Raw genomic sequence first — 368,783 nt, 5'->3', positions numbered from 1 at the left:
GCATCATCGGCGACGAGGCCGTGCGGCATCCGACCGGTGTCCGTACTGGGCCGGTCACGGCTCCTGGCGCCCCCTCCACTACTGGCCCTTCCGCTGCTGGTACTGCGACCCGGATGGAGACCCGCTGATGCCCGCTTTGCTCGATTTGCGCCGTACTGCTGCAGCGCTCGTGGCCGTGGCCATGAGCGCAGCCCTCATCGCCTTCGCCTTCATCGTCTCCGATTCCGTTCAGACCAAGATCACCGAGAACGCTCGGGCCAGTGTCGGTGACGCCGACGTGGTGGTCCTGGCAGACCCCCGGGACGACACCGCTGGCGGCAGGATCTCCGAGCAGGCTGTGCAGCAGGTCTCCGCGGTCGCCGGGGTCGCGTCCGTGCGTCCCTATGTCGAGGGAGGGGTCCAGGTCGACCGTTCGGGCGCGAATCAGGGCGGCGGTCTCGTTGTTCTGGACGTGCCGGAGCTTACGGGCGGCACCCGCCTGGTGGAGGGCCGCCTGCCTCAGGCTGACAACGAGATCGCCGTCTCGCCGTCTTTGATGAAGCGGCAGGAGGGCTTGGGGGTCGGCAGTGATCTCACAGTGAAAGCCTCCGAGGACGCCTCCCCCACGACCGTGAACGTCGTGGGCGTGGTCCAGCCTGGAGCCGATATTACCCGGTACGACACTGACAGCACCCCTTACATCTTTGCTACTGGCCAGGCGCAGGCTGCGATGGGGCTTCCCAACGACCCCGCCGTCCTGTATGTCACTGCGCAAGAGGGGACCAGCGACAAGGAACTTCTCGGCTCCGTCACCGAGGCACTGGCCGCCGTGCAGCCGGGCGCGCAGGCTTACACTGCCTCCGATATCGTCACCATGCGTGCCGCGAGTTCTGACGCCACTGCCTCGAAGACGCTCACCCTGCTTCAGGTTATCGCCCCGGTGTGCGTCGTCGTCTCCGGGATCGTCATCGCCACGACCTTCACGACGCTCATGGCGCGTCAGACCCGCCAGATCGGGCTGCTGCGATGTGTGGGGGCGACCCGCCGCCAAATCGTGGGCTCAGTGCTGCGCACGGCCCTGCTCACCGGGCTGGCCGGGTCCGTGGCCGGCACCGTCGTCGGCGCCGTTATCGCGATACCCGTGATCCGCTCCGGCCTTATCGAGGGCGTTGAGTCCCGTCACCTGACCATCTCCTGGACCTCGTTTGCTCTGGCGACCCTTGTTGGCACGGTAGTGACTCTGGTCTTCGTGCTGAGGCCGGCGCGCCAGGCCAGCCAGGTGTCCCCGCTCGTGGCGCTGACCGGCCAGACCGCCGGCCAGGAGTCGCTGAGCAGACGACGGGTGGCTGCCGCTGTCGCGGGCGCGGTCGTCGCCGTGCTCGGACTGGGCCTCATTCAGGGTGGGGTCGCCTGGCGTGTCTTGCAGATGATCGGGACGGGCGCGGTCATGGCCGTTCTGGGGATCATCCTTGCTCTCCCTCTGCTCGTCGTCGGAACATCTCGCCTCATCGGATCGATCTGCGGCCAGATGCGCCGACCGATCCTTCACTTGGCCGCCCGCAACCTGGCCCGCAACCCCGGCCGTGCGGCGGCGACCACCGCGTCTCTGCTCGTCTCGGTGGCGGTGGCGGCCGCGATGTCCAGCGGCCTGTCCAGCGTTGCCTCCTCCCTGCAGGCCTACGTCGGCTACAACACCCCCATCGACATCACCGTAGGGGAGTTGGCCGCGGGTCAGGATCCTTCGCCAACCGTTACGAAGATCGCAGCCGTCGACGGCGTGGAGAGCGTTGTGTCCGTCCCCTGGATCAACGTCAAGATGACCGGTGGCCGCCAGAACGGCCAGGAGGAGTCCCTGACCATCGCCGCTGTCGACAAGGAGAAGGTCTCCCCGATCCTGCGCTCACAGGAAGCGCTGGAGACTCTCGACGACCACACTCTCGTTCTGGATCGCACCTACAACATCCCCGACGGAACAACCGTGACTCTCACGGGTCCCGCTGGCAGTACTGAATTCACCGTCCGGGTTAAGGAGGGTCTCGACGCCGCCGTCACACCTGCCGCCGCGCAGCGACTGATCGGCAACACTTCGACCGCCTCTATCCTGTGGGTGCGTACCAGCGGCGACGGTTCCGACCAGGCCCCCGTGTCCGCCGTCCGCCAGGCAGTAGCCGGAACCGGCCTCTACGTTGCCGACTCTCAGGAGAGCCGCACCGGCTTCGCCAACCAGGTCCGCCAGGTTTCCATCGCGATCGGCGCCATGCTGATCTTCACACTGCTTATCGCCCTGTCGGGCCTGGCCAACACCATCAACGTCAGCGTCCTGGAACGCACCCGCGAGATCGGGGTCCTACGCGCCACCGGCGCCCAGCGCAACGAAATCAGGCGCCTGCTCATCGCCGAGGCCCTCCTCTCCGCGCTCCTGGGCGGCACCATCGGCATCCTGCTGGGCTGCGGGGTGGGCATCGCGGGTGCCTCCGCCGTGCTCAAAACCGACTCCGGCAATTTCCTCACTATCGAGATCCCCTGGCTGACACTGACTCTCGTCGGCATCCTCCTAGCCGCCGCCGTCGTCGGTGTCGTAGCCTCGCTGCGCCCTGCCGAGAACGCCAGCAGGATTCCTCCCGTCCAGGCCATTGCTCAAGACTGAGAACACCCCTGCCGCCGCAAGGCTTGGACCTCACCGCACAACCGCGGGAACACGCACGGATACGTCCTGCGACACCCCTTCTACGAAGCACGCCGACCGGCTCCAGCCTTAGGCCATCCGGGAAGCGGAGGATCGGCTCCTCGGAGGTCGGCCCCGGGGCGATGCGGCGCTGGCCGACCTTCATCAGCGCAGTCGGCTCAGCCCCGCCGCGGGTCGAGCCCAGGTGCTCGATCCCCCTGCCCCCGGAACCTCAACCCACCGAAGTGTCACAAGTCAGGTGAAGGTCCGAGTTTTCGTGGTCACGCAAGCCGCTACCCGTTCAGCCCCAGGCGCCTGAACACCTTGGCCAGGCCGTCGGCCTCGACGTCGTCGGTGACAAGATCCGCCGCATCTTTGACCTCTCTGGACCCGTTGCCCATCGCCACCCTGGTACCGCAGTGCTCCAGCATCTCGATGTCGACGGCCGCGTCGCCGAAGGCAACCGCATCCCGCCGGGCAGCGCCACGGTGGGCCAGCAGCACATCAACGGCGTGCCGCTTGGACATGCCTGTGCAGCTCACGTCCCCGAAGAGCGGCTCGTGGCCGCTGCCGCCCCAGGAGCCGACGACCAGGTCCGGGAACTTGCGGCGGGCTGCCGCCAGATCGGCCTCGGGCGAGTTCAATAGGAAGCTGATCTTGTTGACGTCATCGCGTACCAGCTCGTCAGTGAAGACCATGCCCGGGAAGGCATCGTTGATCTCCATGCTGCTGGCGTCAGCCGCACCCTTGCCGGTGGCGTAGGTGCGGATCGCAGACCTGGCGGCGTTCCGAAAGATGGGAGAGGCGTACAGGCCCGAGTTCGCCTCCAGATAGGGCTCCAGGCCTCGACGCCTGAGCCACGACACCACCTGCTCGCACTGAGCGGCGACAGGTGCTGGTGCAGGAGCACCTCGCCGCCATCCTCCACGTAGGCTCCGTTCCCACCGATCATCCCGTCCGGCCCGATCGGCACGGCCCCCGGGTATGTCGTGGGCTAGAACGGTCGGCGTCTACCCTAGCGGGCATGGCCGACCCCTCGACGTACCGTCCCGCCCCGGGCGAGATCCCCACGTCCCCGGGCGTCTACCGGTTCCTGGACGGTCAGGGGCGTGTCGTCTACGTCGGCAAGGCCAAGAACCTGCGCCAGCGCCTGTCCAGCTACTTCCAGGACCTCGCCGCCCTGCACCCGCGCACCCAGAAGATGGTGACCACCGCCTGCGCCGTGGAGTGGACCGTTGTGTCCACCGAGGTGGAGTCCCTGGCCCTGGAGTACTCCTGGATCAAGGAGTTCAACCCCCGTTTCAACGTCATGTATAAGGACGACAAGTCCTACCCCTACCTGGCGGTGACGATGGGGGAGACCTACCCCCGGGTCCAGGTGGTACGCGGGGCCCGCAAGCCCGGCACCCGCTACTTCGGGCCCTTCGTCCAGGCCTGGTCCATCCGCGAGACCGTCGACCAGCTGCTGCGCGTCTTCCCGGTGCGTTCCTGCTCGACCGGAGTCTTCCGCCGCGCCCAGGCCTCGGGACGCCCCTGCTTGCTGGGCTACATCGACAAATGCTCGGCCCCCTGCGTGGGCCATATCAGCCCGGAGGATCATCGGGCACTGGCCGAGGACTTCTGCGCCTTCATGGCCGGGCGCACTGGTCCCTACCTGCGTCAGGTCGAGGCGGAGATGAAGGCGGCCGCCGCCGCCCTCGACTTCGAGAAGGCCGCACGCCTGCGCGACGACGTCGCCGCGCTGCGCAAGGTCATCGAGGGCAACGCCGTCGTCCTGCCTGACGCCACCGATGCCGACGTCTTCGGCCTGGTCCGCGACGAGCTCGAGGCCGCCGTCCAGGTCTTCCACGTGCGAGGCGGTCGGGTGCGCGGTCAACGCGGTTGGGTCGTGGACCTCATTGACGACGCAGGGGACGCCGAACTCATCGAGCGTCTTCTCGAGCAGGTCTACGCCTCCCTCCTCGATCCGGCCGACGACGGGGCCGTCCACCAGGGGGGAGCCCCCACCTCCTCGGGCACCACCACATCCGCCGGGGTAGGGGATCGCGCTCCCTCCAGTCCCCAGCCCCGCAGCGGACCGAGCGGCTCCAGCGGCGCCTCCTCCAGACGCAACGGTGAGTCAGCGGCCACCAGTGTCGACGACGTCGCCCACACGGCCACCACCGCGGTGCCCCGGGAGATCCTCGTGCCCGAGATGCCCACCAACGCCGCCACCGTGCGCGCCTGGCTGGCCGGGCTGCGGGGCGGGACGGTCGATCTACGCGTCCCCCAGCGCGGCGACAAGGCCGCCCTCATGGACACGGTGCGCAAGAACGCCGAGGAGGCCCTGCGCCTGCACAAGACCCGCCGTGCCGGCGACCTGACCCAGCGCACCCTCGCCCTCGACGAGCTCGCCGAGGCCCTCGATCTGCCCGAGGCGCCCTTGCGCGTGGAGTGCTATGACATCTCCCACACCCAGGGCACCTACCAGGTCGGCTCCATGGTCGTTTTCGAGGACGGTGCGCCGCGCAAGTCCGACTACCGCCGCTTCACCGTGCGCGGCCAGGGCGGTAGCGGCGCCACCGACGACACCGCAGCCATGCACGAGGTCCTCACTCGGCGGTTCAAACGGCTCATCGCCGAACAGGGGGAGGGCGAGGCCGCTGCTCGGGCTGCAGAGGAGGTCGAGGACGCCGAGGGAGTCGTCGTCGCCTCCGGGCCCATCGACCCCGAGACCGGGCGGGCCCGGCGCTTCTCCTACGCTCCCGGACTCGTCGTCGTCGACGGCGGCCTGCCGCAGGTCAACGCCGCCCGTGCCGTCCTCGATGAGCTCGGCATCGATGTGCCGCTCATCGGACTGGCCAAGCGCCTCGAGGAGGTGTGGGTACCGGGGGAGGAGTTTCCTGTCGTCCTGCCGCGTACCTCCCCGGCCCTCTATCTGCTCCAGCACCTGCGCGACGAATCCCATCGCTTCGCCATAACCCACCACCGCAAGAAGCGCTCGGCCGGGATGACCCGCTCGATCCTGGACGGGATCCCCGGTCTGGGACCAGCCCGTCAGGCGGCCCTCCTACGACAATTCGGCTCCGTCAAACGCATCCGGCAAGCCGATGTGGACGACATCATCCGCGTCAAGGGCATCGGTCCGGCTCTGGCGGGTAGCATCTTGGCCCACCTCAACAGTCCAGATAATGAACAGTAGTGTGATTTCACAACATGCTGGACTGAGTCGTCGTCAACCCGAAAGGAAACCTATATGAGGATTTCTGCACGCAACCAGCTGCCCGGCACGGTCGTCTCCATTGAGAAGGGCGCCGTCAACGGCGTCGTCAAGATCGAGATTGCTCCCGGCGTCATCATCACCTCCTCCATCACCAACGCGGCCATCGAGGAGCTCGAGCTGGCCGAGGGCAGGAAGGCGGTCGCCGTCGTCAAGGCCTCCTCCGTCATGGTGGGCCTCCAGGACTGAGCAGGACCGAGCCGGTCTCACCGGCCCCGGGACTACCCCCGGGGCAAGTTCTCCCATCTCGTGCCTGTGGCCGTTCGCCCCTCGCCATCCGAGGGGCGAGTGGTGCATGGCACAATCGGTTCGTGGAGATACTGCGGGTGCTCAACAACAACGTCGTGCTGGCGCGCGACGAGATCGGGCGCGAGGCGATCCTGACCGGACGCGGTCTCGGCTTCCAGCGCAAGCGCGGCCAGGACGTCGACCCCTCTCTCATCTCCCGCCGCTACATCCCGGCCGACAACGCCCAGTCGGTGGCAGAGGTTATCGCCGGGATCCCGCTGGAGCGCCTGGCGCTCGCCGAACGCGTTTTCCGCAAGGCGGCCCGCGATCTGGGAACAGATATTCCCTCCTCGACCATCATCGCCGTCGTCGACCACATCAACCAGGCCATGGAGCGCGTCCGCCAAGGGCTGACCATGGACTACCCTCTGCGCGCCGAAGTCGCCCACCTGCATCCCGAGGAGCTGCGGCTGGCCGAGGCCATGGTCGAGGAGATCAACGCGGCGCAGGACATCCAGCTGCCGGATGGCGAAGCCCTCGCTCTGACCCTTCATCTTTTCACCGCGGCCATCGGAGCCCCCTCTGCCAGGGCCGCGGCGAGCAATCGCGTCTCATCGGCCAGGTCATGACCCTGTTGGAGAAGACCTTCGGCGACGCCTTCGACCCGGACTCCGTCAACGCAGCCCGCTTCGCGGTCCACCTGCGCTACTTCCTGGTGCGCGCACGTACTACGGTGCAGATCGAGGACGGCACTGCCTCCCTGGTGGCCCAGGCGCTGCGCACTTCGGATCCGGATGCCTATCGGGTGGCGTTGCGCATCCGCGACCTGCTGGAGATCCGGCTGGGCGCCGCCGTCACCGAGGACGAGACCGCCTACCTCGCTCTGCACGTGGCCCGGCTCGCCTCGGCCCTCCCTCAAGTCAGATCTCGTGACGCATAACATAGAAGGGTGGCTTGTTCGAAGTCCTGATGATTCATATCATTTTTCGTAACCAATTCCGGTGAAGGAATCGCAGGATTGTGACCCGTCCGGGGCAAGACCTGAGGCATGTCAGCGTTAATGCGCTGCCATTGTCTCGGGTCTTTTTTGTTCCCCGGAAGTGGTCGCCCGCTCAGGAGGACATCAATGGCGAAAGTCGACTACGCGGCGCTGGCGCCGCAGCTGCTGAATGATATCGGAGGCGAGGAGAACATCTCCTCCATGACCCACTGCGCAACCCGCATGCGATTCGTCCTCAAGGACGAGTCCAAGGCCTCGAACGAGGCTGTGACAAAGCTCGATGGCGTCGTCACCGTGGTGCGGGCCGGCGGCCAGTACCAGGTGGTCATCGGCAACGACGTCCCCCTGCTCTACGAGGAACTCATCAGGCTCACCGACCTGACCGACGGCGACAATGCGCCAGCGGACGGCGGCGGCAACCTGTTCGACCGATTCATCAAGATGGTCTCAGCCCTGATCAACCCTGTGGTGTGGACGCTCGCGGGATCGGGCCTGATCAAGGCCTTCCTCACCCTGACAACCACGCTGGGGTGGCTAAAGGAGGAATCCACCACCCACACGATCCTCAACGCCGCAGGCGACTCGGCCCTGTACTTCCTGCCGGTTCTGCTGGCCATCACCTCGGCGCGCTACTTCAAGGCCAATGAGATGACTGCCGTCGCCCTAGCCGGGGCACTGGTGTATCCCGAGATCGTCGCGCTCAACGACGCCGGTAGCCCGGTGACTTTCTTCGGTATTCCGGTGGTCATGGCGTCCTATACGTCCTCTCTCGTCCCGATCATCGTTGCCGTGTGGTTCCAGTCCCATCTCCAACGCTGGCTGTCCAAGCTCCTGCCCTCGGCCATCCGCAATTTCTCAGTGCCGCTGCTCGTGCTGCTCGTCATGGTCCCCCTGACCCTCATTACGGTCGGTCCGGTGACCACGACAGCATCCAACGGCATCGCCTCGCTCATGAACATGCTGTTCGAGCATGTGCCCTGGGTGGCGGGAGCCGTCATGGGCGCCTGCTGGCAGGTCTTCGTCATGTTCGGCGTGCACTGGGGACTGGTACCGGTCATGATCGCCCAGTACAGCGACCCGGGTTTCTCCCTCATGGCGGGACCGATCTTCCCCGCCGTGCTGGCCCAGGCCGCCGCGACCTTGGGCGTCATGATCCGCACGCGCAGCAAGAAGATGCGGGAGCTGGCCGGACCGGCTGCGCTCTCAGGGTTCCTTGCGGGCATCACCGAGCCCGGTATCTACGGCGTCAACCTGCCTCTTAAACGGCCCTTCATCTACGGCTGCATCGGCGGTGCCGTGGGCGGCGTCATCGTCGCCGCCGGAAGCGGCGCCACGACATCCTTCGTCTTCCCCTCCCTCATCGGCATTCCCGCTCTGATCAATCACGGGAACCTCGCACTGGTCGTCATCGGAATGGGAGTCGCCGTCGTGGTCTCCCTGGCCCTCACCCTCATCCTCGGGTTCAAGGAGGCCGCTGAGGAGGAGACGGGCTCCGTCGGCGCGTCTGAGGACATCGATATCGATCCCACCACCGCACTCACCTCACCGGTGAACGGAACCGCCATGCCGCTGGAGAACATCTCCGATCCGGTCTTCTCCTCCGGGGCCCTCGGCAACGGCGTCGGCGTCGTTCCCGCCGACGGCCACGTCGTGGCCCCGGCATCGGGCACCATCGTCACCGCCATGGACTCCGGCCACGCTTATGGCATCAAGACCGACGACGGCGTCGAGATCCTCATCCACGTCGGCCTGGACACCGTCAATCTCAAGGGCGAAGGATTCACCCCCAAGGTGAGTGCGGGTCGGCGGGTCGCACGCGGCGAGCCCCTGGTAGACGTGGATCTCAAGACCGTTCACGACGCCGGCTACGACCCCACCACCATCCTTGTCGTCACCAATACCGCCTCACTGGGCGCCGTCGTGCCGATCGTTGACGGCGATGTCACCACGGACGCCACCGTGGTCGAGATCGATCACTGACGCTCGCCGACGCTCGCTGCCGATCACTGACTCCAGAGCCCGCATCGTATGACCGAGTAGAGAAAACACAGGAGAGAACATGACTGCAACAACCACATCCCACAGCATTCTGCGCTTCCCCGAGGGCTTCCTGTGGGGAGGTGCCACTGCCGCCAACCAGATCGAGGGGGCCTACGCCGAGGATGGCAAGGGCCTGTCCGTCCAAGACGTCATGCCGCGGGGCATCATGGCCCCGCCCACCGACGTCCCCACCCCGGACAACCTCAAGCTCGAGGCGATCGACTTCTACCACCGCTACGCCGAGGACATCGCCCTGTTCGCGGAAATGGGATTCAAGGTCTTCCGCTTCTCCATCGCCTGGAGCCGTATCTTCCCACTCGGCGACGAGACCGAGCCCAACGAGGAGGGCCTGGCCTTCTACGACCGGGTTCTCGACGAGCTCGAGAAGCACGGGATCGAGCCGCTGGTCACCATCAGCCACTACGAGACCCCGCTGCACCTGGCGCGCACCTACGACGGCTGGACCGACCGCCGCCTCATCGGCTTCTTCGAGCGCTACGCCCGCACCCTGTTCGAGCGCTACGGCAAACGGGTCAAGTATTGGCTGACCTTCAACGAAATCAACTCGGTTCTCCACGAGCCCTTCCTGTCCGGCGGCATCGCCACCCCCAAGGAGAGGCTCAACGAGCGGGACCTCTATCAGGCCATCCACCACGAGCTCGTCGCCTCCGCAGCCGCAACCAGGATCGCCCACGAGATCAACCCCGACATCCAGGTCGGCTGCATGATCCTGGCCGTGCCCGCCTACCCGCTCACCCCCGATCCCCGTGACGTCTGGGCGGCCAAGCAGGCCGAGCGCGCCAACTACGCCTTCGGGGACCTCCACGTGCGCGGCGAGTATCCCGGGTACCTGCTGCGCACCCTGCGGGACAAGGGCATCGAGTTGGAGGTCACCGAGGAGGACCGCGTGCTGCTGCGTGAGCACACCGTCGACTTCGTCTCCTTCTCCTACTACATGTCCGTGTGCGAGACCGTCACCCAGTCGGCCGAGGCCGGCCAGGGCAATCTCATGGGGGGCGTCCCCAACCCCACCCTTGAGGCCTCCGAGTGGGGATGGCAGATCGACCCGGCGGGCCTGCGCACCATCCTGAACGACTACTGGGACCGTTGGGGCAAGCCCTTGTTCATCGTCGAGAACGGTCTGGGGGCCAAGGACGTCCTTGTCGACGGCCCCAACGGCCCCACGGTCGAGGACGACTACCGCATCGCCTACATGAACGACCACCTGGTCCAGGTCGCCGAGGCCATCGCCGACGGAGTCCAGGTCCTGGGCTACACCTCCTGGGGATGCATCGACCTGGTCTCGGCCTCGACCGCCCAGATGTCCAAGCGCTACGGCTTCATCTACGTGGACCGCGACGACGACGGAAACGGCAGTCAGGCCCGTTACCGCAAGAAGTCCTTCAACTGGTACCGCGACGTCATCGCCTCCAACGGGACCTCGCTCGTGCCTCCGGCGCAGGAATGACGTCTGGTGCTCCGGTGCCCCGGGCGGTCCGACTCAGGCACTGGGACGGATCGCCCGGGCCGCTGCCCGCGCCCGGTCGCTGGCGACCAGGACGTCGTCGGCGCAGGCCACGACGACGCCCAGGCGCCGCCCGGGGTGGGCCTCGGGCTTGCCGAACAGCCGCAGGTCCACACCGTCGTGCATGAGCGCTTCGTCAATGCCCGCAAAGCTCACGCCCTCACCGGGCGCGGACTCGCCGATCGCCTTGATGGTCACCGACGCGCCGGGGGAGCGTAGCGAGGTATCCACTGGCAGGCCCAGCAGGGCGCGGGCGTGCAGCTCGAACTCGCTCAGGCGCTGGCTCGCCAGCGTCACCAGGCCGGTGTCGTGGGGGCGTGGGGAGACCTCGGAGAAGAGGACCTCCTCCCCGCAGATGAACAACTCGATGCCGAACAGGCCCCAGCCGCCCAGTGCGGTGGTGACGGATCGGGCCACCTGCTGGGCCCGCTCCAGGGCCCCCGGATTCAGGAACTGCGGCTGCCATGATTCCACGTAGTCGCCGTCGACCTGACGGTGTCCGATCGGCTCGCAGAAGCTCGTCACCGTCTCCCCGGTACGCGGGTGGCGCCACCGCACCGTGAGCAGGGTGATCTCAGTCTCGAAACGGACGAATCCCTCGACGATGACCCGGCCTCGGTCCACACGCCCGTCGGCGGCCGCATATCGCCATGCCGCCTCCAGATCCTCCGGACCGCGTACCACCGATTGGCCGTGGCCGGACGACGACATGACGGGCTTGACCACGCACGGAAAGCCCACCTTCTGGGCGCCCGCAGCCAGTTCCTCCGGGCTGGAGGCGAAGGCATAGGGGCTGGTCGGCAGACCCAGCTCCTCGGCCGCCAGACGGCGGATTCCCTCACGGTTCATCGTCAGCTGCGCCGCACGGGCTGTGGGCACCACCCGTACCTCACCGGCCTGCTCCAGGGCAACGAGCGCATCAGTGGCCAGCGCTTCGATCTCGGGGACTACGATGGCTGCGCCGCTGGAGCGGATGGCTGCGGTCAGCGCTTCGGGATCGCTCATGTCTACCGTCAGCGCGTTGTGCGCCACCTGCTGGGCCGGAGCCCCGTCGTAGCGGTCGATGGCCGTGACCTCGACGCCCAGGCGGCTCAGTGCGATCGCCACCTCCTTGCCGATCTCACCGGCTCCCAGCAGCGCCACCTTCGTCGCACTGCTAGTCCAGGGCGTGCCCAGGACCGGAACGTCGGGACCGGGCACGGGTACCTGCTGGAACCTACTGGGGGAGGAGCTCATGGGGCCTCCTGGCCTCTGGGCGCCGTGAACCGGCGATGAATGAGTACGGACAACGGTAAAACGCTACCGGTAATCCGGCGTCGGCGGCGGGCGGACCCACCTGGACATGCGATGCTTGAGCCATGCATGACGAGCGCCGCCCCCAGCCCTCCTCCGGCAAGCGCAAGCGGCTCCAGGACACGGTTCCCATCGAGATTCCGGCCCTCGATGAGGCGACCCCTCCGGTTCCGCCCGCCGAGCGGCCCGAGATGATTATTGTCACGGGAATGTCCGGAGCCGGGCGCTCGCGCGCCGCCAACGCCCTGGAGGACCTCGACTGGTACGTGGTGGACAATCTGCCGCCCCAGCTCCTGCCCTCGCTGTCCGGCATGATGACGACGGTCGGCGCAGGTGTTCACCGGCTGGCCGCGGTGGTCGATGTGCGCAGCCGCGAGTTCTTCTCCCACTTCATGGACTACCTGCGCAAGATCCGAGATAACGGCACCGACGTGCGACTCATCTTCCTGGACGCCTCCGACGCTGTCCTGGTTCGGCGCTTCGAGTCCTCTCGGCGGCCCCACCCCCTGCAGGGCAACGGTTCCGTCCTCGACGGTATCGAGCACGAGCGCACTCTCCTCGGGGGCTTGCGGGGTGTCGCCGACATCGTCATCGACACCTCCAACTACTCCGTCCACGACTTGGCCCGCCGGGTGCGCGAGCTCGTGGCCCACGAGTCGGATCTGGCGCTGCGCATCAATGTCATGTCCTTCGGATTCAAGTACGGCATCCCGCTGGACGCGGACCACGTCCTGGACGTGCGATTCATCCCCAATCCCTACTGGGTCTCAGAGCTGCGCCACCTCACCGGCCGTGATGCGCCGGTGGCCGACTACGTTTTCGCCCAGAAGGGCGCGGCCGCCTTCGTCGACGGATACGCGGACCTGCTCATCCCTGCGCTTCCGCAGTATGTTGACGAGCTCAAGCCTCACGTTACCCTGGCAGTGGGCTGCACCGGAGGCAAGCACCGCTCCGTGGCCTCGGCGGAGAGGCTCGGGGGCAGGCTGCGCAGAGCGGGCTTTGAAGTTGTCGTCCAGCACCGCGACCTTGGACGGGAGTAGACAGTGGGAACGACGATCGACGTGGCGGGCTGGCCCCGTCGCGGTGAGGAGGGGCCCGCCGTCGTCGCCCTGGGAGGAGGCCACGGTCTGTCAGCCACGCTCCGGGCTCTGAAACACATCAGCCACCGGCTCACCGCCGTCGTGACCGTCGCCGACGACGGAGGCTCCTCGGGGCGTCTGCGCCGGGAGTTCGACTGCCTGCCACCGGGGGACCTCCGGATGGCGCTGGCATCCTTGTGTGATGACTCCGAGTGGGGCCTGACCTGGCGCGATGTGCTCCAGCACCGTTTCGAGGGGCAGGGCGAGCTCGACAACCACGCTCTGGGTAACCTTCTCATCTTGGCCCTGTGGCAGCTGCTCGGGGACGACGTCGCCGGGCTCGACTGGGTGGGACGCCTGCTGACGATTCACGGGCGGGTTGTGCCCATGTCCTCCTCGCCCCTGGTCATCGAGGCGGATATCGTCTCGGGGACGACCAGCCGCAGAGTCAGCGGACAGGTGGCGGTGGCCTCGGCGCGCGGACGCCTGGAGAACGTGGGGATCGTTCCCGAGGACGCCGATGCCCATCCTGAGGCGCTTCGCGCCATCGACGAGGCGGACTGGGTGGTACTGGGGCCGGGCTCGTGGTACACCTCCGTGCTTCCGCATCTCATTCTCCCCTCCATGCATCGGGCGCTGGTACGCACCTCCGCCCGCAAGGTCGTGGTCCTCAACCTCTCAGCCCAGCTGGGCGAGACCGATGGCATGACCAGTGCCGACCACTTGCGGGTCCTGAGCCAGTACGCGCCCGATCTGCGTCTGGACGTGGTACTGGCCGATCCCTCGACCGTCGAGGACGTCGCCGATCTCGAATCGGTGGCCTCGGCGATGGGGGCCACCGTCGTTCTGCGGCAAGTACGCACGGGCGAGACCCTGTGCCACCACGACCCGCTGCGACTGGCGGCCGCCTTCAGAGACGCTTTCGAAGGGGCTCTGGGGGACGTCGAGGACAACACGCGGACATGACGGAGTTAGCCGTGCGGCCGGGGTACTGCGCCGACCAGTCGATAAGGACCACAACGAATCGTGACAATGGACTCACCGAGGAATCTTGCCGCTCGTCATCGTTCATAATTCTCCGCGGCCCCGCTCAGCCGGCCGCAGGGTGCCACTGCTAAGAATTTTCCTAGATGCGCCTCCTGGTGCTGCACCACATTGCTGTTCCGTCCCACCTACTCGGGTGGCCGCCCGGTCCGTGTCCTTTCCAGCGACACACCGACGACACCTGAATGAGGTCCGCAGTATCCACGGCTCTGCCCGTTTCCCATCCGCACCGACCACGACCCCAGATCACGAGGAGCCCGACCATGTCGCTGACGGTCACCGTCAAGGATGAGCTCGCGCTCGTCGCCACCGAGAACGCCGCCCAACGACGGGCGGAGATCTCCGCGATGCTGCGCTTCGCCGGAGGGCTGCACATCGTCTCCGGGCGCATTGTGGTGGAGGCCGAGCTCGATCACGGAGGAGCCGTGCGCCGACTGCACCAGCACCTCAAGGAGCTCTACGGGATGGAACCCGAGGTCATGGTGGTCCAGGGCGGCTCTCTGCACCGGGGATCGCGCTACGTGCTGCGCGTGACCCAGCGGGGCAAGGACCTCGCCCGGCTCTCCGGCCTGGTCGACGACCGTGGCCGACCGGTGCGCGGCATGCCGGTCGCTGTCGTCCAGGGCGGGCGGAACGCCGCCGCAGCCGCTTGGCGGGGGGCCTTTCTCGCCCGCGGTTCCCTGACAGAGCCGGGTCGGTCCTCCTCCCTGGAGGTCACCTGTCCCGGCTCCGAGGCCGCGCTGGCCCTGGTGGGAGCCGCGCGGCGCTTCGACATCTCCGCCAAGGCCCGTGAGGTGCGCGGGGCCGACCGCGTCGTCGTGCGCGACGGCGAGGCCATCGGCGTCCTCCTGGAGCGGATGGGGGCGCCCGAGGCCTTCAAGGTCTGGGCCGAGCGCCGCTCCCGACGCGAGTCGCGGGGCACGGCCAACCGCCTGGCCAACTTCGACGACGCGAACCTGCGCCGCTCGGCCCGAGCCGCCGTGGCCTCCGGCGCCCGGGTCGAGCGCGCCTTTGAGATCCTGGGAGACGACGTCCCCGCCCACCTGTTTCAGGCGGGCCGCCTGCGTATCGCCCACAAGCAGGCCTCCCTGGAGGAGCTCGGTCAGCTCTCCGATCCCCAGCTGACCAAGGACGCCGTCGCCGGACGCATCCGCCGGCTCCTGGCCATGGCGGACAAGCAGGCCCACGAGCTGGGGATCCCCGACACCGAGTCGGTTCTCACCCAGGAGATGCTCGAGCCCTGAATCCTGCTGGGACCTCGGTCCTGGCTCAGGGGGCGAACGATGGTCATAGACCTCGAGGAGACCGGCTCCATTGCCATCGTGTTCGCCCGTGGCGTGGTCGGCGGCTCCCAGCGGCTGCCCAGTGTGGCTAAACTCGGTCGTGCCGGAGCTGACACAACAGTGACGAGGTCGACCGAGGGCAACCGAGGACAACATCGGATCTGGGCAGAGACGTTCCGGGGCACACGCTGTGTGTGAGAAGAGCCCAGCAACCGTGCGCCGAATACCGGCGCACTAGGAGGACACAAAGTGACCACCCGCGTTGGTATTAACGGCTTCGGCCGGATCGGCCGCAACTTCTTCCGTGCCGCCCTCGAGCAGGGCGCCGACATCGAGGTTGTCGCCGTCAACGACCTGACGGACAACAAGACCCTGGCCCACCTGCTCAAGTACGACTCAATCCTCGGTCGGTTCGACGGTGAGGTCTCCTACGACGAGGATGGCATCACCGTTAACGGCAAGCACATCAAGGTGCTCGCTCAGCGCAACCCCGCCGACCTTCCCTGGGGCGACCTGGGTGTTGAGGTCGTTGTGGAGTCCACCGGCTTCTTCACCGACGGCGAGAAGGCCAAGGCTCACCTCGACGGTGGCGCCAAGAAGGTCGTCATCTCCGCTCCTGCCAAGAACGTCGACGGCACCTTCGTCATGGGTGTCAACGAGGGCGACTACGACAACGCCACGATGAACATCGTGTCCAACGCCTCGTGCACCACCAACTGCCTCGCCCCCCTGGCCAAGGTCCTCCACGAGAACTTCGGCATCGAGCGCGGCATCATGACCACCATCCACTCCTACACGGGTGACCAGCGCGTCCTCGACGCTCCGCACAGCGACCTGCGCCGTGCCCGCGCCGCTGCGCTGAACATGATCCCGACCAAGACCGGTGCCGCCCAGGCCGTTGCCCTCGTCCTGCCCGCCCTCAAGGGCAAGTTCGACGGCCTCGCCGTGCGCGTTCCCACCCCGACCGGCTCGCTGACCGACCTGACCTTCATCGCCGAGAAGGAGGTCTCCGTCGACGCCGTCAAGGCCGCCGTCAAGGCCGCCGCCGAGGGCGAGCTCAAGGGCGTTCTCGAGTACACCGAGGACCCGATCGTCTCCACCGACATCGTGGGCAACCCGCACACCTCGATCTTCGACGCCACCGAGACCAAGGTCATCGGCAACCTCGTCAAGGTCCTCTCCTGGTACGACAACGAGTGGGGCTACTCCAACGCCCTGGTCCGCCTGACCGCCCTGGTCGGCTCCAAGCTCGCCTGAGACCAGACCGAGAGCATGACTCTCTAGGAGACGGCGCCCGCGCCACGCTCTGCGTGCGCGGGCGCCGTCCGTCAGATCCCACACCATCACCCCACAACCGATGAGAGGCTTTATGAAGACCATCGACTCCCTGGGCAACCTCAAGGGCAAGCGAGTCCTGGTTCGCTCCGACTTCAACGTGCCGCTGGACGCCGACAAGAACATCACGGACGACGGCCGCATCCAGGCCGCTCTGCCCACGCTGCGCACCCTGCTCGATGCTGGCGCCAAGGTGATCATCACCGCCCACCTGGGTCGTCCCAAGGGGCAGGTCAACCCCGACTACTCCCTGGCGCCCGTCGCCAAGCGCCTCGCCGAGGTCACCGGCGCCAAGGTGACTCTCGCCGAGGACACCGTCGGCGAATCCGCCAAGGCCGCCGTCGCCGCCGTCGGCGACGGCGAGATCGTCCTGCTGGAGAACGTGCGCTTCAATGCCGCCGAGACATCCAAGGACGACGCGGAGCGCGAGGCCTTCGCCGCCGAGCTCGCCGCCCTGGCCGACGTCTTCGTCTCCGACGGTTTCGGCGTGGTGCACCGCAAGCAGGCCTCCGTCTACGACGTCGCCAAGCTCCTGCCCTCGGCCGCCGGCCTGCTGGTTCTCAAGGAGATCGAGTCCCTGGGACGCGCCGTCAACGACCCCGAACGCCCCTACACCGTCGTGCTCGGCGGCTCCAAGGTCTCCGACAAGCTCGGCGTCATCTCCAACCTGCTGGGCAAGGCCGACCGTCTCCTCATCGGTGGCGGCATGGCCTACACCTTCCTGGCCGCTCAGGGCTACGAGGTGGGCACCTCCCTGCTGGAGAAGGACCAGATCGACACCGTCAAGGGCTACCTGGAGACCGCCAAAGCCAATGGCGTCGAGCTCCTTCTGCCCATCGACACCGTCGTTGCCCCCACCTTCGCCCCGGACGCCCCGGCCACCGTCGTGCCGTCCAATGAGCTGCCCGCCGACCAGATGGGCCTGGACATCGGCCCCGAGACACGAAGGCTCTTCGCCGACGCTATCGCTACCTCCAAGACGGTGGTGTGGAACGGCCCCATGGGCGTCTTCGAGTTCCCGGCCTTCGCCGAGGGCACTAAGGCCGTGGCCAAGGCGATCTCCGAGTCCGCTGCCTTCTCCGTCATCGGCGGTGGCGACTCCGCCGCGGCCGTGCGCACGCTCGGCTTCGACGAGGCCACGTTCTCCCACATCTCCACCGGTGGTGGCGCCTCCCTCGAACTCCTCGAGGGCAAGACCCTGCCCGGTATCGCAGTGCTCGAAAACTGAAGGAAGGCAACGTAGATGAGCAACCGCACCCCGCTCATGGCGGGCAACTGGAAGATGAACCTCGACCACCTCGAGGCCAACCACCTCGTCCAGGGCCTGGCCATGGAGCTCAAGGACCACGACCACGACTACGCCAAGTGCGAGGTTCTCGTGATTCCGCCGTTCACGGACATCCGCACCGTGCAGACCGTCGTCGAGGCCGACTCCCTGAGCATCAAGTACGGCGCCCAGGACGTTTCCACCCACGACAACGGCGCCTACACCGGTGAGATCTCCACCGAGATGCTCACCAAGCTCGGCTGCAGCTACGTGGTCATGGGCCACTCCGAGCGCCGCGAGTACCACGGCGAGTCCGACGCCCTCGTGGGCGCCAAGGCCCGCAAGGTGCTCGACGCCGGCATGACCCCCATCCTGTGCTGCGGCGAGGCCCTCGAGATCCGCAAGGCGGGCACCCACGTCGAGTTCGTCCTGGCCCAGATCCGCGCCGCCCTGGAGGGGTGGAGCGGCGAGGACGTCGCCAAGATCGTCATCGCCTACGAGCCCATCTGGGCAATCGGCACCGGCGAGACCGCCACCGCCGAGGACGCCCAGGAGGTGTGCGGGGCGATCCGCGAGGCCCTGCGCGCCGACTACGGCGACGCCACCGCGGACGCCACCCGCGTCCTTTACGGCGGCTCGGCTAAGCCTGGCAACATCAAGGAGCTCATGGCCCAGCCCGACGTCGATGGCGCCCTGGTGGGCGGAGCCTCCCTCAAGGCCGACTCTTTCGCCGCCATGGCGGGCTTCTACGCCTGAGCGGCCCGAGCCGCGAGATCGGGAGTCGTGACCCCGATTCCTCTAGAGTCTCGGCGGTCGTAGCCCGGGTCCCGGAGACCTCACACCATGAGGTGTCCGGGACCCGGTGCGTTGCAGGTAGACTGCCGAGCGGACAGGTGGGATGCAGACCCCGACGAGGTCCGCTGCGGGCCTCGACCGGAGCGTGAGTCCCCCGCAGCAAGACGAAACCAACGAAGAAGGGAACGCGGCGTGAACGTGGTGCGTATCGTCCTTCAGGTGCTGCTCGTGCTCTCGAGCTTCTTCCTCATCATGTCAATCCTCCTGCACAAGGGCAAGGGAGGCGGCCTGTCGGACATGTTCGGCGGCGGCATCTCCTCCTCGGCGGGATCCTCCGGCGTGGCCGAGCGCAACCTCGACCGTATTACGGTGGCGGTGGCCATCACCTGGACGATCACGATCGTCGGGCTCGGCCTGGTCGCCAAGCTCAGCTGAGCACCGGCTGGTTGCAACGAGCGCCTCGAAGACGACGGCTCCGGCCTCCGGCACCACTCACGATTCGCGTGGCGACGCCCTGGACCGGGAGCTGCGCGGCTATCTTGCCCACTTGCGTGTTGAACGTGGGCTGAGTCCCCACACCCTCAGCGCCTACGAACGCGATCTCGGCCGCTATCTGCGCTACCTGAGAAACGGCGGCATCACAGCCCCGCAGGAAGTGAGCCGCAACGACGTGGCCGGCTTCCTCGAGGCTCTGCGCACCGGAGCCGACGGCGCCCGCCCTCTGGCCTCGTCGTCGGCCTCGAGAACCGTCACCGCCGTACGCGGCTGGCACAAGTTCCTCCTGGCCGAGGGGGCCACCTCGCAGGACCCCTCGGCCACAGTGCGCCCGCCCCAGCCCGGGCGGAGACTTCCCAAGGCTCTGAGTATCGAGGAGGTCCGCCGCCTCCTGGAGGCCTCCGGGATCGACGACTCCCCGGTGAGCCTGCGCGATCGGGCGCTGCTGGAGGTGCTCTACGCCACCGGTGCCCGCATCTCCGAAGCGGTCGGGCTCGTCGTCGACGACCTCGACGCCGCCTCTCGGCTGCTGCGACTCTTCGGCAAGGGGCGCAAGGAGCGCGTCGTCCCCATGGGGGCCTACGCCTGGGAGGCGCTGGACGCCTACCTGGTAAGAGGCAGGCCGATCCTGGCGGAGAAGGGCGGGGGAGCGCCGCAGGTCTTCCTCAACACCCTGGGCCGCCCCTTGAGCCGGCAGAGCGCCTGGGCGGTTCTGCAGCAGGCCGCTGAACGCGCCGGCCTGACTGGTACAGACTCCTCTGACGAGCGCCGCATCTCGCCCCATACCCTGCGACACTCCTTCGCCACACATCTTCTGGCCGGAGGAGCCGATGTACGCGTTGTCCAGGAGATGCTGGGACACGCCTCCGTGACCACCACCCAGATCTATACGAAGGTCACCGTCGACCATCTGCGGGAGGTCTATGTCACCAGCCACCCGCGAGCGCTGGCCTGATCGCCCTGCCGGCGCCCCGGCGGCCGTCTAGCGATGAGGGAATCCTGAACAAGGACCGGGACCATCCTGAAAGAGGGGCGCTCTCTGGCGTGTCCCGTCTGAACTGGGCGAGGGCGGGCGGCTTTCGACTAGGCTGGGGAGCGTGAATGACTCCATCCAGCCAGGCCTGATCGACAACCCCGGCACAGAAGAAAGCGAGGAGAAGGACTTCCCCATCCCCGCGCCGCTGGAGTCGCACGGACCCGCTCGGGTCATCTCCATGTGCAACCAGAAGGGCGGCGTCGGCAAGACCACCACGACGATCAACCTCGGTGCGGCGCTGGCCGAGCTCGGGCGCAAAGTCCTCATCGTCGACTTCGACCCTCAGGGAGCCGCCTCGGCGGGGTTGGGCATCAACGCCCACGAGCTGGACTCCACCATTTACGACCTGCTCGTCGCCAGCCGCCCGGACATCCGCACCGTCATCCACGAGACCACCGCACCGGGACTGGACATCGTCCCGGCCAATATCGACCTGTCCGCCGCTGAGGTCCAGCTCGTCAACGAGGTGGCCCGAGAACAGGCTCTCAAACGAGTGCTGCGCCCTGTCCTGGACGACTACGACGTCATCCTCGTGGACTGCCAGCCCTCACTGGGGCTGCTCACCATCAACGCCCTGACCGCCTCCCACGGCGTCATCATCCCCTTGGAGACCGAGTTCTTCGCGCTGCGAGGGGTGGCCCTCCTGGTCGAGACCGTCGAGCGGGTCAAGGACCGCCTCAACGCCTCACTGGAGATCGACGGCATCCTGGCCACCATGGTGGACTCCCGCACCCTGCACTCGCGCGAGGTGATTGAGCGCCTGGAGCAGGCCTTCGGCGAGCAGCTCTTCGACACGCGCATTCGACGCACGATCAAGTTCCCCGATGCCTCCGTGGCCAACGAGCCGATCACCAGCTACGCGCCCTCGCACCCCGGAGCAGAGGCCTACCGCAGGCTCGCCCGAGAGGTCATCGCCCGCGGCGATGTCGCCTGAGCCAACGGCTCAGGAGTCTCAGGGGCCACCTCGCCTGCCCGGTTTCAGCGTCGCCCTGCCTCAGTTCGAAGGCCCCTTCGACCTGCTCCTGAGCCTCATCGCCCGCAAGCGCCTCGACGTCACCGAGCTGGCGCTGGCGGAGGTGACCGATGACTTCATCGCCCACATGCGTTCCGATTGGGACCTGGGGCGCGCATCGGAGTTCATTGTGGTGGCTTCGACGCTCCTGGCCCTCAAGGCCCACCGGCTCCTGCCCCACGATGAGGACGAAGAGGAACCCGACCTCGAGCTCCTCGAGGCCCGAGACCTGCTCTTCGCCCGGCTCCTGCAGTACCGGGCCTTCAAGGAGGCCGCAGCCGCCTTTCGCCATCGGGCAGATACCTCAGCGCGCAGCCATCTCCGGATCGTCGCACTGGAGCCGCACTTCGCAGCCCTTCTGCCCAAGCTCGTGGCCACTATTACTCCCGAGGAGCTCGCTCACCTGGCTCTCGCGGCCTTCACCCGGCCCACGGATCCGGGCGTCCAGACCGTTCACCTTCACGAGCGGGTCCCGGTCGGAGAACAGCTGAGCCTCATCGTGCTGAGGCTGCGCCGCCACGGGATCCTCACCTTCGCTCAACTCATCGAGGATGCCGAGCGCACAGCCGTCGTCGTCGCCCGATTCCTGGCGCTGCTCATCCTGCACCGGCAGGGCAGCGCAGAGCTGGACCAGATCGAGGCCATGGGCGAGATCACCGTGAGCTGGTGCGCCGGCCAGGACGATATGAGCGGCATGATGACCTCCGATGACCTGACCGAGCTCGAGGAGGAATTCGCATGAGCGACGTCGTCGAACCTCGGCTGCGCAGCGCCGCCGAGGCGATCCTCATCGTCGCCGACGAGCCGGTAACCACCGCTGCGATCGCCCAGGCCCTCGGCCTTGAGGACAGGCTGGCCGAGGAGCTGCTCGAGGACCTCGCCGCCGAGTACCGGGGAGAGAGGCCCGGCAGCCGATCCCACGGCTTCCTCCTGCGTCGGGCGGCCGGCGGTTGGCGCTTCGCCTCCGTGCCCGAGCACGCCGACCTCGTCGAACAATTCATCATCGGCGGAGCCACCGCGCGCCTGAGCCAGGCCGCGCTGGAGACCCTCGCCGTCGTCGCCTACCGGCAGCCGGTCACCCGCGGACGCGTCGCGGCGATCCGCGGTGTCAACGTCGACGGCGTGATGCGCACCCTGCATGCCCGCGGCCTCATCGAGGAGGCCGGGGCCGAGACCTCCGGTGCGATCCTGTACCGGACCACGGGAGAGTTCCTGGAGTACTTGGGAATCGACTCCCTGGACGAGCTACCACCCCTGGCCCCCTATCTGCCCCGTGTCGAGGCATTGGGGGAGATCGTCGAACAGGCTGATGAGTTGGCCGGTAGGAGGACCCCATGACCCCGAAGAAGCGCCACAGCAAGGCCGACTCGGTACCCGAGAGCGACTTCGGCGGCCAGGAGTTCTACGACGAGGACGACCTCGAGGAACTGGACGGGGACGCCGACGCCGCCGATCTGGCCGCCTTCGATGCCGAGGCCATCGACGAGGGCGAGGAGTCCCGCCTGTTGGCGATGCGTGAGCGCGCCTCCAAGGGCGGGCAGGACGACCCGCACGTCGCCTCCGGGCAGCGGCTGCAGAAAGTTCTCGCCCACGCGGGAGTCGCCTCACGCCGGGCCTGCGAGCAGCTCATCGCCGACGGTCGCGTCAGCGTCGACGGCATCACCGTCACCGAGCCGGGCGTCAGGGTGGATCCACTGACCCAGGAGATCCGCGTCGACGGCGGCCGGATCCTCACCAACCCCGAGCTCATCACCCTCATGCTCCACAAACCGGCCGGAGTCGTCACCACCATGGAGGACCCAGGAGGGCGTCCCACCGTGGCCCAGTACGGACACGATTACCTGGCCCAGCACCCCGAGCTGCCCGACTCGCTGCGTCTGGTGCACGTCGGTCGCCTCGACACCGAGACCGAGGGGCTGCTCCTGCTGTCCAACGACGGCGAGCTCTCCCACCGGCTCATGCACCCCAGCTTCGAGATCTCCAAGACCTACGTTGCCATCGTCGAGGGGCAGGTCGAGCCGTGGGTGCCGCGCAAGCTGCGGCGCGGCATCGAGCTCGAGGACGGCGAGGCCCGGGCGGACCGAGTCACCGTCAAGGATTCCGGACCTCGTGGCTCCATCGTTGAGATCACCCTCCACTCCGGCAAGAACCGCATCGTGCGGCGCATGCTGGACGCCGTCGGCCACCCGGTCATGCGCCTGGCGCGCACGCGACTGGGGCCGCTGCGGCTGGGTAACCTGCGCCCCGGTGAGATCCGGCCCCTCAGCGGCGAGGAGATCGCCGCGTTGCAGCGGGAGGTCGGGCTGTGAGTGCGGTTGAGCCCCGGGCATCGATGTCCACGCGCGGGCCGGTCCTCATCATCGGTACCGGGCTCCTGGGAACATCCCTGGCCCTGGCGCTGCGTGCGGCGGGTGTCGAGGTCCAGCTCTCCGACACCTCGCCCACGTCCCTGGCCCTGGCCCGAGACATGGGGGCGGGAGTGCCTCATGACGAGGACAGCCCGGAGCCGCAGATCGTCGTCGTGGCCATTCCACCCGACGTGACCGCCGACGTCGTCGTCGCACAGCTGGTGGCCCATCCCCATGCCGTGGTCACCGACGTCGCCTCGGTCAAGGAACGGGTTGTTGCCGAGGTCCAGGCCCGTGCGGGCGCGGAGGCGCGCCGATACGTCGGCTCCCACCCGATGGCCGGCCGCGAGCGCTCCGGCGCGGCGGCTGCCGACTCCGACCTCTTCGCCGGACGTCCCTGGGTGGTCGTCGGCCAGGACTCAGCGTCCGAGGCCGAGCTAGTCATCAGGAACTTGGCGGTGGACGTGGGCGCCACCCCGGTGCGCATGGACGCCGCGGAGCACGACGCCGCCGTCGCCGCCGTCTCCCACATGCCTCAGCTCATCGCCTCCCTCGTGGCTGCGCGCTTGGAGGCGCTGGGGGAGAGCGCTCTGGCGCTGTCGGGTCAGGGGCTTCGCGACGTTACTCGGATCGCGGCCTCGGATCCGCGACTGTGGTCTGCCATCATCGTGGGCAATGCCGGGCCCGTGGCCGATCTGCTGCGCCAGATCAGTGCCGACCTGGGCGCGCTGATCGAGGGTATCGAGGCGGCTGCCTGCGAGCCGGACAGCCCCGAGCACACGGCCCCCGGCGTGGTGCACACGATTGCTCCCGGGGCCGTCGGCGCTGTCACCGACGTCATGGCCAGGGGAAACGCAGGTCGCGCCCGCATCCCCGGCAAGCACGGCGGGGCGCCGCGCCGTTATGCCGAGGTCCAGGTGCTCGTGCCCGACGCCGCCGGTGAGCTCGGTCGGCTCTTCTCCGATATCGGCGCCGCCGGTGTCAATATCGAGGACTTCTCCTTGGAGCACTCGGCCGGGCAGAGCGCCGGGATTGCGCTCATCTCCGTCCTACCGGCGGCCGCCCAGGGGCTGGAGGAGGCGCTGGACGCCCAGGGATGGCGCGTCGTCGCAGGTTGAACCCGGTTCAATCCGTTCTCGGGGCCGCCTGTGTCAGTACTCATGGGGGCTGATCCGCGGTATCGCACCGGAGTATGGGACGCTTGGCCCAGTTCATGACCGGAATCGGACCCTGCTGGAGGACACCATGGGAATCGTCGTCGCGATCGACGGGCCGAGCGGATCGGGCAAGTCCACCGTCTCGCGGCGTGTGGCAGCCACGCTCGGCCTGGCCTACCTCGACACCGGCGCCATGTACCGGGCCGCGGCCTGGTGGTGCGAGCACAAGGGGGTTGACCTGGACGACGGGGCCGCCGTCGTCGATGTCGTCGCTGCGATGCCGCTGCACATGGGGCTGGATCCCGAGCACCCCACCTTCACTGTCGACGGAACTGACGTGTCGGCCGCGATTCGCGACCCGCACATCGCCTCGGTCGTCTCCAAGGTCGCCACCAACCTCGATGTGCGTGCCGAGTTGGCGCGCCGTCAGCGCGACATCATCCGTTTCGAGGCGACCGGGCACACCGGCTCTTTCTCCGGGGGAGCCGGCATCGTGGCCGAGGGGCGCGACATCACCACCGTCATCGCTCCCGATGCCGACGCCCGCCTGCTCGTGACCGCCTCAGAGGAGGCCCGCCTGATGCGGCGCGCCGGGGACCTGGAGGCCGCCGGCAAGCAGGTCGACGCCGCCGCCCTGCGCGACCAGGTGGTGCGTCGCGACCGCGACGACTCCACGGTCTCCCAGTTCCTCACCGCGCCCGAGGGCGTCACTTTGGTGGACACCTCGGAGATGACCCTGGAGCAGTCCGTCGAGCGGGTCCTAGACCTCATCGAAGAGGCCGCCGACTCCGCTGCTCGGCGTGACGCGGAGGAGGACCTGAGGGCACAGGCCATGCGTGAGGGCCTGAGCGACTATGAGCTCGATGAGGAGGACCTCGCTCTTCTGGAGGCGGACGGTGAGCTTCCAACCGGCGACCGCACCGAGCCCGGGCTGCCGGTCCTGGCCGTCGTCGGTCGGCCCAACGTGGGCAAGTCGACACTGGTCAACCGGGTTCTGGGCCGCCGCGAGGCCGTCGTCCAGGACACCCCCGGTGTCACCCGCGACCGGGTCTCCTACCCGGCCGAGTGGGCCGGGCGCCGCTTCACCATCGTCGACACCGGCGGCTGGGAGGTGGACGTGGCCGGTCTCGACGCCGCCGTGGCCACGCAGGCAGAAGTCGCCGTCGAGATGGCCGACGCCGTCCTGCTCGTCGTCGATGCCCAGGTCGGGATCACCGAGACCGATGCGCGCGTGGTGCGGATGCTGCGCCGTAGCGGCAAGCCCGTGGTTCTGGCCGCCAACAAGGTCGACTCCCCGGCGCAGGAGGGGGACGCCGCCGCCCTGTGGAACCTGGGCCTGGGCGAGCCCTTCCCGGTCTCGGCCCTGCACGGCCGGGGCAGCGGCGAGGTCCTCGACGCCGTCATGGAGGTTCTTCCGGAGGTCTCCGCCGTTGCTGCCGCAGCCCCTAAGGGCGACCTGCACCGCGTTGCACTTGTGGGACGGCCCAATGTCGGCAAGTCCTCGCTGCTGAACTCCATCGCAGGCAGGGAGCGCGTCGTCGTCAATGAGACCGCTGGTACTACCCGGGACCCGGTCGACGAGATCATCGAGCTTGACGGGCGCCAATGGGTCTTCGTCGACACCGCCGGGATCCGCCGGCGCGTCAAGCAGTCACGGGGCGCCGACTACTACGCGGTCCTGCGCACGCAGGGTGCCATCGACAAGGCCGAGGTCGCCGTCGTCCTCCTGGACGCCTCCGAGCCGATCAGCGAGCAGGACGTGCGTGTCGTCCAGCAGGTCGTCGACGCAGGTCGCGCCCTGGTCCTGGTCAACAACAAATGGGACCTGGTGGACGAGGAGCGTCAGAAGATGCTCCTGTGGGAGGTCGAGCACGATCTGGCCCATGTCTCCTGGGCCCCCCATATCAACCTGGCCGCCCGGACGGGCTGGCACACCAACCGGCTCGTGCGCGCCCTCGACGCCGCCCTGGAGGGCTGGGCCACGCGTGTGCCCACGGGCCGGCTCAACGGCTTCCTGGGCCAGCTGCAGTCCGCGACCCCGCACCCGGTGCGCGGCGGCAAGCAGCCCCGCATCCTCTTCGCTACTCAGGTCCAGGTGGCCCCGCCCAGGATCGTCATCTTCACCACCGGCTTCCTCGACGCCGGCTACCGGCGCTTCATCGAGCGCCGCCTGCGCGAGGAGTTCGGCTTCACCGGCACCCCCATCCAGATCGGGGTGCGCGTGCGCGAGAAGCGCCAGCGGCGCTGAGCCTTGAACGGGCTCAGTTGCCAGCCGCGGCCTGTCTCTTTTCCTTCTTGGCCCATGCGGCAACACGGGCCGCGCTCTCCTGTTCGGACAGGTCCTCGACCCGGGTCATGACCGCCCACCGCACGCCGAAGGGGTCGCGGATGGAGGCGAACCTGTCCCCGGATACGAAGGTGTCAAGCGGTTCCAGCAAGGTCGCGCCGGCGGCAGTAGCCCGCTCAACGACGGCGTCGACGTCCGGGCAGTACAGGCCGATCGAGTAGCAGACCGGCTCGTCCGACGGGGTCGCGACCAGATCGGACAAGGCGGACGGCTCACCGATCTGGACCCTGCCATGACCGAAGTCGAGCTCCGCATGGACAACCGCCCCCTCCATCTCAACACTGTCCACGATGCGCGCCCCGAAGACGTCACGATAGAACTGACGTGCCCGGTCGGCGCCGTCAATGGCCAGAAACGGTGTGATGCTGGTGAATCCGTGCGGAGTCCCGTGAGTCGTGTACTGACCGGTTGCTCCGGATACGTTGCGTGTACTCATGTCAACGACTGTAAGAACGAAGAAATGCCTTCGCTTGAAGATCTGCGACAGTTCCGGAAAGGTGAGGAACCGTGCCCGAGACGACCGCTGATCAACGGGGGATCCTCTACCCCTCCAGGCTTCCGACCTTTCACCGCGAGCCTGTGTCCGAGGCACTGGCCGACCGCGTCCGCTGGATCTGGATTCCGCGCTGGAACCTGCCCGCAGGACAACGGGACCGGCAGGAGGTTCTCCCGTTCCCCGCTTGTAACCTCGTGGTTGAACCGGACGGCATCACTCTGCACGGCCCGACGACGAGCATCTCCTATCGCGAGCTGGAAGGCCGGGGGTGGGCGGTCGGCGCCCTCCTACGTCCCGCTGGGGCTGGCGCCCTGTGCTCCCCGTCCCTGATTCGGAATTCCCATCGAACGCTCGAGGACCCTGATCTGAAGACCACCGTCGCCGGCGCTATGACGGATACGAACACGACGAGGGGTGAACAGCGTGCCGCCAACGCCCTGGCAGCCTGGGTGGCGCAACATATCGGGCCGCCACAAGCGATGGCGCTTATGGCCAACCGGATGGAGGACGTCGTCGCCTCCGACAGAAGCATCCTGCGCGTCGATCAGCTGGCGAGACGCCTCGATCTTTCCATCCGAAGTCTGCAACGCCTCTGTAAGAAGTACATCGGCCTGCCCCCACTCGCAGTGGTCAGACGCTACCGGCTCCAAGAAGCGGCACAGTGGCTCCGGGAGGATCCTTCTGTCACCGTTGCGCAGGTCGCCGCCGAGCTCGACTACGCGGACCACGCCCACCTGACTGCCGACTTCCGACAAGTCCTGGGCTTCTCACCGAGCCTGTACCGACAGCAGACCATCAGCGATCGTCAGGCTCTCAGTGACCGGTAGTGGGCTCGAGCCTCTGGGGTGAGCCGCTCGATGGCGTAACGCAGCATCGTTCGGGGCATGTGCGCGGCGTACTGGTTAAGGAATGCGACGAGTGAGGCCTCATCGACGCGCTTGCCCGCCTCCCGCAGCATCCAGCCGACCGCCTTGTGGATGAGATCGTGAGGATCATCGAGCAGCCGCCGGGCGACGGCGTAGGTCGGCCAGTCGGTGCCGGCTCGGGTGGTGGCGAAGGTGGACATGACCGCTACGCGCCGTTCCCACACATTGCTGCTTGTGGTGAGATCGCTGATTCGGGAGGGCAGCCCTTGTGCTCCCGCGAGAGGAACGAGGAGCCAGGCCCCCACGAGGTGCTCAGCCGAGGTGTCCACCAGGTCCCAGTTGTTGACCAGGTCCCGGCCGACCCAGTCCAGATATCTCCGCCCCAGCTCCTCGCGCCTGGCCAGCGCCTCCTGGACAGCCTGCGAATCGGGAGCTCGCTTCGCTCGTCTCGAGCCCAGCAGACGGCTGATTCGCTTGGCCTGAGCGACGGCGACGCACAGCGCGGCCATCCGCTCCTCGTGCCAGGGGCCGGCCACCAGACGCTCCAGCTCGTCGTCGTCAAGAACGGCGCGCTTCGCAATGTCGCGGACCTGCGGGACGGGCACGCCGTGGAAGCGGTCGCCCTCTCCATAGCCGCCGGGCACGGCGCGCAGGTAGCGGGCGACCTGTGCCGCCTTGGACTCGTCGGACAGTTCGACCAGGGCGGCGCGCACGGCATCGGCAGAGGTGAGAACCGCCTGACTTCTTGCCGGTACTTCAGGAACCATCATGAGGACCCCGCAATCCTGAAAACGGTTGGCGCCGGAGGAGTGGCGCGCGGCTGCAACACCCATAGACTGTAGCCATGCTGAATCCGGTTGACCCCACCACCACGCCCGCCTGGAAGCGCCTCACTGAGCTCCACGACTCCATGACTCCGGACCTGCGCGCCTGGTTCGCCGACGATCCCGAGCGCGCCGAGCGCTTCTCCTACGAGCTGGGGGACCTCTACGTCGACCTGTCCAAGAACCTGCTGACCGACGACGTCCGCGACGCCCTGGCCGAGCTCGCCACCCAGGTGGACGTCCCGGGCCGCCGCGATGCCATGTACGCCGGCGAGCACATCAACATCACCGAGGACCGCGCCGTCCTCCACACGGCCCTGCGCCGCCCCGCAACCGATTCCCTGACCGTGGACGGGCAGGACGTCGTCGCCGACGTCCACGAGGTCCTGGAGAAGATCTACGCCTTCGCCCGCCGTGTTCGCTCGGGGGAGTGGATGGGCATCACCGGCAAGCCCATCAAGACAGTGGTCAACATCGGCATCGGTGGCTCCGACCTGGGGCCGGTCATGGTCTATGAGGCTCTCAAGCCCTACGTGCAAAAGGGCCTTCAGTGCCGCTTCATCTCCAACATCGACCCCACCGACTGCGCGGAGAAGGTCGCAGATCTCGACCCCGAGACGACCCTGTTCATCATCGCCTCTAAGACTTTCACCACCCTAGAGACCCTCACCAACGCCCGCATGGCCCGCGACTGGTTCCTGGCCGCACTGCAGGCCAAGGGCATTGAGACCGACGGCGCCATCGCCAAGCACTTCGTGGCCGTCTCCACCGCTCTGGACAAGGTCGCCGAGTTCGGCATCGACCCGGCCAACGCCTTCGGCTTCTGGAACTGGGTGGGTGGGCGCTACTCGGTGGACTCCGCCGTCGGCACGGTTCTGGCCGTGGCCATCGGTCCGGAGAACTTCGCCGACTTCCTCTCCGGCTTCCACACCATTGACGAGCACTTCGCCACCACGGCCCCGGCCGAGAACGTTCCCATGCTCATGGGCCTGCTCAACGTCTGGTACGTCAACTTCTTCAAGGCCGGCTCCCACGCCGTCCTGCCCTACGCCCAGTACCTGCACCGTTTCGCCGCCTACCTCCAGCAGCTCACCATGGAGTCCAACGGCAAGTCCGTGCGCTGGGACGGCAGCCCCGTGACCACCGAGACCGGCGAGGTCTTCTGGGGCGAGCCGGGCACCAACGGCCAGCACGCCTTCTACCAGCTCATCCACCAGGGCACCCAGCTCATCCCCGCGGACTTCATCGCGGTGGCCAACCCCGCTCACCCCACCAAGGACGGGGGAGTGGACGTCCACGAGCTGTTCCTGTCCAACTACCTGGCTCAGACCGCCGCTCTCGCCTTCGGCAAGACCGCCGAAGAGGTACGTGCGGAGGGAACTCCTGAGGAGATCGTCCCGGCCCGCGTCTTTACCGGCAACAAGCCGACCACCTCGATCCTCGCCCCGGCACTGACTCCCGCGGTCGTCGGCCAGCTCATCGCCCTCTACGAGCACATCACCTTCACCCAGGGCATCGTGTGGGGCATCGACTCCTTCGATCAGTGGGGTGTCGAGCTCGGCAAGAAGCTGGCCCTGGAGATCGCCCCCGCCGTCCAGGGAGACGAGGCAGCTCTCAAGAACCAGGACGCCTCCACCCAGAGGCTCATCAACCGCTATCGCGGCCTACGTCGGTAGCCCGATGCGGAACGAGAACGACGGCGACTCAGTCCCGATGGACCCGCACGAAGACGCTCAGCACATCCACGTGCGTGTGGCAGGTGCGGCGGATGCATCATGTGCCGGTCGCCTGCTGTTCGACTTCAACACTGAGTTCGACACCCCGACGCCCTCGGCGCAGGACTTCACCTCCAGGTTCCAGATGATGCTGGAACGTCAGGACGTCCTGGTGCTGGTGGCCGAGGACAGCAGCACTGACGCCCCACGGGCAGTGGGCTTGGCCTACCTGACCTTGCGTCCCACACCTTATGGCGACGGGCCGATCGCTGAGCTCGAGGAACTCTATGTGCAGCCGGAACTGCGCAACCGCGGCGTCGGCTCCCGGTTGCTCCTGGAGGCGCTGGAACAGGTGAGACAACGGTGTGCGCTCGAGATTCGCATCGGCGTCGATGAGGCCGATCGTGAGGCACGACGGTTCTATGAGCGGCACGGCTTCCGGAACACGGAGTCTGGCGAGACCAGCCGAATGCTCTGTTATGTCAGCGATCCACGACCCTTGAGGAGGACATGATGAAAGAGGTTAGCGCCGACGAACTACGTGGCCGGCTCGAGACGGAGAAGGACCTGGTGGTCCTTGACGTGCGAGAGCCGGACGAGGTGGCCCAAGCAGCTATTTCCGGATCGGTCAACATACCGCTAGGGCAGGTCGTTGACCGGATGAGCGAGCTCGATCCGGCCAGGCCCACCGCAGTCATCTGTGCCGCTGGCGTGCGCTCCGCCAAGGCGATCCAGGCGCTGACTGCAGCCGGTTACGCCGGCGAGCTGGTCAATGTCACCGGCGGTATGAAGGCCTGGCTGAGCCAGTAGCCCGACAGTCAACGCGCTGAGAAACACCCCTGGGACGGTCCCGGACTCGCGGATTCGAGACCGTCCCAGATCTCAGCTTCAGTTCCGAGGGCGTGAGCGCCGAAGCAGCTCCTCAACCGTGCGCAGCACGCCGTTTTCGGTGTTGGCCGGTGCTGTGAAGGCAGCCGCCGCGTGGATGCCGGGGTGAGCGTTGCGCATGGCGAAGCCCAGGTCCGCGTGCTCGTAGAGGTCCAGATCGTTGAGGTAGTCACCGAAGACAGCCGTCTGCTCGGGAAGGATGCCCAACCTGGCCTGAAGCGCCGCCAGTGCGCGTCCCTTCGAGGCCTGCGGGGACGTCATATCCACCCAGTGCAGACCGGACACAGCGGTTTGAACATTCGGAACCGCCGCGGTCAGCGCCTGCGAGCTTCCGTTCTCGACGTCGTCGAAATCGAAGACGGCGACCTTCAGTACCTCATCCAGAGGGACGGTCATGAGGTCATCAACGACCTCCAGCGCTTCGTAGTACAGCCGGGCCTGAGCCAGGAAGGCGGGGTCGGACCGTTCGATGTAGGCGCAGCGTTTGCACGCCACCACTGCGCCGACGTCGTAGCCGGCACTCGCCAGTTCCCGAGTTGTGACGACGGCGGCAGCGGCGTCCTCGGCGCTGATGGTGTCGGAGTGAATCTCCTCGTTCCCGTGGACGGCGAGGGCCCCGCTCTCCGCGATGATCGGCGAGTCATCAACGGTATGACCCAGAACTGCGCGGAGGTTGGCCAGCTGCCGGCCCGAAGCGGGGGTGAAGACGATGCCGGCCTCACGCATCTGGGCAACGACCTGGGACAAGCCGGCAGGAACGCGCCCGTCACCATCGATGAGGGTACCGTCCATGTCTGTGACGACGAGGCGGAGATCGATCTCGGCGGGCAGGGGTGCAAGGAATTCTGATTCAAGGGGAAGAAGACGTTTCACATATCTATTCTCTCAAGGCCGGCACCTCGATGCGGACAATGACGGGCGCCCGTTCTCCAACATAAGTCGGTGGAGAGCGGGCGCCCGTCAGAGGAGCGGCTCCGGGTGTACCGGGAGCCTCAAGTTAGTCAGCTGGCCTGGCGGCGACGCATGACGAGGAGGGCGCCGGAGCCCAGCAGACCAGCGGCGATGACCGCGACGGCGATGCTCGGACCGGTGGTGGCCAGCGCGGGCTTCGTCGGAGTGGTGGAGGAGCCCGGAGCGGCGACCGTAGGCGTCGAGGACGGCTTGGCCGGGGTTGCGGTGGTCGTCGTGGTGGCCGGAGCCGATGGTGTCGGCGTGGCCTTAGGGGGAGTCGCCGTTGCCGGAGGAGCCGTCGGAGTGGAGGGAGCTGTCGGAGTGGAAGGAGTCGTCGGAGTGGGAGGAGTCGTCCTGATAGACGGCGTGGACGGTGTGGTCTCCGGGGTTGGTGTCGGTGAAGGAGCGGTGGTGGCCGTCGGCGGGGCGGTGGTCGGCGGCGGGGTGGTGTCTCCGGTGGGCGTGAACGGGATGTTGCCGCTGTAGCCGGCGAAGTTCTGGGTTGCGTACCAGTTGCCGCTGTTGGGGTTCTGGGCGATTCCGATTCCGATGATGTTCGCATTCGGATCGGTCATGTTCTTGTAGTGGCCTGGAGATTCGAGCCACTGCTGGAAGAGCTGAGCACCAATGTCACCTCCGTCTCCGCGCATGGCCACGTTCTCGGAGGCGGTGGTGTAGTTTTTATCAGTCTTGTACCCGGGGTACGAATTGTAGAACTCGGGGCGGTGTGCCATGGTCTCGGTCTCGGCCTGGTGCTCGGACCAGTCCTGGGCGACGGCGTCGAACTCCTGGTAGCGGGTGACGGGCTGGAGATTCAGTTTGCGGCGGAGCTCGTTGACCTTGTTCAGGATGGTGTTGGCGTACTGAGCCCCCTCTGGGGATACCTGGACGGGAACCGCTGCGGCAGCGGCTGGTGCGCCCTGAGGAGCGGCCGGAGCGGCCAGTGCGGTTGAAGAGGCCGTCAGCGGCACGACGGCGAGCGCAGCTGCGGCGATGACGCGCTTGATGTTCATGTGTCGTTCTCTCTGATCGGGGGTGGATGGGGAGAGCATCAGGGATGGATGTGGGAGTACACAGTTGGCTCTGCGGTAACTGGCTATGAACCGGCGAGCAGGATGCTGTGAATCATCCTTGATGTCGGTGTTCACTCAACCACAGATGCCGGGCTCATGCATGTAATTTGATTGTGACATTTCTGACCGAGTTCGTCGGGTGGCCGGACTGGGGGATCGACTGTCGGCGTACTGCTTATGTCGCAAGGTTTCAGCGGAAAGTCGATGTCACTAGGATCGGATTGAAGGGAATCGCATCCCCTCGCCGTTTACTCGGATGTAACCATCGGCAGCCGCTCCGCCTGGACCGGGAGAGGAGAATAGGCTTCATGGCTGTTACGGAAGATGCGAATGTGGCGAATGTTGATTGGAATCGAGGTATAAGAATGCAGCTACAGCCTCGCCAACGCGTAATCGTCAACAAAAAATCCGCACTGATAACAGTGCGGATCATGATCTGGTCGGGCTGGCGGGATTTGAACCCACGACCCCTTGACCCCCAGTCAAGTGCGCTACCAAACTGCGCCACAGCCCGTCGACTCGCGGCATCCAGCCGCTTGCAACGAGTAGAACCCTAACCCATGAAGCGGCTCCTTCAGAAATCTGGCAGCGGTGAAGCCGCTCACCCCCACCCGGGTCAGTGGCGGTCATCCTGATGGCGGCCACCTCCCATGAGAGCGTCGAGTTGACGCCTCTCCTTCTTCGTGGGCCGACCAGCGCCCCGGTCCCGGATGACAGCGGCAGGCGCATCCAAGGGAGACGGACGCGGGGGAGAGGAATCGATGTACGCGGTGCGGGCAATCGGGGCACCCACCCGCTTGGTGAGGATCCGAGTAACAGTGAGAAGCCGGTCGAAGCCGTCGACGCGGTAGCGGACCTCGTCTCCCGCCGAGACGTGCTGGGCTGGCTTGGCGGTCTCACCGTTGATACGCACGTGCCCCGCCTTGCAGGCACTCGTCGCAGCCGAGCGGGACTTAATCTGCCGCACGCTCCACAGCCAGACGTCGATACGAGCCGATGCCGGTCCGCTCGGGTCACTGCTGCTACGGGATGCGGGCTGAGAACGAGCTGCCATGGGGTCATCCTAGGAGGCCGGGCTCAGCCTGCTTCAACGATGTGTCCCGGGCCCGCTTCAAGGGCGCCGTATTCTGCGCCGGCGGGAGAGCCCCCGAGCTATGAGTCCCCACCCTAGAGCGAGGGCGCCGAGTGCCGTCATCGCCGAGTAGACCGGAGAGCGCCATATGGTCGAGCCCATCTTCTTGACGGTGCGCGTCGCCCGCTCCGGCAGGGCCCCGGCTCCGTTGCCACCGGCCAGGCAGTCGGTCAGGGTTGAGCGCAGGGCCTGCGCGTCCGCCTGGGGCAGGCCAAGACCGTAGGCGCCGGCCACTGAGACGAACCGACGTGCGTAGGTGCAGCGATAGGAGTCGTTGACCGGCCACCACCCTCCGGAGCCGGTGGGATTCCAGCTGCCGGTATCGGTGGATCCGACGGGGCAGGTCGCTGGACCGCAGGCCCCTTTGGCCTGATTGGCCTCGCCGTCGACCGCGATGAGATTCAACGGGTCGTTGGCGGCCAGCAGCCTGGTGCGCTCGTCCCACTGCCAGGCGCCGTGGGCGTAGAGGTAGTTGAGAGGCACCACGTGGTCGATCTGGACGGCGGCGGAGGTGTCCTGACCACGCTTGAAGGCGATCTTCTTCCCGGTGTAGGGATCCTGGAGGGTGCCGGCCCAGACAGTGGCGTCCGGACACACCCCCGCGCCCCGGCCATGCCCCTCTTCGCGATTCTGCACGCCGTCGGCCCGGGAGAAGTCGGCGTCAGTCAGATCCCGAGCCAGGATCTCATTGCGGGTATCGCAGCCGTCACCGTCGACATCCGTCCACGCCTCGCCGAACCATCCGGTGCGGGAGCCTCCCTCGCCCCAGGACCGCGAGGCGGGGACGTCGTCGGGCAACTTCGACAGCTCCTCGAGAGAAGCCTTGGGGGACAGGATGTAGTCGCCGCGCTGGTCCCATGGCGCCTGATGGAGGGCGGCTAGTTCAGCAGCTGCGGAATCCTCGGTCGCTTCCTGGGAGACGCCATCGGCGTGGACGGGCGGCATGGCCACGGTGCCCCATAGGCCGAGTGCGCCGATGACGCCGAGGCGTGTCAGGAACCGGCCGGGGAAGCTCATGGGCCAACGGTAGCCGTTCGCACCAACATGTAAGACGCATCCGAGCCCTGTGGTCCACAGGCGCCGCGAGGTTACGGAGGTCAGACGGCGCTGTGGCCCGCGGAAGCCGGTTCATCCAGGTACCAGGTGGTCTCTCGGCCACGGCAGCACGAGGCGGGAGCCCTGACGACGTCAGGGGCTCCCAAGCCCCGGCGCGCCGCTTCCGCCTTCCCTTCGCCGCCGGCCACAACCATGATGCGGCCGGCGCGCTGCAGGGTCTCGAAGGTCAGTGAATAGCGTTGGGCGGGAGGCTTGGGGGAGCTTCGTACAGCCACGGCAGGGGCTCCTACCGCGAGTGCGGCGGGGTGCCCCGGGAAGAGCGAGCAGACGTGGGCGTCGGGTCCCAGTCCCACGTGGACGACGTCGAAGCCGCCACTGGCCAGCCCCGCCGCCTCGAGCTCGTGGACCATGCGGGCCGTGGCCTCGTCCAGCCCGCTGACGTCCTGCGGAGCGGCCAGCCGGTGCACCTGGGACTCCCGTACTCCGGCGGCGATGAGCGGTGAGGCCAGCAGATCGTTGCGCTCTGGGTCGCCCGCGGGTACGAAGCGCTCGTCTCCGAACCACAGGTGAATGGCATGGCGCAGCTGCTCGGGCTGGGCAACGATAAGCGGGGCCAGCGAGTCGGCCAGCGCCACACCACCGGAGCCTCCCGTCAGCGCCAGGTGGGCCACCCCTCGGTTCGCAACCGCCTCGGCCAGGATCCGTACGGTGTCCTCGCAGGCCTGTTGAGCCGCATCGTTCAGGGTCGGTGCGACGACGACGGTCGGTGCCGGAGCCGCAGCCGCGGCCATCTGGATCTCGGTGAGCGCCTGGCCGTCGGCGGTGTTGTCATTCATTCGCGGGCTCCTCCAGCAGCGTGGCCAGGACCTCCTGATAGACGAGGTCCGGGGTGAGGCGGCGCAGCTCCTCGTTGAGGGTACTGATGGGCTCACGGCGGGCCATGGTCACCACCTGGGGCTCGGGGGATCCGGGACGGGTGATGGTGACGCGCTCCAGATCGTGGCGGGCGATGACGATATCGCCGTCGTCGGTCCTGGCGGTAATGGATGAGATGCCCTTGAAGTCCTCCTCATCGATCCGTTCCACAGGGACGTCCAGGCGCAGTCGCAGCCAGGCGATCATGAGGGAGAGCGAGGAGTTCCGAGGCTCACCGGCCACGATCACCTCTCGCAGCCCGCCCGAGCGCAGAATCGGGTCCAGGGTGGAGGCCACCATGGCGCGCCACAGGGTGATTCTGGTCCAGGCCAGGTCGATGTCTCCGCGCACACTGACCGGGGCCAGCCGACGCAGCGCCCTGGCGGGGAAGTCCTGAGTGGGGGTGTTGGTGATCCGCGTGGAGCCCAGGCGGCCCAGCGGGTCCTGTGAGGGGATCTCGGGAACGGTCGTCGGCCACCACACGACCACCGGGGCCTCGGGCAGAAGGAAGGGAACGACCAATGTGTCGGTGTGCAGTGCGGCCTCGTCCCAAGGGCGCAGGACCAGCGTTTCACCGGCACCGGCGTCGTGGCCCACGCGGATTTCGGCGTCCAGGTGCCCTCCGACTTGAGCGGAGACGTGCCCGTCGCGGCTGCGCGGAGTCGCGTGATCGGTGCCCTTCTCAGGCGGTTTGACCACGGCGATGACCCGACACGGGTGATCTCGGCTTGCTCCGTGGGCAGCGCACAGAGCCTCCTCCAGCCCCGTCTCGTCCGTCGAGATCACGAGTGTCAGTACCCGAGAGGATCCGGAGGTGCCTTCGTGCTCCACGAGCCGGGAGACGATCCGGGAGGTGGTCGTTGCGGTCAGCGTGGTGATCATGAGCGCCTCCAGGTGCGGCCGTCTCGGGCGAGGAGTTCGTGGGCGCTGGCCGGCCCCCAGGAGCCGGGGCGGTAGCCCTCGGGACTTCCTGCGGCGGTCCAGTGCTCGATGACAGGATCCAGGATGCGCCAGGACAGGTCGACCTCGCGCTGGTGGGGGAAGAGCGGGGCGTCGCCCAGGAGCGCATCGAGGATGAGGCGCTCGTAGGCCTCCGGCGACTCCTCGTTGAAGGTGGCGCCGTAGCCGAACTCCATGGAGACGTCGCGCAGCTCCATCTGGGTGCCTGGCACCTTGGAGGCCAGTCGTAGCGTGATGCCCTCATCGGGTTGGATCCGCAGCACGATCGTATTTGCCCCCACGGCGGTGGCGGCTGCCGACTCGAAGGGCAGGAACGGGGGCTGCTTGAAGACGACTGCCACCTCGGTTACCCGGCGGGTGAGGCGCTTGCCAGTGCGCAGGTAGAACGGCACCCCCGCCCAGCGACGGTTGGCGATCTCCAGGCGCACTGCGGCGAAGGTCTCAGTCCGGGAGTCGGCGGCGACGCCGTCCTCCTCCAGGTAGCCCCTCACGGGCAGTCCGCCTTGGAAACCGGCGTCGTAGCGACCACGGGCCGTGGTGAGGTTCAGGTCCAGGACCCCGTCGCGCTCCAGACGCACGCAGTTGAGGACCTTTTCCTTCTCCAGACGCACTGAGGCGGCGTCCATGCTGGTGGGCTCCTCCATCGCGGTCAGCGCCAGGAGCTGGAGCAGGTGGTTCTGGATGACGTCGCGCGCGGAGCCGATGGTGTCGTAGTAGCCGGCCCGGGTGCCGATGCCGATGTCCTCAGCCATGGTGATCTGAACATGGTCCACGTAGCGTTGGTTCCACAGCGGCTCGAACATCGTATTGGCGAACCGCAGCGCCAGGATGTTCTGCACCGTCTCCTTGCCCAGGTAGTGGTCGACCCGGAAGACGTCGTCGGGGCGCACGATCCGGCCCACGAGGGCGTCGAGCTCACGGGCACTGGCGCGGTCGTGCCCGAATGGCTTCTCAATGACCACGCGCCGCCAGGCGTCGGCCGACTCCTCCACGAGCCCGGAGCGGGCGATCCGCTCGGTCACGGCCGGGAACCAGCCCGGGGGGATCGACAGGTAGAACGCGCGGTTTCCGCGGGTACCACGGGTGGCGTCCAGGTCGTCTACGACGCGGGTGAGCTGCTCGTAGGCGGCATCGTCCTCGAAGGAGTCGAACTCCACGAAACGCACCCCGGCCGCCAGCTGCTCCCAGATCGCGGGGCGCCACGGGGTGCGGGCGCCGTCGCGGACGGCCGTCTCCACGTAGTTGCGCAGGTCGTCGGCGGACCAGGAGCGCCGGCCGACGCCCACCAGCGAGAAGCTGGGGGAGAGCAGGCCGCGGTTGGCCAAGTCGTAGATCGCGGGTAGGAGCTTGTGACGCGCGAGGTCGCCAGTGATGCCGAACATCACCAGCACGCAGGGGTCGGCGATGCGCGGCAGACGAAGATCGCGGGCGTCGAGGAGCGGGTTGGCTGCTCGCGCGGGCCGCGACAGCGGTAATGGAGTCGCAGGGTCGGAGCTGGACACGTCAGCCTTTCTGAGAGACGACGAACAGTGGAAGTGGAATTAGATGGGTGCCCGCAGGTTGCGGTGGTCGGATCCGGGCTGCCGCAGGACTCCGAGAGCGCCTTACGGACCGGCTGCCACTGTAACGCGGCCACTGGCGACTCACCTGGGAGGGACAGGCCCAGCGTGAGGCGTTGCACCGTGTCGGGACAGGGCGTGAACCACGGACGATCCTCGTCCCCGGGAACGGGACGCGGTAGGGTCGCAGTGTTCGTGGGCGCCTTCGAGCGCCCGCCGGCGACCGACTCACATCGCCATCGCCTCGGAATCGTTCCCGCCCGGTTCCACCTCTTGAACTCGCAGGACTCACGACCGTCCTGCCGCATAGGAAAGGACCTCCATGAGCAGCTTCACCCCCGCACCGGCCACAGCCGATCTCGGTGTCTTCGGGCTGGGGGTGATGGGGGCGAACCTTGCCCGCAACCTGGCTCGTCACGGTCACGCGGTTGCGGTCTTCAACCGCACTCTCGCCCGCACCGAGAGACTCATCGATCGCTACGGCTCCGAGGGCGACTTCGTGCCTGCGGCCGACCTGAAGGATTTCGTCAACTCCCTGCGTACCCCTCGCGTGGCCATCATCATGGTTCAGGCTGGAGCGGCCACCGAGGAGGTCATCGAGGAGCTCGCTGCCCTCATGGAGCCCGGCGACATCATCGTCGACGCCGGCAACACGCTCTACACCGACACCCGGCGTCGTGAGGAGTCCCTGCGTGAGCGCGGACTGCACTTCGTGGGCATGGGCGTCTCCGGAGGCGAGGAGGGGGCGCTCAACGGCCCCTCCATCATGCCCGGCGGTACCGTCGACTCCTACAAGCGTCTGGGGCCGATGCTGGAGTCCATCTCCGCCCATGTCGACGGCGTCCCCTGCTGCACCCATGTGGGGCCCGACGGCGCCGGCCACTTCGTCAAGATGGTTCACAACGGCATCGAGTACGCCGACATGCAGCTCATTGCCGAGGCCTACGACCTGCTGCGCCACGTCGGTGGCTTCTCCGTCCCCGAGATTGCTGAAGTCTTCCGCTCCTGGAAGGACTCCGAGCTCGACTCCTACCTCATCGACATCACCACCGAGGTCCTCTCCCACACCGACGCCACGACGTCAGGGCCCTTCATCGACGTCGTCGTGGACGCGGCCGGCCAGAAGGGCACCGGGGTGTGGACTACCCAGACGGCTCTTGAGCTGGGGGTGGCCGTGCCCGCCATCGCCGAGGCCACCTTCGCCCGTGCCGTCTCCTCGGCCGGCGCGGCGCGAGCCGCTGTCCAGGCCGCAGACATCGCCCCGGGAACCTCAACCCCGTCTTTGGCCGCCTCCGAGGAGCGGTGCGCCTTCGTGGACGCCGTCAGGCAGGCCCTCTACGGATCCAAGATCGCCGCTTACGCCCAGGGCTTCGATGAGATCGCCACCGCCTCGAGCCGGTTCGGCTGGAACATCGACCTGGGGGCGATGGCCCGCATCTGGCGGGGAGGCTGCATCATCCGGGCCCGATTCCTGGACGACATCACCCGCGCCTACGACGAGAACCCCAACCTCGCCAGCCTGCTGACGGCGCCGGTCTTCGCCTCTTCCCTCTCCCGGGTGCTACCCGCCTGGCGTCAGGTCGTTGCGACCTCCGCCACCACCGGCGTCCCGGCCCCGGCCTTCGCCTCCTCCCTGGCCTACGTCGACCAGCTGCGCTCGCCGCGCCTGCCTGCAGCCCTCATCCAGGGGCAGCGCGATTTCTTCGGTTCGCACACCTACCACCGCACCGACGACGTCGAGGGCATCTATCACACGCTGTGGGCCACTCCCGAGCGTGCCGAGGAGAAGTGGAGCTGAGCTCCGCCTCAGCCATCATCCGTCCCATCTTCTGCGAAGATTCCCGCACATGACGACGACCGCTCCGGCTCGCTCGGACAGCCTCACGAACCTGCGTCACGAGGAAGCCTCTTGGCGGGCCTCGGTGTGCCAGGTGGCCTCCAGCCACGTGGCAATCGACGTCACTACTGCCATCGATCCCAGTGAGGTCGTCTTCACGGTCCGCTGCCGAATGCATCTGCACATCAGACGTCAGGCCGAAGGACTGTGGGTGGACTTCGTGGGGCAGTCGGTCGATTCGCTCAGCGTCGACGGACAGCCGGCCGCGGTGGCCTGGGACGGAGCCCGCCTCGCCCTGCCCGTCCTGGGGCCGGGCGAGCATGTGCTGGAGGTCGAGGCGCGCGGCTTCTACTCCAACTCGGGCCAGGGACTGCACCGCTTCCACGACCCGGTTGATGGCGCGACCTACCTTTACACCCACTTTGAGCCCTCCGACGCGCGTCGGGCATGGCCGGTTATGGAGCAGCCAGACCTCAAGACTCGCTTCTCGCTGGAGGTCACCCATCCGCGCGGCTGGACGGTCATGTCCAACACGTGTCCGGTGACAGGCGGCTCGAGTGCGCACGCGCCGGCTGACTTGGCCGACACCGACAGCGGTGAGGTCGGTGGCGACGTCGAGGTGACGTCCTTCGCCGTCTCCAAGCCTCTGCCCAGCTACCTCACCGTGCTGGCCGCCGGCCCCTGGCACCGGGTGACCGGGCGGTGGAGCTCCCCGGGCCGCGAAGGGCTCACCGTCCCGTTGTCGTGGTCCTGCCGGGCCAGCCTGGCCGACCATCTCGACGCCGTCGAGCTCCTCGATGTCACGCGGGCGGGCCTGGACTTCTACGATCGGGTCTACAGCTATGGATATCCCTGGGACTCCTACGACAGCGTACTCGTCCCGGAGTACAACCTCGGTGCCATGGAGAATCCCGGCTGCGTCACCTTCAACGAGGACCTCTTCCTCTTCCGCGGGCCGGTCACCCGCTCCCAAAGGGCGGGGCGCGCAAACACGATCCTCCACGAGATGTGCCACATGTGGTTCGGCGACCTCGTCACTCCCACCTGGTGGGAGGACACCTGGCTCAAGGAGTCCTTCGCCGACCACCAGGGGACCTGGGCGGCGAGCGAGGCCGCCGGCTTCACCGAGGCATGGGTGAGCTTCGCCTCCACCCGTAAGGCCTGGGCGTACCTGGAGGACTCCCGGCCAGCTACCACCCACCCCATCGTTGCGCAGGTAGACGACGTCGAGGCCGCCCGTCAGGCCTTCGACGGCATCACGTACGCCAAGGGCGCCTCCGTCCTCAAACAGCTTGTCGCCCATGTGGGCCAGGACGCCTTCCTGGAGGCAGCCGGGCGTCTCTTCGAGCGCAGCGCCTACGGCAACGCCGCCTTGGACGACTTCCTTGACGTGCTTTCGCAGGTATCAGGCCGCGACATGCAGGACTGGGCCCGGGCCTGGCTGCACACAGCGGGTCCCTCCATCCTTACCAACGAGTTGGTCGTTGACGGTGGGCGGATCGCCTCACTGACTCTTCGCCAGGAGGGCACCGACCCGATCACCGGGGAGCCAGTGCTGCGTCCGCACACGCTCGTCGTCGGTCTGTACTCCTTGGACGAGGACGGCGCGCTGGTGCGCACCCACCGTCTGCCGGTGACCATAGAGACCGAGCAAGTCGAGGTCCCAGAGGCGGTGGGGCTGCTCGCACCCGACGTCATCCTGGTCAACGACGAGGACCTTACCTATGCCGTCGTGCGACCGGACAATGACTCCCTGTCCTGTCTGGCCGCCTCACTCGGATCCGTCCGCGACCCCATGGCCCGGGCCCTGGCCTGGTCGATGCTGCACAACCTTCTGCGGGACGCCTTCATCGGCTCACCGCTGTTCGTGGAGGCCGTCCTGGCGCACGCCGACGACGACACCGAACCGGGCACCCTGGCCACGCTGCTGAGCCAGGCACTGCGAGCAGCCAGCCGGTACAGCGGCCCCGGGACACGTCGGGCGCTATTGGACAGACTCCTTGCAGACGACCCGACAGGGGACCCGGAAGACTCTGAGCCTCTCTCCGTGCGCGGTGGCTGGAGCAGACTGCGTGCCGCTGCGCCGGGCTCAGATTCCCAGCTCATCCGTGCTCGCGCCTGGCTGGAGGCCGCGGGACAGGCGGGCCTACTCGGTGAGGACGTCGCATCGCAGGTCGTCGCCCGCATTCGAGGGCTGCTCAACGGCGACCTTCCCGGACTGGAGCTCGACGCTGATCTGAAGTGGCGGGCACTGACCGCTCTGGCGAGGTTGGACGCCGTCAGCTTCGATGAGCTTGACGCACAGCGGGAGGCGGACCCGACGGCCGGCGGTCTGACCCGCCACCTGAAGGCCACCAGCTCGCGGCCCCGAGAAGAGCTCAAGACGGAGGTCTTCAACCGTCTTCTGAGTGACACAACCTTGAGCAACGACCATGTTGACGCCCTGATCGCGGGTTTCGCCGTCGACGCTCACCGCCGGTTGACGGCCCCATTCACCTCTCGCTACCTCCAGGAGCTTCAAGGGATATGGGCCGATCGAGATCAGGAGATCGCCACCCGGCTGGTCCTAGGGCTGTTCCCCGCCTGCGGGGACGAGGGCGATGCTCAGGCGGTTGACGACTGGCTCTCTTCCCACCCCGAGGCGCCGCTCGCCCTGCGTCGGCTCCTCCTCAAGAGCCTTGACGACCTGCGCCGCGCTCTCGCCGCCCGTCATGTCCGCTTAGCGTCTGCCTGATCGACAAGGTCCCTCCCATCGATAGGACCTTTGTCCTAACCTGAGCAACATCAGGGGGCGTCGTTACCCTTCTGAGACCCTCATGCGGTGCTCCCGATCACCTCGCGGCGTCGGCCGGGGCGGCCGGCGGGTAGGCTTCTTACTATTCGGAGCAAGTCATGTCGCGATGCTGACTCGACGTCGGTGCAACGAACGGTATGGTGGTGCCTGAGGCGGCGCACCGGGCGCCGCAACGAACTGAGGGGCAGGAATGATGTCGAGCAGTCCGATCGAGCAGGATCCCTCCTCCACCCAGACCTTCGGGGTTGCCGATGTCGCTGACTCGGTCTCCTCTCCGATGGTGGGGCTGAGTCAGCAGGACGCCGCCGCGATCGCTGCTCTACCGTCGGGAACGGCGCTTCTTCTCGTCCATCACGGGCCGACCACAGGGGCGCGGTTCCTTCTGGATGCCGAGGAGACAACCGTGGGGCGCCACCCACGTGCCGACATTTTCCTGGACGACGTCACCGTCTCCAGGAAGCACGCGGTCTTCTCGTCCCTGCCTGACGGTGGCTACGGGGTTCGAGACTCGGGCTCTCTCAACGGCACTTACGTCAACCGTACGCGTGTGGAGCAGGTGGCTCTCCGTTCCGGTGATGAGGTCCAGATCGGTAAGTACCGGATGACCTACCACCCCGGCCCCCAAGGCGGAGCCGCGTCTCGGTGAGCTCCGCAACCGCACGAAACGAGAAGCGACCCTCCTCCTCGCCCGACGCTTCCGAGCTCCCGGACGGCGGGACTTGGCCCCGCGGTATCTCCCGCGAGCCGGTGATGAAGATCGGGCAGGTGGTGGATCTCCTCAAGGTGGAGTTTCCAGCCCTGTCGATCTCCAAGGTTCGCTACCTCGAGGGGGAGGGGCTCATCAGCCCCCACCGCGTCGGTAACGGGTACAGGCGCTATTCCCAGGCGGATCTGGAGCGCTTGCGCTACGCCTTGGCGGTGCAGCGGGACGAGTACCTTCCATTGCACGTCATTCGGGACCGTCTGGCGCGTCTGGATACCGATGCCGATGCTCCCGCCCCCCAGCCCATTGCCCGCGTGGTCGCTCGTGACGGCAAGATCGTTGACGATGGGCCCATGGACCTGGAAGCACTCCTGGCCCACTCCGGTGCCAGCGAGTCTCAGATCGAGGAGCTCGTTTCCGTTGGTCTTGTCAGCCCCGATGTCCGGGGGCGTTACAGTCAGCAGAACCTGAGAACCGTGCGCCTGGCCCTGGAGATCACCCGCAAGGGCGTGCCTCTGCGCAACCTGCGTGCGGTACGGGCGTCGGCCGAGCGCGAGGCGGATACGATCGACCAGGCAGTGGCCCCGCGCCGGTCTCGGTCCCGTAGCGCCGGTGAGGAGACGGCTCGCGAATTGGCTGAGCTCGTCGCGGATCTGCACACGATTCTGCTGCGCCGCGCTGTCGACTCACTGGGCTGACGACATGCTCGCGCGAGCGCCTGGTGAAGGCGCTCTAACGGCGCCGCGAGTCGACGAAAGTCAGCACTTGTAGCGTGCGCGTTCCCGGGACAGGACCGAGTAGCTCCCCTTAGGGTTGGGGCGTGCCATTGATGCAGTTGGTGGGCGTCAGGTCCACCAATCCTGATGACGGCCTGGTCGCTGTCCTCGTGGAGGATGGTGGGCCGGCGATGCTGGCGATTCCGGTGACTGCCCATGAAGGACTGGTTCTGCAGGCTCACGGTTCGTATCGCTCGCCATCTTGGCCCAGGCTCCTCGATGACATCGTTGAAGCTTTGGGCGGGCGTATCGGGCGCACCGAGCTCGACGTCGACGACGACGCGCGCCTTGTCGCCAGGCTGGTCGTCGAGGCGCCCGCATGCGCGGACAAGGTCATGGCAGTTCCCTGCACCCCGGGTGAGGGGCTTCTTCTGAGTGGCTACCACCGGTTCCCGGTACACGCCAGCAGATCTCTGACGCGGCTCAGGGCCGTTGATCTCAGCGATGATTACGGAGCCGAGCAGTTCGAGCAATGGCGGCGAATGCTGTTGCGGACCAATGACCTCGCCGACGACACGCGGGACTGATGTGACTCGTGTGACTTGAGGTGTGATCTGCGGCACTTCTGATTGTCGGTGTGCTACTGGTGGAACGGCTCCATTTCGGGCGAATGCTCTGTGTTCCGAGCAAGATGCTCATCCTCACCTGAAGATTCATGCCTGACGGCACATCGAGATAGGGCGTGCCCTTCGTTGAGCATCGCCCCAACTGGCCCTATCGTGGAGTCGTGGCCGCACGAAGCGAGCCGCCGCGTCACTTGCAGGCGCGTCTCATTCCGGTGACAGGAGCAGCTCGTGAGCATGAATGAAGCCAGTGCGGTAGCGAGGCCTCAGCGTACTCAGGGCATGCTGTTCGGAGATCCGCTCCCGCAGCTCGACGCCGATTCGGGCTACCGGGGTCCAGTCGCCTGCCGTGCAGCCGGCATCACCTACCGTCAGCTCGACTACTGGGCTCGTACAGGCCTGGTCGAGCCGTCGATCCGCAGCGCCAGGGGATCGGGTTCCCAGCGCCTCTACTCCTTCCGTGACATTCTTGTTCTCAAGGTCGTCAAGCGGCTTCTGGATACCGGGGTGTCCCTGCAGCAGATCCGCACGGCTGTCAGCGCTCTGCATTCGCGCGGCGTGGAGGATCTGGCCTCCATCACCCTGATGAGCGACGGAGCCTCGGTCTATGAGTGCACCTCCGCCGATGAGGTCGTCGACCTCGTTGCCGGCGGCCAGGGTGTGTTCGGCATCGCGGTGGGTAGGGTATGGCACGAGGTCGAGGGCGCACTGGCGGACCTGCCCGTCGACCATGCTCAGGCGCTTGGGACGCCACTCGTCGAGGACGAGCTGGCCAAGCGCCGGGCGGCAAAACGGCAGCAGGCCATCTGATCCTCAAGGGGAAACGTTCCTGAGCGCGTTGTTCGCCGAGGCTGGAACCGCGGGTAGGGTTCCGGCCTCGGACGTATCCTGACCCTGTTGGCCTTGCTATGACAGGACAAAATGTCATCAAGGCGCCGTTGAGAGATCAGGAGAGAACATGACTGGAACATCGACACGCGCGCTCGCTGACCTCCAGATCAATCCCATCGGGCTGGGAGGCAATGTCTTCGGCTGGACGGCGGACGAAGCCGTCTCCTTCGACGTTCTCGACGCCTACCTGGATGCAGGCGGAAACCTCGTCGACACCGCCGACGGATACTCATACTGGGCGCCGGGCAACTCCGGAGGGGAGTCGGAGGCCGTCATCGGGAACTGGCTATCCTCACGCCCCGTGCGTGATCGCATTGTCCTGGCCACGAAGGTGTCCACCAAACCCGACCGGCCCGGACTGAGCGCCGGTAACGTCCGCCTGGCGCTGGAGGAGTCACTGTCGCGTCTGCGCACCGAGGCCATCGACATCTACTATGCCCATTTCGATGACGAGTCCACCCCGCTTGAGGAGACTGTCTCCGCCTTCGAAGAGGCCCGACGAGCCGGCAAGATCAGATATGTGGGACTGTCTAACTACGCGCCCGAGCGCATCCGGCAGTGGTTCGCTATCGCCGATTCCCAGGGCTGCGCCAGGCCCATCGTCTTGCAGCCCCATTACAACCTCCTCCATCGCGACGATGTCGAAGGCCCGGGCGGCAGGGGACAGACTGCTGCCGAGCTCGGCATGGGGATGATGCCCTATTTCGCTCTGGCCGCGGGCTTCCTCACGGGAAAGTACCGTCGGGGCGAAGCGGTCCACGGAGATCGCGCTGACATGGTCGCCGACTACCAGCGGCCGGAGTGCTACGACGTCGTCGACGCCGTCGTCCAGATCGCTGAAGCCCACCGGGTGGAGCCCGCCGCAGTGGCGCTGGCCTGGCTGCGCGACCGGCCCGGCGTCACCGCCCCGCTGGCCTCGGCGCGCAGCCTGAGGCAACTGGCTCCGATTGTGGACGCCCTGACCCTTGAGCTCAGTGATGAGGAGATCCGGACTCTGACCCGGGTCTCCGATGCTGTGCGCCCCTGATCGCGTGTGCCGTCGTGCGCACTGATCGACTCGGGTCCGCGAAGACCTACTCGACCTACTCGGTGCGCCGTCCCAGGACGTAGCGACGGCTGTACCCGTCGGTGAGGTCGGTGATGGTAACTCGCACCAGACCGGCCTCATCGATGCGGTAGTGCTCCTGGATCCGAGGACCCTGGTCGCGCCGTTCCACGGAGTAGGTGCGCAGCTCCTGATCGTCCATGTCCCGCAACGATGCGTCGAAGGGGAAGACGATGTCCTGGTAGGGGGCGATCTCACCTCGGGGCTCGCCGGCCTCATCGACGTCGGCGCATTCAACGAATCGGTACCAGCCGATGTTGTGGGCCGCATCGTACTCGCGGGTCAGGACCGTTCCCTCACGGCCGTCGGGGGAGGCTTGGACGGACTCCGGGTTGAGAATCGCATCGAAGGTGAGTCGGTGACCGGCGTCGGCCTCACGGAAGACCCCGAAACCGCGCGAGAGACGATCGGTGAGGTCGTAATCGCTGCTGCGGTCGGCAGCGATTGCCAGACCGATGGCCGTGGAGGCTCCCGGGTAGGGGGAGCGATGGACTCGACGCCCGAAGCGCTCGCGCACGAGTCGGGGGACCAGCGGAAAACCGGACGCGCCGCCCACCAGATAGACGCCGGCGATGTCTGTCAGGTCAGGGCTGCCGTCGTCGAGTCTGCCGACCAGCGGAGCCATCGTGGCCAGCGAGCGCTCGATGAGTGGAGTGCTGGCTTGATACAGATCCGCCACGGGCAGGACGATGTCCTGGCCCCGCAGGACGACGAGCACCCGGCGGCTCTGAGGGGTCAGGTGCTCCTTAGCGTCCCGGCACTGATCCAGCAGGTCGTCAAGCTCGGTGTGGGACAGATCCTGCTCCGCGATCCCGGCTTTGTTCAGCACCATCGTGGCCATGAGCAGGTCGATGTCGTCACCGCCCAGGTCGCCCAGCCCGTGAGAGGCCAGAACCTCGTGCGAGGTGCCGATGACGTCGACCAGGGAGGTATCGAACGTGCCCCCTCCCAGGTCGTAGACCAGGACCCGGGTGCGCTTGGCGGAGACGGTTGTCGCCTTGCGATGCGTGTACTCGAAACCTGCGGCGCTGGGCTCGTTGAGCATGGCAGCGACGCAGAAGCCAGCCCCTTGGAAGGCCTCCAGGGTCAGCAGGCGCTGGGCCCCATAGGCGTGGGCGGGTACCGCAACGACTGCGCGGGCCCGGTTAATGTCCACATCCTGCTTCGACAGCTCTGTTCGCAGGTGGCGCAAGTAGCTGGTGAGAACCTCCAAGGCGGAGAAGGTCTGCTCGCCCAATGTCACCGGGGTGGAGGCAGTCAGCGTGGGGGATGCCAGAACGCGTTTGAGGCTACGCAGCAAAGGGGCGCCCTGATGGGCGGCCTGCCTGGCAGCGAAACCGTGGACGAGCTCACCATCGCGCAGCGCGGTCAACGAAGGCATGAAGTCGTGCTCGTCACCGTTATCGTCGGCGAAGCTGAGAACCGGATAGTTTCCCCGATCAGCACGTACAACGACGGTGCGGGTCGTTCCCAGGTCGATCCCCAGATCGATGTCCGTCATCGACTCCGTGTCGGAGCTCGTTCCGGGGAGGGTTCCGCTGTGGATGCTGTCCAGGCTGTTAGTGGTATCCGCTGCCATGTGGCGACCCTATCGTGACAGGCCCCTCTTTTCGGGCAATCCCAGCGCGTCGTGAGTCCTTTGTGGGACGTGACAATCGGCTCAGGGTCGTTGTTCCCAGGTTGGGACGAAAGACCGTGTCGCTGGCTCCTGAGTATCGCGTATGCAGGAGACGTCAGGTGTTGATGCCGAGCCTTCGCGCGATCGGTTAGGCAGCGGGGCGGTCGGCGGGTAACAATACTGGTGGGTTGCGCTCAAGCGCCCCGGGCCCCGCGCCCGCCCGGAAGGGCGGCGGGAAGGGTCACTCAATCTCCCATCGGGAACGGTATGAGCACCATTCTCTTCCTCGTGATCGTTGTCGTCGTCACTGCTCTTGTCTTCGACTTCACCAATGGTTTCCACGACTCGTCCAATGCCATGGCGACGTCGGTGGCGACCGGCGCTTTCACACCGAGGCGAGCGGTTCTGGTCGCCGCGGTGCTCAACGTGATTGGCGCCTGTCTGTCGACAGAGGTCTCCAAGACGATCTCTCACGGAATGTTCGATGACGCTGTGGTCCAGGCGGCGCCGGCTATGATCTTCGCGGGTTTGGCCGGCGCCATCTTGTGGAACCTGGCGACCTGGCTCTTCGGGCTGCCCTCATCGTCGTCGCATGCGCTGTTTGGGGGGCTCATCGGAGCGGTGGTTGTGGCTGCCGGTGTCCAGGGCGTCCACTGGGGAACAGTGATCTCCAAGATCATCCTGCCGGCCGTTATCGCACCGGTCGTGGCCGGGCTGGCCTCGGCGCTGGCGACGGCGCTCGCCTATCGCATCGCTCATCCGACCAACCCGTATTCGCAGAGGCTCTTCCGCAGCAGCCAGCGAGTGACCGCCTCACTGGTGGCCCTGTCCCACGGCACGTCCGACGGACAGAAGACCATGGGGGTCATCACCCTTGCACTTGTGGCCGGCGGCTACCAGCAGGCCGGCACCGGACCGCATTGGTGGGTCATCGCTGCGGCGGGACTTGCTATTGGTCTGGGAACCTACTCCGGCGGATGGCGCATCATGCGGACCATGGGACGAGGACTGGTGCACGTCGAGGCCCCGCAGGGCTTCGCCTCCGAGACCGCCTCAACGGTAGCGATCCTGGCCTCGTCCCATCTGGGCTTCGCCTTGTCCACCACCCACATCTGCACCGGCTCCATCCTGGGCTCGGGAATCGGCCGGGGTACCAAAGTGTCCTGGGGGACCGCCGGAAAGATGGCAATCGCCTGGTTGGTGACGCTCCCGTGCTCGGGTTTGGTGGGTGCTGCCACCTCCTACGTCGCAGTCAAGGGAGGGGTGCCGGGCACCATCGCCGTCATCTGCCTGCTCATTCTTGGGGCTCTCGCGATCATTCGCCAGGCAGGCCACCACCGAGTGGACTTCTCCAATGTCAATGACGCCTCCGAGGTTGTCGTCGGCAAGCGGGATCCGGAGATGGGGCGCCAACCGCGCACGCTTGAGGAGGTGCGCTCCGAGATCGTCAATGGCACAACAGACCAGGAGAGCGCGCAGCCGATGAGGACAGGATCCATGGCATGACTGGTATGACGATCGACTGGGGCTCGTTAGGGTCGGTGACCGTAGTCACAGTGTTGGGCACCGCCTTCATCCTCGTTATCTGCTCGCTGGCCGCCCGCATGATGGCCACGGTGCACGCTAAGCACGAGGTCGGCCAGGTCGAGGGCATACGCCTGGCCCAGGTCCTGGCGGCCGTCTTCATCGCCATCGCCGCCATGATCGCCCTGTTCGGGCTGTGGCTCATCATCCCGTACTTCCACTGACCTCAAAACTGACCGCCCGCCGGCCTTCCATCGGTCGCCCACTGGGCGCACACCCGGCACGGGGGAGTGGTCCTGCTAACATCCGAGCGTGACTGAGGACCTCAAGGGCCTGGCCCTGGACGCTATTGCTACTTCCGCCGCGGCCGACGACCCCGATTATCCGCGCTTCCACGTCGTTCCACCCGTGGGACGGCTCAACGATCCCAACGGCCTCCTGGTCGATGGAGCCACCTATCACGCCTTCTTCCAGTTCAGCCCGTTCCATCCCCACCGCAAGCTGGTCTACTGGGGCCATTCCTCCTCGACAGATCTGCTGCACTGGAACCACCACGGGCCCACCATCGTCCCCGACTCCTCTTACGACCTGTCCGGCGCCTACTCCGGCAACGCGATCGTCCTGGAGGGCCGCGAGCTCGAAGGAGCCCCCGTCCAGGCCCCCTATCAGCTCTTCTACACCGGCAACCTCAAGGATCCGGTCACCGACGAGCGCACCGCCAGCCAGTGCCTGGTCACCAGCAGTGATCTGAGAAATTTCACCAAGTGGCCCGGCAACCCCCTCATCCCCGCCAACGCCGAGGGTTACACCGCCCACTACCGCGACCCGCAGGTTTTCCGGGACCCCGATCGGCCGGGGGAGTACCGGATGCTCATCGGCGTCCAGCGGGTCAACGAGACCGGTGCTGCGGTCCTGTACCGCTCCCGGGACCTGGTCTCCTGGGAATTCGAGGGCGAGCTTACCTTCCCCGGCGCGGGCGGTGCCTTCAGCTCCTTCGGCTACATGTGGGAGTGCCCTGGTCTGGTGCGGGTGACGGACGAGGACACCGGCGAGGAGTGGGACGTTCTCATCTGGTGCCCCCAGGGCATCACCCCGCAGCGGGAAGGATTCGAGAACATCTTCCCCTGCGTTTACACGGTGGGGCACCTTAAGGGGACCGAGCTTCGAGACACCGACGGCACCTTTCACGAGGTCGACCGCGGCTTCGAGTTCTACGCTCCCCAGGTCTTCGCGCGCAGGCCCTCCGAGCCCGGGCCGGTGCTGCTGACCGCCTGGGCCGGCAACGCTTCCGAGGATGACCAGCCCTCGATCCAGTCCGGCCAGTGGGTTCACGCCCTGAGTCTGCCCCGGGCATTGAGCCTGAAGAACGGCCGACTCATTCAACGTCCCGCCACCGACCTGCCTCACGACGCCGGACAACCGGCTCTGGTGGGGACGCCTCTTGACTCCGGTCAGTACGAGCCGGCTGAGCTGCATGGGCACCGCAGCTGGCAGCTGCGTCTGGAGGCGGAGCCGGACCGAACCTCAGGAGCGTGGGGAGTGCGGATCGGGACCGATCGGTCTTACGTGGATATCATCCTGGACGGGGGAGCGCTCCGGGTGGATCGCTCGACCTCCCGATACAACCAGCACGGCGCCGTGCGTACGGTGACGCTTCCCGAAGGGGGTGCTTCGGTACTGGAGATCGTTCATGACCGTTCACTGACCGAGGTCTTCGTCGGCGACGGGGCCCTGGCCTTCACGATGCGCAGCTTCGTCGATCCCGACAGCTCGGGAGCGCGACTTCTGGCGGGGGGAGTCCTCACGCTGAAATCCGGCCGCGTCAGGACTTTCACACCGGTCCCCGAAGCCCTCTGAGGCTCGCACCATGACGCGGAGAAACGACGGTTCAGCAGCTCGGATTCGGGGAATAGACCGGGGCTACCTCTCCGGTTGCAGAGTGCTGTGACTCACTGTACTGTGACCAACGATTGACATAGGTGTGGCCGCCGGGAGTCAGCGACGTTCCCGACCAGCGGGTTTCCCAGCCCTCCCAGCTGTTGCGGTCCCATCACGAGAAAGGAACCCCGGGTGGCAATGGATCACGCCCGCGTGGCGAAGGACGTCCTGACGTACGTCGGCGGCGCCGACAACATCAACGCAGCAGCGCACTGCGCGACGCGTCTACGTCTTGTCCTCAACGACATGGACAAGGTCGACCAGAAAGCTCTCGATAAGGACCCGGACCTCAAGGGCACCTTCATCGCGGGCGGCATGTTCCAAATCATCGTCGGACCGGGAGACGTCGACCTCGTCTTCTCCGAGATGATCCACACCGGAGGGGTCAAGGAGGTCTCCAAGGACGAGGCCAAGGAGCAGGCCGCCAAGAGCGGTAACCCACTCTCCCGTTTCATCAAGGCGATCGCCGACATCTTCGTGCCTCTGCTCCCGGCCCTGGTGGCAGGTGGTCTCATGATGGCGATCCACAACGTCCTCACAGCAGACTTCTTCACTTCGCCCGCCTTCGTCGCCTCGGACAACCCCACTGGCGCCTACGGGTTGGTCGACAGGTTCTCGTGGCTCGCCGACTACGACGACGTCATCAACCTCGTCTCCTCGGCGGCTTTCGCCTTCCTGCCCGTGCTTGTCGGCTTCTCCGCGGTCAAGCGCTTCGGTGGCAACGTCTACCTGGGCGCGGCCATGGGGGCTGCCATGGTCTCCACCCAGCTGACCAGCGCCTACGAGATCGAGACGGCTCGGCAGGCCGGCACCATTGAGGTGTGGCACCTTTTCGGCCTGACCGTGGACAAGATCGGCTACCAGGCCATGGTCATTCCCGTCCTGTGCGTCTCATGGCTGCTGGCGTACATCGAGAAATGGCTCCACAAGCGCCTGTCCGGGACTGCTGACTTCCTGCTGACCCCGCTCATCACGCTGCTGGTGACCGGCTTCCTCACCTTCGTCGTCGTCGGCCCTCTGGCGCGTGAGCTCTCCGATGGAATCACTAACGGCCTGAGCTGGCTGTACACGACCGCAGGCCCCGTGGGCGGTTTCCTCTTCGGCCTGGTCTACTCGCCGATCGTCGTCACTGGCCTGCACCAGTCCTTCCCGGCGGTGGAGCTGCCTCTTATCGCGCAGATGAGCAGCGGCGGTCCCGGATCCTTCATCTTCCCGATCGCCTCCATGGCCAACATCGCCCAGGGCGCCGTGACCCTGGCGGTCTTCTTCCTGACCAAGGACTCCAAGATGAAGGGGCTGGCCGGTGCCGGTGGTGTCTCTGCGATCGTCGGCATTACCGAGCCCGCGATCTTCGGTGTCAACCTGCGTCTGCGCTGGCCCTTCTTCATCGGGATGGGCGTGGCCTCCGTCGGGGGCGCTGCTGTTGCTCTGCTCGACATCCACAACCAGGCTCTGGGCGCCGCCGGATTCGTCGGCTTCGTCTCGATCGTCCCCGACGACATCCTCAAGTACCTCATTCTCGAGGTGATCGTCTTCATCGCCGCTTTCGCCGCTGCCTTTGCCTACGGCACCACTCGCGGCAAGGCCTCGCTGGCCGGGGACGATATCGACGCCGACGAGGCGGCCCTGGAGGCCGAGGCCATGGCCGAGCACGCCGAGGCCGTCGAGCTGCCCGCCGAGGCCGCCGAGGACTTCACCGTCACCGCCCCGATCCAGGGGCGCGCAATGCCGCTGTCCGAGGTGGAGGATCAGAGCTTCGCCTCCGGCATGCTCGGCCCGGGCATGGCCATCGCACCCGCCGGGGGGCCGGTTGTCTCCCCGGTCGACGGCGAGGTCCTTGTGGCCTTCCCGACCGGGCACGCCTATGGACTGCGCGCGGCCAGCGGCGTCGAGCTGCTCATCCACGTCGGAATGGAGACCGTCCAGCTCGACGGCAAGCACTTCAGTCCTAAGGTCAAGGTCGGCGACAAGGTCCTGCGCGGCATGCCTCTGGTGGACGTCGACTGGGCTGCTGTCGGAGCCGCCGGTTACCAGACCGTCACTCCGATCGTCGTATCCAACGCCCAGGGGTACGAGGGCATCGAAAAGCACGCTGCGGGAACGATCCACCGGGGTGACGCCCTCTTCGACGTCGTGCGCAAGACCGAGGAGTCTGGCGACGACGAGGAAGGTGCCCAGGCCGACACCGCGGAGGCCAAGGTCTGATCCGCTGAGACTTCACCGTGACAGGAACTCGGTGAGGCCCCGACCGACAAGGTCGGGGCCTCACCGGTGTGTCACTAGCCATTCACTAGGCGGTGCGACCGATGAGCAGCTTGACTTCCATGGGGGAGGGGGCCCGAAGGTGCTTTCGGGACACGCTAGAGTGGTCATCGCCCGAGGGGATGGACTCGATTCGGTTCAAGAGCAGGTCGACGGCGGCTCGGGCCAGCTTCGCGATGGGTTGCTGGATAGTTGTCAGCGACGGCAGGGCGTGCTGCATGGCGATCGTGCCGTCGAAACCGACGACCTTGAAGTCGTCAGGAATCCTCAGGCCACGCTCGGCAGCCCACTCCACCACTTGAGCGGCAGCGAGATCATCGGTGGCGAAGACTGCGTCAACGTCATCGGCGACGATTTCGAGCCGTTCGCGGATAAGGGCAGGGCGTTCGGCGTTGGGGGTGTTGAAATCGACGGTAAGGACCACCGGTTCGATACCGGCCTGCTGGAGTACCTGGCGGTATCCCTTCTCCCGCAGGTTGTGAATACCGGTGCGAGAAGTCAACAGCGCTGGACGACGCGCCCCTCTCTTGAGCAGGTACTCGGCGGCGATACGGCCGCCGGCCTCGTTGTCGCAGCGGACATTGGGCACGGTGGGGGAGAGCTCCCGATCCACACTGACCACAGGCAGATGAATCGAGCTGTAGTCGGCCAGGCCGTCGTTGTGAGCGCTGGAGATGATGCCGTCAACCCGGTGCGAGACCAGCAGGTCGAGGTACTCGAGCTCTCGGTCCGCCTTGCCCATGGAGTTGCAGACGAACGTCCTATAGCCACGGTCGGCCAAGAAATCCTCGACGTGCTCGGTGAGCTCGCCGAAGAAGGGTAGGGCGACAGTAGGAACGATCAGCCCGATCGACTGCGTGGACTTGCCGTGCAGCGCCCGGGCGATCTGATTGGGGCGATAGTTCAGCTGTGCGATCGCCTCGGCTACCCGCTCCCGTGTCTCCTGGGAGAGGTAGCCGCGGTTGTTCAGCACGCGGGAGACTGTGGTTAGCGAGACGCCTGCAGCCTGGGCAACATCAGCCAGTGTGGGTTCGCGGTGTGACTCCACTAGTGGGTCCTCGAGCTCCTTGGTCGTTCACGGTTGTGCGATCTGCTCTCAAGCATATGCCTCGAGGGAGTCATTCCCCAACTGACCTGCGCAAACGTGAATGGAAGGTTACGTGCTCGGCAGGATCCCGGCGTAGAAGGAGATCATGGCGCGGGCCATCTGGGCGTGCCCGGCGTCGTCGGGATGGATGCCGTCGATGGCCAGTCGATCCTCGTCGCCGTTGATCGCCGTCGTCAGCGCATCGGTGGAGGTCAGGCCCACAGAAGTGGCCCTCTCGTGGACGAGCCGGTGGATGGCCTGGAACCTGGGGCCGATCTCCAGAGAGGGAAAATAGGGGGCGATGACGATCGTTGCACTCCGCAGCCGGGCGGAGATGAAGGTGAGGTCATGGTCGATCGCCTGTTCGACCAGCTCACGCTGTGAGGGGAGGAAAGCGGCGTCATTTAGGCCCAGGCTGATCGTCACGACGTCGGGCTCACAGCGTAGAACCGCCTCCAACCAGGTTCTGTCTCGGCACGACGGCGAGCGTTGGCCTCCGGGAAGATGACCTCCGCGGCGCGCGAAGAAGCCGAGACCGTCCGCCGCCAGATTCACTTCCCGCCACCGCTGGTGCTCGCACACCAGCGACGTCCAGCGGTTGCGGGGATGGCTCAGTGCTCGCCAGCCGGTCGTGACGGAGTCACCGAGGAAGACGGCCGTGGGGAAGTGGTCAGAGTTCGGAATCGTGGACACGCCTCACGACTGTAGTTCCCCGGGAAGAGACGAACCAGCGCGAGCTCAGTGCGAGTCGGCTCTGCCGCTCTTCTCGGTCAGGACGCCGTCGTGCATGACCAGAACCCGGTCGCACATGGGGAGAAGCCGCTCGTCGTGGGTGACCATGACGGTGGCCTTGCCCAGCTCGTGGGTCTGATCAGCAAGCAGGTGGGCCACATCCTGAGCATGCCTGGTGTCCAGAGAGGCGGTCGGCTCGTCCGCAAGGATGATGTCCGGTTCGTGATAGAGCGCCACCGCGATGGCAGCGCGCTGCCGCTCGCCCCCGGAGAGCTCGGAGGGGTAGGCGTGAGCTCGCTTCGAGATACCGAGTGAGTCCAGGAGATGATCGCGTCTATCGGTGTTATCTTTCGTGCGGCCCACCCGGTTGTGCAGACCGAACTGGTCGTTGAGCCTCAGGAAGGGAACCAGGCCCGAGGCCTGGAGAACGAAACCGATGCGCCGAAACCGGAGCCTGGCCCTGCGCTTCTCCGGCAGGGCGGAGAATGGCTCGCCCGAGATGGTGACAGTACCGCTGGAAGGGGTGCGCAAACCGCCCATGACAGTCAGGAGCGTTGACTTCCCCGAGCCGGATGGCCCCAGAATACCCACCAGCTCACCGGCGCGGAGCTGAAGGTTCGTGCTGCGCAGCGCGTGAACGGTTTCATCGCCTTGGCGGTAATCCCGGCTCACCGAGTTCAGGGACATGACTGTGGTTGGTGCCGTGGACGTCGTCATGAAATGGCCTCCGCTGGGTCTATTTTGGAAATAATCCGCACGGAAATGAAACCGCCGATGACAGAGATGAGTATGAAGGCGGCGGCGATGAGCAGATCGAGGGGAATGGAGATTCTGAACGGCACGGCGCTGGGCAGAACCAAGGAGGTCCCTAACGTCAGGAGCAGCCCAGTACCGACACCGGTGACTGCCAGCACGAGTGTCTGCGCGCAGCCGGAACGGATGAGGTAGCCCGTGGGTATACCACGTGCCTTGAGGATCCCTAGAACCGATCGCTTCTGCAGAGTCAGCACATAGATGAAGATGCCCAGCACGGTCGAGGCGATGATGATCAGCGAACCGATCATGAGGCTGAAGGTGAGGACCTGTGCCGAGTATCCGGGTAGTGTCTCAATGAGCTCCTCGCTGGTGAGGATCGTCAGACCCGCATCCTGCGCGGTCTTCATGGCCTGGCCGTCTGTGGTGAGGTCCGCCTTGAACGCGACCGCCGAGACTGCGGGGGACAGGCTGGCGGGTCCGTGCTGACTCAGTGCTTGACGATCCAGGGTCACCATGGGAACCGATTGAAGGGTCGTGTCCTGGGTGAAGCCGACGATTGTCCAGTCGTGGTTGGAGCCCAAGAGCCGGATTGTGTCGCCAAGTCTGACTCCCTTGGCCTCAAGGGAGTCGTCAACGAGAATCTCCTTACCGGGGTTGGAAATCGCTCGGCCGCTGGCCACAGCAGGGCTGAGCTCTCCATCCAGGTCGATGCCGAGGGCGAAAACGTCATCTCTCAGTGCCTCGCCATCCTCGTCCTTGACGTCCGGAGCCTGGGCCACGGCGGCCATGCTCATAAGGGTTGATGCGGTTGTGCCGTTCTCCTTGGCCAACGCCTTGGCGGTGCTGACCTGTTCGTCACTCAGACGTGAGGCGGAGAGGTTCTCGTTGGAGGCATCGGTGATGACGATGCTGGCACTGTTCCAGCCGTCGATTCCGGCGCGGTAGAGGTGTGCCAGCCCGATGGCCAATGAGCCCAGAAAAAAAGTGAGGTACGCCACCAGGGTGATGACGGAGATGATGAGGGCGAAGCGAGCGGGTTCGTGGCGGATCTCGCGTAGTGCAAGGAACATGAGGCTCCCTGATGAAAATATTCGGTAGGCGAGCCTGCTGGCGCGCTCTGCGAACGCTACACGGTGTTTGCGGTTCGCATGACGTGACGGATGAGAGCGCGCAGTGTCGTGGTGCGCGTCAGCGGGGGCTTTCTAGAGGTTGCGACGGACGAGGTTGCCGGAGGGGAGCCTCTCACTTCAGCAAGAATGACATAATGTACATTATCGGCAATAGGTAGTGGCGCTTCCGCGCTGCTCTGTGCTGCCGCCCAGGCGTGATCTGGCGCCACCTGGAACAATCAGGCCATCATGGCGCACGCTGACTGGAGGATCATCGACCTCAGCCCCGGAGCCGGCCACGACGGCAGTCGTATCGTGTCCACCGGAACGCCGACCAGATGGTGACGGACCGGACGACTCTGACGGGCCGATACCTGGCCCAATACGTTGAGAAAGGCGGCTCATGGCGATGGCAGGGGTCTACCGGATCCGTCCAGCAACCATGGAGGACTCCCCCGGTATCCGTTGTCTCCGCAATGCAGCCGTACAGGAGTCCCTGGCGATCTGGACGAGCATCGAGCAGGACCCTGTCCAGGCCGAGGCCTGGCTGGCCCCCATGGTCCAGCGCGGAACGGCACTCGTCGCCCACGTGGACGGTAAACCTCAAGAGATCGTCGGCTTCGCCGTCGCCGGTGTATGGCACTCCTACGAGGGCTATGCCCGCACGGTCGAGGACTCGATCTACCTGTCCCCAGCCGTTCAAGGTCGTGGTCTTGGCTCCAGGCTTCTGGCCGCACTGATCGAGGCCTCCAGGGCGGCCGGGGACCGCACCATGATCGCTCTCATCGAGGCCGGCAACATTGCCTCGGTACATCTGCACGAACGCTATGGTTTCAACATTGTCGGCACTGTCCCGCAGGCAGGTGAGAAGTTCGGACAGCTCCTTGATCTGACCATCATGAGCCGTTCTTTACATTGATTGGAGCTTATGTTTACTATTTACAGGCTTTCGCGATAATTCTCGAGATGAGGTGACGTCATTGTCGGAATAAATTCGGTAATTGAATACTTTGCAACATCGTTCACTACGAACGGGTCTTTAGCCACAACTTCTGAAATCTCGTTGCGCGCACCGACAGCAATAATGATACCGCCTGTTCTGGGATCCTTGCGCCCACTGGCTAGGAATCTACCATTTTTGTAATGGTGGGTAAGGTACTGACGATGGGCCTCCAGGTAGGGATCGACGGCTTCAGCACCCTGCGTGTATATAATATCAAGAACAAAAAAGTGAGCCATGATGGTATGGTAGCACTTGATTGGTATCCAAGGAGAAACATCGCATGAATAATTATCAAAACCTCACCGACGACAATCGTTTCCGGCAGGTGAATGGCACTGAGTCCATCCAGCTCCAGCCCGAGGAGCCCGCAGTCACTCAGTGGCGGGTCAGCGGCTCCGACGACTTCGTGGCGCACCTGCTGAGTCTCGTCGGAGTCCCGGAGGGACGGCCGGCGATCATCGCCATCGACGGGCGAGGCGGATCCGGCAAGACAACGCTCACCGCGGCACTAACGGCGGCTGTCCCCGGCGCGCAAGCTTTCCACCTTGACGACCTCATCTGGAACGAGCCGCTCTACGACTGGGACCAGCTGCTCGTCGACACCCTGACTCAGTTGCGTGAGGCTGGCTGCCTCGACCTCGTCCCGGACAAGTGGCGGGAACACGGCCGCGAGGGCTCCATCCGCATCCCGACCGGCTCTCCCCTGGTCGTCGTCGAAGGAACCGGAGCCGGCCTACGAGCGGTCGGTAGCCTCATTGACGCTCACGTCTGGGTCCAGACCGGAGACGATGTGGCCGAGCGCCGCGGCATCAGCCGCGATATTGAAGAGGGTGTCAATGGCGACGCCGAGGAGTCGGTGCGCTTCTGGCACTGGTGGATGGCGGGCGAGCGCACCTTCTTCACCAAGGACCGCCCTTGGGAGCGTGCCGACGTCATCGTCTCCGGTGATGCCCCGGCCGGTGTGGAACCGGGAGAGATCGCCTGGATCCAGGGGCCGCTCCTCCCCCGCTGAGGCGCGGGAGTTTACAGAGCCGCACGCCGCTCAGGCCGAGGACTCAGTCCCCCAATGCCGTCCCCACGGCGCGGGCGGCCTGGATCCACTCGTGGTCGGCTGGAACGAACTTGGTGCGTCCGGCCACGTCCTTGAGCGGCACCAGCTCTGTCCCATTGCCGCGGTCGGCGACCATAACGCCGTAACGGCCCTCGGCGATCGCGTTGGCGCCGGCTACTCCCAGGCGCGTGCCCAGCATGCGGTCGGCCCCGCAGGGCGAGCCGCCACGCTGCACGTACCCCAGGATGGAGACACGCGCCTCCAGGCCGGTTAAACCCTCCAGCTGCTCGGCCAGGGTGAAGGTATTGGCGCGGTGGGAGGCCTCCAGTCGTTCAACGCCTCGCTTGGCCATCGCCTTGCGCTCGGGGCTGGAGGCGTCCTTGACCAGGGCCCGGGCGTGCTTCAGCTCTGCGTGATCCGTCACCGACAGCGCCCCCTCGGCCACAGCCACCACCGAGAAGGACGATCCGTGGGAGCGGCGGCGCTCGATCTTGTCCGCGATCGCGTCCACCGAGTACGGAATCTCGGGCAGCAGGATGACATCCGCCCCGCCTGCGATGCCGGCGCCCAGGGCCAGCCACCCGGCCCGGTGCCCCATGATCTCGGTGAGGATGATGCGGTGGTGGGAGTGCGCCGTCGAGTGCAACCTGTCCACGGCCTCCGTGGCGATCTCCAGAGCCGTGGCGAAGCCGAAGGAGGAGTCGGTGTGGACGATGTCGTTGTCGATGGTCTTGGGCAGGTGGATGACGTTGAGTCCCGCGTCCATGAGGCGCTTGGCGTTCTTCGCGGTACCGCCCCCACCGAGGCACACGAGCGCGTCGATCCCGTTCTTCTCGCAGTTCTCCACGATCGATGGCACCATGTCACGGGGCTCTCCGCCCACCATCATGCGATGCACCTTATCCCGGCTGGTTCCCAGCATGGTTCCGCCGGTGGTGAGGATTCCGGACAGTGCGGCGGCATCGAGCTCGGTGAAGCGGTTTTCGGCCAGACCCCGCATGCCGTCTCGGAAGCCGATGAGTTCCCACCCGTGCTGCTGAATCGCCGCCTTCCCGAAGCCTCGGATCGCTGCGTTGAGTCCCGGGGCGTCGCCGCCCGCCGTGAGGATGCCGATACGCTGAGCCATAGGGCCAAGTATGCAGTGTTCCGAGGCTAGGCACACGCCGTGCACGTCGGTTCCCAACAGTGCTCATTTCTGTTCCGCGGCTGATTCGGCCCGACGGCGTGGCATGCTCCACCAACCGGTATCATCGTCACCCGGATCGCGTCGAAACGGGTGGGAACAAAACGCCCTCCCCCGGTGTTGACGCACCGGTGACCTGAAGGCGAGCCGCCTGCGCCGCCGAGAGCAGGGCACCGGCGAGAGACGAGCCACGAGGAGGCCACGAACATGGCAGACCGCGCACTGCGGGGCATGACCATCGGAGCGAAGTCGATGGAGTCGGAGGATGGCGTCGAGTTCGCTGAGCGGATCATCGTCGGCTACGAGTGCCCGATGGCGCACGTCACCAAGATCCCGATGTCGACCGAGGCCGAGGTACCCCCCACCTGGGAGTGCCCCGAGTGCGGGCAGCCCGCCGCTCGGCGCGGCGAGGATGATCCCGAGCCCGACGAGCCCAAGAAGACCCCACGCACCCACTGGGACATGCTCCTGGAGCGCCGTAAGGTCGAGGAACTCGAGGTCCTCCTCAATGAGCGACTCGAGGCGCTGCGAAGCGGCGAGGTCTACCGCGAGCGAGTCGACGGATAAGACTCCTTGTCCTCTTAAGAGCGCTTCTGGCGCGACGCGGCCGACGGGCGTCGCTGGTAGCCGCCAGCGGCCCGGCGGTGATTGTCGCGGGCCGCACGCAGCCTGCTTCCGGCGACCTTGGCGGCGTCGAGCAGCTGGCCGGAGCGCTTGGCGACGCCCCAGCGGGTCACCAGGGACAGTTCCTCGGTGAAGATCCCCCCGGACAGCTTGGACTGCCCCGCCTCCCGCTCGAGGAAGGTGATGGGCATTTCCACGATACGGCCTCCGACTTCGTCGACGAGCTTGGTTATGTTGACCTGGAAGCCGTACCCGAGGGCCTCGACTTTGCTCAGGTCCATGCGGCGCAGAATAGAGGCGCGGAAGACCCGGAAACCGGCGGTCGCGTCCTTGACGCGCAGCCCCAGCATGGCATTGATATAGAGGTTCCCCGCCCTCGACAGCGCGACCCGCTTGGCGTCCCAGCCCTCGGTGGCTCCGCCGGAGACCCAGCGCGAGCCGATGACGAGATCGGGCTCATCAGCCATCTCAGCGCGCTGAATGAGTAGGGCCAGGTCCTCGGCCCGGTGGGAGCCGTCGGCGTCCATCTCGACGATGAGCTCGTAGCCCGCCGCCAGTGCCCAGGAGAAGCCGGCGAGGTAGGCCGGGCCCAGTCCGTTCTTCTCCGAGCGGTGCAGGACGTGGATGTGGGAGTCCTCGTTCGCGCGCGTGTCGGCGTAGTCGCCGGTGCCGTCGGGGGAGCCGTCGTCGACGACGAGAATATCTGCCTCGGGTGCGTGCTCACGAACCCGGTCCAGTGCCACGGGCAGGGACTCAATCTCGTTGTAGGTCGGGATGACGACGAGTGCCTTCACTTCTCTCTCCAAGGTTTGGGGGCGTGGTGCCGAGGCTACCTGAGACACCCCGAGGGTATCCGAGATCAGCCGCGACGACGTCGAGCCGGAGCGGCCGCCTTCCGCCGAAGGCGCACAAGATTCAGGATACCGGCCGCGATCAGTACGACCGCGCCGGTGAGGATGATGATGCCGGGCCAGGGGCCGAGCCGGTCGGCGATGGTCTGGGAGCTGCGCAGCGCGACGTCGGCCACGAGGCTCGCTCGCGTATATGGCCGAGTGACCTGCTCGACTTTGCCACGGGGGTTGATGATCGCCGTGTAGCCGACAGTGGAGGCCTGGATGACGCTGCGCCCGTGGACCACGGCCTGGACCCGCCCCTGGGCGAGCTGCTGGGCGGCCTCGCCGGAGTCGAGGAAGGAGGCGTTGTTCGTCGGAATGATGATCGCTTGCCCGCCCTGCTTGATGCCGGTGCGCAGGATGTCATCGTAGGCGACCTCGAAGCAGACCCCCATGGCGAAGGTGATGGCACGGCCTTGGGCGGCCGTAGGGACTGTCAGCGTGCTGGAGCCGGTACCGGGCCGCATGTCGACACCGACGCGATCCACCTGGGTGGTCAGGCGACGCACGAGGGAACGGGCGGGAATGTACTCGGCGAAGGGCACTGGTCGGTGCTTGCGGTAGTAGGGATGATCCGACTTCCCTGCGCCGTCTCCGGGGTTCCACACGAGGATGTCGTTATAGCGGATGTCGCCGACGAAGGGCACAGCGCCTACGAGCACCGGCGCCTGCACGGCCTGGGCGGCCTCGTCGATGATCGTCGCCGAGGCCGGGTAGTCACGCGGGTCCAGATCCGCGGAGTTCTCCGGCCAGACGACCAGGTCGAGGCTGCCGGGACCGACGTCGGAGGCCAGTTCCTTGGTAGCTGTGGCGTGGTTACCGGTGACCTCCAGAGCCCGGTTGAAGGCGTCCTCGAAGTCGGTGGCCACATTGCCCTGGACGGCACCGATGCGAACAGTGCCGTTCTCTGCGCGAGTGTCCAGCGGCAGCGCGTGGGGCGCGATGAGCAGGGTCGCGGCGAGCGCCGTGGAGACGATGACGGGGATGACGCGGCGCTTGTAGACGGCCTGAGCCGCGTGGGCCGCGCATGCTGCGGCCAGCGCGACCAGCAGTCCCACCCCGGCGCTGCCGAGGTAGGCCGCAGCCGGTAAGACCGGTGCGTCGGCCATGGCGAAGGCCAGGCGACCGAAGGGGAAACCGCCCAACGGCCAGACGGAGCGCAGCTCCTCGACCCCTGACCACAGCAGAGCAAAGGCAAGCACGTTCGCGGCGTCGGTGGGTACCCGGCGCAGCACGCGCAGCCCACCGGATGATCCCTTGAGCCGTGGGAGGCGGCTTACCACGGCCCAGGCCCCGCCGAAACCGGCCAGATAGAGCGATTCGAAGACCGTCAGCGCGATCCAACCGATCGGGTTGCCCATGCCCACCATCGTGAAGTGCAGCAGGGGCGTGAACAGACCGAAACCGTAGAGCAGCCCCAGCCCGGCCCCGGCCCAGAACCCGCGACCGCGGATGAGAAGCATGAGTGCCCCGACCCCGATGAGGGCCGACCACCACAGGTTCATCGGCGGAAAGGCGGTGTAGGTGGCCAGACCCGCCAGCAGTGACACGACGGCTGGGGCTGATCGGAGAAGCCAGCGGGGAGAGCAGGAACGCAGCCAGGAGGGCGACCGGGAGGGCACTGTCACGCGGTGAAGCATACGGGCAATGCGCCTGCGCCTCTTCTCGTTCCCGTAGATGGGTGGAACCGGGGGCGGGAGCGTCAGTCGTTGTGGCGCTCCTGGGTCCCCAGGAGCCGGTAGTACAACGGATGGCAGGCGCTCAGGGCGAGGCCTGTGAGCACCAGGCCGACGATGATGACGCCAAGGGCCAGCGGAGACGTGCCGGACATTGGAGAGGTACCCATCAGGAGGGAGCCCATGACGATGCCCAGTCCCGCACCACCCAGAACGGCGAGGAGGAGCGGCGTATAGGCCTCCATCCACATGACGCGCAGGCCGTAGCCTGCGGGAGCGCCCATGCGGCGCAGACTGTGGGACTGCTCCGTGCGCTCAATGGTTCCTGAGGCCTGGGTGATGAGGATGGATGTGGCCGTCAGGGCGAACCCGAAGGCCAGGGTGATGATGGCACCCTTGTCAACGTCCCACAGGATGCCGTAGATGAAAGACTCAGCCGAATCGGTTTCCTTCGTTGACATGGTGCTCAGCCCCAGCGGCATGGGTGACATGAAACCGCCGATGAAGGCCAGCAGCCCCATGGCGGAGACCCGGTGCCACGTCGTGGTGGGTGCGGCCTGGATGCGGCGAGCGGTCCAACGCATGACCGGGCCGCGTAGGTGGGCGAGCCCCCGGGAGAGCAGCTGCGTGAACCATGACCCGGCCAGGTCGAAGACGGCGATGAGTGCCACGATCGTGACGCACACGATGATGAAACGGTGCTGCTGCGGTACCGACCTGATGATCTGCGGGGCACCGAATAGCGTCACGAGGAACACGATGACGCGCCAGACGCCGGCACGCGGTCTGTTGGTCCGTCGTGAGACACCCAGTGGGGAGATCCGCACCTGGCGCAGCCCCCGCCAGGCCGAAACCTGGCCAACCGTGACGACTCCCACCAGGACAACGGCCAGGTACCGCAGTGGCAGCACCATCTCGCCGGCGGTGATCCGGGTTCCCATGGCGGTGAGTCCGCCCCAGGCGGGAAGCGTGACCAGGTAGACAGCGGTGCCGATGACTGCGCCTACCACCGACTGGACAAGGGCGTCCAGCAGGGACATACGGGTGACGTCGGCCCCGGACAGGCCCATCAGGCGCAGAACAGCCAGGCGCCTTTCACGGCTGCGCGCTCCCAGGACCGCGGCACTGGAGGCCAGCCCCACCATGGCCGGCACCAGCATGGCGCAGGCCAGAACCGACATGCTGAGGTACTGCGATGCCATGAAGTCGAAGCCATAGCCCGCGTTCTTGGCCGCGTCCACCCACACCGGAATCCGTTCGGGGTGCGTTCCACGGCTGTAGAGCATCCACGTGCCCCCAGCGACGGTCAAGGCCGCGCAGGTGGCTACGGTGTAGGCCAGGACGCTGGCCAGGTACAGCAGCGTCTCTCCCTCGCGGGAGGCGAGCCGTGCACGGGTCAGGCGCGCAGTGAGGCAGGCGAGGACCGGAAAGCCGGGGCGGGAGGAGTCTGCCCTGGACACGCTGATGGAGCGGGGACCTGAAGTGCTTGAGGTATTCATCGGATCGTCTCCATCCCCGAGGCCAGTGCGGAGCGGTCGGCCGTGTTGACGTTCAAGAGACGGTCGGAGTGGACCAGTCCGTCACGGATCTCGATGAGGCGCGAGCACCAGCGTGCGACATTGACATCGTGCGTGACCACAACCAGCGTCGCGCCGGCCATGGAGACGGCTGCTGTCAGCAGCTGCATCATCTCGTGACCGGTTGCCTGGTCCAGGGCGCCGGAGGGCTCATCGGCGAAAATGGCGCGGGGACTGCTCACCAGCGCCCGAGCGATCGCAATCCGCTGGGCCTGACCGCCGGACATCTGCGCGGGGCGCCGGCCCTTGAGATCCGCCAGGCCGAGCCGGGCAAGCATGTCGTCGGCGGCGCGCAGTGCCGAACGCGTCGGTGTGCCGGTAAGCATGAGCGGAAGAGCCACGTTCTCCCGAGCCGGTAGCTCGGGGATGAGTTGGCTGTCCTGAAAAACGAATCCCAGCTCGCACAACCGCAGATGGGATCGCCGCGCATCAGTGAGACCGGAGATCTCGGTGCCCCCGAAGCTAACGCTCCCCTGGTCCGGGACGAGGACTCCGGACAGGCAGTGCAGCAGGGTCGATTTGCCTGAGCCCGAGGGCCCCATGATTGCGACGCTCTCACCTACGGAGATGTTGATACTCACTCCGGCCAGAGCCGTCACCGTACCGAATCGCTTGACAATATCGCTGGTGGTGATCAGTGGTGTGCTCATGCCTCTCATTTCATCGTTTTCTCGGCGCGATAGCGATAGTGCTCGCACTGCTGTCGAGGTAGTGCTGGGTATACCTCTTGGGCAGCCGATGCCCGGCCTGCCAGCTCAGGCGGACGGGACACAGTACCTTGGAGGCGTGCAGCTCAGGTTCTCTCCGCGATGGCTCGGCAAGGTCAGACCCACGCATGAGGCCGTTGCCGCCCGACGGATCGCTGAGCTGACAGCCTCCCGTCGGGAGATCGTTGCGGCCTACGAGATCGAGCGCCGCCGTATCGAACGCGATCTGCACGACGGCGCTCAGCAACGGCTCGTAGTCGGGCTCATGAAGCTCGGCGAGGCGCAGCTCTCCCCTGCCGTCACCGTGGATCCCGCACTCGCTGCTCTTCTGGCCGAGGCGAAGTCGGCCATCGCCGGCGGGCTCGAGTCACTGCGCACCACGGTGCGCGGTATCCACCCCCAGGTGCTCACCGACCTCGGCCTGGAAGCGGCTCTGACAGACGCGGTGGATCGAGTCGACAGGACTGGCAGGACCATCAGAATCGTTTGTCCGCACCCTCTGCCGACGATGCCTGAGGGTGTCCTGGCAGCCGCCTACTTCTTTGCTCTGGAGGCGATGACCAATGCGCTCAAGCATGCTCCCGGAGCCGAGGTCACGATCCTGCTGACCGTGGATAATACCCTGAGAGTCTGCGTCGTCGACACCGGACCTGGCGGGGCCTATCTCCAGCCGGGTCACGGCCTGGCGGGCATGAGAGAACGGCTTGCGGCCTTCGGTGGAGAGCTTCTGCTGTCCAGTCCCCCAGGTGGGCCGACCCAGGTCGCGGCGCACCTGCCCCTCCTCCTGGCCCGCGGGGAGAGCGGTACTGGCATCGATAGTGTGGATAGTGCGGGCGGCACGATTGGCGCAGAAGGGCAGGAGACATGAACACGGCCCCCTCACTGGTGATCGCCGATGACTCGGCCCTCCTGCGCGAGGGGCTGGCGGGCCTGCTGGAGCGCCAGGGCTACGACGTCGTCGCCCGGGAGAGCAGTGCGCCGGCACTCGTCCAGCGCATCGACTACCTGGATGGCCGGGGACGCCTACCCGATGCCGTGATCACCGATGTCCGTATGCCGCCGTCCATGAGGAACGACGGCCTGGAGGCAGCGCTGGATATTCGGCGCCGTCACCCAGCCGTGTCCATCATGGTGCTCAGCCAGTACGTGTCGGCGACCTACGCCCAGCAGCTCCTCGCCTCCGATGCCCCGGTAGACGCCGGTGGAACAGGCTACCTGCTCAAGGACAGGGTCTCGGAGGTTGCGGACTTCCTGGGCTCCCTGCGAGTGGTCCTGGCCGGAGGCATGGTGACCGACCCGGAGGTGGCTCGGGCCATGGTGCGCAGCTCTCGCTCGGGGCTCGCGGATCTGACGCCGCGCGAGCTCGAGGTCCTCGAGCTCATGGCCCGGGGGCTGTCGAACAGTCAGATCTCGGCTCAGATGGTTGTGTCAGGGGCGGCAGTCGCCAAGCACGTCTCGGCGATCTTCCTCAAGCTGGGGCTGGACCCCTCCGAGGAGAACCGGCGGGTGCGCGCCATTCTTGCCTTCCTCGGTGACGGGCTCAGCAGGTAGCTCTCAGTCGTGGGCCCGGCGGTGGGTCAGGACATGGTGCACGGGCTGCCAGGCCAGAGCCAGCAGCGTGCCGATAACCGTTCCGACGAGACAGGACATGGCCGTCCCGGTGATCCAGGACAGGACCGGGTTATGGGCGAGTTCCTCGGCCCACTCGATGACCTGGTGCAACGGGTGGAAGCCGACCTTGGCGAGGTTGACCGCCAGGATGTGGCCACCGACCCACAGCATCGCCACGGTGCCGACGATCCCGATGCCGCGGAAGAGCGCCGGCGCCGACTTCACGATCGCGCGGCCGACGGACCGGACGGCGCCCGTGCGGCCCTGACCGGCTAGGTGCGCCCCGGCGTCGTCGAGCTTGATGAGGGCGGCGACCAGGCCGTAAACGGCAAAGGTGATGAGCAGGGCGATGAGGACCAGGACGATGATGCGCCGCATGGAGGACTCCCCCTCCACCTCGGCCAGGGCCAACAGCATGATTTCGGTGGACAGGACGAAGTCCGTGGTGATGGCCTGACGGATGATCTGGGCCTCGTCGACCGGGCCGGTGTCCTCCTTGGCGTGCCTGGTACGGCCGAAGCGCTCCAGGATCTTCTCCCCTCCCTCGAAGCACAGATAGGTGCCGCCGATGACGAGCGCGACCGGTAGGAGCCAGGGTGCCACCGCCGTCAGTAGCAGGCCGATCGGCAGGATGATGAGGAGCTTGTTGCGAAGCGATCCCAGCGTGATCCGCTTGATAATGGGCAGCTCGCGATCCGGGGTGATGCCGGTGACGTACTGGGGTGTGGTGGCCACGTCGTCGACAGCCGCCGCCGAAACCTTCGCGGAGGCCTTGACGGCGATCGACGCCGTGTCGTCAACGGTTGACAGTGTCAGCTTGGCGAGCGTGGCGATGTCGTCAAGAAGTGCAAAGAAGCCTGACATGAGGGCGTAAGTCCTGTCGTGCGGGGTGTCGGCCGCAACGAGACTACTCGCTGCGGCCTGTTAGGGGCGGCTGGAAGATGATTGGGGACGCATAGCAGGGTGCGGGTCTCACACGGCGGACCAGCTCACCACTCCCCGGTTGAGGTCCAGGGAGACCTCGGCGGCCCGCAGCGACAGCTCGGTGATCGCCCTGGTCTGCTCGGGGGCGGCGTTCGGCGGCGGTGAGATGCTGGCGATCTGGCCGACGACGTCGAGCAGCTGCTTGCACCAGCGCACGAAATCCCCGGCCGTCAATTCGGTGGCATCGAGGATGTCTGCAAGCTGTGCGCCGTCGCACCAGGCCTGGACTGCTCCGGCCAGTGCCGGCTCCGCGCCCGAGGACGCCTCGATACGGGCCAGGGACTCCAGGTCATGGAGCCGGTGCGAGACGCCCAGCTGGGCACGCAGGCACTGGCCGAGCCTCGACCCGGGAGCCACCGGTAGACCGATCGACTGCGCGCTCAGGCGCGGTTCGTAGACACAGGCGCTCAGCGCCCCGGCGAGCTCGCCGACACCGAGGCCCTCGAAGACACCCGTGCGCAGGCACTCTGCGATGAGCAGGTCCCGCTCGGCATAGATCCGGGCCAGGATCTTGCCGGCCGCCGTCACTCTCAGCTCGCGCTCGGGATGACCACGGTCCACGGGCTGCAGATAGCCCAGTTCGAGCAGAATGTCGCACACGGCGTCGAAGAGGCGGGCAATAGTGCCGGTACGGGTCTCGATGCGTCGCTGCAGGCGCTCGGCCTCGGCCTTCGCCCGCGACCACTTGCGGCCCACCCTGGCGTGCTCCTCCCGGTCGGGGCATCCGTGGCAGGGATGGGATCGCATGTCGTGGCGCAGGCGCTCGAGGTTGTCGACAATGCTGTCGCGGCGGGCCTGGGCTCGGCTCGAGCGGGGGCGTGAACGACGCGACCCCTCCTCCAGGTCCCCGGCACGCAGTGCATCGACCAGACGCTGGACGAGCCGGTCGCGATCCCGGGGCCGGTGGGGGTCCACCGAGTCGGCCACCCGCAGCGCGCCCACGCGCATGACGCCGTCCGGGGCCGTGTCCGGAGTCAGGGCGACCACCCGTGAATCCTCCCCCAGCACCGTGAGCGTGGGCGTCCCGGTCCGGTTAGCACCGATCTCGAGAACAATGCCGTGACGGCGGCGGCGTCCCCTGCGGAAGACGACGACGTCGCCGCGCTCCAGCGCGCTCATGGCCCGCCCCGCCTCGCTGCGGCGTGAGGCGGCCCGGTCCCGCGACAGATCCGCTTCGGCATCGGCGATGGCCTGACGTATGGCCGCGTACTCGCGGAAGTCGCCCAGGCGGCAGGCCATGTCCTTCTCCAGGCCCTCGAGGCTGCGGCGCTTGCGGCGCGCCTGAGCGGCCAGCTCCACAACGCCGCGGTCAGCCTGGAACTGGGCGAAGGACTCCTCGAGCACCTCGCGCGCCCGCGCCCGCGGCATACGCTCGAGAAGGTTGACAGCCATGTTGTAAGTGGGACGGAAGGCTGAGACCAGCGGGTAGGTGCGCCGGGAGGCCAAGGAGGAGACCGTGGCCGGCTCGAGGTCGTCGGTGGCCAGGACGACCGCGTGGCCCTCGATGTCGATGCCGCGGCGCCCCGCCCGGCCCGTCAGCTGGGTGTACTCCCCCGGACTGAGGGTGACGTGAGCAGCCCCGTTCCACTTGCGAAGCGACTCCAGAACCACCGTGCGCGCAGGCATGTTGATGCCCAACGCCAGAGTCTCGGTGGCGTAGACGACCTTGACCAGCCCCGCGCTGAAGAGCTCCTCAACCGTCTCCTTGAACACCGGCAGCAGCCCCGCGTGATGCGCGGCAACACCGCACTCCAGGGCGTGGGCCCAGAAGCGGAAGCCGAGGACCCCCAGGTCACCGGCCGGTATGTCTGCAGTGCGCCGTTCAATCACCTCACGGATCCGGGCGGCCTCCGCCTCCGTGGTCAGGTCGACCCCGGTACTCACCACCTGGTTGACGGCCTGCTCGCAGCCGGCTCGGGAGAAGACGAAGACGATGGCGGGAAGCAGCCGCGCTGCCTCAAGAGCCTTGACGACCTGGAGCCGCGACGGCGGCTTCAACCGAGCCGTGCGGGCCCCGCCCTCGCCGCGACGGGGTGCGCGTGCCCCACCCGCGGAGCGCTTCCAGGGCTGCGGCCCCCGGGTGGAGCCGCCGCCCCGACTGCGGTAACTGTTCTTGGAGGAGCCCCCGGAGGCGGCAGCACGCCGGGCCTGCTTGACGGCCTTGAGCAGCTCGGGGTTGAGCGGGGGCTGCGCCGCCTGTTCTGACTGCTCCGACTCCGCCGTGCCGGCGGCGCCTGTGAGCTCTGCGACATCGATGGGGCGGGAGTAAAGGGGCAGAAGACGACGCCCGACCATCATGTGCTGGGTCAGCGGCACGGGTCGCTTCTCGGAGACGACAACAGCGGTCCTTCCCCGCACTTGCCCGAGCCAGTCGCCGAACTCCTCTGCGTTCGAGACCGTGGCGGACAGGGAGATGACCTGGACCTCGGCGGGCAGGTGGATGATGACCTCTTCCCACACCGGCCCGCGGAAGCGATCGGCCAGATAGTGAACTTCGTCCATGACCACGAAGCCCAGTCGGTCCAGGTCGCGTGAGCCCGAGTAGAGCATATTGCGCAGTACCTCGGTGGTCATGACCACGACGTCGGCGTGGGGGTTGACGGAGGTGTCGCCGGTGAGCAGCCCCACGTGCTCCTCGCCGTGTCGGGCTACGAGATCCAGATATTTCTGGTTGCTCAGTGCCTTAATCGGCGTGGTGTAGAAAGCCTTGTGCCCCCGAGCCAGGCCCAGGTGGACGGCGAACTCCCCCACCACTGTTTTTCCTGCACCCGTCGGGGCCGCGACGAGGACGCCTTCTCCCCTCTCGACGGCGGCGCAGGCCTCCTCCTGGAAGGAGTCGAGCGGGAAGTCGTAGCCCCGGGCGAAGCGGGCGAGTTCACTGCCGGCGGCGGCCTGTCGACGACGGGATGCGGCGTAGCGCTCGGCTGGTGAGCTCATGGGGACACCCTACGGGCCGGATCAGCCCCGGGTCGGCAGGAGCAGCCGTACGGCGTCGGGGACGGCCTCGAGGCGCAGGGGCAGCTCGGCCAGCGGCTCGCCGTCGGCGAAGGGGTGCGGAGGCGGTCGCAGGCCCCGGTCATGGCCGGTGCGCTCATCCAGCGCCTCGATGGTGACGGTGCGGCTGCGCTCGACGTGGACGGCCGGGTCGGTCAGGTGGGAGCCTTTGAAGAGCCGGCGGAACAGGGAGACCAGACGGGGACGGCTCACAGGATCCAGGCGCAGGACCTCCAGGAGACCGTCGGCGGGATCGGCTTGGGGCGCCAGGTCCATGCCGCCGCCGATGTAGCGGGTGTTGGCCACTGCCAGCAGGAGCGCGGGTCCCTCCCAAGCGCCCTCGTCGGTGGTGACCCGGAATCCGTAAGGGGCCAGAGCCGCGAGCTCGGCCGTGAAGGCGCGTACGTAGCGCCCCTCGCGGGCGGGCCAGGTCAGGGTGTTGGCACGGGCGTTGACGGCGGCGTCCAGACCGGCACTGACCACGGCCAGGGACCAGCGTCGCTGCGGGGCGAGCAGGGTGCCGTCCGGGCGGGAGGCATAGATCGCGTCGATGGCGATGATCGCGCCGTCACCGGCCAGCGCCTGGCTGATGAGACGGGCCGAAGCAGAGGCATCTCGGCTGGGCAGACCGAAGTGTCTGGCGATGTCATTACCAGTACCGGTGGCCACGATGCCCAGCGGTACCCCCGTCGTGGCGACGATGTCCACCCCCAGGTGCACCATGCCGTCCCCGCCAACGACGACCAGCGCCTCAACGTTACTGTCCGGTCCGTCTCCCAGGAGGGCCCGGCCGGCACGGCGCGCCTGGTCGTAGGAGCTGCCGCGCACGTGGAGGACCTCGTGCCCGGCTTCGCTCAGGATCTGGCGGGCGACGTCGTCGGCGGCCGAGTGACGCCCCCGTCCCGAGGAGGGATTGGACAGCAGAGCAATGCGCATGAAGTTGCAGATACGAAAGTCAGGAAGAAAAGAACAATGGAATGACGAGGCGTCCAGCTATTCTGCCAGCGCCGCCTCCAGCTCGGCATCGAGCTCATCGCGTTTCCTCTCCACCCGTTTGTCATGCTGGATCGAGATGAAGCAGGCCAAGAAGTACAGACCGGCGATGGGGACGGACATGAAGACCATGGACCAGGGATCCGGCAGCGGATTGGCGATTGCCATGAAGGTGACGATGCCCATGATGGCCCAGCGCCAGCCCTTGAGCATGGTCTTTCCCTGCATGAGCCCGAGCATGTTGAGCGCAACGAGAAGCTCGGGGAGGAGGAAGGCGATCCCGAAGACGAGGATGAGCCTCATGACGAAGGACAAGTAGAGATTCGCTCCGATCACTCCGGCAGTGGGGCCATCGGGAATGAAGCTGGTGAGAATGGAGACCGCATGCGGCATCACCCAGATCCCCAGGGCCGCGCCGGCCAGAAAGAGAAGCAGACCAGCGGTGCCGTAGGCCCAGGTGTAGACCTTTTCCTTGCGGGTCATGCCGGGACCCACGAAGGCCCAGAACTCGTACATCCACAACGGTGAGGACAACAGGACGCCGAGCCAGATCGATACTTCGAGCTTCATGTCGAAGGAGGCCAGGATCGTATCGAAATTCAGGGTGAGATTCGCACCCTTGGCATTGGCCTGTTCGATGGGCCGGGTGATGAGGGCGAAGGCCCGCTCGTAAAGCAGATAGCCCACGACTGTCATCACCATGACACCCGCGGCGGAAACGAAAAGACGCTGGCGCAGCTCACGCAGATGGTCCCCGATGGACATGCGCGCTTCGGGGTTGTCCTTGCGCCTCGATCGCTTGATCTGAGGGAGCTTGGGCACCACGGCCTCCTTCGTCTCCAGGTCCCCGGCTATCGCCGGACGGGGTTACTTCTGAGCTGAGCTGTCGGTGCCCTGCGAGGCGGTCTGACCGTCCTGGGTGGGCTCGGTGTAGTAAGTGCCCTCCTGAGGCTGCTGGATCTGAGCCTGGGAGCCCTTGGAGTCGTCGTCGCGCAGCTCCTTGACCTCCTTTTTGAAGACCTTCATGGATTGGCCCACGCTCCGGGCGACGTCAGGCAGCTTCCTGTAGCCGAACAGCAGGATGACGACGATGAGCAGAAAGATGATGTGCGACGGCTTAAAGAGGTTCACGGCGCTGCTCCTTGTGGTAGGGGCTATCGATACGGGCTGAGTGTAGCCTCCCCGGCAGGTGCCTCTGAACGAGGGGTCCGCCGGTTCTCCCCAAGGCGGACGGAGCCGGCCTCCTCGGCATCAATGCTGTTCCGTATCGGCGTCATAAGAGGTCAGGGCGTGTTTGGCGGCAGCTGCGGCATCCTGGGCGAGATCGGCGGGCTCGACGGCGATGAGGTGGTATCCCGCAGAGAGGACCAGCCCGATAAGCCAGGCGCGGTCGCGCCCCTCCACGACAGCCCTGAGACGGCCATCCGCGCCCTCCTCCCGGGAGACGCAGGGGATCTGCTCGGTGAGCCAGCGGCCCGATGGGCGCAGGGTCAGCGTAGCGCGGGGCCTTTCCCCCGCAGGCCGATCGGACTCGGGCTGGTTCTTTCTGCGCGATGTGCGATGCCGGACGGCGGGGACGTCGAGAACCCGGGCCGATTCGATCCGGTCCAGACGGAAGCTCCGTTCGGCTCTGGCGCTGAGGCACCAGGCCACCAGCGCCATATGCGATCCATCACTTTCCAGGGCGATGGGGTCGATATCGCGCTCGGAGAGGGTGTCGGTGGCGGAGACGTAGGTCACGTGGAGTCGGCGCTTGTTCCGCAGCGCGGAGCGCACGGCGCCCAGGACCTCGGCCGTACGGCCGGCCAGGGTGGAGCGCTCCGAGACCAGGCCGGCCGAGGGCTCGGCCTGCGCGTCGGCGGCGTCAACCGAAGCGTCGGCCGTGAGTAGGTCGGCCAGCGCCTGTTGGGTGGAGACGAGCACAGGAGCAGAGGCGCCGTCGTCGGCCAGGAGGTCGGCCAGGACCTTGAGGGCCATGAGCAGGGAGATCGCCTCCTGCCGGGTCAGGCGCACCGGGCGGTCCAGTCCCAGCGGCTCGGCGAGGCGCAGACGCCCGGCGTCGAAGTCGGAGGCGTCGAAGTCCACGAGGTCCCCGTGCAGACCGCCGGGCAGGCCGGAGACCCACAGCGTGTTGACGTCCCGTTCAAGGACGGCCGGGGAGACGCCGAAGTGCTCGGCGGCCGCTTCGACGGAGACTCCGGGATTGTCCGCAACCCAAGCAGGTAGGGCGAGCAGCCGCGCGAGCTGGTCGGAGGTGGACGCGCGCGGCATCGTCAGCTCCCTCCTGGAGCCGCGAGCCCGGCGACGCCTTGCAGGTGCGCCCGGACGGCCCGGCGCAAGGAGTCCGGAGCGAGCACCATGGCGGCATTCCCGAGGGCGGCGACGGTGCTGGCGAAGGAGAAGGGGTCCTCGTACTCGACGACGATGAGGTCCCGGTCCGCCAGGTGCGCGGGCAGATCGGTTGGCGGTTCTTGAGCAGGATCGAGGCGTGCGCCGGCTAGACGCAGTCCCAGGGCACGGCCCGGAAGCACGGCGATGAGCGCCCGTTCGCGGGCGGGAGCCCTGGCGGGTTGCCGGATGAAGGCACCGGGAAGGCTGTGGACAGTCACAGGCCCGGCGATGCGTGCGAGACGGAAGGTGCGTGGTCGGCCGGCCCTGTCCCGCGGGGCCTTCTGGGGCTCGTCGTCTTGGGTGTCGGGGGCGGTGGAGGGCTCGACGGCGTCGAGGTACCAGGCCCCCTCGGCGAGGCGCAGATGGTGGGGCTCGACGGTGCGGGCCCGGGTGGTGCCCGAGCGGACGGATATGTAGTCGAAGGTGACTAGACGGCGCTCATCGATTGCGGCGACGAGCTCTTCAGGGATCTCGCTGCCGGACAGATCCGCGGTCAGGTCCGGCAGGTCGGCGGAGCTGCTACCCGCTGGGCCCTCGCTGACTGCGCGCAGCTTGGTCAGGGCCCGCCTGGCGGTTGCGGGCAGGCCACCGTCGCGCCAGGCCGAGGCGGCCAAGTTCAGGCAGGCAGCCTGCTCGGCGCTCAGATGCAACGCGGGCAGAGCGTAGTCCTCCTCGTCGATGCGGTAGCGGGGCTCGTCGGGGTGTCCGGTGGTAGTCACCTCGATGCCGAGCTCGCGCAGGGTGTCTTTGTCACGTTCGAACTTGCGGCGCGCGGAGATCGGATTGGCGGCTGGGCCGTTCGAAGCGTATCCCGGCACGCCGGCTATGAGCTCTTCGGCGCTCAGGCCGGTGGTGGTGTTGCGCAGAGTGAGAAGAAGGCTCACCAGGCGCTCCTCGGTACTGCGGGTCTGCTGGCTCACGGTGTCCCAGCCTAGGAGAATCGGTCGGCTTGCGGATTCCGGCGCGCGTGTCCGGATAGTCTGCCGCCATGATGTGGCGCGACGGCGTAGTGATCGGGACCAGGAGCGTCTGGGGGCCCGCCGGACGCTCTTGCGCAGAGCTGGACGCGGAGATCACCGGGGCGCCAGAAGAAGCTTGCAGCCTGCTTCCAGGTCAACAGGTCCGGGCAGTCGCCTACGAGGCCCTCACCGGGCTGCCTGAAGCCGGGGAACGGGTGAGACTGGAGGTCTCAGCCCTCGACCGTGCCCTGGGCACCGGCGGGCACGCCATGGTCAGTGCCCGCCCAGACGTTCTCCCCGCCGACCCGCCGCATGAGGGCCACCTCGTCAAGGCCCGCTATATGCCCGACCAGGTCATGGTTACCGGCGTCGACGAACAGGGAACCGCTCACCACGGCTTGCTGTCCCTGCCGATCGGCGACCTCGACCTGGAGGAGATGCCGGTGGTGGTGGCCGACCTGCACTCGAGCCTGCCCGCCGTACTCGCCGGTCTGCGTTCCCCTCAGGGTGAAAAGCAGCCGCGTGTCGTCTACATCATGACCGACGGCGGGGCCCTTCCCCTGGCCTACTCCCGCCTCGTCGCCGCCCTGAGCCAGGCCGGCTGGCTGGCCGGTACCGTGACGGCCGGGCAGGCCTGGGGCGGTGATATCGAGGCGGTCAGCGTCCACAACGCGCTCCTGGCTGCCCGGTACGTGCTGCACGCGGACGCCGCTGTCGTCATTCAGGGCCCCGGGAACCTGGGCACAGAGACGCCCTGGGGCTTCTCCGGGGTGGCCTGCGGGGACACGGTCAATGCCATCGCCGCCCTGGGCGGGCGAGCGGTGGCGTGCCTGCGTGTCTCCCAGGCCGACGCCCGCGCCCGCCACCGGGGTGTATCCCACCACTCGATGACCGCCTACGGGCGGGTCGCCCTGGCGGGGGCCGACGTCGTCGTCACCGACCTGGAAGGGGAACTGGGGACGCAGGTGCGCCAGGAGGCCGAGGCCCTGTGCGCACCGCGTCAGGGCGCCGCCGTGCAGCACCGCCTCATCGAGATCCCCTCCGACGGGCTCCTGGAGCGGCTGCGCGCGGCCGAGGCGGAGACCGGGGTGAGGCTGTCCACCATGCGGCGGGGCCTCGAGGAGGACGCGGCTGCCTTCATCACCGCGGCCGCGGCGGGCCGCCATGTGCACCGACTCTTGCATACGGAGACGGCGCGTGGCTGATCAAGGCGCCCGGGTGGGCGCACCGGTCGACGAAGCGGCACTGCCCCTGACGACGAACCTGTCGGCGGCCTACGATTGGCGGGCCCGTCACCGTATGCTGCCGAGGCGAGCAGGCCACTGGTCGCGGTACTCCGTCCCGGTGGTGGACGTGGCCCTGGGGATCGTTTTCCTCGCCTTCGCCCTGGAGTCGCTCACCTTCATCCTCCGCTTCGGCGCCTATACCGTCTACGTCGCCGACTCCGCCCTGTGCGCGGCACTGGCGCTGACGCAGTTCGGCAGGCTGCGCCTCCTGCGCGCCTCCTTCATCGCGACCTACACCCTGCTGGCGGCTTATGCGGTCCTCGTTGCCCTCTCCCCGGTCAACCTCGGCCTCAACCCGATCATCGCCACAGCGGTCACCAGTCTCTACACCGTCACCCGCTGGGAGCCCGACCGGCGCTGGGGCACGGCTGCGCTTCTGCTGGCCCTGGCGGGCGCCCTGGTCAACCCGGTCACCTTCGCCTCCTACGCCGGGCCCTATGAGTCCAGTGCCGATCCCACGGCTGGCTCCGGCTGGAACGGGACCGCCTTGATGGCCCGCACGCTTATCGGCCTGGTCTTCGCTGGCGTCGTGGTCCTGACCCACCTGCTGGCTTCCTCCCGGAGGAGAATCGCCGAGAACCAGGCCCGCGACGTCGGCATCGCCGCGGCCCAGGCAGTCGCGGCCGAGCGCCTCAGCCTGGCCAGAGAGCTCCACGACCTCGTGGGACACAGTCTCACCACGATCAAGGTGCAGGCCGCAACCGGCCTCGCCCTGGGCGGCGAGGAACGGCTGCGGACCACCCTGATCACCGTGCGCGACACGGCCGACGCCTCGCTGACCTCCGTGCGCCAGCTCGTCTCCGTCCTGCGTTCCGACGCCGGCGAGATCACCCCGCTGGCGGATCTGAGTACCATCCCGGTCCTCATCGAGACCACCCGAGGCTCAGGAGCCAGGGTCAGCGCCGTGCTCCCCGAACCAGAGGTTCTGGAGCGCTGCAACGCGGCATGGTCGGCGATACAGCGGCTCACCCTCGTCCGGCTCGTCGGGGAGGCCCTTACCAACGCCGTCAGGCACGGATCTGGTCAGATCGAGCTGAGCCTGGTGCTGTCGCAGGCCTCCTGCCACCTTCACGTCGCTAACCCGGTGGCCGAGGCCTCGGAGCACTCGCCGTTCGGTGGCAGCGGGCTCGTCGGCCTGGAGGAGCGACTCAGGCTCGTGGGTGGAACCATGTCCCACGGCGTCCGCTGTGATGACGAGGGTCGAAGCTTCTTCACCATCGACGTTGACTTCCCCGTGACGCCGCTCGAACTGCCCGCGAGCGCCTCGGTTCCGGGACAGCACCCCGGTGAGACAGAATAAGGAGTGTCTGGATGGATCCCAGTGCAACCAGTGCGATCAGAGTCGCCGTTGTGGACGACCAGCCGCTGTTGGTAAGCGCTTTCAGCGCCCTTGTGTCTGCACAGCCCGACATGGAGGTCGTGCTGGAGGCGGTCAATGGGCGCCAGGCCATCGAGGGGCTGATCGCCCGGGCCAGCGGCTCTCACGGCGGGGCCGATCTGGTGCTCATGGATCTGCGGATGCCTGTGTTGGATGGGATCAGTGCCATTCGTGAACTGCGGGCCGTGCCGGCCACTTCTGCTTTGCGGATCCTGGTCCTGACCACCTTCGACGACGACGACCTCGTCCTGGCGGCGTTGGGTGCAGGCGCCCATGGTTTCCTTCTCAAGGACGCCGAGCCGACGACGCTGTTGGAGGCGATCCGCGTCGTCGCCCGCGGCGGCTCCTGGCTGGATCCTGCCGTCACTGGCACCGTCCTGGCCCACCTTGATGCAGGTGCCGAGCCGGGATCTCCGCAGCTACCGACCTCGCCGTCGGAACCTGCCGGTGGCGCCGTGCCCGTTGTGGGGGCGCCGTCGGGACCCTATGAGCCCTTAACCGGGCGGGAGGACGCCGTCCTGGCTCTTGTGTGCCAGGGGCTGAGCAACGCCCGGATCGGCGAGCGGCTCCATGTCGCGGAGTCGACGGTTAAGTCCCACGTCAAGACGATCTTGGGCAAGACTGGCTGCCACAACCGGGTCGAGCTCGTCATCTACGCGCTGACCACCGGGCTCGTGCAGCCGCAGTAGCCTTCCTCCCCAGGGAGGAGATACGGCAACGGTGATGGCCGCCGACCGTGTCCCTGGTGGGGATCCGCCGAGGTACCGGCGCGCACGAGCATGGGGCCATGACAGCTACCACCACAACGTCTCCTCTCCCCTCCCCCGCCCATGCCGCTGGCGTTGCCCCCGGGCTGAGGCTCGTCGGGGTCTCGAAGTCCTTCGGCCACCAGACGGTCCTCACCGGTCTCGACCTGTCGGCCTATCCCGGACGCGTCTACGGGCTGCTCGGTCTCAACGGTGCCGGCAAGTCGACCGCCTTCAACATCTCCCTGGGACTGCTCAAGCCCGACGCCGGCCGCGTGGAGATCCAGGGCGATCCGTTCTGCCGGCGCAGCCTGGGGCGGGTGGGGGCCTCCATCAACGGTCCTGCGCTCTTCCCCCAGCTGTCCGCACGGCGCAACCTGCTCGTCCACTGCCGCCTGACCGGCACCTCCCCGGAGACGATTGCTCCGCTCCTGGAGCGCGTGGGTCTGGCTGGGGTCGGCAGGAAGCGCGCAGGCTCCTTCTCCACGGGGATGAAGGTGCGCCTGTCCCTGGCCATGGCGCTGCTGAACGACCCGGAGGTCCTCATCCTCGATGAACCCCAGAACGGGTTGGACCCCCAGGGCATCATCGAGCTGCGCGACCTCGTGCGGGACCTGGCCGATGAGGGGCGCACCGTCGTCGTCTCCAGCCACCAGCTCGGCGAGATCGCCCGCATGAGCGACGACATCGGGGTTCTGGTCACCGGGCGCCTCGTCTACGAAGGACCGCTGGCAGATTTCGCCGACGCCGATGACGAGCGGGCCATGGAGAAGGCATTCCTGGAGGCCGTCACCGGAGGCGGGCGTCGCACTGAGACGGAGGTCCGCGCATGAGCGCCGCTGTGCAGCCGCAGACTCCGATGAGGGTGCGGGAGAAGGCTGCGGTGAAGGTGAACCTGTGGGATCTGGTGCGTGCCGAGCTCACCCGCAGCCGGCGCACCTTCACCTGGGGCATCATCGGGGCGACTCTCATCTTCACCGTTCACACCATCATCCTGGCGAATGCCTCCATCAACGGAGGAGTCGTCGAAGAGGTGCAGTGGAACGGCAACGCTTTGGCGTGGATGCATCTGTACGCCGGGGCCTTCGCGGTTCCCATGGGACTGCTGACCGGTGCCATGGCCCAGTGGCGTGAACGGCGGTGGCGTCAGGGTGGAACGGCCTGGCGCGCCGTCGAGCCGCGCCGGGTGGTGACCGCCCGCATCGTGGTCCTGAGCCTGTCGGCGCTGGCCTGCCAGGCAGCGCTCGTTGCCCCGGTGGTGGGGCACGCCCTCATCATCGGCAACGGCTGGGGGCCCTGGGACAGGTACCTGCTGTTCGCCCTCTTCATGTGGATTGTCGTCACCGGTTCCTGCGCCTGGGGTATGGCGGCCTTCCGCGTGTTGCGAGTCATCGCCGTCGGGGTCGCGCCCGTGCTTGGGCTCATCTGGTCCGGGGTGGGGGTGACTCAGGCCGAGCGGACCGACTGGTGGACACTCCCGTGGACCTGGACGGCCCGGGTCCCGCTGCCCCTGTTGGGTGTTCACGGCAACTCCGTTCTCCTCGAGGAGGACTCTCCGGTGTGGGGCTACCCGCTCCTGCCCGGATTCCTGCTGACGACCGGCCTGACCCTGGTCGGCATTGGGCTGGCCGTCCTCAGCGGCATGCCCAGGGGTGTTGAGTTCTCGGCCTCATCCGTCGCCTGGCTCAGCCGGCTGCTTCCCAGCAGAGAGCACGACGACGCTGCGCTACCGGAGAACGTCTCGGAACAGGCTTCGACGACGCCCCGGAGTACCCCGCAGATCCGCGCCATGCCCGCCACCCGCATGGTCCGCATCCCCGGCACGCGCAGCGCCGTCCTGGCAATGGCCGGCGCCCTGCCCTGGACCGTGTGGGTGGTTCTGGCGGTCCTGTTACTTGCCTTCCTGGGGGTTCTCCGCTCCGCCTACCCGCCCGACTACGGGCAGAGCTTCCTCGAGCTCGTCGGTGTGCCGCTTGCCGCGGCCATCACCGGCATCATGGTGTGGGGACGGCTTCAGCCGGCCTGGCGCACGCTCCTCACTCGCCAGGGAGCCGGCGGGATCCTGACTTCAACCGCGGTCCTCAGCGCCCTCTTCCTTCTCCCGGTCCTGGTCATCTCCTGGATTGTGACCGTCCTCGGCGACACTCTGACCCGCACTGACCCGAACTTGCCGGCGGTGACCGGCCCGGTCTACGGACTCATGGTGATGCCGGCCGTGGCCTTCATGATCGCAGCCGTCAGCCTGGCGGTGGCGCTGTGCACCCGGATCGTCGCGGCGATCGTCCTCAACTCCATCCTGGTCGTCATAGGGCTGCTTATCGGCGGTAACGAGATCATGGCGGCCACCTGGCTGTGGCGGCTGGCCCCCTGGGGCTGGATGACCGTCGCCCACCAGTTCCCCGAACGCTGGCTGATGATCGTCGTCCTCAGCTTGCTCATCGGGTCGATGGCAATGGTATCGGCAACGCTCGGCGCCCGACGCGCGGCCATCCGGGACTGAACCGGAGCGGGCTGAGCAGGTTCGAGCGGCCGGCGCGGGCCGCATGGATCGCCCCGGGCGCGTGCTTCCCGGTGAGGAAGGACACCCGCCCGGGGTCTTCGGTAGGACGATGGGAATGGCCCGCTCGGGTCTCGGGCAGGGCTGCGGTCGGTCGGCGGCCCATCCGCTTTCCGATAACCTGGGCACATGAAGACCTTCGAGGACCTTTTCAGCGAGCTGCAGCACAAGGCGGCCACCCGCCCCGAGGGCTCCGGGACGGTGGAGGAGCTGGACCGCGGGGTCCACTTCATCGGCAAGAAGCTCGTCGAGGAGGCTGCCGAGGCCTGGATGGCCTGCGAGCACGAGTCCGACGAGGCCGCCTGTGAGGAGATCAGCCAGCTGCTTTACCACGCCCAGGTCATGATGGTCGCCAAGGGCTACAGTCTCCAGGACGTCTACCGTTACCTGTAAATCGCGAAGCCCCCGTACATCCATTCGTCCTCCTCATCACAGCTCACCACAGATCAGGAACCGCCGTGTTGCGTATCGCTGTCCCGAACAAGGGCTCCCTGTCCGAGCCCGCCGTCACCATGCTCTCCGAGGCGGGCTACCGCACCCGCCGTACGGGCCGCGAGCTCGTGCTCGTCGACGAGGCCAACGACGTCGAGCTGTTCTTCCTGCGTCCACGCGACATCGCCGTCTACGTCGGCCAGGGCACCGTGCACGCCGGCATCACCGGACGCGACCTGCTCCTGGATTCCGGGGTCGACGCCGTCGAGCACCTGCCCCTGGGCTTCGCCCGCTCCACCTTCCGCTTCGCTGCCCCCAGGGGCACGATGACCTCCCTGGCCGATGTCGCTGGGAAGCGCGTGGCCACCTCCTACGACGTCTTGGTGCGCAGCTACTTGGCATCCCGGGGTGTGGAGGCCCAGACCGTTCACCTCGACGGCGCCGTGGAATCCTCCGTCCAGCTAGGCGTGGCCGACCTCATCGCCGACGTCGTCGAGACCGGCACGACGCTGAGGGCGGCAGGCCTGGAGACCTTCGGGGATGCGATCCTCGTCAGCGAGGCCGTGCTCATCACCACCGAGCAGTTCCGCGGCGAGCCCGGGCTGGCCACGCTCGTGCGGCGCCTGGAGGGCGTGCTGCGCGCCCGCGCCTACGTGCTCGTGGACTACGACATCCCCATGAACAAGCTGCACCTGGCGGCGGCCCTCACCCCGGGCATCGAGTCCCCCACCGTCTCCCCGCTGCAGAACCCTGACTGGGTGGCGGTGCGCGCCATGGTCCCGCGGGCGGACATGAACCGGGTCATGGACGAGCTCTACGAGGTCGGGGCCCGTGCCATCCTCGTCTCCTCACTGCTGGCCTGCCGGCTGTAGCCGGCCGCGAGGCATGGCAATGACAAGTGCTGTGGCCGCCACCAGCAGAACCGTGCAAGCGCCCAGCGCTGGGACGAGTCCAGCGGTGAATCTCTCACCAGGGGCGTAAGCGCCGAAGGTGGTGAAGAGGGCGGTGCACAGCGCGATGCCTGTAGCCGTCCCCAGTTGGCGAGCCGTCTGATTGACCCCTGAGACTACGGCACGGTCCCGAGACGCGATCCCCTCCAGGACTGCGGTTGCCAGCGGGGAGAAGGTCAGCCCCATGCCAGTACCCGCGATGAGCATGGGCGGGACGTAGGAGCCGTAACCGCTGCTCGTGTGCGCCAGGAGCATGAAGCACCCTACTGCCGCCGTCTGCAGCACCATACCGATCAACAGCACCGCCCTCGGCCCGTAGTGCTTGACGAGCACGCCCGCTACCGGGGCCACCACCATGGGAACCATGGTCCATGGCGCTGCGCGCAGGCCCGACTCCAGCGGGTCGAAGCCCATCCCGATCTGAAGGTACTGACTGACGAGGAACACTGATCCGAAGATCCCGGCGGAAAAGAGCATCGCTACAGTGTTGACCAGGTTGAAGCGCCGGTCGCGGAACAGGCGCACTGGCACGAATGCGCTGCGAGCGGTGCGCTCCCGCCGGATGAAGCCGGCCAGTGAGGCCAGTGCTAGAGCAAGGCATCCAAGAACCAGGGGGCTGGTCCAGCCGCGGCTGCCACCCTCCACCAGTGCCCAGGTCAACGGGAAGATAAAGGTCGCTGCCATCGCCAGTCCCGCGAGGTCGGTCGTCCGGGCTCTGCTTCTGTCTATGACGGCGAGTCTGCGAAGACTCCACCAGCCCAGCGCCAGGGACAGGGTGCCCACCGGAAGATTGATCCAGAAGATGAAGCTCCAGTGCAGATCCTCAACGACGGCGCCTCCGACGATGGGGCCGGCGGCAACACCCAGTCCGTTGACGCTGCCCCACACACCGATGGCGAGCTCTCGCAGGTGCGGGGGTACGGCGTCGGCCAGAAGCGCCAGGGATAGCGAACCGATGGCCGCCCCGCTGGCACCTTGGACCACTCTGGCGGCGATGAGCGCCAACGGCGTGGAGGCCAGTGCTGCCAGAGCCGAGGCCGAGGTGAACAGGAACACCGCCCACAGGAAGAGTCTGCGGCGCCCGATCCTGTCCCCCAATGCTGCGGTTGGCAGGATCAACGTGGCGTAGGTGAGCGTGTAGGCGTTGACGAACCATTGCAGTTCGGTGACCGAGGCCCCCAGATCCCGGTGAATCTGCGGCAGCGCGATCGTGACTACCAGTGAGTCCAGTGACGTCATCAGGGTGGGAAGGGCGATTGCAACCATGACCCACGCAGGAGGGATTCGATGATGGCTCTCGGTTCCGGTGAATGGCGGGATGGAGGAAGGCTCGCCGAGCGAACGATGTGTGGCCTGGGCGGACAAGGTGACTCCTAACTGGATAGTGAAAGTGTCTACTTGATTAGATACCTTTGCTATCTACTTGTCAACCCGATGCTCTCCTCCGGGAACCGCCAGGTACAGGAGATGTCGTCGTCGGCATTTCAACCCATGGGTCGGGCTGCTGCTCTTCGAATCTCGATGTCGGCGCGCGTGAGTCCTGGGAGGTGTGCGTGCTCGTATGCTCGGACCTGGCCGGATATCACATGACGGCCCGGTGACGCCGCTGGAGAAGGAGGATCATGCGTATCTCGGAGCTCGCCCAGGAGTCCGGGACCCCGGTGGCGACGATCAAGTACTACATCCGCGAGGGTCTGCTACCCGCCGGTACGCCCGTCAATGCGCGGCAGTCCGACTATGGGACACAGCATTTGGAGAGGCTGCGCCTCATTCGGGGACTCATGAACGTCCTGGGTGCATCCATCGAGCAGGTGCGTGATGTCATCGGCGTGATCGATCAACCGGATCAGGAGCCGTGGGAGGCGATGAAGTTCGCGACCGAGGCGATCCCCGCTCCTCACCAGCACGAAGAGCCGGGAATCAGCAGGGCGCGTGTGGTACTAGAACGGCTCGGTCTACCCTGCTCTCCCGAGCATCCTGCGGTCAGGCACCTCGACTCGGCCCTGGCCTTCGCCGAGGAGATCGGCATGGCCATGAGCGCGGAGCAGCTGGCTGTGTACGTCGAGGCCGCGCGGCGGACTGCTCGCGCCGATATTGAGCACATTCCTTGGCAATCGCGTGAGGACTCGGTGAGGCAGGCGGTCCTGGGGACCGTGGTCTACGAGCCGGTGCTCCTCGCGCTACGGCGCATTGCGCACCGCGAGCTCGGCATGGCCCACTACGAGCACCACGACGGCGAGCAGGAGCTGGCGCCGAGCTCTCCGCCGGAGGGATGACGACGACGCGGCCAGCGTGCCCTGTCACCTGCGTATCTACTGCCCCAGGGGCACGCAGACCTCAGTCGCCCGGGGTGCCTTCTTGTCTCCCAGGAGTTTGTGGGAGGAGAGGAACTCGATCATCGAGGCGACGTCATCGACCCGCACCGAGCCGATGGGATGAGAACCGTCACCGCTGACCAGCTTGCCGGTGGCCACGGCGACCTCTCGCGCGCGGGCCGCTTGAGTGCTGTCCACCAGGTCCTGGACATGCTCTTTGGAGGTCTCGATCGCCGTGTCGGGGTCCTTGACGAAGGCGTTCATGCCCTCAATTGAGGCCTTGACGGCGGCTTGGAGGTCCTGGCGGCGGGAGTCCAGCAGGGAGCGGGTCGTCACCAGTGAGGCGCCGACGAGGGGGATCTGGTCGGCGACCTGGATGGTGCGTACAGGAGTGCCGGACTGGGAGATCTGGACGGCGTCGTTGTTGGAGAAGCCGACCACCGCGTCGACCTTGCCGCCGACGAGCGCCGCCTGCTGGGTGTAGCCGATGTCCTGGATCGTCAGGTCCGACTCGGTCAGAGAACCCGTGGCCATGGCCAGCTGGAGGGCGTACCAGGTCTCCCCCTTGCGGCCCGGCGTGCCGACCGTCTTGCCCTTGAGGTCCGCGGGGACGTTGATCGCGGAGTCCTCCGGCACGATGAGGCAGGCCGGGTAGGACTGGTAGTAGCCGCCGATGACGACGAGGTCGTTTCCATTGGAGGTGGCCACCACCGCTTCATCGGCTCCGGCGATGACGAGGTGCTCCTGCCCGCTTTGGAGGGCATCGAAGAGCCCCTCCTGCGCCCCGTGATGGCGCAGCGTCACGTTCGCGGCGTACTTCCCATCTTTCTTGGCCATGTAGAAGGGGGCGAACTGGATGTTGGGCGTGTAGGTCAGGCCGACGGTCAATGCGCCTCCTCCGGCCGCAGAGGAAGCTGCGCGGCTCGCGGTTCCCGAGGAGCAGGCAGCCAGTGCGCCGAATCCGGTCAAGGCCAGGCCGCCGGCCAGCAGGTGGCGGCGTGAGGGGGCCGGGTATGCGAGTTCCGTGCGCGAGAGGGCCATGAGGATTTCCTTTTCTTCCGAGGGTGAGGAACGCGTGTGGTGGGACTGGGCTAGACGGTGTGGCGGCCGCGCAAGGCGTCTACGGTGCGGCTGCGTCGCTCGAGTTCGTGCAGCGCCCAGTGGATGGAGGTGGCCAGAACGCATAGAAGGGTGATCGTGGCGAACACACCGGTGGTGTCCCCTCGGCTCTGCTGAGTGGAGAGCACCGTTCCCAGGCCCTCACCGCCCATGATGAGCTCCCCGACGACCGCGCCGGTGACCGACAGGGTGAAGCCGGTGCGCAGCCCGGTGTAGATGGCGGGCAGGGCCATGGGCAGCTCCATGTGGATGAGCATGCTCAGGCCGTGGGCGCCGTCGAGCCGGGCTGCGTCCATGACGTCCGCGTCCAGGCCGCGCAGGCCCAGCAGCACCGTGACCGTGATGGGGAAGAAGACCATGAAGGCGCACAGGACCACGACCGGCAGGGTTCCATAGCCGATCCACAGAACCAGCAGAGGGGCGACGGCGACACCGGGAACCGCCTGGCTCGCCGCGACATACGGTAGGACGGCCCGTGAGAACAGCCGCCAGCGGTACAGGGTCCAGGCCAGGGGCAGGGCGAAGACGGCGGCCAGGAGGCAGCCGAGGAGAGCCTCGCGCAGCGTGATCCAAGCTCGCCACCCCAGTCCGACCTGGGTCAGGCTCAGCCACAGACGCTCGACGACGGCCAGGGGGCCGGGCAGGAAGATCTCGGGAATGGCACCCGATCCGGTGGCGATCTGCCACAGGATCAGCAGGGCGGCGCCCAGTCCGACGGCCGGCCACGGCCCGTTCTGCTCGGCAGCGTGGATGCGGCGCCGGCGTCTGGCGGGCGGCTGTGGTAGTGGCTCTGCCGAAAAGGCCGTCGGAGAATCTGAGGAGGTCCGTGGTCCGGGGCGGGCGCTGGATGACGAGGCATGGGAAGATTGGGGACGCGCGGCCTTGCCAATGGGGGTGGGGCTGTACACGGCGGTCTCCTCCCGGATCCTTCCGGGAGCGGGAGCCCCCGGCTGCACCGGGGTCCGCCTGCGCGCCGTCGGTCGGCGCACACACGTGCTGGGCGCCCGCTCCGGTCGATACCCGATCGATCCACGACTGATCGTGGAATCTGGGACGTCGTCCTGAGTTGCGGGTCTCCCCGCGGGGCGCCACGCGCATCCTCCCATCCGGACTCTCACCGTCGGTGCCGGAGTTCCACCGGCTCAACCGCTGGTCCCCCGGCTGGCTGACGCTGCCGTGGCACGAGCGGGTCGCGGACTATTACCGCCGGTTCGGACTTTCACCGACCCCGGAGCACGTTGCTGCCGGTAAGGATACAACGTGGATCGTCCCACGGCGATACCCGAGACCCCTCAATGCTGCGCGTGCTCACAAGATGTCGCTCGGCATGCGGCTCGAGCGGTCGCCCCTGGCAGAAAAGTGGCGCACTGCGTCCGCAACCGCGCGACGCAGACGGTTCGGGCCCCGCCGCAGAGATGACTCCAGTGGTTCTGAAGGATCGGAGATCTGGACGATATCCCGGACTCCCAGATCACTCAGACGTTGCTGAGCCTCGACATCGACCCTGACCCGCCCGGCGAAGACGATGGAGGGCGCGCCGCACTCGCATGCCAGTCGGAGCACTCCGCTGACCGCCTTGCCGTCCAAAGACTGTCCATCCAGCGCCCCTTCCCCCGTCAGCAGCAGATCGGCTCCCTCCAGCCGCTTGCGCAGCCCCACGACACGAGTCAGGTGGTCGATGCCGGTGGCGAGTTCAGCACCGAGAACAGCCGTCAGGGCGAAGGCGGTGCCGCCGGCGGCACCGGTGCCCGGGCGTCCGACCCAGTGGCTCAGACCGAGGATTCCGGCCAGGCGCGTCATCTCACCGTCGATCCATGTGATCGCGGGCCCGGTCAGTCCCTTCTGTGGGCCGAAGACGGCTGCCGCGCCGCGGGGTCCCGTGAGCGGATTCGTCACATCCCCGGCCACCGTGATGCTTATGCCCTCAAGACGACGGCGAGCGGGCTCGACCTCGATACTCCTGATGCGGGGGAACTCGGCGGGCACCGGATCCACCTCGTGGCCCCGTTCGTCCAGGCAGTGGGCACCTAGCGCCACGAGCATCCCCAGGCCCAGGTCGTTGGAGGCCGACCCGCCCAGTCCGATGAGCAGTGAGCGGGCGCCGGCGTCGAGCGCGGCAGCGATGACATGACCGAGCCCTGCGGTCGAGGAGCGCATGACGTCCCGCTCCCCCGGCGCGATGTGCTCCAATCCCGCGCTGGAGGCCAGGTCGACGACGGCGCGGTGGCCATCGAGCCCGAAACCCGCTGTCAGTGGGCGGCCCAGGGCGTCGATGGTCGACACCTCTCGCCACGAGGCGGCCCAGGCGGAGGTGATGGCCTCGGCGAAGCCCTCCCCTCCGTCGGAGACGGGCACCTGGTTGATTGCACACGCGGGCAGCGCGTCCCGGACTCCGGCCGCCATGGCTCTGGCGGCCTGTACCGCGGTCATGGACTCCTTGAAGGAGTCGGGGGCGACGATGATCCTCATGCCTGCAGTACTGCCCGTCTTCCCTGTCCGGCTACGCGCGTGAGGCGGTGACAGCGGCGTCGAACTCCTCGGAGATCTCCTCCGAAGGTCGGCTCGTGCGGGACACGGCCCAGGCCACGGCCAAGTTGCCCAGGAAACCGGGAACGATCTCGTAGAGATCGAAGATGCCGCCGGGACCGCCGGAGACGTTTCCCCAGATCATGACGATGACGGCGCCGGTGATCATGCCGGCGAAAGCGCCCATGGCGCTCAGGCGCCTCCAGTACAGGGACAGCAGGATGGTTGGTCCGAAGGAGGCCCCGAAACCGGCCCATGCGAAGGCCACAAGGTCGAGGATCGTTTTGCTGGGGTTCCAGGCCATGACGGCCGCGACCAGAGCGATCGCGAAGACCGCCATGCGCGAGTAGAGCACCATCCGGTTACTGCTGATGTCGCTGCCCCGGGTGCGGTTCATCGATCCGTACAGGTCCTCGATGAGCGCCGATGAGGTCACGAGCAGCTGCGAGGAGATCGTCGACATGATGGCGGCGAGAATCGCTGCCAGCATGAATCCGGCCACCAGTGGGTGGAAGAGCAGCTTACCCAGTGTGATGAAGACGGTCTCCGGGTCCGCCAGCTTGCTCTTGTCATGCTGGTACACGGCCACACCGACGACGGCGGTGCCGGCTGCGCCGAGAACGGCGAACAGCATCCAGCCGATCCCGATGGTGCCGCCGGCGACGGCCTCCTTGGGGCTGCGGATAGCCATGAATCGGACGATGATATGCGGCTGACCGAAGTAGCCCAGTCCCCAGGCCAGCGCCGAGATGACGCCGATCACCGTTGTTGTCGGCCCCCAGGCGGCCCAGTAGTGGGGATCGACCTCGGAGACGGCCTTGACGAGGTTGGACACTCCGCCCAGGTGCATGACTCCGACGACGGGCACCATGACCAGGGCCGCCACCATCATGAGACCCTGAATGAAGTCGGTGTAGGACACGGCCAGGAACCCGCCGATGAGCGTGTAGACCACCGTGATGGCGGCGACGATGACCATGCCCAGGTGGTAGTCCATCCCGAAGGAGGACTCGAAGAACCGTCCGCCGGCCACCATGCCGGAGGAGACGTAGAAGGTGAAGTAGACCAGGATGATCAGACCGCTGGACCAGCGCAGCAGTCGGCGTGTGTCGTGGAGGCGGTTGTCCAGGAAGCTCGGGACTGTGATCGAGTTGTTGGCGACCTCGGTGTAGGCGCGTAGGCGGGGAGCGACCAGCAGCCAGTTCGCCAGTGCTCCGATCGTCAGCCCGACGGCGATCCATCCCTCGACCAGGCCGCTGGCGTACAGGGCGCCCGGCAGCCCCATGAGCAGCCACCCCGACATGTCCGAGGCGCCTGCTGACAGCGCTGCGACCCAGGGGTTGAGGTCGCGGTCGGCGAGCATGTAGTCGTCGAAGTTGTCCGTTCGCAGGTAGGCCCAGCCTCCGATGGCTAGCATGGCCACGAAGTAGACGATCATCGCAATGGCCTGATAGGTAGCGTCAGTCATTCGTATGTCCTCACGTCAGTCAGCGGTGAGACGTATCGCGGCTGGCTGCGCGCGACAGAATCGGGGTCTCCGCCATTTTCTTGCGCAGGCTTGGTTTCACCGCGCATGTACGACGATCGCGATCGCGTAGTCGCCGTCATGGCTCAGAGAAACCGGCCAGCACCCCGGGATCGATACCTCCTGTCCGAGGCTGTGCTCAACAGCGCGGGCAATAGCGTCACTCAGACGCAGGGATGGCCGCCCCCATCGATCAGTGACAAGCTCAACCTCGCGCCAGTTGACGTCCTCGCTCAGGATAACCGGAGAAACGCTATTTCCGCGACTGTTGGCATATTGCGCGTGCGCCTGGCTCCAGGCCTTGATGAATGCCTCCTTGGCCGCCCATCTGGCAGCCAGGTGCTGGGCCGGGCGTGAACCCTTCTCCTGCGCGCGGCGATGGGCCTCGCGGAGCTCGCGCGCCGTGAAGGCCCGCTGTGCGAAGACGCTGCCGGGCTGATCGAGTTGGGTCTCGAATCCTGGAATGTGCACCAGGTCAGTTCCCACCGCCAGAACGGTTGTGCCAGGGGAAGCCTGCGGCATGACCGGAAACTGTGGCTCAGTCATTCTGGAACCCTCATGAAGCAAAACTCACAAATCAATGACGCAAATCTTTTGACAATTCCAGGTGAGCAAAACAGGGCCGGTTCTACAGACGGTATCCATCGTCTGTAGAACCGGCCCTATCCGCTATCGTGATGAGTTCACTCGCCGGCGTGGTAGACGCCGTCGGTGCCCAGGCGGGCATTGGGGTCGAGCAGCATAGCGGCCTCGACCTCGTGCGGGTCGCGCTGCTTGGACTCCTCACCCAGACGACGGCCCTGGACCGGCTCGAACAGCGGGGCCCGGCCGATCATGCCGGCGCGACGGCGCCTGGTACCTGCTGCCAGGCGGGCGTTGGCGGAGGCCAGCCAGGCGTCGACCGCCTCCTGGCCCGCGGCCTGGCGCAGCGCCGCCTCGAAGGCGCCGGGGTGGACGATCGCGATGAGGCCGGAGACGTGCCCGAAGCCCAGAGAGGTCAGCAGGCCCGCGCGCACCGGGCCGGCGCCCGGGACTCGTCCGTCCTTGCCGCCGCGGCCGGCCAGGCGGATGGGCCTGCGCGGCCACACCCAGAAGGCGTCCTTGGCCAGCGGGGCGTCGACGACATCCAGCGAGGCGTTGCCGGGAGCCACGCCGGAGGCGAGGATCTCGGTCAGGCCCGCGACTTGGAAGACCGCGGCACCGCCCTTGGCGTGACCGGTGATGGTCTTCTGCGAGACCGCCACCAGCGAGTTGCCCTCGGAGCGCCCCAGGGCGCGCGCCAGACGCGTGTGCAGCTCGGACTCGTTGGGGTCGTTGGCGCCGGTGGAGGTGTCGTGCTTGGAGACCAATGCGATGTCGTCGGCCTCCACGCCCAGGGCCGCCAGGGCCTTGGCCAGGCGCGAGTCGCGCCCGCCACGGCCGGCGCCCAGAGCGCCTAGACCCGGAGCCGGGATCGAGGTGTGGGCGCCGTCGGCGTAGGAGGAGACAAAGCCGACCACACCGGCGACCGGAAGACCCAACTGGGCCGCTACCGAGCCGCGGGCCAGGATCACCGTGCCACCGCCCTCGGCCTCCACGAAGCCACCGCGACGGCGGTCGTTGGCGCGCGAGAAGTGGCGGTCGGAAATACCCTTGGCGCGCATGGCCGCGGCCTCCGCGGTGGCGTTCATGTTGCCGAAGCCGACCACGGACTCGATCGAGATGTCGTCGATGGCGCCTGCTACGACGACGTCGGCCTTGCCCAGGGCGATCTTGTCCCAGCCCTCCTCGATGGAGACGGCCGCGGTGGCGCAAGCGCTCACCGGCTGGACCATGGCGCCGTAACCGCCGATGTAGGACTGCATGACGTGGGCGGCCACGACGTTGGGCAGGGCCTCCTGGAGGATGTCACTGGGACGCTCCTCCCCCAGGAACCGGCCGACGAACATCTTGCGCATCGACTCCATGCCGCCGAACCCGGTGCCCTGAGTGGAGGCCACGTCGGAGGGGTGGACCGCCTTGAGCAGCTCGGCCGGGGTGAAACCGGCCGACAGGAAGGCGTCGACGGCCGTGACCAGGTTCCACGAGGCGATCGGGTCCATGCCCTGGGTCATCGAGGCGGGGATGCCCCAGCGCTCCGGGTCGAAGTCGCGCGGGAACTGGCCACCGACCGTGCGGGACAGGGCGGCGCGGCGCGGTACCCGGGCCAGCGAGCCAGCCAGGCGGGTGACGGTCCACTCGCCGGTCTCGGCGTCGGGGACCACAAGCGTGTGCTCGGGGTCGGAGGCCTCGATGGTGCGGGCCGTGGCCTCATCGGGAACTGACAGGGTGATGTCGCGGTCGAGGTAGACGGTGACCTCCTCGTCGGCGATCGGTGCGATGACGCCGTCGTCGACGAACTGGCGGATACCGCAGCGGGCCACGACCTCGTCACGGTAGCGCTCCAGGATGTCGGACTCCTCGACCATCTCGCCGTCGGTGTCATACCAGCCGGCCTTGGGGCTGTCCTGCCAGGTGAGCAGGCCCATGCCCCAGGCCAGTTCGAGGACGCCCGCGGCGGTCAGGTCGACGTCCTCCCCGCCGCTCATGCCCAGCTCGGCCTCGCGGCGTGTGCGTCCCGAGCCCCAGGTGGAGACCTCGCCGGTGGAGATGATGACGACGAGGTCATCGAGGTCGGCGCTCACCTCGCCCCACTGGGGGGCGGTGGGCTGGGTCGGGACGACCGGGGTGGGCAGCGCCTTGATGACGGCTGGGGCCTCGCTCTCCTGCACGGGTGCGGCCGCCTGGGCGGCGGCGTTCTCACGCAGGGCGACCAGATCGATGTCGTCGCCCAGCCCACCGGTGAGATCAGCGTCCACGGGAGCCTGGGCGGCGCGCGTGCGCACCTCGGTGGTGCACAGATCGGTCAGCTCGGAGGCGATCTCCTCGGTGGTCCAGGTGCGCACGCCGGCGGCCTCGACGGCGGCGACCAGCGGGTCGTTGCCGCCCATGAGGCCGGTGCCCCTGACCCAACCGATGCGGGGGTGGGCCAGTGTCACGCGCTGGGCCCAGGCCCGCTCGGAGGACCAGCGGTTGGCGATCGCGTCCAGGGCGGACTTGACCTCGCCGTAGGCGCCGTCACCGCCGAAGGTGCCCCGGTTCGGGGATCCGGGCAGAACCACGTGGAGGCGGTGGTCGACGTGGGTGTCGGTGCCAATAGCGCTCAGGGCCGCGATGGTGCGCTCCACCGACCACAGCAGCAGTCGGGTCTGGGACTCAGCAGCCGGTCCGGCGTCGGCCAGCGTGCCGGAGACGCGCGGTGCGGCGAAGGGGAATAGGAGGGTGGGGACCAGGGCCTCCTTGACGACCTTGGTGGAGCCGCCGGAGGTGACCACCTGGTCGTTGCCGATCCACTCGGCCAGGGCGTCGACGTCGCGGTAGGAGGACAGGTTCGCCGGAACCATCCAGAGTTTGGCGCCGGCCGCGGCGTGCTCGCGGTAGAGGGTGGTGGCGAACTCCAGTCGCTCATGAGTCAGTCGCGAGCTGGTGGCCACCACGGTGGCCCCGCCGGCCAGGAGGTCTCCGACGACGGCCGCGGCGATGGAGCCGGGGGCCACGCCGGTGACGACAGCCACGTCCTCGGACCAGCGGACCGTGGGGTCACCGGCCTGGGGGGCTTTCGGTGCCGCCTGGGCGATCTCAGTCAGGATGGCGGTGCGCTCGGCGGCATCGGCCAGTTCGGAGCCCTTGGTCTGCTTCGCCCACCAGGTGGCGTGGTCGGCCACCGCCCGCCCCAAGCCCACGAAGCGTTCGGGGGCGAGGAGACGGCGGGAGGCCTCCAGGTCGGTCTCGCCGGAGCCGAGACGGGCGACATCTTCGCGGGCCGTGGCCCAGCGGTCGTCGATGAGGACGGCCCGCTCGGGGGTGAAGGCCGGGGTGACGGACTTGACCCATCCGGCGCCGAGCTCGGCATCCAGGGCCGCCAGGGCGGCCCTGGTGCGGGCGGCCTCGTCGTCGGCGTCAGCCGGGACGGTAGCCTTCTCGGTCAGGCCCAGGGCGTCCAGGAGGGTACGGGCCGTGGTGGCCAGGACGCCCTCATCTCCGGTGACGCTCTGGGCGAAGGCGTCCAGGGCGGCGGAGTCGACGACTGCCCCGCCGGCGCCACCGGCGCTCGGCTTGGAGACGGCAACGCCGTGGTCGGCAGCGACGGCCTGAACGGCGGCGTCGATGAGGGTGTCGACGGCCCCGGCGCTGGTCAGTGGCGATGAGGAACCCAGCGAGGCCAGGTCCTCGCCGCGCATCGAGGTGCCCTCGCGGGTGCCCAGGAACAACGCGGCGGTCACGTGGGAGACCCAGCCCTGCCCCAGGCCCCAGGTGCCCGTGAGACGGTCGGCGATCCGGGAGGCGCGTACGCCGGAGGGCCCCAGGAGGCGGCCCAGGCCCACACGGATGGCCTCGGTGAGGACCGGTCCGAAGGCCTTGTAGCCGGGAGCGCCCTTGGCGACCGTGGCGGCCAGGGCCGTCATGTCGGCGTCGGCGGCGCCGTCGATGGAGGCGAGCTCGAGCTCGGTGCCCAGGTCCATGAGGAGCTGGTTGCGGCGCGAGGAGACACCGTTGGTGAGCGTCTCGGTGGTGTCGGTGGCGCCGATCTGCTCGGGGCGGATGCGTGCGGCGTGGGCCAGCAGCACCGTCAGAGCGTCGGTCGCGCCGAAGGGCAGGTCGTCCACCGGCCCGCCGGCGGCCGGAGTCGCCGCAGCGGGTGCGGCCTCGACCGCGGGAGCAGGGGCCTGCTCGGCCGGGGCGGTCTCAGCGGGAGCGTCGGCCTCGGCGGAGGGCTCCTCGGCGGTTGGGGCGTCGAACTCCGGCTCGGTGAGCTCCACCGCCGGATCGGTGTCGGTGGCCAGGACCCGGGCCTCATCACGGCGGGCGTTGTGCACGGTGACGTGGCGCCCCGCGTGCTGGGGCAGACGCAGGGTGTTGGTGGCCAGGTTCGCCAGCGTGGGCGAATTGGCCAGACCGACCTCGACGATGTGCTCGATGCCCAGACCTCCCTCGCTCGGGGAGGACAGCAGGATCTCCTGGGTCTCGATCCAGCGCACCGGGGAGGCGAACTGCCAGGCCAGGAGCTCGACTAGCAGGACCCGGGCCAGCTCGGTGGGCCGCTTCATCCAGGAGTCCCAGCTAGCCAGGATCTCCTCGATCGGCTCGGAGGGCACGACCTCGAGGATCGAGCGGGCGAAGTCCTGGGTCAGGGCGAAGGGGCGCGCCACCAGGTTGGGCACGTAGTGGCCCACCAGGCGCTCGACGTCCAGGTCATCGGGAACGAGCTCGAGCAGGCGGCCGCGGAACTCCGGGACGCCGGGGCGCAGCACCTCGGAGTGGAAGGGCACGTCGATGCCGGGAACGAACATGAAGGGGTTCTTGCCCCCGCGGGCCTTGGCCTTGGCACGGGCGTCCGCGGCCAGGGCGTCCAGGCCCTTGATCGTGCCGGCCACGGCGTACTGGACCCCGGCCAGGTTGTGGTTGACGATCTGGAGGAACTCTCCGGTCTCCTGGGAGATCGACTTCACGTAGGCCTCGACCTCGTCGGCCTTGATCCCGGCCTGGTTGGGCCGCAGGGCGCCCATGCGGTAGTTCGATGCGCCGTCGGCGTCGCGGGGCACCAGCGAGTGCATGGTGGAGCCGCGCTGGAAAACGATTGAGATCGTCGTCTCCACGGGCATGACGCGGCCGTAGGCGCTCAGGGCCGTGTATTCGCCCAGTGAGTGGCCGGCGAAGGCGGCGCTGTCCACCAGGGCACCGGCCTCGGCCAGGCGCGCGGTGGTCGCCATGGCCACGGTGGCTAGGGCCACCTGGGTGAACTGGGTGAGGTTGAGCAGGCCCTCGGGATGGCGGTAGGTGACGCCGCGGGCGGTCATCTCGGTGGGGTTGTCGCGCACCAGGTTGATGACGGAGAAGCCCAGCTCGGCGCGGGTATGGGCGTCGGCGCGCTCCCAGATCTCGCGGGCGGCCTTGGAGGAGTTCATCTCGTCCAGGCCCATGCCGGGGGCCTGGATGCCCTGGCCGGGGTAGATGTAGGCGGTGGGCTCGGGGGTCGTCACGGCGGTGCCGCGGGAGACGACCTCGCCGTTGATGCGGCAGACGACCTCCAGGACGTAGCCGCCGCCGACCACCAGGCCGGTGCGCTCCACGGTGATCTCGACGTCGTCGCCCAGCTCCACCGGGCCGGTCATGACGTAGGTCCAGCCGGCCAGGACGTGGCGGGAGCCGTCGGCGGCGGTGGAGGCGGCCACCTGCTGGGCGGTGGCCGACAGCCACATGCCGTGGACGAGTGGGGCGTCCATACCGGCCACGTGGGCGGCGTTGTAGGAGGTGTGGATCGGGTTGAAGTCGCCGGTGACCCGGGCGAAGGCCGTCATGTCCGCAGGCGCGGTGACGGTGGTGCGGCGCAGGATGCGGCGGGCGGCCGGGGCGGTCTCGCGTCCGGTACCGCCGGCCAGCTCGGGCGCGCTGGGCACCGCGTTGCCGGAGGCCCGGCCGCGGATGGCGAAGCGCTCGCGCATGAGTGCCACGAGGGTGCCGTCGCCTGCGTCGGTCAGCTCCAGGCGCACGTCGACGACGCGGCCGGCGCTGGACTCCTCCAGGGCCGCGACCCAGCCGGTGACGTTGATCGTGGGGCTGGCGGTGGCCGCGGCCTTCTGGAGCTGGTGGAGGGTGAGGTGCAGGTCGATGGTGTGGTCCAGGTGAACCGCGCCAAGCAGGCCCTCGATGAGCGGCATGCCGTCCTCGACGACGCTGCCCAGAGCCGCGTAGACCACCGGCCAGCAGGGACCGAGCAGGGCGTCGGGGACGAACGGGGCGGCCGAGAGATCCACCGGCAGCGCGTCGGCAGTCACCGAAGCATGATCGTGGCCCAGGGTGCCGGCCAGGGTGAAGGAGCCATGGATAGTGCCGAAGGGCTGGTTAGCGGGGCGCCCCAGGGCGTCGATGGCTCCAGCTTGGGCGGGGCGGACCTTGGGCAGGTGGTCGACGTTGTCGCCCGTGATGGACACCGCGCCCACGCCCGCGGTGGCGCGCAGCAGGTCGTTCATCGTCTCGCTGATGCGTTCGGGGTCGACCAGCGGCGCGGCGCCGTCCCAGGCGCGGGCCAGTCGCAGCGGCACCACGAGGCGGCGCACGGCGTGGATGCCGTCCCCACCGGGGGTGCCGTCCCAGTGGGTGTCGAGGCGGATGTCGAGGTCGTAGGCGTCCTCGGCCACGTCCGGGCGCGCGACGACGCTGTAGGCGTCGTCATCCAGGACGGTGGCGGGGTTGACCGTCAGGTGGCCATTCCACAGGACGTGGGGGGTGACCTGGACGAGCTCCTTGGCGTCGGCCACGGGAGCGGCCAGAGCGCCGTCGGCCACGGCGGGGGCGGCGCCCAGGCGGCCGGCAGCCTCCTGCTCGCCGGTGCCGGCCTCACGCAGGGCCTCGACGGCGGCGGTCTCGAAGCGGCCCAGCAGCTCACCGACCGGCTCGTTGATGGTAGTGATACCGGCGACAGCCACGGGACCGGGGATGATGCGCACCTGGTCGGCGGTGTAGCGCGGGTCCTGGGACTGCCACAGGGAGTCGGTGCCCCACCAGCGCAGGATGTCGGCGTCGACTACGGGGACAAAGGGCACGGGCTTGGGGTGCTTGCGGCACAGGTCGACGAACCAGGCGGCGTCGACGGGCTCCACGAGGGTGGAGGCGGCTGACGGGTAGCGCTCGGCCAGGGCAGCCAGGGCAGCGTCGGAGTCGATGACGGCGTCGTAGTCGGCGAAGAGGGTGGGAATCTCGCCGTGGTCGGCCTGACTCAGACGGGCCTCGATGCGGTGCAGCAGGTCGAGGAAGCGGTCGTACCAGCCCTCGTCGGCCCAGTCGGCGCGGGTGGCGGAGCGACCCTCGTGCGGAGCGACGCACAGTTCGGCGTAGCGAGTGGCCCACTGAAGGTAGGTCATCTCCTCGACGTCGCCGAAGTACGGCTTGGCGGTTTTGGCCAGGGCGTCGATCATCTCCTGACGGCGGGCGGCCATGGCGGTCTCGTCACCGGCGAGCTCCTGGATGAGACGCGAGGCCCGGGCCGAGGAGTTGTCGATCTCGTAGAGGTCGGCGCGCAGGTGGGACAGACCCGAGGTCATGCCCCCGGTGGACTCCCCAGAGGCGACCCAACCGCCCTCGACCCCGGAGTCCTCGGGGATCCCGGGGGTGTCGACGAGGAGCTGCTTGACGTCGTCGTTGGTCTTGGCCTCCAGGCACGTCATAGCGGCGGTGCCAATCATGACGCCGTCGACGGGGGCTGCGGCCGTTCCATAGGCCTCGGCCCAGCGACCGGTGAGGTAGTCGGCGGCGCGGGCGGGCGTGCCGATACCGCCTCCGACGACGAGCACGGCGTTGTTCACGGCGCGGATGGCGTCGTAGGTGGCCAGGAGCATGGTGTCCAGGTCCTCCCACGAGTGGTGGCCACCGGCGTGCCCGTCCTCGATCTGGATGATGACGGGGCTGTCGGGCACGGCGCGCGCGATGGCCAGCACCTGGCGGATCTGGTCCACGGTGCCCGGCTTGAAGGCGATGTAGGGGAATCCCTCGGCGTGAAGGCGCTCGAGCAAGGCGGTGGCCTCGTCGAGCTCGGGGATGCCGGCGGAGATAGTGATGCCGTCGATGGGGGCGCCACCGGCGCGCGCCTTGGACAGCAGACGCTGGGTGCCCAAGTGCAGGTTCCACAGGTAGCGGTCCATGAACATGGCGTTGAAGGCCGCGGTGCGCCCGGGTTCGAGCGCCTCCTCCAGGCCCTCGAGGTTCTCGGCCAGGACGGCGGGGGTGGTCTGACCGCCACCGGCGAGCTCGGCCCAGTAACCGGCGTTGGCAGCGGCCGCCACGATGGCGGGGTCCACGGTGGTGGGGGTCATTCCCGCCAGGAGGACGGCGCTGCGACCGGTCAGGCGGGTGAAGGCCGTGTCCAGGGTGAGACGCCCATCGGGCAGTCGGGTGATGCGCGGCGCGAAGCGGGAGCGGTCGACGCTGGGCTGGGGGGCGGCGCCGGCGCGGTCGAGGTCGTCGATGGCCTTGGCGGTGCCCGCGGGCACGACGGTGGTGCCGGTTCCTGCCACGACTCCCTCGGTGAGCCGGACCAGGACGTTGCCCGGTCCCAGGTCCAGGACGGTGCGCACCGGGGCGGCCGATCCGGTCTTGAGTGCCCCGGTGACCAGACCGGGCCAGTCCACCGGGTCGATGAGCACGGCGGTGGCGAGATCCCGGGCGAGCTTCTCGTCCAGGTCGCAGGCGGCCGCCCATGCGGCGACGTCGTCGACGGCGCTGGCCAGCAGCGGGGTGTGGAAGGGGACCGAGGTGGTGAGGAACTCGGTGACCGGGGCCAGGACAGCGCCCCCGCGGCGGCGGTCCTTGCGGGCCTTGGCGCTGCGGGCAGCGGCGGCCTCCAAGGCGGTGACCACGCGCTCGAGGTCGGCCGGGCGCCCGGAGAGGATATGGGCCTGGAGCCCGTTGGTGACGCCTACGGAGATTCGTTCGGAACCCGGCACCCGGGCCAGGACGGCGTCGAGCACGCTGCGGGTCACGCCGCGCACCGAGAGCATGGGGGTGGACTCCCCCACCGTGCCCAGGTCGAGGCGGCGGGTGGTGCGGGTGGCCGCGGCGCCGATGAGGCGGGCGATGGCGTGAACCTGGATGACGCCCTCGCGGTCCGAAGCCCGTACGGCGTCAAGGAGGCTGACGCCCAGGACGCCCTGGGAGTGGCCGATAGCGCCCACCGGGGCGTGGGCGGCGGTGTCGATGCCGGCTGCCGGAAGCGAGGCCAGGACGGCGTGCTGGGCCATGAGGATGCCGGGCACGGAGACGTCGGCGCCGTCGGCGGTGGTGCGGTGCTGCGCTACGACCGGCGCGGCCGCATCGTCCAGGAGCCGTGAGCCGCGCGGGGTCACGGTGAGCAGATCGGTGGCCACGGGAGCCAGGCGTTCGGAAACAGCCCGGTCCACGGCGACGACGTCGTCGGCCAGCGTCTGGTCCAGAGAGACCAGATCGGCGAGCGCCTGACGCCAAGGAGTGGCCTGGCCACCGAAGGTGATGATGTAGGGCTCGCCTCCGCTCAGGCGCTCAGCGATCGTGGTCGCGGGGCTGGGGGCTTGCGAGGTCGTGTGCACGGTAGTGGTGTCCTTCGGTGTTGCGACGGCGTGGTCGGAGGTCTCGGAACGGTTACCAGAACTGAGTTCGGATGAAGACGGAGGAACTGACGACGAGTGGGATCTAGAGGGGGATGTTGTCATGTTTCTTGGGCGAGTCGGGGCGGGCGTCGTTTTTGGCGCGCAGCGCGGCAAGTGAATCGACGATGACGCTGCGGGTGTCCTCGGGGGCGATGACGGCGTCGATCTCCCCGATGGCCACTGCCTTGTCCGGGTTGATAACGGCATCGGTGTACTCGGCCACGAGCCGCTCGTGCTCGGCGGTGGCGGCCTCCTCGCCCTGCTCGTCGCGGACCTTGATCAGGTCGCGGCGGTGGATGATGCCGACGGCGCCGGCGGCGCCCAGCACGGCGATCTCGGCCCCCGGCCAGCAGAAGTTGAGGTCGGCGCCGATGGCCTTGGAGCCCATGACGATGTAGGCGCCGCCGTAGGCTTTGCGCAGGACGATCGTCACCAGGGGAACGGTGGCGGTGGCGTAGGCGTTGATGACCTTGGCGCCGCGGCGGATGATGCCGGCGTGCTCCTGCTCGGCGCCGGGACGGTAGCCCGGGACGTCGACGAAGGTGACCACCGGCAGCCCGAAGGCGTCGCAGAAGCGCACGAAGCGGGCGAGCTTCTCGGAGGCGTCGACGTCCAGGGTGCCGGCGTCCACCAGTGGTTGGTTGGCGACGATCCCCACCGGGTGGCCCTCGAAGCAGGCGAAGCCGACCACGACGTTGGCGGCGAACTCCTCCTGGACCTGGACCAGCTCGCCGTGGTCGACGACCGCCGAGACCACCTCGACGACGTCGTAGGCCTGGCGGGTGGAGGCCGGGACGATCTCGCCGACGCTGCGGGCGGCCTCGGCGTCAGCCTGCGCGTCGGCATCGTCGTAGGCGTACAGCGGGGCGTCGACCTCGGCCGATGAGGGCAGATAGGCCAGGAAGCTGCGTACCTGTCCCAGTGCGTCCTCTTCGTCCTCGGCCACATAGTGGACGACACCGGAGACCGAGCCGTGGATCTTCGCACCACCGAGGTCCTCGGCGCTGATCTGCTCGCCGGTGACGGCGCGTACGACGTCGGGGCCGGTGACGAACATGTGCGATGCCTGGCGGGTGGCGATGACGAAGTCGGTCAGGGCAGGGCTGTAGACGGCGCCGCCGGCGCAGGGGCCGAGGATGACGCTGATCTGCGGGACTAGGCCGGAGGCGGCGCAGGTGCGGTTGAAGATGCGCCCGTACTGGCGCAGGGCGCCCACACCCTCCTGGATCTTTGCGCCGCCGGAGTCGATGAGTCCGATGACGGGAATGCGCAGGCGCAGGGCGTCGTCCAGGAGGCGGACGATCTTGTCCCCCTCGATGGTGCCCAGGGCTCCGCCGGAGACGGAGAAGTCCTGGGAGTAGACCGCTACCTGGCGGCCATCGATCTGTCCGAAGCCGGTCACGACGCCGGAGGGGCGGGCCTTGTCCCCCGCCCCGGAGCCGGTGTAGCGGCCGATCTCCAGGAAGGTGGAGTCGTCGAGCAGGTCGTTGATGCGCTCCCGGGCGGTGCGCTTGCCTTTGGCGTGCTGGCGGGCGGCGGCTCGCTCCTCGGCCTCCCGGTCGACGCGGGCGATGCGCTGGCGGAAGGCAGTGGTGGAGGGCGAGTCCGCCATGGTGGTTCCCTGCGCCGGTGTATCGGCGGCCGGGCCGGCGCCGGCGTTGGAGTCGGTGCTCACGGTTCAGGCCTCCTCGGAGTTGCTATCGGGGGTGCTCATGCGCACCAGGACATCGCCGGCGGAGACGGTGCGTCCAGCACCGACGGGGATCTCCGAAATGGTCCCGTCGCTGGGCGCGTGGACGTAGTTCTCCATCTTCATCGACTCCAGGACCACGAGCAGGTCGCCCTGGCACACCCGCTGGCCGGGCTCGACGCAGATACGGGTGACGATCGCCTGCATGGGGGCGGCGATGACACCGGGTTCGGAACTGGTGGCCTCGGTCTCGCCGGGGGTTCCTGCGCGGGCCGAGCGCGCGGCTCCGCCGGAGCGGCCGCGCAGCGGCTGGGCCCGGTTGCTGCGCGGGCTGAAGCCTCGCGCCGGGTTGGAGGGGGCGAGGATCCCGTCGGGCAGGGTCAGCTGCATGCGCCGGCCGTTGAGCTCGATGATGTAGCTGGAACGGGTGCGCGGATTGGCGACCGTCTCCGAAACGGCCGGGGAGTCGTCGGAGTCCGACAACGTCCCAGCCCCGGCCAGGTCGGGCAGAACCTCGTTCTCGATCCACCGGGTCGTTACCATCAGCCGCCCGGTCTCGTCGGGGGCGGTGAAAGCGGGGCGTCCCAGGACCTCTGCGTGCAGAGAGGTGCACACGGTGACGCCTTCAACGATCGTCTCGCGCAGTGCGCGCCGGGCCCGGGCGATGGCCTGCTCCCGAGTAGCGCCGGTGACGACGATCTTGGCGAGCATCGGGTCGAACATGGGGGTGACGACGTCACCCTCGGTGACCCCGGACTCGATACGGATGCCGGGCCCGGCCGGCCAGCGCAGGCGGGTGATGGCGCCGGTGGAGGGGGCCAGGCCACGGGAGGGGTCCTCGCAGGTGATGCGCAGCTCGAGGCTGTGGCCGCGGGGCTCGTTGAGATCACCGAGATGGCCTCCCTCGGCGATGCGCAGCTGGACCTCGACCAGGTCGGTGCCGGTGACCTCCTCCGAGACGCAGTGCTCCACCTGGAGGCGGGGGTTGACCTCGAGGAACCACAGGTCGTCCTCGGGGGTCAGGAGGAACTCGCAGGTGGCCACCCCGACGTAGTCGACTGTCTCCAGGAGGCGGCGGGAGGCCTCGACGAGACGGTCGTGAACGCCTTCGGGCAGGAAGGGAGCCGGAGCCTCCTCGAGGAGCTTCTGGTTGCGTCGCTGCAGGGAACAGTCGCGGGTGGAGACGACGGCGAATCCGCCGTGGGAGTCTCGGGCGCACTGGGTCTCGATGTGGCGCGCGGCGGTGACGAATCGCTCCAGGATGAGGGTGCCGCCGCCCAGCGCCGCCGATTCGAAGGCTGGGGTGGAGCTGACCTCGTCGTCGTTGTGCAGGACGGTGATGCCGCGCCCTCCGCCGCCGTCGGTGCGCTTGAGAGCGACCGGGTAGCCGTGGGCGGCGGCGAAGTCGATGACGGTATCGGCATCGGTGACCGAGTCGGTGATGCCGGGGACCGGAGCTACTTCGGCCCGCTCTGCGGTGGCGCGGGCGCTCATCTTGTCTCCGAGGGCGTCCATGGCCTCGGGCGAGGGACCGACCCAGGTGATGCCGGCCTCGATGATCGAACGGGCGAAGTCGGCGTCTTCGGACAGGAAGCCGTAGCCGGGGTGGATGGCGTCGGCGCCGGTGGCGCGGGCCAGTTCGAGAACGGCCGCCGCATCGGTGTAGGACGAGCCCTCGGGTAGTGCGTAGGCCTCGTCGGCGAGCTCGGCGGCCGGGCTCATGAGGTCCTCGGGCGTGTACGGGAGGATCGATGTCGCCCCGAGATCGCGGGCGGTTCGCACGATACGCAGTGCGATCTCACCGCGGTTGGCGATGAGGATGCGGGAGAGGGTCACCAAGAGTCTCCTTGCCTGGACGGTGCCGGGTTGGCGGCGGGGCCCTCCTTGGGCCGTGGATGATGGATCCGTGCCTTCCCTACAAGTGCAGGCGGACAGATCCGCTGAACGACGACGTTACGTGGTCAGGGCACCACAATCCATTTGTGGAAACCTCACAAAGACTGGGAGTTGCGTTGGTGTAACAACCGAGACCCCAGCAATGCTGCGGCATAACGGGCGCCTGGCAAAGGTGTCTCTCACCTCCTGAAGGCCTTTGAGGTTTCCCACAAGACTCAAGGTGAAGATCATCGCAGTGCACCCTTCGTCTCATCTACCTCATGAGTATCTCCTTTCTCGGGCCTGGGGCGGAGGCCATCATCAATGGTCGTGACTGCGATCGTGCCGGTGGGAAGAAGCCGCCTCACGCAGCTCGCGGATGGCGGCCAGGGCATCCTCGGCCCGGTATACCGCCGATCCGGCGACGAAGACATCGGCCCCTGCCTGCGCCGCACGCTCGATCGTCTGCGAGGTAATGCCGCCGTCGACCTGCACGCGCAGGTTGAGCCCCCTGGCTCCCACCAGCTCGCGTGCCCGGCGGATCTTGGACAGCATCGACTCGATGAAGGGCTGCCCCCCGAAGCCCGGCTCCACGGTCATGAGAAGGAGGAGGTCGAACTCCCCCAGTACGTCGGCGACGGCCTCCAAGGGGGTGGCGGGCCTCAGCGCGATCCCTGCACTGGCGCCGAGGCGGTGCAGCTCTCGGGCCAGACGCACCGGGGCCGTCGTGGCCTCGGCATGGGGGGTGACGATCTGGCAGCCGGCCTCGGCGTAGGCCGGGGCCCAGCGGTCGGCGTCGCGGATCATCAAATGGGCATCCACGGGCAGCGAGGTGTGGGCGAGCACCGCCTCGACCACGGGCAGTCCCCAGGACAGGTTGGGCACGAAGTGGTTGTCCATGACGTCGACATGGATGCCGTCGGCACCCTTGCCGGCACCGGCGGCGCCCGTGACCCGGTCGAGCTCATCGGCCAGATGGGCGATGTCGCAGTTGAGGATCGAGGGGTGAATGGCCGTCATCGGAATGCTCCTCAGATGTGCTTCATATGCATCAGCTAATACGCCGCAGCAGGGCGCAGAACATGGCGTCGGTACCGTCGAGGTGGGGCCAGAGCTGAAGCATCTCGCGGCCGGCTCCGGCCGGCGGTTGAGGGGCAAGGCGGGTCGCGATGTCTCCGGCGTGCAGGATCTCAGCGCTCAGGCCTTCATGCTCCAGGCGGCGGGTGACGTCGCGCACCACGAGAGTCGTCTCCAGCGTATGTGGTGAGCAGGTCACGTAGGTCACCACTCCCCCGCGCCGCACGGCGCGCAGTGCGCTGGCCAGCAGCTCTCGTTGGAGCTCGGCCAGGACGGTGACGTCCTCCGGTCTCCGGCGCCACCGGGCCTCCGGTCGACGGCGTAAAGACCCGAGTCCCGTGCAGGGCGCGTCGACCAGAACCCGGTCGTAGCCGCCGGGCTCCTCGCGCCCGAGGTCCCGTCCGTCCCCGCAGCGCACCCGGGCCACGTCCTGCGGCACTGCACGCAGGGCTGAGCGCACCAGGTCGGCCCGATGGGGGCTCACCTCGTTGGCGAGCAGGTGGGCGCTCTTCTGAGCGGCCCGTGCGGCCAGCAGAGCGGCCTTGCCCCCGGGGCCAGCGCACAGGTCGAGCCAGCGCTCATCGCGGCCCTCGAGCGGGGCCTCGGCGGCGACGAGCGCCACCAGCTGGCTGCCCTCGTCCTCAACCCCGGCCCGGGAGTCCCGGATCGCCTCGATCCTGGCGGGGTCTCCTCCTACCAGGACGACGGCGAGCGGGCTGATCCTCCCCAATCGGGGTTCAACATCGTGGACCCGGTCGGCCTTGCGAGCGGCCTTGGCCAGGGCCTCAGGGGCGATGAGGCCGGGCCGGGCGCACAGGGCCACCTCGGGGTCGGCGTTGTCTGCATCTAGGAGCGCCTCCAGCTCCTCGGCGCTGCGGCCGTGGGTGACCAGCGCCTGGCGCAGCGCCTTGACGATCCACTTCGGATGGGACCGGATGCGAGCCAGCGCCGTTGTTTCATCGGGGGCGTGCTGACGCAGATCAGTCATCCAGGCGTCTAGGTCCTGTTCACTGAGCCGGCGCATGATCGCGTTGACGAAGGTGGCGGCGCCGCGCCCGCAGGAGTCGGCCGCCAGATCCACGGTGGTGCTCACAGCGGCGTGCTGGGCCACTCTCATACCCGTGAGCTGGTGGGCCCCCAGGCGCAGCACATCGAGCACGGCCGGGTCGATCCGTTCCAGGGGGCGGTCCGTGCAGGTGGCGATCATCGCATCGTAGCGCCCCCGCAGGCGCAGGGTCCCATACGTCAGGGCGGTGGCGAAGCCGGCGTCGCGCCGGTCCAGGTCGGCGGCGCCCAACAGCTCGGGCAGGAGGAGGTTGGCGAAGGCGTCGTCGCGGCGGACACGGGTGAGCACCTCCAACGCCACTCGACGAGCCGGGTCCGAGCGGCGCTGGGGCGAACGCTTGCTCCCCCCAGCGCTGCCCGGCCTGCGGGGGCGTCGTCCCCGGCCATGCCTGTCCTCTTGACCGCCTCGGCCGCCGCGCTCGCCGTGTTCACTGGTTTCACTGCGTTTACTGCGGTCGTTGTGCCGTCTGCCGGCTTTGCCGCCGCGGTATTCGCCGTGACCGCCTGCCGTACTCCGGCGCGCCGGTCGCTCCCCCATCAGTTCATCCCCTCGCCGTCGTCGTTCGCGGGAGGTGGAGTTCCAAGGACGGTACCCGCCTCCGGACGGGCACCGCGGGCCCAGGCGTCAGCAGGCATCCAGCTGCGCCCGGCGGGCGCGACCAGCCCCAGGCGGACGGCGCAGCCACCGGTTCCCACGAGCACCTCACGCTTGGTGGCGCGCACCTGACCGGGGAGAAGGTCGGTGACATCCGGAACCGGGGTGACCGGCCCCAGACGGAACCTGGCTCCGAGGTAGGTGGTGTGAGCACCCGGTGCCGGGCTCACCCCCCGGATTCGACGGTCGACGGTCAGCGCCGGATCATCCCAACGGACCTCGCCATCGGCCGTGGAAAGCATCGGCGCCAGGGTGGCCAGCGCATCGTCCTGGGGCTCAGGACGCGCACTCCCCTCCTCGACCGAGTGCAGGACGTCGAGAACCAGGGGGGCTCCGGCCCGCGCCAGTCGCTCCAGGAGGTCGCCACTGGTGTCGCCAGCGCCGATCGCCTCAGTGATACGGCCGTAGACGGGGCCGGTGTCGAGGCCCTCCTCGAGGCGGAACACGCAGGCGCCGGTGATCTCCTCGCCGGCGATGATCGCCCGCTGAACGGGGGCGGCACCGCGCCAGGCCGGGAGCAGGGAGAAGTGGAGGTTCAGCCATCCGTACCCGGGCACGTCCAACAGGTCCGCCGGAATCAGACGCCCGTAGGCGACCACGACGGCGACGTCGGCCCCGAGGCCGTGCACCCAGGCGCGCACGTCGGCAGCCGCCTCGCCCTTGAGGGTGGTCGGAGTGTGCAGGTCCAGTCCCGCCTCGCGAGCCGCTGCGGCCACCGGCGAGGGGTGTAGCGCACGGCCGCGGCCCTTGCGGGCGTCGGCCCGGGTGAGGACCCCCACGACGTCGTGCTCACTGGCGATGAGGGCCTCCAACGTGGGCAGGGCTACCTCAGGGGTTCCGGCGAAAAGCACACGCATGGGGCCGAGTCTACGGCTCCGCGCCGCCGAATGCCGGGTTCACCGCCGGTCCGGCGTGGGAAGCAGACCCAGGGCGACGAGCTCGGCCCGAAGGCGTCCCGCACCGGTGAAATGGTGGGTGCGCAGGCCCAGCAGATCGGCGGCTCGGATGTTGACCTCCGAGTCGTCGACGAACAGGGTGCTGCCGGCCTCAAGATCGTAGCGCTGGAGGATCAGCTCGAAGACGGCGTCATCGGGCTTGGCAAGATGCTCGCGCCCGGAGACCACGATGCCGGTGAACCGTTCGAGCTGGGGCACCAGAAGCCTGGCCCGTTCGAAAGGACCGGCATCGAAGTTGGTCAGGCCGTATAGCGCCGCGCCCGCCGCCAGGAGCTCGTCGAGCACAGCCGCTACGCCGGGAACGGGACCGGTGAGCGAGGCGGGGAAGCGCTCCCGGTACAGGGCGAGGATCTCCACCCAGTCGGGACGCTCGGGGTGAGCGCGCGCGTAGTCATTGAGTACCTGCTCGAAGGGCTCCCCCAGGTCCAGTCGCTCGTTCCAGGCGAGGAAGTCGCCGTCGGCCACGAACTCATCCCAGGCTTCGGCCGAGACATATCCGGCCACAGCGGCCATCGGCTCCCAGGCGTACAGGACATTGCCGTAGTCGAGGACGACAGCGCTCACGGACTCGGAGGGAGGAAGCGACACCGCGGCGGGGGCCTGCACATTCATGCCTCGGATCCTTCCACAGTTGTCGCGCGAGAGCCCCGCAGAGGCGGACCCAGGTTAAGACGCTCCGACGTTCATATAGCGTCCACCAGGGCCTGTTGCGGAAGGAGGGGCGTGGAGCAGTCTCGGGGGCGGTGGGCTGCTTCGCAGGCTCTATGCTAGTGGATGTCGACGCCGCTGAGCGGTTCGGTCGTGAATGGGCGGTTGAGGAGGCGTCCCTTTGCATGGGGATGTGGTCTGTGGGTGTCGGGAGGCGGCAGGCCGGGGAGCCGCCTGTGCTGCGCTCGTCTTGATCGGGAACGTGCTTCGTGATCGGGGACTGCGTTGTCCCGCAGACGACTGGGGGCGGATGCCAGTGGTTTGCGGGATGGGTACGTTCTGGATGGGAAACGCAGTTCTCGATTGGCGGCCGCCCGTTCCGTGCCGCTGTCGAGGCTGGCCAGTGCGGGCCAGTGCCGGCCGGTGGGGGCGGGGCCGGTGCGGTGCTCGTCGTCTCGCGCCGCCTACCGACGCGGCGTCGCGGAAGCGTCCGCAAGCCCCGGGCGACCCGGGGCAGCCGAGCCCAACAGACTCGCACGACTTTACTAAGGTGCGAGCGAGTCTCCTGTAGACCGGGACGTGTGCGGAGATCCCTCCAGGTAGATCGCCACGCAGTAGGGCGAATATCACGTATCGATGACAGCTGCTTGACCAAGCTGTTTCAAACTCCCTCTTATCAAGGGTTTCCATTCCTCGACGATCCTGGTACGCTCGTACCAATCCGGTACAGGCGTACCACTTCAATCGTCAGGGCGCGTGATGCGCATCATGATCCATATCAACGACACAGTGCTGTGTCAGAGAGGACGTCATGGATCTTTCCGTGGGTTCCGAAATCGGGAGGCTTCGGCAGGTCATCCTGCACAGGCCTGGCAGTGAGATGCTCAGGCTCACTCCGCAGAACAAGGAACACCTCCTGTTCGACGACGTCCTGTGGCTCGAGCGGGCCCAGGAGGAGCACGATCAGTTTGCGCGCGTGCTGACCGATCGCGACGTCGAGGTGTTCTACCTCAGCGACCTCTTGGCTGAGACTCTTGAGGTGCCCGAGGCCAGGGACTACATCCTGGACCGGGTCATCAATGAGAACGCCAACGGCCCCATTGCCGCTGAGCCGATGCGGGCCCTGGCTCAGGGGCTGTCCGGAACCGACCTGGCCGAGATCCTCATCGCCGGCATCACCAAGGCCGAGCTGCTGGAGCGCACCTCGTGCCCGGATTCCCTGGTGCTGGCCTCCATGAACGATGACGACCTGCTCCTGGCGCCGCTGCCCAACCACCTGTTCACCCGCGACACGTCGTGCTGGATCTACAACGGCGTGTCCATCAACTCGATGACGATGCCTGCCAGGCAGCGCGAGACCATCAACTACGAGGCGATCTACCGCTGGCACCCCCGCTTCGCAAACGCTGACTTCCCCGTGTGGTCCGAGGGCACCCAGGCCGGTCCCGCCACGGTCGAGGGTGGAGACGTGCAGATCATCGGCAACGGTGCCGTGCTGGTCGGGGTCTCGGAGCGCACCACCGCCCAGGGCATCGAGAGGCTTGCCAGCCGACTCTTCGCCGGAGGGAAGGTCAACCAGGTGGTCGCCGTCGAGATGAAACGGACGCGCGCGCAGATGCACCTGGATACGGTTATGACCATGGTCGATGCCGGCACCTTCACCGTCTACGGGGGCCTGGGGATGCTGCCGACGCTCACTGTGCGTCCGGGAGACGACGGACAGATCAGCGTCACCCGCAACGACCCGGAGGACATGTACCGTGTTATCGCCCAGGCACTGGGCATCGACGACCTTACCGTCCTCATCACGCCTCAGGACTCGATGGCCGCCGCGCGCGAGCAGTGGGACGATGGTTCCAACTCGCTGGCCGTCGCCCCAGGCGTCATCGTTGCCTACGAGCGCAATGTCAACACTAACGAGTACCTCACCTCCCGCGGTATCGAGGTCTTGACGATCCCGGGCTCGGAGGTCGGGCGCGGACGCGGCGGCCCGCACTGCATGAGTTGTCCGATTCTGCGAGACCCGGTCGCCTGATACGGTCCCTCGTCGGTGTCTTCGGCGTCAATGAAGAAAACCCATCACCCACTCAACTACCCAGAAGTAAGGAGTTCTTATGACCCACCCCCTTCACAACCGCAACTTCCTCAAGGAGCTCGACTTCACCGCCGATGAGTGGGGCATCCTGCTCCAGCTGGCGGCTCAGCTCAAGGAAGACAAGAAGACCGGCCGCGAGGTGAAGCGGCTGACTGGCAAGAACATCGCGCTCATCTTCGAGAAGACCTCGACTCGCACTCGCTGCTCCTTCGAGGTAGCCGCCTACGACCAGGGCGCCCAGGTCACCTACCTGGATCCCACGGGCTCGCAGATGGGCCACAAGGAGTCGGTGGCGGACACCGCCCGGGTCCTGGGCCGCTTCTACGACGGCATCGAGTTCCGCGGCAAGAAGCAGGAGCACGTCGAGGCTCTGGCCGAGCTCTCGGGCGTGCCGGTGTGGAACGGGCTGACTGACGAGTGGCACCCCACCCAGATGCTCGCCGACCAGTTGACCATGCTGGAGCACTCGGGCAAGCCGATCGAGGAGATCTCCTTCGCCTACCTCGGGGACGCCCGCAACAACGTGGCCAACTCGCTGCTCATCTCCGGCGCCCTCATGGGAATGGATGTGCGGATGGTGGGACCAGCCGAGCTGCAGACACCGCCCGAGGTGGTGGCCCAGGCGGAGAAGCTGGCGGAGAAGAGCGGAGCCCGTATCCTCGTCACCGACGACGCCGCCGAGGGCGTCAAGGGAGTCGACTTCCTCTACACCGACGTGTGGGTCTCGATGGGTGAGCCCAAGGAGGTGTGGGACCAGCGCATCGCCCTGCTGCGTCCCTACCAGGTCAACGCCAAGCTAGTGGAGGCCACCGGCAACCCCGACGTCAAGTTCCTCCACTGTCTGCCGGCTTTCCACGATCGCAACACCACCGTGGGCGAGGATATCTTCAACAAGACAGGCATGGACGGTCTGGAGGTCACCGACGACGTCTTCGAGACCGAGCGCAACGTCGCCTTCGACCAGGCTGAGAACCGCATGCACACCATCAAGGCCGTCATGGTCGCAACCCTCGGAGAGTGGGACTGAGCCGTGAGAATCGTTGTTGCCCTCGGCGGAAACGCCCTCCTACGTCGGGGTGAGAAGCCTGACGCCAGCATCCAGATCCACAATGTCGAGGTTGCAGCGCGTGAGCTGGCCAAGCTGGCGGAGAAGCACGAGCTGGTCCTCACCCACGGTAACGGCCCCCAGGTGGGCGTCCTCGCCCTGGAGTCCGCCAACGATGAGCGGCTCTCGGAGCCCTACCCCTTCGACACCCTCGGTGCCCAGACCCAGGGCATGATCGGCTACTGGCTGCTGCAGGCCATGCAGAACGCCCTGCCGGGGCGCCACGTAGCTGCCATGGTCAACCAGACCCTGGTCCTGGCCGGCGACCCGGCCTTCTCCAACCCCACCAAGTTCGTCGGTGAGGTGTACTCCAAGGAGGAGGCTGAGAAACTGGCCGAGGAGCGGGGCTGGGTGGTCAAGCCCGACGGCGAGCACTACCGCCGCGTCGTCGGATCGCCCAAGCCGCAGCGCGTCATCGAGACCCGGTTGGTGCGCTCGCTCCTGGAAGCCGGTGCCATTGTCGTCTGCTCCGGTGGAGGCGGGGTCCCCGTTATCCGCAGCACCGAGGGCAAGCTCAGGGGCATCGAGGCCGTCATCGACAAGGACCTCACCGCGTCCGTCCTGGCCGAGGCGCTCGAGGCCGACGCCCTCCTCATCCTCACCGACGTCGATGGCGTCTACGAGGACTTCGGAACCGAGAACCAAAAACAGGTTCCGCGGGCAACGCCGGCAGCGCTGCGCGCCATGGGTCTTCCCAGCGGATCCATGGGGCCAAAGGTCGAGGCGGTGTGCCGATTTGTTGAACTGACCGGAGACATGGCGGCAATCGGTCGTCTTGAGGACGCCGTTTCCATCATCGAGGGTCAGTCGGGGACTATCGTGACCCCCGGAGGCAACTACGGTGGCCCCGACGATATCCATCCCCCAATTCCCGAGCAAATCGACACTCGCATTCGCAGAGCCTGACCGGCGCAACGGCATCGGTCCGTCAAGGAGGTGGTGATAACCGTCAACCACACATGACCATGCCAGGGTTCAACCTCATTCTTTTACACAGAAACTCCTGTGGCGACTTTTGAGGTTCCTTCAGGGTAAGATGAGAACGTTGAACCACAGACATATACATCTGTCTCAATTCACACACCATTCAACGAGCACAAGGGAGTGACTCACTCATGACGAAGATCGTCAACTCTTGGAACGACTTCGACCCGCTTAAGCACGTCATCGTCGGGCGCGCAGACTTCTCGGTTATTCCTCCCGAGGAGCCGGCCACCTCCGAGAAGGTGCCGATCGACTCCGAAATGCGCGGCATGTGGGGCCCCCGCCCCACCGCCACCGTCGAGGCCGCCAACGAGCAGCTCGACAACTACGTCAAGATCCTCGAGGGACTAGGCGTCAAGGTGGACCGGCCCACGCCGCTGCAGTGGAACCAGGCCATCCAGACGCCTGACTTCCGCACGGAGTCGGGCTTCACCCAGATGCCGCCGCGCGACATCCTGCTGACCATCGGTGACGAGATCATGTCGTCGGCCAACTCGTTCCGCTGCCGGTACTTCGAGTATCTCGCCTACTGGCCTCTCATGAATCAGTACTTCGAGGAGGACCCGGAGTTCAAGTGGACCCAGGCACCTCGCCCCCGGCTGACGGACAAGTCCTACAAGCACAACTACTACGACGAGCGGATCTCCCTGGAGGAGCGCCTCGAGCGCACCGCCGCTAAGGACTTCGTGACCACTGAGGTTGAGCCAATGTGGGACGCCGCCGACGTCATGCGCGTGGGTAAGGACCTGTTCATTCAGCACGGTCTGACCACCAACCGCAAGGCGATGGAGTGGTTCAAGCGCTACTACCCCGACCTGCGGGTGCACGCGGTGAACTTCCCCGGCGACCCCTACCCGATTCACATCGACGCTACCTTCGTGCCGCTGCGGCCCGGATTGATCATCAACAACCCGCACCGCCGCCTGCCCGAGGAGCAGCGCAAGATCTTCGAGGCCAACGACTGGCAGATCGTCGACGCCGCTCCCCCGGCCCACGAGGTTCCGCCGCCGCTGTGCTACTCCTCCGTCTGGCTGTCCATGAACTGCCTCGTTATCGACCACAAGACCGTGTGCGTCGAGGCCAGTGAGGTCCACCAGATGGAGCAGATGGACAAGTTGGGCATGAACGTCATCCCGGTTCCCTTCCGCGACGCCTACGCCTTCGGTGGTGGTCTCCACTGCGCGACGGCGGACGTGTACCGCGAGGGCGGCTGCGAGGACTACTTCCCCAACCAGGTCGCTGACCCGACTCTGGTCTGATCCCAGGCGGGTGCGGGGCGGCAGCTCATGGACCGGGCTGCCGCCCCGCACCGTTCCCCACTCGGTTCTCGCGATGCGGTTGCCATGCTCCCCATAGAGGCGGTAAGAGTCGGTCAAACCGCGCGAAGCTCAGCAAAGAGGCTGTGCCCTGCCGCGTGTACCGGGAGAGAACTCAGGAGACACAACTGCCATGTCACAGACAACATCTACCGAATCTTCTATCACAGAGTACGTGATGAACAAGAAGCTTGGCGCCATCGCCATGCTTCTATCCGCCACTGGGATGGGGCTCGTCGGCACCATCAGCCGTGGCACGACTGCTGGTCTCGCTGACGCAGATAAGTCCGTTATCGGATCATTCCTGGCCTTCGGGCGCATGACCGTCGGCCTGCTCGGTTTCATCCTCATCCTGGTGCTGACCAAGAAGACCGGTCTGTTCCGGCGCACTCGCTTGAGCACCACCGTGATCCTGGGAGGGGTGAGTATCGGCCTCTCCCTGGGCTGCTACATCTCCTCAACACTGATGACATCCATCGCCAACGCCGTCTTCCTCATCTACACGGGGCCACTGTTCTGTGCGCTGCTTGCACGTATCTTCCGTAAGGAGAAGATCAGCATCCTATCGGGGATTTTCCTATTTTTGGTATTCGTCGGCATGCTGCTGACCATCGGCATCATCGACGTCAAGAACGGTAGCCTGACATTCGGCCTGGACCTGTCGACATCATCCTCTGAGTATCCGCAGAAGAAGCTGGGCGACCTTCTCGGCCTGCTGTCAGGAGTCTTCTACGGGCTGGCGATGTTCTTCTATGGCTATCGCAAGGATGTCGACTCAGTTGTGCGTGGAGTTTGGAACTTCTTCTGGGCGGCCTCTGCTACACTTGCGATGTCAATCATCCTGCGCCCATGGCACGGGGTTTCGTCCTTCACGACCACAAACTGGGCGTGGGCAACGGCCCTCTTCCTGGTGTGCGGTCTGTTCGCACTGGGATTCCTGGTGGTCGCTGGACGCAACCTCCCCGCCGTGGAGTATTCGACGATCTCGTACTGGGAGTGTCCGGTCGCTATTCTGTGCGGCCTCCTCGTGTGGGGCGAACGGCTCACTCCTGTGGGGATGGTTGGAGGACTGCTCATCGTTGGAGGTGGGCTGGCGCCTATCTTCCTGGACGCCCTCACTCGGAAGTCCCGCTTCTCTGACGCCTGAGCGCACTGCACTCCTGTCCGCCAGCGAGCAGGTTCAGCCCAATCGCAGGCGGACAGGAACTTGCAGCTATCATCCACATGTTCTTCATACACACGAGACCACACATTGTCGGCCATCTTCGTCGACCGAGCCGGAGCCATAGGCTATGAATACCGTCCATCCAGAAAGCATGAACGATTATTACTCGGATCCTGAGCGAAGTCGCGCGCTGAGGCGGGCTGCGACAGCAAGTTTTATCGGAAACTTCATTGAGTGGTTCGATTACGCATCGTACGGTTACCTGGCTACCGTCATCGGTCTTGCTTTCTTCCCTGAGGCAGACAAGTCCGTCCAGTTGATGTCGACATTTGCGGTATTCGCCATGTCCTTTATCCTGCGACCCGTTGGAGCTGTTGTGTGGGGTGCATGGGGGGACAGATGGGGGCGCCGCTGGGCCCTGTCCTGGTCGATTCTCATCATGTCGGGATCGACATTCTTCATTGGGCTTCTCCCGACGTACTCGGCGATCGGTATTGCTGGCGCCATTGGTCTGCTTCTATTGCGCATGATCCAAGGGTTCTCCGCATCGGGCGAATACGCGGGTGCCGGAACCTTCCTGGCCGAGTACGCACCTCCTTCCCGTCGGGGCATCTATACCTCGCTGGTTCCTGCTTCCACCGCATGTGGCCTGCTAGCCGGTTCTCTTATGGTCACAGGGGCGTTCTGGCTGTTGCCCGACGACGCTATGAATACATGGGGGTGGCGTATTCCATTCCTTCTAGCCGGTCCTCTGGGCCTCATCGGCCGCTACATCCGGGTGCATTTGGAAGACTCGCCCGCCTATCAGGAGATGCGGGCAGAAATGCCTCAGGAGGAGAAGTCGGAGAGCTGGTCTGAACCGCTGCGTCTGCTTCTGCGGGAGCACCTTCACGACACGCTTATTACCTTCGGGGTTTCCTGCCTTAACGCAGTCGCCTTCTACATGCTGCTGAGCTACATGCCCACCTACGTTCACGAGGAGCTCGGCTTCTCCCAGGATACTGCGACTCTTGCCACTTCTGCGATGCTCGTTGTCTACATCATTTCGATCTTCATTATGGGGCACCTGTCCGACTCCTTCGGAAGGCGCCGCATGCTCATTGCCGCTTGCGTCGCGTTTATTGTTCTCACCATTCCATTGTTCGTTGTCATGACGAAGGCCACTGGAATGCTCTTAGTAGTCATCCTGTGTCAGGTCGTTTTCGCCATCATTCTGACGGCTAATGATGGAACGCTTGCCACCTTCCTAGCGGAGTCTTTTCCGACTAACGTGCGTTACTCAGGATTCGCCCTGTCTTTCAATGGTGCCAACGCGCTTCTCGGGGGGACAACGCCATTCATTGTCACGTGGCTCATCAAGGTCACTGGGTCTCCCCTGGCGCCGGCGGTCTATCTCACGGTGGTTGCGCTGATTGCTATGGTGGCGATCTTCCAGTCCCGTACAATTCACGGTTCCGAGCTGACCGAGAAGCAGACTCATTCCTCAACCTGAGGACAATCACTCAAAACAATTGGTAACAAGTCGTATATAAGTTACTTGCACACGAGGTCATTATCACCGTCTTCTTACGGACAAGAAGGCCTGGTCGTCGTAGGATGATCGCCATGGCCGATACTGATGCAGACACCACTGCAGACGCAGTAAGCAACGACGCTTCCGCTCATGCACGTTCTCGAACTGAATCCCGAGTCACGCCGCGAGGTGAAGACCGGCGTCAGGCCATCATCGATGCTGCGGCGGCTATCATCCGCGAGTCGGGGCCGTCAGCGGTCAGCCACCGCAGCGTGGCCAAGCGCGCCGGATGCTCGCTATCGGCCACAACCTACTACTTCAATGGACTTGAAGACCTCCTTCACCAGGCGGGGCTGGTCAACATCGGATTGTGGGCCTCCCGTGCCGAGCGCGTCGCCGACCGGGTGGAAGCTTTCAAGGGGAGCCCGAACCTGTCCCAGAGGGTCCGCTTCATCCTCCAAGCCACCTTGCCGGCCCAAGGCGGGTATTTCGGCCACTATCTTCAGCTCATCTCGGCCAGCCAGGCCGCCCCAGTCAAGCATGCCTACCGGCAGGGCCGTCAGCGTCTCAACGCCGCTCTGCGCAGGGTGCTGCGTCAGCTGGACAGCCCGCTGGAGCCGGAGATGGTCATCGCAGTCGTGGATGGAGCCGCCGTGACCGCACTCAGCGAAGGGTGGAACGTCAAGTCCACCGCGGCGGGACTACTCACCGATCTCATCACCCTGGCGCACGGAATGCCGTCCTTTCAGGTTCCAGGCGCCTCGACGCGCTCCCTGGCGCCGGGGGAGCAGTCATCAGTGGCGGCGCAGTCGCGCAGCAGCGCCTACTAAAATCGATGTGTCACCGGGCTCTTTGGCTGTCTCTCACCACAGGCGGGTGGGATCCATTTCGACGCGCACCTGTTCCTCTCGGCGGGCAGAACGGTCTCGCAGTCTTAACGCAAACGTCCTGGCAAGCGCTTTTCCCCGCGCCAAAGGCGCGCGTACCAGCGCTCTAGCCGCCCCGGCGGCAACCTGGCCGTTGACCGGCGGTGGTGCCACCGGTCCCAGTGTTTCGAAGCCGTCGGCCTCGGCCTGGGCCAGCAGAGTCTCCACACCGCGTTGCGGACCGTCCAGACGCGCTACCCGCCAAGCGGGAGGCAGATGCAGCTCGGCCCTTTCCATCAGATCCCTGCTGGCGAAACCCGCATGGTCCCACCGCACCAACGCCTGAGCCGCGACCGGATCGGGCCTACCCAGAAGAATGACGCGTGCCGACGGTGCCGCCAGCACCGCCGCGTTTGTCCACTGCCGTAGCGCCTCGCCGGCCGCCCCCAGCTCCGGACGCGAGGAAAGAGCTCCGCCATCGAGTAGCAGCACTGCCCGGTAGCCCCCCTCGGCCACGGGCTCTGCACCCGGTGTTGCCACCACGAGGCGTGGAGAATCGTCAACCTCATCCATGACACCATGAGTCTCCCTCGCGCCGGAGACTACGACCGGGAACCCCGGAAAGGCCCGTCCCAGCTCCTCCCCGGTACGGGCCGAGCCAACCGTTACCATTCTCAAGGCCTGGCCATCGCACTCGGGGCAAGTCCACCGCCCCACGGTCCGAGCGCACCATCTGCAGGTCGTGTGGCCCTGGTGGTCCATCGCCATCGGGCCACCGCAGGATGGACAATGGGCGGCGGTGCGGCACCGGGCGCAGGCCACTAGTGGTGCGTAACCCGAGCGTGGCACCTGAATGAGAACCGGTCCGTTCTGCAGCGCGCGTCGCAGTGCCCGATGCGCCAAGGAGGGAATCCGGGCCGCCCCGGAGGCTCCATCCCGGTCCAGCTCGGCGGGGCCGGGAACCTCGGCGCGCGGAACGACCCTGCGTACGACGCGCCGTGGCGCGATCAGGTCCCGGCACCATCCCTGGTTGACCAGAGACTGGGCCTCCACGGATCGGGAGAACCCGCCGATGAGCAGACCCGCTCCCTCGAGGGAGGAACGTAGAGCCAGGACCGTGCGAGCATGGGTGTACGGCGCGCGGGGCTCGGACAACCTGTTGTCCCCATCGTCCCAGATGACCGCCAGGCCTAGCCGACACACCGGCGCGAAAGCCGCCGACCTGGTTCCCACGACCACTCGGGCACGTCCGAGCAGCAACGATAGGAAGGCCCGATAACGGCGAGCCGGACCGTGCTCGGATGAGAGCACCACGACCGGCTCCTCCCCCAGCTCCTGATGGAGCCGGGCAGCGAGAGCCTCGGCCTGCTCGGTTGTCGCCATGACGATGACCGCACCCCGCGAGCCCGCCAGGCAGGCCCGTACAGCGTGAGCGAGGCATACCTGCCATGGCTCGATCGCGGGGTCTAGTTGGTCGCCACCGCCGCCACCATCTGCAGACGACGGCGCTCCCTGATGATCGTCGCTCGCCGGCAGAGCGCACCAGGCCGCCCTCGGCGCTACGCCGTCGGCCAGCTGCTCCAGGAAGTCCGCACCCCCGTCGTAGTGCCCCCAGCCGCATACGTCCTTCGGCCGCTCCCAGGAGGGAAAGTCCCGCGTCACCTTGTCCCGCTCATCCACCTCGGTCGAGGCGTGCCTGGCGGGAAGGGCCAGACGGACGACGTCCGAACGCGTTCCGGCGCTGCGAGTGGCAACGGCCTCGATGAGCCGGCGCGAGGCCTCCGGAAGGACCTGGAGATCGGAGACGACGCGGCGCAATGGTGAGAGCCGACCGATGTGCGTCGTCGTGGCCCCCCGCTGCCAGATCCATCCCCGCATCTCCTGCTCTCCGAAACGGACCACCACACGGGTTCCGGGAAGGGCGTGCTGCGCCATCGCCGCGGGGACGGCGTAGTCGAAGGTGTGATCCAGGTGCGGTACCGGGGAGTCCAAGACGACTCTGGCGACCGGGTCGGCGACTCCGGCGACCGTCACCGTGCGCTCGCCGGGTTCGGGCAGATCCAACAGCTCGCCCTGCCTGCTCACGCCGCTACGGCGCACGAGCCCCGCCGACTCGCCGAGGGTGAGAGCATCGTCGTCGTGCTCAGTTGCCATAGAGCCTCTGGAACTATCCTGCGCTGGTGCGCGAGTTGTCAGACGGCCTGGCGCAGGGCTTCGGCGCGGTCTGTGGCCTCCCAGGTGAAGCCGGGACGCCCGAAGTGCCCGTAGGCGCTGGTGGCGCGGTAGATGGGGCGCAGCAGGTTAAGGTCGCGCACGATGGCCGCTGGGCGCAGATCGAAGACCTCGGTGACGGCTGCCAAGATGCGCTCCTCCGGAACGGTCGCCGTCCCGAAGGTTTCCACGTAGACACCCACCGGATGGGCCGAGCCGATGGCATAGGCCACCTGAATCTCACAACGCCTGGCCAACCCCGCGGCGACAACGTTCTTGGCCACCCATCGCATGGCGTAACTGGCTGAACGATCCACCTTCGAAGGATCCTTACCGGAGAAGGCTCCTCCGCCGTGACGGGCCATACCGCCATAGGTGTCCACGATGATCTTGCGTCCCGTGAGCCCCGCATCACCCGCCGGGCCCCCGATGACGAACTGTCCCGAGGGATTGATGAGGACCTCGGCGCCGGCGGTGGCGAGCTCGGTACCCGCCTCGGCCTCGGCCGCCAGCACCGGGGCGATGACCTCGGCCTGGAGGGCGTCGGTGAGCCAGGCGCGCGTGCGGTCCTCATCGTGCTGGGTGGAGATGACCAGGTTCTCCAGGCTCACGGGGCGCCGGCCGTCGTAGCCGATGGTCACCTGGGTCTTGCCGTCGGGACGCAGGCCCGGGACGATCCCCTGCTTGCGCACCAGTGCCAAGCGCTCCGCCAGACGGTGCGCCAGGTGGATGGGAAGAGGCATGAGGGCGGCGGTGTCATCGCAGGCGTAGCCGAACATGAGTCCCTGGTCGCCGGCGCCCTGCAGGTCGAGCGGATCGATATCCCCGGTGTCCTGGCGGGCCTGAAGGGACTTGTCGACTCCGGCAGCGATGTCCGGGGACTGCTGACCGATCGACACCGAGACGCCGCAGGAGCGGGCATCGAAGCAGACCTCCGATGAGGTGTAGCCGATGGCGGAGATCTCCTGGCGCACGATCTGCGGGATCTCGACGTAGGCCCGCTCGGTGGTCACTTCTCCGGCCACATGCACCAGGCCAGTCGTCACCATCGTCTCGACCGCGACCCGTGCGGCGGGATCCTGTTCAAGGATGGCGTCGAGGATCGCATCTGAGACGCGGTCGCATACCTTGTCCGGGTGCCCTTCAGTAACCGACTCGGAAGTGAACAGACGCAAGGAGGAATTCACCCGCCCATCGTAGTCACCACCACAACCGATCCATGGTGGCGTTACCCACGAAAGTGCTCTGCGGGCTATTAGGAACCGCCCATCAAGTCCGCAGTGAGGCCGATGAGGAGACGGGCGACCTCCATTTTGCTGCCCTGCCCGCGAGCCACCTCCGAGCCCCGGGCATCGAGGACCACGACCGCGTTGGGCACGTCGCCGAAACCGAGGTCCTCCCCCACCGCGTTGACCGCTAGGAGGTGGGCACCCTTGCGGCGCGCCTTGGCCGCGCCATGGAAGAGCACGTCTCCGTCGTCGTCCCCGGTCTCGGCGGCGAACCCGACGACGACCTGACCGGCCCGGGGCGGATCCGTCACCAGTCCGGCCAAGATGTCCGGGTTGGTGGTGAGTTCGATGGACATCGGGGCCTCGTTGCGGCGATCCGACGTGGTTGGTGCGCTCCTCTTGATCTTGGTGGTCGCCGCGGCGAGCGGCCGGTAGTCGGCGACAGCGGCGGCCATGATGACGGCATCGGCATCGCGGGCGGCCTCCCGAACCGCGCGAAGCATGTCGTGCGCGGTACCGGCTGCGACAACGGCGACACCCGCCGGCAGAGCATCGAGCAGCTCCGAGGCGACGTGCGCCTGTACCAGCGTCACGCGGGCGCCCTGCTCGACGGCGGCCACCGCCAGGGCGCACCCCTGGCGGCCGGAGGACCGGTTTCCGAGGTAGCGCACCGGGTCGATGGGCTCACGGGTGCCACCGGCGGAGATGACGACGTGCCGTCCTGTGAGGAGCCTGCTGCTCCCATCCGGTTCGACTGCGTCGTCGTTCCCGAACTCCCCTTGGAGGACGGCGAGCGACCTGGAGACGATCTGCTCGGGCTCGGGCATGCGTCCCACCCCGGAGTCCTTGCCGGTCAGGCGGCCGCGGTCCGGCTCAATGACCGTCAGGCCGCGCTCGCGCAGCACTGCCACGTTGTCCCGGGTGGCGGGATTGAGCCACATACGGGTGTGCATGGCCGGCGCCAGGACCACGGGAGCGCCGGTCGCCAGGATCGTCGCGGTCAGCAGGTCGTCGGCTCGTCCGGCACGTGCGCGCGCCAACAGGTCCGCCGAGGCCGGCGCCACCAGGACGAGCTCTGCCCACTCAGCCACGGCCACGTGCTCGACCGCTGCCGGGTCATCGAAGACGCCGGTGGACACGGCCTGACCGCTGACCGCGGCCAGTGCCGGTGCCCCGATGAACCGCAGCGCGGACTCGGTGGCCACTACTTTGACCTCGTGTCCGGCCTGACGCAGGAGTCGGATGACGAAGGGCGCCTTGTAAGCGGCGATGGAGCCGGCTACGCCGACGACTACGCGCCGCGGCCTGCCGGAGGCGGCCGCGGCGCGCTGACCTGCAGTGGTGTACGGCTCGTCCATGCGAGCGCGACTCAGAACTGGATGTCGTCGAGGCTGGTGGGCGTCTCGCCCTCCTGGAGAGAGACAGGGGCGTCCAGCGAGATATCGCTGAACATGTCGGCCTCGGCGGCGCGACGGGCCTCCTCGGCCTCGATTCGACGGGCGCGGGCGACGTCTCCGGGGATGACCTCGAGCTTGTCCTCGGCGATCTCCCGCAGGGCGATACCCAGCGACTTCTCACCGATCTCGGAGTCGACCAGCGGCCCGAAGAACTCGAACTGGTTGTCCTCGAGCTGCTGGGTGTAGGTGTTGATCTGGCGGGCGCGCTTGGCGGCCTCCACCACGAGCCCGTACTTGGAGTCGACCTTCTCCAGAAGGTCGTCGATCGGCGGGTTGGTAATGCCCTCGGGCTGGGGAGAGGTTCCGAGCATGTGCATGCCTCCGGTTCAATCTCGATAGTTCTAAACCAAGATATTCTAACTGCCGAGTCCCATGAGCCGGGCGAGCTCATCGGTGGCGCTCGCCACGGTGTCGTTGACGACGACGTGATCGAACTCGTCGGCCGCAGCGAGTTCGGTACGGGCCGTGACCAGGCGGCGCTCCTGTTCCTCGGGTTCCTCGGTGTCCCGGTCCGCGAGCCTGCGGACGAGCTCATCCCAGCTCGGCGGGGCGAGGAAGACGAGGCGGGCCTGGGGCATGGCCCGGCGAACCTGGCGAGCACCGGCCAGGTCGATCTCCAGGAGTGCGGGACGTCCGGCGTCGAGTTGGTGCTGTACGGGGCCACGGGGAGTGCCGTAACGGTGCGCACCATGGACCAGCGCCCACTCCAGCATCTGCCCTGAGGCGATGAGGCTGTCGAACTCCTCCTCGCTCACGAAGTGGTAGTGCACGCCATCGATCTCGCCGGGACGGGGCTCACGGGTGGTGGCGGAGATCGAGACGAAGAGGTCGGGGTGGCGTCTGCGCAGTTCGGTGACCACGGTTCCCTTGCCCACCGCCGTTGGTCCTGCCAGGACAGTCAGACGAGCGAGAACGGGAGCGGACGAGGCAGCGGCGTCGGTCATGGTCACATCATGACCTACCGGACGCCGCCGGCACGAGCTGGCGTCTCACCAGGTGTCTTATCGGACGTCTCAGCCGAAGCGCTCTACCAGTGCGGCCCGCTGATTCGCCCCCAGGCCCCGTACCCGCCGGGACTCGGCGATACGAACATCCTCGAGGATGGCGTCGGCTGTTGTGGTCCCTACTCGTGGAAGGGAGACAAGCAGCGCCCTGACCTTCATCTTGCCCAGGACCTCATCGGTCTCCGAGGCGGCGAAGAACTCGGAGAGCTTGAGCTCCCCGCTCTTGAGCTCGGATTTGATGCGAGCGCGCTGCGATCGTGCAGCTGCGGCCTTCTCCAGCGCTTCAGCTCGTTGCTCAGGTGTCAGTGTAGGAAGCGTCATGGTGGTCTCCTCCCCCAGTCCAATGCCAGTGACCCGCACCACAAGCATAAGTCGGGTTGGATGCACTCGCATTCGCAGGGGCCGGTATCACGGCACTGACTTCGTGTTCCCGCACACACGTCGATCGTGCACTGTCGGGCTGCATCAGCGCAGGGCAGCGGCCGCCTCATGCGTTGCGGCCAGCGCGGCCGCCAGCAGCGCCTCGATGGAGGGACCCGCCTTGAGTACCCCGCGTGAGGTGGAGGCCAGAACGTGACGACGAGCCGGCCCGAACACGGATTCCAGCTCGGTCGCCCCCGCGCCCTGTGCGCCGACACCGGGCGCCAGCAGCGGACCATTGGCGCGCAGCAGATCGATCCCCAGACGGGAGACTGCCTCCCCGACGGTGGCGCCGACAACCAGCCCGATGCTGCCGAGTCCACCCTCACCGCGAGCGGCGGCGTTGGATGCGGTGACCCCCTCCACGACTTCCGCGGCCACGGCCCGCTCGCCGCTGACGGCGTGCTGGACGGTGCTCCCTTCGGGATTGGAGGTCAGAGCCAGGACGAAGACGCCCCGCCCTCCCGCCTCTGCCAGGTCAAGTGCGGGGGCGAGGGAACCGTAGCCCAGGTAGGGCGAGACCGTGATGGAGTCGGCGGCCAGGGGCGCGCCGTCGGACAGGTAGGCCTGGGCGTAACCGGCCATTGTGGAACCGATGTCGCCGCGCTTGACGTCGAGGACCGACAGGGTGCCGACATCCCGCAGGGCCGCCAGAGTCTCTTCGAGGACCGCGATGCCGGCGCTGCCGTGGCGTTCGAAGAATGCGGACTGAGGCTTGACGGCGGCCACGCGCCCGCCGACAGCGTCGACGGTCCGCAGGGCGAAGTCCCGCAAGCCCGCGGCCGAGTCGGTCAGACCCCAGGCCTCAAGCAGGCTGGGATGAGGGTCGATCCCGACGCACAGGGGACCCTGATCATCCATGGCATCGGCCAGGCGCGCACCGAAAGGACGGCGGGACCGACTGGGCTGATGACTCGTGGTGGAACTCATCGGTTCTCCTTCTCAGTAGCGCTACCGTGCGTGAGGTGCGCACCCCGCCGGGACTGGCGGGCGGCGATGTGCTCCTGGAGGCTGCGGACCCGGAAGGGACCGCGCAGCTGGGCCTCGAGGGCCTGGACCGCCGCCTGGAGCTGCTGAACGGTGGTGATGATGGGCCGATCGGCGCCGGTGGTCGCCGCCCGGATGGAGTATCCGTCGGCGCGAGCCCCCTGCCCTTTGGGGGTGTTGACAACCATGTCGATGGCACCGGACTCGATGAGCCCCGCGATCGTCTGCTCGCCGTGAATTCCAACGCCCTGGCTGATCTTGCGCACCGCCGTGGCGTCGATCCCGTTGCGGCGCAGCACCTGGGCCGTCCCAGCGGTGGCCAGGACCGTGAAGCCGAGCTCGGCGAGCCGGGCCACCGGCAGGATGATGGCGCGCTTGTCCCGGTCGGCCACGGAGACGAACAGTGTTCCCTCGGTGGGCAGGCCCCCGTAGGCGCCCGCCTGGGACTTGGCGAATGCCCGGGGAAAGTCGACGTCATAGCCCATGACCTCTCCGGTCGAGCGCATCTCGGGTCCCAGGATCGTGTCGACGACGCGCCCCTCGGTGGTGCGGAACCGTTTGAAAGGCAGGACCGCCTCCTTGACAGCGATCGGGTCGTCCGGATCGGTGACGGTAGCGTCGGACTCGGGCAGGTTGCCGGAGCGTCGTAGAGAGGCGATCGTCTCCCCCGCCATGATGAGGGCCGCCGCCTTGGCGAGTTGTACGCCGGAGGCCTTCGAGACGAAGGGGACCGTACGGGAGGCCCGGGGGTTGGCCTCGATGACGTAGAGGACATCGGAGACCAGGGCGAACTGGATATTGAGCAGCCCGCGAACGCCCACCCCGGCGGCTATCGCCTCGGTGGAGCGCCGGATGCGGGCAATCTCCGTATCGGACAGGGTCATGGGCGGCATGACGCAGGCCGAGTCGCCGGAATGGATCCCCGCCTCCTCGATGTGCTCCATGACCCCGCCGAGGAACAGCTCGGTTCCGTCGTAAAGAGCGTCGACGTCGATCTCGATGGCGTCGTCGAGGAAACGATCGATGAGAAGCGGCCCGGTCCCGTAGACGCCTCCGGGCTCACGGCCGGCGCGCTGGAGGTAGTCGTCCAGCCCCTCGGGGTCATAGACGATCTCCATACCGCGCCCGCCCAGCACATAGCTGGGGCGCACCAAGACCGGGTAGCCAATGCCCCCGGCGACCGACCGGGCCTGCTCATCGCTCAGGGCGGTGCCGTGCGCCGGTGCAGGCAGCCCGGCGCGCTGGAGGACGACGCCGAAGGCCTCGCGGTCCTCGGCGGCGTCGATGGCCTCCGGGCTCGTCCCCAGGATCGGAACCCCGGCCTCGGCCAGCCTGGCGGCCAGGGACAGAGGCGTCTGCCCGCCGAGCTGGACGATGACGCCGGCCACGGGGCCGGCCGCCAGCTCGGCCTCGTAGACCTCGATGACGTCCTCGAAGGTCAGGGGCTCGAAGTAGAGCCGGTCGGAGACGTCGTAGTCGGTTGAGACAGTCTCGGGATTGCAGTTGACCATGACAGTCTCGTATCGCTCGGATAGAGCCATCGCGGCGTGCACGCAGGAGTAGTCGAACTCGATGCCCTGGCCAATACGGTTGGGACCCGATCCCAGGATGATGACGGCTTCGCGCTCGCGGGGCGCGACCTCTGTCTCCAGATCGTAGCTGGAGTAGAGGTAGGGGGTGCGCGAGGCGAACTCGGCGGCGCAGGTGTCCACGGTCTTGTAGACGGGGCGCAGGCCGAAGGCGTGACGGACCTCGCGCACCGTGTCCTCACTGATGTCTCGCAGGGCGGCGACCTGGACGTCGGAGAATCCGTGGCGCTTGGCCAGGGCCAGGACCTCAGGGGTGAGGGCCTCGGCGTCCTTGACCTCCTGGGCGACCTCCTGCAGGAACAGCATCTGGTCCAGGAACCAGGGGTCGATGCGAGTGGCCTCGTGGAGCTGAGCGATCGTGGCGCCTCCGCGGACGGCCTGCTGGAGGTCGACCAACCGGTGCTCGCTGGGGGTGGCAATAGACTCCAGCAGCTCGGCGGTCTGTTGCGCGGTGGGAGCAGGTCCGTCCCAGTGGAAAACGGTGCCCTTCTTGTCCAGTGAGCGCATGGCCTTCTGGAGGGCCTCGGTGTAGGAGCGGCCGATCGCCATGGCTTCCCCCACCGACTTCATGGTGGTGGTCAGCCGGGCATCTGCTCCCCGGAACTTCTCGAAGGCGAAGCGTGGGACCTTGACGACTACGTAGTCCAGGGTCGGCTCGAAGGAGGCCGGGGTGGAGGAGGTGATGTCATTGGGGATCTCATCGAGCGTGTAGCCCACGGCGAGGCGGGCGGCGATCTTGGCGATCGGGAAGCCGGTGGCCTTGGAGGCCAGGGCGGAGGATCGTGAGACGCGCGGGTTCATCTCGATGACGATGATCCTGCCGGTGGCCGGGTCGACGGCGAACTGGATGTTGCAGCCTCCGGTGTCGACCCCGACCTCGCGGATGACGGCGATGCCAATGTCTCGCAGCCGCTGGAGCTCCCGGTCGGTGAGGGTCAGGGCCGGGGCGACCGTGACGGAGTCGCCGGTGTGCACCCCCACGGGGTCGACGTTCTCGATGGAGCAGACGACCACCACGTTGTCGGCGGCATCCCGCATGAGCTCCAGCTCGTATTCCTTCCATCCCAGGATCGACTCCTCCAGGAGCACCTCGGTGGTGCGCGAGGCCGCCAGTCCGGCCCCGGCGATGCGGCGCAGGTCCGCGTCGTCGAAGGCGACGCCGCTTCCCAGACCGCCCATCGTGAAGGAGGGGCGCACGACAACCGGGTAGCCGCCCAGGGCATCCACTCCGGCGCGGCACTCGTCCATGGTGTGGGCGATGACGCTGCGGGCGACCTCGGCGCCGCAGCGCTCGACGACGTCCTTGAACTCGTCACGGTCCTCCCCGGCGTTGATGGCCGCGGCGGAGGCGCCGATGAGCTCGACGTCGTACTCCTCGAGCACACCGCGCTCGACCAGACTCATGGCGGCATTGAGGGCCGTCTGCCCGCCCAGGGTGGGCAGGAGTGCGTCGGGCCGCTCCTTGGCGATGATGGTGGTCAGCACCTCGGGGGTGATCGGCTCGATGTAGGTGGCGTCGGCGACGTCGGGGTCGGTCATGATCGTGGCCGGGTTGGAGTTGACCAGGATGACGCGGATTCCCTCGCTGCGCAGGATGCGGCAGGCCTGGGTACCGGAGTAGTCGAACTCGCAGGCCTGCCCGATGACGATGGGTCCCGATCCGATGACCAGGACGGAGCTGATGTCAGGTCGAGCAGGCATGTCAGTTCTTGTCCTCGCGGTCCTGGCCCCGGCGGTGTTCACGCATGAGGCGGATGAATCGGTCGAAGAGGTGTTCGGCGTCGTGGGGGCCGGCGGCGGCCTCGGGGTGGTACTGCACGGAGAAGGCCGGCAAGTCCAGCGCCCGTAGACCTTCGACGACGCTGTCGTTGAGTCCCAGATGGGAGACCTCCACCCGGCCGTAGCGACCGTTGTCGAAGGGGGCCACGGAGGGGGCGTCAATGGGCGCGTCGACGGCGAAGCCGTGGTTGTGGGCCGTGATCTCCACCTTGCCGGTGGCGCGGTCCAGGACGGGCTGGTTGACGCCTCGGTGCCCGTAGGCCAGCTTGTAGGTGCCGTAGCCCAGTGCCCGTCCCAGGAGCTGGTTGCCCAGGCAGATGCCGAAGAAGGGGATGCGCGCGTCGAGCACACCGCGCAGGAGCTCGATCTCGGCATCCGCGGTCCCCGGGTCTCCAGGACCGTTGGAGAACAGGACACCGTCGGGCCTGAGGGCGAGGATCTCGGAGAGGGTCGTGGACTGGGGCAGGACGTGGACGCGTACACCGCGTTCGGCGAGCTGCCACGGGGTGCGCGACTTGATGCCCAGGTCGATGGCGGCCAGCACGGCGATCGGCTCGCTCCCCTCGGCCGGCCCGCTGGGTTCGACGACGTAGCCCGAGGGAGTCGTCACTTCCGCGGCCAGCGCGCGGCCGGTCATGGGCGGCTCGCTGCGCACGGCCTCCAGGCAGATGTCGATACAGGCCCGGCTGGGGCCGCCGGGGTCGGTAGCGCCGGCCGGCAGGGCATCCCCGGAGAAGATGCCGCCGCGCATGGCGCCGGCCTCGCGCAGGTGCCGGGTCAGCGCCCGGGTGTCGACCTCGCAGATTCCGACGATGCCGGCGGCCTGCAGGTCGTCCTCCAGCTCCCGGCGGGCGCGCCAGCTGGAGGCCCGCCGGGCCGGTTCGCGCACGACGTAGCCGGCTACCCAGATACGGTCGGACTCGGCGTCTTCGTCGTTGACCCCGGTGTTGCCGATGTGCGGTGCCGTCTGCACCACGATCTGGCGGTGGTAGGAGGGGTCGGTCAGTGTCTCCTGGTACCCGGTCATCCCAGTGGAGAAGACGATCTCACCGATGGTGCGTCCTTGAGCCCCGTAGCTGCGGCCCCGAAGGGCCCAGCCGTCCTCCAGGACGAGGAGGGCGGCTGGGCGGCGGGTTGATTCAGGCATTGGTCGAGCCGGCCGGAGCCTCGGCAGGAGCCCCGTCCAGGACGGTGGGGCGGCCGTGGAGGAAGGTGGCCATGACCTGTCCCGGCAGCTCCATGCCCGCGTAGGGGGTGTTGGTGGAGCTGGTCCACTGGGCGGCGCCGTCGACGGTGCGCCGCACCTCGGGGTCGACCACCGTGATGTTGGCCGGGGCACCGGCCTCGAGCTCGCGCCCCTGATCGCTCAGACGCCCGATGCGGGCCGGTGCCGAGGACATGGTCCGGGCGATGTCGCGCCAGGTCATACGGCCGGTGCTCACCATCGTCTCGATCAGAACGCTCAGAGCCGTCTCCAGTCCCGTCATGCCGAAGGCCCCGGCCTGCCACTCGCAGTCCTTGTCCTCCAGCGGGTGGGGGGCGTGGTCGGTTCCCACGACATCGATCGTGCCGTCGGCCAGGGCCTGGCGGACGGCCTCGACGTCCTCGGCCGTGCGCAGCGGAGGATTGACCTTGTACAGGGGCGAGTAGGTGCGGGCCATCTCATCGGTCAGCAGGAGGTGGTGCGGGGTGACCTCGGCGGTGATGTTGATGCCTCGGGCCTTGGCCCAGCGGATGATGTCGACGCTGCCTGCGGTGGACAGGTGGCACACGTGCAGACGCGAGCCGACGTGCTGGGCGAGCAGCACATCGCGGGCGATGATCGACTCCTCGGCCACGGCCGGCCATCCGCGCAGACCCAGCTCGGCTGAGACGGCTCCCTCGTGCATCTGGGAGCCTTCGGTGAGACGGGGATCCTGGGCATGCTGGGCGATGACGCCGTCGAAGGACTTGACGTACTCAAGGGCCCGGCGCATGAGGACGGGATCGGAGACGCACTTGCCGTCGTCGGAGAAGACGCGCACTCGGGCAGCCGAAGTGGCCATCGCCCCCATGTCGGACAGGTGCTCTCCGGCCAAACCGGCGGACACGGCGCCCACGGGGTGGACGTCGACCCAGCCGGCCTCGCGCCCCAGCCGCAGGACCTGCTCGACGACGCCGGCGGTGTCCTGCACAGGAGTGGTATTGGCCATCGCGAAGACGGCGGTGTAACCGCCTACCGCCGCGGCGCGGGTACCGGTGTAGACGGTTTCGGCGGATTCCCCGCCGGGTTCACGCAGATGGGTGTGAATGTCAACGAGCCCGGGCAGGGCGATGAGACCGTTCAGGGCGTGGCGCACGGCGTCGGCAGGGGCCTTCGCAGCGGCGTCGGGGCCGATGGCGGTAATGACGGTATCGGTGATGAGGATGTCGGTCGGGTCCTCGCCGTAGGGGCGGACACCGGTCAGAAGGTGGGAGGTCACAGCTGGTTCCCTTCGTCAGCGAGGAGGAGGTAGAGGGCGGCCATGCGCACGGAGACGCCGTTGCCGACCTGCTCGATGATGCGTGAGCGGGGGTCGTCGGCGGCCTCGGCGGTGATCTCGAGACCGCGATTCATGGGGCCGGGGTGCATGACGATGGCATGCTCCGGCATGGCCCGGCGCCGGGCGGAGTTGAGGCCGTAGACGTTGGAATACTCGGCAGGGCTCGGGAAGAAGCCGCCGCCGGCGGCACTCATGCGCTCGCGCTGGACGCGCAGCATCATGACGGCATCGGGGCGGACCTCCTCGATCGCCTCGTCAAGGTTGTAGGAGACCTCGCAGGGCCAGTTCTCCATGCCGATCGGCAGCAGCGTTGGAGGGGCCACGAGGGTGACCTGGGCGCCGAGAGCCGTCATGAGGTCCACATTGGAACGGGCCACCCGGGAGTGCAGGACGTCTCCGACGATAATGACGCGGGCCCCCTCCAGGTCGCGTCCTCGGGGCGCGGGATCGCCTTCCGCCGTGGCGGGTGCTCCCGGGGCGTACCACCGGCGCAGGGTCATGGCGTCCAGGAGGGCCTGGGTGGGGTGTTGATGGGTGCCGTCACCCGCGTTGAGAACGGGCACGTTGATCCAACCGGCGTGGGCCAGCAGGTGCGCGGCGCCGCAGGCCGAGTGGCGCACGACGACGGCATCCGCCCCCATGGCCATGATCGTCTGGGCGGTGTCCTTGAGGGACTCCCCCTTGGACAGCGAGGAGCCCTTGGCGGAGAAGTTGATGACGTCGGCGCTCAGACGCTTGGCGGCTGCCTCGAAGGACAGTCGGGTCCGGGTGGAGTCCTCGAAGAAGAGGTTGACGACGGTCTTGCCGCGCAGGGTGGGCAGCTTCTTGACCGCCTGGCTCTGAGTGGCGGCCATGGCCTCAGCAGTGTCCAGGACCATGACCGCCTCGTCGTGGGTCAGGTCCTTGGCGGAGAGCAGGTGCTTCATCGGGTGGCCTCCTGGTCGGCGCGCTCGCTCGAACGCTCAGTGGGGACGTCTGCGGGAACGATGGTGACGGCGTCGGTGGAGGCGCCGAGCTCGGTCAGAGAGACCACGACCTTCTCGGTACGGGAGGTCGGCAAGTTCTTGCCCACATAGTCTGCGCGGATGGGCAGTTCCCGGTGGCCACGGTCCACGAGAGTGGCCAGCTGTACGGCACGGGGACGGCCAATGGCGCCCAGAGCGTCGAGGGCAGCCCGAATGGTGCGCCCGGAATAGAGGACATCGTCCACGAGGATGACTGTCTTGCCGTCGATGCCGCACTGCGGGATCTTGGTGGGGCGGGGCACACGGATGGGGTGGCGTCCCAGATCGTCGCGATACATGGTGATGTCCAGCGTCCCGACCGGGACTCCAGTGCTCGCGGTATCCCACTGCTCCGTCTGCTCGCTCCGCCGCATCCCCTCTGCCGAGGCGACGGCGAGCGCCTCGACGAGTCTGTGCGCGAGGGGTACTCCTCCGCTGGGGATCCCCAGGACGACGACGTCCTGGGTTCCGCGGTTGCGCTCCAGAATCTCGTGCGCGATACGGAACAGGGAGCGTGCTATCTCGGGGGGACCGAGGATCTCCTTGCCCAGGGATGGTGCGCCGGAAGCGCCTGACGAACGTTCGGCCATTGCAGGCCTCCTTCCCCGCCTCTCCGGACGGACTTAAAGGATGTTGGTCGCCCGTGAGTTTACGTCGCCGCAGCGGGCTCCGCACGGCAGAACGGCGCTTCTCTCCGAGACGAATATCACGGCAACGCGTACCGGACCGACATGTCACCTGGTACGGACCCCGTCGGGGAATGCTCCCCGTCTACAGAATATCCGTAACAATGTCATACTCTTGGCACAATGCCGTGGCGCCGTCGGGCGCCGAGTACGGGATCGTCGACGCATATCGAGAGCTTGAGAAGTGAGTGCCGGATCCATCTGAGCTCAGTTGAGAACTGAACGATTCCGTCAGGCTGGACAAGGACCGGCGTTACTGCTGCGTCAGTGACTTCTTCTCAAGCAAGGAACGATATGACTCTCCCTACCCGACGTTCGATCATCACCGGCCTCGGTGCCGGGACCGGCCTGGCCGCTGCCGGTCTGCTTCCCCAATCCCCCGCCATTGCGGACGATTCGGCCCATGACTTCGGCTCTCCCATCTTCGATGAACAGTTCTCCCAAGGGTCCGATTTCTCCCCAAGCCGCTGGCGGGACAACCGTTCCGAACCCGAAACATGCGCGAGTTACGACTGGGGGGTCTTCACCCATGACACCCACAGCGTCAGCGACGGCGTAGGGCATCTTCTCTGGCGCAAGCGGGCGACGCCCCTGAAAGGGTTCCAGAACCGCTTCGACAAAGAGGAGACGATCCGCTATGTGAACCAGGCCTTCGTCACTACGGAGGGCCTCTTCTCCTTCGTTTACGGATCCCTGGAGACCAGGGCTCGTTTCCCCCAGTCCCATCAGGGCCTGTTCGCCGGGATCTGGCTGCGGGCCGACGATGGCAAGAACGGGGGCGAGATCGATGTCGTCGAGACCTACGGCGGTGGGAGCGCCACGGGCATCGCCGAGTCGACCGTCCACTACGGTCAAGCCGGGGGCAAGGGAAGCAACCTGGGGGTCTCGCCGAAACCCGATCTCACCGCATGGCACACCTACGGGATGGAGAAGACCCCCGAGAGCATCCGGTTCTTCTTCGACGGCCAACCGTATCATGAGGTGCGGCGCTCGGACTCCCCGCAGGAGTTTGACACCTGCTTCGGCGCAGGCGCGCCATACCACATCTGCCTGACCACGCACACCGGCAGCATCCACCGGGGGAGGCTGAACCATGAGGGTTTCACGCAGGCCCAGGTGGACATCGACTACATCGTTGTCCGTGCAATGAGCCAGTAGCTGGTTCGCCGTCCTCTCGACTGCGGTCGGTTCCCGAGGAGCAGGTCCCGCGGGTCGAGGGGACGGCGTCCGGTCAACAGCTCATAACTGGCGTTGCCCGGAATCGCGCTCATGCGACATATTCTCCTGCTGTTGACGAGGACAGTGGATTAAGATCACGAATCCTGAGCAGGAGAATGACATCTATCACGATGAGGCCAATGGCCCATGCCAGGCTAAGAGACATCACTCTCTTCGTTTCGTCTCGGAACAGGAATGAATACGTGACCGCAACCGGAACCACATGAAATAGGTTCGCGACAACGAGTGCGGACGATGTAGCCCTCGCTTCCACCCACCCCGAGCGCAGGTAATAGTATTTACCATATGCCATCGAGCAGAATCGTGTCGAAAAAGAAAGGCTCGCCAACCACAGAACCACTGTGATGATCGGGCACAAAGCTAGCGCCATGATCCACAGCATTACGACGAAGCCGTGCAGGCCATCGACATATAGAAAACCTAACATAATCGCCTGAAGCGCTGCGTCAATTAGAGCCAATGCGGCTCCGAATGTACCGTCGCTCCGCGTTCTGACTCGACGACTCTGAAGCTCTGCGCGCGGATCGGGCTGATGTTGCGTGGCAACGAAAGGTGAGATCGAGCGACCGACCATCGGGAGAGTGGTCGACCTGCCATCCCAGCCTTCGTCAGAGGTGCGGGACCGGTACTGATCGATCATGCCATTCCCACCGAGACATCGCACGCGCCTCCAGCTGCATTGAGCGCCTTGAATTTTGCCAGAAGAACATGCGCGGCAAGCAGCAAGAAAATAGATATCGCATAGACCCAGAATGTCGGCTCCCAGGATTCGATGAAGATTCTCCCGATATCCTTCAAGTAAACTATGTCGATCAGAGTGAGAAGGGGAACAACTCCTAGTACGGCACTGGTTGTCAGCGATGCTGAGATCAACCCCCTTGGCTTCCGGAGCGTTATCATTATCGCCATCCGAGCGATTGAGGTGATGATCCCGACAACTCCGGATGAAATTTCCGTCCGGCGATTCGCGACGCGTCGTCGCGTCCCGATGAAGACGGGTCCGGGCCAATTGCTGGGGCGTTGGGAAGGAAAATGATTCACAGGTTGCTCCGGCATCAACGGATGGGCTCAACCCAGGTTAGGGCAGAACACTCGTCCGAACATAACTCGCGGCATGGGAACAACACCCCATGCCGCGAGCCCGGAGAACGATGGCTTTAGCGCAACGTGTCCGCGAGGTCGCCGATACGCCCCAGCAGCCCCCCGAGGTACCTGGGTGACTCGTCGGTGGAGAGCATTCGACTGAGCGTCATGGCCTCATCCACTGCGACGGGCGCATCCACCTCATCGTTATAGACGATCTCCCAGGTGGCGACCCGAGCGATGGCGCGGTCGACGGCCGGCATGCGGCCCAGCGTCCAGCCCTGGGCGTAGGTCTGGATCGTCTCATCGACGTCAGCCAGGTGATCGCACACACCGCTCAGTATCTCCCGGGTGTAGGCGGGGGCCTCGGTGTGGTTGGCCGAGCTGACGGCCCGCAGCTGCGCGAAGGAGCGAAGCTCCTCGGCGGCGTCGGTGGCCAGCATTCCGCGTTGGTCGGCCTCGAAGAGGATCTCGATCGCACGCCGACGTGCCTTGGTGCGGGCGGTGACCGGGTGACGCGATGCTGGGCTCGAGCCGGATGAGCCCTCCTCGGAGTGCTCTGCCATCAGTCGGTGACGCGGGAGATGTAGGAGCCGGAACGAGTGTCGACCTTTACCTTGTCTCCGGTGTTGAGGAACAGCGGAACCTGGATTTCGGCACCGGTCTCGACGGTGGCGGGCTTGGTGCCTGCGCTGGAGCGGTCACCCTGAAGGCCCGGTTCAGTGTGGGAGATCGTCAGGACCACGGAGGCCGGGAGCTCGACGAACAGAACGGAGTCCTCGTGGAAGGCCACGATGACGTCCTGGTTCTCCAGCATGAAGGTAGCAGTATCCCCGACGGTGGCCGCCGGGACATAGGTCTGCTCGTAAGACTTAGTGTCCATGAACACGTAGTCGTCGCCGTCCTTGTAAAGGTACTGCATGTCGCGTCGGTCGACTGTAGCGGTCTCGACCTTGAGGCCCGCGTTGAAGGTCTTATCCACGGTCTTGCCGGACAGGACGTTCTTGATCTTGGTTCGCACGAAGGCGGGGCCCTTGCCGGGCTTGACGTGCTGGAACTCCACTACCTGCCACAGCTGGCCCTCGAGGTTGAGCACCATACCGTTCTTCAGGTCGTTCGTCGTTGCCACGAGGGTTTCCTCACTGTTGCGTTGCGTCTAGGACGCGCCGATTTTACCGCGGTGCTCGACACTCTCCTCGCGACAGGAGTGTCACGCCCGTCACGAGTTTCGGGAAGAACCGGACCTCACGGCTTCGATGATTTGCTCCCCGGCCTCATCGGGGGTGGTCGAGGTGGTGTCGACAACGACGTCGGCCAACTCCCGGCACCGGGTCCAGCGCTCATGGAGCATCTGGACGAACTGGTGGTGGACGGCTCCCAGGGCCACAGACCGGGGGGCGTCGAGACCGTTGCGGGTGGCCAGAACCCGGGTGGTACAGGTCAGGGCCACGACGCGGTGGACCCGCCCGTTGCCGAGCCGCAGGTCTGCAAGGCGCTGGCGTATCCGCGGGTCTCCCAGGCATCCCGAGCCCAGGGCGACGATGGCGCCCTCGACCCGCGCACGTTCCAGGAGCCGAAGCGCAGTGTCGGCCTCGACGCGGCGGTACTTGCCCTCCGGCACTGCTACGAGCGCCAGGTCGGGGCTGGTTCCCAACTCCTCGGCAACGCTGCGGGCCAGATCGAGCACGGGCAGGCCCGCAGCGCGCCCAAGGACGCGTCCCACGCTGGAGCATCCGGCTCCAGGAGGACCGATGAGAACCAGCGCCCGGTGCTCGTGAGGGCTCACGCCCGTGTCCCCTCACCGGCCGATCCGGCTGGGTCGGTGACGGTCTCGTGAGCCCTGATCAGGACGTCCTCATCGGGTGCCTGCACCCTCACGGGCCTGGCGATGTCGTCGAGCAGAACAAGCCGCAGCCTGCCGCCGCGCACCTTCTTGTCACTCATCATTGCCGCCTTGAGCTCCTCCCACCGACCGCGGCCCTCGGCGAACGAGATGGGCAGGCCCACTGCCTCGAGGCTCTGACGGTGCAGTGCCAGTGCGTCGCTGCTCAGGTTGCCGCTGCGGTGGGCGACCTCGGCGGCGAAAACGCAACCGACGGCCACGGCCTCGCCGTGACGCCAGGAGTAATCGGTGACCTTCTCGATGGCGTGGGCGTAGGTGTGCCCGTAGTTGAGGATTTCCCGCAGACCGGCCTCGGTGAGGTCCTCCCCCACGACAGCGGCCTTGACCGCGATCGAACGGGCGACCAGGTCGGCTAGGACAGGTGAGTCCCAGGCCAGGCAGTCGGCGGGCTCGCCCAGAACGCGGTCGAGGATGACCGGGTCGGCGATGAGTCCGCACTTGATGACCTCGCCGAGTCCGGACCGCAGCTCGGCGGCCGGCAGGGTGGACAGTGTCTCCAGATCGGCGATGACGGCGGCAGGCGGGTGGAAGGCTCCCACCAGGTTCTTGCCGGCCGGAGTGTCGATGCCGGTCTTTCCACCGACGGCAGCGTCCACCATGGCCAGCAGGGTGGTGGGCGCTTGAACCACCGGGACCCCCCGCAGCCAGGTGGCGGCCGTGAAGCCGGCCAGATCCGTCGTCGCTCCACCGCCCAGGCCGATAACGAGCCCGTCGCGCCCCAGGCGGAAGGAACCGAGTCGTTCCCATAGGTACTCCAGGACGCGTGCCTTCTTGGCCGCCTCGCCGTCGGGTACATCGAGCAGCAGCACGCGCAGCCCCTGGGAGATCAGTTGCTTCTCGGCGTCTGCTGCGCGGTCGGCCAGGACCTTGGCGTGAATGATGGCGACTCCTCCCGCACCCGCACCCGGAGCGTCCCGGACGATGTCTGCCAGATCGGCCAGGCGCCCGTGGCCGATGAGCACGTCGTAAGGGTGCTCGCCGGTGACGCCTACGCGCCGCGGGTCGTCGTCGCCTGCTGCCGGAGAGGGCTGGATCCGGGCTAGCTGAGACGCAGTCGTGGTTCGCCCGGTGGCGGAGGGGGATGCCGAGGCCGTCTGGGAGCTTGCGGGCCGCGGGGGCTCCGGGGCCCCAGTCCGGTTGCTTTTCGCCAACATGGGTGTCAGGACGCCAACCGCCTGAGGCGTTTGAACCCCGAGTGCGACGAGGATGAGGGCGGCGACCTGCTGGGGGCTCAGCCCATCGGTGGGTATGGTGAGGGTGGCCACCTCGGAGTACAGCGGTGAGCGCTGGGCGTGGAGGGCTTTCATCCGGGCCAGGACCCCGTCGTGATTCTTCCTGTTCTGCCGGGCGGCTCGGGTCTGGTCGGAGTCCGCGTCGGGGGCCATGAGGGGGCGCCCGGTGCCGTCGCCCACGTGGCTGGCGGCTGTGCTCGGGGAGGCAGTCAGATGGATGACGGTGTGACCGCGCAGCAGTTCGCGGTTCTCGGGCCATAGGACCGCTCCCCCGCCCAGGGCGATGACGCCCTGCGCGGCCGCCGGGGAATCCAGGACGGCCCGCATGGCCCGGTGCTCGCGTTTGCGGAAGCCCTCCTCCCCCTCGGAGGCGAAAATCTCGGGGATCGTCATGCGGGCGCGACGCCGGATCTCGGCGTCGGTGTCGGTCACCTGGACGCCGAGTGCCTGGGCCAGGAGCCGGGCCTGGGTGGTCTTGCCCGCGCCGGGCAGTCCCACCAGTACCAGGGGCAGCTGGTCGTCGCGCAGAGCGATGGTCGGAACGCGCTTCCAGGTCATGATCGTGTCTCCCTCACCGTTGAGTTCAGCGTCGACACCAGTATCGCCCTGACCGGCCGACTCATCACCCGGTTCACCACTGCGTCCTCTCGGCGAGTCGGGTCAGGTAGGCCTGAAGATTGCCCCTGGCCTCGGCCACCGAGTCGCCGCCGGTCTTGTCCAGCAGGAGATCGGCCAGGACCAGTGCGGTCATGGCCTGGGCGATGACCGCACCGGGGACGACGGCGCACACGTCGGAGCGCTGATGCAGCCCGGTGGCGGCCTCGCCGGTGGTCAGGTCGATGGTGCGCAGGGCCCTGGGCACCGTCGAGATCGGTTTGAAAGCGGCTCGCACCCGGATCTCGGAGCCGTTGGAGATACCTCCTTCGATGCCGCCGGCACGGTTGGTGGCACGTGCGACCTCACCACCGCGCACTGAGAGGATCTCGTCGTGCGCGGCCGAACCGCGCCGAGCCGCCTCGGCGAAGCCGTCACCGATCTCGACGCCCTTGACGGCCTGAATGCCCATGAGCGCACCCGCCAGCCGGGCGTCGAGCCGGCGGTCGGCACAAACGTGGGTGCCCAGCCCCACCGGGACACCCGTGGCAACGACCTCGACGACGCCGCCGAGCGTGTCCCCATCCTTCTTGGCGGCGTCAATCTCGGCGACCATGGCGGCGCTGGTGGCGGAGTCGGTGCAGCGCACCGGGTCGGTGTCCAGACGCTCGGTGTCCCGGGCGGTCGGTGGGGGAACGTCGTCGGGCAGGACGACGGAGCCGATCCGTACGACGTGGCTGACCAGCCCGATGTCGGCGACCTGGGCCAGGACGGCCTCGGCCAGCGCTCCCAGCGCGACCCGGGCGGCCGTCTCACGGGCGGAGGCCCGCTCCAGGACCGGACGGGCATCATCCAGATCGTACTTGAGCATGCCGGACAGGTCGGCATGTCCGGGCCGAGGACGGGTCAGGGGACGGTTGCGGGCGATCTCGCGCTCGTCGCCGGTACCGGCGTCGATGAGCAGGTCGCGAGGATCGACGGGATCAGCGCTCATGACCGTGGACCACTTGGGCCATTCCGAGTTGCCGATCTGCAGCGCGATCGGGCTTCCGATGGTGCTGCCGTGGCGGATCCCGCCAAGGACCCGCAGCTCATCGCGCTCGAAGGACTGGCGGGCGCCACGCCCGTGCCCCAAACGCCTACGTGCCAGCGCTGCCCTGATGTCCTCACTGGTAATCCGCACGCCTGCGGGCACACCCTCCATCACCGCGGTCAAAGCCTCGCCGTGGGACTCCCCGGCCGTCATCCATCGAAGCATGAGACAGATACTCTCACACGCCCATGGCGTCTCCGGCGTCCCTCCTCGGATCGTCAGGAGGGGTGCGAGTCAGTCGGCGTTGGTGGCCGACGGCGTCGCCAGGGCCGGCAGGAGCGCGGCGCGCATGACTCCGGTGTCGGGTTGCCGTCCGGTCATGAGCCGGACCTGGGGCGCGGCCTGGTGCAGGAGCATGAGCCATCCCGGGGCGACGGCTCCCCCGCCGCGCTCCCAGGCCTCGGCGATGGGGGTGGGCCAGGGAGCGTAGACAACATCGAGCATGACGGCTCCCGGACGGGTTCCGCCCGCGGGACCCACGGCCTCGTCGAGAACAGCGGCTAAGGGGTCCGCCGCCCCCGCGGGGAGAGTGGAGACGACGACGTCGGCCGCGGCCAGGTGCCGCGCCACCTCGGCATTGGAGGCCGGGTCGGCCGGCTTCCAGGTGAGGGCCTCGATGTCCAGCCCCATGCGGTGCGCGGCGCTGAGCGCCCGCCCAGGGCCGGCATGGCGGCGTGCCGCGACGGTGATATGGCCTGCTCCGAGCTCGCCGAGCGCAGCCAGGGCCGAACAGGCGGTGGCGCCCGACCCGAGAACGACGGCGCCACCGGCACGGACGCGGTTGACCACCGGACCTCCGGTCTCCCGGAGCGCGCCAACGATGCCGGCGACATCGGTGTTGAAACCCGCCAGGAGCGCCTTTCCCTCGCCGCTGCGCTGGACGACCACAGTGTTGACCGCGCCGACGGCCTCGGCCAGGGGATCGACGACGTCCAGGTGCGCCAGAATCGCCTGCTTGTGGGGCATCGTGACACTCAGACCCGTCCAGACGGGTTCGGCCTCCACCGGGGCCGCCATCTCGCAAAGCAGGGCGGGCAGTTCCTCGGGGGCCGTCTCGCGGCGCTCGTAGCGCCAATCGCTCAGGCCCAGTCCTGCGTAGGCGGCCCGATGCAGGACGGGAGACAACGAGTGGTTCACCGGCCGACCGATGACGGCGGAGCGCCATCGGGCCGCTGCGCCGACCGCGTCAGCCACTCTTCTTACCCCCGTTGCACGTATCCTTGTTCTTCGCGCAGTAATCGTTGAGCTTCTTGGTGTTGGCGGCCTGCTCCTCGCTCGTGGAGGAGAACAGGGTCTCACCGGTGTCGAGGTTGACCGTCACGAAGTAGAGCCAGCTTCCGGCCGGTGGGTTGAGCACGGCCTTGATGGCATCCTCGCTGGGACTGCCGATGGGGCCGGGCGGTAGCCCCGGGTGCACGTAGGTGTTGTACTGGTTATTGGGATCGGTCGCCTCCTCCGGTGCCGGGATCCCGCCACTGCGCCCCAGGCCGTAGAGCACCGTGGAGTCCATCTGGAGCTTTCCCTGAGTCTCCCCGTCGACCTGCGCCAGGCGGTTCTCGATGACCCGGGCCGCCTGCCCGTAGTACTTCGGCGGGACCTCGCGCTCGACGATGGAGGCCTTGGTCAGGACGACGTGATAGTTCTCCTTGGGAACCTTGAGATTGCTGAGCTGGGTCATGGTCCGGGAGACCATCTGCTTGACCAGGTCGGTAGGAGTCGCGTTCTCCGTGACGTCGTAGGTCCCCGGGGCGAGCCAGCCTTCGACGTTGCCGCCTGCCTCAGCCGGCAGGCCGATGGCGGCGGTGTCGGCGTAGGCGGCCTCGATCTGCTCATCGGTGAAGTTGCTGACCTGCTTGAGCCGGTCTTTGATGATGTCCTTGGTGTTGCCGGCTGAGACCGTCAGGGTGTGGTCGCCCTTGGTCTCGGGATCGAGCAGAGCCTGTAGCGCGGCGTTGGCGGACATCTTCTTCTTGAGCTTGTAGGTGCCCGGCTGGATTGTATTGCCCTTCGGGTTGTTCTTGGCCGCGTTGGTGAAGGCCTTGCCGGAGGCGACGACGCCCTTCTCCTGGAGGATGTCGCCGATATCCAGTCCGGAGGCCCCCTCCGGAATCGTCACCGTGACCTCGCCCTCGCCATTGCCGCGGTAGTCGTCAGCGTGAGTGGCCTGGGCGGAGGCGTCACGCATGATTCCGATGGCCTTGTAGCCCAGGACGCCGACGGCCACGAGGGTGATGACGATGACGAGGCTCGTCAGCCCGTGCCGGCGCCGCTTGCGCTGACGGCGCTCGACCTTCTCCATGCGCCGCTGCTTGCGGCTTTTGGGCTTCTCTGTGGCGTCACCAGCATCTTCGTCGCGCTGGATGCCGAGCTCGGCGAAGAAATCGTCGTGGCTCACGCTCTGCCTCTCTTGATCGGGTGGACTCGCTCACCGGCCGGCACCCCGGACATTCGCTCGGTGGTGATGGCCTGCTCAAGGATGACGACCGCGGCCGCTTGGTCGACGATACCGCGAAAGCTCCTCTCCTTCAGGCCGGCCGCATGCAGTTCCCGGTGAGCAGTGACGGTGGTGAGCCGCTCATCGACCAGCCGGACGCACACCTTCGACGGCAGACGGCTCGCCAGGTCCCGGGCCCACCTGCGGGCGTCCCTAGTCGAGCTCGAGCTGCCGCCGCCCAAGTGCTTGGGCAGGCCGACGATCACCTCGAAGGCACCGTACTCATCGACGAGGTCAACGGCCTCGTCGAGATCAGCACCATAACGGTCTCGCCTGAGAGTTACCACAGGAACCGACAGAATCGCGTCCTGATCGCAACGCGCGACACCAATACGCGCCTTCCCGACGTCGAAGGCGAGTCGTACTCCGGGGCGCAGTCCCCCGGCATCCGGATGAGCCGATGAGTCTGTCACGTGATCTGCTACGGCAGTCTGGAGTCGGATCGCCGGATCAGGCCCGGAGCTGGTCGGCGACGGCGCGCAGCGCCTCGTCTAGGGCGTCGGGGTTCTGCCCGCCTCCCTGAGCCAGGTCGTCCTTGCCGCCTCCGCCTCCGCCCAGTATCTGGGCCGCGGTGCGCACCAGTGCTCCGGCGCGAACGCCCTTGTCTCGGGCGGCGGGGTTGGTGGCCACCACCACCACCGGGCGCGAGTTCAGGACTGCGCCGACGGCGACGACGGCGGGCTCGGAGTCGCCGAGCCGGCTGCGGGCGTCCAGGGCCAGAGAACGGACGGCGTCGGCGGAGCCGACGGAGCCGAGGTTGGCCGAGGCGAGCCGGACCTCGCCCAGGCGGGCGGCGTCGGAGACGATGCCGGCGGTGCGCGCCGACAGGGCGGCCTGCTCGGCCGCTGCCAGGCGCTTCTCGGCGTCCTTCAGGCGCGTCATGAGCCCCTCGACGCGCTCGGGCAGGTCCTCGGGACGGCCCCCGACCAACGTGGAGAGCTGGGAGACCAGCGCGTGCTCCTTGGCCTGGTAGCCATAGGCGCCGTCGCCGACGAGGGCGTCGATGCGGCGCACGCCCGAGCCGATCGAGGACTCGCCCACAACCGCGATGCGGCCGATATGGCCCGTAGTCGGTACGTGGGTACCGGCGCACAGCTCCTTGGACCAGTCACCGCCGATGGAGACGACCCTCACCTTCTTTCCGTACTTCTCCCCGAACAGGGCCATGGCACCCGCAGCCCGGGCGGCGTCGATGTCCATGACCTCGTCGGTGACGGCCAGGTCCTCGGAGAGCTTGGCGTTGACCCGCTCCTCGATGCCGGTCACCTGATCACCGACCAGGGCCGAGCCGTGGCGGAAGTCGAATCGCAGGCGGGAGGGGGAGTTCTCGCTGCCCGCCTGGGTGGCGTTGTCGGAGACGATCTCATGGAGCGCCTTGTGCACCATGTGGGTGGAGGTGTGGGCGCGCGCGATCGCCAGGCGGCGGGCCGTATCGATCTGGGCGAAGGCCTTCTCCCCCACCGCGATCGTGCCCTCGGTCAGGCTGCCGCGGTGGACGTGCAGGCCCTTGACGGGAGCCTGGACGTCGTTGACTTCGACGGTGCCCCCGTCGGCCAGTCGGATCGTGCCCTGGTCGGCGAGCTGGCCGCCCATCTCGGCCCAGAAGGGGGTCCGGTCCAGGACGACCTCGACCTCCGCCGGGGCGGTGACAACGCTCTGCGGGACGCCGTCGACGAGCACCCCGGTGACGACGGCCTCGGCGGAGGAGTCGGTGTAGCCCAGGAAAGTCGAGCCGCCGCCCATCTCCTTTTCCAGCTCTCTGAAGACGCGGATGTCGGCGTGTCCGGTCTTCTTGGCGCGCGCGTCGGCCCGGGCGCGTTCCTTCTGCTCATTCATGAGGCTGCGGAAGGCGCTCTCATCGACATCGACCCCCTGCTCGGCCGCCATCTCCAAGGTGAGGTCGATGGGGAATCCGTAGGTGTCGTGCAGCTCGAAGGCGCTCTTGCCGGACACCAGGGGGCGTCCGGTCCCACCTGTGTTCTTCTTGGCCGCGGCCACCGCGGTGTCCAGGATCGTGGTGCCCGCGGCCAAGGTGCGCCGGAAGGCGTCCTCCTCGCCGTAGGCGACCTCGGAGATGGTGCGCCAGCCGGTTTCCAGCTCGGGGTAGGAGGCCTTCATGGCGTCCTTGGAGGCGGTCAGCAGGGTGGGCATCGCGGCATCGTCCACACCGAGCAGACGCATGGAGCGAACGGCCCGGCGGATGAGTCGGCGCAGGACGTAACCGCGTCCGTCGTTGCCGGGGCGCACGCCGTCGGAGATGAGCATGAGCGCCGAACGCACGTGGTCGGCCACGATCCGCATGCGCACGTCGTCGTGGTAGGCGTCACCGGCCTCGGGGCCGGCGGTGCCCCGGCCGTAGGCCTTGCCGGAGAGCTCCTCGGCGGCCCTGATGACGGGGAGGACCTCGTCGATCTCGTACATGTTGGGCTTGTCCTGCATGATGAAGGCGAGGCGCTCCAGGCCGGCACCGGTGTCGATGGCCGTCTGGTCGAGCTTGCCCAGGAGCTTGAAGTCGTGCCCCTTGCCCTCTCCGCGCAGGAACTCGTCGAAGACGAGGTTCCAGATCTCCAGGAAGCGGTCGCCCTGCGTGTCGACGGCAGGGCCGCCGTCGGGTCCGTAGGCGGGGCCGCGGTCGTAGTGGATCTCGCAGCAGGAGCCGGCCGGTCCGGGCTGCCCGGTCGACCAGGAGATGTCCTTGAAGGGAAGCAGTTGGATCCGCTCGGCGGGCACCCCGATCTCGCGGGTCCAGTAGTCGAAGGAGACCTGGTCCTCCTCCCAGATCGTCATCCACAGCCGGTCCCCGTCCAGGCCGTAGCCACCCTCCTCACGACTGCCGGTCAGCAGGCCCCAGGCGTAGGAGATGGCCCCCTCCTTGAAGTAGTCGCCGAAGGAGAAGTTGCCGTTCATCTGAAAGAAGGTGCCGTGGCGCGTGGTGATGCCGACGTTGTCGATGTCATTGGTGCGGATGCACTTCTGCACCGAGGCGGCTCGGGGCCAGGGGGCCTCCTCCGTGCCCAGGATGTAGGGGATGAAGGGCACCATGCCGGCCACGGTGAACAGGATGGAGGGCTCGGGGGACACCAGAGAGACCGAGGGACGGATCTCGTGCTCGTTCGCGGCGAAGTAGTCGAGCCAGCGGCGGCGGATCTCGGATGTGCGCATGGGGTCCTCATCTGTTCGAGGGGTGCCCGGGCGCTCGGCGCTGGGGCCTTGCACCGGGGCGTGTGGATAGTGTGGTGTGGTCGACCGGCGGGACTGGTATCCAGTTGGTTTCCAGGTGGCCGTACGACGTGCGAGCCGGTCGGATTGCTACAGGCGAGCCTACTCCCACGCCGGGGCGCCCCGAACCTCCGATGGGTCCGGGGCGCCCCGGCGTCAGATGAAGTACAGGCGTCAGCGCGAGTAGTACTCGACGACCATCTGCACGTCGCAGGTCACGGGAACCTCGTCGCGCTTGGGACGGCGCACCAGCGTGGCAGAGAGCTTCTCGAGGTCCACGTTGAGGTAGTCCGGGACGGGGGGCAGCACGTCGCGGTGGGCACCGGCGGCGGCGACCTGGAAGGGCACCATCACCTGGGAGCGCGGGCGGACCTGGATGGTCTGGCCGGGCTTGACGCGATAGGAGGGACGGTCTACGACCTTGCCGTCGACGAGGATGTGGCGGTGGACCACGTCCTGGCGGGCCTGGGCGATAGTACGGGCGATCCCGGAGCGCAGGACGAGGGCGTCCAGACGCATCTCGAGCAGCTCGACGAGAGACTCACCAGTCAGGCCCTGGCCGCGACGGGCCTCCTCGAAGACGCGCTGGAGCTGAGCCTCGCGGATGCCGTACTGGGCGCGCAGGCGCTGCTTCTCCTTGAGGCGGACGGCGTAGTCGGACTCGGTGCGGCGGCGGGCGCGGCCGTGCTCGCCGGGACCGTAGGGACGGCGCTCGAAGTAGCGCACGGCCTTGGGGGTCAGCGGGATGCCAAGGGCGCGAGACAGGCGCACCTGACGGCGGGAGCGTGAAGAGCTCATGTGTTTCTTTCCTGTCGGATTGGTGGTCGCACGCCGTGGGCCGGTGCCGACGGCGCGGGGTCAGCCGCGGTTCGGGCCGGGACCCCAGGAGGTCTGCATCGTCATCGAACGGTGGTACCGGTAGGCGCCGCCGATCATCTTCGATGTGGACAACTCGAGAACTGTAGCGTGCTCGTCAGCGAAAACCCATGTCGAAATCGCCTGGTGTGAGGCGGTCCTCAACCCTGTCCCGCTCCCGCTTCAATCCTGGGCGGGGCCATCATCGTCACCGTTCCTCAAGGATGCGTCGGACGGCCTCGAGGCGGGAGGCCAGCTGCTTCTCGAATCCGTTGCCGCTGGGGCGGTAGTACCGACTGCCCTCGAGCCCCTCGGGCAGGTACTGCTGACCGACGACGGCGTGCGGGAAGTCATGCGGGTAGCGGTAACCCTTGCCGTGCCCGAGTCCCTCCGCCCCGGTGTAGTGGGCGTCGCGCAGGTGTGCGGGCACGGCTGAGGTCTTGCCTGCGTTCACGTCCGCCAGCGACTCGCTCAGGGCCATGGTGACCGCGTTGGATTTGGGGGCCGTGGCCACGGCGATCGCGGCCTCGGCCAGGATGAGGCCGGACTCCGGCATCCCGATCATGGCGACCGCCTGCTGCGCGGCCACGGCAGTGGACAGTACTCCGGGATCGGCCAGACCGACGTCCTCGGCGGCGTGGATGACGATGCGTCGGGCGATATACCGGGGGTCCTCCCCGGCCGCGATCATGCGTGCCAGGTAGTGCATGGTGGCGTCGGGATCGGAACCGCGCATCGACTTGATGAAGGCGCTGATGACGTCGTAGTGCTGATCGCCGGTGCGGTCGTAGCGCACCGCCGCCACATCGGCGGCCTGCTCGACGTCGGCCACCTCGATCAGGGGCAGTGAGTCGGCGTCCGCTTCCCGCGCCAGAACCGTGCCTGCGGCGGCCTCCAGCACGGTGAGGGCCTTGCGGGCGTCGGAGCCGGCCATGCGCACGATCTGCTCGCGAGCCTCCTGGCTGAGCTGGGCAGCTCCGGCCAGGCCGCGCTCGTCGGTCAGGGCGCGATCGATCAGGCGCCCGACGTCGTCCGCCCCCAAGGGGTGGAGCGTCAGGAGCAGGGAGCGGGACAGGAGCGGCGAGACGACGCTGAAGGACGGGTTCTCCGTGGTGGCGGCGATGAGTGTGACCCACCGATTCTCCACGCTGGGCAGGAGGGCGTCCTGCTGGGAGCGGGAGAAGCGGTGGACCTCGTCGATGAACAGGACCGTTTCCTCCCCTGCCGCCAGGCGCCGTCTGGCATCGGTGACGACGGCGCGCACATCCTTGACGCCCGCGGTTACCGCCGACAGCTCCACGAATCGTCGCCCGCTGCCCCGCGCCACCAGGTAGGCCAGCGTCGTCTTCCCGGTTCCGGGAGGCCCCCACAGGATGACGGATGATAGGGATGCGCCCGGATGTCGCGCGGTGGTGCTTCCCTGAGCGCCCGCGCGCGGGTGCTCCGTCGTCTCTGATGGCTCGATAAGGCGCCGCAGAGGCGATCCGGGGGTCAGCAGGTGCGCCTGCCCCTGAAGCTCGTCCAGCGTGCGGGGTCGCATCCGCACGGCCAGGGGCGCGCGGGAATCCGCAGGGAGCCCGGCGTCATCCGTGCCGGCAGACTCGAACAGGTCCATGGGACGACCCTAACCTCCCCCACCCCCGACTCCGCTGGAACTGGCGGTCGCCCTGGTGGCTGCGACGGCTACTTGCCGGGTCCGGCGTTGATGCGGACCCGGCAAGCACGACGGGAGTCACGGCTCCCGGCTTGGTCAGAGCAGACTGATGTCTCCTGCGCCCTGACGCACCACCTCGGGAACATCGTCGGTCAGGTCGACGACGGTGGTCGGTTCTCCCTGACCCACTGGCCCTTCGATGACGACGTCGATGAGATGGCCGAGGGACTCCTCAATCTCCCACCCGTTGGTCTCCGGCTCCTCCTTGCCGGGGCGGATGAAGGTGGAGGACAGGATGGGGGCACCGAACTCGGCCACGAGGGCCTGGGTGATGGCGTGGTCTGGGATGCGCACGCCCAGCGTGTGCTTCTTGGGGTTGAGCGTCATCCGGGGAACGTCCTTGGTGCCCTTGAGGATGAAGGTCCACGGCCCCGGGGTGAGGCGCTTGATGAGCCTGAAAGCGTTATTGCCCACGATGGCCAGGGGGCCCACCTGGGCGAAGTCGGCGCACACGAAGGTGAAGTTGTGCTTCCCGTCGAGCTGGCGGATGGTGCGGATGCGGTCCAGGCCCTCCTTGTTCCCCGGTGCGCAGGCTAGGGCGTAGCCGGAGTCGGTGGGATAGGCGACCAGACCGCCGTCGCGCAAGGTACCGACGACCTTCTCAACCAGGCGGATCTGCGGGTTCACGGGGTGGAGCTCGATGTAGCGTGACATGACCCCACCCTACCCCTGGTGACTGCGCTCACACAGCCTTCCGGGTCATGCATCGAGTCAATTGAGATTGAGTCAGACGTGCCGGCGACCTCGTCCGACGATGGTCAGAGCGAAGGCGCAGGCGGCTCCTGCTAGCGCCACGGCTAGGGTGATGAGAAAGATGATCTGATAGCCCGCATAGGCGTCGTGGCGGTGGGACTCCACGATGCCGGAGGTCATCGAGTTGCCCCAGATAATGGAGGCGTAGGCGAGGAACGAGGCGACCGCCATAGCCGAACCATTGATCTCCTCGGGCAGGTCGAGCTCGGCGATCGGAGCCAGGATGACCGACTTGCCCATGAAGACACCCGCTGACATGACGATGAGGAGGATGATTGCGGGCCACATCATCGTCTTCGATGACGGCAGCATGTACACCGCTGCGGCGCTTACCCCGACGACGGTCAGCGCTGCCGTCATCATGGCGGCTGACGACTTGAAGACGTAGTCGGCGACGAGCCCCGCCGGAATGCAGATAAGGGCGCCGACGAGGCTGGTGGTCGCAGCCCCGAACAGTCCGGCCACGCCGTCGGAGACGTTGTAGACGAGCTTGAGGTAGGGGGCTGAGGAGTAGATGAGATTGACATAGGCCCAGTACAGGCACATGGCCGCCAGCCCGGCCAGCCAGATGCGCGGACGAGTCATGACCTTGAGTAGCCCAAGGAGGGCGGCCGCGTTCGCCGAGGTGTTGTCCTGGTGGGCGATCGCGTTCCTCGGCACGAAGTGGAGCAGACAGGCGATCAGCGGGACGAGCAACAGGGAGTAGCCGACCGCGAAGCCGATGATGATGACCTTCCAGTGCTGAGGAAAGGCCCAGACGCCGCCGACGACGATCATGGCCAGGATGAACTCCACGCTGCGTCTGATCGCCTCGAAGAAGCCCATGACCATGCCTCTGCCGCGGCGGCGATCGTCTCGGGAGATGAAGGTGAGGCCATTGACCACCGCCGGCCATCCGATGGCATCCCAGACCGCCCAGGAGAACGCGATGGCGAGCATCGTCGTGAACGACAGCCCCGGTGTCAGGTAGAGGACCAGCAGTGTGACAAGTCTCCAGGCGCACCACGTCACCAGGATCGAGCGGATGGTGAAGCGGTTGTTGATCCATCCGGCCGGGACATACATGTACATGGCCAGACCGATAACGCTCATCATGGCGCCGAAGCCGTCAATGCCGATCCCCAGTACGTCGGAGACCTGCAGCATGAGGGAGCCCTTGAGCGCCTCGAAGGCGGCGTACACGAGCTGGCCGGAGAGCGCGATGCTGAGGAACGCGCCAACCCGGTCACTGCGCAGAAAGGCCGGACGCCCTCGGGCGGCAGCGCCTTCGGGCAGATCGGCGAGATGCTGGCCCGTCTCTTCTGAGACGATGGCGGCAGACGAATCAGGGGATGACTCGGATGTGGACGCAGTCATGGGACCAGGTCCGTCCTTTCAAGGGATGATGTCAGAGATGTGTACTGCGGAGAAGTCAGCAGCGAGGAATCTGATGGGCGATGTCGGAGAAGATGCCGGTGGCACCCCAGTTGAAGAGCTCGTTGGCCCGGCCGAGCGAGTTGACGGTCCAGACGTTGACGCCGTAGCCCTCGGCTCGAAAGGTCTGAACCTGTTGCCGGGTCAGGCCGGAGTCCTCTGGGTGAATGTAGTCGGCTCCCACGATCTGAAGCGTGCTCCTCCAGTCGTCTGAAAGAGTGCGACTCCTGTAGAGGCAACCCACGGGCACGTGTGGAGCGCGCTGCTTGAACAGGTGGAGCAGAAGATGACTGAAGGAGGAGACAATGACCTCCGCATCGGGACGCAGGTGTTCGATCTGGGCGATCACACCGTCGATGAGACGCAGCGTCGCCTCTCGCCCGGTCCCGTTGGGCTTGATCTCGATATTGGCGTTGAGGCCGGTGGCGTTCATGAGATCAATGAGGTTCCGCAAGGTCGGGAGCGATTCGCCCTTGAATCGGGGGGAGAACCAACCTCCGGCGTCGATGCCCGCCAGGTCGGCGACGGTCAGGTCGTCGTACCGGCCAGCCCGGTTCGTAGTGCGATCCAGAGTCGAGTCGTGGCAGATGATGACCGTTCCGTCGGCGATGATGTCAACATCCGCTTCCACCCAGCCCACCTGGTGGTCCACTGCGCAGCGGAAGGCAGCCATAGTGTTCTCCGGGGCGAGCGAGCTCAGACCACGATGCCCGATGATCATGCGCTCGCCGTCGAACACGAGCCCATCACTGTCTGAGGTCGCCGACGACATGGCTGGAATGCTACATGAGCGGCGGCAGCCCTCAGGAATCGCCGGTATCCGCGAGCAAGGTGGAGAACACTCGGAAAAATACATGACGCTAAAGGGCACACCCGCGGAGGGTCGTGTCCTAGTGTGATGGTTGTCTTGTTCGAGTGCGTTTCTGTGGCTGAGAGCGGCCTGGGGATGCTGGTGTGTTGTGTGGAGGAGGAGTGATGGTGTTGAGGCGTGTGTCTCGGCGTGCGCTGCTGGTGGGTGGTTGGTCGGTTTTGGGGGTTCCGGTGCTGGCCGCCTGTCTGGGCAGGAAGAGCAAGGGGAAGAAAGGCAGTGCCTCGGCGGCGTCCGGCAACGCAGGATCGGGCTCGGCCGGGGCCTCGGCGTCGGGTTCTGCAGGGGCCTCGGGTGGTTCGGGTCAGGGTGTGACCCGGACGGTGTCGACCGTGGGGGCGACCTTGAAGGTCACGGTGGGACCGGCCGTGGTCTCCAACGATGTCATGGTGGTCCCCCTGGCCGCCCACCTGGACAAGGCCGGCTCCGGCGGCCTGTCGTCTGATGGCAAGAAGTTCGACGTGCACCTGGCCTGGGACCGCAATGATCGTTTTAGTGGTGCTGATGGTGTGCGATTGGTGGACCTCGATGCCGGCACCGTCCAGGAGACCTTCAAAGCCTCCTCCCAAAGCACAAGCCTGACGGACAAGGAGCCCGATGCTACGTTGCACGCCCTGTTCAAGCCGGTCGACGCCAACACCATCAACGTGCTGGTGCCCGAGTCGGGCCTGTTCGAAGGCGTGCCGGTGGTACGCGACGGCAAGCTGTCCGAGGAGGCCAAGAAGGCGCTGGAGAATACCTACGACACCGAGAGCAGCCCGGACCCGGTGGCGCTGGAGACTTTCACCGCCTCAGTGGACGGAGCCTCCGACACCCGGGTGACGGGCAAGTCGGTGACCATCACCCTGGCCTCCGACGTCCTGTTCGACTCAGACTCAGCCGACCTGAGCGCCCAGGCCGACACCACGCTGAAGAAAGCGGCAGACCAGCTGTCCACCTACCCCGGTGGACAGGTCACGATCGTGGGCCACACCGACGACGTCGCCGACGACGCTCACAACCAGGACCTGTCCAACCGCAGGGCCCAGGCCGTGGCCGACCGGCTGGGGCAGCTGACCAGCATGTCGGCCTACAGCGTGAGTGTCTCGGGCAAGGGTGAAAGCGAGCCGCGGGTGCCCAACGACTCCGATGAGAACCGTCAGCTCAACCGCCGCGTGGAGATTACCCTGGTGCCCACAGAGTCCACCTCAACCAAGTCCGACGTGGGCAAGGACCCGTCTGGCAAGGGCGGTGGCGATCTTCCCAAGGCCGAGGGGCCGGTCGCGAAGGGCAGCGAGGGAGTCACGGTCAAACGAGGCAGCGGGGAGGACAAGCTGACCTTCGTGCTCAAGGAGGTGTCCCGCCGTGGGAAGTACCTCGTCGGTGAGGTCAAGGCCACCGGCGGCCCCGGAGGCACCGACGTCGGCCCGGCGGACTGGCTGCAACCGACCCAGCTGGCCGGAAGCGCCCGTGGTGAAGAGGACACCAAGCTGCTGGGCGCGATCACGGGGCTGAGCCTGCTGACCGCTCAGACACGCTACTACCCGGTCGACTACACCACCGCCAAAGGGGCCCACCACCCCCTGAGCGAGATCACTGCCGACAACAAGCTCGGTGACGGCGACGCCACCACCCTGACAGTGGTGTGGCCCGACACCGGGCAAGACACCGTCACCCTCGACCTCGAACCCTCCAAACGCCCCACCCGCCCCAACAACCCCTTCCGCCTCACCGACATTCCCGTCAAAAGATGAGTGAAAGCCACCGTCGATCGGCTGCGGTACGTGCTCTCAACGACTGGGACGCGGCGTCCAAGCCGGTTTGCCAGTTCTGGGACGGCTGGGCTGTCACAGCACCTGACCAGCGCATTCTTTCCGGATCTGGCAGCACGACGCGCTCATCCGAGCATTGACATCAAGACAGATTGATATAAAATCTCCTGTATGCGAAAGGTCGCGACGCCGCCGGAGGCTCCTCTCGGGGATGACTCCGCCGTGGTGCAGCTGTTCAAGGCTCTCGCTCACCCCATGAGGGCGAGCATCGTCTATCGCCTCATCAGCTCACCGGCCGACGTCACCGAGCTGGTGGCGTTCCTCGGCGTGTCCCAGCCCCTGGTCTCTCATCACTTGCGGGTACTGCGCGACGCCCACCTGGTCGAGTCAGTCCGCGACGGCAGGCGGCAGAGCTATTCCCTCATCGACGACCATGTCGCATCGATCTTCATCGACACCCTTGAGCATACGAAGGAGCACGATCATGACTGCCACCACTGAGCACCGCCCCGCCGAGGCCCACCGCCACACTCACGGCCCGAATTGCGGCCACCTCGCCGTCATCCATGGCGACCACGTGGACTACATCCACAACGGTCACGCCCACCACGAGGACAACGGCCATTACGACGAGTGCGACGTCTGCTCGTGTGAGCACTGCTCGGACTCCTGCGCCGTGTGCGAGTGCGAGGACTGCTCCTGCCCGACCTGCAACCACAACACCTGCTCGTGCGAGCACTGCTCGGACTCCTGCTCCTCGTGCACCTGCGAGGACTGCTCCTGCCCGACCTGCACGCACGCCGCCTAGTCGATTCAGTCGGTAGCCCCTGTACGCGCACCGCTTGCGGTGTACTGCTGTGGTGGCCTTCTGCCGGAGGAAGCTCTTCGGCAGAAGGCCACCGCGGGTTTCACGGTGCCGCAGCGAAAACGGGACGAATACTGGCAGACGGCGATGAGCGGCGGAGAAAATGAGGATCAGGTCTGAACAGGTTTGCGCCGGTGCACCCTCGCAACGATCATGAGCCCATGAGTAGCCCCTTCCCCATTCCCGACGCCTTTGCGCACGTCGCGCCGCCTGTTCCCGGTGTCCGTCTGGGAGAACCGCTGGGGCAGGGAGGCTTCGCCACCGTCTACGCCGGGGAGCAGATCTCGCTGCACCGTCCGGTGGCCGTCAAGATCGACTCCCGGCCGTTGCACGACGAACGCAACCGTCGACGCTTCATGCGGGAGATGGCGGCCGCCAGCCGCATCAGCGGGCACCCGCACGTGGTCTCGCTGATCGACTCCGGAGTCCTACCAGACGGGCGTCCCTACCTGGTCATGGAACGCTGCGACGGAGGCTCCTTGGCCCAGGTCCTGGAGAGCGGCGAACTCAGCGCCGCCGAGGCCGTCAGCATCGTCTCGGCCGTCTCTTCCGCCCTGGGGGCCGCTCACCGAGCCGGGGTCCTCCACCGCGACATCAAACCCGGCAACATCCTCATCGACGCCTACGGAAGCCCGCGCCTGAGCGACTTCGGCCTTGCCGCCATCCAACGCGAGGGCATCGAGTCCTCCGTCACCCTGGAGACGATGACACCGGACTTCGCTCCACCGGAGGCCTTCACCCTGGCCGAGCCCTCACCCGGCGGCGACGTATGGTCGTTGGGGGCTGTTCTGTTCACGCTTCTCACCGGACGCGGTCCTCGTCGCACTGCCGACGGCGGGGCGCTGAGTCTGCCGGAGATCATCAACCGCCTGTCCGTGCCCGCGGACACCTCGGATCTGCGTATCCCCGAGGCATTGCGCCCGCTCCTCGACCGGGCGCTGCACCCCGACCCGGCGCAGCGCTACCGCGACGGCAACGAGCTCGCCGAGGCGCTGGCCCAAGTCGGCGATATCCCGCGCTCGGCGATCGCTGTTCCTCCCGCAGTGATGCGGACGCCCCTTCCAGCCTCCGCCCCAGTACCGGCCTCCGAGGCAAGACGCTCGGGCAGGGCCTTCGCGCTCCTGGCGCTCGGCGTGACAGCAGGCGTCGTCATTTCCGCCGTCGTCCTTGCGAGTACGAACCTGGTTCCGTCGGCGTCCTCGGCGAACCGGACCGCCCAGCGGGCCTCGGCCTCAACCGTCCCGAGTGCCAAGAGCCTTGAGAAACGGGGGGCCGGCGGCGAAGCCACGGCCACGGCTCGGCCAGATGCCCGCAGCCCCGAGAAGGCCTCGCCGTCTGCGACGCCCGCCCCTACTCCCGCGCAGGTCAACGCTCAGGGCATCCCCTACTCAGATGACATGCCCTGGCCTCTGGGGACCTGTCTGAGCCGGGCCACCTCAGTCGTGGGCGGCACGAGCGTGAGCCAGGTCGACTGTTCCCAAGCCGACTGGATCGTCTTCGCCGGTGGCACCTTCGACCCGACCACGAACGCTTCCAGCGCCTCCGAGGCGCTAACGGATGACTCGCAGGTCAAGGTCACCTGCACCAGCACCTACGCCGAGCGCTACGGACTCGACCTGTCCACCAGCTACTCGATCAACACGCTCGGTCCCAATGATGAGGAGTGGGCCGCGGGCAATCGCGGTTTCGCCTGCGTCCTGGGCCGGCTGTAAGTCTGCAGCGGTCTCACGTGCCCCGCCGTGCGCGGGGCCCGCACCGACAAGGACCCGGCCCCGCATCTCCTGGCGGCCCTGGACCAGGCCACGGGCACTGTGCTGACCGAGCGAGTCACCGGCCGGTGCCGGCGAAGACCGCCTCGATGAAGGGATCGACCAGCCCGTGGTAGGCCTCCGGGGCGTCCCGCCGCACGCAGTGGCCGACGTCGTCGAGCAGCACCAGGCGCACGAGCGGATTGGTCACTTCAGAGGGTTCAGGAGCCATGTCGCCGCGGCGGGGTGCCAGGTAGAGCGTCGGTATCCTCAGCCGGTTGATCGCGCTGACGAGGTCGGCCTCGCCGAGATAGGTGCCCTCGCGGATATAACGGCGGTCGACCCGCCTCTTGCACGCGGCCCAGCCCTCGATTTCGGATTCGCTCCATGAGGTCTCGCGCCTCATACGTTCCCGCTCGGCCGCGCCGCCGTCGGCGAAGGCGTCCAGGAACCGCTCCTGATGCTCCACGAACCAGGGGGCCGGGGCCCAGTGCCCGGTGGGACGCGCGACGTCCTCCAGGACCAGTGCCCGAACCAGCTCGGGCCAGGCGACGCTCACCCGCAGCGACACGAGCCCTCCCAGACTGTGCGCCACGACGACCGGCGGCTCCGAGAACAGGGCCAACGTCTTCTCAAGGTCCTCTTGCATAGTCTGCGGCGCCCGGGCCAGGGTCTCGTCATCCCACCGCGGGGATGCCCCGTGCCCCCGCTGATCGATCGCGAGGACGTGATACCGGGAGGACCAGCGGGCCACAGCGTCAGGCCAGGCGGTAGCCGATTCAGTCAGGCCGTGGACTAAGAGCAGTGGCGGATCCGCCGAGGCGCCCCACTCGTGCAGCGCAAGCATCGTCACCTCATCGAGTGTAGGCGAAGAGCGCACACGAACTCCGTGCTCACGTCGGTCCCGGCTGAGTTCATCGATTCCGATGAGGGCAAGTCTTCTTGGGCCTGAGGCGAAAGTCGTCGCGTTCGGTGCTTCCCGGGGGCCGAGGCCCCCGGGAGCATCCGCGACGCCGGGATCAGCACCCCATCCGCAAGTCTTAACCTGACGACGCGACCTCCGAACTCAGCTCTGCTTCATCCCGTCCTCTTTGCCCTGCACCGCAGAGCCGGACTCGTCGTCCGGGACGGCGTCGACCCCGGCTTCCTTGCGCTGCTCGGGCGTGATCGGGGCAGGAGCCTCGGTCAGCGGGTCGAAGCCGCCGCCGGACTTGGGGAAGGCGATGACGTCGCGGATGGAGTCGGCCCTGGTCAGTAGGGAGACGATGCGGTCCCAGCCGAAGGCGATGCCGCCGTGCGGCGGGGCGCCGAACTTGAAGGCGTCCAGTAGGAAGCCGAACTTCTCTTGGGCCTCCTGCTCACCGATCCCCATGACGTTGAAGACGCGCTCCTGGACGTCGCTGCGGTGGATACGGATAGAGCCGCCGCCGATCTCGTTGCCGTTGCACACGATGTCGTAGGCGTAGGCCAGGGCGCCTCCCGGGTCGGTGTCGAAGGTCTCCAGACACTCCGGTTTGGGCGAGGTGAAGGCGTGGTGGACGGCGGTCCAGGCGGACTTGCCCAGGGCCACGTCGCCGTCGGCGCGGGCCTCGGCGGAGGGCTTGAACAGGGGGGCGTCCACGACCCACACGAAGGACCACTCGTCATCGTTGATGAAACCGCAGCGCTTGCCGATCTCCAGACGGGCGGCGCCCAGCAGAGCGCGCGAGGAATCCACGGGACCGGCGGCGAAGAAGATGCAGTCACCGGGCTCGGCTCCAGCGGCCTGGGCCAGGCCTGCCCGCTCGGCGTCGGTGATGTTCTTGGCGACGGGGCCGCCGAGGGTCCCGTCCTCGGCGACGGTGACGTAGGCCAGGCCCCTGGCGCCGCGCTGCTTGGCCCACTCCTGCCAGGCGTCGAAGGTGCGCCGCGACTGGGAGGCCCCGCCGGGCATGACGACGGCACCTACGTAGGGGTTCTGGAAGACCCGGAAGGTGGTGTCCTTGAAGTAGTCGGTCAGGTCCACCAGCTCGCAGCCGAAGCGCAGGTCGGGCTTGTCCGAGCCGTACTTCTCCATGGCGTCGCGATAGGTCATGCGGGTAATGGGCGTGGGCAGGTCGTAGCCGATGAGGGCCCACACCTCGCGCAGTACGTCCTCGGCGACGGCGATGACGTCGTCCTGCTCGACGAAGCTCATCTCCACGTCGAGCTGGGTGAACTCGGGCTGGCGGTCGGCGCGGAAGTCCTCATCCCGGTAGCAGCGGGCGATCTGGTAGTAGCGCTCCATGCCGGCGACCATGAGGAGCTGTTTGAACAGCTGCGGGCTCTGTGGCAGGGCGTACCAGGAGCCCGGTGCCAGGCGGGCGGGCACGAGGAAGTCGCGGGCTCCTTCCGGGGTGGATCGGGTCAGGGTCGGGGTCTCGATCTCGACGAAGTCGTGGGAGTCCAGGACCCTGCGGGCGGCCTGGTTGACCTTGGCGCGCAGCCGGATGGCGTGCTGCATGGGGCTGCGCCTCAGGTCGAGGTAGCGGTGGCGCAGGCGCGCCTCCTCCCCGACCTGCCCGGCGTCCTCGGCGTGATCGGAGACCTGGAAGGGCAGCGGTGCAGAGGCGTTGAGGATCTCGACGTCGGAGACGACCACCTCGATATCGCCGGTGGGCAGGTTCGGGTTGGCGTTGCCCTCGGGCCGGGCGCTCACCTCGCCGGTGACGGCCAGGACGTACTCGGCGCGCAGGTCGTGGGCGACCTCCTCGCGGATGACGACCTGGGCGATGCCCGAGGCGTCCCGCAGGTCGATGAAGGCCACGCCGCCGTGGTCACGGCGTCGATCCACCCATCCGGTGAGGGTGACGACCTGGCCGATGTCTGAGGCGCGCAGGGAGCCTGCGGTACGGGTTCGCAGCACGGTGCTGGGTTCCTTCCGTGTGGGGCACTGAACCGGTGCCCGTCGGGGCGCACCACGAGACGGGTGGGCGCCGGCCGCAGTTTACAAGGAGCCCGGCACTCGGGCGTCAGGCGGCGCCGCAGCAACCGCACGCGCAGTGACTCGCCCTGCGTCAGACCACGGCTCGACGGCGCTGGTAGGCGGCCATTCTGCGACGGTTGACCGCTACGAGCACCGAGAGCACGACCAGGATCATGCTGAGCGCGAGGATGGAGGCGCCGATGATCGGAAAGCCGGCCGGTTCCGCCCCTGGGCCGGCGGCCTGAATGCCCGAGGCACTAGCACCTTTCGATCCGCCCGTTGCGGCCACCTGGTGGGGCGGCGGCGTCGGTGCCGCCGGAACGGTCGGGGGCGCGGCCCCTCCGATGACTGTGACACCCGAGACAGTGAAGTAGGGACTCTTGTTGGTGTAGTCCGCCGCGTTGCCCCCCTGCGCTCCGGAGACCCGGAAGCGCAGCCAGTGGTTGCCCTGCTCGACGTAATCGGGCAGCTCGAAGGATCCCGAGGCGGTGCCGTCCTCCTTGACCGTCACGGTGGTGACGACCTCGTTCTCCGGGGACTGGGAGCCGCCCGGCGTTCCGTCGTCGATGAGGACCTGAACCGTTGCGCCGCTGGGGAAGCCCGAGATCGTGTACATGATCGTGCCCCCGACGGCGACTGTCGATGGGCTGACGGTTGAGGCCGTCCCCCTGGTGGAGGGGCCTGTCGTGGTGTCCGCTTCGGCAACGGGGCCCATGGGAATCAGTGCCGCCAAGGAAGCGAGCAGGACTGAGCAGACGACGACGAGCACGCGTGGCGCGCCCGCCGGGCGGCGGTCGTCGATCCGACGTCGATCGGCCCACGTGCGCCGATCCAACCGGACGAGCCGGAGCATTCGGATCATCTGCCCCTCACCTCCTTCGTGCCGCTGCATGTTCTGATCCCCTGACGATTTCGTTGACAACTTGCTGAAGCGCCTGCTCAGCGCCTGCGCGGTAGCCGGGGGGCTCGCGGAGCGCGAAGAGGCAGTCCTGAACGCGCGGCGACCAGCAGGCTGCCGGCGCCGACGACAAGCAGTCCTCCGGCGCCTCCTAGGAGCATGTCGTTGGCACTCAGGCTCATGGAGGTGGGGGCGCCCTTGTCCGGGAATGTCAGAAGCTGGGCCTGGCCCGGGTTCTGAGTGTCGAAGGCTGCCGAGGTGATCTCCAGCTTGGCCCACCCCAGAAGGCTGTTCTCACGATCGGCCACCGCCAGTTCGTAGGATCCGGATTTGAATGTCGAGATATCGATGGAGACGCTGTTGGCGCCGTCGACCTGTACCCAGCCCTTGGTGGTGGCTCCGGGGAAAACGAATACCGAGACCCACTCCCCCGCTGAGACCTTGGCCCTGGGAAGGACGAGGTTGACAATATTGCCCTGGCGGGACCCGGACAGGGAACCGGCATTGTCCGCGCTCAACTGCGCCGCGCTGGTCACCGGAGATACGGGGGCCCTGTCAGGACGGACAGTCCTGTCCTCAGAGGCGGTCGCTTCGGCTGAGGCCTGCGCCGGGGCCTCGGAGTCGTCCGAGCCGGAGGAAGCACTGGCACCGCCCCGCCCACTGTCCTGAGCCCGCCCCTGGTCGGCGCCGGGCCCGGCCGGGATACCGCCGGCCGAGGAATCCGTCTGGGACCCGCTGTTGGCAGAAACGCCTCCACCGGAACCCCTACCGGTACCTTCTGCGTCCGACTGGCTGCCGGGGTCCTCCTCATCACGGCCGTCGGTGGTGTTCACATGTGGCGTGGCTGCGGAGGGACCCGAGGTCTGCACCGAGCCCGGTGACTGCGTGCGCTGATCCGACGGAGCGGTTGAGGGCTGGACAGACGGAGCGGGGGACGGTTCTGATGTCGGCTCGTTGGAAGGAGCCGGTGAGGGGGCGGGCGCCGGGCTGGTCGACGGCGTCGGGGACGGCGAAGCAGACGTGGATGCCGAGGGCTCTGCCGTCGGCATCCACGTTGGAGACGGCGTGGGCTCAGCTGTAGGACTGGCTGTAGGGGTTGGGGTCGGCTGCGGGGTCACCGGCGTATTGAGGACGAAGACGTTGGTGCTGGCCGTTAGCCCGGTATCGACGGATGAGATCTGAAGGTAGTAGCGTCCCTTCTCAGCTTTCCCTGCGGCGTAGAGCGCAGACAGGCTGAACTGAGTATTGAAGGAACCGTTGCGGAAGGTGACGGGCACCGAGACGGTTCCCGGAACCGCGTATCCACCGTGGGCCATCATCTTGATCTCGACCGACTTCTCACCGTCGAGCACGGTTCCCTGTGAGCACCAGCCCGTGCCCGAGACCCTGACAGCGATCTCAGGATCGTAGGTGGGCTCAGCCCCCTTGAGGTCCGAGCCATCGGGGTTGAGAACGGTGACGGTCGGCGCCGCCTTGCAGGTTGCGTTCGTCGGAGTCGGTGTGGGGTCCGGCGGGAGCGTCGCCGTCGGCTGCGCAGAGGGCGACGCTGTCGGCGACGGGCTCGGGGCCTGCGTCGGCTCCGGAACTGGTTCCGTCGTCGGTTTGGTGGTCGGCGCGGCAGTTGGCTCAGTGGTGGGCTGAGCGGTCGGTTCCGTCGTCGGCTTAGTCGTTGGCTCGGTTGTTGGCTCAGTGGTCGGCTCCGTTGAAGGCTCAGCACTGGGCTCGGTCGTGGGGTCTGGCGTGGGCTCCGGAGAAGGAGGATTGATGATGTCGGGGTCCTGCTTGACGAAGGAGAACAGGCCCGTCGTCGCACTCACCGTTCCGCTGGTAAAGGTGAGGCTGAAGACCCGCGTGCCGACGTCCCAGCTCGTGTCGCCCGTGGCCTCTCGCATTCCTTTGACAAGGTATTCGGTCGGAATGAAGACGTCCTGCTCGCCGTTGGCGGGAGCCGGGCGCTCGAGCTCGGCCTTGAGCCCCGGCAACAGGTGGGGAGTGACAGTCTTTCCCTCGACGACGTTGAGCGTGATGGAAGGATCCTCCAGGACCTCGCCGGCGGTAGCGCACCAGCCCGACAGGATCGACTCGACCCCCACACCGAACCCGGTCTCATAGACCGGCACCACGTACTCGGGCGCCGACTGGCCCTCGGGGTAGACCATTCTGGCTGCAGGGCGGCAGGCCGCGCCGTTCCCGGATTCCTCGACGGCCTTGCCCTCGTTCAGAAGGGGCATGGCAGCCACGCCAGCGGTGGACAGAATAATGCCGAAGGCCGTCAGGACGGCAAGAATCGCGCGAGCACCGTGCATGGTAGAGGGGTGGGCCGCAAACAGCCGCTGAGCGTAGTGCATCAAGTGGTCTCGTTCGTGAGCAGGGATGAGGTGGACTTACTCGTTCAATCCGCTGCCGGTAGGCGAGGACAACGAGGAAAGGAACGCACCGGTCAACGGATACGACTGCCTTTCACAAACGATGATAGACGGACTACTCCCCTCTAAGAATCCACTATCTCCAGAAAACATCGGCTGCGACATCGAATCCGGATCAAGTATACACGGCGGTAACCCGACAATCGGTCGGAGCGAGATCAATCAGTTCCGGAATCACTGCGAAAACTCCTGCATTGGTAACGATAAATCGGGTAACGTGATCATGCTGTTGCTCAGGTTTCACTTCTGTCACGGTTTTATTGTGGAGAGGACTGGGGCCGTTCAACGCGCATTTCGCGTTGAACGGCCCCTGAGACGATCGGCCAGAGCTCCTCCTGCTCAGGCATGTTGATCTGATCCGGGTGCAGGCCGGCAGGGCACGACGACGGGCGCGCGCCAGCAGCGCTCCGACTCGCGTCAGAGGTCAGTGGCGCAATGACTGGCAGGCAAACGTTGGCGACGTTGTCTTGTTTTATAGACGAGTGAGACTGTGGTCACCTCGACGCCGCTATCCATGTCCTGAGGAGAGGTCCTGCTCATGAGCGTCGAGCCCCCAGGACAGCCCGTGCCGCCACCAGGCGTAGTCGTGACCGCCGCGCTCCTCGTGATACTCGAGCAGAACCCCCTCGGCCGCGAGAAGACCCGCGGCCGTGCGCGCCCCCTGACGCAGGACCCCCTCGTGGACGCCGCATTGAACCACCAGTCGCGCCTCCAGCAGCTCAGCAGACTTCAGCTCAGCCCTACCTCGCAACCAGGAAAGCAGCTCCCCCTCCCCCTCGCCCCGGCGGCCTGACCCCAACCAGAAGGACGCCGACTGGACAATGGCGCGACCGGCGATATCGGGCCGGTGCGTGACGAGATCCGCTGCGGCCACGCCCCCCAGGGATTGACCGGCCACCACCACCCGCCGCGGGCTCCACGGCCGCCGGCCGACTCGAGCCGCCTGCAGGCACCTGCTCAGCAGCTCTCTGCTGCGGCGCGGATCCGCCAAGTCACGGGTGCGCATGGACAGGTCTCCGGAGTCGATGAGCAGTAGGTCCCAGGACGCCGCCCTGGCACCAAGACGGCGGACGACGTCGTTGCGGCGCCAGATCTCTCCGTCGAGCAGAACCAGCAATCCGCGCTTCTTCTCGGCCTTTTCCCCGCGCTGTCCGCCGCCGACGGGCTCCTGCAGCCACAGGGTGATGCGTCGCGAAGAATCACCGGGGGCGTCGAAGCCCTCGAGCGCAGCAGCACCACCGAGCTCTGTACTGCCGGCGTACCCGCCGCCATTGAACGCCGAGTCGTCCCCGGGGCGCGCCGCAGCCGACCATTCCGGGTGGGTGGCGGCGCCCGGTCCCTCCCACAGGGAGGAGACGAAGCCGAAACCATCGTGCAGGCGATCGGGATTGAAGGGATCTGGGCGCCCTTGCTCGTGAACATGCTTCCAGCGCTCCCGCCGGGTCCCGGCGTCGTCGGGCAACGGCTCGCGGGTCACAACGATCCGGTATCCCAGGAGAGCGTCCTGAGGCAGGAGGAGGTGGTGCACCCACCAGCTGGTCCCGGCAACTCGGACGGCGAGCGCCGGGGCGATGTGAGTGCGATGATTGTCGGTCAGCGTGTTGAGATGGATGAGAACGCTGGGCGCGGGACCATGCCGCTGGTCGTCGCACCACAGGAAGGTCACCTCGCGCATCTCGACACCCGCAACGATACGGGACTCCCCCAGGACGGGGGTGCCGCGAGCCGCAGCGGCCGCCAGGGCGTCATCGTCGGGATGGGACGGCCACCATGCCGGAGTCGAGCGAATCAGACTCCCATCCGGGCCCAGAGGGGTGGGGGCCAGCTCCCGCCACCGGGTCCGCTGCACCAGAACATCGTCAGGTCGGGTTCCGCTCACACCAGAGACCATATCGGACCCCCGTCCCACCCCCACGAGGCACAGACCGATCGAGACGGACCGCCGAGGAGAAGAAACGAACTTGCATTCTTCCGGCTGATATGGCGTAGGGTGGTGCTCATGACGCACATCGCTCTGACGACCACCACCGCCCCCGGCGCACAGGCGCTCGCGGCCATGTGTGGTACGCGAATGTGCTGTTGTTGTCGGCCTTGTTGATTGTTCATCTAATGTGCCGCCCGGGAAACGCGGTGACTTCTCGGTAAGGGGCGACCACTTCGGAGCTGGCGGCGCGATGTGCAGTCGGGCCTCGCTTCCGGTCTCTCATTCTTGCGGGCCCTTGACGGGTTATGCGCGACCGTCCCTCAGAGTTCCGTGACCGGATGATCTGAAGACCGCGCGAGGATTCATCACCCTTTTTCGTCTTATTTGTCTTTCCCGCAGGTAATCGCCGCGACGGCGGCCGAATCTCGTCTCTCAACGACGCTGCTTTCACACCTATTCGGTTCTATATCCCCTCCGTAGGAGACACCATGTCGAAGACCGTTCCCTCTCCCTCCTCCGCCTCATCCCCGTCGGGTGCTGAGTCTCCTGGGGACAACGAGGTTACTGCTGACAACGCGGCGGAGATCCTCGCCGCCGACGACGATCCCAGCATCTCCGCGGCAGACTCATCTGGTCGCAGCAAGCCGTCGCGGCGGACGCTGCTGACGGTTGGAAGTCTTGCGGCTGCTGCAGTGGTCGGCACCGGCGCGTACCTGACGATTCGGCGCACCAACCAAGGCGTGGTCGGCGCCCATGAGGCGCTGCCGCTGGTCATCGGCGGCGACATCTGCGCCGCACCGCTGTACGCCGCCTACCACCAGGGCTTCTTCGATGATGCCGGGCTGAAGATCACACTCGCACGCACCCAGCAGACCGAGGACACCAAGGACGGCGTGGGCGCCGGCAAATACATCGGCGCACCGGGAATCTTCTTCTCCTGGCTGGAACCAATCTACAACGGGCTCAACGCCAAGCTCACTGCGGGGCTTCATGCCGGCTGCCTGCGTCTGGTGGTGAACAACGACTCCCCCTATCAGAGCCTGGCTGATCTCAAGGGCTCCACGATCGGCGTACCATCGCTGTCCTCGTCTGCCTTCGCCTACTTCGCGATCGGACTGTCCGAGGCCGGTATCAACGTCGACCCGGACGGGGGCGACATCACCTGGCGCACGGTTGATGCGGATTCCTTGGGGACCTCCCTGGCAGACGGGCAGGTGGACGCCATCATGGGATCCGATCCCGCGCCGCTGCTCCCCGTCTTCAATGGCACGGCCCGAGAGCTGGCCAACAACGACGCCGAGGAGTTCTGCTGCTCCGTAGCCCTCAACGGAGACTTCGTGAAGAAACAGCCCGAAAGGGCCAAGGCGCTGACGCAGGCGTGGTTGAAGGGCTCGGCCTACGTGCCCGATCACATCGAGGAGATCGCCAAGCTCGAGGTCGACAACAACTACGTCGCCGCAGATCAGGACGTCGTCGTGCGGGTGCTCAAGACATACGGTTTCAAGGCCTCGGCGTCCAGGTTCCGTGCCGCGATCGAGCCCGGTATTGAGAAGTTCAAGACGACCGGTTTCATCAAGGCCGACGTCTCCGCCCAGAGTCTGACCAACGCCGTCGTCGCTGATCTCGGTATCAAGGACTGATTGATAATGTCCGCAACGTCCCTCGGCGCACCAACCGAAATCTCCGGCGAGAAACAGCGGGAACAGAGCTCCTCTCAGCCTGAGCGCGGCGTATCGAAACACGATCGACCCGCCCCGGGTTCTCTTCTGAGCGCCATAGCACTGTTCTTGTGGCCGGCCTACCTGGCCATCGTCATCGGTCTTCCGGAGGCCGACCTGCTCCGCCGGGCATCGACCACTCCGGTCATTCTCCTTACCGGCGCATGGATCATAATTCTGATCGGGTGGACCGCGGCCTCACGAATCAGGCCAGGCTCCTTTGCGGCGAAGTCGTTGACGCATTTCCTGCCCTGGATCACCGCCGCCGGCGCATGGTTCATCGTCTGGCAGCTGTCAACCTCGAAGCTCGGAATTCTTACGCCTCCGTACTTCGCCGCACCGGAGGTGCTCATCGCCTCTTTCGCACACGACTGGAGGCTGCTGCTCAGCTGTCTGGGAGCCTCGGCGCTGCTCTTCGCCATCGGGTACACGGTGGGGTCTTTGCTGGGCTTCCTCACAGGACTGCTCATGGGCTGGTCGAAACGCGCCGACTATTGGCTCCACCCGCTCCTCCAGACCGTCGGGCCCGTACCCGCGGCCTCGCTCCTGCCTCTGGCGCTGCTACTGCTTCCGACGACATACGCTTCAGCGGCCTTCATCGTCGGCTTCGGCGCCTGGTTCCCCATGGCGACCATGACCCGTGCAGGCGTGCGCTCCGTACGCCGCGACTACATCGACATGGCCCGCACACTGGGAGCCGACGAGTTCTTCCTCATCAGGCGGGTGGCCGTGCCATCGGCCCTGCCCGACATGCTCACCGGCCTGTTCACGGGCCTGGGCACATCACTCGCAGCGCTTATGACTGCCGAGCTGACCGGCGTCGACAAGGGGCTGGCCTGGTACATCAACTGGGTCAAGGGCTGGGCAGACTATCCCAGGATGTATGTGGGCCTCATCATCCTGGTGGCCTTCTGCCGCACGCTCATGGTCCTCCTGTTCAAGATCCGCTCCTCGCTGCTGGCATGGCAGCAGAACCTTGTGAGGTGGTGAACCGATGTCCGCCGGTTTTGCAACAGCTGAAGGCTCGCCACAGGCAGCGGCCCCGTCCGTCCCCCGCGGCGCGCAGGTGGCTCTCAAGGGCGTCACGCACCGCTATCCTCTGTCCCGCGACCTGGACCATGGCTGGCTCCACTTCCTGCTTCGCCGTCTGTCCCCCGCCGCCAGAGCCCGCCACGAGGCCGAGGCCGCGAAGCCCGATCAGCTCCCCGTGCTCGATGACATCGATCTGACGGTGGCGCCCGGAGAGTTCGTCTCACTGGTGGGTCCCTCCGGCTGCGGCAAGTCGACGATCCTGCGCCTGCTGGCCGGGCTGGAGGAACCTGTCGAGGGCGTCGTCGAAGTCGACTCCGAACCCGTGACCGGGCCGTCACCGCTGCGCGCCCTGGCCTTCCAGGACGCCACACTCCTGCCCTGGAGGACGGTGCGCGACAATGTCGCCCTGGGCCCCGAGGCGAGACACCGACTGGAACAGGACCGGCGCCGGGTGGAGGCGGCCCTGCAGATCGTAGGACTGCGGGACTTCGCCGAGGCCTACCCCGCCACGCTCTCGGGGGGCATGGCCCAGCGGGCCTCGCTAGCGCGGGCACTGGTCAACCGGCCCCGGCTCTTCCTCCTGGACGAGCCCCTAGGCAAGCTCGACGCCCTGACCCGCCTCCAGCTCCAGGATGAGATCGCCAGGCTCTGGGACTCCCAGCGCTTCACGGCCGTCCTGGTCACCCATGATGTCGATGAGGCACTGCGTCTGGCCGGTCGGGTGATCGTCCTATCCGAGCGGCCCGCGCATATCGTCGCCGACATCAAGGTGCCCCAGCACGACGAGTCGGCCGATGAGTTCCGCGAGCTGCGCCGTCAGATCCTCGGCCTACTGGGGCGTTGAGAGTCTCACGAGACCGACCTCACCTGTGATCCAGCTCGTGGAGGGGGATGACGCTGCGATTCTCCCGTAGCCTGGCCCCAGGAGCGAACCGTTCCCTGTTGACCCCGTTCGGGTCTTGCAGCACCTGGTGTGCGGCAAGTGCTTCCCGTGAGTCTGTGCGTGTTAGCCCATGAGTCACCCGGCCACTTCCGGGTGCTGGGCGAGTGTGGTGGGCCAGGTACGGCAAAGAGTGGAGGACAAAGGGTCCTCCCCCACACTCCGCCGCGGTCCCCAGTTACTTCAAGGGGACAGATATGGGAAAACTTCATGACTACCTCCTCCAGCAGCACTGTGCCCAGCGCTTCCGACGACACTCAGAGCAACAGGCCCCTGAGTCTTGACGCGCTCTTCTCCGCCGAGCTCTCCGGCGGCCGACCGGCCGACGCAGCCGGTGGCAACGGCGACGCCGTTGCCGCGCCGCACCACTCCGATGACGCGGCCTCCTCCCCGGAGGACTTCGCCACCCCCGCATCCTCCGACTCCCCTGAAGACCCTGAGGACGTCGATCACGAGGACGAGGCCGACGACGTCGACCGGAACTTGCCCGAGGCGGACCCCGAGGACGAGGCCGACGACTCCGAAGAGGACGACGGCGTCGACATCGAAGAGGACGAAGTCGACGGCCACGCCCCCTTCGTCGACTCCGACGTTGATTCCGATGACGGCCAGCGCGACAACGACGAGAACGCCAGGACCCCACGCGGCAAGGACAAGCGCGAGGTGTCAGGCGGCCAGCAGGACGACGAGATCACCTTCGCCGACCTGGGTCTTCCCGGTGACCTGCTCAAGGCCGTCACCGATATGGGCTTCGTAACCCCCACCGCCATTCAGAAAGAGGCGATTCCGGTCCTGCTGGCCGGCCGTGACGTAGTCGGCGTCGCCCAGACCGGAACCGGCAAGACGGCAGCCTTCGGGCTGCCGCTCCTGGACGCCGTCGACTCCCGTGACGGCGTGGTCCAGGCCCTCGTACTGGCTCCCACCCGCGAGCTCGCCCTCCAGAGCGCCGAGGCCATCACCGACATGGCCTCCCGCTCCCGTGGGCTGGACGTGGTGGCCGTCTACGGCGGCGCCCCCTACGGTCCCCAGATCGGCGCGCTCAAGAGCGGCGCCCAAGTCGTCGTCGGCACCCCCGGACGCGTCATCGACCTCATCGACAAGGGCGCCCTCCAGCTCGACGACGTACGCTACTTCGTCCTGGACGAGGCCGACGAGATGCTGCGCATGGGCTTCGCCGAGGACGTGGAGACGATTGCGGAGTCCCTTCCCACAGAGCGGCGCACCGCCCTGTTCTCGGCCACGATGCCTCCGGCCATCCAGGCCGTGGCCCGCCAGCACCTCCACGAGCCTGTCCAGGTCGAGGTCTCCAGGCCCGCCTCCACCGTCGCCACCGTCCACCAGACCTACGCGGTGGTTCCCTTCCGCCATAAGATCGGCGCCGTCTCCCGGGTCCTGGCCGTCACCGATGCCGAGGCCGCCATCGTGTTCGTGCGCACCAAGTCCACGGCCGAGGACGTCGCCATCGAGCTGGCGGGTCGGGGCATCCAGGCCGCCGCGATTTCCGGCGACGTGCCTCAGCGTGAGCGCGAGCGCCTGGTGGAGCGCCTTCGCGCTGGCACCCTCGACGTGCTCGTGGCCACGGATGTGGCCGCCCGAGGGCTGGACGTGGACCGTATCGGCCTGGTCGTCAACTTCGACGTGCCCCGCGAGGCCGAGGCCTACGTCCACCGCATCGGCCGCACGGGCCGCGCCGGCCGCCACGGCGAGGCCGTCACCTTCCTGACCCCCAAGGAGAAGGGCAAGCTCCGCCAGATCGAGCGCCTCACCGGCAGCCGGCTGGAGGAGATCACCCTGCCCTCCCCCGCTGACGTCTCCGAGCACCGGGCACGCAAGCTGCTGTCCAAGGCCGCCGCCCGGCACGAGCGCGGCCGCCTAGACATGTACCTGCCGCTGGTCAGCGACTCCGCCCGGGAGCTGGACATCGACGCCGAGGAGCTGGCGGCCACACTTCTGGCCCTTGCCGTGGGCGACGAGGGACCGCGCAGGCGCGAGGACCGGGGCGGCGACCGCCCCCAGCGCGCACGTCGCGAGGAGAACCTCGACTCCGAGGGGACCTTCCTGTCGGCCTCCTTCGAGGGCGGGCGCGAGAAGAACCGTCGCGGTGATCGTGGGGACCGGGGCGAGGGACGTCGTTCGGCCATGCGTTCCGGGCGCCGCGAGCACGAAGGCCCAGGAACTGTCTACCGCATCGAAGTGGGCCACCGAGACCGGGTCCTTCCCGGCGCGATCGTCGGTGCCCTGGCCAACGAGGGAGGTATCGAGGGCTCCGACATCGGCAAGATCGACATCCTTCAGTCCTTCTCTCTTGTCACCATCTACGCCGACCTGAGCCCCGAGCAGCTCTCCGTCATGGGCAGGGCGACGTTCTCAGGCCGTGAGCTGCGCATCCGTCCGGACGAGGGACCGGGCCACGGTTGGTCCGGTCCCAACGGTGGGGAACGTCGTCCCAAGCGGCGCGACTGGGACGACCGCGGTGAGCATGGCTTCCGGCCGCGCCGTGATGACGGTGAGCGTGGCTGGAAGGATCGTGACGGGCGCGGCGGCAGGGGCGGTTACGACCGCTCGGACCGCGGGGACCACCGCGACAACCGCCGGTGGGACGAGCGCCGGGGTGACCGGGACGGCTTCCGGGGCCGCGAGGACCATCGCGGCCGTGGCTACGGCCGCGATGGCTACCGGGGTGACCGAGGCAGTGACCGTGGAAGCGGCCGAGGCTATGGCGAGCGCAACCAGAACCGCTTCGGCGGCAACCGGGGCGGCTTCCGTGGGGGGCGCGGCGACCGCTGAGTCCCCGGCGGCTCACTGACACAATGGGTGGGGCGGCAACATACGTTGCCGCCCCACCCATCATCGCAGCAGGTCACGCGAGGCGATCGGCGCTGCGGGATCGTCTTCGCATACTGTGAGCACATGAGACTCAGACACGCCATCCTTGGGCTGCTGTCCCGTCAACCGCAGAGCGGCTATGACCTCAACCGAGCTTTCAACAGCTCGGTCGTTTACTTCTGGTACGCCGACCAGTCCCAGATCTATCGCACCCTCGACCGCCTTGAGGCTGACGGCGCAATATCGACGCGAGTCATCCCTCAGAGCGGCCGACCGGATCGGCGGGTGCACAGCCTGACGGAGTCGGGACGCGCTGAGCTCGATGCCTGGCTGATGAGCCCACTCGAGCCCAATACGGTTAAGGATCCCCTGCTGGCACGCATCTTCTTCGCAGCTCGACTGGGTCATGAGAGAGTCGATGCGCTCCTATCCGAGGCCGAGAAGAGGCTCAGCCGGGAGCTGGAGGAACTGGAGGCGATCGACTTCGGCGACGCCGACGTGGTGGATCTCGACACCACTATGAAGGCCGCAGTCCTTCGTTACGGGATCGACGGCACAAAGACCCAGCTGGAGTGGGTCCGCCAGACCCGGCGAGCTGTTGCCACCGACACCGCCAGGACACGGTCGAAAGCCGCTGAGGAAACCGAGACCGCTGATGAGGACGGTCACTGAGGAGACGATCAACGCCATATGGTTGCGTAGTCCAATACTCGTATTGCACCATATGAGTATGAGTGATGCACCTCCATCCGGCGGCGCACCCGCCGCGAGCTCCTTGACCCGTCTCGTCGTTTTCAGTGTCATCGTCCTCGGCTCCGGCTGGATCGGGCTCCTCGTCGACGACGCCCTGGGCGACGCCCACTCCCTGCGGGGACAGGGGTCTCTCGTATGGATCATGACACCGATCCTGACCGGCACCGTCCTGGCTCTGAGCGACCCGTCGCTGCGCCGTTCCTACGCCGTCTCGTGGCTTCCAGGCAGGCTGCGGGCCTATGGCGTGGCGATCAGCGTCTTCCCGCTGTCCTTCGTCGTCGCCATCGCCGTCGGCTGGGCGGCGGGGGTGCTTAGCCCCGCCGGACTGGGGGCCTTCGGGAGCGCGGTGGCCGCAAACGTGCCGGGGACCGTGCTCAAGAACGTCGCGGAGGAGGGCGCTTGGCGCGGCTACCTCACTCCCGCGCTCCTGCGTCGGCGGCTGCCCGACCCTGCAGTCTGGCTCGTCGTCGGAGTCGTGTGGGGCGTGTGGCACCTGCCCTACTACCTGTGGTTCCTGGACGAGTCGCTCCTTCGCTCGGTCTTAGACGTCCCTCCGCTCATCTACGCCCTCATCGCAGTTCCCGTCACGATCTGCTGGGCCCCCTTGTTCACCGAGCTTCGGATCCTCAGTGGCAGTATCTGGCCGGGTCTCATCGCGCACTCGATCGCGAACCTCAGTCAGATCCCCGTCAGCTTGGGCGGACTGCCGATCACGCCGGGCTGGGGACTGCTGGTCTCCCCGGTGGTGGGCATTATTCCGAACGCCATCGTCCTGGCGGCGGGCCTGGGGCTGTGGGCCAGGCGCACCGGCCGGCTCCGCCGTCGGCCTCGGTGATCCGCTCGAGCGCTGGACGGGGACCGGATCGGCGTTCGCACCTTTCAGGCTCGACGAACCCGGACGGTCCCCATCTGGGCACGAGCACGCAGCTCGAGGCGTCGCTCGAGCGCCTCGGGGTGGTCCTGGCGAGGCAGATCGGTCGTCGCCTGACCGAACTCAGAACGGCAGTCGGCCAGGACCGCGGTGCCCTGGGGGACTCCCACTGACACGGTTCCCAGCTGACTGGACAGGTCCAGGAATCCTTCATACGCCTCGATAACCTTGACCGAGCCGGCCTCCGTATAGGCCGAGACTGTGCCGGTGGTCGACCGGATGCGCACCGAGCCCGCCCGGGCCCGCACACTGCCGTCATGGAGCGCCCCGATGACGATGGAGCCGGCGTCGGCGTGGACCTGGGCACTCTTGCAGTCACCCAGTCGGATCGATCCCGCTGAGGCGTGCACCTGCACCTGGTCCCAAGGGTGTTCGGCGTTGATCGAGCCGGCGTCGATCCGGGCGTCGAGGCGCGCACCTTCCGGCACCGTCACCCGTAACCGAGAGCCTTTCGGGCCCCATGGCCAGAGTCCCACGAATCGATCGCGCCCCACGAGCGCGATCTGCCGGACAGTCACGATCGCACCGTCGGCGGTGACGTCCAGGAGGGGCTCGAGAAGCTCGTCGGCCTCAACGGTGATCGTGTGCCCTGTTCCGGGAGCAGTCACCACACTCAGGGAGGACAGGTCCAGGACGAGACCGGGCTGAGTGTTCTTGGGAAGATCGAAGGTCCAGATCGGCATGGGTGGTCTCCTCAGGCTCGGTTGGGGTCAATGGGCCGCACTGAGATGGAGGCGGCGGCAGACGGGTGAGTGGACTCGGGGCGGATCGATGACGCGGCGACGCAGGCGGTGCGGCTCAGCCGAACCACCCCCTGAGCGTCCACCCCGAGGCTCGCCGTCCTTCTGGATCGACGGGTCGACCGAAGGGGTCTTCCGCATCATCGCGGCTGTTCGCACCACCGGAGGTTTCGCGCCCAGCGGCTCGGACGTCCGACGGCGACGCTTCTGCTGCCAGTGAGCGCCGGGCCGCCTCCACGAGCCAGGCGTTGACCGAGCGCCCCTGAGCTCGGGCCGCGGCATCGACCTGCCGCTTGAGGGACTCGGGCAGACGCAGCGTCGTACGAATTTCTGGTCCCTCCTGTACGTCCTCGGATACCGGAGTCCCGGCTGAATGATCCGGCATCTGCGGGTGATTCGAACCCGGCTCGGAGGATGGCGAAGCCTGAGTCACCAGGAGGTGGGGCGTCGAGCCATCCATGACGACGGCCACGTGCGCATCATCGAGCTCACTGTTGAGCTCGTCGGCGATGTCTGTGAGCATCTGCAGGGCCACGAGCCGTAGAGCCGGGTCGAACGCGGCGGTGAGAGAACGAGCGACCTCCTGGGTGCGCTCATCGCCCAGGGACGAGGTCTCCATGAGGGTCCGACGCAAGGTGTCCATGTAGGCATCCATATGCATGACATCATTTTGACATCATTGATTGATTCCGTCTAGCCATTATGACACCACCATGACATTGAGTGCGGGATCTGATGGTGCAGAATGGTGTCAACTGATGTCGGTCGAGGTGATTCGGTTCAGAATCTGCGCGAGCTGCGCCCACCGGCACGTCTCGGTCCTGAGCGGCTTGACGAGCTCGGTGTCAACGACCTCATCGGTGGCCCGGCGCAGGCGGTGAGCGACCTGCTTGCCGTGGTGCCCAGCCTGGACACGGGCCAGGAACAAGCCCAGACCGGCCAGCGCCAGCCCGATCAGCAGGCCGCCGAGCAGGAGGATGGTGGGCCAGGGAACTTTTCCCCAGCGGGGGACGTCGATGCTGATGAGGAGGAGATAGTCCTCCAGTACGTGGATCGCCACCAGCCACAGCCCACCGATCAGCGCGGTCAATGCGGTCACCCACTGCAGCAGGTTGGCCACGGCCCACCAAGCCGGGCGCATCCATGCTCCGTAATCCACCGCCGACACCGCCAGCTCCAAGGGGGCGGCGAGGTTCTCGGCGCGCTCGTCGCTGCGGAGAACGGCTTGCGCCGCCAGGTCTCCCGGCAGCCCGGAACAGGCCGTCAGGGCGTAGACGTGGGCGGTGTTGCGCAGGTTTCCGGTTGCCGCGGGTCCGGCCGGCGGAAGAGAGCCGAGGTCCGGCGTACCCCGCCTTTGACCGGAGTCGGGATCGTCGACGCCTTCGGACGCCGGGGAGGACGGGCGCCCGATTCCAAGGTGGAGCGCCCGCAACGGGTCGCGTCGCAGGTGCTCGATCCACCGCAGCCAGAACCAGCCCACCCAGGTGTGCGCCCGGTGCCGGTCGGATTCTTCCACGGCCCGCGCGACGAGGTCGACGCCGGCGACGCTCGCAGCCGCCCGTCTGAGAGCGGTCAGGGACTGCTGATCCTGCCGATCTTGCCGAATCCGGCCCCCTTCAGGTGGCCTCTCGCCGACAGTTGGAAGAGCCAAGGACATCAGCCCCGTCCGGTCCGCCAGCTCCCTGGCGGCCCGCTGGGCATGGGCGGCAAGACTACGAGCGCTGGCCAGACGATCAGAGGCCACCTGGGCCACGGTGCGTGCCAGAGTCTCAACGCCCTCGCCGGTGCGGGCGCTGACGGGCACGACCGAAGCGCTTCCTAGCCCCTCGCGGTCAAGGATTCGCCTCAGATCCGTCACCACGGCGTCACGGCTGTCCGCATCGAGCCGGTCCACCTGATTGAGGGCGACGACCATGACCTCGGCATGCGCAGCCATGGGGATGAGGAAGTCGCGATGGACGACGCCATCGGCGTACTTTTCAGGATCGAGGACCCACACCAGAACGTCGACCTTACCCGCCATGCGCTCCGCGATGGCTCGGTGCGAGGGCTCGTCGGAGTCGATATCGGGCAGGTCGACCAGCACGGTGGCCTCGCCCGGCGCCCAGCTTCCATCGACGCGCACCCGCTGGTCGATGGCGAGCCAGTCCAGCAGCTCTGTCGCCCCCGCGGCGGTGTCAGGCACGACGGCGATGGGCCGGGTAGTGGTCGGGCGAATGCGAGCGGTGCGGGTCACCTCGGTGCCGGTCAGGGCATTGGTGAGGCTGGACTTGCCCGATCCGGTAGCGCCCAGAAGAGCCGCCACTGTGGTCTCCGGCGCGAGGCGCCTGCGGTGGGAGATCTGTGCGAGGACGTCTCGGGCCCGAACGAGCTCGGCATGCATGCCGAGCTGCTCGCCCAGGCCGACGGCCTGCTCCAGCCCCTCGAGGATTGCAGTAAGACCGGGGGCGTCGGCATGGTCGGTCGTCACCGAGTCCTCCTCCCGGCGGGCCGACGGCTGGGGACGGCCGTGGCACGCAGGGCGCTCGCATCCTTCTGGCAGGTCTGGAGCTGCTCTCGCAACGTATCCGCACTGGGCGCCGGTTCCGGAAGGGCGCCTGTGAAGCACTTCGCCTGGTTGGCGAACAAAGCGGTGGCGCGCTTGGTGAGGTCCTCTCGGGCTCTCCTGGTCATACCGCGCATCGCCTGATCTCCGAAGACGGCCTCCAGGACGCGTTGGGCCAGAATGGCGGTACCTCCTGCGATGCCCACCTCTCCCCCGGTCAGACCGCCGGTATGAGCGAAGACGAGGATCATGAGGACGACGCCGGCGCCGTTGACCCCCAAGGACAGCAGCCTGGCGGTGAGCCGCTTGTCGGCCCCCTCCGTCCGGATGAGCGTGAGCACCTCTCGTTGCCAGTCGTGGACGAGAGCCGCGGCGATGACCTCCAGACCGGTCTGGGTGGGCACCTCCGCCAGAGCACGGTTGAGGGCCTGTTGGGATGTGCCGGCGCGTCGCCAGGAGCGTTCTGTGGCCAGGCAGGCCCGTTGGGACTCGGCGACGAGGAGCTCGACCAGGGAGGAGCCGATGGCCTGCTCGACGCGCTTGGCCGGCGCCGGGCGTCCCCTTAGAAGAGAGGTGATGCGGTCTCGTACCCGGCTGACCTGGACCTCCAAGGACCGGAAGAGGTCACCGGTTCCCACGAACTCCTGCCAGCGGGCCAGCACCTCGCCGTGCAGCATGGAGCCGTCCTCGGTGGCCTCGATGACGCGCTCCAGTGCTTCGTCGTGCTCGGAGGTGGCGGCGCGGCGGAGCTCGGCGTACTCGGCCTCCTGGGAGTCCAACTCGACGGCGAGCAGTTCGCTCTGCGCCAGAACGGCATCAATGGCGCCGGTGAGGCTGCGGTGGGCGATGTCCTGGCGGGCCGCTGCGTCGGAGGCCAACGCCCCCAGCCATTGGCGCACCGGGGAGACGCAGGACTCGGGCAGGAATCCGTCGTCGTCCAGAGGCGTTTCCGGGATGGCGAAGACGGGGGCTTCCCCCAGCCCTGAGGCCGCGAGCCGGCGCCGCAGGTCGGCCTCCACCTCACTCTCCGCACCGGCCGGCACCCGGTCCAGGACGATGGCGGTCGTGATGTGTCGCTGCGCCGCGGCACGCAGGTGCTCCCAGGGGATGGCGTCGGCGTAACGCGCCGCCGTGGTGACGAAGATCCACAGGTCTGCGCCCGCCAGGAGAGTGGCGGCCAGGTCCCGGTTGTCCTCGACCACGGAGTCGACGTCGGGAGCGTCCACGATCGCCAGTCCCTCGGGCAGCTCCTGGCAGGAGCGCAGCTCGAGTTCCCTAGGTGTGTGGTCGGTGGGCGGGCTCGCGGGAGCGTCGGGGTCCACGCGCAGGCGCGACAGGGACCCCAGGACCCGGTCGGTGTCGAACCAGGCGGCGTCCGTCGGCGCGTGCAACAGCAGGGGGCGGCGCGTGGTGGGGCGGATTGCAGATGCCCTGGCCACGTGCCGGCGCACGAGCGAGGAGACGAGGGTCGACTTGCCCGCTCCGGTCGAGCCGCCGACGACGACCAGCAGCGGCGCGTCCAGGCTGGCCAGGCGCGGCAGGATGTAGTCGCCGAGCTGGTCTCGGGTGAGCGTGGCCCTGTCCGAGGCGGCCGCCGTCCCCTGCAGGACGTAGGGCATCGACAAGGCGGCCAGGCTGTCTCGCAACGCGGACAGCGCTCTGGTCGTCTCCTGGACCTTCTGGGTGCTGCTGGACTCGGCCCGGCTCCCGGTCATGAGGCTGAGTCGGCTCCGCTGAGGCGAGCCGTGATCCGTGGAGCGGCGTCGTCGCCCGGCGGCTGCCAGGCAGCGGCGTCGGCCTCGACTTGTTCGCCGGAGCGGATGTCCTTGACCGAGTCGGGCCCGCCGTCGGCCCCCGGGAACCACACGAAGGGGATGGAGCGCTTGTCGGCGGCCTTGATCTGCTTGCCGAACTTGGCTGCGCTGGGGGCGACATCGGCACTGATGCCGCGGGCTCGCAGCGTGTCGGCTATCGCGTCGGAGGCGGAGCGGTGGGCCTCGTCGGTGACCGCCACCAGCACCACCGTGGGCACGGGGCGGCTGATCTCCACGAGTCCCTCGCCGATGACGCGGGCCAGGAGCCGCGACAGGCCGATCGAGATGCCCACGCCGGGGAAGGTGCGTTTGCCGTTGGTGGCCAGGGAGTCGTAGCGGCCGCCGGAGCACACCGAGCCGAGGTCCTCATGGCCGGCCATGAAGGATTCGTAGACGGTGCCGGTGTAGTAGTCCAGCCCGCGGGCGATCTTGAGGTCGGCGATGACGGCGCCGGGGCGGCGCCGACCGGCGACCTCCAGCAGGGCGGTCAGCTCGGTCAGGCCCTCCTCCAGGAGACCGGTGGGCTCGGCCCCGCCCAATGCCCGCAGAACCTGGTCAGAGACGTCCTGTCCATCAGTTCCGGTGATGGCGGCGAGCCCGAGGGCCTGTGCCGCCTGCTGCGCGCTCGCGCCGACGCTCAAGGTGAGTTCGGCCGCCACCTTCTCCGGCCCGATCTTGTCGAGCTTGTCGACGACGCGCAGGACCTCGATGAGCAGGTCGGAGCCGATGCCGATGGACTGGTAGAAGCCTTGGGCCACCTTGCGGTTGGAGACGTGGATGGTGACCGGTGGGATCGGCAGGGCGCTGAGTGCCTCGTGCATGATGAGGGGGACCTCGACGTCGTGGTAGAGCGGCAAGGAGCCGTCGCCGACGATATCGATGTCGGCCTGGATGAACTCGCGGAAACGCCCCTCCTGGGGGCGCTCTCCGCGCCAAACCTTCTGGATCTGGTAGCGCTTGAAGGGAAAAGCGAGCAGCCCGGCGTTGTCGACGACGTAGCGGGCGAAGGGGACGGTCAGGTCGAAGTGAAGGCCCAGCTGCTTGCGCGGGTCCGTATCGGCCTCGGACTCGCCGGGGTCGGCTTGCAGGCGGTTGAGGAGGTAGACCTCCTTGGAGGTCTCGCCCTTCTTCGTGAGCTCGACCAGCGGCTCGACGGCGCGGGTCTCGATACCGCTGAATCCGTGGAGCTCGAAGGTGCGGCGCAGGATGTCGACGAAGTGCTGCTCGACGATGCGGCCCGCGGGGAGCCACTCGGGAAAGCCGGACAGTGAGGAGAGAGCTTGTCGTACCTGTGCCATGGACCGCATTGTGTCATGACGGGCGGCGCGGCGAGGCACCGTCCGCCCCTGGGGGAGCCGAGGCGATGCCGGTCGCACCTTGTCAGGCCTTGAGGTCTCCCCCGCGGATCTTGGCCTCGGCGAGGTAGGGGTTGCCGTGGTGCTCGTGCTCCATGGTGGTCACCGCACCGTGCCCGGGCAGCAGGATCGTGGCCGGGTCGATGGCGGTGGCCAGGAACCGCAGGGTTGCGAGCATCTGTACCTGGTCTCCGCCGGGCAGGTCGGTACGACCCACGGATCCCTTGAAGATGACGTCACCACCGAGGGCCATGAGGTAGGCGTGCTCCTCGGCGGCGCAGGGGTCGTCCTCGATGACCTCGGCTTCGTAGAGCAGGGCATTGTCGACCAGGCGGGCCTCGAAGAAGAACAGGGTGGAGCCCTCCGAGTGGCCCGGTGCGGGGACCGCCCGCAGGGCGATGCCGGAGACGAGCTCGACGGCGCGGGAGAAACCGTCTCCGGGGAAGAGGCGGATGTCCGCCGGCTGCCTCCACGGGGTGCCGGCCATGTCGGTGAAGGTCATGCCGTTGGCGCTGATGCCGGTGGTGATGTCGGGCTCCTCGAGCCGGTACCGGTCAGGCTCGGGAATGTAGACCGGCACGTCGACGGTGTCGTCGCTGGCGAGCAGCCCCTCGCTGTGGGCGGCCTCAATGAGGGCCTGGGTGTCCCACACGTGGTCGGCGTGACCATGGGTGAGCAGGATCGCGCCCAGGGTGAGGCGGTTGGATCGCAGAAGGGCCAGAGCTCCGCGGACAGAACCGGCTCCCGGATCGACGACGAGGGCGGGCTCACCCGGGCCCGCGGCCAGCACGTAGCAGTTGGCTGCGAACACGGGTGCGATGGTGCGCTCCAAGATCATGCCCCCACCCTACTTGGGCCGCCTGGGAACAGTGTCAATACGGGTAAAAGAGCTGCTCAGGTCCACAGGACCCGGCTGGCTCACCGAAGGTGAAGCCGCCGCCCCCACCAGTGCTCAATGAGCCAGCGGTCGTGGCTGGCGACGATGAGCGTGCCCGTCCATGTCCTCAGAGCGGCCTCGAGCATCTCGAGGGCGTCCAGGTCCAGGTAGTTCGTGGGCTCGTCGACGACAAGCACCTCAGGCCCAGCAGCAGCGGCCAGGGCCAGCTGAACGCGGCGCTGGTTGCCGTCGGAGAGCTCACTGATGGGACGGTTCCACAGGCGCGGGTGCAGAGCTCCCCGGCCACGGTCCCCGATCCCCTTGGTCCACACGTTCTCATCCACCCCAGGGTCGCCGAGATTCGGCAGGTGCTGGGGTATCCAGAGCACCGAACCGGATACCGTGAGGCTGCCGACGGAGTCCTCCGTGGGTGCTGACCGCCTACCCATCCAGGTCAGAAGCGTGGACTTGCCGCTCCCATTGGCGCCGGTGACCAGCAGGTGCTCGCCTGCCATGACGTCGACCGTGACCGGTGCAAGGCGCCCGGGTACGGCAGCCGACCGGGCCGAGACCGCTATCCCTGTTCGCGGCGCCGGTTCAGTCAGACGCAGCTGCAGGTCGTAGGAGCGGGGCCTGCGCACCTCGGTACTGGCGAGCGCCTCCAGCCGGCGGTCGTCCTGCGTCTGGCGCCGGGTGGAGACGCGCTGGGCGCGGTCGGCGTAGAACTTCCGGGCTATGCGGGCCTCGGTCCGGGGCGCTGCCCCGCTGTGCCCAACGATCTCGGAGTCGCGACGGTGACGCGCGAGCTTGCGCCGCTGCTCCTGCTGACGCTGGTGAAGACTGTGGTGGGACGACCTGGCGTGCGCCTTCTCCACGAGGTAGTCGCTGTATCGTCCCGTGCACCGGTAGGCACCCATGGGGCCGCTGCCCCCGGAGGCGGTGGCGAGTGCCTGCCACGGCGCTGTGTCAAGGTCGACGACGGCGGTGGCCACCTCGTCGATGAAGGCACGATCGTGAGAGGAGAACAGGACCGGTCCGGGCCATGACGCCATCATCTCGCTCAGGTAGCTACTGCTACCGGCATCCAGGTGGTTGGTGGGCTCGTCGAGCACCAGCGCCTGAGCGGCTGAAAGAAGCAGAGCGGCGATCTCCAGCCTCCCCCGTTGCCCCGGCGACAGGGAGGAGACAAGGCGGCCTGTATCCACGCGCCCCAGTCCCAGCCCGGCGAGCGCCTCAGCCCGTCGAGCCGGCAGGTTCCAGGCGTCGAGCGACTCAAGCCGGGTCAGTAACGAGTCGTATTCCTCAGCGAGGGAGCCGGCTTCAGCTCCGGCCTGGGCAATGGCCTCGCCCATGCGCTCGAAACGATCAAGCGCGTCCAGGGTCTCAGCGCAGACGGCGTCGAGGTAGCCCTCGATCGACGTTGCAGTCGACTCCGCCGAGTCGGTCGCCGGCGGGCCATGATGCTCGGGAATGCTGACAGCCCCGTGGTCAGGGGACAGCTCACCGGTGGCCAGGCGCAGGAGCGTGGACTTCCCCGATCCGTTGGGGCCGACGACGCAGACGCGTTCGTCGTCGGAGACCGTAAGGTTGATGCTCTCTAGCAAAGGGGCGGAGGTGTAGGAGAAGCTGACATGGGAGAAACTGATCGCAGGCATGACTCGTCCTTGGCATGAGGCGGTGGGGGCACAGGGGCGAGTCACGCGAGCATGGTCACATGCTAATAGCGCCAGCCGTCGACGAGGCCTGGGGAACCGACACCGGCCCGCTCGTGAGGGACATCTGCGGTCAACGAATCAACTGAAATCATTGGGGCCGGGGATGGTGGTTGCCGCCCGCAGGAACGTAGACTCTCGGCACTGCCGTCCTCCGACGGCACGTCACCACCACCCGGTCTGAAGGCCGGGCGCGAACGGAACGGAGCGGTCATGCCGTTCCCTCCCCGTCAACCCATGAAGGAGCATCCCGTGACTGAGCGGAACCAGCCCGACAACCGGCCTGACGACCAGCCCAAGGCTGAGCAGGCCGACCAGCCGACCGGCCTTGACGAGTCGGCAGCGCCCACCCCGACGGAGCCGGCGCCTGACACCGTCTCCTCCCCCGTCACCGACGTAGCGGCCGACGCCACGGCCGACGTCGCCGCCCCGAAGGAGTCCGAGCCCAGCGAGCCTTCGGACCGGCCCACCGAGGAGTCCGCGCAGGCCGTCTCTGACGAGTCGGTCTCTTCGGCTCCCGAGGATCCCGCGCCGACCGAGCAGCCTGCCGAGGAGACTCAGAGGCCCGAGACCGCAGAGGCCACCCAGGGGGACGCCACACCGACTCCTGCCGAGGTCCCTGCCCCGGCCGTGGCTCCCGCAGTGCCCGCAGAGCCCGCCGTCGACCCGCAGGAGGCTATGGATGCCGCCAAGTGGGGGCGCGTGGACGGCGAGGGCCGGGTCTACGTCCAGGACGGTGGGACCGAACGCGAGGTCGGCCAGTTCCCCGATGCTCCCATCGCCGAGGCCATGGCCTTCTACGTACGCCGCTACCTGGACCTCAAGGCCACCATCGACCTGTTCGCCACCCGGCTGCCCCAACTCAGCGTCCGCGAGATCGACACGACCCTGTCCTCCATCTCTGAGTCTCTCACCGAGCCGGCCGCCGTGGGTGACCTGGAGGGACTGCGGGCCCGCTTCGCAGCGCTCAAGACCGTGGCCGCCGAGCGCCGCGAAGCCGTGGCCGCCGAGCGCGCCGCCGCCAAGGAGCAGGCGCTCAAGGAGCGCACTGCGATCGTCGAGCGCGCCGAGACCATCGCCGAGCAGGACCCCGCCCGCACGCAGTGGAAGAACTCCGGCGCCGAACTGCGCGAGCTGCTCGAGTCCTGGAAGGCTGCGCAGCGGCGTGGCCCGCGCCTGGACCGCCCCACCGAGGACGGGCTGTGGAAGCGCTTCTCCCACGCCCGCACCACCTTCGACCGCCACCGCCGCCAGTTCTTCAGCGAGCTGGACGCCAAGCAGGCGCAGGTGCGGGCCGCCAAGGAGGCACTCATCAAGCGCGCCGAGGAGATGCAGAACTCCACCGACTGGGCCGGTACCTCCGCGAAGTACCGCGACCTGCTGGCCGAGTGGAAGAAGGCCGGCCGCGCCTCCCGCAAGGAGGATGACGCCCTGTGGGCCCGCTTCCGGGCCGCTCAGCAGGTCTTCTACGACGCCCGCCGCGCCAAGGACGAGGCCGTCGACGCCGAGTTCGCCGAGAACCTCAAGGTCAAGGAGGCGCTGGTGGCCAAGGCCGAGGCGCTCCTGCCCATCAAGGACGTCAAGGCCGCCAAGAAGGCCCTGCGCCCCATCCAGGACGCCTGGGAGGAGGCCGGGCGGGTCCCCCGCGGTGCCGTGCGTCGCATCGAGGGCCGCATGCGCGCCGTCGAAGACGCCATTCGCGAGGCGGAGAACGCCGAATGGCGCCGTACCGACCCCGAGACCAAGGCCCGTGCCGAGGGCCTTGCCGGCCAGCTCCAGGACGCGATCGCGGGCCTGGAGAAGGATTTGGCTGCTGCCCGGGCTGCAGGCGATGCCAAGAAGATCGCCGAGACCGAGGCCGCGTTGACGGCCCGCCGGGCCTGGCTCGAGCAGGTACTGCGCTCGGCCAAGGCGTGACCCGAGCACGTTCGGCTCAGTTCTGAGACCTAAAGAGCGCCTGAGGCGGGGCCGACACCAACCACCCACTGGTGTCGGCCCCGCCTCGTGTCTCGTCCTGGCGTCCCTCGTTGGGAGATCTGCTACTCCCAGGTGGCGGTCGCGGGGTCCACTCCTTCAGACCTGGCGCCGGCGTCGATGACGTCCTTGAGCCAGGCCGCCAGCCCTGGCGCGCGTTTGTCGTAGTACCGGGCGAAGCGTTCGTCCGCCACGTAGCCGCGGGCGATGAGCACCTGCTTGGAGATGGAGACCTCGAACCACCGGTTGAAGTCCTTGCGATGCCACCGCGCCAGGGCATTGGCCTCGGGGCTGCCCGGCTCGACGCCGCTGCGCATCGCCTCGGCCAGCGCGGTTTCCAGGGCTACCGTCTCCTCGTGCGCCCGTTCCCAGTCGGCGCGCGTCATCCGGGCCTTACGCCGGTAGGACTCTGCCCAGTCCTCAGTGTCACCCCACCGGGCCTGAGCCTCCTCAACATAGACAGGATCCCAGTCGGTCCCCCAGATCTCCGCCATCTCAGCTACAGAGATCCTCGCTCCAGACTGATGGATCTCCATCACCATGTCGATCGAGCTGAGCATCTGCTGCAGGTGGGAGATCTGTCCTTGCACCAGCTCACGCTGACGGCGCAGGTGCGTCATGGCATCCGTCTCCGGCTCGTCAAGGACCGTCTTGATGTCGGCCAAGTTCATGCCGGTCTGCCGGTAGACGAGGACCTGCTGGATGCGCATGATGTCTGCCTCGCAGTAGAGCCGGTAGCCGGCGGCGCTGCGTCGAGATGGATGCACCAGACCGGTCTCGTCCCAGTGGTGCAGCGCCCTGACGCTGATGCCCAGGAGCATTGAAACCTCACCGACCGTCATGGCGATGTCCGCGTCGTCGGACACGGCGTCGACCGCGGTGTCGGCTGCTATATCGCGCCTCCCGGCTCCGTCATGACGCTGTTGAGATTCCTTCACTGTGTCTCCTTCCTCAGCAGCGCCTGCTCCGCTGGTAGGTGTCCTGGCGCGTGTCGTCCACCTTGATGCCTCTCGCCGCGTGAGGGGCGGCAATTCCTCGCACACATGACAAGGTTATCCACAGGCGGCCAGTTCACTGTGGCGCCGGAGGCCAAGAGACGTCCACGATGGAATATGACTCGTTTCGTTCCGGTACCGGGTCACGCCGCCGTGGCCCACCTGTCGGCCCGTCCCCTCTCCCCCGTCCTGGGCGCGCTTCCGCCCCAGGACATGGAGGTGCTGCGGTGCGCGGGACTGGACTCCCGGCTGCTGGTCTGCGTTCTGGGAAGACCGCAACCGATCGATCTTCTTCGCTCCAAGGAGGGGCGCCTGCGGGCCATTACCGCCGCTCTGCCCTGCAAGGGCGTGCTCCTGGCGAGCACCGCCCTGTGGGTGCATGTCGGCGGACCTCCCCCCGACACCTTGGAGGTGTGTCTGCCCGGGGGTCGCCGAAGCCGGATGTCCTACCTGGTGACCAGGCGGGGCAGGCTACCCCGCTCCGACACCACCGTGATCAACGGCGTCCCCTGCGCCACCATCGCGCGAGCAGCCGTCGACGTCGCCCGCCTGGGGCCGCCGGTGGCCGCCGTCCAGGCCATCATGACCGCCCGCGATCACGGGGTCAGCCGAGTCCGACTGCTGCTGACACTCAACCACTGCCAAGGGGCGGCCAGCCGGGGGCGTCCACGGGCGCAGCACATCATCGAGGCGGTCATGTCCGGCGCGTCATACTCAGCGGCCGCCCCACCGGTGCTCGGGACAGGCGCCTGAACCCGGGTGTCAACTGGAGCGCCGGGCTGCGGACAGGCTCCTACGCGCCTCGAAGACGCCGTCGATGCGCCGCAGGGCCGCCAGCGTGTGGTCCAGGTGGCCGACCTCCGCCAACTCGACGACGAACCGCCCGGTGACGACCCGGTCGCGGCTGGTCGCGATGTTCGCGCTGATGAGGTTGACGTGGCTGTCCGCCAGTGCCCGGGTGACATCGGCGAGCAGTCCTCCGCGGTCGAGGGCCTCCACCTCCACCTGCACCAGGTAGGCGGACTGGGCGTGGTCCGCCCAGGAGACGGTGATGAGCCGCTCGGGCTCGCGCTGGAGCTGGTCGACGTTCTGGCAGTCCGCCCGGTGCACCGAGACGCCCGAGCCCCTGGTAATGAATCCGACGATGGGGTCGCCCGGCATGGGGGTGCAGCATCGCGCCAGTTTGACGTAGATGTCGCCCTCCTCCATGCCGGCGACGACGACTCCGGCGTCGGCCGTGCGCGGACGCCGGTGCGCCGTCGCCCGGGTGGGGAGGACCCCCTCTGCGAGGGTCTCCTCGGCGCCGTCCTCCCCGCCCATGGTGGCCACGAGGGTGTCCACGACGTGCTGGGCGGAGACGTGCCCCTCTCCCACGGCCGCGTAGAGGCCGTCGATGTCGACCTTGTCGAGGGTCTTGGCCACGTTCATGAGGGTCTCGTGGCTCATGAGGCGCTGAATCGGCAGGTTCTGCTTGCGCAGGGTACGGGCGATGGCGCCCTTGCCCTCCTCGATGGCTTCCTCACGGCGCTCCTTGGAGAACCAGGAGCGGATCTTGTTGCGGGCGCGCGTGGAACCGACGAAAGTGAGCCAGTCGCGCGAGGGACCGGCGTTGATGGCCTTGGAGGTGAAGACCTCGACCGTGTCACCGTTCTCCAGGCGCGTGTCCAAGGGAACCAGGCGGCTGTTGACTCGGGCTCCCACTGTGCGGTGGCCGACCTCGGTGTGGACGGCGTAGGCGAAGTCAACGGGGGTGGCCCCCGCGGGCAGGGCCAGGACGTCGCCCTTGGGGGTGAAGACGTAGACCTGGTCCCCGGCCATCTCGTAGCGCAGGGCGTCGAGGAACTCGGAGGGGTCCTGGGTCTCCTTCTGCCAGTCGACGAGTTGGCGCAGCCAGCCCATGTCTCCTTGGTCGGAGTCGCCGGGCCTGCCGCCCAGGGCGCTGGGACCCGAGGCGTTGGGGTCCTCCTTGTAGCGCCAGTGCGCGGCCACGCCGTACTCGGCCATGCGGTGCATCTCGTGAGTGCGGATCTGGATCTCCACCGGTTTACCGCCCGGCCCCACGACTGTGGTGTGCAGTGATTGGTAGAGGTTGAATTTGGGGACGGCGATGTAGTCCTTGAAGCGCCCGCTCATGGGTGTCCAGCGCGAGTGCAGGGAGCCGAGCACCGCGTAGCAGTCCTGGACGGTGTCGACGATGACCCGCACCGCCACCAGGTCGTAGATGTCGTCGAAGTCCTTACCCCGTACGATCATCTTCTGGTAAATCGAGTAGTAGTGCTTGGGTCTGCCGGTGACGGCCCCTTTGATCTTGTTGACCCGCAGGTCCTCCTCGATCTGGAGGCGCACCTGGCGCAGGTACTCCTCACGCGCCGGGGCGCGCTCGGCGACCATATGCTCGATCTCCTCGTACACGCCCGGATAGAGGGCCTTGAAGGAGCGGTCCTCCAGCTCCCACTTGATCGTATTCATTCCCAGGCGGTGAGCCAGGGGCGCGTAGATCTCCAGGGTCTCCTTGGCCTTGCGGGCTGCGTTCTGAGCGGAGACGTACTTCCAGGTGCGGGCGTTATGGAGGCGGTCGCCGAGCTTGATAACCAGGACCCGGATGTCCTTGGACATCGCGATGATCATCTTGCGCACGGTCTCGGCCTGGGCGGCCTCACCGTACTGGAGCTTGTCGAGCTTGGTGACGCCGTCGACGAGCAGGGTGATCTCGTCACCGAAGTCTGCCCGCAGGCGGTCAAGGGTGTAGTCGGTGTCCTCCACCGTGTCGTGCAGGACGGCGGCGGCCAGAGTCTGGGCCGTCATGCCGAGCTCGGCCAGGATCGTCGCCACCGCCACCGGGTGGGTGATGTAGGGTTCCCCGGACTTGCGTCGTTGGCCGGCGTGGGCCTTCTCGGCAACCTCATAGGCGCGCACGATGAGGCTCGTGTCCGCCTTGGGATGATTGGCGCGCACGGCGCGCAGCAGTGGCTCGATGGCCGCCGGCGTGGAGTGTCCACGGGAACCGAACCAGGCCAGACGGCTGCGCACGCGCGAGCCGGGGACAACGCTGTCACCTGACGTGCCTGGGCTGTTCTTCGTCTCCGTCATTGACGCATCATATAGCGGCCCGTGCCCCGAGGCCCGCCACGGTCACCGACATTCGTGCGATGTCGCTGTTTCAGAAGACGACGATCGAGTCAACCTCGCGCTCCTGAAGCTGACGCCGGCCACCGAGGTCGGCCAGCTCCAGGAGCATGCAGATGGCCTCCACCGTGGCGCCGGCCTGCTCGATGAGGGAGATGGAGGCCGCGGCCGTCCCTCCGGTAGCCAGGACGTCGTCGATCACCAAGACGCGTGATCCCCGGGTGACGGTCTCGGGGCGCAGTTCCATGCGGGCCGTACCGTACTCGAGGGCGTAGTCGACACCGATGACCGGGCCGGGGAGCTTGCCGCCCTTGCGCACGGTGATCATCCCGATGCCGAGCCTGACCGCGAGGGGTGCCGCCAGGATGAAGCCGCGCGACTCCAGCCCCGCTACAGCGTCGATCCGACCGCGGTAGTGGTCGGCGAGCCCATCGACGAGCTCGGCGAAGGCCGCTCCGTCCGCCAACAACGGGGTGATGTCCCGAAAGAGAACCCCAGGCTCGGGGAAGTCGGGGATCTCCCGCAAGTGGCTCACGACCAGCCTGGTCAGGGATTCGGACACCGTCTCGGAGTGCGCCGCGGAGGTGGTCGTCATCTGCGCTTCTTCTTCCTCTTGGGCTGAGCCGCCACACCGAGATGGTGGCCGGGGGTGACGGGCGAGGCGGCAGGGGCCGCATCGATCTTAGCCAGTTCCTCGACGTCGTCGCCCGCCTCCTCGCGGCGCTGCTGACGCGCCGCTGCGACCTTGTCGGCCTGATCCTTGATGGCCTTCTCGCGCGAGCGCAGATCCACCAGCAGCGGGGTGGCCAGGAAGATCGAGGACAGGGTACCGGCGATCATGCCGATGAACAGGGTTAGGGCGATGTCACGCAGAGTCCCTGCCCCCAGGATGAAGGCGCCGACGACCAGCAGTGAGGCAACCGGGAGCACACCGACCACAGAGGTGTTGATCGAGCGGATGAAGGTCTGGTTGACCGCCAGGTTCGCGAGCTCGGCATAGGTGGATCGGCTCTGAGCCTCGAAGCCGTCGGTGTTCTCACGGATCTTGTCGAAGACCACCACCGTGTCGTAGAGGGAGTACCCCAGGATCGTCAGCACACCGATGATCGTGGCCGGAGTGACCTCGAAACCGGACAGGGCGTATACGCCCACTGTGACGACGATGTCGTGGCACAGGGCCAGCAGGGCCGCCACGGCCATCTTCCAGGTTCTGAAGTATGCCCAGATGAGCAGACCGACGAAGATGAAGAACAGGACCAGGCCGCGGGCGGCCTTCTTGGTGACGTCGGATGACCAGGTCGGCCCCACGGTCGTGGCCGACACGTTGGAGGCGTCGGTCTTATAGGCGGTGGCGAGTTCGCCCGCCAGCGAGTCGAGGCGTTCCTTGCGCAGCTGGCTGGTCTGGACCCGCACCGAGGACGAGCCCATGGTTGTCACCGAGGATCCGGCCGTCATGTCCTCCTTGGACAGCACCTCATTGGCGGGGCGCTCCGAGGGCGAGGACAGACCCGTCACGGTAATCTCCGAACCGCCTTTGAAATCGATTCCCGGCGTGAGCCCCACCAAGGCCAGGAGTGCGGCCGAGCCCGCGATGACGACGACGGCGATAAGGTACCAGATCCGGCGTTTACCGACGAAGGGAATGGACGTCTTGGCCGAGTAAAGCTCGTTACCGAGCGTCGCGAGAGACTTCACTTCGTCTCACCATCCTTTCCGCTGTCGGCCGTGACATCGACCGCGTCACCCTCCTCCTGCTCGGCCGTCTCATCGACGGCGTCGTCCGCAGCTTTCTCCGGGTTCTCGGCGGCCTTGCGGGCCTCGGCCTTGCGACGCGCCAAGGAGCCCGCCACGCGGTCGGCGATGGCCTCGCGCCCCTTGCCGTAGGTGGACGAGGAAGTGGCCCCGAGGTGCTCGGGATCGAGTCCCGAAAGCCGGTGCCCCTCGCCGAAGAAGCGGAAGCGGACGATCCACTCCATGAACGGGTGGGTGAAGAGGATGATGATGGCCAGGTCCACGCAGGTGGTCACTCCCAGGGTGAAGGCGAAGCCCTGGACTCCGCCGACGGCGAGGAAGTAGAGCACGACCGCGGCCACGAGGTTGACGGCGTCGGAGACGAGGATCGTGCGTCTGGCGTGCTTCCATCCCTCATCGATCGCCGTCTTGAGGGTCCGTCCCTGACGCACCTCATCGCGGACGCGCTCGAAGTAGATGATGAAGGAGTCGACCGTGATACCGATGGAGATGATGAGTCCGGCCACGCCTGCCAGGGACAGGCGGTAGCCCATGGAGGCGCTCAGCGCCGCGATGACCAGGTAGGTGCCCGCTGCGGCCACCACCAGCGAGGCCACCGCCACCACCGCCAGGCCGCGGTACTGCCAGGCGAGGTAGAGGATGATGAGTCCGAACCCGATCAGTCCGGCGATCAGGCCGTTGCGCAGCTGCTCGGTACCCAGAGTGGCGGAGATCTGCTGCTCGGACTGGACCGTGAAGCTCAGTGGTAGCGAGCCGAAGGAGAGCTGGTTAGCCAGCGTGTTGGCCTGGTTCTGGTTGAAACCGCCTGTGATCTGGACGCGGCCGTCAGTGATCGGCGAGTGGACGTCCGAGTTGAAGCCGGAGGCCATGATGGTCAGACCGTCCAGAACGATGGCGAACTGGGCCTTGGCCTGGCTGTCCTGGTTCTGAGCGCCTTGAGCCCCCTGGGCGCCGGCGGCGGTCGCCTGGTCGCGGTAGGCCAGCAGCCGCTTGGACAGCTCGGAGAACTTCTTGGTGCCGTCGGGGTTGAAGGCCAGTGAGACGATCCACTTGTTAGTGGTCTGTCCCCGCGAATCGGTCTCCAGACCGGAGTTGGCGCTCTTGAGCTCGGTGCCAGTGATATCGGCGGGACCCAGGATGTAGGCGCCGTGCTGCTGCGATCCGGCGTCCTTGGAGCAGGAGATGACGGCGACCTTGGGGTCCTGCGTCTGACCCGTGAGGTTCTTCGGGTCGGAGCAGTCGGTCATGTAACCGTCGTAGAGGAGCTGCTCGGTGATCCAGGAGTCGGAGGAGTTGTCCTGGGAGGTGGCGGGCAGCGGGTCGGAGGAGATGACGCCGTCCTGGTTGACGTCCGCCAGCCGCTTGGCGATCTCCTCCGGAGTCTTGGGCTGCTCTGTGCTCTGGGCGGTGGGTTGCGAGGTGGCGGCAGGCTCTTGGGCGGCAGCGCCGTCCTGCCCCTCCTGGCCAGTCGCCTGCCCGCCCTCGCTCGAGCCGCCCTCGGTGTCTGCGGAGTCCTCGGCTGGCTGGGTGGCCTCCTGGCCGGCGTTCGGGTCGGGTTGGGCCTGGGCGGTGGGCTGATCCGCGGGGGTGGGTGTTGCAGCGGCGGAGGGGTTCTGGCTGGCGATGTTCTTCGCCGCCTGCTGTGCACTGCCCGGCAGAATGCGGATGACCGGCCGGAAGTACATGACAGCGGAGGTGCGCACCAGCTCCAAGGTTGCCTGGCTGGGCTTTCCGGGCAGCGAGACCACGATGTTCTGCCCGCCCTGACGGGAGATCTGGGCCTCGGAGACGCCGGAGGCGTCCACGCGCTGACGGATCACCTCGATGGCCTGCTCGACATCGTTATCGCTGATCGCCGATCCGTCCGACGTCGTGGGCGTCAGAATGATCTGGGTACCGCCTTCGAGGTCGAGGGCGAGCCCGGGCGTCAGCGACGCCTTGTGTCTCATGGTTCCCACCACCAGTGCGCCGAAACCGATGATGATGACGAGGACGAACATCAGGAGGCGGCGCCCGGGCCGCATTCGCTGCTTGCTGGACACGTGGTCCCTTCCTGGGTGGGGGTGTGTTCGGGCGCGCGGCCCGAAGGCGAAGATGGGGGTGTATCTGTGCTGCTGAGCACCGCGGTGGTACGGGCCGGACCCGGTGCACTCAGCGCGGGAGGATGATCTCGCTCGGCTGAGCCAGGCCCGTAAAGGACCGTGACGCGCGGTGGAGCCGGCGCCATCGGGTCATCGGATCGCGACTTGCCGATCCGGGTGCCCTGCGCCGGCCGGCGAGATATCAGGGATGCGGCTCGGCCGCGTCCTGCTCGGACTCGCGAGCACCGTCGTCCTGCTCGGCGTCGTCGTCCTCAGGTTCCACCTGAGCACTGGCCGAGCCGAAGGGGGGCTCCTCGATGGCGGCGATGGCCCGCTTGCTCCACAGGGTCTCGTCGCCCAAGGGCGTGGCCAGGGTGACCACGTCGCCGTCGACCTCCACGACCGTGCCGTAGAAGCCGCCGATGGTGCGCACCCAGTTGCCGGGCACCAGGCCCTTCTCGGTGCGGCGCTGCTGCTCCTCCTGCATCGTGCGCTGCCTACGACTGACGAACCACATCATCAGGAGCATCCCGATGAGTAGGATCCAGAGGAAATGCTGCGGCATGGAGACTTCTCCGTTTCGACTAGGCAGTCTCGGTTGATGCGGACCCACGACTGACACAGGCCAGCGGTGGCGAGTCTAGGACACGTAGGCAAGAGCGTTACCTACCACTGGCGAGTGATCGGGCACAACTGGGTACCAACCGGTCACGAAATGATGACAGTACCCGGCGGCCAGTCAGAAGAACAATGCTCCATCTGTAGGAGGCTCGAGGCCCAGGTGGGTATAGGCCGCCGCAGTGGCTGCCCTTCCCCGCGGGGTGCGCACTACCAGACCCTCGCGCACCAGATAGGGCTCGGCCACGGTCTCGACGGTCTCCGGCTCCTCCCCCACGCTGACCGCCAGCGTCGTCAGTCCTACGGGTCCGCCCCCGAAGCGGGTGCACAGGGCGTCGAGCACCTGGCGGTCCAGTCGGTCCAGCCCCAGGGCGTCCACCTCGAAGACATCCAGGGCGCCGCGGGCGGCCGTCAGGTCGAGGTGGCCGGGCCGCCCGTGAACCTCCGCCCAGTCCTGAACCCGGCGCAGCAGCCGGTTGGCAATACGGGGCGTGCCGCGCGAGCGCGAGGCCAGCTCCTTGGCGGCGTCCGCATCCAGGTTCACCCCCAGCAGGCCCGCGCTGCGCGCGAGGATCCGGGTGAGCTCGCCAGGCCCGTAGTAGTCCAGGTGTCCGGTGAATCCGAAACGGTCCCTCAACGGAGCGGGCAGGAGGCCCGCCCGGGTGGTGGCGCCCACGACGGTGAAGGGCGGCAGGGACAGGGGGATGGAGGTGGCTCCCGGCCCTTTGCCCACGACGATGTCGACACGGAAATCCTCCATCGCCAGGTAGAGCATCTCCTCGGCGGTGCGGGCCAGCCGGTGGATCTCGTCGATGAACAGCACGTCCCCCTCCTCCAGGGAGGACAGGATGGCGGCAAGGTCACCGGCGTGCTGGATGGCGGGTCCCGAGGTCAGGCGCAGGGAACCGTCCACCTCGGCGGCGATGATCATGGCCAGGGTGGTCTTTCCCAGCCCGGGGGGTCCGGAGAGCAGAACGTGGTCGGCCGTCACACCGCGAGCCAGGGCGGAGCGCAGGACCACCGAGAGCTGGCCGCGCACCACCTCCTGGCCGGTGAAGTCCTCCAAGCGCTTGGGCCGCAGGGCTGCCTCGGCGGCCCGCTCGGTGGCATCGGCGCCGCCGCCGACCAGGCGCCCCCCGCGGTCCTCGTCCATCTCAGCCACGGTGCCCGCCTCCCAGCCATCTCAAGGAGGCCCGCAGCAGAACGGCCGTATCGGGGCTCTCGCCGGCCTCGGCGTAGTCCGCCTCGACAGCGGCAACGGCCTGGCGGGCGCCGGCCTCATTCCAGCCCAGCTGGACCAGGGCCGCTACGACGTCGGCATTGGGCGCAGTATCGTCGGCGGAGGTCTCGAGGGCTTCGTCGCCTGCGGCCCTCGGACCGAGCGGCGGGGCATCGTGGTCGTCTCCGGTGACGGGCCCGAGCCTGTCCGCCACGTCCAGGATGACGCGCTGGGCACCCTTGGGCCCGAGCCCGGGAACCCTGGTGAGGGCCGCGACGTCCTGAGAGGCGATGGCGCGTCTGAGCGAGTTGGGGGTGTGGACGGACAACATCGCCAGCGCCAGCTTGGCCCCCACCCCTTTGGCGCTCATGAGCGTACGGAAGCTGTCGCGCTCGTCGGCGTCGGCGAACCCGAACAGCGTCAGCGAGTCTTCGCGGACGACCATGTCGGTGTGAATGAGGGTCTCCTCACCGACCCTGAGGCCGGACAGCGTCGTGGGCGTGGCCTGGATGCTCATGCCGACACCGCCGGTCTCGATGACGGCACCGGTCAGACCGACACTAAGGACAGTGCCGCGCAGCGAGGCGATCATGGGCAGCTTCTCCTGGACGTTCTCAGAGAGTCGGCCGGAGCCGGGCGGACTCAGACATACGGGGATGTGACTCGAACAACTGTTCGTATCCTAGCAGCCCTTCGTCGCCGACGCCGTCAGCGCCGCATCCGCCGCGGGTCGACGGCACCGGTCCGACGGGCGGCGGCCTGGGCGGCGGCCCACTGACGCTGAGCGGGAGTGCGTGCGGAGACGCGCACCGCTCCCCCTGCGGAGACCATCTCGGTGGCGTCGTCCGTCCCCGTTCCGCCACCGCGCCAGCCGTGGCAGATCGCCTGGGCGAGAGCGTCGGCGGCATCGGCCGGCCGGGGCGGCGCGTCGAGACCGAGGATGCGGGTGACCATGGCCTGGACCTGGGCCTTGTCCGCAGTTCCCGAACCGGTGACGGCGGCCTTGGCCTCGCTGGGGGTGTGCTGGGCGACCTCCAGTCCCGCGCGCGCCGCGGCGGCCATGGCGGTGCCCATGACCTGGGCGACCCCAATGACGGAGCGCAGATTGTCCTGGGCGAAGACCCGTTCGATGGAGACCACCGAGGGCCCCAGGCGGGCGATCCAGTCCTCGATGGCCTCGGTGATGGCCAGCAGCCGCAGCTCGGGGCTCTGCGAGGGCGGGGTGCGCACGACGCCGACCTCCACCAGGCGGGCCCGGCGACGGGGATCGACGTCGACGCATCCCAGACCGCAGCGGGTGAGCCCGGGGTCGATCCCCAGGACCCGCTGCTGGGCGACGACGGCGTGAGCCGATCGCGCCCGCGAGCCGGTGGTGCTCAGGGGCTCAGTCCTCGTCGGTGGCGAATTCGGCGGCGACCTCGGGGCTGAGGTCCACGGAGGTGTAGACGTTCTGGACGTCGTCGGAGTCCTCCAGCGCGTCGATGAGGCGGAAGACCTTGCGCGCGCCGTCGACGTCGACCTCAACCTTGGTGCCGGCGACGAACTGGACTTCGGCGGAGTCGTAGTCCATGCCGGCGTCCGTCAGAGCGGTGCGCACGGCGACGATGTCACCGGGCTCGGAGTAGATCTCGAAGGACTCCCCCATGTCCTCGACCTCCTCGGCTCCGGCGTCCAGAACGGCCATGAGAATGGAGTCCTCATCCACGCCGTCGGCCTTGGCGACCTCGACGACGCCCTTGCGGGTGAAGTTGTAGGCCACCGATCCGGGATCGGCCAGGTTGCCGCCGTTGCGGGAAAAGGCCACGCGCACGTCGGAGGCGGCCCGGTTGCGGTTGTCCGTGAGGCACTCGACAAGGAAGGCGACGCCGCCGGGGCCGTAGCCCTCGTACATGATGGTCTGCCAGTCGGCGCCGCCGGCCTCCTCACCGCTGCCCCGTTTGACGGCGCGGGTGATGTTGTCGGCCGGGACGGAGTTCTTCTTGGCCTTCTGGATGGCGTCGAACAGGGTGGGGTTGCCGGTCGGGTCACCGCCGCCGGTGCGGGCGGCGACCTCAATGTTCTTGATGAGGCGCGCGAAGAGCTTGCCGCGCTTGGCGTCGATGGCGGCCTTCTTGTGCTTGGTGGTGGCCCACTTGGAGTGACCCGACATATGTGCTCCTTGGGAGTCGATGATGAGGGCGCAGCCAGGCGGTACTCAGACCCGGCGCGTCACCATGGAGACGAAGACGTCGTGGACCCGATGGTCGCCTCCGACCTCCGGGTGGAAGGACGTGGCGAGCAGGGCACCTTGACGAACCGCGACGATCCTACCGCCGTCGACACCTCTGACCCCAGCCGCTCGTCCTGCGCGGGTCGTGGCGAGAATCTCGACGCCTTGGCCCACTTCCTCCACCCAGGGGGCCCGGATGAAGACGGCGTGCAGGGGCTGGTCCCGCCCCGCGCCCAGCGCCGGGGCGATGAGGTCCTCTTCGTAGGAGTCGATCTGGCGTCCGAAGGCATTGCGGCGCACGGTCATGTCGATGCCGCCCAGGAAGGCCTGGCCCTCCTGCGCCCCCTCGACCCGATCGGCCAGCATGATCATCCCGGCGCACGATCCGTAGGCGGGCAGACCCGCACCGATCAGCGTGCGCAGGGGCTCAAGCATGGCGAAGGAGGTCAGCAGAGTGCTCATCGTCGTCGACTCCCCACCAGGGATCACCAGGCCGTCGAGCCGGTCGCCGGGGGTGCTGCCCAGGTCGGCGGCGCGGCGTACGACGACGGGGCGCGCGCCCGCCGCCTCGAGGGCCAGACAGTGCTCGCGCACGTCGCCCTGGAGCGCCAGGACACCGATCGTGGGGCGGGAGTCGGCGGGCGCGGGTGCGGGGAAGAGCGCCCGTGGATGGCGCGCGTCCATCGTGTGGGCCAGGCGGTGGGAGCGGTTCGGGCTAGTCATCTGCAGCCTTGGGCGGGTTGGGACGGAACGTTTGGGCGGGAGACGGTGAGCTCGGTCAGGATGTCGGCGTCCATCGGATCGGTGAAGTCGATCGGCTCGCCGCTCCAGCCGGCGGCCAGCTCCTCCGCGAGCGCGGGCAGGCGCACCGGGTAGATCTCTCGGCCCGACTCCTGGGCGACCCGCAAATCATGGGGGCTCCACCACGCGATGGAGTCGACGACGTCGCGCTCCAGGTCGGTCCAGCTCTCCCTGTCGACGGGGCACCTGGCGGGCAGGCGCAGGAGGAAGAAGATCTCGTCCTGTCGGCAGGTGACGGTGGCGAAGCGGAAGACCGCCTCCCGGTGGGCGACGGGACCCTCGAGATCTGAGGGAGCGACGTCGATCCCGGACTCTTCGGCCAGTTCGCGCACGGCTCCGGCGCGCGGGTCCTCGCCGGGTCGGAGCCCGCCTCCCGGAGTGAAGACCCAGGTGTGACCTGGGTCGGCGGCGTCGTGCCCTACCAGAAGCAGCATGTCCGCCTTCCGGGTGACGACCAGGACCCGCGCGGCCGTCCTGAAGGGCAGGCCGTCGCCTCCCAGACTCCACTCGGAGGCGTTGAGGTACTGGTCCCAGTCCTCGGGAACCAGTACCGGGTGACGGCCGTCGGAGGTCAGCCGTCCGGGGATCGCAGGAGTGCCCGCTCCGTCAGTGCGCTCGGTGCGGCGATCGGTGGCGCGATCGATACTGCCCGGTGCGCCAGTCACCAGCCGCGTTCCGCCAGACGGTGGGGTTCAGGCAGCTCGTCGACGTTGATCCCGACCATGGCCTCCCCCAGGCCGCGCGAGACCTCGGCGATGACGTCGGGGGCGTCGAACTGGGCGGTGGCGCGCACGATGGCGGCGGCGCGCTTGGCGGGATCTCCGGACTTGAAGATGCCCGAGCCCACGAACACGCCCTCGGCGCCCATCTGCATCATCATGGCGGCGTCGGCCGGGGTGGCGATGCCACCGGCGGTGAACAGGACGACGGGCAGGTGCCCGGTGCGGGCGACCTCGGCGACGAGCTCGTAGGGGGCGGCCAGTTCCTTGGCGGCCATGTAGAGCTCGTCCTGGGGCAATGAGGTCAGGCGACGGATTTCGTCGCGGATCGTGCGCATGTGGGTCACGGCGTTGGAGACGTCCCCGGTGCCGGCCTCCCCCTTGGAGCGGATCATGGCCGCGCCCTCGGTGATGCGTCGCAGCGCCTCGCCCAGGTTGGTGGCCCCGCAGACGAAGGGGACGGTGAAGGACTGCTTGTCGATGTGGTGGGCGTAGTCGGCGGGGGTGAGGACCTCGGACTCGTCGATGTAGTCCACGCCAAGGCTCTCGAGCACCTGGGCCTCCACGAAGTGGCCGATACGGGCCTTGGCCATGACCGGGATGGAGACCGCCTCGATGATGCCCGTGATGAGGTCGGGGTCGCTCATGCGGGCCACGCCTCCCTGGGCGCGGATGTCGGCGGGGACGCGCTCGAGGGCCATGACGGCGACCGCTCCCGCGTCCTGGGCGATCCGGGCCTGCTCGGGGGTGACGACGTCCATGATGACGCCGCCTTTGAGCATGTCCGCCATGCCGCGCTTGACGGTGAGGGTGCCAGTGCTGGGGGTGGTCTGCTCTGTGCTCAATCGTGGTCCTCGGTTCGTGGGCCGTCGTCATCCGCGCCGGGGCGGGGCCGACGGCTCCGTGAAAAGATGCTGACACTGCGCATGCTACTCCTCGGTCCGCAGGCGGCCCGAGACGCTCGTGCTGTGAGACCCGGGCTGTCTGCGGGCGCCTTCACGACTCCTACTCGGCGCCGATGAAGGTGCGGCGCGCCGAGGTGATGCGGTCGAGCAGCTCGGTCTCCCTGATGGAGAAATCGCCTTGGGCGTGGCCGTCCACGGCCTGCTGACGCAGCTGTGCGAGCTCTGCGGAGCTCTTCTGGAAGACCCTCATCGCGTATGCCGCCTGCGGCCCCCGGGTGCTGGCCCAGCGCTTGCCCGCCTTCCGTCCTCCGCCTGTGGTGAGCATCTGGACCTCGGCCGGTGCGAACCAGCCTGCGCGGGCGTAGTCGTCGAGCCTGTTGCGCATGGTCATGCGTTCGGCCCAGCGCAGCCACGCCACGATCCCCATGCAGACGATGAAGATCGGAAGGCTCACCAGGATGAACATCGCGAAGGGGTTTCCGCTGGCTGCGATGACTCCGTTCCAGATGGCGTGGAGGGTGATCGCGCAGACCAGGCCGATCGGGGTCATCCAGACCCAGGCCGCCGGCGAACGGCGCCTTGCGGACATGCCGATGGCCAACCCCGTGCAGGCGGTGAAGGTCACGTGCGCGAAGGGCGAGAACAAACCCCTGACGATGAAGATGCTGGTGATGGAGTCCCAGAACCTGATGAAGTAGCCGATGTTCTCGGCGAAGGCGAAGCCCGCAGCGATGACGGAGGCGTAGACGAGCCCGTCGACGGCCCCGTTGAAGGTACGTCTCCAGATGAGGAAGATGATGAGGACGCCGAGCCCCTTAGTGGTCTCCTCGATGAGCGGCGCCGAGACCACGGCCGAGATCTGGAAGGCCCCCTCCAGGCTGAGCGTCGACTCGGCCGCGGCGTAGAGCACCGTGGTGTTGACCAGCATGGAGATGGCGGTGGCCACACCGGCCCCCCATAGGAAGGCGACGATAAGAGTGGGAAGCGGCTCGGGCTCCCAGCGGTCGATCCAGAACACGACGACGAGCACGAGCCCCAGGGGGACGAGCGCCAGGAGAATCGCCGTGGACAGCACGGAGGAGTCCGAGGCCGACTGAGAGGCGATCCAGATGACGCCGATCATGAGGACGGCGCCGAATAGTGCGAGAACCAGACGTGCGATGAACTCGCCCGTTCTTCTCGCGGAGTGCGGACCTGGGCGGGTCCAGGCCGGCACGGCCTGCGGACCGGCTTGTCCCTCCGGAGCGAAGGGCGCGCTCTCCCGGTGGACCTGGTAGCGCTGTCCCGTCCCGGGAAGCGCGCTGGGAGCCGTGGAGGGCTGGGGCAGTCCGTTTGAGCGATGGTATCCGGGGCGGGGTGCCCAGGGGCTGGGAGTCGTACTCATCAGTTCACCTCGATTGCGCCTGGTCGTCGTGGGCCGGCTGCACCTCGGGGGTGGTGTCGTCGTCGGCGTCGAAGGTCTGGGGCATGGGGGCGCGCCCGGCCAGATGACACACTCGGACGAGCAGTCTGCCCCGTAATGCCTGGGCCTCGCTGACATGGGTATTGTGGAACCTGCGTGCCAGGACCAGGCGGGAGCAGGCCCGGTCGAGTCGGCCGAGCGCGGGCGCGCTCAACGGGTCCTCGGTGAGATCTCGGCGGGCGGACTCGCAGACCACCGTGCGCAGGACCCGGCTGAGGTCGGACTCGATGAGGGCCCGACTGCGGGTGGTCGGCGTGACGCCGCCGGCAGCGCCGTTGACGGGCGCAGCGTCGAGGCGCGGAGAGGGGTCCAGGCCGTCGTCGACGATGGGACCCTCGGCGTCCAGCGCCTCGCGGGCGGCCTGTGCTAATAGCAGGCTGGAGGCCGGGTCCAGGGCACGGGTGGTGGCCAGGTCCGCTGCAGCCTCGGCCCGGTGGACGAGCTGAGCCTCCAGAGTCGCCCGTGAACCCAGGACCTGACGGTGCAGTCGGTCCACTCTCACCGCCCTGACGTACAGGGCCCATCCGATGACTACGGCCAGTCCGACGAGCAACACGACGACGCTCCATACCGGCACCGTTGCGGCAGGCGTCGTGGAGGACTGCGCCGCGAGGGCCGCAGTCGTACCTGCGGGCAGGCCGATCGCTTCTGTCATGGCTGTCATTGTCGGTCCTTCATCACTCCTGAGATGGTCTTCGCCGGTCGTCATCGTTCGTCCGTCGCACGATCCCGCGCTCGCCGCGGATGCTAGTCGTCCAGGGCGTCGCGCAGTCGGCCCAGCATCGTACGTGAACCGGGCGCCGGCGCCACCCGGGTGTGGGCGGTGGACAGGGCCATGTCGTAGACGTCGAGGACCTGGTCGGTAACCGTGGACCAGTCGTATCGCCCGACGGCCTGGGAGGCCGCCTCCTGACGGGCCTGAGCGGCCGGGGTGTCCTGCAGGGTATCGATGATGACCCGGGCCAGGTCCTCCCCGTCCTCGTTGCGGAACAGTGCCCCGTAGCGGCCTTCGGCGAGTACGTCTGAGAATGCCTTGAGGTCGGAGGCGATGACCCGGGTGCCCGCGGCCATGGCCTCCACCAGGACGATGCCGAAGGACTCCCCGCCGGTCTGCGGGGCCACGTAGCAGGTGGCCGAGGCCAGCATGGCGGCCTTGTCCTGATCGCTGACTCCCCCCAGGAAAACCACTGAGTCGCCGAAGCGGGCGAGCTCGTCGCGAATCTCCTGGGCCTGCCCGCGGCCGGCGATGAGGAAGCGGGCGCCCGGAACGGATGTCAGCACCGTGGGGATGGCGTCAGCCAGGACCCGCAGCCCCTTTCGGGGCTCGTCAAGGCGTCCCAGGAAGGAGATGGTGGGAGCATCGTCCGTTCCCAGGAACCGGGGGTCGTCCTTGGGCGCGTTGGAGAAAGGGGAGACATTGACCCCATTGGGGATGACGACGGCGTCGCCGCCGTGGTACTGGATGAGGGTGCGTCGGGCCTCCTCCGAGACGGCGATGCGGGCGGAGAGTTTCTCCATGAGAGGCACCGTCGCCGGGCTCAGCAGCTCGCGGGCAAGCGAGCGGTCCATGGCTGCGTGGAAGGTGCCCACGATCGGGCCGCCGGCGGCCTGGAGGGTCAGCATTCCGACACTGGGTGTGATGGGCTCGTGGATATGGAGGATATCGAAGTCACCGGCCTCCAGCCAGCGCCTGGCCCGCCTAGCGACGAGTGCACCGAAGTTGAGTCGCGCCACCGAGCCGTTGTAGGGGATGGCTATGGAGTCCCCGGCGCTGGTCACCCAGTCCGGCAGGTCGGTGTCCTGAGAGGCGGGCGCCAGGACTTGGACTTCGTGCCCTCGCCGGAAGAGCTCACCGGCCAGGTCCATGACATGGACTTGGACGCCTCCGTGAGCGTCGAGGGAATAGGGGCAGACGATGCCGATCCTCATGGGTGCTCCTGCTGCTCGCGGGCGTGGCTGCGGGCAAGGCGGTCCTGGTCCAGGTCCGCATCGAAGACGGGTTGAAGCATGTGCCAGTCCTCCGCGTGCTCGGCGATCGACGGTCCCAGCTCGGCGACCCAGGCGCGGGTGTGCGCCACGACCCGCTCGCGTCCCTCCGGCCCCTGCGGTGCCGGGACAGGGCGGGCGGTCAGGACGAGTCCCCACGGCGAGGCCGCCCGACGACGGCGCTCGCCCGACAGGGGCTCGTAGTGGATCGACACGGCGTACAGGGGGAGGTCCAGGCGCTGTGCGATCGCCGCGGGCCCGGCCGCCACTCGGGCGGTGGCCCCGCCTAGCTGCGCGGTGATTCCGGCTGATGACAGGTCCCGATCGGCCAGCAGGGCGATGACGTAGTGGCCTTGGCCCGCAGTCTCAAGGAGACGGTCGAAGACCTTCTCCCCGTGGGCCTGGCCGATGATCCGCATGCCCAGTCCCTCCCGGAAGGCGACGAACTGGTCGAAGAGGTCGTCGGGCTCGAGGCGCTCGGCGACGGTCAGGACGGTGGCGAGCTCGCGGCAGGCCCAGGCGCCGACGAGGTCCCAATTGCCCATGTGCGGCAGCGCCATGACGATGCTGCCGGCGCGCACATCGTCATAGAGCTGAGGGTCGACGTCGGCACGCACGCGGGCGAGTACCTGGTCCTGCGTCATTCCGGGCAGTGCGAAGGCCTCGTAGAAGTAGCGCATGTATGAGCGCATCCCCGCGCGTGACATCCGGTGGAGCGAGCGCGGCGGCGTTCCCGGGGGAAGGATGCGGGACAGATTGCGCTCGAGTTGTCCGACGCCGGTGGTGGTGCGCCGGAGGCGGTGCCAGGCCCACAGGGCGTCTGCGACCGTGTGCGCCAGACCGTATCCCAAGGATGCGGGCAGGCGGCGCGTACCGCGCCAGGCCAGGCGGTAGGCGTCGGAAACCGTGGGCAGGCGCATCCTCATGCGGGCTCTCCCGCCCTGAGTAGTGTCTGCTGGTAGACGGTCCATACGCGCTGAACCACGGTGATGAAGGAGGCGATCGCCACGTAGACGAGTGCGACGGCGAGTAACCACTGCGGCGCTCCCAGTCCCACGATGAAGGTGGCGCCGAGGGCCACAAGGAGCCGGTCGGTGCGCTCGGCGATCCCCACCTTGGCGGTGGCTCCGATGGACTCGGCCCGCGCCCGGACGTAGGGGACGGTGGCGCCCAGGACGATCGCCGCCAGAGCGGCGACCACCGTAACGGCGCGAAGCGTGCCGGCCGGCATGGTCAGTGCGGCCCAGGCCGCCAGGGAGCCCAGGACGGCGCCGTCGGCCAGACGGTCCATGGTGGAGTCGAGGAAGGCACCGAAGACCGAGCTCTCACCGGTGGCGCGGGCCAGGATGCCGTCGAAGGAGTCCGCCGCCAGTACCACGAGCAGGACGAGCGGCCCGGTCACGAAGTGTCCTCGGGGCAGCAGGGTGACCGCCGCCGTCACCGACAGGACCGTCCCGGTGACGGTGAGCATGTTGGGAGTCACCCCGAGCCGGCCGAGCGCCAGCGCGGGGCGGGTGAACAGGGCCTTGGTCAAACCGCGGCCGTGGTTGCCGAGCATGGGGTCCTTAGATCTCGGGTGACGGAGTCAGGAAGACGATCGTTGAGACGCGCTGGGACGGGCACTGATGCGCTCAGCATGACGGTGCTCGTCGAAGCGGGCCAGGGGGATCAGTCCCCAGGCTCCTGAACATGGATGGCCCAGGCGGAGGCGAGCATGTCCCGCTGCTCGCCGAGCAGCTGGGGCACGGGTTTGCTCCGCCCAATGATGGGCATGAAGTTGGCGTCTCCCTTCCAGCGCGGCACGATGTGCTGGTGGAGGTGCGCGGCGATCCCCGCGCCGGCCACCTCGCCCTGGTTCATGCCCAGGTTGAAGCCGTGGGGGCGACTCACCGAGCGTACGACGCTCATGGCCGTGGCGGTCAGCTCGCCGATCTCCTCCCTTTCGGCCACGGTGGCCTCGGTCCAGTCGGAGATGTGCCGGTAGGAGCACACCAGCAGGTGGCCGGTGTTGTAGGGGTAGAGGTTCATGATGACGTAGCCGGTCCGCCCCCGGTGGACGATGAGCGACTCCTCGTCGCCGCGTTCCGGTCCCGTACAGAAGGGGCACTGGGCGGGGGTGTCGTCCGAGGGCTTGTTCTGGCCTCCGATGTAGACCATGCGGTGCGGGGTCCACAGGCGCTGGAAGGCCTGCGGAGCGCCCTCGTGGTAGAAGGGCGCTTCGGCCTGAACATTATTTCCGACAGTCGCGTCGTCAGTCGTCTCACCTGTCACTGTGCAGCTTCTCCCCCGCCGAGTCGTTGATACGGGCATCGATGACGCCGACGATATGCGCCACGGCCTCCTTGACGGGCACGCCGTTGGTCTGCTCGCCGTCGCGGAACCGGAAGGAGACGGCACCGGCTTCGGCGTCCTCCCCACCGGCGATGAGGGTGAAGGGGATCTTGTCCTTGGAGGCGTTGCGGATTTTCTTGCCGAAGCGGTCATCGGAGTGGTCCACCTCGACGCGCACTCCCCGGGCGCGCAGCTGAGCGGCGACGTCGTCGACGTAGGCGTCAAAGGCCTCGGCCACGGGGATGAGGCGGACCTGCACCGGGGAGAGCCAGGCGGGGAAGGCGCCCGCGTAGTGTTCGGTGAGCACCCCGATGAAGCGCTCCACGCTGCCCAATTTGGCCGAGTGGATCATGATGGGGCGCTGGTGGGTGCCGTCGGCGGCCGTGTACTCCAGGTCGAAGCGCTCGGGCTGGTTGAAGTCGTACTGGATGGTGGACATCTGCCAGGTCCGGCCGATCGCGTCCTTGACCTGCACCGAGACCTTGGGGCCGTAGAAGGCGGCGCCGCCGGGGTCGGGGACGACTTCGAGCCCGGAGGCGTCGCAGGCGTCCTGAAGGGCCTGCGTGGCGGCGGCCCAGTCGGCGTCGGAGCCGATGAACTTGTCCTTCTTGGCGCCGTCCTCGTCGCGGGTGGACAGCTCGAGGTAGAAATCGGTCAGTCCGAAGGCCTTGAGGATGGACAGGAAGAAGTCGATCTGGGCGCGGATCTCCTCACCGGCCTGCTCAGGGGTGCAGTAGGTGTGCGAGTCGTCCTGGGTGAAGCCGCGCATGCGGGTTAGCCCGTGGACGACGCCGGACTTCTCGTAGCGATAGTCGTGCCCCATCTCGAAGAAGCGCAGCGGCAGCTCGCGGTAGGAGCGGCCCCGGGAGCGGAAGATGAGGTTGTGCATCGGGCAGTTCATGGCCTTGAGGTAGTACTCCTGGCCCGCCTTCGTGATGTTGCCCTGTCCGTCGCGCTCCTCGTCGGCGAGCATCGGCGGGAACATGGTGTCGGCGTAGTAGGGCAGGTGACCCGAGGTGTGGAAGAGCCCTCCCTTGGAGATCTCGGGGGTGTGGACGAAGTCGAAGCCGTAATCCATGTGGCGATCGACGACGTACTGCTCGATCTGGTGACGCAGCATGGCGCCCTTGGGGTGGAAGACCACCAGGCCGGGGCCGATCTCCTCGGGAAAGGAGTAGAGGTCGAGCTCAGCGCCGAGCTTGCGGTGGTCGCGCCTGGCGGCCTCGGTCAGACGGGTCTGATAGGCCTTGAGGTCGTCCTTGCTGGCCCAGGCGGTGCCGTAGATGCGCTGGAGGGAGTCGCCGGACTGGTCGCCCTTCCAGTAGGCCGATGAGGACTTGGTCAGTGCGAAGCCCTGCCCGATCAGACGGGTCGAGGGCAGGTGGGGGCCACGGCACAGGTCCGTCCAGGCGACGCTCCCGTCGCGCCGGACGTTGTCGTACATGGTCAGCCCCCCGGCACCGACCTCGACCGAGGCGCCCTCGGCGCCCGCGCCCTTGGTGGTGATGAGCTCGAGCTTGTAGGGCTGGTCCGCCAGCTCCTCGCGCCCCTCGGCCTCGGTGATGTCGCGGCGCACGAAGCGCTGCCCCTCCTTGACGATCCGCTTCATGCGCTTCTCGATCTCGCGCAGCATCTCGGGGGTGACGGCGTCGATAGCTCCGAAGTCGTAGTAGAAGCCGTCGGTGATGAACGGGCCGATGCCGAGATTGACCTGCGGGAACATCTCCTGGACGGCCTGGGCCATGACGTGGGTGGCGCTGTGGCGCAGGATGTTCAGGCCATCCTCGCTGGACAGGGCGATGGGCTCGACGACGGCGCCCGCCAGAAGCTGGCGGTCCAAGTCCCAGGGCTCGCCGTTGACGCGCATCGCAACGACGCCATCGGATTTGATGGCATCCTGCAGCAGGAGCGTTCCCGTGGTGCCCGCCTCGATGGTGCGCGGCGCGCCGTCGAGGGTGATGTCGATCGTGGGCTTGTCTGACACGGGCTCGTCTCCTCTGCATCGGTGTGGGGCGCTGTACTGGTGCACCCCGGTTCGGCCGCGAGTCTACGTCGTGGGCGCGCGGACTCAGTCCTCCCGTGAGCCACGCCGCGCGCGCAGTGCGTCACGCAGGCGCTTGGCGGCGGACATTCCGGAGTAGATGAACCGGGAGACCGGGACGTCCCAGGCACCGTCGACCTCAGTGACGTGCTGGGCGTAGCGCTTCTTGTACTGCCCCACCGTGTAGAGCGAGGGGACACGGGTGGAGCCGGCCCCCATGAGGTCCAGGCCGCGGTAGCCCTCCTGCGCCAGGGTGCAGGCGGCCCACCAGTCCAGGGCCTCGGCCCCGCGGAAGGTGCGCGACTCGTTGGAGGAGGCGCCGTAGTAGGCCACGGAGTCCTTGCCCGAGGTGAGGATGAGGTCCCAGGCGTGGGGCACGCCGTCCTTGCGCAGAACGAACAGGCGGGCGTTCTTCTCCCCCAGGGCCGTCAGCATGGTCCAGTAGACCTCGGCGTCGTGGGGCTTGAAGCCGTCTCGTTTGGCGGTCTCTCGCAGGACCTCGTAGACCTTGTCGAACTCCGCGCGGCTCAGGCCGGTCTCATCACTAATGGTGCAGCCGGCCTCCCGGGCCACGCGCTCGGCGCGCTTGACCGCCCGCCGTCCGTCCTTGGGCATGACGGCGGCCATCTTCTCCGGTGTCTTGGGCACCAGGTCGATGACGTAGGTGCGGTCGTAGGTGATGGTGGACAGCAGCTCTCGCAGGTCGGTGTCGCGGTAGCGGGCATGCATGCGCACGAAGCGCACGGAGCGGTCGCGCTCCTTGACCACCGAGCGCAGCAGGCGGCGCAGGTGCGCCTCGCGCTCGGGCGACTGCTCCTTGAGCCAGACCGGGCCGTGCTTGGCCCATAGGAAGGCTTGGCCACCCACCTCGTAGCGGTACAGGGCGATGGCGGCCACTGGCTTGCCCTCGTCCTCGTACAGGTAGCGCCCCCACAGAGGACGTCCCATGGCCTCCTCGAAGCGCTCCCAAGCCTCGGTCTGCTCGACCGGGAAGGGGCTATTGCCCACGGCCAGGCGCATCTCGCGCCCGTCGACCCGGCGCAGGGTCTCGGAGCGGTCCGAGGTGGAGTGCACCGGCTCGGGGTGCGTGGGCCGGGAGGCCCGGGGCTTGTCAGCCTTCTCGACCTTCTCGGTCTTCTGAGGAGTCTCGACCTTGTCAGTGTTGTTCTCGGTGTTCTCAGGCTTTTCGGTCTTCTCAGCCTTCTCAGGCTTCTCAGCCCGCTGGCTCTTCCCGGGCTTGCCGGTGGCAGTCTCAGGAGTGGTGCCGGCGGCGTTCTGAGGGGGCTCGGGGGTCTTCGCGGCAGTGTCGGGCGTGGCGTCGGGGGTGGTGCTGTCGGGCATGTTCTCGTTCTCGGGCATTCAGCGGGACCTGTCGACTCGTTGCGGATAGTTGCGGGCGAACTTGCGGTAGTGGTTGAGGCGCTGGAGCTCGATCGTTACGCGCCGACGCAGCGAGCGCTCGGCCGGATCGCGCAGCGGATCGATGCCTCGCCCCAGGTTCCTGGCCTTGCGGCGCAGCGCCTCGTCGGACACGTAGCGCGCGATGACGCCGTCGGGAACCAGGGAGTAGAGGACCTGCCGGGTGACCTCGATGGGCTCGTCGCGCTGATCCAGAACCAGGTCCTTGAGCATAACGGCCATGGGGTTGGCCCCGGCGGCGGTCAGGTAGAAGGAGTTGCGGCCGATGCGGGGGTTGACTTCGAAGAAGAGCTCGCGCCCGTCGCGGGGGTCCACCTTGATGTCGAGGTTGGCGAACCCCCGGTAGCCGGCGTGGCTCAGCAGGCGGCGCGTGGCGTCCCACAGGTCCGGGAAGGCCTCGGTGATCATGGCGACCGGGTTGCCGATCATGGTGGGCGCATGATCCTGCAGGAGCACACGCGCCGAGCCGATGAGGCGCAGCTCGCCGGTGGAGTCCATGTAGGCGGTCACCGAGCGCATGGCGGTGTCGTCGCCGGGGATGCACTCCTGGACCAGGAAGGTGGAGCGGTAGCCGGCCTGCTTGAGGCTCTTCCACATGCCAGCCAGCTCGGCGGCGTCGTCGATGAACCAGATCTTGCGCTTGCCGGGGAAGGAGATGCGGTCGTAGTCGGCGCCGATGGCGGCCTTGGCCACGAGTGGGAACTCCAGGCCGAGTTCGGAGGCCGAAGCCGGGGGCTCGCAGTCGGGGTCGGCCAGGTCGACGACGACCTCCCGGGGCGTGAGCACCCCCACCTCGGCGCACAGCCGGGAGAAGGAGGCTTTGTCGCTGACGGCATCGAGTACGTCGATGTCCGGGAATGGCAGGACATAGGTGGGCTCGAGCTCACTGCGGTGAGTGGAGATCATGGCGGCCGCGGCGTCGGTGTTGGCCATGAGCACGGCGCTGCGGGGCTCTCGTCCCTGGACCAACCGCTGCAGGAGCTCGATCGTCCGCTCCGGTGGAGCCCCAGCCTCCTGGTGGACAACGGTGATGTAGGTCGACTCGGAGATCGCCACGATCGGATCCGAGGCCACGAGCGTCACCGACGTGCCGGTGACCTCGTGAAGCTGCCGCGCCAGAGCGTAGGCGCCGATGTCACCGCCGAGGACCACGGGCAACAGGTGCCTGAAGCGTTCCGTCATGACCATCCGTTTCTTGCCGCAGGGACCAACTCCTCCCCAGATGGTAGAGCACGCTGGGACACCCCGTTCCCGGCCGTCGCGGCGAGGTCGTGATCCAGATACGCAGTCGGCCCCGGCCACTGCGGAGCGGCGTCGCGGATCCGGCCGGAATCCGGGCGGAATCCGGGCAGATGCCGTCCCGACGGGACGGCGGGCACTCGACTTCCCGGTGATGCACACCACCAGGGGAGCCCCACGACGACGCCCGTCGCCCGGGATACGAAATAAGCCCGGAGCGGGCGCTCCGGGCTCGGTCGAACATTCAGTTCCGGTGGGCGATACTGGGATCGAACCAGTGACCTCTTCCGTGTCAGGGAAGCGCGCTCCCGCTGCGCCAATCGCCCGAGCGGATGACGGGACTCGAACCCGCGACCCTCACCTTGGCAAGGTGATGCTCTACCAACTGAGCCACATCCGCGTCACACCCTTGTGGGGTGCGGGAAGAAAGTTAGCAGAGGTATCCCCCGGAGGCAAAACCATCCCGTCATCGGATCTCCATGAGGTGTCTCACGCCCAAGGAGACATCTGTGAGCGAAATAGGAAGGCCCCGAGGGGAGACGGGCGAGGAGGTGGAGGGACACGGGCGGGCTCATCGGCGCGCGGCACAGCGACGTGACATGTCTTTCTCCCACACGCCTGCCTTCACACCTCAGTCGTGGCAGGGTTGTCCCTATGACCACGCCGACGACACCGACGCCCCGGGCCACTCAGGAACCTCAGGATTCTCCGCAGCGCCAGATCTGGCCCGGCCATCCCTATCCGCTCGGGGCGACCTACGACGGCTCAGGAACCAACTTCGCCCTCTACTCCTCGGCGGCCAGCGGCGTTGAGCTATGTCTGTTCGACGCCGACGGGAACGAGGAACGAGTGGCCCTCGAGGAGGTCGACGGCGACGTCTGGCACGCTTACCTGCCCGGGATCTCGCCAGGGCAGAAGTACGGCTACCGGGTGGCGGGCCCCTACGACCCGGCCTCCGGGCACCGCTGCGACCCCTCCAAGCTGCTGCTGGACCCGTACGCCAAGGCAATCTTCGGTGAGGTGACCCCGTCCCAGACGCTGTACTCCTACTCCTTCGACAACCCGGAGGAGCGCAACGAGGAGGACTCGGCCGGTCACACCATGCGTTCGGTGGTCATCACCCCCTACTTCGACTGGGGCCACGACCGCCCACCGGGGCACGAGTACCACGAGACGATCATCTACGAGGCCCATGTCAAGGGCATGACCCAGCTGCACCCGCTAGTCCCCGAGAACCTGCGGGGCACCTATGCGGGCCTGGCCCAGCCCGCCGTCATCGAGCACCTCAAGACTCTGGGCGTCACTGCGATCGAGCTCATGCCGGTCCACCAGTTCGTCAACGACACCCACCTGCAGGAGAAGGGACTGTCGAACTACTGGGGCTACAACACGATCGGTTTCTTCGCCCCGCACAACACCTACGCCGCCTACGGCACCGAGGGGCAGCAGGTCCAGGAGTTCAAGTCCATGGTCAAGGCCTTCCACGAGGAGGGCATCGAAGTGATCCTGGACGTGGTCTACAACCACACGGCTGAGGGCAACCACCTGGGCCCCACCCTGTCCTTCCGGGGCATCGACAACAGCTCCTACTACCGGCTCGTCGATGGCTCTCCGGCCCACTACTTCGACACCACCGGCACCGGCAACTCGCTGCTCATGCGCTCACCGGCGGTTCTCCAGCTCATCATGGACTCGCTGCGGTATTGGGTCACCGAGATGCACGTGGACGGGTTCCGCTTCGACCTGGCCTCCACCCTGGCCCGGCAGTTCCACGAGGTCGACAAGCTCAGCGCCTTCTTCGACATCATCCACCAGGACCCCGTGCTCTCCCAGGTCAAGCTCATCGCCGAGCCCTGGGACGTGGGCGACGGCGGTTACAACGTGGGCGGTTTCCCGGCCCTGTGGAGCGAGTGGAACGGGAAGTACCGCGACACCGTGCGCGACTTCTGGCGCGGAGAGCCCTCCACGCTGGGCGAGTTCGCCTCCCGCATCACCGGATCCTCCGATCTCTATCAGCACGCAGGGCGCACCCCGGTGGCCAGCATCAACTTCGTTACCGCCCACGACGGCTTCACGATGCACGACCTGGTCTCCTACAACGAGAAGCACAACGAGGCCAACCTCGAGGGCAACGCCGACGGCAACAACAACAACCGCTCCTGGAACTGCGGCGCCGAAGGGCCCACCGAGGACCCGGCGATCACGGAGCTGCGTCATCGTCAGACCCGCAACTTCCTGGCCACCATCCTGTTCAGCCAGGGCGTCCCCATGATCTGTCACGGCGACGAGTTGGGGCGCACCCAGAGAGGCAACAACAACGCCTACTGCCAGGACAACGAGATCTCCTGGATCGACTGGGATCTCGATGAGCAGGACAACGACCTGCTGGAATTCACTCGCACGATCATGTGGCTGCGTCGGGACCATCCGGTGCTGCGGCGTCGGCGCTTCTTCACCGGCGATGCCGGGCGCGGAGGCGAAAGCGAGCTCGGCGAGATCGAATGGCTCACTCCTGCCGGGGAGTCAATGACAGACCAGGACTGGACCACCTGGTACGCCCGCGCCATGATGGTCTTCCTCAACGGCGAGGCGATCGCCGAACCCGATGAGCGCGGCCAGAGGATCGTGGACAACTCCTTCCTCGTCCTCATCAACGCCTCCGACGAGGACATCACCTTCACCCTCCCGGGCGAGGGCTACTCCCCCACCTGGAAGGTCGCTCTGGACACGGCTCCGGCAGTGGATGGGGACTCCGACCCGGTGCTGGCCGCGGACGACACAGTCACCGTTGAGGCCCGCTCGATGCTCTTCCTCATGGACGCTCCCGAGTCCGCCGCCACGACCGAGAGGCTCCAACGCTAGGGGTCGGCGCAAACCGATACGGCCGGACGACAACGCACCGCACGGGGTGCACCAGACGAACTCAGGAAGTCAGATGACCGACGCAGTGGACGCAGCAGTGGATTCAACGGATAGGGCCGCTTCGGCGGTTTCCGTGGACTCGGCGGAAACCCCCGCCTACGCCCCCTGGTCGGGGCACGTGCCGGCCCCTGAGCACCGTACCCCGGTGACCACCTATCGTCTCCAGCTGGGAGCGGATCTCACCTTCGCCGACGTCGAGGAATTGGTCCCTTACCTGTCCGACCTCGGGGTTACCGACCTCTACCTCTCCCCTGTCCTGGCGGCCGCACCGGGCTCCACCCACGGCTACGACGTCGTCGACCATCGCCGGATCAGCTCCGTCATGGGCGGACGCGCCCGACTGGAGTCCCTGGCCGCTGCGGCCGGTGCCCGCGGGATGGGCATCGTGGTAGACATCGTTCCCAACCACATGGCGGTGCCCACTCCCGGCTGGCACAACCTGCCCCTGTGGTCGGTGCTGCGCGAGGGTCCGGACTCCCCCTACGCAGCCTGGTTCGATCTCTCCCTGGATGAACCCATCCTCATGCCGATCCTGGGCAGGCGCATCGGCGCCGTCCTGGCCGACGAAGAGCTCACCCTGGAACAGGTGGTGGTGCCCGGCCAGGAGGAGCTGGGCGAGCAGTGGGTGCTGCGCTACTACGACCATGCCTTCCCAGTCGCCCAGGGCACCGAGGCCCTGCCGATGCACGTGCTCGTTGAGCGCCAGCACTACCGGCTGGCCTACTGGAAGGTCGGCGACGAGGAGATCAACTACCGACGTTTCTTCGACGTCGGCACGCTGGCCGCGATCCGGGTCGAGAACCCCGACGTCTTCGCAGGCAGCCATGGCCTCATCCTGGAACTCATGGAGGCAGGGGTCATCGGCGCCCTGCGAGTGGACCATCCCGATGGTCTGGCCGACCCCGGCGGCTACCTCGCCCAGCTGGCCGAGGCCACCGGGGGGTCGTGGATTGCGGCGGAGAAAATCCTCGCCCCCAGCGAGTCCCTGCCCACCTCCTGGCCGGTGGCCGGGACCACCGGTTACGACGCCGCCTGGAGGATCGACCAGCTTCAGGTGGATCCCGCCGGTGCCGCCCGGCTAGGTGCGCTCATGCAGGAGCTCACCGGCGATGCACCGGTGGACTACGACCGCATCGTCGAGGAGGCCAAGCGCGAGGTGATCGCCGGGTCGCTGGCCGCGGAGGTCGACCGTCTGGCCCGTATTCTGGACTCCCTGACGTCCCAGGACGTGCGTCTGCGCGACCACACGCTGCGCGATCTGAGGGCCTGTGTCGTCGAGCTGCTGGTGGCCGCCGACCAGTACCGGGTCTACGTCGTCCCGGGAACGCCGCCCGGCCCAGAGACCGCCGCCGTCCTGCACGCCGATGCCGAGCGCGCCCGTCAGCGCCTCGAGCCGGACCAGGGCGAGACCCTCGACCTGGTAGTCGCCATCCTCCTGGGCGAGCCAGTCGGGTCCGAGGGCCTGTCGGAGTCCCCGGAGCGCGCCGAAGCCGTCATCCGCTTCCAGCAGGTGTGCGGAGCCGTGACTGCCAAGGGCGTGGAGGACACGGCCTTCTACCGCTGGACCCATCTGACCAGCCTCACCGAGGTCGGGGGCAACCCGGCCGGCTTCGCGCTGAGTGCCGATGAGGCCCATGCCTGGGCCGACCGGGTCCAGAACATCTGGCCCGACACGATGGTCACCTCCACCACCCACGACACTAAGCGCGGCGAGGACGTGCGCGCACGCCTGGACGTGCTGGCCTCCTACGCCGATGAGTGGAGCGACCTCGTCCATCGCCTGCGCGCCATGACCGCCCAGGAACGTCCTCTGGACCTCGACGGACGCAGCGAGAACCTGCTGTGGCAGACGCTGTGGGGCACCTGGGCGCCCGAGAGCGCCGACCCCATGGACCCCGAGCGTCTGAGCGCCTACCTCATCAAGGCCTCCCGGGAACAGAAGATCTGGACCACCTGGACCGCCCCGGACCTGCCCCGTGAGCAGGCCCTGACCGACTACGCCACGCACCTGCTCACGAATGAGGAGGTCTCCCGCGAGCTCGAGGCCTTCGCGACTCTGACGGCCAAGGCCGTGCGCACCGCCATCCTGGCCAACAAGGCGCTCGCCCTGACCTGGATGGGGGTCAGCGACATCTACCAGGGCAGCGAGACCACCCGCACCTCTCTGGTGGACCCCGACAACCGTCGCACAGTCGACTACGCAGGACCCGGCGGCCTCGTCAGTCTCCTGGAGCGCCTCGACTCCGGTGCCACCCCCCGCAACCTCGACGAGGACAAGCTTCTCCTCACCTCCCGTCTGGCGCGCCTGCGCGCCTCGAGACCCGATACCTTCGTCGGGCCCCGGTCGGGCTACCGGGCGATCCCGGTCACCACATCCTTCGCCTTCGCCTACGCCCGCCTGCTCGACGAGGTCCCCGACGTCATCGTCGTCGTCAGGCGCCTGTCTAAGCGCCTCGAGCAGCTGGGCGGGTGGCGCGAGGAGAGCGTCGTCCTTCCGGAGGGGACCTGGGAGGATGTCCTGCACGGCGGGACCGTGGAGGGCGGCAACCAGCCCCTGGCCGACGTGGTCGCAGACGCACCGGTGGTCGTCCTGGCCAAGGTCGCCTCTCAGATCTCCCCGACCGAGTCCGCCCCGTTAGTCCAGCCCGCTGAGGAGGCCGCCCCATGAGCCCGACGCCCCGAACCTGGACCTCCCCCGCCCTTCCCGTGGGACCGCGGGTGCCCGTGTGGGCCCCCGCGGCGCAGACCGTCGAGCTGCACCTGCCGGGCCAGGACCGCCTGGTCGACATGATCCCCGCCCCGGGCGGCTGGTGGACCGCCCCCCTCGACCTGGAGCCGGGCACCGACTACGCCTTCCGCGTCGACGGCTCGCCGAATCGCCCCGACCCTCGCAGCGCTCTGCAGCCCGACGGAGTCCACGGCCCCTCGCGCACCGTGGACCCGGACGCCTGGCAGTGGACCGACCAGAGTTGGGCGGGCAAGGACCTGCGCGGCTCGGTCATCTACGAGCTTCACGTGGGCACCTTCACCCCCGAGGGCACCCTGGATGCCGCCATCACCCGTCTGGGCCACCTGGCCGATCTGGGTGTCGACATCGTCGAGCTCATGCCGCTGGCGGCCTTCCCGGGCAAGGCCGGCTGGGGGTACGACGGGGTGGGCCTGTGGGCCGTCCACGAGGCATACGGCGGCCCCGACGCCCTGGCCCGCTTCGTCGACGCCGCCCACAATGCCGGTATCGGCGTGTGCCTCGACGTCGTCTACAACCACCTGGGCCCGTCGGGCAACTATCTCGGCGTTTTCGGCCCCTACTTTACCCGCGCCCACCACACGCCCTGGGGCGAGGCCGTCAACTACGACCACGACGGCAGCAAACAGGTGCGGGCCTTCGTCATCGACTCGGCCCTGCGCTGGCTGCGGGACTTCCACATCGACGCCCTGAGGCTGGATGCCATCCACGAGATCAAGGACGACGCCGCAGCCGCCGACCCACCCCAGACGCACATCCTGGCCGAGCTCTCCGACGCCGTGGCCGCACTGTCCGCCGAGATCGGCCGCCCCCTGAGCCTGGTGGCGGAGGCCGACCTCAACGACGTCGGCGTCATCACCCCCACCGGTGAGCAACCCCCCGCCAAGATACCGAGCCTGGGCATGACCGCCCAATGGGCCGACGACGTTCACCACGCCCTACACGCCCGGCTCACCGGAGAGACCCAGGGCTACTACGGCGACTTCGCCGAGGCCGGGGCCTGGGCCAAGGCCTACGGACGGGCCTTCCTCCATAACGGCACCTGGTCCACCTTCCGGGAGAGGAACTGGGGGGCGCCCGTACCCAAGAACACCGACCCCCGCAAGTTCGTGGTCTTCGGCTCCGACCACGACCAGGTCGGCAACCGCGCCGTCGGGGATCGCCCCTCGACCAGCCTCAACGACGCCACCTTGGCGGCCACCGCCGCCCTGGTGCTCCTATCGCCCTATACGCCAATGCTCTTCATGGGCGAGGAGTGGGGAACGCGCACCCCCTTCCAGTTCTTCACCGACCACGAGGAGGAGGACCTGGCCCGAAGCGTCAGCGAGGGACGCGTCAGGGAGTTCGCCGGATTCGGCTGGGACGCCGACGAGATCCCGGATCCCCAGGAGCCCGGTACCGTCGAGGCCTCGCGCCTGCGCTGGGAGGAGCTGGACGAGGCCGAGCACGCCCGCATGCTGGCGTGGTACCAGGAGCTGATCGCCCTGCGCCGCAAGCTGGCCTGGTCTCAGCGCACTGCCTGGCCGCAGGTCGACGAGACCGACGACGTCCTCACCGTGACCTACGAGGACATCGTCGTGGCGACGAACCTCTCCGACCAGGATCGTCCCGCCCCTGCGGCGACGACGGTGCTCCTATCCTGGAACTCGGTCGACGCCGTCCCGCCGATCCTTTGTCCCGGACAAACACTCATCGCCCGGCGCTGACAAGCTCCAGCGGACGCTGCGGAGGACACGCCGCCCGCCGCCGTACCGAAACCCAACAGACGCACGTTCTTTCAGAAAGGCAGGTATCTCGTTGACACAATGCAACCCTCCCAGCGGCGTGGCTTCATCTGCCCAGCGCGGTAGCGCATTAGCGTATCAACCGTGACTGTCAATGGTAGGCCGCGCCAGAACGAGGCAGGTGCCATTCCCGAACGATTCGAGGAAGCGCTCCTGTCCCTTCGCGACGCGCCCCGCCCGCGCGGGCTCCTCATGGAGGAGGTTCCCGCGCCCAAGAAGCTCGCCCCCTACTCCGCCGCGCTGAGTGCCGAGACCGTGGAAACCGTGGGCGCCACCCCCATCGCCACCGGACGCTTCGTCGTTCTGTACGATCCCAACGGCCAAGACGCCTGGGACGGAGACTTCCGCATCGTGATCCAAGCACGCGCCCGCATCGACGACGAGGTCGGTATGGATCCCGTCTTCGAGTCCGCAGCCTGGAGCTGGCTCACCGACGGCCTTGAGGACTCCCGCGCCGGCTACCGGGCACTGGTGGGAACCGTCACCAGAGTCCTGTCGGAAACCTTCGGCGGCCTGACCCTCACAGACTCCTGCGCGCACGCCGAGATCCGGGCCTCCTGGTCTCCCACGACCGCACAGCTCGGCCCCCACCTGACCGCCTGGCACGAGCTCCTCCTGGTCGCCTCCGGCCATGAGCCGGCCGCCGTCCATCCCCTCACCCTCGCCGGAGTCGCCAGGTGACGACCCGCATAACCGGCGCCTCCCGCCCAGCTGGCTCCTCGGCCGTGCCCCGCCCATCTGCTTCCTCGGCCGTGCCCCGCCCAGCCGTACCCCCCGGGACGACGGATCATCCCATCGAACCCCACGCCATCGTCGACTACCCGCGTCCCAAGGACGGGCTGCCGGAGATCACCAACTCTCCCGAGGACCTGAGGAAAGTCGCCCATCGCCTTGCCGGCGGACAGGGCCCCGTAGCCGTCGACGCCGAACGGGCCTCGGGCTTCCGTTACGGACAGGATGCCTACCTCGTCCAGCTCCGGCGCGACGGCGCCGGAACCTTCCTCATCGACCCGGTCACCTGCGGCCCGCTGACCGAGCTGGCCGCCGCTCTCGACGGCCCCGAGTGGATCCTCCACGCCGCCGATCAGGACATCCCCTGCCTGGCGGCCCTCGGTCTGACAGCGGTCTCCCTGTTCGATACCGAGCTGGCTGCCCGCCTCCTGGGGCGCCAGCACGTCGGCCTCGGCGCCGTGATCGAGGAGACCCTGGGGCTACGTCTGGCCAAGGACCATGCGGCAGCCGACTGGTCCACCCGGCCTCTGCCCGCCTCCTGGCTCATCTATGCGGCTCTCGACGTCGAGCTGCTCATCGATCTCAAACGCGCCCTGGCCGCCGAGCTCGAGGCGGCCGGGAAGGATCAGTGGGCCGCGCAGGAGTTCGAGTACGTGCGAACCAGGCCGGCCAAGCCCGCCAAACTAGACCCGTGGCGCAAGACTCCGCGAGCCGGAAGCGCCGTGCGCTCCCCCCGCTCACTCGCCGTCCTGCGCGAGCTGTGGACATCACGGGAGGAGCTGGCCGCCGAGCTCGACCGGACGCCCTCCAAGGTTCTGTCCCACCAGGCCCTTATCGCCGCCGCCGTCGCCCGCCCCCGGTCACGGCGTAAGATGACAGCCCTCAAGGAGTTCTCCTCCCGCCAGGCGCGCCAGAACCAAGAGCGCTGGTGGCGAGCCATCGAACGCGCCCTGGAGCTGCCCGACGACGAGCTTCCCCCCACTCGGGCCCCCATGGGTCCCGACGAGCTCCCCCACCCGCGCACCTGGCAGCGCCACCACGCAGAAGCAGCCGATCGGCTCATCCGAGTACGCAGCGCCGTCAGGCTCCGTTCCGAGGACATCCGCGTCCCCCAGGAGCTTCTCCTGGCGCCCTGCAGCCAGCGCCGCCTGGCCTGGGACCTCGGTGAGGAGATCGAGGCCGGGCGCACCAGCAGCGTCAGCACTCAGGAGATCGGCGATCGCCTGACTGCCATGGGCGCCAGGCCATGGCAGGTCGAGCAGGCCGCTCCCAGCATCGCAGCTGCACTGGTGGACTAAACCAGCGGGGCTCCAAAGAGCCTCAGTGAACCTCGAAACCGTAGGAACGGAAAATCGCGCGCGTGGACTCCACGAGTTCGGGCTCCGGAGGTCTGGTGTCACGCAGTTGGTACGTCAATCCCAGGGCGTCCCACTTGTCGGTGCCCATCTGGTGGAAGGGCAGCACCTCAACACGGCTGACCGAGCCCCAGCGCTCGATAATGCGGGCCACGTTGTGGACGTTCTCGGGGTCATCCGTAAGGTCCGGAACCAGGACGAACCGGGCCCAGATCTCGATCCCTTTGGCCGCCAGGCGGCCGCCGAAAGTGATCGTCGGCGCCAAGGAGCGTCCCGTCACCTTCTTATAGGTCTCCTCATCGCCGCTCTTGACGTCGAGCAGAACGAGGTCGATGTTGTCGAGCATCTCATCGCTGGCATTGGCCCCCAGGAACCCGGAGGTGTCGATGCAGGTATGGATGCCCATCTTCTTGGCGCCGGCCAGAAGCCTGCCCGCGAAGGCGGGTTGCATGAGCACCTCGCCCCCCGACAGCGTGATTCCGCCCTTGGACGCGCGGAATACTCCCCGATAACGGCGCATGCGTCGGAGAAGCTCCGTGGCCTCGACCGGCTCTCCGTCCTTCATGAGGAAGGTGTCGGGGTTGTGGCAGTACAGGCACCGCAGGGGGCATCCGTTGAGGAAGATCGTCATCCGGGTGCCGGGACCATCCACTGCGGTGACGAGCTCCCAGGAGTGGATCGAGCCCAGTTCGCCGGCTCGCATCCGGGCCAGCCGCTCCGAGCGCTGAAGATCTGTCAGCTCTTCGAGCCCGCCGATACCCGCCCCGCGCAAACGGGCGGCCGGAGCCAGGAAGTCCTGGTCCCGACCGCCGTCGCGCACGGTCGTCGTGGTCTGCGTCATGACCGCTCGCCGTGCTCCAGGGCTCAGGCCTGGGCGTGGAAGGTGCGGTGGAGCACGTCGAGCTGCTGCTCGCGCGTCAGCTTGACGAAGTTGACGGCGTAGCCGGAGACGCGGACCGTGAGGTTCGGGTAGTTCTCCGGGTGCTCCATCGCGTCCTCGAGGGTGTTGCGGTCCAGGACATTGATGTTGGCGTGGTACAGGCCCTTGACGCCGCCGTTGTCCTGACGCTGCGCCTTCATGGAGGCGAGGCGCTCTTCGTATGTGGCCATGGTGGCCCCTTTCTAAGTGGTGTTGCGGATGAGTGAAGAAAAATTGCCGCGGAGATCAGCCGTGGAGACGACTGGTTCAGATCTCGGCGCAGTCGTCGGGGACGAAACCGGCATCGAGAATGCCCACGAGGTTGGCGACGCGCTCATCGAGCGTGCGGCCCAGCCCCTGCGGGGTGATCGTGTTGGTCAGTGAGATCCCGTCGAGGGCGTCGTTGTAGTCGAGCTTGCCGACACTGAGCATCGAGGCGACCATGCCGTGGGTGTCCATCCCGTTCTCCGGGTTGGCGCCGGGCGAGAAGGGGGTGCCCTTCTGATGGCCCGAGGGGAAGGAGCCGGTGGCCTTGCCGTAGACGACGTTGGAGGTGATGGTCAGCACCGACTGGGTCGGGATGGCGTCGCGGTAGAAGGGCTGGGCCTTGATCTTCGACATGATCGTGTGGACCACTGTGGCGGCGATGTCGTCGGCGCGGTCGTCGTCGTTGCCGTAGATCGGGAAGTCGCCCTCGGTGACGTAGTCGATCACCAGGCCGGTTTCGTCGCGCACCGGGGTGACCTTGGCGTACTTGATGGCGGCCAGGGAGTCGGCCACGATCGACAGGCCGGCGATGCCGCAGCCCATGGTGCGCACGATCTCGGAGTCGTGCAGCGCCATCTCGATGGACTCGTAGGCGTAGCGGTCATGGCAGTAGTGGATGATGTTGAGGGCCTCGACGTAGGTCGCCACCACCCAGTCCAGCATCTTCTCGTACTTGTCCCACACCTCGTCGAAGTCGAGGGGCCCATCGCCCTCGATACCGGGCAGGCCGGTGACGACCTGTTTACCGGTCATCTCATCGCGACCGCCGTTGATGGCGTAGAGCAGGGCCTTGGCGGAGTTGACACGGGCGCCGAAGAACTGCATCTGCTTGCCCACCCGCATCGGGGACACGCAGCAGGCGATCGCGGCGTCGTCGCCCCAGTGGTCACGGATCTGCTCATCGGCCTCGTACTGGATGGACGAGGTCGTGATCGAGATCAGGGCGCAGAAGTCCTTGTAGCCCTGCGGCAGGTTCTCGTCCCAGAAGATCGTGATGTTGGGCTCCGGGGCGGGGCCGAGGTTGCGCAGGGTCTGCAGCAGGCGGAAGGAGGTCTTGGTGACCAGGGCTCGACCGTCCTCACCGAAGCCGGCGTCGGACCAGGTGGCCCAGTAGGGGTCGCCGGAGAAGATCTGGTCGTAGTCGATGGTGCGCAGGAAGCGCGTGATGCGCAGCTTCATGACGATGTTGTCGATGAGCTCCTGGGCGCGGGACTCGTCGATGACGCCATTGCGCAGGTCCCGCTCGAAGTAGATGTCCAGGAAGCCCGAGAGACGGCCGATGCTCATGGCGGCGCCGTCCTGGGACTTCACGGAGGCCAGGTAGGCGAAGTAGGTCCACTGGACGGCCTCATGGGCGTTCTTGGCCGGGCCGGAGATGTCGTAGCCGTAGGAGGCGGCCATGATCTTGAGCTTCTTGAGCGCCTTGATCTGCTCGGAGTGCTCCTCGCGGTAGCGGGCCCAGTGCTCGGAGAAGGGCTTGTCGGCCACGGAGTCCTTGGCCTTCTGCTTCTCCTCGATGAGGAAGTCGACGCCGTAGAGTGCCACACGGCGATAGTCGCCGATGATGCGGCCGCGGCCGTAGGCGTCGGGCAGGCCGGTGATGATGTGGCTCGAGCGCGCCGCACGGATGCGCGGGGTGTAGATGTCGAAGACCGCGTCGTTATGGGTCTTGCGGTAGCGGGTGAAGATCTTCTTGACCTCGGGGTCGACCTCCTTGCCCGCCTCCTTGATGGCGGTCTCCACCATGCGCCAGCCGCCGTTAGGCATCATGGCGCGACGCAGCGGGGAATCCGTCTGCAGGCCAACGATGACGTCGTCGTCCTCGCTGATGTAGCCGGCGGGGAATGCGTCGATGTCGGCAGGAGTGTGGGTGTCGACGTCGAGGATACGGACCTTGCGCTCCTCGGAGAGGTAGTCCTTCTCCAGGGTGTCCCACAGGCGCAGGGTCTTGTCCGTGGCGCCGGCGAGGAACGAGGCGTCACCGTCGTAGGGGGTGTAGTTGCGCTGGATGAAGTCGCGGACGTCAATGTCCTCGGTCCACGGTCCGGTAACGAAGCCCTCCCAGGCGTCATTGCCGCTCACCGTGGTGGCAGATGTTGTGACCTCAGTGGTCATCCGTGCCCTCCTCGTGTGGGTGACCGGAGGGCCACCCGGTTGCGATCGCCCTTGTGAGGCGAGGCGGCACATCGGCGCGCCGTCGGTATCAGACTAGAACCCTGAAAGGGTCTTGTGGGCCACTAGTCCCAAGAAGCACCGGTGTGATGACTCACAGGCCAATCGGCGTCGATTCGATCCGGGACATAAGTCCCTAAATTTGCCGTTCAGAAAGACGTTCGTCACCTGACGACAATGCCGCTCTTCCTCCGACGATGTCCAGCGATTCCGGGCGCGCCTCCAGATTCCGGGACTGCCGAGTCAATTAGGACGGGCGTCCCAATCTTCATCGATGGCGCCACCACGGATGGGCGTTCCGGGAGGTGCCGAACACCACCTCGGAGTCCTCATTCGGCCCCAAGGTCCCGACCGCCGGGGGCACCTGCGACGCCGTCGGCCGCGGTGCCGGCAGCACTGGCGACATCAGCGGCCCGCATACCGAACTCCTCCAGCAGCTGCGCCCGGGTGGCGGTGTCGATGAAACGGCGCGGAATCCCGATGCGGCGGAAGACCGGCGATCCCGTCGAACCGATCTTGGTGGACTGGCAGGCCCGGTACTCCTCGACGGCGTCGCGCAACTGGGATCCGATACCTCCGTCGACCAGTCCGTCCTCGACCACCACGACAACGTCGGCCTCGGCGGCGGCCCGCACGAGGGGACGCGGGGCCGGAATGACCCAGTGCGGGTGTACGGCGGTGACGCTCCGGCCCTCCTGCTGGAGGATACGAGCGGCCCGGCAGGCCTCGGCGGCCATGACGCCCACGCCCACCAGCAGGATCCGGGGGGCTTCGGAGGGGCCCAGGTTCTCCAGCAGCACGTCGACGACGTCGAAGGCGGAGACCTCTCCCACCGACTCCCCCGCCGGGGCATCCACCTCGGCGCCTGCGTGATACGGGCTCTTCTCAACATGCTCCAGCCCGAGACGGCGTAGGATCGGCAGGGGCTCGGGCAGGGCGCCCTTGGGGTAGCGCACGACGGTGGGGGCGTCGTTGACGCTCACGGCCAGGCGCAGCCCCTCGCGCAGCGTCGCCTCGTCTCGGGGAGCCGCCAGGTGGAGGCCCGGTACGTGAGCCAGCAGCGCCATGTCCCACATACCGTTATGACTGGCTCCGTCCGTGCCGGTGATACCGGCTCGGTCCAGCACAATCGTCACGCCCGCGCGGTGCAGGGCGACGTCCATGAGGACCTGGTCGAAGGCCCGGTTGAGGAAGGTGGCGTAGAGGGCCACCACCGGGTGCATCCCGGCGAAGGCGAGCCCGGCGGAGAAGGTGAGCGCGTGCTGCTCGGCGATGCCGACGTCGATGACACGCTCAGGCATGGCGTCGGCCAGGGGCTGGAGGCCCACCGGGGCCTGCATCGCCGCGGTGACCCCGACGATCCGCTCGTCGCCGCGCGCCAGGGAGACGATCTCCTCGGCGAAGACGGAGGTCCACCCGAAGCGTTCGGCCACGACCGGCAGCCCGGTCTCGGGGTGGATTCGGCCCACGGCGTGGAAGCGGTCGGGAACGTGCTCCTCGGCCGGGGTGTATCCGCGCCCCTTCTCGGTGATGACGTGGACGATGACCGGCTCGGCGTACTGGCGGGCCCGGGTCAGGGCGAACTCGATGGCGGTGATGTCATGACCGTCGACCGGTCCGGTGTACTTGATGCCCAAGTCCTCGAAGAAGGCCGAGGGGACCAGGACGTCCTTGAGCCCCCGCTTGAGGCCGTGCAGGGCGTCGAAGGCAGCTCGACCAGGCGCCCCCTGGGACAGGAGTGTGCGCTTGACTCCGGACAGGACGCGCTCGTAGCCGGGATTGGTGCGCAGCGCGTCGAGGTGGTGAGCCAGTCCCCCGATGGTGGGGGCGTAGGAGCGGCCGTTGTCGTTGACGACGATGACCAGGTGCCGGTCGGAGGAGTCGGCGATGTTGTCCAGAGCTTCCCAGGCCATTCCCCCGGTCATGGCGCCGTCACCGATGACGGCCACCACATGGCGATCCTGGAGCCCCTGGAGGTGGTTGGCGCGGGCGATGCCGTCGGCCCAGGACAGCGAGGTGGAGGCGTGAGAGTTCTCCACGACGTCGTGGACGGACTCGGCCCGTGAAGGGTAGCCGGACAGCCCGCCGCGTTCACGCAGGTGGGAGAAGTCCTGCCGACCGGTGAGCAGCTTGTGGACATAGGCCTGGTGACCGGTGTCGAAGACGATGGTGTCCCGTGGCGAGCGGAAGGTCCGATGCAGGGCGATCGTCAGCTCGACGACGCCGAGGTTGGGACCCAGATGACCGCCGGTGCGGGCGACGGAGGCGACGAGGTGGCGGCGGATCTCCGCGGCGAGCGCCACCAGCTCGTCGCTAGTGAACCGATTGAGGTCAGCGGGCTTTCGCACAGAGGGCAGGAGCGCTCCGCCGGCCTGTTCGGCGGGCCGACCAGTATGCTCAGCTGCTGGCACGGTGCGCCTCCTTGTCGAAGGTGAAGGTGATGATGGCGGGTCGTCCGTGCGGCGCTGGCGCTGCGTCGTTGACGACCAGGTTGGCGAGGGCGCCGGCGCGGCACCTGGGAAAGAGTAGCCGTTGTACCGGCGGAGATGCCTCCCCGAGATCGCCGCCTTACGGCGGTCTCGGGCAGTCCAGGGCGCCCCGGAAGCGATCCTCAGCATAGGGCCGCCCCGGCCCGCTCACGGTCACGTGTCACGCTGGTCACGGATAAGCACGTACTGTATCCCCTGACCGTCGGAACCGTTCGCGCCCGCCGGTCCACGGCGTCGCTCCCGAACGCCCGAACGCCCTCAGGACAGCCCTCCAGGAGGAACCATGAGCACCACAGCCCCTTTCGGCACCTGGCCCTCGCCCATCACTCCAGGCACGATCACGACCCGTACGGTCCTGCTCTCGCAGGTCCGCGTCGATGGCGGCGACACCTACTGGGTGGAGCAGCGCGCCTCGCAGGCCGGGCGCAATGTCCTGCTGCGCCGTGATGGCGACGGGCAGACCGGTGAGGTGCTTCCACTGACACCAGCCGACGAGCTGGTCGACGTGCGCACCCGGGTGCACGAGTACGGCGGGAAGGCCTATGCGGTCGACGGGGGGATCATCGTGGTCTCCCACGCCGGGGACGGGCGCCTGTACCGGTATGACGTGGCCCATCGCCTGCGCGGTCTGGTCCCGCTGACGATCTACGGGGACGTGCGTCACGGCGACCTGGAGATCGACACGGGCAGGGGCCTGGTCTACGCCGTCCGCGAGGACCACCGTGGCGAGGGCGAGGCCGTCAACACCCTGGTGGCGATTCCTCTGGACGGTTCGGCGGCCCGCGACGACTCGCGCGTGCGCACGCTGGTGTCGGGGACGGACTTCGTCGTCGCCCCAACGCTGTCCCCCGACGGCGAGCACCTGGCCTGGATCACCTGGGACCACCCGGGGATGCCGTGGGACAACGCCTCCCTGCACGTGGGTGACCTGGGCCCGGACGGGTCGATCGGGGAGCGAGCTCTGGTGGACGGCGGGGACGGGCACTCGGTTTCCGAGCCGCGCTGGACCGAGGAGTGCGAGCTGGTTCACGGGTCGAACGCCTCGGGCTTCTGGAACCTCTACCGCACCGAAGGCTTCCCGGTGCGGGGCACCAACCGCCCGGGCTGGCCGGAGAACCTGCGAACCCGACCGCTGCACCCAGCCGAGGCCACCTTCACCAACCCCGCCTGGCAGCTGGGTCCGCATTCCTTCGACGTGCTCGACGCCGAGCACATCATCACTTCCTGGGCCCGGGACGCGGTGTCGCACCTGGGGACCATCAGGCTCGCCAACGGCGAGCTCGAGGAGTGGAATGTGGGCTGGCAGCCGATCGGCAACGTGGCCTCCAGCGCCGGTCGCGTCGTCATGCTGGCCTCCAACGAGATGGCGATGCCGAGCATCGTGGAGGTCAAGAACGGCACGGTGCAAGTGTTGCGCGGCTCGGGCGAGTTCGAGCCCGAGGACATCGGAGTCTCCTTCCCCGACCCGGTCTCCTGGCCCACGAGCGACGGCGCGAGCGCTCACGGCTTCTACTACCCGCCGACGTCGGCCTCCCATGTGGGAAGCGAGGGCGAGCTGCCACCCCTCATCGTCAATGTCCACGGCGGCCCGACGGCGACGGCCGTGCCCGGCTACGACCTGCGCATCCAATACTGGACCAGTCGGGGCTTCGCCTACCTCGACGTCAACTACCGCGGCTCCATGGGCTACGGCACCGGCTACCGCAAAGCCCTGGAGGGCAAGTGGGGCATCTACGACGTCGACGACTGCGTCAGCGGCGCCCAGCACCTGGTGGACGCCGGGCTCGTGGATCCGCGCCGCATCGCGATCCGCGGTGGGTCGGCCGGGGGCTTCACGGTACTGTCGGCCATCACCCGCTCCTCGGTGTTCACGGCGGCCAGTTCCTGCTTCGGGGTGACCGACCTCAAGAGGCTGGTGCGCACGACCCACAAGTTCGAGTCGCACTACATCGGCCAGCTCATGGGGACCCAGGACATCAACGATCCGGTCCTGGACGAGCGCAGCCCCATCAACCACATCGAGGACATCGGCGTCCCGCTGCTGCTCATCCAGGGCTCGGAGGACCCGATCGTCCCGGCAGAGCAGGCCACCGCGATGTACGAGGCCCTCAAGGCGGCAGGAGCTCCGGTGGCCCTGGAGGTCTTCCAGGGCGAGGGCCATGGCTTCCGCCTGGCCGCGAACATCCGGCGCCGTTATGAGGCCGAGCTGAGCTTCTACCGCCAGGTGTGGAACATCGGTGGTTCCTGCCCCGAGGCCGAGCGGCGCGGCGAGGAGGACACCTTCATGGTCAAAGTGGAGAACCTGCGCTGATGGATCATGCCTGGAAGAGGCTGTCCCAGCCCCTGTCAAGGCGCGCGGGCAGCCTCTTCCGTCATCATCGCCTCGGGCTCTACACCCTGGCGGTGCTGGTGGGGCTGGCCTCGGGTCTGGGGGCGGTCCTGTTCCGGCTAGGGATCGATGCCTGGTCCCGGCTGCTGAGCGGGGCCGACGACTACACCGTATCGATGGGACCCTCGGTCGGATCGCTGGCGGCGCTCGGCACCTGGTTCGTCCTAGTGGCACCCGTGCTCTCGGGGATCATCGTCGGTCCGCTCATGTCGCGGCTGGGCCGCACCCCCACCGGTCATGGGGTGGCCGGGGTCATCTGGTCAACGCGCCACGGGGACGGCACGATGGCGCCGCTCGCGGCCCTGGCGATGACGACGTCGTCGGCTCTGACGATCGGCGGAGGAGGCTCTGTGGGACCGGAGGGGCCGATCGCGGAGCTGGGCGCGTCCACGGCGAACATCATCGGACGGGGGCTGCACCTGCCGAAGCTCCCGGTGCGCTACCTGGCGGCCGCCGGCACCGCCGCCGGGATCGCCGCGGCTTTCAATGCCCCGCTGGCGGGCGCCTTCTTCGCCCTGGAGGTGGTCCTCATGGGCTTCAGCGCCGACGCCTTCATCGTCATCGTCCTGTCCTGCGTGGCCTCGACAGTCCTGTCGCACCATCTTCTGGGAACGACTCTGTCACTGTCCCTGCCCTACCTGGACCTGTCCGGGGACGCCCAGCTGGGGTGGGTCGCCCTCCTGGGAGTGGCGGGCGGAGGCGCCGGCATCGGTTTCATGCGCCTACGCTTCATCGTGCTCGATGCCCTGACCCGCGCCTGGCAACGACTGGGAATCCCGATCTGGGCGCGCCCCGGTATCGGCGGCCTGGCCGTCGGCGCCGTCCTGCTGATCCTGCCCGAGATGTACGGGGAGTCCTCAGCGACGCTCAACCGGGCGCTGGCAGGCCGCTACGCCCTGTCCCTGCTACTGGTGCTGTGCGTGGGCAAGATGCTGGCGACCTCGTTGACGCTGGGGATGGGATTCGTCGGCGGAGTGTTCGCCCCGTCCCTGTTCATCGGCGGAACGCTCGGTGCGGCCTTCGGCACCCTGGTGGCGCCCAGCTACGCCCCGGCGGCAGGGGTCTTCGGGGTGCTCGGAATGGGCGCGGTTTTCGCCGGCGCGGCTCGCGCCCCGATGACGGCGGTGCTGCTCATCATCGAGATGACCGGCCAGCACGCGCTGCTGCTGCCTCTCATGCTGACCACAGTGCTGGCCACCTTCACCAGCCGCTTCCTGTCGCGCGGCACATTGTTCACCGAAGAGCTGCGCCGTCGCGGTGAGGACGTCGAGGATCCGATGACTACCACTCTTCTGGGGCGCACCCACGCCTCGAAGCTCATGGTGGAACCGCCTGCCGTAGTGGAGGACACGATGACGGTGCGTGAGGCCGCCGCTCTCATGAGCCGGCACAGCGCCTCGGTCCTACCCGTGATCAGGACGACAACCGGGGAGGCCTTGGAGCTGCTCGGATGCGTGACAGCCGCGCAACTGGCCGGAGCGCTCCTGAACGGCAAGCCCGACGGGGCCGACCAGGCCGACCAGGCCGACGACGACTCCCGACCCGTACCGACGGTGGCGGACCTGCCCCTGATCCCCGACCGACTGAATCGCGAGGCGGAGGCCACCGATGTGCTCGAGGCCCTGACCCGAACCGATCTGGAGGGGCTGCCTGTGGTGAGCAACCGGGCGTCGGACTCTAGCGGCGAGCAGCTGGTGGGTTGGGTATGCCAGCGGATCGTCGTCGAGCGGATCTACGAGGTCCAGGCCCGGGCTCGCGCCGCAGCGGCGACGTACACCTCATTGGGCTCGCGTCTGCAGGACAGGTGGCGTTCCCGCCCCGTCCCCCGGCGCAGGATCAGCAGAATCAGCCGGATCAGCTCGCGCAGCTCACGCCGCTCCAGGCGCCGGTGACGCACACCCGCCCTCAACCGAGGCGCCGGATGCCTCGTCGGTTCACTGCTTCCCGCCGGGCGGGACGGTCCCGTTCGCGGGCGTTTGCGGGGATGCTGCCTCACTGGTCCGGGAGCTCTTGAGAGCGCGGCTCTCCTGGACTGCTCGGGCCTTCTCGGTGAAACTCTCGGTGAGGGTGTCGGACAGCTCTGTGATGCGTTCGGCGTTGGCCACGATGCGCCGAGGATCGGACATCCACATCCATGCGGCGGCCACGACCGGCAGGATCGCCGGGAGGTACCACCTGGAGCCACCCCAGTGCGCCCACACCGACGCGCTAAGGTCCGCAGTCGTCGAAGGGGCCTCGGTCATGGTCAGGACACCGATGAGCACCGCCATCGTGGCCAGCGCTCCCAAGCACATCCAGCCGATGTTGCGCATCCGTCGCCCATTGTGGGCCACGCACACGGCCAGGAGGATGTACAACCCACCTCCCAGCAGATTGAAAGCCCACACAGCCGGCGCCTCGGTGGGATTCCGCACCAGCGAGATCATGGAGGGAATGAGGACTATCGCACCGAAGACGGCGAAGACGCCGACCAGGATGCGCCCCCATCCGTAGGCGGGGCGGCGGGTGTCCTGAACCGGGCGTACCGATGAGCGCTCGTCCATGAGGAACGACCTTTCCACGTGATGACCTCCGGCACGCGCGGCGCCAACTCAGCCTCTAACCAATGCCAGAACGTTACTATTCACAACGTGAGCACCATTAAGTTGACCAATTCCCTGAACGCACACGCCTCGGTGGACGATGACCGCAAGGATACCGACCTCAGCAATCAGGCCGAGGTCGACACGGTCGATGAGGCCCGGTCCGCCGAGGAGTCCGACCCCGCCGACGCACAGGACCGGGCCGAGGCGCCGGAGACCGGTTCCTCGGACGTGGAGCAGGAGGCCGATCAGAAGGCGGACGGCGCCAAGGACGCCGATGGCGATCAAGACACGGATGCCGACGCGGACACCGATGAGGACGCCGACGAGGACACCGGAGCCTCCTCCGGCGCTGAGCCGACGGCCGACGTGCTTGTCCTGGCCGCAGCACCGGGCAGAGATGGGGCAGAGACGCCCGAGATCCTTCTGGAGGGCCTTGAGCCTCCCTCCAGCAGCGCCCTGGAGGACCTGGACATCGACACGCTCGCCGCCCTGCTGCCCTCACTGGGCTTCTCCGGCGCCCAGGACTCCGTAGTGCGCCTGCCGGCATCGTCGGTGAGCACCACGAAGTACCACGGTCCGGCAACGATCCTCGTCGTCGGCGTCGGAACGGGCTGGGCCGACACCGACCCCCTGGCCGTCACCACCGACGACGAAGCCGCTCTGGGGCACGACCAGACGGGTCTGCTGCGCCGTGCCGCCGGACGCGCCACCAGGGAACTGGTCGGAACCGGCTCCGCGGTCCTGGCGCTGCCCGCTCTCTCGGAGGCGCAGCTCGCCGCCGTCGCTCACGGAGCCGCACTGGGCGCCTACTCCTGGAAGGCGACGGAGAACGGGAACCGCCCGGGGCGGGAGCCCTCCTCCAAACAGGCCGCCCCGTTGAAGAACATCTCCATCGTCTCACCTCTTTCGGACACGCCCGAGGGGCAGGCGGCTCTGACCGGCGCCCTAGCACTGGCCGAGGCCACCGCGCTGACCCGAGACCTCGTCAACGAACCGCCCAACCGCCTGACCCCGGAGGTCTTCGCCGACAGGGCCCGCGAGGCCGGGCAGGGGGCCGGGATCAACGTCGAGGTCTGGGACGCCCCAGCACTGATCGAGCAGGGATTCGGCGGGATCCTCGGTGTGGCGCAGGGCTCGGTGCACCCGGCGCGACTGGTCCGCCTGGAGTGGGCGCCCCCGCAGTCCGGCGAGGGCGCTGCGAACCAGACGCTCTCGGAGACCGAAGGAGACAATGACGCCCCCCGCCCCAAGCACGTCGCACTCATCGGCAAGGGAATCACCTTCGACTCCGGGGGCCTGTCCCTCAAACCGGCCGCCTCCATGCCCGAGATGAAGTCCGACATGGCGGGCGCCGCCACCGTGCTGGGCGCCGTCATCACGGCCGCTCGCCTGGCTCTGCCGATCCGCGTGACCGCCTGGCTGGCGCTCGCCGAGAATATGCCTGGCGCCGACGCCCAGCGCCCCAGCGACATCATCACGATGTTCGACGGCACGACCGTGGAGGTGACGAACACCGACGCCGAGGGCCGGTTGGTCATGGCCGACGCCCTAGCCAGGGCCGTCACGGAGGAGCCCGACGCCGTCCTAGACGTGGCCACTCTCACCGGTGCTCAGATCGTGGCACTGGGAGACCATGTAGCCGCCGTCATGGGAACACCGGACCTTCGCGAGGAGGTCGTCGCCGCGGCCCAGCGGGCGGGAGAGTCCTTCTGGCCGATGCCGCTGCCAGCGCACCTGCGTGCGACCCTGGACTCGCCCTTCGCCGATCTGCGCAATACCAAGGTCGGTTCCCGCGCCGGAGGGATGCTCTCGGCCGGGCTGTTCCTGCGCGAGTTCGTCGGACGTCGGCCATGGGCGCACCTCGACATCGCCGGGCCCGCCTACAACGACTCCTCGCCCTGGGGGCTGACGCCCACCGGAGGCACCGGGATGGGAGTCTCCACACTGGTGGAGCTGCTCCGTTCACTATCCGCCGAGGTCAGCATCCTTTCTTGAGTTCTTGAGCCTCTTGCGTGTCTGCAACGAGTCAGCGCGGTCACGGTCGCGGTCAACGGCGGGGCTCGTTGCAGACACGACCCACACATGGTGATGGGTATCACTGCGTTTTCAGGACTCTAGTCCCTAAACAGCAATCCCTCTGACTCCTGCACGCCCTCTTCAGGTGAAACAATGACCCCGTGCCGAGCCGCCCCATGAGGGCGTCGTGACCAATCAACAAGGAGTGAGTTCGTGACAGAGACCGTCTACGACATGGTCATTCTGGGCGCGGGATCAGGGGGCTACGCCGCTGCCCTGCGAGGCGCCCAGTTGGGCCTCAAGGTCGCCCTCATCGAGGCCGACAAGCTGGGGGGCACCTGCCTTCACCGCGGCTGCGTGCCCACCAAGGCCCTGCTGCATGCCGCCGAGACCGCCGACGCCGTGCGCGAGGCCGCCACGGTCGGCATCAGGGCGGCCTTCGAGGGCGTTGACATGCCGGGCGTCCAGAACTACAAGAACGGCATCGTCTCGCGGATGCACAAGGGCCTTGAGGGCCTGGTCTCCTCGCGGGGCATCGACCTGATCCAGGGCTGGGGGCGCCTGGTGGCCGCGGACGCCGTCGAGGTTGACGGCCGTCGCATCACCGGCCGCAACGTGGTCCTCGCCTCCGGCTCCTACTCCAAGACCATCGGGCAGGAGATCACCGGAGGCGTCATCACCTCTGAGGAGGCGCTGGAGATGGACCACGTCCCCGCCTCCGCAGTGATCCTGGGCGGGGGCGTCATCGGGGTGGAGTTCGCCTCGGCGTGGGCCTCCATGGGCAGCCGGGTCACCATCATCGAGGGGCTCGCTCACCTGGTCCCCAACGAGGACGAGGCGATCTCCAAGCAGCTCGAGCGCGCCTTCCGCAAGCGCAAGATCACCTTCCGCACCAACACGATGTTCGAATCGGTCGAGCGCCACGACGGCGGCGTGACCGTACGCACCCAGGACGGCCAGACCCACGAGGCCGAGGTCCTGCTCATCGCCGTGGGCCGCGGACCGGCCACGGCTAACCTGGGATACGAGGAGGTCGGGGTCGCCATGGACCGCGGCTTCGTCCTGGCCGACGAGTACGGCCGCACCAACGTCCCCGGCGTGTGGGCCGTGGGCGACATCGTCCCCGGCGTCCAACTCGCCCACCGCGGCTTCGCCCAGGGCATCGTCGTGGCGGAGAAGATCGCGGGCCTGGACCCGACCCCGGTCGACGACGTCCTGGTCCCCAAGGTCACCTTCTGCGAGCCCGAGATCGCCTCGGTGGGACTGTCCGAGGCGAAGGCCGCTGAGATCCACGGCAAGGACAACATCACCACCGCCGAGTTCAACGTGGCCGGCAACGCCAAGAGCCAGATCCTGGGGACCCAGGGCTTCGTCAAACTCGTCTCCCTCAAGGACGGCCCCATCGTGGGCTTCCACGCCATCGGCGCCCGCATGGGGGAGCAGGTCGGAGAGGGCCAGCTCATGGTGTCCTGGGAGGCCGACGCCGACGACGTCGCCTCCCTGGTCCACGCCCACCCCACCCAGAACGAGACCCTCGGCGAGGCCGCCATGGCCCTCGCCGGCAAGCCGCTGCACAACCACGGCTGATCCAGCTAGACGAGAGTAAGGAAGACAGCAATGTCAGAGTCCGTGAAGATGCCCGCTCTGGGTGAGTCCGTCACCGAGGGGACGGTCTCCTCCTGGCTCAAGGCCGTGGGCGACGCCGTCGAGGCCGACGAGCCCCTGCTGGAGGTCGCCACCGACAAGGTGGACACCGAGGTCCCCTCCCCCGCATCCGGGGTCCTGCTGGAGATCCGCGTCCCCGAGGACGAGACCGTGGAGGTCGGCACCGTCCTGGCCATCATCGGCGATCCCTCCGAAGCGGGCGCCTCACCGGCTACACCCGCCGAGGCGCCCGCTGCACCGGAGCCCGCTCCTGCCGCCGAGCCGGCACCGGCTCCGGCAGCGCCGCCGGCCGCCGCACCGTCGACCGGCTCCACAGAGGGCACCGAGGTGAAGATGCCCGCTCTGGGTGAGTCCGTCACCGAGGGGACGGTCTCCTCCTGGCTCAAGGCCGTGGGCGACGCCGTCGAGGCCGACGAGCCCCTGCTGGAGGTCGCCACCGACAAGGTGGACACCGAGGTCCCCTCCCCCGCATCCGGGGTCCTGCTGGAGATCCGCGTCCCCGAGGACGAGACCGTGGAGGTCGGCACCGTCCTGGCCATCATCGGCTCCCCGTCGGCGGCCCCGGCAGCAGCACCCGCCCCGGTGGCCACGCCGGAGGCCCCCGCTCCTGCCGCCGCGCCGGCGGCGGTCCCCGCAGCAGCACCGTCTGCTCCTACTCCCGCCATGGCCGCAGCACCCGCGCCCGCCGCACCGGTGAGCTCGGGCGCCACGGGCTCCTACGTCACGCCGATCGTTCGCAAGCTCGCCAGGGACAAGGGCGTGGACCTGTCCACCGTCACCGGCACCGGCGTGGGCGGCCGTATCCGCAAGCAGGACGTGGAGGCCGCTGCCAAGGCCGTCGAGGAGGCCCGCGCAGCAGCCGCTGCTGCCGCCCAGGCACCCGCCCCCGCGGCCGCGGCCAAGCCTGCCTCGGCCAAGCCCGAGGTGGACACGACCCTGCGCGGCAGCACGGAGAAGATGAGCCGCCTGCGCCAGGTCATCGCCGAGCGCATGATCGACTCGCTGCAGACCTCTGCTCAGCTGACCACCGTCGTCGAGGTGGATGTCACTCGCGTTGCGGCACTGCGCGCCCGCGCGAAGAACGACTTCCTGGCCAAGAACGGCACCAAGCTGACCTTCCTGCCCTTCTTCGTCCAGGCCGCCACGGAGGCCCTCAAGGCCCACCCGAAGATCAACGCATCCATCGAGGGCAAGAACGTCACCTACCACGACGTCGAGCACGTGGGCATCGCGGTGGATACACCGCGCGGCCTGCTCGTGCCCGTGGTCAAGAATGCCGGCGACCTCAACATCCCCGGGCTGGCCAAGCGCATCAACGACCTGGCCGCCCGCACCCGGGACAACAAGGTCAACCCCGATGAGCTCAGCGGCTCGACCTTCACGATCACCAACACCGGCAGCGGTGGCGCCCTGTTCGACACCCCGATCATCAACCAGCCGGAGGTCGCTATCCTGGGTCTGGGTGCCATCCAGCGCCAGCCCCGGGTCATCAAGGACGCCGATGGCGGCGAGGTCATCGCCATCCGCTCGGTGTGCTACCTGGCTCTGTCCTACGACCACCGACTGGTGGACGGTGCGGACGCGGCCCGCTACCTCATGACGGTCAAGAAGCGCCTCGAGGAGGGCGACTTCGGCGGCGAGCTGGGCCTGTGAGCCTGAGCTCGGCCCTCTAACGTCAGCGGGGCCCCGCACCATCACGGTGCGGGGCCCCGCCCGTCTTGCCGGGCATATCAGGTCCCCTGCTCGGGCTCGCGGCGACCGCCCCGGTCCGTTCCCGGTCTTGGCCCTCGGCTCACGAATCCTCCGCCGCAGCCCGCGCGATACCGGTGAGCGTGTTCTCCACCCCCAGACGAGTCCCCCGCCAGAAGATCGGGTAGAGCAGCGCCCCCAGCGGACCCCACGTGCGATGCGCCAGAACCAGGCGGACACGAGTGCCGCCCGGAGCCTCGATCAGGTGCAGGTCCTTCACGAAGGCCACCTCACCATCGCGACGCCCTGAGACGACGGTGCACGACCAGGTAACCCTTATGTCCACGGACGTCTCCAGCCGCCACCTCAGGAAGCCGGTTCGACGGCGCCCCTCCACCCTCTGCACGGCGCCGTCGGAAAGAACCTCGGTCAGTTGTTGTCGGGGCAGAGCCCACCACGTGAGCCGGTCCGGGTCACTGAGTAGGGCGGTCAGACGAGCCACCGGCGTTGAGATGAAGCGTTCCTGGCTCAACTCCCGGTCCAAACCGTACCTACGGTACTCATCAGTCATCCGGTAGCGTCCCAGGGCCGATTCCCTGTCGACCGCTATCTCACTGAGCTCAGTGCGCAGGTAGTCGATATCGACACCGCAGTGGGCAAGAAGTCTGACAGCCGGGGACTGGAGCGAGGCTGCGGATGAGGAGATGAGGGCTTGCAGGGCCTGAGCGCTGGTGTTGAACGAAGCCCCCTTGTTGTTGATGAACTCGGCGGCGGCGTCCGAGAGGGGAATCTCCCCTCCCTCCTTCGTAGTCAGCTCTTCGGCTGCGATCGGCGAAGGTCTGAGGGCGTCGGAAAGGCTGATGCCCACGCGCGCAAGATCTGTATCAGCCATCTCGTCGATGGCGGCACGCGCTCGCGTGAGGGTCACGCCCTGGGTGGCCAAGACGGCCGCAGCCGTCCCGCCCTGGGCCAGGAGGCCGAGGAGCATGTGCTCCGGCTCGATCTCTCGATGATGCAGGCGCGCGGCTTCCGCGTGCATGGCGCTGAGCCAAGTCAGGTAGTGGTCAACGGCGGGCATCGTCATCTCCTCCTGGTTGGAGCCAGACCGGGCTGAACCCGCTTGGCGTACTTCTTGTGGACCGCCTGACGAGAGACCCCAAGACAGGAGGCGATCTCGCTCCATCCCATGCCCGAGCGCAGAGCAGCCTCGACCTGCGCAAGCTCAAGAGTGTCCGTCAGTCGCCGCAGAGCCGCCACGGCTCGTAGCCCGTCCTCGGGGCGAGTGATGTCAGCAGCCTCAGTGGCTGCGGTAAGCGCGTCCATATAAGCAACATAAGTTGACAGGACCATTTTGTCAACTTATGTTGCTAGCCACTTCGGGCGAAGACAATCGGTCAGGACAGCAGGAACGGCATTCCGCTTCTACTGCGCACCCTCCGCTATGCCGATTCCCCGCTTTCATGGAGGCCTCCAGCAACAGGAACCTCACTCAGACCAACAACCCCACGGGCGAACTCGAGGCGCTCCTGGACCGAGCCGAACGCGCCCACCAGTGGGCCGTCGAGCAGCAGCGAGGCCAGGCCGTGCACGCCGGACCAGAAGAGCACCTCGATCTCGAGAGACGTTTCCTCGCCGGCCACATGTCTCGCCAAGCGGGCCAGCTCATCGCGTGCGCGCTCACTGGCCTGCACCACTTCCGGGAAGCGCTCCGGATCGCACACATCGGGCCGGAACATCACTCGGAAGACCCCGGGATGACGCAGGGCGAACTCGACATAGGCATTTCCCGAGGCCGTCAGGACCGCCCGGCGATCCGCACCTTCGAGTCTCTCGCGAGCCGAGGCGAGCCGGTCCGCGAGCTCATCGAAGCCCTCGCGCACCAGTGCCGCCAGGATGGCCTCCCGGTTGGCGAAGTAGTGATAGGGGGCCTGGTGCGTGCACCCGGCGCGACGCGCCACCTCCCGCATGCTCAGTGCGCTGGGCCCCGACTCGTCCAGGAGCTTCCGACTGGTTCGCAGCAGCTCGGCGCGCAGATCCCGGCTACCGCTGCGCTCGGACGAGGCTCCTGATTCAGAGGTCATGGCAAGAGTGTAGAACCGCCTAACTAGACACTGTCCAGTCGACTGCTATGCTGACTTGACACTGTCTAGCCAGATGAAGGGGTAACCATGTCCTATGACGTCATCGTGATCGGCTCAGGTATCGGCGGGCTGACGACTGCTGGTCTGCTGGCACGCGCCGCTGGCAAGCGGGTTCTCGTCCTGGAGCGGCACACGGAACCGGGAGGACTCACCCATACCTTCCGGCGCGACGGGGCCTCCTGGGACGTGGGAGTGCACTACATCGGACAGGTCGGCCCCGGAAGCCGGGCTCGCGCCTACTTCGACTATCTCTCCGGAGGCGAGCTGGAGTGGAACCGTATGCCGGACGCCTACGACAGGTTCGTCTACCCGGACCTCGACCTGAGCGTCAGCAGCGATCCGGATCGCTACGAGCGCGAGCTGGTCGCCGCCTTCCCCCAGGAGGCCAGAGCCATCCACCGCTACTTCAAGGCTGTCCGGCGCACGACTGCGTGGACCACGATGGGCTTCGTTCAGGGGATGGTTCCCCGCCCGATGGCATCACTGCTCAGACTCGTCCAGCGCATGGGAGGACGAACGGCCACCGGTACGACGAAGGCGTACCTCGACTCCCACTTCCGCTCCCCCGAGCTCAAGGCCATCCTGGCCAGTCAGTGGGGTGACTATGGGCTGCCGCCGTCCCGTTCAGCCTTCGCCGTGCACGCGATGGTCGTCTCCCACTATCTCGAGGGCGGATGGTTCCCCCAGGGTGGCAGCGCCCGGATCGCACGCACCTTCGAGAAGGGGATCGAACAGGCCGGAGGAGCCGTCCGCGTCGCTCAGGAGGTCACGGAGATACTCCTTGACGACGGCGAGGCCTCCGGGGTCCGGGTGATGGACCACCGCGGCCCTCTGTCACGAGAACGCGTTTACCGCGCGCCAGTCATCGTCTCCGCCGTCGGCGCCTCCAACACCTTCAACCGCCTCCTTCCCACATCCGGTGACATCGGTCGTCTCACCGGGCCGGCGCGCCGCACCCTGACTAATCTGGGCACCGGCACGTCTGCCGTGACCGTCTTCCTGCGCCTGCGCGACGACCCTCGCAGTATTGGCCTCGACGGCGGCAACATTTGGGTCAACCAGGACCTCGACCACGAGCGCGCCCAGGAGCACTCCGTCTGCCTGTTGGAGGGCCGTCCCCATGACATCTTCGTCTCCTTCCCCTCAGTAAAGTCCGGTGAGTCCCCGCACACCGCCGAGATCATCTCCTTCTGCGACGCCGACTCATTCCGGCAATGGGCCGACCTGCCGAAGGGGGACCGCGGTCCCGACTACTCCGCTCTCAAGGAGCGCGTCGCCCGCGGCATGCTCGATCTGGCGGAGAGTGCAGCACCGGGTCTGAGCGATCTGGTGGACTACCTGGAGGTCTCCACCCCCCTCACCTACGCGCACTACACCGCCCACCCTGCCGGCGCCTTCTACGGACCGCCCGCCACTCCACTGCGATACAGGTCCGACCCGTTGGGCCCGCGCACAGCGATCCCGAGACTGTTCCTGTCCGGGCAGGACGCCGGGAGCACAGGAATCATGGGCGCCATGATGGGCGGACTCGCGGCGGCCTGCCAGGTGCTCGGACCACGCGGCTACTCCACCATCACCTCCGCTTTGCGGGAAGCCCCCGCATCCCCGGATCCACAAGGTACCCGCGCACTACCGGAGGGCAAGTACCACGCCGTCCTGGTCTCCAAGCGCCGTCTTACCCTGAGTGTCTGGGACGTGACGCTCCATGTGGACGGACAGATCGAGCATTGGGCGCCGGGGCAGTTCGCCCGCCTGCACGTGGGCGATAACGCGTGGCGCGACTACTCGATCGCGGGGCTCGATGACCATCGGCTCCGTCTGCTCATCTCGACTCGGACCGGCGGACGAGGATCGCAGTTCATCGAGAATGCCGACGAGGGCGCCACAACGGTGGTCGAGCTACCCCTGGGAGGGTTCGGACTCGCAGACTCCGATAGGCACCGACTGTTCATCGCCACCGGTACCGGGATCGCCCCCATGCTGGCCATGTTCGCCCAGGCTCCTGGACTCGAGCACGACACGCTGCTCTTCGGCTGCCGCAACCGGGAAGAGGATCTGACAACGGTGATCGACTCCCCCATGCCCGGGCGGGTACTGCGCTGCCTGAGCCGTGAGGAGGCGCCCCGGGCGTTCCACGGACGGGTCACCGACGCGCTTCCCGGACTTGCCGGCAGCTCCGGGCTCGATCCTCGCAGCACGGAGGTCTACCTCTGCGGCTCAGCCGCTATGGTCGCCGATACCCGAGGACTCCTCGAACGCGCCGGCTACGACTCCATCCACACCGAGCCGTACTGAGCGCTCCGCGAAGGAGGCGCGCCGGCCCGGCTTCATCCCGGTTTCGAGGCGCGCAGGAGTTCATTCCACGGCACGGACGTCGGCGACGCGCCATGGCCCTGGGACGAGGATGAGGACGACTTGGCGGGACGCCAGGGCGGGAACCGTTCGAGTTCCGGATGCGCCCGAACGCGTCGAGGCGCTCTGGGACAGCGTGACCCGAACCGCTCGAGCGCCGGGCCAGAGTGCGGCCGCGTCCCCGGGCAGCTCCGTGTCGATCATCTGGCTGACGGAGGTCTGCAGGCCTCCGACGCTCTCGCCCGAGTCGATCAGATCGGTCAGAATCCGCGTGTCGGTCTCTGCCGCGGGAGAGCCCGGTACCGTCGTGGCCGCCAGGGCGTCGGCGTCCGCGGCCATGAGTGCGCGGTCTCGGGCCGCGGACAGCGCGACGACGATGCTCACCACGTCGGCTCCGTCGTCCTCGGCCGTCTGCGAAGCCGAGGACGACGGAGGCCCGCTCGCAGACGCGGTGGACGACGGCCCCGTTGAGGAGCCGGCAGTCGATTCGACCGGCGCGCTCAACCCAGCGCTTGTCGTCGAGGCCGGAGCGGAGCCCAGGGCCCAAGCGGGCCTGAAGGACGCCAGCCCTCGCGCCGGTCCCCAAGCCGCCAGGCAGACGGCGACGAGCAGTGCCGCCGCGAGCCCCCAGGCCCGGACGCGACCGGGCTCCGGGCGTCGCCCTCTCCCCCAGCGTATGGCCGCAGGACCTCGCCCGATGCGGCTCATGCCGCCCCGGCCCTGCGCTTCGCGCCTGTCGGAGTCGTCCCGGGAACCGGCCCTCAACCTCGGCCCGAGTCCCTTCCCCGTCCTGAGCCTGGAACCGACTGTGCGTGTCGGCGTACGGGCGGCCGCCCGCAGGCAACCGGCGGCGAGGCGGGCGCCATCGGGCAGCTCGATGGGCGATGCCGGGCCCAGTTCCGGTGCGCGGGCGGCCAAGTCGCGGGCCTTGGGACGGTCGGCCGGGTCCTCGGCGAGGGCGTCGGTCAGGAAACCGGCCAGCCTCCTCGTCCCGGTCCCGCCCTGTCCTGCGCACTCGGTCAGGAGACGCGCAAGGGCGTAGACGTCAGAGGCCGCCGACGCCGGCCCGCCCGCGAGCCGTTCGGGGGCGGCGCAGTCCTGCGTTCCCATCTCCATCGCGGAACCCAGCATGTCGATGAGGACCGGACGCCCATCGGTGGTCACCAGGACGTTGCCCGCGGAGACGTCCCCGTGGGCGGCTCCGTGCTCGTGGAGGTAGGCCAGCGCCGATCCCAGGACGTCCAGGAGAGTGGCCAGATGGGAGATGTTGAGTCTTCCCCTCGCGCCCAGCACCACGTCAAGCCCGGCCCCCTCGACAAGTTCCATGATGACGCCCGCCCGCTGCTCGGGCAGGGGCACCACCTCCCGCACTGTGACCAGGCCGGGGTGGCGCAGCACGCGCAGATCGGCCAACCGTCGTAGGACTGCCGCTCCGCCGCGCCCGCGAGGCAGATCGACGACCCGGATGACGACATGACGGCCCTGCGCATCCAGCCCACGACGAGGCGCGCTGACAGCGGTAGAGCGCCCCATCACCTCGCCGACGGTGTATCCCTGTCGGGACAGTGCGCCGAGCGCCGAGTCCGGGATGCCCGGCTCGGCATCGGAGACCGGGATTCCGGAGGCGCGGGGCCCACGCGCGCCCCGACGCCGAAGTACAGCGCGGAGTACCGACCGGCCGTTGCAGGCACCGTCGGCATCACCGTCGGCCGGTTGGCCGCCGGGGCGGGGGCGCATCGTTGGGCTCATGCATTCCATGGTCGCCATGCCGCCGTCAGATGACCAGACCGTGCAGTCGGCCTGTGGATAACTCGGATCCGGGTGCCGGTTGTGGTCACGTAGGCTGTCCCCGTGCTGCGTCAGGACGTGGGACTCGGATCCCGACTCATCCCCTTCCATGAGGGCCTGCAGCTGCAGAGGACGGTCCACGCCGAGGTCGTGGCGGGTAGGCGACCCAGCACGCTGCTGCTCATGGAGCATGAACCGGTCTACACGGTCGGCAGGCGCACCCACACGTGGGAACGGCCAGACGGCGACGTCGTCGGACCCGGACGCGTCCCGGTGGTCGATGTGGACCGCGGAGGGAAGACCACCTGGCATGGGCCCGGTCAGCTGACCGTCTACCCGATTCTGCGCCTGGCCCCGCCGCTCGACGTCATCCGTTACGTGCGCGCGTTGGAGGCCGCCGTCATCGAGCTGTGCGCCCTCTACGGCTTGGAGACGATCCGAGTCGAGGGGCGCTCCGGGGTCTGGGTGCCCGCTGACCCGGCAGATCCCGCCAACGCGACAGTCCCCGACCGGTGCCGTCGCACCGAACGCAAGATCTGCGCCCTGGGAGTCAGGGTCGCCCGGGGCGCAACCATGCACGGGATCGGCCTCAACGTCGACCCGGACCTGGAGGCCTTCTCCCTGGAGAGGATCATCCCCTGCGGGATCGACGACGCCGGGGTGACCTCCTTGAGTGCCGAGACCGGCCACCATCTGGCCACCAAAGCTCCTGCGGACGCACTGGTGGCCGCCTTGGAGGCGCATCTGGCGCCGTTGGTGGCAGATGCCACGTGACAACGGACGCTCGCTCCTAGGCCTGAGGTCCTATGAATTCGCGGAAGCGTACTAGACTCCCCGTGGAATCGTCGTCGGCGAGGAGAGGTTGAAGTGAGCACCACCGTTGCCCCCGAGGGGCGCAAGCTCCTGCGGGTCGAGGCGCGCAATGCCCGCACGCCCATCGAGTCCAAGCCCGACTGGCTGCGTACTCGCGCCGTCGTCTCCGACACCTACCAGGAGGTCCGCGGCCTGGTGCGGGAGAAGAGCCTGCACACGGTGTGCGCCGAGGCCAACTGCCCCAACATCTACGAGTGCTGGAACGACCGTGAGGCCACCTTCCTGGTGGGCGGCGAGATGTGCACACGTCGCTGCGACTTCTGCGACATCGCCACTGGTCGCCCCACCGAGTACGACGTCGATGAGCCCAGGCGCGTGGCGGTGTCCATCAAGGAGATGGACCTGCGCTACGCAACCGTCACCGGCGTGGCTCGAGATGACCGCCCCGACGGCGGGGCCTGGCTCTACGCGGAGACCGCCCGCCAGGTGCACGAGCTCTCCCCGGGCACCGGGGTCGAACTGCTCATCCCCGACTTCCGGGGCGACCCCGACGCGCTGAAGGACGTGTTCTCCTCGCGCCCCGAGGTGCTTGGCCACAACCTGGAGACCGTCCCCCGCATCTTCAAGCGCATCCGACCGGCCTTCTCCTACGAGGGCAGCCTCGAGGTCATCACCGCCGCCTCGGAGGCGGGACTGGTCACAAAATCCAACCTCATCCTGGGCATGGGCGAGACCCGCGACGAGATCGAGGCGGCCATGGCGGCGCTGGTGGAGGCCCGCTGCGACATCCTGACCATCACGCAGTACCTGCGCCCCTCCAAGCTGCACCACCCGGTTGATCGCTGGGTCAAGCCCCAGGAGTTCGTGGAGCTGAGCCGGTTGGCCGAGGAGATCGGTTTCGCGGCCGTCATGAGCGGCCCGATGGTGCGCTCCTCCTACCGGGCCGGGATGCTGTGGGGGCGGGCCATGGTCAAGCGCGGTTGGCAGATCCCCGAGCGTCTGGCTCAGCTCGCCGAGCCTGCCACGGCTCGTCAGGAGGCGTCGACTCTGTTGGGAACCCATCCCCACCTCGCGGCCGCCTGCTGAATGCGGACCTTCTCGCCTTCAGGAGCCCGGTTCTTCGGTGCGTGCGCGCACTGCCACGCCGACGGCGGGACTGTGTGTGCCAGCGCACCAACGTCGTCTATTGTGTGCCCGTGAGTAGTGCTCAGTCCCCCCAGCCGAAGAAGAAGCGACGGCTGGCCCAGTACCTTCAGAACATCAAGGACTCCTACACGATCTCGCGGCGCAGCTACCCGTGGATCGGGTGGGCGATGCTGGCCGCGTCCGCCGCATGCCTCGCCCTGGGCGTGGCCATATCCTTCGCCAGCGGAATGTCGCTGTGGTACTGGCTGTTCTTGAGCATCCTCATGGCGCTCATGGTCAGCATGATCATCCTGTCCCTGACGGTGCGCCGCGCCTCCTACGCCCAGATCGAGGGGATGCCGGGAGCGACCAAGGCCGTTCTCGACCAAATCGGCCGCGGTTGGTACGTCGAGCCCGAGCCCGTGGCCTTCACCAAGAACCAGGACCTCGTGTGGAGAATGGTGGGACGCCCCGGGGTCGTGCTCATCGCCGAGGGGCCGAGCACCCGTACCCGCCGCATGCTGGCGGAGGAGGAGCGCAAGGTCCACCGGCTACTGTCGACGGTTCCCATCCATACGCTTCAGGTGGGCACTGACGCGGGGCAGGTGCGCTTGACCGACCTGTCCAAGACGCTGCGCCGGCTGCCGACCAAGCCCACGTCACTGACCGACGCCGAGATCACCCAGGTCTCCAAGCGACTGACCTCGATGGCCGGCAGGAACTTGCCGATCCCCAACTACGTCGACCCCAACCGGATGCGCCCGGATCGTCGCGCGATGCGCGGCCGCTGAATACTCCGCGCCCGCGTCGCGCCCCCCTCGAACCGCTGCAGGGCGAGCAGCCGCCCTGAGGTCCGCGCAAGAAACGACCGAAACACCCAGGCAACACCGACGCCATTCCTCCGTCACGGGCGGGTCAATATAGTTGCCGATGTCAGCCGCAGTGCATACGCGCTGAGTATGTGCGCAGTTCCCACTTGGAGGAGATATGTTCGAGGACGCATCCGAGGCACTGACGTTCATCGAGAAGGAGAATGTCGCGCTGGTCGATGTGCGATTCTGCGACCTACCCGGCGTCATGCAGCACTTCACCATTCCCGTGACCGCCTTCAAGGACGAGGCCCTCACCGACGGCCTCATGTTCGACGGCTCCTCGATCCGTGGCTTCACCGCGATCCACGAATCGGACATGAAGCTGGTCCCGGACGTAACCACGGCTTTCCTAGACCCGTTCCGCGAGGAGAAGACGCTGGTCGTCAACTTCTCGATCGTGGATCCCTTCACCGATGAGGTCTACTCGCGCGACCCCCGCTCGATCGCGGCCAAGGCCGAGGACTACCTGCGCTCCACTGGAATCGCCGACACCTGCTACATCGGGGCGGAGGCCGAGTTCTACCTCTTCGACTCGGTGCGCCACGAATCCTCACCGGCCAGGTCCTTCTACGCCATCGACTCCGCCGAAGCCGCCTGGAACACTGGCCGCGAGGAGGAGGGCGGCAACAAGGGCTACAAGACCGCTTTCAAGGGCGGCTACTTCCCCGTATCCCCGAACGATCAGATGGCTGACATCCGCGACCGCATGGTGCGCACCTGCCTGGCTTCCGGCCTGGAGATCGAGCGGGCCCACCACGAGGTCGGCACGGCCGGGCAGCAGGAGATCAACTACCGCTTCAACTCGTTGCTGGCCGCCGGCGACGACATGATGAAGTTCAAGTACATCATCAAGAACGAGGCCTGGCGCAACAACAAGACAGCCACCTTCATGCCCAAGCCGATCTTCGGCGACAACGGATCGGGCATGCACACCCACCACTCGCTGTGGAAGGACGGCAAGCCGCTGTTCTTCGACGAGCGCGGCTACGGCCAGCTCTCCGACCTGGCTCGCTGGTACATCGGCGGCATCCTCGCTCACGCCCCGGCGCTACTGGCCTTTACCAACCCGTCGGTGAACTCCTTCCACCGATTGGTTCCCGGCTTCGAGGCACCGGTCAACCTGGTCTACTCGGCCCGTAACCGCTCGGCCTGCATCCGCATCCCGGTCACTGGCTCCTCCCCCAAGGCCAAGCGCGTGGAGTACCGGGTACCGGACCCCTCGTCCAACCCCTACCTGTGCTTCGCCGCCGTGCTCATGGCGGGCATCGACGGCATCCGCCACCGTATCGAGCCGCGTGAGCCCATCGACAAGGACCTCTACGAGCTCGCACCCGAGGAGTACTTCGACATCGACAAGCTCCCCGACAGTCTGGACCAGGCCCTGGAGGCCCTGGAGGAGGACCACGACTTCCTCACCGAGGGCGACGTCTTCACTTCTGACCTCATTGAGACCTGGATCGAGTACAAGCGCTCCAACGAGATCGAACCGCTGCGGCTGCGCCCCCACCCCTACGAGTTCCAGCTCTACTACGACCTGTGAGTCGTTGATGCAGCTCAGACGTCGGTCCCGAGCCTCCTTCGCACGAGGCTCGGGGCCGACGTCGTGCTATACGCCACCTTCAGTAGCTGCATATCTATACTGCGTTACGGATATTCTTTCTCCGTCTTGATCCACTCCGAAGAGGACAACCCACGATGAGGTTCCGCCAACACACCGCTCTCGGGCTGGCAACCGCCGCTTGTCTGATCTTGAGCGGATGCACCAACGCCGCTGATTGGAACGCGAACCGGAGCTCGCAGATCCACTCCTACGACACCTCCTCGATCCAGGCTCAGCCCGATATCATCGCCAAGCTCCCTCAAGGGGCGCTCGAGGACGGAGTCCTGGACGTGGCGGCTTCCACGGACTACGCACCGGCTGAGTTTCTCGATCCCTCGGGCAAGGCCGTGGGCTACGACGTCGACCTCACCAACGCGATCGCCGCCGTCCTGGGCGTCAAGGGAAAGGTCCACACCGCCGAGTTCGACTCGATCATCGCCTCGATCGGATCGAAGTACGACGCAGGCATCTCCTCCTTCACCGTGACGCCAGAGCGAACCGCCGAGGTGGACATGACCGCCTACGTCAATGTGGGCTCACGCTTCAACGTCCAGGCCGGTAACCCCAAGGGCGTCGATACCTCGGACCACCTCAAGCTGTGCGGACGCACCATCGGGGTCCAGGTCGGAACCGACCAGGAGACCGCCATGCGCAAGGCCGCCGACAACTGCGCCGAAGCCGGCAAGGACGTCCTGTCAGTGCGCTCCTACTCCAAGCAGTCCGAGGCCACCACAGGCTTGGTCGGCGGCACCATCGACGCCACCTACTCCGACTCCACGGTGGCCGGGTACGCCGTCGAGCTGACCGACGGTCAGATCGTCACCCTGGGCGAGGTAGAGGACGCTGCACCCCAGGGCGTGGTGACCTCTAAGGCAGACCCGCAGTTCACCGCCGCGATCCAGGCCGCCGTCCAGTACCTCATGGACCAGGGCATCTGGCAGAAGATTCTGGACAACTGGGGCGTGAAGGACGCTGCCCTGACCACCGCAGAACTCAATCCCGCAGTGAAGGAGTGAGCCGTGACTGCCTCACCCGCCTCTGACGACGACAAGGTCGTTCTCAACAACCCCAAGCCGGTCCCCCGCCCGGGAACCTGGATCAGTGCCGCGATCGTCACAGTCCTGGGCGCCATGCTCATCCACGGGCTGGTCACCAACGAGAAGTTCCACTGGTCCACGGTCTGGTTCTTCCTGCGCGAGGTCCATGTGGTCAAGGCCGTCGGTTGGACGCTGCTGCTGACTTTCATGGCCATGGCCATTGGCATCGTCCTGGCGGTGACGACGGCGATCCAGCGCCAGTCCTCCAACCCGGTGCTGCGTTGGGTGGCACTGGCCTACCTGTGGTTCTTCCGCGGGACGCCGATCTACACCCAGCTGGTGTTCTGGGGGGCGCTGTCCGCGCTCTACCAGAAGCTGAGTCTGGGAATCCCCTTCGGCCCCGAACTGCTGACGTTCAAGACGACGACGGTTTTCACTCCCTTCGTCGCAGCAATGCTGGGACTGGGCATCAACGAGGGGGCCTACCTCTCCGAGATTGTCCGCTCGGGCCTGAACTCGGTGGACAAGGGGCAGAGTGAGGCCGCCGGGGCGCTGGGCATGAGCAAGGGCCAGATCCTCAGGCGGATCGTCCTGCCTCAGGCGATGCGGGTCATCGTGCCGCCCACCGGCAACGAGACCATCTCCATGCTCAAGACAACCTCCCTGGTACTGGCCGTTCCCTTCACCCTGGACCTGACCTTCGTCACCAACTCCTACGCCTCGCTGACCTATCAGATCATTCCGCTGCTCATCGTCGCGGCCATCTGGTACATCATCATCACCTCGATCCTCATGGTGGGACAGCACTACATCGAGCGCTACTACGGCAGGGGCTTCGACTCGAACAAGGCCTCCGCCTCCTCCGGCCGTGGGCTGTCAGCCCGTCAGCAGGCGATCCTCAACGCCCACACCACCAAGGACGATCCCTTCCTGGAGGTCACCCCATGAGCACATCCACTTCCGCCGCAGCTGAGACGCCGAAGGTCGAGATCAGCGACCTGCACAAGTTCTTCGGCGAGCTGCACGTGCTGCGCGGTATCGACCTCATCGTGCCTCCGGGATCGGTCACGGTTCTCATCGGCCCCTCTGGCTCGGGAAAGTCGACGCTCCTGCGCTGCATCAACGAGCTGGAGTCCATCGACGCCGGTCGGATCAGGGTCGACGGCGAGCTCATCGGGATGCGCGAGGTCGAGCGCGGCGGGCGCACCGAACTGCACGCCCTGTCGGACAAGGCCCGCGCCGCGCAGCGCGCCAAGATCGGCATGGTCTTCCAGCGTTTCAATCTCTTCCCCCACATGACGGCTCTAGAGAACGTCATGGAGGCGCCGGTTCAGGTGAAGAAGATGCCCAAGGACAGGGCGCGAAAGCGCGGCATCGAGCTGCTGGAACGGGTGGGGCTCGGCGATCGCTTAGAGCACTACCCCTCTCAGCTCTCGGGAGGTCAGCAGCAGCGGGTGGCGATCGCCCGGGCGCTGGCGATGGATCCCGAGCTCATGCTCTTCGATGAGCCGACCTCCGCCCTGGATCCCGAGTTGGTCGGTGAGGTACTTCAGGTCATGAAGGACCTGGCAACCTCCGGGATGACGATGGTGGTAGTCACCCACGAGATGGGCTTCGCCCGGGAGGTCGGCGATCAGCTGATCTTCATGGACGGCGGAGTCATCTGCGAGTCGGGCGACCCCGTGGATGTCCTGGACAACCCCCGGGTCGAACGCACCCGCGCCTTTCTCTCCTCGGTCCTGTAAGGACGGACAACGACATGAATCGCCACGTGAGCCTCGGCTATCCCACAGACAGCCGAGGCTCACGCGTATTCCGGCGCCGTAGCCATCAAGCAGTGCACCGAGACGTCTCTGTCCTCAACGAATCGGAGAGCGAAGTTGATCCAATTGATCATTTTATTCTATCCTCATCACCTCATGCGCAGATCACGACCTGCCACAAGGAGTGATAACGTTGCCCGCCCAGCAGAACCATTTTCTTGACAGCACTAGAGCGCAGCAACTACAAGAGGACGCATGCCGCCTGAAGGATGCAGGCCATTTCAGTCAAGCCGATGAGAACCTGCAAGAAGCAATCACGATCCTGTTCTCAGCCAACCAGTTCGCCGAGGCTTCCACTATCATTCGCGACCAGTTGTCGGCCCCATGGATTTCAACTGCACAACGTTCGCACTGGCATCGTTACATGGGAACCGTGCTCCATTTCATGGGCGACGACGAAACCGCTGTCCAACACTACCATCAGGCGTTGTCTCTCGCTCGGGACGCAGGTGACAAGGTAAGCATGATGAACGCCTATCAGGCGCTCGGTTGTGTCAATCAGAAACAAGACAAAGAAGATACCAAGACCTCATTCGAGTACTCGTTGGCCATTGCTAGGGAACTCGACGACCAAGCAATGATAGCCACCAACTGCTACCAGCTGGGACTTCTTTTCCAGGAGCATGGAGATTACAGCACCGCCAAGAAATTCTACGTCGACTCCCTTTCGGCCAGCAAGACGATCGATGACCAGAAAAGAGTTGGCACCACCTACCATCAGCTCGGCATCATCTACCATGCTCAGGGGGACTATCGCACTGCGCAAAGGCTGTACGACCAGTCCCTGGTCATCAGCAATCGACTCGATGACGCCTCAGGTATCGCGGCAGCGCTTGGGCAACTTGGCTCCATCGCACAAGAGCAGGGGGACTACACCAGAGCACGCAAGCTCTATGGGGCATCCCTGGACATCAGCAAGAAGCTCGGAAATCAGGCGCACACGGCCGCACTGAATCAGAATCTAGGGAATCTCGCCTTCCTTCAAGGAGACTACGAGTCCGCTCGATCGCTGTACGAAGAATCTCTCGCAATCAAGGAGAAAATCGGAGACCGCAGCGATCTCGCCTCGACCTACCACCAGCTGGGCACTCTCGCCTACGATTCTGGGGACTACACCACGGCACGATGCCACTATGAGCGAGCACTCGCCATCAGTCAGAGCACTGGAGACCCGACGAACACTGCCAGCGCCGTCCATGAGCTGGCCATGCTCGCTCAGGATCAGGGCAACTACGAGGAGGCACAAGCCCGTTACGAGCAGGCCCTGTCCATCTTCGAGGAGCTTGGAGACCAGACCGGCATGGCCACGAGCAGCCTTCAGCTCGGTATTGTCGCCAAGGACGCAGGGGATGATCAGCTGGCACGATCCCGTTATGAACAGGCCCTGGCTATCTATGAAGGACTGACGGACCACATCGGGACAGCCCTCGCCTACCATCATCTAGCAGTTCTCGCTCAGCTGCGCGGAGAGACTCCCCAGGCAATCTCGGCGCTCCTGGACAAAGCGCTGGACCATGCTGCGCTGGTATCGACGGCGACGAAGGCGGGCCAGGTCATGAGCTCTGTGGCAGATCGATCCGCGGAGATCGGATGCATTCCCCTCCTGGCCCGAAGCCATGCATGGCTGCTCGGAAGAACAGGTAGTGGCGAACAGATGCGCAGGGCGATCGATACCTCCCTCCCCATGCTTCAACGGCTCCGAACCGATGGCTACACGAACGAGGTTGAGGCCGCCATCAGCTCGGTGATGTCCCTTCTGTCGCCCGCTGAGGCCGAGCGATTTGAAGATCTGTTGTCACAATGACATGGCGGCAGCACTGGAGGGCTCGCCCCAGGCGCCGTCATCCCAGGACGTCAGACTCCATCCCGCCTCCGGGTCTCCGTCGACAACCGTGATCCCCGTATTGTGCATGGGGCGGTCGGCGATCCACAGCGGATCCACGCCGCTTCCCGGCGCCGCCTTGAGCGAGGTCCAAAGACGCAGTACGGTGCCGTGGGAGACGAGCAGGGCCGCCGAGGCTCCCGCCCGGGCGGTCTGCTCGGCGATCCGGCCGACGGCGTCGTCGAAGCGCTGGAGCGTGTCGGTGCCGTCCTCCGGGGAGCCGGGGATACGGCACGCGGGGCGCCCGGCCATCCAGGCTCGGGTGGTGTCCACGTAGCAGGCCACCGAGCGGGCGTCGGTGTTCATCTCCAGCTCCGCGGCCAGAACTTCACGCAGTCCCGAGTCGATGGTGGCACTCAGGCCGGTGGCCGCCTCGATGGGGGCGATGGTTTGGCGGGCACGCAGGATCGGGGAGACCCACAAGGACCCCAGCGCCTCGATCAAACCGGCCTCCTCCAGCCGGGCGGGAAGACCGTCCGCCTCTCGTCGGCCGACATCGTCCAGAGGATTTCCGGGGAAGTCGGTGTCGAGTGCCTGCATGACATTGGCGACGGTGCGACCGTGGCGTACGAGAATGAGCCTCACGGCGCCAAGTCTGCCAGGTCGACGGCGCCCGAGCCTGCGGCGACGGTGCGATCCTCATCGCCAGGCATCAGACGGTCCGGTCTTCCTCCGTCTCGATCAGCTCCAGGGATAGGGACCCTCCGGACGTCGTCTGGTTGCGCGATTACGGCCGGTTCCCCGAGATCGCATGGTGCCTGTCGTGCCTGCGTCTCGGCGGGGCCGTTTGCGAGTCTTCCCGACCGGGGCCGCTGAGCGGCCCGGCACCGAGCTCGGGGCCTGATCGCGAGCCGCCGATGCGCTGGTCGATGGTGATGACGCGGAGGAGGGCGACTCCTGGACGCCACCGCCGTCGGCGAAGACGATGCGCTCGGCGACGGTCCGGGTATGGCGGGCACTGCGACGGTAGATGTCCTCAAGCTCGCGCTCCCTGCCGCTGCCCAGGCCGATGAGGCGACCCACCAAACGGATCTCACGGATCTGCACAGGGAGGACCTGGGAGCGGGGTCCGGAGGCGCGCCCGGTTCCCAGCACGATCGCGCAGCGCAGGCGGCTGGCCAGGATCCAGGCCGCGACCAGCACTCCCCCGTCGTCGGCGCTCAGCAGCCCGCCTTGAACCGCGGCCTGCAGCGCCGCAATGGTCGACGTAGTCCGCAGCCCGGTGATCTGCCCGGCATGGGCGAGCTGGAGCACCTGGGCGCTCCATTCCACGTCGCTGAGCCCTCCGGGTCCGAGCTTGAGATGACGTACCGGGTTGATGCCCCTCGGCAGGCGCTCGGTCTCCACTCGGGCCTTGATCCTTCGGATCTCCCGCAAATCCTGGGTGCTCAGTCCTCCCTCGGCCCAGCGCAACGGGTTGATGAGCTCTTCGAAGCGCCCGCCTAGCTCGCGGTCTCCGGCGCAGGCCCGGGCGCGCAGTAGCGCCTGCCTCTCCCACAGAGCCGCCCAGCGCCCGTAGTACTCACCGTAGGCGGCCAGTGAACGACTCATCACGCCCTGTCGGCCTTCGGGCCGCAGATCGGAGTCCACCTCGAGGGGGTGGGGGCGCGCAGAGGCGAGAAGCCCCACGACCTGCTTGGCGACGGCCTCCGCCTCCTGAGCGGCCGCCGCATCGTCCGCCCCGTCGCGGGCCTCGTGAACGAACAGGACGTCGGCGTCGGAGGCGTATCCGATCTCACGGCCTCCGAGGCGTCCCATGGCGACGACGGCGTGGCGGGCGAGAGCGGCCTCCCAGCATCCGTCGGCCCCGAAACCGCCGGCAACGGCCTCGACACCGTCCCGCTGGGCGATGACCAGGCCGGTGGCGACCGTCAGCGCCCCGCCGAGGACCGCGTCGGTGGCGTCGGTGAGGATGGAGGCGGTGCGCTCGGGATCGATGCCGTCGAGGCAATCGGCCAGTGAGGCTCGTACCTCCTCGCGGGCTCGCACCCTCACAATCGCCTGGACCGCCTCAAGCGCCTGTTCAGCGAGCGCAGTGTCGTCCGGCCCGCTGAGGCTGCGTCGGCGCAGGACGGCGGCGACTTCCTCCGCCAGGGCGCCGGGGCGGCGGGGCTCGAGCTCGGCGTCGTCGTCGAGCCAGGCAATGGACTCGGGGAACTCTGCGAGGCGCTCGGTGGCCCAGTGGGCGCCTGAGAGCACCTGGCACAGTCTGCGCGCGGCCACCGGCGAGTCCCGCAGCATGGCCAGATACCAGTGCGATCCCCCGATGGCCTCCGACAGGCGACGGAAGGACAGCAGGCCGAAGTCGGGGTCGGCGCCTTCGCCGATCCAGCCGATGATGACCGGCAGGAGCTGACGCTGGATGGCCGCCCTGCGGCTGACGCCCTCGGTGAGAGCCTGGATATGTCGCAGCGCCCCGTCGGGGTCCGTGTAGCCGACGGCGGCGAGCCGCTCGCGCGCCGCCCGGGGGCTCAGAGCCATCTCGTCAGCGCTCAGGGCGGCTGCGAAGCTCAGCAGGGGGCGATAGTAGATCTCCTGGTGAAGGGAGCGTACGCGTCGGCGCAGGTCCTTGAAGTCCTCCCACAGGCTGTCGCCCCGGCCCAGGCAGTTGCTGACGCCGCGCTCGATGCGGCGCAGGTTCTCCTCCTTGCTCGGCAGGTTGTGGGTGCGGCGCAGGCGGAAGAGCTGGCTGCGGTGCTCCAGGAGCCGTAGGGCCTTGTAGCAGCTGCTCAGGGCCGCAGCGTCGGCTCGGCTGACGTAGCCGCCCGCGCTGAGCGCGTCGAGTGCCTCCAGGGTGCCGCGCACGCGCAGGCTCTCATCGGAGCGGCCGTGGACGAGTTGAAGGAGCTGGACGGTGAACTCCACGTCCCGCAGGCCGCCGGGTCCCAGCTTGATGCGTCGGTCCGCACCGCCGCGCGGCACGGACTCCTTCTCGACCCGGCGACGCATGGCGCGGGCGTCCTCGACGAAGTTCTCCCGCCGGCTGGCCTCCCACACGAAGGGCGCCACTCCCTGCTCGTAACGGGTGCCGAGCTCCCTGTCCCCAGCGCAGGCCCTCGCTTTAAGCAGGGCCTGGAACTCCCAGGAGGCGGCCCATCGCCGGTAGTAGGTCAGGTGGGAGTCGAGGGTGCGCACAAGTGCGCCGTCCTTGCCCTCTGGGCGCAGCGCCGTGTCCAGGGGCCACAGGGGAGGCTCGGGCGCGGTAGCGGAGACGACGTGGGCGAGCTCGGTGGCCAGGCGGGTGCCGACGTCGACGAGGTGCTCCTCGCCGGGCGGTTCTTCCGTCTTGCGAGACTCCTGGGCCGGGCCGACGACGTAGACGACGTCGACGTCGGAGATGTAGTTGAGCTCGCGCGCCCCGGTCTTGCCCATGGCGATCACGGCCAGGGCCACGTCGTCTGCTTGCGGGCCGACGGCGGCGCGGGCGATGAGCAGGGCCGCGTCCAAGGCAGCGTCGGCGAGCTCCGCCATGCGTCGGCAGACGGTGGGAACCTGTTCGATCGGGTCCGGGCTGGTCAGGTCGTCGGCGACGATCGCCATGAGCCGGTCCCGGTAGGCGCGTCGCAGTGCCGCGGTCGCGCAATCCACGCCAGTCCCCCGGCCCGCCGGGTCCGCGCTACCGCTGCCGCCCTCGGGTGCCGTCGCCCCATCCAGGGAGTCCTGGACCGCGCGCCGCAGCGCCTCACGCGCGCTCGGCTCGCCGGGAGCGGCCCAGGCCCTGGTCGGGGCGAGCGCGGTCACCCGGTCGGGGTGTGCCACCAGGACGTCGCCCAGGGCCTGGGAGGCGCCGAGGACGGCGAGGAGACGACGCCGGAACTCGTGCAGTTCAGCAGAGTCATCACCCCCCGCGCTCGGGACGGTGTCCTTGTCGGCTGCGGTGAGCAGCCCGTGCAGGAGGGCGGCCGGCGTCCGCGTGCACCCGGGCTCGGCACCCAGCTCGCAGGCTCTGAGGCGGGTCTCCGCGGCGGCCGAGGCCTCGGCGAGACGGACGAGGTTGAGAAGAGCCAGATCGGGGTCCGCGGTGAGCGCCAGGGCCTCGATGAGATCCTCGCGACCCGGTCCGAACTCCATGTCTCCGGGGCGGCCCCCCGGACGCCGGACGGAGTCCGCTGAAGGGCGAATGCGCCCCCTGCCGGGGCGGTCGGCGTCGGCTGTCGGAAGGAGGGCGACCAACGCGGGGTCGTCCAGGAGCGCCCCGGCACGGGTGGCGTTCTGGAAGCCGGCCCGCAGGAGCAGTGTCCTGGGCGAGGAGCTGTGCCGTGAGGGCGCGCCCACCGGTGGCCGCTGCCCGGTCTGGTCTCTCACGGCTGCCTCCTGCTCCGCTCAGGCACGGGGGAAGAACTGGCTGAGCTCGAAGTCGGTAACCTGGGCGTCGTAGGCCCGGTATTCGCGGCGCTTGTTGCGCAGGAAGAACTCGAAGGTGTCCTCGCCGAAGGTGTCGGCCACCAGGTCGGACTGCTCCATGGCCGCTACCGCGCTCTTGAGCGAGGTGGGCAGAGCGTGGATTCCCAGCGCCTTGCGCTCCATCTCGGACAGGGCCCACACGTCGTCCTCGGCCTCGGGGGGAAGCTCATAGCCCTCCTCGATGCCCTTGAGCCCGGCCGCCAGGATGACCGCATAGGCCAGGTAGGGGTTGGCCGAGGAGTCGATGCCGCGGTACTCCACGCGCGCGGACTGGGCCTTGCCGGGCTTGTGCATGGGCACGCGCACCAGAGCGGAGCGGTTGTTGTGCCCCCAGCACACGTAGCTGGGGGCCTCGTCCCCGCCCCACAGGCGCTTATAGGAGTTGACGTGCTGGTTGGTGACGGCCGTGATCTCCGAGGCGTGGTGCAGCAGTCCGGCGATGAAGGAGCGTCCGGTGGCGGAGAGCTGGTACTGGCCGGAGGGGTCGAAGAAGGCGTTGCGGTCGCCCTCGAACAGGGAGAAGTGCGTGTGCATGCCCGAACCGAACTCGTCGGGGAAGGGCTTGGGCATGAAGGTGGCCAAGCAGCCCTCCTCCAGGGCGACCTCCTCGACGACGGCGCGGAAGGTCATGATGTTGTCCGCCATGGACAGGGCGTCGGCGAAGCGCAGGTCGATCTCGTTCTGGCCGGGGCCGCCCTCATGATGGGAGAACTGCACCGAGATCCCCATCTGTTCGAGCATGAGGATGGCGTGGCGGCGGAAATCATGGGCGGTGCCGCCGGGCACGTGGTCGAAGTAGCCGGCGTCGTCGGTGGGTCGGATGCGCCCATCGGCGTCGCGGTTGACCAGGTAGAACTCGATCTCCGGGTGGATGTAGCAGGTGAAGCCGGCCTCGGCGACGCGGGCGAGCTGGCGTTCGAGCACGGAGCGAGGGTCGGTGCGGGCGGGCTCGCCGTCGGGAGTCAGGACGTCGCAGAACATGCGGGCCACCCCGTTGGCTCCGTCTCGCCACGGGAGCATCTGGAAGGTGGAGGGATCGGGGGCGAGGAGCATGTCGGACTCGAAGACGCGGGTCAGGCCCTCGATCGCCGACCCGTCGAAGCCGATGCCCTCCTCGAAGGCGCTCTCGACCTCGGCCGGCGCGATCGCCACCGACTTGAGCTGTCCGGACACATCGGTGAACCACAGGCGGATGAAGCTGATGTCGCGTTCCTCGATGGCTCGGAGCACGTACTCCTGCTGCTTGTCCATGGTGCCTCCTCAGCGTGGGGTGGAGCCGCGGATCGACGGCGCTGCCGGCCGCACATCCGCCTGAGACGTTCTTGCCGCTACCAGCCTAGTGCGTGGGTGCGTCAGGCAGGTTTCGAAGATCGCCTCTGGTGAAGGGATCGCACCGGTCCGCCTCTCGGCCTCGGGCAGCCCTCGGGTAGCCTCGGGCCCATGGCTACACCCGAGTCCCCTTACAGCTCCTCCGTCGCCGTCGGAGGTGGCAAGCCCGTGCGCGTTCATCACCTCGCCGCCGCCAAGAGTGACGGTGTCAGGCTCGTCATGCTCACGGCCTACGACGCCGTGACCGCCCGGATTCTGGACGCCGCTGGCACCGATCTGCTGCTGGTGGGCGACTCGATCGGCAACGTCATGCTCGGACACGAATCGACGCTGCCGGTGGAGCTGGACGAGATGGTCGTGGCCACCCGCTCGGTCGCCCGGGCGACCACACGTGCGCTCGTGGTTGCAGATCTGCCCTTCGGCACCTACGAGACCGGCCCCGAGCAGGCGCTGGCCAGCGCGGTGCGGCTCATGAAGGCGGGGGCCAACGCCGTCAAACTCGAGGGTGGCAGGCCCCGGGCGGCAAGTGTGCGCGCCCTGACCCAGGCGGGCATCCCGGTGGTGGGGCACCTGGGATTCACTCCGCAGAGCGTCAACATGCTCGGGGGCTTCCGGGTCCAGGGGCGCGGCGAAGCCGCAGAGGAGCTGCTGGCCGACGCTCAGGCGCTGGCCGACGCGGGGGCGATCGCCCTCGTGCTGGAGATGGTGCCCGAGCCGCTAGCCGCGCGCGTCACCGAGTCGCTCACGATCCCCACGATCGGTATCGGCGCGGGCGCGCGCTGTGACGGCCAGGTACTCGTATGGACGGACATGGCTGGGATGACGGAGTGGTCACCGCGCTTCGCCCACCAGTTCGGCCAGGTCGGCCAGGCGCTGCATCAGGCGGCCGCCGACTACGGCGCCGCGGTGCGCGAGGCGTCCTTCCCGACTGAGAAGCACTGGTTCTCCTCTTGACCGACTCGCGCCCGGACGCCTGCAGCGAGCCAGTCGCGGTCCGGTTCTCAGCACCTGGGGCTCAGTGCCGGGCATCCAAGGCGAGCTTCGCTCCGAACCCGATGAGCAGACCGCCGGTGACGCGGTCGATCCAGCGCGTCAGACGGGCTCATGGCCTCCCGCCCCTGATAGCACGAAGATGAGACGAAAGTGACAATACCCATAGCGCGATGGTGGAGATCCTAGAGGCTCTGGTCGAAGGGGGAGTCCCGCGAAGTGGACGCCTGCTCCTATGCTGACCTCATGAGTCATCCAGCTTCCTCGGCGTCCTCGGCCTCTTTGGCCGACCGTGCGCCACGCGGCACGCTCGCCCCAGGGACGCTCGGTCCGCAGCGGCATGTTCCGGCCTCCATCGAAAGGCCCGAGTACATGTTCCACGATGGTCCCGAGCGCGTCACGGCCTCCGAGATCAAGGACGCCGAGACGATCGAGCGGATCCGGGTGGCGAGCCGACTGGCCGCCCGCGCCCTGGCCGAGGCCGCCAAGGCGATCGTCCCGGGAGTGACGACCGATGAGCTCGACCAGATCGCGCACGAGTACCTGTGCGATCACGGCGCCTACCCCTCCTGCCTGGGATACATGGGATTCCCCAAGTCGATCTGCACCTCGATCAACGAGGTCATCTGCCACGGTATCCCCGACTCGACCCGCTTGAACGAGGGCGACCTCGTCAACCTCGATGTCACCGCTTATATCGGAGGGGTCCATGGTGACACGAACGCGACCTACGCCGTCGGCGAGGTCGACCCCGAGACAGCACTTCTCATCGAGCGCACCCGCACCGCGATGGAGCGGGGCATCAGAGCTGTCAAGCCGGGACGCGAGGTCAACGTCATCGGGCGGGTCATCGAGGCCTACGCCAAGCGCTTCAGCTACGGCGTGGTGCGTGACTACACCGGGCACGGTGTCGGCGAGGCATTCCACTCCGGTCTCATCATTCCCCACTACGACGCCGCTCCCCTGCATGACGATGTCATCGAGACGGGCATGGTGTTCACCATCGAGCCGATGCTCACACTCGGCGGCATCGAGTGGGAGCAGTGGGACGACGGCTGGACGGTGGTCACCAAGGATCGCTCCCGTACCGCGCAGTTCGAGCATACGCTGGTGGTCACCGAAGATGGCGCTGAGGTCCTCACCCTCCCCTGACCCTGCTCGAGGCGCCGGGGAGAACTCCCCGTTCGCTTTCATCAGCGCCTGTTGACGTTGCCTGACGACGATGTGACGACGTATCGTCCGTGGACAGTGGACGTGTCGGTCCCGTTTCAGGCGCCGCGCATCGAGTTCCGCCCATTTCCCCTTCCGGAGGTTCACATGGCTTTGCGCTTCAATCCACCACCGAACTGGCCCGCACCGCCAGAGGGCTTCGAGCCGCCTGCAGGCTGGCAGCCCGACCCCGCCTGGGGCCCGGCACCTGAAGGCTGGCAGATCTGGGTGGACGACTCCGTCGCTTCCAGCGGCTCAGCTGCTTCGGCTGCGGGCGCGGCCACAGAGGCCGACCCGGCGTGGGCACCGACCCAGGCAGTCTCGACCGCCCCGACGGCTCCGGTGGGTACCAACGCTTCGGTCGCCGATCCGACCGGCATGTCCGCCTCTGCCCCTTCGGGCGACTACGCCGCCCAGACGGCCGGCGCCAGCCCGTACGCGGCCAACATGGACTACGCCCAGTCCCCCACGCCGTTCCAGAGCCAGGGTGTTCTGGGCGGCTCACAGCCTCCGGTGGGCGGTTGGCAGCCCGGTGGCATCGGCGGGCCGGGCGCTCCCGGAGGCTCCAAGCCGGTCACCCAGCAGTGGTGGTTCTGGACCGGCGCCGCGGTGCTCGTGGTCGTGTTGGCCGTGAGCGGCATCGTGTGGGCCATGAGCGGCTCCGACAACGGAGGCGACAACAAGGCGGGGGGCACATCGACCTCCCAGTCAAAGAACGGCAAGTCCAACAACTCAGGAAGTAAGAAGGGCAACAAAACAACTAAGACGTCGGGCGGCTCCGACGGCTCCTCTTCAGGAAAGGGCCCCGGAACCAAGGACGACCCCATCGACCCGTCCTCCGGGCCAATCGAGGTCAAGGCCGGCAAGACGAGCACCGACCCCAGTGCCACTGTTGAGATCACCTTCAAGCCCGTCGAGTGGAACCTCTCGGCGAACACGATGAAGAACGGCGACAAGTATGCTTCCTACGAGGAGCCTCCTGCCGGCCAGTCGTATATGCGAGTCCCCGTTGACATCACCTATCACGGCGATGGCCAGCTGAGTAGCTTCGACCTTAATATCGACTACTCCTACAACGGAACGACTTCCGAAGAGAAGAGCTACATCCTTGACAAGGGGGCACTGGAGAATCAGTCCATGCCGCGAGACGGCGGAACGGCCTCGGGATACCTTGTCTTCATCGCAGACTCCTCCACTCAGAACGACGGCAATGGCGTCTTCGTCGTCTCACTGGGATACGGCGGCGATGAGGTGTATGTGAAGGCTCAGTGAGCAGCCGCAGATTGCCAGATCACATCATCAGAGGCGGGGGCCGTAAGCACTGCTTACGGCCCCCGCCCCAGTTGTGTTCCCAGATCATTCGGCCCGATTGAAGAGAAGGGGGACGAGCCGACCTGTACGCCGGGTTCTGTTGCCGCCGGCCGTTACCGGCCTGACGGTGGCGACCATTCATCTTGGACCATTGTCACCAATGGCCTCATGCGACCTACCCGCTGACTCGGGCGAGCAGCCTTCAGGCGCCAGCTGTGCGGTCTTGCTCCGGGCGGGGTTTACCGAGCCGCGGCGGTCACCCGTCGCGCTGGTGGGCTCTTACCCCACCCTTTCACCCTTACCCGCCGGAATCGACGGGCGGTCTGCTCTCTGTGGCACTGTCCCGCGGGTCACCCCGGGTGGCCGTTAGCCACCGCCCTGCTCTGTGGAGCCCGGACGTTCCTCAGCCCCTGACCGCCATTACGGCGACCAAGGTACCGCGGCCGCCCGGTCGGCTCGTCCGCAGGAATCAGCATAGCGGCATAGTGCCCTATCGAGGCTCGAGTACGTCGCGAGGCCTTGATCCGCTGGCGACCACGTCACGGCCTATCATGTGCGGGTGCTGATCCTGCTGCCTCCGTCCGAGGGAAAGACCGCTCCGGCCAGTGGCCCGTCACTGGAACTCGGCTCGCTCCTGGATGCCGAGCGATTGACCCCACCGCGCCGCGAGGTGATGTCGGCGCTGGCCGAGGTGAGCCGGCGCCCGGATAGCCCCTCTGTTCTGGGTCTGGGACCTCGTAGCGCAGAGCTGGCGGAAGCGAACCTGTCGCTGGAGGCATCGCCGTGCGCTCCCGCCTATCAGCTATTCACCGGGGTGCTCTACGAGGCCGCCGGGCTCGACTCGATCGCCAGGAATACGGCCGGACGTAGAGCCCTGGAGCGCCACTGCGTCATCTTCTCGGGCCTGTGGGGAGTCCTGTCCCCCGCCGATTCGGTGCCGAACCACCGTCTGTCCATGGGAACATCCCTTCCGGGGCCGGGGCGACTGTCATCCTTCTGGAAGCGGCACCTTGCGCCGTCGCTCACCGGCATGGCTGCGCACGGGCTGGTGGTCGACTGCCGCTCGGCCGACTACGCGGCCGCTTGGAGACCGTCTGTCCGTGACAGCATCGAGGTCATGACGGTGCGCGTGGTACGAGTTGACGATGACGGCTGCCGCAAGGTCGTCTCCCACATGGCCAAGCAGGCTCGGGGACTGCTCACCGGAGAGCTTCTCAAAGCCGTGTGCGCCCAGTCCTTGCCCGCGCAAGCGCAAGCCGACGACGTCGCGGGCGTCGCCGGCCAACTGGACCGCGTTCATGATGTCGAGGTGTCCGAGCCGGACCGACAGGGCCGGCGGGTCCTCACCGTCGTGACTCGCTGATGGTGATGGAACCGATCGCTCGGCACCGACTCAGCATGCCTGAGGGCCCTGTCCGGGGACATGTCGGGGTTCAGATATCCATTCGTACGACGATGACGTCGTTCTCCTCGGCGTGGATGACCTGGTCCTGCGGAGCGGTGACGATGCGCGCCAGTTCCTGAGGGCTGATCTCGACGGCGCCACCCTCAACGGCGCGTCCCCGCAGGGCCACCGCGCCGAGGCCGCCGGTGGAGGCGCGGACCGCCTCATAGTCGCTCAGGAGCGCCGCCTCAACGGTTCCTGCCAGGTCTGCCCGCTGCTTCTCCAGGGAGTCGATCTCCTGGTCGAGTCGAGCGAATTCGGCATCGCGCTTGGCGGTGAGTTCACGCCCGGCGACGCGGATGTCGGATTCCTCCTGCTTGAGACGCTCCGACTCCTCGCGGGCGGAATCCAGCGCCTCCATCGCCGCGATCTGAGCCTCCTCCAGAGCCGACTGGCGCTGCCCGAGCTGGTCAATCTCCCCCTGGATGGCCGACAGGTCGCGGGCCGCGCTGTTGCCGGAGTGGAGACGTTCGCGCAGCACCTCAGCGCGGCGGACCACCTGGCCTACCTCGTCCTCGCTGCGGGTAACCCGCGTCTTGGCCTCGCTGAGAGCGACATCGGCCTGGATGGCCTCGCGCTTGTTCGTCTTGAGGCGCTCGATAACCGATTCGATGCGGCCGAGGACAGGAAGGTGCTTGCGCTCGTGACGCAGCCTCGCCAGGCGGGAGTCGATGTCCTGGAGGTCGATGAGAAGGCGCTGCTGGGCGATCGGGGCGCTTGTCACGGCTGAGGCTCCTTCGGGAGGGGACAGGTCGGTGTGACGAATCCTTTCACGATCCTCTCACGCCTGATCAGTTCCGGTAGACAGGCGCAGCGCCCAAGGATCCGTGACAATGCGGGAGACCCGGGCGATCAGTGATGATCCCTGAGAACGGGCTCCCTCCTCGAGCCGGCGGGCGAGGGGCTCCAGACCCACCCACTCGGTGGCCCAGTGCGTTCCGCACAGCAGGTAGGGGCGGCCTCCCTCCAGGTGCTCGGAAGTGGGATGGTGTCGCAGATCGGCGGTGATGAAGACATCGGCCCCAGCCTCCCTGGCGCGTTGCAGGAGCGAGTCGCCTGCCCCTCCGGATACGGCGATGCGCTCGACGACGGCGTCGAGATCTCCGCCCACGAGGAGGCCGGGAGCCGAGTCGGGAAGGACTGCGGCGACGTCGGCAGCGAGCCGGCGCAGTGCGACGGGCTGCGGAAGCACGCCGATTCGGCCGATGCCCTGGTCCGGGAAGGCGGGGTCGGGCTCGAGGGGGACGGTGGAGGTCAGGCCCACGCGATCGGCGAGGGCCTCGGCCACTCCCCCGTGGGCAGCGTCGAGGCTGGTATGGGCGTTGAGGAGGGCGATGCCTGCGCGAATGAGCCTGTGGACCGAACGGCCCTTGGGATCGGTGGCCGCAACGTGCTCGGTTCCGCGCAGGTAAAGCGGGTGGTGGGTGATGACCATGTCGACGCCGGAGTCGATGGCCTCATCGACGACGGCTGTCACAGGGTCGACGGCCAGGAGGATGCTGCGCACCGGATCGGAGGGATCGCCGCAGATGAGTCCGTTGGAGTCCCACAAGGCGGCCAGAACAGGGGGTGCGGCAGCCTCCACGAGGCCGACGATGTCTCCGACGCTCAGGGAGCCGTCCGGATTGCGCCGTGCGGCGTTAGAAGATGTGGGTGCAGGCGTGTGGCTCATGCAACCAGGCTAGCGGCTAGGCCGAGAATTACCTGTGACCCGCTGACATCGACGCGGCCCGGAGCGGCCACCTGGTGAAACACAGCCAAGAAAACGACCGGAGCGGTCCTCATCTGGGGTAGCCTACTTCCGCGCAGTCGGGACCTCCGGTGCTGGCAGCGCCGGCCCTCCTCGACGCCATCGGCGTCACGGCCGCGCCCCCATAGCTCAGCGGTTAGAGCAGCGAGCTTATACCTCGTGTCGTGCCTGATAAGCACAAGGTCCTGGGTTCGAATCCCAGTGGGGGTACCGTGTGCCCAATACTCAAACATCAGGACACTTCGCCCCCGTGGTGGAATCGGTAGACACCGCGACCTTAAAAGTCGCTGCCTACGGGCGTGCGGGTTCGAGTCCCGCCGGGGGCACCACAGCATCGCTATACAAACCCTCACCCTGAGAAACAGCCCCAGTGGCCGTCTCAGCCGAGGACCGTCGCCCACCTCCCATCGAGGTGGGCGATTTTCGTAGGGCAGCAATCCGTGCCACAGCCCGGAGTCGTGCGCTGGCCAGCTGGTCGAACGGCCGGTTGAGCCGCGCTTCCAGGCAGACATCGCTACCGGTGTCCGCCACGCGGACAGAGCAGGGCGCCTCATCGGCTCGACCTGTTGGCTCGTCACTAGCAGCATCGTCTGCCTCACACTCACCGCGTTCCCACCCATCACTGCCACGCTGTCCATCAGGTTCGTCATCAGCGCCCCTCACACCATCGTCCGCATCCTGCAACTCTCCGCCAGCCCCGTCATCACCACCTTCACCAGGCAGGATGACCCGGCCGTCTTCATCCACCGCCGGGTTGACCAGCACCCGCTCGAAGAACACCTGGTTCAGCTGCTTCCTTAGGTGATCCGGCGCCGCCATATACAGCCGGTAGCAGTCCTCCAGCAGATCCAGCGCCTGCTCCACATGCGCCCACACCAGCTTGGCATCCGCCTGGTACGCATCAAGCTGACGCTGAATCCCCGCCAGCTCTCGCCCCAGCCGCTCCTGCTCCTCCTTGAGCAGCTCCAGCGGCACCGCTCCACCGTAGTGAGCCTGCAGCAGCCTGCGCCGCTCATCCTCCAGATTCGTCCGCCGCACCGTCAGCGACCGGACGCTCCGATCCTTCTCTCCCTCAATCCGTGCCAGCTCCGCCAGCAGATATCGCTCAATCTCCTGGCGATCCGCCTCACTGACATACAGCCGCCGATACACCTCCTGCATCTGCGCCTCCACCACTTCAATGAGCACCGCCTTAAAGGAGCAGTCATGCAGCCGCTGCCGCCTGGCACAGATGAAGTAGGGGTATAGCACCCCCTTGCCATTCTTCGTGTTCTGCACCAGCAGCCGACTACCACACTGCCCACACACCACCGTGCTCTTCAGGAAGTGGTTATGCATCCGCTCCCGCTCGCCACTGCGATGGGAGCCCAGCACAGCCTGCACCGCCTGCCACGTCTCCTCATCCACCAGCGGCTCGTGCTTGCCCGGGTACTCCACACCCTGGAACTGCACCACACCCTTGTAGTACGGATGCCGCAATAACGTATGCAACCGCCCCTTGGTAATGGGCCGGGCTGGCCGACTCGGCGTCGCCGGCACATCCAGCCCTAACCCTGCCACGTGCTTGGCTAGCTGACCAACCGTCCACTGACCCGTCGCATACTCGGAAAAAGCCAGGCGAAGCAGGGGAGCCCGCTCCTCATCCAGCTCAACCGTCCGAACCTCTCTCCCATGCTCATCCCGCCCTCGTACATTCACATACCCCAGCGGTGCCTTGCCCAGCGTCCCGCCGTTCCTGGCTTTCTCGCCCATCCCCTTGATGACCTCGTTGGCGAGGTTCCGGGAGTAGAACTCAGCAATACTACTCATAATGCCGTGCAGTAACATCCCGCCAGGCGTCTGGTCGATGTTTTCACTCGTCGACACCAGCCGCACACCCGCCTCCTCGAAGGCCCGGTTAATCTCCACATCATCCGCCCGGTTCCGAGCTAACCGATCTAGCTTGTGGACGATGACGTAGTCAATCCCACCATCTTCCTTAAGATACGCCAGCATCTTCTGCAGCTCAGGCCGGTTAGCGGAGCGGGCGGACTCACCGCGGTCGGCGAACTCCTTAACCACCAGCGCGCCCATGGACTGAGCCTTGCGCTTATTCGCCTCACGCTGAGCGGGGAGGGAGAAGCCCTCCTCACTACCACCACGCTGGGCCTGCTCGCGGGTAGAGACACGGATGTAGGAGACGGCCCGTTTGGGCGTGAGCTGGGCGGCCATGGCGGTGAAGGGATCGGGAGCGAGTGCGTCAGGCATGGTGCACCTCCTTGCTGGGTTCGGTGTGTTCACTGGCGTTGCCGGTTCGACTGCCCTGGTTGACCTGGCTGTCCGCACCGATTTCGTTTGTTTCGCGGGCATCTGTGCCATCGCCTGCTTCACCGGCCTGGTTGACGCCACTGGGCTGGCCGGATTCCCCAACCTGATCGCTCTCGCCGGTTTCGCCAGGCTGGCTATGCTCTCTGGTCTGCTCGCGCTGTCTGCGGTCCTGGCTTCTCAGCTCATCGAGCTGGCGCATCCACGCGCCTTCTTCGTCGTTCCACCAGGTTGGTGGGGTGCCGTCGCCGGGCTGCCAGGTATTGAGGCAGACCAGGTGGGTGCCGGCTTGTGCGAGCTGCTCGGTTACCACGTCTGCTTCGGTGGTGGTGAGGTTGGGGGTGGGCCAGCCCGCCGTGATGACGTACTCCACTCCACCGCGCTTGCAGGCATCGAGCAGCATGCTCAGGCCGTCCTGGCGCTGCTGTCGGTCGTGGAACTCGGTGACCAGGTTGAGGCCGGTTGCGTCGGCGTAGTCCTCTACCAGCTCCCGTTGCCGGGCCAGCTCGAAGGAGTAGCGGGCCGCGCCGTAGAAGATGGCGATCGGCCCAGTACCCGCCTGGCTGTCCAGTGCGGTGGCTGGCACACCGTCAAGCACGGCCGGGTGCTGCTCCTGTGCGTTCGTTCTGGTTTGTGTTGTCATCGGTGTCCTCCTCTCGTCATATATTGCTATTTCACTGGTTTAGTGTTTCTCCTCTTTCTATTGACGCTCAGATGGGCGGAAAAGTCCAGTCCAGTTTTCACTTGACCTCTGGCGGCAATCCGCGAGTTTCCGCACGGATCGCGGTTTGGTGGTTGTCTGCTGTGCGCAGTACTCACCTCAATGTCCTTGGCATGTCGCCCTAGAAATGGCAGGCTGTTACTTAGTGTATTTTTCGGAGGGATATGCCTCCTTTTGGTGTGTCAGCCCACCTGGTTGGTGGCCTGTGGGGTGGGGATGGCGGCGGGGCCGCCGTGGATCAGGGTGGGCAGCTGGTCGAGGCGGATGACGCGGAAGAGGTCGCGCAGCAGGCCGGTGCTGTGGGCGATGGCCCGCTCCAGGCGGTGGCGTCTGCGGTCGGTGGGGACCAGCCAGACCACCAGGGGGAAGACGTCACCGTCGCTGGCCTGGGCTTGGTGTTCCTGGTAGCGCCAGCAGGTGGCGATGACGCGGCCGGGGTTCTCGGTAGCCCGGTCGACCTCAACGAGATAGCGATCCTCATAGGCCGGGCTGGTAATGGTCACCGCCAGGTCGGGGCGCAGCACCTGCACCTGGCCACTGGGGCTGAGCGCAGAGCGCCAGCACTCCGGCTCCAAGGCCACCGCCGCCTCGGTGTCCGCCTCCTGGCGGACGGCCTCCTCGATACTGGTGCGCACCTCGGTTATCGCCAGCAAATGATCCAGGAAGGTGGTCGACACCTCACGGGGCCGCTGCCGCCGCGCCACCTCCTCTCCCTCATCTGCTGCCACACGCCGGTGACCCCGAGTCGTCGCGGCCCAGATGGTCACGGCTGAGCCGCCCTGCCAGCCGCCGACCCGGCGCTCCAGGCTCGTCAGGAGGCGCTGCTGAGCCAGGCTGGCCAGGTGGCGCTGGGTCTGGCGCAGAGCCGAGGCCGACGACGCATACTCCAGTGCGGTGAGCCTGGCGAGCTGCGTGGTGGTGGCGAAGCGGTGGGCCGCCACCAGGGCGAGCAGGTGCGCCTGCATCGGATGGATCGGCGCAGGCACCAGCGATGAGAACCGGGCCACTGCAATGGTGGGTGACCGGTTCATCGCTGGCCGCCTCCGCCGGGCCAGACGTGACCACACCAGGTGGGGTCAGTCACCGCCACTAATCGCCGAGAAAGGGCTTGGTGTCGCCGCTTGCCGTGAGCCGTGAGTGCAGCGGTGCGTCGACCGACACGTCCACCGAGACGACGCCCCCACCCAGTGCTTCGCAGGCCCACCGCGCCACCAGCACCGCACGTGCTTCGCTTGTAGTGGTGCCAGATCGTGTACTCATGTACCGGCCGTCTCATGGTCGCCTCCTGCGGCCAATAGCGGGGCGGAGCCGCCCCGGCCCAGGCTCAGCTCCGTTACTAGTGCCGTCTGGGCCAGACTCATCCGGCACGCCAGGCATTGACTCAACCGCCCCGTCACCAGTGACATCTGCTGTGGTGTTGTTGGTGTCGTCCGTCAGCGCCGCCGCCGAGTTGGCACACTCAGCATCGTTGACGGTGTTGGGTGCGGTGCCGCTGGTCAGGGCGATGAGCTCGGCTTCGGTCTGCTCGGCTGGGATGCCGTAGCGGGCGTGGCTGGCGGCGTAGAGCAGGGCTGGGTCGCGCACCGCTGGTGGGGCAGGCCGAGTAGCCAGGGAGAACCAGCCCGAGCGGCGTCCCTGGTGCATGACGGTGGCGTAGGCCTGGTACTGGGCCAGCAGCTGGAAGTCGGCCGCCTCCAGCTCCGGAGCCAGCCGGGCTGCTGCAGCCGCGTCGGTCGCCGACAAGGCGAAGTACACCTTGGAGCGTGTGTTGGTCTCCACCGCCTGCATCATCTCGGCACTGAGCTGGCCCCGGTACTGGTGTGCCAGGTGGAAGGCTGCGCCCAGTGACCGGGCCTGGGCCAGGGCGTCGGCCAGGCTGCCCGGCAGCCCCGCTAGGAAGGCCTGGACCTCATCGATATACACGCTGACGATCTGCCGCCGCTGGGCTGGTTGGGCCTGGCGTGCTAGCAGGTGCTGCCACAGCTGCGAGATCAGCAGGGTCCCTAGCAAGCGGGCCGCCCCGGCTCCGAGCAGGCCTTGGTTGAGGTTGACCACCACGATGCGTCGCCGTTCCAGCAGATCCACCAGCCCGAAGCGGGGCTGGGCCTGGCCCAGCATCGCCCGCAGTCCTGGGCGCAGCATCAGCTGGCGCAGCTTGTTGAGCACCGGGGCGACCTCCACCGCCTGGGTCCGCACCGGCTTGGCCTCATACCCCTGCCAAAAGACATCCGTCCCCAAAGGATCAGACGGAGCGAGTGCCAGTACTCGGTGTCGGAAGGCTGGGTTGGTCAGCAGCGGCACCAGCCACACCAGCGTCGCCTGCGGGATACGCGCTAGCGTCAGCAGCGCGGCGGAGAGCACATCGGTGGTGCGGATGCCCCAGCTGTCGCGAAACAGCTCGGCCAGCACCCCCAGCACCGCCTCCGCCGTCACCACCGCCAGCTCCGGCGGCCCAGCCAGCGGGTTAAACCCCACCGGGCAGGGATTAGTCGGATCCAGCACCACCACGTCACCCGCCCGCTCCTGAGGCAGGCGCGCTACGAAGTCCGTCGCCAGATCCCCCTTGGGGTCGAGCAGGAGCAGGCCCCGGCCCTCGGCCGCATCAGCCAGCGCCAACGACAGCAGCACCGTCGACTTACCCACACCAGTCGGCCCCAACAGATGCGTGTGGTAGACAGCGTCGGCAATCGGCAGGCGCACCAGCCCGGCCTCGCCCGGCACCGCACTGGCACCGACCACGCGCTGGGACGACCCGGACCCCACCTCCGGCGGCGGAGCCACCAGGCGCGGGTGCCCACTGCCCAGCAGCGGCAACGCCCCCTCACCTACCGGCCAGCCCGCCATCGCCACAATCTCTCCTGCACCAAGCTCCAACCCCGACCGCCACGGCCGCCGCACCGCATCGAGCTTGGCGGGGTGCTCTGTGCGGGCGCGCAGCCGCACCCCCGGCCCCTCCAATAGGCGCAGCGCCCCCAACAGCCCCTGCAGCAGCACCCGCTGACGCAGCGGCGAGGCCGCCCGCACCCCCAGACGCAGACTCGCCGCTGCTCGATGCCGCCCCACCTGCGCCCGCATCCGCCGACCCCGCTCACCACTAAGAGACGGAATCGGCACGAGGCCGAGCAGCTCCAGCCAGCCCTGCGGCTCCACCCGCCCACACACCTCCGGGCTAAAGCGCCGCCCCAGCTGCAACTGAACCACCAACTCCTCACCCTCAGCCGTCACCGCAAGCGCCGCCAAGACAGCCCGCACCACCGCCACCAGCCGCTCCGCCGCCAGTCCCGCCCCGATTGGCCGGGCTGACACCGCCACCGCTTGGTTCACCGCCCGCCGCGAGAAGCCACGAGACACCCGGCAGCCCGGCACCAGCTCACGCACCACCGAGATCAGCCGCTCACCAGCCCGCGAGCCCACCGCCCAGACTGCGTGACCGCTTGAGGCGCGCAGCTCCAGCACCACCCGACCCAGCGAACCATCCGCCAGGAGCCGCTCCACCAAACCCACCGCCGCGTCCTGGGCGAGCGGCAGAGCAAAGCGGAGTTGATGCCACACCAGGGGATGAGTAGAGGGGGCCATCACGGGGTGCCTCCCGGCGTAGAGGACGGAGCAGCATCCTCGTCGGTCTTGGCCGTACCAGCTCGATCCGGCAAGACGTGGGAAGCGGCGGAAAGGCCGCCATGAGCCAAGTAGCGAGCACCATCATGACGCTGGTGAGCACACCGACCTGCCGAGCCACTCCCGGGCAATGCCGACAGGGGCTCATTCGCAGCGCAGCGCCCCACCGAGGAGACACCACGAGCACTCTGGCCGCTATGAGCGCCAGCCCACGGAGCCGCAGCATCACTCCCGGTAGCCGACACATCGCTGGTGCCAGGCTCACGCATCGAGCAAGCCCCCGCACCTGAGGACACCGCCCCGTTAACCGTTGCCGACTCCACAGCCTCATCCGCCTCTGCCGCCATCTGCCGCGCCAGAGCCAGCACGATCCGCGCCACCGCCCGGTGATCCATGCCGCTTCGCCGCACCGGCACCAGCCACACCCGCCGCGACGAACCAGGCCGACCACCGCGGTAGAGGGCCATCATGGCTGCCTCCTGGTGGGAAGGTGTTCGCCCTGGTCACCGCTAGCGGAGTGAGGACTGCGACGCCGACAGGAACGTGTCCGCTGCGTCTTGTCGTCCACTGGCCAACTCGGGCACTGCTCAGCCTGGCCTAGCTGACGACGCCTATCCGTCTGCCGCTCGCTTCTGCCGGGCTCCCTCACCACTCCCGTCGGCTCCACCACCAGCGCACTGCCAGCCAGGCGACGGCGCTCACGACGAGCAGCCCGACGAGCCAGGGCCAGCTGCTTTGCACGATGACGACGATCCACCTCAGCCCCATCGCGATCAGGAGCAGGCCGACGCCGCATCGCAGCAGACTGCCAGCAAGCGAATGCCTCGAATCGCTCATCATCACCATCTCCTCGAAGACTGCAAATTGGGTACTTGTCACGCCACGGCCGACTCATCGCGTTACCTCCTCACCGTTACCGCCGCCAGTGCCACCACCGACAGCGTCGTCTGCCTGCGTCCTCTGCGGCATCACTTCCGCCTCACGCGTCCGCTTGCTATACCGCGGCACGGCAAAGCCGGGGACGCGGATATCAGAGTCCACTTGGTCGCCCCACACCGCCCAGGGCTGGCTCGACTCTGGCCGACGGCGGGCAAACAGCTCCAGGTACGGCCCAGGGCTGACCCGCTCGATAATGGCGAACTGCTCAGCCGGCTTGCGCGAGTGCTCCGTGACGGGGGCGTTGAACCAGGTCGGCTGGGAGCGCGAGCCCAAGGGTGCTCTCCCCCGGGTGCAGAACAGCAGCTGCTCGGTGGCGTTGCGCAGCTGGTAGCGACCACCCAGGCCAAGGCGGAACTTCACCCAGGTCAGCGGGCTACGCACCGTAAAGCCCCAGGCCTCAGCCACCTCATACGCCTTCAGCAGCAAGGCATTGGTCGTCCACAGCCACAGATGGGCATCACGGGCCGCCAGACGCCTCACCGGCAGTGCCTTGATCCGCGCCAGGCTCATCGTCCGGTAGTGCTTCTCACCGCTCTGAGCCGGCCAAGGCGGATCGACCAGGATGGTGGCAAAACCACCAGAAGGCAGGCCAGGGATGGTGGGCGATGAGCCAGCGCCCCCAGAGTCACTCCGACCAGCTGAGCCAGGCCCATCGCTCATAGCGCCGCCAGGTCGCGGCACGCCAGTGCCTGGTCTCACTGCTGCATCCACCTGCCTGGCCGCCGCTCCCCCAGTGCACGCTCGTCTTGTCTGTTTCGTCTGCTGCATGATGTCCCTCCTTTTTCTTTCATACGTGCTATTTGCTCCGGGCGAGCCAGCTACCAGCTATTTCACACTTCGACAGCCGGCTGCCCTTATCCCATACATTCCACGAACACTCATTCGACGCAAGGCCCCCGGATTCACTATTACCAAGCGACGCGACACGCGCCGCTTTTGAGCCGTTTCTGTGGTGCCACCCCAGGAAACAAAATGGACACACGCGCCACTTAGTGGCCACGAAAGTCGGTGCTGTAGTTTTTGCAACAAGCGGGCGAAATGACGCGAGATGTGGATGAGGAATGGAGCCAGACGCTCACGGCTTCCGCACGTTCCAGACCCCGCCAACGCGACCAGCCAGCCAAGGCGACCTGTGGACGTCTTGTCTTGCCGCGCACTCAGTCCGGCAGGCGGGTAGTGCAGACCGTCAGAGCTCGCTCAATCCAGACGCTCACGACTGCCGCTCATCCGACCGGACCGGTCGCTGCTGCGTACACCGCCTGGGGCGCGGCCGCGGCGGGCGGCGCGAGGACGAGTGAGCCGGCCAGGTGGGACGGGCCGTTCCAGCCGCCGACTGACCACTGTTGCCGTCACCGTTCGCGCTGCCCGGCTCTGCTCCAGGAGACGCACCATCACGGTTGTCACCGCTGCTGGCACCATTCCCGCCATTGCTGGTGTCGCGCCTTCCTCCGGCAGCCTCAGCCGATGCCTCCCGTACCGCCTGCTCGTTGTCCTGTAGCACCTGGGCCATGGCTGCCTGCATGGCTCGGCCTGCCTCTTGGCGCTGCTGGCTCAGCTCGCTGCCCAGGGCCAGGGCGGCTGCCCAAGATGAACTGGCTGGTGCGCCTGCTCCAGCTGTTCTGGCCGCTTGGTGTGCGGAGTGCCAGCTGGCTGCGACCTCACCGGCCAGCTGACCGGCCTGGTAGCTGCTCGGCAGCGAACCAGAGAGCGACAGCGGCGGCTCACCCACGGGCACCGACTCGTTCAGCCTGCCAGGCGGCGTTTCCCGCCACGTTGCCAGGCCATCGCGCAACCCCTGGGCAAATGCCCAGCCGATTGCGCCCACTACCGCCAGACCGATGAGAGCCAGGATCCCGACTATGACCGTCATGATGAAACCTCCGAAGATGAGAAGAGATGAGAGAAGAAGAGAAGCGAGCAAAGAGAAGAACGTGAGGAGAAGGAAAAGAAGGCGCGAGGCAGCGCGCTCGCCACTGCACTGACGACGTTCCGGTACTGGCCCCGCCGCCTACAGCTGCCCGATCCGCTGCCCAGCCCCCAGGGCATACCCTGTGATGATCGCTTCGTAGAACTGGGCACCGCCGGGGGCGATGCGGGTCTGGGCCTCGGCCTGGGTGACCAGCGTGGCGATGTTGGTCAGGACCTGGGAGGTCAGGAAGGCCCGGGCCTGCTCGGCCTGGGCCGCTACTTCTGCTTGGGCGGCGACCTGCTCGATCTCCCGCCTGGTCACCCGGGCCTGACCATTGCCCAGCACCACCCCCATCCGGGTGCGCTGGGGCGAGAAGAGACTGAGATTGGTAGAAGCCATGAGAGAGGTCCTTTCAAGGAGAGAGGAAGGAAGAGAGAAGAGAAGACGACGGCTTGGGTAGTCGCTCACCTTGGAGCGGTTCTGCTGCCACCGTCTGAAATGACAGTTGCGGCCCTGTGGCCGCCCAGATCACGCCATCGGCCTGCCGCGCCGCCCAAAGGGCGACCTTGGTGCAGGTGTCCGGTTGATCTGGCACATCTAGGAGAACCCGCCGCCATTGGTGGTGTCGTGACAGAAAAGTGCACCGTGCTGCATCAACGCAGCACGGTGCTAAACCGGTCGGTGAGAATAGGGGCTATGAGCACGCCCCCGGAGCCAGTCACCCCGCTGCCACATGGCGTCTTCCCCATAGGTGACACCACGGATGAGGCCGAGCAACGCGCCGCACTGGAGCAACAGGTCCTGACCGAGCTGCTGGCCCTGCGCAAGGCCTACGGGCAGCTGACGGTGCAGAAGTTCAGCACCTTCGCCACCTTGCGGCAGGTCTGCGGCGGCGACGACCTGCTCGACGCCTTCTTGCTGTTTCAGCGCGAACTGGCCCGCTACCAGCACAGCGGCCGCAACGAAGCAGCCGCCGCCCTTTCTCTGTCCGCTCCGGCCGACACCGTCCTTGACCGCCTCCAGCTCACCGCCGAAGCACTCTCACCCGAGCAGGACTGGCGCGACCAACGCACCGCCCGCCGCTGGAGCGACGCCGGCATGCCGATCCTCGCCCGCGACCTGGTCTACTTCGCCCAAGTCGCCGGACGACTCGGCACCGAGACACTCAGCATCCAGCTCGGCGGCAGCGGCACCAGCCTGATGGTCATCATCGACCAGATGACCAACAGCGACCTCCCCGCCAAGGCACCCCTCATCCAGGTCTGGCACTACCCCTCCAGCAACAGCCCACGAGAGCTCACGCTTGATCTAGAGCAGATCGCCAGCCCCCAGGTCTCACGTGACGGGCTGACCATGCGCCGCCACCGCCTCGCCCTCGACCTGCCCGACACCCAGGCCGTCGAACCAGACGACGCCGTCCTGGCCATATCCATTACCGGCCAGGACGCCCCTATGCGCACCGTCTTCTACCAAGACCACAGCCAGCTCACCCCCGGCCTCCACACCCGCATGACCACCTACCGCACCATCGCGATGGTGGAAGTAGCCAGGAATGACATAGCAACCACGGTGCAGGATGCGCGATAGTTCAGACAGCGAGTCACCTATTTCCGACATCACATGCCGCGAACTCACGTGAGTTCGCAGATATTTCATATCCAATCCGACAGTATCCGACACGCGGTTCCGACCAAAGTCGGAGTCACTGTCATCACCTCAAGCGGCCTGCCACGACTCTTGCTTGACACACAGCCCCACTAAACGCAGAGGGCTACAAATTCTACCTTGCGTCCAAAACGCCTACATGAAGGCATTAAAAAATTAACAATAAAGGTGGAAATATCAGAGTTGCTTTTCCTACAGAAGTAATGGCATCATTAACTCACGCAAAGTCGGCCCCAAAATGCCATATAAACTGATGGCTAAATTTGCCGACCGGCAGCACAATTGACGTCGACTCCCCGCCGACGTCGCCCCTAAGGACTACCATGAGAAAAATTGTTGCTTTGATGGCCGCATGCATCTTGGCCGTATCTCTTGCAGCTTGCGATGGCGCCAACAAGAAGATCAACGCCCCAGTCGAGTCTTCCGAGGTGAGCAGCAGCAACTACCAGGACATGGTGTCTCAGTTCAAGGGGGCAGGGTTCACCAACGTCTCGACACGAGAGATTGACGACCTGATCCTCGGATGGCTCACAGAGGACGGCCAGGTCGAGGAGGTGTCCATCGGCGGCAAAACATCCTTCTCCACGAGCGACACCTTCGCCGTGGACGCTCCGGTGGTTGTCAGCTACCACACCTTCCCCAAAAAGGGGAAGGAAACTACCCAATCAACACCCACTCCCGACCAACCGCCCAGCTCCCCGGCACCTCAGAGCCCCGAGCCTTCGCAGGAGCCGGAGTCCTCTCCGTCTCCCACGGCAAGCAACGAGAACATCACGGTCGAGAACAACGAGGAGTTCCGGGCTCTGATTGAGAGCCCACAACCCGATAACGCCACCGTCGAGCAGTTCGTATCAAAATACAAGGGACACACTGTCGAGTTCGACGGAAACGTAGCCAACGTGGCTTCCCACAACGGATACAAGAATCGGTTCGATTTCCTCATCTACGCTGGCGACTACAGCACCACATCCGTTTACGGCCCGAGCTTCCAGTTTGCAAACTGCGCATATTATAACCTTAACCTCACCGGCGACAATATCCCAAACAGTATCAGCGCCGGCCAGAACTTGCACATTGTCGCCAAGATCATCGACTTCAACAGTACCCAGCAACTACTTCATCTGGAACCAATCGCCACGTCGGCGCGATAGTTTTCATCCAGTCAGAATAAGACGGTGTCGCCAGACTCAGTTCACCCGGCTGCCCACACCTTCGGTCATCGGCACGCCTTGCCTATCAAGTCGGTATCGGGTGTCATCGGTGACGATGGTCAGCAGTGTGGGACGCCTGGGTGGGTTGAGGCGGATGACGACGCGGTTGCTCTGGGTGAGATCGAGGAACTTGGTGACGTAGTTGACCGCGTTGGCCCGCGTGCGGTCGTCGATGACGGTGTTGTCACCAGAGTCGTCCAGGAGGATGACTTCGGTGCCCCGTCTCCGGGCAGCATGAGCACTTGTCACGATGCTGGTGTCTGTGAAGAACGGGGCACGGATCTCGTCACGCAGCTCGGCCTCGAGCAGGTAGGCCTGGTTGCATAGCTCTGGCGTTGGTGCTGTGCCGTCGGCGATCCGGGTCAGGAGGGGTGTGACGCGCTGGCGGACGGATGCCATGCGGCTGGTCATGATGCGGTCGGCTTCCTCGTGGGCGCGCTGCTGCGCCTGGAGCCAGGCGGTTTCTCGCTGGGTGGCGGCGATCTGCGTGGTGGCTCGAGTGGACAGGTGGGCGACGCCGTGCCAGCTGGCGAGGGTGAAGTAGTGGCCGAGCATGTAGGTGAAGATCATGAACAGTGGCCGCCCGGTGGAGATGACCCAGTAGGCGGTGGCCAGCGTCGTGGCTGCGCTGCCCGCCCAGGCATACACGGGGCGTCCCCGCATCAGCAGGCCGCAGCTCAGGTCGTTACCAGCGCCGGTGCACCAGGACGCGTAGCCGGGCCAGCCGGTGGTGACGATCTGTGGGAGCACGAGAAAGTTGACCGCACCGACGACGATGACGGTCGATCGCGCTACCCAGCGCGGAAGCAGGGCATCCGGCCATGTTTTGAGCAGGAGGATGGTAGGGAGCAGCAGTGCGATGAAGCTCAGCGCGGCTGGAGGCCAGTGCCAGTAGCTGTGCACAGCGCATTCGTAGGCGACCAGGATGACATGAACAAGGATGAGCCCAGCGGCGAAGGCACGGGCACCGGCAGACTCCATAGAGGCAGACAGCGACCGCTCCCAACTGGCCGCCTCGCTCTGGGCGGTGGCATCGCACTCCGGTGGCTGTCGATCAGCCGATTCCAAGAGAGGTCGCCATCGCAAGGTGATGCAGGCGCCTTCCCCCGGTGCTGAGTTAATGGTCGCGTGGCAGCCGGCATCTTGCATGCGGGTGACGATTGAGCCAGACACGCCGTGCCTGCCGCGCCCCGCCACAGCAGGGTCGAAGCCGCATCCATTGTCATTCATCTCAACCGTGACGCCGGAGGTGTCGCTGGTAAGAGTCATCGTGCGCATCACCGGAGCACCTTCGTCACCAGCGTGGCGCAGTGAGTTACGCACGGCCTCCAGCGTGGCCTCGGTGATGGCCTTCGCTACCCCAGGTGGTATTTCATGCTCCCGGGCGAGAAGGACGTCGGTGCGGATATCGCCAGCCATCACACCAACGCATCCGGCAACGTCGTTCAGCAGCGTCCTGGCAGTAACCGGGCTGGTCACTGTTGTCTCTATGCTGAGTGAGTCGAGTGCCTGGCGAGCGCTACCGCGGAGAGCGGACCGGTCGGGCAGGCCGTTGGCGACGGCGATCAAGGCTGAGAGGATGTGATCGTGGATGAAGCTGTTGGCCTCATGCTGGGCTCGGGTGCTGGCCTGCCGGGCAGCCAGCTCCACGGCCTGGGCACGCTGCCGAGTACTGCTGGCGTCCGAGGTCTCCGCCAATCGTAAAAGCCAGGTCAGTGCACCAATGGTGGCCAGGTTAGTTGCCGTATCGAGCATGACGTCTTCTACCGAGACGAATTGCAGCTCACCGATCGCCGTGGCATTGACCATGACTAGCAGCGGCGCCAGCGCCACCACAAACGTGAAGCGCCACCGACGCGTCAGCACCACAGCAGCTGCCGCGGCAATGACGAAGTACCATCCCAGCATCGGGTGCATCCGCGCGAGCGCGTCGCCCGGCGCTGCAATCGGCAGGATCCGCATAGCAGCGAGGACACAAGCGACGGCAACATAGACACCGAGAAGCGCTGCGAGCAGGCTAGCGAGCAACTGATCGGCTCTGCGCAGCAGGTCTCGCCGAGCCCTCCCACGGCGGCGAATATAGATCGTGCCCGTCGCCACGCTGGCTATCACCACCGCCAGCACCACTATCGGCGCCAGGAGTATGGCGGCGGCAATCGGCTTCACTCCCTCGGTCAAGTAGACCGTTGGGCCCGACAGAATGCCAATCTCCAGGACGCCAAGGCCGGCGAACAAGGCCACCAGACGGCGCACATGCAACCGGTACTCACCTGGGGAGCTAACTCGCTCAGCGTCTCTGCCCGGGCGGTCAGCCATAGTAGCTCACCAGCCCGTCCTCGGCCGCCCTGCGAAAGAGATCGACACGGGTGTCAGCCGGGCGCCCAGCGGCGCGGTATTTGTCCCGGATACGCGCCACGTAGGTGTTGACGGTGTTCTTCGAGAGGTTCAGGATCCGGGCCACCGTCTCAGACTTCTCTCCCTCTGCATAGTGCGCCAGGAGGTCAGCCTCAATCGGCGCCAGGTAGTCGACGACAAAGTCCTCGTCGGCATCTAGCGCCGCTGCCCAGTCCAGGCCCGCGCTCGGCTTGCCATCCAGCGCGTCCTGGATCGCCAGCACCAGGTCGCTGGACGGCCCGGACTTGCGCACGATCGCAAGCACTCCCCCGGCAATCGCCTCACGCACCAGAATCGGGCTCTCCGCCGATGTATAGGCAATGACAGGCAGGCCGCGCTGCTCGATCTCACGCAGGTTCTGCGTTGGCGTCGAGTCATCCTCCAGTCGCAGATCCAGCACCACCAACGCCCGCCCATCGGGCCACTCCGCATCACGCAGACTGGCGTACCAGCGCACCGACCATGGCAGCCCGGCATCCTCAAATACCAGTCGACAGCCCTTGGCAATGATGTCGTGATCATCAACCACAATGATCGAGCACGCCTGATCCACAACACTCTCCCTACCGCTGCAAATGAACTCAGCAGGCGTCCACCGCACACGTCCGGCCAACACCCGCAGACAGATTAGTTACGGAGCAGCGCCACCAACACCTCCATTGCGACTATCAGATAGTTCTCGAGAATCTTTCAGCAGGCAAGTGGAGCGATCTTTCCCAGCAATCACAACAAGAATCGTATGTGAAGCGACATTTCAGTTGACGCCTCAATACCGATGCGGCGACTCAGCATCGCCCACCCACCCCTCAATCAACCACATAGTGAGACGCGACATTGACGCACTACCTCTCAGTCAGTGGCATCGATTCGGCAATAACTATGGGGCTGCCGTGAATTGCCACAACATGAGCCCACCACTCTTGTGCTCATTTACCAACACGGTCTGTTCGTTCGGTATCGCACGCGCGATACCACACATCAGCACCTCTTGGTAAGTCTTACTTCTTAGTCTCAACACTCATACTGGTCGATTACGCCACGGTCTCACTAATCTCAGTTCCGCCAAGCGAGTGCAAATCAGACGCAGCACCAGCGCCTGTGCGCAGCACCAGCGCCTGTGCGCAGCGATGCGTCCGCGACTCGCTTCGCTTTCCTCTCCGAATCCCGAATCGTTGAGTTAGGAACTTTTGAGATGGCACATGAGCAGACGAGTGTCGTGGTTGACTACTACGAAGAGTTCGCACTTCACAGAGAAGATCCAACCCAAAAACTTCTTAAGGATCTCAAAAGAGTTCAACGTCAATGGCGAACACTTGGATTACAAAGCGGGCGCAGCAGCAAAGAGGCAAACGAAAAGCTCAAGCTCATAGAAGAAGCACTTCAAATATTTCAAAGCGACGAATCGAGACACGCCTACGACGAGTCCCTGAAGCAGCGACCGAAAGCCGTTGAATCCGACAAAAAAATCAACTGGATCGATGAGTCGTGGAAGTATTACTTCGTTAAAGACAACGGCCCGGCTAAGATTGCAGCCACGAAAGCCCGCAGCGCAGAAAAAGACAATCCAAATAGCTACGTCGTGTCAGCCTGGGTAGAACTTGCCGAGGCATGGGGAAGCGACACAGAGAAGCGACAAACGTACCGAAAGGCCAAGGAGTTCGCCGACGAAGCGTACGTCCTCGACCTACAAAAAGAGTACGTCGCCGACGTCAACTTCGCTCGCGGCGTCTGCTTCCGGGCAATCGAACAGCATGCCAATGCAATAGAGTGTTTTCTTCGCGCTCTCCAAGAAGCCAACCCATTTACGTTTTGTGATATAGCATGGAGAGCGTCACACTCATACACAACACTCAAGCAGTACGACAAAGCCATCAACATCTGCCTAATCTCACTGAAGGTAGGTGCCGAAATTGATGAAGAATTCTTTTACAAAGTATACCTAGCATGCTATTTGGCGTTAGAGTTAAAATGTCTACACTTCCACTACAGTGTCGACAAAATCACTAGAGCTTACGAAAAAGGCAACCTCAAGGAAAGTGCCGTTGTCAACTCTTTGAACGACTTCCGCAGCATGCGCGACCATATCGCTAATCAGAATATTCCGCCACACATGGTGTCGAAACTATCAACTTTCGTCGAGGCCCACATCAGCCGTCTCGAGCTCATCGAAAAACGTATCGCTGCAATCAAGAACGCCCCGAGCGACGAGCTAGCTGATACTGACGATCTGAAGCCTGGCGAACCACCTAACGTCGGCATCTTACTAGGGTCTCTCATTATCGCAGTACTCATTGGCGTCGCCGCTTCTTCATCCGGGGATATGAACCTTTATATAGGACTCATATTCCCATTGATCGGGGCGCTGGCGTACTTCACGATCTTACAGAATCATGATCAGGATACGAGCAAATACGAGAAGGCCTGTCGTGAGGCTCGTGCTGAGCAGAAGCGAGCTCGGGCTGCTCAGGGGCGCGCGCGTTCACTTGGTGCCGTCGAGATCAAGGCACTCGAGAACCAACTACACGAGATGATGACAGTTGATGAATCCAATTGACCTGAATTGAGGAATCATTACCATGGATACACGTGTAGCCGATCAGTTACGACTCCACAGTGGCCACCTGGACTTTATCGGTCGTAGTCACATATGGATCGATGATTATGACCAGGCCGATTCAGTGCGCTTTGCCCAGTTCGCACTCGCCAATGCACTGGCCCACACGGCGCCAGGGCAGTTGGAAGTGCTCGTCTTTGACGATGCGCTTAGGGGAATCGCAGCACCATTTCAGGACGTCAACAGTGGCGGGGAGAAGATCCTGCGCCACATCAACGACGTTCAGGAGCTGAACGAGACCATCAAGTACCTGCACGAGCATGTGCGCTCAGTGCTCAACGTCATTCAGGGTCGCACAGACAGCCTGTTGGACTTCCGCCAACAGCTCTCACCCAAGGTGGAAGGCTTCAAGTTGGTCGTCCTCTCGACGATCTACGACCTACTGAGTGACGAGATCAAGGACAAGCTCACCGTCCTGCTCAAGGCTGGCCCGGCTGCTGGCGTCACTTTTCTCATCCACTCCATGAAGCTCAAGGTCAACGAGGAGATTCTCAACCTGACGCAGCTGTGCGATGTTGACGAGCGTACGATCTACGGCGATGACGGGGCAGTGCGAGGGCAGTTCGACCCGCAAAGTGCCGATGACCTCATCTCAGTTAGCCGACACGTCGCCTCGGCGGTTGCCAATGCGCAGGTGGAGCCAGTGGCCTTCAGTGAGGTACAGCCGCTGGACGCCCCCTGGTCGCAGTCCAGTCGGGATGGCGTCAGCTTCGCGGTCGGCACCTATGGGATGTCCACTATCGAGGTCACGCTTGGCGACGAGCTCAACCAGCGTCACAACGCCCTGATCACCGGCGCGGTTGGGCAGGGCAAGTCCAACCTCATCTCGGTGGTGGTGCACTCCCTGTGCCAGCGCTACTCCCCCAGCGAGGTCGAGTTCTACATGCTTGACTTCAAGGAAGGCGTCACCCTCCAGGCCTTCGCCCCAGACCCGAGCACTGGCTCGTTTCTGCCGCATGCTCGCGTGCTGGGGCTGGACGCCGACAGAGAGTACGGCGTCAACGTCCTGCGGCATCTCTTCGCCATCTACCGCCAGCGCATGGCCACCTTCAAGGCCGCTGGCGTTCAGAACATCCGCCAGTACCGCCTGGCTGATCCCGAGGCCGTCATGCCCCGCATCGTGGTGGTCATCGACGAGTTCCAGATGCTCTTTGCCGACCAAGATACCGTCGCCACGACCGCTAGTGATCTCCTCGTCAAAGGTGCCCGGTTGTTCCGCGCTTGCGGCATCCACTTCATCCTGGCCTCCCAGACCATTGGCAGTGGCGGCATGCTCGGGGGCACCACTGGTCAGGCACTGTTCGCTCAGATCCCGGTGCGTCTGGCCCTGAAGAACTCCTTGGCGGAGTCCCACGCTACGCTCGGTCTCAAGAATGATGCTGCCAGCCACATCAGGTCTCGAGAAGCCATTGTCAACCTCGACTACGGCGAGCTGTCGTCTAACCGCAAGACCACCATCGCCTACGCCGATGACGCCATCCTGGCCGAGCTGCGCACCGCCTGGTGGCAGCAGGCCCAAGGCACCGTCACCCCACCAGAGGTTTTCGAAGGCGAACACCGCCTCAGCCTGCACGACGACGAACGCTTCCTGACGAATCTGCAGAGCAGGCACGCCATGCTCGGCCGCCGTATCACCGTCGGCGTCGCGCCACTGGCAGCGGATTTCTCCACCGACGTCGGCCGCAACCTGGCCCTATTCGGCACCGGCCCAGGCCACACCATCTTGCTCAACGCTGCGCTCTCCCTCCTGCACAGCACGCCGTCCGCCGAGATCATCGTCCTCGATCTTATCGGCGACTGGCCGTCACCTGCTCGCGACGCTATGCGCACTGACTTCGAGCAAGAACTCACCAAGCTTGGCAGCATCTACCGCCTTGTCGGCAAGCACCAGGCAGACGCACTCATCGACGAACTGGTCGAGCGAGCCGCATTCACAGCCGACGACGCCAGTGCGCCACCGGTCTATGTCATCGGCTTTGGTCTGGAGCGTTTGCGCAGCGACACCACCAAGATCAAGACGCTCTTCGCCAATGGCCCGCTGGCCGGCATCCACCTCCTGGGCTGGTGGAACAAGTACGCCTCCTTCAAAGCCATGGTCGGGCTCGGCGGCGACAACAACTTCGACATCCGCATTGCCATGCACCTCGACCATTCCTCAGCCCGCGAGGCCTTCAAGCAGCCCATCCTGCGCTGGACGCCGCAGGACAACCGTGCCCTCGTCTGGGACAGCGCCACCATGAGCAACCCACAGCTCGTCATCCCCTACAGCCGCATCAGCTGACGGAACGCATCGCTCCACCAGGCTCAATATCTCCCTCTCTCAACCGCCGCGTCGAAAGGTACCCACACTTATGTCTCTCGCCGATGTCCTCGCCACCGTCGAGTCCATTAAGCAGCAGATCGAAGACCAGCTCTCGCAGATCGCCAGCTTCAAGACCAAGACCGAGGACTCCATCACTCTCGTCACGTCTGAGCTGGAAGGCGACAACGCTGGCCACGAGCAGCGCATGCTCGCTGCTCTCAGCCAGGCACTCGACAGCCTCGGCGGTGCCGAAAGTGCGCTCAACGAATCCGCAGACGGCTGCCAGCAAGTCATCAACCTCTAAGACACGAAACAGGAGCACCGCTATGCCCGCCCTCGCCAACGTCGTCGCTGCTGCCCAGCAGATCGGCAACAACGCCACCCAGCTCAGCACCGGTACTAGCGCCACCGCCCAGTCCTTGTCTCAGAAGGCAGATGAGCTGCAGTCCGTCACTGCACCCTCCCAAACGGGCGAGAGCGCCGCCCAGCAAGTTCGCACTGCCAGCCAAGCTCTCGAGAGCTGCGCCGCCGCCATGAGCCAGCTCAGCTCCGCCGTCGACGACTTCATCCAGCACGCTCAGCAGTAGCCCCTCATGCCAGAAACCATTAGCGAAGAGGCAAAGCAGGAGCTCCTCCAAAAGCTACAGGACGCACTTGGCTTGGTAGCAGACGCCGATACCAGCGCCCACGACGTAGCTGCAATTACCCACAGCGCCGCCGACGGCCATCAACTTACCGAGGTGATGCTGCAGCAAATGACGACAGCAAGAGGTTACCTGAAGGCATGCGCCGATCAGATCGAGTACGCAGTAAATAGTATCGAGGCTATTCCGCTTGACCCACCACCGGACGATTAACACCAAGGACTATAGGCAATGTCGCACAACTTTCAGGAAGTGATTGACGAACTCCATCGAGGCCGAGAACTACTCACTTCAACCAGTGGCACACAAGGAAGCATCGACCGACTTAGTGCAGTTATCAGTGATGTCTGCAGTCGAGTGTCCACATACTGCAGCGACTCCGCTCAGGAGGCTGCGAACAATCTTGCAACAGCGCAAGGTTTTATAACCAGCATCGCCAGTGGCTGCATCATAGAGTACAACAATGCCAATGAAGAGCTGATTTCGAGACTTTATGGACAAGCCGCTTCCAACACATCTCGTGGTACACAGATTGACACAACCACATCGCTACGAAAAACCGCAACATCAGCACCTTTACCAGCATGTACGCACAAAAAACCAAACCAAGATCATCAAAAAGACAATAAACTCACCACAAAAGACAGAGAGGAAACTGGCAGCAGTTTAGCCAAAGCAATTTCGCTTCTAACCCAAAAACAATACCGATACATGTTCAGCGACCCAAGAGGAGACGCCTTCAACGATAGCACATCTAGCGAAGACCTAGAAAAAATCAATAGACTTAAAATAATTGTACGATACCTTACCGAGCACGATTCCTCTTCCACTGATTGGTTGATTCGAATAATAGAAGGAAGAATTTTTAACCTTGAAAATGTTCGCAGATACCAACTAAACGAAATTCACGTGACACAAGCGGGAGCGCGCGTAGGAAGCGACGGCACCGCTTTTCCAAAACAATCCAAATACAACCGCGTTGACTCGATCAGCATAAACTACGAGCAAGTTGTCGAACGAAAGCATAGCCAGATCAGAGAGATTTCATTTTCGACTTGGAAGCAATATGTCGATCAGCTCGCAAATAAATACACCCCCGGGGACAAGCGCATTGTCATCGCCGATACCCCTTCCAATCGGGAAAAATTTGAATCCGTTGGCCTTGACCCAGACGAACTAATTGGAAAGTCGCTCAAGGGAATAATGATACTGGAAATACCTGAGCAAGACGATCCACCACCACCAGAATATTTAGCATACGCAGCAAAGAAGCACGTAACGATATGGGATACGCGGCACGACGAATGGAAACTGTCAGATGACGGAAAAAATTCCATCAAGAACAGAAACTCAGTATTGAAGATTGGCCGAATGGCAAGTACACTAGGAATGGCGTTAATTAACGAAAGGAAACGTAAATGAATTGGAAATTCTGCGAAGACTTTAATGTCAAGCTTCAGAACGCAATGCCAATATCGAAGCTATTTGAGACGGAGAATTATGAGCCATATTGGCTCAGTGAAGACGAAGCCAAAAAGTTCTACAAGATGCCGCTCAAAGATATCACTATTGTCGCACCAGACGAAGAGAAAGCGGGCGTAAAGTACGCGCCGTACTATATTAATGTTGATTCGGGAGAGAATCCCTCTTTTACAGTACGCCGCTTCCTGTTTCTTGATATGCCCCTAGAAACGCTCTGGTGGAACAACGTGGGCGACGGCCGCCTATTTTGTGCACTAATGCAATTCTACGATTATGGCGACACTCTCGGTAACGGCCAATGGCTTCCACAAAAGCCAATGGAAGTCATGATTACGAACCATCAAGATGGTAGTGGTGAGTTTATGTTCATCGACGTAAACAACCCAACAAAACGCATCCGCCATGAATTCAGCGGCATGGACGTATCTGACCTGTATATGGACGTACCAGAATGGGGAGAATGGCAGACACTGATTAAAGACTTTAAAGATCGAAGCGCTCACACGGCGAAGTCTTGACCAGTTACGTTGGCGAACGTCTTGGACTCGTGTCATTCATATCAGAGTCTATCTTGCTACGCCTAAAATAAGCCTCGACTTATTCTCATTTCCATAAGACAGTAATTGATTGACTCCTCCTAGTCGGAGGGTATCCCAACAGACATCCGAATGGAGAGTTACGGGCGCATGCGTAAATCACTACTAGAAACTAACTGCGACTACTACCAAGCATTCGGCTTCAAACGGAAAGAATCGACAAACCAACTACGCCAAGATGTTGAGCGCGTTCGGCGTCAATGGCGACAGCGAGCTTTTCTCAGTGGAGAAAAAGGTGCTGAGGCAAGCGAGAAACTCCGCCTCCTGGCAGACGCCGCTCTCGTCTTCCAAAACGATGCATCGCGTGAGGCGTACGACCAAGCACTTCTGTCGCAACCAGTCGAGGATAGCGCGCCCATCGACTGGATCGCCGAGGCACGGAAGTACTACTTCGTCGACGATGACGACGCCGCCCGAGCCGCAGCGAGCAAGGCCAGAGCAGTACACGGCAATGATCCGCAAAGCTACGTCATCTCAGCTTGGATCGAGCTTCGTGAGGGCTCACGAGCGAATGGCAAGAAAGAGCAGCGCAATCACTACAAACGCGCACGAGATCACGCCAGCAATGCCTACATCCTCGACACTCGCGAAGAGAATGTAGCTGACGTGAACTACGTCCGTGGTGAAGCATTCCGACTGCTCGGCAAACACAAGAAGGCGGTGGAGAACTATGAGCGCGCCTTTGAAGCCATCGAAGCTGACGTTCCTTCCGACATGGCGTGGCGGGCCGCCTACTCGTACGTCGGCATCGACAACTGCGATACAGCCATCGAGCTTTGCTTAGAAGCACTCCGTCATAACGACGACTTGGATGCTGAGACGATGGAGTATGTTCAATATGCGTATTACTGCGCTATTGAGCACGCGTGCTTCCCGTTTGCCAATGAGGTGGACGAACGCGACTACATTAAAGATGTGTATGAGTATCAAGAGTATCGCCCTTTTGAGGATAATTCCACTGCACCCTTGCAGGAGTTCCGGAAGGAACTATCTCGCCTCGATTCAAAAGAAATACCTGAGAAACGCTCTGGCAACGTTCGCGCATTCCTCCAACTCAATATTCAGAGACTGGAGTTCATGCAAAAACGTGTTGACATGCTCAACGCAGTGCCAAAGATAGACGACAAAGACCGCGAACTACCGAAGGCAAAAACGGAACCAAATCCCATCATTCTTGTTATCGCGGTAGTTCTGACAGTAGCGTCCATATTCGCCAGCTACGCTACGCCAAGCGATCTCAGGGACGGCAGCGAGCCTCCCATCATGATCCTGATAATCTCCAGCCTGGTTGTCATCTACATGATCCGCCTAATCCTCTATCTCCAGAGCAAGGATGAGCGGAAACAGGCTGAAGTGCAATTGGAAGAAAAGATAAAGCAAACTGATGAGGCTCACAAATATGCGGATAACTATGGCCTTGGTCAGGTCAAGGCTATAACGGAGAAGCTGCGGAGGATGAAGCAGTAGGCTCGATTTTAAAGTAATGACCCAATATAATGTGCGAAAGAGACTTTCGCTTGCGAGTACTTGATCATTCCAATCAACAGGTCAACAGTGGGTATATTGTCGGTTTGCCGTAGCGGAGCCAGAATTAATTCATTCCAAGCATTCGCCCAAGCCACGTCGCTAAAGTTCCACCAGCAACAGCAATAGCCGTATCAGTTGTTGCGCTTCGTACTGGTGGATTCGAGTGTCTATCGTAGTCCAGCAGTTCTGCTATACCCCATTCTGGAGCCTCGCTACCACGCTCCAGATCGACGCTAATGCGGTATACCACTTCGTTCAACGAAAGTGTCTTTACCCCATGCCAACGATCTGATAGCGGACCGAATGCAATAGAATTCCAGTCGATAGATGGTTCGCCGCTATCGTCGTATGTGGCCCGAACCACCATGATGGTTGGTCGCCCATCGTAGATGAATCGTCCTTGACTCATCGTCTCCACTTGCTTGCACATGCGGTCAAAGTCTTTGGCATTAAAGTACCAGTTAGATAGGAAGCCGTGCCCAACTGGCATACATCCAGGCAGAAATATACTTTCATTAGTTAGCGATGTCTGAAAATAACCAGGGAAGAATAGATCCCATCGACTACCTGATCGTAGATTCAATACCTCGCCATTATGTTCGAGCAACTCAAGTGCATCTGCTGGCTGAGTAATAAAGGCGAGCGCAACGATGGTTTCCCACCTTGGGCCATGTAGCGACGTTGCGTCATCGTTGAGTCGATGGCGCTCCCGGAGTCGTCCCATTACTGACCAATTGCGACAGTACGATGGCAATCTATCGCGAGTCTTTACACTCTGTTCACTCCAGGAACTAATATCCCAATATTGTGCTGGACGCATGTCTACAGTATAGAGATAGTTGTCATCGCCTTTCAATGTCATTTCTCCGCACCCCTCGTCAGGCCCGCGAGGATCCATCAGTCTCGAAAAGTTGACCCTCAAACTATCCAATCATAAATTACAAGACCCAGCAGTGTACTTCAAAGCAGCAACCTCTTTTGGTGGCATAAAGAAACCACCACAATACTTTGACATTGATAATGGTTCTTTAGCAATGCGGCTCTAGTTGCCTTGTTCGATCACGCGGTAAGATACGTTGAGGCGGCGCCACCGATGGCTACGCTACAGCGCTACAGGGTCTTACCTGGAGGTAACTAGTATGTTTAATTTGATCGTTGGGTCTCGCGGAGGAGTAATCGCAAAAGAGCGCTTCCTCGAATCGACGTCACAAGAGGTTCGTAGCACTTTGGGCGAAGACCTGCATTGCGAACTTATGAAGCTTCCAGCACTTGTCCTGCCTGAGGTGGGCGACAGTACCGCTGAGCAAATTGCGCGTGTAGGACACATTACTAGTTTGAACGAAGCTGATGCGAGTATTGAATTCAAGTTCGAAGAAGATACAGGTGTTCCGCCGATTGGAACGGGAGTTATTGAACAACTCTCTCGCGAACTGGGCGCGAGTTTAGATCAGTGGGGTTGGCATCGGACACGCTGGTCGGTCAAGGATGTCGATTTGTATGAAGTGCTTCTCAAGCACGTGTATTTAGCAGCCACAACGAGTGACTCTGAAGGTTCCGGTGCGATTAGTTTTCCAACTACTGAGGCTCGGGATTCATCGCTCGTGGCGGTGATGATGCCGTTCGACACAGAATATGACGCGGTTTACGACGCCATCAAGAAAGCCGTCTCCGATGCGGGCCTATATTGCCAACGTGTTGACGACATATGGGATAGTGACCACATTATGGCCGATGTAGCGTCGTTGCTGTGGCGCGCGGAAGTTATCGTGGCCGACCTAACCGGACGCAACCCCAACGTCTTTTATGAAGTTGGGTTGGCGCACGCGCTTCCCCGTAAAACCGTCATGTTGACGCAAGATTCTAGCGATGTCCCGTTTGACCTACGATCAATTCGCTACCTGAGGTACGACATGGACGATGTTATATACCATGATGGTTTTGATCTGAAACGCGATCTCAAGAAGCGACTTCAGCGGCTGACGAGTAAGTGATGCTCAACAGCGCTTCAGCGCGGCACGGAAAGCTGTGACAGTAGCGCCTACTAGGAGCGAGGCTCCCTCCTCATCCACCACAACCCCGCTCTCCCAACCCCTTTGACCCTGCACTACTTCTGCAGGAGCGTCAGAGCCTCCACTCCAATCTGCTCGGCCATCTTCTCCAGGCTCTTGAGCGTCAGGTTGCGTTCGCCGCGCTCTACTCCCCCCATGTAGGTGCGGTGGACACCAAGTTGGTCTGCGAAGGCTTCTTGGCTCAGGCCTCTCTCCAGCCGGTAGGCACGCAGGTTCCTGCCCACCGTCTTCTGGAGATCACCAACAGCCACATCTCTCAGCCTGGCTACCTGCTACTTGAAGGTCTACAGACTGATGAGTAGCATCAAGGTCGCGATACAACCGAGCGGTGGGGAGGTGAGAGCGATGAGCGGTGGCGACTGACTGCGATCCATCAGGCTGCCTCACGGTGCTTGGCGTCGTGAGGCAGCTCTGCTTCGAGCGTCCAAGTCACTGCAAAGCCAGCCTTGGCCAGCAGCCAGCCAGGCATGTCGAGCGATACGACGCGGCTGCTGACAGCCTTCGGCGAACGATGCACCCGGGCTACCTGCGTCGCCGCAACCGTGTCGGTGATCATCATCTCGGCGATCGCGGTATCGGTGTAGTCAACACGGAGTGAGAGCCCACGCGCAGGCCGGGGCAACTCCACGAAGAGACGGTGGCCCCACGATGGGGTGACGACACGGAGTAGCTGGCGGATCCGCACCGGCTTACCGCTCTGCGCTGCGTCGTCCAGCTGGACACGGTAGGTCTGGCCAGTCGCCTGGACGGTGCGGCGGATCGGCTGTGGCCGGCCATCGATGGTTAACTCGAGCAACTCGTAGGACTCCTGGCGGCGTGCGTCCATGCCAGGGCGTGGTGCCATGAACCAGGTGGAGGTAGCGGGGATGTCGCCGCGCAGTGCGTTGTACGCCGCCCGATCGGATACGCAGGCGAAGCGGCGCTCATTTCCACTGGGCACAGTGGTGTACTCCCACTCCACCGTGACGTCCAGCAGAGGAGTACCTGCGGTACTCCTCTCTACTGCAGTAGAGAGCCGAACGCGCGCCTCGACGTCGTACCACCGCTCGGCGGCGCGGATGGCTTGGTCGCGGATGTCGGCATAGATCTCGCGGGCGAACTGCTCGTCGCCCAGGCGCTGCGCCATGATGGCCGCCGCTGCGTCGTCGAGCCGTTCGGGTGTAGTCAGGCGAGCCAGCTCTGAGGGGTGGCGGGCAAGGCCCTCGCACAGGACGCTCCACAGCTTGGCCGGCGACAGGTCGATGATGGCCTGCTGGGTGCGCTGGATGGCGACGTCCTCTTGGTCGCGCCGGTAGGAGTAGTCCAGGACTGTGGAGACCAAACCAGCCCCAAGCAGTGGGCCACCGACCTCATCCAGCGGCAGATGATGCAGCCAGCTCCAGTCGCCCAGGCTCAGTGTCGCCAACCAGGCGTTGAGCATGATGAGCAGAATACCGATCAAGGTGAAGGAGACGGCCAGCAACGCTGCTTTGGTCTTGAGCAGCCGACGATACAGCGGTAGTACATCTTTGCTGGCCATGAATAGATATAGTATAGCAAAATGCAGCTACAAAGGGCAAACACGGACAGCATTACCTGAGCATGGCAAATGGTGCGCAGATAAGTCGACTAGTAGGGCGAGACGCCGCAGACAATCCGTCCGCAAAGGGTATCGACAGAGGGAGCTCACACACGGCGGCTCCCTGCATTTGCGCAGATCAGAACCGCTTTTATACATGACAGAAATAAGCATCCCGACGTTGTTTGCACGCCCACTTTGTGTTTGTCTCTAACGTCAGTTGCGCTCAACTTCACTATCCATCACCCGGCCAATCGCCCGCTTCAGCCGCTGCGCCGTCTCGGGGCTGACGTCCAGCCCGTGGTGTCCATCGCCGAGGTAGAGCCACTCGTCCGCTTCACCGGCGTACTGGTAGCGCACCAGGTAGAGCTCGGCCGTTGCCGCTTGCCGCACAGGCACATCGTCCGCGTCGTGCTCGCGCTGTGGGACAACGCCTGCTACAGGGAGATGAGCACTCTCGTGGACGACGCCATCAAGCTCATCGCTCGCCACATCATGGTTGACGGCGCACCACGCAGGGCAGCGCTCCGCTTCACCTGCTGGCTGCTCAGATCGCACGCTGCCACCTCTCCCCCAGACTCTGTCCGCTTGCACAACCGCAGCCAACCGCAGTACGAGGTACGAAGGCCAGACCAGCGGCAGCAGCCAACGGAGAACAGCGATGGTGGGACGAGAAGTAGAAAGCAGGGAGCAGCTGGCCGCCACCGACCATCCACTCCCCCCCGCGTCCATCTCCCTACGCTCCAGTGATGCGCGCCAGCACCAGCATGTCCACATACTGGCCACCAACCAGGTACCGCTGCGTCAGCCGGCCTTCTTCGACGAAGCCGAGGCTGCAGAAGAGGCCGAGCGAAGCGGCGTTACCCGCCAGGATCCATGCCTCCAGGCGATGCAGCCCCAAGTGGCCAACCGCCCAGTCAATGACAGCCTGGCTACCCGGCGCACCATAGCCCTGGCCCCGATCGCTCGGCCGCCAGATGCAGATGCCCACCTGGGCAACGCGGTTGCGCCAGTCGATGGCATGGATCGAGGCCTCACCGACCAGCCGGCCATCGCTTTCCGCTAGGACGAAGCTGTAGGCCGTAGCCGGCTGCGGGCCCGCTGTATCGGCGATCTTGCGGCGCAGCTCCGCACTGCTCCTCGGCCGCCAGTACGGCGCGCCATACCGCGCCAGCTCCTCCCAGTCCGCGCACGCCTCGAGAATGGTGGGGATGTGTGCCTCGGACAGCGCCTGGAGGGTGATGGCCATGGTGTTCCTCCCCTCTGCTACCGCACATCGTCTGCCGCCCGTTCCACTTGATGCTACTCATCAGTCTGTAGACCTTCAAGTAGCAGGTAGCCAGTCTGAGAGATGTGGCTGTTGGTGATCTCCAGAAGACGGTGGGCAGGAACCTGCGTGCCTACCGGCTGGAGAGAGGCCTGAGCCAAGAAGCCTTCGCAGACCAACTTGGCGTCCACCGCACCTACATGGGCGGGGTGGAGCGCGGCGAACGCAACCTCACCCTCAAGAGCCTGGAGAAGATGGCGGAGCAGATTGGGGTGGAGGCGAGGGAGCTGCTGGAGGTGGAAGCACCCACGAGCGCACCCGGCAAATCTTAAGTTGATTCTATACGCCACAGCTTATAATAGGTCTATATCGCCCAACTACTTCGACGAAGTTGTCGAAGGCTCATAGTAGGCTCTGCCATAGCGCCATGCGACAAAGCAGGCGCTCATTTTAATCGAAGACTCTATTTAGGAAGACACGATGAGTCAGCCCACTAACGATATGATGGCAGTGAACTTGCCGCATGAACCACGCGAATACATGTGCACCTGGCATCTCCCAAAAGCTGTGCAGGATACCAACGAGGATCAGCTTGTCGATGTGCTAGGGACGATTAACCTTACCAGACGCCACCACCCAACAGCCTCATTTCAGGGGACTCTCCCCTGTGCGTCGAACAGTGGGCAAGCGACATTCCCTCAAACCACCGACTTTAATTGCCTAACTGGCACTCTATCGTCCGGGATTCATGTTGCACTACTAAACGGTCAGATGAGTTACTGGTTTCACAACGGCGGCGAGGCAAATGGAGCTTTTGCAGTACTATCCACCAGACCTTTTAAGCACGATAGTTACCGAAAATATCAGAGCATAGAACTACAGATCGATGGCCTGGAAACGATAGTTGACGTAGCTCCAACCACTATAGAATTCACGAAACGCACAGACGAGCACGATGAATCATACAAAATAAGCATACCAACACGAAACTCTTTGGATTGGAACAATCAGGAGGCGCAAATACGCCTCGGCTATGCTGGCCGCCTCCGCCCAGACAGGTTCAACTTCCGCACTTCATTTGCGCCCTATCTACGGATCGATATCGAAGAACCAATCAGCCTCGTCGACTGGTGGCTTCAGTGGATTATTCCATTGTGCGACCTTCTCGAAGTAATCAACGGCAAGCCGCTCGACATTATGTATCTGCTCGCTTTCGAAGACAAGGATGCGGTTGACCCAAAACGGCGCGCAGACCAAGTCTTCCGTTACGATATTTTGCAAGACTGCATCAAAATTGATGAGAACAAATTCAACTGCACTCACGCTGTCATCAACTTGAAGCAAGACAACGTCAATCTCCTTGAGCTCTTAATCAAGCGCCGTGAACTTGAAGCATCGCGACACCCGCTCATAGAAACATACCGGAGTAACGCAGTATCTGACGACCAGCATCCACGTTCACGCTACCTTCTCTTGATCCAGGCCATAGAAGGACTATACGGCTACGAACACAAGGAAGAGTATCAACAGCGGTGTGAACAATATACGGAGAAGCGAAACGCACTCTTAGAGAAAGTCAAACCTACTGTCAGCAAAGAAGACTTCAGATTCTTGAAGAAGAAGTTCCCTCGCAGACCTTTCAGTGGGCTAAGAGATGCGCTTAACACAACCTTCCAAGGGCTTCCCAAATCTGTTCAGGACCAGATAGATGGTAGTGAGATTGTTGCCCAAGTTCGCAACGAGCCTGGAAGCAAAAGAATGTCCTCGGCAGATGCTTTGACGAATGTACGCAATAATCTCTCCCACGGTTCATCACTATACGACCCTAACGACCTGGAGGAGATCTGTAGTCTCCTCGATAAAATCGTCAGAGCAAAGATACTTCGACTGCTTGATATTTCTGAAGCCGCACAACAGCGAATGCTCGAATCATGATTCGGCTGGGAGTTCTAGAAATATATCATTGAATGTTATACAATAATAAATGCTGCACCTTCCCGGAAACGAGAGGTCATGAAGATTCAAAGCACTAAGAACATTTTATTGTCAATACTTGCTATATTCCTACTGCTCGCAACATTCTTTGTTTTGCTAATCAGCATGAATGTCAGTGTCGGCAGGGCCGCATTTGGCAGTATAGTCTGTTGTTTTGTAGTAATTTTCACATTCTATCAGTCCGCTAAGAAATACTAGTGTCGACAGGGAAGGTGCAGCAACTTTCCTCACAAACAGAAGAAGATGCATCATTTCTGATTTATTTTCGATATCTTGTCTACGTTCCGAGCAATCCCTCTGCTATTGGCCGCAACGGCCGCAGACCCAATGAGAAGAAATATCATGATGCCAATATACCAACTTGTATTTTGGGTCTCATACAAACTGTAGTGCCACCATTTAATTTTTTCGTATATTAGCATCAAAGAGAATGTAAGTGCATACACAGCGACCAGAGAGTACTTATTGCGTGCTATGTTGGTGGCAAACAGTGGGTATGCGACTATGATCTGCGAATATGCGCTCTGGAATGGCCCGCCAGAATATATCGCAAACCAGCACGATATTGCAATCGACGCAACCACCATCGCAAATACTCTGACCGCTACACCTATCTTAACTTTATGATATTGAGAATGCAGTTCGACAGTGGGTGGCGGCCATTGCGATACGTTGCTTTCCGCTCCATTTCCTGTCACTACGCTGAATTTCGAACCTGCCAGTTGCGGAAGTCTCTCTAAGCGAAACGACGCCCAGGTGAGAAGATACGTCACAACGAGCGCATAGAATTGCCACTCCGACGGTATGCGATTTCTTTCTTGAGTGACATACAGAAAGAATACGTATAACGTAGAGGTAACTACAGTAAATGTGAATACCAAACCTACTTGGGTTACTGGATGTACGACTGGGTGCCAGATTGCATCGTCCTTGTCTATTCCCGGATCCTCTTCCGAGTAGACGCTCCCAACTATCGATATAATTTTGTCGTAAATACTGTAACGAGCCTTGTTCATGCCCGAACCAACCTCAAGCAGCGCGCAACATAATCCGCTCCAGTGGCGTACACAATAGCGGCGGTGCACACAGTCAGCGCCTGAGACACGGATCCCGTCATGACGTAGGCGCACTCCCAGACGAGGATGGCAATACCGTATGACATATGCCAGTAGGCCCCGATGATGATGACGCGGTACTTGGCTAGCAGGTAGGAGGAGAAGCCACCCTGTAGCAGGTCACGCAGGAGCAGCACGCTCCAGGCAGCCCATCCCCCGCCGTAGTACAGGCAGGTCAGGAGGATGACCGTGTGGATGGAGACGCGGTCGAGCAGTACGTCGCCCAGCCGGCGTGAGGCAGTGTCTTCACCTACCTTGCGGGCAGCCACACCATCGAAGTAGTCCAGCAGCGCGAAGGCCACGAACGACGTACAGGCCATGAGCTGCCAGCCCATGTTCAAAGCAGCAATGCCGAAGAGAATGATGGGGATGCGGACGAGCGTGACGGAGAGTGCCGCCATGCGCGCCAGCTGACTTGGCGCAACTTGCTCGGGCGCAATAGTGCTGGCGTATAGGCCCTGGCTGGGCCTGCGCAAGCTGGCCACACTGAAGCGATTGTCGAGAGATGCGAAGATGGCAGACATGATGATCCAATCTCTAGAACTGCTGTGACGACGTCGTGACATGCAGCAACATCGTGCAAAGCGCGGGCGGAAGTGTCTAGCCCCATAACCAATAGGCAACACCCATAAGAAATACGACGTTGACCAGGTGCTATACGTCAATGGGTAGCTGGCTAGGCGACAATCTGAGCGGTGTTGTCGCACGCACCGAGTGATCGCGCAGGTGCGTGCAGCGTCGTATCTATCCACGAAGCTTCTTGGTGGTCTATCGAGGATGAGCACAAGCGATGCTGATGAGGCACAACGACGGCTGAGAGAAACGCGCGTCATGGCGGGCGTAGACGTGGTGAGCTGGGCGACAGCGACCAAGGCGGCGGCCCAGCCTCTGTACGGAAGTTGGTAGCGCGAACCAACGCTGCTGCTTGGCCTCTGCTCTTGACGAAGTGCAGGTTGCTCACGGAAAACGTGCGCAAGTTGGGGGCCGTATGCGTCGTTACCAGAGTGCGATGCGTAGACGATGCGGAGACTCAGGGCTGGCACTACCTGGCGCCCTACGATGATGAAGCCGCTGCACGAGGCCGGACAAACACGATGACACCTGGCTGGTCAGCGACGGCGACACCTCATGCAGGCCACCAGTGCCGCTGCTGGTGCGCACTCTCCCAAGCGGACAGGATGGTCATGCTGAATACAGCCGCTAACTGGGCCACTATCTTCAGCGCTGTCCCCGTCGCAATCGCAGCCTTGGTCTTCCTCTTTCGGACAGTCCCCAAGGCCGTCAATCAACCCAAGGGGCTCCGGCTTGGCCTTGAGTCCGCTATCGATGACCCAGGCTGCTGCGTCCACATCACCAACTACGGCCCCGTTGAGCACTACATTAGCCGAGTCGGTGCCATGCCCGCACACCTGCGGCCACGCTGGTCTGTCTGCACCAAACGCATCAATCCCAAGGGAGATCTCCGAAAGTCGCTTGCTGTCTTCACCGTATGGGCGACAATCGACCAAACTATCGAGCCGGGCCGCCACCTGCCACTGCTCGTGCCGCAGCCACTTCCGCTCGATAGAGAACTCCCTGACTATGAACTTGAGAGTCGGCGAGGTATCACCAGGAGGTACAACAGCTGGCTCAAGCAGGATCGGCCAGGCGGGCCGCTCCCGCTGGTGCCGTACGTCCTCCTTGGCGACGGCAGCGTCGTGCTTGGCAAGAAGACGCGGATCCAGCCGCCACCGCAGTGCCTGCCTGAAGGGCTACTCTGCGCCAGCGCACGCGACTCGCACCGAGCATGACGGTGTATGGGCGGTGTGGGGAGTGCGGGTGTAGGAGATATGCCGCGTGTGAATAGTATGGATAGATCAGCCGGACGATGGGGTGTTGTACCAATATCATGGTGTTGTTCTGGTTGCTCACACCTCCGCCGCTAAATGCTTTTTGACGGTATCCCGCTCTCGCGGTGACGATAACATCATTTGCGTTAGCGAAGTTTGCTCACCACAGTGGGAGTAGCACATTTACGTACGCCATTGTCATAGACATTGATGGCACTCAATTGCATTGGAGATGTCCGCCGTTCCGCTATTCACCCTTTTCTCGAGCACCTGAAGAAATACTAGTTGTATCGGCGATACACCGTCGCCAGACCGGCTTCTTTCCATTCGCCACGATATCGCGCTTTACACTCACGCATTAACGTGCTTAAATAGAAATATGACTGAAAAAGACTTCCAACGCATACAAGAACTACTAACCACTAACCTCAGCGCTGCCGAGAAGAGGATCAATGGTAGGCTGGACAAAGTTGATGAACGACTCGATAAGATAGATGGCCGTTTGGACAGCTTAGAAGGTCGTATGGACAGCTTAGAAGGTCGCATGGATAAGCTGGAACACGAGATAAAAGACGTACGCAGCAACATGGAGGAAAGTTTCGACGCTATTGGTGCTCAGTTCAATGAGATTGACAACCAGTTCGCAGAGCTGGACAAGAAAATCGACCGCAACCATCAGGAAGTAACCAAGCGGATCGACACACTCAGTAAAGACATCAAAACTCAGCGGGAAGACGCCCTCCAAGATCAAGGCGCACTACGGCTGCTCACCACGCAGCATGAGGATCTCGCTGGCCGGGTGACAATTGTTGAGAGTAGGTTGCAGGCGGCGTAGCAGCGCAGGCACCTCGATCACTCCTTTGGACGCCGGTTCGCCGGCGTCTATTGCTTTATCTGCTGCTGCGTCAGCGACGTAGGTGTCGCCGACTTTGCTGGAGGGTAGGTGTTCTAGAACCCAACCTTGGACGTGCCCGGTAGCCCGCCATAGCCGCTTCAGCATGCTTACTGGCCTTCATCGCTGAGGCTATCCCTGACAGCAGGATGTGGCCCGCAGAGCGAGGTGCACTGCGTCTTGCCCGCATCAGATCACGATTCAGCCACAAACAGCCCGCCAGGACGGGAGACGGCTACTGGCTCGCCGTACCGCGCTCTACTATCGATTGCGGCAACGCAGCCCCGTCCCTCCTGGAGGTTTCCTCCAGCCCCTGTCACCCATGGCGACACCGGCGTCGCTCGGTACTGCACTGCCATATATCCCTCTCAATCCTGCGGTGGAGCCTCCTATGAGCCTGACGAGCCATCTCAACGACAAGCAATCTCCCTTTCACAAGCTGGTGGAGGACTGCGCCCCAGCACTCGCAACCGCCGCTGGCCAATCCAAGGCAGGCAAGGAGTTCGCCACGCAGCTCGGCTTCTACGACCTAGTCAAGGCACCGTTGGTCGTTCCGCTGCCGAAGGAAGTACAGGACAAACGACGGCACTCACCAACCGTTGGCACCGCTTTCGACATCCGCACCAGGATGATGCTCGACCAGTTTGAGCCCACCTACAGCGCGTCCGCCCTTGGCGTCAGGGCGTTCGCCCTCATGTACGCACGGCTCATGAAGGACGGTGAGCGTATCACAGACATGCTGGCAGATAGCTTCCGCGAAGCCGAGAACCTAATGATCCAAGGCACCGAAGAAGATAAAGATCGCGCCAGTATCATCTTCACCTGGTGTGAGGCGTTATATCGGGCGGGCCTGCGCGCACTCTTCAGTTCCTTGGGAGAACGGTTGCACGCGAGCAAAACCGTCGATGAACTGTTTGCTTCGATTCCGCCCGCCATGCTTGCCGACGTCTCCAACCTGCGCGCTGCCAATCAGGTGCAAGTCGAACAATGGCGCACGATGATCCGTAAGGGCGTCGAGTACACGGAGAATCCGCACTTTACCGGTGCCTCCTTGGTTGGTGGCGCCGACGGCGACTGGTTCATCGACGACACCCTCTTCGACTGCAAGGTCAAGGACACCATCACAGCGCCGTGGGTGCGCAAAACGCTCATGCAGCTCCTGGGCTACCTCATCCTTGATCTCGACAACGACTACCAAGCCCAGCGCATCGGCATCTGGCTACCACGCCAAGCGACAGTCAGAACCTGGGAGATAGAAGAAATTCTTGGTAATGACGCCAGCACGATACTGGCGAAAGCGCGAGTGGATGTGCAGAGTGTGATGGAGCGTGGGGTGGGGGTAGTGGCGTAACAGCATTTCACCCAAAGTACATTTACCTTCAAGTCAAAATCAGAAACTTCCTTTATAATCAAAGAGTAATAAGGAAACGTCGATGCAAATCACTCGAATCAAGCAAATCAAGGACTACCGCATTTTTCGAAACTGGCGCCAACACGGCAATACCGACTTCGCGCGCTTTAACGTCATTTACGGCGGCAATGGCAGCGGTAAATCGACGCTTGCAGCACTCCTGACTGAAATTGCAAAGGGAGATTGGAGTGACGGCACAATACTGACAGTCAAGGATGAAAACCAACACGCCCGAGATATCAGGAGTCAAGACGAAGCGCTCGCAACACGACTCTGCATATTCAACGCCAACTACGTCGAAGAAAATCTCCGATTTGACACTAGACACCCCAAGTCACTGCTCTATCTTGGTAAAGAGAACATCGACAACCAGAAGCTTCGTGAGGAGCTTGAGAAGGCGATCGACGAAGCAAATAGTTCAACTATTCCTCAACTTAAAAAGCAGTTCGAAGCAGCTGGAGATAAGTGCAATGAAATTGGAACAAAGGGAGCCGCAAAAGTAGCCGGTAAGTTACAAGGCGTCGATGTCAGTTATGACGGACGCAGATACAAGCGCCCAAAGTTCATAAAGGCGCTAGATGATGCGTTGCAATCGCCTTCTCGAGATATGTCAGAATTTGACGTCGATCAGCAAATCAAACGCATCGCCTCACCGACTACGGACAGAATTACTGAACTGTCAAACCTAAGCATTCCACTAGCAGACATAGATGCTCAGGTAAGTAGAGTTCTAGCACAGACAGTGACATCAGAAGCCATTGACGCACTCAAGAGCAACCATCAGGCTGCTGCATGGGTCCAGGAAGGCATGCAACTGCACCGCGCTGGGGACCGGTGCCTCTTCTGCGAAGGAGTCTATACCGAGCAGCGAATCGACCGACTGAACCGGCATTTCGATAAGTCACTGAGGCAGGTACAGCAAGCAATCGAGACGCTTGATACTCAACTCGTCGGGTGCGAGAACCAATGCGAGCAGTTTGAAAAAGTATTGGACCCGCCGAAATCTCTTGACGAGGCTAGGACGAAATGCTGGCTAGACCACACTGACGCCATTCGTGTCCTCATCGCAGCAGTGAAGGAGCGCTTGGTATTCCTTCGTCAGCAGCTTGCCCGTAAGCAGGGAGAGCTATTCCAGCCATTGACGCTCGAAAAATCGAGCACGGACAGTTCACTGTCTGGCAACGTAGATGTTGAAGCTCTCAACGCAATCATCCGTGAACACAACAACGATATCGACAACTACGACCAACTCAAGAAACAGGTCTGCAACGACGTTGTTCAGTACTACATTGAGGAGGTGCGCGCCGAATACTCCACAGTACTTGACGCTATTCAGAATATACAGGATAGCCTTGCGACAGCTAAGCAACAACGTGATGACAACTCGACAGAGCTGCAGCGGCTAAAGAACAGCCAGCAAGATCGTGCTCATTTTGCTCAGCTCCTCACAACCGACCTACACCGCTACTTCGGTCGGGATGAGCTCACGTTTGAGCTATCTGACGACAATGGATACTTGATCCAGCGCAATGGACAGAAAGCAGCTCATCTCAGCGAAGGTGAGCAGCGATCTATCGCACTACTTTACTTCCTACGGGATATTGAATCGAACGGCGCCAATCTTCGAGAGCGTATCGTCGTCTTCGACGATCCGGTGTCTAGTGTTGACGATGGTGCGGCGACGGGTGCGTTTGCATACATTTGGGATAAGTGCATTGGCAAGAAGCAGAATGGCGTGGGGCAACTAATAGTGCTCACTCACAATTTCGACTTTTTCCGGCATTGGGTGAATCGTCTCGCGAGCTTGAAAAAAATGTCTGAAGATGAGAGCAATTTAGTTAGCTACTCGGTAAGTGAGCTGCGTGTAAATAGCCGCTTTTCTTCGACAGGCGTCCCGACACGTGCACCAGACCTGGTTCGCTGGGATAAGCCATGGAAGTACGCGCTACTGCGCTCGGAGTATCACTACCTATTCTGGCGTGCCGCCACTGAACTACAAAAATGGCATAAGTGCTCATCAAATATAATGAAGGAGTACGATGCAGCTATTTTGCCCAACGTGTGCCGAAGGTTGCTAGAAGGATTTTCGAGTTTTCGATGCCCGCAAAAGATCGGCAACTTCGAAGCACAGATGAAGGAGATGCTCGATCAATCGCAAGGTAGTGCCGAGCGGACCTATCTCGTAAGATTCTTGCATGAGTATTCGCACAACGAGCAGTGTGACCCTAGCAAGCACATTCAGCTACTTGAAACACCAAAGATTATTGAGAGCATCTTTTCGCTGATTCAAGAACTTGATCCGAATCACTACAGCGCAATGTGTGAGGCCCTTCATGTATCGCCACTCGCCGCATCAGATAACGACAAGGCCAATGGTGACGAGACGGAGAAAGGCGAAGCAGCAAAAGTTGCACCCTCCAGCGAGTAATCTGCCCAGCACAACGCCGCTCACAGAACGTGTTGAACCGTCAACAGCCCAATCGTGCAGCGTCGTGCTCCTCCGGCTGTTTCAGCACGCTCCCGGCTCGAGCCCGGTTGCCGGATGTACTGCCATCACCGCCACTAGCGACATCATGTCACTGGGAGGCTCCTGGGTGACGGTCACTCTCGCTGTAACTCGCGCTGCGTTGCGCGTGGTGCGCGGGGACTTGGCACGGCGGACGCCGCGCAGGCCCAGGTCGCCCATGAGCCGCACGGGCGGTGCAGCGGGCCACGTGACCGGCACCGTGACGCTCGGCGATCTCGGGTCGGTCCCGCATCACGTGCATCTTGCGGGCCCCCAGCACCGAGTAGCTGGTTCTCATGGACTCGTCTGATCTCGGTCTTGAGGGTCCTTGTCGCGCAGGCCCCTGGCACTAGGAGGCCGGCTACCGCGGGCGTGAGTCAGGTGCTCGGGGCGATCTTGACTCCGGCGCCAGTGAGCACCTTGCAGATCGGCCAGGCCCCGAACTCCTCCTTCTTGGTCTCGATGTACTGGCAGATCAGCGGGACGGGCGCTCACAGTCCGCCGCGATAGACAAGCTGACGCGCTCTTCAGGATCGCGTTGGCTCTTCGCAGCTCTCGGATCTCTTTCTCAAGCTCCTTGATCCGCTGTGCCTCGTCAGTGGTGGTTCCCGGCCTCAGACCGACGGCGGCCTGAGGCCTTCTTGACCCAGGACCGTAGAGCCTCAGGGTGGACACCCAGCTCCTCGCCGATCCTGCGGATCGCGCCCTTGGCCCACGCCGGGTCAGCCAGCGCCTCCAACGCCATCCTCGTGGCCCGCTCGCGCAGCTCATCGGGGCACTTCCTTAAGTCCCACGACAGTGATCCTTCCGTGTCATCACTGCCTCCACCAAACCCGGGACGATTCAATCAGCACGAGCCGGCGACGCAACGAACGATCGGAAGTGTCCATGCCCAGTAGGTACGCACCACACGTCACACGACACGCGGGGCTGCCCTGTCTGGACCCTCATGAGATGAGACGCCACTAGGGTTAGTGACATGAAACTTGAGTGGGCCAAACTGGCTGTGGCCCTAGTCAGTCACGTTGCTTGGCCGATCGCGATCCTTGTCGCCGTTTGGCTCTTCAAAGGACGCTTGCTAAAACTGCTTGACCCAAAGAACGTAGAGCAAATCGAAGCAGGGCTGAGTGGCGTCAAGCTGACCACCCGCAAGATCGATTTCGAACTCGACAGCGTCCGCCAAGCCGTATCGCCGTCAGCATTCAGTGCAAGTCCAACTGGTCCTCTTGAGGAGTCCCCTTCAAAGAGCTTCGCTGAGATTGCTGCCATAGATCCCGCAGCGGCCGCACTGGCGAGTGCAGCACGATTTGAGTCGGTACTTCGTCGGCGCATGGACAAAGCGTACCGAGAGGCGCCCCAGTCACCGGAAGATCGGCGGCGACTGCAGTCAATGGGCAGGATGATCAAAGAAGCGCAAAAAACTGGCCTGCTTAGTTCTGAGGAAGCGAGCGCCGCTGAGCGACTCAATCAGATGCGCAACCAGATTGTTCATCAGTACGCAGACGTAGAGATGAGTGAGTTGCAGGCTATCGAGTTCTGTCGCCTTTCCGCTGAATTGGAGCGCGCGATCCTCGATTAGCGACTTGTTGGTTTGTATGTTCGCCACACAACACGCATCCCAGTATGTAGCAGCTCCCATCATCGGGAGACCTCGACCCCTACCCAAGCAACGACGCACCCGCCCTACCTATGCACTTCAATAGGCCCCGGCCACTACACCTTTAAACACGAAGAGCCAGCAAAGTTCCAACCAACCGACGGTTTTGACTTATCAAGGATAAAGGCGAGGACGAGTCGATTATATTCGAGCCTGTGGACAGGTTCGGCTATGCAATAAACCAACTCAATGTTTGATTGGATCAATTTTATAAAATGCGTATAATATATAATATATGTTACGATTTATCCTAAGAGTCATCTTTGTTATTGTCACTGGCCTCATTGGCTCAGGCGTCATTATTTATGGTATTCCATACGTACTTCTCACATCACCATTCTTTGCGGTTGACGCGACTAGCGCACTCAAGCAACGTTTGTCTAACGAGCACACTCAGGTTCTCGACATTCGGTATAGCCAAGGTTCACCCAAGTTCAGCCGCGACGGCCCGAGTGGCGGCGTGGTTGGCTATATTTCTGATGCCGAGAAACGCCATAAATTGCTTGCTACTCAGCCGTTTGCCGATTGCTCAGGTGGCTGCTCATCTTGGCAGTCATATAGCGAACTTGATAATGATGAGGCATCGGCACTGCTGAATAGCAAAAAGAGTCTGCCGTCCGACTTGCGCAGCACCCTTCGCATGGCAACAGGGAAAGATAGCCATTGTATCGCTCGCTATCATCCTGGACCGCACAGCGAGGTGTTTTGCCTGTCGCCTTCAACAGGGGAGTTTGTGTATGGGTATGATGAGACGTGAGGTATGTGAGCACACATTAGCAGTTAACTAGGCTTGTTTCGCATGAATCCCTGTACTGCACAAATAGGCGATCACTACAACCCTGAGAGCTCCTCATAGTGTCGTATTTCCCGCCCTATATTACTCGTCTGCACTGTATCCTTACCCTTACTGACGCTCAGCTGCTGGGCAATGTGCTTGACAGCCTCGCTCTCGACATAGGCATGGACGCACCCGCCTCTAAAGGACGAGATCGGCCGGATCGCTGCGCAGGCTTACCACTGGCTCCTTGAGACGTATGACTACGGTGGAGTGTGGTGGAGGGCTATGCGCTTGACGATCTACATCGCCATCTACGAGAAGAGCAGAGGGCATACACCGCTCCCCCAGCCACCAGTTATTTCTGCGCAGCCATTAGATGCTTGCTCACCGTATCCCGCCCGAAGCCGAGCTCCAGGCCGATATCGATGTAGGTGTGCCCTTGAGCGTGGAGCTGCTGAGCACGCTGGAGGTCATCTGCGGTGAAGCGTCGCTTGCGGCGGGGCGGCTGCGTGGCCTGGCGGCAGATAGCACGGACGGTGGTCTCTGCTACGCCGACCTGGGCAGCGATCTGGCTGACAGACATACCCGTGCGGGCCAGGTCGAGGATCTGCTGCTTCTTCGCCGTGCTGATCGGACGGCAGGCCGCGTTGCGGATGCCGCGGGCCATCGTAGTCTCGCTCGCCTGCCCAGTAGGCGCTACGCTGGGCGTGTTCGATTCCGGAGCCACCTCACCCGCGATGAGACGCTTGCGGAAGGCGAGTAGGGGCTTCCAGTTATTTGTGTCGAGCTTGCTGAAGCGCACCACAGCGTTACTACACAAACCCTCACCACTGACTCGTGGACGCGTCACAGAGTTCCTCCCTTTATTGGTTCCGTCTCAGGCAAGTTGCGTGAGGGGCCTGGAGCCTGGGCGAACCAGGCTGATCTGTTGACCTCGACGGCACACCCACCTTGCTCATAGCCGGTAGGCGGCGCTGAAGGCACGCACGCGCTGCCCCAGACCATTCATGAAGGCCTCAAGGCGCAACGGCAGGTCGGGGTTGATCACCCCCACAACGTCCCAGTCGGGGAAGAGCGTGCCAAGCTTCTTGCCGTTGGTGTAGAAGACGATGTCCTCCCCCGGCATCACCGACACCGTGAACCTCACCTGCTCCCAGGGAACCGGGGTGAAGACTCGGCGCAGCGTCTTTCGGGAGACCAGGAAGCAGGCATTCTCCGTCATCACGGCGGTAAGCCGAGCCCCTTCACTTGTACGCAAGAACGGCACGCCGCTCCAGTGCTCCTGATCAAGACTCGAGTCGGTCCAGAACATCGTCGCCGCAGCGTCGTCGCCGCGAGCCGGCAGATCTCACAAAGGCACACGGGCACTTCTCAGATCCTCGAAGACGCCCCCGGTTCCAGCTGCATCGACAGGAAGCCAGAAGACCTCGTGCGCCAGAGCGCGTGCACGCAGAAACGTCCCCGTATCCGTGTCCGCGTTCTCAAGCACCTTTATATGGCCCGCCGCGCGAGCCAAGGTGAGGATGTTGATGACGCGGCAGCAGTCGAAGCCCGCGGCCGTGCGGAGCCGGCGAGCATCGACACGGCAGGTACGTGCCCAGCCACAAGGCTCGAATCCGGTTATAAGCCGGCCTCAGTCTCCAGCGAGTCGCACTGCTCGATCGCAGAGGCGGCGTCCACAACCTCGAAGGACTCCTCCAGGAGGGTGGCCGCCCCCTCTTGGTCCAGTCCCGCCAGACCAGCGCCCTCCGTGTCCCACAGCTCAGGAGTTTCCTCGTGATACGGTCTGGTCAGGAACTCGTAGTCGGCGTGAAAGGGAGAGACAAGCATCATGGCATCGGTGAGCGCTGATCGGACTCCGTCCTCGGCGCGAGGATTGCTCTACGAGCCTGTCCGACACGGCACTGAAGGACAAGCCATCAACCGGGAGAATCCCGTTCACGGGATCAGGAGATCTTTCCCTCTCCCAGACCTGCGGAGCCTTTGCCCTCCCGCCATGAGAAGGTGGACACTGGCCCTGTCCTCCCCTGCGTCAAGGAGCCGTCATGAAGATCGCCGCCCGGGCCAAGGCCGCCCAGCCCTTCCATGCCATGAGCATCGGCGAGCGTGCCGGGATCCTGCAGGCCGAGGGCCATTCAATCGCCAAGCTCAGCTTGGGCGAGCCGGACTTCGGTGCTCCTCCTGCTGTCCGCGAGGAGATGCGCCGCGTGATGGACGGCCGACCGTTGCCCTACTCCCCCGCTCTGGGCCTGCTCGCATTGCGTGAGGCCATCGCGGGTTTCTACCTCGACCGGCACGGCGTACGGGTTGACCCCGAACGCATCGTCGTCACCACCGGGGCGTCGTCGGCGCTACTGCTGGTGGCAGCGGCTACGACGGAACCCGGCGACGACGTCGTCATCGCAGATCCGTCCTACCCCTGCAACCGTCAGCTGGTGGAGACCTACGGCGGCCGGATCGTTCTGGCACCCACCAGTCCCGCCAGCCGCTACCAGATGGACCGGGCCTCCGCCGAGTCGGTGTGGACCCCGCAGACGAGTGCGGTGATGCTGGCGACACCGTCCAACCCGACAGGCACCTCGATCCCCTTCGACGAGCTGGCATCGATCTGCGAGCTGGCCCGCGGGCGCAGCGCCTGGCGAATCGTAGATGAGATCTACCTGGGCCTGGCCGATCCCGACGATGACGGAACGCCCGCTCACAGCGTCCTGGAAGCCGACCCCGACGCGATCGTCATCAACTCCTTCTCCAAGTATTTCGGGATGACGGGATGGCGCCTGGGCTGGGCGATTCTGCCCGAGGAGCTGGTGTCGCCCGCTGAGAACCTGGCGGTCAACTACTTCCTGTGCGCCTCGACCCCCATCCAGCAGGCGGCGCTGGCGGCCTTCTCCCCTGAGTCCATTGCGGTGTGCGAGCAGCGCCGTCAAGAGCTGCTCGCACGCAGGGATATCGTGCTCACCGGTCTGGAGCGTATCGGCTTGCCCGTCCCAGTCCGGCCCGACGGCGCCTTCTACGTCTATTTCGACGTATCCTCCACCGGGTTCGATGCCCAGACCTTCTGCTACCGCGCTCTGGAGGAGGCGCATGTGGCCCTCACCCCCGGTCGGGACTTCTCCACGGCTACGGCTCGTACCCACGTGCGGCTGTCCTACGCGGCATCCCGCGACGAGCTGCACGACGGCATGCAACGGCTGGAGACACTGATTCGCAATCTGGCGGCAAACGGCGCTTGAGCCGTCGGCGCCAGTGGCGATGCCAGCGGCTGCCATGCAGTCGCAGCCACCGCGCGAGTCATCGACTTGACGGGATCTCGCGGCCGCCCCGTCATCACCGCCTCGTACCGCAGCATTTGATATTTACCTATAGTTATGATAAATAATACTGTTCATGCGATCGCCAGTTCTGCTTCTTGTCATCGCACTGGGCATCTTCGGTGCCATCGGCGCTGTCCTGCTCCTCCGTTCAATCTTTCAGAACAAGAGCGATGAGTCCACGTGGAACGACCTCACGGACCAGCACCGTCCCGTAAGAGTCTCCAATCCGTCCGCGTTCACGCCTGGTGTGTACGAACGCCTCGTGGTGATCTCAGCACCGTATGCCCTATGCCACCATGACCCATGGGACCACCTGTCCTGCTCCGATCTCGACGACACGCGGAACATGCTCGCCAGCGGCTGGGACATTCACTCCCGCATCGATCTCCTCGCCCAAATATTCTGGCTGATCACCTTGGGCGACCGCGACAAATTCGGCGTCGAACGCGCCCAGTGGGCCGACGTCTCCCTGGCGGAGGCCGAGCGCCAAGAGCTGCAAGAGCTGAAAGAGGCGGGCATCGCCGTCCAGGACATCACCGAGAAACTGTGGCGCCTGGAACGGATGCGGAACAATGACCGGGGCATTCAGAATGTGGACTTTCTGGCCTGGGACATGCTCCGCGCCGCCATGCTGACGCGGTGCGGAGCTGCGCTGAACTGGTTGCCCGAGGCCGAGGCGTGGGACACGCTGGCACTGCTGGATCAGGCATTGCGCATGCACTATCAGAACTGGGGCCAGGTCTGGGAGTCGTTCAGGCTGGGACGCTGGTGCTGGTACTCCGAAGACGGCGAGGACACGCACTACAACGACCTGCACGACCTGCACCGCTTGCAAGTGCTCTTGGCACCCGAGGGACCATGGGGGCTGGTCCCCTGGGACATCCCAGTTCCCCAGTCGTCCCTTATGATCCTGGACGATTCCATCGACGCCGGTGTTGCTGCTCCCCTGGACGCGGACGAACGGGAGCGCGCTCCGCAGTGGGAGCGCTGGATCGACGATCAGGTCATCCTCCGCGGACAGCGCCGTTCCCAGCACTTCGGTACCGATCCCGAGCAACACCAACGCTTCACAAAGGACACCTGAGGCGCCCGGAAACAGCGACTTCTCTTGTCGGCTACAACACGCCGTAGCACCGAATCGATAAGAACGAAAAGCCCTACTAACCGTGCTTGTCGATCATCATCTCCACTGCTCTGGCAGCTCTGCGTCGGCGGGTCTCGGCACGCCACGCCTCGCCGATCCAGCGCAGATATTCCTTCTGGTGCGACGGAGGCAGGGTGGTGAATATCTTCTCGGCAACCTCATGCTGCGAAAGAGCCTCGGCCAGCTCTTCCAGGATCGCCACTCGATCGTCGCTCATGACCTTCCCCTCCAGTTGCTTGGCTGTGCGGAGCAGGTCAAGGGTTCGTATACGGAGCTTGTGGTGGACCCGGCCGGACTCGAACCGACGACCGACGCGGTGTAAACGCGTTGCTCTACCAACTGAGCTACAGGTCCAGGCGCAGACGTCCCGGGGACGCGGCCGCCGCTCTCCAGAGGACCGCACACGCTCATAGGGACGTAAACCGCCCTGCGCGGCGACTCTACCGCTACGCGATACAAGCCACCAATCGCCTCGGGTCTTCTTCCGCGCAACCGAGGAGGAGCCTCGGTCTCAGATCGTGTCAGCGCCCTCGGCTGGAGACCCTGATTCCGCTCCAGTGCTGCCCCATTGAGGCGGCGGAGGTCGCGTGCATGCCCGCCGTGGCGGCCGCCTCCTCCACCTCTGCGGTCTGGACGGCACCCGTGGTGCGCGCCTTGGGCGTCAGCACCCAGATGAGCCCGGCGCCGTCGAGGTTCGCCTGAGCGTCCACCAGGAGGTCGGTGAGGTCGTCGACGTCGCCGTCGTCATCCCGCCACCACACGATGGCCGAGTCGGCCACGTCCTCATAGTCCTCGTCCACCAGAGTGGTTCCGGTCTCGGCCTCAACCGCCTGGCGCAAGGTCTCGTCGACGTCGTCGTCGTAGCCGAACTCCTGGATGATGAGACCGGAGGCGAAGCCGAAAGCCCCACCCGCTGTACTCGCCACTTCTTTACACCGTCCTTCTGGGCTGCGCCCGTCTCTCGTTCGCCCGCTGCTGGGCGATGGGTATAGCCCACCTCACCCGGTACCGACCGCGCAAGTGAACACGCAGTTCAGATTACCTTGAACTTCGCTTTGAACGCCGTCGCGGCCGCAGCCACGGCGTTCAACCGGCTCCCCAACAACCATCACCCTGGACACACAACCCTCAGATGTGGCCCACACCATACGTGACGTAGGACTTTCTTCCCGCTGGGTGCAGCGTTCGCGCCGCCGCAGGTCGTAGATTAGGGCCATCATCCACAGCGGCCTGACTCCAGCTGTACGTCGTTTGCGGCGCTATGGCGAGCACGCGAGCCTCGGGCCAACCGCACAGACGCGAGGAAAGAGGATTCCGTGAGCCCCACCAGCGACTCCACGCCGCTCATTGATGGCCTCCTGACGAAGGTGACCGACAACGACCCAGAGGAGACCAAGGAGTGGCTCGAGTCCCTCGAAGCCCTCATCGCGGACAAGGGTGCCAAGCGGACGCGCTACATCCTGCTGAGCATGCTGGCCCAGGCCCGGCAGAAGAACGTCACGGTGCCCACCCAGATGACGACGCCGTACATCAACACCATCGACGTCACCAACGAACCATACTTCCCCGGCGACGAGAACGCCGAGCGGACCTATCGGCGCTGGCTGCGCTGGAACGCCGCCGTCATGGTGACCCGGGCGCAACGCCCCGGCGTCGGAGTCGGCGGCCATATCTCCTCCTACGCGTCGACCGCCACCCTGTATGAGGTGGGCTTCAACCACTTCTTCCGCGGCAAGGACCACCCCGGCGGCGGCGACCACGTCTTCTTCCAGGGCCACGCCTCGCCCGGCAACTACGCCCGAGCCTTCATCGAGGGGCGCCTGGGGGAGGCCGACCTGGACGGCTTCCGCCAGGAGGAGTCCCGCCCCGCCGGCGGCCGGGGTCTGCCCTCCTACCCGCACCCCCGCCGCATGGAGGACTTCTGGGAGTACCCCACCGTCTCCATGGGGCTGGGCCCCGCCGAGGCCATCTACCAGGCCTGGTTCGACAAGTACATCCAGGGCGCGGGCATCAAGGACACCTCCCAGCAACACACCTGGGCCTTCCTGGGCGACGGCGAGATGGATGAGCCCGAGTCCCGCGGCATGCTGCAGCTGGCGGCCAGCCAACAGCTGGACAACCTCACCTTCGTCATCAACTGCAACCTGCAGCGCCTCGATGGACCGGTGCGCGGAAACGGCAAGATCATCCAGGAGCTCGAGGCCTTCTTCAAGGGCGCCGGCTGGAACGTCATCAAGGTGATCTGGGGCCGTGGCTGGGACCAGCTCCTCGCCGCAGACAAGGACCACGCCCTCGAGCACCTCATGATGGAGACGCTCGACGGCGACTACCAGACCTTCAAGGCCAACGACGGCGCCTACATCCGCGAGCACTTCTTCGGTCGCGACCCGCGCACCGCCGAGCTCGTCAAGGACTGGACCGATGACGAGATCTGGGCCCTGCAGCGCGGCGGCAACGACTACCGCAAGATGTACGCCGCATACAAGGCGGCCATGGAGCACAAGGGCCAGCCCACCGTCATCCTGGCCCACACCGTCAAGGGCTACCTGCTGGGCGGGCACTTCGCCGGCCGCAACGCCACCCACCAGATGAAGAAGCTGACGCTAGAGGACCTCAAGGCCCTGCGCGACCGCCTCCACATCCCGATCACCGACGAGCAGCTTGAGGCCAACCCGAAGATGCCGCCCTACTACCGGCCGGCCGACGACGACCCCTCCCTGCTCTACATGCTGGACCGCCGCCGTCAGCTCGGCGGGTTCGTCCCCGAGCGCCGCGATGCCGGCGTCCAGCTCGAGCTGCCCGGCGACAAGACCTACGACATCCTCAAGGGCGGCTCGGGCAAGCAGAAGGTCGCCTCCACGATGGCCTTCGTGCGTCTGCTCAAGGAGCTCATCAAGGACAAGGGCATCGGCCGGCGCATCGTGCCGATCGTCCCCGATGAGTCGCGCACCTTCGGCTTGGAGTCGCTGTTCCCCACCAAGAAGATCTTCAACACCCAAGGCCAGAACTACACGCCGGTCGACGCCGACATGATGCTGTCCTACCGGGAGTCCACCTCCGGTCAGCTCATGCACACCGGCATCAACGAAGCCGGCTCGGTCTCCCTGTTCCAGGTCGCCGGCACGAGCTACGCCACCCACGGCGAGCCGATGATCCCGGTCTACATCTTCTACTCGATGTTCGGCTTCCAGCGCACTGGCGACCAGTTCTGGGCGGCCGGCGACCAGCTGGCCCGCGGCTTCATCATCGGGGCCACCGCCGGGCGCACCACTCTGACCGGCGAGGGCACCCAGCACATGGACGGCCACTCCCCCATGATCGCGGCCACCAACGACGCCGTCGTCAGCTACGACCCCGCCTACGCCTACGAGATCCGGCACATCGTGCGCGACGCGCTCGAGCGCTGGTACGGACCCGACTCTGGACGCAACCGGGACGTCATGTACTACCTGACCGTCTACAACGAGCCGATCCACCAGCCCGCCGAACCCGACGACGTCGATGTCGAGGGCATCCTGCGGGGCATCCACCGCATCAGCTCCGCCCCCGACGGCCAGGGCCCCGAGGTCCAGCTGCTGGCCTCCGGCGTCGGGATGCCCTGGATCGAGGAGGCTCGCCGCATCCTGGTCGAGGACTGGGGGGTGCGCGCCACTACCTGGTCCGTCACCAGCTGGAACGAGCTGCGGCGCCAGGCACTGGAAGTCGAGAAAGCCAACTTCCTGGCTCCTCACGCTGAGCGGCAGATTCCCTACCTGACGCGCAAGCTCTCCGGGGCCAACGGCCCCTTCGTCGCCACCAGCGACTACGACCACCTGGTTCCCGACCAGATCCGCGCCTGGGTTCCCGGCGACTACTACACCCTGGGCGCCGACGGCTTCGGTTTCTCCGACACACGCGCCGCCGCCAGACGCCACTATCTCATCGATGCCCAGTCTGTGGTTGTCCGCGCGCTCCAGGCACTGGTGGAGCAGGGCCGTCTGGACCGCTCCGTCCTGGCGCAGGCCGTGGCCCGCTACGACCTAACCAATGTCAACGCAGGTTCCTCCGGTTCCCAGGGCGGAGAGTCCTGAGGGCTCCCCATTGCGGCTATAATTGGACCCGTTGTCCAAGAGGGTGCCGGTGAAACGAGTTCCGCCTCGTTTCACCGGCACCGCCGCATTCGTCTCAAGAGGTCTTCCGGTGCCCCGATCCCCGCTCCTGTACCCGGCCTGCATCCTAGTCTCGGGCCTGCTCGCTCTGTCCGGCTGCTCGGCCGGACAACCGATCTCCATCGGCACGACGTCGACCGCATCAGCCAAGGCCCATGGCCCCACCTCGTCCGACGAGGGCGATGAGGAAGACAAGGATGATGAGGACGCCACCAAGCCCCTCGACCCGCTGGAGTACGGGAACTGCACATCCTCCGAGGTACGCGACTACGACGACGATTTAACCGACAACGACGAGGAGGACAACCGCGCTCAAGCGGAGGCTCAGGTCACCAAGGTGGTTCCCGCCTCCGACCAGGTCGATGTCACCGGAGACGATCTCTCCGCCGATCGGGTGGTCAAGGTCTCGGCCGGAGCACGAGACGTAACAATCACCGCAACAAACTTGGTGGTCATCATCGAAGGCGAGATTGAGTCACTCACCGTTCGCGGGTTCGACAACACGGTCTGGATCGGCTCCTCCAAGAAAGTCACATTCGGATCAAGCGATGGCGACAATCTCAACTACGTCTTCTGGAGCTCCGGGCCGCCGCAGTCGAAGGTCGACCCGCAAGGCCTCAATGTGATCGGAAAGGACGCCCACGCTCCGGTCATCCGCTCCTGCCGCGTCTTCTCCTGATACGTTCCCCAAAGAGCTAGAACGACCTCCGATATCAGCGAAACAGCACAGCGGACTACGTGCCGTCCGCCGATATCGGAGGTCGAGGCACTTCAGCCCGCGGAATCGGGCGCCGTCGGTACCACCGGAGGAGTCGACGGGTCGGAGCCGGAGTACACCTTCAAGTCACGGAAGTGGGGACGCAGGAGGTTCTCCGGACTGAGAATCTCATCGAGAACGGACTCCTCGAGCAGTCCCATCTCCAGAACCACCTCTCGCACGCTGCGCCCTGAACGGGCGCACTCACGCCCCACCAGGTCACCATTGTGATGCCCTATTACCGGGTTGAGGTATGTGACGATTCCAATCGAGTCCAGAACGTTACGCCGGCAGACCTCCTCGTTGGCCTCGATCCCCACGATGCACAGCTCGCGCAAGGTCGACATCCCACGAGAGAGAAGATTGATCGACTCGAAAATAGTCTGAGCGATCACCGGCTCCATGACATTGAGCTGGAGCTGACCCGCCTCTGCGGCGAAGGTCAGCGCAACGTCATTGCCGATGACCTTGAAGCAGACCTGGTTGACCACCTCAGGTATCACCGGATTGACCTTGGCGGGCATGATGGACGAACCGGCCTGACGCTCGGGCAGTCTGATCTCCCCCAGCCCCGCACGAGGTCCGGAGGACAGCAGTCGTAGGTCATTGCAGATCTTGGAAAGCTTGACCGCCAGACGCTTGATCGCCGCATGCATGGAAACATAGGCGCCGGTGTCGCTCGTGGCCTCCAGCAGGTCCTGCGCCCCCCGAACGTCCAGCCCAGTCACCTCGCGCAGATGCCCGACGACGGTGCTCTGATAGTCGGGCGGGGTGTTGAGTCCCGTGCCGATCGCCGTGGCACCGAGGTTGACCTCCAGCAGGAGGGCGGCGTTGTTCCGAAGCCTACCGATCTCCTCCTCAAGCAGAACGGCGAAGGCCTCGAACTCCTGTCCCAGGCTCATCGGGACGGCGTCTTGGAGCTGGGTGCGCCCCATCTTCAGAACGTTGACGAACTCCGTCCCCTTGGCACGCATAGCGGCGATGAGGCGCTCGAGCTCATCAGTAAGGGAGTCGACGAGCGTGAACAGCCCTAAGCGGAATCCGGTCGGATAGGCATCATTCGTCGACTGGGACTTGTTGACATGATCGTTGGGGTTGACGACGTCGTAACGGCCTTTGGCATATCCCAGGTACTCTAGTGCGAGGTTTGCAATTACCTCATTGGTATTCATGTTGACACTGGTGCCGGCGCCCCCCTGAAACTGGTCGACCGGAAACTGGTCCAGGCAGCGCTCGGCAACCAGCACCTGATCGCAGGCCCACACGATCGCTCCCGCGACTTCCGGGTCGATCGCCCCAAGATCACTGTTCGCTAACGCTGAGGCCTTCTTGACCTGCACCATGCCGCGAACAAAAGCCTCCTCATCGCCAACTGCCGATCCCGAGATTTGAAAGTTCTCCATCGCCCGCAGCGTATGGATTCCCCAATAGGCGTCCAATGGCACTTCCCGTGCACCAAGAAGATCCTCCTCTGTGCGGGTTGCCTGCATCATCTTGAGCCTCCGAGTTGTCTAGTTGAGTGCATGCATGCACACATCCGTACCAACGCACAGTACGCATGCGCAGATCATTGCAGATTCACTCACCGCGGGTTCCACAATGGTTACGCTATTGTAACCTGTGTAATCCGCTCCGGTCGAACGACGCGCCACCCTCACTTATCCCCGGTTTTTCAACACAAACTCGTGTCGGATCACACGCCGCGCCAATCGAGAACCTACTGTCATAACGATATTCCAGTCGGTAACATCCACAGCATGGATGAGTTGAGCGCTCCGGGAGTGTCTGCACTGCGACAGGCGCAGGACACAATTATTGAACACTCACTGGACCGCATCAGTTCGGCCCACGATTTCTACCGAACTCTGCCGGAAGGTTCGCGCGACCAGATCGCGGCGGTGGCCCGCCTGGGCGTGACGATGTTTGTTGACTCGGCGGAGAACCCGTCGACTCCGCTGGTCCCCTCCCAAATCTTCTCCGTGGCGCCCGCCGCCCTGACCGGGGTCATCACGCTGGAGCAGACCTTGGCGCTGGTGCGAACGGTCCTCGACGTCGTCGTTGACGAGGCTCCTCGCGCCGTCCCCAAGGAGGACCATGACACGGTCCGCATTCTGGTCCTGACCTTTGGGCGCGACGTCGGCTTCGCCGCCGCCGAGGTGTATGCCCGAGCAGCCGAGGCCCGGGGCGCCTGGGACGCCAGACTGGAATCCGTGGCGGTCGACGCGATGCTTCACGACGACCCCGATGACGCTGCCACCCGGGCCGGCACGGCCGGTTGGAACGGCACCGGACCAGTGGTGACCATCGCCGCCAAGACGACTCTGGACGCGCTCGGGATCTCCCGGCTGCGTCATGAGTGCCGCAACCTCGCCAGCGACTGCCTGGTGTCTGTACGCGGCGACTCCGTCCTCATCGTCCTGGGAGGCAGTCCGGACACCCTCGATCCATCATCCAAGCGATCCTCCTCGTCTCATGGCTCCCGGGCCGAGACCGCCGAGCGCCTTGTGGACCAGGCGGCGATGCAGGTAGCCGGTGGGCTGGGGGGCTCCGCGGTCGTCGGTCCCGTGGTCTCTGGGATCTCGCACGCGGGCCGTTCGCTGCGCTCCGCCCTTGCCGGGCTGCGCGCTCTGCCGGGATGGGCCGAGGCCCCCAATCCCGTCCACGCCGATGACCTGCTCCCTGAGCGCCTTCTGGCGGGCGACGAGCTCGCCGGAGAGCAGATACTCAGCCTGGTGCACGCCCCCCTCCACGAAATGGGCGACCCCTTCGAGAGCACCGTGGCCACATATCTGGCCCTGGGCGGAAGTTTGGAGGCCACGGCCCGCAACCTGTTCGTCCACGCCAATACGGTGCGCTACCGGTTGGGCCGGGTCAGCGAGCAGGTCGGCTGGGACGCGACGAACGCACGCGACGGACTCATGCTGCACATGGCGATCATCGTGGGCCGCCTGGCCGTCGGGCGGGATGCCTGACCCACCGACGCAGGTTCCCTCGGGGTGCGAAGAGCTCTTTACCCCCGTTCCCCGCTCTTGACCGGCCCGTCCTTTTCATTCGGACTGGGCCGGTCGCTGTATCTCGGTGGGATACCGATTCCGGAAAGATCTCCGACGTCTGGGACAATGGACTTACCCGCGGCGTCGCCGCCGGCAGAACTACCCCATCGTCCAACCACAGCACCGCACGGATCCCCGTCTGCTCCGTCGCGGCGGTAGAAGGAGCCATCATGGCCGAGCAGAGCAACGACGACGTCCTGGCCGTCATCACGCAGATCGTCAGCGAGGAGTCCGGCGTCGATGCCGAGGACATCACCCGATCCACCACCTTCGCCCAGGATCTCGACGTCGATTCTCTGGGGCTGCTGACAATTGCCACTCAGGTCGAGGAGCGCTTCGGAGTGGCCCTCGACGACTCCCTCATCCCGACGCTGCCCACAGTCGGAGCGCTGGTGGACCTCGTCACCGCCAAGAGGGCCTGACACCCGATGGCTCCGGCAGCCGTCTGCCGTTCCGGCGACGTCGTCGTCACCGGTCTAGGAACCATCAACCCGCTGGGCGGGGACGCCGCCTCGACCTGGGCCGCTCTGCATGCGGGTACCTGCGCGATACGCGCCCTGGAGCCCAGCTGGGTGAATGACTACGAGCTGCCCGTGCGGATCGGCGCGCCCCTGGCCATCGACCCGGCCGAGATGCTCTCGCCCCGCCAGATGCGCCGTCTCGACCGCGCCAGCCAGTGCGCGCTGTTGGCCGCCCGCCAGGCCTGGGAGCAGGCGGGTCCTCCACAGGTTGCCCCGCAGCGCCTCGCAGTGTCCGTGTCCCCGGGCATGGGGCCGGTCCTGTCGGTCATGGAGGCGTGGGACGCTCTGCGCGTCAAAGGCCCCCGGCGAGTCCTGCCGACGGCGGTCCCCGCGCTTATGCCCAATGCTCCGGCAGCCGCCGTCGGGATCGAGCTGGGAGCGCACGCGGGCATTCACGCCCCGGTGTCCGCCTGCGCCTCAGGCGCCGAGGCCATCGCCTACGGTGCAGATCTCATCGCGCTGGGCCGGGCGGACGTCGTCGTGGCCGGTGGCACGGACGCCGCCCTCCACCCGATGACGGTGGCGGCCTTCGGCGCCATGAGGGCGCTGTCGACACGCAACGACGACCCGGCAACCGCTTCACGGCCCTTCGCCCCCGACCGTGACGGATTCGTCCTCGGCGAGGGCGCCGGGATCCTGGTCCTGGAGCGCGCCGAGCACGCTATGGCCCGTCGTGCACGGGTCCTGGCCGTGCTCGCGGGCTCGGGGATCACCGCCGACGCCCACGACGTGGCCCGCCCCGAGCCGTCGGGTGCCGAGCAGGAGCGGGCCCTACTGCTGGCACTGGAGCGCGCGGGCCTCGATGCCGGCGCGATCGGGCACGTCAACGCCCATGCGACATCAACCCCGGCAGGCGACGTCGTCGAAGCCGGTGTTCTGGCCAGGGCCGTTCCGGAGGCGTCCGTCAGCGCGACGAAGTCCTCCACCGGACATCTTCTGGGCGGTGCCGGGGGACTCGAGGCGATCCTGACCGTCATGGCGCTGCGTGAGCGATGGGCTCCGCCAACGCTCCTGCCCGCCGGCGTGGATCCGGAACTGGCCGGCCTCGGGCTGGACGTCGTGGGGCCGCAGGGTCGGGACCTTCCCGAGCTGGAGGCGGCGGCAAGCACCTCCTTCGGTTTCGGTGGGCACAACGTCGCCCTTGTCTTCGCCCGGGACCGGGCGACCACCGCCGAGCGCCATCGGCTGTGACCTACCCGGCTGGACCAGGCCCACCGCTGTCGTGCACAATATCCGTGCATGCCGCGTACGTCATGACATGAGCCCGGTTGCGGGTCGAGACCGTTGGGGAAGGCGAATCTCGAAACCAACCAGGAGGCGATACTCATGATCGGTGCCTACACCCGCGGTGTACTTTTCGTGCATTCCGCACCTCGGGCGCTCTGCCCCCACATCGAGTGGGCGGCGGCCGAGGTGCTCGGTTCGCGCGTCCACCTGGACTGGACCGAGCAGCCTGCGGCTCGGGGCTTGATGCGGGCCGAGACTAGCTGGGTGGGGCCCGCCGGAACGGGTGCCAGCCTCGCCTCCGCCCTGCGCGGCTGGGCGAACCTGCGCTATGAGGTGACCGAGGAGGCGAGCGTGGGCACCGACGGCGGCCGTTGGTCCCACACCCCCGACCTGGGGATCTTCCACGCCCAGACGGACGTTCACGGCAACGTCGTCGTCCCCGAGGACAGGATCCGCGCTGCACTCGTCTATGCCGCTGATCCCGAGAGAATGCGTCGTGAGCTGGACCTGGCACTGGGACAGGCGTGGGACGACGAGCTCGAGCCCTTCCGCTACGCGGGGGCCGGTGCGCCCGTGCGCTGGCTGCACCGCGTCGGCTAGGAGGCGCGGAACCGCACCTCCTCACGATCGCCTTCTGGTAACGCCGGGTGGGACGACAGACTCATGAGCTTCATGGTCTGTCGCCCCACCCGTCTCATGTCCTGACCGGTGCTACAGGCCCTGCGCGCGCAGTTCCTTCATCGCCTTGGCCCGATTCTTTCTGTCGAGGCGATCCAGGTAGAGGTGTCCCTCCAGGTGGTCGCACTCGTGCTGGATGCAACGGGCCATGAGCTCCTCCCCCTCAATGACGACCTCCTTGCCGTCCAAATCAGTGCCCTGCGCCCTGGCGTACCAGGCGCGCTCAGTGGGGAACCACAGGCCCGGAACCGACAGACAGCCCTCATCCCCGTCCTGGTATTCGTCCTTGGAGAGTTCGACGATCTTGGGGTTGAGGATATAACCGATCTCGCCATCGATGTTCCAGGAGAAAGCGCGCAGACCGACCCCGATCTGGTTAGCCGCTAGGCCCGCCCGGCCGTCCTCGTCGACCGTCTCGAGCAGGTCCTCGACCAGGGCCCTGACGGAGTCGTCGATGTCAGTGATCCAGTCGCACTCGGTGCGCAGGACCGGGTCGCCGATGATACGGATGTCGCGGTATGCCATGGCGGCATCCTCCCACGACCGAAGCGGAGAGGTCATGTTCGTCCCGTCGCGTCGCAGCTCGTTCACGCCGATAAACCCCGATAACCCTAACCCGCGCAGACACAAATGAGGGCCCCACCTCATAGGTGGGACCCTCAGGGGCTCCTGCGGCTGGACTCGAACCAGCAACCGTCCGATTAACAGTCGGATGCTCTGCCATTGAGCTACGCAGGAATGCGCCTGGCGCGCAGTGAACTCTAGCAACATCCCACGACGACGTCGAATCGGGCGAATTGCCGAAAACGCTGCAATTGCAAGAACATCCTAGCGTGTGGGCAGCCCCACACCCTCTCGGACGCGGTTCTCCAGGTTCTGAAGCGCCTCGCCATCCTCCTCGTCTGTGACCTGAGACGCCATCGGTCGAGTCACGGAGTACAGATGTCCGTCCGCACCGCGGCGCACACTGGCTGTGGCAGTCGCGCCACCAGGAAGCGTCGTCACCGCGCTGTGGACGATGGCGGCCTCGACGCGCTGGCGCAGGGCCTTGGCGAAGGGAGCGACATCAGTGGGAGCGTAGGTATCACCGTTGCGGACGCCCGCCGGCACCTCCAGGACGAGCTCATCACGCTCCAGGTCCGTCCAGCTCAGGGTGAAGGTCCGCTCGTCGGCATCCCAGGACCCGCGCTCCACCTCATTCCAGGCGAAGTGCTCGGGCCGGCTGCGGCCGCTGAAGACGACGAGGGCCTCAGCCGTCGCCGCCGCCCACGCGGAGCCGTCCTCATCCAGAGGAACGGCCCCCAGAACAGGGTCGTGCAGCTGCTCACGCATCTCGAGAGGCAGCGTTCTAGCGGATCGGGAGGAAGAGCCTTGTCGACGTCGCAGGATCGGCATAGCCGCCAGGCTACCCGCACTGCCTGCTCGGGCGGACGACAGTATTCAGGCTCCCTGCCGAATCTGCATACGGCGCTGTTCGAGGGCGGCGATCTGCGAGAACAAGTCGCGGTAGCCCTCGTCCTGCGGGGACATCCGCCGGTGCCGCGAGCGCATTTCGACGAGCCGGCGGTTGATTCCCATGACGGTCAGGGAGCTGAGCACGCCTCTGGCGTAGCGATCCAGTCCCGAGGCGTCCACCTCTGTGCCGCGTCCCCGAATCGTCGGCAGTGGCAGAGGGGCCACGGCGAGCTCGGTGATGGCCGCCTCGACCAGGCCGATGGCGCCGTCACGCACCTGCTGGAGCCAGCGCAATGTGGCCCGGCGCTGCGCCTCCTGCTCCCCCATTCCAGCGGCCACCGCCTGTTGTACGAGCCCGGGCACTTCTCCTGTGCCTCCGGCGGCGGCGACGGCCTCGTAGACGGCACGGTGGATGAGCTGGCCGAAGGAATCGGCACCCAGCTCGTCGGCACCGGCCCGGTGAGCGGCCACCGGGAACTGGACGATGACCGCCAGGGCCTCGCGCTCGAGCTGCTCCACGGGGTCGGTCACCGGCGGCAGGCCGCGCACCGGGGCGGCGGCGTCGGGGCCCGCCGTTTCATCTGCGGGCCACTGACCGCCGCGCTCCGCGGAAATCCGGTTGCCTTGACGTTGGGCGGTCTGAACCGCGCCGTTGACCTCTGCGTCGGGCAGTCCCAGCCATCCGGCGAGTCTGCGGGTGTACTCGCGTTTGAGCGCCCGGTCGCGGATTCCGGCTACGACCGGCGCCGCCGAGCGCAGTCCCCGAACCCGGCCCTCGGACGTGTCCAGGTCCAGGTGGGACAGGGAGGTGCGGATGACGAACTCGAACAGCGGCACTCGCCTGGACAGCAGGCGTGGAATGCCCTGGTCGCCCTCCTTCATGCGCAGGTCGCAGGGATCCAGTCCGCTCGGGTCGACGGCCACGAAGGTCTGGGTGGCGAAGCGCTGGTCCTCGGCGTAGGCGCGCAGGGCGGCCTTTTGACCGGCGGCGTCTCCGTCGAAGGTGAAGATGACCTCGCCTCCGCGAGCCTCGCGCCCCTGGCCGGTGACGACGCCCGCCGCGGGGTCGTCGATATCGCCCAGGAGGCGGCGCACGACTCGCACGTGGTCGGCGCCGAAGGCGGTTCCGCACGTGGCAACGGCCGTCGTCACCCCGGACAGGTGGGCAGCCATGACGTCGGTGTAGCCCTCGACGACGACGATGCGGTGGGAACGGGCCACTTCCCGTTTGGCCAGGTCCAGCCCGTAGAGGACCTGGCTCTTGTGGAAGACGGGGGTCTCGGGGGTGTTGAGGTACTTGGGACCCTGGTCGTCCTCGGAGAGCTTGCGAGCCCCGAAGCCGACGGTCGCCCCGGTGACGTCCCGGATGGGCCAGATGAGGCGGCCCCTGAAGCGGTCGTAGACGCGGCGCCCGTCCTGTCCGCCCCGACTGCACAGTCCGGAGTCGACCAGCTCGGCCTCGGTGTAGCCGGCGCCGCGCAGGTAGCGGGCAAGATTGTCCCAGCCGGCCGGAGCATAGCCGACGGCGAAGTGCGCGGCGGCGTGGCGATCGAAGCCCCGGGCGGTCAAGAAGTCGCGACCCGTCTGGGCCTCCGGGGTGGCGAGCTGCTCGCGGAACCAGGCCTCGGCCAGGCGGTTGGCATCCATGAGGCGCTGACGGGTTCCCGGCTCCACGCCGCGTCTGACGGCTCCGCCCTCCTCGTAGCGCAGCTGGACGCCGGTGCGGTCCGCCAGGTACTCGACGGCCTCGGCGAAACCGAGGTGGTTGATCTTCTCGATGAAGGCAATGACGTCCCCGCCCTCACCGCAGCCGAAGCAGTGCCAGTACCCAAGCTGGGGGCGGACGTGGAAGGAGGGGGTGCGCTCGTCGTGGAAGGGGCACAGCCCCTTGAGGGAGCCGACACCGGCACTCTTGAGGGTCACGTGCTCGCCGACGACGTCCTCGATCCGGGCGCGCTCGCGCACCGCCTCGATGTCCTCGCGCCTGATCAGTCCCGCCACAGGTCCATCGTAGGCGAGACCGCCGACATCCTGCGCAGGCGCTTAGCGCTGCACCGCTACACCTCGGAGAACATGCCGCACAGCCGGGCGTGCCAGGCGCGCGCAGACGTGTCCGTCAGGGAGGCGATCTGGTCGACGACCACTCGCAGGCGCTCGTCGTCGTTCTCGGCCCGGTGCCAGGCGTCGGCCAGGACGGGGTCGATCGCCCCGCCGTCGCCGGTCATGAGGACGTCGGCCAGATCGAAGATGAGAGTGCGCTGGCGCAGGTAGACCGGTTCGTGCTCTCGGGGCTCCATGACGTAGCGAACGGCGATTCCCTTGAGGAGGAGGATCTCGGCGGCCGTCTCCTCGGGGATGACGAGTTCGGCCCCGTACCGGGTCAGGGGTCCATCGCCGTAGGCCCCGCGGGTCGCGGTGGCGACCGCTGAGACGAAGCGGCCGATGATCTCGCTGGTGAGGTTCTTCAGGTGTGCGGCGCCGGCCACTGAGCCGTTGTAAGAACGGATCCAGTAGGGCTGGCCGGACAGCCTCTCGAAAGCCGCTCCGAGGGCGGCGGCGCTCAGGTCGGTGCCGTACCAGGCCCGCGTGGCCTCGAGCAGCTCATCGACCTCGTTCGGGTCGGTCAGGCAGGCCGGGTCCATGCGTCCCAGGGCGATCGCGTCCTCGACATCGTGGACGGAGTAGCCGACATCATCAGACAGGTCCATAATCTGGGCCTCGATGCAGCGCCTGCCCTCCGGAGCCCCCTGGCGCATCCAGGCGAAGATGTCAGCGTCGTCGTCGTAGGCGGAGTACTTGCGCGCGCTGCGTCCGCTCGGACCGCCCGGTCCCCCACCCTTGAACCAGGGGTACTTCGCGACGGCGTCGAGGCTGGCGCGGGTGAGGTTGACGCCCACCGGCCGTCCGGCGTCATCGAGGGTCTTGGGCTCCAGACGGGTGAGGATCCGGAAGGTCTGGGCGTTGCCCTCGAACCCCCCTATTTGGCGGGCGACGACGTCGAGCGCTTTTTCGCCGTTGTGCCCGTAAGGCGGATGCCCCAGATCGTGGGAGAGACAGGCTGCGTCGACAACGTCGGGATCACATCCCAGCGCCTGGCCGAGGGCACGCCCCACCTGTGCCACCTCGAGGGAGTGGGTGAGCCGGGTTCGTACGAAATCGTCAGCGGACGGCCCCAGGACCTGGGTCTTGGCGCCGAGGCGCCGCAGCGCGGAGGAGTGCAGAACTCGAGCCCGATCGCGCTCGAAAGGTGTGCGTTGAGGATTCTTCGCCTGCTCGTGAACAAAGCGCTCAGCGTCCTCGGATCGGTATCCGGCTGGGCCAAAACTACCGTTTCCGTCGATACGCACAGACTCGGACTCAGATTTCTGCACTGACATGGTCACAAGGTAGCGCAGAAGCGGGTTACGATAGTCGTCACCATTCCGACACCTCCGACACCGTCTCAAGGGAGCAACGGCAACCGATCTCCACAGCGCGTGGTCGCCGCGCACCCTCGAGACACCGACGAAGCACTCTTAGGAGTGTCACTCCTGGGCGCGAGCCCAGCGGAAGGGAGATACTCGCTGTGACCACGACCACCACTCTCGTTCACCGACCCTACGACGGTCCGGAGGAATGGTGGCGCCACGCCCTGGTCTACGAGATCCCCTCACCGGCCCTGGGAGCCGCCGATCTGAGACGAACAGGCCCCATTATTGACCACGCACTCAATCTGGGAATGGACGCGGTGCTCATTCGTCCGAGCCTGCTCGACGTCAGCTCCGAGATGGACTCGATCCGCGGGTTCATCGACAACGCACGCACCCAGGGACTGCGCACCATCGTGCGTATCTCCGGCGCACTCGGGCCGATCACCGGCCCCTACGCCAAACAGACCACCGGCTTCGTCACAGGGCTGGAGGGCGATGGCGATGACCTGCTGCGCCGCTCGGAGGCCTACCTGCAGGCGGGGGCGGCCGGAATCGACCTGGGCACGATCGTCCCACCCCAGGTCACCCGCGAGACGCGGCTGGACCGTCTGAGCGCCTACTTCGCCATGCTGCACGGCCAGCTGGCCGAGTACGTGGAGGACGGCATCGTCGGCGCCGACGTGACCGCCGACTACCCGGACTCACTGCGCCACCACCTCCAGGACGACTGGATCCACCATCTACGTGACGACTGCCTGACCCTCACACGCTGGGACGCCGAGTCGATCACCTCCCACCTGACCCGATCCCTCGATGAGCACGACCGCTTCGGCGCTCCGCCCACCTGGCGCTTCCTGCCCCCTCACATCCTGTCCGAGCATTTGGACCCCGGGGACGGTCAGCGCTGGTACTCCGTCGCCCATGACGAACGGATGCTCCGGGCACTGGCGCTGCAGGCCATGATGCTGGCCCTGCCCGGATCGCTCTACCTGCGCCAGGGCGACGAGATCGCCCTGTCCGACGCCGACAAGCCGACCGCTCCCCTGGATCTGGCCGAGATGGTGGCAGAGCATGCTCAGGCGCAGTCCTCGCAGTTCGGGTCCCCCGCCGCGACCGTGCGGCATGCGGCCCACGTGCGCGACAAGTACAACCTTGCCTGCGCACCCCTGGCCTTCGTCACCGGACTGGAGTGGTGCCCGCCGCGGGCCCTGGCTTTCCTGATACGCGGCGTACTGGTGGTCGTCAACACCTCGGACTCCCCGGTTGTCCTGCCGGCCGAGGCCAAGGTGCTGCTGTCGTCCCAGTCCTTGCGGCAGGACCAGGGACGACTATTCGTTCCTCCGACGACGACGACCTGGCTGGAAGCCGCGACTGTGGCCTAGAACACTCAGTTGCAAATTCTATTCATCTATTGCAATCATTGCATTAACCAGTTAAATTGTGGTGCCAGGCGAGGAACTCCTCGCTCCGGATCCGATTCGAAGGAGAATCCCTGTGGCACCCACCCGCCGGTCCTTCCTGACGATGGCCACCGTCGCCGCCACTGTTTCAACCGTTGCAGCTTGTTCCAGCTCCCAGAAGGCCGCCGGCGCTGCCGCCTCCGGAGGAGCCAATCAGCAGGCCTCCGGCTCTTCCGGAGGTGATACCAATGCCGACCTGGTCATCTGGGCCGACCAGAAGAAGGCCGACTCGCTCAAGGAGATCGCCAAGAGCTGGGGACAGGAGCAGGGCATCACAGTGGCCGTCCAGATCGTCGCCAATGATCTGCAGCCCGCCTTCATCACGGCCAACCAGGCGGGCAACGGCCCCGACATCGTGATGGGCGCCCACGACTGGATCGGCAACCTGGTGCAGAACAGCGCGATCCGGCCAGTCGTCCTGAGCCCCGAGGCCGAGGCCAACTACTCCGACATCGCCCTCAAGGCGGTCACCTACGACGGCCAGATCTACGCCACTCCTTACGCCGTCGAGTGCCTGGGGCTGTTCGTCAACAAGGCCCTGACCCAGGTCACCGAGCCGGCCACCATCGAGGAGATGGTCGAGGCCGGCACGGCCGCCGGTACCGAGCTCATTCTCTCTCAGGCAGTCGATGAGAAGGGCGATGCCTACAACATGGAGCCCATCTACACCGCCGCCGGAGGCTACCTCTTCGGCAAGAATCCTGACGGCTCCTACAACTCCAAGGACCTGGGTATCGGCAAGGAGGGCTCGATAAGGGCCGCTGAGAAGATCGGACAGCTCGGCAAGCAGGGGGTTCTAAGGAAGTCGGTCACTGCCGCCAACCACATCTCCCTGTTCACCGACGCCAAGGCGCCCTACCTCATCTCCGGGCCGTGGGCCCTGGCGGACATCAAGAAGGCCGGCATCGACTACCAGCTCACCAGGATCCCGGGTTTCGGGGACATCGAGGGCAGCCAGGCCCGCCCCTTCGCCGGCGTCAACTGCTTCTACGTCGCCTCCAACGGAAAGAACAAGGCCTTCGCCGAGACCTTCGTGGCCGATGCCGCCAAGGACATGACCTTTGCGGCTTCGATGTTCCCCTCCAATGAGCTCCCACCGGCTCAGAAGGACCTGGCCGAGAAGCTCAGGGCGGAGCAGCCGGACATGGTCACCTTCGCCGACATGTCCGCCCAGGCGGACCCCATGCCCGCGATCCCGGCCATGTCCTCCGTGTGGGAGCCGTTCGGGCGGGCCCAGGCCAACATCGTCGCAGGCGCTGACCCCGCCAGCACCATGGCGGGGGTCGGCGAGACCATCCGGGCGTCGATCGACGGTTGATCCGCCCGGTCCCGGCCCCATGCGCTCAACTGCACGCACCTAATTCGATCCCACAGTTCTTCTTAATTGCTTTCCCACTTCTGGAAAGGACCTGCAGATAATGACGTCCGCGTCCACAACGATCCCACGGGACAAGACCACGACCATCAGAGGCGTCATCGGACGCATCGCGGTCCTCTCCCTTACACTGGTCGCCGCGATCTACCTCGTCCCGCTCCTCATCGCCTACCGAATGTGGATGTGGCTGGGAATCGTCGCCCTCGCCACGGCAGCCATGTTCCTTCTGTACTCGACCAAAAGGTTCGTACCGGCCAAATACCTCTTCCCGGGCACGTTCTTCCTGACCGTCTTCCTCATCGTCCCGATCGTTCTGACCGTCCAGACCTCCTTCACCAATTTCGGGGACGGATACCGGGGAACCAAGGAGGAGGCGATCACCGCCATCACCAACAACTCCATGGTTCGCACGGAGGACTCCCCCACCTACGGCCTGTCAGTCGCCACCGACGGTGACGTCACCCAAGGGCCCTTCTCGTTGTTCCTGGTCAACCCGCAGACCAAGGAGGTCATGCGCGGAAGCGATGGGAAGAAGATGGAGAAGATCGATTCCTCCACCGTCACCATCGACAACGGCGTAGTCACCAAGGCGGACGGATACACGATCCTGACTCCCAAGCAGATCAACACCGCCTACGAGGACATCACCTCCATGTCGGTACCCTTCTCGGACAAGACGACGGTCAAGGTCCAGGGCGTGCGCACCGCCTTCGAGGGAACGAAGCGAATGGTGTATGACAAGTCCTCCGATACCATCACCAACACCGGCACCGGGGATGTCTACTCCGTCAAGAAGGTAGGTCTGTCCGAGCACTTCGTCAACGCCAAGGGCGATAAACTGGCTCAATCCTGGATGCAGAATGTCGGCCTGGCCAACTACTCCCGGCTCTTCACCCAGGGAAATCTGGCATCCCAGTTCCTCAAGGCATTCACCTGGACCATAGTGTTCGCCTTCGGCTCGGTACTGCTCACATTCGGCCTCGGTTTCTTCCTGGCCCTGACGCTCAATGACGACCGGATCAAGGGTAAGAAGCTCTACCGCTCCTTCCTCCTGCTGCCCTACGCCGTGCCCGGCTTCATCTCGCTGCTCGTGTGGTCGAACTTCTACAACCAGGACTTCGGCCTTATCAATCAGTTGCTCCACCTCCATATCCCGTGGCTGTCCGACCCGACCATGGCAAAGATCGCCGTCCTACTGACGAACACCTGGATGGGCTTCCCCTACATGTTCATCGTGTGCACCGGGGCCCTGCAATCCATCTCGGGGGATGTCAAGGAGGCCGCAAAGATGGACGGGGCAAGCGGGCTGCAGGCGACGTGGCGCATCATCACCCCGCTGCTGCTCGTCGCCGTCGCTCCTCTGCTGGTGAGCACCTTCGCCTTCAACTTCAACAACTTCAACGCCATTCAGCTGCTGACCGAGGGCGGTCCCTTCCCGGCCGGAGAGTACACGCGCGGCGGCACCGACATTCTCATCTCCATGATCTACCGGATCGCCTTCGGCCGTTCCGGCTCGGACTTCGGATTCGCCTCGGCCGTCTCGGTCATCCTATTCGCCGTCACCGGCGTCCTGGCCGCCCTGCAATTCCGAGCAACCAAGAAGCTCGAAGACGTCAACTGACCCAGCCGATTGTGGAGAGAACAGAGGATCACCATGAGCACCGCATCCAAATCCGCGTCCAACAGCTCCGAGGCGGCTCCTGCCGCTGAGAACCACATGTCCTTCTCGCGCTGGTTCCGCGAGATCGGCTGGAGGCACGTCGTCGGCGTCGTCGCGCTGGTCTTCGCCGCCTTCCCCGTCCTCTACGTCATTTCCGCTTCCCTCAACCCGCTGGGGACAGTAGCCTCCACCGGCCTCATCCCCACCAAGGTGAGTCTGGTCAACTACCAGAACCTGCTATCGGGGGCACGCGGCCCCTTCCTGCGCTGGTACCTCAACACGATCGTTATCTGCGCAGTGGTGGCCACCGCCCAGGTCTTCCTATCGCTGCTGGGCGCCTACGCCTTCTCCCGCTTCCGCTTCACGGGGCGCCGCGGCGGTCTGCTGGCCCTGCTCCTGATCATGATGTTCCCCGCGATCCTGTCCATGATCGCCATCTACACCATGATCTCGCAGATCGGCCAGGTGGTGCCCGCCTTCGGCCTCAACACCCTGGCCGGTTACAGCCTGGCTCTCATGGGCGGGGCCCTGGGGCAGGTGTGGCTCATCAAGGGAACCTTCGACACGATCCCCCGAGAACTCGATGAGGCGGCCATCATCGACGGTTGCACGCACTGGCAGGTCTTCAGGATCATCCTGCTGCCGACGCTCAAGCCGATCATCGCCACGACCTTCCTGCTGGCCTTCGTGGCTGTCATCAGCGAGTTCCTTCTGGGGTCTATCATCCTGACCGATAACTCCCAGAAGACTCTGGCTGTGGGGCTCTATGGCATGCTCACCGGTGACCGCTCCAACAACCTGGGCATCTTCGCCGCCGGCGCAGTTCTCACCATGGCCCCGGTGATCGCCCTGTTCCAGTACCTGCAGCGCTATATCGTCGGCGGCTCGATCTCAGGGGCGGTCAAGGGCTGATCGCGGCTTGTGGGAACCTCCGCCCGGCCCGATCCAGCGGCTGCGGCTCCGGGGCGTGCGATACCCGATCGCACGCCCCGGATTCACGCAAATGTGCCCTGATCTGCGATGATTGCGGGTGGGGAGCCGGACGACGAGCCACCGTCAGTTCGCGCGAAGCGGCTCCTCGACCTTCATTGATTCTCGTAGGATTCACTTATGCCACAGAGACTCACCCTCACTGACATCGCCGACCAGGCGGGTGTCTCCACCGCCACCGTCTCGCGCGTGCTCAACGGAAAGTCCAACGTGGCCGATTCGACTCGGCGGCAGGTGCTCGCAGCACTCGACATCCTGGGCTATGAACGACCCGAGTCCGTGCACCAAACCTCCCGGGGCCTCATGGGACTGATCGTGCCGGAACTGAGCAACCCGATTTTTCCCCTGTTCGCCCAACAGATCGAGCAGCTCCTGGCCCCCTCTGGGCACACCCCCCTGCTGTGTACCCAAACCCCCGGGGGCATCAGCGAGGACGAGTACGTCGAGATGCTGGTGGACCGCGGCGTCGCGGGAATCATCTTCGTCTCCGGACGTCACGCGGACACCACCGGCGACGTCACCCGTTATCAGCGTTTGCGCGAGCGCGGCGTGCCCCTGGTCACGATCAACGGCAACGCGCCAACCATCAAGGCCCCGGGCTTCGCCACTGATGACCGCCGGGCGACCCGGATGGCGGTGGACCACCTCATTGCCCTGGGTCATCAACGTATTGGACTCGCCATGGGACCGATGCGTATGGTGCCGGCTCAGCGCAAGCGTTCCGGCTATGAGGACGCCATGACCGAGGGGCTGCCCGGCGAGCTGTTGCGAATGGTGGAGACGCTCTACACCTACGAAGGGGGCGTTAGCGCTGCACTGCACCTGCTGGAGCAGGGCTGCACGGGCATCGTGTGCTCCTCAGACGTTATGGCTCTCGGCGTGGTCCAGGGGGCGCGTCAGACCGGCAGGTCCGTGCCTCACGATGTCTCTGTCATCGGCTACGACGACTCGCCGCTCATCCCCATGACCGACCCGCCGCTGACCACGGTGCGTCAGCCCGTGGACGCCATCTGCCGGGCAGCAGTGTCGACGCTGCTCGCCCAGCTCGGGGGGGAACGGCCGAGCGACACCGAGATGCTGTTCGCCCCCGACCTCATCGTGCGGGACTCGACCGCGGCGGCCCCGATCGACTGATCCTTCTTCTCCTCTTCTCCTCCCGCAGTGGGGCTCCCCGGCAGAAAGGCGGCGGAGTTCCCCGATTCAGCGCGACCAGGTTCGGGCCAGTCGCGCCCCCAGGTTCGTCAGCCGCGCCTTCAGCGCATCGGGACTGCCGGCGTCCCAGGACTCGACGGAGTGGGGCTCTTGCACGCTGTAGGAGGTGGAGATACCGGCACTGGCCAGCTCGCCGCGAGTAGTAGCGCAGCGCCCGCACACCAGGGCACAGGGCAGTGCCTGCGAGGCGGCGTGCTGCCCGACGACGCCGACGATGCTGTCGGCCAGAACGTCGTAGAGCTCACCGGACGCCGTGACCACGAGGTCCTGGCCGAGGACCGCATCGGGAAGGCCGAGGATCTCCGCCATAACGCGGGCGCCGGGCCTCGCCCACGCGCCCAGGGCCCGCAGCGCCATCGCGCCGCCCCCAGCCGCCCCCGTCCCCCAGACGGAGGTGCTCAGCCGGCCCATCCCTCCGGAATCCGCGGCGGCGGAGGCCGACGACATCTGTGCGCCGTCGAGCGCGGAGACGACGGGGAGCGTTCTCCTCCCGCCGGAGGAGCTTTTCCGGATGGTGCCGGTGGTATTGACGACTTCCGTGGCCGCGGCGCAGGCACGGCGATCCAGCTCCTGGGCCTGCGGGGGGCCCAAGGAGGTCACGTCGGCCAGTGCCGCCCCGGCGCCGTTCATACCCCCCAGGGCGATGTCGTCGGCCAGAACCAGCCCGAGGCTGCGGCCGGCCAGAAGGTCCATGGCCGCAGCGGCGCCGCCGAGAGCATCGAGTGCTCCGGCCCCGCCGTCGTGGACGGCCGAGCGTGACAAGCCGACCAGGAGCGTGTCGGAGGAGTGCGTGCGGCTCAGGGCGGCGCCGATGGCCTGTCCCAGGCCGTATGTGCTGCCCTGAAGGGCCTCCTGGGCTCCCTCGTCGGGATCGGCCGGAAGCGCCAGGAGCCGGGCGGCGTCAAGGAACCAGGTTCTGCCTTCGCCGGGGCGCCGGCTCCCCGCTCGCTGAGGACCGGGAACCAACCGCACCAGGTCGACCTCCCGGACTTGTCCGAGCGGCCCACGCCCCTGAATGGCCTCGCGGGAGGCGATCCGCTCCGGGCAGATCGCCTGGGCCGAACCCGGGCCGCCGTCGACCATGGGCAGAAGAGTCAGAACATCGTCCGGCCGGGACGAGCGCCAGCCGCGCGCCAGGCAGCCGGCGACGCATCCGGCCGGCAGGCCGCCTGCCGATCCGACCAAGGGCACTCCGGCGGGTTCGGGCCACAGGCCGCCGGGAGCGAGCAGGACCCTCATGCCGTGACCATCGGGCCGTGAGCGCTGCGGACGGGGCTCGTCACGAGGAGATGGCGCCACTGAGGCGGGCCAGGAGGAGCGCCTCGGCGACCACGATGCGCTCCAGCTCGCCCAGGTGCATGGACTCGTTCTCGCTGTGAGCGCGGGTGTCGGGGTCCTCGATCCCGGTGACGAGCACCTGGGCGTCGGGGAAGGTCTCCTTCAGAGTGGCGATGAAGGGGATGGAACCGCCCTGGCCGATGTTGACGGCCTCGGTGTCCCAGGCGGTGGACAGCGCCCAATGGGCCGCTTCGGAGGCGGGAGTGACCTCGGAGCCGTCGAAGGCGGGACCGGCCTCACGGCCGCTGACGGTCAGCCGGCCGCCGAAGGGCACGTGCTTCTCCAGGTGGGCGGCCAGCGCCTCCTGAGCCTCGGCGGGATCCTGCCCGGGGGCGATTCGCAGCGAGAGGCGGGCGGTGCACGAGGGGGCCAGGACGTTACCGGCCAGGTCCAAAGGAGTGATATCCATACCGATAAGGGTCAGGGAAGGCTTAGTCCACAGCCTCGCGGTGAGGTCGCCGGTACCGGCGAGCTCGACGCCGTCGAGGACCCCGGCGTCCGCACGGAAGTCGACCTCCGGGTAGTCCGGGAAGTCGGCGTCGGCCTGGGACCGGCTGATGAGCCCGCAGATGGTGACATCGCCGGACGCGTCGTGGCAGGAGGCGATCAGGCGGCACATGGCGGTGGCGGCGTCTAGGACGGGACCGCCGTACTGGCCGGAGTGAAGCGCGTGGTCGAGCATGTCGAGGCGGACGTCGACCTGGACGACGCCGCGCAGCGAGGTCGTCAGGGAGGGGGTACCGACCTTCCAGTTGGAGGAATCGGCCACGACGATGACATCGGAAGCGAGCCGGTCTCGATAGGTCCTCAGGAAGTTCTCGAATGAGGGGCTGCCGACCTCCTCCTCTCCCTCGACGAAGACAGTCACCGAGCAGGGCAGCTCACCGGCAGCCAGGGACGCCAGGGTGCGCAGGGCGTGGGCGTGGGTGATGACGCCGGCCTTATCATCGGAGGTGCCGCGACCGAAGAGCCGCTCGCCGCGCCGCTCGGCGGTGAAGGGGTCAGCCTGGTCCCAGCTGGCCGGGTCGCCGACGGGCTGGACGTCGTGGTGGGAGTAGAGAAGGACGTGCGGACTGCCCTGGGGTCCCTCCTTGTGGGCGAGGACGGCGGGCCTCCCCGGGGTGCCGTCCGGAGCGGGCACGGAGAGGATCTCGGCATCCAGGCCGCTGTCGCGCAGGAGCGCGGCAACGGCCTCGGCGGAGCGCCGGACCTGGGCTTGGTCGTGACTGGAGGCTGAGACCGAGGGGATCGCGACCAGGTCTGTCAGGTCGGAGACGATGGCGGGCATGGAGGTGTGCACGGCGGTGCGCACGGCATCAACGGTGATCATGGTTTTCAGGGTATCGCGCCGCTGCCGCTAGTCTGTGCACCGTGAGCCTGTTCAAGAAGCGCAGCCAGACCCCCGAACCGGAGCCTGCAGCCGAGCCCAGCCCCAAGCCCGTTGGCAAAGGGCGCCCCACTCCCAGGCGCAAGGACCAGCAGGCCAAGAATCTGCACCCCGTGGTTCCCAAAGACCGTCAGGCCGCCAAGCGGGAGGCGCGGGCGGCCCGTGACGAGGCCTGGAAGCGGCAGAACGAGGCGATGGTGACCGGTGAGGAGAAGTACCTTCCATCCCGGGAGAAAGGGCCGGTCAAGCGCTACATCCGCGACTACGTCGATGCGCGCTTCAACCTGGGCGAGTTCTTCATGCCTCTCGTCTTCGTCTTGCTCATTTTCTCCTTCGGGTTCAGCCGTATCCTGCCCCAGTACCCGCTAGTCAGCTTCTACGCCGTGCTGACGATGAACGGCTACCTGCTGCTGGCGATTGCCGACGCCGCCTGGTGCTGGCACCGGTTGCGCCAGCGCCTCGTCAAGAAGTTCGGGAACGAACGGGTCAAGGACGAGGGGACGATCTTCTTCTACATCATGTCGCGTTGCTTCATGCTGCGGCGCTGGCGCCGTCCGGCCGCCCTGGTCAAGCGGGGCCAGTACCCGTCCTGACCTTTTCCGACCAGTTCCGCCCGGCGGGGCGCCTCATGGGCCCGAGCAACTGGTGGTCCTCCACGGAAAAGCGCCCCGTCTGAAGGGAAACGGGGGTCAGCGCCATGCGCGGCCCGCGGATCCGGCCGGGACGGTGGCCAGGGCCCGGTTGATCCGCCCCGGCCAGGCCGGCCCGTTGTAGATGAAGGCCGTGTAGGCCTGGAGCAGGTCCGCTCCGGCGTCGAGCATGAGCTCGGCGTCCATGATGGAGGAGATGCCGCCGACGCCGATGATGATGGGGCCCTCCCCCAGCCTGCCGCGCAGGCGGCGCACGACCTCCAGGGAGCGGGGCAGGAGCGGCGCACCGGACAGACCGCCCTCCCCCAGGTCGTGGTCGATGGTGGTGTTGGTGGCCACGACTCCATCCAGCTCCAGATCCAGGACCAGGTCGGCGACGGCGTCGAGATCCTCATCGGCAAGGTCCGGGGCGATCTTGACCAGGAGCGGGACGTGGCGTCTCGCCGCGCGGTCTGCGGCCTCGCGCACCGCCTCCAGGATCGGGCGCAGCGTCTCGACGCTCTGCAGGCTGCGCAGCCCGGGGGTGTTGGGACTGGAGACGTTGACGACGAGGTAGTCGACCCAGCGGGCAACCGCGGCGGCCGAGTAGCGGTAGTCCTCAACCGCGTCTTCAAGGGGTGTCACCTTGGTCTTGCCGATATTCGCGCCGACGACGATGGAACGCCCCCGCGGTGTGCGGCGCAGGGCGCGCAGCCGCCTGGCGGCTTCGTCGGCACCGGAGTTGTTGAAGCCCATGCGGTTGCGCACGGCCCGCATCTGGGGGTAGCGCCACATGCGGGGCTTGTCGTTGCCGCCTTGAGCACGGGCGGTGAAGGTGCCGACCTCGATGAAGCCGAAGCCGAGCATGTCCAGGCCCTCGATGGCCTGCCCCTCCTTGTCCATTCCGGCCGCGAGACCCAGGACGCCTGGGACGGGGCGGGCGAAGGGACCGCCCTGGTTGGCGGAGGGCACGGGGAACGCCGGTCGGCGCCCCCACATCTGGCGCACCACGTCCCTGACGAGGGGAACCTTGCCGGTCACCTCGATCGCGTCCATGCACACATCGTGGATCAGCTCGGGGTCGATACGGGTCAGGACGGTCTTGTACAGCAGGTCGTAGAGCACGGTGCCAGGCTACCCCGGCGCAGCTAATACGACCCCGCAGCCGCGCTCAGTCCGGGCGGTCTCGCTCCCGGTGGTCCTTGCTTCGCGCCGGGGGCGGTATCACGGTAGCGTGGGGGCAGTCCGAGCCCCATCACAGGTGTGTTCTCAGAGGTGGTCCGTGTCCTTCAACCGCGATATCAAGATCGATCCCAACCGGGTCCAGACCCGTTCCGGCGGAGGCCGGGGCGCGATGATCGGCGGCGGCTCGATCCTGACCGTCATCGCCGTCGTCCTCATCTCCCAGCTCACGGGGGTGGACCTGTCCGCCATGCTGGGGGCGCAGCAGGCTGGGAGGACGATATCGACGACCTCGTCGATCGATACCTCTATGTGCACCAGCGGGGAGAGTGCCAACAAGTACACCCAGTGCCGCATGGTGGCCACCGCCGAGTCCCTCGACGCGGTGTGGACGGACCAGCTGCCCGCCCAGGCGGGGCTCACCTACGCCAAGCCCGAGTTCGTCCTGTGGGACGGCACCCGGATCTCCTCGGCCTGCGGCAACGCCTCCTCAGCGGTGGGGCCCTTCTACTGCTCGGGGGACCAGACGGTCTACCTGGACATGAGCTTCTTCTCCGAGATGGAGAAGTCGCTGGGGGCCACGGACACGCCCCTGGCGGAGGAGTACATCGTGGCCCATGAGTTCGGCCACCATATCCAGCACCTGACCGGGCAGATGGCCAAAGCCGACCGCTCGGGCAGCGGCGCGACATCGGACTCGGTCCGCCTGGAGCTTCAGGCGGACTGCTACGCGGGAATCTGGGTCAACCATGCCTCCTCCACCCCCGACCCGGAGACCGGCAAACCCTTCCTCAACCGTCCCAGCAGCGAGGAGATCAACGGTGCGCTGGGAGCGGCCGAAGCCGTCGGTGACGACCACATCCAGGAACGGGCCAAGGGGCACATCGACTCCGATACCTGGACCCATGGCTCGTCCGAGCAGCGCGTTCGCTGGTTCACCACCGGGATGAACTCCGGCTCGGTCCAGGCCTGCAACACCTTCGCCGTCGACGCTTCCCAGCTCTGAGACAGACGCGGCGGCGCCGTTCGTCGCTCTCACTCGTCTCCCCTCTCCACCGATCTCCGCGGCCTGACGGGGCCCGTCGCCTTCTGAGCGGCGGGCCCCGTTTGCGTGCGACGTGGCGTCACACCCGACGCTGTGATCATGACGCATTCAGCACCGGCGTCATCACCGGTACCGGCCCTTAGGAGGAGACCATGGCCACGGCACTCATCGTTGTTGAGTCCTATTTCGGCAATACCCGGCTCATCGCCGAGGCTGTCGCCGCTGGGATGATCGAGGGAGGCGTCGACACCCAGGTCGTCGACGTCTCCCAGGCTCCGAGTGCCCTGCCCGCAGACCTGGATCTGCTCGTGCTGGGAGCCCCCACACACAACCGGGGCCTGCCGACTGCGGCCTCACAGGCCAAAGCCCGTGAGCAGGCAGGGTCGGGCGAGGCATCCCCCGGGATCGGCGAGTGGCTGGCGACCACGGCGATCCCGGCATCCACCGACGCCGCTGCCTTCGACACGGTCATCTCCAAGGGATGGCTCAGCGGTTCAGCGGCCAAGGCGATCGCCAAGGCGCTGCAGCGTCATCAGGGTCGGCGGACGTCGTCGGTCAGGAGCTTCGTGGTCACGGCGAGCAAGGGTCCACTGGCCGATGGAGAGAAGACCGACGCCCACAGCTGGGGGCGGGAGCTCGCGGCTTCAGCAAACGGCAGATAGACAGACGTCTTGGCGACAACTGCGCATCGCATCATCGAAAGGAAAGCAACAACATGACAGCAACGAACCACGACAAGTCGACCCGGCCACAACTGAGCGGACGAAACATCGCCGGAGCATGCCTGGCCGTCTGCGGCCTCCTCATCATCATCTGGGGAGGAACGCTCGAGTCCGTCAATGTACTGAGCCCCGACTTCATGAGCTTCGCCGTCAGCGGGCTGATGATCGTCGCCGCCGGGGCATGCCTGGCGACGGCACTTCCTCGCGCTGCTCGCGTCGCACTCATCTGGCTGACAACGCTGACGTCGATGCTCTATCTGTTCATCCTCGGCATGGCGGTCATCGTGTCCCTGATAAGCTGTGTGATGATCGCCGGGATCGCCGCCTGGCTGACCATCAGAATCCTGAGATGAGAAAGCGGCCGACCTCGGTGCGGTGACAGCGCAGCGGCGAAGTCGCTTCCGGAACGATTCAGACCGAACCGACTTCGCCGCCTCTTCCCGGGTGATTCAGTAGTAGCGCCACTGCCGCATGTCTCGGTTGTAGACCTCGACGATCCGCGGATGCAGGAGAGTAGATGGCTCCATAGTCTCGGTGCGGGCCGGTTTGGTTCGCATGATGAACTCCAGGGTCTTCCGGTCCTGGTAGGTCAGTCCCTCGGGCAGCGGCTGGCTGATGAGGTTCTGCGGCGTCTTGGTGGACAGCACGAAACCCCACTCCCCGAAGGAGGGGATGTTGGTCGAGAAGGGCAGAATCTGCCGACCCGGTTGGGAGGTGGCAACGGTGCTGGCCACTGTGGAGAAGGCGTGGGGTGAGAAGAACGTGGAGGTTGCCTGGGTGACCATGACGCCCTCAGGTGCCAGCCGCGCCTCGACATTCCGGTAGAACTCGGTGGAGTAGAGCTTGGCGAGCTTCTCATTGGAGGGGTCAACCAGGTCGACGAGAACGACGTCGTAGGTTGTCCCGGAGTCCCGGACGTAGGTGAAGGCGTCGTCGTTGACGACGCTCACTCTGGAATCGGACAGGGATGCCTTGTTGAGGTCCTTGAGCAGGCGGTTGCTTCGCGCCAGCTCGGTAACGCCGGGGTCGATATCCACGATGGTGACGTCCTTGACGCTGGGGTAGCGCAGGATCTCCCGCGCCAGCAGACCGTCACCGCCACCGAGCACGAGGATGTGCGCAGGATCCTTCACCGAGGTCATGGCGCTGGCGGACAGGGTCTCGTGGTACCTGGCCTCGTCCAGGCTGGAGAACTGGAGCTGTCCGTTGAGGTACATGCGCAGGTCGTTGCGGTAGTCGGTGAGGACCACCTTCTGGTAGGCGGTCTGCTGGTAGTAGACGACCGGGTCGTTGTAGGTCAGCGCCTCCACGCTGCGCTCGATGCGGTTGGCGGCCGCGAACATGCCGACCAGTGCCACGACGGCGGCGGTGGCCGCCCACAGGATCTTGCGAGGTGTGCGCACCTGGAGCAGGACGAGGACCGCGACCAGGACGTTGAGCGCCCCCACGAGGTAGGCCCCGCGCATGAGGCCGAGCTGCGGCAGGAGGATCAGGGGGAAGACCAGGGAGGCGACCAGTGAGCCGAAGTAGTCGATGGCCATGACCTTGCCGAGCAGTTCGCTGGTCGAGCGGCGCCCGAAGGCGGCGAAGGTCCGCACCAGCAGCGGAATCTCCAGGCCGATGAGGATGCCGATGGTCAGGCTGATGCTGCCGAAGACGACCCAGTGCAGACGGGTGCGCCCGAAGGCCAGATACAGCAGGAGGACGGAGTTGCCGCCGATGAGGCCCAGAAAGACTTCGCTGACGCCGAAGACGACCGCTGGTGCGGCGCGGAAGCGGTTGACCAGCAGCGAGCCGATCCCCATTCCGAACAGGGTGATACCGGTGGCGAGGCTGAAGCTGAGGACAGAGTCACCCAGGAGGTAGGAGGCGGCCGTACCCAGGATGAGCTCATAGATGAGCCCGCCGATCGCGGCGAGCAGGGCCGCGGTGAACAGGGCGACGTTCTCCCGTCGTCCGATTCGGCCATGGGTCATGGCGAGCCGCTCAGCTCAGGATGGTGGCTGCGATGATGATGGCGATGGCCATAGCCGTACCGGCGAAGGCGAGCCCCAGGCCGATGTTCTGGTCTTCGATGAGCTCGCGCCTGAGATCAAGACGGAAGATGCGGTTGACGAGCAGTGCGAACACCATGAGCAGGACGACTCCGAGCACCGCGTAGACGATGGTGCTGAGCAGTGACTGCCAGTTGAGATCGACCGATGACTGGTGAGCGATGGTCATGAGCGACATGTCTTCTCCTTCGTATATGACCGTTTACAGGGTTGGGTGATCGAGTTCCACGCTACTTGCCGACGCCGCCGCCTCCACCCCCGTAGACCGAGCGGTTCCGGAAGAAGGAACCGCCTCCTGAGGGAATAAAACCATCGTCATCGATCAACTCGAGAAGCACCATCACAACGAATAGCAGGACGAACCAGAATAGATGGGTCAACCAGCTTCCGCTCGCCCCGGAGATCGCCGTGAGGAACCACCGCCAGAACCTTCGCACGACGCTGGGTATCCACCACGGCCGGTACACGGGCCTGCCGAAGACCTCGTACTGCTGAGAGGAGGACAGGGGCGTTTTGCCGTAGACCTCACGGCCCTGGAGGCGATGCGCGTCGATCACCATTCTGGAAAGTGAGCCCTCTGCATCCACCACGCGGAGCTCGGCGCACGTTGTCGTGGTGAGAGCCCCATTCGGATGATTGATGGCCCCGGTCTCGTGGTCGATCTCAGCACAGTGCACTTCCTCGACCTCGACGGTGCACAGCCGGCCACGAACTCTCAGCTGCCGGGTCTGACCGACCTCGAGCGTGCGCGGATCGATCGTCGGCCGAATAGGAACCGGCTCGTGCAGCACCACCTCGTTGGCGTCACGATTGATCTCAAGCCAGAGCTCCTTACCGTTGTCGTCGAGGAGACGCCATTGCTCGCAACGGATGCGGCGCACATTTGCCTGGTTCCTCCGTTGAAGAAGAATCCTGCCCATCACGGTGTAGGTGCGACTCTTTTCTCGCAGAGTTCCCCGAAGCGTCTCGCCGACTCTCAAATCACCTCTGATACTCACAGCGTGGTCCCCGAGCTGATCACGTGCCGGGCTCGCAGGCGCCGACGCACCATCTCCCCCACAGCCTCGATCTGCACAGGGGTCAGCGTGCGGCAGCTGGTGAGCGTCACGTAGCCAGTGCCGGACTCGGGCCAGGTGTGGGCGGCGATATGCGACTCGGACAGAATGATGACGGCGCTCAGACCCTGGGGCTCGAACCGGTGGTGCGCAGTGGAGACGGCTGTCAGTCCCGCTTCCCATGCGGCGTCGAGGAGAATCGACTCGACGGTGGGGAGATCATTGAGCGCGTGCGGCTCAGCCCCACTGATCTTGTAGCTGACAGAACACAGACTCACCGCACTCACGCGAGCACGGTAGCAACATGGACGGTGCCCGACAAACGGGGCGAGATCCCCATCTGCGCCTGCCCGGCTTCTGAAACGCGCGATTGGAATGCCGTCGCCCATGGGATATGCGGGGCTATTTTCCGACGCCGCCTCCGCCGCCTCCGTAGACAGGGCGGTGGCGATAGGTCCGGGAGGAGCCGGTATCCGAGGTACTGGTGGAATCGGCGCCGCCACTGAACTGACGGTTGGGAGAGCATGAGGAAAACATCCCGACGACCAGCGCAACGCTGACGATCGCGCCGACGAAAGCACCCCTGATGACCTTACGGTTCATCTCACCACCGACGGGCCGTCTGTTGTAGAGGACGCGTCCGAAGAGCTGCTTCTGCTGGGCAGTGGACAAGGGTGTCTTGCGGTAGGCCAGGAGGTCACGGAAACGGTGGCTGTCGATGGTCAGCCGGCTGGTCACACCGGCCGGGTCTGTCAACCGCAGCTCGACGTAGGTCATGGTCTCGCCGATGTTCAGCGGGCACACCGGAGAGCCAATGGCGTTCTCGAGCGTGCCTGTGGTGACCTCCTCAACGAGAGCCTGGTGAGGAGCGCCGTTGATCGTCAGCTGCAGCCTCTGGCCGACGGTCAGGGCCCACGGCTCAATCGTCTCCTGCAGACGAACGGGCTCGTAGAAGAGGATCTCGCCGGGGTCGTGGTCGAGCTCGACCCAGGTGTCGGCGTTGCTGCCACCAATGAGCTGCCACTCCTCCCAGTAGTAGAAGCAGCGGTCCTCGGTATCCCACTCCTTGAAAAGCAGGCAGCCCCTGACCGACAGGGCGCCTGCACTTCCCTGCAGCATGTCGCCGACCTGCAGGTTGGCTCGCGTGCCGTTCACCAGGACCCTCCCGTCTGCGCAGGACAAGACGGTGCAGCACTGCCATCGTTGAAGCCTGACCCGCCTGTCATCACGCGGGCACAGTAGCAACGTAGGCATGCCCCGGCAAACGGTTCGCACTCCCCATGGTCAACCCCCACCAAATGGATCCGAGCGGATCATGATCCAAGTACCGTGTGAGACTGTCCCCATGCGCGTTGCTGAGATCGCCGAGTTGACCGGGACGACGGTGCGTACGGTGCGCTACTACCACTCGCTGGGGCTGCTTCCGGTTCCCGGTGAACGTGGTGGCTGGCGCGACTACGACCTGGGCCATGTGGCCCGGCTCTCCCGAATCCGCTGGTTGGTGCAGGCAGGCGTGTCGTTGGAGACCATCAGGCGCGTCCTCGACGAGCCCGAGGCGACCGGCGTCGAGCGGATCGACGACGCACCCGCGGCCGGAGCGGCTGGTGCGCGTTCGGCAGCCGGTTCCGTTGTCGAAGACCTGGCCGAGGCCCTGGCCGCCGTGGAGGATCACTTGGCTGAGGTGAGCAGGCAGAGAGACATGCTCTCCGGTCTGCTGGAGCGAGCCAGAACTGGTTCGACTGTCTCACCGATGTCCCCGCGTATGGCGGCATTCTTCGACCGGCTGGAACAGGCCGCTCCCGATGAGGCCACCCGTTGCGCTGTGCGCAAGGAGCGGGACCTGACCGACCTGGCCTGCTACCGCGGTCAGATGCCGCCGGAGGCAGAGTTCCTCTTCGTCGACCCGGATCCTCGCTACGACGCCGAGTCACTGGCCCTCTATTCCCAGGATCCGGCCGAGCTGTCAGACGCGCAGATCGAGCAGCGCGCACGGGACATGGTGTCCCGATTGGAGGCTCGGCTGACACCTGAGCACCTTACGGCCCTGGCGAACAGCGTCGACACCGAGGCGGTACAGGCGCTCTTCCGCCTCATCGCCACTACCGGCTACCCCGACGCACGACTCACCCGGACCTTGGAACGGGAGTTTCTCACCGCGATCGATCGATGGCGCCCGAGCGAGTAAGCGGCACTTGCCCAGATGCTGCCGCGTCGGCTTTGCGTACGACGCAGCGTCACACCTCACCCTGGGGTCATGCCAACGATCGCAGCCTCCCCTTCAGTGTCCGTACTGCCCGCACGGCATCACTCCCCTGCCATTGATGCCTCAGGGCTGGTCAAGGCCTTCGGCTCCCTCCGCGCGCTCGACGGTCTCGACCTGGAGGTGGAGACGGGGCGGATCCACGGTTTCCTGGGCCCCAACGGTGCGGGGAAGTCGACGACGATCCGCGTCCTTCTGGGCATGTACCGCCGCGACAGCGGCGTGGTGCGGGTTCTGGGCATGGATCCGCGCTACGACGCCGAGCGGATCACGCGTCGGTGCGCCTACGTTCCCGGAGACGTGGCGCTGTGGCCCACGCTCACGGGGGCGCAGACCCTCGATGCCCTCGCCGCCCTGCGCAGCGGGCGCGACCGGGCGCGCGAGGCCGACCTCATCGAGGCCTTCCGCCTGGATCCCAATAAACCGGTCCGCTCCTACTCCAAGGGCAACCGGCAGAAGGTCATACTCGTGGCCGCGCTGGCCGCGCCATGCGACCTGGTGATCCTCGATGAGCCGACCTCCGGACTCGACCCGCTCCAGGCGGAGGTGTTCGTGGAGGCTGTGCGGTACGCGGCAGGCCAGGGGCGCACGGTGCTCATGTCGAGCCACATCATGGCCGAGGTCGACCGCCTGTGCGACTCGGTGACCATCATCAAGGACGGGCGAACCGTGGAGTCGGGGCGGCTGGAGGAGCTGAGGCATCTACGCGCCTCCCGGATCACCTGCGTGCTGCCTCCCGAGCAGAGCTCGTCTTCCGGCCGACATCGGTGGTTGCGATTACCGCGCCGTGAGCGCGGCGCCCAACGGGAACTAGCCAAGGATCCCGCCCTGCCCCAGCCCGACGCCGAAGGGCGCCTGAGCGTTTCGGTTCCCGCCGACCGCGTCCCGGTGACATTGCAACGGCTGCTGGCTGCAGGCGCTCAGGAGGTCACCTGCACCCCGGCCTCCCTGGACGAGGTCTTCCTCCAGCACTACGAGGCGGCGGCACGATGAGCGCTGCTGCGCGCAGTCTCGCTGCGATCTGGCAATCATTCCGTCTGGCGGTATCCCAGGATCGGGTCTGGCTCATGGCACTGCCCGTGGTGACCGGGCTCATGACCGTACTGCTGGCACCCGGTTACGGCGACACCTACGCCTCACCGGAAGACCTGGCCCGGGCAGTGGCCTCGGCCCAGGTCTCCGATACCTCCCGCTTCCTCTACGGCGGACTCTCCGCCTCTGCGGGCATCGTCCAGATGGCGGCGTGGGAGCTCGGAGGGCTGACATGCCTGGTGCTGAGCGTCGTCATCTCCCTGCGCTCGATCTCGCTGACGCGCGCCGCGGAGGATCTGGGGCGCACCGAGCTGCTCCGTTCGACGGGAACCGGCCCTGCGGCGGGACTGGTGGGACAGGGACTCACCCTGGCCCTCCAGTGCCTGCTCCTGGGAATTGGAGCAGGTGCAGGGCTACTTGCTCTGGAGGAGGCGGATGGCACCGACGCCGCGACCTATGGGGCGGTACTCACCGCCACCTGTCTGACGGTGTCCTTCGCGGCGCTCGTCGTGGCGCAGCTGGCTCCCGATGCCGCCGCGGGCCGCAGCATCGCACTGGGAGTTGTGGGGCTCATGTACTCGGGCAACGGGATGAGTGCTTCCAAGGACTGGGACTGGGCGGGATGGGTCTCACCCTTCCGTCTGAGGACGGAGGCGGATCCCGGCGGGGACAATTCCTGGCCCCCCATCCTCATCGCGGTAGCGGCCGGCATCGTCGTGCTGACGCTGGCCGGGGTGCTGGCCTCTCGCAGGGATCTGGGTCAGGGGCTGGTGCAGCTGCCCGTGAGGCGCTCGTCATCGCTGAGGGTCAGTGGACCACTGACTTTGGCCATCAGGCTCAACAGGCGTCAGTGTCTGGCATGGGCGCTCCTGGTCTCGCTCGTGGCCGGGGTGCTGGTGTCGATGGGCGGCGGCGTCGTCGATCTGGCCCGGCGGGGCGGTATCAGCGGAGGGTCCCTGGGGGCGCTTCTATCCGGAGACGACCCGGGCGAGGCATTCCTGAGGTACATCGGGCAGCTCGCCGGGGCGCTGGCCGCGGCCCAGGGCGTGTCCCTGGCGCTGCGCTACAGCGGGGATGAGCGCTCCGGATGCCTGGAGACGGCGGTGGCCACCGGGAACCGGCCCCTACGGGTTCTGCTCGCCTCATGGCTGGTGTCCGCGCTCGGCTCCGGGCTGACGCTCAGCTGTGCGATGTTAGCGGCCGGGTACGTCGGTCGTTCCGAGCTGGATACGGACATGATCGACGCCGTGCGCCTGGTAGCCGGCCAGTGGCCCGCCGCTCTGGCGTCGGCGGCGATCGGCACGGCGCTGTGCGGGGCCTGGCCCAGGGGACGCGGACTCGCCTGGGCACCGGTGCTGGCGGGACTGGGGGTCGCGCAGCTCGGCGGCGTCCTCGATCTTCCGACGTGGGTTCGAGATGCCGGTCTTCTCGCCCAGGCGGGTGAGAGAGGGAGCCTGTGGCTGGTCGCCATCATGGCAGCCAGCCTGTTGATTGCGGCCTACTGCGTGACTCGCCGCGATATGGAGCTGGTTGCCGCCTCGCAGCGATCTCTCATCCACCGGGCGTCGTCATCCGCAATCTCTTAGAACCATGTGCCTGAGACAGCGGCCTGACGAACCCCAGCCGGCTCACCTGAGGTAGGCGTCCCAGTAGCCTGGCCTCGGCTCGATCTGCTCGACGACGTCGATCCACAACCCACTGGGGTCGGAGAAGCCGAACCGGCGCTGGAGGACACCACGGCAGCGCTGCACCAGCTACTCGGCTCACTGAGATCTGTGAGATCTGATGGCACCGCACTGGTTGCGGAGCGGGCTACAGTCGAAGACATGAGTGATCAACTTCCTTCTCCCGACAACGTGATCCTCAAGGGCATCCGAGAAGACCCCGACGCCGACGACGGGACGCGGGTCCTGGTGGACCGGCTCTGGCCCCGGGGCGTGTCCAAGGAACGTGCCGACCTGGACGAGTGGGCCAAGGACGCCACCCCCACCACCGAGCTGCGCCGCGCCTTCCACCACGGCGACCTACCCTGGCCCCAGTTCGTCGACGCCTACCGAGCCGAGCTCACCGAGCGGCCCGAGGCCGTCGCCGCCGTCGAGCACCTGCGATCCGAGGCCCTGAAGGGGCGAGTGACGCTCCTGTTCGCCGGCCACGACCACGTCCACAGCCACGCGCGCGTCCTGCGCGAGGCCATCCTCGGCATCGAGGAGGACCTGCGCTGAGCGCGGCCGAAGCCTCGTCGCGCTCACAAAAGCCGCCCGCACGCCGGAGGCGACCGGTGTGCGGGCGGCTTCAGGAACTGACCGGGAGTGTTCTCCGGAGGGCTCTCAGACGTTGAAGCCCAGGGCGCGCAGCTGCTCGCGGCCCTCGGGGGTGATCTTGTCCGGTCCCCACGGCGGCAGCCACACCCACTGAATGCGGACCTTATCAGCGATGAGCGATAGGGCCTGTTGGGCCTGTTCCTCGATGACGTCGGTCAACGGGCAGGCGGCAGTCGTCAGGGTCATGTCGAGCACGACGGTCCCGTCGGGCTCGATCGACACCCCGTAGAGCAGGCCGAGGTCAACGATATTGATGCCGAGCTCGGGGTCGATGACGTCTCGCAGAGCCTCCTCGATGGCGGCGACGTCGACGCCCTCGGGGCTGGCAACGGGGGCCGGTGCGTGCTGGGCGGCCATGGGGTTGTCGGCGGCAGCCGGCACCCCGCTGGGGTTCTCGCTCATGGCTTCTCCTTCTTCCTCGGAGGTCAGACGGTGGTCAGGCAGTGGGACGGTCGGGCTACTCGGGATCTGCCGTCTCGGCAGCCGGCAGGGCGACGCCGGACTTGGCCAGTGCGTCCTTGAGAGCCATCCAACCCAACAGAGCGCACTTGACACGGTTGGGGTACTTCGAGACGCCCTCGAAGGCCGCTCCGTCCTCGAGGTCGTCCAGGACGGCGTCGTCGACGCCCTTGCCACGCGAGTGCATGAGGGTGTCGAAGTCGGCCTCGAGGCGGGCGACGGTGGCCAAGTCGGCGCCGTCGACGAGGTCGTGCATGACGGAGATGGAGGCCTGGGAGATGGAGCAGCCGTCCCCCTCCCAGCCGACGGCCTCGATCCTGCCGTCCTTCACACGCACCCCCAGGGTCACCTCGTCGCCGCAGGTGGGGTTCACCTGGTGGCTGGTGGCGTCCGGGGTATCGAGGGCACCGGAGCCGTGGCGCTCACGGGAGTGGTCGAGGATGACTTGCTGGTAGAGCTGGTCTAGTTCGTTCATGCTCACCTCTGGAAGTAGCGACGGACGTCGGCGATCGCGGACAGGAAGCGGTTCACCTCTTCGGGCGTGGAGCACGCGCCGAAGGACAGGCGTGAGGAGGCGTGGATGCCGAAGTGCTGGTGGATCGGCTGGGCGCAGTGATGCCCGGTGCGCACGGCGACGCCGGCGGCGTCGAGCACCTGACCGACGTCGTGGGGGTGGACTCCCTCGATGGAGAAGGCGACCACGCCCAGGCGGTCGGCGGTGTCGGCGGGGCCCACCAGGCGCAGTCCGGGCACCTGGGCGAGGCCATCGAGCACATGTCGGGTCAGGACCTGCTCGGTGGCGTGGAGCCGGTCCAGGCCGATCTCAGCGAGGTACTCCACGGCCGCGCGCCACCCGGCGGCCTGCGCCAGTGGCTGGCTGCCGGCCTCGAAGCGGGGCGGACCGCTCATGAAAGTCGACGACTCCATGGTGACGACCTCGATCATGGAGCCTCCGGTGAGCACCGGCGGCATCGCTGCCAGCAGCTCCTCGGTGGCCACGAGCGCGCCGATGCCGGTGGGGCCGAGCATCTTGTGGCTGGAGAGCACCATGGCGTCCACGCCGGCGGTGTTGAGGGCGCGGAAGTCCAGCGGGAGGTGGGCGGCGGACTGGCAGGTGTCCAGGACGACCAGTGCACCGGCCTGCCGGGCCCGCGGCGCGATGAGGTCGAGCGGGGTGATCGCACCGGTGACGTTGGAGGCGTGGGTCAGGGCCAGGACGCGTGTGCGCTCGGTGATGACGTCCAGCGTGGCGGTGTCGAGGCGTCCGTCCTCGGTCAGGTCCAGCCAGCGCAGGGTGGCGCCGGTGCGGCCGCACAGCTCCTGCCAGGGCACGAGGTTGGCGTGGTGCTCGGCGCGGGTGACGACGACCTCGTCCCCCTCCCCGATGACGAGGCGCTGGGCCGGGTCGTCGGCCGCAGCCGGTGCGCCGCCGCGGGCGGCCGATCGGCCCAGGCTGGCGTGCCCGATGGCCAGGGCGACGAGGTTGATGGCCTCAGTGGCGTTCTTGGTGAAGACCAGCTCGGCGCCGCGTGCGCCGACGAAGGAGGCGACGGCGTCACGGGCGTCCTCGAAAGTGGCGGTGGCCTCGTCGGCCAGCTGGTAGGTCGAGCGGCCCGCCGCACCGTTGGAGGTGCGGTAGAAGTCGGCCTCCGTGGCGATGACGCCAGCGGGCTTCTGGCTCGTGGCGGCCCAGTCCAGGTAGGCCAACGGTTCACCATTGCGGGCGGGTCGCTCGAGGTAGGGGAAGTCGGAGCGGATCGCGGCGACCTCCTCGGCACTGAGCGCGCCTACGGAGGAGGTCCCCGGAGACGGGGCCGTGGACTGGGTCATGACGTGCCTTTCCGATTCGATGCGAACTGTGCCGGGCATGCTCGCCGCCGGCCGGGCACCGAGGTCACGAGGAACCTTAGTACCCCTGTCAGTGCCGGGGCCGACGACGCGGGTATGCGGCGGCGCGTCGTCGGTTCCCGCACAAGTAGCGCTGGTCAGGCGAGGAAGCGGTCGTAGCCCTCTTCCTCCAGGCGCTCGGCCAGGTCGGGGCCGCCGGCCTCGGCCACGCGCCCGTCGACGAAGACGTGGACGTAGTCGGGCTTGATGTAGCGCAGGATGCGCGTGTAGTGGGTGATGAGCAGGAAGCCGGCGTCCGACTCGCTGTGAAGGCGGTTGACGCCCTCGGAGACGATGCGCAGGGCGTCGACGTCCAGGCCGGAGTCGGTCTCATCCAGGATGGCGAAGCGGGGGCGCAGCAGCTCCATCTGGAGGATCTCGAAGCGCTTCTTCTCCCCGCCGGAGAAGCCGGCGTTAACATCGCGCTGGGAGAAGGCCGGGTCCATGCGCAGGTTCTTCATGGCCTGGTTGACTTCACCGACCCACTGGCGCACCTTGGGCGCCTCGCCGTCGATCGCGGTCTTGGCGGTGCGCAGGAAGTTGGCCACGGTGACGCCAGGAACCTCCACGGGGTACTGCATGGCCAGGAAGAGGCCGGCGCGGGCCCGCTCGTCCACGCTCATCTCGAGCAGGTCGACGCCGTCGAGGAGGACCTCGCCGTCGGTGACCTCGTAATCGGGATGGCCGGCGATGGAGTAGGCCAGGGTGGACTTGCCCGAGCCGTTGGGTCCCATGATGGCGTGGACCTGATTGGAGTCGACGGTCAGGTCGACGCCCTTGAGGATGGGCTTGGGGCCGTCATTCGTGGCCACCTGGACGTGGAGGTTCTTGATCTGCAAAGTGCTCATGCGACGTTTCTTTCAGCTGGATTCTGGTCAGGTTACGGGTGGGCGGGCCGCAGTGCGGGTCCGGCGCGTCACCCGGCCGCCGGAGCGGCGCTGGGCGCGGGGTCCTGGTCGGTGCGGGCAGCGATGAGACCGGTGAGCTCGAGTTCCTTCTCGATGGCGGCCATGAGGCGCTCCTCGACCTCATCGACGCCGATCTCGGCGACGATCTCGTTGAAGAAGCCCAGGACCACGAGGCGACGGGCCTCGACCTCGGGAATGCCGCGGGCGCGCAGGTAGAACAGTTGCAAGTCGTCGAAGCGACCGGTGGCGCTGGCGTGGCCCGCGCCCTCGATGTTGCCGTTCTCGATCTCCAGGTTCGGCACGGAGTCGGCCTTGGCGCCCTCGGTCAGGACAAGATTGCGGTTGAGCTCGTAGGTGTCGGTACCGCGGGCGGCATGACCGATGAGGCAGTCCCCCACCCACACGGCGTGGGCGCCCTCGCCCTGCAGGGCGCCCTTGTAAGTGACGCGGGAGTAGCAGTGAGGCTCGGTGTGGGCGACGTAGGGGCGGTGCTCCTGGTGCTGGCCGGCGTCGGTGAAGTAGACGCCGTAGGCGTCAATGCGCCCGCCCTCGCCGGAGAAGCCCAGGTCGGGGCAGATGCGCACGTCTCCGCCGAGGCTGACGACGACGTGCTTGAGGACGCCCCGGCCGGTGACCTTCACCCGGTGGTTGGAGGCGTGGACGGCGTCGTCCTCCCAGCCCTGGACGGTCACCAAGGTGAGTTCGGCACCGTCGGCGACCGTCACCTCGACTCCCTGGGTCAGGGCGGCGGCGCCGGTGTGGTCGAGCACGACGGTTCCCTTCGCGCCGGACTCGGCGGCGACGAGGATGTGCTGGGCGGTGGGGCGGGCGAGCTCCGGGTCCTGGCCGACGACGTTCAGTCTGGCGGCCCGCTCCAGCTGGGCGCCCGACTCCAGGGTCAGCACGGTGGCGGTCTCGACGCCGTTCCAGGCGGTGACGCCGGTGCGGTCGACTGGGGCGCCCACGGTGCCGATGCGGGCGTCGCTGCGCGGGACGGTCTCGAGGCGTGCGCCCTCGGGAAGGTCGGCCTCGACGCGGATGGCTCCGGCGGCGACATCGGCCTCGCTTGCGGCGGTGGCTGTGCGGATGGTGTCAAGGTCGAACAGCGGGGCGAAGCGCTTCATGGGCGTGAAGCGCCACTCCTCCTCGCGTCCGCGCGGCACCGGGATGTCGGCGGGGTCGAAGGAGGTGGGGCGATCAGCGCGCGAGGAGACGTAACGCGGCCCGCCGTGGGAGTGGGCGCCCTCGAGCGTGGCGCTCGAGTGGTCGGTGGAGAGTTCAGGCATGTGGAGGTGCTCCTTGGCCGGTACCCGGCCGATGTGATCAGGTGTGTTTCGAAAAGCTGAAGACGCTCGCTGAGATGGTCCGGCCCAGCGGCCTCAGCCCACCGAGTTCTCCATCTGCAGCTCGATGAGCCGGTTGAGCTCGAGGGCGTACTCCATGGGCAGCTCGCGGGCGATGGGCTCGACGAAGCCGCGCACGATCGTGGCCATGGCCTCGGTCTCGGTCAGGCCGCGCTGCATGAGGTAGAAGAGCTGGTCAGCGCTCACCTTGGAGACGGTGGCCTCGTGGCCCATCTCGACGTCGTCGGTGCGCACGTCGACGTAGGGGTAGGTGTCCGACCGGGAGATTTCGTCGACCAGGAGCGCGTCGCACAGCACGTTGGACTTGGAGTGGCGGGCGTTCTTCATGATCTGCACCAGGCCGCGGTAGGCGCTGCGTCCGCCGTGGCGGGCGATCGACTTGGAGACGATGTGGCTGGAGGTGTGGGGCGCCATGTGGACCATCTTGGCGCCGGTGTCCTGATGCTGGTCCGCGCCGGCGAAGGCGATGGACAGGGCCTCGCCGCGGGCGTGCGGGCCCATGAGGAAGACTGCCGGGTACTTCATGTTCCGCTTGGAACCGATGTTGCCGTCGACCCACTCCATGGTGGCGCCCTCCTCGCAGGTAGCGCGCTGAGTCACCAGGTTGTAAACGTTGTTGGACCAGTTCTGGATGGTCGTGTAACGCACGCGGGCATTCTTCTTGACCACGATCTCCACGATCGCCGAGTGCAGGGAGTCAGTGGAGTAGATGGGGGCGGTGCATCCCTCGACGTAGTGGACGTAGGAGTCCTCGTCGGCGATGATGAGCGTGCGCTCGAACTGGCCCATGTTCTCGGTGTTGATGCGGAAGTAGGCCTGGAGCGGGATCTCGACGTGGACGCCCTTGGGGACGTAGATGAAGGAGCCTCCGGACCACACGGCCGTGTTGAGGGCGGCGAACTTGTTATCACCGGCCGGGACGACGGTCCCGAAGTACTCCTTGACGAGCTCGGGATACTCGCGCACGGCGGTGTCGGTGTCGACGAAGATGACCCCCTGCTCCTCCAGGTCGCCACGGATCTGGTGGTAGACGACCTCCGACTCGTACTGGGCAGCTACGCCCGCCACGAGGCGCTCACGCTCAGCCTCGGGGATGCCGATGCGGTCGTAGGTGTTCTTAATGTCCTCGGGCAGGTCGTCCCAAGAGTTGGCCGGCCGGTCCGTGGAGCGCACGTAGTACTTCACGGCGTCCATGTCGAGCTGGGACAGGTCCACGCCCCAGGTGGGCATGGGCTTGCGCTCGAAGGTGGAGTAGGCCTTAAGGCGCTTGGCGAGCATCCACTCGGGCTCGCCCTTGATGGCGGAGATCTCGCGGACCACCTGCTCATCAAGGCCTCGCTTGGCCTTCTCGCCGGCCTCGTCGGAGTCGTGCCAGCCGAAGTCGTAGCTCGTTGAGATCGAGTCGATAATCTCGTCGTCGGTGCTACGCGCAGTCTCGGTTGTTGGCAGTGTCATCGGGTTCCTTCCATTCGCTTGGCCTCCAGGCCTCGCGTCTTAGCCGCCGCCCGGACAGCGCGCTTGCGCAGCGCGGGTATGGCGATCGGAATATGGGTGGTGCAGACGTGCTCGCCTCCGGCCAGGGTGGCCAGGCGCTGGACAGGGACGCCCACGAGACGGGAGATCGCCTGCGTCTCGGCGTCGCACAGCTCGTGGAACTCCCCGGCGACGTCGCGCACGGGGCAGTTGCCCTGGCACAGCTGGATGGCGAAGGAGCCGTCCCCAACGTCGCGCACCGAGGCGGCGTATCCGTCGAGGGTCAAAGCGTCGGCGAGGGCACGAGCGCGTTCCGAAGGATCCTTGCCCGCCGACTCGACGACGGCGGCGTAGCGACGCTCGAGGTCACGCCCCCGTGCCGCAGCGAAGGAGTCGACCGCCTTGTCTCCGGCGACCTGGGACAGGTAGCGCAGGGCGCGATTGGCGAGGTCGGAGTAGCCCTCCGCGAAGGAGGTGCGGGCCTTGGGCGTGAGGACATAGTGCCGAGCAGGACGCCCGCGTCCGCGCTTGCCCGAGAGGGCGGGACTGTGGACCTCGATCTGCTCGGCCTCCTCCAACGCGGTGATGTGCCTGCGTACCGCGGCCGGCGTCAGACTCAGGACCTTGGCGAGCTGGGCCGCCGAGACCGGCCCCTTCTCAGCAATGAGGTCGAGAACGCGCGCCCGGGTAGAGTCATCGTCGTTCTGCGCCATGACTGCTCCTCCCCTTAGTCGCTGCGACGCCTCGCTGCCTGATCGTGTACGGCCGGTTCGACCACGTCCTTGTTGGCCGAGAGCTCCCAAGAACCGGCTTGGGGGCCGGCCCAGGATCGGCCGCGGGGCGTCACTGGTCGTCGTGCCACGAGTTTAACCAAGATCATGCTTGCCGAATTCAACGCTGGCAAGTTCATGACGGGACGTCGCGAGGTGGGATTGAACACGTTACCCAATCAAAGGTAACCCTTACCCAGGAATGCCTAACTAGTCGGCGCTCAGGGCGCCCGGTCGTGCGCATCGGGAACTGCGTTTCCCATCCAGAACGTACTTCTCCCGCAGACGACTGGGGGCAGACCCCAGTCGTCTGCGGGACAACGCAGTTCTCGATCGACAGGTACGTTCCCGAGCTCGGCCGGCGCGGTCCGACGTAACCGTGGAGGCCGCTTTGAGCAGGCTGATCCAGGCAGAAGCGACCCGGCACCTGCCTCGCCACCCGGCCTGAGTTGCACAGTTTGGGCTGGCTCGTGTTTCTCGTTGGGGTAATTCGTTGGAACGGTGCGTGAGATGGTCGTTTCGGACACTGAGCAGGCCCTTGCTGGGTGAGCCCGTACCTGCGCAAGGTGAGGACAGCTTCGGGGGGCCACGGCCGCTCAGGTCCAACCACGTTTTCTCCGGAGCATGTCGCTTGTCCGCTATAGGGACTGCAGCCTCTCAGGCCCGACTACATGCTCTCCGGGCTGCGCAGCCAGGGGGCGTCGGCGGGGCGCAGCTCGGTCCAGCCGCGAGCGCGGGCCTGGGCTGTGGCCAGGATCCCCAGCACGGTGGAGGGGTTGTGCAGACGCCCGTCCATGACGGCGTCGAGGACCTCGTCGAGGCGCACCCAGGTGGGCACGAACTCGGCCTCCTCGGCCTCGCGCGGGGTCCGCCTCTCCTCGGGCAGCAGGCTCAGGTTCTGGGCGAGGAAGATCCGGGCCCCCTCGGTAGTGAAGCCGGGAGAGGCGTAGAACTCGGCCAGCGTGTTCCAGGTGGCCGCGACGTAGTCAGTCTCCTCAGCGAGCTCGCGAGCGGCCGCGACGGCGGGAGCCTCTCCCGGTACGTCGAGCAGGCCGGCGGGAATCTCCCACAGACAGGCTCGCACGGGGTGGCGGTACTGGCGGATCATGAGGATCTCCGGGGCGCCGTCGGCTTGGGAGGAGTCCGGCCCCTCGCGCAGGGCGATGACGGCGACGGCGTCGTGATGGACGACGACCTGGCGGGCGACCGGCTCCTGGCCGGGGGCGAGGCGCACGTGGTCGGCGTCGACGGCGAAGATCGGCCCGCTCCAGACCCGCTCGCTGGAGACCAGCTCCCGACCTGACTCGCGTACGTCGACGAGCCTGCTCGTGTCACTCACGACGTCGTCGTTCTTGGCGGCCCTGCTGTCCGTCCTGTCCACGCCTGGCTCCTTCACTCGTTGTCCGCGTCATCGCTGCGCGCATCGGCGTACTTGATGGTATCGCTGTTACCGCTGTTGGCACCGGTGAAGCGCTCGGCCGGCTCATCGTCTGGGACAGCGTGTTCCCCACTCCGGTGAGAGGCGTAGACCTCCCGACGACGATCCAGTCCTGCGCGCACAAGCGCGGTGAACAGCGGGTGGGCCCGGGTGGGGCGGGACCGGAACTCGGGATGGGCCTGGGTGGCGACGTAATAGGGGTGCCAACTGCGGTCGAGCTCAACGAACTCAGTGAGGCGGCCGTCCGGGGAGGTACCGCTGACGCGTAACCCCACCGAGGCCAGGCGCTCCCGGTAGCCGTTGTTGACCTCGAAGCGGTGGCGGTGGCGCTCACTGACCTCATTGGTTCCATAGGCCTCGGCGACGATCGAACCTTCCGTCAGAACCGCTGGGTAGGAGCCCAGGCGCATGGTGCCTCCGAAGCTCCCGTCACCTTGGACGATCTGGCGCTGGGAATCCATAGCGGCCACGACCGGATCAGGAGTGTCAGGCTCCATCTCAGTGGACGAGGCCGCGCTCAGGCCCAGGAGATTGCGAGCGGCCTCGATGACCATGCACTGCAGCCCCAGGCACAACCCAAGGGTCGGGACGCGGTGCTCCCGGGCCCAGCGCAGAGCGCCGACTTTGCCCTCGATCCCACGCACGCCGAAACCTCCTGGTACGACGATCGCGTCGACGCCAGCAAGGGCACGCTGGGCTCCCTCAGGCGTCTCGCAGATGTCGGAGGCCACCCAGCGGATGTCGACGCGGGCGTGGTTGGCGAAGCCGCCGTGACGGATCGCCTCGGAGACGGACAGGTAGGCGTCGTGCAGGTCGACGTACTTGCCTACGAGCGCCACCTCGAGGCGGTGCCTGGGAGCGTGAACGCGTTCGAGCAGGCTGTTCCACTCGGTCCAGTCGACGTCGCGGAAGGTCAGGCCCAGTCGCTGGACGAGATAGGCGTCCAGGCCCTCGCGGTGGAGGATCGGAGGAACCTCGTAGATGCTGGCGGCATCCTTGCACTCGACGACGGCGTCGCGGTCGACGTCGCACATGAGTGCCACTTTGCCTTTGATGCCCTCGGGAAGGGGCCGGTCGGTGCGCAGGACGAGGGCATCGGGCTGGATCCCGATGTTGCGCAGTGAGGCCACCGAGTGCTGGGTGGGCTTGGTTTTGAGCTCTCCAGCGGCGGACAGGAAGGGGATGAGGGATACATGGACGAAGGCGACGTTGTCGCGCCCTAGATCGGCGCGCACCTGTCTGGCGGCCTCGAGGAAGGGCTGGGACTCGATGTCGCCGACGGTGCCACCGATCTCGGTGATGATGACGTCGGGGAGGTTGCCGTCGTCGTCGGGCTCGGCCTGAGCGCGCATGACTCGCTTGATCTCATCGGTGATGTGCGGGATGACCTGAACGGTGTCGCCGAGGTACTCCCCTCGCCGCTCCTTTGCGATGACGGTGGAGTAAACCTGTCCGGTGGTGGCGTTGGCCTTGCCGGAGAGGTTCACGTCGAGGAATCGCTCGTAGTGCCCGATGTCGAGGTCAGTCTCGGAGCCATCGTCAGTGACGAAGACCTCGCCGTGCTGGAAGGGGTTCATCGTGCCAGGATCGACGTTGATGTAGGGGTCCAGCTTCTGCATGACAACGCTGATGCCGCGGGCCCGTAGGAGCCGCCCCAGGCTCGAGGCGGTCAATCCCTTGCCGAGGGAGGAGACGACACCGCCGGTGACGAAGATGTGGCGCGGTACGGGAACCTGGGTGGGCTGAAGACGTGAGGCTGCGTTGATCACGGAGTTTCAACGTAGCAGGTCCGACGAAACCTGGCCGACGCACTAGCGTCCTGCCTACGTCATCTGCGCTCAGTCCTGAGCCAGAACCGCCTGGCGCAGCTGGGTGGCCAGGTCATCGTGGCCGGGCAGCTTCCGCGCGGCCTCGCGGGCGTTCTGCTGAGCTCGGGAGCGTGCCTGCGGGCCGGTCAGGAGTTCGGTGAGGGCCCCGGCGATGGCCTGGGCCTCGGGGGCGACGAGGATGGCCCCTCCCCTGGCGGTCACAGCGGTGCCGCCGACGTCGGTGGCGACGATCGCAGCACCGGCGCGCAGGGCCTCTTGGATGGTGAGGGGCTGGCCCTCCCACAGACTGGTCTGGACGACGGCGTCGGCGGTCTCCATGAGAGAGGGCACGTCGGACCGCCGTCCCAGGAGGGTCACCGGAAGATGCTCAGCGGCGATGCGCTCGGCGGCCTCCTCGCGGCCGGGGCCGTCTCCGGCGAGGGCCCAGGTGAAGGCTGGCAGGCGTCCGGCCTCGACCTCGAGGGAGAGGGCCGCAGCGACGTCGAGGAGCAGCGACAGGCCCTTCTGCGGCGCCAGGCGGGCGACGGTCAGGATGCGGGCACCCTCCTGGGGCCAGACATCCTCCGGCGCCGTGGAGCCCGAGGACGTCGGCTCGGAGGACGGATGCGGGACCGGAGCGGGGATGACGGCGAGCTCGACGCGCGCGGCACCGAGGCCCCGCGCCCGCTTGGCCAGGTCGGGGCTGACGGCCAGGACGAGATCGGCGCGCGAGGCGATGAGGCGTTCAAGCCCCTGCCCTACCAGGGTGGTCAGGCGGCCTCCGACGGTGAGGTTGTGGAGGGTGACGACCAGCCGGGTGCGACCGTGCCTGCGTCGGCCCAGGGCGAGGGCGGCCAGGGCACCGGCGCGCAGGCCGTGGGCGTGGACGGTATGGGCCCGGTGCCCCAGGCGACGCAGCCTGGCCACGACGCGAGAGTCGCCGAGACTCGGACGGGCACCGATCTCGAGTGCCTCGGCGCGGGCAGGGGCGAGGTCCAGCCCGTCCAGGACCACGGCGGGGGCCTCGACGATGACGTCGTGCCCGTCAGCGGCCAGGATCCGGGCGCAGTCGGCCAGGTGCGTGCGGACCCCTCCGGCGGCCGATCCGCTGACCTGGAGGATGCGCAGGCGTCCAACGGTCTGCTGCGGGGCGTCGGCCTCTTTCGAGCTGCTGACGGCGCTGGTGCTCATGCCTTCTCCTTCTTCTTGTCCGCGGGGTTACACATGTCCGTGGGCGCCGCCTGGGCGCTGCGCATAGTCCTCAGGAGGCTGCGGTCGGCCAGGTGGATCGCCGCCAGGACAACGCCGGCGGCGGCGACCGCCCCCACCACGGCGGTCAGAACCGCCAGGGTCAGGGAGGCCACGTGAGTGGTTGCCACCCGGATCGCCAGACCGGCAGCGAGGGCCACCGGGAGCCCCGTGGCGAGGGCTGTGAGGATCGGGCGCAGCACCCGGACTCCCATGATGCGGGCCAGGGCTGTCAGCAGGCCGACTCCCGCAACCGTCATTCCCACGGTGGTGCCTACTCCGAGTGCAACGAGGGTGGCTCTACCGTCCCCGCCCGACGGCGCCATGAGGCGCACGCACGCAGTGGAGGCCAGTGCGACCGTCAACCATCCCGCCGCAGTGGCGTGTGCGGCGGGCCGGGAGCGGTCGGCGGCGAAGAGAACCCGGGTGACCTGGTAGATGAGGGCGTAGCCGATCAGTCCTGGGGCCAGGACGGCCAGAGTCTGCCCCATCCCATCGACCTGTTTGAAGGAGAAGAAGCGCTCGGCGGCGTCGCTGGCGGCCAGGAGCATGGCCGTCCCGGCGACGGCGACGGCGGTGACCAGAGCGGTCGAGGTGGCGACCAGGCTGGTGACGGTGCTGTCCACGCTGTCGGTGCCGGACGCGGCCCGCTGGTGGGTGGCGGCCTCGAAGGCTGCAGTGAGGCGGGGGTAGAGGACGGTGGCCACCGGGACGGCCAGCACCGCGTAAGGAAGGACGTAGACGGCCTGCGTGTACTGGTAGACGGCTGCCGTGCCGGTCTGTCCTCCCCAGCGGGCCAGGGCCAGGACCGCCAGGACGCTCAGCTGCTGAGCCAGGATCGTCCACACTCCGGCTCCGCCCAGGCGCAGCGCCCGCCGGGCCTGGGAACCGCCCAGCCTCAGGGTGGGGCGCAGTCCCAGTTCTAGTCGGTAGACCGGCCATAGCAGCGGCAGGCTGAGTGCTGCAACTCCGAGAGTCGTTCCCCATCCGAGGATCTGCAGGGCGGGGCCGGAGGCCGCGTCGTCGCCGCCAGCCAGCGCCCCGTAGAGGCCGTAGGTCGCCATGACTACGAGGCTGGAGAGCATTGGTGTCAGGGCGGGCCAGGTGAAGCAGTTGTGGGCCTGGAGGACACCGGTGAGAACCACCGCCACCCCGTACATGGGCACCTGGAGGGCGAACATGCGTAGGAAGGAGGCGACGAGCTCGTGCTGGAGCGCGGGGTCGACCCCCTGGGAGGTGGGGAACAGGGCGGCAATGGGGGTGGCGAGGACGATGAGGACCAGGGACAGTGGGGTCAGGACGGCCAGGACCAGTCCGAACAGTCCGGAGGCAGTGGCGGTGACCTCCTCGCGCCTGCCCGCGGCGATCGGGGCGGCCAGGAGCGGGACGACGGTGGCTGCCAGGACGCCACCGACGACGACCTCGTAGAGAGTGTTCGGAAGCTGGTTGGCCGTGGTGTAGGCGCCCGCCACCGTGCCGGTGCCGACGGTGGCGGCCTGGACAAGCCAGCGCAGGAAGCCCAGGACGCGTGACAGGAGGGTCAGGCCGGCGACTGACCCGGCCACCGAGAGTAGGCCGCCGCGGCGTTGCTGGGTTGTCATCAGGGGCGGCGCCCCAGCCCGTCGAGCGCGGCCAGGGCCGGGGTGTCGGCGATGACGCGGGAGAAGGAGACCTTCTCGCTGGCCAGGATGAGGCCCACACCGCTCAGGGCGGCTCCGGCGCGCACCGCCCGGCAGGGGTGGCTGGCCAGGGCGGTTCCCAACAGGGCGCCGACGGCGTTGGCCCCGGTATCGCCCAGCATCGTGTTCTCCAGGAGGTCCTCGGGCAGGGCGCTGAGGCTGATCCCCAGTGCGCCTGCGGCCAGCAGTCGGGTGGGTTCGCCGCCGTGCCCGGGGGTGGCCAGCAACGGGGTGCTTACGATGGTGGCGGTCTTGAGCGCCCGGCCGGGTCGCAGGTCGAGGAGGTTGAGCAGGTTCGCCCAGGAGGCGATGACGACGGCGCCCGTTGCGGCGTCGACGGCGCTTGCAGCCAGTGCCCGTCCGCCTGCGGCCGCGCTGCGGTCACGGGCCAGCAGGACCCCGCCGACGAGAGCTCCCGAGCCGATGACGGCGATCTTGAGGACCCCGGTGGTGACGCATCCGCGGGCAAGCGCGGTCAGGTGGCCCTTGAGCCCCTTGACGGGGGCGTCGCCGTCATGGGCGCCGGCGTCAAGGTCGTCGACCAGTCCGGCGCACCCTCCGGCGGTCGTCGCGAAGACGGCGGCGAGTCGCACCCGTGAACCGCTGCGCGGTGCCGAAGAGCGTGACGCGGATGCGCCGCGCAGGAGCCGGCCGGTCTCGATCGCGGCCATGACCGACCCGGCGGCGACTCCCACGCCCCCGCGCAGGTTCACGGTGCGCCCGTGGAAGTTGGTCCGCTCCAGGCTCTGGGCGATGGGCGCCAGGGAGGTGGACCAGGACAGGGTGACGCCCGCCGCCTTGATCCCCGCCTGCGCCAGGCGTCGGGCGCAGGTGCTTACTCGCGTGATCGTGCCAGCCATGGTCTCAGCCTAAGGCAGGGTGCGTCTGAATCGCCGCGACAGCGCCCCTGCGACGGGCCCGAGCCATCTGCACCATAGGGCTACTAGGGGCTATGAGAGCTATGAAGGCTATGGAAACTATTTCGTCACTGGCGGCATGACGGCGTCCGCGCCCTTGTCGAAGCCGTAGTGGCCCACGGTTCCCGCCTGGGTGGAAGCCAGTGCCAGGGGCGTGGAGACAGAAGCGGCGATCTGGCCGACTGAGTCGACGGTGGTGATCTTCTCGCCCTCGGAGCGGATGACGGCCACGACGTTGTCGTCGCCGTCGGCGGAACCGACGACGACCGTGGTCGCCCGGGAGGCCGTGCCCGCCAGCGCCTTGGCCCATGCCTTGGGGTCCTGGCCCGGGGAAGCCTCGACCGTGGCCTGCTTGGCGGAGGCCGCCTGGGGGCGGGGGCCAACGACGACGATCATCTCGGCCGGGCCGGTGGGAGTGGAGTCCACGGTGACGAACGGCGTACCGGAGGTGTCCACGGACAGCAGGTCCATGAGGGCTCGGGAGGAGTCGTCATTGCTGGTGAGAGCCTTGGCGAGCCCCTCGCCCAGGATGCCGTTGGCGTCCTTGGAGCCGGTGCTGCCCAGGTTGCCCTGGATCTGGCTGGAGAAGGTGGAGCGATAGCTCTCGCGGGACAGGTCCACCCAGGTGGTGGTCAGGCTGACTCGGCCGGTGACGGAGGCGCCGGCGGTCTTGAGCTGGGTGGCGACGGCATCGGCGTCCTCGGCCTTGGCCTCGGGCAGGAGCACCAGCGCGACGTTCTTGGAGGCCAGGCTTCCCGGCAGAAGGCTGGCAGCGGCCTGGGTGATGTAGGAGTCGCGCTCGTTGACGGCCGTCTCGGTCTGCTCGAGCTTGGTCTGCGTGGCGTTGCGGTCCTCGCGCAGGGCGGTGACCTGGTCGTTGAGAGCGGTCCCCAGTGAGTTCTGCAGCGGACCGGCGCCCAGGACGACGCCGACGGCGAGGGCCAGGAAGACGGAGATGAGCGATACCAGGTGATAGCGGAAGTCGATCATGGTTGAGACCTTGAGGATGACCGTGAGAGGGGCTGCCTCTCGGATGGGCGGGAGTCGTTAGACGGTGGGCGAGTTCGGGGCCAGACCCACCAGTGAGCGGAAGAAGTTGACGATGTCGTCCCACACGGCACCGGACAGTCCTAGGAAGGTCTGCCCGCCCGGGGTGGCCATGAGGGCGATTGCCAGGGCGAAGGTGCCCGACAGAGCCAGGAGCAGCAGCCACCATCCTGAGATGCGGGTGCGGTAGAGCTGGGAGACGCCCTTGGCATCGATGAGCCGGCCGCCGACCTTGAGCCGGGTCAGGAAGGTCGAGGACATGCCGGCGCGTCCCTTGTCGAGGAACTCCAGCAAGGTGGCGTGCGTTCCCAGGGCCACGATGATTTCGGCACCGGCCTCATCGGCCATGAGCATGGCGATGTCCTCACTGGTGCCGGTGGCGGCGAAGACGTGATGATCGACCCCGAGCTCCTCGACGTGGGCCAGGCCCGGAGCACGCCCGTCGCGGTAAGCGTGGACGACGATCTCGGCGCCGCAGGCGAGCGCCTTGTCGGATACGGAGTCCATGTCTCCCACGATCATCGTCGGTTTGAAACCGGCCTCCAGGACGGCGTCGGCTCCCCCGTCGACACCGATGATGATGGGCTTGTACTCGCGGATGTAGGGCTTGAGCGCCTGGAGGTCCTCCTTGTAGGAGTAGCCGCGCACGACGACCAGGACGTGTCTGCCGTTCATCTGGGTGGACAGGGTGGGCATGCCGACGCCGTTGAGGAGCAGGTCCCATTCGCCGCGCATGTACTCCATGGTGTTGGCGGCGAAGGCCTCCAGCTGAACGGCCAGTCCCTTCTGGGCCTCCTCCATGGCGTCGGCGACGGTCTGCTTGGTCTGGACCGTCCCTTCGGCGATGACCTGTTCCTTGCCGTCGATGCGCACGGTGCCGTCCTCAACCGCGACACGCTGGCCGTCGTGCAGACGCATGACATCGGGGCCCAGATCGTCAATGAGCGGGATACCCGCATCGAGAAGGATTCCCGGCCCGAGGTTCGGGTAGCGCCCGGAGATCGACGGGGAGGCGTTGAGGACTGCGGAGGGGCCGCACTCGACCAGCGCCTCGGCGGCCACCCGGTCGATGTCGGTGTGGTCGATGATCGCGATCTCACCGGGCTGGAGGCGTTTGGTGAGCTTCTTCGTGCGCGCATCGACGCGCACGACACCGCTGGGATGCTCGGGGACAGACCCAGACTTTCTGCGGAAGGGATTCTTCACGGCTCGGATTGTCCCACGACTGCTTCCCGGAGAAGCTCAGCGGCGTGCCGGACCGCGGCCTGGGAGTCCTCGTGGCCCGATAGCATCCTGGCCAGCTCGCGTTCTCTCTCCTGGCCTTCGACGACGAGGACCTGCGTGCGGGTGCGTCCAGGCTCGGACTTTCTCACATTCTCCCGAGGCTCTTCGGCGGGCCCCCAGAGCGCTGCGTCGAGAACGGGGGCCGGGGGCTCGGATCCGGTTTCCGATCCGGTCACCGGGTCGGAAACGGTCTCCTTGCGCACCACCAGGTGGGTATCGGCCCAGGCCGCAACCTGGGCCAGGTGAGTGACCACGACGACCTGGTGATGGCGCGCCAGACGCGCCAGGCGCCGACCGATCTCCCTGGCCGCGCGCCCTCCCACACCGGCATCGATCTCGTCGAAGACGAGGGTTCGGGTGTGGGTTGCGGGGCGCGCCGAGGCGGAGGCGTCGGCGAGGACCACCTCCAGAGCCAGCATGATGCGCGACAGCTCCCCTCCCGAGGCTCCCTTGCCCAGGGGCAGGGCGGGGGCGCCGGGGTGGGAGACGAGCTCGAGAGCCACGCTCTCGAGGCCGGTCGGCCCGGGCTCATCGAGTCGGTCCAACGAGACGACGAGTTGCGCCCCTTTCATCTCCAGGCCTTCGAGCTCGGCGGTGACGGCCTCCTCCAGTTTCTCGGCGAGCAGTCGACGCGCCCGGCTCAGCTCCTCGCCGACATCGACCAGTTCCTTATCGGCCTTGGCCAGGCGCTCGGCCAGCACTGCGGCGGTGTCCTGGGGCCCGTCGAGCTCGCCCAGGCGCGCGGCGGCGCGCTCGCCCCAGGCCAGGAGTGCGTCGACGTCGTCGAGCTGCTCCTGGGGGCCACCGATCTCCCGGCAGGCGCGGGCGAGCTCACCGCGGCGGTCCTGGACCTGGGCGAGGCGGGCGGGGTCGGCACTCAGAGAGGACAGGTAGCCTCCCAACTCGGCGGCGATGTCGGCGGCGTCGATACCCAGGCGCTGGGTGCGTGCGGCCAGCTCGGCCAGGGCAGGGTCGCGGTCGGACTCGGCGGCCAGATCGCGCTGCGCGCAGGCGATGAGCGAGACGACGTCGGGCGCTTGCCCGACGGCGGCATCCTCCCCGCTCAGGGCGGTGCGGGCCCCGGTGGCGGCTCTGCGCAGGTCCTCGGCGTGGTCGAGCCGTTCGGCCTCCGCCGTCAGGTCCCGGTCCTCGCCGCCGCGGGGGTCGAGCTCCTCCAGGGCATTGAGCCAGGTGCGCAGCTGCGCCACCTCGGCGTCCCTGGCCTGCGCCGAGGCCTGCCACTCCTCGAGGGCGTGGGCCGCCTGCCGGCGCGCCTGGTAGGCCTGGGAGTAGCGGCGGCACAGGGCGGCGTGGTCGGGACCCCCCAATGAGTCCAGGGCGGCGCGCTGGGCCGCCGCCGAACGCAGCCGCAGCTGGTCGGCCTGGCCGTGGACGGAGACCAGCCGGCCTCCCACCTCGCTGAGGACCGAGGCCGGAACGGAGCGGCCTCCCAGGTAGGCGCGGGAACGGCCGGTGGACGGGACTGTGCGCGAGGCCAGGAGGAGGTCGTCGTCGAGGTCGGCGCCGGCCTCGAGGGCGCGGGCGGCGGCGCGCGAGTCGGGGTCGACGAGGAAGGCGCCCTCGACCAGGCTGCGCTGGGAGCCCGTGCGCACGATGGTGGTCTCGGCGCGCTGGCCCAGCAGCAGCCCGAGCGAGGTCAGCACCATCGTCTTGCCGGCGCCGGTCTCACCGGTCAGGGCGGTCAGGCCGCGACTGAGGGGGAGATCGGCCTCCTCGATGACGCCGAGGTCCTCGATGTGCAGGGACTCGATCACGCTGGCCCTCCCGCGGGCGGCCGGCCGCCCGCTACGACGGCCGGCTGATCCTCCGGATCGTCCGTAGCGTCATCGGCAGCATTGGAGGCCCGCCAGCCCTCCACGGGCAGGTCGAACTTGCGCACCAGGCGGCTGGCGAAGGGGGCCTCGTTGAATCGCGCCAGGCGCACCGGGCGCTCCGCGCGGCTGACGCGGATCCGGGCGCCGACGGGCACGTCCAGACTGCGCCTTCCGTCGCACCAGATCTCGGCGGCCCCGAAGCCCGCTCTTTGGATGACGACCTCCATGCACGACTCGGGTCCCAGGACCAGGGGACGGGTGAACAGTGCGTGCGCGGCCACCGGCACCAGCAGCAGAGCCTCGACCTCGGGCCAGATGACGGGACCGCCGCAGGAGAAGGCGTAGGCGGTCGAGCCGGTGGGCGTGGACATGATGAGGCCGTCGCAGCCGAAAGAGGAGACGGCCTGGCCGTCGACGCCGATGGCGACCTCGAGCATGCGTGCCCGGTCGCGCTTCTCCAGGGCGGCCTCGTTGAGCGCCCACTCGCGGGAGACAGTCCCATCCGGGGAGATGACCTCGACGTTCAAGGTGGTGCGGGTCTCGACGGTGTAGCGGCCTGCGACAAGGTCGGCGACGACCTGCTCGATGCCGTCGGGGTCGGCCTCGGCCAGAAAGCCGACGTGCCCGGTGTTGATGCCCACCAGGGGGATGTCGCGTTCGCGGGCGGCTTCGAAGGCGCGCAGGATCGTTCCGTCGCCCCCGAGCACGAGCACGAGGTCGACATGGGCGGTGCACTCCGGTCCGACGGGCTCGACTCCGTGGGCGCGCAGCGCCGCCGAAGCCCGGGCCACGGCGGTGGCCGTGGGCGCGCTGGGCCTGGGGACGGGCACGGGTTTGTCATTGAGATCGCGCTGCAGGAGCATGACGCGGGAGATTTTCTGACGGCGAGGATGCGCTCCTGGCCGCCCCGAGGAGTCGGGGTGGGCCGGCTCCACCGACTCAGTCGGACCGGCGGTACCTGCGGGGCTCAGTTTGCTCATATGTGGGTCCTTGTTCTGCTTCGGCGGGAGTCGTCTGCGGCGGGTCCCTCGGCGACGGCGCGCTCGACCTGGGCGCGCAGTTGGGCTCCACGCAGGTCCTCGGGGCCCCCGGCGCGGGAGGCGTGCATGTTCAGGAAGTACTCGACATTGCCGGCGGGACCGGGCAGCGGGGAGGCGGTCACGGCGTCGACGCCCATCCCCAGGGAGTGGGCGCGCTCGGCCACGGTCAGGACGGCCTCCACGTGGAGCCCCGGGTCGCGCACCACTCCCCCGTGCCCGATCCGGTCCCTGCCCACCTCGAACTGGGGCTTGACCATGAGCAGGAGGTCGGCGTCGTCGGCGGCGGCGCGCAGCAGCGGCTCGAGCACCAGGGTCAGGGAGATGAAGGACAGGTCGCCCACCACCAGGCCGGGAGCCGGGGCGATGGCTGCGGGGTCCAGTGTGCGGATGTTGGTGCGGTCCAGGGCACTGACGCGGGGGTCAGAGCGCAAGGACCAGGCCAGCTGGCCGTAACCGACGTCGACGGCCACGACGTGCTCGGCGCCGCGGCGCAGGAGGACGTCGGTGAAGCCGCCAGTGGAGGCGCCGGCGTCCAGACAGCGTCTGCCCTCGATGCGAGGCGCCAGACCGCGCTCACCCAGCGCATCCAGAGCGCCGGCGAGCTTGTGGGCGCCACGCGAGACGTAGTCGTCTCCGCTGGGGGTGTGGATCTCGATGGCCTGCGCCGGGTTGACCTGCCGGGCGGGCTTGGTGACCACAGCGCCGTCGAGGGTGACGTGTCCGTCGGTGATGAGGGTGGCGGCGTGGCTGCGGGAGCGGGCCAGTCCACGGCGCACGAGCTCGGAGTCGATGCGGATGAGTCTGGCCATGTCAGCCTTCCGCCTCATGCAGGACAGAGGCGAGCTCCTCGTGGATGGCGCCAAGGGCGGCGGCCCGATCTTCCAAGGGCATCTGCCCTATCCCGGTGAGCCGATCGGTGTGGTCGGTCAAGCCGTGGGCCATGGCCAGTGCGGCGTCGGCGCGCGAGGGCGCGGGCAGCGGAGGCCCGGGATTCGCCGGACCTGCGGGCGCACCCGTCAGCGGGGCCCCCCGGTTGGCGGCTTCCGGTTCGTTGTGGCTCAATTCCTGACTCACCTCGACGTGGTTGGCATGCGCGCTGCTGCTACGCCTCTTTCCCTCCCGCGGAGTATTCCCGACCTCGGCCGGGTTCTCAGGGAGCAACGACTTCGATGTCGGGAAGATCCAGTGCAGTGGCCCCGCCCCGGGCCTCCTGGGCGTCGGCCCAGTCCCAGGCGGCAACGGCCAAGGCCCGGTAGGAGTCCAGGTCGATGCTCGTCGGGCTGCCGTCCCGGGAGGTCACGGCTCCCCCGTCCTGCAGTTCGAGCCCGGAGTCGACGACGCGGGCGCGCCGGCCGCCGACCTGCCACCACTGCTGGCCGCCCTGCTCGACTCGTACGGGTTCGGGATGCGGCTCGGTCAGGCCGCGCAGGTCGGTGTGAAGGAAGCTGGGACGTTCGGTGGCCGCAGCGGTGATGACATCACGCGCGTCTGAGACTCCGGTGAGGACGTGGAGCCCGGGAATGCCGGCGGCCCGGGCACCGACGTGATCGGTGTTGAGGCGGTCCCCGACGGCCAGCGGCCTCGTACCGCCGGCGCGTTTGAGGGCGCGCGTGTAGATTCCGGGGAAGGGCTTGCCCCCTGCGAGGGGCTCCTTGCCGGAGGCGTTGACGACGGCCGCCACGAGGCTGCCGTTGCCCAGGGCGAAGCCCCGCTCGGTCGGCAGGGTTGCGTCGAGGTTGGTGGCCACGTGGAGGGCGCCGGCGTTGATGGCGTAGACGCCCTCGGACAGGAGAGCCCAGTCGACTGCCGGGTCCCATCCCTGGACAACGGCGACTGGGCCGTCCTGTGCGCTGCCGGTCACCTGGAAGCCCTCGTCCAAGAGGGCCTGACGTACGCCGTCGCCGCCGACGACGAGGACGGTGGAGCCGGGCTCGATATGCTCGGTGAGCATCGCGGCCGCGTCCATGGCGGCGCTGAAGATTTCCGTGGTCTCGGCGATGATGTCGTTGGCGGCCAGCTTGTCCACGACCGTCTGAGGCGCCCGCGAGGCGTTGTTGGTGACGAAGGACAGGCGCATGCCGGCGGCGCGGGCGGCGTTGACGTTGTCGGCGGCGTGCGGGACTCGGGCCTCACCGGCGAAGCAGACGCCGTCGAGGTCAAGCAGTGCGACATCGTATTCGGTGCACAGGGGCCGCTCGCTGCCCAGGAGGGTGGCGGGAGCGTCGGCGGAAGTCTGCTGGGACGGGGTCATCGGGGCTCCTCAGGGAGGTCGTCGGTCGCAGTCATCATCGGGTCCGGTGTGCCGGCCGCGTCATCTGGGGAATCAAGCGACGGCCCATCCGCATCATTTGCTGTCGAGGACACCGAATCGTCCTCGGCGGCCTCCAGTAGCTCGGTCATCTCTGCCTCGACGCGCTCGGCGAAGGACTGTGGCCACTCGGCGTCCTCCTGGTCGGCAGGTTCGAGGTCCGACGGCTGGCCCCCGGTAGGCGCTTCTGAGGCGGCTGGGGCCTCAGCGCCCCCGGCCCGATCGTCGGCCCCCAGGGAGCCCTGTTCCTGCATCTCGGCATCGTAGTCGTCCTCGATATCGAAGACCTCGACCTCGTCCTCCTCGATCGGCTCGGCGCCGATGCGGTCCCGCACGGCTGCGGCCTCCTGGTGACGGCCGAGTTCCTCGAGCCGGTCGGCGCGTACGGAGTGCAGGCGCCTGAGAGTGTCGCTGTCGGAGGGGCGGGCTCGGATGGCGTCCTCGATGACGATGAGACCGAGGTCGGTCTGACCCAGCTCGTGACGGAGGCCGGAGACGACCATGGCCAGCTCGGCTCGCTCGATCTCGTCGAGTTGACGCGGGTCGGTCGCTTTAGCCGCTTGGAGGGCCTTGTCCAAATGGCCTAGGGCTCGTTCGCAGTCGACCTCGATGGCTCGGTGAAGGTCGAGTCCGGAGAGTCGTCTGGCCGCGCGGATCTCTCGAAGCGCCTCGCTGTAGTGTCCCGCGAGGTAGGCGGCGATGCCGGCGGTCTCGCGTACGACGGCGACGCGCCCGGCGTGGGAGGCGGCATAGCGTGCGTGCTCGTAGGCGGTCTGAGGGTCGTCGTCCAGCAGGCGCTGAGTCATCACCAGGTGGCGGGCGACGTTCTCGGCATTGGCGCGTCCCAGGGCACGAAGCTGGCCCTTTGCGCCCCGCTCAAGGTCGCCCGGTTCGACGTCGTCGGGGATACTGGGCTCGGGGATGCGCTGGCGCTGCGGCGGGCGACCTCGACGCTCGTCCTTCCCCTCCCTGGGGCCTCCGCTTCCGGAGCGGCTGTTGGAACGCCCAGATTTGTTATCACCGCGGACTGGGCGCCGTTCGTCCGAGCCTCCGTCCCTACGGCGCTCTGCGCGCCAGTCATCCCGCCGTCTGTGCTCTGCGCCGGTCCCGCCCTCATCGCGGATGCGGCCCTGGGAACGCCTCCGCCCATCGTGCGAGTCGCTGCTCCAACCGGAGTGATGGCTGCGACGAGAACGGTCGTCCCCGTCATCGAAGCGCTTGCGTCGACCGAAGCCGTGACGGTCACTGTCCCGACGATGCCG

The 368,783-nt window shown here is 66.4% G+C and carries 307 protein-coding genes, 7 tRNA genes, 1 other RNA gene and 1 riboswitch; of the genes, 135 read left to right on the top strand and 180 right to left on the bottom strand.

Annotation, left to right across the window (positions count from 1 at the left end; translation table 11 throughout):
• On the top strand, positions 1 to 2,626 hold a 2,626-nt coding region (locus FK256_RS09830; protein ID WP_244936325.1), incomplete at its 5' end, for an FtsX-like permease family protein.
• A 311-nt stretch (positions 2,627 to 2,937) separates the two neighbouring features.
• On the opposite strand, the gene FK256_RS09825 is transcribed toward FK256_RS09830, so the two are convergent.
• Entirely contained in the window at positions 2,938 to 3,513 is a 576-nt protein-coding gene (locus FK256_RS09825; RefSeq protein ID WP_244936323.1) for an HAD hydrolase family protein, read from the bottom strand.
• A gap of 155 nt (positions 3,514 to 3,668) precedes the next feature.
• Between FK256_RS09825 and uvrC the strand changes: the two genes are divergently transcribed.
• From uvrC to FK256_RS09800, 6 genes are all read left to right on the top strand, one after another.
• Complete coding sequence (gene uvrC, locus FK256_RS09820; protein WP_141424627.1) at positions 3,669 to 5,825, top strand: excinuclease ABC subunit UvrC; 2,157 nt, start codon at positions 3,669 to 3,671, stop codon at positions 5,823 to 5,825.
• Positions 5,826 to 5,879: 54 nt separating this feature from the next.
• Positions 5,880 to 6,092, top strand: a complete 213-nt coding sequence (locus FK256_RS09815) for a TOBE domain-containing protein (protein ID WP_009232898.1) — start codon at positions 5,880 to 5,882, stop codon at positions 6,090 to 6,092.
• A 122-nt stretch (positions 6,093 to 6,214) separates the two neighbouring features.
• Positions 6,215 to 6,760 carry a CAT RNA binding domain-containing protein gene (locus FK256_RS14625; RefSeq protein ID WP_244936320.1) on the top strand — a complete coding sequence of 182 codons (546 nt, stop codon included), beginning with the start codon at positions 6,215 to 6,217 and terminating at the stop codon, positions 6,758 to 6,760.
• Positions 6,757 to 7,071: a PRD domain-containing protein gene (locus FK256_RS14620; RefSeq protein WP_244936319.1), complete on the top strand. Its 315-nt coding sequence runs from the start codon at positions 6,757 to 6,759 to the stop codon at positions 7,069 to 7,071. Before FK256_RS14625 ends, FK256_RS14620 begins: the two co-directional genes overlap by 4 nt.
• Positions 7,072 to 7,257: 186 nt before the next feature.
• Positions 7,258 to 9,111, top strand: coding sequence for a beta-glucoside-specific PTS transporter subunit IIABC (locus tag FK256_RS09805; RefSeq protein ID WP_141424626.1), 1,854 nt, complete (start codon positions 7,258 to 7,260; stop codon positions 9,109 to 9,111).
• A gap of 79 nt (positions 9,112 to 9,190) precedes the next feature.
• On the top strand, positions 9,191 to 10,639 hold the full coding sequence (locus FK256_RS09800) for a glycoside hydrolase family 1 protein (protein ID WP_141424625.1): 1,449 nt from the start codon (positions 9,191 to 9,193) through the stop codon (positions 10,637 to 10,639).
• A gap of 33 nt (positions 10,640 to 10,672) precedes the next feature.
• Here FK256_RS09800 and purT read toward each other — a convergent pair whose 3' ends face one another.
• Positions 10,673 to 11,932 (bottom strand): formate-dependent phosphoribosylglycinamide formyltransferase, encoded by a 1,260-nt coding sequence (gene purT, locus FK256_RS09795; RefSeq protein ID WP_141424624.1) that lies wholly within the window; start codon positions 11,930 to 11,932, stop codon positions 10,673 to 10,675.
• 122 nt (positions 11,933 to 12,054) lie between these two features.
• On the opposite strand from purT, the gene rapZ reads away from it, so the two are divergent.
• From rapZ to der, 14 genes are all read left to right on the top strand, one after another.
• Positions 12,055 to 13,029 carry an RNase adapter RapZ gene (gene rapZ, locus FK256_RS09790; RefSeq protein ID WP_009232903.1) on the top strand — a complete coding sequence of 325 codons (975 nt, stop codon included), beginning with the start codon at positions 12,055 to 12,057 and terminating at the stop codon, positions 13,027 to 13,029.
• A gap of 3 nt (positions 13,030 to 13,032) precedes the next feature.
• Positions 13,033 to 14,034 (top strand): gluconeogenesis factor YvcK family protein, encoded by a 1,002-nt coding sequence (locus FK256_RS09785; protein WP_009232904.1) that lies wholly within the window; start codon positions 13,033 to 13,035, stop codon positions 14,032 to 14,034.
• Positions 14,035 to 14,375: 341 nt separating this feature from the next.
• Complete coding sequence (whiA, locus tag FK256_RS09780) at positions 14,376 to 15,356, top strand: DNA-binding protein WhiA (RefSeq protein WP_009232905.1); 981 nt, start codon at positions 14,376 to 14,378, stop codon at positions 15,354 to 15,356.
• Positions 15,357 to 15,644: 288 nt separating this feature from the next.
• On the top strand, positions 15,645 to 16,652 hold the full coding sequence (gap, locus tag FK256_RS09775; protein WP_009232907.1) for a type I glyceraldehyde-3-phosphate dehydrogenase: 1,008 nt from the start codon (positions 15,645 to 15,647) through the stop codon (positions 16,650 to 16,652).
• A gap of 112 nt (positions 16,653 to 16,764) precedes the next feature.
• Positions 16,765 to 17,958 (top strand): phosphoglycerate kinase, encoded by a 1,194-nt coding sequence (locus FK256_RS09770; RefSeq protein ID WP_009232908.1) that lies wholly within the window; start codon positions 16,765 to 16,767, stop codon positions 17,956 to 17,958.
• A gap of 15 nt (positions 17,959 to 17,973) precedes the next feature.
• On the top strand, positions 17,974 to 18,753 hold the full coding sequence (tpiA, locus tag FK256_RS09765; protein ID WP_009232909.1) for a triose-phosphate isomerase: 780 nt from the start codon (positions 17,974 to 17,976) through the stop codon (positions 18,751 to 18,753).
• 231 nt (positions 18,754 to 18,984) lie between these two features.
• Positions 18,985 to 19,227 (top strand): preprotein translocase subunit SecG, encoded by a 243-nt coding sequence (secG, locus tag FK256_RS09760; RefSeq protein ID WP_009232910.1) that lies wholly within the window; start codon positions 18,985 to 18,987, stop codon positions 19,225 to 19,227.
• A 91-nt stretch (positions 19,228 to 19,318) separates the two neighbouring features.
• The gene (xerD, locus tag FK256_RS09755) at positions 19,319 to 20,242 is read left to right on the top strand and encodes a site-specific tyrosine recombinase XerD (protein ID WP_141424623.1); all 924 of its coding nucleotides are present in this window, start codon (positions 19,319 to 19,321) and stop codon (positions 20,240 to 20,242) included.
• Positions 20,243 to 20,384: 142 nt separating this feature from the next.
• Positions 20,385 to 21,257 (top strand): ParA family protein, encoded by an 873-nt coding sequence (locus tag FK256_RS09750; protein ID WP_009232912.1) that lies wholly within the window; start codon positions 20,385 to 20,387, stop codon positions 21,255 to 21,257.
• Positions 21,247 to 22,077, top strand: coding sequence for a segregation and condensation protein A (locus FK256_RS09745; protein WP_141424622.1), 831 nt, complete (start codon positions 21,247 to 21,249; stop codon positions 22,075 to 22,077). Before FK256_RS09750 ends, FK256_RS09745 begins: the two co-directional genes overlap by 11 nt.
• A complete protein-coding gene (gene scpB, locus FK256_RS09740; RefSeq protein WP_009232914.1) occupies positions 22,074 to 22,673 on the top strand; it encodes an SMC-Scp complex subunit ScpB in 600 nt (199 codons plus the stop codon). The genes FK256_RS09745 and scpB overlap by 4 nt, the downstream gene beginning before the upstream one ends.
• Complete coding sequence (locus FK256_RS09735) at positions 22,670 to 23,644, top strand: pseudouridine synthase (RefSeq protein WP_141424621.1); 975 nt, start codon at positions 22,670 to 22,672, stop codon at positions 23,642 to 23,644. Before scpB ends, FK256_RS09735 begins: the two co-directional genes overlap by 4 nt.
• Positions 23,641 to 24,801 (top strand): prephenate dehydrogenase, encoded by a 1,161-nt coding sequence (locus FK256_RS09730; RefSeq protein ID WP_141424620.1) that lies wholly within the window; start codon positions 23,641 to 23,643, stop codon positions 24,799 to 24,801. Before FK256_RS09735 ends, FK256_RS09730 begins: the two co-directional genes overlap by 4 nt.
• A 127-nt stretch (positions 24,802 to 24,928) precedes the next feature.
• The gene (der, locus tag FK256_RS09725) at positions 24,929 to 27,088 is read left to right on the top strand and encodes a bifunctional cytidylate kinase/GTPase Der (protein ID WP_141424619.1); all 2,160 of its coding nucleotides are present in this window, start codon (positions 24,929 to 24,931) and stop codon (positions 27,086 to 27,088) included.
• A gap of 13 nt (positions 27,089 to 27,101) precedes the next feature.
• On the opposite strand, the gene FK256_RS09720 is transcribed toward der, so the two are convergent.
• A complete protein-coding gene (locus FK256_RS09720) occupies positions 27,102 to 27,623 on the bottom strand; it encodes a VOC family protein (protein ID WP_141424618.1) in 522 nt (173 codons plus the stop codon).
• A gap of 71 nt (positions 27,624 to 27,694) precedes the next feature.
• Here FK256_RS09720 and FK256_RS09715 point away from each other — a divergent pair, with 71 nt between their 5' ends.
• Positions 27,695 to 28,510 (top strand): helix-turn-helix domain-containing protein, encoded by an 816-nt coding sequence (locus tag FK256_RS09715; RefSeq protein WP_141424617.1) that lies wholly within the window; start codon positions 27,695 to 27,697, stop codon positions 28,508 to 28,510.
• On the opposite strand, the gene FK256_RS09710 is transcribed toward FK256_RS09715, so the two are convergent.
• Complete coding sequence (locus tag FK256_RS09710) at positions 28,489 to 29,382, bottom strand: DNA alkylation repair protein (RefSeq protein WP_244936317.1); 894 nt, start codon at positions 29,380 to 29,382, stop codon at positions 28,489 to 28,491. The genes FK256_RS09715 and FK256_RS09710 overlap by 22 nt on opposite strands.
• A gap of 11 nt (positions 29,383 to 29,393) precedes the next feature.
• On the opposite strand from FK256_RS09710, the gene pgi reads away from it, so the two are divergent.
• Genes pgi through FK256_RS09695 form a run of 3 tightly spaced genes read left to right on the top strand, consistent with a single transcriptional unit; the run spans position 29,394 to position 31,898 of the window.
• Positions 29,394 to 31,049: a glucose-6-phosphate isomerase gene (gene pgi, locus FK256_RS09705; protein ID WP_141424616.1), complete on the top strand. Its 1,656-nt coding sequence runs from the start codon at positions 29,394 to 29,396 to the stop codon at positions 31,047 to 31,049.
• 37 nt (positions 31,050 to 31,086) lie between these two features.
• The gene (locus FK256_RS09700) at positions 31,087 to 31,602 is read left to right on the top strand and encodes a GNAT family N-acetyltransferase (protein WP_170197940.1); all 516 of its coding nucleotides are present in this window, start codon (positions 31,087 to 31,089) and stop codon (positions 31,600 to 31,602) included.
• Complete coding sequence (locus FK256_RS09695; protein ID WP_021605150.1) at positions 31,599 to 31,898, top strand: rhodanese-like domain-containing protein; 300 nt, start codon at positions 31,599 to 31,601, stop codon at positions 31,896 to 31,898. The genes FK256_RS09700 and FK256_RS09695 overlap by 4 nt, the downstream gene beginning before the upstream one ends.
• Positions 31,899 to 31,976: 78 nt before the next feature.
• Here the strand turns inward: FK256_RS09695 and FK256_RS09690 are convergent, their stop codons facing one another.
• The 8 genes from FK256_RS09690 to zwf all read right to left on the bottom strand — a co-directional run bounded on the left by FK256_RS09690 (position 31,977) and on the right by zwf (position 39,565).
• Positions 31,977 to 32,849, bottom strand: a complete 873-nt coding sequence (locus tag FK256_RS09690; RefSeq protein WP_141424614.1) for an HAD-IIB family hydrolase — start codon at positions 32,847 to 32,849, stop codon at positions 31,977 to 31,979.
• Positions 32,850 to 32,977: 128 nt separating this feature from the next.
• Positions 32,978 to 33,940, bottom strand: coding sequence for a CAP domain-containing protein (locus tag FK256_RS09685; protein ID WP_141424613.1), 963 nt, complete (start codon positions 33,938 to 33,940; stop codon positions 32,978 to 32,980).
• 497 nt (positions 33,941 to 34,437) lie between these two features.
• Positions 34,438 to 34,514, bottom strand: a tRNA-Pro gene (locus FK256_RS09680).
• 102 nt (positions 34,515 to 34,616) lie between these two features.
• Positions 34,617 to 35,054, bottom strand: a complete 438-nt coding sequence (locus tag FK256_RS09675) for an RNA-binding S4 domain-containing protein (RefSeq protein ID WP_141424612.1) — start codon at positions 35,052 to 35,054, stop codon at positions 34,617 to 34,619.
• 57 nt (positions 35,055 to 35,111) lie between these two features.
• Positions 35,112 to 36,149, bottom strand: coding sequence for an HNH endonuclease family protein (locus FK256_RS09670; protein ID WP_141424611.1), 1,038 nt, complete (start codon positions 36,147 to 36,149; stop codon positions 35,112 to 35,114).
• An 80-nt stretch (positions 36,150 to 36,229) separates the two neighbouring features.
• Positions 36,230 to 37,024, bottom strand: coding sequence for a 6-phosphogluconolactonase (gene pgl, locus FK256_RS09665; protein ID WP_141424610.1), 795 nt, complete (start codon positions 37,022 to 37,024; stop codon positions 36,230 to 36,232).
• On the bottom strand, positions 37,017 to 37,985 hold the full coding sequence (locus FK256_RS09660) for a glucose-6-phosphate dehydrogenase assembly protein OpcA (protein WP_141424609.1): 969 nt from the start codon (positions 37,983 to 37,985) through the stop codon (positions 37,017 to 37,019). Before FK256_RS09660 ends, pgl begins: the two co-directional genes overlap by 8 nt.
• Positions 37,982 to 39,565, bottom strand: coding sequence for a glucose-6-phosphate dehydrogenase (zwf, locus tag FK256_RS09655; protein ID WP_141424608.1), 1,584 nt, complete (start codon positions 39,563 to 39,565; stop codon positions 37,982 to 37,984). Before zwf ends, FK256_RS09660 begins: the two co-directional genes overlap by 4 nt.
• Positions 39,566 to 39,944: 379 nt before the next feature.
• On the opposite strand from zwf, the gene gndA reads away from it, so the two are divergent.
• The 7 genes from gndA (at position 39,945) to FK256_RS09620 (ending at position 48,213) form a co-directional block, all read left to right on the top strand.
• Entirely contained in the window at positions 39,945 to 41,420 is a 1,476-nt protein-coding gene (gene gndA / locus FK256_RS09650) for an NADP-dependent phosphogluconate dehydrogenase (protein WP_141424607.1), read from the top strand.
• Between the two features lie 49 nt (positions 41,421 to 41,469).
• Complete coding sequence (gene pepN, locus FK256_RS09645; protein ID WP_141424606.1) at positions 41,470 to 44,193, top strand: aminopeptidase N; 2,724 nt, start codon at positions 41,470 to 41,472, stop codon at positions 44,191 to 44,193.
• Between the two features lie 253 nt (positions 44,194 to 44,446).
• Positions 44,447 to 44,899, top strand: coding sequence for an FHA domain-containing protein (locus FK256_RS09640; protein ID WP_009232935.1), 453 nt, complete (start codon positions 44,447 to 44,449; stop codon positions 44,897 to 44,899).
• Entirely contained in the window at positions 44,896 to 45,654 is a 759-nt protein-coding gene (gene ftsR, locus FK256_RS09635; RefSeq protein WP_211343556.1) for a transcriptional regulator FtsR, read from the top strand. The genes FK256_RS09640 and ftsR overlap by 4 nt, the downstream gene beginning before the upstream one ends.
• 131 nt (positions 45,655 to 45,785) lie before the next feature.
• Positions 45,786 to 46,259 carry a hypothetical protein gene (locus FK256_RS09630; RefSeq protein ID WP_141424646.1) on the top strand — a complete coding sequence of 158 codons (474 nt, stop codon included), beginning with the start codon at positions 45,786 to 45,788 and terminating at the stop codon, positions 46,257 to 46,259.
• A 318-nt stretch (positions 46,260 to 46,577) separates the two neighbouring features.
• The gene (locus FK256_RS09625) at positions 46,578 to 47,105 is read left to right on the top strand and encodes a MerR family transcriptional regulator (protein WP_021605163.1); all 528 of its coding nucleotides are present in this window, start codon (positions 46,578 to 46,580) and stop codon (positions 47,103 to 47,105) included.
• Between the two features lie 148 nt (positions 47,106 to 47,253).
• Positions 47,254 to 48,213, top strand: coding sequence for an aldo/keto reductase (locus FK256_RS09620; RefSeq protein WP_141424605.1), 960 nt, complete (start codon positions 47,254 to 47,256; stop codon positions 48,211 to 48,213).
• Positions 48,214 to 48,268: 55 nt separating this feature from the next.
• Here the strand turns inward: FK256_RS09620 and FK256_RS09615 are convergent, their stop codons facing one another.
• Positions 48,269 to 49,870, bottom strand: a complete 1,602-nt coding sequence (locus FK256_RS09615) for an Hsp70 family protein (protein ID WP_141424604.1) — start codon at positions 49,868 to 49,870, stop codon at positions 48,269 to 48,271.
• Positions 49,871 to 50,176: 306 nt separating this feature from the next.
• Between FK256_RS09615 and FK256_RS09610 the strand changes: the two genes are divergently transcribed.
• The 4 genes from FK256_RS09610 (at position 50,177) to FK256_RS09595 (ending at position 55,576) form a co-directional block, all read left to right on the top strand.
• A complete protein-coding gene (locus FK256_RS09610; protein WP_009232941.1) occupies positions 50,177 to 51,415 on the top strand; it encodes an inorganic phosphate transporter in 1,239 nt (412 codons plus the stop codon).
• On the top strand, positions 51,412 to 51,657 hold the full coding sequence (locus tag FK256_RS09605; RefSeq protein WP_141424603.1) for a hypothetical protein: 246 nt from the start codon (positions 51,412 to 51,414) through the stop codon (positions 51,655 to 51,657). Before FK256_RS09610 ends, FK256_RS09605 begins: the two co-directional genes overlap by 4 nt.
• A gap of 88 nt (positions 51,658 to 51,745) precedes the next feature.
• A complete protein-coding gene (locus tag FK256_RS09600; protein WP_141424602.1) occupies positions 51,746 to 53,290 on the top strand; it encodes a glycoside hydrolase family 32 protein in 1,545 nt (514 codons plus the stop codon).
• Positions 53,291 to 53,509: 219 nt separating this feature from the next.
• Positions 53,510 to 55,576: a PTS sucrose transporter subunit IIABC gene (locus FK256_RS09595; RefSeq protein ID WP_211343563.1), complete on the top strand. Its 2,067-nt coding sequence runs from the start codon at positions 53,510 to 53,512 to the stop codon at positions 55,574 to 55,576.
• A gap of 85 nt (positions 55,577 to 55,661) precedes the next feature.
• On the opposite strand, the gene FK256_RS09590 is transcribed toward FK256_RS09595, so the two are convergent.
• The 4 genes from FK256_RS09590 to FK256_RS09575 all read right to left on the bottom strand — a co-directional run bounded on the left by FK256_RS09590 (position 55,662) and on the right by FK256_RS09575 (position 59,278).
• The gene (locus FK256_RS09590; RefSeq protein ID WP_141424600.1) at positions 55,662 to 56,681 is read right to left on the bottom strand and encodes a LacI family DNA-binding transcriptional regulator; all 1,020 of its coding nucleotides are present in this window, start codon (positions 56,679 to 56,681) and stop codon (positions 55,662 to 55,664) included.
• A 108-nt stretch (positions 56,682 to 56,789) separates the two neighbouring features.
• Positions 56,790 to 57,413, bottom strand: coding sequence for an SGNH/GDSL hydrolase family protein (locus FK256_RS09585; protein WP_039892744.1), 624 nt, complete (start codon positions 57,411 to 57,413; stop codon positions 56,790 to 56,792).
• Between the two features lie 45 nt (positions 57,414 to 57,458).
• Positions 57,459 to 58,169 (bottom strand): ABC transporter ATP-binding protein, encoded by a 711-nt coding sequence (locus tag FK256_RS09580; protein WP_021605169.1) that lies wholly within the window; start codon positions 58,167 to 58,169, stop codon positions 57,459 to 57,461.
• Positions 58,166 to 59,278, bottom strand: a complete 1,113-nt coding sequence (locus FK256_RS09575) for an ABC transporter permease family protein (protein ID WP_141424599.1) — start codon at positions 59,276 to 59,278, stop codon at positions 58,166 to 58,168. The genes FK256_RS09580 and FK256_RS09575 overlap by 4 nt, the downstream gene beginning before the upstream one ends.
• 442 nt (positions 59,279 to 59,720) lie before the next feature.
• Between FK256_RS09575 and FK256_RS09570 the strand changes: the two genes are divergently transcribed.
• Positions 59,721 to 60,236, top strand: a complete 516-nt coding sequence (locus FK256_RS09570) for a GNAT family N-acetyltransferase (protein ID WP_141424598.1) — start codon at positions 59,721 to 59,723, stop codon at positions 60,234 to 60,236.
• 20 nt (positions 60,237 to 60,256) lie between these two features.
• On the opposite strand, the gene FK256_RS09565 is transcribed toward FK256_RS09570, so the two are convergent.
• Positions 60,257 to 60,556: a YciI family protein gene (locus FK256_RS09565; protein WP_082463108.1), complete on the bottom strand. Its 300-nt coding sequence runs from the start codon at positions 60,554 to 60,556 to the stop codon at positions 60,257 to 60,259.
• Positions 60,557 to 60,600: 44 nt separating this feature from the next.
• On the opposite strand from FK256_RS09565, the gene FK256_RS09560 reads away from it, so the two are divergent.
• Positions 60,601 to 61,332: a hypothetical protein gene (locus FK256_RS09560; RefSeq protein WP_141424597.1), complete on the top strand. Its 732-nt coding sequence runs from the start codon at positions 60,601 to 60,603 to the stop codon at positions 61,330 to 61,332.
• 43 nt (positions 61,333 to 61,375) lie between these two features.
• Here the strand turns inward: FK256_RS09560 and FK256_RS09555 are convergent, their stop codons facing one another.
• Positions 61,376 to 62,497, bottom strand: coding sequence for a 6-phosphofructokinase (locus FK256_RS09555; RefSeq protein ID WP_141424596.1), 1,122 nt, complete (start codon positions 62,495 to 62,497; stop codon positions 61,376 to 61,378).
• A gap of 264 nt (positions 62,498 to 62,761) precedes the next feature.
• Here FK256_RS09555 and FK256_RS09550 point away from each other — a divergent pair, with 264 nt between their 5' ends.
• On the top strand, positions 62,762 to 63,121 hold the full coding sequence (locus FK256_RS09550; RefSeq protein WP_021607433.1) for an RNA polymerase-binding protein RbpA: 360 nt from the start codon (positions 62,762 to 62,764) through the stop codon (positions 63,119 to 63,121).
• A 14-nt stretch (positions 63,122 to 63,135) separates the two neighbouring features.
• Here FK256_RS09550 and FK256_RS09545 read toward each other — a convergent pair whose 3' ends face one another.
• The 4 genes from FK256_RS09545 to FK256_RS09530 all read right to left on the bottom strand — a co-directional run bounded on the left by FK256_RS09545 (position 63,136) and on the right by FK256_RS09530 (position 67,983).
• Entirely contained in the window at positions 63,136 to 63,972 is an 837-nt protein-coding gene (locus tag FK256_RS09545) for a polyprenol monophosphomannose synthase (protein WP_141424595.1), read from the bottom strand.
• Between the two features lie 65 nt (positions 63,973 to 64,037).
• Positions 64,038 to 65,621, bottom strand: coding sequence for an apolipoprotein N-acyltransferase (gene lnt, locus FK256_RS09540; protein ID WP_141424645.1), 1,584 nt, complete (start codon positions 65,619 to 65,621; stop codon positions 64,038 to 64,040).
• Positions 65,622 to 65,773: 152 nt separating this feature from the next.
• Positions 65,774 to 67,246, bottom strand: a complete 1,473-nt coding sequence (locus FK256_RS09535; protein ID WP_141424594.1) for an FtsX-like permease family protein — start codon at positions 67,244 to 67,246, stop codon at positions 65,774 to 65,776.
• Positions 67,243 to 67,983, bottom strand: coding sequence for an ABC transporter ATP-binding protein (locus tag FK256_RS09530; protein WP_009232957.1), 741 nt, complete (start codon positions 67,981 to 67,983; stop codon positions 67,243 to 67,245). The genes FK256_RS09535 and FK256_RS09530 overlap by 4 nt, the downstream gene beginning before the upstream one ends.
• Before the next feature lie 127 nt (positions 67,984 to 68,110).
• Here FK256_RS09530 and FK256_RS09525 point away from each other — a divergent pair, with 127 nt between their 5' ends.
• Complete coding sequence (locus FK256_RS09525; protein WP_244936315.1) at positions 68,111 to 68,899, top strand: sensor histidine kinase; 789 nt, start codon at positions 68,111 to 68,113, stop codon at positions 68,897 to 68,899.
• Positions 68,896 to 69,582 (top strand): response regulator transcription factor, encoded by a 687-nt coding sequence (locus FK256_RS09520; protein ID WP_141424592.1) that lies wholly within the window; start codon positions 68,896 to 68,898, stop codon positions 69,580 to 69,582. The genes FK256_RS09525 and FK256_RS09520 overlap by 4 nt, the downstream gene beginning before the upstream one ends.
• A 3-nt stretch (positions 69,583 to 69,585) precedes the next feature.
• Here the strand turns inward: FK256_RS09520 and FK256_RS09515 are convergent, their stop codons facing one another.
• The 7 genes from FK256_RS09515 to FK256_RS09485 form a co-directional block, all read right to left on the bottom strand.
• Positions 69,586 to 70,506, bottom strand: a complete 921-nt coding sequence (locus FK256_RS09515; RefSeq protein ID WP_141424591.1) for a DUF808 domain-containing protein — start codon at positions 70,504 to 70,506, stop codon at positions 69,586 to 69,588.
• Positions 70,507 to 70,614: 108 nt separating this feature from the next.
• Entirely contained in the window at positions 70,615 to 73,563 is a 2,949-nt protein-coding gene (locus tag FK256_RS09510) for a DEAD/DEAH box helicase (RefSeq protein ID WP_141424590.1), read from the bottom strand.
• A 21-nt stretch (positions 73,564 to 73,584) separates the two neighbouring features.
• A complete protein-coding gene (locus tag FK256_RS09505) occupies positions 73,585 to 74,556 on the bottom strand; it encodes a diacylglycerol/lipid kinase family protein (RefSeq protein ID WP_141424589.1) in 972 nt (323 codons plus the stop codon).
• A gap of 57 nt (positions 74,557 to 74,613) precedes the next feature.
• A complete protein-coding gene (gene tatC / locus FK256_RS09500; protein ID WP_141424588.1) occupies positions 74,614 to 75,435 on the bottom strand; it encodes a twin-arginine translocase subunit TatC in 822 nt (273 codons plus the stop codon).
• Between the two features lie 45 nt (positions 75,436 to 75,480).
• The gene (tatA, locus tag FK256_RS09495; protein WP_141424587.1) at positions 75,481 to 75,744 is read right to left on the bottom strand and encodes a Sec-independent protein translocase subunit TatA; all 264 of its coding nucleotides are present in this window, start codon (positions 75,742 to 75,744) and stop codon (positions 75,481 to 75,483) included.
• 120 nt (positions 75,745 to 75,864) lie between these two features.
• A complete protein-coding gene (locus tag FK256_RS09490; protein ID WP_141424586.1) occupies positions 75,865 to 76,884 on the bottom strand; it encodes a helix-turn-helix transcriptional regulator in 1,020 nt (339 codons plus the stop codon).
• Between the two features lie 2 nt (positions 76,885 to 76,886).
• A complete protein-coding gene (locus tag FK256_RS09485) occupies positions 76,887 to 77,924 on the bottom strand; it encodes a helix-turn-helix transcriptional regulator (RefSeq protein WP_211343555.1) in 1,038 nt (345 codons plus the stop codon).
• Between the two features lie 68 nt (positions 77,925 to 77,992).
• On the opposite strand from FK256_RS09485, the gene FK256_RS09480 reads away from it, so the two are divergent.
• The 7 genes from FK256_RS09480 (at position 77,993) to hisG (ending at position 85,234) form a co-directional block, all read left to right on the top strand.
• On the top strand, positions 77,993 to 79,168 hold the full coding sequence (locus FK256_RS09480; protein ID WP_141424584.1) for a DUF3866 family protein: 1,176 nt from the start codon (positions 77,993 to 77,995) through the stop codon (positions 79,166 to 79,168).
• Positions 79,169 to 79,262: 94 nt separating this feature from the next.
• Positions 79,263 to 80,549, top strand: a complete 1,287-nt coding sequence (locus FK256_RS09475; protein WP_425321587.1) for a sensor histidine kinase — start codon at positions 79,263 to 79,265, stop codon at positions 80,547 to 80,549.
• An 11-nt stretch (positions 80,550 to 80,560) separates the two neighbouring features.
• Positions 80,561 to 81,316, top strand: coding sequence for a response regulator (locus FK256_RS09470; RefSeq protein WP_141424582.1), 756 nt, complete (start codon positions 80,561 to 80,563; stop codon positions 81,314 to 81,316).
• 98 nt (positions 81,317 to 81,414) lie between these two features.
• The gene (locus tag FK256_RS09465; RefSeq protein WP_009232971.1) at positions 81,415 to 82,206 is read left to right on the top strand and encodes an ABC transporter ATP-binding protein; all 792 of its coding nucleotides are present in this window, start codon (positions 81,415 to 81,417) and stop codon (positions 82,204 to 82,206) included.
• The gene (locus tag FK256_RS09460) at positions 82,203 to 83,873 is read left to right on the top strand and encodes an ABC-2 family transporter permease (protein WP_141424581.1); all 1,671 of its coding nucleotides are present in this window, start codon (positions 82,203 to 82,205) and stop codon (positions 83,871 to 83,873) included. Before FK256_RS09465 ends, FK256_RS09460 begins: the two co-directional genes overlap by 4 nt.
• A 186-nt stretch (positions 83,874 to 84,059) precedes the next feature.
• Entirely contained in the window at positions 84,060 to 84,323 is a 264-nt protein-coding gene (locus FK256_RS09455) for a phosphoribosyl-ATP diphosphatase (RefSeq protein WP_009232973.1), read from the top strand.
• A 65-nt stretch (positions 84,324 to 84,388) separates the two neighbouring features.
• Positions 84,389 to 85,234, top strand: a complete 846-nt coding sequence (gene hisG / locus FK256_RS09450; RefSeq protein ID WP_009232974.1) for an ATP phosphoribosyltransferase — start codon at positions 84,389 to 84,391, stop codon at positions 85,232 to 85,234.
• Here the strand turns inward: hisG and FK256_RS09445 are convergent.
• Complete coding sequence (locus FK256_RS09445) at positions 85,211 to 86,578, bottom strand: MFS transporter (RefSeq protein WP_141424580.1); 1,368 nt, start codon at positions 86,576 to 86,578, stop codon at positions 85,211 to 85,213. The genes hisG and FK256_RS09445 overlap by 24 nt on opposite strands.
• A 356-nt stretch (positions 86,579 to 86,934) precedes the next feature.
• On the opposite strand from FK256_RS09445, the gene FK256_RS09440 reads away from it, so the two are divergent.
• Positions 86,935 to 87,588: a MerR family transcriptional regulator gene (locus FK256_RS09440; protein WP_141424579.1), complete on the top strand. Its 654-nt coding sequence runs from the start codon at positions 86,935 to 86,937 to the stop codon at positions 87,586 to 87,588.
• A 36-nt stretch (positions 87,589 to 87,624) separates the two neighbouring features.
• Here the strand turns inward: FK256_RS09440 and FK256_RS09435 are convergent, their stop codons facing one another.
• The 12 genes from FK256_RS09435 to FK256_RS09380 form a co-directional block, all read right to left on the bottom strand.
• Complete coding sequence (locus FK256_RS09435) at positions 87,625 to 88,668, bottom strand: ABC transporter substrate-binding protein (RefSeq protein WP_141424578.1); 1,044 nt, start codon at positions 88,666 to 88,668, stop codon at positions 87,625 to 87,627.
• 50 nt (positions 88,669 to 88,718) lie between these two features.
• On the bottom strand, positions 88,719 to 89,702 hold the full coding sequence (locus FK256_RS09430) for an ABC transporter permease (protein ID WP_141424577.1): 984 nt from the start codon (positions 89,700 to 89,702) through the stop codon (positions 88,719 to 88,721).
• Between the two features lie 134 nt (positions 89,703 to 89,836).
• Positions 89,837 to 89,987, bottom strand: a riboswitch (FMN riboswitch).
• A gap of 67 nt (positions 89,988 to 90,054) precedes the next feature.
• A complete protein-coding gene (locus tag FK256_RS09425; protein ID WP_141424576.1) occupies positions 90,055 to 91,215 on the bottom strand; it encodes a glycerate kinase in 1,161 nt (386 codons plus the stop codon).
• 31 nt (positions 91,216 to 91,246) lie between these two features.
• The gene (gene putP, locus FK256_RS09420) at positions 91,247 to 92,740 is read right to left on the bottom strand and encodes a sodium/proline symporter PutP (protein ID WP_141424575.1); all 1,494 of its coding nucleotides are present in this window, start codon (positions 92,738 to 92,740) and stop codon (positions 91,247 to 91,249) included.
• 96 nt (positions 92,741 to 92,836) lie between these two features.
• Positions 92,837 to 93,343, bottom strand: a complete 507-nt coding sequence (gene acpS, locus FK256_RS09415) for a holo-ACP synthase AcpS (RefSeq protein WP_141424574.1) — start codon at positions 93,341 to 93,343, stop codon at positions 92,837 to 92,839.
• A 137-nt stretch (positions 93,344 to 93,480) separates the two neighbouring features.
• Complete coding sequence (locus FK256_RS09410; protein WP_141424573.1) at positions 93,481 to 102,933, bottom strand: type I polyketide synthase; 9,453 nt, start codon at positions 102,931 to 102,933, stop codon at positions 93,481 to 93,483.
• 103 nt (positions 102,934 to 103,036) lie between these two features.
• Positions 103,037 to 104,605 (bottom strand): acyl-CoA carboxylase subunit beta, encoded by a 1,569-nt coding sequence (locus FK256_RS09405; protein ID WP_232212468.1) that lies wholly within the window; start codon positions 104,603 to 104,605, stop codon positions 103,037 to 103,039.
• A gap of 66 nt (positions 104,606 to 104,671) precedes the next feature.
• Complete coding sequence (locus FK256_RS09400) at positions 104,672 to 106,519, bottom strand: ATP-binding protein (protein WP_141424572.1); 1,848 nt, start codon at positions 106,517 to 106,519, stop codon at positions 104,672 to 104,674.
• A gap of 360 nt (positions 106,520 to 106,879) precedes the next feature.
• Positions 106,880 to 107,578 carry a ribulose-phosphate 3-epimerase gene (gene rpe / locus FK256_RS09395; protein ID WP_211343554.1) on the bottom strand — a complete coding sequence of 233 codons (699 nt, stop codon included), beginning with the start codon at positions 107,576 to 107,578 and terminating at the stop codon, positions 106,880 to 106,882.
• 31 nt (positions 107,579 to 107,609) lie between these two features.
• Positions 107,610 to 109,001 (bottom strand): RsmB/NOP family class I SAM-dependent RNA methyltransferase, encoded by a 1,392-nt coding sequence (locus FK256_RS09390; protein WP_141424571.1) that lies wholly within the window; start codon positions 108,999 to 109,001, stop codon positions 107,610 to 107,612.
• A gap of 236 nt (positions 109,002 to 109,237) precedes the next feature.
• Positions 109,238 to 110,212 (bottom strand): methionyl-tRNA formyltransferase, encoded by a 975-nt coding sequence (gene fmt, locus FK256_RS09385; protein WP_141424570.1) that lies wholly within the window; start codon positions 110,210 to 110,212, stop codon positions 109,238 to 109,240.
• 39 nt (positions 110,213 to 110,251) lie between these two features.
• Complete coding sequence (locus FK256_RS09380; RefSeq protein ID WP_141424569.1) at positions 110,252 to 110,923, bottom strand: HAD-IA family hydrolase; 672 nt, start codon at positions 110,921 to 110,923, stop codon at positions 110,252 to 110,254.
• A gap of 847 nt (positions 110,924 to 111,770) precedes the next feature.
• Here FK256_RS09380 and arcA point away from each other — a divergent pair.
• The 7 genes from arcA to FK256_RS09340 all read left to right on the top strand — a co-directional run bounded on the left by arcA (position 111,771) and on the right by FK256_RS09340 (position 119,967).
• Positions 111,771 to 112,994, top strand: coding sequence for an arginine deiminase (gene arcA / locus FK256_RS09370; RefSeq protein WP_141424567.1), 1,224 nt, complete (start codon positions 111,771 to 111,773; stop codon positions 112,992 to 112,994).
• 79 nt (positions 112,995 to 113,073) lie between these two features.
• Entirely contained in the window at positions 113,074 to 114,081 is a 1,008-nt protein-coding gene (gene argF / locus FK256_RS09365; RefSeq protein WP_021605702.1) for an ornithine carbamoyltransferase, read from the top strand.
• A gap of 3 nt (positions 114,082 to 114,084) precedes the next feature.
• Positions 114,085 to 115,065 carry a carbamate kinase gene (gene arcC / locus FK256_RS09360; RefSeq protein WP_009232995.1) on the top strand — a complete coding sequence of 327 codons (981 nt, stop codon included), beginning with the start codon at positions 114,085 to 114,087 and terminating at the stop codon, positions 115,063 to 115,065.
• A 209-nt stretch (positions 115,066 to 115,274) separates the two neighbouring features.
• On the top strand, positions 115,275 to 116,402 hold the full coding sequence (locus FK256_RS09355; RefSeq protein ID WP_003784343.1) for a serine/threonine protein kinase: 1,128 nt from the start codon (positions 115,275 to 115,277) through the stop codon (positions 116,400 to 116,402).
• Between the two features lie 190 nt (positions 116,403 to 116,592).
• Positions 116,593 to 117,606 (top strand): DMT family transporter, encoded by a 1,014-nt coding sequence (locus tag FK256_RS09350; RefSeq protein WP_034473317.1) that lies wholly within the window; start codon positions 116,593 to 116,595, stop codon positions 117,604 to 117,606.
• Positions 117,607 to 117,751: 145 nt separating this feature from the next.
• Positions 117,752 to 119,116 carry an MFS transporter gene (locus FK256_RS09345; RefSeq protein ID WP_009232997.1) on the top strand — a complete coding sequence of 455 codons (1,365 nt, stop codon included), beginning with the start codon at positions 117,752 to 117,754 and terminating at the stop codon, positions 119,114 to 119,116.
• A gap of 113 nt (positions 119,117 to 119,229) precedes the next feature.
• Positions 119,230 to 119,967: a TetR/AcrR family transcriptional regulator gene (locus FK256_RS09340; protein WP_141424566.1), complete on the top strand. Its 738-nt coding sequence runs from the start codon at positions 119,230 to 119,232 to the stop codon at positions 119,965 to 119,967.
• A gap of 33 nt (positions 119,968 to 120,000) precedes the next feature.
• Here FK256_RS09340 and FK256_RS09335 read toward each other — a convergent pair whose 3' ends face one another.
• From FK256_RS09335 to pyrR, 12 genes are all read right to left on the bottom strand, one after another.
• Complete coding sequence (locus tag FK256_RS09335) at positions 120,001 to 122,157, bottom strand: primosomal protein N' family DNA-binding protein (RefSeq protein ID WP_141424565.1); 2,157 nt, start codon at positions 122,155 to 122,157, stop codon at positions 120,001 to 120,003.
• A 38-nt stretch (positions 122,158 to 122,195) separates the two neighbouring features.
• Entirely contained in the window at positions 122,196 to 123,401 is a 1,206-nt protein-coding gene (metK, locus tag FK256_RS09330; RefSeq protein ID WP_141424564.1) for a methionine adenosyltransferase, read from the bottom strand.
• 68 nt (positions 123,402 to 123,469) lie between these two features.
• Positions 123,470 to 124,801, bottom strand: a complete 1,332-nt coding sequence (coaBC, locus tag FK256_RS09325) for a bifunctional phosphopantothenoylcysteine decarboxylase/phosphopantothenate--cysteine ligase CoaBC (protein WP_141424563.1) — start codon at positions 124,799 to 124,801, stop codon at positions 123,470 to 123,472.
• An 11-nt stretch (positions 124,802 to 124,812) separates the two neighbouring features.
• Positions 124,813 to 125,211, bottom strand: a complete 399-nt coding sequence (gene rpoZ / locus FK256_RS09320; RefSeq protein WP_009233002.1) for a DNA-directed RNA polymerase subunit omega — start codon at positions 125,209 to 125,211, stop codon at positions 124,813 to 124,815.
• Between the two features lie 45 nt (positions 125,212 to 125,256).
• The gene (gene gmk / locus FK256_RS09315; RefSeq protein WP_141424562.1) at positions 125,257 to 125,844 is read right to left on the bottom strand and encodes a guanylate kinase; all 588 of its coding nucleotides are present in this window, start codon (positions 125,842 to 125,844) and stop codon (positions 125,257 to 125,259) included.
• 69 nt (positions 125,845 to 125,913) lie between these two features.
• Positions 125,914 to 126,225 (bottom strand): integration host factor, actinobacterial type, encoded by a 312-nt coding sequence (mihF, locus tag FK256_RS09310; RefSeq protein WP_034473323.1) that lies wholly within the window; start codon positions 126,223 to 126,225, stop codon positions 125,914 to 125,916.
• 144 nt (positions 126,226 to 126,369) lie between these two features.
• On the bottom strand, positions 126,370 to 127,254 hold the full coding sequence (gene pyrF, locus FK256_RS09305) for an orotidine-5'-phosphate decarboxylase (RefSeq protein ID WP_141424561.1): 885 nt from the start codon (positions 127,252 to 127,254) through the stop codon (positions 126,370 to 126,372).
• Positions 127,251 to 130,601: a carbamoyl-phosphate synthase large subunit gene (gene carB, locus FK256_RS09300; RefSeq protein ID WP_141424560.1), complete on the bottom strand. Its 3,351-nt coding sequence runs from the start codon at positions 130,599 to 130,601 to the stop codon at positions 127,251 to 127,253. The genes pyrF and carB overlap by 4 nt, the downstream gene beginning before the upstream one ends.
• A 1-nt stretch (position 130,602) precedes the next feature.
• Entirely contained in the window at positions 130,603 to 131,826 is a 1,224-nt protein-coding gene (gene carA / locus FK256_RS09295; protein ID WP_141424559.1) for a glutamine-hydrolyzing carbamoyl-phosphate synthase small subunit, read from the bottom strand.
• Positions 131,819 to 133,141 carry a dihydroorotase gene (locus tag FK256_RS09290; RefSeq protein ID WP_141424558.1) on the bottom strand — a complete coding sequence of 441 codons (1,323 nt, stop codon included), beginning with the start codon at positions 133,139 to 133,141 and terminating at the stop codon, positions 131,819 to 131,821. The genes carA and FK256_RS09290 overlap by 8 nt, the downstream gene beginning before the upstream one ends.
• Complete coding sequence (locus FK256_RS09285) at positions 133,138 to 134,127, bottom strand: aspartate carbamoyltransferase catalytic subunit (RefSeq protein ID WP_009233009.1); 990 nt, start codon at positions 134,125 to 134,127, stop codon at positions 133,138 to 133,140. The genes FK256_RS09290 and FK256_RS09285 overlap by 4 nt, the downstream gene beginning before the upstream one ends.
• Complete coding sequence (gene pyrR, locus FK256_RS09280; RefSeq protein WP_009233010.1) at positions 134,124 to 134,795, bottom strand: bifunctional pyr operon transcriptional regulator/uracil phosphoribosyltransferase PyrR; 672 nt, start codon at positions 134,793 to 134,795, stop codon at positions 134,124 to 134,126. Before pyrR ends, FK256_RS09285 begins: the two co-directional genes overlap by 4 nt.
• A 390-nt stretch (positions 134,796 to 135,185) precedes the next feature.
• Here pyrR and FK256_RS09275 point away from each other — a divergent pair, with 390 nt between their 5' ends.
• Entirely contained in the window at positions 135,186 to 136,049 is an 864-nt protein-coding gene (locus tag FK256_RS09275; RefSeq protein ID WP_021607821.1) for a glycoside hydrolase family 16 protein, read from the top strand.
• A gap of 109 nt (positions 136,050 to 136,158) precedes the next feature.
• Here FK256_RS09275 and FK256_RS09270 read toward each other — a convergent pair whose 3' ends face one another.
• The 16 genes from FK256_RS09270 to FK256_RS09195 all read right to left on the bottom strand — a co-directional run bounded on the left by FK256_RS09270 (position 136,159) and on the right by FK256_RS09195 (position 153,255).
• Entirely contained in the window at positions 136,159 to 136,770 is a 612-nt protein-coding gene (locus FK256_RS09270) for a hypothetical protein (RefSeq protein ID WP_141424557.1), read from the bottom strand.
• A complete protein-coding gene (locus tag FK256_RS09265) occupies positions 136,767 to 137,039 on the bottom strand; it encodes a hypothetical protein (RefSeq protein ID WP_141424556.1) in 273 nt (90 codons plus the stop codon). Before FK256_RS09265 ends, FK256_RS09270 begins: the two co-directional genes overlap by 4 nt.
• Positions 137,040 to 137,287: 248 nt before the next feature.
• Complete coding sequence (nusB, locus tag FK256_RS09260) at positions 137,288 to 137,779, bottom strand: transcription antitermination factor NusB (protein WP_009233015.1); 492 nt, start codon at positions 137,777 to 137,779, stop codon at positions 137,288 to 137,290.
• Positions 137,779 to 138,342, bottom strand: coding sequence for an elongation factor P (gene efp / locus FK256_RS09255; protein ID WP_034473066.1), 564 nt, complete (start codon positions 138,340 to 138,342; stop codon positions 137,779 to 137,781). Before efp ends, nusB begins: the two co-directional genes overlap by 1 nt.
• Positions 138,343 to 138,432: 90 nt before the next feature.
• Entirely contained in the window at positions 138,433 to 138,999 is a 567-nt protein-coding gene (locus FK256_RS09250; protein ID WP_141424555.1) for a shikimate kinase, read from the bottom strand.
• Complete coding sequence (gene aroB / locus FK256_RS09245) at positions 138,996 to 140,906, bottom strand: 3-dehydroquinate synthase (RefSeq protein WP_141424554.1); 1,911 nt, start codon at positions 140,904 to 140,906, stop codon at positions 138,996 to 138,998. The genes FK256_RS09250 and aroB overlap by 4 nt, the downstream gene beginning before the upstream one ends.
• Positions 140,907 to 140,979: 73 nt before the next feature.
• Entirely contained in the window at positions 140,980 to 142,200 is a 1,221-nt protein-coding gene (aroC, locus tag FK256_RS09240) for a chorismate synthase (RefSeq protein ID WP_141424553.1), read from the bottom strand.
• 69 nt (positions 142,201 to 142,269) lie between these two features.
• Positions 142,270 to 143,229 carry a shikimate dehydrogenase gene (locus FK256_RS09235; protein WP_141424552.1) on the bottom strand — a complete coding sequence of 320 codons (960 nt, stop codon included), beginning with the start codon at positions 143,227 to 143,229 and terminating at the stop codon, positions 142,270 to 142,272.
• Positions 143,222 to 144,430 (bottom strand): endolytic transglycosylase MltG, encoded by a 1,209-nt coding sequence (mltG, locus tag FK256_RS09230; protein WP_141424551.1) that lies wholly within the window; start codon positions 144,428 to 144,430, stop codon positions 143,222 to 143,224. The genes FK256_RS09235 and mltG overlap by 8 nt, the downstream gene beginning before the upstream one ends.
• Positions 144,427 to 144,942 carry a Holliday junction resolvase RuvX gene (ruvX, locus tag FK256_RS09225; RefSeq protein WP_141424550.1) on the bottom strand — a complete coding sequence of 172 codons (516 nt, stop codon included), beginning with the start codon at positions 144,940 to 144,942 and terminating at the stop codon, positions 144,427 to 144,429. Before ruvX ends, mltG begins: the two co-directional genes overlap by 4 nt.
• Before the next feature lie 37 nt (positions 144,943 to 144,979).
• On the bottom strand, positions 144,980 to 147,691 hold the full coding sequence (gene alaS, locus FK256_RS09220; RefSeq protein ID WP_141424549.1) for an alanine--tRNA ligase: 2,712 nt from the start codon (positions 147,689 to 147,691) through the stop codon (positions 144,980 to 144,982).
• Positions 147,692 to 147,922: 231 nt separating this feature from the next.
• Positions 147,923 to 148,546 (bottom strand): 30S ribosomal protein S4, encoded by a 624-nt coding sequence (gene rpsD / locus FK256_RS09215; protein WP_003782217.1) that lies wholly within the window; start codon positions 148,544 to 148,546, stop codon positions 147,923 to 147,925.
• A 265-nt stretch (positions 148,547 to 148,811) separates the two neighbouring features.
• Positions 148,812 to 150,218 carry a replication-associated recombination protein A gene (locus FK256_RS09210; RefSeq protein ID WP_141424548.1) on the bottom strand — a complete coding sequence of 469 codons (1,407 nt, stop codon included), beginning with the start codon at positions 150,216 to 150,218 and terminating at the stop codon, positions 148,812 to 148,814.
• 135 nt (positions 150,219 to 150,353) lie between these two features.
• Positions 150,354 to 150,971 carry an L-threonylcarbamoyladenylate synthase gene (locus tag FK256_RS09205; RefSeq protein WP_009233025.1) on the bottom strand — a complete coding sequence of 206 codons (618 nt, stop codon included), beginning with the start codon at positions 150,969 to 150,971 and terminating at the stop codon, positions 150,354 to 150,356.
• A gap of 72 nt (positions 150,972 to 151,043) precedes the next feature.
• Positions 151,044 to 152,426 (bottom strand): MFS transporter, encoded by a 1,383-nt coding sequence (locus tag FK256_RS09200; protein ID WP_141424547.1) that lies wholly within the window; start codon positions 152,424 to 152,426, stop codon positions 151,044 to 151,046.
• Positions 152,427 to 152,481: 55 nt separating this feature from the next.
• Positions 152,482 to 153,255 (bottom strand): glycerophosphoryl diester phosphodiesterase, encoded by a 774-nt coding sequence (locus tag FK256_RS09195; RefSeq protein WP_141424546.1) that lies wholly within the window; start codon positions 153,253 to 153,255, stop codon positions 152,482 to 152,484.
• A gap of 203 nt (positions 153,256 to 153,458) precedes the next feature.
• Here FK256_RS09195 and FK256_RS09190 point away from each other — a divergent pair, with 203 nt between their 5' ends.
• From FK256_RS09190 to FK256_RS09175, 4 genes are all read left to right on the top strand, one after another.
• Positions 153,459 to 155,084: an OmpA family protein gene (locus FK256_RS09190; RefSeq protein WP_141424545.1), complete on the top strand. Its 1,626-nt coding sequence runs from the start codon at positions 153,459 to 153,461 to the stop codon at positions 155,082 to 155,084.
• A 189-nt stretch (positions 155,085 to 155,273) separates the two neighbouring features.
• Positions 155,274 to 155,603 (top strand): ArsR/SmtB family transcription factor, encoded by a 330-nt coding sequence (locus FK256_RS09185; RefSeq protein ID WP_009233029.1) that lies wholly within the window; start codon positions 155,274 to 155,276, stop codon positions 155,601 to 155,603.
• Positions 155,587 to 155,910, top strand: coding sequence for a hypothetical protein (locus FK256_RS09180; protein ID WP_009233030.1), 324 nt, complete (start codon positions 155,587 to 155,589; stop codon positions 155,908 to 155,910). Before FK256_RS09185 ends, FK256_RS09180 begins: the two co-directional genes overlap by 17 nt.
• 218 nt (positions 155,911 to 156,128) lie before the next feature.
• On the top strand, positions 156,129 to 157,679 hold the full coding sequence (locus FK256_RS09175) for a serine/threonine-protein kinase (protein WP_141424544.1): 1,551 nt from the start codon (positions 156,129 to 156,131) through the stop codon (positions 157,677 to 157,679).
• Positions 157,680 to 157,794: 115 nt separating this feature from the next.
• Here FK256_RS09175 and FK256_RS09165 read toward each other — a convergent pair whose 3' ends face one another.
• From FK256_RS09165 to FK256_RS09145, 5 genes are all read right to left on the bottom strand, one after another.
• Positions 157,795 to 158,562: an alpha/beta fold hydrolase gene (locus tag FK256_RS09165; protein ID WP_141424643.1), complete on the bottom strand. Its 768-nt coding sequence runs from the start codon at positions 158,560 to 158,562 to the stop codon at positions 157,795 to 157,797.
• Between the two features lie 219 nt (positions 158,563 to 158,781).
• Entirely contained in the window at positions 158,782 to 160,599 is a 1,818-nt protein-coding gene (aspS, locus tag FK256_RS09160) for an aspartate--tRNA ligase (protein WP_039895055.1), read from the bottom strand.
• A gap of 151 nt (positions 160,600 to 160,750) precedes the next feature.
• The gene (locus FK256_RS09155; RefSeq protein WP_141424543.1) at positions 160,751 to 161,521 is read right to left on the bottom strand and encodes a DNA-directed RNA polymerase II; all 771 of its coding nucleotides are present in this window, start codon (positions 161,519 to 161,521) and stop codon (positions 160,751 to 160,753) included.
• A 77-nt stretch (positions 161,522 to 161,598) separates the two neighbouring features.
• Entirely contained in the window at positions 161,599 to 163,863 is a 2,265-nt protein-coding gene (locus FK256_RS09150; RefSeq protein ID WP_244936313.1) for a PT domain-containing protein, read from the bottom strand.
• A gap of 628 nt (positions 163,864 to 164,491) precedes the next feature.
• Positions 164,492 to 165,862, bottom strand: a complete 1,371-nt coding sequence (locus FK256_RS09145; RefSeq protein WP_309314050.1) for an enterochelin esterase domain-containing protein — start codon at positions 165,860 to 165,862, stop codon at positions 164,492 to 164,494.
• A gap of 533 nt (positions 165,863 to 166,395) precedes the next feature.
• Between FK256_RS09145 and FK256_RS09140 the strand changes: the two genes are divergently transcribed.
• The 6 genes from FK256_RS09140 (at position 166,396) to FK256_RS09115 (ending at position 174,011) form a co-directional block, all read left to right on the top strand.
• The gene (locus FK256_RS09140) at positions 166,396 to 167,547 is read left to right on the top strand and encodes an ABC transporter substrate-binding protein (protein WP_141424540.1); all 1,152 of its coding nucleotides are present in this window, start codon (positions 166,396 to 166,398) and stop codon (positions 167,545 to 167,547) included.
• A 6-nt stretch (positions 167,548 to 167,553) separates the two neighbouring features.
• Positions 167,554 to 168,615: an ABC transporter permease gene (locus tag FK256_RS09135; RefSeq protein WP_141424539.1), complete on the top strand. Its 1,062-nt coding sequence runs from the start codon at positions 167,554 to 167,556 to the stop codon at positions 168,613 to 168,615.
• Positions 168,616 to 168,619: 4 nt separating this feature from the next.
• Positions 168,620 to 169,501: an ABC transporter ATP-binding protein gene (locus FK256_RS09130; RefSeq protein ID WP_021607792.1), complete on the top strand. Its 882-nt coding sequence runs from the start codon at positions 168,620 to 168,622 to the stop codon at positions 169,499 to 169,501.
• Between the two features lie 306 nt (positions 169,502 to 169,807).
• Entirely contained in the window at positions 169,808 to 172,384 is a 2,577-nt protein-coding gene (locus FK256_RS09125; protein WP_141424538.1) for a DEAD/DEAH box helicase, read from the top strand.
• Positions 172,385 to 172,507: 123 nt separating this feature from the next.
• Positions 172,508 to 173,095, top strand: a complete 588-nt coding sequence (locus FK256_RS09120) for a PadR family transcriptional regulator (RefSeq protein ID WP_021607790.1) — start codon at positions 172,508 to 172,510, stop codon at positions 173,093 to 173,095.
• 58 nt (positions 173,096 to 173,153) lie between these two features.
• Positions 173,154 to 174,011, top strand: a complete 858-nt coding sequence (locus tag FK256_RS09115) for a CPBP family glutamic-type intramembrane protease (protein WP_244936311.1) — start codon at positions 173,154 to 173,156, stop codon at positions 174,009 to 174,011.
• Positions 174,012 to 174,055: 44 nt separating this feature from the next.
• On the opposite strand, the gene FK256_RS09110 is transcribed toward FK256_RS09115, so the two are convergent.
• The 7 genes from FK256_RS09110 to FK256_RS09080 all read right to left on the bottom strand — a co-directional run bounded on the left by FK256_RS09110 (position 174,056) and on the right by FK256_RS09080 (position 183,093).
• Positions 174,056 to 174,790, bottom strand: a complete 735-nt coding sequence (locus FK256_RS09110; protein WP_141424536.1) for a DUF4097 family beta strand repeat-containing protein — start codon at positions 174,788 to 174,790, stop codon at positions 174,056 to 174,058.
• 115 nt (positions 174,791 to 174,905) lie between these two features.
• A complete protein-coding gene (locus FK256_RS09105; protein ID WP_021607787.1) occupies positions 174,906 to 175,508 on the bottom strand; it encodes an Arc family DNA-binding protein in 603 nt (200 codons plus the stop codon).
• A 90-nt stretch (positions 175,509 to 175,598) separates the two neighbouring features.
• A complete protein-coding gene (locus FK256_RS09100) occupies positions 175,599 to 177,317 on the bottom strand; it encodes a GTPase family protein (protein ID WP_141424535.1) in 1,719 nt (572 codons plus the stop codon).
• Complete coding sequence (locus tag FK256_RS09095; RefSeq protein ID WP_141424534.1) at positions 177,314 to 179,107, bottom strand: dynamin family protein; 1,794 nt, start codon at positions 179,105 to 179,107, stop codon at positions 177,314 to 177,316. Before FK256_RS09095 ends, FK256_RS09100 begins: the two co-directional genes overlap by 4 nt.
• On the bottom strand, positions 179,104 to 180,513 hold the full coding sequence (hisS, locus tag FK256_RS09090) for a histidine--tRNA ligase (RefSeq protein ID WP_141424533.1): 1,410 nt from the start codon (positions 180,511 to 180,513) through the stop codon (positions 179,104 to 179,106). The genes FK256_RS09095 and hisS overlap by 4 nt, the downstream gene beginning before the upstream one ends.
• A 73-nt stretch (positions 180,514 to 180,586) precedes the next feature.
• Complete coding sequence (locus FK256_RS09085) at positions 180,587 to 181,399, bottom strand: MBL fold metallo-hydrolase (RefSeq protein WP_141424532.1); 813 nt, start codon at positions 181,397 to 181,399, stop codon at positions 180,587 to 180,589.
• 80 nt (positions 181,400 to 181,479) lie between these two features.
• Positions 181,480 to 183,093: an ATP-binding cassette domain-containing protein gene (locus FK256_RS09080; protein WP_141424531.1), complete on the bottom strand. Its 1,614-nt coding sequence runs from the start codon at positions 183,091 to 183,093 to the stop codon at positions 181,480 to 181,482.
• 294 nt (positions 183,094 to 183,387) lie between these two features.
• On the opposite strand from FK256_RS09080, the gene FK256_RS09075 reads away from it, so the two are divergent.
• On the top strand, positions 183,388 to 185,067 hold the full coding sequence (locus FK256_RS09075) for a DUF349 domain-containing protein (protein WP_141424530.1): 1,680 nt from the start codon (positions 183,388 to 183,390) through the stop codon (positions 185,065 to 185,067).
• A gap of 122 nt (positions 185,068 to 185,189) precedes the next feature.
• Here the strand turns inward: FK256_RS09075 and FK256_RS09070 are convergent, their stop codons facing one another.
• A complete protein-coding gene (locus FK256_RS09070) occupies positions 185,190 to 186,062 on the bottom strand; it encodes a MerR family transcriptional regulator (RefSeq protein WP_009233051.1) in 873 nt (290 codons plus the stop codon).
• Between the two features lie 174 nt (positions 186,063 to 186,236).
• On the opposite strand from FK256_RS09070, the gene FK256_RS09065 reads away from it, so the two are divergent.
• Complete coding sequence (locus FK256_RS09065; RefSeq protein ID WP_141424529.1) at positions 186,237 to 186,872, top strand: hypothetical protein; 636 nt, start codon at positions 186,237 to 186,239, stop codon at positions 186,870 to 186,872.
• A 9-nt stretch (positions 186,873 to 186,881) separates the two neighbouring features.
• Here FK256_RS09065 and FK256_RS09060 read toward each other — a convergent pair whose 3' ends face one another.
• From FK256_RS09060 to FK256_RS08950, 23 genes are all read right to left on the bottom strand, one after another.
• A complete protein-coding gene (locus FK256_RS09060) occupies positions 186,882 to 189,209 on the bottom strand; it encodes a RelA/SpoT family protein (RefSeq protein ID WP_141424528.1) in 2,328 nt (775 codons plus the stop codon).
• Positions 189,210 to 189,279: 70 nt separating this feature from the next.
• Positions 189,280 to 189,840 (bottom strand): adenine phosphoribosyltransferase, encoded by a 561-nt coding sequence (locus tag FK256_RS09055; protein ID WP_141424527.1) that lies wholly within the window; start codon positions 189,838 to 189,840, stop codon positions 189,280 to 189,282.
• Positions 189,837 to 190,940 carry a protein translocase subunit SecF gene (secF, locus tag FK256_RS09050; RefSeq protein WP_141424526.1) on the bottom strand — a complete coding sequence of 368 codons (1,104 nt, stop codon included), beginning with the start codon at positions 190,938 to 190,940 and terminating at the stop codon, positions 189,837 to 189,839. The genes FK256_RS09055 and secF overlap by 4 nt, the downstream gene beginning before the upstream one ends.
• Positions 190,937 to 193,039: a protein translocase subunit SecD gene (secD, locus tag FK256_RS09045; RefSeq protein WP_141424525.1), complete on the bottom strand. Its 2,103-nt coding sequence runs from the start codon at positions 193,037 to 193,039 to the stop codon at positions 190,937 to 190,939. Before secD ends, secF begins: the two co-directional genes overlap by 4 nt.
• 241 nt (positions 193,040 to 193,280) lie before the next feature.
• Positions 193,281 to 193,643, bottom strand: a complete 363-nt coding sequence (yajC, locus tag FK256_RS09040; RefSeq protein ID WP_141424524.1) for a preprotein translocase subunit YajC — start codon at positions 193,641 to 193,643, stop codon at positions 193,281 to 193,283.
• A 174-nt stretch (positions 193,644 to 193,817) separates the two neighbouring features.
• The gene (gene ruvB, locus FK256_RS09035; RefSeq protein WP_034473094.1) at positions 193,818 to 194,849 is read right to left on the bottom strand and encodes a Holliday junction branch migration DNA helicase RuvB; all 1,032 of its coding nucleotides are present in this window, start codon (positions 194,847 to 194,849) and stop codon (positions 193,818 to 193,820) included.
• A gap of 1 nt (position 194,850) precedes the next feature.
• On the bottom strand, positions 194,851 to 195,507 hold the full coding sequence (gene ruvA / locus FK256_RS09030; RefSeq protein WP_141424523.1) for a Holliday junction branch migration protein RuvA: 657 nt from the start codon (positions 195,505 to 195,507) through the stop codon (positions 194,851 to 194,853).
• 116 nt (positions 195,508 to 195,623) lie between these two features.
• Positions 195,624 to 196,229 (bottom strand): crossover junction endodeoxyribonuclease RuvC, encoded by a 606-nt coding sequence (locus FK256_RS09025; RefSeq protein WP_170197942.1) that lies wholly within the window; start codon positions 196,227 to 196,229, stop codon positions 195,624 to 195,626.
• A gap of 70 nt (positions 196,230 to 196,299) precedes the next feature.
• Positions 196,300 to 197,064 carry a YebC/PmpR family DNA-binding transcriptional regulator gene (locus FK256_RS09020; RefSeq protein ID WP_009233061.1) on the bottom strand — a complete coding sequence of 255 codons (765 nt, stop codon included), beginning with the start codon at positions 197,062 to 197,064 and terminating at the stop codon, positions 196,300 to 196,302.
• A gap of 45 nt (positions 197,065 to 197,109) precedes the next feature.
• On the bottom strand, positions 197,110 to 197,847 hold the full coding sequence (gene pdxT / locus FK256_RS09015; protein ID WP_009233062.1) for a pyridoxal 5'-phosphate synthase glutaminase subunit PdxT: 738 nt from the start codon (positions 197,845 to 197,847) through the stop codon (positions 197,110 to 197,112).
• A complete protein-coding gene (locus FK256_RS09010; protein ID WP_051263560.1) occupies positions 197,844 to 198,512 on the bottom strand; it encodes an NUDIX hydrolase in 669 nt (222 codons plus the stop codon). The genes pdxT and FK256_RS09010 overlap by 4 nt, the downstream gene beginning before the upstream one ends.
• 74 nt (positions 198,513 to 198,586) lie before the next feature.
• On the bottom strand, positions 198,587 to 199,489 hold the full coding sequence (pdxS, locus tag FK256_RS09005; RefSeq protein WP_009233064.1) for a pyridoxal 5'-phosphate synthase lyase subunit PdxS: 903 nt from the start codon (positions 199,487 to 199,489) through the stop codon (positions 198,587 to 198,589).
• A 160-nt stretch (positions 199,490 to 199,649) separates the two neighbouring features.
• Positions 199,650 to 200,933: a PrsW family intramembrane metalloprotease gene (locus FK256_RS09000; protein WP_196800857.1), complete on the bottom strand. Its 1,284-nt coding sequence runs from the start codon at positions 200,931 to 200,933 to the stop codon at positions 199,650 to 199,652.
• Positions 200,934 to 200,937: 4 nt separating this feature from the next.
• The gene (locus tag FK256_RS08995; protein WP_021609784.1) at positions 200,938 to 201,675 is read right to left on the bottom strand and encodes a hypothetical protein; all 738 of its coding nucleotides are present in this window, start codon (positions 201,673 to 201,675) and stop codon (positions 200,938 to 200,940) included.
• 83 nt (positions 201,676 to 201,758) lie between these two features.
• Positions 201,759 to 202,940 (bottom strand): glycosyltransferase family 4 protein, encoded by a 1,182-nt coding sequence (locus tag FK256_RS08990; protein WP_141424522.1) that lies wholly within the window; start codon positions 202,938 to 202,940, stop codon positions 201,759 to 201,761.
• On the bottom strand, positions 202,937 to 203,923 hold the full coding sequence (locus tag FK256_RS08985; RefSeq protein WP_141424521.1) for a phosphatidylinositol mannoside acyltransferase: 987 nt from the start codon (positions 203,921 to 203,923) through the stop codon (positions 202,937 to 202,939). The genes FK256_RS08990 and FK256_RS08985 overlap by 4 nt, the downstream gene beginning before the upstream one ends.
• Positions 203,920 to 204,555: a phosphatidylinositol phosphate synthase gene (gene pgsA, locus FK256_RS08980; protein ID WP_141424520.1), complete on the bottom strand. Its 636-nt coding sequence runs from the start codon at positions 204,553 to 204,555 to the stop codon at positions 203,920 to 203,922. The genes FK256_RS08985 and pgsA overlap by 4 nt, the downstream gene beginning before the upstream one ends.
• Before the next feature lie 110 nt (positions 204,556 to 204,665).
• Positions 204,666 to 205,307, bottom strand: a complete 642-nt coding sequence (locus tag FK256_RS08975; RefSeq protein WP_425321585.1) for an HIT family protein — start codon at positions 205,305 to 205,307, stop codon at positions 204,666 to 204,668.
• On the bottom strand, positions 205,258 to 207,312 hold the full coding sequence (thrS, locus tag FK256_RS08970) for a threonine--tRNA ligase (protein WP_141424518.1): 2,055 nt from the start codon (positions 207,310 to 207,312) through the stop codon (positions 205,258 to 205,260). Before thrS ends, FK256_RS08975 begins: the two co-directional genes overlap by 50 nt.
• 84 nt (positions 207,313 to 207,396) lie before the next feature.
• The gene (locus tag FK256_RS08965) at positions 207,397 to 208,728 is read right to left on the bottom strand and encodes a GNAT family N-acetyltransferase (protein ID WP_141424517.1); all 1,332 of its coding nucleotides are present in this window, start codon (positions 208,726 to 208,728) and stop codon (positions 207,397 to 207,399) included.
• Positions 208,729 to 209,970 carry a carboxylate--amine ligase gene (locus tag FK256_RS08960; RefSeq protein WP_082463133.1) on the bottom strand — a complete coding sequence of 414 codons (1,242 nt, stop codon included), beginning with the start codon at positions 209,968 to 209,970 and terminating at the stop codon, positions 208,729 to 208,731. It lies immediately after the preceding gene.
• 311 nt (positions 209,971 to 210,281) lie between these two features.
• A tRNA-Val gene (locus tag FK256_RS08955) sits at positions 210,282 to 210,353 on the bottom strand.
• 1 nt (position 210,354) lies between these two features.
• A tRNA-Gly gene (locus tag FK256_RS08950) sits at positions 210,355 to 210,427 on the bottom strand.
• 254 nt (positions 210,428 to 210,681) lie between these two features.
• On the opposite strand from FK256_RS08950, the gene glgX reads away from it, so the two are divergent.
• The 5 genes from glgX (at position 210,682) to FK256_RS08925 (ending at position 219,509) form a co-directional block, all read left to right on the top strand.
• On the top strand, positions 210,682 to 212,889 hold the full coding sequence (glgX, locus tag FK256_RS08945; protein ID WP_141424516.1) for a glycogen debranching protein GlgX: 2,208 nt from the start codon (positions 210,682 to 210,684) through the stop codon (positions 212,887 to 212,889).
• Positions 212,890 to 212,962: 73 nt separating this feature from the next.
• Positions 212,963 to 215,617 (top strand): malto-oligosyltrehalose synthase, encoded by a 2,655-nt coding sequence (gene treY, locus FK256_RS08940; RefSeq protein ID WP_141424515.1) that lies wholly within the window; start codon positions 212,963 to 212,965, stop codon positions 215,615 to 215,617.
• Positions 215,614 to 217,401 (top strand): malto-oligosyltrehalose trehalohydrolase, encoded by a 1,788-nt coding sequence (gene treZ, locus FK256_RS08935; RefSeq protein ID WP_141424514.1) that lies wholly within the window; start codon positions 215,614 to 215,616, stop codon positions 217,399 to 217,401. Before treY ends, treZ begins: the two co-directional genes overlap by 4 nt.
• 162 nt (positions 217,402 to 217,563) lie before the next feature.
• Positions 217,564 to 218,160 (top strand): DUF3000 domain-containing protein, encoded by a 597-nt coding sequence (locus FK256_RS08930; RefSeq protein ID WP_009233076.1) that lies wholly within the window; start codon positions 217,564 to 217,566, stop codon positions 218,158 to 218,160.
• A 71-nt stretch (positions 218,161 to 218,231) separates the two neighbouring features.
• Positions 218,232 to 219,509, top strand: coding sequence for an HRDC domain-containing protein (locus FK256_RS08925; protein ID WP_211343561.1), 1,278 nt, complete (start codon positions 218,232 to 218,234; stop codon positions 219,507 to 219,509).
• Between the two features lie 22 nt (positions 219,510 to 219,531).
• Here FK256_RS08925 and pflA read toward each other — a convergent pair whose 3' ends face one another.
• From pflA to dxs, 4 genes are all read right to left on the bottom strand, one after another.
• Positions 219,532 to 220,407, bottom strand: a complete 876-nt coding sequence (gene pflA, locus FK256_RS08920; RefSeq protein ID WP_141424513.1) for a pyruvate formate-lyase-activating protein — start codon at positions 220,405 to 220,407, stop codon at positions 219,532 to 219,534.
• Positions 220,408 to 220,430: 23 nt separating this feature from the next.
• Positions 220,431 to 220,676 carry an autonomous glycyl radical cofactor GrcA2 gene (gene grcA2, locus FK256_RS08915; RefSeq protein WP_003785767.1) on the bottom strand — a complete coding sequence of 82 codons (246 nt, stop codon included), beginning with the start codon at positions 220,674 to 220,676 and terminating at the stop codon, positions 220,431 to 220,433.
• A gap of 76 nt (positions 220,677 to 220,752) precedes the next feature.
• Positions 220,753 to 222,867 carry a formate C-acetyltransferase gene (gene pflB, locus FK256_RS08910; protein ID WP_141424512.1) on the bottom strand — a complete coding sequence of 705 codons (2,115 nt, stop codon included), beginning with the start codon at positions 222,865 to 222,867 and terminating at the stop codon, positions 220,753 to 220,755.
• Positions 222,868 to 223,253: 386 nt separating this feature from the next.
• The gene (gene dxs, locus FK256_RS08905; protein ID WP_141424511.1) at positions 223,254 to 225,335 is read right to left on the bottom strand and encodes a 1-deoxy-D-xylulose-5-phosphate synthase; all 2,082 of its coding nucleotides are present in this window, start codon (positions 225,333 to 225,335) and stop codon (positions 223,254 to 223,256) included.
• Between the two features lie 361 nt (positions 225,336 to 225,696).
• Between dxs and FK256_RS08900 the strand changes: the two genes are divergently transcribed.
• Entirely contained in the window at positions 225,697 to 227,724 is a 2,028-nt protein-coding gene (locus tag FK256_RS08900; RefSeq protein WP_141424510.1) for an alpha/beta hydrolase family protein, read from the top strand.
• A complete protein-coding gene (locus FK256_RS08895; RefSeq protein WP_141424509.1) occupies positions 227,724 to 229,694 on the top strand; it encodes a chloride channel protein in 1,971 nt (656 codons plus the stop codon). Before FK256_RS08900 ends, FK256_RS08895 begins: the two co-directional genes overlap by 1 nt.
• A gap of 42 nt (positions 229,695 to 229,736) precedes the next feature.
• Here FK256_RS08895 and FK256_RS08890 read toward each other — a convergent pair whose 3' ends face one another.
• Entirely contained in the window at positions 229,737 to 230,345 is a 609-nt protein-coding gene (locus FK256_RS08890) for a hypothetical protein (protein WP_141424508.1), read from the bottom strand.
• A 21-nt stretch (positions 230,346 to 230,366) separates the two neighbouring features.
• Between FK256_RS08890 and FK256_RS08885 the strand changes: the two genes are divergently transcribed.
• The 3 genes from FK256_RS08885 to sucB all read left to right on the top strand — a co-directional run bounded on the left by FK256_RS08885 (position 230,367) and on the right by sucB (position 235,721).
• Positions 230,367 to 232,382 carry a leucyl aminopeptidase gene (locus FK256_RS08885; RefSeq protein ID WP_211343560.1) on the top strand — a complete coding sequence of 672 codons (2,016 nt, stop codon included), beginning with the start codon at positions 230,367 to 230,369 and terminating at the stop codon, positions 232,380 to 232,382.
• A 234-nt stretch (positions 232,383 to 232,616) separates the two neighbouring features.
• A complete protein-coding gene (gene lpdA / locus FK256_RS08880; RefSeq protein WP_141424507.1) occupies positions 232,617 to 233,990 on the top strand; it encodes a dihydrolipoyl dehydrogenase in 1,374 nt (457 codons plus the stop codon).
• Positions 233,991 to 234,020: 30 nt separating this feature from the next.
• A complete protein-coding gene (gene sucB, locus FK256_RS08875) occupies positions 234,021 to 235,721 on the top strand; it encodes a 2-oxoglutarate dehydrogenase, E2 component, dihydrolipoamide succinyltransferase (protein WP_141424506.1) in 1,701 nt (566 codons plus the stop codon).
• Positions 235,722 to 235,860: 139 nt separating this feature from the next.
• On the opposite strand, the gene FK256_RS08870 is transcribed toward sucB, so the two are convergent.
• The 3 genes from FK256_RS08870 to FK256_RS08860 form a co-directional block, all read right to left on the bottom strand.
• Positions 235,861 to 236,835 (bottom strand): Clp protease N-terminal domain-containing protein, encoded by a 975-nt coding sequence (locus tag FK256_RS08870; RefSeq protein ID WP_141424505.1) that lies wholly within the window; start codon positions 236,833 to 236,835, stop codon positions 235,861 to 235,863.
• Between the two features lie 2 nt (positions 236,836 to 236,837).
• Complete coding sequence (locus FK256_RS08865; RefSeq protein WP_034473720.1) at positions 236,838 to 237,080, bottom strand: hypothetical protein; 243 nt, start codon at positions 237,078 to 237,080, stop codon at positions 236,838 to 236,840.
• Positions 237,081 to 237,196: 116 nt separating this feature from the next.
• A complete protein-coding gene (locus FK256_RS08860; protein WP_141424504.1) occupies positions 237,197 to 237,838 on the bottom strand; it encodes a TetR/AcrR family transcriptional regulator in 642 nt (213 codons plus the stop codon).
• A gap of 87 nt (positions 237,839 to 237,925) precedes the next feature.
• Here FK256_RS08860 and FK256_RS08855 point away from each other — a divergent pair, with 87 nt between their 5' ends.
• Positions 237,926 to 240,193, top strand: a complete 2,268-nt coding sequence (locus tag FK256_RS08855) for an FAD-dependent oxidoreductase (protein ID WP_141424503.1) — start codon at positions 237,926 to 237,928, stop codon at positions 240,191 to 240,193.
• A 60-nt stretch (positions 240,194 to 240,253) separates the two neighbouring features.
• Here FK256_RS08855 and FK256_RS08850 read toward each other — a convergent pair whose 3' ends face one another.
• Positions 240,254 to 241,999, bottom strand: coding sequence for a serine/threonine-protein kinase (locus FK256_RS08850; protein ID WP_244936308.1), 1,746 nt, complete (start codon positions 241,997 to 241,999; stop codon positions 240,254 to 240,256).
• A 102-nt stretch (positions 242,000 to 242,101) separates the two neighbouring features.
• Here FK256_RS08850 and lipB point away from each other — a divergent pair, with 102 nt between their 5' ends.
• From lipB to FK256_RS08810, 8 genes are all read left to right on the top strand, one after another.
• Positions 242,102 to 242,812, top strand: a complete 711-nt coding sequence (gene lipB / locus FK256_RS08845) for a lipoyl(octanoyl) transferase LipB (RefSeq protein ID WP_141424502.1) — start codon at positions 242,102 to 242,104, stop codon at positions 242,810 to 242,812.
• Positions 242,813 to 242,905: 93 nt separating this feature from the next.
• Positions 242,906 to 243,937, top strand: a complete 1,032-nt coding sequence (locus FK256_RS08840; protein WP_141424501.1) for a lipoyl synthase — start codon at positions 242,906 to 242,908, stop codon at positions 243,935 to 243,937.
• Between the two features lie 74 nt (positions 243,938 to 244,011).
• Complete coding sequence (locus FK256_RS08835; protein WP_141424500.1) at positions 244,012 to 244,767, top strand: DUF4191 domain-containing protein; 756 nt, start codon at positions 244,012 to 244,014, stop codon at positions 244,765 to 244,767.
• A gap of 196 nt (positions 244,768 to 244,963) precedes the next feature.
• Positions 244,964 to 246,388 (top strand): type I glutamate--ammonia ligase, encoded by a 1,425-nt coding sequence (gene glnA / locus FK256_RS08830; protein WP_141424499.1) that lies wholly within the window; start codon positions 244,964 to 244,966, stop codon positions 246,386 to 246,388.
• 155 nt (positions 246,389 to 246,543) lie between these two features.
• Positions 246,544 to 247,464, top strand: a complete 921-nt coding sequence (locus tag FK256_RS08825) for an ABC transporter substrate-binding protein (RefSeq protein ID WP_009233098.1) — start codon at positions 246,544 to 246,546, stop codon at positions 247,462 to 247,464.
• Between the two features lie 3 nt (positions 247,465 to 247,467).
• Positions 247,468 to 248,433: an amino acid ABC transporter permease gene (locus tag FK256_RS08820; RefSeq protein WP_021605726.1), complete on the top strand. Its 966-nt coding sequence runs from the start codon at positions 247,468 to 247,470 to the stop codon at positions 248,431 to 248,433.
• Complete coding sequence (locus FK256_RS08815; RefSeq protein ID WP_009233100.1) at positions 248,430 to 249,230, top strand: amino acid ABC transporter ATP-binding protein; 801 nt, start codon at positions 248,430 to 248,432, stop codon at positions 249,228 to 249,230. Before FK256_RS08820 ends, FK256_RS08815 begins: the two co-directional genes overlap by 4 nt.
• A gap of 211 nt (positions 249,231 to 249,441) precedes the next feature.
• Positions 249,442 to 251,112: a tetratricopeptide repeat protein gene (locus FK256_RS08810; RefSeq protein WP_141424498.1), complete on the top strand. Its 1,671-nt coding sequence runs from the start codon at positions 249,442 to 249,444 to the stop codon at positions 251,110 to 251,112.
• On the opposite strand, the gene FK256_RS08805 is transcribed toward FK256_RS08810, so the two are convergent.
• The 3 genes from FK256_RS08805 to FK256_RS08795 all read right to left on the bottom strand — a co-directional run bounded on the left by FK256_RS08805 (position 251,104) and on the right by FK256_RS08795 (position 256,845).
• The gene (locus FK256_RS08805) at positions 251,104 to 251,775 is read right to left on the bottom strand and encodes a histidine phosphatase family protein (protein ID WP_039893294.1); all 672 of its coding nucleotides are present in this window, start codon (positions 251,773 to 251,775) and stop codon (positions 251,104 to 251,106) included. The two genes, FK256_RS08810 and FK256_RS08805, sit on opposite strands and share 9 nt — an antisense overlap.
• Positions 251,776 to 251,871: 96 nt before the next feature.
• Complete coding sequence (locus FK256_RS08800) at positions 251,872 to 255,495, bottom strand: bifunctional [glutamine synthetase] adenylyltransferase/[glutamine synthetase]-adenylyl-L-tyrosine phosphorylase (protein ID WP_141424497.1); 3,624 nt, start codon at positions 255,493 to 255,495, stop codon at positions 251,872 to 251,874.
• 18 nt (positions 255,496 to 255,513) lie between these two features.
• Complete coding sequence (locus tag FK256_RS08795) at positions 255,514 to 256,845, bottom strand: glutamine synthetase family protein (protein ID WP_009233105.1); 1,332 nt, start codon at positions 256,843 to 256,845, stop codon at positions 255,514 to 255,516.
• Between the two features lie 189 nt (positions 256,846 to 257,034).
• Between FK256_RS08795 and panB the strand changes: the two genes are divergently transcribed.
• From panB to FK256_RS08780, 3 genes are all read left to right on the top strand, one after another.
• Positions 257,035 to 257,877 (top strand): 3-methyl-2-oxobutanoate hydroxymethyltransferase, encoded by an 843-nt coding sequence (gene panB, locus FK256_RS08790; RefSeq protein ID WP_021606352.1) that lies wholly within the window; start codon positions 257,035 to 257,037, stop codon positions 257,875 to 257,877.
• A 282-nt stretch (positions 257,878 to 258,159) separates the two neighbouring features.
• Positions 258,160 to 259,065, top strand: coding sequence for a type I methionyl aminopeptidase (gene map, locus FK256_RS08785; protein WP_039893926.1), 906 nt, complete (start codon positions 258,160 to 258,162; stop codon positions 259,063 to 259,065).
• 165 nt (positions 259,066 to 259,230) lie between these two features.
• On the top strand, positions 259,231 to 260,394 hold the full coding sequence (locus tag FK256_RS08780) for a hypothetical protein (RefSeq protein WP_039893922.1): 1,164 nt from the start codon (positions 259,231 to 259,233) through the stop codon (positions 260,392 to 260,394).
• A 109-nt stretch (positions 260,395 to 260,503) separates the two neighbouring features.
• On the opposite strand, the gene rnpB is transcribed toward FK256_RS08780, so the two are convergent.
• An RNA gene (gene rnpB, locus FK256_RS08775) (RNase P RNA component class A) lies at positions 260,504 to 260,892 on the bottom strand.
• Between the two features lie 94 nt (positions 260,893 to 260,986).
• On the opposite strand from rnpB, the gene FK256_RS08770 reads away from it, so the two are divergent.
• Complete coding sequence (locus tag FK256_RS08770) at positions 260,987 to 261,796, top strand: YaaA family protein (RefSeq protein ID WP_141424496.1); 810 nt, start codon at positions 260,987 to 260,989, stop codon at positions 261,794 to 261,796.
• A 70-nt stretch (positions 261,797 to 261,866) separates the two neighbouring features.
• On the opposite strand, the gene FK256_RS08765 is transcribed toward FK256_RS08770, so the two are convergent.
• Positions 261,867 to 262,601: a zinc ribbon domain-containing protein gene (locus FK256_RS08765; protein WP_141424495.1), complete on the bottom strand. Its 735-nt coding sequence runs from the start codon at positions 262,599 to 262,601 to the stop codon at positions 261,867 to 261,869.
• Between the two features lie 57 nt (positions 262,602 to 262,658).
• On the bottom strand, positions 262,659 to 263,549 hold the full coding sequence (locus tag FK256_RS08760) for a Nif3-like dinuclear metal center hexameric protein (protein ID WP_141424494.1): 891 nt from the start codon (positions 263,547 to 263,549) through the stop codon (positions 262,659 to 262,661).
• Between the two features lie 196 nt (positions 263,550 to 263,745).
• Here FK256_RS08760 and FK256_RS08755 point away from each other — a divergent pair.
• Together FK256_RS08755 and FK256_RS08750 are read left to right on the top strand one after the other, a co-directional pair.
• Positions 263,746 to 263,837: transfer RNA gene (locus FK256_RS08755), tRNA-Ile, on the top strand.
• 34 nt (positions 263,838 to 263,871) lie between these two features.
• Positions 263,872 to 263,956, top strand: a tRNA-Leu gene (locus FK256_RS08750).
• Here the strand turns inward: FK256_RS08750 and FK256_RS08745 are convergent.
• The 5 genes from FK256_RS08745 to FK256_RS08730 form a co-directional block, all read right to left on the bottom strand.
• Positions 263,919 to 265,874: a recombinase family protein gene (locus FK256_RS08745; protein ID WP_141424493.1), complete on the bottom strand. Its 1,956-nt coding sequence runs from the start codon at positions 265,872 to 265,874 to the stop codon at positions 263,919 to 263,921. The genes FK256_RS08750 and FK256_RS08745 overlap by 38 nt on opposite strands.
• Complete coding sequence (locus FK256_RS08740; RefSeq protein ID WP_244936306.1) at positions 265,867 to 266,574, bottom strand: recombinase family protein; 708 nt, start codon at positions 266,572 to 266,574, stop codon at positions 265,867 to 265,869. Before FK256_RS08740 ends, FK256_RS08745 begins: the two co-directional genes overlap by 8 nt.
• A gap of 260 nt (positions 266,575 to 266,834) precedes the next feature.
• Complete coding sequence (locus FK256_RS08735; RefSeq protein ID WP_244936305.1) at positions 266,835 to 267,683, bottom strand: replication-relaxation family protein; 849 nt, start codon at positions 267,681 to 267,683, stop codon at positions 266,835 to 266,837.
• Between the two features lie 58 nt (positions 267,684 to 267,741).
• Positions 267,742 to 267,912: a hypothetical protein gene (locus FK256_RS14295; protein WP_170197939.1), complete on the bottom strand. Its 171-nt coding sequence runs from the start codon at positions 267,910 to 267,912 to the stop codon at positions 267,742 to 267,744.
• Positions 267,913 to 267,924: 12 nt separating this feature from the next.
• A complete protein-coding gene (locus FK256_RS08730) occupies positions 267,925 to 270,204 on the bottom strand; it encodes a type IV secretory system conjugative DNA transfer family protein (RefSeq protein WP_244936302.1) in 2,280 nt (759 codons plus the stop codon).
• A gap of 315 nt (positions 270,205 to 270,519) precedes the next feature.
• Between FK256_RS08730 and FK256_RS14290 the strand changes: the two genes are divergently transcribed.
• Positions 270,520 to 270,657 (top strand): hypothetical protein, encoded by a 138-nt coding sequence (locus FK256_RS14290; RefSeq protein ID WP_170197938.1) that lies wholly within the window; start codon positions 270,520 to 270,522, stop codon positions 270,655 to 270,657.
• Positions 270,658 to 270,912: 255 nt separating this feature from the next.
• Here the strand turns inward: FK256_RS14290 and FK256_RS08725 are convergent, their stop codons facing one another.
• From FK256_RS08725 to FK256_RS08710, 4 genes are all read right to left on the bottom strand, one after another.
• A complete protein-coding gene (locus FK256_RS08725) occupies positions 270,913 to 271,146 on the bottom strand; it encodes a hypothetical protein (protein WP_141424492.1) in 234 nt (77 codons plus the stop codon).
• 12 nt (positions 271,147 to 271,158) lie between these two features.
• Positions 271,159 to 271,866, bottom strand: a complete 708-nt coding sequence (locus tag FK256_RS08720; protein WP_244936300.1) for an MT-A70 family methyltransferase — start codon at positions 271,864 to 271,866, stop codon at positions 271,159 to 271,161.
• A 550-nt stretch (positions 271,867 to 272,416) separates the two neighbouring features.
• Complete coding sequence (locus FK256_RS14425) at positions 272,417 to 273,076, bottom strand: hypothetical protein (RefSeq protein WP_211343553.1); 660 nt, start codon at positions 273,074 to 273,076, stop codon at positions 272,417 to 272,419.
• Between the two features lie 138 nt (positions 273,077 to 273,214).
• On the bottom strand, positions 273,215 to 273,514 hold the full coding sequence (locus FK256_RS08710) for a hypothetical protein (RefSeq protein ID WP_009233120.1): 300 nt from the start codon (positions 273,512 to 273,514) through the stop codon (positions 273,215 to 273,217).
• A 297-nt stretch (positions 273,515 to 273,811) separates the two neighbouring features.
• Between FK256_RS08710 and FK256_RS08705 the strand changes: the two genes are divergently transcribed.
• Together FK256_RS08705 and FK256_RS08700 are read left to right on the top strand one after the other, a co-directional pair.
• Positions 273,812 to 274,702, top strand: a complete 891-nt coding sequence (locus tag FK256_RS08705; protein ID WP_141424491.1) for a hypothetical protein — start codon at positions 273,812 to 273,814, stop codon at positions 274,700 to 274,702.
• Positions 274,703 to 275,103: 401 nt separating this feature from the next.
• A complete protein-coding gene (locus FK256_RS08700) occupies positions 275,104 to 275,931 on the top strand; it encodes a DUF4839 domain-containing protein (protein WP_141424490.1) in 828 nt (275 codons plus the stop codon).
• A 36-nt stretch (positions 275,932 to 275,967) separates the two neighbouring features.
• Here FK256_RS08700 and FK256_RS08695 read toward each other — a convergent pair whose 3' ends face one another.
• Together FK256_RS08695 and FK256_RS08690 are read right to left on the bottom strand one after the other, a co-directional pair.
• Entirely contained in the window at positions 275,968 to 278,232 is a 2,265-nt protein-coding gene (locus FK256_RS08695; protein ID WP_150387389.1) for an ATP-binding protein, read from the bottom strand.
• A 67-nt stretch (positions 278,233 to 278,299) separates the two neighbouring features.
• Complete coding sequence (locus FK256_RS08690; RefSeq protein ID WP_170197937.1) at positions 278,300 to 278,938, bottom strand: LuxR C-terminal-related transcriptional regulator; 639 nt, start codon at positions 278,936 to 278,938, stop codon at positions 278,300 to 278,302.
• Positions 278,939 to 279,577: 639 nt separating this feature from the next.
• Here FK256_RS08690 and FK256_RS08685 point away from each other — a divergent pair.
• The 8 genes from FK256_RS08685 (at position 279,578) to FK256_RS08650 (ending at position 287,490) form a co-directional block, all read left to right on the top strand.
• Positions 279,578 to 280,939, top strand: coding sequence for a hypothetical protein (locus FK256_RS08685; RefSeq protein ID WP_141424488.1), 1,362 nt, complete (start codon positions 279,578 to 279,580; stop codon positions 280,937 to 280,939).
• A 124-nt stretch (positions 280,940 to 281,063) separates the two neighbouring features.
• Positions 281,064 to 283,280, top strand: coding sequence for an FtsK/SpoIIIE domain-containing protein (locus FK256_RS08680; RefSeq protein WP_244936298.1), 2,217 nt, complete (start codon positions 281,064 to 281,066; stop codon positions 283,278 to 283,280).
• 70 nt (positions 283,281 to 283,350) lie between these two features.
• Positions 283,351 to 283,605, top strand: a complete 255-nt coding sequence (locus FK256_RS08675) for a hypothetical protein (protein ID WP_141424486.1) — start codon at positions 283,351 to 283,353, stop codon at positions 283,603 to 283,605.
• Between the two features lie 22 nt (positions 283,606 to 283,627).
• Positions 283,628 to 283,888: a hypothetical protein gene (locus tag FK256_RS08670; protein WP_141424485.1), complete on the top strand. Its 261-nt coding sequence runs from the start codon at positions 283,628 to 283,630 to the stop codon at positions 283,886 to 283,888.
• Between the two features lie 6 nt (positions 283,889 to 283,894).
• On the top strand, positions 283,895 to 284,158 hold the full coding sequence (locus tag FK256_RS08665; protein WP_141424484.1) for a hypothetical protein: 264 nt from the start codon (positions 283,895 to 283,897) through the stop codon (positions 284,156 to 284,158).
• Between the two features lie 18 nt (positions 284,159 to 284,176).
• The gene (locus FK256_RS08660; protein ID WP_141424483.1) at positions 284,177 to 285,367 is read left to right on the top strand and encodes a hypothetical protein; all 1,191 of its coding nucleotides are present in this window, start codon (positions 284,177 to 284,179) and stop codon (positions 285,365 to 285,367) included.
• The gene (locus FK256_RS08655) at positions 285,364 to 285,945 is read left to right on the top strand and encodes a hypothetical protein (RefSeq protein ID WP_141424482.1); all 582 of its coding nucleotides are present in this window, start codon (positions 285,364 to 285,366) and stop codon (positions 285,943 to 285,945) included. The genes FK256_RS08660 and FK256_RS08655 overlap by 4 nt, the downstream gene beginning before the upstream one ends.
• 168 nt (positions 285,946 to 286,113) lie before the next feature.
• Positions 286,114 to 287,490: a hypothetical protein gene (locus tag FK256_RS08650; protein WP_141424481.1), complete on the top strand. Its 1,377-nt coding sequence runs from the start codon at positions 286,114 to 286,116 to the stop codon at positions 287,488 to 287,490.
• Between the two features lie 124 nt (positions 287,491 to 287,614).
• On the opposite strand, the gene FK256_RS08645 is transcribed toward FK256_RS08650, so the two are convergent.
• Positions 287,615 to 288,412 carry a hypothetical protein gene (locus tag FK256_RS08645; RefSeq protein ID WP_141424480.1) on the bottom strand — a complete coding sequence of 266 codons (798 nt, stop codon included), beginning with the start codon at positions 288,410 to 288,412 and terminating at the stop codon, positions 287,615 to 287,617.
• 277 nt (positions 288,413 to 288,689) lie between these two features.
• Between FK256_RS08645 and FK256_RS08640 the strand changes: the two genes are divergently transcribed.
• Entirely contained in the window at positions 288,690 to 289,541 is an 852-nt protein-coding gene (locus tag FK256_RS08640; RefSeq protein WP_141424479.1) for a hypothetical protein, read from the top strand.
• 113 nt (positions 289,542 to 289,654) lie between these two features.
• Here the strand turns inward: FK256_RS08640 and FK256_RS08635 are convergent, their stop codons facing one another.
• The 4 genes from FK256_RS08635 to FK256_RS08620 all read right to left on the bottom strand — a co-directional run bounded on the left by FK256_RS08635 (position 289,655) and on the right by FK256_RS08620 (position 292,426).
• Entirely contained in the window at positions 289,655 to 289,870 is a 216-nt protein-coding gene (locus tag FK256_RS08635) for a helix-turn-helix domain-containing protein (RefSeq protein ID WP_101558070.1), read from the bottom strand.
• A 122-nt stretch (positions 289,871 to 289,992) separates the two neighbouring features.
• A complete protein-coding gene (locus FK256_RS08630; protein ID WP_170197936.1) occupies positions 289,993 to 291,138 on the bottom strand; it encodes a hypothetical protein in 1,146 nt (381 codons plus the stop codon).
• A gap of 255 nt (positions 291,139 to 291,393) precedes the next feature.
• Positions 291,394 to 291,735, bottom strand: coding sequence for a hypothetical protein (locus FK256_RS08625; protein ID WP_141424478.1), 342 nt, complete (start codon positions 291,733 to 291,735; stop codon positions 291,394 to 291,396).
• 178 nt (positions 291,736 to 291,913) lie between these two features.
• Positions 291,914 to 292,426: a GNAT family N-acetyltransferase gene (locus FK256_RS08620; RefSeq protein WP_141424477.1), complete on the bottom strand. Its 513-nt coding sequence runs from the start codon at positions 292,424 to 292,426 to the stop codon at positions 291,914 to 291,916.
• Positions 292,427 to 292,530: 104 nt separating this feature from the next.
• On the opposite strand from FK256_RS08620, the gene FK256_RS08615 reads away from it, so the two are divergent.
• On the top strand, positions 292,531 to 292,776 hold the full coding sequence (locus tag FK256_RS08615) for a helix-turn-helix domain-containing protein (protein ID WP_141424476.1): 246 nt from the start codon (positions 292,531 to 292,533) through the stop codon (positions 292,774 to 292,776).
• Positions 292,777 to 292,924: 148 nt separating this feature from the next.
• Positions 292,925 to 294,379, top strand: coding sequence for an ApeA N-terminal domain 1-containing protein (locus tag FK256_RS08610; RefSeq protein ID WP_141424475.1), 1,455 nt, complete (start codon positions 292,925 to 292,927; stop codon positions 294,377 to 294,379).
• Between the two features lie 1,072 nt (positions 294,380 to 295,451).
• Here FK256_RS08610 and FK256_RS08605 read toward each other — a convergent pair.
• Complete coding sequence (locus FK256_RS08605) at positions 295,452 to 295,955, bottom strand: CDP-alcohol phosphatidyltransferase family protein (RefSeq protein WP_141424474.1); 504 nt, start codon at positions 295,953 to 295,955, stop codon at positions 295,452 to 295,454.
• 783 nt (positions 295,956 to 296,738) lie between these two features.
• On the opposite strand from FK256_RS08605, the gene FK256_RS14285 reads away from it, so the two are divergent.
• The 6 genes from FK256_RS14285 to FK256_RS08575 all read left to right on the top strand — a co-directional run bounded on the left by FK256_RS14285 (position 296,739) and on the right by FK256_RS08575 (position 304,606).
• Positions 296,739 to 297,344 (top strand): hypothetical protein, encoded by a 606-nt coding sequence (locus FK256_RS14285; RefSeq protein WP_170197935.1) that lies wholly within the window; start codon positions 296,739 to 296,741, stop codon positions 297,342 to 297,344.
• Positions 297,345 to 297,762: 418 nt separating this feature from the next.
• The gene (locus FK256_RS08600; protein WP_141424473.1) at positions 297,763 to 298,218 is read left to right on the top strand and encodes a hypothetical protein; all 456 of its coding nucleotides are present in this window, start codon (positions 297,763 to 297,765) and stop codon (positions 298,216 to 298,218) included.
• 448 nt (positions 298,219 to 298,666) lie between these two features.
• Positions 298,667 to 299,626 (top strand): hypothetical protein, encoded by a 960-nt coding sequence (locus tag FK256_RS08595; RefSeq protein WP_244936296.1) that lies wholly within the window; start codon positions 298,667 to 298,669, stop codon positions 299,624 to 299,626.
• Positions 299,627 to 299,708: 82 nt separating this feature from the next.
• Positions 299,709 to 302,114: an AAA family ATPase gene (locus FK256_RS08590; RefSeq protein WP_141424471.1), complete on the top strand. Its 2,406-nt coding sequence runs from the start codon at positions 299,709 to 299,711 to the stop codon at positions 302,112 to 302,114.
• Between the two features lie 1,057 nt (positions 302,115 to 303,171).
• Positions 303,172 to 303,771: a HepT-like ribonuclease domain-containing protein gene (locus FK256_RS08580; RefSeq protein ID WP_141424469.1), complete on the top strand. Its 600-nt coding sequence runs from the start codon at positions 303,172 to 303,174 to the stop codon at positions 303,769 to 303,771.
• A gap of 313 nt (positions 303,772 to 304,084) precedes the next feature.
• A complete protein-coding gene (locus FK256_RS08575; RefSeq protein ID WP_141424468.1) occupies positions 304,085 to 304,606 on the top strand; it encodes a hypothetical protein in 522 nt (173 codons plus the stop codon).
• 376 nt (positions 304,607 to 304,982) lie between these two features.
• On the opposite strand, the gene FK256_RS08570 is transcribed toward FK256_RS08575, so the two are convergent.
• The 3 genes from FK256_RS08570 to FK256_RS08560 form a co-directional block, all read right to left on the bottom strand.
• Positions 304,983 to 305,432 (bottom strand): helix-turn-helix domain-containing protein, encoded by a 450-nt coding sequence (locus FK256_RS08570; protein WP_211343552.1) that lies wholly within the window; start codon positions 305,430 to 305,432, stop codon positions 304,983 to 304,985.
• 150 nt (positions 305,433 to 305,582) lie between these two features.
• A complete protein-coding gene (locus tag FK256_RS08565) occupies positions 305,583 to 305,972 on the bottom strand; it encodes a hypothetical protein (protein WP_483396354.1) in 390 nt (129 codons plus the stop codon).
• A 275-nt stretch (positions 305,973 to 306,247) separates the two neighbouring features.
• Positions 306,248 to 306,460, bottom strand: a complete 213-nt coding sequence (locus FK256_RS08560; RefSeq protein ID WP_141424466.1) for a hypothetical protein — start codon at positions 306,458 to 306,460, stop codon at positions 306,248 to 306,250.
• Positions 306,461 to 306,672: 212 nt separating this feature from the next.
• On the opposite strand from FK256_RS08560, the gene FK256_RS08555 reads away from it, so the two are divergent.
• Both FK256_RS08555 and FK256_RS08550 read left to right on the top strand, forming a co-directional pair.
• A complete protein-coding gene (locus FK256_RS08555; RefSeq protein ID WP_141424465.1) occupies positions 306,673 to 307,860 on the top strand; it encodes an aminotransferase class I/II-fold pyridoxal phosphate-dependent enzyme in 1,188 nt (395 codons plus the stop codon).
• A 343-nt stretch (positions 307,861 to 308,203) separates the two neighbouring features.
• A complete protein-coding gene (locus FK256_RS08550) occupies positions 308,204 to 309,025 on the top strand; it encodes a DUF1266 domain-containing protein (protein ID WP_244936294.1) in 822 nt (273 codons plus the stop codon).
• Positions 309,026 to 309,101: 76 nt separating this feature from the next.
• Here FK256_RS08550 and FK256_RS08545 read toward each other — a convergent pair whose 3' ends face one another.
• The 3 genes from FK256_RS08545 to FK256_RS08535 form a co-directional block, all read right to left on the bottom strand.
• Complete coding sequence (locus FK256_RS08545) at positions 309,102 to 309,302, bottom strand: YdeI/OmpD-associated family protein (RefSeq protein ID WP_141424463.1); 201 nt, start codon at positions 309,300 to 309,302, stop codon at positions 309,102 to 309,104.
• Between the two features lie 61 nt (positions 309,303 to 309,363).
• Positions 309,364 to 309,439 (bottom strand) — tRNA-Val (locus FK256_RS08540).
• 167 nt (positions 309,440 to 309,606) lie between these two features.
• Positions 309,607 to 310,011 carry a DUF3052 family protein gene (locus tag FK256_RS08535; protein WP_009233150.1) on the bottom strand — a complete coding sequence of 135 codons (405 nt, stop codon included), beginning with the start codon at positions 310,009 to 310,011 and terminating at the stop codon, positions 309,607 to 309,609.
• Between the two features lie 390 nt (positions 310,012 to 310,401).
• Here FK256_RS08535 and aceE point away from each other — a divergent pair, with 390 nt between their 5' ends.
• Together aceE and FK256_RS08525 are read left to right on the top strand one after the other, a co-directional pair.
• Positions 310,402 to 313,155 carry a pyruvate dehydrogenase (acetyl-transferring), homodimeric type gene (gene aceE / locus FK256_RS08530; protein WP_141424462.1) on the top strand — a complete coding sequence of 918 codons (2,754 nt, stop codon included), beginning with the start codon at positions 310,402 to 310,404 and terminating at the stop codon, positions 313,153 to 313,155.
• Between the two features lie 109 nt (positions 313,156 to 313,264).
• Positions 313,265 to 313,912 carry a DUF3060 domain-containing protein gene (locus FK256_RS08525; protein WP_141424461.1) on the top strand — a complete coding sequence of 216 codons (648 nt, stop codon included), beginning with the start codon at positions 313,265 to 313,267 and terminating at the stop codon, positions 313,910 to 313,912.
• 92 nt (positions 313,913 to 314,004) lie between these two features.
• On the opposite strand, the gene aspA is transcribed toward FK256_RS08525, so the two are convergent.
• Positions 314,005 to 315,483 (bottom strand): aspartate ammonia-lyase, encoded by a 1,479-nt coding sequence (gene aspA, locus FK256_RS08520; RefSeq protein WP_141424460.1) that lies wholly within the window; start codon positions 315,481 to 315,483, stop codon positions 314,005 to 314,007.
• A gap of 264 nt (positions 315,484 to 315,747) precedes the next feature.
• Between aspA and FK256_RS08515 the strand changes: the two genes are divergently transcribed.
• The 4 genes from FK256_RS08515 (at position 315,748) to FK256_RS08500 (ending at position 319,391) form a co-directional block, all read left to right on the top strand.
• A complete protein-coding gene (locus tag FK256_RS08515; protein ID WP_211343551.1) occupies positions 315,748 to 316,962 on the top strand; it encodes a PucR family transcriptional regulator in 1,215 nt (404 codons plus the stop codon).
• Positions 316,963 to 317,213: 251 nt separating this feature from the next.
• On the top strand, positions 317,214 to 317,465 hold the full coding sequence (locus FK256_RS08510; protein WP_009233155.1) for an acyl carrier protein: 252 nt from the start codon (positions 317,214 to 317,216) through the stop codon (positions 317,463 to 317,465).
• A gap of 6 nt (positions 317,466 to 317,471) precedes the next feature.
• On the top strand, positions 317,472 to 318,755 hold the full coding sequence (locus FK256_RS08505) for a beta-ketoacyl-[acyl-carrier-protein] synthase family protein (RefSeq protein ID WP_141424458.1): 1,284 nt from the start codon (positions 317,472 to 317,474) through the stop codon (positions 318,753 to 318,755).
• A gap of 135 nt (positions 318,756 to 318,890) precedes the next feature.
• On the top strand, positions 318,891 to 319,391 hold the full coding sequence (locus FK256_RS08500; RefSeq protein ID WP_009233157.1) for a DUF3145 domain-containing protein: 501 nt from the start codon (positions 318,891 to 318,893) through the stop codon (positions 319,389 to 319,391).
• Positions 319,392 to 319,502: 111 nt separating this feature from the next.
• Here the strand turns inward: FK256_RS08500 and def are convergent, their stop codons facing one another.
• From def to FK256_RS08475, 5 genes are all read right to left on the bottom strand, one after another.
• Positions 319,503 to 319,994: a peptide deformylase gene (gene def / locus FK256_RS08495; RefSeq protein WP_034474546.1), complete on the bottom strand. Its 492-nt coding sequence runs from the start codon at positions 319,992 to 319,994 to the stop codon at positions 319,503 to 319,505.
• 141 nt (positions 319,995 to 320,135) lie between these two features.
• Positions 320,136 to 320,207, bottom strand: a tRNA-Asn gene (locus tag FK256_RS08490).
• Between the two features lie 90 nt (positions 320,208 to 320,297).
• Positions 320,298 to 320,801 carry a hypothetical protein gene (locus tag FK256_RS08485; protein WP_021605379.1) on the bottom strand — a complete coding sequence of 168 codons (504 nt, stop codon included), beginning with the start codon at positions 320,799 to 320,801 and terminating at the stop codon, positions 320,298 to 320,300.
• Positions 320,802 to 320,909: 108 nt separating this feature from the next.
• Positions 320,910 to 322,925 carry a DNA primase gene (gene dnaG / locus FK256_RS08480; RefSeq protein ID WP_141424457.1) on the bottom strand — a complete coding sequence of 672 codons (2,016 nt, stop codon included), beginning with the start codon at positions 322,923 to 322,925 and terminating at the stop codon, positions 320,910 to 320,912.
• A 56-nt stretch (positions 322,926 to 322,981) separates the two neighbouring features.
• The gene (locus tag FK256_RS08475; protein ID WP_141424456.1) at positions 322,982 to 324,301 is read right to left on the bottom strand and encodes a deoxyguanosinetriphosphate triphosphohydrolase; all 1,320 of its coding nucleotides are present in this window, start codon (positions 324,299 to 324,301) and stop codon (positions 322,982 to 322,984) included.
• 188 nt (positions 324,302 to 324,489) lie between these two features.
• Between FK256_RS08475 and FK256_RS08470 the strand changes: the two genes are divergently transcribed.
• The 5 genes from FK256_RS08470 (at position 324,490) to FK256_RS08450 (ending at position 330,953) form a co-directional block, all read left to right on the top strand.
• A complete protein-coding gene (locus tag FK256_RS08470; RefSeq protein WP_141424455.1) occupies positions 324,490 to 325,716 on the top strand; it encodes an alpha-amylase family protein in 1,227 nt (408 codons plus the stop codon).
• 112 nt (positions 325,717 to 325,828) lie between these two features.
• The gene (locus FK256_RS08465; RefSeq protein ID WP_141424454.1) at positions 325,829 to 327,112 is read left to right on the top strand and encodes a sugar ABC transporter substrate-binding protein; all 1,284 of its coding nucleotides are present in this window, start codon (positions 325,829 to 325,831) and stop codon (positions 327,110 to 327,112) included.
• Between the two features lie 100 nt (positions 327,113 to 327,212).
• Positions 327,213 to 328,790: an ABC transporter permease subunit gene (locus FK256_RS08460; protein WP_141424453.1), complete on the top strand. Its 1,578-nt coding sequence runs from the start codon at positions 327,213 to 327,215 to the stop codon at positions 328,788 to 328,790.
• Between the two features lie 33 nt (positions 328,791 to 328,823).
• Positions 328,824 to 329,741, top strand: a complete 918-nt coding sequence (locus FK256_RS08455) for a sugar ABC transporter permease (RefSeq protein WP_141424452.1) — start codon at positions 328,824 to 328,826, stop codon at positions 329,739 to 329,741.
• 198 nt (positions 329,742 to 329,939) lie between these two features.
• On the top strand, positions 329,940 to 330,953 hold the full coding sequence (locus tag FK256_RS08450) for a LacI family DNA-binding transcriptional regulator (RefSeq protein ID WP_009233166.1): 1,014 nt from the start codon (positions 329,940 to 329,942) through the stop codon (positions 330,951 to 330,953).
• Positions 330,954 to 331,019: 66 nt separating this feature from the next.
• On the opposite strand, the gene FK256_RS08445 is transcribed toward FK256_RS08450, so the two are convergent.
• Positions 331,020 to 332,270 carry a glycerate kinase gene (locus tag FK256_RS08445; protein ID WP_141424451.1) on the bottom strand — a complete coding sequence of 417 codons (1,251 nt, stop codon included), beginning with the start codon at positions 332,268 to 332,270 and terminating at the stop codon, positions 331,020 to 331,022.
• 40 nt (positions 332,271 to 332,310) lie between these two features.
• Entirely contained in the window at positions 332,311 to 333,699 is a 1,389-nt protein-coding gene (locus tag FK256_RS08440) for a dipeptidase (RefSeq protein ID WP_141424450.1), read from the bottom strand.
• A 41-nt stretch (positions 333,700 to 333,740) separates the two neighbouring features.
• Here FK256_RS08440 and FK256_RS08435 point away from each other — a divergent pair, with 41 nt between their 5' ends.
• The gene (locus FK256_RS08435) at positions 333,741 to 334,349 is read left to right on the top strand and encodes a DUF3043 domain-containing protein (protein WP_021605389.1); all 609 of its coding nucleotides are present in this window, start codon (positions 333,741 to 333,743) and stop codon (positions 334,347 to 334,349) included.
• Positions 334,350 to 334,445: 96 nt separating this feature from the next.
• Here the strand turns inward: FK256_RS08435 and FK256_RS08430 are convergent, their stop codons facing one another.
• On the bottom strand, positions 334,446 to 335,510 hold the full coding sequence (locus FK256_RS08430; RefSeq protein WP_141424449.1) for a quinone-dependent dihydroorotate dehydrogenase: 1,065 nt from the start codon (positions 335,508 to 335,510) through the stop codon (positions 334,446 to 334,448).
• A gap of 157 nt (positions 335,511 to 335,667) precedes the next feature.
• Here FK256_RS08430 and ypfJ point away from each other — a divergent pair, with 157 nt between their 5' ends.
• The 3 genes from ypfJ (at position 335,668) to FK256_RS08415 (ending at position 337,687) form a co-directional block, all read left to right on the top strand.
• Positions 335,668 to 336,573 carry a KPN_02809 family neutral zinc metallopeptidase gene (ypfJ, locus tag FK256_RS08425; RefSeq protein WP_141424448.1) on the top strand — a complete coding sequence of 302 codons (906 nt, stop codon included), beginning with the start codon at positions 335,668 to 335,670 and terminating at the stop codon, positions 336,571 to 336,573.
• 191 nt (positions 336,574 to 336,764) lie between these two features.
• Complete coding sequence (locus tag FK256_RS08420; protein ID WP_141424447.1) at positions 336,765 to 337,274, top strand: flavodoxin family protein; 510 nt, start codon at positions 336,765 to 336,767, stop codon at positions 337,272 to 337,274.
• Positions 337,275 to 337,327: 53 nt separating this feature from the next.
• Complete coding sequence (locus tag FK256_RS08415) at positions 337,328 to 337,687, top strand: hypothetical protein (RefSeq protein WP_141424446.1); 360 nt, start codon at positions 337,328 to 337,330, stop codon at positions 337,685 to 337,687.
• Positions 337,688 to 337,783: 96 nt separating this feature from the next.
• Here the strand turns inward: FK256_RS08415 and FK256_RS08410 are convergent, their stop codons facing one another.
• The 5 genes from FK256_RS08410 to FK256_RS08390 all read right to left on the bottom strand — a co-directional run bounded on the left by FK256_RS08410 (position 337,784) and on the right by FK256_RS08390 (position 341,598).
• Positions 337,784 to 339,310 (bottom strand): polyamine aminopropyltransferase, encoded by a 1,527-nt coding sequence (locus tag FK256_RS08410; protein ID WP_141424445.1) that lies wholly within the window; start codon positions 339,308 to 339,310, stop codon positions 337,784 to 337,786.
• Between the two features lie 10 nt (positions 339,311 to 339,320).
• The gene (locus FK256_RS08405; protein WP_021605395.1) at positions 339,321 to 339,566 is read right to left on the bottom strand and encodes a DUF350 domain-containing protein; all 246 of its coding nucleotides are present in this window, start codon (positions 339,564 to 339,566) and stop codon (positions 339,321 to 339,323) included.
• Positions 339,567 to 339,618: 52 nt separating this feature from the next.
• Positions 339,619 to 340,269: a hypothetical protein gene (locus tag FK256_RS08400; protein WP_244936291.1), complete on the bottom strand. Its 651-nt coding sequence runs from the start codon at positions 340,267 to 340,269 to the stop codon at positions 339,619 to 339,621.
• Between the two features lie 113 nt (positions 340,270 to 340,382).
• Positions 340,383 to 340,721 carry an S-adenosylmethionine decarboxylase family protein gene (locus FK256_RS08395; protein WP_211343557.1) on the bottom strand — a complete coding sequence of 113 codons (339 nt, stop codon included), beginning with the start codon at positions 340,719 to 340,721 and terminating at the stop codon, positions 340,383 to 340,385.
• A gap of 124 nt (positions 340,722 to 340,845) precedes the next feature.
• Entirely contained in the window at positions 340,846 to 341,598 is a 753-nt protein-coding gene (locus FK256_RS08390) for a hypothetical protein (RefSeq protein ID WP_009233178.1), read from the bottom strand.
• Positions 341,599 to 341,788: 190 nt separating this feature from the next.
• On the opposite strand from FK256_RS08390, the gene FK256_RS08385 reads away from it, so the two are divergent.
• From FK256_RS08385 to FK256_RS08375, 3 genes are all read left to right on the top strand, one after another.
• Positions 341,789 to 342,628, top strand: a complete 840-nt coding sequence (locus FK256_RS08385; RefSeq protein ID WP_141424442.1) for a MerR family transcriptional regulator — start codon at positions 341,789 to 341,791, stop codon at positions 342,626 to 342,628.
• Positions 342,629 to 342,697: 69 nt separating this feature from the next.
• Positions 342,698 to 343,696, top strand: a complete 999-nt coding sequence (locus tag FK256_RS08380; RefSeq protein WP_141424441.1) for an ABC transporter ATP-binding protein — start codon at positions 342,698 to 342,700, stop codon at positions 343,694 to 343,696.
• On the top strand, positions 343,693 to 345,321 hold the full coding sequence (locus tag FK256_RS08375; protein ID WP_141424440.1) for a hypothetical protein: 1,629 nt from the start codon (positions 343,693 to 343,695) through the stop codon (positions 345,319 to 345,321). The genes FK256_RS08380 and FK256_RS08375 overlap by 4 nt, the downstream gene beginning before the upstream one ends.
• Positions 345,322 to 345,363: 42 nt before the next feature.
• On the opposite strand, the gene FK256_RS14770 is transcribed toward FK256_RS08375, so the two are convergent.
• Positions 345,364 to 345,486: a hypothetical protein gene (locus FK256_RS14770; protein WP_280525787.1), complete on the bottom strand. Its 123-nt coding sequence runs from the start codon at positions 345,484 to 345,486 to the stop codon at positions 345,364 to 345,366.
• Between the two features lie 75 nt (positions 345,487 to 345,561).
• Here FK256_RS14770 and FK256_RS08365 point away from each other — a divergent pair, with 75 nt between their 5' ends.
• Entirely contained in the window at positions 345,562 to 345,957 is a 396-nt protein-coding gene (locus FK256_RS08365) for a DUF488 domain-containing protein (protein ID WP_141424439.1), read from the top strand.
• Positions 345,958 to 346,062: 105 nt separating this feature from the next.
• Here the strand turns inward: FK256_RS08365 and FK256_RS08360 are convergent, their stop codons facing one another.
• From FK256_RS08360 to FK256_RS08265, 20 genes are all read right to left on the bottom strand, one after another.
• On the bottom strand, positions 346,063 to 346,458 hold the full coding sequence (locus tag FK256_RS08360) for an iron-sulfur cluster assembly protein (protein ID WP_141424438.1): 396 nt from the start codon (positions 346,456 to 346,458) through the stop codon (positions 346,063 to 346,065).
• Positions 346,459 to 346,513: 55 nt separating this feature from the next.
• Positions 346,514 to 346,990: a Fe-S cluster assembly sulfur transfer protein SufU gene (gene sufU, locus FK256_RS08355; protein WP_021605405.1), complete on the bottom strand. Its 477-nt coding sequence runs from the start codon at positions 346,988 to 346,990 to the stop codon at positions 346,514 to 346,516.
• A 2-nt stretch (positions 346,991 to 346,992) separates the two neighbouring features.
• Positions 346,993 to 348,345, bottom strand: coding sequence for a SufS family cysteine desulfurase (locus FK256_RS08350; RefSeq protein ID WP_141424437.1), 1,353 nt, complete (start codon positions 348,343 to 348,345; stop codon positions 346,993 to 346,995).
• Positions 348,346 to 348,500: 155 nt separating this feature from the next.
• Positions 348,501 to 349,250, bottom strand: coding sequence for a Fe-S cluster assembly ATPase SufC (gene sufC, locus FK256_RS08345; RefSeq protein ID WP_141424436.1), 750 nt, complete (start codon positions 349,248 to 349,250; stop codon positions 348,501 to 348,503).
• Between the two features lie 68 nt (positions 349,251 to 349,318).
• Entirely contained in the window at positions 349,319 to 350,596 is a 1,278-nt protein-coding gene (sufD, locus tag FK256_RS08340; RefSeq protein ID WP_021607208.1) for a Fe-S cluster assembly protein SufD, read from the bottom strand.
• Positions 350,597 to 350,689: 93 nt separating this feature from the next.
• Complete coding sequence (gene sufB, locus FK256_RS08335) at positions 350,690 to 352,129, bottom strand: Fe-S cluster assembly protein SufB (RefSeq protein WP_021607209.1); 1,440 nt, start codon at positions 352,127 to 352,129, stop codon at positions 350,690 to 350,692.
• Positions 352,126 to 352,860, bottom strand: coding sequence for a helix-turn-helix transcriptional regulator (locus FK256_RS08330; protein WP_009233189.1), 735 nt, complete (start codon positions 352,858 to 352,860; stop codon positions 352,126 to 352,128). Before FK256_RS08330 ends, sufB begins: the two co-directional genes overlap by 4 nt.
• A gap of 724 nt (positions 352,861 to 353,584) precedes the next feature.
• Positions 353,585 to 354,256 (bottom strand): NUDIX domain-containing protein, encoded by a 672-nt coding sequence (locus FK256_RS08325; protein ID WP_141424631.1) that lies wholly within the window; start codon positions 354,254 to 354,256, stop codon positions 353,585 to 353,587.
• 53 nt (positions 354,257 to 354,309) lie between these two features.
• Positions 354,310 to 356,124 carry a CTP synthase gene (locus FK256_RS08320; protein WP_141424435.1) on the bottom strand — a complete coding sequence of 605 codons (1,815 nt, stop codon included), beginning with the start codon at positions 356,122 to 356,124 and terminating at the stop codon, positions 354,310 to 354,312.
• 69 nt (positions 356,125 to 356,193) lie between these two features.
• Positions 356,194 to 357,354: a glycosyltransferase family 4 protein gene (locus tag FK256_RS08315; RefSeq protein WP_141424434.1), complete on the bottom strand. Its 1,161-nt coding sequence runs from the start codon at positions 357,352 to 357,354 to the stop codon at positions 356,194 to 356,196.
• Complete coding sequence (murJ, locus tag FK256_RS08310; protein ID WP_141424433.1) at positions 357,351 to 359,012, bottom strand: murein biosynthesis integral membrane protein MurJ; 1,662 nt, start codon at positions 359,010 to 359,012, stop codon at positions 357,351 to 357,353. Before murJ ends, FK256_RS08315 begins: the two co-directional genes overlap by 4 nt.
• Positions 359,012 to 359,950 (bottom strand): hypothetical protein, encoded by a 939-nt coding sequence (locus tag FK256_RS08305; protein ID WP_141424432.1) that lies wholly within the window; start codon positions 359,948 to 359,950, stop codon positions 359,012 to 359,014. Before FK256_RS08305 ends, murJ begins: the two co-directional genes overlap by 1 nt.
• A gap of 117 nt (positions 359,951 to 360,067) precedes the next feature.
• Entirely contained in the window at positions 360,068 to 360,997 is a 930-nt protein-coding gene (locus FK256_RS08300) for a copper transporter (protein WP_141424431.1), read from the bottom strand.
• A gap of 57 nt (positions 360,998 to 361,054) precedes the next feature.
• Positions 361,055 to 362,260, bottom strand: coding sequence for a putative cytokinetic ring protein SteA (gene steA / locus FK256_RS08295; RefSeq protein ID WP_141424430.1), 1,206 nt, complete (start codon positions 362,258 to 362,260; stop codon positions 361,055 to 361,057).
• Positions 362,257 to 364,113, bottom strand: a complete 1,857-nt coding sequence (recN, locus tag FK256_RS08290) for a DNA repair protein RecN (protein ID WP_141424429.1) — start codon at positions 364,111 to 364,113, stop codon at positions 362,257 to 362,259. Before recN ends, steA begins: the two co-directional genes overlap by 4 nt.
• The gene (locus FK256_RS08285; RefSeq protein WP_244936327.1) at positions 364,110 to 365,036 is read right to left on the bottom strand and encodes an NAD kinase; all 927 of its coding nucleotides are present in this window, start codon (positions 365,034 to 365,036) and stop codon (positions 364,110 to 364,112) included. Before FK256_RS08285 ends, recN begins: the two co-directional genes overlap by 4 nt.
• Before the next feature lie 113 nt (positions 365,037 to 365,149).
• The gene (locus tag FK256_RS08280; RefSeq protein WP_039894633.1) at positions 365,150 to 366,022 is read right to left on the bottom strand and encodes a TlyA family RNA methyltransferase; all 873 of its coding nucleotides are present in this window, start codon (positions 366,020 to 366,022) and stop codon (positions 365,150 to 365,152) included.
• Between the two features lies 1 nt (position 366,023).
• Complete coding sequence (locus tag FK256_RS08275) at positions 366,024 to 366,287, bottom strand: hypothetical protein (RefSeq protein ID WP_244936289.1); 264 nt, start codon at positions 366,285 to 366,287, stop codon at positions 366,024 to 366,026.
• 76 nt (positions 366,288 to 366,363) lie between these two features.
• Positions 366,364 to 367,464: an HAD-IIA family hydrolase gene (locus FK256_RS08270; RefSeq protein ID WP_021607221.1), complete on the bottom strand. Its 1,101-nt coding sequence runs from the start codon at positions 367,462 to 367,464 to the stop codon at positions 366,364 to 366,366.
• A complete protein-coding gene (locus FK256_RS08265) occupies positions 367,461 to 368,327 on the bottom strand; it encodes a tetratricopeptide repeat protein (RefSeq protein ID WP_141424629.1) in 867 nt (288 codons plus the stop codon). The genes FK256_RS08270 and FK256_RS08265 overlap by 4 nt, the downstream gene beginning before the upstream one ends.
• Between the last annotated feature and the right edge of the window lie 456 nt (positions 368,328 to 368,783).

The organism is Actinomyces johnsonii (genome assembly GCF_006546835.1).
GTDB lineage: Bacteria > Actinomycetota > Actinomycetes > Actinomycetales > Actinomycetaceae > Actinomyces > Actinomyces johnsonii.
This window is presented reverse-complemented; position numbering and strand designations above follow the sequence as displayed.

Excerpts from the sequence above, each read along its gene's own strand:
- uvrC (WP_141424627.1), top strand. The coding sequence starts at position 3,669 with ATGGCCGACCCCTCGACGTACCGTCCCGCCCCGGGCGAGATCCCCACG.
- FK256_RS09815 (WP_009232898.1), top strand. The coding sequence starts at position 5,880 with ATGAGGATTTCTGCACGCAACCAGCTGCCCGGCACGGTCGTCTCCATT.
- FK256_RS14620 (WP_244936319.1), top strand. The coding sequence starts at position 6,757 with ATGACCCTGTTGGAGAAGACCTTCGGCGACGCCTTCGACCCGGACTCC.
- FK256_RS09805 (WP_141424626.1), top strand. The coding sequence starts at position 7,258 with ATGGCGAAAGTCGACTACGCGGCGCTGGCGCCGCAGCTGCTGAATGAT.
- FK256_RS09800 (WP_141424625.1), top strand. The coding sequence starts at position 9,191 with ATGACTGCAACAACCACATCCCACAGCATTCTGCGCTTCCCCGAGGGC.
- purT (WP_141424624.1), bottom strand. The coding sequence starts at position 11,932 with ATGAGCTCCTCCCCCAGTAGGTTCCAGCAGGTACCCGTGCCCGGTCCC.
- rapZ (WP_009232903.1), top strand. The coding sequence starts at position 12,055 with ATGCATGACGAGCGCCGCCCCCAGCCCTCCTCCGGCAAGCGCAAGCGG.
- whiA (WP_009232905.1), top strand. The coding sequence starts at position 14,376 with ATGTCGCTGACGGTCACCGTCAAGGATGAGCTCGCGCTCGTCGCCACC.
- FK256_RS09770 (WP_009232908.1), top strand. The coding sequence starts at position 16,765 with ATGAAGACCATCGACTCCCTGGGCAACCTCAAGGGCAAGCGAGTCCTG.
- tpiA (WP_009232909.1), top strand. The coding sequence starts at position 17,974 with ATGAGCAACCGCACCCCGCTCATGGCGGGCAACTGGAAGATGAACCTC.
- FK256_RS09745 (WP_141424622.1), top strand. The coding sequence starts at position 21,247 with ATGTCGCCTGAGCCAACGGCTCAGGAGTCTCAGGGGCCACCTCGCCTG.
- scpB (WP_009232914.1), top strand. The coding sequence starts at position 22,074 with ATGAGCGACGTCGTCGAACCTCGGCTGCGCAGCGCCGCCGAGGCGATC.
- FK256_RS09735 (WP_141424621.1), top strand. The coding sequence starts at position 22,670 with ATGACCCCGAAGAAGCGCCACAGCAAGGCCGACTCGGTACCCGAGAGC.
- der (WP_141424619.1), top strand. The coding sequence starts at position 24,929 with ATGGGAATCGTCGTCGCGATCGACGGGCCGAGCGGATCGGGCAAGTCC.
- FK256_RS09720 (WP_141424618.1), bottom strand. The coding sequence starts at position 27,623 with ATGAGTACACGCAACGTATCCGGAGCAACCGGTCAGTACACGACTCAC.
- FK256_RS09710 (WP_244936317.1), bottom strand. The coding sequence starts at position 29,382 with ATGGGTGTTGCAGCCGCGCGCCACTCCTCCGGCGCCAACCGTTTTCAG.
- pgi (WP_141424616.1), top strand. The coding sequence starts at position 29,394 with ATGCTGAATCCGGTTGACCCCACCACCACGCCCGCCTGGAAGCGCCTC.
- FK256_RS09700 (WP_170197940.1), top strand. The coding sequence starts at position 31,087 with ATGGACCCGCACGAAGACGCTCAGCACATCCACGTGCGTGTGGCAGGT.
- FK256_RS09695 (WP_021605150.1), top strand. The coding sequence starts at position 31,599 with ATGATGAAAGAGGTTAGCGCCGACGAACTACGTGGCCGGCTCGAGACG.
- FK256_RS09685 (WP_141424613.1), bottom strand. The coding sequence starts at position 33,940 with ATGAACATCAAGCGCGTCATCGCCGCAGCTGCGCTCGCCGTCGTGCCG.
- FK256_RS09675 (WP_141424612.1), bottom strand. The coding sequence starts at position 35,054 with ATGGCAGCTCGTTCTCAGCCCGCATCCCGTAGCAGCAGTGACCCGAGC.
- FK256_RS09670 (WP_141424611.1), bottom strand. The coding sequence starts at position 36,149 with ATGAGCTTCCCCGGCCGGTTCCTGACACGCCTCGGCGTCATCGGCGCA.
- pgl (WP_141424610.1), bottom strand. The coding sequence starts at position 37,024 with ATGAATGACAACACCGCCGACGGCCAGGCGCTCACCGAGATCCAGATG.
- FK256_RS09660 (WP_141424609.1), bottom strand. The coding sequence starts at position 37,985 with ATGATCACCACGCTGACCGCAACGACCACCTCCCGGATCGTCTCCCGG.
- gndA (WP_141424607.1), top strand. The coding sequence starts at position 39,945 with ATGAGCAGCTTCACCCCCGCACCGGCCACAGCCGATCTCGGTGTCTTC.
- pepN (WP_141424606.1), top strand. The coding sequence starts at position 41,470 with ATGACGACGACCGCTCCGGCTCGCTCGGACAGCCTCACGAACCTGCGT.
- FK256_RS09640 (WP_009232935.1), top strand. The coding sequence starts at position 44,447 with ATGTCGAGCAGTCCGATCGAGCAGGATCCCTCCTCCACCCAGACCTTC.
- FK256_RS09630 (WP_141424646.1), top strand. The coding sequence starts at position 45,786 with ATGCAGTTGGTGGGCGTCAGGTCCACCAATCCTGATGACGGCCTGGTC.
- FK256_RS09625 (WP_021605163.1), top strand. The coding sequence starts at position 46,578 with ATGCTGTTCGGAGATCCGCTCCCGCAGCTCGACGCCGATTCGGGCTAC.
- FK256_RS09620 (WP_141424605.1), top strand. The coding sequence starts at position 47,254 with ATGACTGGAACATCGACACGCGCGCTCGCTGACCTCCAGATCAATCCC.
- FK256_RS09615 (WP_141424604.1), bottom strand. The coding sequence starts at position 49,870 with ATGGCAGCGGATACCACTAACAGCCTGGACAGCATCCACAGCGGAACC.
- FK256_RS09610 (WP_009232941.1), top strand. The coding sequence starts at position 50,177 with ATGAGCACCATTCTCTTCCTCGTGATCGTTGTCGTCGTCACTGCTCTT.
- FK256_RS09605 (WP_141424603.1), top strand. The coding sequence starts at position 51,412 with ATGACTGGTATGACGATCGACTGGGGCTCGTTAGGGTCGGTGACCGTA.
- FK256_RS09595 (WP_211343563.1), top strand. The coding sequence starts at position 53,510 with ATGGATCACGCCCGCGTGGCGAAGGACGTCCTGACGTACGTCGGCGGC.
- FK256_RS09580 (WP_021605169.1), bottom strand. The coding sequence starts at position 58,169 with ATGACGACGTCCACGGCACCAACCACAGTCATGTCCCTGAACTCGGTG.
- FK256_RS09575 (WP_141424599.1), bottom strand. The coding sequence starts at position 59,278 with ATGTTCCTTGCACTACGCGAGATCCGCCACGAACCCGCTCGCTTCGCC.
- FK256_RS09570 (WP_141424598.1), top strand. The coding sequence starts at position 59,721 with ATGGCGATGGCAGGGGTCTACCGGATCCGTCCAGCAACCATGGAGGAC.
- FK256_RS09565 (WP_082463108.1), bottom strand. The coding sequence starts at position 60,556 with ATGGCTCACTTTTTTGTTCTTGATATTATATACACGCAGGGTGCTGAA.
- FK256_RS09560 (WP_141424597.1), top strand. The coding sequence starts at position 60,601 with ATGAATAATTATCAAAACCTCACCGACGACAATCGTTTCCGGCAGGTG.
- FK256_RS09555 (WP_141424596.1), bottom strand. The coding sequence starts at position 62,497 with ATGGCTCAGCGTATCGGCATCCTCACGGCGGGCGGCGACGCCCCGGGA.
- FK256_RS09550 (WP_021607433.1), top strand. The coding sequence starts at position 62,762 with ATGGCAGACCGCGCACTGCGGGGCATGACCATCGGAGCGAAGTCGATG.
- FK256_RS09535 (WP_141424594.1), bottom strand. The coding sequence starts at position 67,246 with ATGAATACCTCAAGCACTTCAGGTCCCCGCTCCATCAGCGTGTCCAGG.
- FK256_RS09530 (WP_009232957.1), bottom strand. The coding sequence starts at position 67,983 with ATGAGAGGCATGAGCACACCACTGATCACCACCAGCGATATTGTCAAG.
- FK256_RS09520 (WP_141424592.1), top strand. The coding sequence starts at position 68,896 with ATGAACACGGCCCCCTCACTGGTGATCGCCGATGACTCGGCCCTCCTG.
- FK256_RS09515 (WP_141424591.1), bottom strand. The coding sequence starts at position 70,506 with ATGTCAGGCTTCTTTGCACTTCTTGACGACATCGCCACGCTCGCCAAG.
- FK256_RS09510 (WP_141424590.1), bottom strand. The coding sequence starts at position 73,563 with ATGAGCTCACCAGCCGAGCGCTACGCCGCATCCCGTCGTCGACAGGCC.
- FK256_RS09505 (WP_141424589.1), bottom strand. The coding sequence starts at position 74,556 with ATGCGCATTGCTCTGCTGTCCAATCCCTCCTCGGGACGGGGGCGTCAC.
- FK256_RS09490 (WP_141424586.1), bottom strand. The coding sequence starts at position 76,884 with ATGCCGCGCGCGTCCACCTCCGACCAGCTCGCGCGGCTGCTCGCCCTA.
- FK256_RS09480 (WP_141424584.1), top strand. The coding sequence starts at position 77,993 with ATGATGTGGCGCGACGGCGTAGTGATCGGGACCAGGAGCGTCTGGGGG.
- FK256_RS09475 (WP_425321587.1), top strand. The coding sequence starts at position 79,263 with ATGCTGCCGAGGCGAGCAGGCCACTGGTCGCGGTACTCCGTCCCGGTG.
- FK256_RS09470 (WP_141424582.1), top strand. The coding sequence starts at position 80,561 with ATGGATCCCAGTGCAACCAGTGCGATCAGAGTCGCCGTTGTGGACGAC.
- FK256_RS09465 (WP_009232971.1), top strand. The coding sequence starts at position 81,415 with ATGACAGCTACCACCACAACGTCTCCTCTCCCCTCCCCCGCCCATGCC.
- FK256_RS09460 (WP_141424581.1), top strand. The coding sequence starts at position 82,203 with ATGAGCGCCGCTGTGCAGCCGCAGACTCCGATGAGGGTGCGGGAGAAG.
- FK256_RS09455 (WP_009232973.1), top strand. The coding sequence starts at position 84,060 with ATGAAGACCTTCGAGGACCTTTTCAGCGAGCTGCAGCACAAGGCGGCC.
- FK256_RS09445 (WP_141424580.1), bottom strand. The coding sequence starts at position 86,578 with ATGGTTGCAATCGCCCTTCCCACCCTGATGACGTCACTGGACTCACTG.
- FK256_RS09440 (WP_141424579.1), top strand. The coding sequence starts at position 86,935 with ATGCGTATCTCGGAGCTCGCCCAGGAGTCCGGGACCCCGGTGGCGACG.
- FK256_RS09435 (WP_141424578.1), bottom strand. The coding sequence starts at position 88,668 with ATGGCCCTCTCGCGCACGGAACTCGCATACCCGGCCCCCTCACGCCGC.
- FK256_RS09425 (WP_141424576.1), bottom strand. The coding sequence starts at position 91,215 with ATGAGGATCATCGTCGCCCCCGACTCCTTCAAGGAGTCCATGACCGCG.
- putP (WP_141424575.1), bottom strand. The coding sequence starts at position 92,740 with ATGACTGACGCTACCTATCAGGCCATTGCGATGATCGTCTACTTCGTG.
- acpS (WP_141424574.1), bottom strand. The coding sequence starts at position 93,343 with ATGACTGAGCCACAGTTTCCGGTCATGCCGCAGGCTTCCCCTGGCACA.
- FK256_RS09405 (WP_232212468.1), bottom strand. The coding sequence starts at position 104,605 with ATGGCGGACTCGCCCTCCACCACTGCCTTCCGCCAGCGCATCGCCCGC.
- rpe (WP_211343554.1), bottom strand. The coding sequence starts at position 107,578 with ATGACGGCCATTCACCCCTCGATCCTCAACTGCGACATCGCCCATCTG.
- fmt (WP_141424570.1), bottom strand. The coding sequence starts at position 110,212 with ATGCGTGTGCTTTTCGCCGGAACCCCTGAGGTAGCCCTGCCCACGTTG.
- FK256_RS09380 (WP_141424569.1), bottom strand. The coding sequence starts at position 110,923 with ATGAATGTGCAGGCCCCCGCCGCGGTGTCGCTTCCTCCCTCCGAGTCC.
- arcA (WP_141424567.1), top strand. The coding sequence starts at position 111,771 with ATGGATCTTTCCGTGGGTTCCGAAATCGGGAGGCTTCGGCAGGTCATC.
- argF (WP_021605702.1), top strand. The coding sequence starts at position 113,074 with ATGACCCACCCCCTTCACAACCGCAACTTCCTCAAGGAGCTCGACTTC.
- FK256_RS09355 (WP_003784343.1), top strand. The coding sequence starts at position 115,275 with ATGACGAAGATCGTCAACTCTTGGAACGACTTCGACCCGCTTAAGCAC.
- FK256_RS09350 (WP_034473317.1), top strand. The coding sequence starts at position 116,593 with ATGTCACAGACAACATCTACCGAATCTTCTATCACAGAGTACGTGATG.
- FK256_RS09345 (WP_009232997.1), top strand. The coding sequence starts at position 117,752 with ATGAATACCGTCCATCCAGAAAGCATGAACGATTATTACTCGGATCCT.
- FK256_RS09340 (WP_141424566.1), top strand. The coding sequence starts at position 119,230 with ATGGCCGATACTGATGCAGACACCACTGCAGACGCAGTAAGCAACGAC.
- FK256_RS09335 (WP_141424565.1), bottom strand. The coding sequence starts at position 122,157 with ATGGCAACTGAGCACGACGACGATGCTCTCACCCTCGGCGAGTCGGCG.
- coaBC (WP_141424563.1), bottom strand. The coding sequence starts at position 124,801 with ATGGACGAGCCGTACACCACTGCAGGTCAGCGCGCCGCGGCCGCCTCC.
- rpoZ (WP_009233002.1), bottom strand. The coding sequence starts at position 125,211 with ATGCTCGGAACCTCTCCCCAGCCCGAGGGCATTACCAACCCGCCGATC.
- gmk (WP_141424562.1), bottom strand. The coding sequence starts at position 125,844 with ATGACCGACGCCGCTGCCTCGTCCGCTCCCGTTCTCGCTCGTCTGACT.
- mihF (WP_034473323.1), bottom strand. The coding sequence starts at position 126,225 with ATGACGCTTCCTACACTGACACCTGAGCAACGAGCTGAAGCGCTGGAG.
- pyrF (WP_141424561.1), bottom strand. The coding sequence starts at position 127,254 with ATGAGTTCCACCACGAGTCATCAGCCCAGTCGGTCCCGCCGTCCTTTC.
- carB (WP_141424560.1), bottom strand. The coding sequence starts at position 130,601 with ATGCCTGCTCGACCTGACATCAGCTCCGTCCTGGTCATCGGATCGGGA.
- carA (WP_141424559.1), bottom strand. The coding sequence starts at position 131,826 with ATGCCTGAATCAACCCGCCGCCCAGCCGCCCTCCTCGTCCTGGAGGAC.
- FK256_RS09285 (WP_009233009.1), bottom strand. The coding sequence starts at position 134,127 with ATGAAGCACCTGCTCTCCGCCAAGGACCTGACCCACGACGAGGCGGTC.
- pyrR (WP_009233010.1), bottom strand. The coding sequence starts at position 134,795 with ATGGCCGAACGTTCGTCAGGCGCTTCCGGCGCACCATCCCTGGGCAAG.
- FK256_RS09275 (WP_021607821.1), top strand. The coding sequence starts at position 135,186 with ATGACTCTCCCTACCCGACGTTCGATCATCACCGGCCTCGGTGCCGGG.
- FK256_RS09270 (WP_141424557.1), bottom strand. The coding sequence starts at position 136,770 with ATGATCGATCAGTACCGGTCCCGCACCTCTGACGAAGGCTGGGATGGC.
- FK256_RS09265 (WP_141424556.1), bottom strand. The coding sequence starts at position 137,039 with ATGGCGATAATGATAACGCTCCGGAAGCCAAGGGGGTTGATCTCAGCA.
- nusB (WP_009233015.1), bottom strand. The coding sequence starts at position 137,779 with ATGGCAGAGCACTCCGAGGAGGGCTCATCCGGCTCGAGCCCAGCATCG.
- aroB (WP_141424554.1), bottom strand. The coding sequence starts at position 140,906 with ATGACCTGGAAGCGCGTTCCGACCATCGCTCTGCGCGACGACCAGCTG.
- aroC (WP_141424553.1), bottom strand. The coding sequence starts at position 142,200 with ATGCTTCGATGGATGACGGCCGGGGAGTCCCACGGCGAGGCTTTGACC.
- alaS (WP_141424549.1), bottom strand. The coding sequence starts at position 147,691 with ATGCGCACATCCGAGATCCGCCGCCGCTGGCTCGACTACTTCGCCGCG.
- rpsD (WP_003782217.1), bottom strand. The coding sequence starts at position 148,546 with ATGAGCTCTTCACGCTCCCGCCGTCAGGTGCGCCTGTCTCGCGCCCTT.
- FK256_RS09210 (WP_141424548.1), bottom strand. The coding sequence starts at position 150,218 with ATGGACCTGTTCGAGTCTGCCGGCACGGATGACGCCGGGCTCCCTGCG.
- FK256_RS09205 (WP_009233025.1), bottom strand. The coding sequence starts at position 150,971 with ATGTCACGCTACATCGAGCTCCACCCCGTGAACCCGCAGATCCGCCTG.
- FK256_RS09200 (WP_141424547.1), bottom strand. The coding sequence starts at position 152,426 with ATGACTGCGTCCACATCCGAGTCATCCCCTGATTCGTCTGCCGCCATC.
- FK256_RS09195 (WP_141424546.1), bottom strand. The coding sequence starts at position 153,255 with ATGTCGTCGGCGACCTCAGACAGTGATGGGCTCGTGTTCGACGGCGAG.
- FK256_RS09190 (WP_141424545.1), top strand. The coding sequence starts at position 153,459 with ATGGTGTTGAGGCGTGTGTCTCGGCGTGCGCTGCTGGTGGGTGGTTGG.
- FK256_RS09185 (WP_009233029.1), top strand. The coding sequence starts at position 155,274 with ATGCGAAAGGTCGCGACGCCGCCGGAGGCTCCTCTCGGGGATGACTCC.
- FK256_RS09180 (WP_009233030.1), top strand. The coding sequence starts at position 155,587 with ATGACTGCCACCACTGAGCACCGCCCCGCCGAGGCCCACCGCCACACT.
- FK256_RS09175 (WP_141424544.1), top strand. The coding sequence starts at position 156,129 with ATGAGTAGCCCCTTCCCCATTCCCGACGCCTTTGCGCACGTCGCGCCG.
- FK256_RS09165 (WP_141424643.1), bottom strand. The coding sequence starts at position 158,562 with ATGCTTGCGCTGCACGAGTGGGGCGCCTCGGCGGATCCGCCACTGCTC.
- FK256_RS09155 (WP_141424543.1), bottom strand. The coding sequence starts at position 161,521 with ATGATCCGAATGCTCCGGCTCGTCCGGTTGGATCGGCGCACGTGGGCC.
- FK256_RS09150 (WP_244936313.1), bottom strand. The coding sequence starts at position 163,863 with ATGCACGGTGCTCGCGCGATTCTTGCCGTCCTGACGGCCTTCGGCATT.
- FK256_RS09140 (WP_141424540.1), top strand. The coding sequence starts at position 166,396 with ATGTCGAAGACCGTTCCCTCTCCCTCCTCCGCCTCATCCCCGTCGGGT.
- FK256_RS09135 (WP_141424539.1), top strand. The coding sequence starts at position 167,554 with ATGTCCGCAACGTCCCTCGGCGCACCAACCGAAATCTCCGGCGAGAAA.
- FK256_RS09130 (WP_021607792.1), top strand. The coding sequence starts at position 168,620 with ATGTCCGCCGGTTTTGCAACAGCTGAAGGCTCGCCACAGGCAGCGGCC.
- FK256_RS09125 (WP_141424538.1), top strand. The coding sequence starts at position 169,808 with ATGACTACCTCCTCCAGCAGCACTGTGCCCAGCGCTTCCGACGACACT.
- FK256_RS09120 (WP_021607790.1), top strand. The coding sequence starts at position 172,508 with ATGAGACTCAGACACGCCATCCTTGGGCTGCTGTCCCGTCAACCGCAG.
- FK256_RS09115 (WP_244936311.1), top strand. The coding sequence starts at position 173,154 with ATGAGTGATGCACCTCCATCCGGCGGCGCACCCGCCGCGAGCTCCTTG.
- FK256_RS09110 (WP_141424536.1), bottom strand. The coding sequence starts at position 174,790 with ATGCCGATCTGGACCTTCGATCTTCCCAAGAACACTCAGCCCGGTCTC.
- FK256_RS09105 (WP_021607787.1), bottom strand. The coding sequence starts at position 175,508 with ATGCATATGGATGCCTACATGGACACCTTGCGTCGGACCCTCATGGAG.
- FK256_RS09095 (WP_141424534.1), bottom strand. The coding sequence starts at position 179,107 with ATGACCGGGAGCCGGGCCGAGTCCAGCAGCACCCAGAAGGTCCAGGAG.
- hisS (WP_141424533.1), bottom strand. The coding sequence starts at position 180,513 with ATGCGGTCCATGGCACAGGTACGACAAGCTCTCTCCTCACTGTCCGGC.
- FK256_RS09085 (WP_141424532.1), bottom strand. The coding sequence starts at position 181,399 with ATGATCTTGGAGCGCACCATCGCACCCGTGTTCGCAGCCAACTGCTAC.
- FK256_RS09080 (WP_141424531.1), bottom strand. The coding sequence starts at position 183,093 with ATGCCTGCGATCAGTTTCTCCCATGTCAGCTTCTCCTACACCTCCGCC.
- FK256_RS09075 (WP_141424530.1), top strand. The coding sequence starts at position 183,388 with ATGAAGGAGCATCCCGTGACTGAGCGGAACCAGCCCGACAACCGGCCT.
- FK256_RS09065 (WP_141424529.1), top strand. The coding sequence starts at position 186,237 with ATGACTCGTTTCGTTCCGGTACCGGGTCACGCCGCCGTGGCCCACCTG.
- FK256_RS09060 (WP_141424528.1), bottom strand. The coding sequence starts at position 189,209 with ATGACGGAGACGAAGAACAGCCCAGGCACGTCAGGTGACAGCGTTGTC.
- FK256_RS09055 (WP_141424527.1), bottom strand. The coding sequence starts at position 189,840 with ATGACGACCACCTCCGCGGCGCACTCCGAGACGGTGTCCGAATCCCTG.
- yajC (WP_141424524.1), bottom strand. The coding sequence starts at position 193,643 with ATGCCGCAGCATTTCCTCTGGATCCTACTCATCGGGATGCTCCTGATG.
- ruvB (WP_034473094.1), bottom strand. The coding sequence starts at position 194,849 with ATGGACGAGGACCGCGGGGGGCGCCTGGTCGGCGGCGGCGCCGATGCC.
- ruvA (WP_141424523.1), bottom strand. The coding sequence starts at position 195,507 with ATGATCGCCTCGCTGCGCGGCACTGTCCTTAGTGTCGGTCTGACCGGT.
- FK256_RS09020 (WP_009233061.1), bottom strand. The coding sequence starts at position 197,064 with ATGTCGGGTCACTCCAAGTGGGCCACCACCAAGCACAAGAAGGCCGCC.
- pdxT (WP_009233062.1), bottom strand. The coding sequence starts at position 197,847 with ATGACTAGCCCGAACCGCTCCCACCGCCTGGCCCACACGATGGACGCG.
- FK256_RS09000 (WP_196800857.1), bottom strand. The coding sequence starts at position 200,933 with ATGAGTACGACTCCCAGCCCCTGGGCACCCCGCCCCGGATACCATCGC.
- FK256_RS08995 (WP_021609784.1), bottom strand. The coding sequence starts at position 201,675 with ATGACAGCCATGACAGAAGCGATCGGCCTGCCCGCAGGTACGACTGCG.
- FK256_RS08990 (WP_141424522.1), bottom strand. The coding sequence starts at position 202,940 with ATGAGGATCGGCATCGTCTGCCCCTATTCCCTCGACGCTCACGGAGGC.
- FK256_RS08985 (WP_141424521.1), bottom strand. The coding sequence starts at position 203,923 with ATGAGGATGCGCCTGCCCACGGTTTCCGACGCCTACCGCCTGGCCTGG.
- pgsA (WP_141424520.1), bottom strand. The coding sequence starts at position 204,555 with ATGCTCGGCAACCACGGCCGCGGTTTGACCAAGGCCCTGTTCACCCGC.
- FK256_RS08975 (WP_425321585.1), bottom strand. The coding sequence starts at position 205,307 with ATGCCCGTATCAACGACTCGGCGGGGGAGAAGCTGCACAGTGACAGGT.
- FK256_RS08965 (WP_141424517.1), bottom strand. The coding sequence starts at position 208,728 with ATGCCCGAGAACGAGAACATGCCCGACAGCACCACCCCCGACGCCACG.
- FK256_RS08960 (WP_082463133.1), bottom strand. The coding sequence starts at position 209,970 with ATGACGGAACGCTTCAGGCACCTGTTGCCCGTGGTCCTCGGCGGTGAC.
- glgX (WP_141424516.1), top strand. The coding sequence starts at position 210,682 with ATGACCACGCCGACGACACCGACGCCCCGGGCCACTCAGGAACCTCAG.
- treY (WP_141424515.1), top strand. The coding sequence starts at position 212,963 with ATGACCGACGCAGTGGACGCAGCAGTGGATTCAACGGATAGGGCCGCT.
- treZ (WP_141424514.1), top strand. The coding sequence starts at position 215,614 with ATGAGCCCGACGCCCCGAACCTGGACCTCCCCCGCCCTTCCCGTGGGA.
- pflA (WP_141424513.1), bottom strand. The coding sequence starts at position 220,407 with ATGACGCAGACCACGACGACCGTGCGCGACGGCGGTCGGGACCAGGAC.
- grcA2 (WP_003785767.1), bottom strand. The coding sequence starts at position 220,676 with ATGGCCACATACGAAGAGCGCCTCGCCTCCATGAAGGCGCAGCGTCAG.
- pflB (WP_141424512.1), bottom strand. The coding sequence starts at position 222,867 with ATGACCACTGAGGTCACAACATCTGCCACCACGGTGAGCGGCAATGAC.
- FK256_RS08900 (WP_141424510.1), top strand. The coding sequence starts at position 225,697 with ATGAGCACCACAGCCCCTTTCGGCACCTGGCCCTCGCCCATCACTCCA.
- FK256_RS08895 (WP_141424509.1), top strand. The coding sequence starts at position 227,724 with ATGGATCATGCCTGGAAGAGGCTGTCCCAGCCCCTGTCAAGGCGCGCG.
- FK256_RS08890 (WP_141424508.1), bottom strand. The coding sequence starts at position 230,345 with ATGGACGAGCGCTCATCGGTACGCCCGGTTCAGGACACCCGCCGCCCC.
- FK256_RS08885 (WP_211343560.1), top strand. The coding sequence starts at position 230,367 with ATGACCTCCGGCACGCGCGGCGCCAACTCAGCCTCTAACCAATGCCAG.
- sucB (WP_141424506.1), top strand. The coding sequence starts at position 234,021 with ATGTCAGAGTCCGTGAAGATGCCCGCTCTGGGTGAGTCCGTCACCGAG.
- FK256_RS08870 (WP_141424505.1), bottom strand. The coding sequence starts at position 236,835 with ATGCCCGCCGTTGACCACTACCTGACTTGGCTCAGCGCCATGCACGCG.
- FK256_RS08865 (WP_034473720.1), bottom strand. The coding sequence starts at position 237,080 with ATGGACGCGCTTACCGCAGCCACTGAGGCTGCTGACATCACTCGCCCC.
- FK256_RS08860 (WP_141424504.1), bottom strand. The coding sequence starts at position 237,838 with ATGACCTCTGAATCAGGAGCCTCGTCCGAGCGCAGCGGTAGCCGGGAT.
- FK256_RS08855 (WP_141424503.1), top strand. The coding sequence starts at position 237,926 with ATGTCCTATGACGTCATCGTGATCGGCTCAGGTATCGGCGGGCTGACG.
- FK256_RS08850 (WP_244936308.1), bottom strand. The coding sequence starts at position 241,999 with ATGAGCCCAACGATGCGCCCCCGCCCCGGCGGCCAACCGGCCGACGGT.
- glnA (WP_141424499.1), top strand. The coding sequence starts at position 244,964 with ATGTTCGAGGACGCATCCGAGGCACTGACGTTCATCGAGAAGGAGAAT.
- FK256_RS08825 (WP_009233098.1), top strand. The coding sequence starts at position 246,544 with ATGAGGTTCCGCCAACACACCGCTCTCGGGCTGGCAACCGCCGCTTGT.
- FK256_RS08815 (WP_009233100.1), top strand. The coding sequence starts at position 248,430 with ATGAGCACATCCACTTCCGCCGCAGCTGAGACGCCGAAGGTCGAGATC.
- FK256_RS08795 (WP_009233105.1), bottom strand. The coding sequence starts at position 256,845 with ATGGACAAGCAGCAGGAGTACGTGCTCCGAGCCATCGAGGAACGCGAC.
- panB (WP_021606352.1), top strand. The coding sequence starts at position 257,035 with ATGGCTACACCCGAGTCCCCTTACAGCTCCTCCGTCGCCGTCGGAGGT.
- map (WP_039893926.1), top strand. The coding sequence starts at position 258,160 with ATGAGTCATCCAGCTTCCTCGGCGTCCTCGGCCTCTTTGGCCGACCGT.
- FK256_RS08780 (WP_039893922.1), top strand. The coding sequence starts at position 259,231 with ATGGCTTTGCGCTTCAATCCACCACCGAACTGGCCCGCACCGCCAGAG.
- FK256_RS08760 (WP_141424494.1), bottom strand. The coding sequence starts at position 263,549 with ATGAGCCACACGCCTGCACCCACATCTTCTAACGCCGCACGGCGCAAT.
- FK256_RS08745 (WP_141424493.1), bottom strand. The coding sequence starts at position 265,874 with ATGCCTGACGCACTCGCTCCCGATCCCTTCACCGCCATGGCCGCCCAG.
- FK256_RS08740 (WP_244936306.1), bottom strand. The coding sequence starts at position 266,574 with ATGACAACACAAACCAGAACGAACGCACAGGAGCAGCACCCGGCCGTG.
- FK256_RS08735 (WP_244936305.1), bottom strand. The coding sequence starts at position 267,683 with ATGAACCGGTCACCCACCATTGCAGTGGCCCGGTTCTCATCGCTGGTG.
- FK256_RS14295 (WP_170197939.1), bottom strand. The coding sequence starts at position 267,912 with ATGAGTACACGATCTGGCACCACTACAAGCGAAGCACGTGCGGTGCTG.
- FK256_RS08720 (WP_244936300.1), bottom strand. The coding sequence starts at position 271,866 with ATGAGCGATGGGCCTGGCTCAGCTGGTCGGAGTGACTCTGGGGGCGCT.
- FK256_RS14425 (WP_211343553.1), bottom strand. The coding sequence starts at position 273,076 with ATGACGGTCATAGTCGGGATCCTGGCTCTCATCGGTCTGGCGGTAGTG.
- FK256_RS08710 (WP_009233120.1), bottom strand. The coding sequence starts at position 273,514 with ATGGCTTCTACCAATCTCAGTCTCTTCTCGCCCCAGCGCACCCGGATG.
- FK256_RS08705 (WP_141424491.1), top strand. The coding sequence starts at position 273,812 with ATGAGCACGCCCCCGGAGCCAGTCACCCCGCTGCCACATGGCGTCTTC.
- FK256_RS08700 (WP_141424490.1), top strand. The coding sequence starts at position 275,104 with ATGAGAAAAATTGTTGCTTTGATGGCCGCATGCATCTTGGCCGTATCT.
- FK256_RS08685 (WP_141424488.1), top strand. The coding sequence starts at position 279,578 with ATGGCACATGAGCAGACGAGTGTCGTGGTTGACTACTACGAAGAGTTC.
- FK256_RS08675 (WP_141424486.1), top strand. The coding sequence starts at position 283,351 with ATGTCTCTCGCCGATGTCCTCGCCACCGTCGAGTCCATTAAGCAGCAG.
- FK256_RS08670 (WP_141424485.1), top strand. The coding sequence starts at position 283,628 with ATGCCCGCCCTCGCCAACGTCGTCGCTGCTGCCCAGCAGATCGGCAAC.
- FK256_RS08665 (WP_141424484.1), top strand. The coding sequence starts at position 283,895 with ATGCCAGAAACCATTAGCGAAGAGGCAAAGCAGGAGCTCCTCCAAAAG.
- FK256_RS08660 (WP_141424483.1), top strand. The coding sequence starts at position 284,177 with ATGTCGCACAACTTTCAGGAAGTGATTGACGAACTCCATCGAGGCCGA.
- FK256_RS08655 (WP_141424482.1), top strand. The coding sequence starts at position 285,364 with ATGAATTGGAAATTCTGCGAAGACTTTAATGTCAAGCTTCAGAACGCA.
- FK256_RS08650 (WP_141424481.1), top strand. The coding sequence starts at position 286,114 with ATGCGTAAATCACTACTAGAAACTAACTGCGACTACTACCAAGCATTC.
- FK256_RS08645 (WP_141424480.1), bottom strand. The coding sequence starts at position 288,412 with ATGACATTGAAAGGCGATGACAACTATCTCTATACTGTAGACATGCGT.
- FK256_RS08640 (WP_141424479.1), top strand. The coding sequence starts at position 288,690 with ATGTTTAATTTGATCGTTGGGTCTCGCGGAGGAGTAATCGCAAAAGAG.
- FK256_RS08630 (WP_170197936.1), bottom strand. The coding sequence starts at position 291,138 with ATGGCCAGCAAAGATGTACTACCGCTGTATCGTCGGCTGCTCAAGACC.
- FK256_RS08620 (WP_141424477.1), bottom strand. The coding sequence starts at position 292,426 with ATGGCCATCACCCTCCAGGCGCTGTCCGAGGCACACATCCCCACCATT.
- FK256_RS08610 (WP_141424475.1), top strand. The coding sequence starts at position 292,925 with ATGAGTCAGCCCACTAACGATATGATGGCAGTGAACTTGCCGCATGAA.
- FK256_RS08605 (WP_141424474.1), bottom strand. The coding sequence starts at position 295,955 with ATGGCGGCACTCTCCGTCACGCTCGTCCGCATCCCCATCATTCTCTTC.
- FK256_RS14285 (WP_170197935.1), top strand. The coding sequence starts at position 296,739 with ATGCTGAATACAGCCGCTAACTGGGCCACTATCTTCAGCGCTGTCCCC.
- FK256_RS08600 (WP_141424473.1), top strand. The coding sequence starts at position 297,763 with ATGACTGAAAAAGACTTCCAACGCATACAAGAACTACTAACCACTAAC.
- FK256_RS08595 (WP_244936296.1), top strand. The coding sequence starts at position 298,667 with ATGAGCCTGACGAGCCATCTCAACGACAAGCAATCTCCCTTTCACAAG.
- FK256_RS08590 (WP_141424471.1), top strand. The coding sequence starts at position 299,709 with ATGCAAATCACTCGAATCAAGCAAATCAAGGACTACCGCATTTTTCGA.
- FK256_RS08580 (WP_141424469.1), top strand. The coding sequence starts at position 303,172 with ATGAAACTTGAGTGGGCCAAACTGGCTGTGGCCCTAGTCAGTCACGTT.
- FK256_RS08575 (WP_141424468.1), top strand. The coding sequence starts at position 304,085 with ATGTTACGATTTATCCTAAGAGTCATCTTTGTTATTGTCACTGGCCTC.
- FK256_RS08560 (WP_141424466.1), bottom strand. The coding sequence starts at position 306,460 with ATGATGCTTGTCTCTCCCTTTCACGCCGACTACGAGTTCCTGACCAGA.
- FK256_RS08555 (WP_141424465.1), top strand. The coding sequence starts at position 306,673 with ATGAAGATCGCCGCCCGGGCCAAGGCCGCCCAGCCCTTCCATGCCATG.
- FK256_RS08545 (WP_141424463.1), bottom strand. The coding sequence starts at position 309,302 with ATGAGCGACGATCGAGTGGCGATCCTGGAAGAGCTGGCCGAGGCTCTT.
- aspA (WP_141424460.1), bottom strand. The coding sequence starts at position 315,483 with ATGATGCAGGCAACCCGCACAGAGGAGGATCTTCTTGGTGCACGGGAA.
- FK256_RS08515 (WP_211343551.1), top strand. The coding sequence starts at position 315,748 with ATGGATGAGTTGAGCGCTCCGGGAGTGTCTGCACTGCGACAGGCGCAG.
- FK256_RS08510 (WP_009233155.1), top strand. The coding sequence starts at position 317,214 with ATGGCCGAGCAGAGCAACGACGACGTCCTGGCCGTCATCACGCAGATC.
- FK256_RS08505 (WP_141424458.1), top strand. The coding sequence starts at position 317,472 with ATGGCTCCGGCAGCCGTCTGCCGTTCCGGCGACGTCGTCGTCACCGGT.
- FK256_RS08500 (WP_009233157.1), top strand. The coding sequence starts at position 318,891 with ATGATCGGTGCCTACACCCGCGGTGTACTTTTCGTGCATTCCGCACCT.
- def (WP_034474546.1), bottom strand. The coding sequence starts at position 319,994 with ATGGCATACCGCGACATCCGTATCATCGGCGACCCGGTCCTGCGCACC.
- FK256_RS08485 (WP_021605379.1), bottom strand. The coding sequence starts at position 320,801 with ATGCGTGAGCAGCTGCACGACCCTGTTCTGGGGGCCGTTCCTCTGGAT.
- FK256_RS08475 (WP_141424456.1), bottom strand. The coding sequence starts at position 324,301 with ATGTCAGTGCAGAAATCTGAGTCCGAGTCTGTGCGTATCGACGGAAAC.
- FK256_RS08460 (WP_141424453.1), top strand. The coding sequence starts at position 327,213 with ATGACGTCCGCGTCCACAACGATCCCACGGGACAAGACCACGACCATC.
- FK256_RS08455 (WP_141424452.1), top strand. The coding sequence starts at position 328,824 with ATGAGCACCGCATCCAAATCCGCGTCCAACAGCTCCGAGGCGGCTCCT.
- FK256_RS08450 (WP_009233166.1), top strand. The coding sequence starts at position 329,940 with ATGCCACAGAGACTCACCCTCACTGACATCGCCGACCAGGCGGGTGTC.
- FK256_RS08445 (WP_141424451.1), bottom strand. The coding sequence starts at position 332,270 with ATGAGGGTCCTGCTCGCTCCCGGCGGCCTGTGGCCCGAACCCGCCGGA.
- FK256_RS08440 (WP_141424450.1), bottom strand. The coding sequence starts at position 333,699 with ATGATCACCGTTGATGCCGTGCGCACCGCCGTGCACACCTCCATGCCC.
- FK256_RS08420 (WP_141424447.1), top strand. The coding sequence starts at position 336,765 with ATGGCCACGGCACTCATCGTTGTTGAGTCCTATTTCGGCAATACCCGG.
- FK256_RS08415 (WP_141424446.1), top strand. The coding sequence starts at position 337,328 with ATGACAGCAACGAACCACGACAAGTCGACCCGGCCACAACTGAGCGGA.
- FK256_RS08410 (WP_141424445.1), bottom strand. The coding sequence starts at position 339,310 with ATGACCCATGGCCGAATCGGACGACGGGAGAACGTCGCCCTGTTCACC.
- FK256_RS08405 (WP_021605395.1), bottom strand. The coding sequence starts at position 339,566 with ATGTCGCTCATGACCATCGCTCACCAGTCATCGGTCGATCTCAACTGG.
- FK256_RS08385 (WP_141424442.1), top strand. The coding sequence starts at position 341,789 with ATGCGCGTTGCTGAGATCGCCGAGTTGACCGGGACGACGGTGCGTACG.
- FK256_RS08380 (WP_141424441.1), top strand. The coding sequence starts at position 342,698 with ATGCCAACGATCGCAGCCTCCCCTTCAGTGTCCGTACTGCCCGCACGG.
- FK256_RS08375 (WP_141424440.1), top strand. The coding sequence starts at position 343,693 with ATGAGCGCTGCTGCGCGCAGTCTCGCTGCGATCTGGCAATCATTCCGT.
- FK256_RS08365 (WP_141424439.1), top strand. The coding sequence starts at position 345,562 with ATGAGTGATCAACTTCCTTCTCCCGACAACGTGATCCTCAAGGGCATC.
- FK256_RS08360 (WP_141424438.1), bottom strand. The coding sequence starts at position 346,458 with ATGAGCGAGAACCCCAGCGGGGTGCCGGCTGCCGCCGACAACCCCATG.
- sufU (WP_021605405.1), bottom strand. The coding sequence starts at position 346,990 with ATGAACGAACTAGACCAGCTCTACCAGCAAGTCATCCTCGACCACTCC.
- FK256_RS08350 (WP_141424437.1), bottom strand. The coding sequence starts at position 348,345 with ATGACCCAGTCCACGGCCCCGTCTCCGGGGACCTCCTCCGTAGGCGCG.
- sufC (WP_141424436.1), bottom strand. The coding sequence starts at position 349,250 with ATGAGCACTTTGCAGATCAAGAACCTCCACGTCCAGGTGGCCACGAAT.
- sufD (WP_021607208.1), bottom strand. The coding sequence starts at position 350,596 with ATGCCTGAACTCTCCACCGACCACTCGAGCGCCACGCTCGAGGGCGCC.
- sufB (WP_021607209.1), bottom strand. The coding sequence starts at position 352,129 with ATGACACTGCCAACAACCGAGACTGCGCGTAGCACCGACGACGAGATT.
- FK256_RS08330 (WP_009233189.1), bottom strand. The coding sequence starts at position 352,860 with ATGGCGCAGAACGACGATGACTCTACCCGGGCGCGCGTTCTCGACCTC.
- FK256_RS08315 (WP_141424434.1), bottom strand. The coding sequence starts at position 357,354 with ATGAGCACCAGCGCCGTCAGCAGCTCGAAAGAGGCCGACGCCCCGCAG.
- murJ (WP_141424433.1), bottom strand. The coding sequence starts at position 359,012 with ATGACAACCCAGCAACGCCGCGGCGGCCTACTCTCGGTGGCCGGGTCA.
- FK256_RS08305 (WP_141424432.1), bottom strand. The coding sequence starts at position 359,950 with ATGGCTGGCACGATCACGCGAGTAAGCACCTGCGCCCGACGCCTGGCG.
- FK256_RS08300 (WP_141424431.1), bottom strand. The coding sequence starts at position 360,997 with ATGATCGACTTCCGCTATCACCTGGTATCGCTCATCTCCGTCTTCCTG.
- FK256_RS08285 (WP_244936327.1), bottom strand. The coding sequence starts at position 365,036 with ATGCTCCTGCAGCGCGATCTCAATGACAAACCCGTGCCCGTCCCCAGG.
- FK256_RS08280 (WP_039894633.1), bottom strand. The coding sequence starts at position 366,022 with ATGGCCAGACTCATCCGCATCGACTCCGAGCTCGTGCGCCGTGGACTG.
- FK256_RS08270 (WP_021607221.1), bottom strand. The coding sequence starts at position 367,464 with ATGACCCCGTCCCAGCAGACTTCCGCCGACGCTCCCGCCACCCTCCTG.
- FK256_RS08265 (WP_141424629.1), bottom strand. The coding sequence starts at position 368,327 with ATGACTCAGCGCCTGCTGGACGACGACCCTCAGACCGCCTACGAGCAC.